The sequence below is a fragment of the Chlamydia ibidis 10-1398/6 genome, from assembly GCF_000454725.1.
Lineage (GTDB): Bacteria > Chlamydiota > Chlamydiia > Chlamydiales > Chlamydiaceae > Chlamydia > Chlamydia ibidis.
Genome location: NZ_APJW01000001.1, coordinates 1 through 461,373 on the forward strand (window position 1 = coordinate 1; position 461,373 = coordinate 461,373).

The following is a 461,373-nucleotide window of genomic DNA, read 5'->3' on the forward strand; positions in this document are numbered from 1 at the left end:
TGAAGTTATCCGCCCTATTCAAGATTCTGGACTAGATCTCATTCCAGCAGATACTTGGCTCGAACGTGTTGAAGTCTCCGGGAACCTAGCAGCAGATAGATATTCTCACGAACGGCTTAAACATATTCTGACACAAGTAGAAAATAGTTACGACTACGTAATCATTGATACGCCTCCTTCTTTATGCTGGCTTACAGAATCTGCTTTAATTGCAGCTCAACATGCTTTGATATGTGCTACTCCTGAATTTTATAGTGTAAAAGGTCTCGAACGACTCTCAGCCTTTATCCAGGGCATTTCTTCGCGTCATCCCTTAAATATTTTGGGTGTTACCCTATCATTTTGGAATTATCGCGGGAAAAATAACGCAGCATTTTCAGAATTAATTCAAAAAACCTTCCCAGGTAAATTACTAAACACAAAAATACGACGTGATATAACTATTTCTGAAGCTGCAATCCATGGAAAACCTGTTTTTTCTACTGCGCCATCAGCACGAGCTTCAGAAGACTACTTTAATTTGACTAAAGAATTGTTAATTTTATTAAGGGATATTTAGTCCTATGGGCAATTTAAAAACGCTATTAGAAAGTCGTTTCAAAAAAAATACCCAAGATAAAATGGAATCATTGGCGCGTAAGCGAATGGAAGGAGATCTGTCACCGTTTGCTCATAATTTTTCCAATTTAAGGTTATCGAAAAAAGAAGAAGAGAAGTTCCGAAATTTGCTCCAACACTATACCTGTGAGGGTGAAGTTTCAGAAGAAGACTTGCGAAGTTTGTGTAGTTTATCTGCTCAAATCAAACAAATCCACCATCAAGCTGTTCTACTTCACGGCGAGCGAATTAAAAAAGTGCGAGATCTATTAAAAAGTTACCGGGAGGGGGCTTTTTCTTCATGGCTACTCCTTACGTACGGCAATCGACAAACTCCTTATAATTTTTTGGTCTACTATGAGCTGTTTTCTGCTTTACCTGATCCCCTAAAAATAGAGGCAGAAAAAATGCCGAGACAGGCTATATATACCCTAGCATCTCGACAAGGATCTCAGGAAAAAAAAGAAGCAATTATTCGCAATTATCAAGGGGAAAGTAAGGGAGAACTTCTAAATATCATTAGGAAGGAATTTCCATTGACTTCGGAGGATCAAAGACAAACTTCTCCCGCGAGGCAAGCATTAGCATTACTTACTAAGGGTTCACAATTACTAAGAAAGTGTCCCGAGCTGTCTTCAGAAGAATTGATCTCTTTGGAAAAATTGATTAAAAAACTACAAAAAGCTAAAAGTAATTTCTTCCCCAACGCATAAGGTGTAATATTATGGCAGCGAAGTCACAAACGTTAGAAATTAATGATAACGTATTTCTTGTTCTTGAAGGAAACCTAAAACGCATTTTTGCTACTCCCATTGGTTACACCACATTTCGAGAATTTCAAAATGTCGTTTTCAACTGTTCCGATGATCAACAGGAGCATGCTACTTTCTTTTTTGAAATGTTAATCAATGGTAGGCTAACTCACGAATTACCAGCGGAGCAAAAACAAGCTTGTCAAAGTCTAATTGCGGAATTTATGATGCCGATTCGTGTCGCAAAGGATGTTCACGAGCGCGGAGAGTTTATCAATTTCATCACGTCTGATATGCTCACGCAACAAGAGCGCTGTGTCTTTCTAAATAGGTTATCACGAGTTGATGGGCAAGAGTTCCTTTTAATGACGGATGTACAGAATACGTGTCATTTAATTCGCCATTTGCTTGCTCGTCTTTTGGAAGCCCAAAAGAATCCTGTAGGCGAGAAAAATCTCCAAGAAATTCAAGAAGACGTGTTATCCTTGAAGCATCATTTTGAAGAACTAGAAAAATCTCTGTAATCATTGGATTTATGAGTAAGAAAAAGCGCGTACTTACGGGAGATCGACCAACAGGAAAGTTACATCTTGGCCATTGGGTCGGTTCTATAAAGAACCGCTTAGATTTACAGAATAATCCTAATTATGATTGTTTCTTCATCATTGCAGATCTCCACACGTTAACTACAAAAATTCGCAAGGAAGAAGTCTTAGACGTTGATAATAATGTTTATGAAGTTCTTGCGGATTGGTTGAGTGTGGGGATCAATCCTAAGCTGTCTACAATTTATCTGCAGTCCGCCGTCCCACAAATTTACGAACTTCACCTCTTATTCTCCATGCTAATCTCAGTCAATAGAGTAATGGGAATTCCTAGTTTGAAGGAAATGGCTCGTAATGCCTCTATAGAAGAAGGGGGGTTGTCGTATGGACTAATTGGTTATCCTGTACTGCAGAGTGCTGATATTCTTCTTAGCAAAGCCCAACTAGTTCCTGTTGGTAAAGATAATGAATCGCATATTGAACTAACTCGGGATATTGCCAGAAATTTTAATCGATTATATGGAGAAACTTTTCCAGAACCTGATGTCTTACAGGGTGATTTGACATCCCTAGTAGGAATCGATGGGCAAGGGAAAATGAGTAAGTCGGCTAATAACGCCATTTATTTATCTGATGATGATGATGTGATTAGGGATAAGGTTCGTAAAATGTATACAGATCCTAATCGTATACGTGCTACCACTCCAGGAAGAGTTGAAGGAAACCCATTATTCATTTATCACGATATTTTCAATCCCCATAAAGAAGAGGTTGAGGAATTTAAAACCAGATATCGTCAGGGCTGCATAAAAGATGTAGAAGTTAAGGCACGCCTTGCAGAAGAACTCATACTTTTCCTTAAGCCTTTTAAAGAAAAACGCACAGAGTTATTAGCACAACCACATCTTTTACAAGAAGCCTTACAAGAGGGAACTGAGAAGATGCGTGCAGTAGCAAAAACAACGATGGAAGAAGTGCATCATGCTGTTGGTTTAAGCCGCAAATGGCGTTCTCTCCTTAAATAATACACAAATTGTATGACCTTCCAACTACATTCTTCTTTTGATCCATGTGGCGATCAGCCTGCAGCAATCACTCGTCTTACCGAAGGGATATTTAACGGCAGTCCTGGGCAAGTTCTTCTAGGAACAACTGGGTCAGGAAAAACATTCACTATTGCTAATGTCATTGCAAATGTGAATGTGCCTACTTTAGTACTTGCACACAATAAGACCCTTGCTGCGCAACTGTATCAAGAATTTAAGGAGTTTTTTCCTTACAACGCCGTTGAATATTTTATCTCCTACTACGACTACTATCAACCAGAAGCATACATTGCACGCAGCGATACGTATATAGAAAAAAGCTTACTGATTAATGATGAAATTGACAAACTCAGATTATCTGCAACACGTTCGATTTTAGAAAGACGCGACACACTCATCGTATCTTCCGTATCATGTATTTATGGTATTGGCTCCCCAGAAAACTATACCTCTATGGCTCTAGAATTACGTGTTGGATCCATTTATCCTAGAAATATCTTAGTCTCTCAATTGGCAAAAATGCATTATCATGCATCCCCTATTCTACAAAGAAGTACATTTCGCGAACGTGGTAGTGTAATTGACATCTTCCCAGCATATGAAACAACACAAGTTATAAGATTAGAATTTGATGACGATAGATTGGCCTCTATAGAATATAGTGATCCTTTAACTATGATTCCGTTGTCCTCAGTTAATTCTACCACCCTATATCCTGGTTCTCACTATGTAACACCTGAAGCAATTCGAGAACAAGCTATCCGTTCCATACGAGCTGAACTCGAAGAAAGACTTGCTTTTTTCGAAGGGCAACCAATAGAGCAGGATCGGTTATTCCAAAGGACTACCCATGATATCGAAATGATCAGAGAAATAGGTTTTTGCAAAGGGATTGAAAACTATTCTCGTCATTTTACAGGAATCCCTCCCGGTGCACCGCCTACATGTTTATTAGATTATTTCCCTGAAGACTTCTTGTTAGTTGTTGATGAGTCTCATCAAACACTTCCTCAAATTCGTGCTATGTATCGCGGAGATAGATCAAGAAAAGAATCTCTTGTTGCTTATGGATTTCGATTACCATCTGCTTATGATAATAGACCTTTAACCTATGAGGAAACTCAAAAGTATTTCCGCAAAGTCATCTACGTATCGGCAACCCCAGGAGAAACAGAAATTATAAATAGTTCTGGACGAATTGTAGAACAAATTATACGCCCAACAGGGATTCCTGACCCATTACCAGAAATTCGTCCGGCAACAGGACAAATCGATGATCTGTTAGAAGAAATTCGTTTAAGGTTGTCAAAGGCACAAGAAAAAATTCTTGTCGTATCAATAACAAAAAGATTAGCTGAAGAAATCGCCTCTTTTCTTTCTGAGTTAGGAATATCTGTAGCTTATCTTCATTCTGGGATAGAAACTGCTGAACGCACACGCATTCTAACTGACTTACGGTTAGGAAATATCGATGTAATAATCGGTGTAAACTTATTAAGAGAAGGGCTAGATCTCCCCGAGGTATCTTTAGTTGCTATTCTAGACGCTGACAAAGAAGGCTTTTTAAGAAGCACTTCCTCCCTAATACAATTTTGTGGACGAGCTGCACGAAATATTAATGGGAAAATAATCTTTTATGCCGATCAAAAAACAAAATCTATAGAACAAACTCTTAGAGAAACAGAACGTAGACGAAAAATCCAGCTTGCTTACAATAAAAAGCATAATATTGTCCCCAAACCTATAGTAAAACCTATTTTAGCCAATCCTATACCTTCAAAATATAGGAAAAATGCTGAAGATATATCTGAGCAACTCGCAACTCAAGAAACACTAGAACAACAGATTAGCAAATATGAAGCATTGATGCATGAAGCTGCGCAACTATTTCGTTTTGATGACGCTGCCAAATACCGTGATCTTATGAATAATGCGAAAAAACAACTTTTATACCAAGCAACACAATCTTCCGCAGATAGTGAACCCGATATCCAATAGTCAACTTGAAAAGACAGCCCAACTCTATAACACACTGTCCGATTCTAGTAAGAATCGGAAATCTGTTTGCTTTTTGTCAAATTAGGGTCTAATATTTCCATTAAGTTCTCTAATAGTGGTAACTGATCCTATATAGACGAGCTTTAGCCTAATCCTCAACACGAGATGTATATGTTTGAATCTGTCATTTCTGATATCCATGCTCGAGAAATCCTAGATTCTCGAGGTTATCCTACTTTATATGTCAAACTTATTACTGATTCAGGGATATCTGGAGAAGCATGTGTGCCATCGGGCGCATCTACAGGCATTAAGGAAGCATTAGAACTCCGAGACAAAGACACCTCTCGTTATGAGGGAAAGGGAGTACTTCAAGCAGTCAAGAACGTTGAAGAAGTTCTTTTACCAGCTATTCAAGGGCATAGTGTCTTTGATCAGATATTAATAGATTCTCTTATGGTAAGTACTGATGGCACGCCTAATAAGGAAAAATTAGGAGCAAATGCGATCCTTGGTGTTTCTTTAGCTTTGGCTAAAGCAGCAGCAGCAACTTTGCGCCGTCCATTGTATCGTTACTTAGGTGGTACGTTTGCTCACGTACTTCCATGCCCTATGATGAACTTAATTAACGGTGGGATGCATGCAAATAATGGTTTACAATTTCAAGAATTCATGATTAGACCGATCGGAGCTACCTCTCTAACTGATGCTGTGCGTATGGGTGCAGATGTTTTCCATACATTGAAAAAAATACTAAATGAAAAGCACCTAACAACAGGAGTCGGCGATGAAGGCGGGTTCGCCCCGTTGTTGCAATCTAATGCAGAAGCCCTAGATCTTCTTATGTCGGCAATAGAAAAATCTGGTTATGTACCTGGAGAAGATATCTCTCTAGCACTAGATTGTGCGGCCTCTTCTTTTTATGATACATCTACCAAAACATACGATGGTAAAAACTACCAAGAACAAGTAGATATTCTTCAAGATCTCTGTAATCGTTACCCTATTGACTCTATAGAAGATGGATTAGCGGAAGAAGATTTTGAAGGTTGGAAATTATTGACAGACACTTTAGGCCATTCGGTACAGATTGTTGGAGACGATCTATACGTTACCAATCCTGAACTAATTGCTGATGGGATCAGCCGAGGACTAGCCAATGCTGTACTAATCAAACCAAATCAGATTGGCACTCTCACTGAAACATTTGAAGCGATACAGCTAGCCCAGACTCAAGGCTATGCCACTATCCTTTCACATAGATCAGGAGAAACAGAAGATACAACAATTGCAGATCTCGCTGTAGCTTTTAACACCGGTCAAATTAAAACAGGATCGCTGTCTCGTTCCGAGAGAATAGCTAAATATAACAGACTCATGGCTATAGAAGAAGAATTAGGCTCAGAAGGTCTATTTAAAGATTCTAATCCTTTCTCGGCTTGCTGAATAAAAAGCCTTCCTTCTCTATTGGAAGGCTTATTTCCTCTCATTAATTCAAAAAAGTGCACTGCTCTTTAGTATCTTACCTTAGATATAACTCCTGGATATAAAAGTATCCTTGTAAGACTAGTAAGAAATCATATAAACGTAGTTTTCAAAGCGTATTTAAAACTGCGAAATATTTAGCGATGATTTCATTCACAAAAACAATAGGCTACCGATTATGGTTGGCCTGTGTAGTTGCGATTATTCTTCCCTTAGGTTTGAACATTGTACTACTAGGGATGAAACAATACCGACATACCCTAGCTTTTGCCTCTTTAGCTTTCCAAGAAAATGCAGGATCTAAAGCGAATACTCTTTCACAAATCGCTCCTTTAAATGCTGATATCCTTTCGCTATTTACTGATGTATTAGATCTAGATGAAAGTATGATTCACTCACCGAATCTAAAGCTTAGCCAGGATATGGAAAAAATCTTTAGGTCTACTTACGAAGAAATTTCTTTGATTAATTTTTCACCTAATGGAGACAAAATCGTTGTAGCATCTAGTGTCCCTGATAAACTAGGGAAAAATTACAACCACATTATCAACATAACTGATGAAAAAACTTTCTTAGCAACGCTTAAACAATCTAGGGATAACCATCAAATATACTCTGTCATGCAGGCGAATATCTTTGATTCTGATACTCATCAGATATTAGGTATGCTCTATACAACATATAACATAGAAAACTTCTTAAAAGATCTTTTAATAAACACACAGTCTTATCTAACGATAAAAACTGCAATAGTATCCCCTAACGGAGTGATACTTAAAGCTGCCGATCCTGAACTTTACTTGCACTCCATTTATCCTAATACCAAACAAGGAAGCGTATGTGATATTTTTCTAAACGAAAAACCATGTTCTGGATTTGGCCTTATAAAATTTCTGAAGCTATCCCCTATTCATTTAGGGAAAGGCTTTTACTCTTTCAAAATAAATAACAAAGAAGTGTGGGGGTATCTAACTAGAGTTCCTACCATGGATTTCTCTGTATTATCATATAGCGAAAAGGATGCAATTTTTGCTCCCTTATGGAAACGGTCCTTACTATACTCAGCATATTTTCTTTGTATAGCTATTGGAAGTAGTCTCGCTTATTACGTTGCTAAAAGAATTTCTCAGCCTATCCGCAAACTAGCAACTGTTATGATACAAACAAGCCAAGATCACCCTCAAATATACGTTGACGACTCTTTAGGATTTGAAGTTAACAGATTAGGACAAATTTTTAACGCTATGGTACGTAATCTTAATCAACAACAAATTCTGGCCCAAAAAAATTACGAGATAAAAGAAACGGCACAAAATGCCTTGTTACTCGGGGAACAAGCTCAACAACGACTCCTTCCTAATACCCTTCCGTTTTATCCTTACGTAGAACTGGCTAAAGCTTATATTCCTGCAATAACTGTTGGGGGTGATTTTTTCGATATTTTTGTCGTCGGTGACAATGATAACGCTAAATTATTTCTTGTGGTTGCTGACGCTTCTGGGAAAGGAGTCTATGCATGTGGCTACTCTCTATTCCTAAAAAACATGTTAAGAACCTTTCTGTCAGAATCATCTTCCATAGAAAGTGCTATCAAAAAAACCTCTTCTATTTTTTATAGCAATACCGGGGATTCTGGTATGTTTGTCACTCTCTGCGTCTACTGCTATAGCTACAAAACAAACGTTATAGAATACTACTCGTGTGGACACAATCCTGCATGCTATTTGACTCCGGATGGAGAGGTATCTTTTCTTGCACATCCTGGTATGGCTCTAGGGTTCGTAGAAAATGTTCCAGAAATATCTACTAAACAATTCCACCCACAACCTGGATCTTTAATCGTATTGTATTCTGATGGTATTACAGAAGCTAACAATAAATATTCTGAGATGTTTGGTGAAGAACGCTTAAAGAATATTGTAAAAACTCTAACAAAGAAAAGTGCTGAAAATGCTATGCATTCCTTAATGCTTGCTGTCCATAATTTCGTAGGAAATCAGGAACAACATGATGATATTACACTAGTGATCCTTAAAATTTCAGAGTCATGAAACAAACTTTTACTAAACGTATTTTCCTATTTCTCTCTCTGGTAATTCCTATTCCTTTAGTCTTAAATCTTATTACCCTCACTTTATTTTCCTTTTCTGCAGCAAAGAATAACTTAATTCAAAATTTACATACGCATGCCACCAATTTTAGTTTAGAGTTTGAAAAGAAACTCTTCATTCACAAAGTCTTTATGAAACGTTTAGCACATACTCTTGCGCTCAAAGGATATGCGCATCCTAATGAGGATTTCTATGCTCAAGCATATAATGAAATTCAGACTCTTCCTACTACAGATTTCTCTCTCTGTCTGATGCCTTCAAATGGCACATCCATCAAAACACGACTTCCAAGGCATCCGTTTATCCAGTATCTAAAAGCACATCCTGAGTTTACACAGGAACTACAAAAGAAAACTGGACAAGCCCTGTTTCTTACACTACCAAACAAATCTTCAGAACAATATCTCGTTCTAGTAGAAAATATTGATCTACAAAATATAAACATAGAAAGTACACTTCTAATAGGCTTCTATAACTTGAGTGACTTGAAAAAGGAATTATTCAAATCACTAAGCCTGAATCAAGAAGATATTTGTGTCATTGATAAAGAGAGGAACGTTATTTTTTCCTCAAACCCCATCTTTGATGCCAAAGACGTCCCAAATATAGCAAAATCTACCACACTAGAAAAATCAAAAAATTATCCACAAATCTCTGATCTATCTTCACAAGAACAAGATCTCATTTCTATTTGCATAAATAATAAAAATTACCTAGGTCTTTTCTTACATAAGCTTCCCGTACCTGACACTTACACACTATCATTGATTCCCAGATCTGCTCTACTAGCTAAAGCTATCAAATTACCTTTAAACGTAGCTTTTTTCTATACTATAGCGTTTATCCTCATGGGCATAGTGCTTACAAAAGCTAATAGAAGACTCAATCAACCGGTGCAAGAATTGACTATTTGTATGGAAGCAGCATGGCGTGGTGACCACGACGTGCGCTACGAGCCCCAACCTGATGGTTATGAGATCAATGATTTAGGGAACATTTTCAACTGCACTCTTTTACAATTACTTAACTTAAAAGAAAAAGCTGCTATTGAACTAGCTTCAGGAGATAAGCTGCAGAAGGAGTTAGCAATTTTAGAATCCTTACAACAGGCGCTTCTTAATCCCCCATTCCCTTCATTTCCTGGAGTACGATTCATTTCCAAACATCTTCAAGGCAGACAGTTATCAGGACATTTTTACGGTTGGAAAACTATCAAACAAACCGAGTTAATAGGAGCTTTTGGAATAGCTGGTGATATAGGACTCCCATCTTACCTTTATGCGTTATCAGCACGCAGTTTGTTCCTAGCGTATGCCGATTCTAATTTACCTATAGAAAAAATTAGCCAATCTACATTTGATAGTTTTGAAAATACAACTGAAGGAAATGAAGCACAAATATCTATGTCATTTCTTCATTATAACATCAATGATCACCAAATTTATCTGACTCAGAAAGGTACAACCCCACCTGCAATCTTTTTAAAAAGAGAGAATAATTTATTACGGCCGCCAATACATGAACACTACAATATACACACCAATGATATTCTCATATTTGTGACAGGAAGCAGCGATTTAATTGACCAGTTCTCATTATTGCCTATAGATTCGCTTTTAAAAGATCCTTTGCAGCCCATCAATTCTACAAATTTCGTCGATTCTCTAATTGATCTAGTAACACTACAGTCGAAAACAGAAATTGATGGCACCCTGAGCTTTTTATTTTTTGATTAAGTCAAGGAAACAATAGAGTTGCTACCAGCTTCCAATCCCGGATTTCTATGCGGACATACCCAAAGAAACACTGTACAGCAGGTAATGACAAGGACAAGAGATAATAAAATTAATCCCACAACAATAAAATACTGCGATGAATCCAATGCAAACCCTATAAGAAGAGCACATATAAACACAGGCAGCATCATATACGCATAATCAACTATGCTATGGAAAATAGTCTTATGACCATACAGACACAAAAGGCAACTATAAGGGCATAACGATTGTATGTTATTCCGAACTACACTCATTACTAACACTAAATATGACCGTCTAAGGTGGCAACATAGCACGCCTGTTTTAATAAAAATTCAAGCAAAGAATAATAACAGGCGTTGCTAATTAGAGAGCTTCTTCTGTAGAAAATAAATACCCGACTCCGCGCACAGTCATAATCTTAGATTTATATGGGCCTAACTTTTTTCTCAAAGAAGCAATATGCACATCTACATTTCTAGGCACTATTGTTTGCACATTGCCTTTAACCTCTTTTAGAAGGTGTTTTCTTAAGCATAAGTGTCCTCGATGCATAAGTAAATGTTTTAATATTCCAGCTTCTGAAGGAGTGAGATGTATAGTACCCTCTGGAGAATCTATTGTGAGATTTAATACATGAAATGTCCTATCCCCAAAAACAAGTGTCTCTGGAATAGTATGTTCAAAAGTGGTTTTATAACGTAAAAATGCCCGGATCACAGCATCAAGAACTCTAGAAGTAATAGGTCTTAACAAATAAGCACTAACACCCCGATTCAATACTTGCACAATTGCTTCCTCTTCAAAAGAGTCAAACAACACAATGAGATCCGTCTGGTTAAAGAAATCTTCAGAAAAAAATTTTTCAGGAAGTAAAAGATAATCGCAGAGAATAAGGTCCGCTTCAGAAGCATCGTTAAATACTGGTGTAACAATGGTATGATACCCTGATTCTTTGACCAATTCCTTTAGCCTAGAAGATATTGACATATCTTCTGTCACAAATAATATAATTTTATCCTTGTGCATAAGCCAACAAAGTTCATTATATTATTTGTTTACCTAATACATATTCTTTTATTTTTCAAAGATCCTTTACACTTTTTGTTCCTAAAAATAATTTTGCATAAACACAAAATTATATATATATTTTAACTTCAACTCATTGAAATGAGTAAACAATGTCCTAAGCAAACCGCAAGAGATACTCATGGTTCGCTATTTTTTAGCTCCGATATTTTTCTTAACATGTTTTGCTGTGGGAGGTGGATTACATTTTCTATATTTTTCATATAAATCTGCACCCCTAAAAGCTACGAAAGCCAACATCCTTTGGATAGAAGGCAAGCAAGCAGAAACAAGCTCTGCTGTTCAACACCTTTCTTCAAACCAACAACGTTTATATTTACTTTGTCTTCGTGGCTTTTTTTTACAGCAGCAGAAAAAGTTTATTGAATCTGATAAAATTTTTGCAAAAATCTATGACCAGAGGAATAAAGCATCTTTTTTATTCCAAGAGGAATTGATAGGAGGAAAAATTTTTAATGCATTTTTCCTAGACAATGCTGATGAACTTTCCGCACTAGTTTCAACCTATCTCCAAGAATGTCCTGATTCACTATATGCCCCATTTTTCCAATTCTTACTAGCTTACAAGGAAAAAAGATTTTTAGAAGCAATGGAATACTTGGCATCTTGGGAAGGAAAAGGAAAAATTCAGGAACGTATTGATTGGCTAAATAGCAGTATAGAGTCTTTATTTTCGCAGATATTTCTAGGAACTATTAAAGCTCATTGCTTGATAGAAACTGAGAAATTTACTGAAGGAAGATGCATACTAAACGAAATAATAGAGAGAATGCTCAAAAAGGAATGGGAATGGAACACAAGAAACTATGACACAGCATTACTTTTGTTAAGTAGGAGCTACTTTTTAGAGCTAAAGCGATCCACGACCACTAGTATCTATTCAGATTACTATGAAATGCTATACTTCTATCAAAAGAAGATTCATAGTATAGATCAGCGAGCGTACGAACAATTTCTACCGCAACATGAGCTCATACCTACACTAATAGCTCATGCTTTCATCCTCCCTACAGAACAACTAGCACCGCTAATTAATCTCATCAAGAATTGGGATAAATTCTATACGCACCCTGATAACACTCTTCTAATTCAACCTTTATTACAACATTGTTTTGTATCCCCTAAGCAAGTTGGACATATTTGTCATATTCTAATGCAGGCAGGATTAGACAATATTGCAAAAAAAATCATTGATGCATTCGCTAATTTACTTTCAGAAAAGGTAAAACAAATCGCGATAAAAGACGCTCAAGTGTGCTTATCGATTCTTAAAAGATTACAACCTAATATGCTTTTTACGGAGCAACTCACAGTATCTCAAGATACTTTAATCAGTATCGTCTCTCATGATGACAAACGGCATACCCAACTTAGAAATTACCTCAAACTTTGGGAAGAAATTCAATCTTACGATATAGATCGTCAACAACTGGTACAGCAATTAATCGAGGGCGCTAAGTCATTATGGCATGAAGGTAATTATGATGATAAAGCTTTAAGTCTTTTACATGTAATTTTACAATTTACTAATTATGATATTGAAAGTGCAAATTCAGTATTTCTTTTTATTAAACAGGTTTATAAACAAGCTTTATCCATTCATGCAATAGATCGATTATTAAAACTCGAAGAATTTATTTCTGATTCAGCACTCACGCCAATATGGATTTCAGAAGAAGAAATAGCTAACTTCTTAGCAGATGCTGAGTATCTTTATGAACATGGAGAATATAAGAAATGCTACCTCTACAGCCTTTGGCTTACTAAAGTTGCTCCCTCATCTTTAACATACCGCCTCCTCGGACTCTGTTTACTAGAAAACAAACACTATCTAGAAGCATGGAAATGTTTGCATACAGCATCCTTAACTTGTTGTGCTGGTGACACTAAGATTCAGAAAGCCCTTACGCTATGCCAGAAACATTTATCTAAAGAGATGAGATATTATAAAAGGTAGTGTTAATACTATGACACCTGATAGGATAAAGTTTTAACTGAGCTAGTAGTGCTTATAACAACAGAGTCTTAAGCCTTAAGATATGCTTTTATCTCGCGATATTCCCTATATTTTAGAAGATGTTATTGAAAAGCAACTTACTATGCCTTTAGATCTTGCGTTTGCGAGAAAACATATATCCCCAAGCAATGAGAAAGCCTTTGCTTTTCTTGCAGTATCTTCTGCACTCTGGAGGTATGGCTACCCTTTTCTCCATGCAAAAGATAATAAACTCTGCCCAACTTTGCCTGGAATAACAGAAGAAGCATTATACGAATATTTTCAACACGTTCCTGAACATGTGCGTTCATCTTTATTCGTCTTAAAAAACCACAAGATATACCTAAAGTCTTTATACAACGTTCAAACACAGTTATTTGATAAGCTTGATTTACTATCTCGAGCTAACCCGCGTTACTCTTTAATATCTTTAAGCAATAATACTTCTCTCACTAAAGAGCAGCAACAAGTTATGCATCATGCTTTAAACTCTTGCTTTTCTATAATTTGTGGTGGTCCGGGTACCGGGAAAACTTTTTTAGCTGTACAGATGATACTTGCACTGCTATCCATTTACCCTAATATACACATCGGCGTTGTCTCTCCTACTGGTAAGGCAACGTCTCATATTCGTCAGATATTAAATTCTTACGATATCCCTCCCGAGACTGTGTTTACAAAAACGATTCATAAATTCTTACAAGAACATACCTATAACCGACATAGTCCCACCGATTTGCTCATAGTAGACGAGGGATCTATGGTTACTTTTAATCTCCTACATAATCTAGTAAAAACATTATCCGGAAAGTACGAGAAGAAGAAAATAACTGCGGATGCGCTTATTATTTTGGGTGACACTAATCAACTGCCGCCTATAGGTATTGGAGCCGGTAACCCACTTCAAGAGATTGTTGTGCGTTTTCCAGAAAGGACTTCGTACTTAAGCACCTCACATAGAGCGAAAACCAGTGAGCTTCAAAACTTGGCTCAAAGTATCTTACGCAAAGAAATGATACCTTTCACTCCATTACCCTCAAGGCAGTCTACAATTACTTTATTAAAAAAAACCTTTATAGACGCTCTCTCCGCATTCAAAAAAGAACTTTGCGTGCTAACACCAATGAGGCATGGTCCTTGGGGATTTCTATCCCTAAATACACTTATTTTTCAAGAAATACAGAAAACACATGCTCATCTCCCGATTCCTGTTATGGTTACAGAGCGTTATGATGCATGGAAACTTTGTAACGGAGATACGGGATGGTTATGTCCTAAAACTCAACAACTTTCCTTTCCACATCGTTCAAATATCAATGCTAAAGACTTTTCCTATTACAATTACAATTACGTTATGTCGATACATAAAAGTCAGGGTAGCGAATACGAAAATGTCATAATACTCATTCCTCCTGGCTGTGAGATATTTAATTCATCCTTACTCTATACAGCAGTTACTAGAGCAAAAAAGAATGTTTGCGTCTGGGCAGATAAAGAAACTCTCCGTCAAATAATTCAGAAATCCAGGAACTACTCTATGCTTTCCAATAAATTTGGATCGCTTTCGTAATACCATAAGTAGCTAAACCAAATTAAAATAGCAATTGACCTCTAGATATGCTAGAAAGCAAAACAAAACCTCCCCAACCTAAAGAAGAGGATCTAAATAGAAGAGGGAAACAAAAAAAAAGAAAACCCGAAAATAAATCCGGGTCTATAATCAAACTTAAGAAATAGAGCGTATATCCTGATAGCAATTAAGCACAGAAGACAGAATACCGAGTAGACTACTAGAGAGAATAACAAAGGGCATTGCTACACCCAAACACAAAGCTAGGATGCTCGGGACAACTATCCACAACATATCCACGATATTACATACCAAGGAAAATAACGACTCTCGACATGCCCTACGTAAATCCTCTTGCTCTTCAACGGAGTTGCTTGCACGAATAGCAAGGGTAGTCTCGCGTAAACTCAAAATATCCTGACTAGCGGAACAAGTAGAAGCGGACAAATCTAAAACAGTGGCAGTGCATCCCAATGCATTTGCATGTTGGGCAAGAAATGCGGTTTCTCCCTGTAGCTGACCGACAAAAGATGTTGCCTTTAAATATTTAGAAGACAACCGCATCATCTTACTAGCTATTGCAAGAGGTGAGCGAATTACGCGGTGTGATTCTAACAACCCAGTTGTCTCATTCCTTGACAACTGAGTCATGAAGTTACCCGACCCATCAGTTTCGAAGAAAAATGATCCACTCAAAAATTGAGCAGACAACACGCCTGCCTCTAATAGATTCCCTATAGAATCGGCACTATCCAATGCAGAAGAAAATTTTTCAGCAACATACGAAGATGGGTGCCCCAAAATAGACTGAGTCGAAGTCACCAGAGAACTAGTAGAACCCATGATCCCTCGTATATCTGAAAAGATATTAGAAGCACTATAAATAACATCCAGACGCTTACGCGCTAGAGAACTCCAAGAACTCCTAGGAGAACTCGTAACATGGTTGCTCAGAGCATCAGAAGCATTATCAAGCAATGAGGGTGCAGAACTCATACAATCCCTACAACATTAAGTAAGTATTTAAATTTTAGCATTTGCTCGCAAAGTAGCTCTAGACTTAACCCTTGCAGCCTTATTACTCTTGAATATTCCTCGTTTTACAGCTTTATCGGCCATACTATGAACCAACTGTAATCCAGAAACGATTCCTTCTTGATTCCCAGCCTTTAACGCGGCCTCAAATCTTTTCATCATCGTTTTCACTTTTGACTTAAAACTTTGATTAATCAAGCAACGTTTTTTCGAAGTTACAACCCGTTTTTCTGCAGAAGGTCGTTTCTGTGGTCCTGTTTTCTTAGTTGCTTTTTTTGGTGCCATGATTACTCCAAACTAAGGATATTTTAACTTAAGAGGAAATCATACAACTCGCGCTCCTAATCAAGGAGGGTCTAACTAAAAAGCTGTTGAATAATTCTCTCTGTTCTTGCGAGCTTTTACTTAAGAATTCAATCAGATGGTAAACATTTCACAAGGCCCAACTACCGGAAATCTCGAGTTGCTATTACGGTGAATTCTAAAGCGTAAAGTTAACTTCGCGCATTTTTGGACTATAAAAGTGACTAGATTGTAAAAGAAAAGAAAATAAAAGAAAAAGAAAAATGGAGAGTGACCATCGTTTTGTAAGGAGATAAAAAAAGTTTTGTGACAACATAGAAATAAATGTAATTTACCGTGTTTTACCTCTCCAAAGCTAAGACTCACACTAAAAATGAGTCTTTCATAAACTTATGACACAAGGATTAGAGCTTTTATGTCATTTGTGAAAAAAATTCTTTGCCCCATCTCGCAATATCGCAACTCATTCTTTTTTACGATTGCCTATTGTCTCCCAATAAGCTGCCTTCCTTTTTTTCCCACTTCGCAGACTAAGTACAGCTACTTGATATTCTCCATCATCTCTTCAACAGGTTGGTTGTTTGCTATTGGGCGGAGAGAAAAACAACTGAAAGCAGCTACCAACCAACTCCTACAAAAAAAAATTAATAAAATTATAGAAGGAGATGAAGGGTTAAGACAAATTCGTGACTCAATCAATGCAAAGAAACATGAAAGTGAACTACTAAAACGACAAAACCAAAAACTACTTAACCAAATGATATGTATACGCGATGCTTTTCTAAAATCTAAGCAAGATACCCAACAAATAGAGACAACAACTAATTTACTTAGAGAAGAGAATCATCGACTTCAACTACAACTAGATGCTCTATCACAAGAATGCAAAGAAAAGACAGGAGAAAATCAACAACTTAGCAGAGAATTAGCTGAAACTCTAGCTTACCAGCAGGCATTAAACGAAGAATACCAAGCAACTTTTGCTGAACAGCATAGTATGTTGGATAAACGACAAATATATATTGGTAAACTTGAGTCGAAAGTTCAAGATTTGATGTGTGAAATTCAAAACTTGCTCCAACTAGAATCCCGTATGGCAAACAATTTATCTCAGCCATCGGTATTTAGTACAAATCAGGATAATTCATCTCAACTTCTACTAGAATTAAAAAAAATAGCCTTCAAAGTAGAAAATGCTGGAGCAACAACTTCTTTAACCGCCTCACGCTACCTACATACTGACACAGGGATTCAAAATTATTCTTTAGAATGTCGCCAATTATTTGAGAATTTGCGGGAAGAAAATCTAGGGATGATTTTCATCTATTCTAAAAAATCACGTCGACATGTGTTTGCCAATTCTTTGTTTAAAACTTGGACAGGACACAGTGTTGAAGATTTTTTGAACACAAACGAGGGCGTCGTGGTTTCTGGGATTGAACAGTGGGAGACGGATCTTTATTTACATGGACGACAAGAATCTTTAGGCAAAGTAGTAGTAAATACTCGTCTTTATGGACATATCCCTTTTCATTATTGCTTGACTACTTTAAACAAAGGCCCTCTACACAATCATGTCTTAGGAGTGTTATATCCTGTTCACTCCAGCGCCCTTCGCGGACATGCAGACAGCTGAGTCAGTTTTTAAAAATCCCTAGATTTCCTATGTTTCTTTGGCTAAACTATCAACCAAGGCTAGGATTACCTTGATTAAGTTAAGGGCAAGTTAAATACTTGATAGTTGAGAAAGCTGAGTGTTTTTACGACGATTATAGCTCACATCGAGACTCATGTAGATACTTGTCAGCCTGCCAAACGACACTCAGTATGTCGAAGTACAGGGCACGAGATCGTGTACCATCTCATCCGTTTATCGGTAGAGAAGTTGAATTTGTTGTAACCCAAATCATACGCTACGCATGAATACACAAAATAGCCAGACTACGGAAACGGCTCACGATGAGGAAGCCCAGAAGAAACTAGAGGAGCTTGTTGCTCTTGCTAAAGATCAAGGTTTTATCACTTACGAGGAAATTAATGACATTCTTCCAATGTCATTCGATACACCAGAACAGATTGATCAGGTGCTAATCTTTCTCACAGGAATGGACATTCAAGTCCTAAATCAAGCAGATGTAGAAAGACAGAAAGAAAGGAAAAAAGAAGCCAAAGAACTGGAAGGGTTAGCTAAACGTACGGAAGGTACACCCGACGATCCTGTACGCATGTATCTAAAGGAAATGGGCACAGTTCCTTTGCTAACTCGTGAGGAGGAAGTTGAAATCTCTAAAAGAATAGAGAAAGCCCAAGTACAGATCGAGCGTATTATTTTACGTTTCCGTTACTCGACTAAAGAAGCTATTTCCATTGCACAATATCTTATCAACGGTAAGGAACGTTTTGATAAAATCATATCCGAAAAAGAAGTAGAGGATAAAACTCATTTTCTAAAGTTACTTCCCAAATTGATCTCACTATTAAAAGAGGAAGATACTTTCTTGGAATCTCTTCTTCTTGCATTAAAACAACCCAATTTGTCTAAAACAGAAATCACCAAGTTGAATGATGATCTAGAGAAATGTCGCATTCGTACACAGGCATACCTACGTTGTTTCCATTGTAGGCATAACGTCACCGAAGATTTTGGTGAGGTCGTTTTTAAAGCTTACGATTCGTTCTTACAATTGGAACAACAGATCAATGATTTAAAAGTTCGTGCAGAAAGAAATAAATTTGCAGCTGCTAAGTTAGATGCTGCAAAACGTAAATTATACAAACGTGAAGTTGCTGCGGGGAGAACCTTAGAGGAGTTTAAGAAAGACGTCCGCATGCTGCAGCGTTGGATGGATAAGAGCCAGGAAGCAAAAAAAGAAATGGTTGAATCCAACTTACGTCTTGTGATTTCTATCGCAAAAAAATACACTAACCGGGGTCTTTCTTTCCTGGATTTGATCCAAGAGGGGAATATGGGGTTAATGAAAGCTGTAGAAAAATTTGAATACCGTAGAGGGTATAAATTTTCTACTTACGCTACTTGGTGGATTCGACAAGCTGTCACACGTGCTATTGCGGATCAAGCACGGACTATTCGCATCCCAGTACACATGATTGAAACAATTAATAAAGTACTCCGTGGCGCGAAGAAACTCATGATGGAAACCGGGAAGGAACCTACTCCGGAGGAATTAGCTGAAGAGCTCGGTTTAACTCCTGAACGCGTAAGAGAAATTTATAAAATAGCTCAACATCCTATCTCTCTCCAAGCAGAAGTTGGGGAAGGAGGGGAAAGTTCGTTTGGTGATTTCTTAGAAGACACTGGAGTGGAGTCTCCTGCAGAAGCCACCGGCTATTCCATGTTGAAAGATAAAATGAAAGAGGTATTAAAAACGCTAACAGATCGTGAGAGGTTTGTTCTTATTCACCGTTTTGGTTTGCTCGACGGGAAACCAAAAACATTGGAGGAAGTAGGCTCCGCATTTAACGTTACTAGAGAGAGAATTCGCCAAATCGAAGCTAAGGCATTGAGAAAAATGAGGCATCCTACTCGTTCCAAACAGTTACGCGCATTCCTTGACCTATTAGAGGAAGAAAAAACTGGCTCAGGCAAAGTCAAGAGCATGAAAAATTAAATAATTAAACCCCAGGTGTTACCGCAGACTCTTATCAACTAATTTTATCAGATTTCCGTATATGGGTACGTTTGGGCTGTGCAGCCGAAGAACGGTATTTTGCACAACCTGTCTTGGTTTCCGTGACTTTATCCTTTTCGGACAAACGGCCTTCTTGCTGTGTTTCAGATAATCTTGCTGAAGCGTGTTGCTATGTAGCAATTACTACCTTGATAGAAGAAATTGCTAATAGCAAGTCTTATGCTCTCATTGAACACCTAGCATACATGTTAATGGAAGGATTGGCTGCTCAATTCTCCGATAAAGTTTCTAAAATAGAAATACAAGTAGGGAAGGAGCGCCCTCCAGTACCTAATCTTCTAAAACCCATTTCCTTCAAGATAACTAGGAATTATTAATGTCCTCCCTAAAATTTGTTTGTTTAAGTGTTGGTTCCAATTTGGGTAACCGCCTGATGTATTTTCAAAAAGCCTATAAATTACTGAAAGATATTGGATTACAAGATCTACGCAGTTCTATTGTTTTAGAAACAAAGGCACTATTACCTACTGATGCTCCTAGCGAATGGGACTTACCCTTCTTAAACTCTGTCATTATTGGGAAAACTTCTCTCTCCTGTGAAGATCTTCTATCAAAGATTAAAAATATAGAAATAACACTGGGTAGAGAAATATCTAGTACGCAATGGGCTCCACGAGTCCTAGATATTGATATTCTCTTATATGGAAATGACGAAGCTCCATTTACCCATGAAACTTGCATAACACCTCATCCAGAACTACTTCGTCGTCCTTTTTTTATATCCCTGATTGCATCCTTATGCCCACAAAAACGTTTATATCAACCAGGATCACAATATCATTTAAAGACATTTCTAGAACTCGCCCATTTATTACCCTGCACACCTGATATGATTCTTCGAAGTCTAGCTCCAAGCACTTTGTTGATGGGAATAGTTAATATCACAAACAATTCTATATCAGACGGTGGTCTATATCTTGAACCAACAGCAGCAGTGGCTCACGCCGAAAAACTCTATGTTGAAGGAGCCGCTATTGTGGATCTAGGAGCACAAGCTACAAATCCTAAAGTAAAAGCTTTGCTATCCGCAGAAGAAGAATGGCAACGCCTCGAGCCAGTCCTAAATATACTGTCTGAACGCTGGTCCGGATTTTTACAGTATCCCGATATCTCAATAGATACATTTTATCCTGAAATAATAGAAAGAGCTGCGAAAATTTATCCTATTCGTTGGATTAATGATGTTTCAGGGGGATCTAGAGAAATGGCTCAGCTAGCTAAAAATTTAGGTATTTCCTTAATTATTAATCACTCATGTTCTTTACCTCCTCGAGCTGATATAACTCTTGGTTTTACGACTACGGCAGTCGATCAATTGTTAATCTGGGGAGAAGAACAAATTTCGACTTTTACTTCCTTAGGTTTGCCTAAAGAACAGATTGTTTTTGACCCAGGCATAGGATTTGGAACCACAGCTATTCAATCGATGGAAATTTTACTTAATATGGAAAAGTTCCAAACTTTAGGCTGCCGCACGCTTGTAGGACATTCTAGAAAATCTTGTTTGTCCCTACTTGGACAATTTGATGCCACTAATCGAGACTGGGAAACTGCTACACTTTCCGCATGTCTACAGAGACAAAATGTGAATTATCTACGCGTGCATAACGTAGAGGCAAACCAACGTGCATTAACTACTGCAGCTTGGTCAGGGGTATCATTATGACAACAATCCTAGGTATAGCAGCTTGTGCCTCTAATGGAGTAATGGGGAAAGCCGGGTTGTTACCCTGGCATTATCCAGAAGATCTTGTTTTTTTTAACGAAATGATAGGAGATCACCCCATTATCATGGGGAAAAAAACTTTTATAAATTTGCCCAAAAAATATTTTACCAAGCGTAAGAGCATCGTATTTTCTAAAACAGCTCATAAAGCAACAGAGGATTTGCTCTGGGTTACTTCATTAGAAGAGTTTTCTATGCTGCAACTACCTAAAATAAGCTATCTCATAGGTGGAAGTGAAGTTTTCAACCTCTTCCTAGAACAAAATCTCTTAAAAGGGTTCTATATAACACACATTAAAAATCAGTATGAGGGAGATACGTTTTTTCCATTATCTAAGCTAAAAACTTGGGAATGTAAAACTTTACGAGAAAACAAAAACTTAAAAATCTGTTACTACAAACCTCATAGAAAACATCTATAGAACAGCATATGCAAATTTTGCCAGTGTCTACTCCTAAAATACGTCCTTATGATGATTTATCTTCTATTTTAGTGAATGCTCTACCTCGATTGGAAGAAAAATCGATAGTAGTAATTACCTCGAAGATTATCAGTCTCTGCGAAGGTGCTATTGCTGATCCACATACTATTACCAAAGATGATCTCGTTAAACGAGAAGCAGAAGCATTTATATATTGTGAACGTTACGCCATGTATCTCACAAAAAAACATGGTGTACTACTACCCTCTGCAGGCATAGATGAATCTAATGCTGAAGGATATTATGTCCTTTATCCTAGAGATATACTCAAATCTGTAAATACATTAGGTATGTGGTTGAAAGAGCACTATGGAGTACACGATTTAGGTGTTATCATTTCTGACAGCCATACTACTCCCATGCGACGTGGGGTATTAGGCTTAGGTCTGTGCTGGCATGGATTTCATCCTTTATACAGCTATGTAGGTAAGCCCGATTGCTTCGGCCGTCCTTTACAGATGACACATATTAATCTCTTGGATGCTCTAGCAACTTCTGCTGTACTTTGTATGGGAGAGGGCAATGAGCAGACTCCATTAGCAATCATTCAAAATGCTCCTAAAGTTACATTCCATAATCAAATGACATCGCAAGAGGATTATTTAGCTCTCTGTATTGGCGGGGAGGAAGATCTTTATGGCCCCATATTGCATGCTACAACCTGGGAAACATTACACTAATTCGGAGGTTTTCATGAAACCATGTTTAAATTTATTAGATCAAATCATTAAAGAAAAACATATGTTAAATCATACTTTCTATATGAAATGGTCTGCAGGAGAGCTTACCCAAACACAACTTCAAAACTATGCTAAAGATTATTATTTACATATCAAAGCATTTCCTAAATATATCTCAGCTATTCACAGTCGTTGTGATAATTTAGCAGCCCGTAAATTATTATTATCTAATCTGATGGATGAAGAAAACGGTTACCCTAATCATATAGATCTATGGAAAAATTTCGCCTATGCTTTAGGCGTTAGCGAAGAAGAATTAGAGAGCCATACACCTAGTCCTCAAGCTCAAGAGAAAGTCGCAACATTTATGCGTTGGTGTACTGGAGACTCTCTCTCTGCAGGAGTAGCAGCTTTGTATACCTACGAAAGCCAAATTCCAACAGTTGCAGAAACAAAAATTGAAGGGTTAAAGAAGTATTTTGGTTTTTCAAATCCCCAAGACTATGAATATTTCACCGTACATCAGGAATTAGATGTCAAACATTCTCAAGAAGAAAAAGAACTGATAGAAATGCTTCTGAATAATGATTGCGGAAAAATTTTACAAGCAACAAGAGACGTGACAAGCGCCCTTTGGAATTTCTTAGGATCCTTCCTCGATGAGACTCCTTCAGAAACTCCTGTCTCTAACGGACAATCCAAACGCTGTGGATGTTGTCGTCATTAAGATTTGCAAGAAATTCCCTGCTCTATAGAAGCAGGGAAAATACATTCTTCACTATACAGCAGTATGAGATACTTCTGCTGTTTTCGTTTCTTCAATAGCATTCGCTTTATTCTGGCAGGTTACTTCGTAAATACGTTTTTCTAATTCTGCAAATAACGGTTTATTACGCTTAAGTTCTTCCCGTACTGCTTCACGCCCTTGTCCCAGCTTGCGCTCTTGATAATTAAACCAAGATCCCTTCTTATCAATGATATTATGCTCAACTGCAAGATCTAAAATGCAACCCGCGGAAGAAATGCCTTCATTAAACAAAATATCAAATTCTGCTGTTCTGAATGGAGGAGCTAGCTTATTTTTTGCTACTTTAACTTTGATACGGTTACCGAGATCTATACTATCACTGCCTTTGATAGAACCAATACGACGAATATCGATACGTATTGAAGAATAGAATTTTAACGCTCTACCACCTGTCGTTGTTTCGGGATTACCAAAGCTAACGCCTATTTTTTCTCGAATTTGGTTAATAAAAATGGCACATGTCTGAGTACGTGCTAACGTAGCTGTAAGCTTGCGCAATGCTTGTGACATCATACGCGCCTGCAATCCTACATGCACATCACCAATTTCTCCTTCGAGTTCACTCTTAGGGACTAATGCAGCGACAGAATCTATTACAATGACATCTACAGCACCAGACCGTGCTAATAGCTCAGCAATGCTCAGAGCATCCTCACCACAATCGGGCTGAGAAATCATCAAATCATCAATATTTGCTCCTATCAAAGAAGCATAGCTAGGATCTAAGGCATGCTCAGCATCAATATAGGCAGCAATACCACCCATCTTCTGAGCATTCGCGACAATATGTGTAGCTAAAGTAGTTTTTCCGGAAGATTCAGGACCAAAAATTTCCACAATTCGTCCCTTCGGTACTCCACCAATTCCAAGAGCCAAATCTAAGGATAACGCGCCTGTTTTTATAGTTGAAATTTCATGGGACGCAGAATGCTTCCCAAGGCTCATAATAGATCCAGAACCAAACTGTTTTTCAATATACGCAACAGCTGCTTCTAATGCTTTTTTGCGATCGGGGACGTTCATAATGTAGGAGCTCCTTTGTTACACACCTCCCATGCTACGATCCTTACACTATAAGGATACTGAGAAAAGATAGTACCCACCTCTCCCGCAGCTTAACAAAAGATGTTATAATATTCTTGTGACAAGTATCCAATCTAGACTACTGTCCGACCTTTATGGATAACCCACTTTTTCATGCCAGTCAAGACAGAATACATAAGTACGCAGAAGAATAGCACCAAACTAAATAACCATCTGTCTAAGAAGATTCAGAGTACTCTATGATAAGCGGGAAGAGCCATCATACACGGTCATCGCGTTGTTGACAATCTACTGATCGAGATAAAAATTTTAAAAAAATATTAGCAAAGAAACAAACTACTGACAGGAAAATCATGAGACTCCCTAGTTAAATAGGGCACGTGTTGTTCGCGATAACCTATACCAATAGAAAGTGTATGAAGATGTTGTGCAAGCCAACGATCATAATATCCTCCTCCATAGCCTAAACGATATCCATCGTTATCAAAAGCTAAACCGGGGACAAGAACATGAGTGATATCAGTGGTCGGAAATATATCCAAATCAACATTGGAAAAATCTAAGGGGTTAGTAAGTTGTGATAGTACATCAATACTTCGAACAATCACAGGCACCATAGTTTTATTGGAGATATGGGGCAATATGAGAGTGCAGTGTTCCAAAATAGCAGTATTCGCTAGACGAGTGGAAATTTCTGACTTATAGGAAACAAAAGACATAACACACGCATTCTTAGGAAGGGTGTGCACAAAATCTCTTAACTTTAGGGACGCTTCTATAATCCGAAACTGCGGCAAACAATTACGAACTTTTTGCAAATGGTTGCGCAAAAATTTTTTCTCAGATTGTTTTTCTGAAGATATGATCTGCATGCTAATCAATCAAGGGTTTGCCATCTTGATAGGGGATTTTTTTAATAACTGTTCCTGAAGACGTGAAGAAAACAGCAGTGCCACAACCTTTATCTACTTTAGCATAGGGATAACGATCTCCAGGGCGAAAATATTCACCTTTAACGAGAAGCTCATTATCGTACTCCTCTGTAGCCATAATTTCTCCTTCAGGGTAGTACAATGTAAGTAAACCAGATTTTTTGTTATTTACTAATTCCTTACAACTTTCTAAGTTGCCATTAGGATACCATGTTTTTACTGTTCCCTGAAGAATACCCTGATTCCATGTCAACAACAAGCGTGGTTTATCTGACCCTGGGTAAAAGAAACACTCCTCACCATGCTTGACTCCATCTACAACAAAGTAGGTTTGAACAATATTTTCACCCAAACTGTCGAATACTATAACTTCGCCTTTTTGCTCTCCTCGAGAAAAAGTCCGAGTTTCTACAACAGCGTGTTTCCCATAAATAGATTGTACACCGTTACCGTTTATGACTTGCGATACTATCTTCTTAGCTTCACAATCTAGATAACATCCGGTTACTAAACTACCTTTGTTATATTCTTCTTTAGATAAAACAACATCTGAACCTTCAGAACAACGAATACTTACACCATGTTTCTGGCCATTTTCATAACATTGTTTTTTCAGAAGATCTCCTTCCTGAGTAAATGTTAGAAACTCTCCGTGAGCCTTCCCTTTGCGATAAGGACATTCTTTCCAAACTTGACCATTTGGATGATAATAAAATGAAACTCCTTCCAATAATCCTTTTTCATAGCTAATTGCTGCTTCCAATATCCCTTCATCATTGTGAGCAAGCGTTATCCCGTCAAATAACCAGCCAGATTCAGCAGAAGGATGTAAGTCAGCAATCCCTCCAATCACCTCGGCTTGTATTTTAATTTTCCCATTACTATGCCACTCACGATACCGACCACAAGCACGGTTATTTAAACACTCTAGATATTGATGAATTTGACCGTTAGCATAATAGGTTGTCAAACAAGCAACGCTCTCTCCCTTGGCATTCTTATACATACGCATGACTTTTTGATAAGGCTGAGGAGCAAGAAAATTAATTTTAGCATACTTCTTTAACTTCTCTTTGGAACAGATAGTCTCCGATAACCCATTCCTATCAATAATATTCACACCTGTTAATGTTAATTTCTCATACCTTCCTTCACCACATAAGGGAGTAAAAGAAATGAGAGAAAGACTGCAGATAAAGAAACTAACTTTTCTTATAAACATCGACTTATAGCCTCAGCATTTATAAACCACACCTCGTTACCTAAAGGCGTGACATGTTTGGTCATCTCCCAATGTGTAAAAAACGCTAGGGGAGCATTGGAATTATCAGGATTAAGCAAATAGAAGATCTCCTGAATATTTTTACTATCAACCTCTACAGGAGATTGTAATCTGATACATATGAGATCGTCACCTAAATCTTCTGTAAACCAGATTAAACGATTGTTACTATTATTAATCGTTTTTTGCCTGGCCCAAACTTCCTTACTATGTGTTATTAAAGAGTCTTTAGGTAAAGAAGCTAAAGTTTCTCTCTCTTTTTGTAGCAAAATAATAGCTTGACTGGCTTGCTGAAAATCTTCGTAACGGAATGACTTACGATTAAGCATCAATGCTGTATTCTTTTTGGAAATAGCAGCTGAACGATCTCTTTCTAACTTTAAGGAAAGCACATGGGAATTTAATAGCTGCAAGCGTTTTGTTTTAGCTACATGTCTGTAAATAATCCCGGCAATAGGGAAACTACACACAACACTTAAAACTAACAAAATACTCACAATATAAGATCTTTTCATAGATCCCCCTGGCCAATAAGATTAAATTGTAATTCAAAAGTACGCTGATCAGCATCGAGATGAGTTACTTCAGTATTGTTAAAATGCGGGCTTAAAGATATCTTTTTAAAAAACATAGTCATGTCTTCAGGGTCTCCACTACCTTTGAGGACAATATTTGCTTTATAAGGTGCTAGCGGATCTTCTTCAGAAGGGAAGCTGGTTAAAAGGTAGGAAAAATAAGAAAATTTGACTGATGGGGTGCTCTGAGACAGGTTCCCAAGCATTATCATAACTTCCTGACTTGTTAAAATTGTAGGCAGGTAAAGATATGGTGATTCACAACATAACGTTTGTCTTTTCACGAGATCCTCGACACCATCCAGAGACCACGGTATCTGAGAAATTTCTGGACAAGCTAGGCAAAGATTTTCCCTAACCTTAGAAGAGAGCAGGGAAAGTTTGCTAAAAGATACAAAACCTACCGCTACCGCCGACAATAAAGCAAGTCTGCCTATGGTCCAAGCAGATCGCTTAAACCAATAAGTTTGTGCTATATTTGAAATCTGATATGGGTCGTAAGGAAATATTGCAGCTTTATTAGAAGCCCCGTGATAGGCGGATATAATCGCGTCACCATAAGTTTTCCAAACATCTGCGTCAACTCCAAATGTAGGTACCGTACAAGAGATCAAAGACAACGGCAATATCTGCGCCAATTTGTTAAACAAACTTTCAGAAATTCCCACAATATGTATACCGGCTAAATCGACAGAAGTATAAGTTTCCTGAAAATAGCGAAATGTTGAAGCTATTTGCTCGTGAACATTTTCACAAACATTAGAAAACGATCTCCCGAGAATTACGGATCTGTTTTGCACAAATAAACAAGAAATTTCTTCAGATCCTTGATAAATTAAAAAATAGGCGGGCAATGTTTTTAAAGGAGTCTGCTCAACTAAGAAAAAAATATCTGCCAAGTGGCAAGAAATAATTCCGGGAAATAGCCCGAGATGATTTACTATCCCTAATTTCTCTTCTATGGAACTTTTTTGGGTAATCCATAATGTTATCGGTGTTTCCCCTTGAGTTGTTTTTTGCCCCAACCTGGAGAAAATAGAGAGGGAATCTAGCGGTAATGCAGTATGAGTTTCTAGATCCGATAAAGCAACCTGTAAAAGATTTTTTTTCTTCTTCAAGCTAGAAAAAAAACTTTTGACTAGACTGTTTTGCCCTCTTATTGAAAGGGTCCCCTTGGATGTAAAATACTTTTTTGATATCGATAACGGTCCATTATCACTACACTGTTTGCATTCGGCAACTATCCAGCCTTTGCATGTTTTCTGCAAAATTGCTATTTTGGTTGCATTGTACGCGTCATGACTTAGACCGATATGATATATGGGTAGCTTAAAATCCATAGAGCAGTGATTCTTAAAAAATAAAGGCAATCATTTTAAAGCATAAATGGGTCTTTTTCAAGAAAAACACATATTAATTGTTTATAAATAGAGAAGGAAATAATGCTATCTTATTTCTTAAGAACTGCAATTAACATTTATAGTTTTCTAATTTTAGTATATATTCTTGCATCGTGGGTTCCAGAATGCCACAGAATGAAGTGGTATCAATATGTGCATAAATGCGTAGAACCTTACCTAAGCCTGTTTAGAAGATTCATCCCTCGTATTGGTTTTATTGATTTCAGCCCAATGGTCGCACTCTTGTGCTTAGAGATTGTTCCATTTCTTGTATTAAGAACCTTACGTTTTATTATTCTTAGTATATTTCAATCTGCATGGCTACTCCAGTATATATAAAAAACATTTTACTCAGATCTCCCGTAGTTTACGCGCCTTTAGCTGGGTTTTCTGATTTCCCCTACAGGAAAATGTCGTCTTTGTATAACCCTGCCTTAATGTTTTGTGAAATGGTTAAAGTAGAGGGTCTGCTTTATTCTCCCAAACGCACATTAAAACTTTTAGATTACTCTGAAGATATGCGGCCTATTGGAGGGCAGTTATGTGGTAGTAAACCAGAAATGGTAGGAGATGCTGCCAAGATGCTACAGGACCTAGGTTTTGATTTAATAGACCTTAATTGTGGTTGCCCAACAGATAGAATTACAAAAGATGGAAGTGGCTCTGGAATGTTAAAAACACCAGATCTAATAGGGAAAATGGTCGAAAAAATTGTAGAAGCCGTCTCTTTGCCTGTCACTGTGAAAATACGCTCTGGTTGGGATACGAATAGCATTAATGTAGAAGATACTGTACGTATCATCAAAAACGCAGGCGCTAGTGCAATATTTGTCCATGGAAGAACTCGAGCTCAGGGTTATGTGGGTCCTAGCAATCGAGAATACATAGCAAGAGCTAAGATAGCGGCGGGAAAAGACTTCCCAATATTTGGTAACGGCGATATTTTTTCACCAGAGGCAGCTAAGGAAATGCTAGAGACAACCAAATGTGATGGGTTGCTCGTAGCTCGCGGAACAATGGGAGCTCCATGGGTCACGAAGCAGATTGAAGATTATCTCACCACTGGCACTTATGAAAACGTTTTATTTCCACAAAGAAAAGAGGCTTTCTTTCAACATTTACAGTTAATTCAGGAATATTATCAAAGCGAAGAAAAATTCCTTTCAGAAACTAAAAAACTTTGTGGACATTACTTGATTTCTGCAGCTAAAGTACGTTCTCTACGCTCTTCTTTAGCAAAAGCACGGTCATCTGCAGAGGTATATAAACTGTTAGAGGAATACCAAGAATCTGACGTGGAAACTCAGAATTCTTCTGCTTTAAATAAGTGTTGAGACAAAAATTTAGCTAACTGAAACATATCTATAGGTTCGTTGCCTATAATAGCTCCCAGTTTAGCATCAGGAATTAGAAGTCGCTTGTTGTCCTGCGCTTGTAGGTTATGCAATTTAATATATTCCCAAACTTTTTTAGTTGCATCTCCACGCGAGACTGGTTCATTACCAATCATAGCTGCGAGTTGCGGAGAGGGAGAAAGAAGTGGGCTGTTGTTTTTCTTAACGGTCTTATCTTTAGAAGATTTTGTTTTCTTTGTTTTTTTTACAGATTTTTCAGAAGATCTCTTTTTTGCTAAGGATTTCTTTTCATAGGGGGTTTTGGGAGTACCTTCGTACTTAGAACGAACTGCTTCTATAGTATTCCCTATTACACTACAGTCAGGATACTCAGAACAGGAATAGAAAATCTTATTATAACGGGATCGTTTCTTTAAAATTTTCCCAGAACAGCCAATAGCAGGGCAATCTACAGGCTCTTCATGCTCACTCTCTTCGCCTCTTTTATGAATAGAAATTGTTCCACGGCACTTAGGATAATTAACGCATCCCAAGAAAGTTCCGAAACGTCCATGACGTACTTTCATTTCATTGCCACAAATCGGGCAAGAGCTATCCCAAGGAGTATCTGAAGCATAATCGTCTTTGTTAAAAGCAAGCTCTTCTTCTGAGGTCTTATAGTCGCACTCAGGATAACCAGAACAACCATAAAAATAGCCGCTTCTGCTCCAAATTTTTACAAGTTGACCAGAGTGACATTTTGGGCACTGTATGTCAGTAAGAATTCTAGGTATTACTGCCTCTTTTTCCGCAGTAGTAACAGCCGGTAAAAATTGATCCCAAAATTCCTTGAGAAGAAGTTTCCATGACTTTTTATCATCGGCAATGAGTTCAAGCTCATCCTCCATAAGAGCAGTGAAACCTATATCCATAATTCTCGGAAAATTGGTTTCTAGAAATTGAGATATAACTCTGCCTAGCTCTGTCGGACGTAAACGTTGATTTTCTTTAGTAGTATAGTCCCGACTTTGTATCTTATTCATAATTGTCGCATACGTAGAAGGGCGGCCTATACCTGATTTCTCCAATTCTTTAACCAGAGAAGCCTCTGTGAATCTAGGTAAGGGTTTAGTAAAAGCTTGTTCTTGGGTAATTTCTTCCTTTTCTAGACTATCTTGAGCATGTAAAGCTGGTAAAGCGAACTCTTCCTCTTGTTCAGCATCATCATCATTCTTCTCCTCATAAACAGCCAAGAAACCTTTGAACTTCAGCATTGAACCTGTGGCACGCAAATCGATTTTCTTATCTGTAGCAATTTGTATTGCCAAAGTATCATAAACCGCTGGGGTCATCTGAGAAGCAACAAATCGTTTCCAAATCAATGAATACAGTTTATACTGATCTTCAGACAATTTATCTTGTAATTGATCCGGAGATAAACGAATATCAGTGGGACGAATGGCTTCGTGAGCATCTTGTGTCATCTTCTTAGTAGAATAAATATTCGCTTTCTCAGGAAGATATTCTTGACCAAACAATTGATGAATGTACTCTCTGGCAGATGCTAAAGCCTCGGGATCAATACGAACCGAATCAGTACGCATATAGGTAATCAAACCCGTAGCATCGTCATTGTTCAGCTCTATCCCTTCATATAAAGTCTGAGCAACAGACATAGTTTTAGATGAAGAAAAACGAAAATGGCGACTAGCTTCTTGTTGCAACGTTGAAGTAATGAAAGGAGGAGCCGGATTACGACGCTTTTCACGGGCCTCTATGCGTGACACCATATAAGAAGCATCTTCCAATAATTGTACGTAGTACTGAGCTTTATCAGCTGAATTAATCAGCAACACATCGGCTTCAGTTTTCTCAGCCGGAAGATCTTTTTCCCAACGTTTACCATCGCAAGCGTACAAATATGCCCAAAAATTCTTACCACTTTTGGGATCCTTAAGTAAAACGCGTATATTCCAATACTCAGTTGGAACAAAAGCTTCTATAGCTTTTTCTCTATCAACAACTAACTTTAAAGCTACAGATTGAACGCGCCCGGCAGATATTCCTGAACGTTGTTGCAACTTTCTACTTAGAATAGGAGAAATCTTGTATCCCACAATGCGATCTAACAAACGTCTAGCTTGCTGAGCATTGACTAAGGACATATCAATTTCTCTAGGATGCTTTAAAGCTTCAGTAACAGCACCCTTTGTAATCGCATTGAATGATATTCTTTGCGTACGTGTATTTTTGGGCAGCTGATTCGCTATATGCCATGCAATGGCTTCCCCCTCACGATCAGGATCTGGTGATAGATAAACAACATCGCAATCAGCTGCTAGTTTACAAATACGATCTATTACGTCCTTCTTATCTGGAAGTACCTGATACTGCGGTTCAAAATCATGATCAACGTCAATTCCAAACTCCTTCGCAGGAAGATCAACGACATGCCCTAAAGATGAAGCAAAAATAAAGCCCTTACCTAATAATTTTTGCAGGGTTTTAATCTTAGCAGGAGACTCTACTATAATTAGGGACTTCTTCATCTATCTATCAATGGCGTATTTGCTTAAAAGAACTCTTTTGCAACAATAACGCCGTTCCTTATTTTGTAATTTTGCTTCTTTATATAAAAATTTTCCTCATGCAGGCATAACATATTTATTGCAAGCTTTCGCTATTTAAACAGTATTTATGCGAAACATGGAGGGGAATTATTAGCTCGACGTATCCTACAGATTTATAAGAACTTTCAACCACCTTTTCCAAGATACCGAGGTAATGATAAGATTACTTAAATCCGGTGTCGTAATATCTGTAACACCTCATTCTATGAACAAATAACCCTCTCAATGCCAAGCTAATCCATGCATAACTACCGCAAAAGTAGAAGAATCAAGAGCAGAAGATAAACTTTTAAGTTTTCTTCTGTCAAGCTATAAACAAAAGTTTTATTTTTAATGATGCTGCAAACGCAAGCCAATCATATTTCCCAACCGTTATTGAGTTTAGGTATGATTCTTTTCAAGCGATTTTACTCTACAAATAGCCAAAGCCTCACCAATTTTGATTACTAGAGTATAGTTTTTTTCTTGTTGACGAGCGTTTTTTATTTTAACAATAAGTAAACGAAATACAATACCACCAGCGAACGTTGCTGCAAGGGAGCCTAATGTGACTCAATTTGATTCTACAAGTCCGCCCTCATCTACGGAAGATGATCTAATTCAGTTAAACAGAGCAGGAATCATAGCTGGGCCTGAAGAACTAAAGCTTAGCTTTTTTCTAAGAGTAGAGGAAATTCTAAATAACGCCCCTGAATATCCCGAAATTTTTCCTCAACGATTGAGAGATTTATTTGATATCTATCCTGATCATCTAACAGTTTTGTATTCGAACGAAGGCATGGATGTTTGGGAAGGTGGGTGCACTTGGATTCTAAATAACCATGTAACCGTTCAATTACGTAAACAACTCCACAAAGCTGCCCGTTGGTTAGGAATTTATTCTAAAGAAGAAATTTTAGCACATGAAGCTGTACACGCAGCACGAATGAAGTTTTACGAACCCATGTTTGAAGAGCTTCTAGCTTACCAAACCTCTTCTTCTGTAATTCGCAGATTTTTGGGCCCATTGTTTCGCTCTCCCGGTGAAAATTATAGCTTTCTTTTATTTACTATAACAGGGATTGGTCTCTCCTTATGGGAACCTATTGTGGGTATAGCCACCATTCTTTCAACTCCCATCTATTTCGGTGCACGCCTATTAATTACACAGTACTTCTTCCATCTTGCGAAAAAAAAATACGTAAGATGTTAGGCATTCCTCCTCTATGGGTTTTACTAAGACTTACGGATAAAGAAATTCGTATGTTTGCGTCGCAACCTATTCCGGTTCTTGAAAAATATGCAAGAGAAAGAAAACTGGATAGTGTACGTTGGAGACAAATCTATCTGTCTTATTTCGTATAATCTACTTTGTGCTGTAAAGCAGCTTTACAATTAAATACAAAAACGTTGCTTTCTTTTATGTGCGGGTAAGATGTTCAGCTGCTCACGATATTTCGCTACAGTTCGTCTCGCACAAGATATACCCTGAGTGGCAATTCTCCTACTAATGTCGACATCTGACAAAGGAGACTTTTCAGATGCAATCCATTCCTGAATCCATCTTAATATGAGATCTTTTGAACAACAAGAATTCTGAGAAACAGATTTAGGAAGAAAATGTTTCATGGGCAATATACCAATAGGAGTTGCAAGCGCCTTGTTCTCTATAGCACGGAATATTGTAGATTCATGAAATGCTAAATCACGGGATAAAATTTTAACAGATAAGGGACGAGGAATAAGCTCTTCACCAAGAAGATATTGTTCCTGATAGAGGATGATTTTCTCCACTATTGCAAATAAAGTTCGTTCTCTTTTTCTTAAATTCTTAATTAACCATTTTGCTGAAATGAGGTACTGGTTTAAACACTTTCTTTCTGAATGCGATAACGTTTCATAAAGGGCAAAAATCTCGTTATTCAGTTTAATCTCTGGTAAACCCTTTCCATTAATCTGAATTTGCCAAACCTGACCATCATGAGATAAATATACGTCAGGTAGAGGAGATAATAGATCTGTTTTCCCTTTTGCATACCCAGCTGCTGGAGACCAAGGAATGGAGGACAGAGCTTTTTTCAAAATACTTCGAAGGTCTTCTAAAGAGCAACGGAGTTTATGAGACAATTTAACAAACTCGCAATTAGCTAAAAGGGTATAGTGGTTAGCTATAATCTCGTAGGCACGCGGGTGCTCCGTTTTTCGTAGATTCCGCAACCAGTACGCCTGTAACGAAGGTGCTGCTACTCCTAATGGGTGAAATTCTTGGATGTTTTCCCAAATTTTCAGGACTTTTTCCAAAGATACTTCTAAATGTAAAGCTACGAATTCTGGATCCTGAAGAAAAAGTCCTTGATCAGAAAGATTACCTATAATGTACTGAGCTATAATGAGATCATGATTTTCAGAAAATGTTTGACAAGCCTGATTGAACAAATGATGAAAAAATGAATCTGGATGAGAAAAGTCACAAAAGTTGGCACGATAAGAACAAAAGGTATCTTCTTCTAAAGAGCTGATGTCAAAAAAAGGATTATGCACTATCTGCTGTGCTACATAAGAAGAAAGTTCTGTTAAAGGGAATTGGAGCATCTGCAGCCCTTGCTGCATACGCAGAGAGGGCTGATATTTTAATCCGAGTCTTTGGTTTTGTTGAACCATAAGCTAACATACTTGAATCAAGTAGTCCCTAGGAATTTCTTTAAGAAATCTGCTAGGTTTCATTGCGCGAACTGTGCCCCAAAGAAACCTTGTTTGCGCAGCTGTGAGGTAAAGAAGATCTTGAGCTCTAGTAATCCCTACGTAACATAACCTTCGTTCTTCTTCAAGATTTTCATAACTACCCTTAGAATTCGCATGCGGGAAAAGGTTTTCTTCTAGTCCAACAACAAAAGCTATACGAAACTCTAACCCTTTCCCATTGTGTATGGTCATAAGATTTACACGGTCTTCCTCTAAAGCTGTGTCGTCCGTGGAACTTTTTAAAGCAAGATCGTCTAAAAAAGTTTCCAAAGCACCTTCAATATTTTGCTGTTCCCATTCAAATGTTTTCGAAATTAACTCATCTAGATTCGCCTTTCTATCCTCGAAAGTATCGGGATCTTCTTTTAATACTTGTAGATAACCTGTGATACGTATAGTTGCTAAAACAAATTCATTAAGAGGAAGAGTGTTATAAGCGACTTCTAATTGCTTGAATACACTTAAGTAATCACGCAAACCCTCCTGTTGTTTTTTGGATAATTTTACGCATCCAGTATCTAAAGCAATTTGGCACCCCTCAAGTAAGTTACAGTTATTTTGCAACGCAAACTCTACTAAAGACGCAATGGTTGATGGTCCCACCCCCCTTTTAGGAAGGTTAACAGTACGATCAAAAGCCATAATATCTTTCCTAGCTATGAACATTCTCAAAAAAGCTAGAATGTCTTGTATTTCTTTACGCTTGTAAAAAGATAGTCCACCAAGAATCTCATAAGGAATACGTCTACGTAACAGAGCATCTTCGAAAGTTCTAGATTGGAAATTCGTTCTATAAAATATACATATATGACGTAAAGAGACCTTCCCGTGCTGATGAATACGCAGTATCTCTTTAGCAACAAATTCAGCTTCTTCTTTATCCGTGCTCCCTAAAAAAACACGAATTTTTTCACCAGGCCCTTTGACACTACGTAATTCTTTTTTCAGCCTGGATGTATTATTCTGAATCAACGCATTAGCTGCGTTTAAAATATTACCGTAACTTCGATAATTTTCCTCTAACCGTAAAACGCGAGCTTGAGGATAGTCTCTCTCAAAATTTAAAATATTATGAATATTAGCACCACGCCATGAATAAATAGACTGATCTGGATCACCAACTGCAAAAACATTCCGATGATTTTTAGCTATTGTTTGTGCAATTTTATACTGCGCATGATTCGTATCTTGGTATTCGTCTATCAACAAAGCTTTCCACAGTTGTGCATACTCCTCTCTTGCCTCAGGGACCTGATCAAATAACTTAACAGTCAAAAATAATAAATCATCAAAATCTACAGCGTTTGCTTCAGCAAGACGTGCTTGGTACTCTTTATAAATAGAAACTACGGGATCAAGATAATCTTCAGGATTGAGGTCTTCAGGAGATAACAAGCGGTTTTTCGCTTGTGAAATATGATACTGAATACTACTGCTGAGGTTTTTTTTCAGATTAAATTTTTGCAGACACTGCTTTAATAACTTTTCTGTGTCACTTTGATCATAAATAATAAAATTATTATCCCGATTTAATAAATGTATCGAACGTCTTAAAATAAACACTCCTAAACTATGAAACGTGCATACCATAGGAATATCAGCTCCGTAAACCTGAGGAGATTGGTTTACAATACGTTCTTTTAGTTCTCTTGCGGCCTTATTAGTAAAGGTAACCGCAAGAATTTCCCTAGGTGCAATGCCTTCATTAATCATATGAAGAATACGATAGGTAACAACACGTGTCTTCCCAGCACCAGCGCCCGCTAAAATTAAAACCGGTGTCATTGGAGAGGTCACAGCAGTAAATTGGGCTTCATTTAATTCAGTGGTTAACATAATTGTATCCTAAATATTTAGCTGACGTCTGGAAAATAAGATAATAAGGGGACTAAAATTAATATAATGCAGTCAGTATACTGCTCATTACAACTATAGGAGTTAGTAAGTCATGCGTCATGCTTTTACTATAGATCAGCTTCCCTTGTCTTGGCAAGAGCAGCTTCACGAAGAATGGTCTCAACCTTACATGCTCAGATTAAGAGATTTTTTAACCTCTGAGTATGCCCAACATACAATATATCCTGCTAAAGAAAACATTTTTACAGCTTTAAAAAGCACACCTTTTGAAAAAGTACGTGTTGTTATTCTAGGTCAAGATCCCTATCCTGGAGAAGGGCAAGCACATGGTTTGAGCTTCAGCGTTCCTAAGGGACAAAAACTTCCACCGTCTCTTGCTAATATCTTTCGTGAATTAAAAACAGACTTAGGAATAGACAACTCTACAGGTTGTTTACAATCTTGGGCAAATCAAGGAGTACTCCTACTTAATACTATTTTGACAGTACGATCAGGAACACCTTTATCTCACGCTAACCAGGGGTGGGAACAGTTCACTGATGCCGTTATCACTAAGCTAATTCAACAACGTTCCCATATTATATTTGTATTATGGGGAAATTCGGCTAAAAAAAAGTGCGATTTACTATTTCATTCCAATCATAAGCACGCTATTCTAGCTGCTCCCCATCCCTCACCTTTGGCTGCACACAGAGGTTTCTTCGGCTGTTCTCACTTTTCAAAAATTAACTATCTCCTTAAAAGGCTAAATAAGCCTATGATCAACTGGAAACTCCCATGAATGAAAGTATTCAAACTGTTTCTTTTAGCAAGACTCACCGTCTCACAGCAAAAGCAACAGTAAGTTTGGAGATGCCTTTAGCAACACATAGTCTACATCAAGAAGGTATGCCAGAAACACGCCGCTTAGAGGATGATTTTTTACGAGCGGAAGCTATACTTACTGAAATGCAAGAAATTCGTTGTTGCCTAGAAAGGTCTCTAGATAATCTAGTTCCTCGTAGCTAAGCTGCATTCTAACAAAGCTTGTAAATGAGGATATAATTTTTGTAGGGCTTTAGCTCTATGGGACACTTGATTTTTTACTTCTTCTGATAACTCGCCGAATGTCTGTTTATAATCATATTTTAAAAATAGACAATCATAGCCAAAGCCTGAGGAACCTCGTTCGTGGTGGCCGATGTATCCTTCACAGATCCCCCGAGCTTTAAAAATTTTTCCTTCAGGAGAAGCAAGTACTATACAACATTCAAAATACGCAGATCGGTCAACTATACTTTCTAAAGACGCCATCTGTTCTAATAGCTTTTTTCTGTTGTCTTTATCAGTAGCACGATCTCCAGCAAAATTAGCGGATAACGGGCCTGGCAAACCGTTTAATGCAGGGACCATAAGCATAGTATCATCGGCTATCACCCAGCAATTTAAGTACTTCGCAGCATGAAGGGCTTTTTTCAAAGCATTTTCTTCAGGAAGAGAACCTGTTTCCTTGGGAGGATGATATTCAGGAAAATCCGTTAAAGAAAAGATATCAAAGCCTTTCAAACGCTTCAAAAAGCTTTTCGTTTCCCTTATTTTATAGCCATGAGAGCTAGCAATGACTATTTTCATACACTTCTCCTAGGAAAATGAAGAAACAACTATTTTTGCTCCATTCAGAACAGAAAATACCCAGCCTGTCAGCTTAGATAATTTTCATAAAAATTCTCATTATCAAAATTTATTTCCAAGAAAGTATCCCCAAGCCAATTCTATTACAAGTATATTGTTATTGAAACAATTTTATCCACGTACTACCTAGATTTATACGTGCAAAATCTCTAATGTAATCCAGTAGTTTGTTAAGATACAGATGTTGCTAAAAGATATCTTTCTTTATTAGCTGTACCTAATCATAGGAACATAAATTGATGGATTTTCTCCTTTAATCAATAGGCAATATGAAGGTTACTGTTTGGATCATTATTTGTATCTGTTTCCCTTCTTTCGGATTCTCTCAGGTGTTGGTAGGGCTTGATCGTGTTTTCCAAGAAGAAACTTTTACAAACTGGATAAAAGATAAAAAAATCACACTTATCACTCACAGTGCAGCCATTAACAGTCAAGGACAAAACGCCCTTGTTGTGTTTTCGGAAGGTAAAAAAGACTGTCTTCTTAATATCTTATGTACTTTAGAACACGGGTTTTATGGCGCCACTCCTGCAGAAACTCCCGAATATAACCCTTCTATTGATAGAATACGGACAGTGTCTTTATATGGAATCTCAGAAGTCCCTCAACACGCTGTAGAAGGTAGTGATATTTTAGTTTACGATGTCCAAGATGTAGGGGTAAGATCATATACATTTGTCACCTCGTTACTACACATAGTTAAAGCATCAGAAAAATATAACATTCCTTTGATAATCTTAGATCGCCCTAATCCTATGGGGGGTAATGTTATAGATGGTCCTCTGCCAAAAACAAATTCTGGTTATATTCCTGAAATCCCTTACTGTTACGGAATGACGCCAGGAGAACTTGCGTTATTTTATCAAGCAAAATATGCCCCTCAAGCACAAGTGAAGGTCGTTCCCATGAAAGGATGGAAACGTTCAATGACTTTCGAAGAAACTGGTTTAGTTTGGATACCAACAAGCCCACAAATGCCCAATGCTCAAACTACGTTTTTCTACGCAACAACAGGCGTGATTGGGGCTCTCTCAATTGCAAGCATTGGAATAGGATATACGTTACCTTTTCGAGTAATCGGCGCCCCCTGGATGAATGGAAAATTGGTAGCAGAGGAATTAAATAAAGCTCGTCTTCCTGGCGTTACGTTCTACCCTTTCTGCTACGAACCATTTTTTGGGAAATATAAAATGGAACTATGCTCTGGAGTATTCATTGTTCTGAATAATCCTAAAGCATTTTTTCCAATGGAAACTCAATGTACAATTCTGGGCATTATAAAAACTTTGTATCCTAAAGAAACAGCAGAGGCGTTTAAAACATTAAATAATATCCCAATGAGAAGATCATCCATATGTCGCAGTCTAGGAGGCCAAGAATTTCTGCATATCTGCCAACACGAAAAATTTATTACCTGGCCATTGCGAAAATTATGCATGGATTCCAGAGATACCTTTCAAAATTTACGCCGAGCATATCTTTTGCCTGAATATTCTGATGAAATAAACAATTAGAAAATCACATGAATACGCTGTAGCGTACTATCAAAAATCACCAAATTTGACAGGAATTTTTATTGTTTCTATAAGACAGTTAGGAGAGCGTCACGCTTCTAAACTATCAGGAAATCGATAGGAACAGAGTGTCTAAACTATTTAAAAATAAGCTAGAAGGATTACAAGCTTTACAAAGAGGAATCCATAACCTATCCAAAATAATATGCCCAACTTTAGGACCACAAGGCTGCCAGGCTATTATTAAAAATGGATCATCAATTCCCTATACCACAAAAAATGGCGCTATAATTGCACAAGAGTTCTTATTGCCAGAAAAAACCGAAAATGTGGGTGCTAAACTTATTAAACAAGTAGCTCAACAAACCCGTACGCAAGTAGGTGATGGAGCAACAACTACCATTATTCTGGCAGAAGCTTTATTTTCACAAAGTTTAAAGGGAATTGAACTAGGGATAGATCCTTTGGATATTAGACAAGGCATAACCCTAGCAACAGGACAATTACTCCAAGAGCTGGAAAATAACAAATATATATTAGATTCTCCTGAAGATATTTTTCGCACAGCAAAAGTCTCCACAAATTACGATGCCGAGATAACAGAGTTAGTTACTAAACTCTTAGAAACGGCAGGTCCCTATGGCAAAATATCAGTCATGGAATCCGCGCATCATAAATATCCTTTAATTTCTACAGCACATACAGAAATAGATATAGGATATGCATCTCCTTATTTCGTAACGGATCCAGAGGACATGGAAGTTGTTTACCACAATGTCTATGTTCTATTATGCCAGCAATCACTATCTTCCCTTAACGAATCGTTTATTCATTTTTTAGAAAAGGTGGCTCAAGAAGAAAAATACCCTCTGATCATTATAGCTGAAGATTTTGATCCTCAAATTTTAGCAACACTAGCTGTAAATAAAATTAGAGGAGGACTTCCTATTTGTGCTCTTAAAACAACACAGTCCGCAAACAATATAAACTTAGAAGACATCAGTGTGCTCACCGGAGCATCTATTGTAGGGAATATTTCAGGAGATTCTTTTGATAATGTGTCCTTAGGAGTTCTTGGTTTTGCAAATAAAGTTTTAATCACTAGAAATTCTATAATATTCTCCAAAGGACATGGGGATAGAGAAAAAATTGCCAAACACATTTTGACTCTACATCAAGCAAACCAATTCTCTGTTCAACAAACAGACAATTTACTAGAACAACGTCTATCTTATTTCTTAGGAAATAAAACGAATATCTATTTGGCTAAGGAAGAAAATCAGCAGTTTAAAAATAAAAAACTCTTTCTAAAAGAAGCCATTCAGGCAACAAAAATAGCAATTTCTGGCGGAGTTGTTGTTGGAGGAGGAATTGCTCTGATGAGATCAGCTCTCTCTCTATCTATTCCCAAAGATCTATCTCCTGGAATCGCGTATGGTTATAAAGTTATTTTAGAAACTGCAAAAATTCCCTTAAAAGTAATATTAAAAAATTGCGGACAATATACAGATTATAATTGGAATATTATTGTAGAGCATTCTGATAAACATTTTGGATATAATGCAGTAAACGAACAATTTGAAACCTTGATGAATGCTAAAGTATTCGATCCCTTACTAGTCGTTCAAACTACCTTGAGAAACGCAGTATCTATTTCAAATCTGCTACTAATGACGTGACGTGCTCACTGGTTCAACTTTGTCAAAAACAAAAATATTAAAATATTTTACTCAAAAATAGCGCTTTTTTTTCAAAGTGGAGGAGAAACACTTGATCATTTGAGCTAAGTCGACTACACTCTTCTGCGGATATCTGCGCACCAGTAGCTCAGTGGATAGAGTACCTGGCTACGAACCAGGTGGTCAGAGGTTCAAGTCCTCTCTGGTGCGTCATTATTCATCCATTTCAGTGAGGATAGCAATGGAACCTCTATCAATTGGGAGACCCGCTCCAAATTTTACTGCTAAAGCGATAGTGAATGGCGAAATAAAAGAGATTTCATTAAAAGATTATCTCGGCAAGTATGTCATACTTTTCTTTTATCCTAAAGATTTCACTTACGTATGTCCTACCGAGCTCCATGCTTTTCAAGATTTGTTAGGTGATTTTGAAGACAGAGATGCTGTGGTCTTAGGCTGTTCAGTAGACGACCTAGAAACGCATCTATCTTGGCTAAACACCAAAAGAATCAATGGAGGAATTGAGGGGATAACCTATCCTTTAATTTCTGATACTACTCGTTCAATTTCTAAAGCTTATGGAGTTTTAAAACCTGAAGAGCAACTCTCACTTCGTGGAACATTCTTAATTGATAGAACTGGCATCATTCGTCATGCTGTAATTAATGATCTACCTTTAGGCCGTTCAACTACCGAAGAACTAAGAGTTCTTGAAGCTTTGATTTTCTTTGAACAAAATGGTATGGTTTGTCCCGCTAACTGGCAAAAAGGAGAAAAAGCCATGTTGCCGACAGATGAAGGACTCAAAGAGTATTTTAGTACTATCGACTAAATTTTTACCCACGGTTCTCCGTGGGTTTCTTTTTGTTTAATCAAAGTCTTAAAGTGACCGACTAAAAGTAAGTAAATCGTAGAGATCTTGCTCTTGAAATAACAAAAGACTGCCGTGCTTTTGACACAATGAACGAGAGGCTTCGATAATACTTTGATCTCCAACACCTGGGAGAGCAATGGCAATTATGTTCTTCAAACTGGTCTGGGTGTTCAGAAAATGCAGGCCATAAAAATAGCTGTCTATACCGTAGCCTTCTTCTTCTACTCTGAAGTAAAGAACATCGTATTGATACATCAGTGCCTGTATAGCTAAAGTGATGCCTAAGCTATTACTACCACTTCCGAGGTAATCATATAGATCTCCTATACTACAACATAAATATGCCGTATCGTAGCTTCCTCTTTCTGCTTCACCGAATAAAGCTATTGTGGATTTCATCTGAAATAAATAATTCGGAGTTTATTTCAGACAATACAAAAGTTGTTTTTTATTATCTATATCTAGAGAATACCAGAGATAACGAGAATTAAAATTGTTATTTCTTATGCTTTGGTAAAGAAAGCTTTTGATTAGCATAAATAACATCAGACTCTAATTTATTGAGTTTTTTCAACTCACTAACAGAAATTTGATACTTTGTAGCAATTTTTCCTAGAGTTTCTCCAGATTTTACAACGTGAATATGCTCAGGAACGTGGTCTGAGAAGTCGGGATATGCCTCGAGAGATGACCCGTCAACCAAAGCAAGTAGGGAACGCCTTAGTAAACGAATATCTTGAGAAAGTACCTTATTGTCTTTTTGAATTTCTTGAAATTTTGTTTGAATGCTAGACTGCATATCTTTAACTAAAGCTGTTAATACTGATAGCGTTTTCGCTAAAGTTTTCTGCTCAATTTCAAGTTGATGTATTTTTTTTGCAAATTCTTCAGGCTTAGCAGAAGACAGTTTTTCTAGCCTTGTTTCCTGCTCATCTAAACGTTCAGAAAGTAGTACTAACTCTGATTCGCACGACATTAACTTACGAGAAGCATCCTCCACTTCTGCAAGTACAACTTGCAAAGAAGGGGATTTTCCAACACCACAACAGATACTGGAGAAACCCCATAACAACGAAAAAACTAAAAACTGAATAACTCTAACGGGCATGTATTTTAAACTCTGTTCGCCGATTTTGTTGCCAGGCTAGTTCATTGTGTCCTAAATTAAGCGGTTGTTCTTTCCCATAGGAAATAGTAAATAAACGTTCTGCGGAAATTCCTTGTTTTATCAGATATTGCTTCACTGCATTAGCTCTTCGAGATCCCAAAGCAAGGTTATAAGCTGCAGCCCCACGTTCATCTGTATGACCGGCTATATACAATGTAGCCTTGGGAGTTTTTTGCAAATGACGTACTAAACTTGACAAAATGGCCAGATTTTCCTCACCTTTGATTGTATAACTATCGGTAGCAAAAGTAATGTTACGGAAAGCAGCATGACTGCTAGTTTTGTACAACTGCTCCTCCCTAGAATCATACACTTCCGCAGAGAAGCTCTGATTTAACTCTTCATCAGAATACAAAGGAACAAAAGCACAAGAGCCTGTTTTTTGTTTACAACTCCTACAAGCATCTTCCCAGTCACCACAATGATATGAGCATGAAGATAAAGATAATAAACTAAGTAAAAAGCAACTCAGCAAAGTTACATTTTTTTTTCTCATGAGATTCCCTTCATTGGTTGTGGGAGAAATGCTCCCCAAGAAGGGAAACGTTTTTCTCCTGATCCTATAGCAATTTTTCTTGTTTTTTGGGTAATCAGACTTAATAAATAAAGATCAGACAAACCGGCCCCACCAGAACTAAAAACAAGATGACTACTGTCTGCTGCCCAAGAAGGACTTTCTTTATCTCCTGGTGTTGTGGTCAACTGGTAATCTTTACCAGTTGAAATATCGTAACAACAAATCTGACGCACCCCCTTAATTACAGAGCAAAAAGCTATTTTTTTACCATCTGGAGACCATGCAGGGCAACTGCTATTTCTATATTTTTTTGTAAGCAAGCGCGGTGCTTGTATTTGAGGATCAACTTGCATGATATAAAGCCTAGGAACACCATCCTTGTTGGAAACGAACACTATCCTCGATCCATCAGGGCTAAAAGTAGGGTTTCCTTGTGTCCCAAAGGTTTCATCAAGGATGCGTCTGGGTTCCCCCTTAGCTCCAGAAACTAAAGAAAAAGACTGCAAAAATAAATCTGGATTACCGTAAGCATCAGAAATAAAGGCTAGCAGTTTTTTTCTAGGGGAAAAAGCTGGCATAAACTGATTCCCTTTTAGGGATAATATTTTTCTTCCTTGAGCGTTCTGCAAGGAACCCAAAAAAATCTTAGGAATGCCTGACCTATAAGAAACATAAATATAAGAATGGTCAGAACCAACGCCCAGCCATTTTGGTGTAATCGATAAAGTGTTCTCTTTTGTTAAAGGATGCAAATTCTTCCCATCATAGTCTACAGACCACAACTCTCCTTGCTTTAATTCTTGCCCACTACAATCTTTACTCAAAGAAAAAATAATCTTTCCCGAGCTAATACCTAAAACATGGGTAAAAGCAAGGTGTATTTGATCAGCAATTTGGTGAATACTCTGTCTGTTTTCTCCTAAATCCTCAGTTAAAATGACTGATGCTAATCTGCGAGGCTCTTGGTTATCCTTAGAAACAAAAAAGGTTAATTCGGGATACCGACAATAGATGGTTACAATACGTTCTCCTGACGCTACATTTGCATCAACTAAAAATGGTTCTAAACGATCTCCTAGAGCTAAATCTCTAAGAAACACTGTGCAGATGGAACGGGCATATGCCTCTTGTTTAGCATCGCCAGCAAGATGCTTGAAAACAACATGCACTGGCAACAAAGTATTTTCCGCACGTACTACTACTTCTAAATCTTTAGCATAGGAAACAACCATACTAAATAGAAGGAAAGTGCTAACAAAAATACGTAGTAACATTTCCAAGAACCTATGGTAGATTAAGAGTCATTACTGAGAAGTTTAATGTGAAAAGTGATGTTTTTTGAGATTGTGTATTTATCTGAAAATTTTTTAAAAGGAATTTTACGAATTTTTGCGAGAAGAATCTCTTGATCAATGCTATTGATATGAGATAGAAACACGCATTCTTTCAACTCTCCTTGGGGAGTGATGGTGATTTTTAAACGCACTTCTCCTAAAAACGGTAGCACCACATGTTCACGAATCAATTGGCATAGTACCTCTTCTTGAGAAGCTACTAGTGAAGAATCTATAGCAACTGATTTTTGTGATACCCAAGCTGTATTGTTCACACGTTCGGTAGTCTCATCTAAATGTTGAGATAACGCTTGTGTCAGACCGACTAACGTTTGTAATTTTTTTTGATCGATTTTATTTTTTTTTACTTCTTTGAATTGTGACGTTGATGGTTTTTCTTGAGCAATTAAAGGTTTCTTTCTGTCTTCTTTCTCTGTCTCATGCCTAGGATGTGGCGATTTTTCTCTAACAACGGGAACGACTTGTTTAGATGCAACCTGAGTCTTTAAAGCCTCTTCCATAACGATTTCTTCTTTAGGAAGAGAAATAAGACTCTCTTTAAACACGACAATTTTGGGCGTTTTTTTTACCCGTGGAGACGCACACAAACAAACGAAAAAACACACATGTGCCACAGCAGCAAAAAGTACGTGGGGAACAAAGGTTCTGATAATCTTCATATTGCGACCAAACATCTCTTTTTTAAAAAGAGAATTAGTGTTGTAAAGCCACGTGTAATTCGTGAAATCCAGCAGATTCTATAATAATTTTTACCTCCTGGTATAGCCTGAAAGGCGTATCCCCATCCTGAAGGAGAACAGGTACCCTATGAGGGTACTGTTTATGTAGAAGAGACAGCTGAGTCTGTAATTCTTTCAAAGACATTTTATGGTCATTCAACGCAATAGTTTTATCGGCGAATATCTTAATTAGAGTGGGGGCATCTTCGTCCTTCCCTAACACTTTATGATCCTTAGCCCCAGGAGCTAATGCTATAGAATCTAAACGTATCATAGGCATAGCAATCATGAAAGCCATCAAAATTACAAATACAATATCAATTAACGGAGTTAAATTAACTGTGGGATCTTCTTCAGACTCTTCAAAAAAATGACGTCTCATAAGTTAGTTTGACGATATTTAACTTCTATAGAATTGAGTAAAAGGTACGCTGTTTGTTCTATTTCCAAAATCAAAAGTGAGGAATGAGCTCTAAGATAATTAAATCCAATCAGCGAAGGAATTGCTACAAACAATCCAACAATCGTGGTTCCTAAAGCAGTTGCCAATCCCTCCATCATGGTTGCCCCTCCAGCATGGCCCATACTAATGTGAGAAAATGACACCAGTATACCCCACACAGTACCTAACAACCCTAAAAAGGGGGCTAAGCTAATTGTTGTTGCCGGGATAAAATTATTTTTTTGCATAATAGCGCGATATTTTGGCATAACCGCGCCTAAAAGAGTTTCTAGAGACTGTATGTCTTCATTAGACAAGACGGGGCCGTGATCAGGAGATCTCTGACGATTTTTATCCAAAAGCTCTAGAGATCCGCGTTTGATTGTAAAATATAAATCAGTGAAAGGACTTAGTTCGGGATGAATATCTAGAGAAAGAGGGGCATGACGATTCTTGATTAAGAAATCTTTAAGAGACCGACCAGAAGCAAGAAATTTTTTTTGAACGGCTAATTTTTGATGGAGCACAGTCCAAGTACATAAAGAGATAATCAATAAACTAAAAAATATCCCTTTACCAAATAAATCTGCTTCCCAGTAAGCGTGAATAATAGGGTTGTTCATGAATTCTAACATGGATAATTAAAGGTTCTTTACCTATTTGGAAAGTAAGGACGATCCTAGCAAATTTCTGCTATAGAGCCAAGCAGCTTTTGTTAAAGAAATTTACCAATCTATTTAAAAAAATAAAATTAAGCATCGTGTATAATTAAATACTTATTTTTGAAAAGTGTGGGATTGTTTTGAGCAAAATTAAAAACTTTTTCCAAAAATTACTAACAATAGGCTTCTGCTCAACTGCTATGCTTTTGTGCAGTTTGCAGGAAGGACATGCTCGCGAAATGGGCGCATCTTCTTCTCATGCTTCCCTAATTTCTGAAGTATCTCGTATCGCACAGGGGAATACTTTCCGAATAGCTGTGAAAATTTCTGTCGACAAAGGAAGTCACATCTACTGGAAAAATCCAGGAGAGATTGGTAGCCCTTTGAGAATCCAATGGATATTACCTGAAGGATTTTCGGTAGAAAAAGAACATTGGCCCACTCCCAAAGTTTTCGAAGAAGAAAATATAACTTTCTTTGGTTATGACGACTCTGCTTTTATCATCGCTGATCTCCGTGCTCCGGAAGCTATACATTCTAATGAAGTTACGATTGGCGCACACGTAGAGTGGTTAGCTTGTGGAGAACATTGTATCCCTGGTGATGAACATTTAGAGATTTCTCTTCCTTGCGGCAATAGCAGTATCTCATCATCCGAACGCTCTCAAGAATTTGCACAGGCCTTACATTTGACGCCGCATCCCTTAGAGGATAACCAATTAATCGCATTTACTCATGGAGAAGAAGGAGAAATCATCCTAAGCTTAGCTCATCATAATGAAAATGCTGAAAAAGCTTGGTTCATTTCTGAAACCGCAAACCAAATCGTTGCGTATGCAGAGAGCTCTACAAAAGAAGCGCAAGGCACTGCATGGAACTTAAAAATTAAAAATCTAACAAACATAAAGAAGGATGACCATCTTGAAGGCGTCCTTTTGCTTACTGACAAAGCTGGCAAGAAGGTCGAATCTTTTGCTATTCGCGGACAACTAACGAGTTCTCCTGACTTAAGTACGTCTTTATCAGGATTTATGATGACTCTAGCTATGGCATTCTTAGGTGGACTACTTCTTAACATCATGCCTTGCGTTCTTCCACTTGTCACCTTAAAAGTATATGGATTGATTAAGTCCTCTGGGGAAAATCGCACCTCAGCGCTTTCTAATGGGTTGTGGTTTACATCTGGTGTAGTAGGATGCTTTTGGATATTAGCCGGGGTAGGCTTTCTCTTAAAAACCTTAGGACATAATATTGGATGGGGTTTTCAATTACAGGAACCAGCGTTTGTTTCAGTCCTAGTAATTATTTTCTTTTTATTTGCTCTCAGTTCGTTAGGTCTATTTGAAATTGGAACTACCTTTTCCAACTTAGGCGGGAGAATACAAGCTCATAGGTGTCAGAATAAATACGTGAGTTCTTTTTTTAATGGAGTCTTGGCGACTTTAGTTACAACACCTTGTACAGGACCATTTTTAGGCTCGGTTTTAGGCTTAGTTATGTCACTGTCGTTTAGCAAGCAAATTACGGTATTTACTGCCATAGGACTGGGTATGGCTCTACCCTATCTATTATTTGCTATATTTCCAAAATTACTGGTTATACTTCCCAAACCGGGTAGCTGGATGAACACATTTAAACAAGTTATGGGTTTTATGCTTTTAGCAACTGTTACTTGGCTTTTATGGGTGTTTGGTTCAGAGACTAGCATGTCAGCATTGGTCTTACTAATCTCTGGACTGTGGTTAGCAGGCTTCGGGGGATGGGTTCTAGGCAAGTGGGGAACGCCAATATCTTCAAAAAGACTTAGACTAACTGCTTATGCAGTATTTGTTATGTGTCTAGGAGGAGCCATCATGTCTGGCATCTTTGGAGCAAATCAATTTAAAAATGATCCACAATACCTAGAAAATTATAATTCTGAGGACTGGCAACCTTTCTCCTATGAAAAGTTAGATCAACTCAGGAAAGAAGGAAAAGCAGTATTCGTAAACTTTACTGCAAAATGGTGTCTAACATGCCAAATGAACAAACCCATCTTACACTCTAAAATTGTTCGAGAGAAGTTTAAATCACGTAATATTGTTATGTTAGAAGCTGATTGGACTAGAAAAGATCCTGGAATTACAGAAGAATTAGCACGTTTGGGCCGCGCTAGCGTTCCAACCTACGTTTATTATCCTGAGAACCAATCAAAACCTGTAATCCTGCCTGAGAGAATCTCACAAGCTCTTTTAGAGGAAGTAGTTTTTTCTAAATAAACTACAGCAAAAGTACCTTCAAGAAGAAACATTTCTTGGAGGTATTTTTTGTTTTAACAACACTATATTTATAGTAGAATCCTCATCAGCTGAGAAGGCGTGCTTATCTATCACTTAGCACTTTTCAGCCTCTTTCCTAATTTTGAAATATTGTATTAACATGACGTTAGCATCTTCTTTATTTTCTCCAGAGGATTTTCCGTTTCCCGAACTTATTACAGAGGCGGATTACGCTTGGGATATCTTATCTTTGATTAAGAAAAAACTCTCTTCACATATATTTTCAGGGATTCACGGAACTGTAGAATCTGGAGTCTATTTGAAAAACCCAGAGACCATAGAAATTAGTAAAGATGCATATGTTGAATCTGGTGCGTATATCGTAGGACCTTGTATACTAGGTCCCGGAACACAGGTCCGCCATGGCGCTTATTTACGTGGTGGGGTTATAACAGGAAGCTGTTGCGTTATTGGGCATTGCACAGAAGTTAAAAATGCCTACTTCGGCCACTATGCAAAAGCCGCCCATTTTGCTTATATCGGTGATTCAGTGTTAAGCGCTGAAGTGAATCTCGGAGCTGGGGTACGTTGTGCAAACTTCCGTCTTGACGGGAAAGAAATCTTCGCTATCGCCGAAAATGAGAAAATACCAACCAACTTAAGAAAAGTTGGAGCCTTTCTGGGTAAGAAAGTTTCTGTGGGTTGTAATGTTGTGATCAACCCAGGCCACTGTATTCCAGCCTATTCGAAAATTCACCCAGGCAAGGTGATCTAGTTTCAGAGATATTTTTATGACTATAGAAGAAGTAATAACATCCTATCGCAAACAAATAGAAGAGGCGTTGCAGGATTCATTAAATGATTTTGGAGCCAAGGGAGAATCTATAAGAGAACCGGTCGAATATGCTTTAATGAGCGGAGGCAAACGCATTCGACCAATTATGGTCTGTATGGTTGCTCACGCTTTAGGATTAAACAGAGACGTTATCGACTCTGCGTTATCTATAGAGTTTATTCATACATCCACCTTAATAGCAGATGACCTGCCTTGCATGGATAACGATGATGAACGTCGTGGCCGTCCTACGGTACATAAAGCCTTTGACGAAGCATCTGCATTATTGGCATCCTATGCACTAATTCCAGCCGCGTATGCTCGTTTGCGAACGAACGCTAAAAAATTAAAACAGCGAGGGGTTCACCCAGAAGATGTAGACACCGCATATGACACCATCCTAGATATCACGGATAGAAATTTTGGGGCTCACGGCATTTTGGGAGGACAGTATGATGATATGTTCTTCCAAAACAAAGGGTCTGATCATGTTCTAGAAATTATTGGAAAGAAGACAGGTTCTTTGTTTGAAATTTCTTGTTCTGCAGGATGGCTATTCGGAGGTGGGTCGCATACATGTATTCCCCAGATTGTAGAGTTTTCAAAACATTTTGGTAGAATTTTCCAAATAAAAGACGACATTCTGGATATAGAACAAGATCGTCAAGATGTAGGATTAAACTACGCCCTACTGTTTGGCCAAGACAAAGCTATGCAGGCCTTAGAAAATTCAACTAATAGTTGTTTAGCGATACTCGATGCTCTTGAGCAGTACGGATTAAAAGACAACTCTCAGCTAAAAATGCTGATAGAATACATGAATGTAAGGAAGTTTTAGAATATCTGGGTGAGAGGATTTGAACCTCCGCCCCCTTGCACCCCATGCAAGTGCGCTACCAGGCTGCGCTACACCCAGAAAATGTCATTACAGGCAAGTAATACCTTCAAATTGAAATTCGCATTTTTTGAATTCTGCAACACCAATTTGTGCGCATCGTTCAACGATCATTTCCAAAGAATCACCAGAAGATACATCTGCCGCCTCTATATCTACGGCTATGGAAGCAGTGAATGTTGCTCCTCCTTTCTCTCCTTTAACTTTAAAGTTTACGAACATACCTTGTTTTGTTTTTGAGATGTTCTTAAACCTAACTAAGTTATTATCAATAAGATTCTTCATTAGAGTTCTTTGTTTATGGAATCAATAGTCCCAATTATAAGAGTAAATCCCAAATAACTGGAGCTACAAAAGTTACCCACTATGCTATATAAATAGAGAAATATAACGCAATGCTTAGATACGAAACGTGCTACTAAGCATGGTTTTTAGAAAGTTTAATAAAAATCTTTTTACCAAATCTTTGCAGTAGATTGGAGCGTTTAGCGAAAGTAAAAGATAAGCAAGCCCTTACAAATACCAACTATTCCTATTCTTTGAACACAACAGGAGACCTTGAGTCTTCATCAATGACATAAACCAAAAATACTGTTAAAGAGAGCCTAAAAACTTGACTTTTCCTCTCTTTATTTTATGCCAAGAATAGATAGTTTGATTTTCGATGAGTTAATCTCCAAACAAGAATTCACTCCGATAGAAAAAATTTTATGTTTTGAAGATGATCAAGAATTTCAAGCATACAAATCTACAAAACTCCAATCTCCCTTAGCTGCTAGAAATTTAAAAATCTCTAGACAACTTGCAGCTTATATTCTTACAGATAAGGGAGAGATAGATAACGTCAGAGTTGTTGAAGCTATAGAAGCTTTATCTCAAAAACTTTATCCCTTAGGCCCACACAGACATAGCGAAGCCAAGCAAAGGGAGCACATCTTAAACGCACTCAAAGTAGTAAAAGAGGATACTACAATAAGAGATAGGATAAAGAAAATGTTTCTTCCTTCTCATAAATCTGTTCAGGATTTAATTCGCCATACTCTTGCTCTTCCTGAATCAGCTACTCTTACAACAGTACATGTGAGGCAAGCAGCTATAGCTGCATTATTTTCCTATCTACGTCAAGATGTAGGATCTTGCTTTGCTTCATCTCTTGCTATCTTGATTCACGAAGAATATCCCAGCAAATTCATCGCAGACATCGATGATCTACTATCTTCAGGCAAACTAACTAGAGTAATAGGAACAAAAGAAATATCTGTTCCTATTAATTTATCGGGATGTATCGGAGAGCTTTTTAAAAGCTTAAGAATAATAGACTTATATCCAGATCCTATTAAAAAACTATCCTTATCTCCAGGGCTTCAAAAAGCCTTTATAGAGGCGCAAATAATTGACACCTTGGACAATCCTCAAGTATGCCTGCAACAACTTTTATCTCACGAATATCTGTTGCAAAAACTAAGATTTTTAGATGATACCATAACAACTAATGATATCCTAAAAAGTACTCTACTACACTATTACAATATCACAGAAAATACTGTTAAGGGGTTACTGTTACAAGAAGGCTTCCATAATAAAGAACAAGTTTTCTTTACTACACAGTATTCTAATAAGCTTTCCGATACACAACGAGCTTTTAGTTATCTTACAGCTTATGAAAACGCTAAAATGGCTTTCATAAACGATACTCAAAATCGTTTACTTAAATCTTGGGAATACACATTAGCAACATTAGCTGATGCTACAGATTCACCGACATTCGCTCATATATCTATAGCATTAGGATGGAATTCTAAAGAGCGTGATAGTTTGTTTCTTACAATCACAACATTCATAGACGAAGAAACAAGCATAGCTAAAGAACTTGTTGATAAATGCGAACAAACATACCAGGAAGCACAAAGCCAACTGCAGTATATTGAAAATCGGATGAGAAATCCTTTCAATGAACAGGACAGCAAAATCCTATCCATGGATTATATGCGTTTCCGGCAAGAACTAAACCAAGCTTTGCAAGACTGGAATTCAGCTCAGAATAAGATTAAAAAATTGCTAGCTCTTCCTGAATACTTATTAAAATTCTATCAAAAACAGCTTCCCATATATTTTAGAAGTTCTTACGACGCATTTATTCAAGAATTCTCACATATCATAGGAGATGCACCAGCAGGATTTCGCATTTTATTCACACACGGAAGAAGCCATCCGAATGCATGGACTCCCATTTACTCAATTAATGAATTTATTCATGCTTTGTCAGATTTTTTTTCATCAACGGAAACAGATCTATTGGGAAAACAAGGAGTCGTTGGTTTAGAAAAAGAAACTTCTGCTCTCATTCATCGTATTATTTCTATGCTTCACAAAGAAACATTCCAAGAAGCAGCAATTACTAGAGTATTACAAGCTTATGGTATGCCCGTTCCTAATAATGTTTTAAGTAATCTCAGTAAAATCATACACACGCCGTGGGTATATGTTTCTGGAGGAACTGTAGATTCTTTGCTTATAGATTATTTTGAAAATACAGATTCAGTAACAACTTTAAATAAACATCCAGAAAACCCACATGAATTAGCTGCATTTTTCTCAGATGCTCTTAAAGATTTACCAATAGGAATTAAAAACTACATAGAATCAGGGTCTCATAAACTAATAGCTTCGTCTCCAACACACGTATTCTCAGTCGTAGCTGGATGTCCTATGTTTAGAGATTCATGGGATAATGATTGGTATAGTTATACATGGTTAAGAGATGTTTGGGTGAAGGAACAACAAACCTTTTTAGATTCGACTATATTATCCCAACAAGGCATTTATAACTTCATTGAAAGGTTTTGTAAAAAATATCATCTCCAAAAAATTAATCATGATTTTCATGATTTTTTTTCTGACCTTTCTCTAAGTATTCCTGAGATGTATGACAAAGCAACACGATTTCTCAAAGAAATTTTTTCAAAACCTGAAGACGCTTATAGTTTATATTTAAAAAGATTTTCTCAAAATCTAGTCCACGATCTTCCTTATGTATCAGATCAACAGCTGCCTGAAATTATTGACAACGTTGCAGCATACCTAGGAATACCTTCACGTCTAACTTATGATAAATTTTCCGACATAATTGAACGGTTTATCCCTAAAATGTCTCTTTTATCTTCTGCAGATCTCCGACATGTATTCAAAGGAATGCTAATGAGTAGTTACCAAACGGTATATTTTCAAGAAGATATGTTCCTGAGGTTGGTAACAGCAATGAGGCACCATAAATTATGTTATCCAGCGCCCTTATTATTTGGGGACACAAATTGGGCGTACTATTACTTTGGATTTATTCTCCATCCAGGAACACGAGAAATCGATCTATGGAGGTTTAACTATGCAGGGTTACATGGAGAACCCCTAGACAATAGAAAAGATTTATTTTCAGTAGATAAAACATGGACTCTATACAGTAACCCAATAGATTACGGCATGCCACCACCACCAGGATATCGAAGTCATATGCCTAAAGGATTCTTTTAGGATTTTTTCTTTGTTCTAAAAATAGAAGCGAACAAACTTTTTAATGAAAACTTCGAAATATCTCTTCCAAGAGCGGAAATATTTTCCGTTAAAGGAAGTTTTTTTGGACAAACACGCACACAATTATGTGCCTGCCCGCATCCCTCAATTCCATCTTTTCCCATTAAAATTCGCAAACGTTTCTTAGAAGATTTGTCTCCAGGATAGGTATTGAAAAGGCGCACTTGAGCTAATGCTGCTGGGCCTATGAATTCATTTTTTTCGCTAATCTGAGGACAAGCTTCAGTGCAACATCCACACGTCATACACATCGACAAAGCATACATTAACTCTTGATCTTCTTGAGACACTTTAGGACCAAAAGTTTCTCCATTAGTCTCACTCTCCACCCAACCTTGCACTTTTTGCAAATTGTCAAACATCACAGACCTATCTACCATAAGGTCTCTGATAAGAGGGAATTTAGTCAAAGGAGCTAGAGTAATTTCTCGAGAACCTGTGGATTCGATATACTCTTTAATTAGAGCCGTACATGCTTGACGTGGAACACCGTTTACAAGAAGAGCACAAGAACCACATACTTCTTCCAAACACCCCTGTTCCCAAACGACAGGATTCACAGTCTCTCCAAAACAATTTACGGGGCGCTTTTCTATTTCCATCAAAGCGCTAATTACATTTTCACCTGGATGAAGTTCCAATTCAAAGCTTTCCCAATATTGATTTCCTGGGACACCACGATAAATTTTAAGTATGAAAGTTTCGGGAATATCCATAATTTTGGTACCTCTATACAGGCAAACTCACTTTCTCTGGTAAATTCTTCAGCTCTACTTTAGATGTAGTAGCTTTCGTATAGTCTCTTTTCGCTGGCGCTACATGACGAATATCCACAGACAAGTAGGAGATATCTGGTTCATCGGCATGATAATGTGCCAATGTGGTTTTTAACCAATTTTCATCATCCCTATGTGGAAATTCTATTTTGTTATGAGAACCTCTAGACTCATTTCGCAACAAAGCTCCCTTAGTAATTGCTAAAGCTAATTCCAACATAGGACGCATTTGACGAACAAAATGAAATGTCTTATTAGCAAATTTGGATGCATCATGCACTGAGACTCTTTCTAATCTCTCCCGGTATTCTTTGAGTTGATTAATGGTATGTTCTAGGTCTTTATTGTTTCTTTTTACCGTTACATTCTTTACCAATAACTTAGCCATCTCTTCATGTAAAAGAAAAATATTTTCTCCTCCAGATTGAGATAGAAGACGAGCATTTTCTTCTTTTTCTTTCTGCAGAGCCTGAGAGATTTCTTGACTTGTTGCTTTACAAGCTCCATTTGCCTCTATATACCTAGCAGCTTCTTCTCCAGCTACTAATCCAGCATACAAACATGACAACAAAGAGTTAGCTCCTAAACGATTAGCCCCGTGATACTGAAAATCAGACTCACCACAATTAAAACAACCAGGGATGTTCGTCATTTGTCTGTAACGAACATGCCTATCAGAATCATCAGCTGCTGGCCAATCCACCCAAGCACCCCCCATAGAATAGTGTACTGCTGGAAAAATCCTCATGGGTGTGGTATTAGGATCTTCTCCTGTAAATTTCTTATATATATCTAAAACAACCTCTAGTTTATGCCTTGTTGATTGAGGTAGGTGAGTAACATCAAGATACACCTCCATACGTCCATTAATTCCTAATCCAGCTTCACATACCTGCAAAATTGCACGAGCACCAACATCACGACTAACTAAATTTCCATAAGCGGGATACATATCTTCTAGGAAATACCATGGTTCCCCAGTAACCCCACAAGGACGTTCAGAACCGTCTGGGAAAATAATTTTCTTTGAAGAATCTCCTGGAACCCAGACTCGTCCTCCTTCACCACGCACAGATTCTGATATCAATCTTAGTTTATCAATCCCAGGAATTGCCGTAGGGTGAATCTGAATAAATTCAGGATTGGCATACACCATACCCTGCATAAACAGTCTTCCATTAGCTGCTCCAGTACAAAAAGTCGAATTCGTAGACATTTTAAAGATCATTCCGGGACCACCGGTAGCAAAAATCACAGCGTCTCCTTCTAAAACTTCCAGACGATTGTTAAACAAATTCATTAAAACAATCCCACAAGTTCTTCCAGAGCTGTTAGTGATCAATCTTACAAACTCATGATTCTCTCGTTTTGTTACCTTTCCTTGGCATTCTCTTCTACGTACCTGCTCATCTAAGGTATACATGAGTTGTTGTCCGGTAGATGCACCACAAAAAACAGTCCTATGGTATAAGGTCCCACCAAAACGACGAACATCTAAATCCCCGGAAGGCATTCTATTGAATGGGCATCCAAAATTATCGAGCATACGGATAATTCTCGGTGCAGCTAAACACATTTCTAACACGGGAGGTTGATCTGCTAAAAAATCTCCTCCTTTGATCGTGTCATACGCATGTACATAAGGGGAGTCTTCTTCCTCAGGCTTCAAATTCAAAGCCGCATTAATTCCACCTTGAGCACAAACAGAATGGGATCTCTTGACCTTGGTTAGAGAAACAATATCGACTATGATACCAAGATCAGCCAATTTCATCGCCGCTGATAATCCTGCTAATCCTCCGCCAACTACAATAACCTTACGCCGTGCTTCCATACTTTTATGCCATGCTATATAAATTCCAAATCACGCTAACACCCATAGCTGCTACGACAATCATAGCGCTATAACATAAATTTCTTAAGATAGTTTGAGATCGCGAAGATATCACGATTCCCCAACGAGAACAAAATGTCCAAAAACCATTAAAACCATGAAAAGCAGCAGCTACAACTAAAATTGTATACAAAACAGCCATCCAAAACGACCCTAGAGTATCTCTAACTATGTAAAGAAAAGCTGTCCCAGAACTTGGGGTAAGAAGATAATGATCGCTATCTGATAGATATTCCACTTGATCACCACTTATATCATCTTTATCGAGTTGTATAGTTTCCATATTTGGTGCTTGAAAATTCATCGTGAAAAATCCATGAGTTCCATGGACTACCTTAGAGTATCTTGCAGAATCAATATTAACGACATAATATCTTTGCCCATGCACACTTACGTGTGCTGGGTAACGAATAAATCTAAATTGAACAACATGAAATACTAAACCAAACAACAATAACCATGCTGTTCTTCTTTGCCAGGTATAAGCAAAATTCCTAGAAAATCTAAGAGATGGGATATTCCCATAAGATCCTCCAGAATTACTCTTCCCCTGGAATAGATAAACTATACCAATAATAGCATGAGTTAAAAAAGGTAAAGCAAGGAAACCAACTTCTATCACCTTAAGGTAAGGAACCCGATGAAACATGTTCACTAAGGTAACAAACCCGCGTCCCTGAGAAAAATAGGAAGATGCTAACATATTTGTGAACATATGCTCACAAAGAAACAAACTAAACGCAACTCCTGACAATGAATGAATACAGCGCAAAATGAAACGTAAATAGTATCGTGACTGGTTCTGAGCTACATCGGAGCGTATTTCTGGATCTCGCATCATAAGCCCTTCTTTCACAAATCCTTTTCTATGCAAACATAGAAGTTTGTTGGGTATTATGTGAAGTAATTTTTATGAACAAAAACAAGACTCAGCACATGTAGGGAAAATAGTTCAAAAATAACAGCTTCTAATCCTAACAATGATTCAAAAATCGGTGCAGGTTACCACAAACGATAGATAGTAGGTCGTTTCTATTATATCCTTTGATCGTGCCAATAGTGTCTATTGTACGCGTAATATACGCAGGTTCGTTTTTTTTACCACGATGGGGAGTGGGGGCTAGAAATGGAGCGTCCGTTTCTATCAGCAGATGTTCTTCGGGAATTTCTGCAACCACGTTACGAAGATCTTCAGCGTTTTTGAAAGTAACAATTCCACTAATCGAAAGATACCATCCCTTAGATATCAATTCCTTAGCTTCTTCTAAAGAACCTGTAAAACAATGGAGCATACCTGGTTGAGATCGTGAATCATTGTGATAATAAAGATCTAACATACGGAAGAAATCAGAAAAAGCGCCGCGACAATGTACGACAAGAGGAAGTTGACAATCTAGAGCTAAATTGAAATATCTTTTCAAGACATCATGTTGGCGATCTACAGCTTCTTGATTTTTAGCAAATCCATAATCTAATCCTACCTCACCAATAGCTGATAACTTGCCAGCATGAGCTAATTCATAAAAATAACGAAAATCTTCTTCTATATCTAAGTGAGCATCTTGAGGAGGAGTGCCAGCCACATGACAAAATCTAATATCAGAAAAGCGATCAGCATAAGCAAATGAACGATTCAGTTCTTCTGCAGTAGTAGTAACGTTGACAACAAGAGAAACATCAGCGTCCTGAGCTCTTTTAAGAACCTGATCGATATCCTCACAAAATGCTTCATCAGAAAGATGTACATGGGCGTCAAATATCGCCATAAATCACTCCAAGGAAAAGCTTAAAATCTAAGATAAAAAAGATGATACAACTATTTTGCTAATACGAATAAAGAGCTTACTTCTATTAAAATCCGAGAAGAAACTAAGAAGAAGATTTTTTTCTCATCTCTTGTTTTAATCGCCCTAAATCCGTCTCCGAATAATCTACAAATCTCAAAAATATTTCATAAACAGGATTAAAACGAATTACCTCTTTAGCCATATCTGTCGCTATTTTTCTGTAACTATCATGACCTTGAGGTTGAGAACGTAGCTCGCACAACCATTGCAAAGCTCTACCATTGATATGGAAAAACCATCTAATGTTATAGGCTAGAGGAACAAGATATTGCGCTTCCTCTGGAAATTCTTGAGCAATTTGATCATAAGCCTCCCTTGCTCTCTCCATAGCCTCTCTAAACTGACTCTCCATAGGAGTATCTAAAAGCTGTGCAGGCATCTGGTATCCTAAATTAGTGGATAATAGTTGCCGTTCTTGAGTTAGAGTTCTATGACGCTGCAGGTCTCTATAAGCTCCGAAATCAGAAACAATGTCAAAACCAAAACTTACATTTTCTAACCCTCGAGGAGATTTGTGACGACGGTTTTCTCGAGATGAAGCTCCAGCTTCTAAAATACGCGTTAAATCTTCCATTGGCATGGAGCGGCAGATATCAATTAGAGTGTCATAAGAATGCTGGGAATAGGGAAATAGAAACCCTGCTGCCACTTTATAAATGCCATCAGGATCACCATAAACTAACTTTACTCTAGCATCTTTAGCAATTGGAGTATCTTCACCAAACTTTTCTGCAAGGCTAGTAAGCTGCTCTCTCAGAGTTTGCCAATATCCCAACATAGCCTGGTGATGATGATGATGAGATTCAGCTCGGCTAACAAAAGAGGGAATAATTTTCATTAATTCGACTAGAGAAGATTCTCCAATCTGTTTAATTTCGGAAAGATTGTGTCCTTGAATCTTATGCAAAAGAGTTTGCCAAAATCTACCGTTACCAAAAAAACCAAGATTCGTCAAAGTTGCGGCTGGAAGTAGACCTCGCAAACAATCCAAGACCTTAGCTCTCAAAGAAATCGTATATGCAGACTGCGATACTTCAGAATCTTTAGGATATATCTTCTCAAAATAACTTCTGACTTGAGGAATCAAATCCGAATACGTATCGAATAAAAAATCACAAGTGGTCAAAAATAGGTCTTTAAAGGCCGAGGTCATCAAAATAGGATCACGGTAGTATAAATACTCACCTCGAACTTTTTGATCAAAATACACGTATCTGGAAGACTTTTCTAAAGGAGACCCTCCAATCCGAGCATCTTCCAATATCTTTGCTGCTAGCATAGAAACGTTTTCAACAGCAAGATGGGCACCACCTAACTCGCCGATAGAATCATCACCATAGCCATCGAGAACTCTACGATAAAAATCAGAAGCCTTTTGAATTCCCACCTCAAAATCAGAACCTGATGGATCTAAAAAGCTACCACCCTCGCCCTCTAGGAATTCTTTTAAAAGCAAAGAACGTAAACCTAGTGTTGATCTGGAATATTTAGAGAATAATGCACCCTTTACAACTTCGGGAAGGTTTTTCAAAGCAAAAATATTGCTATTCAAATTGGTAACAAAGTGTAACAAACTTTTCTTTTGCTCTTCTGAAAACTCTTCGTCTCTGCTCAGCATCGAAAACCTCAAAAATTAAAAGCGTGCCATACAAATAGGAAAAACTAAAGCCTTTTTAGCTAAAAATGATGTTGAAAAAAGGTGAATCTTGTGTTCAAAAATGTGTACAAATAGAGTTTATTAACAATGTGAACACAGTTTTGACAGAGTTTTAAACATAAAAACAACTTTTTTTTCTCTCCTAAAAACGAAGTTTTAAACACTTTCCACACCCCTTAAAGAAGAAGAGATAATAGATATATATATACCCATTATCTTATTCTGCTGATGTGGAAATTGTTCATAGGTTGCGAAAATGTCGTCTTTAGGTCTAGTGCGTCGTCCTAGGAGAAATCGAAAATCCCCGGAAATTAGAAACCTGGTTTCTGAAACAACTCTATTGCCGAATGATTTTATTTGTCCGTTTTTTGTTCTTGAGGGGACTGGTATTCAAGAAGAGATATCTAGCCTCCCTGGTGTATATCGATGGAGTCTGGACCGTTTGACTAAGGAGATAGAGAGACTAATCCCTTTAGGACTAGAGTCTGTAATATTATTTCCTGTGGTCTCACAAGATTACAAAGATCTCTATGGAACATATGCTTCAAACCCTAAAAATATCCTTTGTAAAGCAATCAGAGAAATCAAAACAAACTTTCCAAATCTTTGTGTTGTTAGCGATATAGCTCTAGATCCCTATACGACTCATGGTCATGATGGTGTTTTGCATCAAGGATCTATTTTAAATGATGAAAGCGTGAGGATCTTCGGGAATATAGCCACGTTACATGCAGAAATGGGGGCAGATATTGTTGCTCCTAGTGATATGATGGATGGGCGTGTAGGGCATATTCGAGAAAAACTGGACCAGGCTGGATTTTTTGAGACGCTCATACTTTCTTACAGTGTTAAATATGCATCAGCATTTTATAACCCGTTTAGAGATGCTTTATCTTCTCACGTAAAATCTGGAGACAAGCGTGGATATCAAATGAATCCCAAAAATTCTAGAGAGGCTCTTCTTGAGTGTTCATTAGATGAGCACGAGGGGGCGGACATGCTTATGATAAAACCTGCGGGAGCTTATCTTGACATTATTTATAGGGTTCGAGAAAAAACTCTACTTCCTTTAGTTGCTTATCAAGTGAGTGGTGAATATGCTGCTCTTGCTTCTGCTGGCTCTATGGGATGGTTGAATTTTGATGCAGTTTTGTATGAAACTCTAATAGGGATTAAGAGGGCGGGAGCAGATATTATCATTTCTTATGCTACTCCCAGGTTTCTTGAGTTGTGGTCGTCAAAAGCATTTCTTTTTTGATGTATCAGTTTTAAATGCATCAGATACGATTTTTTGTTCTTCAAAGAACACTTATGTATTTTGAGACGAAACAATCCCTGAATCTTTTGAGTAATTTATCAGAGATTCTCTTACAATTTTTAGCATTTCGGTTTTTGAAGGATCTATAAATGTAGGTAGTGCAAAATCTTCTCCACAGATCTCTAAAAAACCTAAAGATGTCGCTAATTCGAAGTTTTTGGTGATCAAGGCTTTAATTAACGGGACAACGGGAACGTTCATTGCCATAACTTTATCGTAAATTTCTGTATCTATTATTGGGCGTGCCTCTCCGTGGAGAGTGCTTTTAGGGTTCATATAGGTGCGCTTCTTTTTAAAGAAACCAGAGAGATAAGTTTTAGTGACGGTAGTTTGGTTGAGTCCAAGCCTTAAAAAGGAAAACAATTGACGTTGTTTAGGTTTGGATAAAACGGAAATAGTAGAATCTCTCATTCCTAAACAGGGGAAATCGTCTTGCGCACACAATCTACCTGTCAAAGGGTCCCCAGAGATAAAAACTGTTTCTTCAGAGGAAAAATCCTCTAAAGGAATTAGATTGGAAAAGGCAGCACCTTTTACTGTAGTTACATAACGTCTTAGGTTTTTAGGTAATCCAGAACCAGCTAAAGCAACAACTTGTTGATTCAATATTCTACCCTTTAAAAAGAGATGTCCTATGGCGAGAACCTCTTGGAACGTTATGGTAAATACTACATCTTTTTCGTGTCGAATTGGGGCAACGTAGTGAATATGAGTAGATGGCGATCCTGATGGGTAGGGTCCTTTAATAATATGTAGGTTACAAATAGATTCTAAATCTTTAGTCGGTAAGGTAAGTCTATCAGTAGTAATAACTTGTGGGCGTATCCCGAAAAGTTTAGCTATCGCGCGTACACCAACAACGAAAACATAGAAACCCTCTTCCTTAGACGAAAATATTCCTATTTGTTTTTCTGCTGAAGGAACGAAAGGACGATTGTCTGCTAAATTGATAAAAACATCCCTGGGCAATCTCGTAGGAAGAGCCGGGATATCGAAGGGTCTTTGTTTAAATAAGGCAAAGAGGCCTTCCTTTTTAAAAATTTTCAAGAGATCGTCTTGATTTAGCTGAGACAAATCATAAGAATATTCCGTAGAGGTAGAGCCTGGATTTTTTTTAATGAGCACATCCAAGAGAGAACGTTTTTCTCCTCGGCGTATCTTTGCAACTGTACCACTTACGGAGGAAGTGATAAAAACTCCTGGAAAATTCTTGTATTCAGCAATCGGTGATCCCGCTCCTACAACATCTCCCTCTGCAACCATTAGCTTCAAAGCTAAGGGCGCGTAAGGACGCAAATCCACAGAAACATCGCTGGGGTCTATTTTCTTATAAAACCCAGAATCTTTCGGCGCGCCTTGCAAAGATAGATCTAAGCCCCTGGTAATTGTAATTTTCATACCTGGGGATTATAGGAGTTTTTATAAGGGAATCCAGTTTTTTTTCTTATTTTTTTTGTTTGAAGTAGATTGAGCTAACTGTTTCTTGTTTGAAGAATTATTTTCAGAGCCTATATCCGCACTAAGCTGATTGATTAGAGCTTCAGTTTCTTTCTTATATTCTTCACAAGAAGTTCTTATGTTTTCTAAAGCTAACCATTCTTCTGGTGAAAAATTATCCGGATTGCTTGCAAATACTTCCATTTGTTCTCTTGTCATTCCTGTTTTTTGTAGAATATCCTGAGAACGTTTATCCAGCTCCTGAATTTTTTCCTGAGTTTTTTGAATAAGAGTTTCGTAATCTATTTCAGAATCTGATGTTAGAGCAGAATCAAAAGAAGAATCGAAATCTATTTTGTAAATAGATAAGATTTGTTTAATAGAATCTATTATCTTTTGCGCTGATTTACTATTCATAACAGCCACCTTGCATTTTAATTTATTATAAAATAAACATTATTATTTTGTAGTGTGATATTGCTCTTTTTTATTGTTCAGCGTATATTTCCCGGTAAAAACGGGAGACATCGTGGACTATTTAGAGAAGTTGCAAGTCTTAATAGATGAAGAACAGCCTTCCAGCTTTTTTAGTTTATGGGAGGAGTATTGTTTTAACGATGTGGTTAGGAGTGATGAGCTGATTCTAATTTTAGAAAAGGTAAAGCACTCATCGTTAGCACCTTTGTTTGGTAAGATTGCTGACTCAGTTCTTCCTTTATGGGAAGCTATCCCTGAAGGTAGAGAAAAGGATAAAGTTCTTCAGTTGGTTTTAGATTTGCAAACATCTAATACTAAACAATTTTATGATGTTGCTATTGATTATGTTAATCGAAGATATCGAGGTAGAGAAAACTTCAATGAAGCTTTGAGGGTTGTTGGTCTTCGTGAGGGATGCGAATTTCAATACAGTCTGAGCCGGTTCGATTTTCTGATGCATTTGCGTGAAGGCAATTTCGTTTTCCATTCTGGTGGATGGGGAGTAGGAGAAGTCATGGGGGTTTCCTTCCTCCAGCAAAAAGTATTAATTGAATTTGAAGGGGTTATGACTCCTAAGGACATTTCTTTTGAAACAGCTTTTAAGAGCTTAGTTCCTTTGGATAATGATCACTTCCTTTCTAGAAGATTTGGTGATCCCGATAGTTTTGAGGTTTACGCTAAAGAGAATCCTGTTGGTGTAATAGAGTGTCTTCTTAAAGATTTAGGTCCTAAGACTGCGAAAGAAATAAAAGATGAGCTTGTGGATTTAGTAATCCCAGAAGTTGATTGGAATCGGTGGTGGCAAGCGGCTAAGACTAAACTTAAAAAAAGTACACATATAACTTCACCTAAGACAATTAAAGATGCCTATGTCTTTCATGTTGAAGGAGATTCTTTGATTTCTCGACTAAAATCGGGAATTTCTAATGCACAAACTGTTTCTGATCAATTGGTTCAAATTTATCAGTTTATTAGAGATTTGCACAGCGAATTAAAAGATCTTGAAAATAGAAAGACTGTGGTGCAAGCATTAAAGGATCTTACGGTAAACGATGATATAGCTCTAGAAATTCAAAGAGATCTTTTATTGTCCGAATTTTTAGGTGAAAAAGGAATTAGTGTAGAAAAAGAGTATATATCTTCTCTTTCCGAAGAACAAATACTACAAATCGTAAATAACATATCCATAGTTGCTCTACAAAAGTCTTTTTTAATTTTAGTTAGAAATAATTCACCGGTTTGGGAAGAGGTTTTCACCAATATTCTATTATCAACTACATCTCCTACTTTAAGAGAGGTGGTGTTTAAGGTTTTGAAGAGCGATTCTGTAATTTGCAAAAAAATCAAAGATAAATTGTTGGAGTGTGCTCAGCATCCAATGATGTATCCTGAACTTTTTACGTGGTTTTTCCTCAAAATTGGATCTAATGAAGATGGTCTGTTTGATAGTAATGATAGGGTTATAAAGAGACTGTTCTTAGAAGGTGCTCTAGTCTTTATGCATGATGTAGCATCTACGACACATAAAGACTTAGGAAAGAAGATTTACAGTTTTTTAGTTGGACAAAGGTACTTACCGATTCGACAAATGATAGAGGGGGCACCGATATCTTATCTTCAAGAATTTATTTTGCTGTCTACTAAGTGCCCGCAGTTTTCTTCTAGCGATCTGAGTGTGCTGCAAAGTCTTGCAGAAGTCGTTCAGCCTGACATGAAGAAACATCATCTTGTTGAGGAGGAAGATGTTTTGTGGACTACTCCTGAAAGCTTTTCTAGAATGAAGGCCAAACTTGCTTCTTTGGCTGGGAAAGAAATGGTGGATAATGCAAAGGAAATAGAGGATGCTAGAGCTTTGGGAGACCTTAGAGAAAATTCAGAATATAAATTTGCATTAGAAAAACGTGCTCGGTTACAGGAAGAAATTCGTGTGTTATCTGAGGAAGTTAATCGTGCTCGCATACTAACCAAAGATGTTATTTACACAGATAAGGTGGGAGTAGGGTGTAAGGTATCCTTACAAGATGAAGACGGTGTAGTTCTTGTCTACACAATTCTAGGTCCTTGGGACGCTGATCCAGAAAATAATGTTTTGTCTTTGAAGTCTAAGTTAGCTCAAGAAATGCTTGGGAAGAGTATTGGCGATTCTTTGCATTTTCAAGGCAAGAAATATACAGTCAGTCAAATACAAGCAATTTGGGAATAGTAGTAAAGAAATGGAGCATAGCGGGGTCGAACCGCTGACCTCAACAATGCCATTGTTGCGCTCTACCAACTGAGCTAATACCCCAAAAGAAAAAGATAACCCTATCACGAGATAGGGTTTAGAATCAATCTTTGTTAGATTAAAAGGTTTTTTATAGTATGAGTTTTTTCTATCATTTACCGACATTCTCTCCTGATTCTATTTTGGGTTTGCAAAAGCTCTTTTTAGAAGATGCGCGTGCTGAAAAGGTAAATCTCGTTATTGGTGTTTTTGAGAGCCCCAACAAAAAATATGGTGGGTTTTCTAGCGTACGTAAAGCACAAAATGTTTTTCTAGAGGATGAGATAAACAAACGCTATCTTCCTGTTATAGGGTTGGGATCCTATCTTGATGAAATGAGGGACCTGTCTTTTGGTGATATAGATCCTGATAATGTATTTGGTTGTCAAGCGTTAGGGGGTACTGGAGCTTTGCATGTAGGGGCTCTTGTATTTTCCATGGCTGGCTTATCTGGAAAGGTATTTATTCCAGAACAGACTTGGGGTAATCATATAAGGATTTTTGCTCAACAGGGATTACAGGTTGAGAGATATCCATATTACGATGTTGGTTCTAGAGGTCTAGACTTTTCTAAAACTCTTTCTGCCCTACGCAATGCTCCTGAAAAGTCCTTGGTTTTGTTCCACTGTTGTTGTCACAATCCTACTGGGGTAGATTTTACTGAAAACATGTGGAATGATTTAGCTGCAGTTTGTAAAGAACGCAACCTGCTTCCTTTCTTTGACATGGCCTATCTTGGATTTGCTGAAAACTTAGAATCTGACAGACGCCCTGTTCGTATATTTATAGACGCAGGCTTGACAGTTTTTATTGCAGGATGTGCAAGTAAGAATTTCGCTTTGTATGGTGAAAGAGTGGGGTATTTTGCTGTGCATAGTACTTGTAAAGATGATTTAGAGCGTATTTCTAGTTGCGTACAGGAGAAAGTTCGTGGTGAATATTCTTCTCCAGTTAGGGATGGTGCTATGGTTGTCTCTACTATTTTGAGCAACCCCTATTTAAGACAGGAATGGATTTCTGAACTTGATATGATTCGAACATCTTTACAGACCTTGAGAACAAAGTTTGTTCAGGAAATGAGATCATCCATAGGACATAGTTTCGATTTCATTGGATCGCAAAGAGGATTTTTTGGGTATCCAGGATTCTCTACAAAACAAGTAGACTTTTTAAGGGAGGAAAAGGGTATATATACAACGTCTGGAGGAAGATTTAATTTAAATGGGATTACCAATAAAAATATGCAGTATGTAATCCAAGGTTTTTCTGAAGCTTATGAGTTATCCGAGTCTTCATAATAGGAAAATTAGATATTATGTTTATGGGTTGGTTTTCCTTGGAATAGTTTTGTGTTGGAATCTTCCAAGAGGGATTTATGAGGGCATGCAAAGGCAGTTTGTTCGGTTGCATTCCCTTGTTTTTTTGGGTAAGCCCCAAAATCATTGTGATTATACTTATGAAAGTCTTGAAAATCTTTTTCTTAAAGAGCGCGTAACCCTTTTAGAGGAACGTCTATCTTATTATCAAGATTCTCAATGTTCTCTTCCATTGTTTCCGAATATTTTGTCATCGTACTTTCGTGATTCTAAGCCGTGTCGGATTATTTATCGCGATCCCGCATACTGGGGAAGTTCTTGCTGGGTAAATGTTGGTAAACAACAAGGTGTGCAAAAAAACTCTCCCGTACTTTCTGGAAAATTTTTAGTTGGACTTGTGGATTATGTAGGGAATACGCAATCTCGAATACGGTTAATTACCGATGTCGGCATGAAACCATCCGTTGTAGCTGTTAGAGGCGGGATTCAAGCGTGGGTAGTCAAAAATTATGCTCGTGAGTTAATTAATCATATTGAGAAACTTTCTGATGTCTATATTTTGGAAAAAGATAAATACGAAAAGATTTTTCAATTAGAAGAACTGGAGTCTTTAATACCCTGTAATGAAGAAAATACCTGGCTGCTTCGTGGTACATTATCTGGAAGAGGAGGCTCTTTATGGCAACCGGAAGCTTCGATTTTATATGGAGAAGGTTTTTTTTCTTCCAATGGTAAGACAACATTACAAATTGGAGATATTCTAGTTACCACAGGTTTAGATGGAGTGTTTCCCCCAGGTTTACTTGTAGCTAAGGTCTTACAAATTTTTCCTCCTAATGAAGGGGCATGCTGTTTTAAAATTGAAGCTCAATCTCTAGCTACTGATATTACTCAGTCTCATTTGCTTATTCTTCCTCCCATGGAGTTCAATCCGAATGATCGGCCAGATGTTTTTGGACTGCTTTGGGAATAGTATAGAACAGTCATGAAGGAAGGGGACCAAAGCCCCCTATTCTCAGGTATTTTTAGTTTCCTAAGTAAAAAGATGTAAGTGATGCAAATCCAGATAGTTTACCCAGTCTTGGCGCGTTGATAAGATTGCGCCGTGAAAATGCAAGCAGGCTTTCTGATAGAATTTTTGCTTCGTCAGCGGGGAAAGTGATACCTTTCATCGGTTGCATACTTGGTTTGGAAAGAGAAATGAGTATAGAGCACGTAGTGTTTGATGCTAAAACTGCGTAAAACACGTGTTTGACAATTGTTTGAGGAACAGCTAAGCCTTGGGGTGTTTCGATACAGTATTTCTTGCCTTCCTGATGATGTATCATTGCCATTAAAGTATACATTGCTAGTAAAGAAGATGTTTGCTGAAAATCCGCAGACATTTTCCTACGATATGATGACGTTCGATGTGAGGTTGTAGATGAATAACGCAATAAACGCTCTGCATCAGCGATTAACTCTTCCAGGTAGCTTTGGGTTATTCTTATAACTATTCCGGAACTTTCTATCATGAGAATATTAGCTTCAAATGTTGGGACGGTCAATTCGATTGGTGGCGAGTTATCCCATATTTGTTTCATTAATTTTACAAGTGGGGTAGTAGTGCCTAGGTGGACGACCTGAAGCATTTCTAAATACAAATTGAGCAATTTTCCTGGGTTACTGCCCCGATCTATGCAAATCGCATCTCCTATATTGCAATCTTTGATCAGAAAAGCAAGATTGAGGTTAGAGAAACCTAAGTCACTGGTCAAAATTGCACTTTTAGAGAAAGAGTTCTTCAAAAGAGCAGCTTCTAAGGCCTCTAAAGAAGTAAATTGTAATAGTTTCTCAAGTTGAATTATTGCTGTTTTTTTTAATTTCAAATCTACCATTAAAGTCAGTTGGCATGTTGAACAAACATTATGTGGAGTAGAGCATGCCACACTTTCACAAGGAAGCAGCCGAGATGTTCTTTCTATAAGTGTTCGTTTGGCAACATTTTTTAATAGAAATCTTATTGAGCTTGCATTCCAGATAGCATCCGATGAATTACTGGAGATTAGACTGGCGACACAAGATTCTGAAGTTTGAGAAACTGGGAGTGTTTCTTCTTTGCTTCTGGATGGTGTAGGAGAAGATAATTTTGCACGTTTTACTTTTTGTTCTTCATCTGTTGTCTTTTCTTGAAGGGGACGTTTTTTTATAGGTAGTGCTGTTAATGGAAGAATAGAAGTTGAGGGTAAAGAAGACTTTTCTTGTTCAGTTTGAGATGTTGTATTTCTAAGTTGTATTCCACTACTTCCAGAAGAGGAAATATCTTCGCAACTAGAAGTGAGTAATGTCATTTCTTTTTCTGATAGCGGGGTATTCGTGATGAGAAGACTTCTTAGAGAGATCTGACAAATGACCAAGGATTTTGCTAATGTGTTGAGAGAGTAACCTTTCTTTATTAAAGCAAATAGTTGATGATTCAACGTTGCGTTTACGTTTGGGATATAGATGATATGAGAACAAAAACTTTTGAGTAGGGTTTCAGTTTTTTGAATTCTCTCTGCTATGCTTAATCTGCTTGATGTTGTGGATGTTTTGTCTATGCTTGAAGAAGTTTTAGATCGTGTGATAGGTGTGCTCATAAAATTTCCATCTTCCTGTTAACAAAGATTAGCCAAGCGAAAAGGAAATCGTAACTAAAGGATGGGGTGCTAAACGAATTTAAAAATAGACGAGAAAGCGAGAGAAGAGAGATATCAAAACGAAGTTATAAAAAGTAAAAATCAGGAAATAATTCTAGATTAGCATTGTCCTGGTGTAGATCGATATCTTTAACTTAGCATGAGTTTTCGATCACTTATAAGTATTTGGTTTTCAAAAGACAACAACTATTTATCTCATGGGGTAGAATGTTGCTAGTTATAGTTTAGCTTCGCAAATCCATTCCCTAGTTTATCGCAACCTCGTAAAAACACAAATCCAACTTCTACGTTTGTATGAATGTCAAATTGCTGTAGAAATCGTGTTGTTGCTTGAAGATAAATACGCCCCTGTTCTTCCAAGTTTCTTTTCTCAATATAATCCAAGATGTTTTTAGGATTGTAATCTGAGGGGGTGTCACCTAAAAATGAAGTTTTCCAATCTAAAATATAATACTTTCGATTGTGTTCGAAAAATAGATCTATAGCTCCTTGATATAAACCATCTTCTTTTAAAAATAGAAATGCCTCTTCAGATAAGACTTTGGAAGGATCAACATCTATTAAAGAAAAGATATCTTGAGAAAAGTTCAAAGGAGCTGAGAATGCAGTTAGTAGCATGTTTGTAATAGTTTGTTCGTATCCATTGAGATGTGTATCTTTCACAAAGGTTGTAACACAGGAGAATAGTTCTTCTTCTTTGATAAGAAAATTAGGAATTATATGTTCTAGAATTTTGTGAATAATGATACCCGTGCTTTTTCCTTGAGGTAAAACCCGAGACTGTTGTTGTGGTTGCGTAACTTCAAGATATGATTCCTCCTCTACTTGCGTATTAGAAGAAGAAAAAGAGAAGATTTTCATATCTGGAGGAGGAGAGGGAATATTGTAAAAATTCGGTTTACAGAGATTGAATTTTTTTTGTGTGTCGGGAATAGGGACATTTTCGATGTGGGAAAGAGAGAAATTATCTGGAAATAGTTCGGTTAATCTGTTGGCGAAGATATAAGTTGAATCATCTTTGGTTAGGGATTGGTGTTCGACGTAGTATGATAAAATAGATTTGTTCCGTTTCGCTGACTTGATTGGGATAAATAAAATTTTTCTTGCTCGTGTACATGCAACGTACATCTCGCGGATAGCTTCTTGACCGAGTTGGTGTGTGCTTGATTTGTCTAAACCGCATGCGAAAATAACGTCATATTCTAAGCCTTTAGAAGAATGAATTGTTGTTATTTTTAGAGTATTATCATCATCGGAATGACAAGAAAAAGACAGTGCCTCTTCATCATTTCCTGTTTCTGAGATATGCTGCAAATGTAGGAGTTGTTCGTAAGGGTTTTTGCTAACCTTGTCTAAGTAGGAACAGAAGATTTCCATTTCTTGAAAAATCAAATCTCCCTGAGGAGTCTTAAATAAAGTTGCTCCTTGATGAGACATAAACGTGTAAAACGTGGACAACAACCCATAGGATAGAAGATGGCTATGCATGGAGAAAAAGAAAGAGGAAAATTCTTCTTTTCTTTCAATTATTTCATTCGGAGAATAACCAAATAAATTGGAGATTAAGACTTTCTGTGTTTTGTTTTCCTTTTCCGGATAAATTAATGCTTCTAACCAGTCGAGTGTAAGATAAAATGTTTCTGTGCGCTCAAAAACGGATCTTTTTTTGGAGAAAGCTACGGGTACAGAAGATAAGGTCATCAAATTAAGAGCTTGCTTTGAATCACAAACCAGAATAGCCATTCTGCCCAAAGGAATGTTATAAGTTTTCTTTATATCTAAGGATGTCGCAGAAATCCAATTGGCTAAGTCTACGTCAGAAGAAAAACTTACAAAGTGAATTGGCCTATATTCATCATAAGCATGTGTATTAGAGCTTCTAGCTTCCAGAGGATGGTAATAAATGGATTCGTATTCTTTATGGTCATCTTCTATTTTCAAGAACGGATTCAATGCGCTAAATAACTTGTTAATAGAATCCATAAGCTCGGAAGTAGAGCGGTAATTATTTACTAAACACAGCTGTGCATCTTGAGAGAAGGACGATTTTGCTTTTAAATATGTTTTTAAGTCCGCATTTCTCCATTCATAAATGGATTGTTTGGGATCGCCGATTAGAAACAAAGATCCCTGGTACTCTTCAGAGGCAAAAAGTTTAGAAAATATACTCCATTGTTTCTTGTCTGTATCTTGAAATTCGTCGATTAATACCAATTGAAATTTCTTTCTTACTTTTTCTATAAGTGACTTAGCTTTTGAAGAAGATAAAAGTGTCTCCAAAATATCAATACTAGCATCCGGAGATAACCAAGGAGTAAAGTGCTCTCTTAAGTATTTTTGTATATCTTGAAGAAGAATGTTAAAAATAAGAGTCGGATCATGTGCTTGTATGATTAATGCGGATAATTTCGATTTAACTAATGCCTCTGCTATTGGGGTTGGTATTTGTTTTTTTAGACGGTGTTTCCATTTGTCAAGTGCTTGAGCTACTAAGATGAAGTCTTCATACGTATTAGAATATAGAATATCCACGATACGACGGATACTTTTAGAAGAAAGTCGGTATCTACTTTCTGTTCCAGAATTGTAAGATTCAAGATCTGCTAAACAACTTTCTTGATCTATATTTTTTAGGTCCTCACGGAATAATCGCAACTGTTCTTGGAATTCTGGGTATACATTTACAAAATTAGCTTTGTTTTGCCTGGTATAATTTTTAAATATTTCGTCAATTAGGAATTTTGAACGGGAAGAAGATACGTTATATTGGGTTGCTAGCCGTTTAAATTGTTCTTGAGAGAGTACGCGTTTCCAGAGATCTTGTTTCATGTACTCACGAATGTGGTGTAAAACCATCTGATTATGTGTCAAAGATTGACTTGTAGAGGCAAAATAAATCTCTGGAAAATATTGCTTTAATATGAAATTACAGAAACCATGGATTGTAAAAATAGACATGCGATCTAGCGAAGCTAGACTGTTGCGAAGCTTAATGTAAAGCAGCTTGACATTGGTTTCTTTTTCCAAGTAGGGAGGAAGAGTGGCAGGAGTGTTTTTAAGTTGAGAAACTGTACGTTCAATATTTTCCTGAATCCGCACTTTCATCTCATTGGTTGCAGCATTCGTGAAAGTAACAGCAAGAATGTTGTCCACGTGTTCTGCAGAATTCTCAAGAAGAGATCTTAAAATAATTTGTTCTATGGTAAAGGTTTTTCCCGTGCCAGCGGAAGCTTCTAAGAAGAATTTACCTTGGATTTTCGTTTTAGGATTAAAAATATCAAAAGATTTCACGCGTCTCCAGAGATTAAAGAGAGTAGTAGTTCACGAAGTTCATCATCCATTTGTATGAGATCATCGGGAATTATGCGATTTTGAAATTCCCAGAATGTGCTACTTGCACAATCCTTAATTTTATTTGTGATAGCCTTTTTTAGATTGCTTGTAGCGTTTGTACTTTTCAGAGCAGACCAAGATTCCGCGGATACCAAGGGTGTTGGTCTATTTTGCAATTTTAAATATGCTGTTAAAACTAATCGTAAATAGTTTTCTGGATCTCTTGGATCGGATTCTTCTTGGGTTATATCCCAATCTTTAATTTTTTTAATAACTGCTGATTTAGGAAGAATATTCGCCATTTTTAACATAGCTAATTTAATACGACTTTCCAATCTTTGTTGTAAGGTAAGATACGACATGGTTTGCTCTGCTTTCTCCGTAATTACTCCGGATTCAGGTTTCATTTCACAAATATAAATACCATCCTTGCAGACACCCTCTATAGTGCCATGTAGTTCGATAGAACTGTTTTCAACAGTTAAGGTAATAGGGGAAAGGATTTGTTGTTTAGAAGCAATATTTTCGTGGAATAAACGTGATGAGAATATCACGGTATAAGGTGCACAGGATTCATTCTGTGCAATAGAGTCTAGCCACCCTTTAATTTTTTTGTCATAAAATGAGTATAAATGTTTGGAGTAAGTGGAAAGAAAATTTTCTATTTCCATTTCTTGTGTTTTATGGAGATTTTTCTTCCATAAAGCAATGAGCTGGTACTGCGTTGGGAATATTTTTTCTTTGGATTGTAGTGGTTTAGGGTGGGAGATGCGTATTGCATAATGACTTTCTAAAAATAAAGCTAAAGGATTGAGCAAAGAGGTAATTAGACGGTCTAAAGAAATGCTTTTTATCACAGGTGATGGATTTTGAGTGGCAACGAATAAAGAGGGGAATAACTCTTTACGACTGCAAAACGCTAAAGCAAGGTTATAATAATATTTATGCGATGAGGGAAGAATTTGCGGCTTACTGAATACATCCAAGGTATAGGGTTGTGTGGGAAGACTTTTTTCAGTAAGTTGTACAGCACTTCGGAGGTATTTTAGATAATCACTTGGTAATACAGGATCTAAATTTGAAGATAGATAACTAATATGTAATTCATGTTTTGTAGAAATTAGAATTTGTAGGAAATGAAAATTTTCCTCATCTGAATTAGATGAAAATAGAAATTCTTCCTGAGATGTAGTGTTATCTGCAAGACTAGCGAGATCTTGAGAATCTGAGAGTTTATTTGCGCCAAGGATAAACGTGTACCCTTTAGGGATAAAACTTAGGTCGGCTAAAGATCCCACATAAGGACCTGGCTTAGTATACAAAGGGCTTAATCGATGAAAATGCTTAAAGTAGTCTAAGCAGAAATCCATAAAAAAGGAGTGGGAGCATAGCTTTTCAGAAAAGTTAGGCAAGAGCGTCGTTTTCAGAGATACAATCAGAGAAACTTCCTCTCCAGATAAAGTGAAAATGGATTCTAAAAATGTAACTATATAATGAAAATGCTCTTCGTATGTTAATTTAAGAAGACTCTCACCATGATCCATGAAACTTTGAATTTCGTAGAGAATAGGGATAATAACTTCCCATATTTCTAATTGGCTGATTTTACCCCCTTCTTCCAAGAAAGGATAGTCTTCGAGAATTATATCAGCCAACGTTTGTATGCGCTTTGTATACAGCGGGATGGTTTTCCAAAGTTCAGCTATTCTCTTCAAAAGATAGGGGAAAGATCGATTTTCTAAAGGTGTTTTCAGATGGGGGGATAATAACAATTGCATTAAGCAATAAAAATCACCATTACTCTGAAGTAAAGACGATAGCATAGAGAATTTGTTGATCAGAGATTCAGAGCTTCCTGACAATGTGTTAGTGAAATGGATAGGAATATGAGGTTGGAATATAGCTTTTAAAAATGGCTCATATTTTTCTAATCGTGAAGAAAGAATAAAAATGTCTTTAGGATCTACTCCTTCATGAATCAAACGAGAAACCTTACAAAATACTTCATTGACTTCTCTAGAAGGATTCAACGCTTTGTTGATAGTGATGGTCTCTTTTTTATTGACCAAATCGTCAGGACAATTCGGTTGAAGGTAAAATAGTCTGTGTTGAATCATCTCCAAAGAAGATTGTGTTCCTGGTGGTATAAAGACCTCATCGTAACAAATTTCTTGATCTACGAAGAAATTTTGAGATGCTTGTGACTTATGCGCCAGGTTAGCTAGAAGATCTTGCCGGTCTGTGAAAATGTATTCTTCCCACACAGAGAGTTGTTCTGATGATGCAGACCTTCTCCAGAACAAGTCCATGCTTCTATCTGAAATTAAATCCCCAAAGTATTCTCGAGATGGAGACAGACAATAAAAATATACTGGAAACACGTGGCTTAATTGCACAAAAAATGAGGCAAAATGTTTAGGCAAATGAGAGTATCCGAAGATATAGAAAGAGCGTTTCGAGGATAGATCAGGTAGGGAAGAAAGTATTTGAGAAAATACTTCTTCAATACTGGTAAACTGTTCCTGTAAATTAGTGAAAATTTCTCTATGAAACGGACAATCTTGAGATGCTGTTTGGGAAAATGTATAAAACTTTTTGAAAATCGCAGCTAATTTTTTTACCTCACTGTATGTGGGAGATGTGGAAAAAGTAGCTTCTACTTGTTTTGATGAAGAAAAATTTTGTTTGTCAAGGATGTCGTGTATAAATAGCGGAAGTGTGATATAATCAGGAATCCGAGGTTTTGAGTAACACACTTCGGCGAAAAGTTTTTTAATTAAGGTATCAAAAGAAGAAAAGATAGCAGATCCCATGAAAATGTTGCTGCTAGTTGCTTGAATGAGCTCCTTGCGTAGCCAGTGTTCTGTTTCTTTGTTGGCAACAAGGATCCATCGTTTGTCAAAAGGATGCTGATTTGCAGAAAACAAATCTTGTGCAAGTCTTGCCAATAGATGGGTAGGGGAATTGCTGAAAAATGCCTTACACTGTTTGGTTGCGTCCATGAATGTTGCTACAAAAAAGAAGTCATTCTACGCTCTCGTAATAACACATTTTCTTACGATTCTGAATGACAATCTCTACAAGTTTCTTTTAGTGTTTTTTCTGTTGGAAGGCAAAGGCCTAGCCGAGAATGCTAAAATCTTATCATATGTAAGTTTATTTTTTGCTCTTCCCTTTTTGTTATTAGCTCCTTTATCTGGAAGTTTATCCGATAGGTATCAGAAGAGGAATATTATTTTAATTACTCGCGTGGTTGAGATTTTTTGTACCTCGCTAGGCGCATTTTTCTTTTATACCGAATCAGTAGTAGGCGGATATGTGGTTTTAGTTCTAATGGCTAGTCATACCGCTATATTTGGTCCTGCAAAAATGGGAATTCTTCCTGAAATGCTTCCCTTAGACTATTTGTCTCGGGCCAATGGAATAATGACAGCTGCCACCTATACAGGTAGTATTTTAGGCTCTTGTTTGGCTCCTTTGCTTGTTGATTTAACAAAAAACCTGCCCATTAATTGTTACGTATTGTCTGCTATAATTTGCGTTTTTTCTTCGATTGTCAGCACTTTCGTTTCTTTTAGAATTCGTCCAAGCAATGTAAAAAATCATAGTCAAAAGATCAGCTATGTAAGTTTCAAAGACCTTTGGGAGATATTAAAGGATACTTGGCATGTGCATTATTTAAGTTTGTCAATATTTTTGGTAGCTTTCTTTCTCCTAGTCGGTGCTTACGTTCAAGTTGAAATTATTCCTTTTGTCGAATTTACCTTAGGTTATCCTAAGCATTATGGAGGTTATCTTTTCCCTCTTGTGGCTTTAGGTGTCGGTATTGGTTCTTATGTTACTGGGTGGATATCTGGAAAAGATATCAAACTAGGATACGCTCCCATAGCTGCTCTCGCAATAGGTTTGTCTTTTGTAGGCCTCTATGCAAGCGCATCTTCTTTGATTGGAGTGATTATTTTTCTTGTCATGCTGGGATTTTTTGGCGGGGCATATCAAGTTCCTCTTCATGCTTATGTACAATATGCTAGTCCGGAACACAAAAGAGGGCAAATTTTAGCTGCTAATAACTTTTTAGACTTTTTAGGAGTTTTAATAGCAGCAGCCATTATTCGTGTGATGGGTTGCGGTTTAAATCTTAGGCCAGAAATAAGTTTTTTGTGCATGGGAATAGTCGTTTTTGCCTTAGGAATTTGGGTGTTGTGGTTATGGAAAGAACATGTATATCGTCTGATTTTATCCGCTGTTCTTAGAAAACAAATATCTGATTCTTTGAAATTAGATATCTCATCAGTTCCTCTGTGTTATTTTGTAAAAACCAAATCTTACAGAGAAGTGCGCAGGGTTTTGGCTATGTTACCCAAAACTACTAGGAGCACTGTCGTTATTTTAGATCATCAGTTGCAGCCTTCATGGACAACTAGACTTGTCTCTTACTGTGTTCCTACTGTCATTTCTCAAGTAGAAGATAGTAGTGACGAGGGAGTCAAGGAAGCTTGGGCTGTATTGGAAAGTCAAAGAATTAAAAAATTATTGCAAAAACAGCCAGATCTTTGTGTGATTTGTCTAGGAAAACCCAGAAATATGGAACTATTTGCTAAGGTTTTAAGAGAACAGGGCATCCATCTTAAGTCAATACTACTTATTGAACCCGATACAGAAAGAAGAAAATATAGAATGGCACTAGGGGTAGATTAACATCCACCCTAGTGTCGTCAGATAGCTGCTACTTTAAACAGCAACAACAAGAGGGAGCCGCTTCGGATTCTTCTTGCTTAACATCCTCACATAAGTGCATTCTACGGAATGGCTTATTTCCCCTAGATGCAGAGAAAGGACGAATTCTAGGAGCCTCTGAACAAGCTGAGGAGCAACACCCCTTAGTAGAAGAGATGCAGTTGCTACAACATAAGAAAAGATTATTACAATCCGTATTTGCACAGTTGTAATACGTATCGCACGCTACTCCACAGTGCGAACACTCTGAGATAGGAGCAACATTTTTGTCTGCTTCGTCTATAGGTACTACGAGACGATCATCGAAAACAAAAAGTTTTCCCTTCCATTTGCCTGTGCCAACAGCCTGACCATAAGCAATGACTCCACCATCTAGTTGGTATACCTCTTTAAAACCTTTTTCTAAGAGTAAAGAGGAATAGAGCTCACAACGGATCCCACCAGTACAGTACATCATCACCGGCGTTGTAGCTGGGTCATATTCTTCAGCTAAACGATCAGCATAAGCTGGGAATTCTCGGAACGTTTGAATGTCGGGAAGTACGGCATTTTCAAAATGTCCGACTTTCCATTCATAATTATTTCTTACATCCAAGACCAGACAACGATTTTCTTGTAGTTTTTCATGCCATTCTTGAGGAGAAATATGTTTTCCTTGATTCGAAATGTCAACATCGCAACCAAGAGCAACTAGTTCTTTGCGATATTTTACAGTAACTCTGGGAAAAATATTTTCTTCAATATGATGAATTTTAAATTTTATATTTTCAAATCCAGGGCGTTGTTTCAACCAAGCCATGTAACGTTCAGCGTCAGGTTGGTATCCACTGAATTGTCCGTTGATGCCCTGCTCTGAGATGTAAATACGGCACGACACGTCCAGAGTTTTAAACAACTCTTTGTGTAGAGCAATCTCTTCATGAGGGTTGTCAATCTGAGTTAAATAATAATAAGCTAAAGCATAATAATTCTTTTTCATAAAAAACACCTTAGCATATTCTTGGAAATAATTCCATTGTAGAAAATTGCGATTAGAACTAAAATGCCCTTTGGTATTTTGTCAACTAAACGAGTATTCGTTTATGGCTTGACGACAGAGCCCCTAAGGTTTATTCTTAATTGGGTGAGTGGAGGGAGAGTTTGCTTTGGGTATCAAAGGCCCTTTAGAATTTGAGAAAAACCCTTCCTCATAGGCTAGGAAGTTTGTACTGATTAGCAAAAGAATCCTAATTGGTTGTACCAAAAGTAGTGTGTCGCCAACCCGTGGCTATTTACAAAGTCGGGGAGCGTAGATAACTTCTCTTAATATAAGGACTGAAATTCATGGCTCGATATTGTGGCCCTAAAAATAGAATAGCAAGGCGTTTTGGCGCGAACATCTTTGGAAGAAGTCGGAATCCTCTGCTGAAGAAGCCTCATCCTCCAGGCCAACACGGTATGCAGAGAAAGAAAAAGTCTGACTACGGCCTGCAGCTTGAAGAGAAACAAAAGTTGAAAGCTTGCTACGGCATGATTTTGGAGAAACAAATCGTTAAGGCGTTCAAAGAAGTTGTTACCAAAAAGGGCAGCGTTACTAAAATGTTCTTGGAGAGATTTGAGTGCCGTCTGGACAACATGGTGTACCGCATGGGTTTCGCTAAGACGATCTTTGCAGCTCAGCAATTAGTTTCCCATGGACACGTTTTGGTTAATGGAAAGAAAGTGGACAGAAGATCTTTCTTCCTGCGCCCTGGTATGCAAGTCTCTTTGAAAGAAAAATCTAGAAAGCTGCAGTCGGTCCAAGAGGCTTTGGAGAATAAGGATGAGAGTTCTTTGCCTTCCTACATATCCTTAGATAAAGCCGGATTTAAAGGAGAGTTGCTAACGTCTCCTGAACAAGATCAGATCGAGGCTCAGCTTCCTCTTCCAGTAAACGTTTCTGTTATTTGTGAGTTTTTATCCCACAGAACGTAGTTTTACAAGACTTGTGGAGAATCTGAGTTTTCTTAGAGTGGATAGTATAGTGCCAATGTAGCGGTTTTTGCTACACTGGCATTTTTTTTGCGTAAAATCAGATAAACACAACTATTTCGTGAGCTTACACAAGTTCTGAATTTCTTTTGTCCACAGGTCTGGGCCTCCCGGAGTTTCTAGGTACTTCGGAATTAGACGGGTATGTTCATTAGTCATGAGAAATTCAAAGCTTTCCATACCTATATATCCTTCGCCAAGAGGAGCATGACGATCTTTGTTTTTCCCTAAGGGAAAAATGGAGTCATTAAGGTGTATAGCTCGTAAATAGGAGAGACCTATAATGTCATCAAACTGTTTAAGCACTTGCTTCCAACCTTCTTTAGAGCTAATATCATATCCTGCGGCGAAAATATGGCATGTGTCTAGACAAATACCTACAGGAATTTTTTCTTTCAAACCTTGTATGAGATAATCGAGTTCTTCGAACTTGCTGCCTACCAGAGATCCTTGTCCGGCAGTAGTTTCAAATAGAACCATAAGAGGAGGAGAATCTTCGAATAAGGATTGGGTTAAAGCAAAACTGGATATAATTTTATCAAGACATTCTTCTTTGGAAGATTTTATAGCTGCGCCGGGATGGAAATTAACAAACGTTATGCCTAAAGATATACAATCTTGGATTTCTTGATGAATGCAAATACGACTTTTCTCTAGGATCTCGGGATTGGGAGCCCCCGGGTTAATCAAATAACCTGCATGACTCATAATGTGAGATAAAGAAGTTTCTTCCAGAGCCGTTTTGAAGGAAGCAACGGTAGAGTCGGTTAAGGGACGTCGTCGCCATTGTCTTTGGTTTGCTGTGAAGATTTGGACAGTAGAAGCTCCGATATTGTAACCCTCATACAAAGCATTTTGCAGGCCTCCTGCGGTTGATGTGTGAGCACCTATTAAAGGAACGGACGGAGGGTTAAGTATCTGCATTCTAATGCTCCAAAAATCAATATGTGGTATGGATAGTTTCAAGTATTAGGAGAGTGGATATTTTAAATGAATCAAAAAGACAATCAGGGGTTAGTCGCCAATTCTCTTTTTAACTTATTATCAGGGACTTTTTTTAGCCGTTTTACGGGTATGTTACGTGAAATCGTTATGGCTACTTATTTCGGTGCCGATCCCTTAGTAGCGGCTTTCTGGTTGGCATTTCGAACGATTTTCTTTTTGAGAAAGATTCTTGGTGGGCCAATTCTTGGCTTAGCTTTTATTCCACATTTCGAATTTTTACGCGCGCAAGATCCTAATCGTGCTGCCTTCTTTTTCCGGAGCTTCTCTAAATTCTTTTGTTACAATGCATGCATCTTTACTTTTGTGATAGAAATCGGCTTAGCAATTTGGATGCACTATGCGAAAGGTGGCGTGGTCGATGCCTTGCAGTTGACCATGATCCTATTGCCTTCAGGTATTTTTCTTATGATGTATACTGTAAATTCTACGTTATTACATTGTGAGAAGAAATTCTTGAGCGTAGGCCTTGCTCCATCGATAGTAAATATTTTATGGATTGCCACAGTCTTTTTAGGCCGTAATAGCGATTCTCGAGCGCGTATCATCGTTCTTTGTATCGTATTAGTCATAGGATTTATTTTCGAATGGCTAGCAACTGTCCCTGGAGTCAAAAGTTTTCTGGGGGTCGCCACAACACGACCTAAGGAACATGATAGTATCAAAGCTCTTATTGCCCCATTATCCTTAGGGCTACTATCTATGGGTGTGTATCAGATCAATCTTCTTTGCGATATGTGTCTTGCTAGGTACATTAACGATGTAGGTCCTTTATATCTCATGTATTCGATCAGAATACAGCAGCTGCCTGTTCATCTGTTTGGATTAGGTGTGTTTACAGTGCTACTCCCAGCAATTTCACGTTGTGTGCAACAAGAAGACCATAAGCAAGGTTATGATCTAATGAAGTTTGCTCTTAACTTAACGGTGTCTGTAATGGTCATTATGACATCGGGACTTTTGCTTTTGGCCCTACCTGGTGTACGTCTGTTATATGAACATGGACTTTTCCCAACAACAGCCGTACATGCTATTGTTGAGGTTTTACGTGGTTATAGTAGTAGTATTATTCCTATGGCATTAGCGCCGTTGGTATCCGTCTTATTTTATGCCCGTCGACATTATACTATTCCCTTAGTTATTGGAATGGTGTCCGCAGTTGCTAACATCTTTCTCAATATACTGTTTGGTTGTTGGATAGTAAAAAACGTATCTGGTTTGGCCTATGCCACCTCAATAGTGTCCTGGGGACAACTTTATCTTCTTTGGCTATATGCTGGAAAACATCACCCAACATATCGTGGATTGATGTGGATTACTTTTAAAAGGTCGATAAAAGTCGTAGCTACCACGGCTTTAGCATTTGCAGTGACTCTAGGTGTTAATGTTGTCACACATACTACGTACATAATCTTTTTAAATCCTTTTACTTCTCTTTCTTGGTCTTTATCGTCATTCACAGCACAAAGTGCGGCTTTTTTCTCAGAAAGCGGCATTTTCTTGGCTTTTTTGTTTGGTTTTGCAAAACTGCTTCGGGTAGAAGATCTTGTAAATTTAACCTCCTTCCAATATTGGAGAGGACATCGCGACTTTTTGCATAGCTCACAATTCATGCAAGAGTAACCGAAGTTCTTGGGAAACTCTTTATTATCTTCCTCGTGGTTCGTATCTTCTCCTAAATCATAGTTCTTTAAGAACTAAAACACGATCTTCTTGTCACATTGTAATATTCGCGTTTCTGAAGAAGGGAAATTTCTTCGAAAGCTAAAGCGTAGCAAGTTAAGAGAATGAGGTCAGAAATAGACCTCAATAGAGAAATATGGGGATCTCCTCTTTCAAAAGGACTTTTATGAACCAAAAATTCCAGTTAAAAAAACGTTTTTGCCAGTGGTTGGTATGTTTGAGCGCTATGACAAGTGTCTCTCAGGGATATGCTGATCCATCGTCAGGTAAGCATCAAGAGTTTACAAATTTAGATGAAGTGAAGGCGTATTTAGATTCACGAGGATTTGTAGAAACAAGAAAACGTAGCGGTGTATTAAAATTAGCCGGAGATGTGCGTGCGCGGTGGATTTATGCAAGAGAGGATTTTGAAACCCCTCCTGTCACAACTTTTAATCCTTTGCCTGAAAATCGTTATCGCAGTGAGTTTAATCTCTATGTAGATTATATCGCTGGAAAAACATGGATGACCTCCAAAATGAAATGGGCAGCAATTGCAGGCGGGGAATCTTCAGCAGCAGGTTTGGACATTAATCGAGCGTTTCTCGGATACAGTTTTTATAAGAACTCTGAAAATCATACTAATATTTTCGCAGAGGTAGGTCGTTCCGGATTAGGGGATCTTTTTGAGTCTGAAGTACAGTTTAACAGTAATTTTGATGGACTACATCTCTATATTAGTCGTCGTCTTTGTAAACAATACCCCTACAATGTAATTGTCCACGGCGGTCCTTTTGTCGTGAATATGGCAAAGAAACATTATGCTTGGGTTGTAGAGGGTATTATTAGCCAATTACCAAAGAATTTTGTAGTCAAATGCAGTGTTATTGACTGGAACTCTTTCCTTCCTTCTGAAGCGCCAAAACCTGCAAGAACTCAATCCGCACCCAGTGCTGCTAGCTTAAAATATAAATATTGTGTGTGGCAGTGGTTGATAGGAAAACATTCGCAATTACCCTGGTTTTATGGAAAAACCAAACCACTTTATTTGTACGGCGCTTATCTTATGAATACCTTGGCTAAGGCTAGTAGAACTACTTTAGGCGAGAAACAAAACCGTGGTTGGTTTGTTGGAGGTACTTTAGGGCGTTTAAGAAAAGCTGGAGATTGGTCTACCACTTTGCGTTATGAATATGTAGAAGCTTTGGTAATTCCAGAGATTGATGTCTCGGGTATAGGGCGAGGGAATCAATTGAAGTATTGGTTTGCTCAGGCTATAGCTGGTAATTATGATCCTAAAGAAGCTAATGGTTTTACCAACTATAAAGGGATATCCGGATTATTCATGTATGGAATCACTGACACGCTATCTTTCCGAGCATATGGAGCTTATTCCCGCCCTGCAGATTCTCGTTTAGGCAGCGATTTCACCTATAGAAAGTTCGATCTAGGCTTAATTTCTGCTTTCTAATATCTCTTTTTAATAAAATCTTTAAAAAGCTCGCATTTATTAAATAGTGTGAGCTTTTTTTTATTTTTTATAATAAGTCTAAGGTTTTATTTATTTTTTCTTTTTGCTATGGTTACTCCTACTAACCCTATAGATGACGGTGGAAATATCGCTCCCGTTGATTTATCAACATTTAGCATGGAGGCAAGCGGAGCATCGCGTAGCCAAGAAGCTGATGCTATAGCCGGATTATCTGGCAATGCTAAGTCTAATTCAGGGCATCCTTCTGTAGATACTTTAGGGGAGGTGACAAAGCTTAAATCGGCGAGAGGTGTTCTTACTGATTTGTTAGATAAGATATCTTCTTTTTTTGGAGGTAAATCGAACTCTGTTCAAGGTTCCACTTCAACTGGAGGGACTACTGGAGCTGGGGGTGCGACAACAACAAGCGCTTTTGATGAAGCAAAAAAGCAAGTCGATGCAGCCAAGACAGCTTTGCAGTCTGCAACTACAGCTAATGACTATAAAACAGCATGGCAAAGCTTATTAGACGGTATAGTTAAGATGAGTTCTTCAGCTACGACTGCAGAGCAAAAAGCTCAAGTACAACAAATAAATACCGAGCTCCAGAGTAAAAAGCCGATTACCGACAATATTAACAAGTTAATAGGTTTATTGGAGCAAAACCAACAATTAGCCGAGTCCTTGAAAACGGTTTCTTCGTCAGAGCAGCTAGTTGGAGCTATGGGACTTGCTCAGTCTAACCAAGAAGAGGCTAAAAAAATTCTTGAAGAATTGAAAAAAGCCGGAGTTACGTCAAGCACTCTTCCTGTTTTAGGTAATATAGAAACGGAGATGCCTAAATCAGTTAAGACGGTGGTAGATTTAGCAACCGCATTACAAGCTGCTTATGATGCTGGAAATCAAAGTACTGCTGCTGTAGAGCAAGCTCAGGCGAATAATAGCCCAGCTAACATAGACGCCTGTAATAAAATTATTCAAGACGCAGAGGCTGCTTTAGCGGCTGCTAAAGAACTTGCACCGAATTCTCCTATTGTTGCTGCTGCGCAAGCACAAATCGATAAAGCAAAAGCAGATATGGCAAATATTCAACCTAGTGGAGGAGGGACTACTAACGTAGCTGGATCTCCAGGTGGTGCTGCTACTGTGGGTACTTCGCAAAATACTGGGGCTACTATGGGAGAAAAGCGAGTATCCATGCTGCTTAATGATGCTGATAACCAGACCGTATCGATTATGCTAGATGGTTTGCGTAATATGTTACATTTGTTCCAAGAAGGAGATTCTCCCGCTGCTTCTCTTGAAAAAATACTCTCTGATTTAAAAGGAAGTGGGGGTACGTCCACTCCTCAGGGTGCAGAAGCTTTACAGACTATCGAACAAGAATTACAAGCTGCACAACAAGGAACTAGTGGTCAAGAAGCTTTAGCTAAGGCTTTGGGAGCTATTGCACAAGCGGCAGCTACAGCTGCTGGAGCTATACCTACTACAGCTACCAAAATAGGTGGAAATGTAAAGCAGCTTTACAATGCAGGACTAGGCTCACCAAAAAGCTCCAGCTATTCTAAAGCGTTGTCAGCGGGATATTCAGCCTACCAGAGTATCAATGATGCCTATGCTAATAGTAATGCTAGAGTGCGTGATGTTATAGATAATTCTGTTTCTCCAGCACTCTCTCAACGGGTTTCGTCTAGACCAACAGAATCTAGAAAAGATGAAAGCTTTGATCAAAGCGTAGCGAGAAGCATTGTTAACTCGAGCCAAACTTTAGGAGATGTATACAATTCTCTAAGTATTCTACAAATTGCCCTAGGCATAGCACAAAAGGATCTTTCGAATTTCAACCCTGATGCGTTTAAGAATGCACTTACTGAAGCTGTAACAAGAGCTCCGCAATTCGGTTATCCACATGTTCAACTGTCCAATGACTCTGGACGCAAATTTATGGACAAACTAGAAGAACAGTTTAGAGAAAACTCTCGTGTTCAAGCGGAAACAAAAGCACGTATCTTTGAAAAACAACCCGAATTTATACAACAAGTGCTGGTAAACATCAGCTCTCTATTCGCTGCCTATCTACAATAGGGTTAAAGAATAGTTGAGAACTATCTGCATATTTGAAGCTTACTCTATTTATATGGAGCAAGCTTTTTTCTATATTTAAGAGAATAATTTTTATAGGAATTTCATTAGCAAGCTTACAGAATCATAATTTTTTTCTGTAAACTTAAAAATCTGTGAATGCTAGATGTTAGAGGATGGGGCGACTTGCTCAGACTTTTCTAGCAAGTCGCGTCGGAGACCTAGTTGGTGTAAATTTCACCAGCAAGTTTCGAAAGAATTTGGTTTAGTACCTGCATAGACGTGGAAACTAATGTCCATTCTTGCTGTACGTTGGTCATTTGATTTTGTAAGTTAAGCTGTTGTGTTTGGCTTTGTGTTGTATAGTCTTGTTGATCTGATTGGATTTGTGTAAACAGAGGACCTAATCCACCAGAAGGACTTGCTGTCGGAAAGCCTGTGGATATAAAGCCTTCTAAAGCTGCAAGACAAGGCACCCAATCTTTGTTCATAGCTGTTACATCTGTATTATGGTCTCGTGTTGATTTATTTTCGGGATTGCTAGATGAAGTAGAGGTTCTGAGGGTTGGTTCAGGATTTTCACAAACTATCATAAAAACATTAGGATCATATTCCTGAGCTTTTGCATTTCCTGATTTTTGAGTCTTTTCTACTGTTTTTGGGCTTAACTTTAGATTAACTAACAGCGAGTCTAAAACGATCAGTTGGTTCAATGTACTGGTGATTATAAAATTATAATTCGCAGTTGCATTCAACATTTGGCTTTTTTGTGCCGCAGATACTTGCTGGGATGCAGAAATCTTTTTGAGTAGTTCAACAACCAAGAGTTGCGCGCGTTTACACCGGTTAATATCACGAGCTATATACTCACGTTCTTTAATGAGAGCTTGATATGTTTCAAAATAGTCTCCTGAGAATAGATTATCACCCTCTTTACTTTGAATAAGATAAGAAGACAGGTTGTAGTAAACAGAGGTCGTGGCAAACTCATTTGTAATCTTAAGAAGTTCATTAATAGCGTTAGCTGCTAAATTGTTGAAGTTGATTTCTTGGATGAGGGGTTCTAAGAATATTTTTTGTTTAGGCAATTGTGAATTAAGGATTAAGTAGATAAGAGATCCGCCTAAACTTTCAGAATTTAACCAAGCCTTAACAGTTTTCTCTCGATCTTTAACAAAGCTTGCTGTAGCGGGATCTAGAGATTCGTAAGTTTTTTCTAATTCGGCTATTTTCTGTTTTAATTGAGTAATATGTTGAACACATGCAGCATCAAAGTTTTTTTGGATAGTCTGTGCCTGAGTAGCAAAGTCTGGATGAACATGATGGAATCTTAACCCATACTGATTAAAATATGCGAAGTTGGGAACATAGTCATTACTTGCGTTTTTTCTGAGAAAGTTAGCGCCTAAATTTTGTGTCCCCCCAATTTGGACCATTGTCGGGCCAATATCATCAAAGAAATGCAGCTGTTGGATAGTATTAGCGCGAGTCGTTAAATTTTCTTGAATTTTAGCTAGATTTTGAACAGCATTTTGTAAGCAGTATTCAGAGTTAATTTGGTAAGTGCCTACGATGGCAACTAGTTGACTGACGGTTACCGTATTATATGTGTCATTAGTGCCAAAATTTAGTGACATCGTGAGTTTTTTGTATTGATCTACGTAAGTATCAAAAATACTTTTTTCTTCTGGCTGTAAAAGATAATACATCTCAGATAAGTTCATGAGACCAGCATACGTCTCCATAGACAAGCCCAGTTTTGCCGAAGTATATGCCTTTTCTTGATCAAATCTTGGAGCTTTCCCCATCCAGTCGTCACAACATAGCTGTGCTTGTTGGAACATGGTTATTTGATTTTCTAAGTTTTTTTTCTGATCATCAATGCTTAGGCGTACTTTATCAAGATTCTGTACAGCTGTTTGATACGCGGTAGTAATTCCTTCACGATAAACAGCAGCTTGGTGTGGTTTTAAATGGCGATCTAGGGATGCTTTATCAGGATCATCAGTTTTTTCATAAATCTTCGTGAGGTCGCCATTTTCTAAACTAGTCTTACTCAACATAGGGGTTAAGCTTGTCACTGTGATAACTACAGATTTCTCACCGCCAACAGAAGGAACTTTAGTAATAGCCTGTTCTAATCCGCTTAAAACAGCTTTTAATGTGTTTTGACCATTTACAGTAGCGACATTTGTTGATGTGACATCAGTAGAAATCGTAGGCGCTATTTTTAGCATGTCAGTAAGCATACTACCAATTTGCTCTCCAACACTTGCTCTGTAGGTATTAAGAGGGCCTTCGACATGTTTTTTGAAAAAATCATTAACAAATTGATCTTTGTATGCTTGCTGTGCTTCTGAAAGTTCTTCGGAGGTAACTCCTTGTTTCATTAGTTTATTAGCTAAATCTAATTGACCTTGTTCAATAGTATCAGCATATTGTTTAACGATTTTATCTATAATTTCCTCATAAGTTGGATCATAACAACCGCTAAATACAGTTGCTTGTTGCGTTGTATCCAAAGACTCGTGACCGACTAAGTTTTCGATGAGAGCTAGGGCTAAAATTACTGAAGGAATTTGAGCAATTTTAAGTTCTGGAACATCAGCTATAAGTGTTGCTAATCCAGATAAAACAATATTTACCAAGTTTTTGGCACATGTGGCTTGTATACTACTAATTTGTGCATTCGTATCTTGTGGTGCCTCTACGGTAGTTACAGGAGCTTCTGATTCACTGGGAGCTTTGGGAGAGACTTTAGGAGAAGGAAATACCGTATTTTTGGGGTTTAACAACTTTGTGGAATGTAGACCAGCAGCTTCTAGTACAGAACTCAACCGTTTCAGGGCATACAATCCAGAATTTAATTCTTCTATATCTATGGCAGGTTGTGCTTTATGATCGAAATTCGAAAATTTATGATCTAGTTTGATATTGAATAAACTTTCGCCGGAAATAGTGCGCGATCTGTTTTGAATGTGGAAAGAAGACATAGAAATAAACTAATAATAATTTTTTATTTTTATTTTCTTATTTTATTTTATTTTTTTCTACGTTCTCTTTTCCTTTTAATTTTTTATTATTTCTTATATCGTTGTCGGTTTTCTTTTTAAGAAAAGAGGAATATTTTTGTTTTAATTAAAAATAAATTTTTATGTTAATTTTATTAAAAAGTATTGCTTAACAACACTGACTTCGTATGGATATCATTAATAATTACTCCCTTTCAGTATCTTGCGAAAAACTCTCGATGATTATGCCTAGGGGATTATTACATAATCCTCATAGATTAGCAGATAGTACGCTTCATTATGAAACAATTAGAGCAGAACAGTTTATCTTAAGAAGTTTGCTCTATGTTTTAGATTTAAAATCAGACCAACGGTATCGTGAGCTAGTTGACCAACTTCATCGTCACGAGAATAGTCTGGCTGCACAGAGCGCAAAGCCTGTGTCAAGTTATAAGTCAGTGTTATGTTCTGCTCCTACGGAAGCAACAACAGCTCCAGTAGAGAAGCCAGAAGCCCAGCCTATTACAAAAGATCCTTATTACAATGCTACTAAGCAGCAATGGGCACACCAGTTGCTGACAGGGATACAATCTGTAGTTAATCAAATAGTTACCGGACTTACACCCAGTACAGGATCTGGTTCTGGACATACAGGACCTGACGGTGCTCTTAGCGGAAGAATAGCTGCATCTGTAGACCCTAAAAATGTTACTTTGCCAGTAGCACCAGATAGCACACCAACACCAGCTCCTACAGACTTGCAGATTTTTCAAGCTATCCAAACAGAAATAAATCGTTTAGTAAATGCTGGCACACAATTATCAAATCCAGATTTTGATGTTTTATATGGACTGCCTTCCACTATCTTTACAGCAGTCCAACGTGCTACAGCTATCCCTGGAGGGAAAAAAACAGAATATATTAATGAGCTTGCAAAACAATATGGTAACGAAGAGACGCTAGTTCAAGTATTTGCTGATGGTCGCGTAGAAGGACTGCAAGATATTCTGAATGTAGTCTTATCTAAACTATCAGAAGAAGATAGCTCAATATTTGCAGATTTGATAACAGAGTTAGATGAATTACGTACTCAGACAGAAAATTTTGATGAAGCTGGTTTAGCGCGTATTAAGCAAGCGGGCGAAACTCTTACTAACTTGATCAATGAATCTGCACTATCAAAAAATGATAAAGTGGCTTTTGTTCAGAAAATAGTTGCGTTATACGAAGATCAAGTAGCTGCTGTACAATCTTTTCGTATAGTCATGGAAGCCACGGTCTTTGTTAATCAGCATCAGGAAGCTGTTTTTGCGCAGATATCCAATTTAGTTGCCTCCTTAATGGGAACATTTGCTCCTATTGACTTAGGAGCGGTTGCTAGTGAGATTAGCAGTGCTTCCATATCTGCAGCTTTACAAGCAGCTCGTGCAATCAATTCTAGATTTACTGATTTAACAGAAGCGCAGCAAAATCTGGTTAATACAGCAATGAGGCAGTTGGAAACATTTAATGCTGATAAGTATTTAGGGGCAGTATGGGCATATTTTGTTGCTTCTACAGTTTTAGCCAATAAACCTACAGCAACTATGCAAGAGGTTGGTGCTGCGATTACAGCAGAGTCTAAAGAAATGACGGGTTCTACCTTTGCTCTAGCATCTTCTATGGAAAGTGCTATGAAAAAAATTGTTGAAACTAGTGGAAAATTTTACCCGGCACAGGTCGCACGAATAGCAGAAACAGCAGCAGAGGAAGAGCGTGCTTTAGCTTTAGAAGCTCCTGTTGATGGTGCGTCTGAAAATCGTGTTGTTAAGACAGAAGAATTTTATACCATTTACTCACAGATAAGTCAGGCCGCTAAATTAGTGCCAGCTCCTGATACTAGCGCTATCGCTGCTTACAATGCTACAACCAGAATGGGAGCTGTTGCTACAGTTGCTATTAACTATATTTTATTAAACTTTGGTGATACTGGGTTCTTACCTAATATTTCTCAAGCAGCTAAAGCGCAAGCTGAGCCTACAGCTAGAGCATATTTTCAGTTCCGATCGCAATCACAAGTAGAGTTTCAAAAATTGGGTAATGCTGTAGAACAGGCTCAGAATGAAAGTAACCAATTTTCAAGTTTTAAGGATTCTTTGTATAGCGAGCAGTTGTTTGCTCAAGCTGGAGAAACACGCGTACTGCCACTTCCATCTGCTGTAGCCTCTGTATTGATAGATCGCTACATGCCCAAAGAAGTCGATTTTTTAACCAAGATTTATCAGCAATTGTATTATAGCAATATAGGCTCATCGGTAGGCAATGCCATGATTGAGGCTATTTCCAAATATGTTAATGCCGCCACATATTTTAACTTTGGAAGTTATGTAGGTCAACAGCCTGCTGTTGGAGCGGGAGCTTTGCCCTCTGACGGTCAGGGGGATATGTTCCCAGGAAATGCAGATAGTGCGCGCGCAAAATTAAATACTGAAAGAGAGCAGGCAGCTCTATATTTACAGTATACTCAAAATGCTGAGAAGGTATTAGAAGAGCAACTTGCTAAAATAACTGCAGATTCTAAACTTACAAATGAACAGCGCACCCAAATTATCGATAACTTGAATAATTATCGTGATAATTTGAACTCAATTTCTGGTGCTTTGGTATTGTTGCAAAACTATTTAGCACCTTTAGGTGTTACAAATGGTGACGTAGCAGGAACTTTCAAAGTAACAGGAGGTTCTGCTCAATGGCAGGCTCGTTTAGAAATCCTTGAAGATGCTTTGGTTTCTGGATTATCAGGCAGTGCAATTAGCGGAGGAATGTTCCCATTGCAGGCAATGGTACAGTCTGACCAGCAATCTTATGCAGATATGGGACAGAATTATCAACTAGAATTGCAAATGCATCTAACATCTATGCAGCAGGAATGGACAGTCGTTTCCACATCTTTGCAAGTTTTAAATCAAATATACTTAAGCTTAGCTAGAAGTTTAATGGGATAAGTTTCCTCTAAATTTTGTTTCTTATAATGCTTTTGGCATGATTTTCGCTCCTTCTTTTTCTGAGAGAAAATAAGGAGGAATTTCATGCTTCCAGCATCGCAAATACAACAACAATTAGCACGTCTAGAATTTGTTAATGACCAGCTGTACGCCGAATTAGAGTATGTCAACATGTTATTGTGTGCTATAGGTTTCCCCGAAGGGTTAACAACTATTAAGGCAATAGCACATGAAGTTCTTACAGAAGACGAATTTTTAGATTAGTTACAGAGTTTAATACGAAAAAGAGTCGCCTAAGTAGTGCTGCTTAACCATAGGGTTAGTGATCATTTGTGCTGAAGATCCTTCGAAAAAGATTTTCCCATCGATGATTAAATAGCATCGATCTGCAATAGATAGGAGTTCTTTTGCGTTATGATCTGTTATTAAGATGCCAATACCTCGACCGGATAGAATTTTTATCAGGTACTTCACGTTTTGAATAACAAGAGGGTCGACGTTAGCAAAAGGTTCATCGAGTAACAACACGCTAGGGTTGAGGGCTAACACACAAGCAATTTCTAGCCGCCGTCGCTCACCCCCCGATAATGTCCCAGCTTTTTTGTTGAGACACGCAGCTAATTGTAAATCATCGATCAGGGTATCTAAAAGATGCGATTGTTGTTTTCTTGCTTTGTAAATAATCTCTAAAATGCAAATCAGATTTTCTTTTACTGTTAGATCTTTGAATACTGTCGGTTCTTGTGCTAAGTATCCTATCCCTAAACGAGCTCGGTGATCCATAGTTTTTTTGGTCACGTCAGTATTTTTAAAAATGATTTTTCCTGAATCAGGACGAATTAAGCCTACTGTTAAATAAAAAGCTGTAGTTTTTCCAGCTCCATTAGGACCAAGAAGACCAACAACTTCGCCAGGATTTACTTCAAAAGACACATCATTGGTTACCGGTTTTTTATTATATTTTTTAACTAGGTTACATACAGAAAGTATGGGCATAACAAATTATTCTCTTAATAAAGATAGTGACAAAGTTTTCATTCCCCCTTCGATACTTTGCTCGGAAGCAGTAGGGTCTGAATGGATAGGGTTAACATGAAAACGACAATCATACACGTTCAGTGAACAATCTTGATAGTTTAATAATCCGCCGTTGCCTCGAAAAGACATAAGTTTATCTAAATCTTGAGTGTAGATTTGCCCAGAAATCTTAGAGAGTACTTCCTTACACATGTAATTATTAGTCAAATGTAGCTCCATGCATGACTTGTCTATAGAACAATGAAAAAATGTTCTCTCTGGAGAGGTAATTTGTTTATAAACACCTAGCTTTTTAATTTTTAAGAAAGGGGGGGCTTTATCGAAATGTTTATCCATGCAGGATACATCACAAATACTATCCACTTTGATAATAGCGATCATTGTACAACACGCTATTATCAAGATTCCGATAGAGCAGATAAGACCATAAAATAAGAACTTTGTCATGCTGTAGCCATATCGAAAGAACGTACACAGGTATATAATTGATCCCAAATAGGTAATAATTGGGCAAACATATCTAAAGATAACATAGATGCCGCATCACTTTTAGCTTCTTTAGGGTTAGGATGGGTTTCAATAAACAAGCCATCTGCTCCGGCTGCTATGGCAGCACGAGTAAGAGTGGGGATAAACTCTGTTTGCCCGCCACTTTGTGAACCTAATGCACCGGGCAGCTGTACGGAATGGGTGCCATCAAACACAACAGGGAAGCCCGTCCGAGACATGACAGCGATGGAACGCATGTCAGAAACAAGGTTATTATAACCAAATGAACAACCTCTCTCAGTTAAGATTATTTTATTATTCCCTGTGGCAAGAATCTTATCTAAAGGTCCTTGCATATCCCAAGGAGAAAGAAACTGGCCTTTTTTGACGTTTATAATAGCGCCTGTCTCAGCAGCGGCAACAAGAAGATCTGTTTGACGACACAAAAATGCGGGGATTTGCAAAATATCACAGACTTTGCCAGCTTCTAATGCTTCTTCAGGTGAGTGTACGTCTGTTAGGATTTGCACATCGAAAGTCTCTTTAACTTTTGCAAGGATACGTAGCCCATTTTTGATTCCTGGACCGCGGTAAGAATTTATAGAAGAGCGATTTGCTTTATCATAACTGCTTTTAAATACCCAGTGGATACGACTAGAGTAAGGAGAAAGTATGTCGCGAATCCTTTTTGCAGTCTCCAGAATAATAGCCTCGCTTTCTATAACACAGGGGCCAGCAATTAGAAGCATTTTATTTTCGAACATACCCACTCCTTTCTGATAACTAGTAACCTACTATAAAGAAATCTATGGCACTATGGCAACCATATCGAGGACGCATCTTGCTATTTCTTTGTTTTTCAATAAAGGCTAAGCTAGTTTTAATTTTTCTCTATTGGAAGGGGATCAAGCAGTTTTTACGACGTTTATTTTTGGCAAGGTATAATAAAGTAGGCTGCTCTTCAAGGAACAGATATATAAGGATTTTCTAAAGAATCGACTTTTTTATTTTGGTTTTTTCCTGTTCTTTGTACAATTTGGGCGCCGTATCTAGTAGTGTTCGGTTGAGAAACCGAACATCGCTAGTTTTTCTCTAAGCGTTGAACGCTCTCAGGTTAATTTCTGGTGAATAGTGCACAAGTATGCTTTTTCAACGAGTCACTTAGAGTTGTCCTAGCTTCTCTTCTTGGACCGATAGCTCAGTGGATAGAGCATTCGCCTTCTAAGCGAATGGTCGCAGGTTCGAATCCTGCTCGGTCCGATTTTCTAACAACTTGCTTTTCGTCCTATTTGTTTAGATGTTTTTCTGATAAGTTAACCGATCTGAGCACAGCTTTTTGCCTGCGCGTAAATACGCAGGCAAAATAAACATCAGCAATTATTAATCAATAAAGTAAGTAATAGGTGTTGGCTAACGATCTTCAAGGATTTCTAGGCTTACTTTAACGTTATTTCTACTTGCCACAGAAACTAACAATGTGCGGATGGCCTTGATTGTTCGGCCCTCTTTACCTATGACTTTACCAATATCTGTTTTAGCTACCGCTAGTTCATAGATAATCGTATGAGTACCCTGAACTTCCTTAATACGAACTTCTTCGGGGTGATCTACCAAATTTTGAATAATGTAAGTTAAAAAATCTTTCATAGTAATCCTATAACTAAATTCGCGTCAGTCTGTTGAAGAACGGTTAAAAAATCGAACTCAATCTACTTTAATTTTAAAATGTTCCTTTAAATAATAAAACTTTTAAAAGGTTTTTAATAAATAATTAAACCGCGCTATTTTAGTATAAGTTTGTCGTTTTGGAATTCTTTCATTATAATAGAAGTCATATCCGAGGGCAAGGGAGTCGTTAGGGTTACACGTTGCTGATTTAAGGGATGTACAAAGTCTAAGCTATAGGCATGCAATTGTTGTTTGTCAAGACCATAGCTAGCATTAACTGCAGCAAATCCGTATACAGGATCTCCAAGAATAGGTGTGCCTATATGGCGCATATGTACGCGGAGCTGATGAGTTCGTCCTGTTTCTGGGAGCAGAAGGACAAGACTGAGTTTCCCATTGAAATCTAATACCTTACAGTGAGTGATAGCTTCTTTCCCAGTAGGACAGACAGCCATTTCCTTACGTTTTGTTTGATGCCTAGCCAACCCTGTACGGATCTCCGTCGCAGATGGCCTGCCTATACAAATAGCAATGTAGCTTTTCTTTAACTGTTTTTTTGCAAACAACTCACTATAAAGTGTCTTCGCTTGCCGTGTTTTCGCGGTAATTAATAATCCTGAGGTATCTTTATCTAATCTATGAATAATACCTGGACGCCAAGGTTCTTCTGGAAATTCTTGTTTCAAACGCTCCCCAATTTCGTGAAGCAACGCATGGACAATAGTTCCTTTACTATGACCCGGTGCAGGATGGACGACCATGTCTCTCGGTTTATCGATTACTAGGATCATGTCGTCTTCATAGACTTTATTTAAGGGAATAGGTTCGGGCAACAGTTCCGAAAGTTCTTCCTTTTCTTCTAGATAAACACTTACTCTGTCGCCACTAAATAATAATACAGAAGGCTTCTTTTGTACTTTTTCGTTTACGATGACCCGGCCGGAAGCAATGTGTTGCTGATAAAATGCACGGGAATACTCAGCATGCTGAGAGACAAGATACTTGTCCAAACGGCATGGAGAACCCTCATTGACAACGAAAGTAAGATGTTTATTTGACTGCATTATAAATGAAATAGGTGCGAACGAAGAATTTTAGATAATCATAAGTATTTGTTCTAGGTATTTTATATACCTAAGTAGTTGCAAATAGAGGTAAATAATTTTTTATTTTAAAATTCCAGTTTTTTAAATAGGTAATCTTTCTAGAAGGATGTCATTAATTGTTACAAGCTCATATTTCGTGGTAGGTAATACAAGTAAATTATCCGTCGCGGAACAATGGAAAGTGTGGATTAGTAGACTTTTAGTGTTTAAAACAATTTTTTCCCAGACCTCAAAAGCTAGGGGAAAATCCAGTAACTGTTTTCCTAGGTAGTAAGAAGCTTTTATTTTAAAAAGAGATAGATATAGAGGTTTGTTTACCAAAGATATCCAGCGGTTAGGGGAACTAGTAAAACGCTGGATATCTTGTTGAGATAAAGGAAGAACAAGAAAATATGAAATCATTTAATCTTTGTATGTCGAACGCATTTTTTTAGAGGCTTTTTGTGCTCGATCCATATCTTTATGCATGGAACCAAAGGCAGAAATAAGAATAGATTGTAAGAAATTGTCGTACATTTCCTGACCTTTTTTAGGCCCCATTTTTTCAATAAGAGCAGCATGTAGTTGCTCTAAGGTACGAACGGGACCTTCAAAAGTCATATTTGTAGGTGTATTATTATCAAGGCTTGTTCCTTTGATTGTTGACGTTGCCTGTATTTCCTTAGATTTATTGTCGATATAACCTAGTTCCATAATACTCCTCTTATCATCCTAGTTCGTATTTTATAGGGCTAGAGAGTTATTTTGCTACTAGGATAAGGCAAGTTACTATCTAAAGGATTAAGGGCCAATTTTTACTTTTTAAGAAGAGTTTTCTCTTGTTGAGTAAAGGACGTAATCGCCGTCTTCCTTTTGCCTAGATCTCCATAGTCAGCTAATAGACTCTTTAAATATTTTATCGTAAATTTTTTCATATTATTTAGATCTTTTTTCACATTAGCTTGTTTTTTTTCTAGGCCAGCTAATTCTTTAATATATGCTTGTTCATTGAAGCAAAGGATTTTTTTAATCGCTAAGGAAGCTAATTGTGACGTTGCTTCTTTAGAAGGAGGATGAGCAAGATCTTCGATAAATGGCGCTAAAGTATCAAGCACTGCTTGATGTAAATCGTCTTGATTTATCCTACTGTTTAACTTAGCTAACGATTCTCGAACAGCGTCATATAAACGGTGTTTGATAAAAATATATTCGAGAGTCTTGTGATAATGTTCAGAATAAAGTTCCTCATACAAGATTTGCAATTCTCTTTCAAGGTATCCTTGAAGAACTTGGGTATGTAGTTTAAGGATATCCGATACCGTAGTCTCTACAGGCTTATTGTTATGAATAGCTGTAGGTTTTGAGAATAATTCAACTTGACATTCAGTATGTTTATACAGCGAATCTAGGATATCTTTAGCGTAAATTCCTTTTGGAAGTTTTATTTCAATATTAGGCTGATCTGTGGAGAAATCTTGAATGGAATCAATCTTGATAGTTCCGCGTTTGGCAGCGTTCTCTATGGAACGTATAAGAGTTTCTGTAGTTGTAGATGGACAAATTTCTTTGATTACTAAGGTTTTTTGATCGACGATATCTATAGCTGCACGAATAGTAATAGAACCTAAGCCATCTTCGTATTTTCCCGGATCCATAATACCTCCTGAATGAAAATCAGGGAAAATTTGGAAAGGCCGATCATTTAGAATAGCAATTTGTGCTTCTATAACTTCTGAGAGGTTATGAGGAAAAATTTTTGTCGTCATACCTACAGCAATCCCATCAACACCATGGAGTAATAGTAAGGGAAGTTTAGCAGGGAGAATATCAGGCTCTTGCTCTCTACCATCATAGGAATCATGAAATGTTATTAAATCGGTGTTGAACAAGATCTCTTTAGCTAGAGGGCTGAGTCTAGCTTCAATATAACGAGCCGCTGCGTGTGGATCACCAGTGAGTGGGTTCCCAAAGTTTCCCTGAGTCTCAATAAGCAGCCCTTTATTTGCTAAAACGACGAGGGCTTCGACAATAGGAGCATCTCCATGAGGATGTAATGCCATAGTCCTTCCCGCAATATTGGCGACTTTGTGCATTTTTCCATCGTCCATGCGAAAAAGAGTCCATAATAAACGACGTTGCACAGGTTTTAGACCATCAAGAATATGGGGAATAGCTCTTTCTAAGATCACATAAGATGCGTAGTGCATAAAATGAGTTTTAAAAAGATCAGAAACATCATGCATAAGTTATAAATCTGTAATAAGGTTATCCATTATGAATTGCTTTCGCTCTTTCGTATTTTTCCCCATATAAAATTGTAGTAGGGAGGTAAGAGATTCTGGGGAGCTAATGTTTACGGGAGTAAGGCGTATATCAGGACCTATGAAAGTTTTAAATTCCTTGGGAGAAATTTCTCCAAGACCTTTGAACCTAGTAATTTCTACTGCAGACTCTTTTTTACTTAACTTTCGTATTGCTTGAGCTTTTTCTTTTTCAGAGTAGCAGTATAGTGTTTTATCTTTATACCGTACTTTGAATAGAGGCGTTTCTAAGATAAATAGATGCCCGTTCTCTACAAGAGGAAGAAATGTTTGTAAAAAGAAAGTAATAAGTAAATTACGAATATGCATCCCATCTACATCCGCATCTGTAGCGAGAATGATTTTGTTATAACGTAAGTCTTGCGTTCCTGTTTTTGTAATGCCAAGCGCAGTAGCTAAATAAAATAACTCGTCATTTTTATACATTTTTTCTTCTTGAATGGAAAACACATTCATAGGCTTCCCTCTCAAAGAAAATACAGCTTGAGTCAAAGGATTTCTGGAAGCAAGAATAGAAGCCGATGCTGATTCTCCTTCTGTAACAAAAATAGAAGAAGCTTCACCATATAATGAGTGATCAGTGTAATGAAATTTACAATCACGTAATTTAGGAATCTTGTAGTGTAGTTTTTTTTGCTTATCCTTGAGATCTTGCTTGATAAATTGAACATTTTTCCGTGTTTTTTCATTTAATTTGATCTTATCGAGTAGGATTTGTGCGCTTGCTTTATTTTTTTTAAGAGCTTGAACAATCGCAGCCTTAACTTCTTTGACAATTCCTGTACGTATTTGGGTATTTCCTAATTTATTCTTGGTTTGTGATTCAAATACTGGCGAAGCAATTTTGATAGCAATACATCCTACTAAACCGTCTCGGATGTCGCTAGTAATAAATGTTTTCCCAAAGAAATCATTAATACCTTTAACAATACCTTCTTTAAAAGCTGTTAAATGGGTACCGCCATCAATAGTTTCTTGGCCATTGACGAATGAAAAATATTGTTCATTATGTGATTCAATATGAGTAAATAAAAATGACAGTTCAGGACTTTCAAAGACTATAGGAGAATAGAGAGTCGGTTCAGAAACCTCTTCTTCGAAAAGATCTTGAAGCCCCTTTTCAGAAAGAAAAGTCTCATTATTGAAGACAATTTTTAATCCAGGATGAAGATAGGTATATTGGCGGATCTTCTTCTTTAAAAACTCATGATTAAAGGCAAAGTTTTCAAAAATAGAAGGATCTGGAGAGAAGGTGATTTCTGTACCATCACTATCTTTGGTAGACCCTTGTTGATTTTTTTGTAATTCACCTTTATTGAAATTTGCCTTGTGGTATTTTTTTCGTCGTACCGTACGCACGACAAATGTTGCAGATAAAGCGTTTACGGCTTTTAATCCAACCCCATTAAGTCCTACAGAAAAATGGAAAACATCCTGAGTGTACTTGGCTCCCGTATTAATTTTAGAAACACATTCGATTAACTTACCTAAAGGAATTCCTCGTCCTTGATCTCTCACTGTAATGGTATGCGCGTTTGCAGTGATGACTATATCTTTTCCGTATCCCATGATGAACTCATCAATCGAGTTATCAACGACTTCCTTAAACAAGGTGTATATTCCGTCTTCGGGCTGAGAGCCATCACCCAACCTACCGATATACATTCCTGCTCGTAAGCGGATATGTTCGAGAGAGGCTAGAGATATAATACTAGCTTCAGAGTATGTTGCCATAATGCGTTCTTTCAGTGAGTTTTGGAGAAATATTTATTTCTAAGACGATGTTTTTTCGTGGGTTTTCTTTTGGCAGAACCCCAGACCAGCCATACTGAGGATAGGAGTATTTCTCAATACTAGCTCTCGATGCGAGAAAGATAAGAATACTCTAAGTAGTTCTCCCACAACTTTTCTCGATGCTACGATATTTTTTTTTCTCTAGCAAGGCAAATAGACAATGGATAAATAAAGCAAATGATTTGCCGTTGGTTTAATTAGAATTGAAAGATAGCAGACATCCTTTCTGGAACAAGTTGCTAGACTTATTATGCCATAGTTTTTCGTATTCCATAAAATTAAAAACTAAAAAATGTCCAAAATATTTGATGTCACAACTTTTATAAGTTAAATGTAAAAACGGTTGTATTAGAAAATGCCATGTCGTAGATCTTTATGCGTTCAGCTAGGGTAGATCTATGACTGTTAAATTTAGTAAAAGCTGTGAGATAGCATTCATGATGAAAATATCTTAAAGTTTTTTTGGATTGCGAAAACAGCTTTTGTTACTCTATTTATTTAGTTTTCATCACGATGTGTTTCTCTACTTGTTCGGAGAAATTTTTGGAAATGACCTTCTAAAAAGACAAGAACATCTTACATTAGAAGTTAGTGATTATGTCTTGAGTAGATTTTCGATTTAAAATATCCCTTTGGGGTGCATGCTTGTAAATGTTTAGCCGTTTATATGTTGAGATCGGACCAATTCTCTGTTTTCAACTTGTAGAGGCTATCGCAGATATTTCCTGTTTGTCGTGATTGGGAAGTTCAATAGAAAAACAACTTGCTTATGATTCTTGGTGTTGTCGGAGTTAGTTATCGTGAGGCTGCTTTACAAGAGAGAGAAGCAGTAATTAATTTGCTCGAGGATTTTGAAAATCAACCTGATCTTGTGCAAAGATTTTTTGGAGATAATGGATCCTTTGTTCTTTTGTTAACGTGTCATAGAGCAGAGATTTATTACTTTGCCGATAGTTTTATAAACCCGCAAACCGAATTAATTTCTAGAATAGCTTCTTTAGGCACATGCCCTTATGCTTACCAAGAACTTGATTGTTTTGCTCATTTGTTTGCTGTTACTAGCGGCGTGGATAGTTTGATCTTTGGGGAAACAGAGATCCAAGGTCAGGTCAAGCGTGCCTATATGCGTAGCCAAGCTATGCGAAATTTACCTTTTTCTTTACATTTCTTATTTCAAAAAGCTCTGAAAGTTGGTAAAGATTTTCGTTCCCAAACAACTTGGTGTTATTCTTCCGTAACTATGGAAGCGGTTGTTCAGGAAATGCTTGTTGATTATAAGAAGTCTACGCACGATAAATTGTTATTTATAGGTTATTCCGACATCAATCGTAAGATAGCTGCAGGATTGAAAAGCCATGGCTATAAAAACATTACGTTTTGTTCCCGCTGTGAAATTCATACACCGTATCATACTATAAAACGCCATCAGTTATCATTTAGAGATCCATACGATGTAATCTTTTTTGGATCTGCTGAAGTTGCTGAAGATTTCGTGGATTTATCACTTCGTAGTCTTGCCAGCATACCAAATAGGTTGGTTTTTGATTTCAATGTCCCAAGAACATTCACATTTACAGAAAGTTCGAATGGCTTGATTTGTTTAGACATGGATTTCATTAGTGAGCGTGTACAAAAAAAACTCCAGTGTAGTAGGCTATCTGGGAATAAGGAAAGTCCGTTTCTTACTCTTGCCGCGAAAAAACAATGGGAAGTTTATGAGAAAAAATGCTCACACATGTACTTAGAGCAAGTTGCAGCTTCTCAACCTAAGCTTCTGATTCTTTAGCTTCTAATTCATCTCTTGACATATACAGCTATCGAAAATACTCTAGGCTTTCATCGTCGATTTCGATGAATTTTGGATGCAGGTGCGGTCTATTGTTAGTGGGTTGCGGCTGTTGGCAAGTACAATTAAAAATCAGTCTGATTTTTCTTAGGTCTTTTGTTCTTTATAGTGAAAAGGATGAACAAGAAAAGGAACACCGTATTTCTTGCCGAAGCAAGAAATCGTTTTTATTTTTAAAGTTCGTATTGGCATAACTCGATTTAAAGGATAGAAAAGCTAACTTTACGAGAGGTCGTTTAGGTTCTCAATCGAGAGCGGGCAGCCACCCTCTCACAGGAAGAACATGCATGTTGGAAAAATTGATCAAAAATTTTGCCACGTATATGGGTATAACGTCAACTCTCGAGTTTGATGCTGACGGAGCCTATGTTTTGCCGATTAGTGACCTTGTAAAGATACGCGTTCAACAAAACGCGGATAATGAAATCATATTGGGAGCTTTTTTGGGAGAACTTCCTCCTTCGACCGATACGGCAAAAGTATACTTACAAATGATGGTAGCAAACTTGTTTGGAAGAGAAACAGGAGGTAGTGCCTTGGGATTAAATTCTGAAGGCCATGTTGTTATGATGCGAAGGATTCCTTGTGATATTTCCCAAGAGGATTTTGCCCGTTGTATTGAGAGTTTTGTAAATTTCTCTGAAACCTGGCTAGAAGATTTGGGATTGGATCAATCAAAACAAAGGCAATAGACTGCAGGGGTAGAATAGAAGATGGGAGCACGTTTAGTTATTGATAAAGGCCCGTTGTCTGGTGTTGTTCTTGCCCTAGAAGAAGGAACAAGTTGGTCTATAGGGAATGACCAGAATAGTTGTGATATTCCATTAGAAGATGCAAAGATTAGTAGCGCTCAAGTAGTTATCACTAAGCAGGGTGATGAATACTTTATAACAAATTTACATGATGCAAATCCTGTATTAGTAAATGGAACAACCATCAAGGAAACAACATCATTACATCCAGGAGATGTAATAGTTTTTGGAAGCAATCAATATTCTTTCTTGCTTGATGAATTTGATCCTAAAGATACTGTTTATGACTTTGCTTTTTCTGATGAAGGTGTATCAGGTGTACCAGAGTCGTCATCACAATCACCGTCTCAAGAAAAAAAGAAAACGAGTAGTTCCAAGCGATCTAGGGAAAAGGAGTCTGCTTCAAATGAAGGGAGTAAGGCATCTCTAACCGATAAAGATAAAAAGCTTGCAGAGGCATTTTTATCTTCAGCTGATAAAGACTCCAGCGATATACCAATCGCTAAGGATATACCTGATAATGGGACAGCAAAAAAATCTACTAGCTCCTCTGTGAGTGCAGAAATCAAAGAGAATCAGCAAGCTACTATGGAAGAAAACGGAGTTCCTTCTAATCAAAATCAACAGCCATCGCCGGACTCGGTTCCTCAAGACATCGATAAACCTGATCAAGCTGCGGCTAATAAAGATTCTCAAAAACAATCTGAAAACCCTTCTAATTCTAAGCCAGAAGATGAGACGAAAGAAGGGGCATCTTCTGATGAGCAGGTAAAACAGGCCTCCGAAGAAGGGACGCAGAAGCAAGCAACTTTAGACCCTTTGGTTCCACAGGATCAGCCGAATACAGACAAATCAGATGACAAGCAGTCCGAGCAATCAACGCAAGATCAGGGACAATCTCAGCAAACAGCAGAACAAACCACTTCTACTGAATCAGGAGATTCAGAAGAGGCTTCTCAGAAAAATACTTCCGAGCAGGAAGATTCTGCTCAAGATGAAACATCTAAGGGGGATAAGACCTCAGAAACAGACCTATCTGACGAGCATACTGCTGATGCACAAGAAGAAAAGTCAGGAGTCCTTACCCCATTCAATGTTCAAGATTTGTTCCGATTTGATCAAGGCATTTTCCCAGCAGAGATTGACGAAATTGCGCAAAAGAATGTTTCAGTAGACCTTTCTCAACCATCTAGGTTTTTACTGAAGGTATTAGCTGGAGCTAATATAGGTGCAGAGTTTCACTTAGATACAGGTAGAAGCTACATAATTGGTAGTGATGCTAATGCTGTAGATATTGTCTTTAATGATCTTAGTGTTTCTCAACAACATGCAAAGATTACCGTAGGGAATGATGGTAGTGTAACCCTAGAAGATCTTGGAAGTAAAAACGGAATTATTGTCGAAGGTAGGAAGATCGAAGGGAGCACATCACTCAAATCAAACCAAGTTGTTGCTCTGGGAACAACGTTATTCTTGCTTATAGATCATTTAGCTCCTGCAGAGACAATTGTAGCCTCTTTCCCTGCTGAGGATTATGGTTTATTTGGCCGTCCTCAAAGTCCGGAGGAAATTGCCCAAAAAGCAGCTGAAGATGAAGAAGAGAAAAAACGGCGAGCCACTTTGCCTACAGGAGCGTTCATCTTCACCTTGTTTGTTGGTGGATTGGCATTGCTATTTGGTATAGGTACTGCATCATTATTCCATACCAAAGAAGTCGTTCCAATAGAAAACTTTAATTTCCAAGAAGATATTGAACGTGTCGTGAATGCATTTCCTACTGTTCGTTATACATTTAACAAGACTAACGGCCAGCTTTTTCTCATAGGGCATGTAAAAAATAGTATAGATAAAAGTGAGCTGCTCTATAAAGTGGATGCCCTTTCGTTTATCAAATCTGTCGATGATAATGTTATAGATGACGAAGCCGTATGGCAAGAAATGAATATCCTATTGTCGAAACGTCCAGAGTTTAAAGGTATTAGTATGCATTCCCCAGAACCCGGACAGTTTGTTATTACAGGATATTTGAAAACAGAAGACCAAGCAGCTTGTCTGTCTGACTATTTAAACTTACACTTCAACTATCTCTCATTATTAGAGAATAAAGTTGTTGTAGAATCTCAAATGCTTAAGGCAATAGCCGGGCAATTATTACAAAATGGCTTCGCCAATATTCACGTAGCTTTTGTAAACGGTGAGGTAATTCTCACAGGTTACGTTAATAATGATGCAGCAGAGAAATTTCGCACTGTAGTGCAGGAGTTATCATTGATTCCTGGCGTTCGATTAGTTAAAAACTTTGTCGTTTTGTTGCCTGCAGAAGAAGGAATCATAGATTTAAATTTACGCTATCCTAACCGTTATCGTGTAACAGGTTATTCGAAATATGGTGACGTTAGCATTAATGTCGTGGTCAATGGACGAATTTTAACCCGAGGGGATGTTATCGACGGCATGACTGTAACAAGCATCCAACCGCACTGTATCTTTTTAGAGAAGGAAGGGTTGAAATATAAAATAGAGTACAATAAATAGCTGATTTCGAGGCTTATTAATTCTTTTGTATTTGGGAAGAAATTCTATGTTCAATATGAAAAAAACTACAGCGAAAGAGGAGAAAAGCTCTCGTCCGCTGTTTGATTTAGAAAAAGATATGCAAGATTTGAGCCAAGCTCAAAAGATCACGGCTGATGTGCAAGATAAAGTGCACAAGTTAAATGTGTCTCTTCGTGAAGGTTCTGATAAAGAATCTTTTGAGAAGCAACAAGCATTGTTAGCAGGATATATCGCCCTACAGAAAGTTCTCGGGCGGATCAACCGCAAAATGGTGTAATGACTATATAAGGGGATAATCATGAGTAGTGGCGGAAGTTGCTCGGCTTTTAATTTTAATGACATGCTTAATGGCGTATGTAAATACGTCCAAGGCGTTCAGCAATATCTAACAGAGTTAGAAACATCAACGCAAGGTACAGTTGATCTAGGTACAATGTTCAACTTACAATTCCGTATGCAAATTTTATCACAGTACATGGAAGCTGTATCTAACATCTTAACCGCGGTAAATACAGAAATGATTACCATGGCAAGAGCTGTTAAAGGAAGTTAATAAAATAAGAGAAAAACTATGGCGGATTTGGAATTATTTAAAGCAGATTTTGCGTTGTTGTTCGAAGCTGGTATGCTAGCTGTTAAGCAAGGTGATGAAGAAAGCGCGAAAAGACTGTTTCAATCTCTACAGATCTTAAATCCTGATCATTATGGTTGTGAGCTGGGTTTAGCATTAATCGACTTGCATAAGATGGAGCTTTTATCTGCTGAAGAACGCTTGCGTGATTTAGCTCAAAGAGAAGAAGATAATTGGAGTATAAAATCTTTCCTAGCTTTAACTCATATGATGATTGTTCTGCATCAGGGTAGTTCATTCGAAGTGCGTCGTGAAAGTTTAGAAAGTAGTTTAAAGCTTGCAGAGCAGGTTGTGGAAAATTGCGAAATAGAATCTACTCGAGCTCTTGCTCAGTCAGTTCTAGAATGGCATGATACTTTGGTCGCTAAAAGCGGAGGCCCTTTGGGTTAACAGCTTGTAAGCTGAAATAAAATATACGTGGTTATTGTCTTATGATCGATCCTCTGCATCTTTTCCCAAAACTTGACGGTGATAAGGACGTAGCTTCTACGCAAAAGCCATCACCAACGCCATTAGCACGTGAATTAAACAGAGAGGTTTCACAGTTTGCTCTAGGAGATCTACAGACTCCTAAAGAAATGCAAATACAAGACGTTCGGCCTAATCCTATGGCAATGATGCAAGATAGGAACTCTCGGATAATCGATCCTGAATTAGAAGAAGCTTTAGATTCTGAAGAAATTAAAGAACAAATAAATCATTTGAAATCACGCTTGTGGGATGCTCAGACTACACTTGAAAATCAAGATCCAGGCAAGCTGGCGTCTGAGCATATTGAAGCATTTGGAGTCATCATAGATCTAATTAATGGAGATCTTGGAACGATTGCTGAATGCACACAGCAGAATGTAAAGCAGGAAAAAGAAAAAGAGGATGAAGACAAGTCGGTAACTCGTAAAGTTATAGATTGGGTTTCCTCCGGTGAGGAAATTTTGAATCGCGCTTTGCTCTATTTCTCAGATAGAAATGGAGAGCGTGAAAATCTAGCTGATTTCTTAAAAGTCCAGTATGCAGTGCAGAGAGCTACTCAACGTGCAGAACTTTTCTCTAGTATTGTGGGAACTACTGTCAGTAGCATCAAAACTATCATGACAACACAGTTAGGTTAATATGGACGAATTAGCTACAGATTTCGATGCTCTCATGTCGCAATTGAGCGATGTTCATCTCACTACAGTGGTAGGTCGTATCACAGAAGTAGTGGGGATGTTAATCAAGGCTGTTGTTCCTAATGTTCGTGTCGGAGAGGTCTGTTTAGTTAAACGCATGGGCATGGAACCTTTGGTTACGGAGGTCGTAGGTTTCACGCAGCATTTCGCATATTTATCCCCCTTGGGAGAGTTAACGGGTGTAAGCCCGTCTTCGGAAGTCATTCCTACAGGTATGCCATTATTTATTCGTGCAGGTCAAGGGTTGCTAGGCCGTGTACTCAATGGTCTTGGCGAACCTATTGATGTATCCACAAAAGGGCCATTAAGTAATGTCGGTGAAAAGTATCCTGTTTTTCGCGCTCCTCCAGACCCTCTGCGTCGTAGTAAGTTGCGTACAATCCTTTCCACAGGAGTGCGCTGTATAGATGGTATGTTAACAGTAGCTCGAGGACAAAGAATAGGAATTTTTGCTGGAGCTGGGGTCGGTAAGTCTTCCTTATTAGGAATGATTGCCAGAAATGCTGAAGAAGCTGATGTTAACGTAATCACCCTGATTGGTGAGCGAGGACGAGAGGTTCGAGAATTCATTGAAGGAGACCTAGGCGAAGAGGGGATGAAGCGGTCTGTTATCGTCGTTTCTACTTCTGATCAATCTTCCCAATTAAGGTTAAATGCAGCATATGTCGGAACAGCAATTGCTGAATATTTCCGGGATCAAGGTAAAACCGTAGTTTTGATGATGGATTCTGTTACGCGTTTTGCTAGAGCTTTGCGTGAGGTCGGTTTAGCAGCAGGAGAGCCTCCTGCTCGGGCTGGATATACCCCATCCGTATTCTCTACATTGCCTAAATTACTAGAACGCTCAGGGGCATCTGATAAAGGTACAATTACTGCATTTTATACGGTCTTAGTTGCTGGAGATGACATGAACGAACCTGTCGCTGACGAAGTTAAATCGATTCTCGATGGGCACATTGTTTTATCTAATGCATTGGCTCAAGCTTACCATTATCCTGCTATTGATGTGTTAGCATCGATTAGCCGATTGTTAACAGCAATTGTTCCTGAGGAACAACGACGAATCATAGGAAAGGCTCGAGAGGTTCTTGCAAAGTATAAGGCTAATGAAATGCTGATACGTATTGGAGAATATCGCCGTGGTTCTGATCGTGAAGTGGATTTCGCTATAGACCATATTGATAAGCTCAATAGGTTCTTGAAACAAGATATTCATGAAAAAACGAATTATGAGGAAGCTGCTCAGCAGCTGCGGGCTATTTTCCGATAATATAGAAGGGTGATAAAACGTGCCCAAATATCCATTAGAACCTGTTTTAGCAATTAAAAAGGATCGTGTTGATAGAGCAGAAAAAGTTGTTAAGGAAAAACGACGTTTATTAGAGATAGAACAGGAAAAATTGCGAGAACGGGAAGCTGATCGTGATAAAGTAAAGAATCACTATATGCAAAAGATTCAGCAGCTTCGTGAGTTACTAGATGAAGGAACTACCAGCGACCCCGTTTTGCAAATGAAATCTTATATTAAGGTGGTCGCTGTACAACTTTCTGAAGAAGAAGAGAAAGTTAGTAAGCAAAAGGAAAGCGTATTAGCAGCAGCTAAAGAATTAGAGGCAGCCGAGGCGAGTTTAGCCAAGCGAAGAAAGGAAGAAGAAAAGACGCGTTTACATAAAGAAGAGTGGATGAAAGAAGCTCTAAAAGAAGAAGCGCGGGCATTTGAAAATGAACAAGACGAAATGGGGCAGCTGCTCCATCAGTTACGTAAGCAAAAACAACGTGAATCGGGGGAGAGCTAGTCTATGGAATTAAATAAAACATCAGAGTCTTTATACAATTGTAAAGCAGGAACACATTCTCAACAATCTATAGGACCTGATCCTGTAGATAATCGGGATGTTAAAGTCTTCTCATTAGAAGGAAAACAACAATCACGTGCTGAACGTAATGATAAATTAGCAGCAAAAGGTAATCGTCAAGATGCACGTTCTTCTTCTGACGATAAACGGTTAGAAGAAGGGCCTGCGTCGGTAGTCGCTAAAGAAGAAGAAGAACAAGAGCAAGAAAATGGGTTCATGATCTGTGAAAATGCAGCTGCAGGCATGTCTTTAGTAGATATTGCTACGTCTATGGCTACAGAAGTTGCTCTTGAAACAGCACAAGTTGCAGTTGCTAGCGTAGATCTTAGCTGGGTTGCTGATATTGTGGCTTCTACAGTTGACGCTATGATGGTCACAGATATTGGTGGTCAGCAGTTGGTGGAAATTGTATTAGATTCAGAAGCAGCAGTTCCTGAAGCATTTGCAGGGGCAAATCTTACGCTTGTACAGTCTGGAGATCAGCTGACAGTCAAGTTTTCTAATTTTACAGATAATGTTCAAATGTCAGAAGCTATGCAGTTAGTTGCTAGCAATCCCGTACAGTTAACAAACTTAGTGCAATCATTAAAAGATCGTATGCTAACATTGACCGAATTAACAATTGGGACTAATGCGGTACAGCTGCCTAAGTTAGAAGAGATCCGATCTCCTATGCACGTGTTGGCCGCGTCTATTCGTCAGCAAGATCAGGAAAAAGATCAAGACGGTAGGCAACAACATTCAGATCAAGAGCAAGATCAAAAACAATTTAAAGTAGAAGAAGCTAGTTTATAAAGGATAAATTCTCATGACAGTGACAGAGAAGCCTAACGATAGTTGGCTAAAGCTTCGTAATGATTTTCTTAGCTCTTTGAATACAGAAGAAGAGCAAATTTCTTTGCCAACGTTTCCTATTGATGGGTGTAAACGTATCCTGAAGGATAAATTTCGTCTGGAAGACTGTGAGATTGTCATACGATTCCGCGGGGCTCTCTCTGTTTCTGATATTACAAAAGAACTCAGCAAAAATATTTTATTACAACCATTAGTTGCTCAACCTTTAGAGTCGGGAGAGTTCTTTTTCTTAACATCGGAAGAAGACCTTCAAAGTTTGATGGTAGCTGTGTTTGGGGATTCTAGTTTGGCATCCTACTTTTATCAGAAAGATAAACTTTTAGGATTTCATTATTATTTCACCGCTGAACTTTGCAAAATTTTCCAAGATCTTTCTTGGATTCCTTCGTTGACTATGAAGGTCTCCGAAGATGCGAAGTTTTCAGTGCGCAGCTTACAGGGTTCTTATTACACTGTCGGAGTCTCCTGTAGATTGGATGGGAAAAACATCTATTTCAATTTATTATTTCCCGAAACCACTCAGCAAAGTTGTAAAAAATTTCTAGCCAGTTTGAATCAGGATTTTGATATCCATCAAGTAGATCCTATGCTGCCTATAGCTATGTCTGTAGATGTAGGATATTGTGAGCTTACTGAAGAAGAATGGCAGCAGGTAATTCCTGGCAGTTTTATATTGTTAGATACCTGTTTGTATGACCCTGATACAGGAGAAAGTGGGGCATTGTTGACGATTAATAATCGACAATTTTTCGGAGGGAGATTTACAGATACGAAATCTGGTGAGTTTAAAATTACTAGTTATCCAAATCTTCAACATGAAGATGCTCCAGAAGAACATGAAGAGCATGAGCCTGCTATTCCTTTACCTAGCCGTGTTAAATTAGTAGCAGAAGTAGCTCGATATTCTCTGACTGTGGAAAATTTCCTAAGTCTAGGAATCGGAAGTGTATTGCATTTTGATGGCACTCATCCTGTTTTGGGTGTAGATTTGATTCTAAATGGTGCTAAAGTTGGCAGAGGCGAAATAGTGTCTTTGGGTAACGTTTTAGGCATTAGAGTCTTGGAAGCATAGAAACTACTTTTATGGATTGTCATGCCGAATCTACCCTAGCCGATCGTATCATTGGTGGCTGTCATATTCAAAGAATTTTGAGCAGCAAAACTGGGACCACGGTATATCAAGCCCGTCACATAGAAACCTCACGTCTTACAGCTATCAAGGTTCTTACTGCTCCTTTTGTTTTTGATACTCGTCGTATTCAAACTTTTTTAAAAGAAGCGGAAATTATTCGTAATCTTTCACATGATCATATTGTACAACTATACAACTATGGTAAGTGGGAGTGTGGTCTATATATTTCTATGGAGTATGTTAACGGAATATCTCTTAGAGAATATATCCTATCACAGACTATTCCATTACCTAAAGCAAGTCAGATTATCTTAGATATAGCGGAAGCTATAGCATATCTCCATAGTCAAGGAATTATCCATAGGGATATTAAACCAGAAAATATCCTAATCACTCCTGAAGGACATATTAAATTGATCGATTTTGGCTTGTCAGTGTGGAAAGATCAGGAATGCTATTCAGGTTATTTAGGCACGCCCTATTATATGAGCCCAGAACAAAGATATGGAGAAGCGGGGTCAAAATCTTCCGATATCTATTCTCTAGGTATTTTAGCATATGAGTTAGTCTTAGGCAATTTGGCGTTAGGGAAAATTCATCTGTCGCTTATCCCTGAAAAGATTAGTAGAATTCTTTCCAAAGCATTACAACCTTCTCCTAAAGAACGGTATAGTTCTATCATGGATTTCATTCATGATTTGCGTAGGTATATTCGTTCAGAGGAACTACAAAACGACTATAGATGTAAAGATAGTACTACAGAGTTTCATGAACTCTTATATCAGCAGAGATCTTGGCTATCTCCTACTAGTGTGAGGTTGCCTGACTTTCTTTCTATAAGCATCCAAGAAAAAGGATTTCCTACATATCCTTATGTGTATTACCAAAGTTTTTTAGAAGAGGATGTTTTCTCTTTTTGGTTTTGTTATGGTTGTATAGGTCATCCTACTTTAGCTCTCACTGTGATGAAAACACTTGTAAATCAGTTGTCTTCGCATAATAGTGCTGGCGATATCTTACACAAAATAAATCAAGAATTTCTACATCTACATGTGCCTACTGATGATTTCGGTCTCGCGGCAAATTGCCTAATTATTTCTAAAGAAAAACAAGAAGTTTCTTGGTTAGCTTGTGGGAAAACTAATTTATGGTTAAAAAAGCAAGGAAAGGTTCGAAAGAGTTTTGAGAGCTCTTCCCTAGGGTTAGGGAAAATTAGCTCTTTACAAATTCGGGAAACCAAGGTTGCATGGGAAATAGGTGATGAAGCAGTATTACATACCTTAAAGGCAGACAACCCTATGCTACCCTTGTACTGTCCATCATTCACAGAGTTGAAAGATAGAGGACAAACAGCTATATTCTGCCCAATAGAAAGCGTACAGTATGGGACACAGGACATTTATAACGGAAATCTTTGTCCCTCAACACTTATCAGCTTAAAAAGAATCCGGTGAACATAGTGACGTCGAACATTGGAAGCAAGATCGTACAGATCGTAAGTAAGAAAAAAAATAAGATAGGCGCGTTACTAGCTTTATTTTTCCTTGATCTGGTTTTACTTGGTGTAAACTCGCAAAAATCCTCGCCAAATCAGTTAAGATCTGCACCACACAACGTCGCAAATGAGAACAGCTCTCAAGTTGCCGCTTGTCCTAAGAATGTTGGTGCTAGAGTGGCAACAAGGCCCACTAATCGGCCTGCAGCAAAACCTGTTTCTCCTAGTAGTCAGGTTCATCATTTTAAAAAATCATCACAAAATTTTGGACCGACACCTCCGAAAGAATCACCTTTTGCTAGGACAGGGTCTCGTACGGGAGCATCTCATACCCCATACTCTTCTCAGAGAAAAACAGAGCGGCCTTTGCCTAATCGTGAGCAAATAGAGGCCCAATCAGCAGCAGATAAAGAAAAAATTGGAGGAGCGCAAATTTGGGAGCAGAAACAGGCCTATGCTCGGCGTGCTGCTAACGGTGTAAATCTCAGTGTAAGAAAACAAGCTGAGGAATCACAAAATACCCTGCAGAATGAGAAGAGCGATTCTCCTAGAGATACAAATGAAACTCCGCCTACGGATCATCAGCCTGCTTCTGGAAAGCCAGTATTCCATGATAGCAATAAAGATACAGGTGATGATGACAAGGCAATACATCTGCTAAAAAAGAATATTACCTGTGAAGATCTTAAAGATAATGGTTATACCGTTAATTTTGAGGATATTTCCATTCTTGAATTACTACAATTTGTTAGTAAAATTTCAGGAACAAACTTTGTCTTTGATAGCAATGATTTGCAGTTTAACGTAACGATTGTTTCTCATGACCCCACATCAGTAGATGATTTGTCTACGATTTTACTCCAAGTTTTGAAAATGCATGACTTGAAGGTTGTAGAGCAGGGAAATAACGTTTTGATTTATCGTAACCCACATATATCAAAATTATCTACAGTGGTTACAGATGGCTCTGCAAAAGAAAATTGCGAAGCTGTCGTTGTTACTCGGGTATTCCGTCTCTACAGTGTTAGTCCTTCAGCTGCTGTGAATATTATCCAGCCGTTATTATCTCATGATGCAATTGTTAGTGCTTCCGAAGCTACACGTCATGTTATAGTGTCGGATATCGCTGGTAATGTCGATAAAGTAGGGGAGTTATTGGGTGCATTAGATGGGCCAGGAACTTCTGTAGATATGTCGGAGTATGACGTACAGTATGCTAATCCTGCGTCTTTAGTGAGCTATTGCCAAGATGTTTTGGGTGCCATGGCTGAAGATGAAGCTTTCCAGATTTTCATGCAGCCAGGTACCAATAAGATATTTGTGATATCGTCCCCACGTTTAACAGCAAAAGCCATCCAATTACTCCGATCTTTGGACGTTCCTGAAATGGCTCATACTTTAGATGATGTTGCTGGCCCAGCAGCAGCTCTAGGATCATCAGGTCCAACCAATCCTAAAAGTTTACGTTTCTTCATGTATAAGTTGAAATACCAAAATGGTGCTGCGATTGCGCAAGCAATTCAGGATATTGGTTACAATTTGTACGTGACCACAGCGATGGACGAAGATTTTATTAACACGTTGAATAGTATTCAATGGTTAGACGTGAACAACTCTATCGTTGTTGTCGGAAATCAAAATAACGTAGATAAAGTTGTTAGCCTTCTCAATGGTCTAGATTTACCTCCTAAGCAGGTTTATATTGAGGTCTTAATCTTAGAAACAAGTCTAGAAAAATCTTGGGATTTCGGTGTACAGTGGGTAGCTCTCGGGGATGAGCAAGGTAAAGTTGCTTACGCATCCGGATTATTAAATAACACGGGACTTTCTACTCCAGCGAAAAGTGTAACCCCTCCAGTTACTCCTTCTCCAGGCCAGATTCCTCTGCCAACACCCGGACAACTCACGGGCATTGGCGATATGATGTATGCTTCATCAGCTTTTGGTCTAGGAATTATCGGCAACGTCTTGAGCCATAAGGGTAAGTCGTTCCTAACGTTAGGAGGATTATTAAGTGCTTTAGACCAAGATGGTGACACGGTTATTGTTCTTAATCCAAGAATTATGGCTCAGGATACCCAACAGGCATCGTTCTTCGTAGGACAAACCATTCCATTTCAGACAACCAATACTATTATTCAAGAGACAGGAACTGTCACTCAGAATATCGAATATGAGGATATTGGTGTTAACCTTGTCGTAGCTTCTACTGTAGCTCCTAATAATGTCGTTACTCTACAAATAGAGCAGACAATTTCAGAGTTGCATTCTGCACATGGTACGCTCACGCCAGTAACAGATAAGACATATGCAGCTACTCGTTTACAAGTTCCTGATGGATGTTTCTTAGTTATGAGTGGACATATCCGCGATAAGACAACAAAAATAGTTTCTGGTGTCCCATTGCTTTGCTCAATTCCTCTCATTAAAGGGTTATTCAGCAGAACAATAGATCAGCGGCAAAAGCGTAATATTATGATGTTTATCAAGCCTAAGGTTATTTGCAGCTTTGAAGATGGTACTACGTTAACTAATAAAGAGGGCTACAGATATAATTGGGAGGCTGATCAAGGGTCTATGCAAATTGCCCCACGTCATGCTCCTGAGTGTCAACGCGCTCCTGTCCTCCAGGAAGAAAGTGGACTTAAAATGCTAGAAATAGAACGTCAATAATGCTATATAGGGAATACAAGATGGTATTCTACGCCATGGAATAGCTTCTAACTCTGTTGTATTCAGGGGGGAAAGCCAAGGGAACGAAGTCGGCCGTATGATTTTTGTTTTCTTGGCTTTTTTATTTTCTCGTTTTATACTGATGTCCTTCTGCCTAAATAGCTCAGTTGGTAGAGCAACGCATTCGTAACGCGTAGGTCGTCGGTTCGATCCCGGCTTTGGGCAAATAGTCTTTTTCTAATCGTTCCTCTTCTCTAGATAGCAAAAATAATTTTTGATTGGATGTGCTTATAACTTGTTTTTAATAATTTCCAAAAATATAATGCGCTCGCTAACGACTTATTTTGGGCTCCAAAGGCATCTTAGTGATTCATATGAATCACCGAATTGCGTCTGGCCTACGGGTCCTGCAATAAGGTTTGTTGCAAAGCGCATTATTCTTCTTTCTAAAAGCAGAATAAGCGATGGCTTCTAGTTTAGACACCGGTAGGGGGAGCAAGGTGTCTTCCCTCCTTGGCGATCCTTTGGTGTCGCTTAGGAGGGTTAAAAGCCACGAGTAGTTAGCTCATTCGCAAGTTCTTTTAGTGCTGCGGCTCGCAGTTGCAGAATCGTTTCCTTTTCTAGGTTTTTTTCTTCAGGTTGCTTTGTAAATGCCAAGTGTCCGCGTCTAACTTGCCAGAACGGCGGGACCCATATGGTATTCTCTGAGTTTCCCTGAATCCATCCTAACTCTAATCCTAGCTGCACCCAGCTAAGAGCATCTAGAGTTTCTTTTAGTTCTAAGCAATAAGAATGTGTCAATAAGCCCAACGCGCGTAGAACATGATTCTTTAGCTCACAGGTGTGTTCATTGGCGTATTTCTTTTTTGCTGAGGTTTCAGCAACACTTAATTTGGATGATCCAATTCTTAATGAGGATAAAATTTGTTCTTCCGTCACTCCTAATGAGTACTTATTGGATAGCACGACTATATTTCCTGCGTATCCAGAGATTGACGGTAAGATACCCGACACACTAATTTCAGAATCATCATTTATAACATCAGAAATTTCCTGAGAATGAAGTAAAGCAGGAGCATGAAGAAAAGTTTTACATCTTAATCCCGTGCCTGCATTACGAGGATTTGTCGTTAGGAAACCAAAATCTGAGGAAAATGCAAAAGATAATTTTTCATGTAAGTAACTATCTAAACGAACTAATTTTTCTAAAATTTTCTCAGGATCAGAATAGAAGTCTATGGCATGTAACAATAGATGGTCATAGAAGTTAATACCTACCAGAATATCGCCAGAGCGACTAACAATAAATGCTTCGCCTTCAGGATTACCAGCAAGGTCGTAGGGAAATAAAAAATGCTCAGCAATAAATTCACGTTGCCAGAGGGGTAGGTCTTTAAGAGGTAGGACAAAAAACTCTTCAAAACCTTCGATATGATTAAAATGTGAAGCTATAGTATTCAGGAGCTCTAATTTCTTTTCCCGGCACAGACATGGTAGAAACTTCGCAACAGAAATATTTCGCGACAAAGAAAATGTTGTTATAGGCCCAGTTGTATTGTTAATACTCTTCTTATTAGCGAAGCCATGTAGTACGTCATTGGGAAGAATCATGCGTATTCTGATTTTTTAAGTTATTAATTTGATCGCGTATTAGAGCTGCTTGTTCGTAATCTTCACGAGCTAAGGTATCTTGAAGAGCTTCATTTAGTGCTATTAATTTCAACAAGGGGTTCATATTAGACAATTCTCCAGGAGAACGTCCTACATGTAATGATCCGCAACCTGGCTCTAATATAAATGAAGGGGATACCCATTTATTTTGCGTTAGTCTAGAGAGCAATTGTGTCTTAAAATGGACGTAACACAAATGGCAACCAAAAGATAATTCCTCATCAGGACGTACCTGCCAAATTGTCTTGCAATTACCGCATTCTAAAGTTAATGAATCCCCAGAAGGGCAAAGCAAAATACTATCACGACTATAGTACGGAGTCGGATAAGGACAAGATTCACATACATAACAACGTATGAGCTTGTCTTTATCTACCTCAGTATAAGAAACCTTAGCAGGCTGCTGACAGTGATAGCATAGAGGAGTTTCTGGAGTCGTCATCAAAATACACCGTGAAAGCGCAACACTCACGCAACTTAATACTCAATAACAAAAAAATGACAAGGGGGGAAAGATTTTTTTGAAAATAAAGAAGAATAAAGCTAACAAGAATCATTAAATGGGTCTTGAAGGATTTGAACCTTCGACCCCCTCATTAAAAGTGAGGTGCTCTAACCGCTGAGCTAAAGACCCGAAATCTCTTGCTAACTCTATATTTTGACCCCAAGGGGATTCGAACCCCTGTTACCGGAATGAAAATCCGATGTCCTGGGCCAGGCTAGACGATGGGGCCAAGACGAATACAATCTTACTAATTCCTCTCGTTTAGAGCAACTGTTTCCTACTCTATACCAACGAAAAAGATAAACAGTAAGAAGGAGATAGCATCCATGCGGATGCTATCAATATCTTATAAGGACGCTAACTCTGCTTCCTTCTGTTTTGTAGTCTCATCTACTTGCTTGCAAAACTTGTCAGTAAGTTCCTGGATCTTTTTTTCCATTCCCTTAGCAACATCTTCTGTAAGCCCTGAATCTTTTTTTAGTTTGTCGTTGCTCTCTCGGCGAATATTGCGAATCGCAACTTTCGCTTCCTCACACTTACGACGCAACTGTTTCACAACCTCTTGACGATACTCCGCAGTAGGTTCGGGAACCTTAATACGGACTATAGAGCCTTCCAACTCTGGCTGTAAGTTTAAATTAGCAGCGATAACGCCTTTAGAAATCGCAGATGCATTATTAGCATCATAAGGGGAAATCACTAGCTGGCGAGTGTCAGCTACAGAAATAGATGCTATATCCGACAATCTCATCGTCGTTCCATAAACATCAACAGACACAGTCTCTACTAAAGCAGGATGCGCCTTACCAGTTCTAAACGACTTAACTTCTTTCTGAAAGAAATCGAGGGCGGCTGCCATCTTTTTTTCAGCATCAGCTATTAGGGACATTAGATCATATCCTCGCAACAAATTAAAGTTCCAATACTCTCATCGAACACAGCCTGCTCCAAAGAGTGTTTGGTAAAACTAAATATCCGAATTGGAATACAGGAATCCATACATAATGAAATAGCAGAACTGTCCATGACACCAAGTTGTTGAGCTAAGAAATCCTTATAGGAAATCTTATCATACCTAACAGCATCAGGGAATTCTCTGGGATCCTTATTATAGACTCCATCAACATGCATAGTAGCTTTTAAAAGCACATCCGCCTTTAACTCACAAGCACGTAAAGCAGCTCCAGTATCCGTTGTTAAATACGGAGAACCTGCTCCCGTTGTGCAAATCAAAATCTTCCCTTGGCTCAAAGCCTCAGAAGATTTCTGCGGATTATAAAGGTCTGCCAATTGCGGGCAAGAAAGAGTCGAAGTAAGAACACAGGGAATATCATCTGCTTTTAATGCATCAGCTAATGCCATACCATTAATCAATGTCGCTAACATCCCCATCTGATCAGCAGATACTCGATTGATTTGTAGCTCTTTTTGTTCAGAAAGGCCTCTTAAAATATTACCTCCACCAAGAACAACAGCTACCTCTACATCGCAGTTACGTACAGCACGCAGCTCGGAAACTAACCGTGACAAACGTACTTCATCAATTCGAGTCCCAGACTCCTTAGAGAGGGCCTCACCAGAGATCTTAAATAAGACCCTTGATACTCGCTTAGACATAACCTTTCTCTTTATTCAGCTCCAATTTTCCACATCATGAACTTGCCTACAGAAATAGGCGTGCCGCCAGCTTTTTGAGCTTGTTCAATTAAACCTTGAATTGTCACATCAGGATTTTTAACAAATGCCTGCTCCAACAAACAATTCTCTTGGAAGAAGGTAGCCAATTTACCACTGATAATTTTGTCAATTACAGCTTGAGGCTTATTTTGCATTTGAGAAGAAATCACTTCTTTCTCTCTTGCTAATACTTCTTCAGGCACGTGATCCTTGCTCAAATATTCTGGTTGAGCAGCTACAACATGCATAGCAATGTCTTTTGCTAAACTCTCTTGATCAGAAGAACCAGAAAGAATGGTAATGGAAACAGTCTTGCCATTACCGTGTGAGTAGATCCCAACACTTTCTTCCGAAGTTTTAGGCAAATAAGTGATTCTATTAATACGGATATTTTCTCCTACAGTCTGCATAGTCACAGCGCGTAACTCATCAATAGTAAGAGATGGATCCTGAGATGAAGGAAGTTGGCTTAAAGCTTCTACGTTATCCACTTGGTGAGTTAAAACATCGTTGACAAGTCCATCAACGAAAGCACGAAATACAGCGTTGTTTGCAACGAAATCTGTTTCAACATTTACTTCTACCAAGGCTGTGCCTCTAGAGTCAGTCTTAGCGGCAATAACGCCTTCTTTTGTTTCTCGGTGCTCTTTCTTACCTGCGGAAGCTAATCCTAACTTACGCAAGTAAACAATAGCTTCTTCAAGGTTGCCATTGCATTCAGCAAGAGCTTCCTTACATTTGGTTAACCCTACACCCGTTTGTTGTCTCAAAGTTTTAAGGGTTTCCATAGAAAAGTTGCTCATTCAATCGCCTCACTGCCGTCAAATTTTTTTGCCAATAAATCTTCTTGACGATTGTCTCCATCATCATTAGCCATCTCCATCGCGGCTGCTAAAGCTTGATCTACAGGCTTAATAGGAGAAACAATCTCAATTCCAAGCTTACGCTTAGTTTGGATAATACTATCTTTGATAGCATTAATGATTAGACGAATACTCTTCAAAGAATCATCATTACATGGGATAATATGATCGATAGGTGAAGGGTCACAGTTGGTGTCAACCAAAGCTAATACAGGAATACCTAACTTATTAGCCTCTGCTACAGCGATTTTTTCATAGCTAGGGTCAACAACAACCAATAAACCAGGAAGTCTCTTCAAGTGACGAATCCCTTCAAGGTTTTTTTGTAATTTTTGATGACGTTTTGCCAATAATGCTGTCTCTTTCTTCGTTAAATAGCCTTGGCTATTAGCCAAATCTTTCTCTATTTTGTCTAAAGTTTTGATAGAATTCCTAATCGTTGTCATGTTGGTAAGCATTCCACCCAACCAACGTTCTGCAACGAAGAACTCTCCAGATTCAATAGCAGCTTCCTTAATAGCACACTTAGCTTGTTTCTTAGTCCCTACAAATAAAATAGATCTGTTTTGTTCAACAGCTCTGTTCACATGAGGAAGAGCTTTTCTTAATTGCTGTAAGGTTTTTGCTAGGTTAATAATGTAAAGACCATTTTTTTCCTCAAAGATGTAAATCTTCATTTTAGGATTCCATCTTCGTGTCTGGTGGCCAAAGTGAGCCCCAGCTTCCATAAGATCTTTAACCGTGAGATTACATAAAGATTGTTCCAAGCTTTGTACCTCTATTTCGTGAATATATTAACAATGGCATCTTGACTGCGGCGCCAAGATTTCAGTCTTGGTTGATTGATGAGAAGGTTTAGAAAGCGCCCGATCAGAATCGAACTGACACCGGTAGCTTGGAAGGCTACAGCTCTACCATTGAGCTACGGGCGCGTACTAAACTAAGAAGGAATATTAGTGTAACAATGCTTTTAACGCAAGTTCGTAATCTTTAGAGTCTAAAAATTTATGGATATAATAGAGATTATTTGAAGCAAGAGAAAAGGATGGAGAATATAGAAAAACAAAAAATCAGAACCCCAAAACAAGGGGTTCTGATAGCGAAACAAAAAGTTTAAAGAGAATCTAAGTAAGCTTAGAATCTGAGCTGAGCATTCAAGTGTGCAGCTCTTTCGTCGATTAGACGAGCTTCAGCTGTTACAGACCACTTATCTGCATCAACCACAGTCGCACCGAATACAACGCCACAAGATTTTCTGGACTTCATCTTGTTGATTTGTAGAGAGACTAACTGCATAAAATCTTCGAGTTTGTTAGAGGAATCAACAGTAGTAGCCTGCCCTAATAGAGTGGGGTTCAATGCAGTAAGATTTAAAATATATTCGCTCAATTTTGGCTGAGCAATACGAATTGTATCTGCATCATAAGAGGCTCTAGACCATTTCACACCAACATAAGGAACTAGCATGTTTAGCCTGTAAGACAAGGCCATACCGACTTGCCATTCATGGTAGTCTACAGTTGCTGATTTTGTTCCTGCTGCTGCAGAGGTTCCTGCGTCCGCGGGTAAAGGAAATGCCTGATTCTTATATCCCTTAGGTTTGTGCACCGTAAACTGTGCCACCCCACAAATAGCGTTCAATTCCTCTACTTTAGGTTTTGCTTGAGCATATTGGAATTCCGCTCCTAAAGTAGCGCAACCACACTCCCATAGAGAGCCGCGAGCTCCAACACTCCAGGCAAACGAAGTGTCAGTGTACATTTCAACAACAGCCTGGCTTAAAGTAATGTTCGGAGGTTGATCAGACAAGTCTGTGCCCTGAATTCCTAAAAGACCGACAAGGTTAAAAGCAGCACTATTCCCCTTGAAGTAACCGCTGCATGCACCTAATGTACAGAACACATCGAATCGGTCCCAGATGTTTAAGGCTAAGAAAGCAGCGTTAGTGCACCATTCGGCATCCTGCAAGTGTTTGCCATAAGCTAAGTTGTTCCTGTCAACTTGAGTTTTGTTAGCCGTCGCAACAATGCCTGATGTATTTGAAGCAGTTGTTGGAGCAGGCCCCATTTGGATGGTTTTAGCTACGTCAACTTTCAAAACACGATCGAAAACATAATCTCCGTAGAATCCCGCACGGACGCTAATAGCATCGCACCAAGTAGCACAAGGATCACAAGGATCGCCAGCGGCGCCTTCCCACATAGTGCCATCAATTAGTAAACTTGGTTCAGCTGGATTCCCTACAGGCAAGGCTTGTAAGGAGAGAGCGGAACCCATTGCGGTGGATAATAACACCGATTTTAAGAGTTTTTTCATACTCACCTCTAAAGATTATGCTTAGTATCTTTTCTTTTTGTGCTCGCTATCTTTTCTCTTCTGGCGGCACCACGTCCAAGTTAAAGCCAGACAAGATATCCTGTAGGCAATTAATGGCTTTGAGGAGTGTCTTGCAAGTGAAAACAGCCTTAAGCATGAACATACAGTTCATTATTCGAGAACATAACAAACTTTTCTTATTATAGTAAAGACGATAAGAAAAAAGACTAGTCGTAGGCATATGTCTCAATTAGAACGACTCCTTAAAACTCGCTAATAAAATAGGTCGATTTTTTTTGTATAGAGTTTTCTTTTTACGCTACTTAGAATTAATCCGAAATCACTCTTGGAGCATGGTTTAAAGATGATTTCTAAGAATATTTTTTTTCATTAACTTTTTGTAATTCGTGTTGTTAGTGGTAAAAAATAGCAATTTTTTTGGCGTAACTCTGGGAGTTTTGTTATACAGTTGGCACAGAGCTGCTGAAAATTTAAAAACCTTCTCTCACCTACTTAAAAATACTAAATGTATATCGTTTATGAAACCTCGTAACAAACGCCGTTACCAACTTAGCGTTCCAGAAAAGACCAATAGATTGCTTTCAGGCATTATTGTAACGCTAGCAGTAATCGCCTTGCGTTTGTGGCATCTTGCAGTAATCGAACATGATCAGAAGTTTGAAGAGGCTTATAAACCTCAAACACGCATCATTCCAGAAATGGTGGAGAGAGCAACAATATGCGATCGTTTTGGCAAAACATTAGCAGAGAATAAGATACAGTATGACGTGAGTGTTGTTTATAGTGCTATTCGAGATTTACCGTCGCGCGCTTGGTGTAATAAAGATGGGGAAAAACAATTAGTGCCTGTTCGCAGACGTTATATCACTCGCTTAGCTGAATTGTTATCAGAGGAACTCCATCTGGACAAAGATATGATTGAGGATAGTATTCATGCTAAAGCATCTGTGCTTGGCTCTGTTCCTTATCTTATCCAAAAGAATGTTTCCGAGAGAACATATTTAAAATTACAGATGTTGGCAAAAGATTGGCCAGGTCTTCATGTAGAGTCTAAGGTAAGAAGATTCTATCCTCAAGGAAGAACTGCAGCAGATATTCTTGGGTATGTGGGGCCAATAAGTTCTGAAGAATATAAAAGAATTACATGTGAGTTAAGTAAATTACGAGAGTGTGTACGTGCATATGAAGAAGGAGAAGATCCTAAATTACCTAAGGGTTTATCAAGTATAGATGAAGTAAGATCCTTGTTAAGCGGATTAGAAAATAATGCTTATAATCTCAACGCGTTAGTGGGTAAATTGGGAATAGAAGCATTATGGGATGGGAAATTACGTGGACAAATTGGTAAAAAAACGGTCCTTGTTGATCGTCGTGGTAATTTCATCCAAGAATTGGATGGAGCAGTTTCTGTAACTCCAGGAAGGCGATTACAGCTTACTATTTCTACTGAGTTGCAAGAATTTGCTGATGCTTTGTTGGTAGAGCATGAACGTACAGATCAAATGCGCAGCGCGCAGTCTTTAAAAAAGCAAAACTTATTGCCACCCTTATTCCCATGGATTAAGGGCGGAGCTATTGTGGCTTTCGATCCTAATAATGGCCAAGTTCTCGCTATGGCGTCTTCTCCGCGTTATCATAATAATGACTTCATTAATATGAAGATATCTCCTGATGATTCGGAATTGAAGTCTACAGTGTGTCGTTGGTTAGAAAATTCTGATCATATTGGAGATCTATATGATAGAAAAATACCTCTTCGTCGTGAGCGCAAGGATTCATTGAGTGGAAAGTATTATGAAGAAGAACTCCCTCTTACTTTTGACTATTTCTTAGATTTTTTGTTGCCAAATACTTCTGAAGTAAAAGCGACTATTAAACGTATGGGAACAGTGGGCAATGCTCTAAAAATACAAGAGTATATGGATGCTTTGTTGCAATTGTTTGACTATTCCAAGGGTTGTTGTTCTTGCTCGGCTATTTTTGATGCTATTTTCCCTAAAGAAGAAGGGCATTTAGTTACTGGAGAAATTCTATCTATTAAGCAGCAACAGTGGATAGCAGAGTGTTGTACTGAACATGTAATCAAAATCGAGGAGATTAAGAATCAGCTGATAACGTATTTTTCTGATCTTCCAGCAAATTATGATAAAATATTGCTGGTGGATTTGTTCCGCATTGTTATTGATCCTAAGAAATTTAACTCAGATCTGTTGGAAGAGGCACGAGGATTTTCTTTATCTGAATTTATAGAATATCAGGGAAGATACGTAGCCTTGCGTAGTGCTTTTTCAAAAATCGTAGAAGATATCTTTTATGAAGTTTCATTTAAGCAATGGAGAGAGAAGCATTTTCCAAAACTACTAGATGAAAAACGTAGGGAGGAGAAGGCGCGTAAACAGCGTTATCCCACACCTTACATTGATTATCTCTTAGAAGAAAAACGTTCGCAATATCGAGAATTTTGTAAGTGTTATCTTGATGTGTTTTTAGTTTACTTGCTAACAGGAGATCGTAAATGTGAGCACTTGCAGCCATATTACGATGCTTTAGCTTTGTGGCGGCAGGAGTTAGAAAATGGGGCGCATAAGGCGCTTCCTTGGTATGAGCATTATATTTTTCTCAAACAAAAGTTAACGAATGCCTCTTTAGATGTGTACCAGTTGCTTTTATCTTTTCGTGAATTTTCTGAATTACAAAGGCCTGTATTTGGCAAATATCCACTGACATTAACTAGGAATTCTCCTCAAAAAGAGCAAGATCTTGTAGCGGCTTTCTATCCTGCATACGGTTATGGTTATCTTCGACCTCATTCTTTTGGTCAGGCTGCTACGCTAGGATCTATTTTTAAGCTTGTTTCTGCATATTCTGTGCTGTCACAGAAAGCGGCTCAAGAGAATTATGTTTCAGACGATTTATCTAAACTATTAGTAATTATTGATAGGAAATCTTTTGGTTATGTTAGTTATAAACCCCATGTAGGTTTTTTCTCTGATGGATCTATCATCCCTTCTTTTTATAAAGGGGGGAGTCTTCCTGGAAATGACTATGCAGGTCGTGGCTATATTGATCTTATTTCTGCCTTAGAGATGTCAAGCAACCCATATTTTTCTTTGCTTGTTAGTGAATATCTCATGGATCCTGAAGATTTATGCCATGCAGCGTCGTTATTTGGTTTTGGCGAAAAAACAGGTATCGGTTTACCTGGGGAATATGCAGGTTCAGTTCCTTCTGACGTGGCATATAATCGTTCGGGATTATATGCCACAGCAATAGGTCAACATACTTTGGTAGTTACTCCTTTGCAAACAGCAGTTATGATGGGTGCTTTAGTAAATGGAGGTCTGCTTTATACTCCTAATTTAGTATTGGGTGAGTGGGATAGCTCTCAGTTTTATCCTTCTTCTGCCAAAGTGAAACGACAAGTATTCATGCCAGAAGTGGTTGCTGATTTATTTAAAGCTGGCATGCATAAAGTTATTTGGGGCCGCTATGGCACTACTCGAAGTATCAAAGATCAGTTCCCTGCGGAACTTTTGTCTCGTATCATTGGGAAAACTAGTACAGCGGAATCTATGATTCGCGTTGGTGTAGATCGTCAATACGGCAATATGAAAATGAAGCATGTATGGTTTGGTGCTGTAGGGTTTTCCGATCAAGAGTTAAAGTCTCCGGAGATTGTTGTTGTTGTATATTTGCGACTTGGAGAATTTGGACGAGATGCTGCTCCCATGGCTGTGAAAATGATCGAAAAATGGGAGCAAATAAAGAGAAAAGAAAAAATTCCTGATGATTGCTGAATTGGCATGATTTTCGCTCCTTGAAAAAGTGAGATCAACCAACTTTTGTCAGGAGAAACACTCATGGAAGAGGCTGCGAAACATCTAGCCAAAGAATTTCTCTGTTCAGGGATTAATTTCTTTTTGAGCGGAGAGTATGAGCAAGCAGAAACACGGCTTAAGGAGACCCTTGAGCTAGATCCTACAGCAGCTCTTGCTTATTGTTACTTAGGTATAATAGCTTTAGAATCTGGCAATGTATCAGAGGCTTTAACTTGGTGTAGCAAGGGATTAGAGTCTGAGCCAGGGGATAGCTACTTGCGTTATTGTTACGGAGTCGCTTTAGATCGCGGTAACCGTAGTGAAGAAGCTATAGAGCAGTATAGCGCTTATATTGCTTTGCATCCAGATGATGCAGAATGCTGGTTCAGCCTTGGAGGTGTATATCATCGTGTGAAGCGTTATCAAGAAGCTATAGAGTGTTTTGATAAGATTTTGGAACTCGATCCTTGGAATCCTCAAAGCTTATACAATAAAGCTGTCATCCTTACGGATATGGAGGATGAGCTAGGTGCTATTGATCTTTTAGAAACAACTGTTAGTAAAAATCCTCTATATTGGAAGGCTTGGATTAAATTAGGCTATCTTTTGTCTCGTCACAAAAAATGGGATCGAGCTACAGAAGCTTATGAGCGTGTGGTACAATTACGCCCAGATCTTGCTGATGGGCACTATAACCTAGGCTTATGCTACTTGACTCTTGATAAAACTCGTTTGGCTATGAAGGCTTTTCAAGAAGCTTTGTTTTTGAATCCAGATGATGCAGACGCGCATTTCTATGTGGGCCTAGCCTACATGGATCTGAAACAACATGAAGAAGCTCACGAGGCTTTTCATAAAGCTCTTAGTGTCAATTTAGAACACGAGCGAGCACACTATCTTCTTGGATATTTGTATCACATGCGAGGAGAGACTGAGAAAGCAGAAAAGGAGCTTACGTTCTTATCAGATAGAGAATCAATCTTTGCTGGTTTACTACAGAAAACAATGACAGCTGATGGAGCGAGTTTAATTTTTGAGCGTCGTTTAGATGCGATCTCTTAAGTATATGATGTCACTACTATGATAAAGAGTGCGCTAAAGTCTATACAAGTAAAGAATTTAAGAGACAAAAATGCAAATGTATCTTAACATTCCTTTGCGCTTAGTAACTTAAGGTTTTAGATTGTGCTAAGTGTGGTGTGATCTCTAAAAAGAGACGAACCGTATTCGTCTTCTTCTAATGGGCTTGAGAGTATGGGTAGTAGCTAATACTTTCGAGCCTTCTTTGTATTTCGAAAATATTGCGTATTGTGGTAATCTGGGCGAGCCCTGTGTAGTTTAAGACGATTGATAGATCCTACACAGAAGCTAGGCATCATGGACCAATCTATAGAAACTTTTTTGCAGAATCAGCAGGATTATCCCTACGGTTTTGTGACTCCAGTAGTGTCAGAGGGACTAGCAAGAGGACTAAGCGAAGAAACGATAGAGCAGATTTCTGCTTTACGTAATGAGCCCTCTTATATGACGGATTTCCGGTTGAAAGCATATCGCTACTGGAAAAATTTGCAAGAACCCGCTTGGGCTCGCTTGCATTATGGCCCTATCGATTATGAAGACATCATTTATTTCTCAGCTCCTAAGCAGAAGAATCCTCTAGGACGTTTAGAAGATGCTGATCCCGAAATTTTAGAAACTTTTAAAAAGCTTGGAATTCCTCTAGACGAGCAGAAACGATTGCTCAATGTGGAAAACGTAGCCGTAGATTTAGTTTTTGATTCTGTTTCTATAGGCACTACATTTAAGGAGTCTTTAGATAAGGCCGGCGTTATTTTTTGTTCATTAGGGGAGGCTATTCGTGAGCATCCCGATCTTGTTAAAAAATACTTAGGCACAGTAGTTTCCTACAGAGATAATTTCTTTTCTGCTTTGAATTCTGCTGTATTTAGTGACGGATCTTTTGTTTATATTCCTAAGGGTGTGCGATGCCCTATGGAAATATCGACATACTTTAGGATCAATGATAAAGAATCCGGACAGTTCGAAAGAACGTTAATTATTGCAGAGGATGATGCTTTTGTTAGTTATTTAGAGGGATGTACAGCCCCCTCCTTCTCTTCAAATCAATTACACGCAGCAGTTGTTGAATTGGTAGCACATAACCGTGCAACGATCCGTTATTCTACAGTACAGAATTGGTTTTCCGGAGATAAAAAGACAGGGAAAGGCGGGATCTATAACTTTGTGACTAAACGTGGGTTATGTTCGGGTCATAAATCAAAGATTTCTTGGTCGCAAGTAGAAGTCGGTGCTGCAATTACCTGGAAATATCCCAGTTGTATTCTCAAGGGAGACGAAAGTGTCGGGGAGTTTTATTCGATAGCTCTAACGACAGGGAAAATGCAAGCGGATACAGGGACAAAGATGGTGCATATTGGTAAGAATACATCGTCTACTGTTATTTCTAAGGGTATCTCTTCTGATGATTCGCATAATACGTTTAGAAGCTTAGTATCTATAGGGGATAAAGCAACGGATAGTCGGAATTATACCCAATGTGACTCTATGCTGATAGGCTGTTCCTGTGGCGCTTACACGGATCCTAAGATTACTGTTGGAAATTCTACATCATCGGTGGAACATGAAGCAACAACCTCTAAGCTTCGTGAGGACCAATTACTTTATTTGCGTAGCCGAGGATTAAGTTCGGAGGAAGCTGTGAGTCTAATAGTCCATGGTTTTTGTCGTGAAATTATAGAGCAGCTACCTCTGGAGTTTGCTAGAGAAGCGTCTAAACTTCTGTTTGTTAAGTTGGAAAATAGTGTGGGGTAGTCTCAATGTTACATATAGAAAACCTGCATGTATACTGTAACGATGTTAAGATTTTACATGATCTAAGTCTACATATTGGTCCTGGTGAGCTACATATTATTATGGGTCCTAATGGTGCGGGTAAGTCGACTTTTGCCAAGGTGTTATCTGGAGATGATAGCGTTGCCGTTGCTTCAGGTAGTTTACGTATATTTGAGGAAGATCTTCTAGATAAGGCTCCTGAAGAGCGGGCACAGCTAGGATTATTTGTAGGATTTCAGGTCCCTCCAGAAATTCCTGGTGTCAATAATAAGCTATTTTTAAAAGATGCCTATAATGCATGCCGACGTTCCAAACAAGCGGAAGAAATTGGTGAAGAAGAATTTGACTTATTCCTAACAAGCCTACAGGAAACCTATGATTTCGTGCCTTTCTCCCACTTTTTAGAACGAGATGTAAATGAAGGGTTTTCGGGGGGCGAGCGTAAGAAAAATGAAATTTGGCAAATGTTAGTTTTGGAACCTGAGATGGTTTTTCTAGATGAGCCAGATTCTGGGCTAGATGTGGATTCCTTACGATTTATATGTAAGACGATAGAAAAGTATCGTAGCCTACATCCTAAATGTAGTTTGTGTATCATTACTCATAATCCAAAATTAGGGCAACTTCTACGCCCTGATTATGTGCACATTTTATTAGAAGGTAGTATTGTCCAATCAGGCGATATCACTTTAATGCAAGAATTGGAACATAAGAGTTATCACGAAGTTTTAGAACACGCTTCTCGAGGATAGTATGCTAGCGTTTTTAGAGCACTGTTATTCTGTAACTCCAGGATCGCCTATCCATGAAGCTGCTCGAGATTGTTACTTAGAACATTCAAAAAACCAGTCCTTTCGGGATGTTTTTCGCAGCTTTTCTTGGATCCAAGGAATCGTAGAAACCCCAAATGAATATCATATAGCTTGTGGAGGATCTGAGACAGTAAAGCAACACTGGCTACATCGTGAAAATTCTTTCGGGTTTGAATGCGTTTTGATCAATGGTAAATATGAGCCTTCATTATCTCAATTACCTGATGGCGTGGTGTTTTTGCCGCTAAACCAAGCGCGTTCTATGTTTTCTACGTTTTTACATAGCTTTAGTGTGCATACACACCCATTGGCTTTTTTAAATGCTGTGTGCGCGAAGGATGAAGGAGTCGTTATTTATGTCCCTGAATATATGCAAGTAAGTGAACCACTATGTGTTCGGCATGTTTCTTTGCCTATTTCTGAGGACGAACATGTGGTTTATTCTCCAAAAATCGTTGTTATTATGGGGAGAGAGGCCAGTGCGGAAATTAATGTATATCATCATACCGAATTAGATAGAGGAAGTACTTACAGTCAAGCTATTGTTAATGGTGTTACTGAATTGTTTATCGCTGAGAAAGCTGAGCTTTCTTTGACGATGTTCCCAAAATATATCAGCGAAGAAAAGTTCAGTTGGACACATGTAGTAACTGTAGAAGAAAACGGATCTTGCTGTGTTATTCAAAATCTCTTGGAATCCGTACAGGGATATGGTTGGTTTGATAATATTTTCTCAATGGTCGGGAAGGGAGCGTATGCTGAGTCTTTAGTGGCAGCTCTGTCCACGAGGAAAACATGGGTTCGAAATCTTATGGACCATGATGCAGAAGCCACTACTTCTCGTCAGGACATCAAATCTATACTGAATTCCGGAGAATTTATATTTGAAGGGGGTATACGTATCACTTCTCAAGGAATATTTTCTTGTGCGGAGCAAAATCATCGTACTCTTCTTCTCTGTGATGAAGCTCGCGTATCTACATTTCCGCGTTTGGAAATACTAGCAGATGATGTAAAAGCTTCACACGGGGCTACCGTAGGGCCTCTAGATCCTAAACAAGTATTCTATATGCGATCTCGAGGCATGACAAAAGAAGAAGCGCAAAAAAAACTCGTACAAGGGTTTTTATCTGTGCAGCCTTCTGCAGAGGCTTTCCCTAAACTTATAGCAATGAAAGAATCCCATAAATGTCATAGTGATTTCCCCCATGCCTAGAATTAAGGAAGACTTTCCTATTTTTATTGCCAAAGAAAAAGAAGGCGTTCCATATGTTTATCTAGATTCTGCTGCGACTACTCATAAGCCACAACAGGTGATAGATGTTATCACCGATTTTTATACAAATAGTTACGCTACTGTTAATCGTGTTGTGTATGGAGCTTCGCAGGATGTTACTCACAGTTATCATGGTGTGAGAGATAAGATTGCCCGGTGGATAGGAGCAACCTATGGTGATGAAATTATTTTCACTCGAGGAACAACAGCGGCATTAAATCTGCTAGCGATATCAGCAAATGATAGTCTTATCCCTCCAGGTGGAGTAGTTTTGGTTTCTGAAGCGGAGCATCATGCTAACGTAGTTTCCTGGGAGTTAGCATGCCGACGTAAAGGTTCTTGTGTTAAGAAAATTAAAGTTCATGACTCAGGGATTATCGACCTTAACCATTTAGAAGATTTATTACACGAAGGAGCGCATTTTGTAAGCATTCCTCATATAAATAATGTCACTGGTGCTATTCAGCCTGTTCAAGATATTGCCTCACTCGTGCACAGGTATGGTGCGTACATTAGTGTTGATGGGGCACAGGGAGTAGCTCATCAGTTGGTACAAGTTGTTCTCTGGGATGTAGATTTTTATGCCTTTTCAGGGCATAAGATTTATGGCCCTACAGGTGTTGGGGTACTTTATGGTAAGAGAGAGCTCTTAAAAGAATTACCTCCTGTGGAAGGTGGAGGCGATATGCTATCCGTTTATGACAGTGTGACCCCTAAATATCTGTCTGCGCCGATGAAATTCGAAGCAGGAACTCCTCCTATTGCAGCGATTTTAGGTTTAGGAGCAGCTATTGATTATCTCGAAAGTTTATCTAGTCCCATATATCAGAATGAGGAAGCTCTTACACAATACCTGCATAAGAGACTATTAGATATCCCTGGTTTAGAGATTATAGGTCCATCACTTGGGAAACCTAGAGGTGCTCTGATAAGTTTGAAAGTTGAAGGAGCGCATGTTCTGGATCTTGGTTGTTTATTGGATCTTGAAGGGATTGCTGTGCGCACAGGCCATCAATGTGCTCAACCAGCTATGGCAAGATGGAATTTGGGTCATGTACTCCGAGCTTCTTTGGGAATCTATAACGATAAAGAGGATATAGACATCTTTGTAACAGTTCTTCAAAAAGCTATCGATCAGATACGATAGACCTATTCTAATGCTTGATGCTTCAAATGAAATTGTTTCAAGCGATCATTAAGCCAAAATTTTATATAGCTTAAGCTGTTGCGTGTAATTTGAGGAAGGATAAGATTGTCGGACTTCATGTCTAGGCGATAGATATTATGTCGTTTGTTCTTAAAATTTAATGTATTTCCCAGAACAAAAGAGTAGGGATAGTGTTTCTGCACAAGATTATCGCTTGACGTATCATGTTTCCCAAAGGGATAGAAAAATGCTATTGGGGATACTCCTATTTGGTTTTCTATATAGTGTTTAGAGAGAAATACTTCTGTAGTGAGATATGGAGGAGACTGGTGTAGGTTGCGGATAGCAAATCCTGAGGAAGCTAAGCGAATATAAGGAGAGTGGCTTAGGGTAATGAGTTCTTCTCTCGAACAGAAAGGCTGGTATTTTGTGAATACTTCATCCTGGAATGCTAGGGTTTCCATAGGCACACAACGAAATTCTAAAGGCAAATCTTGAGCTGCATCTTGAGAGACATAACGAGAAGCGACTCCTACAATAGCTGGAATTTTATGGCGTTCTAAAAATGGAAAAACATGCGTATAAAAATCTACAGAAGCAAAATCAAAAGTCAGCATTAACGCTGTACCTTGAATGGGATCTCCAGGAAATACAATCGGATATTGCTGTTTAAGAAGTAAGAAATAGCGCAGCAGATTATTCAGAAAACCAGGAGGTTTAGAAAAAAATAACCGGCGAAACGCTAAGACTATAAGCATGTATCCTAGATTAGTTGAGAGTTATCATCATCATAATACAAAGTTAAGGAGCCAGAAATAACTACAGGAGATTCATGAGGAGTGAGAGCAGAGGTTGTTTCTACAGAAGTTTCTTCATTCTCTTGCGTCTCTATAGATGTCGGCATAATATAATTCCTTAATAATTCACTTCTTCTTGCTAAAACGACGGGATAAAGTCCACTCCCCATCTCTATAAAACTGTTCAAATTCTTGAAATAGAGGGAGTTTTTTTAGCTCTTCGAGATCTGTTTGTGTATTTTGGTTAAGGATTTCCTTAATCTCAATAATACGCAAAAGCGTAAGAAAGCGTAGAGTAGGATAATCTGGAGAAGAACTAGATATCTGTAAAAGTTGAGAGCACTTTTCTAAAGCTACCTCATAGTTTTGTTGTGATTGAGCATCTGCGATCTCTTTCAGAAGTACTTGTGTAGGAGAGGGAAGTTGAAAGTTTTTGCTATTGGAATATGCTAATCCTGCATAATAGGCTCCGCGTAGAGAGTCATTATGAATATAAAAACATGACGATAGGAAACCTGCATAAGGTTGTAAGGATTTTCCTCCAACACGGAATGCACGTTCTAAAGCTGGAAGAGCAGATTTTGGAGGTACAAATCCTCGTAGCATAGCCGATTCTGCGGTTCTGGTCAGAAGGAGGATGCTTTTGTATTTCTCGTCTTTTTGTGCTTTCAAGTTATAGCAAATTTTTCCTGTAAGAAAAATAGACAGCGCTACTAAGATCGTTAGCACGGAGGAATATGAGTAGATTTTTTTCCAGATTTTAGGCAGTAAATTACGCATGATCCACGGAATATAAGGCGCTCAATCCCTTCAGTCTATCTAGTTTTTTTTTTTCGTAAACTCATTGCGGAAGGATCGCTGCGTCCTCTTGTTGTTGTAAAAAAATAGAATTCTCTTGCGCGACGTCATCTAATTAGGTTGATTTAACAAGCAGTACAATTATCATATTGCTATAAGTATTTTCTAGAAAAAAGGTAGTCTTGTGAGTTCAATTATCGATAAAGATACAATCATCGAAGTCCCCATTGAGAGTATTCGTGTCAGTCCCTTCCAACCTCGTCGGGTATTCTCTGAATTGGAATTAGAAGAATTAGTGATGTCTATAAAGTCCGTAGGATTGATCCATCCGCCAGTAGTTCGAGAGATTCGCAGTGGGAATAAGATCTTATACTATGAGCTCATAGCTGGTGAACGTCGTTGGCGTGCTTTACAATCTGCGGGGTATACTGTCATCCCAGTAGTTTTGAAGCAGGTGATGACAGACGATGTTGCAGCTGAAGCAACATTGATAGAAAATATTCAAAGAGTAGCGCTTAATCCTATGGAGATGGCCGAAGCTTTCAAAACCCTAATTACCGTATTTGGGTTAACTCAAGATAAGGTAGCACAACGTGTAGGAAAGAAACGTTCTACAGTTGCAAATTACTTAAGATTACTGTCCTTATCGGATAAAATTCGTGAAAGAATACATACAGGAGATATAACACTAGGGCATGCTAAAGTTATTCTATCTCTCGATGACCCTCAGCTTCGCGAAGTGCTGAGTGATAAGATCATAAAAGATAATTTAGCCGTCAGAGATACAGAACGTGAGGCTAAGAGAATATCGTCAGGACGTAACCTAGCAAAAGCAACTAATTCCCAAGTTCCTGAAACAGACTACCAAAACTTAGTAGACCAACTCAGTCAGCATCTGGGATGTAAGGTTAATATTAAATCACAACAAAACCAATTTGTACTCTCCTTATCCCTGGACAATGAGGACAGTTTAAAGCATGTGATAGAGCATTTACTTAAGTGATAAAATTCTTTAATTGCTTTTCAAACGATCCCGTATATTCTTGAGATTGCTTTAATGTGATTGAGAAGAACAAATTAGTATTATTAGATAGTTACCTGCGTTAACCATCTAATAATTACTAATAATTTCAATATTTGGTTTTTCTTTTTAATTAGGAATAGATCTTGGGTTTGTTAATTATTGATCTTCGTTTATCCGGAGTGTCTGATAACTCAGAGTTTAACAACATTTGAGTGTAGGGGTGTTGTGGATCAGAAAAAATTCTTTCAGCAGGTCCAGTTTCTACTAACTGACCTTTGTACATGATTAGAAGATCTGAACAAAAGGATCGTACTACTGCTAAATCATGAGAAATAAACAAGTAGGTGAGTTTTAGTTTATTCTGTACCTCAGCTAGAGTATTTAGAATCTGGGCTTGCATGGAAAGATCTAATGCAGAGACCACTTCATCACAAATCATTAAATTAGGAGTACCTAGTAAAGCTCTGGCAATAGATACTCTTTGTTGTTGCCCCCCGGATAGTTGATGTGGATAACGATAGCAGTAGTCTGAAGAGAGACCAACAAGCTCTAAGGACTGTATCACTGTTGAAAGAATTTCATCTTTGGATGCTAAGCGGTGGTATAATAAAGAGTGCCCTAGAGTGTCAAAAATCGTTTTCCTTGGATTTAGAGAGGCTTGGGGATTTTGGAATACCATTCGTACATGAGAGCGTAGGTATTTCAAGTCCTCTTTAGAATTAATTTTAATAGTTTTTTGATTGAAAACTAGATAACCGGATGTAAACGATAGAAGTCCAGATAAGGCTAAAGCTAAAGTAGTTTTTCCAGAACCGGATTCTCCAATCAAACCGACAATCTTTCCCTGAGGTATAGAAAATGAAATATTATCAATAGCTTTGGTGGCTATGTTATTTTTACGAAACCAAAGAGATCTTTTGTAGTAATGTTTACAAAGGTTACTGGCTTGTATTAAGGGAAAGGCGTTACTCATAGAGCCAACATCGTACTTTATGGTTTTTATAAATATTCTGATTATTAGGGGAATCAGATCCACATTTATGGTACGCTTTTTTACACCTAGGGTGGTAAGAACATCCAGAAGGCATTTCGGAATAATGAGGAGGCTGACCTGGAATAGCAACGAATGTACGATCGTCACGATGTAATAGGGATGGTCTAGAAGCAAGAAGATCTTGTGTATATGGATGAGAGGAATTGTGGAAAATACGATCTACGGGGGCATGTTCAACCATTCTTCCGGAGTAGAGTACCAATACATTGTCAGCAGTTTCTGCAACTACTCCCATGTTATGGGTGATGATCAGTAGACTCATGCCTGTTTTCTTTTGTAGATTTTTCAATAATTGTAAGATCTGATACTGAACAGACACATCTAGGGCTGTTGTAGGCTCATCAGCTATCAAGATTTCTGGAGCAGTGAGCAAAGCCATAGCTATAGAAATTCTTTGTAACATTCCCCCAGAAAGTTCGTGAGGATAGAGTTTTAAACAGACCTCAGGTTGGTGAAATCCAGTTTCCGTAAGAGCTTCGAGAATTTTTTCTTGAGCTTGTTTAGGGGGCAGAAATAAATGCGTGCGAATTAACTCTTGAAATTGATGTTCAATCGTGAAAACAGGGTTAAGTGAGGACATAGGATTTTGGAATATCATACCAATCTTTGTCCCGAAAATTGTTCTGTGTATAGATTTAGGTGCGTGTAGCAAGTCTATGTTATGGAAAAGCACATGTCCTTCAGTACGGAACTGAGCAGCAGGCAGTAATTGCATTAATGCCCTGACCGTCAGCGTTTTCCCAGACCCAGACTCGCCGATAATTGCTAACGTCTGACCTTTATATAATTCAAAGGATAAAGACTCTACAATAGGGTAAAACTTTCGACGCTTGTGAAGGCTTATAGATAGATCTCTAACTTCTAAAATAGGGGCAGCAACCATAAGTCATTTACAAGATCATTAAAGGTGGCTATTATTGCTAAAAAGGCTATTCTTATGCAAACCCTTGCTCGGCTGTTTGGGCAGTCTCCTTTTGCTCCACTTCAGGCACATCTCGAGGTGGTAGCTTTCTGTGTAAAGCAAATACTACCCATGTTTACCGCTTTGAAAAATGGTCAACATGAGCAGGTTCTTGCTATTGCTAAAGTTATTTCAGATAAGGAATATCAAGCAGACTGTATAAAAAATGACATGCGTAATCATCTCCCAATCGGCTTATTTATGCCTATATCACGAGCGGGGATGTTAGAAATTATTTCTATACAGGATAGCATAGCTGATACTGCAGAGGATGTGGCTATCCTGCTTACTATTAGGCGGTTATGTCTATATCCTGAATTTGAAGAGCTATTTTTCCGCTTTTTAAGCAAAAATATTGAGGCTTTTGATCTCACTATGACTGTGATTCAGGAGTTCAATAAATTGTTAGAAAGTTCTTTTGGAGGAAGAAAGGCAGATAAGGCACGTTTTCTGGTAGGACGTGTAGCTAAGACAGAACACGAATGTGATGTTTTGCAAAGAGAACTTATGCAAGTTCTTTTCTCCGATAGTTTCATAATTCCTGAGAAAGAATTTTATTTATGGTTGCAAGTAATCAAGCAGACGGCAGGTATATCAGACAGTTCCGAAAAACTTGCTCATCGAATTAACATGACGTTGGAAGAAAAGTAATAGTTCATGTTTGCCCTACTCGTTTTTGTTCTTTTGTGTAGCTTTTACACATCCTGGAATATCGGTGCGAACGATGTTGCCAATGCTGTTGGCCCAAGTGTAGGATCCGGAGTTTTAACTTTGCGTCAAGCAGTTTTGGTTGCTGCGGTCTTTGAATTTTTAGGGGCTCTATTACTTGGGAATCGCGTAGCAGGGACTATTGAGAGTAGCATTGTCTCTGTTTCTGATCCTATCATAGCTTCGACAGATTACATTTTAGGAATGACTGCAGCACTACTTGCAACTGGAGTTTGGTTGCAACTAGCCTCATTTTTCGGTTGGCCGGTATCTACTACTCATTCTATTGTTGGAGCCGTAGTAGGTTTTGGCTTAGTTTTGGGCAACGGTACAGTAATTTATTGGGAGTCTGTTGGAGTAATTGCGATTAGTTGGATTCTTTCACCTTTGGTAGGTGGGGTCATTGCCTATATGGTTTTTTCTTTTATTCGTAAAAACATTCTTTATAAAAATGATCCCGTGGCAGCTATGATCCGTGTGGCACCATTTTTGGCAGGCCTCGTCATTGTTATTCTTGGTGTAATCGTTACCTTAGGTGGCGTGGTAACCAGTTTTATTCCATTGTTATGGGCGTTAGTTATAGTAGCGGCCTGTGGATTGATGGCTTACGGTTGTATGTTCGCTTATGTACACACACAGTACTGCGTGAGCATTTCCGATATGCCAAAACCCGGAACTCTTCTTTATCGTTTGAAGGCATGTGGCGGTAATTATGGTAGGAAGTATCTTATCGTAGAACGGATATTCGCTTATCTACAGATTATTATAGCCTGTTTTATGGCTTTTGCTCATGGTTCTAATGACGTAGCTAATGCTATTGCCCCTGTTGCTGGGGTATTACGCCAGGCATATCCTTCTGTGTATTCTTCCCAGACGCTAATTGGTTTAATGGCCTTTGGAGGCGTAGGTTTAATCTTCGGGCTCGCTATTTGGGGATGGCGTGTTATCGAAACTGTCGGTTGTAAGATCACAGAACTTACACCGTCGCGTGGTTTTTCTGTAGGATTAGGTGCGGCAATTACTATTGCCGTTGCTTCTGCTATAGGACTACCAATATCAACCACACATGTAGTTGTCGGGGCGGTGCTTGGGATCGGACTTGCACGAGGAATTCAAGCAATTAACTTGAATATCATTAAAGATATCGTCATGTCCTGGTTCATTACTTTGCCGGCAGGTGCGATACTGTCGATTCTATTTTTCTTTGCTTTAAGAGCTCTTTTCCATTAAAAATAAGGAAATTGTCTTATTACGTGTTTTCTTGGCATATGGATAAATTAACAGTTCAGGAGATTTCCCCTGAGGAAAAAAAGGTTTTGCTCCGAGTTGATTTTAACGTTCCTATAAAAGACGGGAAAATCCTTGATGACGTTCGTATTCGTAGTGCAATGCCAACTATCAATTATCTTTTAAAGAAACGTGCTTCAGTTATTCTGATGAGCCACCTTGGCCGTCCTAAGGGTGAAGGATTTGAAGAGAAATATTCCTTACAGCCTGTTGTTGAAGTTCTGGAAGGTTATTTAGGTCATCATGTTCCTTTGGCCCCCGATTGTATCGGAGAAGTTGCTAGACAGGCAGTTGGGCAGTTATCCCCGGGTAGAGTGTTATTATTGGAAAATCTACGTTTTCATAAGGGAGAAGAGCATCCTGAAATGTATCCTACGTTTGCTGCTGAGTTGGCTGCCTATGGAGATTTCTATGTGAATGATGCCTTTGGTACATCGCATCGTAAACATGCCTCTGTCTACACTGTTCCCCAAGCATTCCCTGAAAGGTCCGTTGCTGGATTACTTATGGAAAAAGAGTTGGAATTTTTGGGACAACACCTTTTAGTCTCTCCAAAACGTCCCTTTACGGCCATTCTCGGTGGCGCTAAGGTTTCTTCAAAGATAGGTGTTATCGAAGCTCTGCTTAATCAAGTAGATAACCTTTTATTGGCTGGAGGGATGGGTTTCACTTTCTTAAAAGCTTTGGGAAAATCTTTAGGAAAGTCATTAGTTGAAGAATCAGGAATAGAGCTTGCACAACGAGTATTGAAAATAGCAAGGGATCGTAATGTTCGCATCCTCTTGCCCTCAGATGTCAAAGTTGCAAAAACTTGTGAACCAGGGGTGTCTTGGACTGAGATTTCTATAGACGCTGGTATTCCTTCTGATCTTGAAGGATTGGATATTGGTTCAAAAACAATCCAGGAATTCAGCAGAGTAATTGATAGTTCTCAAACAGTTTTTTGGAACGGCCCTGTAGGTGTCTACGAGGTTCCTCCTTTTGATCAGGGATCAGTTGCGATTGCTGAGTGTTTAGCTCGCCATCCATCAGCGGTCACCGTCGTGGGTGGAGGAGATGCAGCAGCAGTAGTTGCTTTAGCTGGATGTGCGGCTCGCGTTTCTCACGTATCTACGGGAGGAGGAGCCTCTTTAGAGTTTTTAGAGAAAGGATACCTCCCAGGTACAGAAGTTCTTTCTCCCGCGAATCATAACTGATTTATACGGTAATCCTTTTCTTCAATGAAAGTGCAGAAGATCTTTTGATTTTCTGCACAGTCTATCTTCGCCTGTCTCTTTTTAAAAATCTTAACATTATTTTTGTACAAGACCTACAGACGCAATCGTGTGCATGTATTGTGTAGTTATAATTTTTTGATTTTTAATATTTTATCTTATACAGGCATTTAATCATTATTTAATCTCATTAATTAGTTATTAGTTAAATTTCTCTATTTTAAAAATAAAAAGATGCCCTCTTAATTATTGCTAATTAAAATTAGTAATATAAAAATGGAGAAAAATAATGGGAATAAATCCAACAGGAAATAATAAAAACGATGCATGGATTTCTGGGGCCCATGAACAGCATCCTGATGTAGAAAATACTCAATCGAACATGGGGGATCACAGTATATCTACAAATGGAGACTCAACAGGCATTCTTTCCCGTATTGCTTCCTCGATATCCTCATTGATTGCGAAATGGTTTGGAGGAAGTAGTGCGTCTTCCTCATCTAGGAGAGACTCTGTTTCTAGTCAGAGTAGTTTGAAAGAATCTATAGAGTCGGGTCACGATACCGATAGTTTATCTGATAGATCTTCGATTTCCGGAGAATCATTTAAAACTGCCAAAACTGCTTTTTCAGACGAGTTTGTTGATTCTATGTCTACATTAGGAAGTTCCTCTGAAACTAGCAGTTTTAAATTCCCTAGCGAAGAAAAAGTAGATCACTCTAGCGATCCTGTACGTCATGCAGGTTCTAATCTCATCAAAAAGGGTTATACACCAGGGAAAAAAGTTGACATTCCTACACTGCCTCCTCAGGCAATGAATACAGGTGCAGCAGTAAAGCGGCAAGCTCCTCAACCACCACAGCAGCGTCCTGTGTCTTCAGGTAGCGTTGTTGAAAATCTTAAGTCACAATTACAAGTACACAAAGATGCTAAACAAGCTAAGTTAGATGGGTTATCCAGTAAAGTACGCGAGCGATGGACTAATTTAGAAACTACCAACACGGTGGCTTACACTTTATCTGGTTTACAGACTCTTGGCAAATCTCTAGAGACAACTCGACAAAACTTATCATCTCTCTCATTTCCGCAGATGGGAGTCAGGGATCAAGCTATTAAAAATAGTCTTAGCTTAGCGGCAAGGGGATTAACGTCACTTGGTATGAAAGAGAAAAAGCAAGACGGAGAGTCCGCTCTATTAAGTATTGTAGTAGGTTTAGCTATCACGGGACCGACACTATCTTCAGAAGAAAAAGTTACAGACTATGTCAAACAGATGATTGACGAGCAGTTGGAAGGAGGATACGAAGGTGTTGATCCTGAGGAAGAACCTTGGGTAGAGAACCTTATGGAATATGCAGCAAACATAGATCATCTACGTTCGGCATACCCTGACCAGGCTCCAAAATTTTGGGAGAGCCTAGTTTTGTATTCAGCTTCTAGTATCAGCTCTCTTTCTAGTTCAGAGAAATCGGCACACGTAGGGAGTTATAATGATGAAGAGATTCAAAGTATAACCTCACAAAATACTCAAGATCTAGCTGCTCTAAGAGCTATAGACCAGTCTGTTTATAGTCGTACTCTTACTATATTGGCTTCAGATCTTTTGTAAAGAATTGGTTGCATCATGACTTTAGGACCTATAGGTGGCGATAGAGATCCCGGATGGCGGGATCTCAATAATGAATCTGGTGATTCTAATAACGTGGATCCTAAAGATGTTGAAGGAGAGGCAGATTTAGAAGATCGCATTTCCGATCATGTTGAATCAATTCTTGAGAACATCGGGGAAGTTGAGATACCAGAACCTACTCCTTCAGAAAATATCTCAGCAGATTTAACAGAAAGAGTAGAAAGTCACGAAGAACAGGGGAAGATTGCAAAGATACTGCAAAGAATACGTAAGGTAGTATCCTCGATCTGGTCAGCAAAACATCCCAAGAGTGTTATACAAAAATCGCAATTTGATAGCTCCTATCAGAAAAGTTATATTGAAATCCTTCGAGAAACAGAGATTACAGTAAATTCTATCGAGATGTTGTCCTCCCAGGAATCTCGAGTTTGTTTCGCTGCAGTCAGAAAATTTTTTCGAAATATTTTAAGAAGAATGAGTTCCTATATAGCGCAGCGACGTTCACATAGCGCTATTAACTTGTGTGGAGTCAAGCCTGATAGTTTTGAAGGCACAATTTCTCTTGCTCTAATGTTGCGTGTTATTATGAAGTCAACCGCTGATATATCAGACGCTTACGAACACCATATTTCTGAAAATACAAAACCTTTCACTTTCCAAAGAGGGAACACAAAAACAGAAGATTTTAGTTGTCGAATGTCTGATTCTGATGATGAAGAGACGAAAAGAATATCGACTTACTCTTCTTTGTCTGAGACTGGAGGTGCAGAAGCTGCTCATGTTATAGGAATGTTATACAAGATCATAGATATGAATTTAGGCATAGATGCAACAGCTACAGCACGAGGCATAACTAGGTTAGTGTGTATTCCTTGTTTAGACAAACTTGCATGTGCAGAGCATATATATAAACTTAGGCGTGTAGATTATAAACAAGATTATTCTGAAATTGTTGAACTAGCAAAATCGATAGATGCTTTATCTTCTAGAGGCAGAGCAGATGCAAGCGTTGCTAGGAATATTCTTAATACATTGCGTCAGCAACATAGTGACTTGTTAGGAGAGTTTATAACTTTATGGGCAGGGGATCGTCATCATCTAGTCAATTTGAGCGTGGTTCAGAATATCGTTGAAGCAAACCTTCCCGTAATTATGGAGGCGCAACAAAGTGATCCCGAAATATTTGAAAAAAAATTAAACGCCTTGATTTATAACTTTTTCTTCACCTTCCAGACGATGCGCCAAGCCGATGAACGGACGCAAATGTAATTTTAAGAAAATAAATCGTCATCTTGAGCTTAGAAATACAAAAATAATGCAATAATATCTACATGTGGGAAATAAGCAGACGTAGTGAGGTGGACCTTCCTATGATGTTAGATCTGCGATTTTCTACAGACTATTATTTACGTGTTTTGGAATTAGCAATCCGGGATAATTCTAGACGACTTGTCTATAATAAAAAGCTTTCCTTGTTAGAAGCTTGGCCTATCCATAAGAAATTGTCCAAAGATCAAGACGAGAGTTTGGTAGTATTACAACGTGCGATAGAAGAGCTTTTCTCGCGGTCTTCAATATCTTATGCAGTGTCTGGAAGACTCTTATCAATAATCGATGCTTGTCTCAGGCAAGTAATGAAACAAACACATTTATTTCACAAAATATTCTTTTATCGTAGTTATTTGGTTAATCATTCAATAGTTAAAAAACTTTTATCTTTAAAAAATATTATTTTTCTTGAGAGTCAACGACCTCTTAACAAGATTTACAGCGTTGCTAGTAAAACTTTTAAGAAAAAACAAAACAACTTTTCTTGCTGGGAAGACTTTGCGCATAACGTTGATATTCACGATAAATCTATAGATTTAGGAGAAACAGTAAAAGAGCAACTAATTTCCGAAGCATCATCTCAAGTGCTTATGGATGCTCTTATGATATTTTTAGAAAATCAAGATCAATATTTCCCTCTTACACTAGAACTTTTAGATCAATTTCTGTCAGAAAAATCGCTTCCGTTACACACATTATCAGAAAGTAATTATGTTTTTCTTTCCAGAGTTAGAGACCTATATTTGCTAAATAACGAAGATTTTCAAGCTGTTGTTGGAGGAATTATTACAGAATCTTTTCAGGATATTCTTGATAACTCGTTGCTTGGAAATCAATGGATTTCTCAACATGGTCGAGAGACAATCAAGGAATGGCGGACTATAGAACAGGATCATTACCAAGATTCTTTGTTAATTCAAGGATTTTTATCCGAAGTTGTACGTCACGTTGTTATAGAACACATTCGGAAGCTTATAAAATCTACTTCAGATGCTACACCAGAACAAATCGGCCATATGTATAGTATCCGTGATCGTAATCCCAAGTTATGGGTAAAAATGATGCGTATACTCTTTATGCGTTGGTTATTAGATTTTGACGATGAGGTGCACTCTAATTTAAAGAAAAAAATTCAGCAGTACACACCAAACCCTAGTTTTTGGCAGCAACTTCAGCATATCTTTAAAAAAATCTAAAAATGCTCACAGGTAATTTATTGTGATTAAGCTTGATTTTTGATTTTTCCTAAGAAAAATACCCTAGAAAAGGGTATAATCTTCCTTCATGATACCCTTCCGTTTACATCACTTATACCAATTAATAAAAGAGCTGCACACTTCTCCTATAGGCGAATCAAATCGCGTAGCCTTATATTTTAAGCAACATCGTTCATTAGGATCTAAAGATCGACAATGGATAAGCTCTAGGATTTTTGCTATATTGCGCCATCAAAGACTCTTAGAAGCTCTAATATTGCGAGAAAATCAAAGCATATCTCCAGAAACTCTTTTTGAAAAAGTTGAATCCGGTGCCTTACATTCTATAGAGGATTACCAAGATATTCCATGGCCTGTCCGGTATTCAATATCCGATGATCTTGCAGATTGTTTGATTAAAGATTACGGAGAAGAAAAGGCTCAAGATTTAGCAAGGTGTTTCCTTTTAGAATCTATATGCTCCATTCGTGTTAATACTCTAAGAATCTCTGTAGAAGATCTTCAAAAACGTTTGCCATACCCGAGTTCTCCAGGATCTATAGCAGGTTCCCTGCGCTTCGACAAGCGCTATCCTCTCATTTGTACTCCGGAATTTTGTAGAGGTTTATTCGAAATTCAAGATGAATCTTCTCAGAAAGTGGCTTTTGATATCCCTATCACTAAAAAAGATTGCGTTTTGGACTTCTGTGCAGGTGCAGGAGGAAAGAGTTTAATTTTTGCTGAGAAGGCTCGGCATGTTGTTTTACATGATAGTCGTAAGGAAATTCTTGAAGAAGCGCGACAACGTTTTCGCCGTTCTCGGATGAAAAACTTTACATTAGCGCCTAAGTTAAGTAGAGAACGGTTTCCTATAGTAGTGGTAGATGCACCCTGCTCTGGTAGTGGGGTTTTCCGTCGCCACCCAGAGAAAAAACAGTCCTTTTCTAAGAAACAGTTAACAACTTATGTGAGAGTGCAGAAAGGAATTTTACAAGAAGCTAGTCGCTATGTAGAGCCTCGAGGACGACTTATATATATCACGTGCTCTATTCTATCTGAAGAAAACACCGATCATATTAAATACATGGAACGTTTTGGTTGGGAATTAGAAAAGATGTTAACAGTTCCTTTGGAGCCTGTGGGGGGTGATGGATTCTTTGCTGCTCATTTCCGCAAGTTATCCTAAAATCTCCATGATAGACCCTATTTTCTATAGATAATATGAGTATTTACGTTTCTTTCCTTGTTGTTTTTTTCGATATAATAGAATCAAAACGATAATGAGATAGGTTCTATAAGATAATAAGATTTTTTTTATTAGCATCCGTATTCTGTGTGCCTTCGACGGAATAATTGTTTGCTCAGCATACAAGGGTTCTGCTTTTATCTGCCGCCCTGAAAGATTGCGGAAAACCCAGTGTCCTAGAAGGTTACCCTTGTTAATCGGAAATGATGTTGCTTGAGGAACAAAATTGACGGAACATTGCACTTCCCCTTCAGATTCATAGAAGTCATAGTAAACACCCTCTGGCAAGGCAATAGAGATTTTACCTAGCTGTCCCATAGATAGAATGTAAGAATCCGTAGGGGGTATGAGGTAGCGTCGTAGCAGAGGTTCATTGAACACTGATTCACACAAGGCAATGATATCCTGATAAAGATCTCCTACAGATCCTGTATATCCCGTAGCAATCGTAATAATTTTTCGATTATTCTTACGCGCTGCAAGTAGTAAGTTTTTCCCAGCATCTTTTGTAGTGCCCGTTTTTCCTCCCAACGCCGCTGGATAATAATAAGTTGATCCAGGAAGGATTAGTTTATTAGTAGGAGATAGTATGCGTTCTGCATTCAGATTCGTTGCAGCCATTTTATAGTTGGTGGTCTGTATTATTTGGCAAAATAAAGGTTCTTTTAGAGCTTCACACATGACAAGAGTGAGATCTTTAGCAGTGGTATAGTGTGCAGGGTGATGTAAGCCGTGAGGGTTATTAAATTGTGTATTACTACAACCAATCTCTTTTAAGAACACATTCATTTCTTGCATAAACTCTTTTACAGAGCCGCAACATGCTGTTGCTAGGGCATTCGCTGCATCATTAGCAGAAACAATCAGTAAAGCATGAAACAGGTCCCAACCTGAAACTTCTTCTTTAAGTTGTAATTGTATAGTTGTGCTATCAGTTTCTAGCCAGTGAGCGGGACTACGGTACCCAGATTGTTTTTTAGCCTGAGGTGAAATAGAGGCAATAGCTTCGTGTTTTACTGTGACAAATCGATTCAAGACTTCTGGATATTTACGTAAAATAAATAAAGCAGTTGCTACTTTCGTCATGCTTGCAGGATAGATGGGAGTGTCTATATTCTTAGCATAGAGTATTTTGCCTGTCTCTGCATGTATGATAGCACCACAAGTACCTTTAATTTCTGGGAAGATAATTTCTCCATATAAAGGTGAAATAAACGCCAAAATAAAAAGATGTAACCAATAACGACTTTTAATAACTTTAATCATTGTGTCGATTTTGAAAGTTTATTACTTAGGTATTATTTATCTTCTAAATTAAAGAAAAGCTCTTGACGCCTCTTAAAATAAAGAATTACCATAAATGAGAGAGGAAATGCTATGAGTTTAGATTTTTTGGAAGAGTTTTACAAACGTTCTATTCTTAACTGTGGAACGGCATTTCCCGAGGGTTTTATGGATATAGCTGAGGTGCTATCTCAATCTGCACCCGCATCCCTAGTTAATTCTTTTAGTGATCTCCCCATTAGTGACTTCATCATTGCAGAATCTGCAGATAAACTCACTTTATTTAATTCTGATTTCGCAGTTTGGTTAGTCCCGGAGTTAGTGCAAGGAGAGGCCGTAACTCGTGGATACATAGCTTTGCATGAGCCTGAAGGTTCGTATAAGCCTGAAATGGCGTTTCAAGCAGTTGGAGAGTATAATCAGTCAGCACTAATTTTAGAGGCATTACGATTGTATCTAGAAGATATTAAAGACACGGAAAAAACTTTGCGTTCCTTTCGATTTGATAACAAATAACTAGCGAAGGGATAGATTCTAGACTTTATATGGTTAAGTATTACGGATTTTCAGAGAAACGACATTATATTTTCCTTGGCGCTCGTAAGAAAACTCATCAACAGAATTTTTTGCTAGGAATATCCCTAAACCTCCCAATTGTCGCTCCCGAAGAGATAGATTTTCCTGAAGATCAATAACAGCCGTAAATGGATTAAATGAAAAACCAGAATCTTTAATAACTACCTCTAAAATTTCTGCACTACCTAAGCAAGAAATAGAGATGTTCCCTGGAGATCCCTGATAGGCATAAGAAATAATATTTACCAACAATTCTTCGCAGGCTAATTCCATTTTCAACATCTTATCTTTTTGCAAATCATGGAATTCCGCGGATTTTTTAATAAAATTTAGCATGTTATGGAGTTCACTTAAGACGGCAGGGAAGACTGCTTCTATTTTAGAAGAGGTCATAGTATACCTGTTGGACGATAGTCTCAGCTAAGTGGGCGTATAATACACGCCAAGCGCTTTTTATAGCTTCATTATGCATTTCCAATTGCCCTAAGGAAAATTGGTGAGCATTTACTGTGCCTAAATCAGGCTCAAAATCAAAAGAGACTGATTCACGGGAGACGCATTGATCAAGAAGAATGCGTCCAGAATGATTTTCTATAAGCTGAACTTTTGCGGATACAGTTAAACGCCCCTCGTTAGAAACTATAAAATGTTTTGGGGTTGTCTCGTTAGCCTTATTTGGGGCATAAGTAAAACCAATATTCTCGTCAACAGGATTCAAGATTTCAATTTTTAAGGTATAAGCGGAACAGGCATTATTTGGACGCACAGGCAGGGAGCGTTTCCCTAACTCGTAAATCAAGGCGGAAGACAACTGCCCTAGATAATCTTGCTCAATTGGGGCAAGTGTTATGCCTTCAGTAAGTAGAGATTGACCAAGAGTAGAAAGATTTTCGGACGGCCTCAAAATAGAATATCCACTGCAAGAAGAAAGGATACTTGCAGCAGATATCAGAAAAATAAATACGGCTATTATTCGCATAGAAAGAATTTCTTTTACTAAACTAAGAAGTATGCTTCGCAATTCTATCTAATCGCTTATGGCATTTAGCCACTAAAGATGTATCTGGATAATTTCGTAAGGCAGTAGAGTAGTAGATGCTTGCGGCTTCTAACTTCTTCTTCTTCTCATAGAATCTTCCAGTTGAATATAAACCCGAAGCATAGTGTTCGCACATAGCTTGGACATTTGCAGACACTTCTGTATTCAAAGGATGATTAGGATGTTGTCTTTCCATGGCGATTTTATTCTGCTTTGCAAAATTCAGATATTGAAGATTATCAGGCTCCTTCTTAGCCTGTGCTAAGTAAATCTCAGACAAACGTAAAAAAGCTTTAGGAGACAGTTCGTGGTCAGGGAACTGTAACGTTAACTTTTTCATAGTTTTGATCGCTTCAGATAGCTCATTTTTGATAATTAGAAGATCTCCCTTTAAATATAAAGACTTTGCTCCTAAATCTTGAGTAGGAAAAGCGGTTAAAACTTCGTCATATATGCGTAAGGCATCTTGATCAGCATTTGTTAACTTAGGGAACCCTTCTAGTAAAAAAAGACGTTTGCGCTTGCCTTGAGCGAAACTCTGTGCAATAGAGTATTTCATGGAGAACAGTTCTTCAGAATATTCTGCATCCGGACGTTGCAAATAAGCAGAGAAAGCTTTATCTGCTAAATCTGGCTGGCCTTTTTTAAAATAGCAGACACCAGAGAAATATAAGGCTTTAGAGTATAAAGGATCTTGTGGGAAATGATGTGTAATCATCCCAAAGCATAACAATGCTTGTCGATAACTCTGATTTTCTAAATAACGCTGACCTTGAATGAAGTAATCGTCAGGAGAATACTGAGGGACAAATCTTTCAGGAGATAGTTTTCCAGAAAAGGGTTCAAAGGAAATAGGTTTGGCGTGGGCGCCAAAAGATAGTATTAAGAACAAAAAAACGAATTGCAGAAGGCATTTCATGATCGCGCACGAAGCTAAAATAACAAAATGTCATCATAAAAAAGAAAAACAGAATTTGTCAAATCCCTTGTCTTTGTTTTATTTACAAAACGTAATTTTTTTTATTTGATAAAACATTTTTTTATTTATTAAAATAGATAAAAAGGTTTTTTATGAAAAAGTTAGTTCTATACTTTGGAGCTTTTGTTGTATCTCTTTTTTGCGGTGTTTTTTTATGGGACCGTGTCCCAGGTGCTCAAAAAGTGATGCAAGCGACTGCTGATTACAGTATTGAAGTTCTGGAAAAAAGTTGTCGTTTAGTGCGTAAAGTTTCAGGATTTGAGAAATTACAAGTATTTGAAAGAAGAATTTCTTCAGATCAGGCTCTTGCGTTGTTCCCAGAGTATATGGATGGTAATGCGTCTGCAGAGCTGACTTTCGTGCCTCACCTACTCATGCATGTGCGGTTCTCTAGGGAAGATGGCGTAAAAAGAGGAGCAGTTAGTCAAGAAGGGATGCTGCTTTGGAATTTAGTAAATGGAGAGATGGTTCTTAATACGGGTACCTGGTCTTGTTCTAAAGGTTTTCGAGAATGTTTGATGCTGCGTGCCGATAGGCAAGACGTTTGTGTTATGCAAACATTGGCGAGTTTAGGAGGAGCAGCATCTAAGGAATCTCTTACACATGCTTTAACTATGAAAAATATTAAAGCAGATAAAGTGATTCGAGATTGTCAAAGAAAGAAACTCATTTTTACAACAGGGGGACAAATAGGAAGTCACTTCCAGCAGATGCAACCCATCAAAGGATGTACAACTACTCTCCATGCTCTTCCTGTTTGGTTGCGTAGACCTAGAAAATCATCAATATGTCAATCTCAATATTCACAAGATCGCGTACGTAATTTTGCTGGGATGATTTTTGGAAATAATTTCTTAATTATTAATAGTTCAGAAGTATTTGTCCCTGTCTATAAGATTTCCTTAACATGCCCAGACAATAGTATCCGTATTGAGTATGTAAATGCAGTGACAGGGAAGCTATTTCAAGATCTCTAATTTTTTAGCAAGTGAAGGTTAGGGGGAGTTGCGCTTCTTGCAGCTCAGTACGTAAATTTGTGACGTCTTCAGAAACAAAGTATTCCATGTCAGGAGTTATCGAAGCGATAGCGTTATTAGCCTTTGTAAATACTAGGGATAAGCTGCGTGAACCAGGATATTTCTGTAATATTTGTTTTAACAAATAGATGTGACTATGCCGTACGTGGTCAAGATCGAGAGAAAGAGTAACTTTGGAAAGCTGTTTTGTTTGCGTATTTTTTTGCATATTTACAGTCTTCCTTTGAGTTTTTGTGTCTTTGTTCATTGTTTGGGCATAAGACATTTTTTGTATCTGTGCCTTAATTTGATCGAATGCTTCATCACACTCCCGTATAATTTCTTCATTAATAAGAGCAAAGTCTTTCATCCATCGGCAAGATAAACGTAAAGAATCGCTACGTCTATCAATTAGAAGAATCGCATAAATTAAACGGTCTTCTTCTAAAATTTCTTGCTGCGCGCTATACATTTCTGGCCAAATAGGCAACTCGTATGAATCTATACCGTCACTGACGCGTAATATGGCGAATTTCTTTTGACCTTTAGAAGATAGCTTTGTGGTAATCTTATCAATTATAAATATTGTTCGGATGACAGAATTATGTGGAAGATTATCGAAGTCTCCAGCTCTCACAACAGAAAGGCGTGGAAGTACGTCTTTAACAGCATCCATGGGATGCTCAGTTAGATAGATTCCTAGTAATTCTTTTTCCTTTTTCAAGATTTCTCGTTTGGGTCGATAAATAATATCATGAGGAGGTGAAAAAGTAGTTGAAGATTCCTGGCTCATAATACCTAGAGAAAAGAAAGTCATAGTGCCAGTAGCAGCTTCTTTTTTTTCTTTAGAGATTGGATCGTAATATGCTTCTAACATTGCCTGTGCAATATCACGATTAGGCTCGAAAATATCAAAGCACCCAGCATCTATAAGACTCTCAATATGCTTCTTAGATACTTTTTTAAGATCAGAACGTTGTATGAAATCTTGGATGCTACGATAGCTCCCATTTTTTTCTCGCTCTTCTATAATATTTTCTACTAGGCCTTTGCCGATACCTTTAATCGCTCCCATAGCAAAACGAATTCCGTTACTGGTTGCAACAAAGTTTGTTCCAGACTCGTTAATGTCAGGAGGCAAGATACGAATGTCCATGCTGTGCGCTTCCTGAATTAGCTTCCCAACTTTTTCAATATCATCCGAGTCAGAGGTCAGGAGTGCCGCAAGCCACTCTTTTGGATAATTAGCTTTCAGATACGCTGTGGTATAAGTAATTAATCCATAAGCTGCAGCATGAGATTTATTGAACCCATACGAAGCAAATTTTTCCATTTTATCAAAAATGGTAGTTGCTAAGTTGGCATCGATACCATTTTGGCACGCGCGTTCACAGAACTTTTTACGTTCCTCTAGCATTTGGTTGATGTCTTTCTTTCCCATTGCGCGGCGTAAGACATCACCCTCACCGAGAGAATAACTAGCTAAAGAGCCTGCAATCTGCATCACCTGCTCTTGGTAGACCATGATGCCGTAGGTTTCTTTAAGAATAGATTCCATCAAAGGATGATCATATTCAATAATTTCTTTGCCATGTTTCCTGTTAATGAATGATGGAATCATGTCCATAGGGCCTGGGCGATACAAAGCACCTATAGCGATAATTTCTTCAAAAGAGTCTGGGCGAAGATTTTTTGCTAGTTCTTGCATCCCTTTAGATTCCATTTGGAATATCCCCATGGTTTTCCCTTGATGTAGAAGAGAAAACGTAGTTTTATCATCCAAAGGTAAAGAAGACATTTCCAATAATTTACCAGTTTTCTTATGGATTGCTGTTATAGCAATGTGAATACTGGTTAGAGTTTTTAGTCCTAAAAAATCAACTTTTAGCATTCCCACGTTCTCTACAGGTTTCATAGAGAATTGCGTAGTGATCATTGTTGAATCTTTAGATATACAAATGGGGATATGCTTAGTAAGCGGTTCTCCACAAATAATTACCCCTGCTGCATGTACACCAGTATTGCGGATAGATCCTTCTAAACGCATTGCCATATCAAGGACTTGCTTAGCTTCAGGGTCACTAAGATACAGTTCGTGTAATTCAGGATCAGATTCTAAAGCCTTGGACAAGGTAGCATTAAGTTCGGGAATATGCTTAGCTATCTGGTTGACTTTTGATAAAGGCATGTCTAACGTCCTGCCCACATCTTTGACAGCCATTTTTGCTTTCATTGTTCCGAAAGTAATAATCTGAGCGACGTTTTCTTTGCCGTGACGTTCAGTTGCGTAGTTAATTACACGCTCTCTTCCTGCCATGCAGATATCAATATCGATATCTGGATAAGACAAACGTTCAGGATTGATGAATCTCTCAAAGAATAAGTCAAAACGTATGGGTTCAATTTCTGTAATTCCTAGAAGGAAAAGCAACACAGAACCCGCCCCCGATCCTCTTCCGGGACCTACAGGAATTCCATTTGCTTTTGCCCAATGAATAATATCCCAAACGATCAGCAGATAGTCGCACATTCCTTTAGGAATGATTATTGACATTTCCATTTCTAATCGCTCTTTGACTAAAGTTAAGGGATCTTGATTTGGGAATTTTTCAGCAATATATGAAAGACGTTCAGGAGTATATTTTGTGATTAATCCTTGTTCGCAAAGTTCTCTAAGAAAGGTAGCTGAAGCTTCATACCTCTCTTCTTCTGAATAGGAATCTCGAGTTTTTAAGAATTCTGGGATATAAATGGGGTAATGTTTTTTTGAGAAATTTAATTTCAAATTACAACGTTCAGCCACGTCTAGAGTATTTGAAATTACCTCAGGATGTTCAGTAAATAAGGCTTTCATCTCTTCAGGAGATTTAAAGTAAAATTCCCTACTTCGATAAACCTTTCTTTTTGGATTAGGAATATAGGTATTTTGCTTGGCAATGCGGACTGTTTCTCCAGATTGGACATTCAATAAAATTTCATGCGCCATCCAATCATCTGGATGAATATAATGGATATCATTAGTCGCAACAGAGCGAATTCCTAAGCGATTGCTGACCTGTAGGATAGAAGAATTTATTTTATTTTGTTTGTCTATAAACTCGAAGTATTCATGTTTTAACCATTCTTCCTGAAAAGATGAGATCTTCTGATCTGACATTTTGTGTAATTGGACTTCGCTGAAAAAATCATCCCCAAAGACTTCTCGATACCAACATAAATCTTTTTCTAGAGCTTCTTCGGATTCTAGCGCTGCCTGAGCCACAGAACCAGAGAGACATGCTGATAAACACACTAAACCTTCTGAATGTTTCGATAGTAGGTCTCTATCTATCCTTGGGAAATAATAGAAGCCCTCAGTAAAAGCTAAGGACGATAGTAAGCAGAGATTGCGATACCCCTGATCATTTTTGCATAGCAAAATTAAATGCGTAGCTACACGCTGCTTTTTTTCTTTTTTTTTATCAAAACGGGAAGAGGGGGCTACGTACAGCTCGCAGCCAATAATAGGTTTGATCCCTTGATTTTCACATTCCTTGTAAAATTCTATCGCCCCGTAGAGATTTCCGTGATCTGTTAGGGCTAAGGCAGGAATTTCGTACTCTTTAGCTTTAGAAACCAAGTTTTTAATAGAGCAGGTGGCATCTAAAATAGAGTACTGCGAATGACAATGAAGAGGTATCCAAGTCAAAATAAATTCCTGCGTAAATTATTTTAGCCTTTATTTCTTAGGTTTTTTTCTGAAGCATTCCAAGTGGGTAGAAATAAAGCTAGGGTTAGTAAAGTACATGCTAACAGAATCAAGAAAAAGCCTTGCCAGCCATAATCCTGAGCAATTTTACCAAGAGGATAGCCAGAAGATGCTGCTCCGAAATATGCAAACCAACCCGCAAATCCGCTAGCAGTTCCCGCAGCCTTTTTGTGAGATAATTCAGCTGCAGCTAAACCTATCATCATTTGAGGCCCAAAAAGGAAGAAACCGATTGTAAATAATAAGGCTCCGTCTAGCCACCATAATATGTGCGTGCGGCCGTACCACATCCCTAAGATCGAGAATAACAGACCTAGAGAAAAGATAACGTTCATAGGACCACGTTTCCCTTTATTGAGCTTATCTGACAGCCACCCGGCAAGTAGCATGCCAAATAAACCACCAATCTCAAACAGAGAAACACAGAAATTTGCTTTCACCGCTGTATAATTTTTTGTCTCTATTAAGAATAGCGCACTCCAATCATTTACAGCCATACGAACAATATAGATGAAGAAAGATGCAAAAGATAGAAGCCAAATCCATTTATTCGTCAGAACATAGGTAAATAAGATATCTCTTGTCGTTAACTCTTTTTCAGCTTCTTCTTCTAGGATATCTGCTGTCGTTTCTTGATGAGGACGAGCATCTTGTTCTTTTCTATACTTTTCGATTGCAGGGAGACCCAGAGATTGTGGCGTATCTCTTAAACGATTTATTAAAATGAAACCCATCCCGATACATAAGACGCCAGGAATGAACATTGCACCGCGCCAGCCACAATAGTCAATCGCAAATCCTGTAAGAATTGGAATCAAGGCTCCACCGATATTGTGGGAGGTACTCCAAATGCTCCACCATGTACCCCGCTCTGATTTCGAGTACCAGTGAGTTAATAAGCGTGCGCAAGGAGGCCATCCCCAACCCTGAAACCAACCATTCAGCCCCCACCAAAGAGCAAAGAACAGGATAGAGGACGAACAACCGAAGAAGATGTTTGTTAGACCAGTAATAATCAATCCCAAGGCCATGAAATAGCGTGGATTGGATTGGTCTGACATAACTCCACTGACAAATTTACTAATCCCATAAGTAATGTATAGCGTACTGCCTATAATACCTAGTTGAGCCTTATCAAAGCCTAAATCAGATATTAAGGTCGGCATTGCAAAGGTGAAGCTCTTTCGCGTGAAGTAGTAGAAAACATAGCCCAGGAACATGCTGTAGAAGATCCGGACTCGCCAATACTTATACTGCTTCTTGATTAATTCTGGATCATCAATTTCTTTGATATGCTTAGGTGGCTGAAAGAATTTGGTCCAAATATTCATCATAAGATCTCGTATTTAAATATTTAATGTATCGCAACAATAATGCCTCAGATTAGCATGAGGAGGGTAAAAAAACAAGAAAGGAATGATATGTTATAATGTGCCTAATATATATATTAATTCGATAATTTTTTGTATAAACTCGGTATTACATTTGAGATTCAGTTCTAAGTAATATCATCATCATTCGGGTCGATTAGGAAGGCGTGAAAATTATAGTAATATTTTCTTTAGGGCTTCTTTGGGCTCCTCTTGTTGTGAATGAAATGGGCGATCCGTGGCTTAACGATGGAATAGAATCATTTGCTCATTCTGTTGGCATCTGTTTTTTTAATGAGAGTATTCCCTGTGAAGAAATTATTGAACCCATCATAGAGCGTTTCGATGATTGTGTCAGAAGAGTTTGATCTTTATATCTTGACGACAGAGAACGTAAAAGTTTATCTTTTCAATCCGTAATCATTGCTTTAGTAGTGGTGCCTTTCAGAAAGTCTGGCAAGCAGCTCAGTCTTTAAGTTGGGCCGGTTAATCTTCCTGTTCTAATCAAATTAAAGTTGTACAACGTGAAAGTAAGTTTACCCAAAGGGGTTTTCGATATCTTCCCCTATATAAAGGACGTTAAATCTCTGTGGCGTTCCACAGCATCCTGGCATTATGTGGAGAACATTATAAGGCAAGTCTGCGATTTGTACGGATTTTTTGAAATACGTACTCCTGTTTTTGAGAAGACAGAGCTTTTCACGCATGTTGGTGAACATAGTGATATTGTAAAAAAAGAAATGTATACGTTCCCCGATAAAAAGGGGAGGTCTTTGACCCTAAGGCCCGAAGGAACGGCGAGTGTTGTCCGTTCTTTAATAGAACATGGGGCTGAACAAAGAAGTGACAACAAATTTTATTACATTCTTCCCATGTTTCGCTACGAAAGGCAACAGTTGGGAAGATATAGGCAACATCATCAGTTTGGGGTTGAAGCTATCGGGATCCGTCATGCTTTGCGAGATGCAGAGGTTATTTCTTTGTTATGGCATTTCTATCGTGCCGTAGGTCTGCAACACATGGAGATCCAAGTGAATTTTCTAGGGGGAGCGTCTGCTAGGAAAGAGTATGATATAGTGTTAAAAAAGTACCTTGCTGATCATTTCGATCAGCTATCTCCATTGAGTCAAGAACGCTATGCAACCAATGCGCTCCGGATATTAGATTCTAAAGAAAAAGAAGACCAAGAAATTATTAACAATGCTCCATCTATTTTGGATCATGTTTCAAAAGAAGATAGGAAATATTTTGATGATGTCCTCTCTGCTTTATCTAATTTAGGAATTAAGCATACTATTAACTCAAGATTAGTGCGGGGGTTAGATTATTATACGGATCTCGTGTTTGAGGCAATAACCTCGTTTTCTGGACATTCTTATGCTTTGGGCGGTGGAGGCCGTTATGATGGTCTTGTCGCTTCTTCCGGAGGGGCGGACATCCCCGCATGCGGTTTTGGTGTAGGTTTAGAAAGAGTTATTCAAACTTTATTGGCTCAAGGGAATTTGCCTAATTTATCACCCCCTCGTTTTCGGCTGATCCCTATGGATATTACAGCAGATCATTTTTGTTTTGTTTGGGCACAGCATTTGCGGAGTCTTGCTATTCCTACTGAAATAGACTGGTCGCACAAAAAGTTAAAAATCGCTTTGAAAACTGCAGACGCTGACAATGTAACTTTTGTCTGTCCAGTTGGTGAGCGTGAAATTCTTTCGGAACAATTGACGGTAAAAAATATGGCTCTACGCCAGGAATTTTCTGGCTCTAAAGAGACAGTAGAGCAAAGGTTGCTATATGAAATACAGAACTCATCATTGTAATGAACTATCTCGGAAAAATTTAAATGAAACAGTCCGGTTGTCTGGTTGGGTCCATCGTTATCGAAATCATGGTGGGGTAGTTTTTATAGATTTACGAGATCGTTTCGGTATCACTCAAATTGTCTGCCGTGAAGAGGAAAGTCCAGAATTGCACCAATTAGTGGATACTGTCCGTTCTGAATGGGTTTTATCTGTAGAAGGTAAGGTATGTGGTCGTTTGCCAGGAATGGAAAATCCTAATCTAGTTACAGGCGACATAGAAGTAGAAATTGAGAAATTAGAAATTCTATCTCGTGCACAAAACTTGCCTTTTTCAATCTCTGATGATCACATTAATGTGAACGAAGAGCTTCGTTTAGAGTATCGTTATTTAGATATGCGTCGTGGTCAAATACTAGATCGACTAATTTGTCGACATAAAGTTATGTTGGCATGTCGTGAGTATCTAGATAAACACGGATTTATCGAAGTTGTTACTCCAGTTTTGGGGAAATCAACCCCAGAAGGCGCAAGAGACTATTTAGTGCCTTCACGTATTTACCCTGGGCAGTTTTATGCTCTTCCTCAGTCTCCTCAGATTTTCAAACAAATTCTTATGGTTGGAGGACTGGATCGTTATTTCCAAATCGCGACATGTTTCCGTGACGAAGATTTGCGAGCCGATCGTCAACCAGAGTTTGCTCAAATAGATATTGAGATGAGTTTTGGTGATCCCAATGATCTTTTCCCTATTATAGAGGATCTTGTTACTAAATTATTTGCCGTTAAGGGAATTAAAATTGATCTGCCTCTTCCTCGTATGACTTATCAAGAGGCTAAAGATTTTTATGGCACGGATAAACCTGATTTACGTTTTGGGTTAAAGTTACATGATTGTCGTGAATATGCGAAGCAGTTTACTTTCTCCATATTCTTGGATCAACTAGCTCAAGGAGGCACAATTAAAGGATTTTGTGTTCCTGGTGGTGCTGATATGTCAAGAAAACAGTTGGATATCTATACTGATTTTGTGAAACGTTATGGTGCCATGGGATTAGTTTGGATCAAAAAACAAGAAAATGGCGTATCTTCCAATGTTGCTAAGTTTGCTTCTGAGCATGTCTTTCAAGCTATGTTTGAAGAATTTGATGCCAAGGATCAGGATATTTTACTTTTAATTGCGGCTCCAGAGTCGATAGCAAATCAATCTTTAGATCATTTACGTAGGTTGATCGCGAAAGAACGTAATTTATATGACAATTCTCAGTACAAGTTCGTATGGATTACTGATTTCCCATTATTTACTAAAGAAGAAGGGAAAATTTGTTCTGAACATCATCCATTTACAGCTCCTTTAGAAGAGGATATCCCTCTGCTAGAAAGTAATCCTTTATCTGTCCGTTCTTCAAGTTATGATCTTGTGTTGAACGGTTATGAAATTGCTTCAGGTTCGCAACGTATACATAATCCAGAATTGCAGAATAAGATTTTCTCTATTTTGCAAATGTCTCCTGAAAAGATAAAAGAGAAATTTGGCTTCTTTATTGAAGCTTTAAGTTTTGGCACTCCACCGCATTTGGGTATCGCCCTAGGGTTGGATAGACTTATGATGGTATTAACTTCTGCGGAGAGTATTCGAGAAGTTATAGCATTTCCAAAAACACAACGGGCAGCTGATTTGATGATGGAAGCGCCTTCTGAAATAATGTCTTCGCAATTAAAAGAGCTAAGCATTAAGGTGGCCTCTTGAATAATTTGTTAGTGATTTGGGCCAAGGTAAGGTCAGGTTGCTCGGTATGAAGCTAAAACAATAGGAGAGAAAGACATGAAAAAACGATGGAATTTAATAGTAGCAATACTAGTTGTATCCGCATCCATCGCTTCTTGTGGAATAAGTTCGAACCCAGGTGATAAAACACAAGCTAAGTTATCAAATAGTGAAGCTAACTCTGAGCTTACCGAAAACCAAAAGTTGTCTCGTACATTCGGTCATTTGTTGGCTCGTCAGTTGCATAAGTCAGAGGATGCTGTTCTGGACATTTCTGAGGTTGCTAAAGGTCTTGAAGCAGAATTAGCATTGAAAGATGCACCTTTAACTGAGGCAGAATTTGAGGAGAAAATGGCAGAAATACAAAAGATACTTTTTGAGAAGAAATCGCAAGAAAATCTTTCACTCGCTGAAAAGTTTTTAAAGGAAAACAAAAAAAATGAAGGCGTTATAGAAGTTCAAGAGGATAAGCTTCAATATCGTATTGTTAAAGAAGGCACAGGCAAAGTATTAACAGGCCAGCCTACAGCTTTGTTGCACTACACGGGTAGTTTTATCAATGGTCAAGTATTCAGTAGTTCTGAACAAAATCAAGAACCTATTCTTTTGCCTTTGTCGCGTACTATCCCTGGTTTTGCTTTGGGTATGCAGGGGATGAAGGAAGGAGAGGTTCGTATTCTTTACATTCACCCAGATCTCGCATATGGAACTTCTGGACAATTGCCTCCTAATTCCTTGCTTATTTTCCAAATTAGCTTGATAGAAGCAACAGATGAAGTAGTGGCTGCTGTTGAAGAAACTGAATAGTTATTTATGAAGGTAGTGTTATATAATCCCGATATTCCCCAGAATACGGGGAATATCGGGAGAACATGTACTGCTCTTGGAGCAGAATTGATTTTGGTGAGGCCTCTCGGTTTCTCTTTGTTGGATAAATTTGTTAAACGTGCTGGCATGGACTATTGGGATAAGCTTGATCTTTCTGTTGTGGATTCTTTAGAAGAAGCACTAGAAGGAGTGGATCCCAGCAAGGTGTTCTGTCTTTCTACCAAGGGGAAACAGTACTATGGAGAAATGGACCTACCTTCAGATGGTGTCTATCTTTTCGGATCCGAATCCAAAGGATTGCCTGCGGATATACTTACTATTTATCAGGCCCGTTGTTATCGCTTGCCAATGAAACCAGGCATACGTTCACTCAATTTAGCAACGACGGTAGGAGTGGTGCTATACGAAGTGGTAAGACAAAACTATCAAAATTATCGGGAAGTTTTTTCTAATTTTTAAAGTCCCCGGCTTGTAAACCGAGGACATGATTTTAAGAATGTTTGTTAATTAATTTTAGCAAAGAGTCTTTATCCTTCAAACCGACTACGCGGTCTACCTCTTTTCCATCTTTAAACAAGATCAGAGTAGGAATGGAAGAAACTCCATAGGTTTCAGCCGGAGCTGGGGTATCATCGATATTGACTTTGCCAATAGAAATATTTGTTGCTTCTTCGGCCACACTATCTAGTACAGGAGATAGCATTCTGCAAGGACCACACCACTCAGCAAAAAAGTCGATAAGTACCAAGCCAGATGCAATGAACGAGTCAAAATTTTCAGCGGTTACAACTTTAACCATAATTTTCCTTTTAAAATCTATTATGTGCAGCTAAGAAGATTTGAACTTCCACAAGCCTAAGCTCACTAGAACCTGAATCTAGCGCGTCTACCGATTCCGCCATAGCTGCGTTGCTCGAGATTGTAGACATAGGCTAAAAAAAACACAATCTCAGAAAGTTTTCAAAAAAAGAGGTAAAAAAACTCCTGTGTTGATGGGGATACCTTTATGTTCAACATAATTCTCTGCTTATGTTAGTATGGTTGATTTAATGCGAACTTAAGAAGAGATCTAAGGGTATTTACCTTTGGATGAAGAATATAAAAGAATAAAAATCTCAAAAATAGTTGCATTTGTGATACGTGGTTATAGATTCGCAACTGTTTGAGTACCAATGAGTGGCAGCTACTATCTTTGATAGTTGTTTTGACCGGAATTGCTTCATTAGCTGAAAAAGGGATAAGCATGGAAATTTCTGGAAACATCAAGCAAAAACTTCTCCAGTTTTTGGGGAAACAAAAAACACCAGAATTATTGTCTGCGTATCTTTTCTATTTGGAACAAGCTTTACACTTGAAGCCTGTAGTTTTTGTGCGCGATAAAGTGATTTTTAAAACTCCAGAGGATGCGATCCGTATTCTTGAGAAAGATAAAAAAGTTTGGCGCGAAACAGAGATACAGATTTGTTCAGGCAAGCCAGAAGTTAATGAACATACGAAAAGAATTTACATATGTCCTTTTACCGGCAAGGTATTCGCCGATAACGTTTACGCTAATCCTCAGGATGCTATTTACGATTGGTTGTCTTCCTGTCCGCAAAATACTGAACGTCAGAGTGGCGTTCGCGTGAAACGGTTTTTAGTGTCTGATGATCCAAATGTTATAAAAGAATATATAATCCCTCCAAAGCAGCCTATTGTAAAAACGGTGTTCGCTTCGGCCGTTACAGGAAAGTTATTCCATAGTTTAGATACTTTAGTAGAGGATTTTGTTTCTTCGTATTTACGCCCTATGACGTTAGAAGAAGTGCAAAATCAGAATAAGTTTCAATTGGAAGGTAGCTTTTTGTCCTTGCTGCAAGACGCTCTGGTAGAAGATAAGATTGCTGAGTTTATTGAGAGTTTGGCGGATGATACAGCGTTTCATGTGTATATTAGTCAATGGATAGATACAGAAGAGTAACCCATTCTTCTCAGGAAACTGCAGATATCGGTGCTAGGTTAGGAAAACAGCTCCCCCCGGGCGCTGTTTTGTTGTTATTTGGCGATTATGGTGTTGGTAAGACTGAGTTTGTTCGTGGCGTTGCTCAGGCATTCCTAGGTGAGACATTAGCTCAAGAAGTCGCGAGCCCGTCATTTTCTTTGCTCCATGTATATGGTGAACAGCCTCGTAGGATTTGCCATTATGATCTTTATCGGATCAGTCCTGACGTTGAAGTCAGCCTTTTGTTTCAGGATGCCGAAGAAGAGGATGTATTGTGTATTGAATGGCCAATGGATATTGTTTGTCCTAGGTTTCGAGACGTTATACACATACGTATAGAAAACTTGACAGCTAATCGTAGACAAGTAGAGATTGAAAGCACCTCTCTGTCGATATCAGAAATATTTAGGGAATAAAAAACCATGACTTTACTAAAGGATGCGGTTTTCGTTTGCTTAGATTGCGAAATGACCGGACTAGATGTAAAAAAAGATCGGATTATTGAGTTTGCCGCAGTTCGTTTTACTTTTGATAGCGTTATTGATTCTATTGAGCACCTCATTAATCCAGATCGAGTTGTATCTGCAGAGTCTCAACGCATACATCGTATATCTGATGCCATGCTAAAAGATCAGCCAAAGATTGCAGAAGTATTCCCTAAGATTAAAGCTTTTTTGAAAGAGGGCGATTACATTGTAGGACACAGTGTAGGGTTTGATATTCAAGTTTTGTCGCAAGAGGCAGAAAGAATAGGAGATAGTTTCCTATCTAAGTATTTAATAGTCGATACTTTAAGGTTGGCCAAGGAATACGGTGATAGTCCGAATAATTCATTAGAATCCTTGGCGGTTCATTTTAATGTTCCTTATGATGGCAATCACCGTGCAATGAAAGATGTGCAAATCAATATCAGCATTTTTAAACATTTGTGTAAGCGTTTTCGTACTGTAGAACAATTGAAACAAATCTTGTCAAAACCCATTAAAATGAAATATATGCCCTTAGGTAAGTACAAAGGTCGTTGCTTCTCTGAAATTCCTCTTTCTTATCTACAATGGGTGGCGAAAATGGATTTTGATGCAGATTTGTTGTTCTCTATCCGTCATGAAATCAAGCAACGTCAAAAAGGTACAGGATTTGCTCAAATGAATAATCCGTTCATGGAATTATAAAATTCCAACGCTCGTCTCTAGTTAATGAATTTCTTGATTTTCTTTTTCTGTGCAGTTAGTATCCGGCCGGAGACAAATCGTGAAATTTTCTCGGAGGAAGCCAATTAATGCTCAAGAAAAAGCCAGTATCTTTTAGCTGCATTGATGGCCACATTTATAAAATTTTCCCTAACGACTTAAACGCTAATAATACTGTTTTTGGTGGTTTATTGATGAGTTTGCTTGATCGTTTAGCTCTTGTTGTGGCGGAACGACATGCAGAGTGTATCTGTGTAACTGCTTTCGTTGATGCTTTATGTTTCTATGCCCCTGCTTACATGGGAGAAAATCTCGTATGCAAGGCCGCTGTAAATAGAACTTGGAAAACTTCTTTAGAAGTAGGCGTAAAAGTGTGGGCAGAGAATATATATAAGCAAGAAAGGCGTCATATTACATCCGCATATTTTACGTTCGTTGCTGTAGATGGGAATAATTCTCCCACTTTAGTGCATCAAATTGTTCCAGAAACTGCGGAAGAAAAAAGACGTTATGAAGAAGCTGACAAACGACGGCAGGCTCGGTTGAACCTCAATAGGCGAGATAGCAGTGTTTAGAACCTTTAGTTTTCTCTTCTCTTTGGTTCTTCTTGTATTTGCTCAACCTGATATTAGTCCTCTGTTTTGCTTGTTTGGTAGCATTCTAGGTTATGGATTTCTTTGGTATAGTTTAGGGTCGTCAGGCAAACAATTATCTACAAAACTTATTTTTGCTTTATCTTTTTTGTGGTCATTCACCATTGAAGGAATCCATTTTTCTTGGATGCTCTCGGATGTTTGTGTAGGAAAAATTATTTATGTTGTTTGGTTCGCTCTTTGTACTATTCTAGCCACTTTGTTTTCGGTGTTTTCTTGCCTCATCATATTCTGTGTGCGTAAAAATCATACCCGAATTTTATGGGCTATTCCTGGTTTATGGGTGCTAGTAGAAATGTTTCGATTTTACGGCCTTTTTTCCGGAATGTCATTAGATTATCTAGGATGGCCTATTTCTGCGACTGCATATGGGAGGCAGTTTGGTGGATTTCTGGGATGGGCAGGACAAAGTTATGTGGTTATGGCAACAGGGATTAGCTGGTATTTATCATTGTTGCGTAAGAATAGTGCGAAATACTTATGGTCATTTTTTTCCTGTCTTCCTTACTTACTGGGCGGAGTATATTATGAGTATGTGAATTATCATTTTCATGATGATCCTACAATGCGTGTTGCAGTTGTTCAGACGGGAATTTCACCACAAAACGGTTCTCAGGTTTCGGCAATGCAGATTTGGAAACATGTCTTGCATCTATCTTCTCAAATTACTATGCCCGTCGATCTTATTGTATTCCCAGAGGTGTCTTTCCCCTGTGGAATTAATAAAAGAATTATCCCGGTTAATGAGGTAAATAAAATACTCCCAGATTTAACCAACAGCAGTGGGGGCGAGGGTTATCTAACTAATTTTGATTTAGTACATATGTTGGCACAAAGATTCTCTTGTTCTGTGCTTGTGGGCCTAGAACGTTGGGAGCCTACTGATCGAGGTGTTTATCTTTACAATGCCGCAGAATGTGTTTCTCCTACAGGTGTTGTAGTAGGATATGATAAGCAAATTTTGGTCCCAGGTGGGGAGTATATCCCTTGTGGGAAGCTAGGATGGGCGGTGTGTAAGAAATATTTTCCAGAATATGCTCTTGCATGTCAAAGAATCCCTGGGTCACGTTCAGGTGTCTTAGAAGTAGAAGGAATTACTAAAGTAGGAGTGTCGATATGCTACGAAGAAACTTTCGGAAGTTTGTTGCGCAGGTATAAAATTGCAGGAGCACGATTATTAGTAAACCTGACTAACGATGGGTGGTATCCTAGATCTAGGCTTCCTCAGGTCCATTTTTTTCATGGCATTTTACGTAATCAAGAATTAGGTATGCCTTGCGTAAGAGCATGTCATACGGGTACTACTGCTGTGGTTGATTCGCTAGGTAGAATTTTAAAAGCTCTTCCTTGTGAAACCAAACAACAGCAACCAATTCCTGGTATACTCCAAGTATTATTACCTCTCTACAATTATAAAACTCCCTATACATTTTGGGGAGATCTTCCTATGGTATTATTAGGAATCATTTCTTTAGTATGGATAGTAATCTATTTTGGATATCACTTGCTTGCTAAAAAAGAAAAAGGATAATATACGAATTCTCTTTGTCAGGTTTTTGCATGTTAGAACGAGCTCAAAGAACGTTAAAGCGCAAGGTACGATATTCGGGGGTGGGAATCCACTTGGGCATATCGGCAACTCTGACTTTAGAACCTGCTGAAGAAAACGCCGGAATAGTTTTTTGCCGGTCCGATATCCAAGGCAGTTACATTCCTGCTTGTTTATCTCATGTTTGTAATACGGGACGTAGTACTACTTTGTCGGCAGGTAATGCCACTATTACTACTGTTGAACATCTTCTCGCTGCTCTCAGATCTCATAATATTGATAATGTGATTGTTCGTTGTGATCAGGAAGAGATCCCAATTGGTGATGGTAGCTCAAAGATTTTTACTCAGTTGATCGATGAAGCTGGGATTCGCGAGCAGTCTGCGAGTGTCCCAGTTGTTACGTTGTCACAACCTGTATACTATCAGTCTCAAGAGAGTTTTCTAGCAGCTTTCCCTTCTGAAGAGTCAAAGATTTCTTATACTCTGCATTATCCGCAAAGTCGTACTATAGGAACTCAGTATCGCTCATTCGTAGTCACAGAGGAAGTATTTCGTAAGGAAATAGCTCCTTGTAGGACATTCGCTCTCTACAATGAGTTGTGTTTTCTTATGGATCGAGGGTTGATAGGTGGAGGATGCTTGGAGAATGCTGTGGTCTTTAAAGATGATGGGATTATTAGTAGAGGAGAGTTGCGATTCCCAGACGAGCCTGTAAGGCATAAGATTCTGGATTTAATAGGTGATTTATCTTTAGTTGGGCGCCCATTTATCGCGCATGTTGTTGCTGTCGGTTCGGGCCATTTTTCTAACGTTGCTTTGGGTAGAAAAATTTTAGAAGTATTGCAATCTTAAGAAATGAGTAATGATGAGAGAGGCATCTGTAATTAAATTACGAGAATTATTAAACTTACTGCCGCACCGGTATCCATTTCTGTTAGTAGACAAGGTGTTGTCTTATGATGTGGAAAAGCGCTCGATTGTTGCACAAAAAAATGTAACGATCAATGAGCCTTTTTTTGTAGGGCATTTCCCTGAGGCACCTATCATGCCAGGAGTACTGATATTAGAAGCTTTAGCGCAAGCTGCTGGAGTATTGCTCGGGGTTATTTTAGAAAATGATAGGAATAAAAGGTTGGCTTTGTTTTTAGGAATCCAAAAAGCAAAGTTTCGGCAAGCAGTGAAGCCTGGAGACGTTCTTACGTTGCACGCAGAGTTTTTGGTTATATCTTCGAAAGGAGGAAAAGCTTTGGCTCGTGCGTGTGTGGATTCTCAGGTTGTCGCTGAAGGAGAGCTTAGCTTTGCTCTTGTAGATAAGGAATCCATACAGTAACGGAGATATATGACGAACATTCACCCAACAGCAATTATTGAGCCTGGGGCCCAGATCGGAGAGAATGTTGTTATTGAGCCGTATGTTGTAGTCAAATCTACCGTGACTCTTTGTGATAATGTCGTCATCAAGTCTTATGCATATCTTGATGGGCACACCACGGTTGGTCGGGGTACAACAATATGGCCGTCTGCAATGATAGGGAATAAACCTCAGGATCTTAAATATCGTGGGGAAAAGACCTATGTCACGATTGGTGAAAATTGTGAAATTCGAGAGTTTGCGATTATCACATCGTCTACATTTGAGGGGACGACCGTTTCTATCGGGAATAATTGTTTAATTATGCCCTGGGCTCATGTTGCTCACAACTGTACTCTAGGAAACAATGTGGTTTTAAGTAATCATGCTCAATTAGCTGGACATGTGCAAGTCGGAGACTATGTAATTATCGGTGGCATGGTTGGAGTGCATCAATTTGTCCGAATTGGGGATCACGCTATGGTAGGGGCTTTGAGTGGCGTGCGTCGCGATGTGCCTCCTTATACCATAGGAGCTGGTAACCCTTATCAACTAGGAGGAATCAATAAGGTTGGTTTGCAAAGACGCCAGATTCCTTTTGAGACCCGTTTAGCTTTGATTAAAGTATTTAAGCGAATTTATCGTTCAGGCGATGGGTTCTTTGAGTGTCTTTCTGAAGTTCGAGATGAATACGGTCATATTCCTGAAGTGCAAAATTTTGTTCAGTTTTGTCAAAATCCTAGCAAGCGTGGGATAGAGCGTGGTGCTGATAAAGCAGCTCTACAGCAAGAAGATAGTCTAGATAAAGAAGGAGTTTTAATTGAAACTTAAAGTCGTTTACTTTGGTACGCCTCATTTTGCTGCGACAGTTTTGCAGGGGCTCCTTAATTACGACGTGAACATTATTGGCGTGGTTACTAGAGCAGATAAACCACAGAAGCGTTCTTCTCGTTTGATTCCTTCCCCAGTAAAATCTTTGGCACTATCTAGAAATATCCCATTGCTTCAGCCAGAGAAAGCTTCGGATCCGCACTTTATTAACCAATTGCAAGCTTTTGAAGCTGATGTGTTCCTAGTAGTTGCTTACGGTGCAATTTTGCGTCAGACAGTATTAGATTTACCCCGTTTCGGATGTTATAATCTACACGCTGGCTTGTTGCCCGCTTACCGTGGCGCAGCTCCTATACAAAGATGTATTATGGATGGTGCTACGGAATCAGGAAATACAGTGATTCGCATGGATTCTGGCATGGATACTGGAGATATTGCCAACGTAGCCCGTGTTTCTATTGGCCCGGATATGACTGCTGGAGATTTAGCAGCTGCCCTAGCTTCTCAAGGGGCAGAAATTCTAATAAAGACTTTAAATCAAATTGTTGATGGGAGCATTCAACATACCCCACAAGACTCTTCTAAAGCTTCTCTTGCTCCCAAGTTGAGCAAAGAGGAGGGGTTCATTCACTGGAATTATCCTGCTCAACAGGTTTATGCACACATTCGTGGAGTGACTCCAGCTCCCGGTGCCTGGATTCGTTTTTCTTATCAAGAAAAACCAGCTAAAAGGCTTGTTATCCGTAACGCTCGATTAGCGGCCTTTTCTGGGCATTACGGTGCCCCAGGAGAAATTAGCGTATCAGACGCCGGAGACGTGCTTATAGCGTGCTCTGAAGGGGCTATTGCTTTGCAAGAGGTGCAACCAGAAGGAAAGGCAGCAATGGATATTAAAGCTTTTATTAATGGTTATAATCTTTCAAAATTAAAATTAATTTTTGAAAAATAGAGCTAATTTTAATTTTGTTTCAAGTTAGTTTATTCGATTAATGTGTTTTATGGTATATTCATTACTATTATTCTATGAATAATGGTTTTTAAGCCTGAATCCTTCTAAGGAGGTGAGTATGTCTGTAGTAATGCAAATTTTGCGTACAGGAGGTTCGGTAGCTTTTGCGAAAGTTCCTGCGCAAGTAGCTCCATCTGCTTCTTCTAGTTCTTCTAATTGCTTAAAGCAATTGCTGTTTAACGGTAATAATAAGTTGGCGCGCTTTGTGGGTGGAACTAAGAATGTTGACAAAGCTTTGAAGTTAACCAAGTCTGTTTCTGAGGTTGTTCAGGCTTCTCTAGAGGTCTCAGGAGATGCAGGGATAGCGCACGCTACAGCAAAGAATATTGCTGGTGGTGTAGGAACGGCGCGTTCATTTATAGCCCTGACTAATGCATTTAATGGTGCACTTCCTGGGTGCATCCGTTCTACAAAAGAGTGTTTTTCGCATGTTAAACAATGTTTTGGTCCTTCAGAGGGAATGGAAGCTGCGTTTGCTAATTCGAAAACTCCTAAAGCTTATAATAAGATCTATTTGAATAAGAGAGATCACATTCTTGCTGCTGTTAGAGAGGGGTGTTCTGCTGTTGGATCTGCAACTTTCCTAGCTACCTTCGGCGCCGTACGTCCTGTTTTATTGGCAAATAAACTTTCTGGAAAACAGTTTTTGTGTTCCGATGCTAAAACTCAATTAAATAATTCTGTAACTTATATGATGACAGCGAATCATGCTGCCAGTGTTATTGGTTCGGCAGTAGGTATTGCTGCGGAACGCATTGCTTATGAGCGTGCCATCAGTAGTTTAGGCCATTCTTCCGAAGCTTATGGTTGGTCAGTAGAGAATCGTTTGGATGTCGAAGCAAGTTTGAAACAGTCATATATCTCTGAAGTCAAAAAAGCTGTTCTGACAATTTTAGAAAAAGGACTTGAGTTAATAGCGGATATTGTTAAGTTGGTTCCAACAGGATTATCAGCTGCGGGCCAAATGATTGTTACATCTAGTTTGGTCACTGTATCTAGCTGTGTTGGCCTTTACTGTGCTTGGTCAAAGTCGTAAGAAATATTTTTCTATATCTGGTTTTTTTGATAAATCGCTTCTAAACTTTAGAAGCGATTTTTATTTATTCGCAAATAAGAGTTTTATAAGAGCTATTTATCTTTCTGGTCTTAAAGCTTTCCCTGCTTTTTCTTATTGTAAAAATCTTCTCCCTTTGATAATCTTTCCCCTTATTTTCTTAAGGAAAAGTCTCTTTTTCTTTTTGAAGAATTCTACAAGTAAAGTACTGGAACGGTTTGCCTAGTTATTCTCACTAGGTGCGGACAAGTCATTGTGTTAATGGGTAATTATTATGCGGTCTCAGCTTAGCTTAATGGGGAAAAAAGAAGGTATGATCCATATCTTCGACAAGGATGGAAATCTTGTTGCGTGTTCAGTAATTAGCGTAGGACCTAATGTAGTTACTCAGATAAAAGATGCAACGACCGACGGTTATAGCGCTGTTCAGGTCGGGGCTGACGAAGTTTGTGCGCCTGAAAAAACTTTAGAAAAGCGTTTTTCTAAGCCTAAGCTTGGCCATTTAAAAAAGTCTGGTTCTCGCGTCTTTCGTTTTTTAAAAGAGGTTCGTCTTTCTGAGGAGGCTGCTTCTGCTGTTTCTTTGGGAGATGAGTTTGGCTTGGAAGTCTTGGAAGGTGTTTCTTCCGTAGATGTTAGTGGAGTTTCTAAGGGTAAGGGCTTTCAAGGAGTTATGAAGAAATATGGTTTTCGGGGTGGTCCTGGAAGTCATGGTTCTGGTTTTCATCGTCATGCAGGTTCTATAGGAATGCGTTCTACTCCGGGTCGCTGTTTCCCTGGAAGTAAGCGTCCTAGTCATATGGGTGCTGAGAACGTGACGGTTGCAAATTTAGAAATTGTGAAAATAGATTTAGATAAAAAAGTGTTGCTGGTGAAAGGGGCAATCCCTGGTTCCAAGGGGTCTGTTGTTGTTGTCAAACGTTCTTCCAGGGCTAAAGGGTAATACAGAAGAGGTCCTAATGGTTTTATTATCAAAGTTCGATTTTTTGGGGAATAAGACGGGAGAAGTCGAGTTGTCGGATGCTTTGTTTGCTGAAGAGGGAAATGGGCTCCAATTAGTTAAGGATTATCTTGTCGCCATTCAGGCGAACAAGAGGCAGTGGTCTGCTTGTACGAGGAATCGTTCAGAGGTGAGTCATTCTACTAAGAAACCTTTCAGGCAAAAGGGCACTGGGAATGCTCGTCAAGGATGTTTGGCTGCTCCTCAGTTTCGTGGTGGGGGCATTGTTTTTGGTCCTAAGCCTAAGTTTGATCAGCATGTGCGCATTAATCGTAAGGAAAAGCGTGCGGCTATTCGCCTCTTGTTAGCTCAGAAGATTCAGGCTAACAAACTAGTTGTTGCTGATGATAGTGTGTTTGTAAGTAGTCTGTCAGCGCCAAAGACAAAAGAAGCTTTGAGGTTTTTGAAGGCTTGTAATGTTGAGTGTCGTGGAGCTTTGTTTATAGACGACTTAGATCATGCGGGTAGCAATGAAAATTTGAGATTAAGTTTGCGTAATCTGTCGGCTGTTCGTGGTTTTACTTATGGAGTGAACGTGAACGGATACGATTTGGCTTCAGCTCGAAGTGTTGTGATTTCTGAGAAGGCTCTCAGCGAGCTCGCCGGGCGTCTTATTTCTGGGATGAAAGATTAGTTAGAAGGAAACGCAGGATATGAAAGATCCTTATGATGTAATCAAGCGGCATTATGTGACTGAGAAGGCTAAGACGCTTGAGAGTTTAAGTTTAGGTAGTGGTCAAGGAAAGAAGAAAGGAAGTTTTTGCAAGCATCCGAAGTATACTTTCGTAGTGGCCGCTAATGCAACAAAGCCTCTAATTGCGCAAGCTGTAGAGTCTATTTATGCTGATAAGAAAGTAAAAGTGAAAAGTGTAAACACGATATGTGTGAAGCCTCAGCCAGCCCGAATGATCCGTGGTAGACGGAAAGGAAAGACTGCAGGATTTAAGAAGGCAATAGTAACCTTCTATGAAGGCCATTCTATCGGGTAAAGTATCAGAGGAAGAAAAACATGTTTAAAAAGTTTAAGCCAGTAACCCCAGGGACTAGACAGTTGGTTCTTCCTTCTTTTGAGGAATTGACGACTCAAGGAGAGTTAGAGGGTAGTAAGTCTAAAAGAAGCGTTCGTCCTAATAAAAAACTTTCGTTTTTTAAAAAAAGTTCTGGTGGTCGTGATAATTTAGGCCATATTTCTTGTCGCCATAGGGGCGGCGGAGTGAAGCGTCTTTATCGAATTATTGATTTTAAAAGGAATAAAGACGGGATCGAAGCCAAAGTAGTTTCCGTTGAATACGATCCTAATCGTTCTGCTTACATTGCTTTGCTTAACTATGCTGATGGAGAAAAGCGTTATATTCTTGCTCCTAAAGGTATTAAGCGTGGAGATCGTGTTATTTCCGGAGAAGGTAGTCCGTTTAAGGTTGGTTGTTGTATGACTCTAAAGAGTATGCCTTTAGGGTTGTCTGTGCATAATATTGAAATGCGTCCGTTTTCTGGGGGAAAGTTAGTAAGATCTGCAGGTTTGGCTGCACAGATTATTGCTAAGACTCCAGGTTATGTTACTTTAAAAATGCCTTCAGGCGAATTTCGTATGTTGAACGAAGGCTGTCGTGCAACTATCGGCGAAGTTTCTAATGCAGACCATAATTTGCGCGTTGATGGTAAAGCGGGAAGACGTCGCTGGAAGGGTGTTCGTCCTACAGTCAGAGGTACTGCGATGAATCCGGTTGATCACCCACATGGTGGTGGTGAAGGTCGTCATAATGGTTACATCCCACGAACTCCATGGGGTAAGGTAACGAAAGGGTTGAAAACCCGTAATAAGCGAAAAAGTAATAAATGGATTGTTAAAGATCGAAGGAAGTAAGAACTATGAGTAGATCGTTAAGAAAAGGTCCTTTTGTTGATCACCACCTTTTGAAAAAGGTGCGTGCTATGAACTTAGAAGAGAAAAAGACCCCAATTAAAACTTGGTCTCGTCGCTCTATGATTACTCCCGAGATGATCGGCCATACTTTTGAAGTTCATAATGGAAAGAAGTTTCTGACAGTTTTTGTTTCAGAAACTATGGTCGGACATAAGTTGGGTGAGTTTTCTCCAACGAGAATATTTAAAAGTCATCCCGTGAAAAAAGGGTAAGTCTAAAGGAGACGTGTCATGTTTAAAGCGACGGCCCGCTACATCCGGCTTCAGCCTCGTAAGGCTCGACTAGCTGCTGGGCTTATGAGAAATTTGAGCGTTAAAGAAGCGCGAGAACAACTAAGTTTTTCTCAGTTGAAAGCGGGAAGATGTTTAATAAAAGTTTTAGATAGTGCTGTAGCTAACGCTGAGTCGAATTGTAATTTGAAAAGCGAAAATCTGAGTGTCATCGAAGTCAGAGTGGATGCGGGGCCTGTATATAAGCGAAGTAAGTCTAAGAGCCGGGGAGGACGTTCCCCTATTTTAAAACGCACCAGCCATTTAACTGTTATCGTTGGTGAAAAGGAGCGTTAGGAGAGAGTTATGGGTCAGAAAGGATGTCCAATTGGTTTTCGTACAGCTGTTACAAAAAAATGGCGTTCCTTGTGGTACGGGAATAAGCAAGAATTTGGAAAGTTTCTTATTGAAGATGTAAAGATTCGAGAATTTTTAAGAAAGAAGCCTTCTTGCCAAGGAGCAGCTGGTTTTGTGGTCAGACGAATGAGCGGCAAGATTGAGGTTACCATTCAAACTGCCCGCCCAGGATTAGTCATCGGAAAGAAAGGCGCGGAAGTAGATCTTCTCAAGGAAGAGCTTCGCAAGCTTACAGGAAAAGAAGTTTGGGTAGAGATTGCTGAAGTTAAGAGGCCGGAGTTAAATGCAAAATTGGTCGCTGACAATATTGCAAGACAAATTGAGCGCAGGGTTTCTTTCAGACGTGCTATGAAGAAGGCTATGCAATCTGTTATGGATGCTGGTGCTATTGGAGTCAAAATCCAAGTTTCTGGAAGGTTGGCTGGAGCGGAGATCGCTCGTTCTGAATGGTATAAAAATGGCCGGGTTCCTTTACATACGTTAAGGGCTGACATTGATTATGCTACAGCTTCTGCGGAAACTACTTACGGCATTATTGGTGTAAAAGTTTGGATTAATCTTGGAGAAAAAACTTCTACGACTGGTAGCAATGCCAATGTTACCGCCCCAGCAGCGGTGTCTTAAGAGTTGTAAACAAGGGTACGTGAATTATTATGTTAATGCCTAAACGAACAAAATTTCGTAAACAACAAAAGGGGCAATTTGCGGGTCTAAGTAAAGGCGCTACTTTTGTTGATTTTGGCGAATTTGGAATGCAAACTCTAGAGCGCGGTTGGGTAACTAGCCGTCAGATTGAAGCTTGTAGGGTTGCTATTAATAGACACTTAAAGCGTAAGGGAAAGGTATGGATTCGTATTTTCCCCGATAAAAGTGTCACAAAAAAGCCTGCTGAAACACGCATGGGTAAAGGTAAAGGGGCTCCGGATCACTGGGTAGCCGTGGTGCGTCCAGGCCGCATACTTTTTGAAGTGGCTAACGTATCAAGGGAAGATGCTCAAGATGCTTTAAGACGGGCTGCAGCAAAATTAGGAATAAGAACACGTTTTGTTAAGCGGGTAGAAAGGGTATAACAGTATGACAGCAAAGAAGAGTCTGTTAGCTACACTCAGAGAAAAGAGTGAGGCTGATTTAGATGCGTTTATTCATGAACAGAAAAAAGCTCTTTTTGCTTTGAGAGCAGAGGCTGTTTTGGAAAATAAGGCAGTAAAAACACATCTGTTTTCTATGTACAAGAAAAGTATCGCTCGAGCTCTAACAGTGAAACAAGAAAAAAAGGATAGAGTCCATGACTAGTGAATTAAGAGGTCTTAGAAAGACTAAAATCGGTGTGGTTGTCTCCTTGAAAATGGAAAAGACTGTAGTGGTTCGTGTGGAGAGAGTGTACTCGCATCCTCAATACGCTAAAGTTGTTCGTGATTCTAAAAAGTACTATGCGCATAACGAATTAGAGCTTTCTGAAGGCGATAAGGTTCGTATTCAAGAAACTCGTCCCTTGTCTAAGTTGAAGAGATGGCGTGTTGTTGAGCGAGTAAGTTAGTTTGGCAGGTTAGTTAGCAACATTGGGTAGATAGAATTATGATCCAACAAGAGAGTCAATTAAAAGTTGCCGATAATACCGGGGCTAAGAGGGTAAAGTGTTTTAAAGTTTTAGGTGGATCTCGTAGACGTTATGCTACAGTTGGCGACGTTATCGTGTGTTCTGTCAGAGATGTTGAGCCTGATAGTTCCGTAAAAAAAGGCGACGTGGTTAAGGCTGTAATCGTTCGAACTCGTCGAGATATCAAAAGAAAAGACGGTTCTACTTTAAGATTCGATACGAATAGCTGTGTAATTATCGATGATAAAGGCAATCCCAAAGGAACGCGAATTTTTGGCCCTGTAGCACGAGAAATCCGTGACAGAGGTTTTATTAAAATTAGCTCTTTGGCTCCTGAGGTGATTTAAGGATAAGAGAAGATATGAAAAGACGTAGCATTTGTGTTGGTGATACAGTACACGTAATAACTGGAAACGACAAAGGTAAGCAGGGTAAGGTTTTATCTTTTATCAAAGAAAAAGATAAGGTCGTCGTTGAAGGCGTTAATGTTCGTACTAAAAACATTAAACGTAGTCAGGAAAATCCCAAAGGAAAAAGGATTAGTATTGAAGCGCCAATACATATTTCTAATGTTCGTTTAAGTATAAATGGGGCGCCCGCAAAACTTGTGGTCAAAAATACTGAGAAAGGGCGGGAGTTATGGAACAAGGCTCCTGATGGTACTGTCGCACTATACCGTTTGGTAAAAGAGAGAAAGGGTTAATATGAGCAGGTTAAAAAAACTCTATACTGAAGAGATCCGAAAGACTCTACAAGAAAAGTTTAATTATGAAAATGTTATGCAAATCCCTGTTCTTAAGAAAATTGTCGTAAGCATGGGGCTTGCTGAAGCTGCTAAAGATAAAAACCTATTCCAGGCTCATTTAGAGGAGCTGGCCTTAATTTCTGGGCAAAAACCATTAGTAACTAAAGCAAGAAATTCTATAGCAGGGTTTAAGCTCCGTGCAGGCCAAGGGATTGGAGCGAAGGTAACTTTACGCGGTGTTCGTATGTACGATTTTATGGATCGTTTTTGTAACATCGTTTCTCCAAGGATTCGTGACTTCCGTGGATTTTCGGATAAAGGAGATGGGCGAGGATGCTACTCTTTAGGGATTGATGATCAGCAAATTTTCCCAGAAGTAGATTTAGATCGCGTGAAGAGATCTCAGGGTATGAATATTACCTGGGTAACCACTGCACGAACAGATGTCGAATGCACTACTCTGTTAGAGTTGATGGGTTTGCGTTTTAAGAAGGCTCAATAAGGGAGATAAGAAATCGGTATGGGCATGACAAGTGATTCTATAGCAGATTTGTTGACACGCATTCGTAACGCATTAATGGCGGAGCATTTGTATGTGGACGTAGAACATAGTAAGATGCGTGAGGCAATTGTAAGAATTCTTAAACAACATGGGTTCGTTGCTCACTATTTAGTAAAAGAAGAGAACCGCAAGTCTACGATGCGCGTGTTTTTGCAGTATAATGATGATCGTAAGCCTGTGATACATCAGTTAAAGAGAGTATCTAAGCCTTCTAGAAGAGTCTATGTATCGGCAGACAAGATTCCTTACGTGTTTGGTAACATGGGAATTTCTGTATTGTCTACTTCTCAGGGTGTTCTAGAGGGAGCTGCCGCTCGTGCTAAAAATGTTGGTGGTGAGTTGCTCTGTTTAGTTTGGTAACAGGATAAAAGAATTTTATAGGACGGTAAGGAATGTCTCGTAAAGCTCGAGACCCTATTGTGCTCCCTCAAGGAGTAGAGGTCTCCATTCAAAATGATGAAATCTTGGTAAAAGGTCCTAAGGGCTCTCTGAAGCAAAAGTTAGCTAAAGAAGTTGAGATAAACATTCAGGACAGAGAGATTTTTGTGTGTGCAGCAGCTCATGTTGTTGATCGGCCAAGCCGTATGCAGGGATTGTATTGGGCTTTAATTTCTAATATGGTTCATGGGGTACATACGGGATTTGAAAAACGTCTTGAAATGATTGGGGTTGGTTTTAGAGCAGCTGTTCAAGGATCTGTTTTAGATTTGTCAATAGGTGTGTCTCATCCTATGAAGCTAGCAATTCCTGAAGAGTTACAAGTATCCGTAGAGAAAAATACTTTAATCTCTGTCAAAGGAATTAATAAGCAATTAGTAGGGGAATTTGCTGCTACTATTCGTGCTAAACGCCCTCCTGAGCCCTATAAAGGAAAAGGTATTCGCTACGAGAATGAATATGTACGTCGTAAAGCTGGAAAGGCTGCTAAGACAGGTAAAAAATAGTAGTGTAGGGAAGTTAGGCTATGGAAAGTTCGTTGTTTAAAAAGTCTTTAAAGAAAACACGTAGAGCTTTAAGGGTACGTAAAGCTTTGAAGGGCTCTGCTGTTAGACCTCGTTTGTCTGTTGTAAAGACGAATAAACATATCTACGTACAGTTAATAGACGATTCTGTTGGTAAAACTTTGGCTTCTGTCTCAACTATTGCTAAGTCGAGCAAAGTTGCTGGGTTAACAAAAAAGAATCAAGATGTCGCTAGGCTTCTTGGCGCTAAAATTGCTGAGTTAGGGAAAAACCTTCAAGTAGATCGAGTTGTGTTCGATCGTGGGCCATTCAGATATCACGGAATTATTGCTATGGTTGCTGATGGTGCTAGAGAGGGTGGATTACAGTTTTAATGAAGGTTTAAAGAGATGACGTTATCAAAGAATTCTCATAAGGAAGAGCAGCTAGAAGAGAAAGTTCTTTTTGTCAATCGTTGTGCTAAGGTCGTTAAGGGTGGACGTAAGTTTAGCTTTTCGGCTCTTATTTTAGTGGGTGATGGCAAAGGGCGTTTAGGTTACGGTTTTGCTAAGGCTAATGAATTAACTGACGCTATTCGCAAAGGTGGAGAGGCTGCCAGAAAGAATTTGATGAACATCTATTCCTTAGAGAATGGTTCGATCCCTCATGAAGTGTTTGTTCATCATGATGGGGCTCAATTACTTCTGAAGCCTGCAAAGCCAGGGACTGGTATTGTCGCAGGTTCCCGTATTCGTTTAATTTTGGAAATGGCTGGAGTCAAAAATATTGTTGCAAAGAGCTTAGGTTCTAACAATCCTATGAACCAGGTTAAAGCTGCTTTTAAGGCTCTTAAAGAACTTACTAGTAGAAAAGATATTTTAAATAGAAGAGCGGTTAAAAATGATTAAGTTAGAATCATTGCAAGATCCTTCGCCACGTAAGCGAAGAAAAAAGATATTAGGTAGAGGGCCTTCTTCTGGGCATGGCAAGACTAGTTGTCGTGGACACAAAGGGGACGGAAGCCGTTCTGGGTATAAGCGTCGCTTTGGTTACGAAGGGGGAGGGGTTCCTTTATACAGAAGAATACCTACGAGGGGATTTTCTCATACTCGTTTTGACAAATGCGTTGAAGAGATTACTACTCAACGTTTAGCTCTTTTGTTTAATGATGGAGAAGAAATTACTTTAGAATCTCTGAAACAAAAGAAGGCTATAGATAAACACGCTGTTCGAGTTAAAGTCATCTTCAAGGGTAGTCTAGGGAAAACATTTATCTGGAATGATGCTAACGTGGTATTGTCTCGAGGAGTTCAGAACCTCATTAGTGGTGTAAGATAAAAGTGTTAGAGCCTAGTTATGACAACGTTACGACAGATATTTTCGATTAGTGAGTTAAGACAGAGGTTGTTTTTTACTTTTACATTGCTCGCTGTTTGCAGGATTGGTGTGTTTATTCCTGTTCCAGGGATCAATGGGGAGCGTGCTGTTGCCTACTTCAAGCAGTTATTAGGCTCTAGCCAAAATTTGTTTCAGTTAGCAGATATTTTTTCTGGCGGAGCTTTCGCTCAAATGACTGTGATAGCCTTGGGAGTGGTCCCTTATATTTCTGCTTCTATCATTGTCCAGTTATTGTTAGTGTTTATGCCATCTCTGCAAAGAGAGATGCGAGAATCTCCTGATCAAGGGAAGAGAAAGATAGGCCGACTTACTCGCTTATTTACCGTAGGTTTAGCTGTTATTCAGTCCTTGCTGTTTGCAAAGTTTGCATTGAAAATGAATGCTGTCATCCCGGGAATTGTTTTGCCTACTCTTCTGTCTTTTAAGATGTTGGGAATTCCAGTGGCTTTCTATATGATCACTGTTATTGCTATGACAACGGGTACTTTGTTGTTAATGTGGATAGGTGAACAAATTTCTGATAAGGGAATCGGTAACGGTGTTAGTTTGATTATTAGCTTGGGTATTCTCGCTTCCTTCCCTTCAGTTATAGGATCAATTTTTAATAAGCTGAGTTTACATTCTCAGGATTCTGCTCAACTGGGATTAGTTTCGTTGTTATTACTTTGCGGTATCTTCGTCATGGTTTTAGTAACAACTATTCTCATCATTGAAGGAGTAAGAAAAATTCCTGTGCAGTATGCTCGTAGGGTAATCGGTAGAAGAGAAATTCCTGGTGGTGGTTCTTATTTACCTCTCAAGGTAAATTATGCGGGAGTTATCCCTGTTATTTTTGCTTCCTCCTTGCTGATGTTTCCTGCTACGATCGGACAGTTTATGTCCTCGGACTCCTCTTGGTTTAGGCGCTTGGCAGCGATGTTGTCTCCTGGAGGATGGGTATACTCTTTATGTTACGTACTACTTATCATATTTTTTACCTATTTTTGGACGGCGACTCAATTTCATCCAGAGCAAATTGCCTCTGAAATGAAGAAGAATAGCGCATTTATTCCAGGTATTCGGCAAGGAAGACCAACGCAGACATATCTAGAATATACGATGAATCGTGTTACTCTTCTCGGCGCAGTTTTTTTGGCTGTGGTTGCTATCTTGCCATCTATTTTGGGGCGAGTTTTGCATATAGATTCTAATGTTAGTTATTTTCTAGGTGGCACCGCGATGCTAATCGTTGTTGGGGTTGTTCTAGATACTATGAAGCAAATCGATGCCTTTTTGTTGATGCGTCGTTATGATAGCTTTTTAAAAAAAGATCGTCCGAAAGGAAGACATTGAAAAATAACAATTTTTGACCTAAGATGCTTATACTACTTTAAGGGAGGCCCTGCGTATGCCACGCATCATCGGAATTGATATTCCTGCGAAGAAAAAATTAAAAATAAGTCTTACATATATTTATGGGATAGGGCCAGCTCTTTCTAAAGAGATTATTGCTAAGCTGCAGTTAAATCCTGATGCAAGAGCTGCCGAATTAACGGAAGAAGAAATTGGCCGTCTCAATTCGCTCTTGCAGTCGGAGTATGCCGTCGAAGGAGATTTGCGACGTCGTGTACAATCCGATATTAAAAGATTAATAGCTATCCATTCTTATAGAGGACAAAGGCATCGACTTTCATTGCCTGTACGAGGGCAGAGAACGAAGACAAATTCTCGTACGCGTAAAGGTAAGCGTAAAACAGTTGCGGGTAAGAAGAAATAATTTTGTTTAGGAGAACGTGTTTTGGTTAAAAATCAGGCGCAGAAAAAAGGCGTAAAAAGAAAACAATTAAAGAACATCCCTTCAGGCGTCGTTCATGTTAAGGCTACGTTCAATAACACGATCGTATCTATAACAGATCCTGCAGGTAATGTGATCTCTTGGGCTTCGGCTGGAAAAGTTGGGTATTCTGGGTCTCGCAAGTCATCTGCCTTCGCTGCGACGGTGGCTGCACAAGACGCGGCAAAGATTGCCATGAACTCCGGGTTGAAAGAAGTTGAAGTGTGTTTGAAAGGCACTGGAGCTGGTAGAGAATCTGCGGTTCGAGCTCTAATAGCTGCTGGTTTAGTAGTTTCCGTCATCCGTGACGAAACTCCTGTTCCTCATAATGGTTGTCGGCCAAGAAAAAGGCGCAGAGTTTAGTTTTAGGGAGGAGGATCGGGATGTCAGATAGTTCGCAAAATTTACTTTACGATAAGTTCGAGTTGCCTGAGACAGTTAAAATGATGCCTGTCGAGGGAGTTTCTAGTTCAATTGACAAAGTTGCTCGCTTCGTAGCAGAGCCTTTGGAAAAAGGAATGGGGCACACTCTGGGCAATGCATTAAGAAGGGCGCTTTTAATTAGTTTAGAAGCTCCTGCTATTATCTCATTTTCTATGACCGGTGTTTTGCATGAGTACATGGCAATAGACGGTGTTATAGAAGATGTTACTAATATTATTTTGAATTTAAAGGGCGCTCTGTTGAAAAAGTATCCTTTTCAAGACAGTGAAGATGGAAGGGCTACTAAGTTGTTGCGTGCGAAAATAGCTATTGATGCGTCTGATTTGGCTGCAGCTGGTGGTCAGCGAGCTGTCACTTTAGCTAATTTGTTGCAAGAGAGCGGTTTTGAAGCGGTAAATCCTGATCATGTGATATTTACTGTTACGCAGCCGATGCAAGCAGATGTTACTTTAAGGGTGGCTTTCGGAAGAGGATATACCGCTTCGGAGAGAATAGTGCTTGAGGACAAAGGAGCGCATGAGATTGTTTTAGATGCTGCATTTTCTCCTGTTGTTTTAGTAAACTACTTTGTAGAAGACACTCGCGTCGGTCAAGATACAGATTTTGATCGTTTAGTTTTGCAAGTTGAAACTGATGGTAGGGTATCGCCTAAAGAAGCTCTGGCATTTTCCACTCAGATTTTAACAAAACATTTTTCCATTTTTGAGAAAATGGATGAGAAAAAGATAGTTTTTGAAGAGTCTGTTTCTATTGAGAAAGAGAATAAAGACGATATTCTTCATAAGTTGGTTCTAGGAATCAACGAGATCGAGCTTTCTGTGAGATCTACGAATTGTTTATCCAATGCAAATATTGAGACCATTGGGGAATTGGTTATTATGGCCGAGCCTCGTTTGCTTCAGTTTAGAAATTTCGGTAAAAAATCTCTTTGTGAAATTAAAAATAAGCTGAAAGAGATGAAGCTAGAACTCGGCATGGATCTTAGTCAGTTCGGTGTTGGTTTGGACAATGTGAAAGAAAAAATGAAATGGTATGCCGAGAGAATTCGGTCAAAAAATACCAAGGGATAGAAGGGTATGCAACACGCTAGAAAAAAATTTAGAGTAGGCCGTACTTCTGCACATAATCGTTGTATGTTGGCTAATATGTTGAAGTCTTTAATTCACGAAGGACGAATTGAGACCACGTTGCCTAAAGCCAAAGAGTTGCGTCGTCATGCAGATAAAATAATTACTCTCGCTAAAAAGAATACCTTAGCAGCTAGGCGTTTAGCTGTAGGTAAACTTATGGTGCGATATAATGCGTTGACGAGTAAAGAGGCTAGACAAGCTAAGAATGGTGATTTTTCAGCTTATAATGTAGATCGTTTAGTGATAAATAAACTGTTTGATGAGTTGCGTCCTCGTTTTAGCGAAAGGAATGGTGGTTACACACGCATTTTAAAAACGCAAAATAGGGTTGGTGATAATGCTCAAAAGTGTATTATAGAATTTTTAGCCGATTAAGGCTGTTTTTTCTAAGAACACTGAGTATTAGGGATTAGCGATGAGAGTAGTAATTAACGGTTTTGGGCGAATTGGCCGTCTGGTTTTAAGACAAATTCTAAAAAGAAATTCTCCTATAGAAGTTGTTGCTATTAACGACCTAGTCTCTGGTGATGCTCTTACTTATCTATTCAAACATGATTCTACCCACGGTCGCTTTGACGTCAAAGTATCCCATGAAGATGGGTGTTTAGTGGTTGGTCAGAGAAAGATACAGTTCTTAGCTGAGCGTGATGTTCAAAAATTACCTTGGGGAGATCTTGGTGTTGATGCTGTTGTTGAGAGCACCGGGCTATTTACAAAAGAAGAAGATGCTGCCAAGCACCTTGCTTCTGGTGCTAAGAGAGTGGTGATCACTGCTCCAGCAAAGGGTAATGTTCCTACGTTCGTAATGGGAGTTAATGAACATAAATTTGACCCTAAAAATGATTTGATTATTTCGAATGCATCCTGCACCACAAATTGTCTTGCTCCTTTAGCCAAAGTGTTACTAGATCGTTTTGGTATAGAGGAAGGACTCATGACGACTGTGCATGCTGCTACGGCCACTCAAAGTGTCGTAGACGGTCCTTCTAAGAAAGATTGGCGAGGTGGTAGAGGTTCTTTACAAAATATTATACCAGCTTCTACCGGCGCTGCTAAGGCTGTTGCTTTATGTCTTCCAGAGCTAAAAGGAAAGTTGACTGGTATGGCTTTTCGAGTGCCTGTAGCTGATGTGTCTGTGGTTGACTTGACAGTGAAATTGACAGCATCTACTACGTATGAGGATATCTGTGTAGCTATCAAACATGCTTCTGAGACTAATTTACGGGGAATTCTAGGCTATACTGATGAAGAAGTTGTCTCGTCTGATTTTATAGGTTGTGAATATTCTTCTATATTTGATGCAGGTGCAGGTATCGCTTTAACAGATCGTTTCTTCAAGTTAGTTGCGTGGTATGATAATGAAATAGGCTATGCGACGCGCATAGTTGACTTATTAGAGTATGTAGCGAAAAGCTCTAAATAAAAAGGTTTAATTTGTGTATTTTACAAGAGATCCAGTTATAGAGACTGTTATTACTTCCAGGGAAGGATATAAATTATCGGTGCGCAATACGAAGCACCTTTCGCAAGATCCATTTGTTGTAGAAGCTATTGAGGTTATTTCCTTAGGGAATACTTGTTTTTTCCGTAATTGTGACCATGGCAAGCCATTCATTGTTCCTGCTGCAGATTATGAAGTTATGGAAGTTCGTGACACAAGGATCAATCTCAAAGCTGTTGGATTGGATCGAGGAGTGAAGATTGCTGGCGGTAGAGAAGGTCTAATGAGATTGACGAAAGTGGCGCCTGTCGAAGAGAAGTATGAAGTTAGTGAAGAGCTCAGGGGTAGTGAGCCTTCTACTTCCCCAGTCGTTAAGAAAGAAAAGAAGGAATCTCGTAAATCTGAGAAGTGGAAAGAAAAGAAGAAGCAGGGACGAAGAAAAAATAATAAAGAAATAGCTGAAGCTGCGGGTGCTTCTCAGGAAGTCATTGATACTGTCACAGAAGAGATTTGGGAAGAATCGCAGGCAAATAAGCTTGAAGATGATAAGAAGTTCTCTTTACTTCCACCTCCTTCAAAGCTTATTTCTGAAGTGTTTTCCCAAGGTTCACCTGGTCAATCAGTTACTTCTGCTGATTTAGATGAGTCTTTACATGTATTGGTTAATGAAAGTAGCGAGATTATCAATGCATTGCTATCAGCCGAACCTATTGTCTCTCTTCCAGAGGACGAGGAAGTAAACTTAGCTGCTGATGAAGAGCTTCCTACACCTTGTTCTCCAGAAGAAGACTGATTTAGATTTTTGGTATTCTTATACTTGAAATCCATTGATCTAGAAATTGTTGTATGATAAGCTTCTTCTTGAGTTTCTTTTGGGACGTTTTATAGTTTTCCCTTGTTTTGGCAAGGGATATCGCTCAGATGGTGGAATGGTAGACACTAGGGACTTAAAATCCCTTGGGCTTATGCCCGTGCAAGTTCGAGTCTTGTTCTGAGCACTTTTTCTTAGTCACTTTCTTCTTCCCTTTACAGAGATATTTTCTACTTATTACTTTGATAACGGCATCTGTTTTGTGATTTTTTGATGTCTGTCCAATGGTCAGAAAATCGTTAGTGACCACAAAACATCTTTATAGTAACATCCTTGTGTTGTCTCTTTTAACACGTGTTGAATTTGCGTGCTGATAAAGCTGTCAATGGTTATTTGGTGCGCGTGATGACTTGAGAATTCAGATTAGTCGGTTCCCGGGTTAGAGACGATAAGTCACGTATATGTTTATTTAATACGCTAACAATAAAGAAGACTATGTCATCTGTTAAGAAAAAACGAAGACTAAAAATTGCCAAGCATAAGCGAAAAAAAAGACGCCGAAGAGATCGTCATAAAAATAAATAGTTGATTGGTTTATGTGGACTCACCCAATTAGTTATGATGTTATTGTAGTTGGGGCAGGGCATGCAGGTTGTGAGGCGGCCTATTGTGCGGCAAAGATGGGTGCCTCGGTCCTTTTATTGACCTCTAATCTAGATACTATTGCCAAGTTAAGTTGTAATCCTGCTGTTGGAGGAATAGGTAAGGGTCATATTGTTCGAGAGATTGATGCTCTGGGCGGCATTATGGCGGAAGTTACTGACCTCTCGGGTATACAGTTTCGTATTTTGAACCAGACAAAAGGACCTGCGGTTCGAGCTCCAAGAGCTCAGGTTGATAAGCAGCTTTACCATGTTCATATGAAACGTTTACTAGAGAATGTTTCGGGACTTCATATCATGCAAGGGACGGTTGATTCTCTGCTTGATAACAGTAGCGGGGTTCTTGGTGTTTCTACGAAAGAGGGAGTGTCTTACCTTGGGAAGACTGTTATCCTGTCTTCTGGCACGTTTATGCGAGGGTTGATTCACATAGGTAGTCGCAATTTTTCTGGTGGACGTTTAGGAGACCCGGCAACCAATGGATTGTCTTCAGCATTGAAAGAAAGAGGGTTCCCGTTAAGCCGTTTAAAAACGGGTACGCCTCCTCGTCTGCTTGCCTCTTCTATAGATTTTTCTGTAACTGAAGAGCAGCCAGGGGATCTTGGTGTGGGGTTTGTACATAGAAGCGAGCCCTTCGTTCCTCCTTTGCCTCAAGTGTCTTGTCATATTACGCATACTACCGAAAAGACGAAAGATATTATATCCCATAATTTAAGCTGTTCTGCTCTCTATGGCGGTAAGATAGAAGGAGTAGGCCCTAGATATTGTCCTTCTATAGAAGATAAGATAGTTAAGTTTTCTGATAAAGAACGCCATCATGTTTTTATAGAGCCTGAGGGTATTAATACTCAGGAGGTTTATGTTAATGGCCTGTCTACTTCAATGCCGTTTCGTATCCAATACGAAATGATTCGTTCTGTTCGTGGTTTAGAAAACGCAGTAATTACACGTCCTGCATATGCAATCGAGTATGATTATGTTCACGGCAATGTGATTCATCCTACTATGGAGAGCAAATTAGTAGAGGGACTTTTTTTGTGCGGTCAGATTAATGGAACCACAGGTTACGAAGAAGCCGCTGCTCAGGGATTGGTAGCAGGAATTAATGCTGTAAATAAGGTGCTAGGACGTCCGGCATTTGTCCCTTCGCGTCAGGAGTCTTATATTGGTGTGATGTTAGATGATCTCACCACACAAGTATTGGATGAGCCTTATCGTATGTTTACAGGGCGTGCTGAGCATAGATTGTTATTGAGGCAGGATAATGCTTACATGCGCTTATCTCATTATGGTCGTGATTTAGGTTTATTGTCCAAAGACCGTTACGAGATGTTTGAAAGTCAAAAGCAACTTATTGAGCAAGAGAAGGCCCGTCTTTCCAAGGTTTTCAAGCATTATGGTAGCTCAGTTGTCTCTCTAGCTAAGGTATTGTGTCGCCCAGAAGTATCTTATGAAATTTTACATGCTACTTTTCCTGAAGATGTACAGGACCTCGGACCGATATTGAATGCATCGTTAGAGATGGAAATCAAATACGCTGGTTATATAGATCGCCAAAAAGCATTAATTCATAGCTTATCCAAAGCGGAAAACATGTTAATTCCTGAAGGCTTTGATTATAACCAAATCTCGGCTCTTAGTTTAGAGGCTAGAGAGAAGCTGACGAAATTTACACCGCGAACTATAGGATCTGCCTCTAGAATATCTGGTATTGCTAATGCGGATATTCAGGTTCTTATGATTGCCTTGAAAAAGTATGCTCATCAATGATTGTTTTTTAATAGATCTTCAGGGAACTTCAATTTTCAAACAATTGCAAATAGAAGAAGCATTATTGCGTAATTCACGAGATAATTTTTGTATTATCAATAATGGTATTCCTGACGCAATTGTTTTAGGCATATCTAGAAAAATTCAGGATGATGTTAATTTGCATAATGCGCGTTGTGATGATGTCTCTATTTTTAGACGCTATACTGGTGGAGGGACTGTTTTTATCGATGCAGACACCCTAGTGGTTACTTGGATTATGAACACAGATTTTGCAATGCATGCTCAAGATATTTTGCAATGGACCTACCCAATATACGCTAGAATCTTGCCAGAAACATTTAGAATTCAAGAAAATGATTATACGTTAGGCGAGAAAAAAATAGGTGGAAATGCTCAATACGTTCAAAAAGGCCGTTGGGTACACCATACAACTTTTTTATGGGATATAAACATCAAAAAGCTTGTCCGTTACCTTCCGTTACCTAAAAAGCAACCTGAATATAGAAAGCAAAGGTCGCATTATGATTTTCTCACTATTTTACGGCCCTGGTTCCCTAAACAAGAAGATTTTTTTAATGCATTGAGAGCTTCTGCAAGTGCCCACATATTTTGGAAAGATTGCCCACAAGCTATGATTCAACAGGCGCTTGAGAAGCCTCACCGTAAATCGACAATTGTATTATGAAAACCTTACTTGCTGGCATTCATAATTTCTGTTTTACTGAAGAAGTAGCTAATTTCAATTCTTGCATTTTCTAGACTATCGGAACCATGTACAGCATTGATACCGATAGATTCCCCAAATTGCGATCGAATCGTTCCTGGAGTCGCTTCTGCAGGATTTGTTGCTCCCATGAGTTCACGGTTGCGTGCAACGGCATTTTCTCCTTCAAGAACCATAACAACTGCAGGACCAGAAATCATAAAATCTACGAGTTCTTGGAAGAAAGGACGAGATTTGTGTACGGCGTAAAAACCTTCTGCTTCTTTAGAAGATAGGTGGACCATTTTCATAGCAGCTACACGCAATCCAGATTTTTCAAAAATCGCAATAATCTCGCCAATATGAGATTTGCTCACAGAATCAGGCTTGATGATAGATAGCGTTTGTTCCATACGTATAAAATCTCCTTAAACAAAAATGAAGTAAATGTGAGGAAATTATATCACGATTCTAAGGAAAGTCTAGCTCTTGTTAGTGGTTTGCAAGTTCTTTTTTAGAGCAAGAGGTAAAATTTCTGACAGGGAAGTATAGCCAGGAAATTCTCTGATTGCTTCCGCAAGCATTCTCTCCGCAATAGTTTTTGTATATCCTAAAGCCGATAGGGCTTTTACACCCTCATCCAAAACAGATGAAGAGAATTTAGATAATGTTGGTGATGATGTTGTGGAATCTAAAGGTAATAAGTCTGCAAGCTTTTGTTTTAAATCTACCATAAGCTTTTCGGCAGTTTTTTTCCCTATACCAGGGACAGAAGCAATTGCTTTAATATTTTCAGATCTGGCTATTACACACAGTTCCGCCAAAGGAAAGCGGTTTAAAATGGCTAAGCCAGTTTTTGGCCCTATTCCTGCAAATGAGATAAGAATACGAAAGCATTCACGTTCTCCGCGAGAAGGGAACCCATACAATGTGTGCTCTGTTTCACGAACAATAGTATGTGTATACGAGAGAATATTACTTTGTAATTGGCTAGATAATTCTGCAAGCCATCGTTCTGTGATTGAGATACTAAATCCGATACCTTGGCATTCCAAAACTATCGTGCTGGCACTTACATAAACAAGATTTCCACGAATATAGTCGTACACTATTACGCTCCAATGATAGAAGAAAAAGCCCCTACGTGGGTATGACATATTGCTAAGGAAAAAGCATCAGCAACATCTTCAAATTTAGCATCTAAAATATCAGGAATATTAAGTATTTTACTAACCATGAGTTGGACTTGTTGTTTGCTAGCATTACCTTTACCAACAACAGCTTTTTTAGCAACATTCGGCGTATACTCAAATACGGGAATATTTTTTAAAGAGGCAGCTAGTAGAATAATTCCTCTTGCCATGCCAAGTTTAATAGTACTTTGAGGATTTTTATGCACATATTGAGTTTCTAATACTACGGCATCTGGTTGAATATTTTCTATCACTTCAGAAATAGTTAAGAATAATTGCTTATAGCGGTTTGCTAGATCTTTCTTAGGAGATAAACGGATGGCTCCATAGCTATGAGCACGAATTTGATAGCGCATTTCTACCGCGATGATTCCATACCCAGTAACCTGTGTCCCTGGATCGATTCCCATGATTAATTGTGGCATTAACTTTATCTAACCTGATTGGGTCCTAATATTAATGTTCAAATAGTTGTGACCTAGGAATTTTCTTCCATAATAGAAAGATACCAAGAATGAGTTTACATCAGTATTTTTATTTGTCTAACACTCACTAAAGCATACCTAAGATATCCAATCAGACATAGTCTAATATATTTCAGATTCTGAGAATTTAGTTGTTAGTTTGTCTATCTGTTCTTCTAGGACCTTAATTTTATGCTCGTAACATAATCGGCGTCCTTCACTGATTTCCGTTTGTTGTATACTTTCAACAAGATCTCGTTTTAATTCATCAATAATATCGTTTTGATGACGTGCTTGTTGTAGTTTTTCTGCTAGACGGTTTTGTAGCCAACTATTTTCATTTTGTAGTTTTTCAATTTGTTGTTGTCTTTGTTCATCGCGAAATAAATAGTCTTTTTTTAGTTCAAGATATTTATTTTCCCAGTCAGTAAGAGCATCTTTAGAAGATGATGCCGAAGGCTTATCTAATAGAATTGTGTTACTCATCCTGCTGCATACTTCAGATAGAGTGTTACACGCGTACTGCCATTCAACGAGATCAGCATCTTTTAGTCGACAAAGCAACAAAAGCATGGATCGAGAGTAATTATCATAGCTATTAGGAAGAAGGGGAGAGGGGTTGCTTGACCACAGAGAAGACAGATGCAGCTTAATTGCCGATAAGAGCCGCCGCAAAGGAATACCTCTAAATTTAATTAGACATTCGTGTCTATAGCACAGAAAAGAGTTCTTGTCTTAGGTTCTCAAGTAAGAAAAAATAGTTTCGGGCGTTCTCTTGATCTAAATACGGATTTGTACGTCATATTGTGATGATTTAAGAAAGCAAAAGAAATGCCATTTTTATTATTGGGCGAATAGAAAAGGCTACTCAGAAAACTCGAAAGCCGCATGATTTCTAAAACGTGCGAGTTCTTTTTCAAAAACTAAAGGAACAGTACCTATGGATCCGTGGCGATTCTTAGCAACAATCAGTTCAGCTGTGCCAGGCTTATCGTTAGGATCATAATACTCGCGTCGTAATAAAAACATGACTAAATCAGAATCTTGTTCAATGCTTCCACTTTCCCTAAGATCACTCATCATCGGACGATGGTTAGCGCGATCCTCAACTTTTCTGGAAAGCTGAGATAGACAAAGGATCGGGATATTCAACTCTCGTGCCAGAGTTTTTAACATTCTAGAAATTTCCGCTATTTCTGTTTGACGACTTTCTGCTGATCGTAGAGTTCCAGAACCAGAAAGCAGCTGAAGATAATCAATAATAAGAAATTGAATGTCATAACTTTCTTTCATTCTACGTGCACGAGCCCGAAGGTCTGTTACTTTGAGTCCTGGCTGGTCATCGATTAAAAGTTTGTGCTCTTGCATTTCATTAACTACTGTCACAATACGTTGAAAATCATGACCAGAAAGATCACCAAGATGGATTTTTTTGGAATCAACCTCTGCTCGGGAACATATAATACGATGAATGAGCTGATCTACAGTCATTTCCAAGGAAAAAATTCCGATAGGAAGTCGATTTTGAAAACACATATTTTCGGCAATATTTAATGCCAAAGCGGTCTTTCCCATTGCAGGTCGTGCCGCTAAAATCATAAGGTTAGAAGGAGAAAAACCATTAATCATTTTATCTAGGTCGATAAAGTGAGTCGGAATCCCCGATATGGGTAAAGCATGTCCAGAATGAGCATGTTTTAGGAAGGCTTCCTGTTTTTCCTGTAGTTCAACAAGAAAAGGCTTATCTTCCGCAGAGGTCAAACCTCGTAACCTATCTGCTACTAACACATAGGGGCTTAATGAGGTAGTTTGACTGATTTTAAACAAAGCATTTTGGGCTTCATCCAGAGCTACAGCTACATCTTTAGGTTCTTCAGCAGCTTTTTTCTCAATTTCCTTGGCTGCTGAGATCATTTTCCTTAAGACAGACTTAGATAAAATGATTTGGATATACTCTTCAAGGTAAGCTGCTGTTCCTGCATAGTTAGCTAGTGAGATCAGATAAGTAGGCCCGCCGATTACAGATAGCTGATTCTTACGCTTAAGTTCTTCACCAGCAAGATGGATATCTATGGGACGATCGTGTTTGAAAGCATCATTCAATACACGGAAGATAACCTTATGTTCAAGGTAGTAAAAATCATCTTCATTCAGCTGGTTAGCTGCGAGATTTAGATGGTTTATGTTGGTTAACATGCAACCAAGAACAATCCTTTCTGATTCCTTAGAGTTAGGAGCAGAAGGAAGAAGAGTAGGATCTTTTTCAAGCTTGGTGGACATAAGTTTCCAACGGTAATACCATTAACTTACTACTGTCTAGCATTTCACTAGAGTTACAACGATGTACGTGCTTTCCTAAGACGTACTTAAAATAAAATCAATGAAAAGTTTCCCAGGGGCCGTATTCAAAGACAACCAAGGATTATACAGAGAGTAGGATAACAAATAAAGTAGGTATGTTAAGATTCTAGAACAAGCATAGTTTTTTTATTTCATAGTGGGATTATCCTTGTAAGAAATTAATCTTTGTCTATGCTATATGCTTGCGGGTGCGCCACCTGCATGCGTTTACGTGATTATTAAGGAAAGATGGCTGAGTGGTCGAAAGTACGTCCCTGCTAAGGACGCGTACCCCTAAAGGGTACCGAGGGTTCGAATCCCTCTCTTTCCGTTTTTTCTTAGGGTTCTCTTGAGAAAGCTGGCTAATCTTTGTTTTTGTAAATTTTTTCTCTAAAATATACATGAAAGCTTGTAAGGTGATTCTTAAAGAAGAGAATGCCATCAGAGGGGTAGGGATTAACTCTATACTTGCCTCTAGACCTAGTTTGCTTTATAATGCCTTCTTTTAACTAGTATTAAGTCTTCTAGCAAAGATTACGTTAGTCACAATGATGAGACAATTTTGCAATTTTCTTTCTCTGTCGCGAGTAGGGCTAGCTGTATTCTTTTGTTGTGAGACAGTCTACTTCCGTCTTCTGGCCATTCTTGGAGGAATGGCCAGTGATATCTTAGACGGGTATCTTGCGCGTCGATATAAAGCAACCAGCCGCCTGGGATCTATATTAGATCCCGCTACAGATAAGTTTTTTGTTTTTGTTTGCGTTGCTATGCTTTATTGGGAGGGTTCTCTTTCCCTTGCTCATCTAGTTCTTATTTTCTCTCGCGATCTCTTCTTAGTTTTATTCGCTGTATATCTTTCTAGTGTGCGTGGATGGAAGGGGTACGATTGCAGCGCGCTTGCTTGCGGCAAGATCTTTACATTTGCGCAGTTCGCTATTTTATTGGGGGCTACAGCTGGGATGAGTATTCCAGCTACCTGGTTAACACCATTAATTATTCTAGGTTTGCTCTACTTCTTAGAAAGAATAATAGATTATAAAAAGAGGTGCTTAGATTAAATATGCAAGTAGAATTTTGACTCTAGTTGATCATAGGAACATCTTGTATTTTAGGTGTCGTTTGGTTATAATATCGCCCTCTACTTTTATTAAAGTCTTTTAATTATGCCTAGTCGTTTGCGTTCTAAGCAGCATCGCCATAGCAATAAGATTGCGGGATCTCTTGGGCATAACTTTTTAATTTTCTATTTGTTACGCACTATAATATTGGGAAGGAGCTTATGCAGTCATCAGAAGTGAAACCCTTTTCAAGACTACGGGCGTATTTCTGTCCCATTTACCGATCAGAGTTTCCGAAATTTCTTCCTCTTTTTGGTTTAGCCTTCTTCGTAGGTTTCAACTACTGTCTTCTCAAGAGTATGAAAGATACGTTGGTAGTAGTAGGGTCGGGTGCAGGTGCAGAGGTAATCCCGTTCTTGAAGGTTTGGGGGACGGTCCCCGGCGCTGTTATTGTTACCATGATCTATGGATGGTTAAGTAGTCGGTATCCCAGGGATACCGTTTTTTATTCCTTCGTAGGCACATTCCTAGGTTTCTTTCTGCTTTTTGCCGTAGTCATTTATCCTATGGGAGATGCTATTCACCTGGACTATATTGGTGATAAGCTACAGGATATTTTGCCTGAGGGGCTAAGAGGATTTATCGTAATGATCCGTTACTGGAGTTATAGTTTGTACTACGTCATGTCCGAGTTATGGAGTTCTGTAGTGCTCTCTACTCTCTTTTGGGGTTTTGCTAATGAAGTAACAAATGTCAAAGAGGCTGGAAGATTTTATGCCTTAATTAACACTGGTTTAAACCTATCCTCGATATTTGCTGGTGAGACTTCTTATTGGTTGGGGCAATACTCGCTAATTCATCTTCCATTTGTGAAAGACCGTTGGCACGAGGTTATGCTTATTTTGACAACTTTAGTTGTGTTAGGCGGCCTCTGCATGATTCGGTTGTACTACAAAGTTCACTCCATAACTAAGTATTCTAGCTGTGATCTATCGGATTGCTCGGAACAAGAGGAAAGCATTGCTTCGATTAAAGCGAAAAAGAAAGGTAAGAAGACAAAAACTAAGAGTTTATTCATGTGCCTTCTTCGTTCGCGCTACCTTCTTGGTATCGCTATCATAGTTCTGTCTTACAATCTCGTTATTCATTTGTTCGAAGTCGTTTGGAAAGATCAGGTAAGTCAAGTTTATACCACACGTGTAGAATTTAATGGCTATATGAGTAGGATTACAACTTTGATAGGTGTCGTGTCAGTCCTCACAGCTATTTTTATGTCAGGACAAAGTATTCGTAGGTGGGGATGGACCTTTGGAGCTATGGCGACTCCTTTAGTATTGTTAGTTACTGGCAGTCTATTTTTCGGAGTAGTTTTCGCTGTTCGAGGAGATATTAGAATCTTTGGCGGCTTGTCTCAGACAGCACCTTTAATGATCGCTGCCTGGATAGGCGGTATGCAAAACGTTTTATCCAGAGGAGCAAAATTTAGTTTCTTTGACCAGACAAAAGAAATGGCTTTTATCCCTCTGCCTAATGATGAAAAAAATTATGGCAAGGCTGCGATTGATGGTGTGGTGTCTCGAGTCGGGAAATCTGGTGGCTCATTAATCTATCAGGGGCTTCTGATTATATTTTCTTCCGTAGCTGCAAGTTTGAATGTTATTGCCATTGTCTTATTGGTGATAATGGTTGCCTGGATTGCAGTCGTTGCTTATATAGGCAGGGAATATAGAGAAAGAGAGTCGGCAGCGATCTCAGATGATTCTGCATATCTTGCAACATCTTCGCGATCCGTTTCTAATGCTCCTGTGGATGCTGATAGTTCTTCTAAGGAAGAAGTAGTTACTTTGTAGCCAAAAGGGCTTGTACAAGCCCTTTCTTTTTAAATCTTCATTTTTGGTCTTATTTCCTTCTTGTTATATTTGTCTTTTGATTTTGTTCGACCGTTGTATGGGTGTTTATGAAAACATTTTGGAAATTTTTATCTAAAGGCTTCTTGTCTATCTGTGGGTTGTCTTTAGGGGTTATTTTAGCTTTATTCTTCATGTTAGTTGTCGTTACTTCTAGTATTGGTGAAAGTAACGGATTTATCAGTTTGCCTGATGCTGATGGGAAGATCAAAGAGCTAGGAAAAACTGCTCCTATTTTAGCCGTTATTGAGATGAAAGATGCTATATCTTCTAATAAGCAAACTGCGAAAACAATCCAGAATACTTTGAATAGTTTAGATAAGTCTCCTTTTAAGGGACGGGTAAAAGGCATTATCATTGATATGGATTGTCCTGGGGGAGAAGTTTTTGAGATTGCTAGAATATATTCTTCTTTACAGTTCTGGAAATCCATTACTCGTTGTCCTGTGTACGTCTTTGTTAATGGGTTATGTGCTTCCGGAGGCTATTATGTAGCATGTGGTGCTGATCGTATTTACTCAACTCAGGCTTCGCTAATTGGGTCTGTAGGGGTGCTTTCTGGGCCATATTTCAACGTTAAAGAAGGACTAAATCGTTATGGTGTGGAGAGCGATTTGCTTTCTTCAGGAAAGTGTAAGGCTCCTATGAATCCTTATACGCCATGGACTTCGGAAGAACGTGAGGCGCGACAAGGGATTATTGATTATCTGTATGGTCAATTCGTCGAGGTGGTTTCTAGTCACCGCCCAATGTTAACAAAGGAAAAATTAGAAAATGTATTAGGAGCGCGTTTGTATCCCCCACAAAAAGCTTTAGAAGAAGGTTATATCGATGTTATTAATGCTACGCAGCAACAAGTAATTCGAGATTTAGCTCAAGTATGCGGAATTTCTGATGACTATCGTGTTGTAACGACTGTACAAGACAATTGGCTGAAAAAATTTGTATCTTCGTCAGCGAATAGTCCTTTAATTACGGGAAAATTGAAAGTTCAATTGCCTTCTGAAATGGATCAACAGCAGTCCTTTTCTTATTTAGTTGGCTAGATGCTCATGTTTTGCGGAGAAAAGTATGCGTAAGGTTTTTGTTCTAGATGCCTCAGGATTTATTTTTAGGGCATATTTTGCTTTGCCAGAAATGAAAAACTCTTCTGGTGATCCTACACAAGCCGTGTTCGGTTTTATCCGTTCAATTAATAAACTTGTCAAAGACTTTTCTCCTAGTCACATGGTCGCAGTATTCGATGGCCCTGATAATAAAAAAAGTCGCCGTGATATTTTTGCAGAGTACAAGAGTCATCGTGAAAAAGTTAAAGGCATGATGGAACAGATCACTTTGGTTAAGGAGTATTGTGATCTTGTGGGGCTTCCTTATTTGGAAGTGGATTCTGTGGAAGCCGATGATGTAATTGCTAGCCTTTCGAAGCAAATTGTAGATCAAGGATATAACGTTTGTATATGCTCTACAGATAAAGATCTACTGCAACTGGTTAGTGAGCGTGTAACTGTTTTGAATCCTTGGAAAAAACAAGAAATAGTTACTCGCCAGAATGTGATAGACAGTTATGGAGTGCCTCCAGAATGCATAGCAGATTACCTCGCTCTAGTAGGCGATACTTCGGATAATATTCCTGGAGTATCTGGCTGTGGCCCGAAAAAAGCCGCTACTTTACTACAAAAATTTGGTTCCGTTGAAGGTATCTTAGAGAATATAGAGGGTTTATCAGGAGCTAACCGAACCATGATAGAGGAGCAACAAGCTATTCTTAAAATGAGTAAGCAACTTGCTCAGCTGAATTATTCGATTAGTATTCCTAAGTCATGTGATAGTTTTGTTTTCCCACAGTACTGTGTAGATCAAGATAAGTTAAATGCTTTTTACATGCGTCAAGGCTTTAAGACTTTCGTACGTAAAGGGGACAAAGAAACTACTTATAGTGAAATAGAAAGAATCACGGATCCTCAAGAACTGTCTCGTATTTTGAATTCTCTTAAGGGGAAGGAAGTCGCATTTTCTGTTTCTTACTTGGGTAAAAGTCTTCTTACTTTGGAAATGTTTGGAGTAGCTTTAACTTGTGGTGATGGCAACGTTTATTATGTTGATCTCGTAAGATATCGCGAGGAAATGGTCCCCATTTTACAATGTTTTTTTGCACATGAAGACACATATTTTTACGGTTATAATATTAAAAGAGACAACCATGCTCTGAGAAATTCTAATATTTATGTAAAAAATATCATTTATGATTTAGCACTTGCAGATCATTTGGTACATGGGGGAGCAAAAATTTCTTATCAAACTTTACTGGTAAATCAAGGTTTGATAGACGCTGCCAGCTTATTTGTAAAAGAATGGAGCGCTCTTAGTTTACCCGTTACAAATTTTCCTAATAATGTTGCTCAGTATTTTGGCGAATTTGTTGCGCATCTTCCTAAGACAAAGGATGTTTTATTATCTGAATTAGATCAGAAAAAAATGAGAGATATCTTTTTAAACGTGGAGATGCCTTTAGAAAAGGTATTATTCTCTATGGAAAGGGCTGGTATGCCTATAAACATCCTAGCTTTAGAGGAACTGGAGGAGATTTTATCACGAGAGTTAGTAGTTATCAGTGATGAGATTTATGCATTGGCTGGAGAAGTTTTTAATATTAAATCTCCTAAGCAATTATCTGATATTTTATATAATATTTTACAAATAAAACCAGTGGATAAATCTAGATCTACGAAAGCCGAAGTTTTAGAGATGTTAATGGGAGAACACCCGATTATTGATAAAATTTTATGTTTTCGTACGGTTGAGAAATTGTTGTCTACCTATGTTAAGGCATTGCCTAAGCAAATTGATCCTAATACACAAAGAATCCATCCAACATTTAATCAGACAGGAACCGTAACAGGACGATTAGCATGCCAGGATCCTAATCTTCAGAATATTCCTACACGTTCAGAAAGAGGACGATTACTTCGAAAGGCTTTTTGCACTGGTTCAGAAGATAAGTACTTTTTATCAGCAGATTATTCTCAAATTGAGCTAAGATTTTTAGCTCACCTTAGTGGAGATGATTCGCTAAGACTTGCTTTTGAATCTGGAGAGGATATCCACACTTTTACTGCTTCACAAGTGTTTCATGTGCCTTTAGATGAGGTAACTAGAGAACAAAGAAAGCAAGCGAAAACAGTAAATTTTGGTATTATTTATGGTCAACAAGCTTATGGATTATCCAAGATATTACACATCAGCGTTGGCGAAGCACAGGGGTTAATAGAGGCTTATTTTGAACGTTATCCTAAAGTGCTTGAGTTTATCAATCATACTATTGAGCAAGCTTCTCAAGACCTAAGAGTAACTACACTTTTAGGCAGGGAACGAATTATTGATAATTGGAAGGAACTTTCTGGATCTCGTTCTGCTTCGGGACGTCTGGCTGTGAACACTCGTATACAGGGTAGTGCAGCAGAATTGATTAAATTAGCCATGTTGCAAATCTCCTCAGCGATGAAGAAACATCGATTGAAAAGTCGGATGCTTTTACAGATACACGATGAGTTACTATTTGAAGTTCCCGAGAATGAGATGGAGCAAATGCGGACTCTAGTTCCTGAGATTATGGAGTCTGCTATGGTGTTGTCTGTGCCTTTGGTTGTGAATATCTTGGTTGGAAAAAATTGGGCAGAATGTTAAAGTCACTAAAAGTTTCTATTACAGGGGATCTTTCTTCGGGAAAGACTGAAGCTTGTCAGATATTCCGGGAGTTAGGTGCTTATGTAGTTAGTGCTGATGAAGTTTCGCATAGTTTCCTTATTCCTCATACACACATAGGTCGTCGTGTTGTTGATCTTCTAGGACCAGAAGTAGTTACTGGTGACTCTTTCGACAGAAAGGCTATAGCAGATCGTGTTTTTGGTAATCCTGCTTTATTGCAAGCTTTAGAAGCTGTTTTGCATCCAGAAGTTTGTCGCATTATTGAGGAGCAATATTGTCAGGTAACTCAAGAGGGGATATACCCTATTTTTATCGCTGAGGTGCCTTTGCTGTATGAAATACACTATGCGGATTGGTTTGATCGTGTAGTTCTGATTACAGCAGATGAGAACATTCGTAGAGACAGATTTATAAAAAAGACTAGTTTTTCTGATTTACAGTTTTATCAGAGATGTGCCCGTTTTTCCGCTCATGAAGAGAAGATAATGCGAGCAGATATTGTTATCGAGAACAACGGTACTAAAGAAGATTTACGTCATAAAGTTGAAGAATATTTTTACGCTTTAAAGGGAGCATTATGAAAGAAGAGCGTTCTTCAGAAGTCTTGCCAAAGGTGAAGGAGAATAAAAAGCAGTCGTGTCCTTTGCTTCAAGAGAAAGCTTTGGTGGGAGAATGTGCAGTAGTTGCTCAGGAAACAGATGAGTCTGCACAACCTGTAACCATTACAAAGATAGCCAAATTACAAAGGATGGGGATTGATGAGTTGAACGTTTTAGCTCGTCAATATGGTGTGAAAAATATTGGATCTCTAACGAAGTCCCAAGTTGTTTTTGAGATTGTAAAGGCGAAGTCTGAGCGTTCTGACGAGCTTTTGATTGGAGAAGGAGTTCTTGAAGTTCTTCCGGATGGCTTTGGGTTTTTACGATCTCCTACGTACAATTATCTGCCCTCCGCAGAAGATATTTATGTTTCCCCAGCGCAGATTCGTAGATTTGATCTCAAGAAGGGAGATACAATCATTGGGACTATCCGTTCTCCTAAGGAAAAAGAAAAATATTTTGCTTTATTGAAAGTAGATAAAATTAATGGTTCGACTCCTGATAAGGCAAAAGAACGGGTTTTATTTGAGAATCTCACTCCTTTATACCCTAATGAAAGAATCGTTATGGAGATGGGGAAAGAACACCTTGCTGAACGAGTCTTAGATTTAACGGCTCCTATTGGAAAGGGACAAAGAGGTTTGATCGTGGCTCCTCCACGCTCCGGTAAAACTGTTATTTTACAAAGCATAGCACATGCTATTGCTGTTAATAATCCTGATATCGTCTTAATTGTTTTGTTAATTGATGAGCGTCCAGAAGAAGTAACAGACATGATTCGTCAGGTTCGGGGAGAAGTAGTAGCTTCTACGTTCGATGAACAGCCGGAACGTCATATCCAAGTGGCAGAAATGGTAATAGAGAAGGCTCGTAGATTAGTCGAACATGGTAAGGATGTAGTTATCCTTTTAGATTCTATTACGCGTTTAGCTCGTGCATACAATACCGTACAACCACATTCTGGTAAGATTTTAACAGGAGGTGTTGATGCTAGCGCTCTACATAAGCCTAAGCGGTTTTTCGGTGCTGCGAGAAATATAGAGGGTGGAGGATCATTAACAATTTTAGCTACTGCTCTGATTGATACTGGCTCTCGTATGGACGAAGTGATTTTCGAAGAGTTTAAGGGTACAGGGAACATGGAGCTTGTCTTAGATAGGCGGTTATCTGATCGTAGGACTTATCCTGCTATCGATTTGATTAAGAGTGGTACTCGTAAAGAGGAGCTTTTATATCATCCCGGTGAATTAGAAAAGGTCTACTTGTTCCGTCAGGCTATTGCAGATCTCACAGCTATAGATGCAATGCATTTACTTTTGGGTAGATTGAAAAAAACAAATAGTAATGCTGAGTTCCTTTTATCCCTTAAGGATTAGCTAGCGTGATTATATTCCCTAGTCCTCTTGTTTCAGTAGTTTTCTGAAGTTTGGTATGTGTATTTGAGCCAGGTAAGGAAGAGGACTAGAGGTAAGAATTCTTTGTTCTATGATCACTGATCTATGAGAACGTCAGATTCCTATTAAAATATCGGGGAAAATATATAAGTTTTTTTCTTGATACTGGTAGTTCTGTGAACTCGAAATATCGCCTAGTAGAGACTCAACATGATCACGTAAGGGAGCTATATCTCTCACGATTGCTTCCATATTCTCAGAACTATAGATACCTAGAAATTTTTTTCTATTAAATGTCGCTATAGTTAATTGCGAACTCATGGGGATGTCTATTCCTCGAGACAAAGGAATTCCTATAAATATACGTATGAGCATAATCTATGGCTTATAAGTGTATTTTTTGTATTTTGTCAAAAACTTGAGGGTCAAAATTATGATCAGTCTAGAAGAAGAGGAATTACGTGATAATGTAGTATCTGGATTGTATCAACTACAAGCGATTAAGTTTGGGGAGTTTACTTTGCCAAATGGACAAATCACGCCAGTGTATGTGGATATGCGTGCTGTTATTTCTTGTCCCGAAGTTTTGCAAATTATGGCAACGCTAATTTGGCGTCTCAAGCCTATATATAATAGCAGTTTGTTATGTGGGGTGCCATACACAGCACTTACCTTAGCGACTTCTATATCTTTAAAGTACAATATTCCTATGGTGATCAAAAGTAATGCCTGCCGTATTTCTGAGAAACAAATAGAAGGAATTTTTCAACCAGGTCAAACTTGTCTTGTAATTAACGATGTAGTTGTTTCTGGCTCATCCATATTAGAAACAGCATCGGTATTACAAAATGAAGGAATTTACGTACGTGAGGCCCTAGTTTTCTTAGATAGGCAATCTGGAGGCCGGGAAGCCTTGTCTAATGCAGGTATCGAATTGAGATCTGTTTTTACATTAAATGAGCTAATTCAAACTCTGTTATCAAGAGACTATCTTCGTGGAAAAGAAGCATCGATAGCAGCCCAATTATTAGAATCAACGTAATAAGAAATGAAGATTTATTTCATTTAAAAACATAATCTTACTTTTTAAGAATTTAGTTTTAATTAGTTTGTCTAGCCTTTTTATATAATTCTAATTTAAAATCATTATTATATAAGGCAGGCAAATGATTGAGAACGAATTTCAGGGATTTCCCGTACATAGTGAACTTCCTTATTTTTATAGGGATAGAGTAGGTGTAATTGTTCTATGTGGAGGAGAGGGGAAGAGACTGTCTCCTCTAACTTCTTGGCGATGTAAGCCGACAGTATCTTTCGGGGGACGTTACAAACTTATAGACATTCCTATTTCACATGCGATTGTGTCTGGCTTTTCTAAGATTTTTGTAATTGGACAGTACCTCACCTATACATTACAGCAACACCTGTTCAAAACTTATTTCTATCACGGGGTATTACAAGATCAGATTCATTTGTTAGTTCCAGAAGGACGTAATGGAAATCAAATATGGTATAAAGGAACAGCTGATGCTATCCGTCAGAATCTTTTATATTTGCAAGACATAAATGTTGAGTATTTTCTCATACTTTCTGGGGATCAACTCTACAATATGGATTTTCGTACTATTGTAGATTATGCAGTGTCTTCCAGGGCAGATATGGTGATAGTCTCCCAGTTAATCCAGGAGAAAGATGCTAAAAGAATGGGAGTCTTGCAGATTGATGACGATGCTAATTTAATAGGCTTTTACGAAAAGCCGCAAGATCAAGATATACTGAATCGTTTTTGTTTATCAGAACTTGATTGTTTAAAGCATCATTTGGATCCCAAACATGGTAATTTTTTAGGATCCATGGGGATTTATTTATTCCGTAAAGATAGCCTATTTCGCTTACTTAGAGAAGAAACAGGGGATGATTTCGGGAAAGATCTTATCCAAGAACAAATGAAGAGGGGGAAAGTAAGAGCATTTCTATATGATGGATATTGGACAGATATCGGGACAATAGAATCGTATTATGAAGCAAATATTGCTTTAACACAAAGACCTCATCCCCAGCAGCGAGGTCTCAATTATTATGATGATAATGGCATGGTATATAGTAAGAATCACCACTTGCCAGGAGCTATTGTTTCTGACTCTATGATTTCTAGTTCCTTGTTATGCGAAGGCTCTGTAATCGAATCTAGCAAAGTAGCTAATAGCGTTGTAGGAGTTCGAGGTGTGATCGGTAAGAATTCAGTTATCGATCATTCTATAGTTATGGGTAATGATCGTTACGGAATTACTACAAACGATTCTTTTGGGATTGGGAGTGACTGTGAGATTTACAAAACTATTATCGATGAAAATTGCCAGATAGGAAATGCAGTACAACTAGTAAACAAGCACGGTCACAAAAATTATAATTCTCCCGATGGAAAGTTAGTAGTTCGAGATGGGATCGTCATTATTCCCAAAGGAACACAGATTCCAGATAATTATGTGTTCTAAATGTAAGAACATAAGATCTAGGTATGTGAATAAAAGATCTTATGTTCTTAGGTTAAAAGCGTTTATCCTTATAGAGTTGAATATATGGTTGCCAGATAAATAATTGAGTTTTCCTAAGTAAAACTATAAACTACTCGGTTCTCTGAGAACTATTTAAATGGTATCCATTACTATGCAGATTTATGGTTTAGCAGATCTTCATCTCGCTTTAGGTATCCCAGAGAAATCTATGGAGATTTTTGGTGATCCTTGGACCAACTATCATCAGAAAATATATGATCATTGGACTGCCAAAGTTAGAGATGACGACTATGTTTTACTAGCTGGTGATATTTCCTGGGCAATGGATATCGAAGATGCTAAAAAAGATTTCGATTTCCTCAGCAGTCTACCTGGAACCAAAATTATGATCCGAGGGAACCATGATTATTGGAGTTCAGCATCAACCAGGAAATTATCAACAGTTCTTGCAAAAAATATTCGTTATTTATCTCAAGGCTATACTGTTTTGGATGCAAACATAGCTGTTGTAGGAGTGAGATTATGGGAGCACCCTACAATTTGTATTGATTCTCGGGTGTTTGCGAGCTCGAAAAATATTAAACATAAGATTCATACAGAACATGATGAGAAAATCTTTTTGAGAGAACAGATGCGCTTACAAAGAGCATTGGATGCTATCACAGACGATATTCAAGAAATTATAGTGATTACGCACTATCCTCCTATTAGTAGTGATGGGTCTTCTGGCCCAATATCTGAGATGTTAGAACGAAATGGTAGAGTTCGTAAATGTTTGTTCGGGCATCTTCATAAGGTACAGAAACCTCTTCAAGGTTTTGGATGCATAAGAGGTATCGAATATAGTTTAATAGCTGCTGATTACTTAGATTTTGTTCCTAAGGTAGTAATGTGAAAATTTTAGCCGGAAAATATAAAGGGAAGTCTTTTAAAACATTCACAAATCATGCAGTGAGGCCTACTTGCGGGATCGTTAAGGAAGCAGTATTTAATATCTGTGCATCATATCTTGATAACTCTAGTTTTCTAGATCTTTTTGCCGGTATAGGGTCTATGGGGTTAGAGGCGTTAAGTCGTGGGGCTGCTTCTGTAACTTTTGTTGATAATTCTCCTCAGGCGGTAAGACTAATTCGAGCGAATTGCGATTTGTTATCAACAGATCTTCCTGTTTTTATCATCAAACAAGATGTTCGTTCTGCTGTTCAACGACTTGCAAAGAAAGGCTTTTCTTTTGATCTTATCTATGTTGACCCGCCTTATAATTTAGACAATAACTATATATCTTCAATTTTATCAGACATTGTCTCAGGTAAGCTATTAGATGATCAAGGTATGTTATTCTTAGAGAATGCATCTGTTGATCCGATTGAAGTCGCGGGATTATATCTCAAGAATAGGAGGAAATTAGGGGGCACATTTCTATCGGAATATCTTTCTTGTTGTTCTCAGGAATTAAACTAGTTTATCATTAATAAGTTATATTTCTGTGAAACTATATCTAAAACTTTTTTAATTTTGGATATAACGAATAATGATTTTCGTAATTATGAACATTGGAACACGCCACTAGATAAAAATTTCTTTTCTAGAATATGATGCGAAAAATAGGGCTGGAAAATCCGAGGCGTAAGTTGTTGTGAAAATCAGATCTTTCTGTAAGCTAAGTTTTTTGCCTTTTCTTTGTTTATTATTTCTACTCGTGTCTAGCTGTTCTAGGGAGGGTAGGGAAGAAACTGTCGGAAGAGATACTACATGGTTCCCTAAACAATTTGGTATCTATACAGCCAGTATTAATGGGTTCCTTAACGATCTCGTTTCAGAGATCAATTATAAGGAAAGTCTAAACATCACCATCGTTAACCAAGATTGGGTTCACTTATTCGAAAATTTAGATGATCGAAAGACGTCAGGAGCTTTTACATCAATTTTCCCAACTGCGGAGATGTTAGATCACTATCAGTTTTCCGAACCTATTCTAATGACAGGACCGGTGCTGGTAGTATGTGAAGATGCCCCCTACAAGTCTTTAGAAGATCTTCGTGGTAAGCTTATTGGTGTCTATAAATTTGATTCTTCAGTTTTGGTTGCTCAGGATGTCCCAGAAGCAGTTGTTGTTCCCTACCAACATGTTCCTGTTGCCCTAGAGGCTTTAACGTCACATTGTTATGATGCTTTATTAGCTCCTGTTATTGAGGTGTCAGCGTTGATTGATACAGCCTACAGAGGAAGACTCAAAATTATTTCCCCTCCTCTAAACCAAGAAGGTTTGCGATTGGTTGTCTTAAGAGACAACAAAAATGATTTGATAGAAGGTTTTAATTCTGGCTTATTAAAAATTAAGCGTTCCGGAAAATACCAAGCGATTAAGCAGCAATATCGTCTCCCTTAGGTTTTAATTAAGTTGTGGTAAGAAGTTATTGGCGAGCCAGTTATAATTCTAATAAGATAGTCTATCCATAGGGGAGAACTATAAATTGCTGGCAGTCGCAGTGCACGATAGCCTCGTTTATCGAGTATAGGCAGATACTCTTCTTCTATCTCATATAAGGTTTCTATATGATCAGAGATGAACCCAAATGGGATTATAATAATGTTACGCTTCTTGGTGTGTAGTGTTTTACAGATATGTTTAGTTGAAGGTTGCAGCCATTTCCCTGGACCAAATTTGGATTGGTAGCAGAGATATGATTCCATATCACCTAAGTTATTTATCAGAGATTTGAAGGATTTTTCGCATTGCATATCATAGGGATCTCCGTTGCGAATATAGCGTAATGGCAGACCGTGTGCTGAAAATAATAAACAGCAGTCTTTGTTACTGATTTCATGGGTTAGTAGAAATTGCTGAATATGCTTTACCATTACCGATATGTAACTAGGGTGATTCCCAAATTGTGCTATCCAAGAAATATTGTGTTTTTTTGCGTGAGTATGAAAAAATTTTACGATGCTCCCTGTAACAGCATAGGTAAAATGGGGAAACATAGGAACGCCTATAATTTGTCTATTCTCCTCAAGTCGAGAAAGAGATTGTAGGGTTGTTTCGTGTGTGTCTGGAAGATAACGGTGGAAGGGTATTACAGGGCAGAGCAATCGATCTTCTAGCTGTTTAGCGAGACACTCGGTATCTTGATATATCGGAGATTTACCACCGATGTGCAAGTATTGCAGAGTAACTTTAGGCGATCTTCGTCTTGCAATAAAAGAAAATAATTTTTTGTGTAAGCTGGGAGGGAGGAAATTGCCTGTTACACATGAATCTGTAAGCAGGGAAACTAGAAAGTTTTCTACATCTTTTTGATGACGCGGACCACCAAAGTTTGCTAATAAATAGGCTGGACGCATGGCTGTGGCAAGGTAACAGTTTTTATGTAGGAGAGAATGGTTCTAGTTTGAATTAACAAGACGGGCTTGATATTCAGACTGCCGAATTAAAACAATTAATAGCATAATTTCCTAGAAAATTATCATAGGTTTATGAAGTAGATGCAACTACACAATGTTCAGTTGAATTTGGAAGCTTTATGCAAAAGGGTTCACCAGCGATTGCGTAAGTACCTCACTGGACAAGTACTATTCACATCTGTTTGCATAGCACTGATGTGTGCCGAATTAGGGATATTCCTGTATTTTTTCCTATTTTCTGAGAAAACTTTGGTTCCCGCGTTTTGTTTATCCTGCTTCTTTTTAACTTTTTTTCTTTTTCTTGTGGTGCGCCTGTATTTCTTATCTAAGAAGCAAGAGTTTTTCGAAAACTTGGTGTCATGGTATTTGGAGGGTGTACGTTCCTTATTGGAAGCGAAACAAAATATCATACAGGAACAAACTCGTATTGCTTCGGAGGCTACGAAGTTATCCATAGAATTACAAAATGAAGAATACAAGTTATTATTTAGCATAGTACCTTTGCTTCCTCATCATGATTTTCTGAGAAAGTTTAGCTGTTTTTGTTTCTGGAAAGATTATTTTTTATTTCGCGAGTGCTTATTACAAAAAGCAGTTCATGCGCATCTCAAAGTAGTCCAAACGTCACCTACAGATATGAGTGCCCATGTATCTTTGGCTGATGCCTATGTCGCTTTATCAGGGTTATATGCTGATCCCAGAAAATATCCTGAATTTGATTCTAATTATTGGGTTCCTCCAGGGCGTTATGATGAAGAAGTGCAAGAAAAATTTTTTTCTACTTCAAGATTGGCAATAGAAGAGTTCAAGATTCTAAATGAATATGTCCCAGGAAACACTTGGGTGCATGCTCAGTTAGCCTACAGTTACCATGATCTACAAATGCCACTTGAAGAAATTCAGGAATACGAAATGATTCTTAAACTCAAACCTGGAGATGTAGAGACTATGACAAAACTAGGGATACTCTATTTTCAGCAAGGAATGAATGCTAAAGGCTTACGTATATATGGAGAGTTAAAGAAAAGAGATTATAAGAAATCTAGAAAATTAATCAAATTTTATGGATTAAAATACAATAGTTAGTGTTTGCTTTATGTCAGTGTTCTTTTAATTTCTACCTTATTTTTATGGACAGACCCTACATTAACCGCCAAGTTTCCCTCCAGGTTGGCTTATGCAATAGGCTTTGTATATCATGGAAAGCAAGATTTTCTGTGCGCGCTCGTTACGAAATCGCGAGCATGATTGCTATCCTGGGTTTTGTGGTCTCTCTATGCGGTTCAGGAGCTGTATATGCCAGTTTTACTAATTGCATCATCTCAAGTTCTTTTATTGCGATTTGCAGCTCTCTAGGGATAGCCCCAGTTCCGGTTGCAATTTTATCTTTGGCTGTAGGCCTGGTAATCCTATTTTCTGGTATTTACTTATTACCCAGACAAAAGGATGAGATCTTACTGTGATATCAGGAGATTGTTATTAAGCAAGGTGATTTGCTGACAAACAGGGGGTGTCCCCCTGTTTCTATAGAAGAGAGAAAATTTATTAACTTTCTGAAGACTCAGAACTGCCATTGCTCTCTTCTGTTCCATTTTCTTCTGTTGTTGATGTTGTTGTTACTTCCTCTGTTTTTTCAGAAGGCTCACAAGCAATAGCGCTTTGTCCTGCAGCAGCAGCGAGAAGAAGAGCAAAGATTAATTTTTTCATATATTTCTCCTTTGTTAGTACTCCGAAAACCACTCAAAAACCTTTCTAACGATAAACGCAGAAAATATGTCGTGAATGTCCGAAGTATAAAGATTTACAACAAATGTATGAAAAAACATGGATAATAGGCAATTAAAAAACCAAACTATTTTATCCAGGTTCTTTCTATTTTGCTTATTTTTAAGGGAAAGAAATATTATACTTGCGGCTCTTTTTTTTAAGAAAAATAACCCCCAATTTAATGTGTAGGAAGGATTTGGGTAAGTCTGATCGCACTAATTCTTTGCGATCAGTGGTCTTAGGGTATTGTCCAGATAAAATTCGTGTGTGGTAGTAATGCGTGCAAAAGTATTTTGGGAAACTTCTTACTTTTCATATGCAGCATCCAAGTATTTAGATTTTTGGTGAAGTAGTTACAGTAGGGTAGTAGAGACCCTAAAAAAGTAATGGGTGTTGTTCACGCTAACATTTATAGGGTTCATCACAGTTACTATGAAGTTAAGGTAAAGTGTTTTTTTCTGAGAGAAGTAGGGAATTTTTTCAAATTCTGATTGCTCAATATTTTTTTAGATGTTTTTCTTTAACATTGCTGTTTGGGCAGCTTTGTGCTGTGGGTCTTCTGTTGCTTAATTCTATGAAGAATTTTTTTATTAGAGACATAGGGAAGCGCGATTTTCTATAATATAGGCATCGTAGTTGGTGTGTTGTAGGCGATCTTTCTAAAGTAAATAGCGAAAGTGTTGTAGGCCTAAACAAGTAGTAATGCCATTTTGCAATGCACATTTTCTTTCTTCTCATGGGCGGTGCTATAAGCTAGGAGTTAGATTTGCTCTTATAGAGTGGCGTATAGCAAAAAAGAAAATAACTGAGGATATAGGGGCTTGAAAAGTGAGTAACTTATAAAGAACAAGCTTGGATTTAGTGATTTCTTGTTACTCGTTTTTTAGGGATCAGTTTTGTATGAGTAAAAAGTACATAGTTGACAGAATTTTAAAGGTGGTTGTTGTTGCCTCTCTAATTTTGTTGTATTGGTCTTCTGACCTGCTAGAAAGGGATATCAAATCATTGAAAGAAAGTATAAGAGATGTTCAGGAGGATATTCAGGAAGTGCTTCGTGTTGTGAAGCGCAATAATTCTTTGCATTTATCCAGTATCTCCCAACTACCTTCTTCTAGGCCTGATGTTGGAAGTAATCAAGATCACGACTACCCTAACTTGTTGTCGACCGATCCGTACATAAAAAACACTTTGCCTAGGTTATTAGGAGAGGGATTTGTCCCAAAAGGGATCTTACGTACAGCACACGTAGGGAAGCCAGATAATTTAAGCCCATTTAACGGCTATGCTCATATTCGTAGGCTTTATGATCTCTGTGTCCCAGGATTAGCAGAACCTCATACCGGTAAGTATGAAGATTTTTCTCCGGGATTGGCTTTAAGAATTGAGGAGAGAACTGTAAATGACGGTTCTGGAGATAAAGAATTCCATGTTTATCTACGTCCCGACGTGTATTGGGTGGGAATAGATCCCACGCTCTTCCCAAAACATGTAGAGTTATCCGAAGAGTTTTTATGCCCACATCTTGTAACTGCACATGACTTCAAGTTCTTCTATGATGCAGTTATGAATCCTTATATAGCAGAGATGCGTGCTGTTGCTTTGCGGTCATGTTTCGAAGATATAGTTTCTTTTACTGTCGAAAATGATCTGAAGTTTGTAGTGCGATGGAGAGCTCATACTGTTGTTAATTCATCTGGTCAGGAAGAAAAAAAAGTTCTGTATGCAGCTTTTATGAATACTTTAGATCTTCAACCTCTTCCTCGTTTTGTGTACCAATACTTTCCTAATGGTGAGAAGATCATTAAGGATGATAGCGATCCCGATGTTTATCGTACGGATTCTGTTTGGGCCCAAAATTTTTCCAGCCATTGGGCGATGAATTATCTAGTTAGCTGTGGCCCGTTCTATTTTGCTGGCATGGATAATGAAAAGATTATTTTTGTGCGTAATCCTGACTATTACGATCCGCACGCAGCTTTGGTGGAAAGACACTGTATCTACATTAAAGATAGTGTAGATTCTTTGTTCCAAGATTTTAAAGCTGGAAAGATTGATATTGCGCAATTGCCAGCTAGTCATGTGGATAACTTAGCTGGGTTTATGAAAAGTTCCGCTTATAAAAAAATGGCCTCTAGGGGAGAAGCGATTTGTGAATTAATAGCCCCAGATCGTTCCTACGCATATATTGGTTGGAATTGTCATTCTGTATTTTTTGAGAACCGAGATGTCCGACGCGCTATGAATATGATCATTGATCGAGAAAGAATCATCGAACAGTGTTTGAATGGGCGTGCTTGCACAATCAGTGGGCCATTTTCTCCACATTCTCCTTCGTATAACCGGGAGATAGAGGGTTGGCACTATTCTCCAGAGGAAGCTGCGCAAATTTTAGATGAAGCAGGGTGGATAGATCGTGACGGTGATGGAATTAGAGAGAAAATTATTGATGGTACAGTAATTCCTTTTCGATTTCGCTTGTGTTATTATGTTAAGAGTATAGTTTCTCGCACAATTTGTGAGTATATTGCTACTGTGTGTCGAGAAGTCGGAGTTGAGTGCAATCTATTAGGGTTAGACACAGCGGATTTGTCACAAGCATTTGAGGAAAAGAGTTTCGATGCCATGCTGACGGGATGGTGCTTAGGATCTCCTCCTGAAGATCCTAGGGCTCTCTGGCATTCTGACGGAGCTAAGGAAAAGGGGTCAGCCAACTTAGTCGGTTTCCATAATGATCATGCTGACCGTATCATTGAAGAGTTAAGCTATGAATATGATACCAAAAAACGCCTAGAGCTTTACCACCGTTTTCATGAACTAATACATGAAGAGGCTCCTTACGCATTTTTATTTTCACGCAATTACTCTCTAGTCTACAGAGATTACATTAAAAATATTTTTGTCCCTAGGGAAAGGACTGACTTAATTCCCGGTGCTCAAGATGAGACAGTCAATTATGCTAGAATATGGCTAGACAAGAAGGAGGCTGAGTGCTCGGATATATCTTGAAGAGACTGACATTGATACCCCTTACTCTATTTGTCATTGTTTCTGTTAATTTTCTGATTTTAAACGCAGCTCCCGGTGATATAGTTGAAGATCACGGCTTAGATGGGCATGGTGAGGCAGGAAAAAGTGATAAGCTGCGTACATATAAAGGCCCGGATCGTTATTTGCAGTTTCGAGAGCATTATGGTTTGACCTTGCCAGTATTTTTTAATACCCGTCCGCACATATCACATAAAAAAGTACAACTTGGGATTCAAAATCTTTTAGACGCGTCAAAAAATAAAAACCAAGGTGGTCCTGCTTTTTCGACGCTTAAGATATATTGGGGAGACCGCGCTAAGTTTATCATGCCAATATTGTTGTTTGAGGCTAGTGATGTTTCTAAATCTGTTCCCTATCGGCATATCGCTGCTGATTTATTTATTCGTGGTGGTATTCGTCAAGGTATTGTAGGTTGTGACCTAAAGCCAGAACAAAGTTTATATAATAAGGAAGTAGCTTCTTCTAATGCTTTATTAGTTAAACAATTATCAGAAGTAGATATCGATAGGAAGGTGTCTGTTTTGAAAGAGTGGTTTAACCAACAAGGTGGAATTGACTACTTTTCTTACTCTACTAAAAATTTATTGAGAGTGTTTTTTTCTGAGACGAGGTTTGTCCGCTATTTATCTCGAATTGTGCATTTAGATTTTGGCACTCTTCGTAATGATCCCCATAAAACAGTGATTTCTGAAGTAGCTAAACGTGTACGTTCCTCTCTGGTCCTTTCTATTTTACCAATGATTGTAGTCTTCGTATTGTGCCAAGTTTTTGGTATGATTATGGCGTTAAATCGAAATAATTGGTTAGATCACTCTTTAAATTTTGTTTTTCTAATTTTCTTTTCTATTCCCGTATTTGTTGCTGTTCCTTGGATTATTGATAACTTTGTTATAAATAAAACAATCCCATTTACGTCCATGCCTATGCCTCATAGTGGGCTATCGTCTTCTCCTGAGGTTTTTAGTCAGCTTAGCTCTGGTGGTAAGTTGTTAGATGTATTAACGCACTGCTTTTTTCCTTTTTGTGCAGTGAGTTACGGTGCTTTTGCTGCCCAATCACGGTTGAGTCGTTCGATTTTTTTAGAAATTTTAAACGAAGATTATATTTATGCTGCGCGTGCTAGAGGAATTTCACGATACGATATTCTTGTGAAACATGTTGGTAAGAATGCTTCGGCAGCATTGATAACATCATTAGCATCATCTTTAGGGACATTGTTAGGTGGCGCTTTAGTTGTTGAAACTTTATTTGATATCGATGGTTTCGGGAAGTTTTTCTATAATGCTATTCTCAATAGAGATCATAATGTAGTTCTCTTTTCTGTATTGATGGGGTCTATGATATCCCTTATCGGTTATCTCATCGGTGATATCTGTTATGTGCTTTTAGACCCCAGAGTTCGTTTAGAAAACAGGGAGGTGTAAGTGGATACTCCTGTTTCTTTTTATAAACGTTTTTGTCTGTCTTATCACAGGAATATTTTAGCATCTTTTGCTTGGAAATTTTTTGTTTTGCTCGCTCTCGTAGGAGTGTATGCTCCTTTATTTGCGAGCAGTAAACCTATCTTGGTTCGATGGCAAGGAGAATTCTTTTCCCCTTTACTTAGATATCTATGGTTCCCTGGTTTCTATACAAAACCTATCGATTTATTTTTTAATGTACTTATGGTGACGCTGCCACTTTTTTGGTTGGCAGTGAAGTTTTTGTCTGGGTGGGGGCGTAGAGTAATTGTAATTACTTTGACTGCCGCGCAAATTTTTGGCTTTCTTTTTGTGTATTATGGGAAAGTTCAAGACCCCAAAATAGATGAAAAACTTAAAAAGTTGCGTATACAATGCCTGTTACAAAGTAAACCCTCTTTACGTACAGAGAGTGTAATACTTCTCCCAACCAATACCAGAACTTGGGAAATGGAACGTAGCTATATGAGTCGATATGAGCAGTTAGGGATTTTGATAAAGTCTCAATATCGTAAGGAACAGCACCAAAAGTTGGAAAAATATAGAGTGGCATTTGAAAGTCGTTACGGTGCTCAGATGCCTACATTGAATTATCTCGATCTCAGGAACGAAGCAGTATGTTTGCAGAGACTAGAACAACGTAGGCATAAGTTACAGTCATCATATGATATAGCCTTATCTGTTTGGAATACTGTTATTGATGACTACAGGCCTTATTTGATGGCTCTTACTCGTATGCAGCACGATATGTATCTAGCGAATTATCATAATCATCATATTGCAGATTTACAATCCTCTTATACATCGTTAGAAACTTCTGCTCGTCCATTCCTTCAACGTGTTCTGCAAGTAAGAGCAACCTTGGAGGAATATAGAAAATTACAGAGTGCTATACATTTTATTCGTGATAAGCGTGCCTGGATAGAACGAGAATCTTTGAATCTTAAAATTCTGATAAGTCCCTTATTAAGTCGATTTCATTGGGAAGATGATGCTGGAGGGTCTCGTTCCATGAATAAGCATATTCGTTGGTGGCAGCTTACCCGTATCAATCGCAAGGATTTGATGTCCTCTTTAATTTTCGGTATTCGGATTGCTTTAATCGTAGGCGGATTAGGAGTTATTATAGCTTTTAGTCTTGGCGTGTTGATTGGTCTAATTTCTGGATATTTCGGAGGGGCCATTGACATGGTTCTCTCCAGATTTACCGAGATTTGGGAAACAATGCCAACTTTATTCATTCTTATGCTAGTAGTTGGAATTACACAGCAAAAATCCCTTATTCTAAATACTGTATTACTAGGATGTTTTGGATGGACAGGATTTAGTCGTTATATTCGTATAGAAACGCTTAAACAAAGGAATCAGCCCTACGTCTTGGCAGCAAGTAATCTAGGCTATAGTCACTATTACATTATGGTACATCAAATTCTGCCTAATGCAATAGTCCCTGTGATTGCTTTACTACCCTTTTCTGTTATGTCGATGATTAGTTGTGAGGCTGGATTAACTTTCGTAGGGCTTGGGGAAGAAAGCTCTGTATCTTGGGGAAGTCTAATGCGCGAGGGGGTAACAGCTTTCCCTTCCGAGAGTGCAGTTTTATGGCCAGCCGCTATCATGTTGACGACTTTGTTAGTCGCGATAGCTCTCATTGGAGACGGGGTTCGTGATGCTCTTGACCCTAAACTATGATGATACATTATCAAAACTATTTTAGATGGATGCCTTCAAATTGTAATAAGATATTACGAGTCTGCTCTCCCAATGAGGAATCGTTATAGTTTTCACGAATAACGCGATGACATGGATAAAGTAATACGAAAGGATTGTAGGAGCAGAATTTCTCAACAGTTTGAAAGTCGGTATTGATAATCCTTGCAACTTCATACGAGGTCATAGTATGCCCAAAAGGGATATTTGCTATGCAATCCAAAATCTCTTGTTGTGTATGAGAAAGCTGCGATTTCTTGATATAAGATGTGGGCGATGGACTCATTTTCTCTGTGTATTTTGCACACCAAACGACTATATCTTCCATAGCTTTGTGTGATCCTGGTCCTAAAAACAGACAAGAAAACACAGGAGCTATAGAGAGCCGAGTTTTGACAACAGTGTTATTTTCAAAATGCACTATCAACTGCAAAGGAGGGCGCTTTGCTACTGATAAACCTTGAGAACACGCTTGATATAACGAATGTTTTGAATTCTCAGAAACCAAAAAAAATCTTTTCGTTCCATCTATTCGGGCTATCCTGCTGTATTTAGTCTTTCAAACTTAGCTTTTGAGACTAAACGCCCTCTGTGGTACCACTCGCATTTATAAACACCTGCCGCATAAATTTTTCGCATACCATGGAGGTGATTGTTCTTCCATGTAACTTCTTCAGCGATGCTATTTTCTTCATTATAACGTAGTTCTAAACCGTGTTTTGCACCCTTTACGAAAGGAATTTCTGCAACTTTACAACCGTTTTTAAAAATAATAGTGGTCCCATCTTGTTGGCTATGTCGCCATTCCTCAATAGTGTTAGGAATGCCTCCAGGGAGGTATGTAAAGCGTAAGCCATGAATCTGATCGTCAACATAGTGTGTGATGGATTGAGGGTCGCGATTAGGATAAAACGTGGTCACCTTCGTCAATACACCATCATTAAAGGTCTCTTCTGATAGGAGAACGTTGTTCGGAGAAAATGTAGAACGTATTCCTTCTCCATTCCGAATACTTGACGTATATTTCCCATTGAATGAAGAGTAAGTCCCTTCCAGAATACGACCTTGATATGTAGTTTCTACAAAATAAGGTTCAGTGATTGTATCGTTGTCGTTATTATCAGGCCATTTAGTGAAAACATGAGAGCCATCTTCTCGAAAAATTTCTTCTTGAGATGGAAGTCCATTAGGGAAGAATGTTTTAGAGGCTAATAGCCTGCCATGTTGATAAGTTTTAGTAACAGACAGGACAGTAGAGTGAGGAAAAGTTAGAGTAATCTCTCCATGTAATAAACCTTGTGAGTATACTTCATGTAGCGTAGAGCCGTCTTTCAATACCTTGGTTATTGTCCCATCACACCCTCGTTTATTCCAATCCTGACCAGAAACGATAATCCCGTAACTGTTGCGGAAGGTTTCTTTCATGACGGAAGGATCTTGTCGGGATGCCGCCCCATAAGCAAAGCAGGAATACGTAAATACGCAAGCACAAAAAATCAACTGTTTCATGAGTCGGTAGCCCCCATTATTACGTTCAGCTATTCATGTAATAAACTAACCAAACGCTTATATTCTTCTTCTATTTCTTGATTAGAAAGTGTCTTATTTGCATCTCGAAAAGTAAGTCGTAAAGACACGTTTTTACTTTGTTCATTTGAGTTCTTATCTTGATATATACTGATCACGGAAACACTTTCAAGCCATTTAGAACGGAAACTTAAAAGTTTTTTCTTTAACAAGCCCGCTGGTGCCGATTCATCAATGGCGATAGTTACGTCGCGAGAAGAAGAGGGGTATATGGGATAAGGTTGATATAAGAATTCTAACTTCTTTTGCGTCGGCAGTAAATTATCAACATTGATTTCAGCAAAGAATACTGAAGATTTTACATGCACTTTTTTACATAATTCAGGATGCAGAGTTCCTAAAATACCTAGAAATTTTTTATTCAGATATATTTCTGCTTGTTGGTAGGGATGAAAATTAGGGTTACTACTCGGCTCGAAAGTATAGGACTCCGGAGAAATCCGTAGAAACGCACATAAGCGTTCAAACCACCCCTTGATAGAATAAAAGGATAATGGGCGATTGTGTGAAATCCATGAAGTGTTCTCTGCTTGGCCAGAAAGAATTATTCCTAATTTGTGGTTTTCTTGATATTTGGAACCCTGCTTACCATAAGACGTACCTAATTCAAAAGCATGTACGTAGGGGGCCTGTCTATGTAAGTTAGTTGCTAAGCTGTTTAGTAAGCCGGGTAGTAGTGAATTGCGTAAAACTGTCGTTTGACTAGAACCCTGTAAACTAAGAAAAGAAGTATCACCAGTGAGAGCAGCAGTTTCAGGATCAAGAAGGTCACAAGTGAAAAATTCTTGTAACCCTGCCTGAGATAAGAAATTCACTATTTTTCTTTTCAATAGATAAATAGGAGTATAAGTAGGCTGTTTCTCGATATCCTTAATTTGCCAGGGTTCAGTACGGCAAATCTCCTCAACTAGATCAATTTCTTCTTTAATATCGTTTCTGTAAGAAGGTATTGATACGTTAAGTATATCCTGAGAAGAGTTAGTATTGGCTTTAAAACCTAAAGAATTTAACTTATCTTCAAGAGTTTTTGAAGAAATTTCCCTACCTAACACACGCCTTATAGTTTTAGGGCGTAGGTGAATTTCATTTAGAGGCGCCGTTGTTGTCCCTAATACGTGGACAGGAGAAACTAATGCCTTAGGGAAGAGTTTTTGCACGTAGTGTATAGCGGCATATAGTGAAGTTAGGACATGATTTCGATCGATTCCTCGAGAGAAGCGATACGCGGATTCAGAATGTATAGGAATCTGGGTTTGCGAAGCACGGATAACGTTAGGAACAAAATAAGCAGCCTCTAATATAACTTCCTTTGTTGTTTCTCGGACAGAGGAAGCTAATCCACCCATTACTCCAGCAAGACCAAGTATCGTATTTTTATCTTCTACAACGACAGTATCTTCAGGTAGATCGACTTGTTGACTGTTGAGCAAGACAAGTGGTGTGTTGGTTCGAGTCTTAGTAACTTTCAAGGAGTCAAAATCGACGTAGTCAGCATCATAAGCGTGAAGAGGTTGACCCAGGGTAAGCATAATGTAATTTGTTATGTCAACAATAGAATTGATGGGCTTTTGCTGTAGCTGTAGCAATGTTGTTTGCAGTTCTCTGGGGGAGTCACAAATGCTTATTCCAGAAATTTTCACAGAGCATAAAAGTGGGCAGGCTTCAAAATTATGGTCCGTAGATCTCTTCGTGATAATCGGGAGAGGAGAAAACGAAAATTCTTCAGGGATAACAAGGTCTACGTCAGATAATAAAGCAATTTCTCTAGCAAGTCCTAGGACTGAGGCACAATGTCCAAGATTTGGAGTTAACGAAAATTCAATATAGCTATCAGAGAGAATCGTGCAAGCATCTTCTCCTAAAGGAGTGGTATCAGGAAACTCAAACAACTCTCGTGTATTTGTTTGTAAATGAGGGAAACCTATCTCGTCAGCACCACAACACATCCCTTGTGATTCTACGCCGCGTAATTTTGATTTTTTAATACTATAAGATTCCCCTTTAGCATCAGTGAGCTTAGCTCCTACGAGGGCTAAAGGAACAATGATGCCTGGACGACAGTTTGGGGCTCCGCAAACTACCTGAAATTCCTCTTTCCCAGTGAATAAAGTAGCTACTACTAGCTTATCGGCATTAGGATGTGGGATAGTGCTTACAACTTTTGCTGTTACTACTGAAGAAGGCAGATCCACGGAGGTCTCTACTTCTGCCTCAAGTCCTATACGGTCGCATGCTCCCAACACTGTTTTTACAGGAAGAGGAGAAGAAAAAAATGATTGCAATAAGGACAGAGAAACCCGCATGGATACTAGATATAAGACTATTTTTGTGACAGATTTTACGAGGAGGAATGTATAGTGGCAAGTATTTTAATACTTGAGAGTGAATCTATAATTCTAGGTAATTTTTAATGAATTCTAAAAAGAAGTTAAGATGGTTATGGCAAGCACTAGCTTTGAGTATAGGAGTCAATGTCATTTTCCTTCTGCTATTTTATTCAGCGATCTTCAGAAAAGATATTTACAAGTTAAAATTATTTTCAGGCCCCTTGATTGCTAAGAGTCATCGAGTTGCTAAAATTCCAGAAGATTTTTTAACCACCCTCTCACAAACCTCTTTTCATGAGCTATATTGTTTATTAGATAACAATGATTTATTCCATGGTCGTCCAATAAAATTATGGGCTCTTAGTGCCCTCATTCATAATTATTATGTTGATATTACTCCTGTATTATCTCACCCTCTAACGTTTACCGAGCTAAAGAGCAAAGAAGGATCTTGGTTATTGCCCAATCTAGGTGAAAAGGAATATTTTACGGTGCGTAAATATTTATCAGTTGAACGTTATCCGTTGACTTCAGAGGGGCTGTTTGTAACTATTGCTCGTGACTTAGCCTTAGGTAAAGTCGATGAAGATTGTCTGTACACGTTTTGTCACACACCAGAATTTTTATACTTACGTACTGTGCTTGCTGGAGCAGAAACACGATTGGCGTCTGTAGCAGCTTTGGCTCATATGGTGATAGAGGGAGGTAGCGAGTTATTTTTTTCTTTGTGTGATGCTAATAATCGTGCTACTGCAATTTCTGATCAGCAAAGGCGGGGTATTCTAATTGCTTATATGGAAAGAGGTATGGTACTTGCTTCCCTACTATTGCTGGCCAATGATCAGGAGTGGGTGCTGCACGAGTTTCCTGATGTTACTCTGTTGAACTTTATACAGATGTTACCCAAGGATGTTCTTCATAGCCAGGAGTTCATTTCTCGTGTTCTTGCTTCGCCTAGGGCTTATTTATTACAGTCGGATTGATTGTTTTTATTGAGACAGTCTTTTGGACAGTCTAAGGCCTCTTCTATAGTTGTCCCTGGGACAAGGTCCACTCCGCCTGGGTGCCAAGGAGCACATTTGCAAATCCGAAATATTGTCAGTTTCATCCCTTTACAGAAACCATGTTGTTTAAAAGCTTGCAAGGCGTATTGTGAACAAGAAGGAAAGAACCGACAGGGAGATCCTAAGATCGGGGAAATCGTCCATTGGTACACGATAATAACCATTTGACATAGCGATGATGGTAGTTGCTTGAAGATTTGTTTAAATGACATTAAAAACATCTTTGAGTAGAGCAACAGCGACTTCCAACATAATCAAGCAGATAATTGTCCATTCTAGAGCCGAGGAATGTTGGTGGTTTAATTGGTCGTTAAGAATTTCTAGAACATCTCCGAGAATAGTCAGACGATGGTTGAGAACGTTAATCCTTGCATTAATGTCCAAACAACTCAGCACATCAACATAGATAGGTTGGGTTTCTGGATGCTCCCAGAAAAAATCTGGTTCATCTAGTATATCGGAATGTAGATTAACTGAAGCTTTATCTAAGAAAAGTTTACCAATCTTCTTGGCAATAGCTTTCCTAGGCATAGAAATTTTTCCTTTAGTTGCCAGATCTTGAGGAAGACGTTTAGAATCTTCAATGGTTTTATAAATAGTGGCTTCGAAAATGGTGAGCTTTACAGATTGTGCTAATCCGAATGATATGGCAAGTTTTGTGTTGAGATGCTTGTCTGCTAGAATTAACCGATCTCTTCGGATCTGAAGTTTTTCACCGTAATCAAAATTATAACAGTCTATTTCTGGCTGAGGCAAGATATCAGGAGATGCCGTTACTATAGATTGTAACATTTTTACTTCTTCAGCTTCTTCCCAGCCCCAAAAAACTGTCACCCCAAACGGAAAGAAAATAGCGATCCTATCGTCCTCTTCTGGATGCTTAGGCGATACTAGTACATATTCCCTAGATAGAACAGTAGGAAAATGAGACTTTAGAAGGTGGAATAACACGTGAAGGTTATAACACGAAGCTGTGCAGTAAGCTGTACAACGCATGGCTTTTAGTAAAAAATTGTTATGCGAATATATTTTACCTAATTTTTCCTCCTAGGGAAACATTTTTTTTCTTGAGAGAAAGGTGTTTGCCTAGTTAAGCTATTCCTTTTGCGGAAGTGGCGGAATTGGTATACGCGCTATCTTGAGGTGGTAGTGGAGCTTTCCTTAGGGGTTCGAGTCCCCTCTTTCGCATTTCTGGTTGTTTTTTAATCTCTCCCTCCGCTTTTTTGGACCAAATCTTGTATCACGACTACTTCTCCATGTTCCCAGGATTAACGATAGTAGTCTGTTTGAATTGTATGATTTCTGTTTGCAATTAATCCTCTGTTCCATAGGATCAGATCGGTAATACTTTGTTTCTGTCACGTCTTTGTAAATCAACAGGTTGTCGAAGTTTATTTCTGTTAATTGAGACGAATAGGGTTTTATTAAAAATAAGGAATTACCAAATGAATATCAGGTTTATTTTAATTGCTTTAGTTTCCTTAATAATTACACCACTTTCTGCGTACTCTCGAGATAAATGCATTAAAGAACCAAGCGCTATCTCTTCTGACGAAGAATATTTTAAATATTTAGAAGAGGGTGAGGCGTCGCGAATTTATGTGTCTCAAGAAAAAAGTGGACAGATGAAGACTAGGGAATTTGTGTCCCTTGATTTAGTCTCCAAATACATGGTCCCTATTTTAGCTTATCAAATAAAAAAATCCGGGAAACATTACGACGCTATCGTAGCTATCCCTAGAGGGGGGTTATGCCTTGCTCAGATGTTGTCGTATCCTTTGCATATTCATAATATTCTTTTTGCTTCTGCTCAAAGTTATTTTGAAGGAGATATTCAAGGGGAAGTACAGATAGGACAGCTACCAAATCTAGAAAATTATAATCGAGTACTTTTAGTGGATGATTTGTTAGATTCTGGAAATACGATTAAAGTTTTGCTTCAGACTTTGGGAGCTTTATATCCGAAAGTAGCAATTGACACATGTGTGGGGCATATAAAGTTATCCAGAGATCCGATGCCTACCTACTATTGTTTTGAGGGTAAAGATTGGATTATTTATGAGTGGTATGGATCACATGTTGAATAACCTAACTGGGACGCATCTTAGTTGGTAATTGATGCCTACAAGGGATAACTAGCGTCTCTTTTACAGGGAGTTTTACGGCGTTATTTTTACTGTTTTTACATAATAATTATCTCTTTTAAGCAATTATATTTTCTGTATACGTAAGGTGTATAGTAGGTATTTTATATGATCATCTTATAATTCACTGTAAAGGGAGCTTACTAGTTTATCCGATAAACTCTTGGTGTTTTGACCAATTAAATGGGAGTATATTTTGCGTTTTTTCCTTGTTTCCTTGTTGTTTTTTCTAGGTGTAAATTGCGAGAACTATGCTTATGGTGATCATTACGTTTTTCGGGATGATGAAAGTTTCCATGTTGATAAATTTGATTTTTCTGGAAAATTTCCTGAGTTAGAAGTTATGGAAATTCGTGCTGAACGAAAAAAACGAGTTCATTTTGATGCCTCAGGAGAGTTCCCCGAATTGGAAACGATTACTTATAAGGGCTCTTTTGGTTATCTAAAAGCTAAAGTAACGGGAAATTATCCAAAACTATCTTCTATGACAATCGATTGCACTTCCTGCAAGATGGATATCGATTGTCGCGGTATTTGGTCTAGAAGTGCTCATATTTTTATCCATAACATCTCTGAACCAATAAACATTATATTGCCCAAAGATGTTGGTGTAGTCGTCCATACCAAGGTATCGACGGGGGGTAAAGTAGCTGTTCAAGGTGATCTTATTAAGAAAGGAAGGGGTATCTGGGCTAAAACTTACCTTAACTCTTTAGCTAACACTAGTGCTATTGTTCTAACGTTTGAAGTTAATAGTGATGCAGGGGGGATTATTACTTTATGCTGAATCTTTAAGCGTTTACGTGTTGTGTTGTTTGGAATAACGCAATAATTTTTTCTGAAAGTTTTATAGGAAAATTAGAGAGTTCGACGAGATCTTGAAATTTTTTTGCTTGTGCAATAGCACAGATAATTTTTTCTTCTTCCCTTTCTAACTGAATGCCTGATTCGGGTGCATCTTTAGGACAGAATTTCATCCCTTGATATCGGATTAAATTGGGAGTGGCAATAACTTGTTTGCATGTGGAACACTTCGAAGATAAGTCTAGAATACCTTCATATTGTAGAAGTTTGATCAAAAATATTGAGGCAAACATCTGCGGGTTTTTACTTTGGGGAAGCCGGATTAGAAAATTCAACACGAGAGTAAAAAGTATTTTCGAAGGTTTCTCATGCCATTGAGACATTAAAATCCCTCTTACCATGTTTCCCGCAGCAGATAAAAGTTCATATGATGCTTTAATTTCCGAAAAGGGATTTTTAACCTCTGCTCGTACTAGAATCCGTATTTTATTAGCACGTTCTTGTAGTTGAAATTCTCCTAGAGATATTGGCTGTAGGCAATCACGAAACTCACAACTTAGTGTTTGGCCATGTTTAACAAAAAATGATACCAATCCTACTGGAGATAGAATCGTAGCTATTAGATGATCTTTCCCTGACGGACAGATTTTTAATACAATTCCTGGAAGATTGGAGAGCATGGTTTAGGTATTTAGTCTTTTGATTTTTAGGTAGTAGGAGATTAGTTGAGAGTATGACGGTAAGCCGGGATAAAAATCTAGAGTTTGCGTTTCTGGATTGATAAACCCTGTTTTTTGTTTATTGTAACTAACCACCGAAAGACATGGAGCTCCAATAACGTAATTATAACTTAAAACTTGGTTAATGGTTTTCTGATTAATTACTTCAGCTTTACATTCGATTAACCACAAGGGTTTTGGATGTCCAAAATCGTGTTGCTTATTCATGTCATCTATGTATGTGGTAGGAGTAATTACTAGAACGTCGGGGCGTCGTTTAGGAAGGTACGTGTCTTTACAATTGAGAAGAGGAAGCAAGGTGCGAAGGCCCTTTTCTACAATGATGAGATTTTTTGGATATCCGAGTTCGTCAGTCAGAAAAGTTAATAAACCTTGTCGTACACATTCTTCAGGGGTAACATGAAGATTTTTGTAGCGTATTGGGTCAAAAATTTTAAGTTTAGAATCATTCACAATATTATTAATTTTCTAAATCAATAGAGATTATTACATACTTAAAGATAATTTATTATCCCGAGGAAATCAATAAATAGGAAAGGACTTCCTAAACAATCCTTGATGAAAATGTAGATTGTTTAGGAAGTAATAAGATTCTATCTCTTTGAAACTGTAGAAATAATACAGTTATTATAGAAGATTTTCATAGAAAGCGGGGGGCTTTTGGTCGAACGGGAAGGCTTCTTCCGCTTCTTTCGGTAAACTTACCCCTCGTTTTTTCTTATCTATTCGTGTTTTTTGGCGTTTGTTGATCATATTTCGAATTTTCTTAAATGATGAAATTACTGCCGTGTAAGGGTTTTCGTGTATCGTTTTAGCTTGAAATGTATCTTTGCCTATAACCACCACAACATGAGTTTCTATACTATGCTTGTTTTTTTGAGGTGTAAAAACTACGTGTATCGCGTCTGACACAGGTAGCTGATTACTCTTATTAAAAATTAGTTTTTTTAGGGGTTGAGAAATTTGAAAAGATTTGCCAGTAATTTCAACAGGACCTTGGCAAAACTTGTTTCGTTTTGTTTGTTTATGCGGACGACAAGAACGTTGCATAAAATCTCCTTGAATCTGTTCTAATAGTATAGAGGAGATCGGAGGAGTGGGAAAAATATACGAAGAAAAAGAACCTTCTCCTATATATGACATTATAAGGAAAGTCCTTAATACTAAAAAGCTTTGACGCACCGAAGAGGGCTCGAACCTCTAACCACCTGGTCCGAAGCCAGGTACTCTATCCAATTGAGCTATCGGTGCTTATAGAAGCAAAAAGCCTTGTCTTGAATCAAGAAAAGGGGTCAGCTTAACAAAAGTTGTCCCGAAACTCAAGAAAAACTCCTATTTCTTTAGTGTGTAGATTTCTTGATCATAGGGAAAGCATACTTTCAGTAAGGTATGTCGGTGCTTCTAAAATCACAGCTCTTTCTAAGATATTCGATAATTCTCGAATATTCCCGGGCCAGGAGTAGTCAATCAGAGCATCCTGTGCATCTTTTGATAAAACTTTCTTTGTTTTGTTGTTCAAGCGACAAAATTTATCAAGAAAGTATTGGGCTAAAGGTAAAATGTCATCTTTTCGTTCTCTCAAGGGGGGCAGGTGCAGAGGGATAACATTAAGACGGTAATATAGGTCTTGCCGAAAACTTTTTTCCTCTATCGCTTCTTTGAGATCTCTATTCGATGTTGCAAGAATACGGACATCTACAGATATTGTCGTTGTGCCTCCCAAATGTTCGAATTCTCGTTCTTGTATAGCTCTTAATAGCTTGGCTTGTAGATTGATAGGAACTTCTGTTATCTCATCTAATAAAAGAGTGCCTTTATGGGCTAATTCAAAACGTCCGGATTTTTTTGTGGTGGCTCCGGTGAATGCCCCCTTTTCATGACCAAAGAATTCTGATTCGAGTAAGGTATCTGGAATAGCTGCGCAATTAACTTTTATGTAAGGGTAGCCTGATCTAGGTGAATTTCTGTGGATAAAGAACGAAAGGACCTCTTTCCCGCATCCCGATTCGCCATGTATAAAGATGTTGGCAGAGCTATTAGCAGCTTTCTTGGCTTTCTCTAATATTTGTTTCATAGCTACACTTTCTGCAATTAGTGGGTGGGCATCCGAAGAAATCTGTGATTTTAACAGTAAATTTTCGTTAACAAGAGATCTAATTTCCTTGGCTTTAGAGATAAAGGCAAATAAAGCCTCTGCTGAAAACGGTTTTGTTAAGTAGTTAAAAGCTCCATGGTGCATAGCTTTTACTGCATTTTCAATTGTTCCGTATGCCGTAATTACAAGCACGGGGGGATGGTTGGGATGATTTTTTGCTGCAGCAATAATATCGAACGCAGAACCATCAGGCATATTCATATCAGAAATAATTAAATCAAAATTTTCTTTACGTATCTTCTGTATGCCTTGATGTACATTATCCGCTGTTATTGGGGTATAGCTCCGAGATATGAGTAGATCGGAAAGAAAATCTCGAAGAAGGGGTTCATCGTCGACTATGAGAATTTTTTCTATCACCATGTGTTTGTTAAGGAATGTTGATTAAATATTTTTTTTATTTCTACTATTTAAAAGAAATCAATGTAAAGAAATAATCAATAATTCTGTTTTTCTTTTATTTAAAAAATAAAAAACCTTTTTGTGTTGATCTATAGTTCTTTTTGATTGTAAAATTCTTATGCTTAATTTTTTTAGGGCTATTTATGGCTACAGATCACACAAACCAGAATTTGGTATCGTCTAATACACATGCGCATCCCTTGTTACGCAATGACGGAATGCCTATTTTTTCTCCTTTGACAGCTGAAGACAGGGGCTATGTGTTATCAGAGCATAAGAATCATATCTTGACAGCCACTAAGATTGGGATGTTTTGCCTTTCTTTAGGATCTGTGTGTGGTGGAGCTTTGGTTCTCGCTCTTCTTCCTCACATATCTTGTGGAATAGGCATAGCATTTATAGCCCTGGGTTTAGTCCTCCTAGTGCTAAGTCTTCTAGCATTTCTATCTAGCCCTACTGTCCGTCCCCATCCGATTAAAATCCCTATGTTGCGGCAGATGCAAGACGAGTTTTACAGAGTTGCTGATGTCGTTGATGCTAGGAATTTGTTAACGCATGGTTTTGAAGACAGTGAAGATCCCAGAGCAGCTTTAGAGAAAAGAGTCGAACTTCTACTGCGATTGGATAAAGATTTAAGGTCTAAAGAAGATGGATTATACGCGCTTTTAGCTAACCAAAAAGACACGGATTTAGTTTCAGTATCTGAGTTGACTAGTTTTCGGGATATGCAACTACAGATATCTGAACAGCTAGACCTTCTGTATAGATGTTATGGTAAATATGTGACCGGTGATTACTCTTCTGAAAATCCTAGTGAAGAGGAGAAATTAATTTCTCTATCTAGAGAGAAAGAAATGAATCAACGTCTTCTTCAAGACGTACTTTTAGAAAAAAATAAGTGTTATGATGTTGTTGAATCTCTAAAGATCGCTTTATGTAATATTGAAGATAGAATCCTGGGTGTAACAGACGAAGATATCTCCTCAGCACCTATAGATGAGTTTCATGATATCTTGTCTGTAAGAAATGACCGTTTATCTAAGTTAGGAGAGGCGTTCAAAGAATTAGCTAGACTATGTATTATTGAGGATCAGTTACGTACCCGACGCTCGGAAATTGAAAGCGAGATACAAATATGTGTAGATCCTTTGTTATCCATGCCTATTCTTTTGCGTGATTTTAAGAGCAAGTATTTAGAATCTTCTACTCAAGCCCGTTGTTTACGGGATATGTTGCGCAGCGCAGAGATGAAAGTTAAAGAGAAGGAATGTGAGATCGAGGACTTGTTATCAAAAGTACAGAGACAACAAGAATCGACTCAAGCAATTTTGTCTAGACAAATGGCTTCAGATCCGGTGGACAGCTGTCTTAATGATCTTATAGAGAAGAGTGAGACTATAAAAGATCTTAATGAACAATTGGAGATATTCAGAGGCCTACTCGCAGAGTCTAGAAAGGTGAACGAAGATCTGAATAAGTTAAGGGCTGATCATGCTAGAAATGTGGAAGAGTTAGCTGGCATGACCGTACAGGAGCAGGTACTTCATAGTAAAATTTCTGCTCTGGAAGACCAATTGGACGTGCGTATTAAGGCAGAAAAAGAACTTCGACAGACCTTAGGTGAGTTACAAAGTTTAGTATTAGAGTATTCGTCGCAAGATCAGACTTCTCAAGAAGTTCTTCTACTACAGAAAGAGCTTCGAACTCTTTATGATCGTTTGCGGGAATCTGATGAGGAACGACAGGATTATCTGGAAGAGCTATGCTCTTATAGATTAAATGTGCAGGACCTTAAATCTAAGATGCACGTAATGCGAGAAGATCTTCGAATCAAAGAAGAAGAGGTGGCTGCTCATAGAGAAGAAATTTTGCAACTTCAGAATCAGTTAGATAGATATGAAGAATTAGAGCAAAAATCTGCGGAGTCCGGAGATACTTCTGCTAAGTTGGATAGCGACTTCCAACTGGTGCAACGTGAGATTAAACGACTTGAAGGAATAAACGCTCAGCTTTCATCGCGTACTCAAGAGCTTATTCAAGAAAATACTCAGGTTGTTGATATCCTCAGGAGAAGCGAGGGTGAGAAGAATAAACTTATAGAAGATATTCGTTCTCTGCGTCGTAGCTATGCCGATGAGATAGCTAAATTACAGAAAGAAAAATCTGATATGGAAGAACTCTTAGAACAACGTCATCTTAAACATCTAGAGTCTCAGGTATTGTTAAGTTCACGATCTATGCAATTAGAAAAATTATTGGCGGAGTCTAAGCAAGCTTTAGGAGAATCACAAGAAGGTGCTCTGTATATGCTTGCACAGCAAAATATTCTACTGTCTCAACATATTAAACAAAAAAGAAAGCTAGACATACAGAGTATGAGTTTCAGAGAAAAATTATCTTTCACTTCTCCGAGATTCTTTGGAGATTTAGGCGGCGAGTTATCATGTGCTTGGTCACGTCCTGGTATTTCTCTTGAACACGAATTGCCAGAATCTTCTTCTATAGAAGAGAAAAAAGCTGTTGTTATGACACGTTGTGAACGAGAATGGTTATTTGCCCTACTTGGTGCATTTACAAATCAAGAACTAGAAACGGTCGTGCGGGAGGCAAATGCATTAGCAAGATCAACACCTGAGGGCACTGTTGAAGCGCATGTTCTCTTTGACACTTTATCATCCAAATTTACACATCTTATTGATGCTCAAAACTTGCTTGAAGATTGGTTGACCAATTGTTATTCCTATATCACAAATCTAGATATTTTCAGATGTAGAGAACGTTGGACTGGCTTTTTGTTTACTTCCCTGTTATCGATGCATAAAGGTGATGGAGGTAGGTTGGCTGGACTTTCTTTAGTGGAAAATCGGTATTTAGATTGCATTTCTTGCTTTAACGGAAATCTGCCTTTGGTGCTTTCCAGTATAGGTCGTTCTGAAGAGGGCACCTCTCCAGCATGTGCGAATCCTTTAGGAGATTTGAATTTTGAGTCCTGTGGTAACATTAGTTGGTCAGTTTTGATTAGTACTGTTTCCGAGCTTCTTGCTTTCCGAGAAAAAAGTGGAACCCAGTTTATTCTTAACGCGGATCATATTCGTAATTGTATTCTCCACACCGTGCCAAGATATTTAGAAATGCTTAAGAAAGAACGTACCTCAGAAGCAAAATGGATTTTCCCACAAGATATCTAGTTCGTAGGCAATTTTAGTGTGAAAACAACGTTCTGGTTAATATTCTCGACGTGAATGTCGCCTCCATGGAGGCGCATAATCTTTTGTGCTTCAGCTAGACCTAATCCATTACCCCGGGTTTTCGTAGTGAAGAAAGGGGTAAATAATTTATTCATGACCTCTGTAGGTAATTCTCCTGGATTGCTAACAGATATGTCTCCACCTGGGTGTAGAGTCAAAACTATAGGAAGGTGTGTAGCTTCGGAAGCATTTTTCACCAAATTCCAAACTACGCTTTTCATACGATCTGTATCTATAGACCGTTCTATAGAAGCGGATGTTCTTCGTTCAAATTGGCAAAGAGGAAAGGTAATAGAAAGTAATGGAATTAATGAAGAGAAGAATGCTTGTAGATCTATAGTTTTTAAGTGTAATGGTTGAGATTTTGTAAACTCTAGCATAGAAGAAACTAGAGAGTTCAGAGATCGTGTGCCATCTATGATAGAGGATAGCATTCTCTGGTGCCTAGGTGATGGAAGTTCTTCTTTTAAAAGAGAAGCAAAACCTGCAATCCCAGTTAGTGGGTTTCGGATTTCGTGAGCTAACGTTGCTGTCATTTTCCCTAATTCTGATATGCTACGATATTTTTCTATGGCGTGTTCTAATTGTCTGTACTCAGATCGATCGCGAATAAGAATGAATAAGTAATTATTCATATCATTTTTTCTTACAAAGATTTCTACATCCCGGTCATTATCATTTTTTGATAATGTCAGCCTTAACGTTTTAGGTTTAGGTGTAGTGGTTAGATATTCTTTTAATGAGAATCCAAAGAAATTATCCGGGAAAAATTGATCAAAAGGTTTGTGAAGGATTTCCAAATTTCCAGGAATGCCGAGAATATCTTTAGCTTGGGAATTACAAATAAGAATAGTCCCCTGTTCTGATAGGAGAATAATTCCATCAGGGATAGATGTTAAGATGGTGTTAGCTTCTTTATAGGATTGAGTAACACGAGCTTTAATTTCTAACAGTTCGTGCGTTGCAGAACAGGAGTTACATATATTGTTTCTGTTCATAGATCCCTAATTCTTTTTTTCTTAACATATAGTTTTTTTTATCAGCAGAAAGAATCTGTAAAATAACTTTGCGAATGTCCTCCAATTCATTTTGAATATCTTGTGGCAATATTGGGGTGAAGGAATGCCAAAATTCTTTGATTTGGTGGTCTATTTTTTCTATACAAGATAACAGGGTTTTTTTCTGCTGCAATACATCCGCTAATTGATCAGAAGACAGAGAGAACTCTGTTTCTGTAAGATCAAGAATGGCTAGGAAGAAGCCTTTCTTCTTTTTCAAAAGGAGCATTAGGGATCGTTCTTTCATGGAGGCGAACTAAAAAATCTAGATAGAAGTCTGCCCTAAAGAAAGCGTGGAAAAGATTTATTAGCAACCTGAAAAATGAAGAGAAGATTAATGCCGGCGATTGGACTCGAACCAACACCTTACTGCTAAGAGTAGATTTTGAGTCTACCGCGTCTACCATTCCGCCACGCCGGCATAAAATCTATGGGGACAATTTACGTGTTCTATTCTAATAATCGCAAGGAAAATCTCTGGTGTTGGGGGATTAATTATCTAGATTACAGGTATGTTATTTTCAAGATCATACAAGATTTCGATAGTCAGATAGCTATAGCCATCCATTTTTTGAATCTTTAGAGAAAACTCTCCATTTTCTAACATTACCTCAGATTTTTGAAATTCCTTAATAAAGGGAAGCACCTGTTTTTGAGTATAAAGAGCAGGTAAAATACGTTTGATATGGTCTAAACTAATGCTATCTGGTAGGGAAAGCAATGCAGCGGCTCCAATAAGATGTTTCTTTGATAGATGGTTGCCTTGGGCTGAAGAAAATGCAAGATGATTAGGGCAGCAGTATCCCTCGACAATTGAACAAGGGAAATGGGTATTTAATAGGCGAATAATCGTAACCAACCTAGGGAATACGAAGAACTCTTGAAATAAACTGTGCTGTAGACCATCACAATCATACAAAATACAATCGTCAGTTTCTAATTTTTCCTGATGTCCTCGACAGTGTAGGGAGTATTTAGTAATGATATGATGTTTGGGGCATTGCCAGTCATATCTAGGATTAGGAACTTCTTCACTAATGGGATAAAGGGTAACAGGTATTCCTAATTGTGATGTAATTCTTTCTGGAATCACCAAATAAGGATGGGATGTATCTTTAGAACATCCTAGACAGAATACTATAGAACACACCAGTATATACCCTAAGTTTGACATAGGGATGTTGGTAAAATATCTCGATAGTTTAGAGAAAACTGCGTGCGAATTATTCTCTATGCTCAAAGGTATACCCCTATTTTTTTAATAGTCTATACTACTAAATAGAACCAGTAATAGTAATCTTTTGTTATTCTGTCGAATGCGTTTAGTATATAACTATCACTAGATTTCTTACTCTAGTCTATATAATTGGGTGTTTTTCATTTAAGGTTAGTTAGTGGTTATGCAAATCGATCAGTTTGACGTTTTTCTTTTTGATTTAGATGGTTTGGTATTAAATACGGAACCTATATTCTACCGTGCTTTTCTAGAAGCTTGGGAATCCTATTCTGTCCCGCTATCTATGGACTTTTGCACATATTATCATCTTTCTATGCTGGGACGGGAAAAATTTCAGGAATGTGTAATAGAGGACTTCCCTGCATCTAAAGGATTTTTCCCAAAATGTTTTGAAGATAGGGAAAGATTATATCGAAATTTGGTTAATGAAGTAGTCCCAGAATTGATGCCCGGAATAGAAACTTTTTTAAAGTGTTTAATTTCGAAAAATAAGATCTGTGGTGTAGTTACTAATTCTTCTAAAGAAGTGACGACTCGTTTCTTATCTAAAATTCCTACTTTGGAGTTATTTCATTTTTGGGTAACACGAGAGGATTATCCTCGTTCTAAACCTTATCCTGACAGCTACCAGTATGCGTATCGTACTTTTGTGCGGCAGGAACAAAAAGTTGTTGGTTTTGAAGATAGTATTAAAGGATTACGAGCTCTCTCTAAAATTCCAGCAACTATGGTTGCGATTAATCCAATGATGTCGTTGACAACTCATAGCCATCCTGATTTCGAGGGCAAGAATTTTCACTATTTCCCTTCATTTTGTGAATTATGCCCACAACACGAAGAACAAAACCAATTGTAAGGGTATGGGTAACATACGTGATGTAAGAGAAGACCGTAGCCAGGTGCCGCGGGAGGGCCTTTTCTACGATTTTTGCTAGTAAGAATTTTTGCTATATATTCAGGAGGATACTTACCTTTACTGACATCCAATAGAGATCCAACAATATTTCTTACCATTTTATATAGAAAACCATTTCCTCGGCAGATCACTGTAACTGTTTCTTCTGTGTCTATGATATCGAGGTGAAATAAAGTGCGGATAGTAGAAGAGTAGTCACGTCCATGGTTAGCAAAAGAAGCAAAGTCGTGAGTGCCTATTAGGTATTGTGCTCCAGCACGCATGAGATCTATGTTTAATCTATGTCTAGGGTTATAAACAAACGTTTGTTGCCAGGGCAAAGGTTTAAAAGATTTTGAGAGAACATAGCGGTATTCTTTTGCAATGGCTTGAAATCGCGAATGAAAGTTATTGTCAGTGATAGCAACATCGCGGACAACAATATCTTTAGGAAGAATGGAATTTAGTGTTTTTTTAATTACTCCTCGTTCCTGAAATAATGAGTGTTTAGGAAGCGACATATGTGCTACTTGCCCATAAGCGTGTACACCAGCATCTGTTCTTCCAGAAGCGACTACAGAAGGAACATATTTAAGAACTTTAGATAGAGAGTTTTCAATGGTTTCTTGAATAGTTGGAGCGTTGGGTTGACGTTGCCAGCCAGAATATTTTGTCCCTTGGTACGCTAACAGTAATACTATCTTTCCCATGTAAGAGCATTTGCAATAGTTAAATCTTGAGGATAAGTAATTTTAATTTGCGGATGCTTATTATACACGAGTGTAGTGGGAATGCCAAGAATCTCTGCTGCATGGGTGTCATCAGTTAAAATTTCTCCTATATCTTTTGCTAAACATAGACCTTCCAATAGGATTTCTGTTCGCAAGCATTGTGGAGTGTGGACAATGGCTAAATTATCACGAGCTATAGTTTTTACCGGAGAACATTGCTTTACCGTATATGTAAGGGGAGAGGCTAAGGTTGCGGATCCTGATATAATAGCAGCGGACATTATATCATTAACCTCGTCTAAGTAAACAAAAGGTCGAGCTCCGTCATGTACCAATACCCAAGGCTGGGATACTTCCAGCACGCCAGAAAGGACGGAATCCTGTCTTGAGTCTCCAGGGATAGCAAATTTTACAGAATAATTTTGAAATACTGTCTGATATTGAGCATCACAAACAACAACAACTTCTTTGATCTTTGGAATCTGTAAGAAAATTTTTAAAGAGTTAAGGATTAGGGGATCACCTTGAAAAGGAAGATATTGTTTAGGTTGGTCGCTACCAAAACGATTTCCTTTCCCACCACTAAGTAAAATAAGAGAATAGCTAGGTTCCATATTCACAGCGAACACAACAGATTTCTGGGGGAGAACAAAATCGTAACCTCTTTAGCCCACCTAATCCGCGGTTTACGTATAATTGCTTTAGCCCATCAACAAAGTGAAAATGCCCTCTCGTTAAATTAGGATTTTCTAGACCAGACAGTCTATTCATGATTTTATTAGCGAATTTTGGCCATGGTAGTGAGACCTGGGGCCCGTGAGTATGTCCGGAAAACACTAAATCTCCTGAGTGATTATCAAGCAAAGTTATTGTGTCCGGGTTATGTGACAAGATAATGCCAGGCAGGGTAGGATTATAATTGGAGAATGCCTGTTCAGGATTACATTGTCTGGCAAAAATATCACCAAGCCCTACAATGTTTGCAACATCTGGGATGGTGTAATTTTCATTATGTAAAAGGGTAATAGGAGTTTTCTTCAATAATGCTATGAGCTCTGGGTGTGGCATTTGTGGCTGCAAAGTTTTAGCAAACTTATAGCGATTAGACGAGAAAAGAGCTTGTATTATCGATACAAAAATTCTTTTCAATGGTTGGCTAGATTCTAGGGGGATTACATCGATTTCACCGTGATGATTGCGTGAAACGTATGATTGATAATCATGATTTCCTAAAACAGCAAAGGTCCCTAAGCGAGCTTTTAATGTGTGCAAAAACGCTTCCAACCGATCAGGATCTTCTACCTGAGCTCGACAAAGGAAATCTCCAGAAAATAAAAGAATATCTGGCGATAAGCTAGCAATTTCTTTGGAGACCTTGCGTAAAAACTTCTGAGGTACCGATTTATGAAAGTGAAGATCAGAAATCTGCACTATACACAAACCATGAAGGTGCGCATACTTTCTGGGAACTTTCCATTTCACACTAGAAACACGTAGCGAATTTGGCTCTATCATGCCTGCCCATAAAACGACAAGCAAAGAAAGCAAAACTATAAACGATAGAGCAACTGGTACCATACATCTAACTCCTCGCCCTGGTGGACGAGGATCCTAAAGAGCCAATCCGTAGTACTACTTTGTAATATGTTTGGAGATAAGTTTTGTCATTTGGAACATATCGACGGGCTTGGAAGAACCGAAAACTTTTGCTAATTTTTCATCGGGCAGAATATTTCTTTTATTCTTAGGGTCTTGGCAATTATTAGCTTTAATATAGTCCCATGTTTTTTTGACTACCTCAGTACGGGGCATAGGGCCCTTCCCAACTATTGCTGCTAGATCCTCGGAAAGATTGACAGGCTGCATGAATGCAGAGTTCTTATTTTTTTCACTCATCGGTTACTCCTAGTAAAGGTGGTACGAAGAGACCCTAGCTCTTCATCGCAACTTTTTTATCTTTCTGGTAGGTTTCTCGTCAAAACAAAAAAAAGAAACGGTTTCTGACTGGCTCGTTGTTAGGGTTTTGAGTGTACACTATTGCTAAAAGCGTAGCATGATGTCAGGTCTACCAGCCCCTATATCTTAGACCAGGTAAGTGCATATTTATATGATTCCATTTCTATAACAGACGTTCATATCTAGCAATTGATTTGACATAAACGTTTATTCATCATTTTATTTTGCAACCAAATCCAATAAAGAAGTACTGACATTGTTTCGAAGTTTCGAAATTCTCGAAGTTCCCTTCCGTATCTAACTAATAGAGGATCCTACTTAATTTTATCCTAGGGGGGATATCTCTTAGTGAGGATAATGCGGTCTCGTTGACTTTTTACCATTTTCTTCTCTAGAATTTTAGTTCGAAGAGTTCTTATGAGAAAGCTATGCATGAAAATTTAGAAAAGCGTTTAGAAGTTTTATTGTCTGGGTTGGCTTTAGCCGGGAGGTCTCTTTGACCCCGAAGGTAAAGAGAAAGAACTAGATATTTTGGAGGAAAAGACCCTGGAAGAGGGTTTTTGGAATAATGTGGGTGAAGCAGGTAAAATCACTGAGAGAATTGCTTCCTTAAAGAAACAACTTTCTGCTTATCAAGATTTTAAAGCTAGAGTGGATAATTTAGTTTTTTTCTTGAGCGATAGTGAGGCGTGTGATGACAGTGAATTACGTCGTGAGTTAGACAAGGAATTTGTTGCTTGTGAGGAAAGGCTAGCTCAATGGGAGACAGAACGGCTGTTATCTGGAGAGGTGGATAAAAATAATTGCTTTCTTTTTATGAATGCTGGAGCAGGAGGCACGGAATCCTGCGATTGGGTAGACATGCTATTTCGCATGTACTCTCGTTGGGCGTCGTCACATCAATGGAAAGTGGAAGTTGTAGATCGTGTAGATGGTGATGTAGCAGGAATTAAGCATATCACGCTAAAGATATCTGGTGAGTATGCATATGGTTATGCGAAAGCAGAACGTGGGGTACACAGATTAGTACGTATCTCTCCGTTTGATAGTAATGCTAAACGACACACGAGTTTTGCTTCTGTTGATGTATCTCCTGAAATTGATGACCAAGTAGAGATAGATATTAAGCCAAATGATTTGCGCATAGATACATTTCGTTCATCAGGTGCGGGTGGTCAGCATGTAAATGTTACAGAGTCCGCTGTAAGGATCACACACTTACCTACAGGCATTGTCGTTTCTTGCCAAAGTGAGCGTAGTCAAATTCAGAATCGGGAAAGCTGTATGAAAATGCTTCGTGCAAGAATTTATGAGAAAATTATGCAAGAAAAATTAGAGAAGCAAATGACTGAACGTAAAGATAAAAAAGAGATTGCTTGGGGCTCTCAGATCCGTAATTATGTTTTTCAGCCATATTCTTTAGTGAAAGATGTGCGGACGGGATATGAAACAGGGAATGTACAGGCAATGATGGATGGTGAGTTGTTGGATGATTTTATCAAGGCATTTTTATCCCAATATGGTGACGCTCTATGAAAAAAGTGTCGGGTACACATATAGCTGGATTAGAAGTACGTTACACATTGGCTAGTGATGCAGACTATGTACGTTTTTGGTTAAACGATCCCAAAATTCTTCGAGGTTTCCCTCTTAAAACAGAAGCGGAGATCGCAGAAAGCGTAAATTTTTGGATAGGTTTTCATCGTGTGAAGAGTAGTTTAACTGCGGTTTATGAAGGAGAAGTGGCTGGAGTAGCCACTCTTATTTTAAATCCTTATATTAAAGTTGCTCATCATGCTTTAATTTCTATTATCGTAGGTGAGCAGTATCGCAATAAGGGTATAGGCACCGTTCTGTTGAATAACCTGTGCCATTTGGCGAAAGAACGTTTTAAATTAGAAACTCTTTATCTTGAAGTTTACGAGGAGAATCCCGCGATACATCTTTATAAACGATTTGGATTTATTGAAGTTGGGAGACAGGCACACTTTTATAAAGATGAAATCGGTTATTTAGCAAAAATTACAATGGAAAAAGATCTTTGATTTTCTAGATTTATCATCTTTAAATGCAGTGTTTCCAAATTTTTCTTGGATTAGCTAGAAATTTTTTTAAGGCTACGAATCTTTGCAAATCATTATATATGTTATCTCTGAAATCACATTATCAGTATAAACAGTCGTCTTCTGTTCCTGTCGATTATACTGCTGGTAATGTATATAATCTGCAAAAGATATACGAAGATCTCAATGATAAGTTATTTCAGGGCTCTTTGAAGTTAAAGATCGGTTGGTTTGGTCGTCAAAAATCCAGAACTGGTAATAGTTTGGTCTTAGGTTGTTTTCACGAAGAAGAACAATTGGTACGTATCCACCGTTCTTTAGATAGACGTGATGTCCCATTATTTTTTGTAGAGTATGTAATTTATCATGAAATTATACACAGTTTAGTCCCTAGGGAATATTCGTCTTCTGGTAGGACGATGTTTCACGGGAAAAAATTTAAAGAATATGAGCGGCGTTTCCCAATGTATGAGCATGCTATTGCTTGGGAAAAAGAAAACGCTTTTCTGTTATTGCGAGGATATAAATTAGTAGGTAAGGAAGATGGCAGGACATAGTAAGTGGGCCAATACGAAGTATCGTAAGGAACGTGCTGACCACAAAAAGGGTAAGATTTTTTCAAGAACCATTAAAGAACTAATCTCTGCTGTGAAGATGGGTGGGCCTGATCCTAAATCTAATGCGCGTCTACGCATGATTATTCAAAAAGCAAAGGATCAAAATATCCCTAATGAGAATATTGAAAGGAATCTCAAAAAGGCTTCTTCAGCAGATCAAAAGAATTTTGAGACAGTTACTTACGAGCTTTACGGTTATGGTGGTGTGGGTATCATTGTTGAAGCAATGACCGATAATAAGAATCGTACAGCCTCTGATATGCGTATTGCTGTTAACAAGCGTGGGGGAGCTCTTGTCGAGCCAGGAAGTGTTCTTTATAATTTCATCCGTAAAGGAGCTTGTTATGTTTCTAAAGATTCGATAGACGAATCAGCACTTCTTTCTCACGTAGTTGAAGTAGGAGCTGACGACCTCGATACTGATGATGAGGATCACTTCATTATTCTATGCGAACCTACAGATCTTGCTGCGGTTAAAGAGAAATTATTATCCCGAGGGATTACCTGTTCTGAAGAAAAACTGATCTATGTGCCATTGAGATTAGTAGATTGCTCCGAAGAAGACGGACAGTCTAACTTATCGTTGATCGAATGGTTAGAACAAATTGATGATGTTGATGATGTATTTCACAATATGGCATAACCAGTGAGATGGTATCTCACCGGTTATCCATAATGTGTGGTTAACTTATCTTAAATGAGGCGGAAGCGATGACGTCCTTGGAGGAGGTGGAGGGGGAGTTTTCCGATTTCCTTGAGCTCTGTCTAGTACATTAGATAGATTCTTGGTTACCTGTTTAGCTGCATCGAATAGCTTTTGGCCTTCAGTCTTTCCTCCTCCACTGTCTGCGGCTGAGATCGCTTCATCTAAATTTCTTGTTCCTTGCTCAAACATTTTAATTTTTGTAGCTACGGCGCTTAGTGCTGATGTTACTTGCTGCGCAGCTTCATAGATATTAGATCTCTGTTCTATTGTTGCTGTTTGTCTTGTTCCTTTTACAGGTGAACTAGTCGCCATTTGTGTGACGGGAGCTGCCGTACGTACCTCTTGTGCTGCTGTTGCTGGTGTCGCAGCGGAGAGCAAATCAGACATACTATTTGCTACATCCCTAGCTGCCTCATGTAAAGATGTTTTGGTGTCTAAGGTAGCCGTTTCTTTATTTCTTTGAGGAACATCCGTAATGGAGGATTGTTGGGTTTGTACTCTGCTAGTTACTACTGTGGCTTGCATAGGCATGGTTGCAATAATACCACCGGATCCAGTTCTCTCTTGGAATTGCTGAATCAGTTTTCCTACATTAGTTTTGTTCGGCTGAATTAGGTTGCCTTGCTTATCAAAAGCCGTATCTAGGTGTTTCCTAAGTTGAGGTAGTAATTCTTCTAGCCTCTCTCCTCCTTCTCCTTGCTGGCCTACGATGATTCGAGATGTTCCTGCTGTCGTCGTTGTACGCTCTCTTCCAATAGCATTATTTTGAGAGCCTGTTGTTTCATTTCCATCGTCATCTAGAATAACATAGCGTGCATGGAACAGTGTTTCTGGTTTGGTCGGATCGGGAGTTTTACCAGATTCAACGTCCTTAATCACTTTACCTAGTGTTTGGTTAACAGGTATTGGTTCTCCTCCATTGCTTTCCGGATAAACTACGTTAAGGTGTGCCCTTACGTGTCCCAGGATATGAGTAAGTTCAGCTTCTTGCTCTGTACCTTGTGATTGTCGGTTTTGTGAAGTTTCTCTAGTTCCTCGATTGCCTTCTGTTTTCTCTGAACTATCAATTTTCTGATGCTTCCCAGTCACCACGGTAGGTGTGGGCTCTTTACCAGATTCGACGTCTTTGATTACTTTACCTAAATTTTGATTAACCTCTACAGGTTCTCCTCCATTATTTTCTGGATATACGACATTCAGATGTGTACGAACCTTATTTAAGATGTTAATCAGCTCATTACCGTCATTACCATTTTCATTGGTTGTCTTCGAGTCTGCTCCGTTATCTCCTCCTTCATTCTTGTTTAAAAGAACAGTAGGAACATAGGTGCCATTTTCCGATGTTCTGACTACAGTACCTAAATCTTGGTTTCCTTCATGATGGTTCCCATCCTTATCGTACACGGTATCTAGGTGTTGACGAACATTGACCAGAATATTCTGCAATGACATGTTTGACATTCCAGAAACGTTGAATCCTCCCATAGTGGGAAGAGGACCTGGTGGCGGTGGTGGTATGGACATATCATCTTCACCGGGACCTTCATCAACTATTTCTTGCGTAGGTTCTTCAATTGTAGATGATGTATCTACGGCATCTGTTTCATCAAAGCCTGTCTCTTGGACATCTCCTCCGACTTCGTTATTTTCGTTGCCTGTTTCAGTTTTTCCAAGAGTTGTTGTTGTTGTTGTTTTTCCTCCTTCAACATGAACTTCTGTTTTAATTCCTCCCAAGTTAACGTTGATAGTTGGGATTGGATAGTGGCCAAACGGAGGCATTGTAGGTTGTTGTTGGACAGTTTCTCTAGCAAACGAGGTTCCTTCTTCTGGTTTAGAAAAGTTATTCCAATTGATTCCTTTTAGAGGGCCAACGTCTCCCCAGATAGCTCCTGAGTCTACTTTTGTTCCTCTACGCCATACAGAAGGAGTATAGTTGTTACTGGATTCTTTTGAGTTCCAAGGACCATAGAGCACGGTTGTTTTAAACTTCATACTCATAAGTAAGTGGCTATAATTTCCGGTTTCTCCAGTCTGTCCCGCAATCCTAGGCTGTATGTTATTTTCCCAGTCAGATTGCATAGTTTCGTATCCCACGCAAAACTTAGCAATGCACATTTCTAGATCTTTAACATCAGTAATAGGTTCTTTAGTTCTTCCATTAGTCACTGCTATAGATTCTGCTGTACTCCAGTCGCCATTCCTTACAAAGATGAAACTCCCTCTAGCCTCATCCATAAAGACGATATGACCAGCTTTCGTTTGTAATTTTGCTTGCACAGAAGGATTTTTTAAGAACTCAATGATTGAAGCTTTGCTGGTAGGATCATAAGTTGGAAGTTTCATGTCAGGGAGACCACCTGGGCCATCTGGTCGTTCTACTCCGTCAGGAGCTTCTGTGCCGCGTAATCCGCTTAATGAGCCTAAGTTAGCAGATGCTTGACTACTTGATGCTTGTTCTGTATCTGTAGTGTGTGTGCTTCTAGTAGATGAATCAGTGGATGAGGATGAGGTTGTACTAGAACTACTTGATGTACTATCTGTTCTTGTCCTCCCTAGAATAACATGCGCTCCCACGGCATTGGCAGACGTTGCCGTTCTACCAACATTTCCTCCTTGTGGAGCCTGCTGAGTTACTACGGTTTCTGGTGAGAATGCAACTGCTTGAGCATCGCTTTCAGCTTGAGATATCACAGTTTCGGCAGCAGAATTTACAGATGTCGACGTAGATACAGTAGTTCCTGTTGAGGTAGTGCTTACGGTATGGTCGCCAAATGTGACTTGGGTAGTTGTTTGCGGAGTACTAGTGTCTGGAGTTGTAATACTAGTTATCTGCTGACCATTAATAGGAGTAGGGGTATTCATAGTTTAAGAGAGATCAAAAACTTTATTTATTTAATTAGATTTTAAAATAATTTTTTTATAAATCTCTCCGATTTTATTTATAAATATATTTAGGTTTTTCGTTAATTATTGTTACTAAGCTGTTAGTAGAAACTATTTGTATCGAAAAAATAGAAAGTTTGCGTGGAAATTAACGTTCGAGAAAGTTAACGTTTCTTTAAGAATGTGAGAAATTAAGAGGTCTTAAGCATGTCTGCAGTGGAAGTTTTCGGTGGTTGTGTATTGGAGGGGGCAGTACGTATCTCTGGTGCTAAGAACTCTATAACTAAACTGCTTGTTGCTTCTTTACTTTCTGATCGTAAATGTATCTTACGTAATGTTCCTGATATTGGTGATGTACGGTTGACTGTAGATCTATGTAAGTCTTTAGGGTCGATTGTGCATTGGGATAAAGATGCAGAGGTTATAGAGATTCATACTCCTAAGATATCCATATCAGAAGTACCTGCGCAATTTTCACATGTCAATAGAATTCCTATACTACTACTCGGTGCACTACTATCTCGTTGTCCTGATGGTGTGTGTGTCCCTTTTGTTGGAGGGGATGCTATTGGTGCGAGGGCCTTGAACTTTCATTTAGAAGGTTTAAAACAGTTAGGAGCACACGTTACCTACAGTAGTAAGGGTTATAGGGCATCTGCTCCTTATGGCTTAGTAGGAGCTTATATCACTCTGCCTTATCCCTCAGTAGGAGCAACTGAGAACCTTATATTAGCTGCAGTGGGAGCAGAAGGTAGAACAATTATAAAAAATGCCGCACTAGAAGTTGAGATTTTGGATCTTATCCTTTTTTTACAAAAATCTGGTGCTGCAATAACTACGGATAATGATAGGACTATAGAAATTTTTGGTTGTACAGATTTTTATGACGTTGATCATAGTGTGATTCCTGATAAAATAGAGGCCGCTTCTTTTGCTATGGCAGGAGTACTCACGGGAGGTAGAGTATTCGTTGAGAATGCCGAGCAGGAATTAATGATTCCTTTTTTAAAGATCTTACGATCTATAGGTGGTGGATTTAGGGTTATTAACAATGGTATAGAATTTTTCCGAGAATCTCCTTTAAAAGGTGGAGTAGTATTGGAAACAGATGTTCATCCAGGATTCCTGACTGACTGGCAACAACCATTTTCTGTGCTATTATCTCAAGCGGAAGGTTCCTCTGTTATTCACGAAACTGTTCATGAGAACCGTCTGGGGTATCTACGTGGGTTGCAGAAGATGGGAGCAAAATGTGAACTATTTTATCAGTGTCTTAGCTCAAAGTCATGTAGATACACTACAGGAAATTTTCCTCATAGTGCAATCATCCATGGCGCGACTCCTTTGAAATCTACACATCTGGTTATTCCGGATTTGAGGGCAGGTTTTGCGTATGTGATGGCAGCATTGGTTGCCGAGGGTGGCCCAACACTCATTGAAAATACGCAGCTTTTAGATAGAGGTTACTATAACTGGGTAGGGAAATTAGAAAACTTAGGGGCTAAGATTCACATCCTCTCTTCTGAAGTCGTGGTTTCTTAAAATTTAGGCAATACTATGATATTGCCTAAACTACAAACGATTTAACAATTTCAGACCTAGTAATTGCATGCCCTCTGCTAGTACTTTTTCTGTTAGTGCGCATAAGTAGAGGCGTGCTAATTTACGCGGAGAGTTTTCAATATGGCAATCACGAAAGAAAGCATTGAATTTATTAGTCAGGGTATAGAGATAGTCGGTTAGGAAATGAGGACAAAGTTCTTTGATCGTGGTGTCTAATGCTTCAGGAAAGCGTAAAAGCGTTAAAGCTAAAGATTCTTCTGCCGGATCCTCTATAGACGGTGTTCCTTTGAGCTGTAAATCAGAGAGGTGCAATCGTCGCTTGATTCCTTGTATGCGTACATAGGCGTATAGAAGGAACATCGCTGTATTCCCTTCGAATTTCAGCATTTTTTCGAACGAAAAAACATAATCGCTCACTCGATGAGAAGATAGGTCTGCATATTTTACAGCATTGATACCGATGATAGGTGCACGTTCTGAGATTTCTTCTTCAGTAATATCAGGGCGATGTTTTTTTAGTGCATTTTTAGCTTGTTCTACGGCACTATCTAAAAGCTCTTTCAGTTTAATATTTTCCCCAGATCTTGTTTTAAATTTTTTTCCTTGTGCATCTAAAACTAAGCCAAAACCTACATGAGAGAATATTCCAGAATGAGGCAAATAACCAGCTGCTAGCGCTGTTGCTTCCACCATTCGGAAGTGTAAGGATTGCCCCATATCTGTCACAATGATAATCCTATCGGCATGGTCGTGATTAACACGATACCGCATAGCAGCGAGATCTGTGGTAGCATAGTTGTAACCACCATCACTTTTTTGCACGATGAGAGGAACTGTGAAAGAATCATGAAAGACACATTTAGCATCGTCAGAAATGGTAATAAGGTCTTTAGATTCTAGATCTTTGATTACATCAGCAAGAAATGGGTTATAAAAAGACTCCCCACGTTTTTCTAAAGAAATATCCAGAATTTGATAAATTTTTTGGAAAGCACGTTCTGATACTGAACAGATATGTTGCCATATTTTCAAGGATTCTGGATCTCCAGATTGTAGGGAGACTACGCGATCTTGGGATCGCTTTTTAAATACCGGATCGTCCGAAAAACGTGCATGTGCTTTTTTGTAGAGTTCAGTCAAATCCTCAAGATTTTCGATGTTTTTTTCATCTTCATCTTCAAGATAGGTAATCAACATGCCAAAAGCAGTTCCCCAATCACCAATATGGTTTAGACGTAACACATGATGTCCAATATATGAGAAAATACGTGCTAAACAATCTCCAATGATTGTAGAGCGTAGGTGGCCTACATGCATCTCTTTAGCAATATTAGGAGATGAAAAATCTATGATAATTTTCTGAGGATTAGCAACTCGAAAGCCTCGATATAGTTGTTCTGAAAAATTTTCCAAAGTTTCAGTTAAAAATCTCTTAGAAAAAGTTAGATTAATAAATCCGGGACCAGCAATTTCTACTGAAGAAAACATATCTGCTGGCAGATAAGAAACTATAGATTCGGCAACTGTTCTTGGTGCCATCTTCAGAATTTTGGCTAATTTCATTGCGTCATTACATTGGTAATGTCCGAACAGCTCTTTAGTTGATTGCGTAATATCTGGAGAGACCTCTTCTAGTTGAGGAAAGGCAGAACGAATAGCTGTGGAAAATATAGAACATAGTAAAGAACGTAATGTAAACAATTAAGGAACCTCTCCTATACAACCATTTTCATACCAAGACTTAAGCTCAGCTATTTTTGTCATAATTCTATCTGTAGCAATTTGGTAAATCTCCTTACTACTTAAAGTCGTATTTTCCAATAAATCATCTAATTTTACTGGACTCCCGAATATACAAGTTATTGGTTTGCAAAATTTAGGGAATTTCTGATGACGATTAAAAGCTTGATAGGTCCCTGCTACGTACACAGGTAAAACAGGAACTTTTGTTTTAATTGCTAGCATGCCTACGCCTATTTGACCAGGATGTAGGTGACCATCGGGGCTTCGTGATCCCTCGGGATAGATAATAAGTTTTTGTCCTTTTTGGAATAGAGAATATGCTGCTTTGAAAGCAGCGGAGTTTCCGGAACTTCTATTTACAGGGTAGCATGCCCATTGTCGTAATAGCCAATTACTGAAAACATTGCTAAATAGGGTAGAGCGAGCTAGATGATAAAGGCGACCTGGGAAAGATAGAACTACTGCTACGGGATCTAAGAAAGAAGCGTGGTTAGCAGCTACAATGGCAGGACCATGACAGAAGCTTTTCTTGTTTCTATATACTCGGAATCGATAGAGAAGACGAAAGAGTATATTTGTAAGAAACTTGGTAATCGCGAAAATCATAATTACTTTAAAGTGACAAAAGACAAAATTTTCTCCAGAACTTGGCTTATTGTCAAATCTGAAGAATCAATAACTATTGCCCCTTCAGGAATGATTAAGGGATCATGGGTTCTCGAACTGTCAGCTTGGTCTCTAAGAAGCAATTCTTGTGTCAATTCTTCTTTTGATAACGTATTTTCAGGTAAGTCTCTTAATCTGCGTTGAGCACGAATTTCTGGCTTTGCTGTTAAGAATATTTTTAAGTCCGCGTCAGGAAAAACTTTCGAACCCATATCCCTGCCTTCGAACACACAATTACCTAGTGTACTATATTTTTTTTGTTGCTCGTGCATAAAAGCACGTACTTCAGGCAATTGAGAAAGTTGAGATGCTAAGTTAGCAACTTCTTGAGTAGCCAGCTCTTTGTTTAAAACGTGTTCTCCTAAATATGACTGAAGAGGTTCCCCTGGGACAAAAGAAAAATAGAAGGGAGGGTTTTCTAGGAATTCTTGGATTGGTAAGGATCCCCAATGAGGATCGAGCCGAGCATAAGCTAATGTTCGATACATGGCTCCCGTGTTGCAATAGTTGAAGTTCAGAGAGCCTGCAAGCATCTTTGCGACTGTACTTTTCCCTGTCCCTGAAGGGCCGTCTATAGTAATAATCATCCTAAGAATTTATCTTGTTGTGTAATGAGAAGAATAAGGTAAACAATAGGCGTTGTAAGTAGCAACGAATCCAACGTATCGAGCATGCCTCCAATAGCCTTAAGTTGGTTACTATTTTTAATATGTGCATCACGTTTAAATATGGATTCAATGATATCGCCAAAGAAGCCTCCGATTCCTAGAATGACGCCAAGGATAACTAGGACGGGAGGCATGAGAATATAGCCTGAGAAGCGCTCTGGAATGTGCAAAAAGAAAACTATACTAATCAAGGTTGCCCCTAAGCATCCTGAGATAAAGCCAATGATTGTTTTCTGTGGGCTGATTTGTGGGGTGATTTTTTTTACACCAAATGCCTTACCAAAAAAGTAACCAAAAATATCGGCTCCTTTAGTGGTGGCAATAAGAAAACATGCCCACCATACCCCTAAAAAAGGCTCTTTAGTATGCACGAATCCATAAAGAATACGAAGAAATAGATGTATGGGAATTGCAACATATAGGATGGAGAATAGGGTAATGCCTGAAGCCTGCAAAGGTCCGCATTTAAATTTTCTAGACCTGAAAATATTAAGCACTAACCAGCAAGCAAGAAATGTCCAGGGTAAAACTTTAGCGTAAGTTGGTAAAAAATGTCCCCAGCGAATCGCTAGAAATCCCATAAATATAAAGACGAATGCACCGAAAGAGCTATACAAACGAAAACTGTAGTTCAGTTTTGCTTTCGCCATAGTTGTATATTCATAAGTCCCAACAGCACCACATAATGCACAAATAAAACCTAGGGCAAAGGAAGTAACAGGTGAAAGGGAACTATAGAGTAGAACTACTAAAAACGTTAATACTAGAGAGTGAACAACAACGCGTTGAAAAAGATCTCCATAAAAAGGAGTTTTAAACTTGTTTAAGTTCATGTGACTATCTACCTCCTCGTCGTGATCGTTGTTGGTAAGCTGTAATTGCATCCCGCAAATGGCGTCCAGTAAAGTCTGGCCAAAGGACATCTGTAACATAAAGTTCTGTGTATGCTATTTGCCACAACAAAAAATTACTTACACGCATTTCGCCACCTGTGCGAATGAGTAAATCGGGATCGCCCACTTCTGAAGTGTCTAGATAGGAATTTACTAAACTTTCTGAAACATCCTCAAGGGATATGGTTCGATTTAATAAGTCAAGATGCAATTTCTTAAACGCACGTATGAGTTCATCCTTCCCCCCGTAGTTAATTGCGAGAACTAAGTCCATACGAGAAAATGTATTGGTCACATTAATAACTTTATTCAATTTGTCCTGAATGTAGCTAGGCAACTTTGACAAATTCCCAATACAACGAAGTCGGATTTGGTTTTCGATCAAATAAGGTAGTTGGATATCTAATTGCGTACTAAATAAAGAGAAAAGTTCACTCACTTCATCCTGAGAACGTAAGAAATTTTCTGTGGAGAAAGCAAACAATGTTAAGACTTCTACTCCGTAGGTAAGAGCAGATTGAACAATCCTCGGGAGAACTTTTGCTCCATAGTAATGTCCAGAGGAGTATTCTAAATGAGCCGGTTTCTGTTGTTGTTTGTACCAGCGACGATTACCATCCATGATAATAGCAATATGCCTGGGTGATGGATTCCGTGAAACAGGTTGAGATGCTTCTTCGGGGACTAGAGATATGTCTGTATTATCAGATATGGTAGCGTACGTCACAGCCTATTTCTCGGACACAACTTTCTGGCATCAGGTTAGCAAGAAAAGTTTTTAGATTCTCTGAAAACTTAGGCTCCTCACTAAGGAACTTCTGGAGAGACATACTAGAAGAATTATCATATCTTGACAAGACGACATTCATAAATCTCGGTATAGAGTGAGTCCCAGTTATATTGTCGATAAATTATTTTTATTGTCTGTTTTGCTAATTCTATTAGAGGGTTTTATCTATATTAATAATATTTTTAAAATCTTGAAAAGAGATTTTATTTGTTTGTTTTGTTATATTGTTTTGTTTATTTTTGACTATAATATCACAGAATATTTGCTCTGATCTAATTTATATCCATAGTTATAGGGTGTTTTAAATGGATTTTTCTCGGCTGTGTTTTGGTTATGTCCCCAAACTTACATTTTCTAGTGTTAGAGATAGAGGTAGGGATAAAATACACTACATTCCGAATTCACAACATGTGGCTAAGAAGCTGATCTCAGGTTTGATTGCCTTGCTTGGTGTAAGTGCATTAGTCTGTAGCGTTCTGGCTGCTAGTATGTGTCATACGTTTATGCCAGCGATTGCTCTTCTAGTATTGGCAACTGTTTTGCTTGTTCTATCCTATCACCAATATTTAAAAGCATGGACTCGTTTAGAGATTCGTAATAGAACAACAGAAAAAATTGGTGCTCAACAGGTTTCTGAGTTGTCATATTTCTCATTTTTAAGATCATGGCGGATGATTGCCTTAGGTAAATATCGCTTGGGGAAAAATGTGCATGTTTATGAGGGCAATCGTGAGGAACTACGTGCTGTGTTAAAATCACGCGTTGCTGTAAAAAACGGTGTGGCGCTTGTTCAAGAAATTGATTGCGAGTGTCCAAGCAAGCTGTCTACTGATTATCAAGAGGTTTTTTGTCTGCCAGATGAGGTGTCTTGTCACGCGCAACATACCTTGCAAGAAGGCGGTGTAGACCAGATTACGGCAGTCTCTTGGGTGAATAAGGGCATAGATGTGAACCCCGAGGAACTTGTCTACATACCTATTTCAAGGATACGATCTAATACATGCTCCACTCCCAACAGTTTAGTTTCTTTGTATAAAGGACTATATTTTCAAGCGTTTTCTTTAGCTGTGAAGAAGATGACTACTTCATCTACAGTTCATTCCGAAGGAGCATGCCTGTTAGTTTCTCCAATTGGAATTTGGAGGGATATGTCTGCTGAAGATAAGCATAGTGCAAAGGTTGTTTCTAAATTAGCATTCCTTCAAGCTGTTGAAGAGTTTGCGCAACACACGTTAGCTTCTGAAGCAAAGGTAACTATTCTCTTTATGGATCCCTATAGTGTTGCGCCGTTACGTTCTATTGACATTAATCTTCTTTTCCCCAGCTTAGAAAGATTAAGATTTGAAGACTTGTCCCCCGAGTCTCTTGTTGAGCAAGGACAGGGTTGTTCAGAATATTTTTGTAAGAAGAAAGAATCACCTAGGAAGTGGTTAAGATATTCACGTTGCTTGTCTTAGTCTCCACTACAATCTTTTGTAATTTTTAGTGTTATCTTGGTTAGGATAGGATAGAGAAGTGTTTGGCAATGTGAAAAGCATTGCTAGCAATTAATTTGTCTAGGTTTGACGATATTATTTTCAGTTGCTATTTTGGTTCACTAGTGTCCCTTTTTAAAATCTTTCGTTAATTTAACAGATCGAGCTGCGCAATGAAGCACAATTTTAAACGTAATTTGGGTATTATCGTTTTCGTTTTTACTTTAGCCCTGTATTACGTTATCCCGACATGTCTGTACTATGGCCGGCCCCTAAGCAAGAAAATTGATCAGAAAGAAGCTGATCGCATTGTGCGTAATTTTATAAATCGTGTTGTTGATGTACGCGGTGAGACTGTGCCTAGAGTTTCTGCAATACTCTCTGCATTAAAGTTACGTGGACAAGTTATGTACAATTCTAATGTCCCAGGAGTAGTTGATGTTCATTTTAGGAATGAGGGTGATGCTCAGGTTTTCATAGAAAACCTTCTTTATGCTGAGTCTGGTATTCCTATGAAATCTTCGAGACTCTATGTTTTGGGACATCAGAAAGGAAAGACAAACGTTGTTCAGGTAACCGGAGCATTGATGACTTCGGTCACAGATCGAGATTTCTCTTTCTTATCGTATAGTGATCAAACATCCTCTGTTGTTACAAATACGTTAAAAGAAATTGCAGGAAGCCTTGTTTTAGGGAAGGAATCAGTATGCACATGCAATTTCCCTTCGCGCTGGGAGAATGCCCCTATAGAACATTATTTACGTGTCGCCAAAAGTTTTACTCTTGGTTATAAGGTATTTTCAAGCTCGGGTGTGCCGAATCTATTGCGCTATTTCTTTTCTTCTGAAAAGGATTTTTCAGCATTTTGTTCAGGACTTGATAATTTAGTAAAGAAGGGAGAGGGTCATTCTGAGGAACGTAAGTGTCTCGAGAACTTACAACAGCTCTTGAAACACACCTCCACAAAATGGCAAAAAGTAGTCATACCTCCAGTTGTTAATAATACCATTGACTGTTCCTGTATTTCACCTTTCTTCTCCGCTATTGAGTTTTCTCCAAAAGAAAGAAAGGCGTTTGTTAAGATTAATTCGAGAATTTCTTCCAGACGTTCTCTACTAACTTCTGAGGAGCTTTTAGATCTAGATAATTGGATAGCACAAGAAAAACAGCGCTTAGCTCGTAATTTTCACGCGACTCTTGAAAATTGTACGGAAGGGTTCAGTTTTTCTCTAGGAAATCAGGGATGTAGTGGCCGTATTATCTTACATGGAGATCGTATAATCCAGGAAATTATTGAGCATTTGACAACTTTAGCTCTGCATCGTCCTGAAGCCATTTCTTGTGATTTATTGAAAGAAAATTTCCCAATACATTGTCGAAAACCGAAAGAAAATGATTCCTTTGGTTGTTTTATTTTTTCTCCCAAAAAGAGCTGTCAGCATTTTTCCCGTGGTTCTATTTATGTGGTATGTAAGGGGTTGCGCTCCATCATTGCTAAATATGAGCACGCTAATCGCGAAGATAGCGTTGTATTTGAGCAAGATCTCCAAAATTTATATAACTGCTTCTCTCATACTGATGCTGTTGCATGGAGTTTAGGAGAAGACCAGGTTTTAGAAATACGTTCTCCTTTGCAGAGAATATTTGATGCTTTGGGGGAAGATTTTGTGGTTTCTAAAATTGATGCTTCTGCTTATTTGGAGGTCAATGATGTTCGTGATCGTTTAGAAACTTTAAATCGTATTGAAAAACAACGACAAAATGAACTTGTTCGTTGGCACGAACAGTATCGTCAGGCAACGTGTTCTATGGATCCCCAAGTACGTTTACGTGCGGCTGTGCCTGGTAAAAATGCATTAGTTGAAAATTTGAAGCTTAATCTTAGAAAATACGCTCGTGGTGATAATGTTTTAAGATTAGGTATTGATTTTGTCGGGGGTAAACAGATTCGTCTGGCTTTCAAGGATCATCAAGGCAGGCAGCTGACTGACAAAGATGATATTCTTCAAGTTTCGGATGAGCTGTATTCTCGTCTGAATAAGCTAGGTGTTGCTGAGGTTGAAATCCGTAGAGAGGGAGAAAATATTCAACTTAGTGTCCCTGGCTCGGCAAATGTATCTTCTCAAGATATTCTGGGAGTTTCTCAGATGACCTTCCATGTCGTTAATGAGAAATTTTCTTTATATGGCGCTTTGCGCTATGAAGTTCAAAGGTTCTTAGATTATGTTTGGTTTTCAGCACAACGTGATGGTGCAGTCACTCCTGAAAAAGTTAATGTATTAGCTGCCCAAATTTTTAATAATGATTTAAACACCCTTCCAGAGAGCGTTAGATCTGCTATTTTGAAGTTAAAGGAAGAAGGACTTGCCTTCTCTAAAGATCTAAGAGAATCACAATCATCCCTCTTAAATACCCATTATTCTATGTTAGCTATTGAAAGAGATGTCGGAGAGAAAATAAATCCATTGATGATCGTGTTCCGTAATTATGCTTTGACTGGGTCCTCGCTTAAGGATATTCGAGCAGATTTTATAAATTCTGAAGGCTATGTTCTCAATTTTTCTGTGAAACATACAAGCAATCATGAGGGCATTCCTTCTGAGAACTTCCATGCTTGGACATCAAAATACTGTCAGAGTGGTATAAGCGGGACAGAAAATAGTCAATATTCTCTAGGCCGTGGCTGGAGAATGGCGGTTATTTTGAACGGTTATGTGATAAGCGATCCTGTACTTAATGCTCCTTTAAAAGATCATGCTAGTGTTTCTGGGAGGTTCACACATAGCGAAGTGACTAAGCTTGCAGCTGACCTGAAATCAGGGGCTATGTCCTTTGTCCCTGAAATTCTTAGTGAAGAAGTAATTTCTCCAGAACTTGGGAAACAGCAGAGAGACCAAGGAGTCCTATCCGTTTTTCTTGGATTGCTTGTTCTGATGGTGTTAATGAGTGTTTACTACAAGTTTGGTGGGGTCATTGCTTCAGGTGCTGTTATTTTAAACCTTCTATTAATCTGGGCTTCATTACAGTACTTAGATGCTCCTCTCACCCTTTCTGGACTTGCAGGTATCATTCTTGCTATGGGTATGGCTGTAGATGCTAACGTATTGGTATTCGAAAGGATAAGAGAAGAGTACCTACTTTCACAAAGTCTTACACAGTCAGTACATGCGGGTTATAAAAAAGCGTTTGGCGCGATTTTTGATTCTAATTTGACTACGGTTCTTGCTTCATTGTTATTACTATTATTAGACACAGGGCCGATTAAAGGATTCGCTCTTACGCTTATCCTAGGTATCTTTTCTTCGATGTTCACAGCTTTGTTCATGACGAAATTTTTCTTTGTAGTGTGGATGAACAGAACACGTGAAACCCAGCTTCGTATGATGAATAAGTTTATAGGTGTTAAACATGATTTTCTTAGGGAATGTAGACGTGTCTGGGCTATATCAGGGTCTATTATAGCTTTAGGTTGTGTAGCTTTAGGCTTTGGTGCTTGGGAATCCGTCTTAGGTATGGATTTTAAAGGAGGGTATGCCTTAACTCTTCATGTTCCTGAAGAAAAACAGATCAATGCTAGTCAGTTCCGTACACAGATCGGTGAGAAATTAAAAAAGCATGGGTTATCTACTAGAGATTTTCGTATTAAGGCATACGATGCATCCGAAAAAGTAAAGATCTACTTTAGTCAAAATGCACTACACCGTGTGAAGTCTTCGTGCGATAAAGAAACAACAGAGTTAGAAGAGAGTGGTCTATCTCCTGTCGCAGATTTGTTATCCACCTCTGGGATTTCTTTATCTTCTAAGGACTTAAAAGATACTCAGGATCTATGGCTACAAGTTAGCGGGCAATTTTCTCAAAAAATGCGTCGTCAAGCTGCCTTGGCTCTTTTAGGAGCTTTAGTTATTATCCTCTTATACGTTAGCTTGCGTTTTGAGTGGCGTTATGCATTCAGTGCTATATGTGCTTTAATTCATGATTTAGTTGCCACTTGTGCTGTCTTAGTTGCGATGCATTTTTTCTTACACAAGATTCAGCTTGATTTGCAAGCAGTCGGAGCTCTTATGACGGTCCTAGGATATTCCTTAAACAATACCCTGATTATTTTTGATCGTATTAGAGAAGATAGGCGGGCTAAAATATTTACCCCTATGGCTATACTAATTAACGATTCCTTGCAAAAGACTCTAGGTCGCACTGTAATGACCACGGCAACGACGTTATCCGTATTGCTAATACTGTTATTTGTGGGTGGAGGATCAATCTTTAACTTTGCTTTCATCATGACAATCGGTATCCTCTTGGGGACACTATCATCGTTATATATTGCTCCCCCACTTCTTTTATTTATGATGCGTAGAGAGGAAGGGAATTAATTGTTTTTCCCTGGGGTTGTATAGAAGGACGTACACAATGCTCTTTGGAACGTTGAGGAATACTAAAGAGCTTACGGCGCGAGATTTATGATATATAAAGACACTTCTTCTGTACCCGAAGTTGATTGGGTATATCCCAAGCAGGATCCTAAACTGCTGGCTACGATTATAAAAGATTTGCATCTGCATCCCATTGCTGCGCAAGTCTTTGTTTCTCGAGGTTTTGGGAACGTCGATCAAATACGAAACTTTCTATATGTGCATTTGTCGAATTTACATGACCCTAATTTATTTCTTGATATGCCTAAGGCTGTCGCGAGAGTGTTACAGGCCAAAGATAATCATGAAACCATTATGATTTATGGAGATAGTGATGTTGATGGCATGACTGGTGTGACTCTTCTTGTCGAATTCTTTCGTCTCATAGATGTTAAGGTTAGTTATTGTTTTCTAGGCGCTCTTTTAAAGCAGCATGGAGAAACTGATTCTTTAGTGGAGAAGATGAAAGAATGCGGAGTAACCTTACTGATTACAGTAGATTGTGGGATATCTGCAGGGAAGGAGGTAAATGATATTAAGAAACATGGCATCGACGTGATTATTACAGATCATCATGTGCCTACCCGGAAAATTCCTAATTGTGTAGCAATACTCAATCCTAAGTTGCGCGGAGATACTTATCCAAATTCTGATATTACTGGTGTAGGAGTTGCCTTCAAATTAGCACGAGGAGTTCTTGATGCACTTATTTTACGTGGGTCAGTTGCCAAGAATGCTATAGATTTACGTAAGTTGTTAGATCTTGTCGCTCTAGGTACCGTAACAGATGTAGGAACCTTGTTAGGTGAAAATCGAATTATGGTGCGCCACGGTATTAAAGAAATAGGAAAAGGTACACGTTTAGGATTACGAAAACTATGCACATTTTCTGGCGTGGATAGGATGGATGTTACCTCTAAAGATATCGTGCTTAAAATTTCTCCCAAGTTAAATAGTTTAGGGCGTTTGTCCGATCCTGCAAAAGGAGTGGAGTTGCTGCTCACAAGAGATCCTAAAGTTGCAGATTCTATAGTTACAGATTTAGATAGTGTTAATCGAGAGAGACAAAAGATAGAGGCGAATGTATTTCGCGATGTACAAAATATCTTAAAAGATAGAAAGGATATCGTAAATCAGGCTGCTATTGTTCTTTCGTCATCAGATTGGCATGCACGTGTCATCCCAATTATTTCTGCTCGTATTGCTAAAGCATATAATCGTCCTGTAGTAATTATTGCAAAAGAAGGAGGGATTGGTAAAGGGTCATTACGCACTATTAGTTCATTCCCACTTCTTGGAATTTTACAGAAATGTTCTTCTCTATTTTTATCTTACGGAGGGCATGATTTTGCCGCTGGCATGGTTATCAAAGAAGATAAAATAGAGGAATTTAGAAAAAAATTTATACATCTTGTGAACTCGTCATTAAGAAAAGTAGATGCTCAGCTCACCCTACCTCTAGATGCACGTGCTGATTTTGACGAAATTGATCACGATCTTTTATCCTCAATGGATCTATTTGAACCTTTTGGTAAAGGTAATCCAGTTCCTGTTTTTTATACCGTTGTACGTCAAGTTCGGTATCCTAAATTATTAGCTGGGAACCATGTAAAATTGTACTTGAGTCACGGAGAAAGAAATCTTGAGGGGATAGCATTTGGTATGGGAGATCGGGTTGCCACTTTAAAAGCACATTGGCATCACCCATTAGAGGTTGCTTACACTCCACGGTTATCACCAAGCGTCAGTGGAGGGGTTATTCATTTGTTTGTCAGGGATTTCCATATTTTGCCTTTAGAGGAAGAGGAATCTCGTAAATCATTTTAAAATAATAATAGTTAAAATAGTTTAAAAGTTTCTTGATACTTTTCTCTTGTCTTTTTCCCAGAACTCATTTTAAATTGTGTGCCCGATTTTTTCATTTGTCTTCGATTAAGAAAGGACTAAACAATGTCTTCTTTATTTTCTCTAGAAAGTAGCTATGGTAGTTCTTTCAACATTGATTTTCTAATCTTAGTAATTATTCAAAAGAGTATGTTTTGAAAATTTCTTTTTACTTTTAACTATTAGAGATCATTTTAAATGATGTTATAAACAATTTCAAAATCTCATTTAAGTGTAAAGTTGGTAAATCTAATCAGAGTTTTTGAACTATAGTTTGAAGGTGTAGTTTTTCTACTTGCCTAAACACTATACTGTGCGATCTAGACGTTTTGGTTTAATTTCATTTTGATAATCGCGATCTTTGTGTGAGATAAAACTATTATTTTTGTTTTTTAAACAAGATTAAACTAAAATTTCATAGCGTTGTTTTGAAAAATAAAATTATTATGTTCCCTATTCAATCGCATTCATCTTATCAAGCTTCTTTCGAGGATATGAGCCCTAATCCAAAAGTGTTCATGTTTTCTTCCAAAGCAGCTTCTATGAACTATTGTTTCCAAACCCGATATCCTCGTTTTAGTGGATTGATTAAAGCGATTTCTGGAATCTTTAAAGCCATTTTGCGGATTGTTTTGTGCATTCCGTTAGGTTTAATTTGGTTATTGGAGAGAATATGCCAGAATTTGATAGTCCCTTCTGCTGGAGGCATTATTGTGGGAGGGATTTGTCAGCCATATCCTAGATTGTTGCAGGCTTTTGCGAATCAGACACGACAATGGAAACAGTCGTGCTATGTAAGTTCTGTAGATCGTGTTCCTATACAAATCGATAATTTATTAATTGATGCTATACAGATTAGTTTCCCCGAGGCTAAGCCTGATCGTTGGATGTTGGTTTCTCTAGGTAATGGTGAATCTTTTGAAACACGTATTCTGGTTAATGAAGAGGGTGGGCCTTTTCATCAGGAGGACGAGGATTGGATTCTTGCTGTAGCACGTAAAGCAAAGGCAAATGTTTTAATGTTTAACTATCCTGGAGTGATGTGTAGCAAGGGATATGTATCTAAAGAGACTTTGGTACAAGCTTATCTTGCTGCTGCCTCATATCTCACTGATTGTAATAATGGTCCTAAAGCAAAAGAAATAATTGCCTACGGGTATTCTTTAGGGAGTTTGGTCCAATCCGAAGCGTTGCAGCGATTATTTAATTATAAAGATCGACAAGAAAATTGGTTTGTAATTAAGGATCGTGGCCCTCGCTCTACAATGGCGGTAGGATATCAATGGTTAGGTAAATTAGGATATTGGATTACCAGAATTACAAACTGGGGCATTGATTCGGAGGGTAATAGCAGAGCATTACCTGTGCCAGAGCTTTCAGTACAGGGAAGTGATAAAGACGGAAAACTTATTGGAGATGGTTTATTCAATCGGGAGACCTGTTTCGCTGCAGGCTTCCTTGATAATCAAGACAGTTCGTTTGTATCACCCAAATCTTTCGTGTGCGTTCCTCATCTCTTACATCAAGAAGGCTTAACGTCAGAAGCGATAGATAAAATATCTTCTGAGATTAGCACTCATTTTGAGGGACAACAAGAAAAGGAAGAACAGTAGGAGGTAGTCTTCGCCTTTTTAAATTGAGGGTAACGAGTTTTATTTTTGGGTTATCGAGGGTAGTAGTTGTTAAACCTTGCAGCAGAAGTAACAGAATTTAACAAGGATTGAAGTATTCGAATTTTTAAACCTCTCAGAATGTATTTTGGGGATATTTTGTATTTCTTGTTGATGGTGAGCACTATATATGAAATTGCGCTTACAAATGTTAAGAAATGTTAATAAAACAGTAGAGTAGTTTTGTTTTATTAAAATTTTAATAGAAAGAACAACTTTGTTTTAACAAAAAAGCTTGCTTAATAAAGCTTTTCTTAGGAAAATACTTCTTTAAAAATTCTAAAAAGCAAGGAAGAACTAATTGTTAGGATTATTTTAATTCTAAAATATGTTGAGGGGGAGGTTTGTTAACGTATGGAATGCGTACAGCAAGAAAGTTGTTTTGATTTGGAAGAAAAAGATCCTGTTACGTCTGCTGAAGAAGGCTCTACTTGGGTTTCAATTACTCAGGCAGCTAAGCTGCATAATGTGACAAGACAAGCAATCTACGTAGCAATTAAACAGAAAAAGTTAAAGGCTTCTAAGACAACCCGTTGGGAAATTAATCTCAAGGATCTAGAGGAGTACAAGAAGAATCGTTACTCTAGGAGTAAGTCTTTGTATGAAGGTGAATTGCTTTTTGATAATGAAAAGGGCTGTTATTCTGTGAACCAAGTGGCACAGATGTTAGGCATTCCTGTGCAAAAGGTTTACTATGCGACACGGACAGGAACTATGCGTGGAGATCGTAAAGGTGCTGCCTGGGTTATTCACTGCTCGGAGATTGAAAGATATCGTAATGAATATCTAAGTAAACAAGTAGCCAGAAAAGCGAGAGAAGGCTCCAATGACATTGTAGACTCCTCTACCTCGTCCACAGGTCCGAATTTTCTCGATCAATCTGCTCTTGAAATTGAATAGGCCCCTTGAGAGCTGCCAATAGGTTTCAACACCGTTGTGCGTTGTTTCTCGATCTTGCAAGCCTCTGTTTTTGTTCCAGAAATCTCCCCGGTTCAAAATACAGGGGCTTAATATTTATAACTCGGAGTAATTTCTAACTTTTGTAGGGAACTTTGACTCAGAGTATAGATATTTTTCTATTCTTTTAATTGAATAACATGGCATGGCTCTAATGAACCTAGTCTTAAGAAGTCGTAGGATTTAGCTTGAAGAAATAGCTATGTTCGAGGTATCAAGTCTCTTTCATCTGGGAAATAAAATACACATGACTTGGGAAAACGTACGTGTTAGAGTAGCACCTTCTCCTACAGGAGATCCTCATGTAGGCACCGCTTATATGGCCTTGTTTAATGAGATTTTTGCTCGTCGATTTAATGGTAAAATGATCCTAAGAATTGAAGACACGGATCGAACGCGCAGCCGCTCTGATTACGAACAGAATATTTTCTCTGCTCTTCGCTGGTGTGGTATACAGTGGGATGAGGGACCGGACATTGGTGGTCCTTATGGTCCCTATAGACAATCAGAAAGGACAGAGATTTACAAGGAGTATGCTGAAAAATTATTAGCTACGGATTATGCATACAAGTGTTTTGCTACTCCTCAAGAACTAGCAGAGATGCGGGCTGTTGCTAGTACTCTTGGTTATCGCGGGGGATATGATCGTCGTTACCGCTACCTATCCCCAGAAGAAGTTAAAGAACGTGAGAATGCTGGACAGCCCTACACTATTCGTTTAAAAGTTCCTCTGACTGGTGAGTGTGTTTTTGAGGATTATAGCAAAGGAAGGGTCGTATTTCCTTGGGCTGATGTTGATGATCAAGTATTGATAAAATCTGATGGTTTCCCAACTTATCATTTTGCAAATGTCGTCGATGACCATCTCATGGGCATAACCCATGTTATCCGTGGCGAAGAGTGGATAAGTTCTACACCAAAGCATATTCTATTGTACGAAGCTTTTGGTTGGAGTCCTCCCATATTTCTGCATATGCCGTTGTTATTGAATCCCGACGGGACGAAATTATCCAAAAGAAAAAATCCTACTTCAATTTTTTACTATCGAGATGCTGGGTATATTAAAGAAGCATTTATCAATTTCCTTACCCTCATGGGATATAGTATGGAAGGAGATGAAGAAATCTATTCTTTGGAAAAGATAGTCGATAATTTTGACCCTAAGCGTATTGGCAAATCTGGAGCTGTATTTGACATTCGTAAGTTAGACTGGATGAATAAGCATTATCTTAACCATGAGGGCTCTCCGGGTGATCTGCTAAAGGAATTAAAACAATGGTTGATCAATGATGATTTCTTTTTGAGAATTCTTCCTTTATGCCAGTCTAGAATCACAACTCTTGCTGAATTTATATCCCTTAGCAGTTTCTTCTTTTCAGTTCTTCCAGAATACGTTAAAGAAGAGCTCTTGCCCAACTCTTTAACAGAAGATAGAGCCGCTCTTATGCTCTATAGTTATGTAAAGTACATGGAAAAAGCCGATATTTGGGAAAAAGATTATTTTTACCAGGGATCTAAGTGGTTGGCAAATGCTTTCCAAGTAAATCATAAGAAAGCCGTCATCCCTCTGCTTTATGTGGCAATTACGGGTAAGAAACAGGGGCTTCCATTATTTGATTCTATGGAAATTTTAGGAAAGCCTCGTACCAGGGCCCGGCTTGTTCATGCGCAAAGCATTCTCGGAGGGGTCTCTAAGAAAAATCAGGCTGTGATTGATACAGCCTTACAGAATGTTGATTTTGAATCTCAGGTATTGCCATTTTAAAACTAATTACTTTTAGTACAGTAAATTTGAAGTATAGGAAGCTTGAAATATTGACTTAGCTAGGGAGAATTTCCAGGTGTTCGCCTGTTTATTTAAGTGAGGCTTTTGCGCAAGAGCGTAGTTTCTTTGAGGAGGATAGTAGGAGCAGCTGGACATTAGCAAAGATACTAGGCATAAGATCTGCAGATAGCAAAACATTTTCATTCCGATCCTCTTCTTTATTCTTTCTTTAGAGGAAATTTTTATTATATGTAATTCAATTGTTTGATTTGAATTTTATTATAAATAAAAATTTCCATTCAAATCCGAATCTACTGTTTTTGAACTGCTTCAATACCAAAAATCTTGTAAATCATTAAAACTAAACCATATTACTTAATTTTTATTTTTAAGATTGAAATTAAGGATTTATTGAGAATTTTTCCCTGGAAATCAACGAGTTAGATTTTTTGATAAGATCTCAATTTTAGTGGTGTGATAGTTTAGGAAATTAAGAATTAAAAAAATATTTGATAAAATTTTTATTTTCCATTGTAATATGTTCATGGGAATGTGGTTTATTAATTATTAAAAGTATTTTGGATTTTTAATAAACAATAAGCCATGGAAGTTTTCTAATTAGAAAGGAGTTACATATTTATGAAGAAAGCTATCTTACTAGCTGCTGCTTGCGGTATTTTTGGTTTAAGTAGTTGTTGCCGTATTGTTGATTGCTGTTTTGAAGATCCATGCGCACCTGCATCATGCAGTCCTTGTGAAATGTTCAATAAAAAAGAAAAAGGCTGCGGTCCTTGCGGTTCTTATAGCAAATCTTGCAAAAGCGAGAACTCTAACAATATTCAACACAGTTCTCAGTCTGGAGATGCCTACAATCAGTAAGCAATAACGAAGAGTCATTGACTCATTTAATTAAAAAAGATAGCTAGAAAGGAGCATGATTTCTTGCTAGCTGTCTTTGTGATATTCATCCCAGATATGTTTAGGGTAAAAGTTTTTAAAATTTCTACCCAATGGCAGAAGAAAAAATAACACATGCGATTAGGAGAACCCTATGTCCAAACTCATTAAACGAGTAGTTACGGTCCTTGCGCTAACTAGTATGGCCAGTTCATTTGCCAGCGGGGAGATAGAGACCGCTGCTATGGCAGACTCTCTAGCGACGAGGTTCGTAGCTGATGCTAACGTTTTAAACGTAGCACACAGAAAACCCAAATTAGGACGCAACAAGAATACTAATTTGGAAAAGAAAAATAAAGAATCTTGTTGTAATAAGGAATTTTTCCCTTGTGATGAGGGTAAGTGTGATTCCGTAAAACCACAAAATGAGTCCTGCTACGGTAGAATGTATGCAGTCAAAGTAAGTGATGACTGTAATGTCGAGATAAGTCAGGCAGTTCCTGAATATGCTACTGTAGGATCCCCTTATCCAATTGAAATTCTAGCAACTGGTAAAAAAGATTGTGTGGATGTAACAATTACACAACAGTTGCCTTGTGAAGTTGAGTTTGTGAGTAGTGATCCAGAAACTAAACCTACTACAGATGGCAAGCTTATTTGGAAGATTGACCGTCTATGTCAGGGAGAACGATACAAAATTACTGTTTGGGTAAAGCCTCTTAAGGAAGGTTGTTGTTTTACTGCAGCTACCGTTTGTGCTTGTCCAGAACTTCGCTCTTATACCAAATGTGGACAACCGGCTATTTGTATTAAACAACAAGGGCCTGAATGCGCATGTTTACGTTGTCCAGTTCGCTACAAGATCGAGGTATCTAATACAGGATCTGCAGTTGCCCGAGGGGTTGTAGTAGATAACCCTGTACCAGATGGTTTTTCTCATGCTTCCGGGAAACGTGTTCTCACTTTTAATTTGGGAGATATGCAGCCGGGAGAAACAAAAGTTTGTACTGTAGAATTCTGTGCAGGGAAAAGAGGAAGAGTAACCAATACAGCTACAGTGAGTTATTGTGGTGGGCACAAATGCTCTGCTGACGTAACTACTGTAGTCAACGAACCTTGTGTACAGGTAAATATTTCTGGCGCAGATACGTCCTATGTGTGTAAACCTGTAGAATATACTATTTCTGTTTCTAATCCAGGTGATCTTACTCTTTATGATGTTGTTGTCGAAGACATTCTTTCTTCGGGAACTTCAGTTGTTCAAGCCCCTGGAGGAGAGGTATGCTGCAATAAAGTAGCTTGGTGCATTAAAGAATTGTCTCCTGGAGAAAGTCTTCAGTTTAAAGTAGTGGCAAGAGCGCAAAGCCCAGGTAAGTTTACTAATCAAGTCAGCGTAAGAACCAATTCAGATTGTGGAACCTGTACATCTTGTGCAGAAGTCACAACCTATTGGAAAGGACTTGCAGCAACTCATATGTGCGTGATCGATACTAACGATCCTATCTGTGTTGGAGAAAATACGGTGTACCGTATTTGTGTAACGAATAGGGGATCTGCAGAGGATACTAATGTGTCTCTAATCCTCAAATTCTCTAAAGAATTGCAACCTATTTCTTCTTCGGGACCTACCAAGGGAACAATTACGGGTAATACCGTTGTATTTGATGCACTCCCTAAATTAGGTTCTAAGGAGTCAGTAGAATTTTCTGTAACGTTGAAGGGAGTAGCTCCTGGAGACGGTAGAGGAGAAGCTATTCTTTCTTCTGATGCTTTAACTGTACCTGTATCAGATACGGAGAATACTCACGTTTACTAATTGTTGTATTGTGAATTTAGAATAATGTGAGAAGGGCAGACCTGAAAAGGGCTGCCCTTTTTATTTTTACTCACAAAATAAGCGTTCGATAAATTGTATGCGAAGTTAATGCCAGAGTTAGATTTGTGATTTTTGTGTCATTTATTTAGTGCTTGCTCTTAGCTGGGAATAGTAAAATTAAAATTTTAATTTAATATTTGGGTCGATAAAGTCTCCTTCCTGTTAATCAAAAAAAAGGAGGATTTGGCCATGGTTACTCAGACAAATGGAATTAAAATTCAAATTCCTGAAACTATTCAAGAAGCTATAGGTATCAACGTATCTACAGCTTTGGAGAATGACCAAGTACAGCTAGGTTTAGTCAATGCGGGATTATCTTGGGTTAAATCTCATATTATCGTCCCCATGCGTTCTTCACCGATCGTTAAATCACGAGGATTCCAGATTTCTATGATAGTGTTAGGTATCCTGTTGGTTGTATCAGGATTGGCACTAACTTTTGTTCTACAGGCCGAGTTAGGCAAAAATGCCTTTCTATTCTTAATACCTGCAGTTATAGGACTTGTTAAGTTATTGGTTACATCTTTATGCATGGAAGATGCATGTACCCCAGAACAGTGGGGTTTATTCAAGAATCTTCTCAGTGTAACAGAGGACCTAATAGATGACGGAGAACTTAATCATTCTAACAAAATATTCGTCTCTTCCGTCACGGATGGAAAGGTAGAACAAAGTTGAGTAATTCCTTACTATTGGAGGTGTTAGCCTCCAATAGCACAATAAGATACCTTTTTAGATTTTAGTAAGATCATATCTTTCACTATATTCACAGATTCTTCCATTTGAAGATCGTTACTGCCATGAGGACGAATTTCTTCACTAGGATCTTTAAGGTGAGTCAGGAATAATTGATAATTCTTATTTTTTTGTACCCGGGATCTGCTATTTTCAGCAAGTACAGGGAGCATGCTTCTCCATTCTGTTTCTTGTGCTTGTAAATTGGGAAGATAGTATTTTTGAAACCATGGTCTCATGTGAGAGTCTATGTCTTCCAGGTTGTCTTTTATAACATTATCACAGTGATCAGACGGTAAAGGGTGTTCCAAATAACGTTCGCCTAACTCTTCTTCCGCATATTTTGTAGGCACCAAAATATCTGATTTTACCCCTTGTAATTGTGTAGACTTACCCGAAGGAGAATAGTACCTACCAACTGTTACTTTAAAATAATCTTTGTTATCAGGATCTCCAGTAATTGTTTGGTGTTGAATCGTACCCTTTCCATAAGTCTGCTCATCTCCAGTGACAATAGCTACCCCATAATCTTGTAAAGTTTGAGCAACAATTTCAGCAGCAGAAGCTGAACTTTTAGATACTAAAATCACAAGAGGGCCATCATAAAATTTTTTCGGAGCTATTGTTCGGTAACGTTTAATGCTGCCGTCACCATATCGAGAAACGACTACAACTCCATTAGTCATAAATAAACCCGATACTTTAATTGCTTGTGATAAGAAACCTCCGGTATTTTCACGAATATCTAAAACTAAACCCAAGAGGTTTTTATCTTGAAGACTCTGTAAAGCTTTACGCAGATCTTGCTCACTAGATATTTGATTTTCACCTTCGTAAAAAGAATATAGAGTGATTTTACCTATAATACCATCTCCATAACTTTCATAAGTTACATCTACACGACGATCCTCTAATAGAATTTTTTCTCTGGATAGGTTGACGATGTAATCTTGATTTGCTCGATGTATGGATAATTCCACTACAGACCCCTGATCTCCTCTTAAACAATCCAATACTCCTCTAAAGGACAGGTTCTCAATGCTGTTCCCGTTAACTTTGTAGATAATATCACCTACTTGTAACTCTCGGGTTTTAAATGCGGGACCTCCAGGAATGATCTCTTTCACTATTACGCCATCAATATCTTCTTTTAAAACAACGCCAATGCCGCACATGCCTTTTTCTAATTGGATTTTCATGGCAAGTGCTTCATCTTGACTAAAGTAGGCTGTATGAGCATCTAACCCATGTGCCATGGATTTGATTACTCGGACATAGAAATGGTGAGCTTCTTCATTCGGAGACATATTTTTTTTATGATCATTGATACCTAAGTAAGGATCTTCATGGTTTTCAAGTTGTCTTATACACAAATTTACTAGAGCGGACTCTTTCCCTAAGTATCGATCTTCAGAAGCATCTGATAAATACACCGATATATATGAAAGTAATAGGGAGTAATGACGCTCCTGAAGTTCTGTTATTGAAGTAGCCCAGGTAGAAGTTTTTTTGATAAGTGGCCGAGATTTAGCGTCATCGATTAACTTTTCTGGTTCTTTAATCCACTCAGATCTCCAAGACCTTGCTCGATGAATACTATCTTTGATCTGCTTATTTAGATTCTGATGAGCTGAAAAATTGTTGATTTTGTAGTTCTTTAGCAAACGTTTCTTTACTTCGCCAGATGTTACGTATAGAGATACCTCTTGTTCTGTAAGATATGCTTGATGGGAGTCGAATGATCTTGAATAACTGACCAGAGATCTATGGAGAATGTCCACGGAGATTTCCTTAGCATCTACATGATACTCAATTAGTTTATCCACAGTTTTGCGTACATCCTCTTCTTTAAGAAGCTCTGAAGCAAAATTAGTGTAGGGAAGGAAACAAAGGATAAGCGCAAAAAGACGGAATGCCATTGTCATCACAAATATCTCTGTTGATCACTGATATTTGTAAGATCGACACAAGTTGCCCAAGCTTGAGCTCAGATTTTATAGAAAAGAGAAAAACTATTTGTGATCAGCAAGTTCTATCAAGAAAAAAATCTAATCAAGTAGTTAAGAACTCCCACTGATCAAATAATACTTCAAATCGTATAGGATATTGATCAACAGTACGCCGCTTGCGATGAAGACTAGGAACGAACCTATAACAAAGTACGCCCCCGAAAAAGGTAAAACAGTCTGAGGAAGCAGGCTTAATGAAGACAAAATTAGCGCAAGCACAAAAAACACTACAGCCATTGCAATCATAGCAACACTACGAGACGAAGCTTGTATTTGTTGTTGTCCTCTCGCGTAATCGTTTGGTTGTAAAGAAAGTTGTATACTCATGAGCGTCATTTAAAAAATTAACAAACATTATAACAAAATCAAAAATCTAGAAAAACATTTAAAAATAGAAAGATTATTTTTTATTGATTTATATATCTTAGTAAGAATTTTCTTGTTCCAATTTCTATGGTTGAATGCTGTAAAGTAAGCTTTCTTTTCTAGATCCGTTTGCATGGATTCAATCTTTTTCAAGTAAATATTTTTTTTATCATAGTTGGCTAGGCTACCTGAGTAGAGACTTTGGGTTGGGTTGTAGATGTTTTGCTCTGGCCTCAATATCGTTCTTTGCTTCTTTGGTTATTGTGTCTTCTCATTATGTATCGGGCATCGGAAGGAGAAAGGATGGTTTGGATAAAAGAATAGGGATAATCCGAGAGGTAGTATATAGGTCTGTACTCAAAAATAAGCCCTTGCAAACAAAGAGAACCTTACTCTATATTTTTCTCCTTATAGTAGTGAGGTTGAATCGAGAAGGATACATGCCAACCATTAATCAATTAATACGAAAAAAGCGTCAATCTAGTACGCCTAGAAAAAAGTCCCCAGCTTTGCAAAGATGCCCTCAAAGGCGTGGGGTGTGTCTGCAAGTGAAGACAAAAACTCCTAAAAAGCCTAACTCAGCTTTGCGTAAAGTTGCTTGGGTTCGTTTATCTAATGGTCAGGAAGTTATCGCTTACATCGGTGGAGAAGGGCATAACTTACAAGAACATAGTATCGTATTAGTTCAGGGAGGAAGGGTAAAAGATCTCCCTGGGGTGCGTTATCATATTGTTCGTGGAGCACTCGATTGTGCTGCTGTGAAGAATAGAAAGCAGAGCCGTTCTAGATACGGCGCAAAGCGTCCTAAATAGGGCATCTTCTTTTGTCTGGGAATTAGAATTTAGAGGTTAACTTATATGTCAAGACGGCATGCCGCTGAGAAGAAACAAATTCCAGGAGACCCTGTCTATGGAAGCGTGGTCTTAGAGAGATTTATCAATAAAGTTATGATGCATGGCAAGAAGAGTGTCGCTAGGAGAATTGTTTACTCCGCTTTAGAGCGTTTTGCGAAAAAGCTTGGCGCCGAAAATGTTTTAGAGGCTTTTGAAGAAGCTCTAGAAAATGCTAAGCCTTTGCTTGAAGTGCGTTCTCGTCGTGTTGGTGGTGCTACTTATCAGGTTCCTGTGGAAGTTGCGGCAGAGAGAAGAAATTGCTTGGCTATGCAGTGGATAGTGAAAAACGCCCGATCTAAGCCTGGCAAGTCCATGGAAGAGGGGTTGGCGGCGGAGCTCGTGGATTGTTTCAATAAACAAGGCGCTACGATCAAAAAAAGGGAAGACACTCATCGTATGGCTGAAGCGAACAAGGCGTTTGCGCATTATAAGTGGTAATAATATTTATTTTTTAGGATTTGGAAGAGGCATAAAAAGTTCATGAGTAGCCAAGAATTCGATTTAAGTGCAATCAGAAACATCGGTATTATGGCGCATATCGATGCAGGTAAAACGACTACTACGGAAAGAATTCTTTACTATGCTGGAAGGACGCACAAGATAGGTGAAGTTCATGAAGGCGGGGCAACCATGGACTGGATGGAGCAAGAGCAGGAGAGGGGGATTACTATTACCTCTGCTGCTACTACCGTTTTTTGGTTGGGAGCTAAAATTAATATTATCGACACTCCTGGTCACGTTGATTTCACCATTGAGGTGGAAAGGTCTCTCCGTGTTTTGGATGGCGCCGTTGCGGTTTTTGATGCTGTTTCTGGAGTGGAGCCTCAATCCGAAACTGTCTGGAGACAGGCAAATAAGTATGGCGTTCCTAGAATTGCTTTTGTTAACAAAATGGATCGTATGGGTGCGGATTACTTCGCAGCTGTTGAGTCCATGAGAGAGAAGTTGGGTGCTAATGCTATCGCAGTTCATTGTCCTATTGGAGCGGAAAGTCAGTTCGTTGGCATGGTTGATCTCATCTCTCAGAAAGCTCTTTACTTCTTAGATGAAACTTTAGGAGCTAAGTGGGAAGAGAGAGAGATTCCCGAGGAGCTAAAAGAACGTTGCGCTGAGTTGCGCGCGGCTCTCCTTGAAGAGTTAGCAACGGTTGATGAAAGCAATGAAGCTTTCATGATGAAAGTTTTAGAAGATCCTGACTCTATTACAGAGGATGAGATCCATGCTGTGATGCGAAAGGGAGTGATTGAGAACAAGATTAATCCTGTTTTGTGTGGTACCGCATTTAAGAACAAGGGTGTTCAGCAGCTTCTGAATGTTATTGTGAAGTGGTTGCCTTCTCCTCTTGATCGAGGCGAAGTTAAAGGGGTAAGTTTAAAAACTGATAGTGAGATATCTCTTGCTCCAAGGAAGGATGGTCCCCTAGCTGCTTTGGTGTTCAAGATTATGACCGATCCTTATGTTGGTCGAATTACGTTTATCCGTATCTATTCCGGTACGTTGAAAAAAGGCGCTGCTATTCTTAATTCTACAAAAGATAAGAAGGAGCGCATCTCTCGTTTGTTGGAAATGCATGCTAATGAAAGAACTGATCGTGATGAGTTCACTGTTGGTGATATTGGTGCGTGTGTTGGTCTTAAGTACTCTGTAACGGGTGATACTCTATGCGATGACAGCCAAGAGATTGTCTTAGAGCGTATTGAAGTTCCTGAGCCAGTAATTGATATGGCTATTGAGCCTAAGTCAAAAGGTGATAGGGAAAAGTTGGCGCAGGCTTTGAGCGCTCTATCTGAAGAAGATCCTACTTTCCGTGTTTCTACTAATGAAGAAACTGGACAGACAATTATCTCAGGAATGGGGGAGTTGCATTTAGATATTCTTCGTGATCGTATGATTCGAGAATTTAAAGTGGAAGCTAATGTGGGTAAACCACAAGTTTCCTATAAGGAGACGATTACTAAACCTAGTAACAGTGAAACTAAGTACGTTAAACAGTCCGGTGGTCGTGGGCAGTATGCTCATGTTTGTTTGGAGATTGAGCCTAATGAGCCTGGCAAGGGTAACGAGGTTGTCAGTAAGATTGTTGGGGGAGTTATTCCTAAGGAGTACATCCCTGCAGTTATCAAAGGTGTGGAAGAAGGTCTGAGCACTGGAGTTTTGGCTGGATATGGATTAGTCGATGTTAAAGTTAATATTGTTTTCGGTTCTTACCATGAGGTCGATTCTAGTGAGATGGCCTTTAAGATTTGCGGTTCTATGGCTGTGAAAGAGGCTTGTAGAAAGGCTTTGCCAGTGATTTTAGAACCAATTATGAAGATCGCTGTAACTACTCCAGAAGATCATTTAGGAGATGTTATAGGTGACTTGAACCGTCGTAGAGGAAAGATTCTCGGACAAGAATCTTCTCGAGGGATGGCGCAAGTTAATGCAGAAGTTCCTCTAAGCGAAATGTTTGGGTATACAACATCATTGCGGTCTTTGACTTCAGGAAGAGCTACGTCAACAATGGAGCCAGCCTTCTTTGCTAAGGTTCCTGCAAAAATTCAAGAAGAGATAGTTAAGAAGTAAGGGATATATGAAGCAGCAAAAACAAAAAATTCGCATCCGTCTGAAAGGATTCGATCAAGGACAATTAGATCGGTCAACCGCAGATATTGTTGAGACTGCTAAAAGAACAGGTGCTCGTGTTGTAGGACCTATTCCTTTGCCTACGAAGAGGGAAATTTACACAGTGCTTCGTTCGCCTCACGTAGATAAAAAGTCTAGAGAACAGTTTGAAATTCGTACTCACAAGCGTCTTGTGGACATTCTCGATCCTACAGGTAAGACGATTGATGCTCTGAAAATGTTGGCACTTCCTGCTGGGGTCGATATTAAGATTAAGGCTGCCTAGTTTTGTTTGAATTCGGGTATGTACTTATTAGAGAAGTTTAAAGCTCGATCTGTGCGTTTGTTTTCGCGCGAGCTCATTTCTTGCAATTTTTCTGATTCTGCCCAGACTGATCCGGTTTATCAAGTTGTGTTTGATGCTGGAGAGTCTGGTCTGTCTTATAAGGTTGGAGATGCCTTGGGTATATTTTCTCAAAATTCTCCAAATGTCGTTCATAATGTATTAGATGCTCTGGGTTATGCTAGTCAGGAACAGGTGGAGAGCCGCCACAGTGCTTGTCCCTTGACTGCTGAACAGTTGTTTACTTCTTATCTTGATGTTGATAAGTTTCCTGCAAAACTTAAATCTTATTTTCCTAAAACGGATGATACTTACTCCTTTTATGATGCTATAAGAGAATTTAAGCCTCGTATTCCTTTAAAGGATTTAGTACAAATAGCTTCTCCTTTGTTGCCTCGTTTTTATTCTATTGCCTCCTCTCCCTCTGTTATGAAAGATAAAATTGAGCTATTGGTTAGGCTTGTGTCTTATTCTGGTAAGTTTGATACTCGCTACGGAGTTTGTTCTTATTTTTTATGTAATGAGTTAGCAAAAGGATCTTGTTGTCCAGTATTCGTCCAACCAACAAAGTACTTTACTCTTGGTGAGAAGACCGTTGGGAAGCCTATTGTTATGATAGGTTCTGGAACAGGCGTTGCACCATACAAAGGGTTTCTACAGCAGCGTCTACATGATAATGATACAGGAAGGAATGTACTTTTCTTTGGAGAACGTTTCGAAAAAGCGAATTTTTATTACAGAAGCTTCTGGGAAAAATTAGAAGAGCAAAATAAGCTCCAATTGTTTTCAGCATTCTCTCGTGATGGAAACAAGAAAACTTACGTGCAAGATATCGTTAGAGAGCAGGAACAGCTTATCTCAGAGCTATATGACGGGGGGGCCTATTTCTTTATTTGTGGAAGTAAAGACCTTGGCGTAGGAGTTAAAAAAACTCTTGAAGATATTCTAGGAAAGGATGCGCTCTCCACTATGAAAGAAGAGCGTCGTTACCTTGTCGATGTTTATTGATTACAATACTCCATTACTGTCAGAATACAAAAGCACTGCGCTCCATCTCCACAGCCAAAATCACTTAGACCTTCTCCTGAGGTGGCTGTAACTCCTACAGAATCAGGGGAGATATCCAAAGCTGAAGCAATACTGTAGCGCATATCAGACAACCTAGGTAAAAATTTCGGGCGACTACCTTCGATTGTTATCGCAACATGCGAAATTTTTTGATTGGGTTTAAGGGATTTTTTTGCTTCTTCTAAGTATATGCTACTATCCGTAATACCTCGGGTATGAAAGAGTTCGTCTGCAATATTCCCTAAGATAATTCTATGAGTTATTGATGAAATTGCATTACAAATAGCGTGAAAAACAACATCTCCGTCAGAATTCGCTTGGAATCCTGGACAATTATCAAAAATAACGCCACCCACGATACAAGGTTTAGCAGAACTTTCGGGAAGAAAACGATGGCTATCTTGGCCGATTCCTACACGGTAAATCCATTGAGGATTAGGCAGGGAAGAATTATTCCCTTTCTCCTTATTCATTTTGATACCTGAATATATGATTATTTTAAGGATTTCATTCTTAGAACAAACAAAGATATTTCCTAACAGTCAGTACACGTTCCGAAGAACAAAATTAAAAACATACTATAAGATTAATGTAATTCTGCCTATACGATCTTTTGTCTTCATAACTGGTCAGCAAGTTAAAATTTTTATATTTAGTTGGGTGTTTATGGATGTCTCCTAGGATAATAATTAAGTCGGTAGTATGACAGGAAGATGAAGGATTTTGTGAATCTATTAGGTAAGAAGTTCAATACTTTAGAAATCTGATTGATTTAAAGCGAATATTTCTCTATGATCTCCTATCAAAACGGCTAGATAGCTCAGCTGGTAGAGCAGAGGACTGAAGATCCTTGTGTCGTCGGTTCGATCCCGGCTCTGGCCATACGTTTTTAGTATTCAACGTGTTTAGTTTTTTTTGTAAAGCTAAAATCAGGGACTTTATATTTTTTATAATCTGCTAGTTTGCTAAAGTATTCGTGGACGTGCGATTTTTAGTGACAGTCCCGAGCACAAAAAGAGAATTATAAGGAAAGAATTAATGGAGCCTTACGCGATAATTCAGACCGGAAGTAAGCAGTATCAAGTTCGAAAAGGCGATGTTATTGATGTCGAACTTTTGGATGGTGTTTCCGAAGGACAAGAAGTTACTTTCAAAGAAGTTTTGTTTGCTTTTGACGGATCTAAAGCATTTGTGGGTGCGCCAGTAGTAAGCACAGCTTGCGTAAAAGGTGAGTTGCTTGCTCAGGTCCGAGGTGAGAAGGTTTTTGCCTACAAATATAAGCGAAGAAAAAATTACCATCGTAAAGTCGGACACCGTCAGAACTATCTTAGAGTGAGAATTTCTGATTTGGTAATGTAGTAAGCTTGTGGAAAACTAAAGGGTTTTGAAGATATGGCACATAAGAAAGGTCAGGGAGCGAGCCGCAACGGTCGCGATTCGGAGTCAAAGCGTCTTGGAATCAAAGTGGGTGCAGGTCAAAGAGTTTCCACAGGTAGCATTCTAGTTAGACAGAGAGGAACCAAATGGCATCCTGCAGCTAATGTTGGTAGAGGGCGTGATGATACTCTATTTGCTTTAGTGGATGGGATTGTTGTAATGAAAAAAACGGATCGTACTTACGTTTCCGTGCAGCCTGAATAAAGTTTTCCTCCCGAATATGTATTTAACGAAAGAGCTCTGTTTTTTGCCTCAGGCATGAAATAGAGCTTTTTTTTTAGTAAGATGAGTACGTCATGTTTTTAGATCAAATTACTTTAGAGTTACGTGCAGGTAAGGGTGGCAATGGTGTTGTTGCTTGGAGAAAAGAGAAATATCTCCCTAAAGGTGGGCCTTATGGCGGTAACGGTGGTATCGGTGGTTCTATAGTTATAGAAGCTGTCAGACACATTTATTCATTCGAATCTTATAGAAATATTCGTTTCCTAAAAGCTGCCGACGGTCAATCTGGAGCTAGTAATAATCGTACTGGAAGAAATGGAAAAGATTTGGTTTTGCAAGTCCCAGAAGGCACCTTATTACGTGACGCAGAGACTCAAGAGATTCTCTATGATTTTACTCAACATGGAGATCGTTTAGTTATTTGTCGTGGTGGTAAGGGTGGCAAAGGTAATACCTTTTTCAAGACGTCTACTAACCGTGCCCCCACCAAGGCTACTCCAGGAAAACCAGGTGAAATTCGTCAGGTAGAGTTAGAATTAAAGTTAATAGCTGATATTGGACTAGTAGGATTCCCGAATGCAGGTAAATCTACTTTGTTTAATTCATTAGCTCGCACAGAAGTAAAAGTAGGCGCCTACCCATTCACCACCTTACAACCCGCACTTGGTTTAGTTCCTTGTGAAGGTAAGTTATACCAAAAACCATGGATTATTGCAGATATTCCTGGAATTATTGAAGGGGCTCATCAAAACCGCGGTTTAGGGTTAGATTTCTTAAGGCATATTGAGCGAACTCGTTTACTACTATTTGTCATAGATATATCTGGAAGAGAGCGTAATACCCCCGAGAAAGATCTTCAAATTCTTATGGATGAGCTTCTTTATTACAAAGAAGATATCGCTAAAAAAGATATGATTATCGCTCTAAACAAAATTGACGATCTTCTTCCGGATGAAAGGGAAGAACGTCTTAGCCATTTTCGTAAGAAATTCCCCGGCTATAATTTTGTTTTGCTTTCCGGACTTACAGGTGAAGGAACGGAGATTTTACAACATCTTTTGACAGAAAGGCTCACACAGTAAATACCCCCCATTAAAATGGCAATTGTTGGACCTACAGGAAAGTCTAGAACATAAGATAGAGCAATTCCTAACCAAGAACATACGATGTTCAACAAAGTAGAGATCATCATGATTCTCGTAATTTTATAGGAAAATCTGCAAGCAATGGATACTGGTAGCACGAGCATACTCAACATGAGTATAATCCCCATAACATGAGCAAGTATGACAATTGTCATAGCTATGAGGATAAGTAGTATAAAATACCACGTATTTATCGAGTGTTTGCTCAATGTCATGTATTTTTCATCAAAGCAAAGCGCCAGAAATCTTGTGTGACAAATGGTAACCGTTCCTAGAATAATAGCGTCTAGTATCCCTAAACCATAAATGTCGTGTTTCGTTACCCAAAGTATATTACCAAATAAAAAGCTGACAAGAGCTGAGTTAAAGTCTGGTAATTGGGATATGAAAATAATTCCAATAGCCATTCCTAGTGACCATAGAATGGCAATCAATGCATCTTCACGTTCCTGGTATTTTAAGTGAATTTGCCCTACGAAGAAAGCTAAGATAATCGCACCTATAATCGCACCATACATTGGAGAAAAGTGCCAGTTAAAGCGATACTGTAACCATAGAGTAATTCCTATACTTCCTAGAATAGAATGTGAAATACTGCCACTAATAGACACAATACGTTTTACTACAGTGTACGTACCAATTACACCTCCAGCAATAGATGCTCCTAAAGCAGCTAATAAGGCAGGGAAAAGTAGAGATGGAAAAAGAACATGAAATATCGAGGTCATAAACGAACCCTTTTTTCATCTGAGGGACAGCAAAATCTCTCGGGAATATCCATCGTATCGGAAAGAGTGGTTAGTGTTTTGTTCATGTAAAGTACTTTACTAAAATGGTTAATAGCATGATGTAGGTCATGAGTAATCATAATAATAGTACAGTTTCTATTGAGTGCTGTCAGAATCTTTAAAATATGTTGTTGGTTTTCTGGGTCAATATTTGCTGTCGGTTCATCAAGAATAAGAAGCTGAGGATCGGAAGCCAGAGCTCTAGCAAGGAGTACACGTTGGATTTGACCTCCGGATAAATGAGAAAAGCATGAATGCCTATGATGCCAGAGGTCTACAGTCTTGAGAGCTTCTTCAACAGCTAAATAATCAGCCTCTTTATATTTTCCATGCCAAGATAAAGTGGATAATCTTCCGAGGAGAGCAACTTCTTGAACAGAAATTGGAAAAGAAAAATCGAAAGAAAAATGCTGAGGAACCCAGCCAATTCCTGGGGAAAGGTTTCCTTGTGATAAAGTTTGGATCGTTCCTAGTGTGGGTTTTAATAGACCTAGCATAAGTTGGGTGAGAGTGGTTTTCCCACCTCCATTTGGGCCAATGATTCCTATGAACTCACCTTGATAAATTTTTAAAGATATATCATTAACGATCCAACCACCTCGTTTTGCATAACGAAAAGAAAGGTGATCTATAAGCATCTGTACAGTCATAAACCCGCAAATGTTGTGGCTATTGTTTTAAGGTTATCAATAACGTGTTCTTCATAGGGATCTATGGTTACGGTCTGTAACCCGAATCTCTCCGCGAGTAAATTAGTGCTGCGTTTCCCTGAATGGCGTAATAATATGATAGAAGAGATGTGATGATTTCGGATTGTCTGCGCCATATTCACAATATCCTTGGGAGAAGGGTCTAAATGGTGCGATCTCTCTACAGTGTGCTGTGAAAAATCATAGTCTCTACAGAAATATGCAAACGCTCCGTGGGAAACTAGGATGTTTCTTTGTCGTGCATTAGAGGTGATTTGAGAAATTTCTTTATCCAAACTATCAAGAGTTGATAGGAGTTTTTCTCCGTTACGTTGGTAGAGATGTGTGTGTTGTGGAAATTGTGTAACCAAGGCATTTACGATTGCCTTTACTTGAATTTGTAGATTCTTTGGACTAAGCCAGGTGTGAGTATCGTAAGATGTAAATCTATGCGAACATCCCTTGCCAGATAAAGAGATCATAGTAATGTTTTTCGTAAGGTCTACTTGCTTACAAGATAAAACTTTTTTACAGATGGCCTCAAAGGGTTCTCCCATACGGAACCAAAGGTCTGCTTTTAAAAATTTCTCCAATTGGCTCGGAGAAGGTTCGTAGGTGTGAGGATCAAAGTTTTTAGAAACAATTACGGATACCTCACAGGTATCACCAGAAATCTGTTCAACCAAGAACTTATAAGGAGCAATACTTACTAAGACACGACCAGATTTTGCAGAGGGTTCCCCGTATGCTAAGGCCGAGAAGAAAAAAAAAGAACAAAAAAGAAAAATACTACGCATAACATGCTTAAGTTTTCGAAACGAAGCTATTATTCTATTGAGTAGGAATTTTATTCAACTTCTCGGATTGTTCAGCAGTATTATTCTTCTGATACCAATAGTTTTTATTTGATATCTGGACACAGTATAAAAGATGAAGCATATGCTAAATGAATATTTTAGATCAGTATTGATCATAGGGTAGTTGATAAAAATGGATATTTTAAGATATCTTCGAAGCAAGTTTTTCATAACAAATTCCTTATTCACCTGATGGAGAGATGTCCGAGTGGCTTAAGGAGCACGCTTGGAAAGCGTGTGTGCGTTAACGCGTACCGTGGGTTCGAATCCCACTCTCTCCGTATTCTTTTCACTTTTTGTTTCTTTAACTTCTTCTTTTTGTTCGGGTCTTTTATCCTTGACAAGAAGGAGGATTTTCTTGATTTATAATTTCTATTTTACAAACGTGATAAGCACGTAAAAATGTGTCGTTTAGCTAAGAAAGATTCTTAGAACCCAATTCTGATTATTATCTTTGAAGGGAGTTAGAGGCACTTCAGTTCTGTGTCCTTCAGGATGTTTGTTTTTATCTGCCTTTCTGAACCTTACCTCATAATTTACGGAGGACGTTTGTGCACGAGGACTTTTTTAAGCTTATTCTTATTATAGATAAAAAAGATACTTCGCAAAAAGCGTATATCGACTTCATTACCTCTTGTATTCGTTCAGGAATTACTTGTATTCATCTTAAAGAGGAGAATTTACCTTATCCAAATCTTATAGAGTTTGGAAAATCGTTAAGGGATATATCTACAACATGGAATATTCCTTTAATTACTGATACCGTTTCCTTAGCTATGGAGCTTAATGCTTCTGGTGTATGTTTGAAACAATCTGAATTTGATATTATTGAAGCTCGAGAGACACTAGGAGAAGATAAAATCATAGGATGGCACATCGATACTCTCGATCAGGTATTAAATGCCAACACATTGCCTATAGATTTTTTATGCCTTGGTGGTGTGGGAGCTACTGATGATTCGGATTTTGGTAGTTACTCTGCTTTGGAGCAGGTAGCATCTCTTTGTGAGCATCCTATTGTTGCTATTAGTGGAGTCAATAAGGAGAACATTACTCAAGTGTTAGAATCTGGGATTTCTGGAATTTCTATATTGGGTGATTTTGACTATCAGAATAATCCTGAAACATTTATTGCAAAATTTAGAAACATTTTAGATAAGGGCTACTTTGATTTGCAGGTATAAAACCTTGCCTGGGATAATTCAGGAATTTCTCCTGAATTATCCTAGAATATCATACGAGCTCCACAGTTTGCCATTTGTGTTAATCCTGACATTGCTGCATCCACTGTATATGTTCCAAATATTGTCCAGTAAGGTCCTAAATAGATTTGGCTACTGTATTCCATACGTGCCATGTTTCTATTAGGAAGAGGGCATGAAATTTTCCCTGATTCTCCTGATGATAGGACAACATATTTTGATACAGGCTTATTCCTATACACAATAGGGACATAAGCTGCCGATAGCTTGTTATACATTAGAATATTGAAATGCATGAACGCATTTTCAAGTATAAATCCTGTAGGTAGAGCAAAATTTCTATAGTCGCAATTTCCGAAACTTCTAGGATCGTAATCCTCTTCCGTAAATGCTTTTTGCCTAATTGTTGAATACTCGGTCTCAGAATAGAAGGAGAAACGCGTGGTTGAAGTTTGTGAAGGTTCTCGGAGATCTAAAACGAGTCTAACATCGAATAACCAAGCGAGATCTTCCCAATTTCCTATATTTCGTTCATTAATAGAAGGATAGTATGTCGTGGTATCGTGTTTAATATAACCATAGGTGGCTAATGCTTGTAGCTGAATTGGTCTAGGTGCTTTTGTTTTTCTGTAAGGAAGGTAGAACGCTTTTCCAGTATATAGAGTGCCTTGGAAAGAGTGCCCTGACCCTTTGTGTTTGTAGTTGTGGACAGTTTGCTCAGACTTAGAGTGTCCAAATACCTGACTGAATGAGGCTCCTAAAATAAATTCGGGAAGAGGTTTGGCGTCAATGGCAAGAGAATAACCTCTGGCATCGTAGGAGAATTTCTTGGTTTTTTCATCTTCTTGGTTTCTTACGAAAGATCCTAAGCCACAACACCATAAGTTGTTATAAGCAGCATCATCGAAACGAGCACTGTTGAGTAGGTTGTTTATAATTCCTTGTTTTACCAAAACTAAAGAGTTTTGCGAGCCAAGTATAGAATTAGTATAGAAATAGTTATCTCTAGGTATATAAACCCAACGGCGGTATTGATCAAATTTCCATTTTGCGATCAGTTTATTGTTTGATGTGCTTGATTGTATAGTCCATGTGCCCATATAGCCTTTTTGAGGGTAAAGATCGCCCTCCAAGGTTACATTAGCTGTGACAGTTCCTCCTCCTGGAACCAAATTCAGTATAGTAATATCTTGATCTTTACCTAGTTGAGGATTTTGGTAGAAAGTACCATCAGGGTCAACCAGAGTGATCTTTCCAGACAGATTAATTACCCTTCCCTCGGCATTCTCAGGTAACGACAAAGGTTGTGCTACTAATGCATCAACAGAACGTGCTTTTTCTCTTGCTACATATGTGGATCCACTAGCGAGTTTTAGTGTTGGGATAGACGCTGATCCGCTCTCAGTTTTAGCTACCATGTCACAGCAGTTGATAGTCAGGTTATTGAGTACAATCCCACCGGCCGTATTTGATTGGGTAGACAATACAGATCCCGGCTCCATAATTACAAGCGATCCAGGTTTTTGTTCAAAAGATAGAACATTCAATTCTGTATTTGCTCCAAGATGCAGCGTTCCGTTATGCAGAATAGCTTTTTGGGGAATAAGTGACTTATGACTATGCAGTTCACTAGAAAATAGAATCGTTCCTGTATAGGTAGTTTGTGATCCATTACCACTATTTTTATTAATGTCTAATGGCGTAGCTTGAGAAATATTTCCATTACTTTTACATGAGGTAACATTGACAGGGTCATAAAATCCAATAGTATGTCCTGCAGCAGCATTTAAAGTTAGTGCCACACCACCAGCAATACTGCAGAATTTAGGATCTGAGTTTCTATTAGTCGCAGTTCCAGTACACTGGTTATTTTGGAAAATGATATCCCCACCAGATGCTGTTAATTTCAGAGTGGCATCGGTGTTTTGAGGAGTAGAACAACTACCATAGATTGCTGCGCCTAGATTGGGTGTTGAGGCTTTTTTATTCGCAGGAGTATTAGCTGATGTTACCGTATTATTAGCAAAGATGACAGCAGATGTAGCATCTATTGTTGCAGAGTTTGTAAAGAAGATAGCGCTACCGTCATTAGCAGAGTTATTATTGGTAAAATTAGCTCCTCCAGTAATTGTTAGAGTTCTTGCATAGAGAGTTCCTCGATCATTTGCTGTATTCCCTGAGAAGAAATATCCTCCATTCCCCGATAAAGTAATAGAACCATTAGATGTACCATTTATACATCCAATTGCCGATCCTAGATCTGCACGATTACCTGTAAATGTCACAGATGAATTTTGAATAGATACAGATGAGGTTGCTCCTATGGCTCCACCAAATGTAGGTTTATTCGGTGTAGTTAACAGTGCTTGAGGATCTGTAGAAACAGTCTGTGAAGCCGGTGTACATGAAGCAGAGTTATTACTGAATGTAATCCCTTGAGGACATTCAGAGATAGATACAGTTTGAGAATAAAGAGCTCCTCCTGCAACTTGTCCATTCGTAGTTGCCTTTGCAGTTACAGCAGAGTTTCCTGAGAAACTAAATGGGGCAGCATTATTCTGTATAGTTAGAGAGGTTTTTGCATATGCTGCACCGCCATAAATATCTGGATCAGTATTGCCATTAGTAGCTGCGGTAGTGGCTGTATCCGATGCTTTATTTCCACTAAATGTACAAGGGGCTCCGACATTCTGCATGGTTAATGTAGTTTCAGAATAGAAGGCTCCTCCTGAAATTTGAGGGGGATTTGCAGCTTGTTTTACAACAGCTTTTGCTCCATTTTCTGCCTGTACATCGGATAAAAATTTTGAAGCTTGTTGTTTTTGAGCTCCCTGTTGGGCTCCTTGTAAGTTCACAATATTGGCTGGGACTGTATTTGAAGCGGTTTCTGCTTTATTATTTGTGAAATTCGAGGCAGAGGTGAGATTTTGGAGAGTTAATGCTTTTGTATATATAGCTCCCCCAGAAACCTTAGCGGAGTTTCCTGAGATCGTCAGTTCATCGATGTTCTCGATAGTTAGGGAATTAGTAAAGTAAAATCCCCCACCAGATTTGGCAGTGTTATTTGAAATAGTTAACGCATCGATGCGGGATAATTTCCCATCTTTCCCGTATACTCCTCCACCATTTTCTCCTGCTGTATTTCCAGTGATGCCAGTAGTCATAGTATAGTCAATGGAAAAGTCGTAAGTTGTTGCAGAGCCATCTTGTTGCTGTAATCTATCTACTTGCAGGTCTGCTTCTGCGATTACTGAAGATATAGTATAAGGAGAGAGCTGTTTAGCTCCTGGCAATGTTCCTTTACTTGTGGATAGAGTTTGTAAACCTTGTTCATTAGGAGCTACAGTACATAGACCACCACCATTTTTCTGCGCATTATTTGACCCTATGGTGATTAAATTTAGATTTGAGAAGGCAGCCTCAGTGGTATAAATACCCGCGCCATTTTCTGTTGCTGTATTATTGGAAATAATAGCGCTGCCTGATACAGGTTGAATTCCATCCGTAGGGGGAGTAGTAGTATACGTTAGAGAAAACGATTTAGGAATATATGCTCCACCTCCAGATTTTTCTGAAGAGTTTCCTAGCAAGCAAAATGCCTCTAGATTTTTCATGGTCAATATTTTATCGGCAGCCATGCACAGGCCCCCGCCATTTTCTTTGGCAGAGTTTCCTTGAAATAGAGTATTTCCTGTTAGATTCGATAGAGTAATGTTATCACCGCAGTATAAACCTCCTCCAGATTTTTCAGAGGAATTCTGTATAAACTGGATTCTATGAGAATTTGAACACGTTGTTGTTCCTGTTACGTATGCCCCTCCTCCTTCATCCTTAGCCTGGTTATTGGTGATTTCTAATGCTGAGGTGATGTTGGAAACATTTAGGGCTTTCTTAGTATATAAGGCCCCACCTTGTGCTATGAGTCCAACTAGGGGGCTAGAAGCTTCTTCTGCCTCAGCTACAACTTGTTTAGATGGTGATGTGGCTGGTTGTTGAGGAAATGGGTTGGTAATTTTTAAATCATAGTTTCCTGCTTTATTTACAGAGAAACGAACATCTCCAAGATTATTAAAATTAATGTCTCCCTCAGAATAAATAGCTCCGCCACCAACTTTTGCTGAGTTAGAGCTGAACTGTGTTAACATTTGGGAGTTTTGAATGTTCGTGTCACCCTTTGTATAAATAGCTCCTCCCATGGAGTTACACGAGTTACTCTGGAAATTTAAATTGGTGACATTATCTAAGGTAACGGCTTTCTTGGAATATAAAGCTCCTCCAGATCCTGTAGCTGAGTTTAGGATGAAGGTAGTGCTATTTTCTCCATTGCTTATAGAGATGTTGTCTCCGCAGAAAATAGCTCCTCCAGATCCTTTCAAAATAACGGGTTGAGGAGCCGCAGCAGGAGGTACAGCAGCAGAGAGGGGTAGGGATATAACTTTTGGTGTAATTCCACTAGCATGAGGAGGTTGTTGCTGTGCCTGGCCTGATTGTGAAGTAGAGGATGACGAGGCAGCAGCAGCAGGTTTTTGAGCTGCCTCGAGTTTTTCTTTAATTTCGTCAATAATACTTGGGAAAACAGCGCTGTTTCCTCTGAACGTCATATCTTTATAAGCAGATATTAGTATAGCTCCTTCTGCATAAGCGGCTCCGCCATTTCCAGCTGTTTTCTCTGTATATTCGGGAAGTTTTACTGTCTGACCATTACTACCAGGAGCACTACCAGCTGCGGCTGCTGTTCCAATACCTTGTGGTAAGGATGTTAAGGTAACTTTATGTAAACTCGATGGCTGTTGTATTCCAGAACCTGCAGCACCCGCAGCACCCGCAGGTCCGGTTGGCCCTGGAGGTGTAGAGGGTAATAGAGGGATTAATGGTACTGGAACTTTAGCGGAGTTATTTGAGAAGTTAATCGAGTTAACGATATTCGTAATCGTGATAGTGGATTCTGTAGCTAGGGCTCCTCCAGACTGTTGAGAAAGGTTATCTGTGAATGTCACATCATTTAGACCATCAAAGAATATTGGCCCATTAGAGTAGATAGCTCCTCCCATACCAGTCATACTGATCTTTTCACAAGTCAGGGATCCTGGGTTTCCTGGGTTAGTAATGAAAGATACGGGGCCCCTCTTATCATTGTAAAATGCCCCACCACCTTTTGGTTCAGGTTTTGCAGGAGCAGGGGGAGCTGATGGTGCAGAAGGTGCTGCAGCGCTAGATGCATGTAAATTATTTTGAGTTATCGAAGACTCTAAGGAAGAAGGTAATTTATATGCATGTAGGTCTGAGAATTTCTCACTATTTGAAACAACTTCATTTTGTGTTTCGTACCTTACGAAGACTTCATGCAATGATTTGGGACTGAATAATGTAGTTGTATGAGGTAGGTCCTGGGATAAGTGTCCAGTTCCTGCTACTCCTGGTACACCAGGAACACCCGGTACTCCAGGGACACTTGGTGCAGAAGTACCATTATTGCTGTCATCTGTAGTTGGTACTGTTTGTGTAGGTGCGGGAATATTTGTGAATGTAGAAAACGTAACATCTCCAGTTACATTGTACGTAGTCCCGCCCGCATCTTGAGTGACTTGGGTAAAGTTATTAGATTTAGAATCTGTAGAACTCGATCCTGACCCTCTATGGTTAGAATTTAATTCTTGAGAAATGGGGTCACTAAATACTGTTATTGAGGGAAGAACAGCAGCAAAAACAGCTGTAGCTGAGAGCCACTTCATAAAACAAAAACCTACTGCATACATTCACTGACTAGATAAGCGTTAGATAAATCAGAAGAGCAAATTAGGCAAGGGATAATGAATGAAAAGGGAAAGAGAAGAAAAAGAAAGACAAGATATTAAAGATAGGCTGTAGGAAGAAGAGAGAAGAGGGCTTATCTCTAATATCTTGATGGACGTTTCAATAAACTTTATATTATTTCATAGTCAAGAAAAATTAGAACCTTAGTGATAGACCAGTAAAAGCATCTCCAGATAAATTATTTCCTTCTCTTTGCGTTGAAGATATCCCAAGAAATACAGAAGCAAAACGATAACGGAGTGTCGAACGAAGTTTTAAGCTAACAGCTTCTTGTCCCATAGGAACGCTAGATACCTTCCAAGCATGTTGGTTAAGAATTAAGGAAGCTGATGTTATGGGATTTTCTCTTTGAAAATCTTTGATATATGCCATGCTAAGTTGTGTAAATAATGAATAGTGGTCACCAAAGCAACGTAACTCTAGTGCAATACCTGCAGGTAGAGCAAGATTAGATAAATTGGAAGAACCAAAATACCTAGGGTCATAACCTGTTTCAATGAAGGGATTTTGAATTAGTACAGTATACTCAACATTGATGAAGGGTGTAATTTTAAGACAACGTAATGCTCGTGGGTATGCGTAAGCAAAGCCTAAAGTTCCTCGCCAGCCTTGGTTTTTCCAAGAGCCTCGAGTAGAGATTTTCTGTGAGGTAATAGACTTAATTGTGTGAGTTTCTTCAACATAACTCACAGAAGATCGGAAAGATAGTGATTGCCAGTTTTTAGTTGCTGCCAAAGTTCCTAGAAGAGTATGGGAGTGGCTCTTACCGGTATGTTTCTCTTGAGCATTAGAACCATAGAGTTGTGTGAAAGCTGCACAAACGACAGTATTAGAAGAAAAAGGTAAGCGTACTCCTAGATTATTGCCTGCATGAGTTGTTGAAAAAGCATCGCTATGGGCACTATTTTGTTGCATGCAACTAGAAATAGCAGTAGAAAAAATCGACGCATGATTGATAGGAACTAAGGTATTGTCATTCAAATAAGTATCCAAAATCGCATCATTTGCAGATTGTAATCCAGAGAATGTGCCCCATAAAGAGGAAGGGATCAAACGTCCAGATCTTTTAGGGTTTAAGATAAACTCACCAGTAGGGGTCCATGATGCTTTGAGAACTTTACGAGTGTTAGAACTATCTTCTGACCAGTTAAAGTGCCATCGGCCCTGATATCCATAGTTGTTTTGTTGAATGGCAATGTCCTGCGGAATAAATTCTGTGGTAATCACCCCTTTGTCCGAACGGAAACAGATCTCCATATTATAGGGACGAGCAGCTAAATCGTGACTATTATAAAATACTCCTTGAGGATCATGAATTTTGGGAGAACCAGATAAGCGGATAGCAGATTCGCCTTTGCTATGAATTTCAGAAGAAAAGAAGTGGTATACAGGATCCAGACCAAAGCTTAAGTTATTAATAACAAGATCTTTCCCAGAGCTGTTGTAAGAAGTAAGCATGCATCCAGGCGAGATGGCAAAGGTTCCTCCGTATTGATGAAATTCTTGCACAGCTAGTACCGAGCGTCCTTCTAGAGACAATACCCCGTTATGTAGGTAAAGGGGTTGGTTAAATATTGAGGTGTGGTTTTCAGAACACATTCTTTCTTTTTCAGATAAGCGGATACCTGAAAAGATTATCGATCCTGAATGAGAAGAACATTCTGAAGAATTAATATGGACAGGCGACGAAGACCCAGAAAGTGCAACGACAGGGTCATAAAAAATAATGGACTGATTTTCATTGGCAATAAAATGAATTTCCTTAGGAGACTCTTCAATAAATATGGCATTATACCGTGAACGGTCAAAGTAAGGATCTATGGAATTGATAGTCGTGTAATTGTTCTCAAAAATAATATCCCCGTTTTGAGCTTGTAGATAGAGTCTAGGTTGAGAACCATAAAGTAGAATCGCTCCTCCATGAGGCCCATTTGCCCAATTCATTGAAAATTTCACAGGTTGTGTAGCAAGAATACGGCATGATGTTGTAGCAATAGCTCCACCACCTTCAGCAGAATTTCCGAAGAAGTGCACAAGATCATCGTTGTGTTTTATAGTTACTGATTGTGCATAAATAGCCCCGCCGAAGTTACGAGCTTTATTACGGAAGAAGTTTACTTTAGACGTTTGTCTATGAATATCGCAGGATAAGGCGTATAACGCTCCGCCAGAATGAGAGGCATGATTATCTTGGAATAGGACACTACCTCGGTTGTTAGCAAACTCAATGGATCCTTGTTTGTTATAAATACACCCGCCTAAAGAGGCTTGGTTATTCTCAAAAACGATATCCTGGTTTTGATCAAAGAGAATAGTTGCTCCAGGTGAATCACAGGCAATAGCTCCTCCATGACCAGAGTCTTGGCAAAAATCTTGAGATTTAGCGGAATTATTAACGAACGTTATAGGACCACGTTGCTCTGCAAACATGATGCGTGCGGGCTGTGTACTATTTAGATAAACTGCTCCTCCGCATCCATGACTGATATTATTCTGACATGTGATTTGGTAATTTCTAACAAACGCTATGTCATGATGAGAAGCAACAACCCCACCATAACTGCTATTATCTTCAGCAAGAATATTACGTAAATTTTCAAAATTTAGTAAGTAGCGGGAAAATATACCAGCTCCGGCTGCACCATGATTCAAGTGTTTAAAAGTTAGTCGAGCCAGGGGAGTAGTCCCTATCAACGATAGCCCACCTTCAAGGTTTCTAAAAGCCCCTCCGTTTTCATGTATGTGAAGGCCTGAGAAATCACATAGTGTCAAGTCACTACGGATGATATAGCGTGTACCTTGAGGAGCAGTTGTTAACATTGTAAACAACTCAGCTTGTTCTCCAGTAAATGTTCCTGATAAAGGTAATATTACTTCTGCACCAGATGCCTGAGAGACTGTTATTAAAGACGAGAATAAAAAGAAATTCCATACGAGCATCTGTTTCATATTTTCAAGTCCTAGTCAGTTAATATAAATAGAGACAATGTCTTAGAGCTTATGCGAACGTTCTAGATACACATAGTCACTGGTTGCTGTAATAAACCAGAGAACTATTTACTGTTCTGAGAAATTTATGTATCCACACTTGCCCAAGATTTCTAACGTACAAGTGTGCTTTCTTACATATAAGCAGCACATTACGGAAAAACTTGCTGAGCCTACTGAGTTAAAAATATATCCGCAACCAAAAAATCGAGATATCCAGTAGATCAGGGATTAGGATATCCCATATTCATGAAATATAGATATTGTCTACTGATTTTATGATATATAGAGGAACTTCTGGATAGATCGTGTGTACTATCCAGAAGTAAAGAGTAGAGAGGTAAAGAGTCTAGTCTTTGCTTTCGTCAATAATGGCTTTGGTAAAGTCTTGGATTTCTTTAGTGAGATTTTTGGCTAAAGTCTTAGTTTGTTGAGCGAAAGCCTTGGTATGCTGCTTCGAATTCTTGATCAGCGTTTTCCCTTTCTTGGTCCCAGAGGTTCTCACTCTTAATAACTTTTTTCTTAGCTGTACCCCACTTTTAGGAGTGAATAAACATGTGAGTAATGTAGCTATAAATCCTCCAAAAAGAACACCACGTAGCCAACGCCAACGTTTGCATTTGCCTTTCTTATTTTTATTATCCTTAAAAAACATGACCCCCCTCTCTCTTAAGATTAATCTCGGTTGCGAAATACTGTCCAAATGAGACAAGCAAAAATTGCTAGCTTACCTGTTTTACAAATGATTTTGCTAAACCAGGGGCTTTTCATATTCTCGTCTAAAATCTCTTCAATTTCTTTAGGTAAACAATTACCCTTGCTTTTTCTCAACCAACCACAAAAAAGTTTCTTACCTAACATTAGTGGAGCTAAAATCTTGGCCTCAAAATTTAGAATCGTGGTTAAACGACCTACGCTCTTCATAATTTTGTTCAATTTTACCAATAAGCTGATCGTTAGGATAAATACCGTTATCATACAGGCAGATAGAAGGACGCAACAGACAATCAATGACCCAGTAAGGTAGGTATTCATAAAAAACTTAAAGTTAAAAATTTTTATATGTTTTTACTTATTATTCTCTGGGTATTTTTAAAAAAAATAAAGACAATACTTGATAGAATGATTTTAATTTTTAATTAAGATTTCTTTATTTCTAGAAAATAAAAAGAAAGCAAAAGCAGAGAAAAACTTGCTTTTGCTAAGACTTGATTCAGAAATCGACTATTCCAGAGTCAATGATTCTTGGAGCTTTTCTGTTTTTGGGAAAGAGATCTCCTTCCTTAACAAGAAGACTCCTAATAAGTTAAAACAGAGCAGCAGTGCTCCTGATAAAGACATGATGAGTAGCGCGGTATTCTGAGATAAGAAGCAAAATAGGGGAAGGATACAGATGCCATAAACTGTGTAAATACGAGCTCCCAATTTTCCTCCTAAGAATTTTGCACATTTTTTACCTACAAGGAAGTAAGAAATAATCGTGGTGTACCCTGTAACAAAGAAAAATGTCGGTAGGAAAATCTTTACATAGGGGAAGTACGAGGATAGGGCATGTTCAACAGCTTGGGAAGCATTCTCTAGGCCTAAAGACCATGATCCTGAGGCTAAGACCATTAGTAAGCTTAGAGTGCATATCAAATTATCGATGATAATGCCGACAATACTGAGCTGAGCTTGCGTGCTAGGATCTTTAGCTGAGCTTTCGCTCTGGATAATAGAATCAAACCCTATCCCAATATCACCAGAATATGCTGCTCTGGAAATCCCTTGATGGATCGTTGTTGCTACGGTGCACCCAGCGAAGCCTCCAACTGCACTTTGACCTGAGAAGGCACATGAAAATACAGAGGAGAATAGTGCAGGAAGATGATGAAATTCCTTAGCTAAAATATATATAGAAAGACCGCAGTATAGCAGGAGAAAGAATGGGAGAACAACTGAACAGATTTTTCCAATTCTCTGCAATCCTCCTTGAACGGCATAAACTACAAGGAATAATAAGCCAAAGATGGTGAAAAGTTTCGGTACATTCCAACAATGAGACAAGCTTTCTGCAATTACAGAAAATTGGTAGATTTCAACCCCATAAATGCAGAGGAGAACTGCGACTATGAGGGATACTAACGGGGTTTTGTAAGCTTTACCAAGGAAGTACATAGGTCCGCCCTGATACACACCATCGGAGTCCAATTTACGGAACTTGATTCCTAAGTATACTTCAGAATATTTAACGATAGAGCCTAGTATTCCAGCCACCCAAACCCAAAATAATGCTCCAGGACCACCAATGCATGCAGCAGTTACAATTCCCACCACATTACCTATACCAATGTTCCCTCCCGCAGAAGCAAAAAATACTTTCAAGGGGTGGACACCTTTATCATCAGGGTGTTTCTTCGTAATATCTTGAGAACAGCGGTGAAACAGCTTCAAGAATTGAGGTAGCTTGGTAAATTGAGAGAAGCGCGACTTCCAAGAGAAATTGATCCCTAGAAGAAGAATCATAACAAAAGCTACATATGACCAGAAAAAGTCATCGAAAACTGATAATAAAGATAAAAATCCATTCATTGTAAAAACATTTTTTTAATTAATTCTAGAACGAAGGAATAGAAGTACTAGAGATAACAATTATCCCCGTTTTAGGGTTTGTTTTGTAGGAAAATAAAGTTTGGAAATAAGAAGGATCGTGCCTACAGAGATAAAAATATCGGCAAAATTAAAAGTTGGGAATGCCCAGTTCTTATACTGTAAAGCGATGAAATCAATAACATGACCATGAAATATAATATCCCCCACATTTCCGATGGCACCCGAGACAAGAAGAGTCAGGGAGAAACTTGCTACAGAATTCAAAGCATTTTTTTTAAAAAATAAGAATGTTAGTAATCCGACGATAACGATAATTCTTAAAGAGAAAAGGATATATTTATATTTTGAAAATAGTCCAAAAGCTGCTCCTTCATTAAAGGTTGGTATCAACGAGAAGGACAACTCACCAATACTATACCGATATAGAATAGGAGTGGATAAGTTGCCCTTGGATTCAAGAAGAACAGCAAACTTGGTAATCCAATCGATCAGAACAAAGAAGACAACACAAAAAGGTATAAGACTGGTACGATTGGACATGGAATCTAGTTCCCTGAAAGAAGGCCTTTTTCAAACTGTTCTTGAGCTTTGACTGTCATAGTAGCATAGGGAATAGCCTTCAAGCGAGCTAGCGGAATTTCTTCCCCGCTTACATCACATATGCCATAAGAGCATTCTTCGATCTTTTGTAGAGCACGATTAATTTGCTTCAATACTTCGTATTCTTTCGTAGTGACTTCTAGACTAATTGTACGATCAAACGTGTCCGTCCCTTGATCTGCTTGATGTTGAGAATACCCGGTAGCTTCATTGGGTTTTTTTACTTCTTGGGTATTCCCTTCTAGGGTGTGGGATAATTTAGCCTTCATGTCTAGAAGTTTGGATTTGAAGTTAGCTATATCGTCCTCAGATAACGGCATGGTTGTTTCTCCTTAACCTTAAAACTGTCACTATTTTTCCATATCCGGAGTGGCAGATAGCAAAACTTCCATTAATTCGCCAACATCTTTAAATCTTCGATAGACGCAAGCAAACCTAATGTAAGCAATCATATCAGCCTTTTTTAGATATTTCATTACTAGTTCGCCAATTTCTTTGGTAGAGATTTCCCTATTTTGTTTGCCTAACAGTTCCGACTTCACGTTAGAAGCGATAGCATGTACCTGATCTTGACCAATCCGTGTATGACTGGATGCCGCATTCAAACCGTTGATCAGTTTCGATTCTTGAAAGTTTTCATAACGACCATCACGTTTCAAAACTTGTAAAGTTAGCTCTACAGTCTCAAAAGTAGTAAACCTTTGGCCGCAACCCAAACACTCACGACGCCGCTTGATCGCATTAGCTTCAGGCGCATTTCTTGAGTCATTAACTTTCAATTCCCCATGATTACAAAAAGGACACTGCATGGGAGCTACCTCCTAAATTTTAAGGTAGTCCAGGAAAATAACATTTTGAAACCAGGATAATTCTAAGCGACTATAGTTGCAAATTTTTTTTCAAGAGAAAAAGAACATTGCATATCTACCCCAAAAACAAACCGCAACTCAAAGCATACCTAGTCAGGTAAATCTAAACTGTTTCGATTTGTGCATAAGACAACAAACATACATTGGTTAGTAGCTTACAACTCTTGTTAGTAAGACATTTAAGTTTGCTATATCACAGCCTAACTTTCTTTCAGGATTTTTCTTCTATCCAAAGAAAATCGGGGATTATAACTAAAATTGGAGATTATGTTGAGCAGAAAATATATATAATTTCTTTTTCATCTTTTTCCTTGTTCTTATCCAAGAAGAGATTGCTATGAAGCAATCCATACTTCTAGGTGTCCTTTTATACTGCGATACCTATAGTCTTCTTTAATTAAGTTCGCATCTTAATTTTAAGAATGCACTTACTCTAATATGTAATTTAAGGTTTTTGATTATGTTTACAGGAATTGTCCAAGAGTTGGGCTTAATCACCAGTCTGGAAGTTACTCCTGCTGGACGTGCTATATCGGTGAGGGTATCGGCAGACTGTTGGAGAGGTCTGGAGTTGGGGGCTAGTGTTGCTATTGATGGTGTCTGTTTGACAGTTGTTAAAGTATATGAGGAAAAATTATTTTTTGACGTTATACCTGAAACCTTATCTTGTACAACGATCAGTAATTATACAATAGGTGATCACGTTAATGTTGAACGTTCTCTAAAGTTTGGTAATGAAATCGGTGGGCACATTCTATCTGGTCACGTATGTGGCGTTGGAGAGATTGTACGTATTGAGCAAAACCGTTATTATTTCCAGGTTCCTGAGAAGTTGTCGTATTACCTTTTTGAGAAAGGGTTTATTGCTGTTGATGGCATTAGCCTAACGATAGTTAGTGTGTCTGGGAAAGAATTTTCTGTGGGGCTCATTCCTGAAACTCTTCATAGAACAACTCTCGGTTGTAAGCGTGTAGGGGATTTAGTGAATATCGAGCCGGATATGGCAACAAAGTCTCAAGTAGACACTTTAAGACGTTTGTATAGTCAATAAAGAAAAAAACTAGCATGGATTATAAATTATTAGATTGTGGTGAAGGTAAAAAATTAGAATCTTTTGGCAGGATTAAGTTGGTAAGGCCTTGTTATAGTGCAATTTGGCCAAAACGTTCTCCTAATTTATGGAAAGATATATCAGCTGAGTACCGTCGTTTAGGTGAAGATGGCGAATGGAATCGTTTTTCTAAGGTTCCTGAAGAATGGAGAATTTCCTTAGAGGGTGTAGATTGTACTTTGAAGTTGACTCCATTTGGACATGTTGGAATTTTTCCAGAACATACAGGATTTTGGCCCGCCCTGCGGGAAGCAATAAAGCATAATTCTGATTCCAGGGTTCTTAATCTTTTCGCTTACACAGGAGCTTCATCAATTTTTTCTGCCAAGTGTGGTGCACGTGTTTGTCATGTTGATGCTTCTAAGGCCGCGGTACGTTGGGCACATAAAAATGTTGAAAATAACGCTCTTCCAGATAAACGCATTTTCTGGGTAATTGAGGATGTTTTTTCTTTTCTTAAAAAAGAAATTCGTCGGGGCAAGACCTATGATATTATTCTGCTAGATCCTCCTACGTATGGCAGAGGCCCTGAAGGAGAAGTATTCAAGATAGATAGGGATTTCTTCTCGTTACTTTCTTTATGTTCACAATTGCTTTCAAAATCAAGATCGTATTTTTTGGTAACTTCTCATACTCCTGGTTATACTCCTGAGTTTTTACGTGCTTTAGTGCAAAGAGCTGTTCCACAGCTCAATAGAGAATTATGGAGTTGTGGAGAAAGTTTCTGTGGAAAAGGGGATGAAATATTGCCTTCTGGAGTGTTTGCACAATGGAGTTTATAGGAAAGCATAATCTTAAGTTGAAAGAGGCTCTAGCTATTAAGCGTTCAAAAGGACGTAAAAGTGCATTGTTTCTGTTGGAAGGATTCAGGGAAATTCATAAAGCCCTGAATTATGGTTATGAATGTGTTCGAATATTCTGTAGCCCTAATGTATCGGAGAAGGAAAGAGGTCTGTACGACTTAATACAGAATAGTAATATAGAGCGTCTATGGTGTTCTGATAGTATTCTATCTCAGCTTTCCTATAAGGAAAATCACGATAATTTCATCGCAGTTATGAAAAAAAAATGGTGGGATAAAGATACTTTTCTCCGAAAAAAGAGAAACGAACTACCCTTTTATTTAATTATTGAACAGGTTGAAAAACCTGGCAATGTCGGTGCTTTGTTGCGTATTGCTGATGGGGCTGGTGTAGATGGGGTTATCCTGTGTGATCCCGTCATAGATCTATACAATCCAAATTTGCTTCGTTCCTCTTTAGGTACTGCATTTACGTTGCCAATATGGCAGGCAAGTCTTGAAGAAGTTTTTATAACGATTGCACAAGAAAAGTGGGAAGTTTTTGTTACTTCTCCTGGAGCAGACGCTATGTATTTTGATAAAAATTATCAAAAACCTATTGCCTTAGTTTTTGGTTCCGAAAAAGATGGGTTAACTTCATCTTGGCTTGATGGAAGATTTGCAAAAATTGCTTTGCCTATGAAAGGAGAAGCTGATTCTTTGAACCTATCAACAGCTGTATCTGCCATTGTTTATGAAGTAGTTCGTCAGCGTTGTCTTAGCTGACCTTATGTATGAAAGAATGTATTTAACTATTTTGTTGTCTGTTTATTTTTTGTAAAAAACATTTATTAAATAAAAAAATTATATACATATGTTGTATATAATTTTTTGAAATCGTTTCATCAAACTTGATTTTTAATGTTTTTTATGACATTCTCTAGGCTTTCAAAGCGGCGAAGATTGTGATTTATTGAAAGTCAGCCTTCTGCAAGTAAGATTATTTAGTGAGTGCTAACGAAGTTTAATGAAGTCGCAATTTCCCTCGCCTTTGTTTATTTTGTATCGTCGTTTGACCGTAGCTATCAGTTTTGGACGGTTTTTGCGTTTTGGATTGTTAGGTAAGCTTCTGTCTTGCGCGTTTGCTTTTTTAGTGGTTTTGCGGCGTACATTCAATTTGCGAGCTCCTTATAGATCGTCGTCTACCGTAGTTAGCATAGGAAATATTGTCCTGGGTGGTTCTGGAAAGACTCCCACCGTGCTTTGGCTGGTAGAAGCGTTGCGATCTAAGGGGTATTCTTGTGCTGTGCTTACTCGAGGGTACAAGAGTATTTGTAGCCGTAAAGGTAAGCTGACGATAGTAGATCCAAGTACGCATAATGCAGGCTATGTCGGAGATGAGCCCTTGCTTATGGCTGGTAGGTTGCCCCCAGAGACGGTTTGGGTGCATAAGGATCGTAGATTATCTGCACGTAATGCAGCAAGTAAGTTTGATATACTTGTTTTGGATGACGGTTTGCAATATGACAAGCTCCATAAAGATGTGGAAATTGTTGTAGTAAATGGCCAGGATCCCTTGGGACAAGGGAAATTTTTTCCTATAGGTAGGTTAAGAGATTTTCCTTCAAAGTTGAAAAATGTTGGTTTTGCCATAGTAAATGGCCAGTGTTCTCAAGGTGATCGTAAAATATTAGAACGATGGTGTGATGCACCAAAAATTTACGTCGAACCTCGTATTTCCGAGATTGTTTGGGAAAATACTCAAGAAAAAGTTCCTGTAGAAAGGTTAAAAGGTTTGGCGGTCGGCGTATTTTGTGGTTTGGGATTCCCTAAGGGATTTCTCACGATGTTGCAAGACGCTGGGGTAAAAATACTAGGAACATATTTGCTCCCTGATCATGTGAGCATAACACGAAAAGAACTACGTTACTTCTCTCATAAGATCGCTATGCGTCTTGGAGATGGTATATTGTGCACGGAAAAAGACAGTGTCAAAATTAGGGACTTTCTCGGTGAATCAGGGGTGCTTCCAGTAGGCAGAGTTGTTATGCGCTTCTCTATTACAGAGGGAAGGAGCGTAGCCGATGATCTGTTGGATAGTATTGTTCAAATACACAAAAGTAAGGGGTAACTAATGAAACTATGGATGAAAATCTTGATAGGCCTGTTTATTGGGGTTGCCGTAGGTTTAGTTTTAGGCGAACGAGCTGCCATAGTCAAGCCCATTGGGGACATTTTTTTGAACCTCCTAGGAATGGTTGTTCATCCTCTAGTATTCTGCTCTATAGTTTTAGGTATTGCTTCAATTAGCGATATGAAAAAGCTAGGGCGTATTGGCATTAAGAGCTTGTCACTATACTTGGGAACAACTTGCCTCGCGATTATCATTGGTTTGTGTTTCGCACAATTTTTTAGTCCCGGGAAGGGATGCGATCTCTCACAAGCAGCACAAATCAATTTTGATGCCTCTGCTTTACAAGGTAAAGGTGGATTAAATCTCTTCTCTATGATGCTACAAATTTTCCCTTCCAACGTTGCTAAGGCGTTCGTAGAAGGAAATATTTTGCAGATCATTGTTTTTGCGATTTTTTTAGGTGTGTCTTTACGACTTGCAGGAGATCATGGCAAACCTGTTGCTAAGTTTATTGAAAGCCTTTCAGAAGTCCTTCTTCGTATGGTGGGTATTGTCATGTCATTTGCTCCTTATGGTATTGGAGCAAGTATTGCTTGGATTTCTGGTAGTCACGGAGTCAGTATCCTTTGGCAGCTAGGAAAATTTGTATTTGCATTTTATCTAGCTTGTTTCTTCCATGCATTTTTTGTGTTTGGTGGCATGGTCCGCTTTGGTTGTAAGATGCCTTTTACTCGATTTCTTACTGGCATGCTAGATGCCATTTCCTGTGCTGCATCTACAGCAAGTAGCTCGGCAACATTGCCCATGACGATGCGTTGTGTATCTAACAATCTTGGTGTCTCTTCAGAAGTATCAGGATTCGTATTGCCTTTAGGCGCTACCGTCAATATGAATGGTACAGCAATTTTCCAAGCGATGGCTGCAGTATTCATTGCTCAAGCGTATAATTGTCCTCTTCCATTAACCAGTTTACTATTGATTGTTGTTACTGCTACGCTATCAGCCGTTGGTAGTGCTGGAGTCCCTGGTGGGGGCATGTTGACTTTAGGCTGTGTTTTAGGCTCAGTGGGGCTCCCTATTCAGGGAATTGGAGTTATTGCAGGAATCGATAGAATTAGGGATATTATTGGCACACCTATGAATATCCTTGGGGATGCTGTGGTGGCATTATACGTCGCATCTAGTGAAGGAGAAGTAACATCTTCTCAAATTATAAAAAAAGAGCGCCCCGAAACAATATAAGAGGGATTGGACATGTTTGAATTTCGGTTTCCCAAGATTGGTGAATCTGGTGCTGGTGGTTCTGTTGTTCGCTGGCTAAAGCAGGTGGGTGATAGCGTTCAAAAAGATGAGCCCTTAATTGAAGTGTCCACAGATAAAATTGCCACTGAGTTAGCTTCTCCACAATCGGGAAGATTAGTGAAGTGTCTAGTTGACGAAGGAGATGAGGTTGCTCCAGACGATGTTCTCGCCATCTTAGATATTGCAAAGCCCAATAGTGAAGAAGAAAAACCTCTCCTCTCTAGTTGTGGTGGCGAAGCCGCTTCATGTTTCCAAGAGAATAAGAAGACATCTGGTTGGTTTTCTCCTGCTGTTTTAAGTTTAGCAAATCGTGAAGGAATAGGTATCCAGGAGCTTCAGAGTATTCAGGGTAGCGGGAATGATGGTCGCGTTACACGTAAAGATTTGGAAACATATATTTCCAGCGCGCGTGCATCTACTACTTCAGAGGAATTATCGGTTAACGCCAACGAAAATCGTATTCCTATGTCTCCACTGCGTAGGGCCTTAGCTTCTTCATTATCCAAATCTTCAGATGAAGTTCCTCATGCATCTTTGGTTGTTGACGTAGATGTTACGGATCTCATGAATCTGATAGCAGAAGAACGTGAGAGATTTTTTGCTACACATGGTGTTAAACTGACAATTACAAGTTTTATCATTCAGTGTTTAGCTCGAGCTTTGGAGCAATTTCCATTGCTGAATGGTTCTTTAGACGGAGATACCATTGTAGTCAAAAAATCTATCAATGTAGGTGTTGCTGTTAACCTCAACAAGGAAGGAGTTGTTGTCCCTGTAATCCGCAATTGTCAAGATCGAGGATTAGTAAGTATAGCAAAAAGTTTAGCAGATTTATCCGCTCGTGCTCGTGCCAATAAACTGGATCATTCAGAAGTACGCGATGGTAGTGTTACTGTGACCAATTTTGGTATGACCGGGGCACTAATTGGCATGCCAATTATCCGTTACCCAGAAGTCGCAATTATCGGTATCGGTACTATTCAAAAGCGTATTGTTGTTCGTGATGACGACTCTTTAGCAATTAGGAAAATGGTTTATGTCACATTGACCTTCGATCATAGAGTTTTGGACGGTATTTACGGTAGTGAGTTTTTAACCTCTTTGAAAAATCGATTAGAGTCTGTTACCATGGGGTAACCTGGCTATTGATTTCCTAGGGGCTCTGGAAATGCTTTCTCCAACAGTAATGAATAATATATGTGATGAGATCTTGAGTAAACAAAGAGCAATTTTGGAAGAGTTCTTCCAAAATTTTCATACTAATGACACTTGGTTACTAGCAGAAAGGATTCTTAGCCATTCCGGCTGGCTGTTTTTTTCTGGAGTTGGGAAGAGTGGGTGTGTTGCTAGAAAGATTGTTTCTACTCTCCAGTCATTTGGGGAGCGTGTTCAGTTTCTCTTATCAGGAGATCTTCTTCATGGAGATCTGGGGGTTGTAAATTCTGGAGATATTGTCTGCTTATTTTCTAAGAGTGGAGAAACAAAAGAACTCCTTGAAGCTGTTCCATATCTGAAAGAAAGGAACGTCTTCCTGGTTGGGATCACTTCTTCAGCATATTCCAGTTTGGCGGTTCTTTCTGATCATGTGATCATTCTTCCAGATTTAGACGAGTTAGATCCTTACAATTTAGTGCCGACTACTTCAACGATTTGCCAGATGTTATTCGGTGATCTGTTATCTATTGCTCTCTTACGTTGCCGTGAGATTTCTTTAGAAACCTATGGAAAAAATCATCCTAGTGGACAAATCGGTCTGAAAGCAAATAAGAAAGTGAAAGATTATATGTTTGCTAGAGAGGATCTTCCTTTATGTTCTCCTGAAGATACTGTTGATGATTCGCTGAATATTTTCTCTACTTACAATTGTGGATGTGTTTGTATTGTCAATGAGAGTACAGAACTGCTAGGTATTTTTACTGATGGTGATTTGCGCAGATCTTTAGCTTCTCTAGGAGGAGATGTTCTTAAACGGAAATTAAAAACTGTTATGACTTCCAATCCTAAAGCCATAGATGCAGACGCTAGTGTACTTGCAGCTTTAGAAATCATGGAAACAGGAAGCCCGGTTACTATTCTTCCCGTTCTAGATTGTCAAAAGCGCATCGTAGGATTGCTACATATGCACACACTAGCAAAGGCAGGGCTGGTGTAAAAGATCGGAAGAGAGAGTAAGCCGGATTCTGTCTACAAAATGACAAAGCCATTTTGAGGGCAACCATTCATCTAGGATACACATTACTGTGTATCTCAAGCGATCACGAAAAAGCCTGTGAATTTCTTTCACTCTCGCAGAGACGATAACTTTTTCTTCTTGCTTCAGATAGGGTTTACATGTCTACTAAGTCACCTTAGTAGCTCCTATTCTTAAAATAGGAATTTTCAGCCTGTCTATAAAAATTTTTATAGCGGAATGTTTTCTGTTGCACTTTCCGTAGCCTCACGGCCCCTGGAGTTTCTCCAGTATCTTCTCTTATGAAGTCCAGACTTTCCTCTCATATCTATCCCCAACAAAAGACAGGACGAGGATAAAAACAAGCGGTTGCCTTTCTCTTCCGATTAACTTGTTAGCTATACCGCAGTACGACGTCGACGGCGTTTTACCGTAGAACTATCGGAAGCGAGAGCCTGCGGCTCTTGCCAATATAAAATTCTCGAGCAATGTTCACAGAAAATCAGACGATCTTTCTTTCTAACTAAATTCTCATGCTGAGGTGTCAACACGATATGACAACCACTGCATACCCGATTCTCAATAGGAACTACAACACGATCCTTCTTATTATTTAATAAGCGCTCATAGATACTGAACAATTCTGGGTCAGTCTGATCTCTTAAGTCATCACGTTGTTTAAGTAGGGCTTGGCCTTCCTCATTGATTTTACGGATGCTTTCGAAGATCTCTTTCTCAATAGCAGAACTGCTGTTCTCCGTAGACGCAAGACTCTCTTTTAAAGAAACAATGAGATCTTCACCACCAGCTTGCTTATCCATAAGGTCGCTAAGTTGATGTTCTAGCGCACGCCGCTCCTTATTGGCTGCTGTCATTTCTTGTGTGAGAGCATTAAACTCATCCATTTTTTTAACGGCAGCTTGTTGATTTTCCAATTTATTAATTTGATCGGAAATTTCCTGAATCCGATTTTCCCCTTCCTTAATCTGATTCTTCAAGCTCTCCATTTCTTGTTCTTTTTCCTGGACTTTACGACGAATATCAGCTTTAAGGGATTGGACCTTAGCGAGCTCTTTTTGATGCTCCTTTTTAACTCGCATTAAGCGAATCATCTTAATATCGAGCTCTTGAATGGCTAAAATGCTCTCGAGGGCGTCATGCATGAAAACTAATCCTTACTTGTGTGGCTTGTGACTCCTAAATACGGATGCCAAATCATGGAACTTTAGGAGCGAGTACATCTGAAGAAGAAAGCCAGTTTACTGCTTTTCTTGCAAGAAGTAAAGAACGTTTTTTTCAACAAAAGAAATTCCTAAGGTATAGGAATTTAAGTAAATTATAGTATTGCAATTTGAATTAACACTTTGCAGTAATAAAGAAAATATTTTGTAGATGTTAGTGATAGAGTGCGATGTAATTTTAGTGGGGAAGGAGTGTTTTTCAATTTTTTAATTTCCTAGTCATAAAATTCTTTTAGGCATGGGGACAAAGAGAGTAGGTCCCCAAAATAAAATCCCTCTACTTTTTTTAGACTGCAGCAAACGGATCTTGTAAAACAACAAGCAGCCTGGTCTCTCTGGAGTGTGAGCGTGCTACAGAATTAGTGGCCTCCACAAGAGCCATTTTACAAAGGTTTTGACAGTTTAAGGACCAGTCATATACCTCTTGAGCTTTGGGGTTCTTGTCTCTTGAAGAAACTTCATAAACCGAACTAAATAGGGGTACCGCAACCGTTGTACATCCGCGAGCAAGAGCTTCTTCCAAGCAATTTACATATGTAACATAGGCTCTACGGTAATAGTCTGTTTGCACTTTGTGATCTTGTCCCGGAAATTCTTTTACTGCTGGTCCTCGAGCATGCCCTAGGTAATGAGGATAGCGTTTATAGTCTCCTGCTCCTCTAGAAGAGGGGTCTTCCAGATGAATTTCTGCCGATCGTGTTTCTGTTGGTAGGAAAGGTTGGTGTGCCGCGCTACTGCTATCTCGCCTATTACATGAATACCATGCTTTTACTTGTTTATCTATTTTAGCCAAGTCTTGGTATAAGCATTTTGATAGGTTTAAGTTCATACTAATTTGGGAGTTCTCCTCAGATGCGGGGACTAAGTTGAACATCATTGCATTAGCAAATGGTGTTTCTTGGCCACGCCTTTCTTTCTGCATTGCAAATAGTTCTAAAGAAAACGGTACTTCAGGATTATCCCAAATGCCTAAAGTGATTTTTGGGTTATATTTATTTTGGAAGAATACCACGTCAGAACGTTTCGAAGAGAAGTTGGCATCAGCTGTGGTAGCAGGAATTGATCGGAAGTATGCCGTCAAAGAATTCGACCAATCTCCAGAGGGTGCTTCTGTTAGATATTTATGAACAGTAAAAGCCATAATACTGAGCAATACGGAGACAAGAATGAGTCCTAGGAAAACAGGCGAACCTAATGCTACCGTTAATCCAATAGCAGCAGCAAGGCAGCCTATAGCCTGGATACTGAGCAAAGCAACAGAGGCAATCCTGATAAGCTTGGCTTGATTTTGTAACGCTATCTCCTTTTGTGAAAATAGCATTGTGTGATTTGACGGCGTCGCCGTAACAATATTATTAGTCGTCACTTCTTTACCATGGTTGTTTTTATTTAACCTTGTTTGTTTTAGGTTAATTAATTATTAAGGGTAATAAGTTATTATAATCGTTTTTTTGATTTTCTAATTAATTGAAATTATTTTATGAGGTTTTTTGAGGGAAATATGTCTAGGGCTATGTAAAGTTTTCTTAACTGATTTGTGAGAAGACAGCGCACCACAAAGTAAATCGGGACCAGAACTAGAATGGCAAGAATGGACAGAGGATGAAGGTATACGGCCGCTAGAATAGCACCTGTGATCAAACATAGGATACCAAAAACTTGCGCTGTAAATGCGTATAGGGCTTTTGTTAAAGCACGCTTTGCGGGAGTGCCTCTAGCAAACATGGTTAGAGGTTCAGTGAAGCTCGTATTTCCACTACGCCTAATCACATAATAAGGCATAAAATTTGTCTAAATTATTAATAATTTCGGGGCATTCTATATGGGAATAGTTTTTGTGTCACGATTTAGTTGAATTAGTTAATTAGAAAATAATAACGGAGGGTGATTGTATATTTTTTTAAATTCATTAAATGTAATAGGGCCAAGGCACCAGTGGTGTTTATTTGGTAAGTTAGGGAAAATTCGTGCATAAGCCCGAACTCCAGAAGGGCTGGTAAGTATTATATTTTTATATTTACCGAATACTCTTACTGATAGAGCTACAGGCCTGACATTATAGTGAGCATATGCAAAATGTTTTCTGTGTTCTTCCTGAAGGAATTTTTTAATAATTGGTCGAGATAATGCTGAATGGGGATAGAGGAAATAACAATCCCGGGAACATGATTTGAGAATGGGTACAATTCCTTCACTAGTCTCTTCTTTCGCAGTTATTATCTTCGCTTTAGGAACAAGATTTTTTAACCTTTGTTCTGTTGCTTGTCCTATGCAAATATAATACTTTTCTCTCAAAGACCTCAAAGAATGTGCTCTTTTCATCTTTGAAATAAACAGAGATGTTGATGAGGGACTGGTAATAATCACATGAGTTGATTTTTCTAAATATTTTGATGCTTTACGTAATTGCGGGCAATTCAGTGAGTAGGGAGACACACGTAAGATAGGCAGAAAATCTGCCTGATATTTTTTTGCAGTTTGTTTGTTTAACCCTAAATATAATGTCATGGTTATTACCTTGCTTGTAATATCTTAGCATAGAAAACTATTTTAGTTAGTATGCTTAGAGTCACTGGAAAACGTAAAGCGTTTGCGTTAATAATTTCTTTCATATAGAAAATTTCTAAGCGCTGAGCATAATGAGAATTTGTCTTCGGAGGATTACCGTGTTCAGGTAGTTTCAACCTGCTTTTTGATTTCTTACTCTAAAGATTCGCAGGTTATTACGATGGTATATGTTAAGCGTTTTTGGGGTTATTGTTGACCTGTAGGGGCGTTTTAATTTTTTAAAATAGAGAGGTAGACGGTGGCATCATTGTTACATAAGTTTTTAGAAAATGCCTCGGGCAAACAAGGACAAAATTTAGCATCGACTGCTTATCTAGCTGCATTAGATCATTTGCTGCATACCTTCCCGTCTATAGGTAAAAGTATCGTAGATGAGTTAAAGAGTCAGAGATCTCGTCTGAAAATGATTGCCTCAGAGAACTTCTCCTCTTTGTCAGTACAGCTTGCCATGGGCAATTTGTTGACAGATAAGTATTGTGAGGGCAGTCCTTTTAAACGTTTTTATTCCTGCTGTGAGAACGTAGACGCTATTGAATGGGAATGTGCCGAAGCGGCTAAAGAACTTTTTGGTGCTGACAGTGCTTTTGTTCAGCCTCACTCTGGTGCAGATGCCAATCTTTTGGCCATTATGTCAATTATAACTCATAAAATACAAAGTCCAATTGTCAAGCGTTTAGGGTATAAAACGGTTAATGATCTTACTGATGAAGAATACAGTGAGTTGAAAAAGGAGATGTCTTCTCATGTATGTTTAGGTCCTTCTTTGAATTCTGGAGGCCATCTAACACATGGTACAGTACGCTTAAACATCATGTCTAAATTAATGCATTGTCTCTCTTACCATGTTAATGCGAAAACCGAGTGTTTTGATTACGATGACATTTCTCGTCTGTGTAAAGAACATAAACCTACAGTGCTGATAGCGGGCTATTCCTCATATTCTCGTAGGCTCAATTTTGCTACTTTACGACAAATTGCTGATGATTGTGGAGCAGTTTTGTGGGTGGATATGGCCCATTTTGCCGGTCTCGTAGCTGGCGGTGTCTTTACGGGAGAGGAAAACCCTATTCCCTATGCACAGATGGTGACAACGACGACACATAAAACTTTACGTGGTCCTCGAGGTGGGCTGGTTTTAGCGTCTAAGGAGTATGATTCTATGATTAATAGAGCTTGTCCTTTGATGATGGGCGGTCCGTTACCTCATGTTGTTGCTGCGAAGGCAATAGCTTTGAAAGAAGCTTTAACCGTAGATTTCAAAAAATATGCTCACCAAGTTGTGGATAACGCCCGTACTTTAGCTGATCAGTTCCAAAAGCAGGGGTTGCGTCTGCTTACTGGAGGCACAGATAATCATATGATGATTATTGATCTTACATCTCTTGGGATTTCCGGTCGTATAGCTGAAGATGTCCTCAGTTCTATAGGGATTGCTGTGAATCGTAATACAATACCTTCTGATGCTGTTGGTAAATGGGATACATCCGGTATACGTTTAGGTACACCAGCCCTTACGACATTGGGTATGGGCAAAGATGAAATGGAAGAAGTTGCTAATATTGTAGTGAAAGTATTGCGAAATATTACTTTGAGACGTAATGCTGGTGATAGTTCGAATAAAAGTGAAGGAGAGCTTCCTGTAGATATTGCTCAGGAGGCAAAAGAGAGAGTTCAAGATTTATTATCACGGTTCCCTCTGTATCCCGAAATCGATCTAGAAGCGCTAATTTAGTTTGGAGATATATAGTCTATGCCTGATGGAGAAATGATTCACAAGTTGCAAGACATTATAGATAGAAAGATTTTAGAGACGCGTCGAGTATTTTTCTCTGAGCCTGTAACGGAGAAAAGTGCTGCTGATGCGATCAAAAAGCTTTGGTATTTGGAACTTACTAGCCCAGGTCAGCCTATAGTCTTTGTAATTAATAGTCCGGGTGGTTCCGTAGACGCAGGTTTCGCTGTTTGGGATCAAATTAAAATGTTGACATCTCCAGTGACAACCGTAGTGACTGGATTAGCTGCTTCTATGGGATCCGTATTAAGTTTATGCGCAGCACCTGGACGTCGTTTTGCAACTCCCCATGCGCGGATCATGATTCATCAACCTTCTATAGGAGGAACAATCACTGGTCAGGCTACAGATCTGGATATTCATGCTCGTGAAATTTTAAAAACAAAAGCTCGTATTGTAAACGTTTATGTTGAAGCTACTGGGCAACCTCGCGAAATTATTGAAAAGGCCATTGATAGAGATATGTGGATGACTGCAGACGAAGCTAAGGATTTTGGCTTATTAGATGGAATCCTCTTCTCTTTCAACGATTTGTAGTTATTTTGTATATTCTGGGGCAGGTAATCGTTTTATTTTGAGCGAATCTTGCCCTACTATAGGTGAGATTATTGCGTTATGTCGCAAAACACACACCGATGGGTTTTTGTTCATTCAGCCTTCTTCGATTGCGGATATTAGACTAATTATTTTCAATGATGATGGTTCTCGTCCTGCTATGTGTGGCAACGGATTACGTTGCGCTATCGCGCATGTTGCTCAAGTTTCGTCAAACGATCCAATCCTTGTAGAAACGGATTCAGGTTTGTACTCAGGAAGATTTTATTCTTGGGATAGGGTGATAGTGGATATGACTCTTCCTGATTTTGGTTTGTGCAAATGTATTTTGAGTGAGAAAATTCCAGGTTTTTCGGATAGCGTTGTAAAAGTTAACACTGGTGTCCCGCATATTGTAGTATTTGTTGATGATATCTCTAAAATTAATGTCGATGTTTATGGAAAACAATTCCGTTATCATCCTGATTTTAGTCCAGATGGTACTAATGTGAACTTCGTTGAAATAAAATCTAAACGAGAGCTTTACATACGCACGTATGAGAGAGGACTAGAGAGGGAGTCAGCAGCCTGTGGTACTGGTGCTACAGCAGCAGCTATTGCTATGGCTCAACAATGTAACTGGAATAATGTTGATATAACTGCAATTACTATAGAAAATGTACGAATAAAAATTTCTATGCATAATGGAGGGGTATATTTGGAAGCCCCCGTGCAATTAGAGAGGACGTTTTTCTTCATACCATAGAGAAATATTCACACAAGGATAGATATCTTGCTCTCTAACTACAATTCTTTTATAATTCTGGCCTATGACAACATATCCTGTACCACAAAATCCTCTTTTGTTACGTGTCCTCCGTCTTATGGATGCTTTTTCCAAATCCGATGATGAGAGGGATTTTTATTTAGACCGTGTTGAGGGATTTATTCTCTATATCGATCTTGATAAGGATCAGGAAGATCTTGATAAAATATATCAGGAGTTAGAAGAAAATGCGGATCGCTATTGTTTAATTCCTAAGTTGACATTTTATGAAGTCAAAAAAATCATGGAAACGTTCATTAATGAAAAGATCTATGATATTGATACTAAGGAAAAGTTTTTAGAGATTCTGCAATCTAAGAATGCTCGTGAGCAGTTTTTGGAGTTTATTTATGATCATGAGTCTGAGCTGGAGAAGTGGCAACAATTCTATGTTGAACGATCTCGGATTCGTATCATAGAGTGGTTGCGTAATAACAAGTTCCATTTTGTTTTTGAAGAGGATCTGGATTTTACTAAGCATGTTTTAGAACAACTGAAGATACATCTTTTTGATGCGAAGGTGTCCAAGGAGATCTCGCAAGCGCGTCAATTGTTGCTGAACAAAGCGAAAGTCTATTATTCCAATGAGGCGCTAAATCCTCGTCCTAAGAGAGGGCGTCCTCCTAAGCAATCAGCTAAGGTAGAGGCAGAAGCTACCATTTCGAGTGATATTTATACTAAGGTTCCTCAAGCAGCACGACGTTTCCTCTTTCTTCCTGAAATTACCTCCGCCTCTTCGATAACTTTCTCCGAGAAGTTTGACACCGAGGCTGAGTTCTTAGCGCATCTTCGTGGTTCTGGCCGTGTTGAAGATCAGTTAAATCTTACGAATCTTTCTGAGAGATTTGCTTCTCTTAAAGAATTATCTGCTAAGCTGGGATACGATTCTCTTTCCAGCGGAGATTTCTTTGGTGATGACGATGATGACGATGATGAGGAAGAAAAGAAAGTTGTTACAAAAGCAAAATCTCCTACTAAACGTCGTAAAAAATCTTCTTAAGGAAATTTTTTCAGAATCCAAATTGTAGCGGCACCCCAGAACAATTTCTGTTTCCTTTCTGTTAGGAACCCGGAATGTTGGAAAATGCTTTCCAGTTCTTGATCTTTGGGAAGGCAGCGTATGCTGTTGCTAAGATAAGCATACGCTTCGTGGTTTTTCGTTATAACTTTTCCTATCCAAGGGACAAAGGCTTTGAGGTACATCTTGTGCGCCAAATAGATAGGATGTCGCTGAGAAGGAGATGTGAGTTCTAAAATTCCTAATCTTCCTGTCGTGGTTAGCACCCTATGGATTTCTCTGAGAGCATTCTCAGGATTGGGAAGATTTCTTAAACCATATGCCATAGAAGCTAAGTCATAAGAGTTATCTTCAAAAGGCATACATGCAATATCACTTTCTATGAAATTCATGGTTGCACAGGGATAACGTTGCTTCGCTAAATTAAGCATATTTTTTGAAAAATCCACGAGTGTGGCCGAAACTCCCGGATATTTCTTAATGTAAGTCGCAACTACTTTGCCAGTTCCAGCGCAAAGATCTATAAGATGGTTTGCGCGTCCTAACATTTGAACAAATCTACTATTCCAGATGTTATGCATGCCTAAAGACAAGATAGTATTCATTTTATCGTAACTATCTGCTAAAGAATCAAACATTTCTTGAATATTAGGTTTATTGGTGTAAATCGGCATAGTATTGTTGGAATTTTCGGAATCCTGCGTAATCATCATCTTCAAGTCGGTAACGGCATAGCTTATAATATTTTCTTAAGAGATCTTCTGGAAGATGGGATCTATCTTGTGCATAACGAATTACATATTCTGAAGATCGCTCAAAAGACGATAGCGCAGTATCTAGCGTATCTCGTATAATATCGTGACTATTTGACGAGTTTGTTAAAACCATTGCAAATACAAAGGGCAATTGTGTCAGATCATACCATGCTTTTGCTAAATCATAAGTTACAAATCCAGGGATTTCTGGATTATGGAGGGCAGAGTCTCCGATTAAGAGACAGCCGTCGTATTCTTGACCAGATGGAGAAAGGATATCCTCAGGTGTAAGTTCAATAATTTCCGGTTGTGGTGTTTTCCATAGATAATGACAAAGGATATTTAGGAGAATAACGGAAGATCTACTTTCTCGAGTAACGGCAATGCGCAGTGAGGGAGAAGAGAAAAAACAAGAAGATGCGTGCAAGTTTACGCTTAATATTTCTTTATGTGCTGCTATTCCGAATCCTCGTATACTGTTTAAGCTATGCGACATAATCCCAACAGATGAAGTTAAGGCAAAGGCAAACTCCTTTTGTACTAAACGTGACAATAGATCTGCTGGAGGAGCTGTAATGAGATGAATATCATCTATTTTAGAAAGCTCTAAAGAAAAAGGTAAGGCGTTGATATAGCTCACGCAACCGAAAGCTAAACGTTTTTTGAGTTTGTTAGACATGGGATCCGTCCTTTTTGTCTAATAAGGTTTTCCATGCCTTCGATATCCATTTTTATGGATTGCCCTGAGGATGCCATCTGGAAGACTTTCTCACCTATATGTGTTGAAGAAAAATCATTAGCCCCACATGAAAGTAGTTTTAGGGCTTCGTCAATACCTAAATAATTCCAAAGAGCTTTAATATTTTTGAAATTATCTAAAAATAAGCGCGCTACAGCAATTATAGATGCTGGAGGAATAGAGTGACGACCATCGAATTTAGATAGTCTTTTTCCCAAAACATTATTCTCTGTAGCAAATTTCAGCAATATGAAATTTTTAAATCCATAAGTTTCATCCTGAATAGTTCGGAGCTTCTCCATGTGTGTCACGAGATCTTCAGGACGTTCCCGATGATAGCATAGCATGGTGCTATTACTCGGAATGCCTAGTTGGTGTGCTGTTTTATGAATGGACAAAAATTCATCCGAAGACAAGCGACCAGGGGAGAGTAGTTGCCGAACCTCATCAACCAAAATATCTGCACCCCCTCCAGGGATAGAATCCAAACCGGCATCTTTTAGAATCCTTAAGATATCCACGACAGGCATGTTATGTAGTTGTGCAAGATAAGCATACTCAATAGCTGTGAGAGCTTTAATATGGATATGAGGGAAGTATGACTTAATCTTAGTAAATAATTCTACATAGTAATCCAAGTTACATGAAGGAAAACATCCTGCTACAATATGTGTTTCTGTAATAGGTGATTCTATCTCACGGATCATACTTATAAGTTGGTCGGGAGAGTACAACCAGCCCTTAGGGTCCCCAGGTTTTGCATAGAATGAACAAAACGTACAGTGGAAATCACAGAAATTAGTGGGGTAGAGATATAGAGTTGAGGAAAAATATACAGTGTTCCCTACACGTTGCTCACGTATATAGTCAGCGAAAGACCACAAGGCCTGTTGATCCTTTTCATCCTCAAGAAGGAGAAGTCGAAGGGCATCATCATTACTCAAGCGATGTCCTGAAGAAAAATTAAAAAATACTTCTTTAAGCCAAGGAGTTTTACAATTTAGATTGTGGGGAAGGGTTATCGTCATGATTATCAGATTGGTAGGGTTTCGAATTAGCTGTATCGCAGTGTTTTTTATGACAACAGTCTGTTTTTCCACATCCTCGAGATAGGGGACGCCCCAACAGGTACGTCCCGAGAAAAACTATAGACGCGACAGTAATAATTAAAACAACCGAGCAAACAAGAAGAAACAAAAACGTCATTTCTTGCTACATCCTTTTTAGAAAGTACTAGTGAAGATCTACCCAAATAGGAGAACTCCACGCCATAGATTGGTCTACTTGTGTTACTCTCAAATAATAGAATACAAAAGGAGACTTACCATTAGGATCTTCGAGTGTGATCTCTGCCAAAGGAGCCATATCATCAAACTCATAATCCAAGTTATTACTGTCGGGATAGAATGTATGTAATACTTTCCCATTGCGAATGATCTCTACAGTTTTCAGCTGAGTGGTTCCAGCTACATAGCCAGAAATATGCCTGTTAACTACAAGACCTGGTTTCGTTGTTGTTGATAATTCAGAACCCATAGGAGCTGATGTGATGTTGAAACTTACAATAATCCGCGGGCCTGTTGTGGCATAGCAGTGGCGGTGATACAAAGCATCTACTAGCGAGTCTCTAGTATACTTGTTACAGATAATTCCCGTGAGACCTGGTGTGTATTGTTGCTGATTTCCGTCAAAAAAGTTTTTATAGATTCCTCGATCGTCGAGGCCACCAGCTACAAAGCCAAAACGCAAATTGCGCTTTAATCCTTCTAGAACTGTACCTTCTAAGACTTCAGAATCGCTGTCCCCTTGAATTGGGAAAGGATTTCCTTGATCTGCAGTTCTCTCAGAGCAACCCCAAGCATTATAAATTTCCACAACGCGTTCAAACTCTGGCTGGAAGTTATCGAAATTATAACCATGGTATTTCGAAGCAGTGAAGCATGGAATCGAAATTAACTCATGAGGAGCCGCAGTTTTATACAATTTGGACAAGGAAGTATGTTTGCATTCTTTGTGTTTTCCAGACGATTTAGTGTCTTTGACATGAAGCACATGTCTTATACCCTCTATACCAGGCTCTCCACTGTATTGAAAACCTAGCAGAGTAATGAACCGATCTTCTTCGTTAAAATCAGAGATGGCCTGATTAACAAGCTTAGAAATCTCTGGGGTAATAGTTTCCTCATTCTCAAAAGAAGAAGACGCGTAAAAGTTGAAAGCACAGTCATCGCGGAAGTGTCTTAAACAGGCCTCGATACTTTCTTCAGAATCTACACGTTCAGATTCTCCATGCAATAGTCCCCACATTAAATTATGAGAAGTATCAGGGAAACATTTGATAGGAGCTGAGGTAAAAATTTCTTGAGTGGCGAGATTTTTTAACTGGATACGATAGATCCCAGGCTCATTGAAGTATAAATTCGGAAGAATAACAAAGCCCGTTTCAGGAATAAATAACTGCCAGTTAAGGTTTTCACGCAAATGTTCGTAAGAAAGTTCAATTCTGGTATCTTCTGGTGAAAAGTTTGTGAGGTTGTTGAATTCGTCTTCAAAGCGGATAGTAATATCAAATCGCTTATTTTTCACTACATAGGAGGGAGTGAAAATCTGGATGTTTTTCAATACATTCCCACGGATGTCTATTGTGAAAACATCAGGCTCATCATACACACCTTCTCCAGTAGGATCTACATAGAGATAGAACGGTTTGCGACGTTGAGTGAATAACTGGGCTCCATTGCCAGATTCATCCACTTGTGGGTGCTCTGGAGAAGGGCCGAGGATAATGGTAATAGTTTCTCCAGCTTCTATGCTATAGGGGAGGACGAATTCATACTGCGGAGTGGGATTTTTAGGTACCGGAATAGATTTAGCAGATACAACATCGCCACGATGAGTTTCCAAATAGATAGTATTTGAAGGTTGAGACAGATCTGTAGACGGTGCTTCCCAATCTATAGGCCTACCCTGACCACCAAGATCAAATTTTAGTTTTGTTCCTTCTGGGAGATCATTGGCCAACGAGTAGAGGAATTTCCACGTAGATATTTGCCCAGCTCTCGCCACCGAGGGATTAACATAACAAACAGATCTGCGCATACTGATATGAAGGGTTGGAATAAACAGAGTCCGTCATCATACATGACAAGTATGTTTTTCTCAATCTTCGTCTTTGCTTAGAGCTTCCAATGCTTCAGAGATATTATTGAACATTTTAAAATAGGAAAGGAAGCCCGTGACATAGAGGGTTTGTTCTATAGTCTTGGGTACAGAAGTCAGTACTATTTTCCCAAAATTTTTACCCACTTGATGATAGCTTTGCAGTAATACACGAATACCAGCGCTAGACATATAATCTAGATGGGCACAGTCTAAAATTACATTGCGCATACCATTCTCCAGAGATTGTGATATGCTGGCTTGTACCTCTGGAGAAAATATACCATCCAATTTTCCATGGAGGTGTAGGATTACGGTTTCACCGTTTTCTTCTTTTTGGATGTTATTCATTGTAGTTGCTGCTCCAAAATCTGTAGTCGTTTCAAGATTAAACTTTCCTAGGCAGACTCTATGAAATGTTCAATTAGTATCTGTCTGGATCTATTGCTACGCTTTACTACCGAATATTCATGGGCTGCACAGTAAATTGTGCGAAATCCTGATGATAGCTACAGACTACGATTAGCATACAAGAGCTTTCTATATAAAGAAATTATTAACAAAATCCGTGCTAAGGATTTATGATGTGATTTTTCTTGGAGTAATTTTTAATTTTCCTACGCTACGTTCTGAACATGTAATAATTTCAATATCAAAGTTCTCATGGTGAATTTTCATTCCCTTTTTGGGTACAGCACCAACTTTATGGAACACGTGCCCACCTAAAGTGTCGTAACTATTTTCATGTTGAATGGTGATGTTGAAGTACTCTTCAGCGTCAGATATATTCATTCTGCCATCCACTATCCAAGAGTTGCCTACTTTTTTGTACGGAATATCTTCATCTACATCGTATTCATCTGAAATTTCACCGAAAATTTCTTCGATAATGTCTTCCATAGTTACAATACCTTCGGTAAATCCATATTCGTTCACGATAATTGCGAGATGACGATGTTTTTGACGGAACTCTTGTAGCAATGAGGAGGCTTTTTTGATTTCTGGAGCGTATAAAGGGGGTTTTGCTACTGAAGATATAGGCAAAACCGAATCACAAGAACTGTTAAGTTTGAGCAGATCCTTAACCAGAATAACTCCAGTAATATTATCAATATCTTTTTTGTATACAGGGATGCGACTATACCCTTCTTCCATAATTGCAGGGAATGCTTCCTTTATAGGAGTATCTTCTTGTAAAGCAAAGATATCTACTTTAGGGATCATAACTTCACGTACGATAAGTTTATCAAAGGTACAAATAGCTTCGGATAGGGGAGTATCTATAGATATCGCTACTTGCTGTAGTTCTGGTTTTTTAGAAACAAATCCCAGAGGTGATAGCATGGACTGTATGAACCTAGACAGGTAAGCGAAGATATTGACTGGTCCATTTGCGTGCTTTTCTCCTATAGAATAAGGAAGCAACCCATAGGCAATGGGTGCAAGCATTACGTAAACTAACCAAAACACATAAGTAAAGGAGCCGAAAAATTTATAATACTCTTGGTAAATCTTTCCTCCTAATATACCGTAAAGAGTCAGTAGGAACCCGGAAAGCAACAGGGCTGTATTAGATGGTGGACGAGGAGAAGAGTCATCTTGCGTTTTTTGTGTTAGAGTAGTCCCCCATGCTAATGCAAGGCTAAAGATAGCTAACAAAATATAGATCATTTTACCCTGTAATCAGAGCTCGTTTTTTCTCTAACATACACAACGCTTGATTTTCTTTAATTCTCATTTTCTTTCTATCTTCAGAAGTTTGGTCATCATAACCAATAAGATGAAGAAGAGAGTGAACTACATATCTAGAAATTTCTCTGTATAACAGGTCTGTATCTTCGCTACGTGGTCCAAGAAAACGTATAGCAGCTTTAGGGCTAATAAAAGCCTCTCCTAAGACATGAGGCGTTGCACAAATCCCGGGAGCATCTATGGGTAAGGTAATAGTGTCAGTAAGAGAGGGATCTGAGAAAATTTCATCATGAAGCCGAGCTAACGCATCATCTTCCAGGAAATAAACAGAAATTTGATTGGTTGCAATTTTCCAATAACATAAGCAACAACGAACAAGCCTATCTACAGACGCAATATCAATAGATAAACACATCTGTTCGTTGTATATATCAACTTGTAATGAATTATTGCTCAAAGGAAAAATTTTATAGAAAAATTACTTCACTATAGGAGTCTTAGGCAAGCCAGTAGCCCTTTTGGCTGTGGCGTCATCCCAACGACCTAATTTACGTAGAACTTCAATACGCTCAAAACGTTTAAGAACGTTTCTCTTCGTATCTCCCTTTATAGATTTTCCATAACTACGATGACGAGACATAATTTATACTCTAGTGACTTAACCAATTTTAGGAATAAAAACGCTTTCGCTGCTTACAGCATTCTTATGAGCCTTATATGCAATCCTTGGAGCTGGAGCTGGGTGCTTAATAGCATACACAGGCTTACGCTTCTTAGGGTTCATTGCTCGGCGACGAGCTTGCTTACTCATGCGTGTCATAAAACAACTCGATATTGAATTTTTTAATTCCCACAATGCGTGAGAGAGAAATCAAAGGCTTGTACTTAGGCGCTAAGAATAATCGAAGATACGTTTTTTTTCAACAGAATGCCCGTTTAAGAGGAGCTATTTTGTTTGAGTGCCTCGGCAATTGGTGAGCATTCTCCAGTTGCGGAGGGTGAAGTTAGCACCCCACAAGAAATAATATATTTAAAAGCGTCTTCGATTTTCATATCCAGAAATGTAATATCGGATTTTTTAAATAAAGTGAGAAAACCCGAAGTTGGATTTGGAGTTGTAGGAATAAACACCGTAATCATGGGATCTGTAGGATCATCTGAGCAAATATGGGGTGCGTCTCCAGCGACAAGGCCAATGCAATGTACTTGAGCATTGGGGAAAGGCACCATCACTACTTGTTTAAATGAACCAGATTGCGCACCGAAAATTGTAGTCATGACTTGTTGTGCTGCTTTGTATACTGTCTTGATAATAGGTATACGATGCAAAATACGGTCATAAATGGATAACAAAGATTTAAAAATCATTAATCTTGCTAGAAATCCAAGCAACACTGTAGCAAAAAAAAGACCAAATAGAAGAATGATTTGCAGAACAAAGGTAAGAAAAGCCCTATGTTTTGCATAGAAGCTTATGGGTTCTAGAAAGCCAGATACTAGTCCAACAAATGGTTGTGTAAGGAAGTTAATAATCATGCCTACGATAGCGACAGTAATTGCTAGAGGGAGTAGGATGATGAGGCCTGTGATAAAATGTTTACGCATATTTCCTTAACACCTATCGTAACGGTCGAATGAGTAGTTGGGAATTTGTTGCCTAACTAGGGTAACTTCTCCAAACTTTGAATATACCTGGTTCGGGGCAATTCATTCAACTTTACACCGACTTAGTTATGTTCTCATCAACTTCTGAGGTATCGGCAACTACTTTCTTTTTTCGTGTTTTCGGTGTTTCCGTTTTGGTTTTTCTACGTGTTTTCTTTTTTGGTGTTTTTCCTAGTTGCTGAGGTATTAGAGACCAAGAAATCACCTGAGTTAACAAATTGACAGAAGCGAGCTTTACTTGAATAGTCGCTCCAGGCCGGAGTTCAGGAGGCAATTCCGTAGTTGATGATTTCTTTTTAAGAACATATTCTTTGGGTAGCTGTGCTGTAGAAATGAATCCTTCTTGGCAAAATTGAGGAACGGTAAAAGAAATTCCTTCTATAGAAGAGGTAATGACAAACGCCTTGTAAGCGGTGTCGGGTTGTTCATCCAAGAATTTTTTTAAGAATCGAGTTTTTTTCATGTTTTCTAATGAGAACTCGGCTTTTGCTGAAACACGTTCTTGTGTTGAGCAAGTCTTCACGATTTGTTCCAGGTGACTACTATCTATAGACATGGGGTGAAAAAGTAATCGATGAACAACAAGATCAATATAGCGACGTATTGGGCTAGTAAAATGTGTATAATAGTCTAGTTGTAATCCATAGTGCCCCTTATTTTCAGTTGAGTAAGAGGCAGTTTTCATGCTTCTTACAAATTGGGAATGTAGGATGGTTTCTAGTGGATGTCCTGCAGATACTTCCTGTAGTAAATATTGATAGTTGGGCTCTTGTGTTGGGGTCATTACAATTTCAAATCCCATAGCTTGGGCGGTTTCATTAAAGGAAAGAAGGTTTTCGCTATTTGGGGGTTCATGAATACGAAATGGTAGAGTGATGTCTTGATGTGCAATATGGTAGGCGATAACCTCGTTAGCTTTTAACATGAACTCTTCAATGAGTTTGTGAGCAAGCGTTTGGCGAGTTTCAATGAGGTCTGTAGGTTCTTGTAGATTGTCGAGAGACATTGTAAACGATGGGAGAACAAGACGAATACAGCCACGCTCTTCCCTAAGTTCAGAGAACCTTCTACTTAGGTTTGCCATAGCATGTAGAGTGTTTGATATAGGGTGTGGATGGTTGTTTTCAATAATATCATCGACTTCATCGTAGGTCATTCGATACTTACTCCGGATAACGCTACGGAAAACTTGGTAGTCTGAAAGATGGCCTGATTTTGTAAAGGTCATGAACACAGAAACAGCCAATCGATCAACATTGGGTTTTAGACTACACAAATTGTCAGACAATGCTGATGGAAGCATAGGAATGACTTTACCAGGAAAGTACGTTGAGTTACAACGCTTTGCGGCTTCCTTATCCAAGGCAGAGTTTGGGGTGACGTAGTGTGACACATCAGCTATATGGACACCTAGAATGTAATTATCATTGTTGTCATACGTTAAAGATACTGCATCATCAAAATCTTTGGCTGTTGCCGAGTCTATAGTAAAACAGAGCAAATCGCGTAGATCTCTACGGGACCTTAAAGCGTGGGAAATATGTTTTTGCGAAAATATACTAGCTTCCTTGAGAGCATCTTCAGGAAATTCCTCAATGAGATTATATTCTGCTTTGACAACTGGGAAGTCTGACTTTGCATTGGAAATGTTACCTATAAACTCAATCATTTCTAATGGGGGAGTCTCTTTAGATTCGGGCTTTTCTTGCCATTCGGGAGTCTCAAGCAGTAACCGATCTCCTATTTTGTATGAACGTTTGGGGATTAATTTTGCTTTGATAGGAACCTCTGGTCCCAATGTTGTTACACAAACAAGAGCAGTTGTACTATTAATTAAAGAAACAATAGTTCCGACAAGACTAGATTTTCCTCGAGATACGACTTGGCGTATAGTCCCTTTTCGTTTGTCTTCCCTACTTCGACCTGGGAATAACGATACTAAAACATGGTCACCATCTAGAGCTCCTTTCAGATCGCTAGCGGGAATGAAAATATCAAAAGGATATTTTTCCGGATGGTCAGGGGAAACAAAACCAAAGCCTTTTTTAGCATGAACAAATAAAGTCCCAGAAATTAAACTTGGTTTATTTGGTTTTTTTAGAATTTTAGTTTTTTTTTCTTTGGTTTTTTCAACAGATTCACTCCGTAAGGTGATTTTTAATCGTTTTCTGGTTTTATGAGACGTTTTTAATGCAAAAATACTTTTATGAATAGTGTTTCAAGGAAAAAATTCCCCATCTCTAAAAGAGATGGGGAAAAAGAGAAGAGACCATAGAAACTAGTCTTGAGGTTTATCGAGGATTTCTACATCAGCATCTTGGATGTTTTCACTGTCGCCAGTTCCATTTCCTGCTGGAGGTTTGGTACTAAAACTATGTTTTTTCAAATCCTCAGTGTTGATGTTTGGACCACCTTGAGCATTAGCTGCGGAAGCCGCGGCGGCTGATGCTGATTGTGATTGCATAGCTTCACCGATTTTCTGCATATGGCGGCTAAGCTCTTCGGTAGCAGCTTTAATTTGCTCGATAGGAGCATCTTCTGTTACTGCGGTGCGAACTTTCTCAATGCGCTCCTGAATTTCTTTAACTAGAGTTTCAGGAATCTGATCTTTGTAATCATTAATAGCTTTTTCAGCTCTAAAGATCATACTGTCTGCTTCATTTTTGGTGTCAGAAGCTTCTCGACGCTTTTTATCAGCTTCCTTATTGATCTCCGCATCCTTGATCATACGTTGAATTTCTTCTTCTTGTAGACCAGAGCTTGCTTCAATACGGATTTTCTGTTCACGGCCACTTGCTGCATCTTTCGCTGATACGTGAAGGATACCATTTGCATCAATATCGAAGGTGACCTCAATTTGAGGATGTCCTCTAGGTGCAGGTGGGATGTCTGTAAGATCAAATCTACCAATTTCTTTGTTGTCTTTTGCCATAGGACGCTCCCCTTGCAAAACAACAATTGTTACAGCAGGTTGGTTATCTGTAGCTGTAGAAAACACTTGTTTTTTCTGTGTAGGGATAGTGGTGTTTCTTTCTACCAATGGAGTCATTACTCCGCCAAGAGTTTCAATTCCAAGGGATAAAGGAATAACGTCTAAGAGTAGAACATCTTTAACTTCACCGCCGAGAACTCCGCCTTGAATAGCCGCGCCAATAGCAACAACCTCATCTGGATTGACACCTTTATTAGGTTCTTTACCAAAAATAGCTCTTACTGCTTCTTGTACTGCTGGCATTCTAGACATGCCTCCCACAAGAAGGACATCATCGATATCGCTAGCGGAAAGTTTTGCATCACTCAGTGCCTTAAGGCAAGGGGACTTAGTTCGTTCAATAAGCTGAGAAGCAAGTTCTTCGAACTTTGCACGTGTTAATGTTAAAGCTAAGTGTTTTGGCCCGCTGGCATCCATAGTAATGAATGGCTGATTGATTTCTGTAGATGACACTCCAGAAAGCTCAATTTTTGCTTTCTCTGCAGCATCCTTGAGTCTTTGTAATGCCATGTTATCTTTACTGAGATCAATACCTTCTTGTTTTTGGAATTCATCAATCATCCACTTGATGATAACTTCATCGAAATCATCTCCGCCAAGATGTGTATCACCATTTGTGGAAAGTACTTCGAAAACTCCGTCTCCGATTTCCAAAATGGAAATATCGAAAGTTCCTCCTCCTAAGTCGAACACGGCGATTTTTTTATCCCCAGCTTTGTCAATACCGTATGCTAACGCTGCAGCGGTTGGCTCAGGAATAATACGTTTGACTTCTAGACCCGCAATACGACCGGCATCTTTTGTTGAAGCTCTCTGAGCATCGTTGAAGTACGCAGGAACTGTAATAACAGCTTCAGTTACTGGTTCTCCGAGGTAAGCTTCAGCAGTTTCCTTCATTTTCATAAGGATTTGTGCGCCGATTTGTTCTGGGGTATATTGTTGCCCATTGACTTCGAAAACAGCATCACCTTTAGAGTTAGGAGCAACTTTATAGGGAACAGTTTTAATTTCAGATTCTACTTCAGCATACTTTCTTCCAATGAAACGTTTAGTAGAGGCAAGTGTTTTTTCAGGATTAGTAACAGCTTGGCGTTTCGCTGGAATACCTACTAAAGTTTCTGAACCTTTGAAAGCAACAATAGAGGGGGTAGTACGTGTTCCTTCAGAAGATGTAATAACTTTGGCTTGCCCACCCTCCATAACAGAGACGCAGGAGTTGGTAGTTCCTAAGTCAATACCTATGATTTTACTAGATTTTCTTTGTTCACTCATAACTAATACCTAATTCTCTAAGGATTGAATTTATTTTTCTTCTTTATTTTGTGCTGGAGACTTTGCAACTTTGACTTTTGCTACGCGAATTGGTCGTTCTCCTATTTTATAGCCCTTCGCAAATTCCTCAGTAATTGTGCCTTCTGGAACATTAGAGGTTTCTTCTGTTTCTACAGCCTCATGGAGAAAAGGATTAAATTTCTGGCCAATAGCAGAGTATTCTACAATTCCTTTATCTTCAAAGATCTGCTTAAATTGCTGGAGGATCATATTGAATCCTACAGCCCAATTTTTGACATCTTCCGACATTTGTGATGCAAATCCCAGAGCTTTCTCCATGCTTTCGATAGGAGTAAGGAAGTCAATAAGCGCATTCTCAACAGCATACTGCATGAGTTCCTGACGTTCTTTTTGCATGCGTTTGCGCGCATTTTCTGATTCTGCAAGCACCATCAAGTACTTATCATTTTTCTCTTTAATTTCAGCTTTAAGAGTTGCGATTTCTTGTTGTAATTCTTCTACTTCGTCAGCAGGCGCTTGGCTCTCTGCTTCATCGTTAGGTTTTGTGTCTGTCATGACATCTCCTTAGAGGGTAAAAGTTTTATAGAAGAGTATCTTGCAAGGAGCGCAGGCTCTTTGGATGAATGACGTTCGGAAGGGCAAGGTCTTCTAAATGATAATTTAAATTTATAAAAACTTTGAGTTAGACTTGCTTTAACCTTATCTGCAAAAAGGGTTAGTATTGCGAATATCTCTTTGTAAGGGAGGTTTACAGGGCCCAATACTCCAAAAGCTCCCAAAGGTGTGTTATTCATATAGTAGGGCATCGTAATTACGGTGCACTGAGGGTTTCGAGTTCCAAAGATATCAGACAATTCATTTCCAATAAAGGCTGTGGGTTTATCTCTATGCATTCCTATGTCCAGTAATTTGCACATATGACGACGATTTTCAAAGAAAGATAGTCCCAAGGCTAACATGTCAGGATCTTTAAAAGACTCGTATTTAAGTAGTTTAGAAAGTCCAGTTTGATAGAGGTCTTCTTCGCTGAAATTACAGTAGCGTGTGAGATATCGTACTACTACTTCGTTATACAAAGTCATGCCAATCTCTTCTTCTTTCTGAGACAACGAGTCTTTGGGTATTTGTTTGCTAATGTAGTTTTGTAAAAAACTTTCTATGCGTTTTAAAGAGGTAGAGGCTAAAGTTTCTGGAATCCACAGTATGTCAGTAAATATTTGACCAAATTCAGTTGATAGAATGACAACAATACGCTGATCATCAACCGAGGAAAGTTGGATATTAGTTACAGTATCACTGTCAAATCTCGGAGATGAGAAACATGTGGGTAGTTGCAGTACTTCTCCTAGAAGTTCTGAAGCTTTTTGGAGATCTTTCACAATATTTCGACTTTCCTTGGGCAAAGTATCCAAAATTTGTAATACCGAATCAGAAACGGGTTCATGAGAGGGAATATTGTAATCAACATAATAGCGAAATGCTAAGTCTGTAGGGATTCTACCTCCAGAAACATGATTTTTCTTTAAAAAACCCTGTGTTTCTAATTCGGAAAAATAATTTCTAATGGTTGCGGTGCTGAGATGTGAATCACAATGTTCCTTGAGAGTCTTAGAGCCAACAGGTTGCCCGGTTTTTAAATACAACTCAGTAGTCGTCAAAAGAACATGCAGAATTTTAGAATCCCGTTTGGAAATCCAAGACCTGGACATCACATCCACCGTAAGATCAATTATTCGTGGCCATTATAAGCAAAGATCTATGTCAGGTCAAGAAATTTAGCACTCCAAATGTTCGAATGCTAAGTTTTTCCCAAAAACGTATCTTGTATGCTAACTATTAGGAAGATGTTGTGCACACCAAGAGAGGAACTCACCAGGAATCACAGAGAATTTTTCTCCTAATCGCGATTCAATTTCTAGCATGCCAGAAGAATGAAACACTTTGCCAAAAATTAGTTTATAGGGAATGCCGAGAAGATCGCTATCCTTTATTTTGAAACCAAGTCTTTCATTTCTGTCATCAAGTAGAGGTTCGTAACCATGACTCTGCAAATCTCGGTACAATATTTCTGCGGCTTCCAAGGAAGCAGTATCTCCTCCATTACATAGTAAGGTAATGTGGAAAGGTGCAATAGATCCTGGCCAAACAATGCCTTTGTGGTCTGCTAGCTGTTCTACGCAAGCAGCTAAGGTTCTACCGATGCCAATACCATAAGTTCCCATCCAGCAAATCTGTTTCTTCCCCTCCTCATCCTGGAAGGAAACATCGAAAGTTTCGGTATATTTCGTTCCTAAGTTAAAAATATGGGCAACTTCCACACCTTGATAAACTTCATAGGGGACATTATCATTAAATGGGCAACCGTCGCCAGCTTCAGCAAGAAGAAAATCGTAATACTCAGGACGCGAAACATCTCTATCCCAGTTTACGTTAATGAAATGAATATCTTTAGTATTGCCCGCACAGACAAAGTTAGTCATAGAGCGAGTAGTTTCATCAGCAACAAATTCAATGGGGCAGTTTAACGGGCCTACAAAGCCTTTTTCAGTGCCTAGGTATTTTTGAATTTCTTCATCAGAAGCTAACAAGCAATCATCAGCGTTCAGTTTGGAGACAACTTTAGCTAAATTAATTTGACGATCGCCACGGATTCCTATCGCTAGAAATTTCTCTTCTTTCCCGTAAAACAACTTTACTATTAGAGTTTTCATGATTTTCTGTTGATCTATGGAAAAGAAGTTTTTTAGATTTTCAATAGATTTGATATCGGGAGTAGGTATTTCTTCTATAGGAAGAAGCTCTTTATCATAAGCATAAGGGGTGGGGCAAGCTACTGCAGCCTCAATATTAGCTCCATATGACCCGCTAACACAAATAGTATCTTCGCCTAAGGAGCAGAGAACGTGGAACTCTTCAGATTTTCCTTTACCTATCTTGCCACCATCGGCTTCTACGATTACATACTTTAAATTTAGCCTATTAAAGATCCTTTTGTATGCTTCTCGCAATTTCTTATATTGTTCATTCATCTGTTCTGGAGAATCTGAAAAGGTATAGCTATCCTCCATTAGGAATTCCCTGGCACGCATAAGACCAAAACGTGGTCGAATCTCATCTCGGAATTTTGTAGCTATTTGATAAAGATGGATAGGAAGCTGTTTCCTTGCAGATAGCCATTGGGAAACGAATGACGATACAACCTCTTCATGTGTTGGGGCTAAACAGAAGTCTTTATCTTCCCGATCTGTAAGAGTATAGAGAAGGCCTTCTGAGCTAAAGGCTTCCCACCTTCCTGTTTCTTGCCATAATTCCATGGGGTGAAGAATAGGGAGAGATACTTCTTGCCCTCCAATGGCATTCAGCTCTTCCCGGACGATTTTGGCCATTTTTAAAGATACGCGCCAAAGTAGTGGAGTATAGGTGTATATTCCTTTGGATGTTTTAAATAAGTATCCTGCCTTTTCTAAAAGTTCATAAGAAAGAACTGAGGCGTCCTTATTCACATTTTTTGAAGTTTTATAGAATAACTGGGAGGCTTTCATATTGTGTTTTTGTCGTCCAGGTTAGTGAGATCCTAGGAGGGTTAAGATTCTTTAAAGTGAAAGGATAATAGCATAGGTCGGTTTCTAAATCAATTACCATAGATTCTCTCTAAAAATATTGTGATTTGTTTTGTGAATTAAATAATTAAGAAGAGAAATGTATAATTATATAGTAAATAAATACAATTTTTTATTTTTGGTAATTTATGTCTTCAGTACATAGAAATTCTCAAGTTCCTCCGTCAGGAGGAGATGATGTTGGACGTTCAGATAAGAAGGAGAAGGAAAATCAGAAGCAGTCTGATTGCTCAGGTGCTACTGAGGATGGACTATCTGTAGAAGTTCTATCTTCAGGTGCTGTATCCTCTGTTCAGCCAGAGGTACATGATGCTATATTGGTCGAAGAAGCTGTGGGGCAATGGCTAGATCATGGTTCACCCTCGGCACTGACACCGAATTCTGGCGCGGAAAATGTTGTGCAGGTAGCTTTAGCAGATTTCGGTAAGGAAGATATTGATTCTGTAGAGAAATCTTTAGAGGGTGTTTCTGATTTATTTGAAGGTGTTAGCGAAGTTCGTTTATTAATCGAAGATTACATGAGGAGCGCTCAAAATGTTTTGCAAACCCTTATGATGAATCCGGGGAATGTTTCTGGTAAAAAGTTAAGAGTTTCTTCTGAAGAAGAACGACAATCTATAAGTGCCTTAGCAAGTATGCAGAGACAAATAGAAGGAAATTGCACATCTTTGAAAGAGCATGCTGATCTTTTATTATCCTCACTAACTGATTTGCATAAGCGCATGATTGGGATGTCGTTGGAGGATTTTAGGGAGAAATTTGGCGAAGATGCCTCTCGTGTTGAAAGATTGCTATTTCAAATTGGTATTCAATATACTGACAGTGGTTGGACAATTTTGTCACGCGGACGTGTGCCAGATTTATCCATAGCGCTATCTAAGTTAAAAGATATTATGCAACAATCCGATGTCACTCAGCTAATAGAGGTATCTGAGGGACAACAAGAGGAACCTGTTGCTGCTTCTGCGAAAGAGGAGATTCAAACTACATTAACCTGTGGGGAACGTTTATTACGTGTTTGGAATACGTTAACCGAGCTATTTCATCGTATTTATGGGTCTATCTTGTTCTTCTTGCTATGGGTGGGAAGAAAAATAGGAATTATCTCGTCCAAGGATGACAAGAAGCCCAAAGAAAACTTGGAGAATCCCTTCGCATCTCCAAGGAATAGTTCATCAAGCAACGAAGAAAATAGGTCTTCTTTACGATCTGTAATTTCTGGACGTAGTGATCTTTCTGACGAAGATCAAATTCGTCGGCCTTCAGATGCTACTATCGAAACGCAGGATGCTCACGGGAAACAAGATATCGAAGAAAAAAACAGTTGATGTCGGAGATGTCTGATTTTAGTTGTTAATTATATCTCACGCTTAGCGTGAGATATAATTTCTATCTTTTCCCTTAGTAATCGTTAGTTTTGTCTTTGTCTGTTGTTTTTTTTTCTTTTCTCTAGTATTTTGACGTTTTCGGAACCGCACATGTCCTAGGTGCTTTTTATGAGTACAACGAAAAAATATTCGCTGTTCGCGTTGTGTTTCAGCCTCGTGCTGATGATTACTGGGGGGTGTTCTTTTTGCCCACAAAAAGCTTCTTCACTATCTTCGGAACAGTATCTGCCGATTGTTAATCACTTGTTCTCTATATGTGATTTGCCTCAAGTGGAAAATCGTGAAGAATTAGTTGAAGTGTCGTCTTCATTGTTTCTCACGCGGGAACAGCGTATGTCTCGTAATTTTGAGCCTATTTCTTTGAAAGATGGTCATGAGTTTTATAATGACCTTTCTCTTCTTAGGATGACACAAGTAGTGCCTGCGTACGCAGCAACTTATGAGAGTGCCGTTATTCTCGGTGGGATGCTTCCTGCAATTCGTCATCGCCTCGACTTCTTAATTCGCGAGTGGCAGCGTGGCGTGCGTTTTAAGAAAATTGTATTTTTATCTGGCAAGAGAGAGCGTTACAGTGAGGTAGAGACCAGAGAGCATTTTTTTGATTCTCGTTTCAATGTGTTTCCTGTAGATCCCTCTTGGAGAGAAGAGGACCATGAAGTCCCTTCCTCGGAAGATGGTATTGCACGATTTGTTTGGGAACAAATGCAGGTTCCTAGTGAGTGGAGAGATCCTCAGTCCGGTGTTCAAGCTGTTTTCTTAGAAGCTAATCCTTCTGAAGGAAATACTTTTGGATCCAGAAATGATACTCTTAATCTATTCAAATCTTATCATGGCGATTCTTCAGGAAGAGTATTGTTTGTGAGTAGTCAACCGTTTATACATTTGGATCGTTGTCGTATTACTAATTTCTTTGATAAGCAAACATGCGATGTTTCTGGCCCTGGATTTTCTCAAGTAGTCCTTTTACAAGATTGGGCACCTAGAATGTGTTTGCATGGTCTAGCTGCTTGGGTCCATGAAACTAATGGGCATCTCAATATATCCCAGGAATAAATTTGTCTGACGAATTTTGGATTTTAGAAGTAAAAGTTACCCCCAAAGCTAAGGAAAATAAGGTCTTAGGATTTGAAGGAGATGTGTTGAAAGTACGTGTTACGGACCCCCCTGATAAGGGGAAGGCGAACGATGCTGTTGTGTCTGTACTAGCGAAAGCGCTGTCCTTACCTAAGCGCGACGTTACCCTAGTTTCTGGAGAAACCTCTAGGAGAAAAAAAATTCTCCTTCCAAAATCTATACAAACAGAACTTTTCAAACGTTATGGGAAAGACCTTTAGGCAACGGAGGTCTTTTCATTTTTTGATTTTTCCGCCTTCGCTATAGGCTTTTTTTCTTTATTTTCTTTGAAGACTATAGAACGAAATTGTTTGCGTTCGGTTTTATTAATTTTTAATCCCAAACGTCGGATAACGTCCTCGTTAAATGTGGTTGTTTGTGGAATTGGGTCAGCGATAATTTTTCTGAGCCCCTCGATGTCATCATGATGGTAGAGAAGATGGTAAACCATCTGTGCTACCTGAATTCCGGATTTTTTAAAATCTACGCCACAAGCAACACACGCACCTTCAGATACCAAGGAAAGATCATCCGTGATGATGGGGATATTTTCTTTTAAAATGTCCTCAATAAATGATGTTCCGTATTTGTGTGGTAAAGAAGAGAAGGGAATGAAAATAGCAGAAGGTCTTTTGCTAATAGCTTGTTTTATACGTGTTTTAAAATTCGCAGGAGTCACAGAAATTTCTGTTACTTGGATTCCTGAAGCATTGAGCTTTTTAGCAATTTCATTTTGTAGTGTTGAAGGATAGGGTTCTGCGGGTTTTAAATAGACCAAAGATTCCGGATTTACTGCCACGGTTTGTATAGCAAAACAGCATTGGTTAATGTCCAGACTGTCATTGACGCCGTGGATATTTGTTTGATCTTTAGGGAAGGAGAGCATGTCGCTATCAGGAACAGCTGCATAAATTATAGGTTTTCGTTTTTCAATTTGACTCATTACTCTAGTTGCTGTGGATCCTAAAGTAATGATAGATATCACATTAGGGTCTCTATGCAGAGCGCGGGCTATTTTCTTTGCTTTGACAAGGTTGTCATCGGCATTGACAAGCGTGATTTCGGGAGCGTGGTCGAAAGTCTTGAGTACTTCAATACAGCTAGCACAGCAATCTTCTAAAAGTGTGTGTGTAAAGGAAAAGAAAATTGCTACTTTAGGAGAGACTACTTTTGGACGTGTTGAAGAAAAGAAGACAGTAATTAGCGAACAAAGCAACGATAAAAATAGAATATAACGAGTGAGAGTGCGGAAGAAAATCATGTATAAGCCATTATGTCATAAATAGATGACGATTGTAATCGTTCACAGGCTAAGGCAATATCCTCAGCTCTACCGAGGGCCGAAAACCTAGCGAATCCTTTCCCACAAGACCCGAATCCTGACCCTGGGGTAACGGCAATATTATATTGGTATAAGAAAAAGTCAAAGATTTCTTCTTCGGGAATTATATCTGGAACTTTCACCCAAAGATAGGGAGCATGTTCTCCACCATATACTTTCATTTGCCCTGACTGTAGTGCTTCTTTTAACTTGTGAGTGTTGCGACGATAATAATTAATAGATTCTACATTTGGGAATAAGGATATACCAGCGATTGCTGCTTCTTGAGCTGGTAAGGAAGCACCATTAAATGTCGTGGACAGAAATCTTTTCCAATCTGACAGAATAGAAGACCCGTCATTGTAGGAAAGCTCCTTAGGAACTATGGTCCACCCTATCCGAATACCGGAAAATCCTAAAGGTTTTGAGAAAGAATTAATTTCAATTGCGCAAGATCTAGCGCCGGGTATTTCAAAAATACTTTTAGGAAGATCAGGGGATGAAATAAATGCGCTGTAAGCTGCATCAAAAAGAATAATTACTCCGTTTGTGTTTGCATAATTCACAAGATTTTGTAATTGCTCTTTTGTAAACGTTATGCCCGTAGGATTGTTAGGAGAGCATAAACAGAGAATATCCAAAGGTACTTTAGGAAACACGGGGAAAAAGTCTGTGGATTCCTCACAGTTAAGATGAACAATTTTTTTAGCTCCAGTAAGACAGGCAATATCTAGATAAGCAGGATATGAAGGATTTTGTACTCCTAAAGTTTTCCCGGGGCCAAAGAATGTCAGTAAACGAAAAATATCAACTTTTGCTCCATCTGATATGAAAATTTCTTCGGGATCTACCTGATTCGAGTAAAGCTTTGAAGCTAGATTTTCTCTCAGTTTTGGAAGACCAAGTTCTGGACCATATCCATGATAAGTTTTTGGATTTCCTAGTTGTTCTACGGAAGAGGTGAACGCTGAAATTACACTAGGATGTAGCGGTTGTGTCGTATTTCCAATAGACAAGTCGATAATAGTAGCCTGAGGGTAATCCTTACGAAATTTTTCTATCTTTTGTTTAAGATCTGAAAATAAATAGTTCTTCTTCAGTACTGAGAAGTGCGCATTTCGTTGCATGGATCGATACATTGTCAAAATTATTTAGCCCAAGATCTTAAAAAACTCGTTACTTTTTTGGTACAGCTTTTGCCTGTGAATCCTATTTATTCTTATTAATCCCAAAATAATACGAGATATTACTCTATAAAGATAGTTTGTTTAATAACCATAATTACATCGATTTTATAAAAAAACTATAAGATTTATAATTAATTAAAAATAAAAGAATTATTTTTGGTTAGATTATGAGTTCTATTAATCCTTACAGTTCTTCACACAGCCCCTCTCCTTTAAACCCTGAAAATAATCAACAACCCGATGGGGTCAAGAAAACATCAGGTTCTGAGAATGGTGGCATCCGTGCTAGTGGTAAAGCAGGAGAGAAACAGGCGGCTGCTAAAGTAGGAGACGCTGCACGTAGAGCTATGAGCAATAAATCTGTTTCTACGCCTCCTGCGCCTCCTGCTCCTAAGTTACCGTCTGCATTTCAACAAGTTAAGGGTGGGGGCGACAATAAAGGTCTGCATGATAATCTCATAAAGGAGCTACAATCGAAGTTTGCTGGCAAGGATACGGACTACGGAAGCAAAGAGACACAAGGTCAATCTAGTGCCTCTGCAACTCGAGGTTCTGTTTCTACGCCTCCTGCGCCTCCTGCTCCTAAGTTACCATCTGCATCTCAACAAGTTAAGGGCGGGGGCGACAATAAAGGTCTGCATGATAATCTCATGAAGGAGCTACAAGCGAAGTTTGCTGGCAAGGATACAGACTACGGCAGTAAAGAGACACAAGGTCAATCTAGTGCCTCTGCAACTCGAGGTTCTGTTTCTACGCCTCCTGCGCCTCCTGCTCCTAAGTTACCATCTGCATCTCAAAAAGTTAAGGGTGGGGGCGACAATAAAGGTCTGCATGACAATCTCATGAAGGAGCTACAAGCGAAGTTTGCTGGCAAGGATACAGACTACGGCAGTAAAGAAACACAAGGTCAAGCAGAGTCTACTAAGACCCCTAAACAAACATCGCAGAGGAATTCTAGGACAGAATCCGGAAATAATAAAACCGGAGGTTTGCAAAGTAGTTTGATAAATGAATTAAAAAATAAAATTAAAAGGAATAGAGGGTAGTAACTCTTTTTTATGATTAGTTTCTTTGTTTATCTAGTCTATACATAATCAGTACGCAGATTTTTGTTGCTGAATATGAAATAGCGTATATCAAAGAGGTAAAAAGATCCCATTCAGTCGAGGGACTGAATGGGAGGGGGAAAGTTTTCATTATTTAGAAGAGTTTACACACTTCAGGTACATATTAGGAGTAGTTTGGGGTTGCAGGGACCTTCCCTGCGGCAACTATTATTAATTTGTGTTTTGTTTTCTTATAATTTTTTTTATTTTAAAAACATTATTTTTTTAAAAAGATTAAATCTATTTGATTGTTTTTATATTGCTTTCGTTTTCTGTTAGATTTTTTGTCTAGTTAGGGAAGAGTTGCTAAATAAATGGTCTCTTTTCTATAGATTATGAATACCATGGGAAAACGATTATTCTGTAGCTGTTGTTTTTGCGGCTTTTTATTTATTAGCGGTATTCTTTGTTCTTCGGAAGTAGCTACTCGGCAGACACATTCTTGTCCGGATTGTGAGAGCTTGTCTAAATCTGTTGGTCGTGCGGATCAGTTGCCTGAGAACGTTTGTGCGTCGGATGACAGTTGTTATTTCACTGGATACGTGCAAGCACTCATCGATATGCATTTTTTAGATAGCTCTGCTCAGGTAGTTGTTGAAAATAGCACAGCTTATTTATTTTCTTTGCCAGTCGATTATGCTCTTTCCGAGGCAATTATTAGTTTTGTTCGAGATTTACCATTTATTAGTTCTGTAGAAGTCTGTGATCGTCCTTATCACGATTATTGCCAGGTTGTCGCGGATGCTCATTCCCGGTTACCTAGGGAGAAAGGAATAGGCACAGAAATAGTTTGTGGTAAAGAGGGAGTTTGGCTTCCTCAAAACACCATTCTTTTTTCCCCCCTAATCGCCGATCCTCGCCAAGTTACAAATAGTGCTGGTATTCGATTTAATGATAAGGTTGTGGGTAATCGTGTAGGATCGGCAATTTTCGGAGGAGACTTTATCTTATTGCGTTTATTCGATGTTACCCGATTTCATGGAGATCTAGATATAGGAATTCAAGGTGGAGTATTCTCTGTTTTTGACTTAGACCATCCTGAAGCTTGCATGGTTAATTCTGATTTCTTCGTCGCGGGTTTGCTTGGTTTTGCCGTTAATCAATGGAGTTTTCGTTTCCGATTATGGCATTTATCTTCTCACTTGGGAGATGAATTTATTTTAACCCATCCTAAATTTCCTAGGTTTAATTTAAGTGATGAGGGTGTCGATCTCTTTGCTTCGTTGCGCTATAATGACCAGATTCGTGTTTATGGAGGGTTAGGCTATATCATCAGCAGAGATTTGAGTTTTCCAGAGAAGCCTGTATACGTAGAAGCTGGGGCGGAGCTTAGGCCTTTTGGATTGCGTGAAGGGAATTTACATGCTCAGCCGATTTTTGCCATGCATTTTCGTTTTTGGGAGGAACAAAACTTTGGTATAGACCAAACATATATCTTGGGTATGGAGTGGTCCAAGTTTCAAGATTTTGGAAGGAAAATTCGCGCTTTTGTTGAATACCATCAAGGCTTTTCTAAAGAAGGACAGTTCGTCAGAGAACCTTGTAATTACTACGGGTTCCGTCTCACTTATGGTTTCTAAACTATCTTGTTCATCTACTTTTTAATAAAGCAGATGAACTGCTTTATTATCATACAGCGTAAAAACCATCAGGAGCAGGAGGATGATCTGGACCTATAGGTAATTCTTTTTTCATGAATTTTCGGAAAACTTCAACTCCAGACTCTCCAGAGGAAATACAGTAAATACAATTACTAATCCACTTAGAATGTGATAGAGTTCTTGATTTGCAGTTACTTTGGTAAATAGGCGTGATCTTTTCTTTCCAATAGTCTGGGGAACCCATTAAGAAAATGGGTACCACAGGTTTCTTCCCTGTTTGGATACTAACCATTTCTAAGAAAAGTTCAAAGTCTGTTCCTGTACCTCCAACTGTGAAGATTGCTAGATCAACATGGAAATGCTCCTGTCTCTCAATGATAGAAGTTATGCGGTACGTCATTTTTGCTTGTACGTAGTGGTTAGTTTTTTGAGGACTACCAGGAAGTACTTCGCATTCTAAGAGATTACCACAAGAAAGAATGCCTAGTTCATTTGCTGCGCGGTTCCCTACTGCCATCGCTCCAGGGCCGCCTCCAGTCATCATCGCTAATGGTGTGCCAAAGGGAAATCCTGGAATAGTTAAAGTCTTTGTAAGAGATAAAATTCCTTTTAAGAAAGCCTGGAGTTTATCACTAGAATCTTCAATCATCAGATGAGATCCATGAAAACCTATAAAGTAGGCTGAACGGAATTCTTCTACATGCTTTAAAGGAACAAACATTCCTGAATCTTTCCCTTGCCGCTTAACATACTGTAGGACACGTTGGGTTGTTTTATCGACCCAGAATATTAGAATGCCATCTAAGTAAAGATCTAATAGTAGAGCGCGGTCTCTAGGTGAAAAGAATTGACCGTGTGCATATGAAGGAATTTGGAAATAGATTCGTTTGAGGTAATCACTCACATGGTAGGAAAGCAACATACTTTTCAAGGTTGATGAAGGAAAGTACCTAGAAAATAGTACGCCTTGGCTTGTGATATGTCCGGTTTCCATCGCCTTAAGGAATGGGAAGCAGGGCTGTGCCTCTCGGTAAGCGGAGATATTACTAGGGTAAGTGTCTTCTTGCTGGTATGTTAACTCAGAATTCCCTGTCAACCAAGAGTCAGGAGATAATAAAGAAATTTCACTGCCTTTAGAGATAAAGGTTGCTGCTTTTTCTTTCTCCCCAGGGGCTGTGTCAAATATTTGGAAAACACGTTCTTCAGATTCCAGGGAAGTTTGCAATAAGTCACGATCGCAGAAGAAAGAATGTTCTTTGTAAGGTTCTATTGTGAAAAATTCTAAGGGAATTCTCTCGACTGGCTCTTCTGAAGTACCATAAAGCTCATAAATATCTCCAGATTCTTGCGTTGTTGGCTCTAAAATATTTGCCGTTGTGTGATGTATTCCCTTAGGTAGTAAAGAGTCTACAACACGGGCAAAGGCTGTCCGTATATGTAGAGGCTCGGTTTTAATTAACAAGATATTTCCTGGAGAAGTAAGTTTTTCTCGTTCTTGTTTATGCTGATATAGGGACAGAAATTTTCTTATGCTAAGATCTTGATGGCTAAGGGATTTACTGATTAGAGGGAGAAACCCATGAATTTTTTCGTCATAGTGAATAGTACCCGGTAATGTAGGCACAGAAACAACAAGGCGATCATCAACAACATCTAGGGAAATCAAATGTTCTAGCTGTTTCCCAAAACATAAAAGGGGCAAGCCATCATTTGTGGTGTATTTGAACATTTTTTCTAGATACTGGGGAGACCGTATTAGACGACGATCATCCGCAGCAAATAGTTTAGCAACATAGTTCCCTGGCTGTAGCAGATTAAGCATTTCTTTTGCTATAGGATCATGACTGACGAATTTTACGAGTAGTCGTGCTCGGTAGTGTTCTTTACTTAAATCGCATGCCAACATTTTTGCATCAATACCCAATTGGGCAAGTGAGCTTTTTAAATTGAGATGGAGACAATGTAGCGGTAAATGAAAGCCTAAAAAGTATTCGGGGATATTGGAAATTTCAACTTCGCCTTCATAAGTATCTGCGGAAATGGGGCGTAGGTGCGAGCACAAATATCCATCTGGGGAAACGGCATCATGATCATTATGAAATAAATTAGACATAGGATCTAAAAGTCTCAGCAAATGCTTTATAGTTTATTCTTTTTTAAATTATTTGAAGAACCATTGAACCATAACAGTATGTTCCACATTGGAGCGTATCGAAGAGGAAACAATCCCTCCATATTTTCCTGGTTAAACCGGATTCCTTAAATTGAGGAATTCTATAAAGGGTTCTCCTCTTCTTCAGACTGTAGTCCGTAGGCTTGTAAGCCTACAAAGTACCGGGATCGCCCTAAGGATGTAAGTCTGATGCTATGCACTAGTCAAGTGCGAGTAGATAAGAGTTAACAGAATTACTGTTCTTGCTCAAGAGTTTTTCCTTAAGGGTACCAAAATCATTAAGGAAATCTGGGCTATTAAACATGATTTTTTTAGAAAAAGTAAAGAGGCTCTTTTTGGATATTTGTATTGTGGTTATCTATAGGAAAGAGTTTTTAGAAAATTGCAAAGGATGGTCTCTTTGCGATTGAGAATTATTTTTCTCTGGATACAATGAGAGGTTTTTAAGAAGGATGGGAAATATGCGAACTGCAAGAAGCGTTGGTACTCACGACGGTTCTTTCCATGCGGATGAGGTCACCGCATGTGCGTTACTTATTATCTTTGATCTCATTGATGAAGAAAAAATTATCCGTACTAGGGATCCAGAGAAACTAGCGACTTGTGAATATGTTTGTGATGTTGGTGGTATTTATTCTCCTAGGGATAAAAGATTCGATCATCACCAAGTTTCTTATTCTGGCCCTTGGAGTAGTGCAGGTATGATACTTGATTACTTAAAGGGGCAAGGGCTTGTTGAATCTGAGGAATATCATTTCTTAAATAATGCTCTAGTTCATGGAGTAGATGAGCAAGACAATGGCCGATTTTTTTCTAAAGAGGGCTTTTGTTCTTTTTCTGATATAATTAAGATATATAATCCCTTAGAAGAAGAATATTCCTCTGATGCGGATTTTGCCTTTGCTTTAAAATTTACTATTGATCTCTTGCAAAGGTTACGCGCGAAGTTTCGCTATGATCGTATCTGTCGTGATATTGTGAGATTAGCGATGGATAAGGATGATTTTTGTTTGTATTTTGACCGTCCTTTAGCTTGGCAGGAGAATTTTTTCTTTTTAGGGGGAGAGAAGCATCCTGCAGCTTTTGTCTGCTTCCCAACTGGAGATCAGTGGATTTTACGTGGAATTCCACCAAATCTTGATCGGCGTATGGAAGTCCGTGTTCCTTTCCCAGAGGAGTGGGCAGGGTTACTTGGTAAGCAGCTTGTTGAAGTATCTGGGATCCCTGGAGCAATATTTTGCCACAAGGGCCGCTTTTTATCTGTATGGGATAGCCAAGAAAGTTGCCAGAGAGCTCTTCGTTTAGTTTTAGAAAATCGAGGACTTGTATGACTGTTTTTGAGAGGATTATTGAAGGATCTTTAGATTGTGATAAAGTTTTTGAAAACGAGAATTTTATCGTGATTAAAGATCGTTTCCCTCAGGCTCCTGTTCATTTACTAATCATTCCCAAAAAACATATTGAAAGGCTGCAAGATTTACGAGAAGGTGATTTTGACTTACTTGCTGAAGCAGGGAAAATTATTCAGGAGCTAGCAGCTACTTTTGGTATCGCTGATGGTTATCGTGTCGTTATAAATAATGGTGTTGATGGAGGACAAAGCGTATTCCATTTACATATTCATCTTTTAGGTGGAAAGGCTTTAGGGCCTATAGCATAGCTATTGCTGTCTTTTCGAGTAGTTTGTGCTATAGCTCTAGTGCATTGCACCAATATCTTTTGATTCACGATATTTCTAACGCTGTTAAAGAAGCTGATAGAGTATTGAATAGCGCCGAGTATAGTTGCGATGAAGCTCGTTTGGCGTTGCGTGCTCTAATCCAATCTAAGGAGTATGCTTTATGGAAGGAATCTTATACTAAAGCTTCAAAGCGTTATCCCCAATTACGCTATAATCGTGATATACTTGAGGATTTCGCACTTCAAGTGTTAGCAGACAGTATATCGCACCCTTCAATAACTGTTCGTGCTGTTAATGTTCTTGCGATGGGATTGGCAGGAGATTTTCGTGTGTCTCCGTTATTAGTGAAAATGTTGTCTGATGACAGTGCTTTGGTGAGGACCCTGGCTCTACAAGTAGTATTACGTTATGGATCAGAAGATCTAAAAGAAGAAGTAGTTCGTATTGCTTGTCAAGATGACTTTATTCACGTTCGTGTTGTGGCTTATCAGATAGCTGCTTTGTTAGGTATAGAAAAACTTTTACCCTATCTTAAGGAGCGTGCTCATAACTCTCTGGTGGACGGAGCTGAGAGAAGAGAGGCATGGAAGGCATCTTGCATGCTGGATCGAGAGTTAATGGATCAGAGCAATATTTATAATGACATTGATCAGGCATTAATTACATGCCAGATGCTTCACCATGAGGTGAATAAACGTAATGAACATATATTTTTGAAATTATTATCCATAGAATCTCCAGAGGTTCAAGAGGCAGCCTTGCTCACTGCTCTTGCTTGTGGTAGGGATATCAGTTGTAAATCTTCTGATATTGCTATGAAGGTCCGTAGCTTGTCTCAGACTTCTCCTTTTCCAAAAGTCCGTTTGCAAGCTGCTGCTTTACTATATTTACAAGGGGACTCCTTAGGAGAGAAAATTTTAGAAGATGGTCTACGTTCGCCTATTACGTCTGTCATGGAAGCAGCTTCAGCAGCTGTTTGTTCTCTTGGAATACAAGGGGTTCACATTGCGGAGAAATATGTGTCATCTGTGGTATCTAAGAAAGCTTCTGCGAACTTGGCTATTTTGTTACTTGTTAGTCGTAGAAGCATTGAAATGGCGGGGGATATAATTGCAAAATTTATTTTAAATCCTGAAATGTGTTGGGCAATTGAACATTTTCTTTGGGAAGAACAGTGGGATCCAAAGTATGAAGTTTTGCCTTTGTACTCTTCCATGGTTAAGAGAGAAATCTCTCGTAAATTGATACGTCTTTTAGCTATTGCTAAATATAGCAAGGTGAAGCAAGTTACTGCTGATTTTCTCTCAGGTCAACAGTCGCGTGCATGGAGTTTTTTTTCCGGAGTATTTTGGGAAGAAGGTGAGGAGGAAGACGTAGTAGTGTCAATTTCTGATCAAGAAAGTTTTGCTGTGAATTTAGAGACTGCTTTGGCAAATTTATGTAAGAAACGGGATCAAGATTCTTTAGAAAAAGCTATTGCACTATATCCGAATAGCCAATGGCACGATAAGTTAGCTATTTTAGAAGCCGTTGCATTTTCCGAAAACATTGAGTCTATTGACTTTTTGTTAAACTGTTGCCAGTATGAGACTCCTTCGTTGCGTAGTGCGGCGGCCGGAGCAATATTTGCAATTTTCAAATAATTATTATTTAATTGTTGCTTTTCTAATATTTCTCGATGTTTTTATTTTTCATATTATATTATAGTTTTCTGTCTGGTTGATTTGATTCCTTTTGTTTTAAAGGTATCTTTCTTCTAGAAAATTATAAACGAGTCTTCTAGGTTTTTAGAGGTCTATTGCAGGATTAATTAGATGAGTAAGTCTATGTGTCGTTCATTGACACCTGTATTTTCTATAGTTTCCCACGGCTTCCATTACTTTGGATGCCATCTCCATTGTATCTAGTCTTTATTTCGTAGTTTTTCCGTGTTATTTTTTCTGTCCTATCTGTTTGCGGATGGGATCTTTAGTGTCTATTTAGGAGGCGCTGAGATGAATATCTCATTATTTTTATTTTTTTTATTTGGAATACAGATAATTTGTTTGTATTTCGGTCGTAGCTCTACCTCGTCTATCAAAGATTATGAAGAGTATTTTCTAGCTGGGAGAAGTTTAAAGACCTTTGCTTTAACAATGACATTTATTGCGACCCAAATCGGAGGAGGCGTTCTTTTAGGAGCTGCTGAAGAGGCATACCACTACGGTTATAGAGTCTTACTTTATCCTATAGGAGTTGCTCTGGGTTTAATATTTTTGGGAATTGGTCCGGGAAGAAAATTGGCCTCAGGGAAATATGCAACTGTTGTTGCTATTTTCGAAGAGGTTTACGGTTCTAGGATACTTAGAAGGATAGCCTTTCTTTTATCTGTCTCATCTTTGCTATTTATTCTCGTAGCGCAAGTTGTTGCTTTAGGAAAATTGTTGGGCATATTTCCTTATGGAAAATATTTGGTAATTACTCTTTGGATAATGTTAGCTTGTTATACCTCCTCTGGAGGATTTGTTGCTGTTGTGAAAACAGATAGTGTTCAGGCTATATTTCTACTTTTGTCGGTTATTTTTTGCGGGGTTTTTGTTTGGTGTTTTTCACCAAAAATTGCTTGTCAGAGTTTCTATGCTTTTCATTCTTTATCGGCAAATAAACTATCTGGATGGATACTCATGCCCATGCTTTTTATGCTGGTAGAGCAAGATATGGTGCAGCGTTGTGTTGCAGCGTCTTCAAAGAAATGCTTAACGAAAGCGTGCATTTTTGCAGGGATTTGTATTTTATTGTTCAATTTGGTCCCCTTAGGTCTTGGTATAGTAGGAGCGAAATTAGGATCTAATCAAGGTTGTGTACTCATTGATACTGTGCGATGTGTATGCGGGCCAGCGTTAGCTTCTTTAATGGCAGCAGCTATTGGAGTTGCTATTTTGTCTACAGCAGATTCTTTATTGAGTGCAGTGGCTCAATTAGTTAGTGAGGAAATCCCTAAGATTTCTGGAGATCACTATCCTCGTCTTATTTTAGTGATCGCAGTTTTTGCTCCAATATTTGCTTTGTTATTTACGAATATCGTGGATCTTTTGATTTTGAGTTATGGATTGTCTGTATGTTGTTTGTCTGTGCCTGTCATTGTCGTTTTGATGAGTAATTATCGTCCTAGAACCATATCGGCGTGGGCAGCAATTTTGTTCGGAGGAGGAGCCTATCTGTCAGGAATAGTGTTTTCTATAGGAATCCTGAATAGCAGTATAGCTTGGCTAATATCTCTATTAGCATTTTTGTTTGTAGAAATTAGTACGGTTATGTTTGCCAAATTACGCAATAGTCAGCGTATTCTACCCTAGTGACATAATTAGATGAGGTCCGTTTCCCCATATACGCAAAACGGACCTTGTCAGAATTTATTTAGTATTGGCGTAAGGAAGTTTTTTTAAATTGGAAAGCACGTCTACAAGGGAAGCAAGAAAAGCTTGAACTAGTGGGTCATCAGAGTTACTAGGAATTTCTCTAATAAGTTTCTTACAATAGTATATGAGCCAGTGTAAAGCACATAATAAACATTGTAGAAGGTACAATTTGTACGTTTTTTTAACCATAGACCTCCATGAAGTAAGCATATACTTATCTTCACTATTATTTGATAATCAAATAGTTAAAACTGATAATAGTCTGCAATAGAAATTTAATAAAACTGTTCATGCTTCAATGAATCAGACTTCTAATTTTTCTGATTTGTTAAGAGATCGAGCAAAAATCAGAATATCCGAAAGTTCTTCTAAGTTGATATGCTGTTCTCTATCGCATAAAGCATGTTGCGGATTGTTATGGACTTCAATGATAATGCCATCTGCTCCTAGAGCCAGAGCAGCCTTAGCTAATGGGGGGACTAGGGAACTAGTGCCTGCAGCGTGTGAAGGGTCAACAATGATGGGTAGGCACGAAATTTGTTTCAGTAAAGCGACAGAATTAAGATCTAAAGTATAGCGTGTAGATCTCTCGAATGTACGGATCCCTCGCTCACAAAGAATAACACCAGGACAAGAGTTTGATTTTAAAATATACTCTGCTGCCGATAGCCATTCTTCTAAAGTTGCTGCAGGATTACGCTTTAAAATAATAGGACGGTGGGAGAGTCCCACTTCCTGTAACAATGTGAAATTTTGCATATTTCTGGCGCCAATTCTAAGGATATCGACATGTTCTGCTGTAATTTCGACATCTCGTACGTCCAAAACTTCTGTTTCTGTAAGTAGGCCGTGAACTTTCTTAGCTTCACTATGCCAAGACACGCACTCTCTTTGCCAACCTTGAAATGCATAAGGACTTGTTCTAGGCTTACGTATAGAACCTCGCAGTATGCTAGCACCAGCTTTTTTAACAGCCATTCCCATAGCTACAGTATGTTCGTAACTTTCCAAGGTACAGGGACCTGCTATCAGTAGAGGATAATCCCACAGCGGTGATGTGTTTTTAAGTTGATTAGCAGATCGTAATGTATGCAGAAGGGGAATAGTAGTCTTGAAAATAATAAACCTCTCTTATTTTGGAAGCATCTCAGAGAATAGAACAACACTTTTATTATCTCTGGAAAGATAGATTAGAAGAGAGGGTTAGAAAATCTCCATAGAAAAAAACAAAGGGATCGTGTTTAGAAGATCCATCTAACTTTAACCGATGTTTAAGGATGGGGATTATTTTTAGGAAGTAGAGCCCCGTAGTGATTATTTCCTCGTAGTACAAAAATCTCTGCTTGGTTTTCAGGACAGTAGTCTCCTCCGATAAAGCCATGCATTTGGGCAGAACGACTTAGTTGGTCTAATGTTTGTCTTAGAGAACTATCGGCTAAGTATTGGCACATAGCTAGGGGCTGCAGAACATTGCTAAGAGCAGGTATTTGTTCGTCCTCTGCTTGTTCATTTACAGCATTGAACATTCTCATAAGTTGGCGCAGGTCCACATGTTCCATTTGGTGCATGAATGTTGTTCTCAAAGCAAGATGTGGAGATGTTTTTTTAAACATTGAAAAGAAGAAGCGGTTCCTGAGGTTGTTCATCATTGTAATTTTGGTAATATTACTTAAGAGAACATCAGAGATTTCTTGAAAGCGGTGAGTGATAGCTCTATTCGTCAATTCTTCAGCACGAGATAAGAACTGTGCTAATGCAGAGGATAAATCTAGGGGTAGAGATGTCAAACTATCCGAATTATTTACTAGAAAACTATATAATAACACATAAGGCGGAATAAGCTTTCCAAGCGTTCTCTCATCATGTCTGGGTACAGAGTCATCGTGAATGGGGCATTCTAAGCGACTCAGGAAGAGCCTCCAATTTTCAGGCATTGCGGCGCGTGTGCGTTCTAATAGTTCTGAAGAATCTTCTGTCTCTATGCTTGCTAAGAGATTCAATAAAAGTTTAGCTGAATCTTTATACCAAGTCAGCTGGCTCAAATTTTGTATTAAGGAGCTCACAAAACTCTGGGTTTCTTCTACAATAAATTGTGAAGAGCCAGTAAGAATATCTCTAGAAAGCAGAGTAGATAGAGTAGAGAAGGCTAATTTTTCAGTAAGCTTGCGATATTTCCTAGATCTTAAAGTTAGGTCTAGGTGTGTTTGGAATATATTATTGAATTTGTTAGCTAATCTTGAGGTGCTACGGTCTTTAAGTAGGCTAGGATACTGTAGGATTACAAAGAACACGCAAATAGAGTCGTTCCATATCTTGTCCTCTTCCGTAGTTTCACCTATACGTAATGATTTCATGAAAGGAAGGGAATAGGTCTTCATATAAGCAGCAGACCAAGAGCTATTGTTAGAGATAGCTTCCTCAAATTGTCTTAGCCAAGTGGATAAATTTTGGTAATTTACAGTTCTAGGAGAGGTGCTAGCAATCTTAGCTAGCTCAGAAAATACATAATTTAACTGAGGAATATCAGAACCTTGGGAAATACCGTCACATAATAACAGAATGGATTCTAAAGTTTCCAAGTGCTGTTTTTGTTTCCATGCTGTTGATAGTAAAGATTTTAGACGCGCGCCTTGATTGTCGTTGAGCTCTAAAGTTTCTTTTAAGCTTTCCTTACTGCTTATAGTGTCTGAGAGAAGTTTTAACCCCGAATTAAAGAAATCTTCACATTCAGGGGAACGCGCAGCAGAGGGAGTAGACATTAAAAATAAGAATAGTTCACATTGCTCAGGTATAGGGGTGGTAAGAAGTGATCGCAGATTTGTAGAAAATCTGTAAAATGCAGAAAGAAGAATAGGAGACATACTGCTTAAGACAGAGGATGATCTATGCTGGACCATATTTTCTTCTGTTATAACTTGTTGAGTATAGCTCAATAGGGCGTGTAAAATTTCTTGCTCTGTCTCTTTGCGTTCTTTGGCGGATCCGCTCAGCTTTTCAACTTCCTCGCTGTTCTTGAGAAGAGTTGGAAGTAGTTCTAGTAAAAGCATAGCCTGTTTTTTAGACGAAGTTAGAGGACATTCTCTTGGGGAAAGGAGACCAGAAAGCATCGGAGAGGAAGGCTGATTTGCTATTAAAGAGCTGATAATTTTTGCTGCAATCTCGGGGCTATCTGACATCTGAGATGTAATAAGAGCATGGATGTTTTCAGCACTTCCTAATTGAGATAGGCGATTGGCATCTGTTTGAAAAAATGATAGTTCTTTAAGGAAAGTTACTAGGGAAAAATTATCCATGAGGGATAGAATTTTTCGATCATAAAGTTCTTTAAAAGAAGGATATTTAGCACAATCTTTAAGTATGGTTGCTGTCGTCTCTGCAAGTAATTTGTTTTCCTGATTAGAATTTGAAAACTCTAGGGCTAATACTTTCTCTGCTTCTTTGTCGAAAGATAAAGGATCTTTAGAGTTAAACAGAGCTGACAACCATCCGATGACAAATGAGCGGAAAAAGCAGTTCCCATCACCAGGAACATTGACGTAACAGTATTTAGCGTCCAGATATGTTAATTGGTCTAATTGCAGTTTGGCAACTTCAGAATCTTCAGAGTTTTCTGAGATTTTTTTCTCCAATAAGGTAATCTTATTGCTAAACACTGAAGACACTCGTGTAGGATATGAAGCAACAAATGACGGGTTTAGTGTTTCTAAGCTTCGTATCACACGTTGTGCAGACAAGGGGAGTAATCCGTTTTCCTCCTGTACTAGCATGGCTTCCAAGGATCCTCGTTTTCTGTCTCTAGGTAGGGAGTGTGCGGAAGATGCAATCTCTTCTACGCTAGGTAGGTTATCGCTTAAAGGATGGCGGACTACTTCTTGTGGTTGTAAATGCTGTATAACAGGTTCACTTTTCTTTGGTTCTTTCGGACGTACTACAGGTTCTTCAGATTGAGTGATTTCTGTTTCTATTGTTTCCTTGATTTCCTCTTTTTGGTTATGAGAGGGCGGGTAAATTGTTTCTCCAATTATAGGGACGTCGTATATTTGGGGTTCGCTTCTTTTTTCAGGAACAGGAAGAATAGGAAGAGTTGTTTTTGTCAGATGGTGTTGGCATCTATGAATTATTAGAAGAATCCCCAGAGTTACAATGTGTAAAAGTACGTAGGCCACAACCCTAAGAATTCTGACGCATAACGGATCGTTAGGATTTGTTTGTAGGTGATAAAAATTATTGTCTCCAGGAGGAGGGCAGGATGGGGATAAGGGTAGTGCCATAAAAATAAAAAAACTTATTTTGTTTTTTTTGATTAAACTAAATCATCTATCAAGATTTGATGATGTATTTGTTGTTTTCTCTTATAAGTTTATCATGATTATTCATTTGTAGTATATGTTTATGAAATTAAAATATTATTGTTTGCTAATTGTTTGTTTGTCATCTTCTTTGTTTTTAGTAAGTTGTGGACAAAACCTTAAACGAGAAGAGGTGTTTATTGTTGGGACTAATGCTGCCTATCCTCCTTTTGAATACATAGATAAGGAGGGAAAGATTGTTGGCTTTGATATCGATGTAGCAGAAGCTGTAAGCTCTAAATTGAATAAGCGTTTGGAAATCAGAGATTTTTCTTTTGACGCCCTGCTTTTAAACCTTAAAAGGAACCGTGTGGATGCTGTTATTTCTGGTATGTCAATCACGCCTTCTCGTAAAAAGGAGATTGTTATGATTCCATATTATGGCGAAGGTGTGTACTCTCTCACAGCCATAAGTCGTAATAACATTACCGAACAGTGTGTTGTTCCTTTGTCACAATATTCTTCGGTTGCTGTGCAGACAGGCACTTATCAGGAAGATTACTTACGTTCTTTGCCTAATGTTGCTATACGTTCTTTTGATAGTGCTCTTGAAGTGATTATGGAAGTATTAGGAAAAAAATCTCCTTTGGCTGTATTCGAACCTTCTGTGGCTCGTGTAGTTTTGAAGGATTTTCCCGAATTACATTGCACACAGATTTGTCTTCCAGAATCTTGGTGGGTTTTAGGCTACGGCATTGGTATATCCAAGGATAATGAGAGTTTAGTTCAAGAAGTCTCTCAAGCTATTTCTGAATTAAAAACAGAAGGCGTTTTACACAAATTAGAGGAGAAGTGGGGATTGAGCAAGTAGTGAATGATCCTAAGTAATTACCTTTAGGAGAGTTTGAGCAGCTCTATCTTTACTTTCTTCTGTGTTTATTTTTATTTGTTTAAGGTATGATTCCACATTTGTGGGTATACATTTACTTGGAATTGAGTCGTGTTTGGAGCTTTTCCCTGCTATCCCGGATTTCAGGATAGAATTCAGTATATAGGAACACATTTTTATTGTTCTATGTGTGATAGTGTGGTGAGTCCACATGAAGTGGCCATTACGCTTGTAAATGATCTTGGTAAGCGAGAGGGGATCTTACATGTATTGCGCTGTAAAGAACACCCTGTGCAAGGATGTGAAGATTTTGGAGCTATTACGACTTTATGGGCTTTGCATCCTAAAAATGATGAGGCTACTCGTATTCACGAGAGTATGGGTGCTCTGGCATCCCGCGTACATAATTTGGATGTTTGTGCTTTGCTATCCTTTGTCAGTTCGATAATTTTTCTCTTTGCTGGGATAATATTCAGTATCATAGTCGCCGCTCCTGCTGCTACAGCATTCTGTCAATGGCTTCTTCCTCTGGTCATATTTGGTGTTAGTTTAGCTTTATGTGTTTTGGGGTCTGCATTTGCTCATTTTTCTAAGTGTCGTGTACGTGAATGGTTGAGTTTATCTAAGAATTATTTAAGGCATTGTGATTTGGTTCAAATACAAGAAGATACGGAAAAATTTACCATGTTGACTATGTTTCCTCCCACGTGTCGTCGTCATGATCCTTTATCATCAGCTTTACCGATCCCGAATTCCCTTAGCGCTTTCGATCAGCTGTAATCTTAAATATTTGTGCACAATAGGAACCACTTGCTTTGGTTATTAGAGTATGTCAGAATTTCGAGGATAGTTTTTAACTGGGGTAATTTATTATGCAGGATACTGTAGGAAAACTGAAGTTTTTAGGAACAGGAGATCCTGAAGGTATCCCTGTTGCTTTCTGTTCGTGTTCTGTTTGTCTTTCTGATAGGAATAGCAGGTTACGTGCTTCTGTGTTAATTTCTTGGCAAGGTAATAATTATGTCGTTGATGCCGGCCCTGATTTTCGTGAGCAGATGTTGAGGTATCGTATAAACAACATTGCTGGAGTATTCCTTACCCACCCTCATTACGATCATATTGGAGGGCTTGATGATCTTAGAGCCTGGTATGTTGTGCACCAACAACCAGTTTCTATAGTTTTATCTGCGTCTACGTACACTTATTTGAGTAGGTATCGTGAGCACCTTGTACGTGCTCCTGGGAAGGACGATGCCTTGCCTTCTGCTTTGAACTTCACTATCTTAAATGAGGATTATGGCAGTTCAGAGTTCTATGGGTTACCCTATAGTTATGTTTCCTATTACCAAAAATCATGTCATGTGACGGGTTATCGTTTCGGTAATCTTGCGTATATTACTGATTTAAGCCGATATGATAGGGAGATTTTTTCTCATCTTTCTGGAGTTGATACCTTGATTATGTCAGCATCTCCTTCGGAAATCCCTAAAGCTTTTCTTGGAAGAACGCGTTCTCATCTTACCATACGGGATGCGGAGAATTTTGCTGATTATTTGGGCGTAAATAAGTTGATTTTTACGCATATTAGTCATCATTTGCAAAAAGAGTTGGATAGTGCTACGGGAAAACTTTGTGCTTATGATGGTATGGAATTATCTTGGATGAGCGTATGAAGAAAAAGAAAGCTTCTGAAGAAAAAAACCGAGAGAGTTCTTTAGGATGGCGCTTCTCACTTCCGCGTGAGGAGCAAGACCCATCTCAAGCTCTTGCAGTCTCTTGTTATCCTAGCAAAGAAGATCAGGAAAATATGCAAGAGCATATGGATGAGCTCATATCTTTAGCAAAATCTTGCGATATTGCTGTCATTGAGACACGCTCTTGGGTTTTGCGTATGCCATCATCTTCTTCATATTTGAATGAAGGAAAACTCATAGAAATTGAAGAAATTTTACAAAAGTTTCCAACGATTGGTACTTTGATTATTGATGAAGAAATTTCTGCATCACAGCAAAGAAATTTAGAGAAGCGTCTTGGTCTTGTTGTGTTAGATCGCACAGAAATTATCTTAGAAATTTTTGCTAGCCGTGCATTTACTGCAGAAGCAGGCCTACAGGTTGAATTAGCGCGTGCACGCTATCTTCTTCCGCGTTTAAAAAGGATGTGGGGGCATCTATCTCGCCAAAAATCAGGGGGAGGAAGTGGAGGATTTGTCAAAGGCGAGGGAGAGAAGCAAATTGAATTGGATCGTAGGATGGTCCGTGACAGGATTCATAAGTTAACTGCGGATCTTAAGTCTGTTGAAAAACAAAGAAAAGAACGACGTAAAGCTAAGGAACGTAGAGGTATCCTGACCTTTGCTCTCATCGGTTATACCAACTCAGGGAAGAGTACTCTGTTGAATCTCTTGACTTCTACAGAAACCTATGCTGAGGATAAGCTTTTTGCTACTTTGGATCCTAAGACACGTAGATGCATCCTTCCTAGTGGGCAACGTGTGTTAGTGACAGATACAGTAGGATTTATACGTAAGCTGCCTCACACACTTGTTGCAGCGTTTAAAAGCACTTTGGAAGCAGCTGTTTATGAGGATGTTTTGTTGCACGTTGTGGATGCTTCTCATCCTCTAGCTTGGGAACATGTGGAAACAACAAGAAACTTATTGCAAGATCTTGGTGTGGAAGATCCTAAGATCATTACTGTACTGAATAAAATTGATGCCTTACCAGATGGGAAAATCCCTGTTAAACTTCGTTTGCTGTGTCCATATCCCGTGCTTGTTTCAGCGAAAACCGGTGAAGGTATCTCTAATTTGCTCAGGGCAATGACAGACGTTATTCAAAAAGGATGTCCGGAGGTCTGCCTAGCTTTTCCCTATAGAGAGTATGGCTTGTTTGCCGAGCTTTGCAACTCAGGTCTTGTTATTTCACATCAATGTCAAGATGATATTTTACTTGTTAATGCTTATCTACCAAAAGAGTTGTATAAGAGGTATAAACCTTTTATTTCATCTTATCTTTCTTCGTCAGATGTTTTTGAAGAAGAGAAACCTATTTGGGAATAGTCTGTATTTTTAACGTTTTCCTATCAAAACAACATCTTTAATTGGTGCTGAAAGATCCGATGGCTTAAAATGCTCGAGTGAGTGTGCGGTGAGCATTTAAGATTTAAGAGATTATGATCATTACAGAAGAGAAGAAAACATTTAAACTTGTTTGTTTGGGATGTAGGGTCAATCAGTATGAAATCCAGGGATATCGTGATCAGCTTACATTCTTAGGTTATCAAGAAGTAACGGATCCTGATACTCCCAGTGATCTATGTATTGTTAACACCTGCGCTGTTACCGGATCTGCGGAAAGTTCAGGGCGTAGTGCAATTCGTCAGTTATGTAGGAAAAATCCCGATGCTTTTCTCGTTGTTACAGGTTGTTTAGGAGAATCAGACAAAGAATTTTTTTCTACACTAGATCGGAAATGTCTTTTGGTCCCCAATAAGGAGAAACACCAATTAATTGAGAAAATTTTTCCTGATCTCCAAAATCTTCCGGAATTTCGTATCAGAAGTTTTGAAGGCAAGTCTCGGGCCTTTATCAAAGTCCAAGATGGTTGTAATTCCTTTTGTTCCTATTGTATTATTCCCTATCTGCGGGGTAGGTCACGGTCTCGTTCCACAAAAGAGATTTTAAACGAGATTTCCGGCATTATTGCACAGGGATATAGAGAGGTCGTAATTGCTGGGATCAATGTCGGGGACTATAATGATGGAGAGCATTCTTTAGCACAGCTGATCAAAAAAATCGATGTATTAGAAGGGATTGATAGGATTCGTATTTCTTCTATAGATCCTGAAGATGTTCAGGACGATCTCAGAGATGTGTTGTTATTTGGTAAACATACATGCCACTCTTCTCATCTCGTTTTACAGTCGGGATCGAATGCAATTTTAAAACGTATGAATCGCAAATATACCAGACAGGATTTTTTAGATTGCGTGGATTCTTTACGTGCTCACGATCCCAATTACTCATTTACTACAGATGTTATTATTGGATTCCCAGGTGAAACTGACCAAGATTTTGAAGATACACTCAAGATCATTCAAGATGTTGGTTTTATAAAAGTACATATTTTCCCCTATAGTCCTCGAGCTCGTACGAAAGCAGCAACCTTCTCAGGGCATATTCCTCATAATATCATCAATGAGAGAAAAAAATATCTTGCTGAAGTCGCCAGGTCCGTTGCTATTCGGGAGATGGAAAAACGTTTGGGGACACGAACATCTGTTCTTGTTGAGCAAGTTGTCGATGGAGTAGCTGTAGGCCATTCTCCTTATTTTGAAAAAATACATTTCCAATCGCTAGGAAACGTACAAGTTAATGACATTATCAATGTGAAGATCACGTCATTTTTAAAAGATGATTTGTGGGGAGAACAGGAACAGTGATTACCTTATCGCAAAGATTTCAACCTTACGTGTTATCTCCAGGGGCTTTGATCCCCATACCGGGATCCCTACTGTATGCCCAGATTTTTCCGACTCTTTATCGCGTATTTTCTTCATCAAGAGAATTATTGTACGAAGAAGGTTTTTCTGCCCAAGGTCCTTTAAAACGTTTCGCTGTTTTTCAAGATTTACATCGTGGCGGGCTAATTGTTACTTCTGAAAAATATACATATTATATTCTTCCTACTGGAGAAAAAGTAGTTACTAGAAAAGGATACTTGCCGGTATCCACTACGGGGCCGTTTTTATCGCTAGGTGTGCATAAGCACATGGATTTGCAGAAGATTCGTCATCGTAGGGATCTTAAAGAGATTCTTCCTCTATGGTTTCGAATGGCCCATCTAATGGCTACTCACGCACGTGAAGAGCATTTAGATAGCGTGGGTACGGGAGAGTTGTTAGTCGTAGCTCATGAAAAAATCAAAGAGAAAAAAAAACAGAGCTATGTGACGATCTGCTCGCTTTCTATTTGTCAGCGTTTTCATATACTTTCCTACCACGTTGGTATGACTCAGAATACCAGGGAATTATAGATGGCTTGCCAGAAGATTCTTCTATAGCCTTTCCCTTACTTCAGTATAGTCTTCCGGTAATTCACGACATCTTTGTTAACCAAGGGGAGGAGTGTGTGGAAATTCTTCCGTCTTTACCTCCAGAGTTTCCGTGTGGACGTTTTGTTAACTTCAATCTACCTGGTATTGGCAAGCTTTCTATCGAATGGACTAAGAAAATGATTCGTAGAATGTCTTTGTATGCTGAGACAACCCGAACTATACGATTTTCTTTTGCTTCGTCTTTGCTGCAGAGTCGTTTACGTGTTTGGGAACATAAATCTTTATGCGATTCACGCATAATCCCTTTAGGAGAAACTATAGAGATAAAAGTGGGAACTACGTATTTATGGGATTGTTTCTATAAATAGCTTTGTTCCTTGTAGATGGTAGAAAGATTTTTAGATGCTAAGGACTTAGAGTTATTAGTTGCTGGTAAACTTGCAGATCCTCACCGTGTCCTGGGTATTATCTCTGAGGATCATCAAGATCATATTGTTTTGTTTCGTCCTGGTGCAGATGTCATTGCACTAGAGGTGCTAGGGGATACGCTATACGCTAAGAAACACCATTCGGGTATATTTTCTTGTTCTGTTTCTAAAAAGATTCTTCCACATGAATACCGCATTTATCATCAAAATGGTTTACTGACTCACGATCCCTATGCTTTTCCTGTAGTGTGGGGAGAATACGATAGCCATTTATTCCATCAAGGCACCCATTATCAAATTTATAATCGGATGGGAGCAATTCCTTGCACAGTGGGTGGAATTGCTGGGGTTTTATTTTCTGTATGGGCTCCGAATGCTATTCGAGTATCAGTAGTTGGCGATTTTAACTTTTGGAACGGTCTTGTTAATCCCCTAAGAAAAGTTTCTGTATGTGGAGTGTGGGAATTGTTTGTTCCTGGAATTGCTCCTGGAGAAAAGTATAAGTGGGAAATTTTAACAAAAGAAGGAGCGGTTATAGTTAAAACTGATCCTTATGGAAAGAGTTTTGAATTTCCTTCACAAGGCGCGGCTATAGTAGTTGATCCTGATAGATTTTCTTGGACGGATACTGATTGGTTACAGAAGCGTCAAAAAATGCTTAAATCTCCTTTGTCTATCTATGAAGTGCACATAGGATCGTGGATATGGGAAAATAATCGCCCATTAAATTACCGTGATTTAGCTACAAAATTAGCTGAGTATTGTCATAAAATGCACTACACGCATGTCGAGTTGTTGCCTATCACTGAGCATCCTCTTAACGAATCGTGGGGATACCAGACTACAGGATATTATGCTCCTACATGTCGGTATGGATCTGTCGAGGATTTTCAATTTTTAGTGAATTATCTTCATAATCATGATATTGGAGTAATCCTGGATTGGGTCCCAGGACATTTTCCTACAGATCATTTTGCTTTGGCAGCATTTGACGGGTCGCCTATTTATGAGAATGCCAATGATTTGCATCCACATTGGTATACGCATATATTCAATTATCGTTGTAATGAAGTTGCTAACTTTTTAATAGGCAGTGCCTTATTTTGGATCGATAAAATGCACATAGACGGTTTGCGTTTTGATGCTGTAGCTTCTATGCTATATCTAGACTATGGGCGTAGCGATGGTATGTGGACTCCAAATATTTATGGTGGGAACGAGAATCTCGATGCTATCGAATTTATTCGCCATTGTAATTCAGTGATTCATAGGGAGTTCCCAGGAGTCTTGACATTTGCTGAAGAATCTACTGCGTTTCCTAAAGTGACCTATTCTGTATCTGAAGGGGGACTAGGATTTGATTATAAATGGAATTTGGGATGGATGCATGATATTTTAAGATATCTGCGCAGAGATCCCATATTTCGTTGTCATCATCAGCAAGATCTCACCTTTAGCCTTTGGTATGCTTTTAACGAAAGATCGGTCCTTCCTCTTTCTCATGACGAAGTCGTTCACGGTAAAGGATGCTTGCTAGATAAGATGCACGGAAGCATGTCAGAAAAGTTTGCCTATTTACGTCTGCTTTTTAGTTATCAGCTGTGTCAACCGGGGAAAAAACTTCTTTTTATGGGAGGAGAAATTGCACAGCCTCGGGAATGGTCGACAGAACGTCCGTTAGAATGGGCAGTCTTAAATGACGCTAATCATAAAAACTTACAAACATGTGTATCTGAGATTAACCAGTGTTATCAAAGATTTCCACAACTTTGGAATGACGACCCAGAATCTTTCCTATGGGTAGATTTCTCAGATTCTGATAACAGCGTTATTGCTTACTATAGGTTAGATAAAAATAATCCTGAGTCTGCCTTACTTTGTATCCATCATTTCAGTTCAATGTATTTTCCTTCCTACTCTCTTCGTTGTCAAAATGTTGTCGACTGCTCGTTGATCTTTAATAGTGACGCCAAAGAATTTGGAGGCTCGGGACAAGGATTTCGTAAGCCACATATTAACAATGAGTTGGGCGTTCTGGATATTGAATTACCACCGATCTCTACTTTAATCTATTCCGTGAAATTAGATTTCTCCTTAAGCATATGATATTGATACTAACCAACTTATGTGTGTTGTACACAACATATTGCGCATAGATATTATTAATTTTAATTAGTTTGTTTTTATTTTATTTTTTAAATTACAAAATCTTTTTTAATAAAAAACGAATAGTATTTTTGTTATTATTATATAAGTAGAGAATTTTGTTTTTTAATCTTAGTATATGTCTATTCCTATAGTCGGTAACAATAGTATTTCTTCTCCTACTGTGATGAATATTCCTGTGACATCATCAGTCAGTAGTTCTTCAGGCGTCTCGAATATTCAGATTATTTCTTATCCCCGCCCAGAAGAGCTTGCAAATGAGAAGAGAATGTTTTCACATTCTGTAGGTTTATTAGCTGGGATTATTGTATTTTCTGTAGCTATTGCTGTTGTAGTGGTAGCCTTGACTGTTATTGCTCCGGGCATTCCTCAGGCAATTGTTCTCTCGATAGCGTTATCTGGAGTTTCCCTAGGGGGATTCTCAGTAATGAAAAATATCGTGAATAAAGTACGCGATATGATTGCTCCTCAAATGGCTAACCGTGCAAGGTTGAGTAGTGCGATTGCTGTAGGTACGGGATTTATGACGTTTGGTCTTGCCATGAAGACAGGAGCTGGATTTATAGATTCTGGATACTCTGGAATAGTTGGTAATTTAGGTTCTAGTGCCTACAGTAAAGGAGCTTTATCAACATTTGCCAGTCTTACGCAATACATCTATGTTAAATTCGCGCAATCTCCGAAGGCTGCTTCTGGAGTACGTCTTACTAGAGAAGAAACTCTAATAGAAGCGAAAAAATTAAATAAGATTAGCATGGCGCTTGTTGGTGTTGGGATAGGTTTTACTGTTCTAGGGGTAGCTTTGGGTGCTGCAGGAGCATTAGCGGCTACAGGTGTAGCCTCAGCTGCTCTTATTGCTTTTTGTCCTCCTTTAGTCTCTATTGGAGTAACCATGGCTTTACAAACTCTCTTGAATAGTAGTATCAGCAAATGGCGAGCATTTTTGTCTGATGCTGCTGGGCAGGAATTATTTGTAAATACAGGTTTATCAAATGTTCGTAATAATGAACTTGCACGATCTTCTTCAGAAATATCGGGATCTTCATTCTCAGGTTTTGAACAAATGGGAAGGAAGGAAATAAAACTGAGTGAAGAGGGGGGGTCGGAGGTTCGTGGAAGTACAAGCTCTTCAGCTTATAAAGCAAGTAGTGAGTACAACAGTAGTGATAGTGAGGACTCTATTAGTGTGGTTAGTGGTCCTCTTTCTGATAAAGGAAATTTCTCGTCCATATCACTATCTTCTTCGTCTTCAGGGTCCGAGAAGAATGCGAGTACAACCTCAGAAGAAAATATTGCTCAGACCTCTTCACAAAGAACTGTTTCTAATAGTTCTTCGAATATTTCCAGTACTTTGAGTATCCCGATATCTTCATCAGACAATGAAGATAATTCCACATCTACCGATATGGTAAGTTCTGGAGAATCTGCGAGATCTTCAGATTATCGTGCAGATGCCGAAACTATGTCTGTTGATACATCGAGTGTTTCTAAAAGCTCGAGTATGCGTTCTAACTTGTCATCTCTTCATGTTAATAATGATGACTCTGGAGCTTATGAATTATCTTCATCTGAGTTAACATTGGGAGACGATGACGTGTTCGTAGATTCTTCCGAGAGTTCTACTACACGTTCACCATCTTATGTTGATGTAAGCTCTATTAATACAAATCTGACAACAGAAGAAATTAACTCAAGGATCTCTTTCACAAGAAAGCAGAAAATCATTTTAGCAGTTTCCACCTTATTGCTAATTGCCGGAGTAACAGCAGTATTGGTATCTGGGTTTGTTGGCCTATCTGCTTTGCAAATTCTCTTACTGTCTACAATTGGCTCATCCGTGGCTTCTACAGTGTTTTCTATGGTGTCTTCTGGATTTATCGACGCTGCTATGCAGTTAAGAGCTAGACTACGTATTAGCAGGTTACGCTGGGCTGAAGCTAAAAGAAAAGCACAATTTTTTAATGATGTGAAAAGCATTGCTGGCAAAGAAGTTGCGCAAGAAGTTTTGGAAGAGGCCTGGTTAGAGTCTTCCAAGATGCATATAAATGAGGTAGAAATTGCGATCCGGGAAGAGGTGCTATATCTTGAAAAAGGAAGAGAAGTTAACGGTGTCGTAGCTGCAGGAATTTTTGTAGCTGCAGGTTTGGGAATTATGTTGCTTTCTCTTATTCCTGCTTTAGCACCTATAGCAGGTGGGATTATAGGTCTAGGAGGTATTGCTCTTTCAGTTGGTGGTGGGATGTATTTACAAAAACTCATCGACTGGTTGTATGACCGGCTTGTTGAACTGCGCAATAAATTACGAGCTAGACGGGCTCTGCTTTCTGAAGTCAGTAGTCGTTCGGGCATCAATATGGGCGATATTATTGTAGACAGCAATAGTATTGCGAACTCTTCCATGGAAGCTGCGGGAATTGATCAAGGACCATTCATTGGTACTGACATTGCAGAGGCATTTAATTAGCAATAATTTTCCTTTTGGCAAATCTAAATTACAGCGTTGTTTATTATACGCGACTATTTATTAGTTATTTCATAAATTTAATAATCTATCCAATAGATATTATTTCCTATTAATTCTCTATTATTTGCTAATATTATAAATATAAATAATTTGTTTTTTTAAAAAGATTTATTAGGGCTGATAGGAGTGGATTATGACATCAGGAGTCGGTGGTATAGGTGGATCTGGAGGTCCTCAAAAGCTTCCCCCTTACGGAGATGGAAGCAATAATGATAAAAAAGATAATGATGGTGTTTCTTCTGTAGGTGGTCATAGATTTTCTTTACCTGATCATGGCAATGATACAGAAACAGGTCCGTCTATTAGAGAAAGAACTGACAGGTTATTAGGTGAAAATTTTCAGGTACGTACTCCTGAAGAGGTTGAAGCAAACAGGTTAAATTCTTCTAGCCAGAGTAGTGGTCGCAATTTGCTTAGTAGAATGTGGAGTTCTGTAAAACAGTTATTTTCTAGATCACAGACACAAGGTCCTGAAATTTCTTCACCTAAGCCTCCAGCATGGCAAGCAGGAGGGCGTCGTCTTCCAGAATCTTCTGCTATGCGTGCATATTTCTTAGGTAGAGGCATGGAAAGTTGCGAAGTTGGGGAACACGATGAGGAAGAGGTTCAAGCCCTTCTTAACCGACAAGAAAGTGTGACTACGCATTCTTCAGAGGAAAGTAGTTCTGTTAAAGGTGCTCATGGCTTATCTCATGGCATTTCTAGCAGAGCTAAAGCAGCTAGAAACGCTTTTTTAAGTAAGGTTCGCGCGGACTGGTCTAAATTAAAAGGAAAAAAACAAAGCTCTAGCGAAGGGGTTTCCGCAACTGAAGAATCTTTAAAGTACATGATAGGCTACTATACTACATTAATCGAAATGGCGGATAATCCTGAAGATCGTTCTAGTTACGAGGCATCTAGGAAGAGTTGTCAAGATAAACTAGAGAAGTTACAAAGCGTATCCGTAGGCAAGAGTCTTTCTAGATTATTCGGAAAAATTCGTGGTCAAGGAAGTACGACACCAACTAAAGCAGATGGATCTTTAGATGTCGAGAATTTAGGCTCTATAGAATTAACCACAATAATCACTGATAGTCAAGAGGCTGAAGATCTTATATCCAGAGTGGGGTCAGAGACGGAAAGTATTCTTGGACAAGCAGAAAGAATGAAAGTAGAAATTTTAGAAGGAGAAGAGCCTACTTCAAGAGCTGCTGAATTAGGTCAGCGTTTACAATCTGCTTTGGGTGCTTTGAAGCAGGGAATTGTTTCTTCGCTTCGCTTAATTTCAGATGTATTACGTTCCGGAGCTCGTGCTGTAGTCCATAGTTGCCAATGTGTAGGGGAAGCAGTTCGTAGACTCGGTCATCAGGATCAAGACGGAAACTATACTTTCTCTGTTTCCTATTCCCGAGTTAGAACAGATTCTACTTCCAGTACTTCATCAGAAGAAACGTCTTTCACTTTAGATAATCAGGGATCACAGGTTTCTTCAGATGCTTTGGTTGAGGCTACTTCGTCGTTCTTTGAAAAACATGGTATCTCAGGTTCTAGCGACGGTGAGGGAGGAAAAACATTTAAATTACCTCGTGCTTTTGTAAATAGCTGGTCAAGTGGTGAACCAATATTTATGTTCCAGAATACAGAAGTTCCTGAGTTGACAACATCTGAGAGTGGTGTAGAGGGTTCACAGGGAACCGAATCTAGAGCTTCTGGAAAAGCTACAACGGAGAAGCGCGTACGATTTAACGATAATGTAGAAGTAAGGCACATTCCTAGTAATGATGATGATCAGCCTTACGAAGATATGTCTCATCCTGTTGAAGAAGAACATATCTACGATTTACCTAGATCTCAGTCTAATTTGTACGATGTTCCTAGGACTCCTTGGTCTGGGACAAAAGGGGAAAGTCCTTATGTAGACATGAGTGGGGGAACGGTAGAAAACCCCTACGAAGATATGAGTGGACTAGTAGAAGAGAGTCCCTATGTAGATATGAGTGGAAGAGCAACAGAGAATCCCTACCTTATTCCTGATGCTTTAGGTGACAATGGTTATATGACTATTTATTCTGTGCCAAGAAGTTTACAACAACAGATTACAGAAGAAGAAAATATTTATGATTTACCTAGATCAGAGTCTAATTTATACGATGTTCCTAGGGTTCCACCAGATTGGACAGAAAATACAGGCGGATATATGGTAGCTAGGTTCAGTTCTAGTAATGAACAAGTAGAGTTCTCAACTGTTCCAGGATATGGTTTAGCTTTAAGAGCTTTAAACTTATCCGACAGAGTGGATAGTACTGCGAGATCTGTAGAGGCAATTCCTTTACCTGAGCGCTCTAACAGTGCAATTCAAAACACATTGCAAGCGGGATTTGCCTCTTGTCAACGGTTAGTGGATAGGATTCGGAGTATCTTTACTTCAAAATAATATCGTGAATTCTAGAAATATTACTCTTATAGATCGTTAGGGGTCTATAAGAGTAATTTTTTAAAAATGCAGCATAGCACCAGATTTTAAGTAGTTAGTTAGGGTTGTCGATGATAGACTTCCTTGATAATTCACAGATATACTCAAGTGTTTAAGAATTTGGGTTTGATTTCCTAGCTTTATTGCTAAAGTATTTCGTGATATTGGGGTACCCTCATCTATCCATGATCCTTTACTAACAATCAGTGTTGTTGCTATTTTAGGCTGTTTTAAATAACCAACAGGTTGATAGGCAAGTTCACATTCCCAGGTTGTCGGTAATCTACCATTACTACAGCAAATTTGAGCAAAGATACCCATAGGTATAGAAATGTGGTACAAAGGGCTATCAGTTGCAAATTGTCTTACGTAATCTCCAGATTCTAAGAACGAAGAAACAACTCCTCGTAGTGCTAGTACTTCTACAAAAGGTATGACAGTGAGATCACGAACCTTTTGTAAAGGTAAAGAAAAGTTAACAGATCCAGCACAACTATGACTATAAAATTTACCTTCAGATTGTTTATTGTTTTCAGTGTATAGGGTTTTCATATTATGAGAACCATAGCTCATAGCACTATTAATGGTAGTAATGAGTCTACCATGTAGCCATGGCATCCGGAGCTGAACACCACCCACATAGTTTTTAGAATTGACTTTGTTGTCGGTCTCTTTATTTTTTAAGTTGGAGAATATTTGAGCAAAGTTGAAAGCACAGCGATGACCGATTTCCGATTGTATAGAGGAACTGGCGGAGTATCCTGCGGCGTTTGCATGAAACCCTGGTAGAGAGTCCCTACTTTGCTGTCTTGTGAGGATGCCTAAAGCTTGACCCCTGACATCTCCAAAAGAAGAATTTTCACATTCCGAAATAGAAGGAAGAGAACGCATACTAGCCACAGTAGTATAGAAATCTTTCCATAAGGTATTAGCAACTAGTGTAGTTCTGTATTTCGGATCGGGAATATAACCAACATATGCCCAATCAGCATAGAGTACTCTGTAGTGGTTATTTGCCGTTTCGTATGTAGATCCTTGTGTTGTTGTATACTCATGCCAATAAGGTGACCATACACCCTGATGGCCGTAATGTTTGGTATGGTTAACTGCACCAACATCAAATTCACTGATATTGATACTATAATTAGGTATAGTTTTAGTTTGCAGACTTTCAGTATGAGTTTCTTCACTATGACTATTTATTCGTGCAGCATTTTTGTCCGTGTCTATAAGGTAAAGAAGAGGAATATGGGTTCTGCTATGCGACAGATCTAAGGAGTCATACGGAGATTCATTTTCTTCATTTAAGAAGGTCAATGGTCCTGAAATAGTAATTGTTGGATTAGTATCGGGGATGAAGGAGCCTCTATTATTCAAGGGTGTAACAAAGATTTTTGCTGGTTTTGCACTGGATTTTAGGAATGTAGGTAAGTTTAATGCGAGACCATTAATTGTGATGCTGCAACCTTGACTAGTTATTCTTGGAGTAACAAGGAGTGTAGGACTGTCTTCTACTTCTATAGATTCCGATAGGTTTTGTTGATTTTGGAATGTTTGGATTGTTGATATGCTGCTTGCGCTGCCTAAACGTACGAAACTACCTGAGGTTTGATTGAATTTATAGAAAGCCGCTCCTGCTCTGTCTTCAATAGCTAATACTCCACGTTGAAGATTCGTCGTATTTCTTAGTTTAGACGTCAAGTTGTCGGCATCCGTGATACTTTCAGAGGTGTACGCTGCCGAAAATAGGACTATACCTTGATGTTCGGGATTTGGGTTAATAGCGAGGGGAATACTCGTAGTATGTTCATGTTGGATAGGATCGTAGAATCTTACGCAATAGTTCTTCCTTGCGCCAAGTTGTAAAGTAGTGTTTGGTGTACAATGAATAGCGTTGCGGCAAGTGTAATTAGTAAATACGCTATTATTCTCAAAAACAATATCTCCGTATTCGGCAAAAAGCTTCGCTGTACCACTGTTTTGAAGAATGATACCCGCTCCCCAATTAGCATGGTTATTTGTAAAATATACTGGCCCACTACTCTGAATAGTTAAGTTAACGACGGATAGAGCCCCACCTTGTTTAGAGGCAAAATTATCTTGGAAATACACAGCTCCAGGATTGTCTATAATATTTAAAGCAGAAGAGCAGCGAATAGCTCCACCAGATGCTTCGTTATTGGAAATTTTATAAAAACTAGATTTATTATTTCTAAAGTAAATATTGGATGTATTTTTTTTAATATTGATGGTACTGCATTGGCATGCTCCACCGTCTATCGCTTGGTTTGAAATAAAGTAGATAGGGCCACAATTTTGCAATATATCAAAAGTGTCAGTGCAGATTGCTCCACCATTAGATTCACTTGCTAATAATCTCGTTGTGAAATTATTCACAAAAGCAATTGGAGCGGAATTATTTGTGATTGTACAATTAGTTTTTGCTAGGATAGCTCCGCCGTTTTGTGATGTGGAGTTTTGTCCAAAATATATTGATCCTCGATTATTGTTAATTTGACAGTTATCGCAATAAATTACTCCGCCACCTACTGCCTGAATACTTTGATCTTGCCAGGAAACCGTAGTTCTTAAGGATTTGTTATCGATGAAGTATTGGTTCGCAGGGTTATTTTGTATGCATACATTTGTAGTTGCACTGATTAGTCCTCCAGCTACCGGAGAAGAATTAGAAACGAAGCACACATAGCCGGTATTGTCCTCTAGCGTCACACTATCGCCAGTAATAGTGCTTTTTAGGGAATAATCAAGAGCACAATAAAGGTTTTGATACCGATTAATAAGCAAATTTCCACTACTTAATGCAGTAAGACCATGCAGATTGTTCTTAGGAAGGAGTTTCTCTGTTTCTAAATATTTTGGCAGCTGAGGGAACAATTTGTCTATCATATCCCTAGGAATCGACGGAGGGAGAGTAGAAGAAGTTTTTCCATACACTATTGGAGAAAGCAGAAATGACGATACATAGATAATAGGATAAAGAAATAAACGGAGTGTTTTCATGGATCTACTTTATTTTCTAGAATCTTATAGTGCTTCCTACATTTAGGTATTGACTCAATGTCGTTTTGGACCAATTCCCATGGTAGTTAATAAACATGTCCATATGGCTAAACAGAGATGTCGTATTGCTTAGTTCTACAGAGATGGTATGTCGGTTTATTTCGGTTCCATTTGTGATCCAAGAACCATTGCTAACGTTTCTTATTCCTTCCACTTTGGGTTTATGTAAGTATACGTTAGGCATATAAGCTAGTTGGCACTTCCATGAAGAGGGGAGGTGAGTATGTCTAGTCACTTGTCCATATAGACCTATCGGGAGATTCATATAAATTAGAGGAGATAGTGTGGAGAATTTTCTTGTAAGGTCACCAATCTCTTCGATTTTTGACTGTGTAGCGCCTATTGCATAGAGCTTTATAAATGGATGTAAAGTAATATTTGGCTTAAAGATTCCTGGAGACAAAAAGAACGCTATCTCAGAACCCAGAGTAGAACTATGGAAATTACCGGAAGACTTCTGGTCATTGCTGTAAGAATTCTTCAATAGGTTATTTCCGTAAGCGTATGCTAGGGACATAGTGGTCAGTAGACGCTCATGAAGCCAGGGCATGCGAATATGTGTTCCACAGAAATAAGAAGAGTAATGTAATCTGTGGTTGGATTCTTTTTCTTTAGCCCGCGAGGATAGTTGTGCAAACGCTAGAGCAAAACCATGACCAGTGGTAGATGCAGAACCGGCTTTTGCAAAATATCCGGCAGAGTGCATCCGGAAACCTTTACGGCCATTAACATTTTTTTGGTTTGCTAATAAGGTAGCTCCTCCACCTGTGATATTTGCTATTGCTCCGGTTGTTTCTGAATAGGGCAGTGTTTTTAACCCTAAGAGCATAGTATAACTGTTTTGCCACAAGGAGTTGGCTACAAATTCTCCTCGATATAAGGGGTTAACAACATATGTTTTTGGCATCCAATCAACATAGAGAAACTTGTGGCGTTTATTAGCCGTATTTATAGTAGTCCCCCCAGAGGTCATATATTCATGCCAATAGGGTGACCAGATGCCTTGGTAGCCATAATGATTCCCATTATTTATGGTGTTAATGTCCAGATTTGTGGTAGTGATTTTCGATGTGCTGTTATCGCATAGGTATAACAAGGGAATAGATTTTAGCGGTTTAGATAGATCTATACTATCATAAGGATCTGTATTTTCGTCGTTTAGGAATTGTAAAGACCCGGAAATAGTAATTGTAGGATTAGTATCTTCAGAAGCTGTATTATCACTCACTGAAGGATATACCCAAATTTTTGCTGGTTTAGCATCGGGTTTTAGAAGAGAAGGAAGATGTAATCCTAAATTAGTAATATTTATATTGGCTGGTGTATTTTCGCTGACTTCTATTGCTTTATTTGTTGTGCGAATGACGCCAGAATTTCCTAAACGGACGCAGGTATTGGCTTGCTGTGAGAAGTTGTATAATCCCAGTATAGCTTTATCTTCAACAGCTAAAACTCCATGAGATAATATCGCTGGATTGCATATTTCTGTAAAAAAATTAGCAAGCTCAGCATGCTCAGGGACGGTGTAGGAAGAGAATACAATAGTTCCTGTTTGGAAGGTCTCTGGGTTTAACTCCACTTGACGTCCTGACTGTGTTTGATGCCCGTTTTCTATAGGATCATAAAATACAATTTTCCTTCCTTCTCGAGCCCCTATTTTAATGTACATGTTAGTGGCGCTATGTATAGAGTTCCTATAGGAGCTAGTTCCTGCATAGGCATAATTGTTATTAAAGATGATATCCCCATAATCTGCATAAAGCGTGATCGACGATGTGTATGGGGATGCTAGTTTTCTGGCAAAAAGAGCCCCTCCGTATAGACCTCCATTGTTTAAGAAAAACATGGGGCCGTTTTCTTTAATAACGATATCTCGTGCACAAATTGCCCCGCCATTACGTTTACAGTTATTGTTTTTAAAAATTATTCCTGCATGATTGTTTGTTATATTTGCTGTAGCAGCAAGAATAGCTCCTCCGCCGAAATCACCCTTCTGATTTGCGAATTGAGCGTATTCATACAAAAAACCTGAGTTGTTCTCGAAGACAATTAGTCCGGTATTGGATGTAATATTTAATGTCCAGCAGGAAATCGCTCCTCCCATTCCTGCATCATTTTCTGCAAATTTAACTAGGTGTTTATTGTTAGAAATTGTACATGAGCTTGCTGCTATTGCTCCTCCATAGTTTATTTCTGCTAGATCTGGAGGAGTGGAATTTCCTGGATTATTGACTCTAGGAGAAGGAGTGAGACTACCTATATCGTCAGGAGAAGAAGACAGATTCTTAGGATTTTCTAACACGTGGAGGGAGTTTGATACAGTTTCTGTTTTTAGTACACCGTTTGATGTTCTTGTATCAATGGATTCTGGATCTAGTTTTACAAATCCAGATCTGGTGGCATAACTTATTCTAGTAAGAAGTTTGTTATTTTGTAGGATAATTGGGCCAGAATTTCCTGTAATTTCTACATTTCTTAGAGCGAAGATAGCTCCACCGGTGCGTAAACCGAAATTGGAGAGGAAAGCACAGATTCCTTTGTTGTTGGATATTATTAAGTCTCTGCAACAAATGGCTCCGCCTTTTGCTCCATTAAAACTTGAGAACCATTCTGGAGTATTGATATAGTTATTAAAAAAGCAGCAAAGGTGATCATTATTGCTGATGGTACACCGCCCGCCCGAGTTACTATAGGCGTGAATTGCCCCACCGCTTTCTCTACAGCTATTGCTATTAAATATTATAGGGCCAGATATCTTATCAATAGTAACGTTGTCACAGAGAATAGCCCCGCCGTTGTTGTACTTATAGTAATTTTTGGCTATAAAATATTTTTTTCCACAGATATCTACATTCCCGTTAGATTGATCCAGCAATCCGTTAATATCTGTATAGCTTCTGCCTTGTAGATAGGCTTTCTCAAGATAATCTATATATAACCATGTGGAGATTGTGGGTATGTTATCGAAGTCCAGTAATTCTGAGGAGCGCGAGGACTCTTTGGATAAAGAGCAAGAGCAATATCCTAGAATACTGGCAATAGTGCAAACTGTAAAAGAACGGAAATAGGGAAACATAGAGACAAAACATCAAGTCCGTATGATATCCCCTATATGCTAATGGAATGTAGATTGTCTAGAATTTTATCAGAATAGTTTGCTTCTTAAAGATAGCATGGAACTGAAGGATCCATACGTTATAGATAAGAAAGAAGTTCTTAGTTTTTTTAAGAACGTAGCATTGTCAAAAACGCAAGCTCGTATTGAGTCTTAAAGAATTATACAACGTTGTTAGAGATAGATCAATGTTGTAATCTAAAGAAATAAAGCAATAGGGAAAAGGACGGATCTGTAAGTGGTTAAGAACAGAAAAATAATGTTTACTTGGGGAAGTTGCTGATGCTAAGTAATACGGATTTTCACAGTATGCCACAAAGCAATCCGACTTGGGATTTTGACGTAATACAGTCGGAGTGTAACACATTTCCATAGTAGCAAAGACTGGCAGAGACTGTCCATAAGAGGCTACTAATGTTGCTCCGATGGGTGTAGTCATTTCTATGAGAGGCTGATGTTCATTAGTACTTGCTGTGGAGATATTTTCAGAAACAAGAATTTCAAAGCGTGCAAAAGGAAGAAAATAAACACCGGTGAGTCTAGAGGGTAGAAGATACCAAGACATAGATGCTCCTAGAGTGAGAGTATCCATAATGTGTTTACTTTCACTTAGAAATCCTGAGACATGTTGACCCACAAGTCCCGTAGCTTGTTCTGTGATAAAGAATCCCTTATCTAAAGAGACAAGATCCATGTAAAAAGTGCATGAGTTATATGTAGAACAACAGTAACGCTCTGTATCTTTATCTTTAGGAAGAATACTTAGACTTATATGTCTACCGGCAGCAATTCCTATTTTTATACGATCGGCATTTGTATACGAAATAGAGGCCATGCTTTCTTTTTCTCCACACATATACCGTGTATTTTTTTGTGAAGGATCTAACTGCATGGAAGAAAAAGCTCCTACATATAAGTCTGTACTAAAATTATTAGGAGCACAAGATAGACTCTCTTTACTTAAGTGGCACTTTCTCATAGCAAATTGAGCAAGATGTGCCGATTGCCAGAATGTCTCTGTACAAAAGTTTCCTTCTTCCTTCGAGTCCACTTGCATAAGTTTTAAGAGTTCTAAGATTTCTGGTACTGAGGGAAAAACTTCGTATTGCGTGTCAGCAAAAGATTGTGCAGATACTATCTTTAAAGTTGTTAGCGCTAAAGCAAAGTATTTTTTCATCTGAGACCACATGCAACATTCTCTAGTTTTTCTACTTTAATATTGTTCAGTACTTAGGAGGATATTTAAGCCTATATATGTAGGAATCGTAATAACTACCTCCCCTTAAAGGATCTAACTGCCTAGATCTAGCCTAAGGGATAGAAGGATGCTTCCTGCCTAATTTGTTCTATGTTTTCGATATAAAGAAACAAGTAGAGCCTATTTGCTATAGGTGAAAACACAGGAGAATACACTATGCTATTAGTGGAGAAAATCTCTATGTGAAAGATTTTATATTAGTTGTGGGGAAAAAGAAATAGCGAGAGGAAAGACATCCTTCTCGCTATTAAAATGAACTGCAATAGATACTGTACTATAAGTTAGAAGAGATATTTTAACTCTGCTTGTGCACAATGTGCTTGGGATTTGCCAGAAATATCACAACGATAACTTACTTTCGATGCGACAGATTCTGACCAAAGCATTTCGTTTTTAATACTTAATTTTAATAATGCTGCATCAGCTATGTAAGAGCTAATTTTAGCATCTTTTGTATAAGCATTAGCCCGAACAACCGGAGCAATACTGGCTTCTGCTTCCCACAAAGAAGGAACACAAATTTCTAGTATACTGTAAGAAATTTGGAACCCAGAAGGATAGGCTACAGAGGTATTGGGTGTATAGTTAGCGACGTCAGTAGTTACTTTTTCGCTGGTTGTTTGTGCTCTAGCAGAAATAAATGGAGCGATATTCAAGTTTTCACAAATTTGTATAGGGAAGTAGAAAGCTAATCCCGTATTTAAAGTATGGCTGTTTTTAGAAGGGGTAACTTTTTTCTTCGCAGGTACAACTAACTTTGCATCTTGGTCCCCGTTAGTATTTTCATCAGAGAGAATATTTCTGGGTTCAATGGGAAGAGAAGAAACTGCGGGAAGATCAATCTTATTCAAAGAGTAGGCTGTATCAGCAGCAACGATAAATCTACCATGGAATAGAGAAACGTTTCCATTGATTCCGACTATATAGTGCTTAGAGAAAATAGAAGATACATCATCTTTATGCTTAGCAACTTGTTCTGCAGCAGTTATTCCTAAGCTGTACCAATCACAGGAAGTATAATCTAGATTGAAAATTGCCCCGCTGCTTAATGTTGCATATTGGGTATTTAATTCAGAATCCTTAGATTGCTTATAAAACGCAGAGCCTGCTGCTGTTCCTGAGAAGCCACAGAGGTGGATCGACAAGCTTTGAGCAGAAGGAAATGTGGGATACAAAGTAGTCTGGACAATGTCGCCCGATTGGGCTAAAGCATAAGCATATAGGTCACTAGTGGCTACGGCTTGCTCTTCTTTTCGGATGATTTCTTCTGCACTTATTTGTACTGCAGCTTCTTCAGCCTGAGCAGTATGAAAATTTGTGAATAAAAAAGAAGAAAGTGCTATAAAGTATTTAGTTAATTTGGATCCCATAATACCTGTTGTTCTGGTTATTTAGTTCGTAAAAAGTGTCTCCAAATTTTCTGGGAAAAATTGAGCATACTGTCTGGAATAAGCCACGGCAATGGCGTTATTCCAGACGCGTGCATTGGAAGCACTCAGGGGAGAGGTTTCTGCACGATTTTCTTGCTAAATTAATATGCTCTCACCATACGAAGGGAACTTCGCACGGATTTGTTTTTCCGCGTCTAATCTAAAAGAACCAAGACCTTACTTGCTTTTGCCGAAGAAAAAGACTCTATCTTTTAGATTTCGTTGGATGTTTTGCAAACAATCTACATATAGAGGAAGATTTTTGGAATACTTTCGTTGCGTTCTTTTTCTCACGAAGATTAGAGATTTTCTTCTGAAATCCTTCCAGAACGTATTCTCATCTATTTCTTGAGAGGAGAATTTTTTTTCCTGAACGAGAAATTTTTTCTGATTTTAAAACAGACACTTTGCATATTTTCTTATCATTCAATGATGAAAGACACGTCTAGTCTTGCGACAAAATCTTCAAAAGAACGCACGAAAGTTAGTTGGAAGTAAAATTTTTAACAAGCAAAAAGGAAACTCTTCTCTTGAGCTTCCCATAGTTTATTTTAGAAAACAAGCTTCGTATTTAGCTGGACGTTTTGATATCTCAATAGGTTAGAAAACTCTCCTTGGTATTCCGCAGCTATTTGCAAATGTTTTGATAATGAAGTAAGTGTTTTCACGCTTACAGAAACTGCGTGTCTTGTAAGATGTGCTCCTTTCACAGACCAACTACCTTGGTTAGACAACATAATTCCCTGAGCCTCTATTGATTTTTTCAAAACAACAGGATGATAAGCAATACGAGCTTCGGTAATCGCAGGATTCTTTAGGAAATGCCATGTATTTTGTCCCTCTATTCCTACAGGTATTGCCACATGGTATAAGCGTTTATTCACTTTAAACTTGCGGCGATGATCTCCTGTTTCTTCAAATATAGGTTGCGAAGACCTTAGCCCGACAATTTGAACGAAAGGAGACATATGTGTAAAGGAATGGAAGAAATACACAGGTAATTGTCCTGTAAAGTAGAAGGACATGGATGCTCCCCAGGAAGTTCCGTGGAAGCGTCCTTCCGAAGATCCTAGCAAGGTAGGATATAACGACGTCATATGATGAGTAAAGTACCCATAAGACAGAGCACCTTTGGTGTGCATAGATTGATGCACACGGGGTAGACGTAAGTGTAGGCCGACAAGATACCCATGGGACATAACTTTATTCTGCGAACAATTTTCGTAAGTATGTCCAAATGTCTGAGAGAAGTTTAATGTAAGATCATTGAATTGCTCCAAAGACTCACCAATAACATAGCGTAATGTTTTGCTATGGTATCCCTTAGGATCTTTAGATTTCCCGTGGTGGATGAACAAGCCAGAGACTTGTCCATCAATCTTCCTTCCGGAAGATTTCCCTCCTCCTTTCCCAAACATAGAATCCATACTGGATAAAAAGGCTTTTGTTTCAAAAGCTGTTTGAGAGAGGATATTAGGTACTATGTATCCAGTATTTTCTGGGTTAACAACATAATGGGTAGGTGTCCAAGAAGCCTTGAGTATTTTTGTATTTCCTCCAGCTCTTGCTCCATCCGCTCCACTAGTAGATTCAGCAATCTCTGTTGTCCAGGTTCCTTGATAGCCATAGTGTTGTTGGCTATTTAAACTATTAGCACTTAATCCAGAAGTGTCTATGTTGGTGAGAGTAACAGAGACAGATTGCAGAGAAGTGCCTCCTTGCATGTAGACAGGAGACAGTTTTTGGTTTTCTGAATCACTATGTTTGGTATGTGGTAGAGCACCTCCAACTCCTGGTGCTAATCCTCCAACACCAGGAGAACTAGCAGTGGGTTCCGTAAGATTCAGTAGGGTCATGTCAGTAAAGCTTTTGGCTAATAAAGGACTCTCCTCATAGGGAGAATTTCCGTCACTATTAAGGAGCTGCAAGCTTGTAATTGTGATAGCTTTTGCTGTTCCAGTTTTTTCTGCAAGAGCCGCCGCCGCTGCTTCCGCTGGTGCTTGTGTTACCTCAATAGTCGGAACTCCAAGTGATTGTGTCAGACTATCAATATCAATCCCTAAACAGGTAAGGGCTATCTGCGGATTGGTTTCTGCGTTTAGCTCTGAGGGGGAAGTAGCAGCGGGTATTGTTGTAGTGATTTTTCCTCCATTACCTAAGAGAACTGTTCCTCCAGACTGTGTGAATTTTGTAGCTGAGAAAATAGCTCCGTCTCGGATACATAAAATTCCTCTACATAATTCCGCAGGTCCCGAACATGTAGTTGTCATATCGCTAGGGGAAGGAGAAGATTTTTTTACTAAATACTGTGTCCAGTCAAGATTAGCTGCAGACAGTAAAACGGTACCTTGATGTTCAGGATTTGGATTAATTGTTAATGTTTGAGTTGTTGATCCATGAGTAAAGGGGTCATAAAAACTTACTTTATACCCTTTTCTTGCGCCAACTTGTACCGAAGTACCATTAGTGGTTAAAAATGCAGATCTTTCTGGTGTTACTACAGGAGATTTCTTTTCTTTCCCTGTACCATTGGACACAATGACGTTCCCATCGAACACGATATTACCATAGTCAGCAAATAGGGTGATGGTTGACGTTGCAGGGCTAGTACCATTTAATTTAACTGTTTTTGCAGTTGGTGTGCCTACACTAATGGCTCCAGACTGAGCACTTTGGTTATTTAAGAAGCTTACCGGACCGTTATTTTGAACAGTTAGATTTGTTGTAGCATGTACAGCTCCGCCGCTACCCGAAGATTGGTTGCTTTGGAAGATTACGGGACCTTTATTACCCTCGATAGTTAGAGCATTACAAGAAATAGCTCCTCCCGAGTGCATAGGAGTAGGTTCGGTGGCAAGCACAGCTACAGATTCTGTAGATGCTGCTGTGTTATTTGTAAAAGTTACTATTCCGATATTATTTATAATATTGCAAGATCCAGAAGAGTAAAGAGCACCTCCACAGTCTGCAGAGAAGTTCCCCTGGAATTTTACAGATCTGCGGTTGCCTTCTATAACAGAAGAGCCTGAGGATATCGCCCCTCCCTTATTCGTAGAGAAGTTTGAGGAGAAGCAAACGTTCTTATTATTGCAAATTCCTAAAGTTCCTGTAGATTGTACAGCGCCACCATCGGATTGTAAGGTTGCTGCGGACTCCTTACTTCCAGTATGTAAGGCAGCAGTTAGTGCCGAGTGTGCTTTAGAGGAGTTCCCAGAAAACATTACAGAAGAATTGTCTGAGAACATAATATTTCCTACTGCAGATACTGGAGAGGTTGTCGTTTGAGAACCTGATATAGATAAACTACGAAATCCGCATATATTGAGTTGGTTAGTTCCGGAGGATGGTGTGCTAATTAAACTCATAGCTCCATCGGTGGGATTAATCGTTAAGGAAAACCCTCTACCTAAAAAATTAATTTCCGAAGATGAAGATTTGAATAATGTGGAGCCTGCGGAGATATTTGGGGATAGCAATGTGGTATTGTCAGATAAGAAGAAAATCGATGTATCTGTAGAAGACCAAAGAGCTTCGTCTGTTTTCGAAATGTTTACTCCTGGAAACGCTCCGAAACAAAAAGAACTTCCCAAACCGTAACCTAGGCATAGGTAAACAAGGGGTTTAGAATACGCGGAAGAAAATAAGTTGCGCATGATAGTGATTCCCATCCCAATTGTTTAAAGAGGATACAAGACAACCCTTGGTTTGTTATATTAAGTATCGCAATATGTTAATAAAATCTTGAGGAGATTCTTTAACATTTAGAATCTCCCTTGTAACCCTGTTGACAAACGATGGCTGGTATAGCCTTTCCTAGCATCTAGAACATAATCTATGAATGCTGTCACATGTTTTTGTAATTCTATGCTGTCATTTAGTTCTAGGTAAATACCATGACGACTTATTGAGGTCCCGTGAGTTGCAAAGCTCTCTTGGTTAGCAACAATTGTCATATCATTATGGGGATCCACACGATAAATATCAGGCTTGTAAGCTAGTTTCAATGTTACTGTTGATGGAGCTTTAGCAAACGGTGAATACCATTGTGAGTAGAACCCAATAGGAAGAGCAAGATTGTGTCCATAACCTCGGGAAAACTTTCTTGCAAGAGCCCCGGTTTCTATAAATGCTTGCTGCCAACCTCCCACCATTTCTGCTGCTAGGAATCCAGTAAGTTCAAACTTCTTGGCGATATATCTCGTGGCAGTGCACCAGTGAATATACGGATGTTCAACAGAAAGTAAACCGTAGTAAATATTCTCATGCCAATGTGCTGAGGACTTCGATAGTTTCGATTTCATCGAAGGGTACTGCGTTTTCATGTGATTTCTCACATATGTATATGCAGTTTTCCACGTAACATTGGTCTCGGATTTTTTCGTAACAATAGGGAGTTGACCAAAAAATGATGATAAAATCATCTGTTTGGTATCTTTAGCATTATAGGGGACGTTTTTGATTTGGCCATAGAGCTGTCCAAAAGCAACACCTAAACAAGCATCATCTGGATACCTTACACTCAATGATGCTTGATATCCGCCATATCTTCCTTTAAAGCCTTCGTGACTATCCTTTTGGTTTTGGAATATATGTGCTCCTATAGATTTGCCAGATAGGAACACTCCATTGTAATCTGATATCAAAGAATCATTTAATGCTTCGGAGAATGCCTGGGATGCTAAGAATGACGCCCAAAGACTATTGACTACGATTTCTCCTTTGCGAGAAGGGTCTAAAATATATTCAGCTCCTAAAGGAGTTGATGGAGTCCATAAGGCGTAAATTGTTTTATTAGCTACCCCTTGAGGTACGCCTCCACTAGGCGTAGGAGCTAGTAGGGGGGTAGTTTTATGTCTAGACCAAGTCCCTTGGTAACCATAATGGGCAGCTTCATTGATATTTCCTTCGGTAAAACTACTTAGTTGACTAGAACCACTGCCGCCTAATGTTACCACAGGAATACATAGGTTATGCATCAGCATGGGATTATCATAGAGATAGGAAGCGTCGTCGTAAACAATATTTAGGTTGTTTACTGTCGTAGCAGTGCTTGTTCCTGAATTAATATTTGCTGTGGTCCAATTAGGGTTCAGAAAGGAAGTAACATCACAGCCTAAGTTAGTGATGGTGAAAGGTTGTGTTGTTACATCACTTACTCCAGGAATCTGCCCAACTTGAGCACCAGATCCTACAGTTAAGATTCCTCCGTTACTTTGGGTTATACCAAGTACGTTTAAAATGGCGTCATTAGTAACTACAAGCTGGCCACCATTAATATTTACATTTCCATAGAGTGAAGATGTAAAATTTTGAGTTTCTATTTTTTCTGATAAAGTGAGTAATTTCCCTGAAAATACTACTGAGCCTCCCTGTCCACCATCATTGACCTTAATAACAGCAGGATTTGTTCTTGGTTGGACAGCTAGCGGCGCGGCTGCAGAGGCAATAGCGGTTGACTCTGGTTGGGGATGAGAAGGTAGAGCGTATGCCCTTTGTGCAGGTTTTACGTGAGTAAGAGGATCATAGAAAATAATACGTGCTCCAGAGTCAGCTCCTAAGGCAATGGTAGCAGTGCTATCAGCATATACAGCATTGCGTAAGCCGGGAGCACAATCCAAGTTATTACTGGAAAAGATAATATCCCCATGTTTTGCATTAATTGTTAAAGCACAGGTGGGAGATCCTCCATTTGCTCCTACAGAAGGGTCTACATAGATAGCTCCACCTTGTTTAGCTCTGTTGCTCATAAAGAGCATATCTCCCGAAGAAGAAAGGGTTAGGGATTTTGCACAGATAGCCCCGCCATTGCCTTTGGCATTATTATTATCGAAGATCATGGGAGCTTGTGTAGTGATGTTACAAGTGGTAGCATAAATTGCTCCCGCATCTTTTTCAGATAAATTACAATGGAACAGGCAAGCCCCTGTATTGTCCCTAAACGTTACAGATTTTGTAGGGGAGCAAATAGCTCCTCCACATCCTCCAGCTACTACTACTGTTGGGTTTGGAGAGGTTGCTCCTAACCCATTCGCAGCAGCATTGCCTGAGAACTTCATGTAGCCAGAGTTATTGGCAAAGGTAATATCTCCATTGTAAATAGCTCCTCCAGAACAAGCTCCGAAGTTTCTAAGAAATGAGATGGGCGCAGAGTTATTTTGAATGTTTACTTTGCCGTCTGTTGTAGACAGGATAGCAGATCCAAAATTTGCAGAGTTATTGCAGAAGGTAATCTCTTTTTTGATTTTCTCGATTCTCAGTGATGGAGGTACAGGTTCTTCAGCTTCAGCTAATAGAGCTGATTTTTCAAGAACAGTTTCAGATACTTTCGGAGGAGGAGCGTAAGGACTGATTTGGATTGTAGATCCGCTAGAAGCATTGATTGTTGTAGTGCCACCAACGCGACCCTCTCCTCCAGATTGTGTTACCACCACTGGAGAATATGGGGTTTTGTTCCCAGAGCAAATAAGAGATTTGCATGACATAATGCAAATATTAGGAGCGTAAATCAATCCGTGAGAGCCTAAGGATACATTCTCATTGAGAACAAGTTTATTTAAATTAGTAATCTTTAAGTTGCTGGTTGCTGAAATTAACGTGGCATAGCTAGAAGCGGGAGCTTGACAATGGTCGAAAACTAACGAGCGATTCTTTCCTAAGATTGAAAAACCTGCGTCACTGCCGATAAAAGAAGCAGGGAATTTTGTGCCATAAATATCTTCGATAAAACAGTTTGTCTTTAGTTTGATAGTTTCTCCGTCGACAACATAGGGGGGAGTGATATTATTGTTGATAGATTGCTGGGCATAGGCCCATACGGAGCTGCACAAGCAAGCCAAAAAGCAAAAAGAAGAAGATCTCAAAGAAAGAGGCATGCCTCAACCCTATAGTTTATAGTATTTAGAATCGAAATTTAGTTCCTATATTCACACTGTAATTGCGAGAGGACTTACGTACTTCGCAACTTCCATGGCTGAAGATTTCAATGTTACTGTTTACAGTTGTATGAGAAGATCCCTGTATCAAAACAGCATTTCTCTCTAAATTCGTGGCTTTGGTTTTCCATGACACGCCATTTGCCAATAGTAGAGTTGTACACGCAGGGTTTCTCCTATATAAGTCAGGTATATAGGATACTGATAGTGTGTAGAAATCTGGATTTGCGTGGGAGCGTCTATCGATTTTTAACCCTACTGGGGTGGCCACGTTAATTAACCGGCTTCCTTCGAAAGAACGTGCTTCTGCAAGTCTTTCCCTAAATGACCCATGTTCTGCGTAAGCTACTTGTACATGGGCGAAAGGAATAATCTGGTTGAGGTTTAAAATTTCAGATCGTACTTCTATGGGAAGACTTCCGCCAATCTCTCCTAGCCAACAGTTGTTATCCCAATTACCATCAGTTTCTGGAACTGAGGTATACCGGGTTTTCATTTTTTCTTTATTATGACTATAATTCACTCGAGCTGCGAATGATTTAAAGAACATTCGGGACTTACCAATAGGTCGTCTTGTAGAAGCATATATTGAGCCGATACAAGCATCAGATCTTGTCGTAGAAACGACGTAGTCCTTAGAACTAGCAAATATTTGTGCATAAGCTATGCCAAATATAGAACCTGACATAGTCTGAGAGTTTAATCCAATAGCACAGCCTCCGCTGATTCTTCGATATCCTTGATGCTCTGTATCTCTGTCATGATGGAAGATATTTGTGACACCAGATACCCACAAGCCTTTGCCATAATTAAAGCCATCGCAACTTGAAGTTGCGAGATCATTAATTGCTCTAAGATCAATAAATGATCCCCATAAGCTATTAGGGACCAAAGATGCGATGCGCTCTGGACTAGGTTTAAACCCTATTTTTGTCCAAGTAGCTTTTAATACCTTAGAATTGGTGCTACCTGCTTTAGCTCGCGATCGATTCCCGGCTTGTTCGCTTGCCCCGTCTACCCATTGGAGTTCCCACGTGCCTTGGTAGCCATAGGTTGGCGAGGTATCACCAAGAGGTTGGAATGGGACATTCTGTTCGGCAGTAAGTTTAATTCGTGTATCATTGCCAGATTGTGTTGCTACGTCTGAAACGACACCATTAGGTGTAGAAGAGGTCCCCGCATCACTTGCCATTGCCATAGATGCTGAAGGTCCTCCTGCGGGTGCTGGCGCCGGGGAAGTAATAGTTGGGCCCCCAGTTTTAGCTGTAGAAACTTCACAAAGTTGCAGTGTTACAGTATCTTTATTAAATAGATCGTGGTTTTCGTAAGCTTTTCCAGATAAATCGTCAATGTAGATAGGCCCAGATATCGTGGCAGTGCCGTTAGACCCAGTAACGCTAATTTTTGCTGCAGGACTACTGGATGTCATAAAAGAGTCCAAATTAATGTGCAGACCATTAACTGTAATGGAGCCATCGTTGTTGAGTGTCGCGGCTTTTGCAGCTGGTGCTGGAGCAACTTTAGGAGCTTCTAAAGCAGAAGAGGCCATAGTATAAGCATAGGCAGATGCTTCTGCTGATAGGCTGTGCATTGTAGTTGCTGCCCCAGCATCTTTATTCGTTGTTGTTGTCAATGTGGTTCCAGATCCCATTAACAACGTAGATCCGCTTTGTTGATTGAAGGAGAGAACACTCAAGGTTACTCCTTTTTCTAATACCAAAGAACCCCCAGCTAAAGTAACAGGCTGATGAATCTCAGATTTTATACCGCCTAAGGGCACACCAACAGCAGGTGCTGGTGTGACGTCTGTGAATACAACGGATCCTATGTAATTGGTAAATGGAGAATTGTCTCCTCGGACAGGATTAATAGTTAAAGTATTAGCATCTGCCTGTCCTGCTTGTAAAGCTTGTGCAGCAGTTTGTGAAGGAGGAACGCTAGTGATGGGATCAGCAAAAATTAACTTATAACTACCAGAGGCTGATAAACTCTTAATTTTAGCGTCCTTATCTAAAGAAATCGCATTACGTGCAGCTTCTCCATTAGCAACTTTGGTATTTCCATCGAATATCATGTCACCATAGTCTGCTGATAAAGTTAAGCTACCACCGCCCTTAATAAAAATCGCGCCGCCATTGGAAGCATTATTATTAGTAAATAGTGTCGGCCCTGATGAGGTGATACTAACATTTTCGCCATAGATAGCCCCACCTTGTTTAGAGGCAACGTTATTAGCAAAAAATATAGTATTTTGGTGGGTAATGGTTAGGCCAGAAGGAGTCAGTTCATTTGCTTGTAGGGTATGTGAGGCGGGTCCGTTGGTTGCTTTTACACAGTAAATAGCTCCACCATTTCCGGCTTCTTCTGGTGGAGACAGTTCAGGAGATGCCGCATTATTCTGGAAGATCAGAGATTTATTATTATCAAAGTTTATGTTTCCAATAGCATAGATAGCTCCACCAGCTTTTGCTGTATTAGCATCAAACTGTACTTCAGCATTATTGGATATGGAAGAATTGGTATTTGTTTGCATAGAAGCACCCGCAGTTGCCGCGGCTGCAGCTGCTGCCATAGATATAGATTTTTTCATGGCTTTGGCTGGAATGGCTGCATGGGTTGCAACTACTGCTGCAGCTGATTCTGTGGTGTTTTCCTTAGGGCCTAGATAAATTGCGCCGCCTTTGTCTGTAACAGAATTTAGCCTGAAGAGTATAGAACCGGAGTTATTAGTAATATTCAAACCTTCTGTCGCTGCGATTGCTCCACCGCAAGAAGACATATTACCCTGGAACGTCAGAGACTTCTTGATGTTGGAAATATTGACAGTTGTACCGTGGATACCACCCCCATTTCCTAAAGCTTTATTGTTTAAGAAGGTTAAAGTATTAATGTTGGAGAGAGTAAGCGGTGCACTGGAAGCTATAGTTCCTGAGGGCTTTATCAAAGTCATAGTTATTGGTACAGATAGCCCTGGTTGATTGTACTGCAACGCTTCGCAGTTTTCAAAAATTAGGGTGTTGAATCCAGAGAGTACAGTTGTAGAAGAACTATTTACTGCGTTATTGATAGCTGAGCCATCCCCAGTAGAGAGGATCCTTAAGAATTTTAAGTTATGTCCTCCACCTACGATGGAGAGAGGGCCTGCAGTATTTTTTAAACATCCTAAGGGAGTTCCCGATGTAGCATTGTTGAAATTCACAATGCTTAAATCCCCTTGAAGCAAAAGAGTGGCACCATCCGCGTAGGATGTAATTGTGTAGGGGAAAATGAGTTCATTTACATGCCCATCGTATACTCCATGAGGTAAGGGTATCTCCACAGAAAATGCCTGAGAAGCAAAGGGTACTGTTAGCGTTGTAGAAAATAAAAGTTTACGAAGGGACGCTTTCATTTGCTCGAGAGAATGACAAAGGATTTTCCCAGCAATATAAAAAAAATATTAAAAAATCAATAAGATAGACAATATGAAAGTATAGCCTGTTCACTATCAGCGGGTTAAAAATCCATTTAATATCCTGATATAGGTAAGAAGAGAAAATGCTCTATAGCGTAGCAGGTTTTGTTGGTATATATAGCACGCTATAGAAAGATTTTTTAAAAGAGCACTTGCATCCCACCATTTGCGGAGTAACACGTTACGAATCTACGAAGTTCGGCAGATCCTTTAGCAAATAAAGCCACTGTATCGCGATAAGTATAGTGTGCTGATACTTGGCAATGGAGACCTTGACGAGGGAGTTCCATACTATATATTTTCCAGAAGTAAAATGGGGAATATTCACATAGTACGTTAGAAACAGGATTTTTACGATAGGCATCAAAAATATAGGATACAGATCCTACGTAAAACAAAGATAGGCGTTTGGAGTGGCCCTCAATACGCATGCCTAGGGGAAGAGCGAGGTTCATGAGTTGGCTACTGGATAACCTATGTGGCCGAACACCTTCTTCTGTGAATTTTCTTTGATAGCCGTATATCCCTTGAATATTAAAGAAAGGGAGGACATTGTGAAATATATCGTGTTCTTCCTGAATATCAAAGGAAAGAGAAACACCTCCTTCCATATTTACACAATGGGTGTTCCAATATGCTTCGGTGATTTTAGTAGAAGGACGGGAAACAGATAGAACGTTTCTAGTGTTACTATAAGTTGCTTGTGCCGTGAGGATTAAGGGCACATTTTTAGAAACTACTCTACCCACATTTGGAGAGAAAAACAGATTGCCAAGAGACCATTTTACGAATGGATAAAACGCACATGTATGTTGGAGGTATAGAGATCCCGCTAGTGTGTGCGTCCAATTTTTAGCAGCTGTAGTATCTTGTGTATGTCCTGACATGTGGATAATGCCAAGATTTGTTACTGTTTGTCCTGGCAGGCGATTACTTATTCCAAAAGCATAACCATGAGAAGTATAAAGAAAGTCTGTTTTAGATGGACGAGCCTCTTTATGAAGGATATGCGAAAGCTCGGCCCCCCAAATTCCCTGATTATGTATAGAGCCATCAGATACTGTATCCATAAGTTCATGAATTTTTCTTACGTCAGTAAAGGAACTCCATAAGCTGTTAGAAACTAAGCTATTTCCTTGCGCATCTATGAAATAAGGGCGAAATTCTCTAGGTTTCCATGATAAGAATGCATTTTTTACAGCATTTATCTTTATTCTAGGAGTTTGCATGTAGGATTCACGATCTTCCCAATCAAGAGTCCATGTGCCTTGATATCCGTAAGGATCCTGCCTAATGATGATGTCATCATCCTCAACTTGTATTTTTGAAAGTTCTTGAGATTCCAGTGTAAGTAACGGAATTTTCAAGTCTTTTTCTAGTAGTTTCGTATCGTAAAAATTTTCATCTTCGATATTTATGAAAATTGGTCCGTATAAGCGCAGGTAGTTGTCTCTAAATATTGTACTGATACTCGGAGGATCTGTAGATATTAGTTGTTGCGTCGTTAAAGGCAGGTGTAAGTTAGAAATTAAAATATGTCCGTCAGCACGTAATTTAGCTTGTTGTTCTAAAATAATTTTAGATTCGGGTAATTGGCTAAATCTTTTCGTGGTTACGATTGTATCTCCTTTTATGTGTAAAGTTCCTCCAGCTAAGGAGACATTCTGTAGAATCCTAGAAAGATAAAAAGCTTGCGAAGGTGAGCATCCATCTTGTCGACATCCTGAAGAAAATAGCACAGTACCTTGATAGATTTTTTCCTGGCTATCTTTATTGATATAGAGTTCTTTATTTGACGACCCATCATGAAAAATAGGGTCGTAAAATTCAATAGAATGTCCTTTGTTGGCTATGAGATATTCGATAGATGCTTCACTTCCTAAATGAATAGAGCTAGGGACAACGCGATTGTTGCGTATCACTTTATTTCCTTCAAAAATGATGCTACCTTCCTTGGCATGTAAAGATAGAGTTCCCTTAGGGAGGATATAAATAGCTCCTCCTTTAGGAAGGTCTCTGTCGTTTTGGGGGGCAACAGTATTATGAATAAAATGAACAGGCCCTGAGGCTTCAATTGCCAAATTGTCAGTATAAATTGCTCCCCCAGCTGTGTTAGATTCATTATTTTGGAAAATAGTAGAACCATTATTCTGTAAGAAGACAGAGGGAATATTATCATTGATTCCGGGCCGCACACAATGGATAGCTCCTCCTTCTTGCAGAGAAGAGCAGCCGTCAAAAGCAATTTTCTTATTATTTCGGAAAACTAATCGAGAATTAGAAAAAATAGCTCCTTTCCCCAGAGGAGCCTCGGGAGTGTTAGTAATAAGAAGTTCATGAAATCCTAAAAAACTGCATACGGAGTTACTTTCTGTATTTTTTACAAAGGATCCCTGATTAGTTAGTGTGTTATCAGAAAGTATCATGCTATGGCCATTCCCTAAGAAAGATAAATAGCCTTGAGTATGTTCAAAAAGACTACGATTTGCAGGATTTGTTTTAGTGACGTTTTTGATTTCTACATCTGAAGATAGAGAGTAGAATACGTGGTCATTACTGCTCGTTCCTTGGGACTCTTTGATCTCTAGGGTACCACCCGAGCTTCCGTCAAAGTTATTGGTAGAAGACAGAGTATTTCTCACATCCCCGTGTGCTGGGTATAGGGGAAGAAGCACAAGAGAGCAAAAAATCCCTAAGGAAAAGTTTTGCTTCATAGGATTTTATTTTTTTCAAAATTCAGAAAAATTGGTGCTTGGAAAAGAAGAAAAAGAAAAGCACTCCAACCGATAAAAGATTTTTAAAAAAAAATCAAGAGCGATAGGAAATATAGACATTTGTAATTGGGAAATTACAAATGTCTAATGAGTGTTGAAATTATAAATCATAAACAGAAAGTATCTCTAATAAAAAGATATGCTTTCTATATTTTAGAAGTATAAAGATCCTCCAGCATTCGCGTGATAGTTTCTAGAAGAACTACGGACATCCAACCCCCCTTCTAAGAAAACACTGCAATGGGAGTTGATAGTGTATTTCCCAGATCCTTCGCATAAGAATGCTTGTCTTGCCAAAGTAGTGGATGGGGTCACCCAAGGAAGAGGGATAAGACTACTTGCCTTTTTGACAATCTGTGAGGTTGTACAGCTAGGGTTATGTCGGTACACATCTCCAACATACGTCATAATTAAATCATAAGTGAGAGTTTTTTTAGGCGTATATCCGTAGAACTTCATACCCAGGGGAACAGAGAGATTTGCCAAATAGCTGTTCGAAAATCTACGTGCTCTCGCTCCTTGTTCCTCAAATTCTGTCTGATTTGCATAGACACCTTGTAATTTCACAAAAGGTTCAGCAAATTTTAAGAATCCTTTTGTTGCTGTAAATGCTAGAGGTAACGAACAGTATAGCTCCGAAGCATAGCACCGTGTATTCCAAAGTCCTTTATTTAGAGTTTTGTCCTGATGCCTGACGGTCATAGTATTTTTATCGAAGATAAAGTTAAACTGGCCATAGAACATCACAGGAAAGTCTTTAGATAAGGTTTTTAAGAACCTTGGCCTAAACACAGAAGTTCCTGATAGAAAACGTGCAATAGGTAATAGGGGAGTGATGTCTTCAAAGTATACCGTCCCTGCGTAAGTATCCGTATGTACTTTGGCATTGTTTTTGTCTTTATCCCTTCCGAACATCTGACAAAATCCAGCGACCACCTTGCAGTCAGTAAACAAATCTTTTTGCAGACCTACAGCATATCCAGAACTGATATGTCGGAATTGGCGCCTGTTGTTGTTGTGGCTTTTATGTAGGAAATTGGAAATGGCAGATCCCCAGAAACCTGAAGTATCTGTGTGCGCTGCCACAGTTTGTGTTAATCTTTGCAAACTATGGGCATTAGTCGCTGTACCCCATAGAGTGTTGGGGACTAGTGAAGTAACTTCAACTCCCTCATCTGTAAAAGGAATATATCCCATAGGAGACCATGAGAATATAGCAATTTTACTTGGATTCTCTGTTTCCTTAGCAGGCATATCTACCCAATTAAGGGACCACTCTCCCTGATAACCACGATGTTCGTTCAAAGATGAAGTAAAGCTATTTGCTACGTTGGCTGTACTTCCTGTAGGAGTAGACACAACTATCATCTCCTGTTTGACAGGAGTAGATAAAGCAGGATCCTTATAAAGAGTCTCTTCTGTAGTGAGTGTTAACGTTGAAATAGTAACATTTTCCCCAGATTTAGATAAGGGAGTTGTGGTTTTAATAGTGGCAACAGCCTTAGGATCAATTTTTGTCATATCAACACAAAGTGATCCTATAGATACTGCTCCAGAACATTGAAGTTCTGTATCTTGTCCCATACGTACTTTAGAATCCGCAGTACTTTGAGACAAAGAAGCAACGTTAAGTGCCCCGCCGTCCTCTAAATGCAAAGTTCCTGTTGTTAGGGTAATGGGTTGATTGATAGTCGAACGACTGCGTACACCAGTACCTGGCATGTACTTTCCGGAGAATACTATAGTGCCATTATAGGTAATAGGAGCTGCTGCAGTTTCTTCTCCTTGTTTAGAAGTAAGTTCCTGTGGGTCAGGATTATTGATTGTAAGAGAAGAACCTGGATTAGATGCTTGCGAAGTAATTGGATCATAGAAGTACACGGTCCGACCTTCTCCAGCACGTAGTTTAGTGATGTTCGCAGTATTTTCTAGGTTAATAGAATTATTCGTTGAAGACTCTCCTGATCCTACAGTATTACCGTAGAAAATAATGTCCCCACCATCTGCTGATAATGCAAGATTCCCTCCTGCACCCACGTTGATTGCTCCACCGTTAGTACCAGCAGAGTTTTTATAGAAGTAGGTAGCATCATGAGTTGCTTGGATATCGATATTCTTACCAGAGATAGCTCCGCCTTTTCCTGTAGCTGAGTTTTCCAAGAATACCGTAGTACCATTATCTTTTAGAGTGATAGTAGAGTTGTCAGCTGGGAATGTAGGTGATGCAGCACCTTCTAATAAAGTAACTAGTTCGTTATTACTTCTGACATTTACCGTGGTATGAGGTGATGTAGCTAAAGAATATGCTAAAGCATGAATCCTTCCGGTTGCACCTTCAACTGCTGGTGTATGACTTGATGAAGAAGAGTCTACAGTTGGTTGAGAATTAACTTCATTATGATCTTCAGAAGCTGCAGGTACTCCAGGCTGATGAGTAGGGGCTGTGGTTTCTATAGGTGTATTTACAACAGGATGTTCAACTGGTTTGGGTTGTACTTCTGAGATTTTCTCAGGTTCTTTATGTTCAGTTTCTTCAGGACCTTTTTGTTTCTCTATTTCCACTGCCTCTGGAGCTACTGAGTAACAAATAGCACCCCCGTCACCAGTATTGTGGTTATTGTAAAAGCCAACAGCGGAATTGCCATAAATCGTCAAGTTGCCGGAGCAGTTAACTGCTCCTTGTCCCTGTGTGCCACATGGACAGTTGGCAAAACATAAATTATTACAAGCTGTTAATACAGTGTTTTTAGTGTTTGCGGAGTTATGGATTGCAGCACCAGTACCTAGTAAACCGATGTTATAGAATATAAGATCGTGTCTTGTCCCCGCGGTTTTTGAAGAAACTCCTTCTGAAGATGAAGGAACGAGCGCTTTATTTCCGCAAAAACCTAAAAAGCCTGCTGTATTGCTAAAACAACTGCAATTTTGACTTTGCTCTTTCCCAGATGCTTTTAGTTCAGAGATTGCTTCGGCCGTATCGGTATCTCTTTTAACTTTATTTGTGGCTTCCTCTGTATCTTTAGGAAAAACTAAAGGAAGGGTGACAATTTCACCTGAAGAGGATTTTAGAGCCGCAACTTCTGGCTTTTCTGAGGCTGGCTCAGTAGAACCTGAAGGCATAAGGCTAGGAGCTGAAGTGCCTATAGATATTCCTGGAGGCAAGCTCGGCATCGCAGTATCAACGTTTCTAATGCGAACATTGTCACTCAGAACATACAAAGTCCCTACAGAGTTAGAGGAGTTTGCCGAGTAAAAAGGACGCTCTGATGTCCCCCCATCATAGCTGCCATCTGCTCCCATATTTGCTTCGTTGGGCGTTGGAGGAGGCGGCGGCGGAGGCGGCGGAGGCGGCGGAGCTGGTGGTGGCTCTACGGGTCCTGGGCCAGATCCTCCGCCACCGGCTCCACCTCCATCAGGATCTGTAGGAGGTGGGGGAGCTAGTCCTGGTTGTTCACTACTTGAACCAGGGCCTGCTGGCGTGGTTGGTGCTGGTGGTTTAGGGGAAGGAGCTGGTGATGGAGAGACTGGTATGCCAGGAAGGGGACGTGGTGGTCTACCACCACCACAATCATCATCTACTCCTCTTAAGACAGTCGCTGCATCATATATAGATCCATCTGGCATAATAATGGGAGGGATGGGGATGCCTTCCGGTAGCGTCGATAAAAAGCTCGTGTAGTGGGACGCTAATTCGTTATGAGATAAGTTATTATCCGCGAATACGGAACAGGGCAAAGGCAAAAAGATCGAAGAGATTAAGACCCCATGCAGAGAGAATTTCATAAGTAGGACTTGGGTATGAGACAGTCTTTTCTCTCGCAATAGAAAAAAAAAGAAAAAAATCAAGAAAGAAGAAAAACCCTGCCCTAGAGAAGGGCAGGGAAGAAAAGATTAGAAGTGAATTTTTGCACCACAGTCAGAGTTATAGCTATATGAGGAATTTCTGCGTTCAAAGTTGCCTTGAGCGAAGACTTCAAGAACGTCACTAAGGAAATAACGTCCAGAACCTTGTACGGCTACAGCCTGTTTATTAAGAGACTGCGAGCATGTTTTCCATGGTGTTAAGCCACCAATAACAAATGTTGTTAAATTTTGTGGGTTTAGACGAGCAACATCTGCAGAGTACAGAACGGAAATATCATAAGATAAAATATTTTTGGGGCACTTACCTGTGAACTTTATCCCAATAGGTAGAGACAGATTAGCTAAACAGGCATTCGAGAATGAACAACTACGTAAGCCTGTTTCTGTGAATTTTTTCTCTTCAGCATAGACTCCTCGTAATTTGATAAATGGTGAGATCATTTGGAAAACTTTAGCTGATTTACGTAATCGATAGATAAAGGTATTACTGATTTCTCCGGATAATGCGTAGTTGGACCATGCTCCTTCCGTAAGAGTATTGTCATTATGGTAGATAATAAGGTCATTTTTACTGTGGCTATAAGTAATTTGACCAGAGACAATTACTGGAATTTGAGAAGCAACATTGGTATCTGAAGGACATGAATGGGAATTTCCACAAAGGAATCGCCACATAGGCATAGTGCCCAGATGATGACCATAAACAGAACCTGATAGAGATCTCTGCTTCAAATGGCTATTAACATAGTCTTTATCTCTAGCAAACAGTTGGCATAAAGCAGCACTAAAGACATTATCAGAAAGAGTTTGTTTATTGATGCCAATTGTGTAACCAGAACTGTTATGGCGATAACCACGCTCTAGTTGATTTGGATCTATATGCAGAAAGTTTTTCATTCCTACAACCCAAAATCCATCATGAGTAACCGTATTGGTAGCTACAGACTCTACAGCACGACTTACGGAATTCAAATCAACAACATTGCCCCACAGGCTATTAGGGACCAATGAAGTCGTGATTTCTTGAGATCCTCCAAAAGGAATATATCCTACAGGTCTCCAATGAACAGTTGCTATTTTTTTCCCAAGAATCGTAGTTCCTCCGGATGTGGATCCAGGAGTTGCTGCCCAGTCGATAGTCCACTCTCCTTGATAGCCTTTGTGTTGTTGATGTTCTTTATGAAGAGTCCCAGGAACATTAGAAACAACCAGTTTAGAGACATCCTTTGCTGATAATGTCAACAATTCTTGGTTAATAGGGTGGGCTAGTGCCGGGGTATTATAGAAATCTTCGTTCCCAGTAATGCTAATAGCACCCGATAAGGTAATAGTACCGTTGTTTCCTGTTGTGGTGATTTTTGACGGTATTGGGGAAACAAAGTCATGAACAGTAAGTTGTAAATTATTAAGAGTCACATTTTCAGAAGTTTTAATACTAGATGTCTGATCCAAAACAACTTTAGACCCAGCAGTCTGTGTTAATGACTTTGCCTGTAATTCCGCGCCCTCTTCTAAAGACAATGCTCCCGAGCTAAGCGTTATAGGTTGAGTGACTTTGGAGACATGCTTTCCATATCTGTTAGGACCGTCTATATATCTTCCGGAAAATACAATCTTCCCATTGTAGGCATTTGCTCCTTCAACCTTGTTCATAGTTAGAGCTTCATTAGATGTGCCTTCTACGGTAATAGGGTCGTAGAAAATGAGAGAACGCCCTTCCTTTGCACGCATTTGAATGATTTTCCCATTAGCACCAATGTTAATCGCATTGTTTACACGCCTGTTATTTTGCGTAATGGTATTCCCTTTGAAAATGATGTTACCACTCTCAGCAGTAAGATCTAATTCACCACCCCCTGTAATAGAAATAGCCCCGCCTTTTTGGCCCCCGTGGTTATTCTCAAATAATGTAATTCCTCCAGCCTTTAAAACTAGCTTATCAGCATGGATAGCTCCACCTGAAGTTGCCGCTGAATTATTGGAAAAAACTAGCGAGTTATTTTGTTGGATAGTCAGTATAGCTGCTGTAGCCCCTGTTTTTTTACATGTGATAGCCCCACCGTGAGTAGTGCAGTGATTACTATCAAACACAACTTTAGTGTTCTGTTGGATATTTGTTGATCCAACACTGTTAATAGCACCTACTCCTGTATTTGCTGAAGGACAGGATAGAAAAGATAAGCTAGAAAATCCCGAGAGAGTCAAAGCTTTCCCATCAGCAGTCGTACTTATAGCAGCACCTGCTGCTGTAGATGTAATGTTTTGGAATAGCAAAGCAAAGTTACCTCCAGTAAATGTCAAAGCACCAGCTGTATCTTTAAAGCAACTAGTATTAGCAGGGAGTGTAGATTTGATATTAATAATCGACACATCTCCTGTTAGGGTATAAGTTGTCCCTCCAGCTGTGGTTGTTGTTTTGGAAGAAAATTGGCCAGCTCCTGACGAGCCGTCCATACCATCGGAAGATGCTAAGTTTGTAGCGTGAGCAAATACATGCGCAGCTAAAAATGTTGTGAAAGATGAAAAGAATAGAAACCCATGAAGAGAACTTCTCATAAATACATTCCCCGTTGTTTTGTAGGAAAAAATATTTATGCTTCTGGGTAGGAAAGAGGTTATGAAAAGACGCCCTACGCAAGATAGCACAATTTATACTAAAAATTTTTTGGTGTTAAATATCTAAAAATTAATCTTAGTCCCTAGGTCTACATTGTAGTTATAGAAAGACCTACGGAGTTCTATAGTTGCTGTTGAAAAAATGTCTGCGAATTGTGTGAGAGCTAAATTTCCAAATCCACGGAATATAGCAGCATGTTTATGAAGGTTTGTTGCTATCGTCGTCCAAGGTAGTATGCCGCCAGAAAGAAGGTGGGTAACATTGTTAGGATTATCGCGGAAGATATCCCCTGAATACATAGCTGATAATTCATAGGAGAGACTCTGCATAGCACTGCCATGGATTTTTAGCCCTATAGGCAGAGCAAGACTGCGTAATCTACTCCCACTAAATGATCTTCTTTTTATACCTTCCTCTTGGAACTGTACTTGATAAGCAGAAATCCAATGCAACTTAATAAAAGGAGAAGCGTAATGGAAAAAAGTGTGAGTGTTGTCTAAAGAAAAGGTAAGAGAAGTGCCAATTTCTGCAGAATATCCATAGGTGTTCCAGGAACTTGTGGTAGTTGTCGTATCCATATAGCTCACATGCATACGATTTCTATTATGACTATAAGTCGCTAAAGCATGAAAAGTAATGGGGAAACTTCTAGGAATCAAACAGAGCACTCTAGGTCTATAAGTTGAAGTTCCTGAGAGAAATCTTACAATGGGAAGAAGAGGACGCGTGTGTTGGAAATATAGGGAGCCTGAGAAAAATTTATTGTTAACCTTACCATGCGCGTGATCTTCTGTACTGCCAAATAATTGCGATATCCCTACACGAAATATATCGTCATCAAGAGTTTGTAATTGCCCGCCTATAAAGTAACCCAAACTTTTATGCAGAAATCCTTTAGCGCGATCATTGCCAGCTTGTTCCTGAAGTCCTGTAATTGCCGATGCCCATAGTCCTGATTCTGATAAAGGTAAGGCTTCAAGATCTATAGCACGTTGTGATGTTCGTGTATCTAAATACAGAGACCATAGGCTATTAGGAACTAAGGAAGTCATGAATTCCTCTGTTCCCCCTTGAAAAGGTACATAGCCTGAAGGACGCCAAAGCAATTGCATTTTTTTCATAGCATTATGGTTGGCATCTTGAGGTTGTTGGTCCCAAGATATTTCCCAATTTCCCTGATAACCACGGTGAGAGATCATAGTCATATGTGGAGATGTAGGAACCTCAGAAACCATAATGTTTTCTAAGCTCGGCACGGTAATATGTGCCAAGTCAAACTCTGTTTCTTGAGCAAGAATCTGTTGGTTATAAAACATCTCATCATCCAGATGAACAACGATAGGCCCACCTATATGCACGGTCGCAGTAGGGTTAGTGCCTGAGATTTTCACAGGAGGTATTTTCATATTCTCCATACTCATATGGAGATTACAGATGTCTGCTCCTGATTCCACAGTCAAAGCAGAACCTCTATCCAAAAACAATAGAGAACGAGGTTTCTGTTCTAAGGAACGTGCTTGCACAATTGCTCCAGGATGAAGACGTAAGGATCCGGATTCTAAAGAGACAGGTTGAGGAAATCGCGAAGTCCTTGATATCTCAGAAGTATTATCTAAAGGAAGAAATTGGATGGCACCATGAAAAGTGGTCCCACCATTGGGAGCGTTGATTTTTAGTGGGGTATTTACAGAACCTTCTGAAGTAATAGGGTCATTGAATATAATAGAAGATCCTGCACGTGCATTAAGAAACAAGCATTTTGCATTATTGCTTAAGTGAATGCTATTTTGGACTATATCACCGTTAGTAACCGTGTGGTTGCCAACGAAGACCATATCTCCAGTATTTGCTGTGAGGCTTAAACTTCCAGAGGGGGCAATACAGATAGCCCCGCCTTTGCTCTGTGCGCGATTTCCACGGAAAGTCATACCGTGATTTGTAGTCAATACAACACTATTTCCGTAGATAGCCCCACCGCTTCCTAATGCAGAGTTTTCACGAAACTCTGCACTATTATTCGCAGTCAATAAAAGATTATCTGCACAAAAGGCTCCTCCATTTTTTTTAGAGCCATTTTTCGCAACTATCAGAAACTCAATTTGATTAAATGATACCCTGGGAGTTGAAGCTCCAGCTTTTGTGGATTTTACACAAGAAATAACTCCACCATCTTCTAATGATGTATTCTCTTCGAATATTGCAACAGAAACGTCCGTAAATAGTAAAGAGCTGTTAGAAACAATTGCTCCCTTGCCGCTATAATTAGCAGGGGAAGAACGAATAATCAAATCGTCTACTTTACTGATGGTTATGCTTTTTCCATCGACTGCTGAGTGAATGCACACACCCTCAGCTGTAGAATTCAATCTGCTAATTCTAAAATCGTGGTTAGCACAATCAAAAACCCAATTCCCAGAAGAATGAGTGAAGACGCTTTTGTTGGCTGTGACTAAATTCGCAGTATCTTCAAAGACAAAATCTTTAATTAGAGTAAAAGAGGTTTGCTCGGGGTTATCCGTTTTCTGTATTCTAAAAGTTTCACTAGATGATGAGCCGTTAAATCCATGGTCGACATTTTTAGGCTGTGCGTCGTCGGCAAAGAGTTGATTTCCAAAGGATAAGGCAAAAGAGGAAATTAGCAAAACTCCATAAATAGAGTTTTTCATACGTATTTCCTACATATTTTGCAGCTCTATATGGAATAGGATAAAGGAGAAAATAAAGCAAGACTTAACGTGTCTTTCCCTGATCCATAAGATAAATATTTCCTATTCGAATAGGTGCTGTTAAAATCGCAGCATGGACCCTAAGTTACCACTGCAAGTGCGTGAAGATCCTCGAAGTTCATAAGTGAAATTCCCAAATATAGAAAAATGAGGAGTATACGCACGATGATTGCCACAACGGACTAGGAGCCCTTGACGAGCAAGATTTGTTCCACATGATCGCCAATTTGCCCCCAATGGGGTGCTTAACAAATACACATCACTATGAGGATTATGTCTCACTAAATCTGGAGAATAGGCTACTGATACGTGGAAATCATTTTTTCCTTTTAGTCTACTTATATGGACACCTATGGGTAATGAGAGATTTACTAAGTCACTACTTGCAAATTTTCTACCATATGCAATGCTGTCTTCATTAAAATCTTCCTGATGGGCATAGATGGCTTGGATATTTAAGAACGTTCTTACTCGTAAGGTTCTAGTTGGAACTTTTATAGATCCTCCAAATTCTAATCCAAAACAATCATTAACCCATTCTCCTCTAAGGACAGGGTATGAGGTGCCTTTAGGAGCGTATTTCTCAGTCATTTTTGTTTTCATATCATTCGAAGTATGACAGTAAGTGAATTGCCCATGCAATCTTAAGGGAAGAGAAACTGTATTATACTGATAATATACTGCTCCCAAATAACTATGCGCATTGCTGCGTGAAGCTATCTCGTTTTTATCCCTTGTAAATAACTCACAAAATGCACCACCAAAAATATTTTCAGATCGTGTTTCTCCAGAAAGTCCTACTACATATCCTCCGCTAGCATGATGAAATTTCTGTTTCTTAGGAGTACGTTGTTTATAAATTAGGTTTGCTAACCCAGCTCCCCAAAGACCTTTACGATATCTGGAGGTGCTTAAGTTTGCATGCATGAGATTTTGTACAGATTGCACATCTGAGAAACATCCCCATAGAGTATTAGGAACGATATCCCCTTGGCGCTCTGGATTAACTTTATATCCCGTTTGCTTCCAAACGAGGGTTGCACCTTGCGTGCCACCTGCGGTTTTGGTTATAGGTGCCCAGTTAACAATCCATTCTCCTTGATAACCATATTGCCCCTCCACCAGTTGTTTTGTTGTATTTTCTGGTTCCGATAACAAATCTATATTGTGTTCTCTAGTTTCTCCAGAAGTGTCCGGTGTAGGCAAAGTAATCACACCGTCTGTGGGGGCGGTAACATCAATAAGATTGGGGTAAGAAATAGTTTTACTGAAGATAGGGGATTCGTAAAAAGAAGAATCAGAAGAGGTGAGAGTTATGCTTTTGATTGTAACGTTCTTAACGCCATTGCCAGCTTGTGTGGCCGAGTTTTTGATTTTAACAGGAGTACCCCCCCCCCCCCCAATAAGGAGGAAATATCAACATAGAGATCTGTAAGAACTACTCCACCTACAGTCGCTGTAGGACTTGTAGATTTTTTGGATCCTGTGACTTCTAATGTAGTCCCTAGATCCATAATGACTTTAGACCCTGCTTCTTGTTTAAAGCCCGCAGTATTTACGATAGCACCATCTTTGATTACCAAAGAACCTGATTTTAGAGTCAGTGGTTGATAAAAATTAGATGTGAAATTTTTAGGTTCCAATTTCTCATTATCTGTAAGCTTTTCTCCAGAAAAAACAATAGCTCCTGTACAAAGCTGATTCAGGCTATTGTTGATAATTAATTCAGTTTCACCCGTACTACCTACAGAAGTACTTGTAATAGGATCATAAAAATAAATCCCATAGCCTTCACACGCATTGAGCGTGCCTATTTCTGATGAGCCTGCCAAATCTATGGAATTTCTCAAGGTTGTTGTAGTGGCAGGTGCAGGCGTATCTGTAACAGTTATAGTTTTATTCCCTTCAAAGACAATATCGCCTCCTTCTGCAGATAAGTGGCACTTTCCAGAAGAGGTTACACTAATAGCACCTCCCACGCTAGTTTTCCCTAGAGAATAATTGTTACTAAACAAAGTAGGGCCGCCAGAAATGATATGAAGAGTTTTAGCACAGATAGCTCCTCCAGATGAAGTAGCTTTTGTCCCACTACAACTATTGTTGGAAAAAATTAGCTCGCTATTGTTCTGAAATGTTAAAGTGTCGGAATTGTGACTAGAATAAATAGCGCCACCGCTTAAATCAGTAGGTTCATATGAATCTCCTGGTGATGCAAAAACAGAACGTTTTGTGGTATTATTAAGGAAGGCTACTTTGCCATTGTTGGCGATCACAGATTCTCCATGCGAATAAAGTGCACCACCACGTTTTGTGCACGTATTGTCTTTGAAAATAACCTCAGAGTTATTTTGGATATTTAAGATAGGGGAGCCGTCTTTTGGGGACCTTTCTAAAGGTAGATCTTCCGCAAGTTCCATTTCCAAAGGAGGTTGTGCAGGAGGGGAGATAAGAGCACAAAAAATAGCTCCTCCAGAAGAAAAACTACTAGAGGTTTTTTTATAAGAAAGATTTCCAGAAAATACTAAGGATTCAGAGCAGTTTTGTATGGACAATCCAGAGCAGTTAATAGCTCCCCCATTATCTGAAGAATTATTACCTTGGAACCATAACTTTTTAGTTTGGTCAAAAGCTGCATTTCCTCCGATACAGATAGCTCCATTGCCAGATGAATCAGCACACTGATAACAAGCAAAATTAGAAAATCCTGAAACAGTCAAATCTCCAGTATTACTTGCGCGAGTTCCTACGGAAATAGCTCCAGCAGTACCGTTAATAGTTAAATCTGAGAAATACAAGTTGTTACTATTTCCAAGTAATGTAAGGGTTGAGCTAGAGCAAAAACAACTGCTAGCTGGTGAATCAGATGGGGGAGATGCAGTTGTAATGTTGCAGAAACAAATATTATCTACACAATTGTAAGAAGAACCTGTGTAGCCTTGAAAGGGGCCTTCTTCAAAATTCCCATTGTAACCTTCAAATAGGTCTATAGGTGATGTAGATCCTTGAGAAAAACCTGAGAAAGAAGATAGAGCTATTCCAGAAGCTGCTAGAATCCAAAGAGAAATATTTTTCATGATTCAGAAGTAATGGATATCAGAATATTCTCAAACAATCAAAAAATTAATTAAATGTCAATAACATCAGATAAGAAACTATGTCTACAATATTGTTGGGGGAAATAGTAGGAATTCTTAGTTACTCTACCATAACGGAAATGATAGAGTAACTAAGAAGAATAGATAATTTAGAATTGGAGCTTTGACCCTACTTGAACGTTATAAGTTTTAGAAGATCCTCTGAGTTCAAAACGGAACTGACTGAACATTTCCATCTTTCTAGAACATGCATAGTGATTCCCACCAGATATAATGAACGCCTGTCTTGCCAGATTTGTAGCAGGCACTTCCCATACAGCTACTTTTGGATTGTTTAGTAAAACAGCTGTACTATGGGGATTATTTCTAATGATGTCTGGGGAGTAAGCAATAGTTACGTTATACACCGCTGGATCATCATCTGATAGCCTTGAGAATTTTATTCCTACAGGCAGGGCAACATTGGCAAGATGGCTGCTTCTGAAAGATCTTCCATCTGCTTTGTTATTTTCTTTGAAGTCTCCCTGATGACCATAGAATATTTGCAAATTAATAAATGGTTCAACACTGTCAAACAACCACTCATCACATAGGTTGAAAATCGTCCTTCCCCCGAGCTCCATTCCTACACTATCATTGCCCCAATTACCTTGAGTTGGTGAGTATGTCACACCTATAGGAGCATATTTGCTAGTCAACTTGGTCTTCATATCATTTGAAGTATGACAGTAGGTTACTTGTCCGTGAAGATATAATGGTGTTGCAATACAGAAAATCGAACGTGAGAATTTTTCCCAAAAGTTGTATGAAGTCGCATACTGATAGTACAGAGAACCACTGTAAATTGTGGCATGTGCATTAGAAACTAGATAATCCTTATCTTTAGCAAATAATTGACAAAAAGCTAAACTTAGAACATCTCCGTAAGAATTTTCACCTAAGACTCCTAGGGCATACCCCCCGCTCATATGGCGGAAATTTCTACGAGATTCAGAAACCGCACTTCTGTGTAGGAAATTTCCCAATCCGGATGCCCAGAAGCCTCTTTTATATTGGGAACCATCAATGGCAGTATGGATAGCATTCTGTATCCCTCTAATATCGGCAAAGGATCCCCATAGTGTATTAGGGACTAAAGAACCTTGGCGTTCTGGGCTAGCAATGTAGCCGGACGGTTCCCATGCTATTTGTACTTTTTTTGTCCCATTAGTGACTCGTAATTCTTCAGTAGCCGGTGCTAGGGTTACAGTCCATTTTCCTTGGTAACCATAATGGCCTGAGGCATTTTGTGAGGATACTTGGTTGTCAGCAAGTATGAATCCTGATACCCCACCAGTACCGCTTTGTATTGTGACAACATCAGGAAAGGTCTGATTGGATCCAAAAAGTAGAGATTCATAAGAATTTCCTGTAGTGTCTACGAGATGTACCTGGTTAACAGTAGCAGTGGCACTTGTACCTTGGGCTTTAATAACAGCAGGTGTACGGGTTGTTTTTGAACTGCCTGTAGAATAAAGTAAGGATCCGACATTAATATCTAAATCAGTAACAGTAATGTTAGCGTTGGCACTAGCACTTCCCGTTCCCGTTACTGCTGCTGCGCCAGGGGAGCTCATCATAATTTTATTTGTTTCGGCAATGAGATTAGATGCAGCTACTACACTGGGAGCCGTGGGAGTTTGCAAAGTGGTTCCTAAGTCCATAACTAATCTGGAACCAGATTCCTGAGTAAATGACGTTACCTCTACAACTACACCTTTTTCCAAAACCAAAGATCCTGCTTTTAAAGCCACAGGCTGATTGATAGTGGATTTTAAATTAGTATTTTCTGGTGCTATTTCCTGTATTGCTAATGTTTGGACTTGAGAATCAGAAGATTGGCCATCTCCAGAAAAGATAATCGCTCCTGTATAGACAGCACCATTAGAAGTATCATTAATATTTAATGTATTTCCGTTCGATCCATCCTGTACTAGAGCCAATAAATTTGAGGTAGAAGTTGCTGAGTTAGATGTGCTTGTAATAGGGTCATAAAAATAGATCCCATAGCCCTCTTTAGCATTAAGCTTAGAGATTTTTGCTCCAGCTCCTAAATCGATAGAGTTTTTGGTAGTGGTAGGTGTTCCTTGAGATTTTGTTTTCTGACTTCCAGTTTGGATTGTCGTATTTCCTTTGAAAATAATATCCCCACTGTCTGCTGTTAAACTACAATCTCCGCCATCAGCTATTGAGATTGCCCCACCTTTAGGGGAGGCCGTTGCTGTTGCTGAGTTATTGATAAATGTCGTTTTACCTCCAGAGACAATCACAAGATTTTTTGTACAGATAGCCCCACCTTTATTCTGGGATGTATTACCAGAAAAGGTTATCTCCCCATTGTTTTCTAGAGATACTGTTCCTGAGGTAGTGCAAGAGTAAATAGCTCCTCCACATCCTGTGGATATTTCTGGTGCTTGTTTAGCTAAAGGAGCCGACTTTTGTGAAGTGAGTGCTTTTATGTGTACGGATTCCAGAACAGATGGTATGGGGTGTGCAGAATTCTCTTTTTCTACATGTTCTGCTTTTTCTATTTTCTCTATGGGGTCTTTACTAAGATTCTCGTCAGAATGACTTACAGAGAGTTCATTAGTTTCAGTGGCTTTTTTGGGTTTTGGAGTCGCTAGCGCAGTATTAATAGAGTTATTGATAAAGCTAACGCTATCGTTATTTGCAATAGTGGTTATCCCATGAGAATATAGCGCACCACCTTGTTCTCCAGCAGAATTTCCAGAGAAGATGACATTGCTATTTCCAGTGATCGTTAGGATGTGGGCATCATTCTCTGTATTATTCTGGTTGTTTGATGCTTGAACTTGACCAGAGATCTTAGGCAGAGAAGCTTCTTTGCTTTTATTTAGATCATTAGAAATTACAGCTGCTGGAGCATCTTGACAAAAGATCGCTCCCCCGGACTTTGCTGAAGAGTTGTTTGAGAAATTCACACTTATTGAACTTCCTTCTAGTGTGAAGACCCTAGAATTTATAGCTCCTCCTCCATCAGAAGAAGCATTATAGTTAAATTGGATATTTGTATTATCTTTAAAAGTAATTCCACCCGCGGCTTTTATAGCTCCTCCGCGAGTAGAACCTATTGCAGATAGGTCCACTTTTTCTGGAGGACAGTAAGAACATGAGAAGCTAGAACAACCTGATACCTTTAAATTACCAGATGTTAAAGTTGGTTCTTGTAGGGTTTGCTTGGAGGCAAGCAAAACACTGATAGCCCCAGATGGGGGGAAACTAGGTTGTGTTGCCTCTGGTTCTGCTTCAACCATATGGGATTCTACAGAGGAATCAGTGAGCACATTAATAGCCCCTGGTACTGGTGTTGCAGCCGGCGGCTGTTGATCAGGAATCTTTGTCAGAATACTATCGAAAAGTAAGCTATACCCATTTCCTATGAACGTGAGGTCGCCAGTAGTAGAAAAACAACTAGTCGTTAATCCAGACCCTAGATCTTGCATGCCCGCATTTTTAATGCTGACGTTCCCAGTGAGATTATAGGTAGCAGATTGAGAAGTAGACTTTGGTGTGAACTCTTGTGTAGTGGTGCTCCCATCATAACTATCTTTGGAAGATAAGTTCATAGTTTCATTGGCAAATGTACAAAATGATGAAAGAGTAATTCCGGAAGATATTAATAACCAGAGAGAAAGGTGTTTCATAGTCAAAGTCTGGACATATTATTATGTAACTACAAACGATCAAAAAAATAATTTAAAGTCAAGGGAAAGAGAGGGAAAGTCATTAAGACTAAATGTCCCCGTCTCTTCATAGAGACGGGATAGGATGTTAAAAGCAAATTTTGGATCCTAAATTAACGTTATAGGTATGAGAAGAACCTCGAATTTCAAAATTGAATTCCCCAAGTAGGAGAATGTTCGGGCTATACATATACCGATTTCCTGTACGCAAGATGAACGCTTGTCGAGCAAGATTAGTTCCCTTACTGACCCATTTCGCTACATTGGGATCATTAAGTAAGTGTGCATGAGATTCTGGATTACTTCTAATCACATCCGGAGAATAAATTAAGGTTAGATTGTAAGAAGCATTTTCTTTTTTAGAGTGTTTTTCAAATCTTATGCCCAAGGGAAGAGATAAGTTTGTTAAACTACTACTATCGAAATATCTTCCATAGGTACTATCGTTTTCTTGGAAATCTCCCTGATGTGCATAAATCAGTTGCAGTTTTAAGAAAGGTGCATAGTTATCAAAGATTCTTGAGCATGGGGTGCTAATAATAGTAGAACCTTCGCACTCTACAGCAAGAGTGTTATTTCCCCAATCTCCTTTAAGTTTAGGATAAGTAACCCCTGCAGGAGCATAGGTAGTTGTCATCTCCGTTTTTACTCTATTGGAAGCATAAGTATAAGAAAGCAGTGTATTAAGAGTTACCGGTGATGTAATCCCTAAACAACTCCATCCTTTCCAATAGTTGGTATGTTGATAACATAGAGATGTTCCGTAAGCCGTAGCAGAATTTTTAGAAACTAAGAAATCTTTGTTAGAACTAAAGATCTGAAAGAAACTAACGCTGAGAGTATTGTCTTTGTTCGTTTTCCCAAGTATTCCTAAACTATAACCTCCGCTGTTATGTCGGAATTTTTGACGATCTCCAGAAGAACTTTTGTGTAGGAAATTTCCCAATCCGGATGCCCAGAAGCCTAGACAACGCTGATTATTATGAAGGTTATTCTCTATTAGATTATGAACAGCACGAATGTCAGAAAAGTTTCCCCAAAGAGTGTTAGGGATTAAAGAACCCTTGCGTTCTGGGTTCACCTTGTACCCTGATTCCTCCCAAGATAATGAAACAGTTTTATTTCCGTTTCCAGATTTTGCATTAGCATCAGACCAAGTGACTGTCCATGTTCCCTGATAGCCATAGTGTGGTAGAGGAACCTGCTTGGTAGAATCTACTGTGTTTCCTGATATTACAGATAGTATATGACTTGCAGGTGTCCCTGAAATGTTAATAACATTATTAAAGGTTTTGTTTTTTCCAAAATTAGGCGATTCATAGCTGTTGCCACTACTGTCTACTAGGCTGATAGCAGTCACTGTAGCTGTTTCACTGGTTCCTTGTGCTTTGATAGTAACCGGATGCGACTCATTAATCATAGAACCTACGTTAATCCCTAACGAGGAGATTGTGATGCCTGTAGCAGAAGCAGGTGTGACGTCGTGTGTTGTGGCAGAAGGCACTGATGCGGATAATGTGACATCCTTAGAACTAGATGTTTTTAGTATACTCGATCCCGTTGTTGTTTTAGGAGTTTGGAGAGTAGTTCCTAAATCCATAACAAGTAGAGAACCCGCATCCTGAGAAAACGAATTTACCTCTAAAATAGCTCTGCTTCTTAATGCTAGAGATCCTGCTTTTAAAGCTACAGGCTGACTAATCTTAGATTTCACGTTAAGATTTTCAGTGAGTGCTTCTTCCTGAGAAACCGTGTTTTCTGGAGATACATGTTCTCCTGAAAATACAATGGCTCCAGTGTAAACAGAGGCATTAGTACTATCAGGATTATTAATATTTAATGATTGGGAATTTTCTTTGGACTTTCCAGCAGCTTTAGGCGGCTCACTTGTAATAGGATCATAGAAGAAAATACCATAACCAGACTTAGCACGTAAGTCTTTGAGTGTGCATCCAGAAGATAGATCTATAGAGTTTCTTGTCGTTGTGGGAGGTGACTGTACTTTCTTTTCAGCTTGTTGCTGTTGTGCAGAGGTAGTTATGATAGTATTCCCGTCAAAGATAATGTTGCCACGATCCGCTGTAATGCTACACGTTCCTGAATCTCCCATAATGGCAATAGCTCCCCCTTTAGGTGAAGAGCTCTCTACTGAATTATTAAGAAATAACACGGGACCACCCGATGACAGGGTGAGCTTATTTGCACAAATGGCTCCTCCCTGTGTTTTAGACGAGTTTTCTGTAAACATTAGGTAGCCGTTATTTTCTAATGTTACCATGGAATCACTGGCTCCCGAACAAATCGCGCCACCACCGCATAAAGTTGTTACTTGTGAGACTTCTTGATTTGAGATGGATGCTAAGAGAGGAACAGCAAAATGCTGAGATGATAACGGTATGTTTAAGATGGCTTTAGGTAGGACAGCGTCAATGGATGACTCTGATTCTGCTTTTGGGAAAGTTTCTTTGTCTGCGGGTGTTTTCTCTAATTTCAGATGCTCATCGGAAGAGAGTGAAGCAGGGTTTGAAACTGTAGTAGTTTGTGTAGAGATGTTTTTGGAAAAAACCACACGGCGGTTACCAGAAATAGTAATGTTTTTGTTTGAGTACAAAGCTCCACCAGATTTTGCTGAGGAATTTGATGAAAATGTAGTGGATAGCAAACTACTTTCGATAGTGATTCCAGAACTAGAAATTGCCCCGCCATTCTCTGGAGATCGATTGTTATCAAAAGTTAAGTACGCATTATTAATAAATGTGGAAGATCCCGTGGTTTTGATTGCTCCAAGAGTAGAAGAGGTTGTTTGATTTAAGGGAGGGCAAAACATACAAGAAAAGTTAGAGAATCCTTGGACAGATAGATTTCCTATGTTTTTTGGAGACGTTTCTTGAATATGTATATCTGTAGTTCCCACGCTACTACCCTTAACTTCGATAGCAGCAGGAATGAGTTGAGGGGATGGTGGAGGTGGAGGAGGATTTCCATTCTGAATTGATTTCGTTTGTATATTGTAAAAGTTTAAACTATGCCCGTTTCCTATGAAGTTAAGATCCCCATTAGATACAAAAAAACAGCTAGATGTTAATCCTGTTTCTATCGTTTTAAGGTCAGCGTTCGTAGGTTTTAAACCTGCATTAGCAATCATCACATTGCCAATAACATAGTAATTAGTAGTCGATGTTTTAGTATTGGGTGAGAATTCTTGATTCGTTATGTTGCCGTCATAGCTACTCTTAGAAGAAAGAAGTATATTTTCTGCAGTTGTTTCTCCTCCGTTTGCAAAGGAAAAAGAAGAAGTTAATGCTAGTCCAGAAGAAAGTAGTAACCAAAGAGGAGGACGCTTCATAGTAAACGGTGCTAGTAATTTAAGATGTCTTAAACGGATCAAAAAAATAATTAAAAGTCAAGAAATACAGAAGGATACTGATCCTGAAAACCTGAAGGCTATTCATTAGGGTAGGCCCCATCCCTGTTAGGGGATGGGGGAGGTGAGTGGGTTAGAACTGGATTTTAGAACCCAGGTCTATGTTGTAAGTACGAGCTGATCCGCGGAGTTCGAAGCCGAATTGGCTAAAGATCTCACATCTTGGGGTTATGGAGAAATGATTCCCGGCTTGAGCGATGAAAGCATTTCGAGCCAAGTTAGTAGCTCGTGTGGTCCAGATTGCTGATGAGGGTTCCATGACTAAAGACGTGGTACAGTCAGGATTTCCTCGTGCGATGTCTGGTGAGTAGGCTAAGACCACGTTGAAGGAAGCGTCATGATTTTTTGCGAATCTCTCGAACTTCATTCCGATAGGGAGGGCGAGGTTAGTGAGGCTACTACTATCGAAGATTCTTCCTTGTTCTGTGTTTTCTTTAAAGTCTCCTTGGTGGGCATAGATGAGTTGGAGTTTAGCGAATGGGGTGTAGGTGTCGAATAACCAGGGGTTATTGAGGTCTACAGGCACAGCACCACCGAACTCTAAACCAAAGCAATCATTCCCCCAATCGCCTTTGATGAGGGAGGGGAGGACCATTTTTTCTGGAAGGAAAGCTTTTGTCATTTTGGTTTTGAGATCGTTAGAGGTGTGGGAGTAAGTGAGCTGAGCATTGAATACTAGAGGAGCTTCAGTTCCCACTATAGAGTGGATGAGTTTGTTCCATCCGTTCCACCAAGAGGTGTGTTGGTAATATAGGGAGCCTGCATAGGTGGTAGCCGAGTTTTTGCTTATGAAGTAGTCCTTGTCTTTGCCGAAGAGCTGGCAGAAAGAGGCATTGAGGATATCTTCATTTAGGGTTTCTCCCATGACTCCCACGATGTAGCCGACACTATGGTGGCGGAATTTTCGTCTTGTTTCTGTTGGGGAAGGAGCTCCTTTAGGGCTTTGGACGTCATAGCCACTTCTATGCAAGAAGTTAGCAACAGCGGATGCCCATAGGCCTCGGTGACATTCGGCGCCATCTACACTGACTTCCATAAGATTTTGGATAACACGGAGGTCAGAGAAGTTTCCCCATAGGGTGTTAGGAACTAAAGCACACACACGCTCGGGATTAGCAATGTAGCCCGTATGAGTCCAAATAAATTTTGCTGAATTAGTTTGAGCTGCAGAACCCCATTGAATGGCCCAACTTCCTTGGTAACCATAGTGAGGAAGTTGATCAGTATTATTGGTAGTAGGTGCTGAAACACTTCCACCACTTCCTGTAATAGCTGCAGTGATTCCTGTGATGTCTAGATTTTTTCCAAAAACGGGATACTCATAGCCATTGCCATCGGCATCAATCAGGCTAAGAGAGTCAATAGCGATAGCTTTTTGAGTTGAGTTAAGGGTTTTAATATTAGCTGAAGTAGAGGTACCCCCCCCCCCCCAACGAGGCCACGTTAACCGCGAGGTTTTTAAGCGTTATGCCTTCACCAGAGGATGAAGTTTGTAGGGTAGTATTGGTATCCATGATAAGAGTGGAAGTATTATCACTTTGAGTAACTTGTTTTGCCTCTACAGTGACTCCATCCTTAAGAACTAAAGTGCCTTTCTTTAAAGTAACTGCTTGTCCTAAAGAAGATTTTAGGTTTTCAGCGACTTTAGCTTCTTCTGCTGAAAGTTTTTCTCCTGAGAATACAATAGATCCAGTGTATCCGGTGTCGTTAATATTAACAGCTCCAGATGGAGAAGTAGCATCACATGTTACAGGATCATAAAAATAAATCCCATAGCCTTCCTTAGCTTTAAAAGCATGTGTTGCTGAGTCATTGTTTCCTAAATAAAGAGAGTTTCTTTGTACAGCCCCACTGCTAGATTTTACAGTATTTCCATCGAAGATGATATGCCCTCCTTCTGCAGATAGAGTACATTGGCTTCCTGAAGTGGTAGAGCCTTTATCTATGCAAATGGCTCCACCTTTTCCCGAATTGGTAGAGACGGAATTACCAGAAAATACAGTATGTCCAGCAGAGGTAATGCTAACCACATTCGCACAAATAGCTCCACCTTTTGAGCTTGCAGTATTGTTTAAAAATGAAACTGTGCCATTCCCGGACATAGAAAGAGTTCTTGCTGTTGTTGAAGTATCACAACAACAAATAGCCCCGCTGTTTAGCGCATTTGTGCATAAGAAACTAGAAAATCCCGAAATGGTTACGTTTCCACTCGTCGCCTCAATAGCACACGGTTTGGTGCCAGAAGTAATGCTTTGGAAGCAAATGTCGTAACCATTTCCGGTAAGAGTGAGCGCTGCTGTTGGGGCAAAACAACTTTTATTTGTCGTATTTATATTGGAGAAGCAAATGTCTCCTATACACGTATAGTTACTGCCAGTAAGTTGAGAAAAAGCACCCCCGTTACATACATCAGAGGGGCCTATATTTTGCGCTTGTGCACAACATATGTGACTCGTGGTCATTAATGCTGAAGACATTAATAACCAGAGATTTAGACGTTTCATATATATAGCTCTTGGTAAATTGAGATGCCCCTAACGGATCAAAAAAATAATTAAAAGTCAAGAGGAGGGTTATAAGATCCCTGCCCAGAGAAGGGCAGGGAGTAGGTGTGTTAGAAAAGAATTTTGGATCCCACATTCATATGGACGTTTCTAGATGAGCTTCTAAGTTCAAAACCAAATTGACTGAATATTTCACAACGAGAAGATACTGTCATATGATTACCAGATTGAATCACGAATGCTTGTCTAGCAAGATTAGATGCATGAGTTTGCCAGGAAACATCACTGATAACCAATGACGTTAAGCATCTAGGATTCACACGGTAAATATCAGCAACATACATCAGGGTTAGGTCATAGGAAGCTTTTTCCGTTTCATTGGATCTTTCAAATTTTATACCTAAAGGTAGCGAGAGATTTAATAGATCACTTCCTGAAAATTCCCGACCTTCGTCAGTAGGCTCTTTGAAGTCTCCTTGATGAGCATAGACTAATTGCATTTTCATAAATGGAGAATAGCTATCACATAGGGAAGTTTTATTGCAAGTTACAGGTATAGAAGATCCTAATTGAATTCCTAGACTATCATTACCCCAAGATCCTTTAACAGTAGGATAATCAGTGTACATAGTCTTCATGTTGTTATTGGAATGACAGTATGTCAATTGAGCATCCAAGATTACTGGAATACCACGACAATTCTCTTCTAGACATGCAGGGTTTTTTCCTGAGATCAGATTAGCTAAACTGCACGATTCTCCAATATGCTGAAACAAGATAGAGCCTGCATAAACATTGGCACTATTTTTTGCTACATTATAGTCCTTATCTTTGGTGAATAATTGGCATAGGGAAACGCTAACAATATCCTCGGAAGATGTTTCTGTAGTTGCCCCTAAAGCATAACCGGAGCTAATATGCCGGAATTTTCTTCGTGACCCTGCATTATCCCTATGGAAGAAATTAGACACGTTAGCGGCCCATAGAGATCTACGACCATGAAGGTAACTATCCGTACTCTTTTCCATGAGTTGCTGAATAGAAGTAATATCCATAAAGCATCCCCAAAGACTATTTGGTACTAATGATGCCCGACGTTCTGGATTAGGATTATAACCGGTTTTTTCCCAAGTAAAGGTAGCTGTGGCAGTTTTGGGATCAGCAGTATTATCTTTTTCCCAACTAACAATCCATTTCCCTTGATACCCATAATGTTGTTCCGGAGAAATGGCTACCTTATCAGTTACATTGTCGGTAGTGACAGCATTTTTCCCTAATAGCTTTAATCCTGGAAGAGCAAGAGCTTTGTCTAGTTTGTGGTTTTCATAATAACTACCTTTAGGATCCTCCAAAGTGACCGTCCCTGAAAGTGTCACGCTTTTCCCCGCGGCGGATGCTTCGATAACTGCTAACTTAACACCGTCCAAGGAATTAGGATTAATAGCAAGATCGGTTATCACGGCGTTTTCCGTATCAGCTTTAATTTTTGTTCCTGCATCCATGAATAATTTAGAACCCGCTGATTGTGTGAAAGATTTTGCTTCTATGTTAACGCCTTTACTTAAGATCAACGTGCCAGCAGCTAGCTCTAAAGGTTGTTTAAAAGCAAATTTCAGGTTCTCTGCAACTGCAGACTCTGTTTCTGTAAGTTTCTCACCAGAAAAAAGTACTGTACCTTTATAGGCTTTCCCTTGCTCAGCTTTGTTAATAACTAGAGCATCACCAGCTGCCCCCTCTGCAGTAATAGGATCATAAAATCGGACAGCTCTTCCTTCTGTAGCACGCAGCTGCACAAACTTTGCATTATTCCCAAGATGAATAGCGTTTCTCTTTACTGTTGCTGCATTTGCAGTTTCTATTGTATTCCCTTGAAAAATAATATCCCCGTGTTCTGCAGTTAAGCTGCATTCTCCAGATGTATGTATGGCAATAGCTCCACCTTTTGGAGTCGCATGTACAGATTTATTTCCAGTAAATAGGGTAGGACCTCCAGAAGAAATTACTAACTTATCTGAATAAATAGCTCCACCTTGAGATGCAGATCTATTTTCTTTAAAAATCAGTGTTTTGTTATTAGATAAAGTAAGGGTTGGAGTCGTTCCGGTTTTGCTACAGTGAATAGCACCTCCGCAACCATCACCTGTGCCAGTAACAGTATTGTTCTCAAAAATAACTCTGTTATTGCCAGAAATGGATGTTGCTGCTTCTGCAAATATTGCCCCTCCCGAATTGGCTGCAGTATTATCAGAAAATTTCATGATTCCTAAGTTGTCAGAGATAGTTAGATCGTCTGTAGCGGCAATAGCACCACCCTTAGTTGCAGATTTATTAGTGGTGAAGCTGATTTCTTCTTTAGAGCCAGTTAGCAAGCAAGCTTTAGAAGAAATAGCTCCACCTGCTGCAGAAGAACTATTCTCACTAAAAATCAAAGACAAATTATCCCGGAAATTTAACGGACCTTTAGATACCAAACTTCCCTTACCATTAGCAACGGTAGAAGGAGGGCATTTTCTAAAGATAAGGCTGGAAAATCCAGAAAGAGTTAGAGATTTATCCGCGGTAGAAACATTGATAGCTCCGGGGTTCGCTCCCGTATTTACGTTCTCTATTAGCAGGCTATGACCATTCCCAAGAAAAGTCAAATCAGCAGCGGTCTGCACAAAGCAACTTGATGCTAACGCAGCAGTTTGTCCGGCATCCATGATAGTAATGTCACTGTCCAATCGGTACATAGTCCCGGTTGCAGTACTCGTGGATTTCGGAGTAATTGCATTATTTGCATCAAGCATAGCTGCCTGATCTAAAGGAGTTTCTGCTCCAAACGCAGAACAGTATGACGACAACGGTATCGCCAAGGTTGATGATAGTAATATCTTATATAGATAAGGCCTCATGTTTTACACTTTGGTGAAATGAAAAAAACAGTTTCGTTAAATACTGAAAGGTGCAAAAGAAAGCAAGTCTAATACAGAAAAGACTTGACAAGTTTTATTCATTTCTGGTAAGGGGGCGATTCTTTATAAGAATGTAAGATCTAGAATTTGTACTTACCTCCGACGTCTACATTGTAGTTCCTAGAGGAGCTGCGTAACTCACAAGATCCATTAGCAAATAGCTCTAAATGTGTAAAAGCTCTCTGGTAGCAAGAAAGCTCTGCTAGAAAAGCTTGTCTTGCAAGATTAGTCCCTGGAGAAGACCACGAAGTTTCTTTCGCAGGTAGTGCTACATGAGATTGTGGTAACACCCTATACACATCAGGATGGTAAGCAAGAGTAAGAGCATAGGTTTTGTTATCAGGATCCTCATTGCTTTTAATTTTAATTCCTAGTGGTAGGGTAAGATTGACAAGATGGGAGCTACGGAAGTGTCTGCATTTTTCTCCAGCTCCCGTTTCATTGAAGCTTTCTTGGTTTACATAAACAGCATGCACTTTGGCAAAAGTAGATACCCTATTGAAAATGATATTCATTGGATTTAGAGCTAAACTAAATCCGATTTCCCCAGATAGACAGTGGTTATCCCAAACTCCTCGAGCTGAAGAGATAGCCGGGTAGTCCGTAACCATTTTATTGTGTATTGTCCCATAACTCAAATGTGTATTTACAATAGCAGGTAATTCAAAACCATAGATTCTAATAGTTTTACTATGCTTGGTATAGATAGAACCGGCATAAAGATGAGACTTGGTATTGGACAAGAAATAGTTCTTAGTTTTCCCAAACATCTGACAGAAAGCAATATTGAAAACATTATCCGTAGAAGTTTGAGAGTTGGCCCCTATAGAATATCCAGCACTGATATGTCGGAAACCTAAGCGATGAAGCATTGCATCTCTATGGAAGAAATTAGAGATACCCGAAACCCATAGACCTTGTTGATTGTTATTAGTTTCTCCTGTTAGTTCCATAAGACGTTCAATGGAATTAACATCTACTGTAGCACACCATAAACTATTAGGAACTAGTAGAGCGCTAAGTTCAGGTCCTGGTTTATAACCAGCAGCTTTCCAAACCATTTCGAAAGAGGATTGTCCGTTCTTTTCCACACGTTGCAAAGACCACGTACCCTGGTACCCATAATTCGCGGATGTTGCGCCCAACAGGTAAGGATTAAATTCTGATAGATCAACGGTCCCTGTTTCGCTACTTCCTTCAGTTGTAATTTTTAAAATATCCGTAGAAAATCCTTTGCTAAATATTGAGCTGTCGTAAGCATCATTATTACCGTTAAATAGTTGTAAATCTCCTGTTAGCTTCACAGTTCCAGAAGAACCGCCAGTGATCGTAATAGATTCATTTTCTCCTCTGCCTAGAGAGTTTAAATTGATCCCTAGATTAGTAATTGTAATATTACCATCCGTGGTAGCATTGTCTTCAGTGTGGACTGCAACTTCAGGATGTAAAGATGATAAAGTTTCTGAAACTACGGATATAATTTTATCCCTAATAGAGGAGCCTACTCTGAGTTGTTCTTTGCGATGAGTAGAAGATAATCTATGGGAAATTTGCGCGTTTACCTTAGTTTCTTCATTGGAATTTTGTTTGGCAGAAGATGATTCCTGTTCTGCTTGTTCTTCAGATTCAACAGATTGCTTTTGTATTGGAGTATTGTGTGTTTTTAGAGTTGTTCCTACATCCATTACAAGTAAGGAATTAGGATTCTGAATGAATGAATCAACTTCAAGAATTGCTCCTGATTTTAACCAAAGGGTACCGTTATTTAAAGAAACAGGTTGGTAAATTACGGAAGTAACGTTTTCTGCCCGACTATTGTCGACGTTTTCTCCAGAGAAGAGTACTGTTCCATCATATACGACAGATGAAGAGGAGTCAGGATGATGTGTGTCAGTTGTGTCATCAAGAGCGTTAATTTGTAGAATCGCTTTTTGTACTGCTTTAATTTTAGTTTTTTCTTTACTAGGTGTGGATACTTCAACAATAGGATCAAAAAATTGTAAGGACTGACCTGTAGCAGCACGGAGATTCGTGATGGTAGCCCCGTTCCCTAGGGTTATAGCATTGGCAGTTACTGTATTTGTTGAACTATCATTGTTAAGTACTTCAGTTTTTGTGGTGCTTGTTGTTATTGTGTTGCCCCGGAAAGTAATAGGACCATCGAGGGCTGTAAGGTTAAGTTTTCCACCGTCAGTAATGAATATAGCGCCACCCTTTGATGAACTATTGCATCCAAAGATAGTTTGACCACCAGAGGTTAGTGATAAGTTTTTTGTATGTATAGCGCCACCGCTAGTTGTAGCAGAGTTATTCACGAGGTAAAGTGTCTTATTCCCAGAGAAAGACACAGCAATTTCATTAGTTTCATCTAGTGTCTGCACATTTTGCTCTGGAGAAGCTGCCAGACAGTATATCGCCCCACCTAGACCTGTAGACGCTTGATTCCCATTACCTTCTTTTACAGATTTTTTGTCACTAACTGTTGCTGCAGAATTATTTGTAAAAATAACTTGAGCATTGTCAGTGATATTTAAGGACTTCTCTAAAGATAAAGCCCCTCCTTGATTAGTGGCTGAGTTCCCAGAGAAAATAACTGTGCCTGTATTTCCAGAGATAGTTCCATTTCCTTTAACTAAGATAGCACCGCCTGCACCTTTAGAGTGGTTGCCACTGAAATTAACATCAGTGTTGCTAGAAATTGTAAAGCTAGCACTAGGCTGCTCTGATTGTTTCATAACGCCATTTGTCGTGGTACCTATGAAAATGGCACTGTCTGCACTAGATTGTGTTTGGTTTGTCGCCTTGTCAAAAGAGAGCAGAGAAAACCCAGAAAAAGTCAAACTTGTCGCTGTATTGTTTATTGCGGAGCCTTGAGGCGTAATGGAGATATTCTGAAATAATAAAGAGTGCCCATTACCTACGAATGACAAAGGACCTGCAGTATTTGAGAAACAACTTTTGTTTGTCTCTCCATTACCTGTGCTAGTTGTGGTTGAAGTAGTAGTAGTGCTTATAGGTGTACTAGATATCGATATACCTAATGGTTTGGTAAAACTGTGTATATTTGATGCAGGAGTTTGTTGTGATGTAGAGGCAGGTGAGGTCTGTGTTGCTGTGATATTTTGAAACCCTACATCGTTAGCAAGAGTATATGTCGTTCCACTTTGTGCTGTTGTATTTCTTCTGAGAAAAGGCTGGGTATTTTGGCCAGCTTGAGGGTAGCTATCAGTTGTAGTTAAGTTTATATTGACCGGACTGTTTTGAGTAATAACCTGATTCTCAGGGTCTTCGGTGAGCATAGAAACAGAATATGCTCTGGGAGTAACTAGAGAAGTATGCGAGTGACCATCGTTATGACCAGGTTGTACATTACTTAATGTGGGAGATTGTGTAGACGAAACATTTATAAAAGATACATCACCTGTCAGTGAGTATGAAGTCCCATTTGGAGACGACGTGTTTTTATAGCTAAAAGCAGTGGTTGGCGTTGTTGCTCCCTGGTAGCTATCATTGGTACCTAGCGACTGAGATGTGGATGGAGTTTGTAGATCTATAGTTTCTAAGGTATTTGCTTCAAAAGTAATAGGCAAAGTAATCGCCGAAGAAAGTAATAACCAAGGAACAGAGGGTTTCATAGTGTGCGTTCTTTTGGTAAGGTAGAAGAGTATTTCTTGCAAATAGAGGAAAAATGAAAATAAATCAAGCTTTGAAGGCAATGAGATAATATTGAAACTATTTGAAGTAGGAAAACAAAAACCACGCTAATAATAACGTGGTTTTTGGCTTGCTCGCTTGATGTCTAAAATTAAAAAAAGAACATTGGGGGGCCAATGTTTTTAGAGAAAAGCAAAGACTACTGATTATCTGTCGAAGAATGGTTATTCTTTGAACAGCAGCTGCTATTTGTTTTTTTAGAACAACAAGAAAAGTACGATAATAAGGAAATTAAACCGGCGATTCCTGTTACAATGTAGCCCATGCGCATGATTAAACCATTCTCTCCAAGTAATTGAGCAAGAATGTTTACTTTATGATTAGTAAGTCCTAAAATTCCCACGTTCAATGCGCAAAGAACAAGAGTAAGAGAGGATAGTCCCCGAACGAGTTTGCCTAGCATTGCTTTTCTCCTAAGTGATGTATACTTAATTCCATCTTTTAATCTTTTTTGTAATTTAATAAAGTTTTTTTTTGTTTTTAAGCGCTTGAGGCAGCATTGACTTTTTGCACGCAACAAGTTAAGTTAGGCGAGAAGTTTCTTTTTTCAGGAACTTAAAATCACGTTTATCGTCGTCGCACCAGTATTTTTGGGATTTAGAAATGACACAGTCCTATGTAAGTAGAGAAGAGATTTTACTTTTAGCTAAGAGTTCAGCTTTAGAGTTAAGCGAAGAGCTAATCGAAGAATATGAAGCTTCTTTAAATGAAGTTATTGGCATTATGGAAGAAGCGATTTCCATGGATGTAACCGATGTTATGGCAAGTCTTGAGACTTTGCATGTCGTTACTCCCGAAGACTTACGGGAAGACGATGTTTCCTTTGAATTCTCTCGTGAAGAATTTTTAGCAAATGTTCCTGAATCTTTGGGTGGATTAGTTAAAGTACCTACGGTAATTAAATAGAGATATATATGTATAGAAAGAGTGCCTTAGAGTTAAGAACATCCGTAGCGAATGGAACGACTTCCGCTACGGCAATAGCGGAGTATTTTTATAATAGAATCGCAACTCAAGATGGTCAGGTTGGAGCTTTTCTATCTCTTTGCCGTGAAAGGGCACTGGAAAAAGCAGCCGCAGTTGATCAGAAGCGTTCTCGGGGAGAGCCTTTGGGAAAACTGGCAGGAGTCCCTATAGGAGTTAAAGACAATATCCATGTTGCAGGTCTTCCTACTACTTGTGCATCAAAAATGCTAGAAAACTATGTAGCCCCATTCAATGCTACAGTGATAGAGCGTATAGAAGCCGAGGATGGTATTATCTTAGGCAAACTTAATATGGATGAGTTTGCTATGGGATCAACAACCCAGTATTCCGCTTTTAAATCAACAAAGAATCCTTGGGATTTTTCTTGTGTTCCAGGAGGGTCTTCAGGAGGGTCAGCAGCAGCGGTGTCGGCAAGATTTTGTCCTCTGGCGCTTGGATCGGATACTGGGGGATCTATACGCCAACCTGCAGCTTTTTGCGGCGTAGTGGGATTTAAACCGTCTTATGGTGCGGTGTCCCGATATGGCCTAGTAGCGTTTGGATCTTCCTTAGATCAGATAGGACCTTTAGCAACAGTAGTGGAAGATGTAGCTCTCGCTATGGATGTTTTTGCAGGAAAAGATTCTAGAGACGCCACTTCTCAAAGATTTGATTTGCGAGATTTTCAAAGTAGCCTGTCTTTAGAAGTCCCTCAGCTTATAGGAGTTCCTAGAAGATTTCTAGAAGGATTACGAGACGACATTAAAGAAAATTTCTTTGACTCTTTAGAAGTCTTGGAAAAGCAGGGCAGCCATATCGTTGATATTGACCTCGATATCTTACGCCATGCTGTTTCAGTTTATTATATTATCGCTTCTGCTGAAGCAGCAACTAATTTGGCAAGATTTGATGGTATTCGGTATGGATTTCGAGCTCCTGAAGCAAAGAATATGCAAGACGTCTACAACATGTCCCGTGCAGAAGGTTTTGGAAAAGAGGTAATTCGCAGAATTCTATTAGGGAATTATGTCCTTTCGGCTGAAAGACAGAATGTATTTTACAAAAAGGGATCAGCTATTCGTACAAAGATTATTCAGACTTTTCAACAAGCTTTCGAGAAGTGTGATGTCATCGCCATGCCTGTATGTTCTTGCCCTGCTTTTCCTATTGGAGAAATATTAGATCCCATATCCTTATACCTCCAAGATATCTATACTGTTGCTGTAAACCTTGCATATCTTCCTGCAATTGCCGTGCCGTCAGGATTATCTAGAGAGGGGCTTCCCTTGGGATTCCAGATTATAGGACAGCGGGGTGATGACCGACGTGTATGTCAGGTAGGGTATAGTTTTCAAGAGCACGCAAAAATTAAAAACATGTCACCCAAAGGATGTGTAGAACTATTTTGTGAAGGAGAAAAGTCATGAGTGATGTCTATGCTGATTGGGAGTCGGTCATAGGATTAGAAGTTCACGTAGAGTTAAATACCGCGTCCAAGTTATTTAGTTCAGCACGCAATCGATTTGGAGATGAACCCAATACGAATATTTCTCCAGTATGCACAGGATTGCCGGGATCCCTGCCAGTTTTGAATAAGGAAGCAGTACGGAAGGCTGTTCTATTTGGTTGTGCTGTGCAAGGAGATGTTGCCTTGTTCAGTCGTTTTGACAGAAAATCATACTTCTATCCCGATAGTCCTAGGAATTTTCAAATTACGCAGTTTGACCATCCTATTATTCGCGGTGGCTTTGTTCAAGCCATTGTTCAAGGTGAAGAACGTTGTTTTGAGCTTGCGCAAACACATCTTGAAGATGATGCAGGCATGCTAAAACATTTTGGCGAGTTTGCTGGAGTAGATTACAATCGTGCAGGTGTTCCATTAATTGAAATCGTTTCAAAACCCTGCATGTTTTGTGCCGAGGATGCCGTGGCCTATGCTACGTCATTGGTCTCCCTGTTAGATTATATTGGTATTTCTGACTGTAACATGGAAGAAGGATCAATTCGCTTTGATGTGAATATATCTGTACGACCTAGGGGTTCTCAAGAGCTGCGAAATAAAGTAGAAATCAAAAATATGAATTCCTTTGCTTTCATGTCACAAGCTTTAGAAGCAGAGAAACGCCGTCAAGTAGATGAATACTTGTCTAACCCAACGAAAGATCCTAAAGAGGTAATTCCTGGAGCTACATACCGTTGGGATCCTGAGAAGAAAAAAACCGTGCTTATGCGCCTTAAAGAACGTGCTGAAGATTATAAATATTTCATTGAACCAGATTTGCCAGTTCTTCAATTAACAGAAGATTATATTCATGAAATTCGCTCCACTCTTCCAGAGCTGCCCTATAATAAGTATCACAGATATTTAACAGATTTCTCACTAGCTGAGGATGTTGCCAATATTTTAATAAGCGATAAGCAAATTGCCAATTTTTTCGAACTTGCAGCGGCGAATTGTAAAAATTACCGGACTTTGTCCAATTGGATAACTGTAGAGTTTGCCGGTCGGTGTAAAAATTTTGGAATTCATCTTGCAGCTTCTGGTGTCCTTCCTCAAGATATCGCGCAATTAGTTAATTTGATTGATACAAATGTTATCACTGGAAAAATAGCTAAAGACATTGCTGATATGATGATGGAATCTCCAGGGAAAAATCCTGAGAACATTCTGAAAGAAAATCCTTCCCTACTGCCAATGACTGATGAAACTGCATTGAAAACGATTATCACAGAAGTTATTAGTCAGAATCCTGAGTCAGTGGCAGATTATAAGAATGGCAAAACAAAAGCATTGGGTTTCTTGGTTGGACAGATCATGAAACGTACTCAAGGAAAAGCGCCACCCAAAAGAGTGAATGAATTGCTGCTGAATGAATTAGAGCAGTCTTAAAGATAACGAAGATAGGCCCTACGAAAGTGATTACTTAGGGGGCTTATCTTTATTAGCTTATTCTTCGTTTCCCTGATTTTCCTCCAGGTCTTCTTGGTCTTCATTTTCTTCTCTACTTCCATTTTGAGAGGATTCTTCATTATTGTCTTTATAATCGTGTTGCGGGCGATTTTCCGAAATTTTCGCTACCGATTCTATAAGTTTACTATCCCGGTAAATCATGCTAGAGGGTAGAGGAGATGAAACTACACACGCAGGGAATATAGGTAATGAGGAAGTCTCTTTGGAAGAGGTTTTTATTGTAGTTTGTACATCTGTAGAAAAGGTTATGTCAGGTTTCAGGAGGCTATGGATTTGAGAGAAGTCACAGGTTTCTGTAAAATCCTCGTATTCCCACGATGTAGGAAGAAGAGCTTTTTCAGAAGCTGTGCGTTTTGAATCTAAGTCTCTGGTTATAAGATTTGCTTGAATATGATCACGAATATACTGCCTTGTAGCTTTGCGACGTTTTCTATTTTCTAAAATAACACTTTTTGCTCGAAGGAAAGGATCTTTCTCAGTAATTTTCTCAGATATTGTTGTCTTGCTTACCTCAGGAATACTATGTTCCTCTGCGTCGCGTTCATATAGAGTAATGGCTGCATTCTGAGATTTGATTAATGATCTCGTATGGAAGTATTGAAACGTGACTTTATTTAAGCTTACCAAAGATAACCCTACTGTCATTGTTCCCATAATGAACAATGGACTAGCAAGAATAAGAGCGGATGCTCCGCATGTAAAGTATGCCCCAGCAAACAACGCAGAAGCTAAGCCCAAAAGCACAAGCGGTACGAAAATAGCTGTAAGCATTTCAGCAATTTCTTTCTTTTTTTCCGTAGAAGCAACATCCGACACTAGTAATGTTAGCCCTAGCGATACAAGAACTAATCCAGGAATAATGCCGAATACTAATAGTCCTTGCCCTTGGGAAGCAATGAGTACTCCGACTATGGACAGGATACCTAATACTATAATAGTTATATCTAGTGTATAGCGTACGCGCGGGTTTGTATCAGCTAGTTGCGTGATTCTATTCCATAACCCCTTAGGAGCGGAAAGGCTTTTTCTAACCGAAAGAGGCTCTTGGCAAGAGGCAATAGGATCGTGGATATAACCACCATTATAAATTAAAGAGGTCATAGAACGTCCTGCTGTTATAGATTTTAATTATGCAAGCAGGCCATCTATTATAATATTTCTTAGAATTTCTTAGATTAAATAAGATGGTTTTATACAAGATTCTAAAGATTAACAAAGTATAATTTCTTTTGTGTAAAGAAATTATACTTTATTTAAAGATCTTATTGATCCTCTAAGAGGACTCGTTTCCGGTGTTAGAAACATGCCCTGCGGTTGCTACTGTTTTCTCCTCCTCTGCAGGAGCATCAACAAACGCAGCTTCATCTTCGGAAGATGCCGCAGGGGTTGTATTCGTACCCAGGTTAGAGACCTTTGGAGTTTCACTTTCTTGATTTTTGGGAGATACAATATGATTTTCCATACGAGAATTACCCTCATCAAAAGGGATAGTGGGTTGTACGCGTACAGGGAACATCTCGTTGTGTAAGTTTATTAGCGTAGAACTTGCACCAATAGCCCCGAATACACCAATCATTAAGAATGCAGCTTCAGGAGCTAAAGCAATCATAGCAAAAACAAGACCCACAATTGCAGCAACAGATAATAAACTGATCAACCATGCAAATACATAGGGCAGGGTATCGGAAGCTTGCTTAGTACAAATCGCTTTGCGTATACCAGCTATAGGAAGCAAAAATAAGGAAGCAAAAGTTGCTACTGGAAGAGTGACCATTTTAAATGTCCCTAAGACCACGGAGGCCAGAATTTCTATGGTCATAGCAATACGTGGGTAGGACTGTGCTAAACTTTTGCATTGCCTAGCGGCACCACGTTCTGGAAAAATACAATCCAGGTAAATATTCGAACCTTTTTGTACAACTTCTAAGCATTCCATTCCCAATCTCAATTGTTTTAAGAGCAAAAAATAAAAATTTTAAGTTCGGCAACTTTTAATTACAATTAAAAAGGGAGAAAAATAATTATAATTTTAAATTAAAAACTAATCACAGCAGAACCGCCAAAGAACGGAGACGATTTAAAAGGATATGCAGTCATATTATTATTGTGACTATCGGCCAAAGAAATATCAGAACCTACTGACCAACCATAGAAAAGTTTAATAAAACTCCCAGGCCACGGAGTTAGCTTAATGTTTCCTTCGATTTCTCTCCCTTGGTATTCAAAAATTCCTCGAGAAGAAGGGAGCTTATTAGTAGGAAGTTTTTTTCTGAAACGTGTCAAACGATATGCAGCGCCAAAATTACAGACCGATGTACACTGATACTCAATAGAAAAATTAACAGGATAGATGCAATTTAACGTAAGTTTTTCATTAGGTTTGTAAGTTGCTCCCAATAAAGGCCAAGCCTTTTCTTGATGTAAACCAGTTTCATTAATTACCCCAAAAACCACAGATAATTGCTCAGTAGCCTGATATTTCCCAGAAACGACTGCTTGGTATAAGCCATAGCCAATATTAAAATGGCTAGGATCAAAAAGGCCGGAAAATAGTACAGACCATTGCCAATTCTTTAAAGAAAGAGTGTAAGCACCAAACGAAGTGGAAATATAGTTATAATGGGATTGGTCTTGAAATGTTAGATAGCCAATAGCATTAACATCACTCTTAGATAAGGAGTCGTTAGCCTGCCATCTCACCCGAGTTCCTAAATAACCTACGGAAAACAAGAATCCTGATTGCTGAGTAATAGGCAAAGTCGCGAGAAAAGAGGAATCGTATTGCTGATATCCAATGGTTTGATTTTTTAAATCTTTAAAATCTGCATCTTTGACTTCAAGATATTGCGCTTGTACGGAAAAAGGATAGGGACACGCCTTTTTGAATACTTCTTGGTCGACGCCACAAGCGTCGTGAATAATGTAAATCGGTGTAGAAACCAGGTGTCCAGCAAATGTTAATACATGGAATAGTACCTTGAACATATCCTAATTATCTCCTAGACAAGGGAATTGCTCTCTTTTCCCCTTGGATTAAGAAAGAGGCTCCGTACTAGGCTAATAAGCCAAGACGAGAACCACCCGAGAGCGTATCCTCACGGATTTACTAACTTTTAGTTGAACACAGAAGTATACTTAATATTATAGATTAGGACAATAAACAACAGAATAGATCGTGGTCAGATATGGAGGTGAGAGCTTTTATTTCTGCTTACATTGTCTTATAATGGGGAATTTTCGTTGCAAATTTCTTCGAATGTTTTGAAATGTGTTTTGCACAAATGGGTAAGAACTTCCTTGCCATGATTCTTCAGAATCGCTTTTCCAGAGGATTTTACAATAGCGCCTGCTCCTTTAGGCAGTCGTACAGAATAGCGTTTTTCTAGCTTCGTCATTGTAGTAATAAAGGCTTCTCGAGCAAGAATAGAAGCTGCTGCTACAACGATATCCTGTTCTGCACGTGTTCTTTGAATAAGAGAGATATCCTTATTCTTTTTTCTTAATGCATTAAGTAATAAAGATTCTGAAGAAGCGAATTGATCAGAAATAGCGAACACATCTCCAGCAGGACGAGGAGCAATGCTATCAATAATAACAGAGTGCGCCCATGCTAATAACAAATTCAGATTTTGGAATTTTCTATAGAGATCGTTATATTTCTCGGGATATAGAATCATAACATCATACGTACAGAAATCTCGAATGGTTTTCCCTAAAGAAAGTATCTGAGAATCATTTAACTTTTTCGAATCTTGAATATTAGTTTTATATAATTCTTCTAAGGTTTGTTTATCTCTAGCAAACACACCGGCAATGCATAGGGGCCCGAAAAAATCACCCTTACCCGATTCATCTACTCCTAATCTAGGACGTAAATCTTTTTTCCCTTCTCTGTGTGTGAAAGTTAGCAAAATTTCAGGCTCAAGAAAAAACTCTATAAACTCCTGTGCTCCCTTACCCTGAACTACTAATTTACCCGAGGTATACAATATACAGCTTACATCAGGAGATCGTGCTTGAAAAACTGTGTATTGCGGTTGCGTAAGTGAAAACCCTTTTTCAACCAGACGATCTTTTAGCAAGTTATGTAAAGAGTGAGATAATGAAATAACAAAGGGGGCTGGCATACGTAATTTCTCAAGGGCAGTGGAGTTTCCGTAAGTATAATCAGTCGATATAACATAATGAAATACTGATCGCAGCTCCAGTATATAAGGGAAAATCCGTTTAAGAGAACATAATTATTCTTTAAATGACTCAGTTGCTAACTGAACTTACAGTATGTTTTAAAAATATAGCCGGATTTCGAAATACAAATTAAACAGCAATGATGTATATTCCCGGATGTGAATTAGGGGAAAAATAATGAGTGTTCAAACTGTTTAAAATATAAACACTTCTATGAAGACCCCATTGGTAAGGAATTGTTATGACAGAACATGTGCATAAAGAACTTCTACATTTAGGAGAAATATTCCGTAGTAAACGGGAAGAACAGTCTCTCTCGCTGAAAGATATAGAAGCTGCGACCTCAATACGTTGTTCATGTTTAGAAGCGATTGAAAAGGGATATTTAGGAAAACTAATTTCTCCAATCTATGCACAAGGATTTATCAAAAAATATGCTGCGTATTTAGGGTTAGATGGAGACCAAATCCTTCGAGATCATCCTTATGTCATGAAAATTTTCAAAGAATTCTCAGAGCATAACATGGAAATGCTCCTTGATTTAGAATCTATGGGGGGAAGAAACTCACCAGAAAGAGCAATACATAGTTGGTCTAATCTTTGGTGGGCTGCTGTGATTGTCGCTGGTGGTGCCGCTCTTTGGTGGGTTGGGTCGTTACTTTCTATTTTTTAGCCTAAAATTTTAGCGGAGCATGCAGACGTTTTAACAGCCAGCTGCAGTAACTGTTGTTGTTCTTGTGGAGAAGGAAAATATCTACAAGGTGTCCCCTTAGGACTATCTACTTCTGTTGTCGATGAGGCGGCTCCTGGTTGAATATTAGCAGCATGACTATCAATCTTCCCCTTGTGGTGTGCACGGCGATCTCTGATTTTTTTAGCATGGGTGATGATACTCTCCAAATGTTTAAGTTCGTTCATAGTTGCTGGAAGTTCTTCGGTCGTACTGACGGGAGCAAATCCTAAGCTAACAAGACTCAAAGTAATTAACATAAGTAGGGCATTGTATCTTATGCTAAGTCCATAGCCGGGACATTGAAACGTCAACTCATTTTTCTCTGTCATAAAAATAACTATGTGTTGCAAGAGACCTACTACTGAGTTTGCAGTATAGCCAAGAGGAAGAGGAGTTTCTGGGTTGTTTATGTTTACGACTTTTAAATTGGCTAATTGCTGTGTGAGTTTTTTCCAATTTAAGCGACGCGAAATGTGAGCGTCAACTGGGATATCCTCGTCACTATTGTCTTCATTTTCTGATAACGAATGAGAAATAATCCAACATGTTGGCGGGGTGTCTGGAGTATGTTTCTGGAATTCCGTATATCCTCCCTTAGCTAATGTAATATTAGGATCTTGGTCTTTGGGTAGATGGTCAGGATTATTGACAAATTGAAATAAGGAGTGTTGAATATCAGATTGTAGTAACGAAGATAGGGTATCTTGAGCTGATTGGCAGCTTTGTACGAAATTTTCTTTGGCTTCCTCACTCAACGCTTCACCCTGAAGAAGACCGCTATGAACGTGATTTTCAGTATTTTTTAGTGCCAACCCCACTACCAAAGGACCAAAAAAGTCAATCTGCTCTTGTAAAAAACTGGTTAGACTTTTGGTGTGTTCTTCTTCTGGTGTAGGATTGAGTAAGTAGGTGCAGAGGCAATTGAAACACCAATCTAACCATCCAGGGCACCTTCTTCGGCATCCAGGGCCACAAGTATCTCGGCAATATCTTCCTGTACGCTGCACTCTATTAGAGTCTAAGACTTGTTGTAGGGCTTCTCCATATGTTTGTATTGTAGAAAGTAAAGTAGTCTCTGAGAGAGCAAAAGAGGCAGAGACTCTTCTTGGTTGTGCTTGTACCGGTTGATTAGAGTTGCCTTCTTGATCTCCATTACCTCCAGAAACGCACCGAAACTTAATTGTGGGAATACACATAATAGCTTCCTTGTCTTGTTCTGTATTTTCTTAGATATTTTCAGGAAAGAGAAAAGGGAGGGTTATATAGTGCGAAGATATCGTGGAGTTTTATTATCCAAAACATAACTAATACTCTGTTAAGGATATATCCTGAAATTTCCCAGGATATTTTACAAATGCAGGATAATTTTGTCGATTTCTAGTGTATTACAGTAGGTTGATAGAGAACAAAATGGAAGTATTGATTCAAAAAAAGGGGAGCGAAGATAGGGCCCTATCTTCGCTTATTGAGAGCAACTAGCTTAAGAATAGACTAGAAGTCATAGAAGACATTTTTTGTGCTGTCTTTAGGATTTCTTCTTGATACTTAGGACTAGTAGGATCCCAACTTGGTATTGCTTGTATTGCAGACCGACTGTCAACTTCAGAGCTTGTTGTATGAGTGTGCATCCTTGCATTAAGAGTTATGTTTGTCGAAGATTTACCTGCTCCCGATAATAAACCAGAAGGCGCTATAGATACAGATGAGGTCCAGGGAGAGTGGCCTTGATTTGCTTTTCTTGAGTCAGTCAGGAGTACATCTTTTGTTTTGAGAGCTCGGCTGGTATTTTTTAGTTGTTCTAAACATACAGGGGTATCTCCTTCGCTACTGACGGGGCAATAACCAAGAGAGAGTAGAGACAATAATACTAGGGAACGAAATTTTCCTTCCTCAATACTCAGATGAAAACCTCCACTGTTAAATGTATCTGTGGAAGCATCTACGTATTTAGCTAGAGTATGTTCTATTACTTGAATTGCAGCTTTTGCCTGAAATCCTAAGAAGTTGATACTACCGCTGTTGATATCATCAGCTTCCAAATCCAAAACTTGAATTTGACTTAGTCTGGCTTGTAGCCTATCCAACTTTAATGTGTATCCGGATCTTTGATCCGGTGCTGGATCATCATCATGATTAGGATAGAGAATTAAGCATGTAGGAGATGATCCTAACTGTGTTCCAGCAATGATATCTTCTAAGGAAGATTTAATTTTTTCCATTTCTAAAGAACCTTTAGAAGGAAGAAGCCGTTCTTGATTAGCAATTTTGAATAACTCTTGTTGTGATCCTCCTACTAAACACTGCCTAAGATTATCTCGACAAGCTTGACATAGATTAATAAATTTGGTTTTATCGTCTGCGGATGGTTCGATCTTCTCAGAAGCCATTAGGGAGATGTTCCATCCCGATTGTTGTAGGGCCATGCCTACGGAAATCGGTCCATATGAGTTTTTCATTTCGTTGAGAAAGCTCTCTATGATGCTTCCTGTATCAGGTTCTTCTTCTTCTTCTTTCTTTAAACATGCGCAAAAGCAGTCTAGACACCAAGTGAAAGGACAAAAGCAATAGGTATTGCACCAAGGTTGGCATGTATCATAGCAATGTCGGCTTGTTCTTTGGACTCTTGCAGAATTCAAAGCTGCAGTGAATAATTCACCAGCTCCACGAATTGTCTCTAATAAAGTAGGGTCACCTATTTTCAAGCTGAATTCTTGTGACTTGGCAGGCTGTTTTGTTTCGGTGCCGTTTAGTGATACATTCTCTTCTTCAGAGCCTTCTTGAGTTGAACGCCATTGCATTTGAATTGCTGGTAGGCAAGTAGGAAAACACATAGTTTTTCTCCATAATTATGTTCTAAGTTTTATTTAAAAAAAGACAATCATAGATATTTTTTCTGATTGTCTTACCCAAATGACTTTTCTTAGAAATATTGGAGATGCAGGCACTAAAAAATAGGATTCAATGAACAAAAAGGAAAGAAATCCAACAGAAGATATAGGCTCATACCTTGGTTAAAAACCATCTGGGCGCAAGAATGCTAAAAAGGCAGAGATTAGAAGTCTATAATTTTTTTTTGACTTCAGCACAATTTTTTTGTTTTTCTCTATATGGTCTATGCAAGTTTTTAGAGAACTATTTCATTCTTTGGTTTTGTTGGATGATAAAAAACCCCTTCAGAGGGTATTGTCGAGTTTTTTGTGTATTAGTATTTTTCTTGTTGATTTTTTTTAAAAAAAAACTTATCAACTCTGCCCATGTTGTAGTTTGCTTAAGAAAAACTAAAAGACTCCTCCTTGCTATATATTTGAAAATAAACTACTTCTCAAACGATAGGTTATATGGTTCTGCAATACTAACCTAGGAAGGAGGTGGATAGCTGAGCTTGATCTTTGGCAGGTGCATTGCGGTAGCATCGTGATGTAGCCACTAGGGCGCTTCGCTGTCAAAAGCGGTATAAGTTTATAGCCATTGTAGTGTAAGAAATTGTCTACCTTTTTCTCCAATGGTACTCCTAAAATAAGAAGGGATATTTGCCCCTTTTTATTGAAGAATTTACAAGAGTTTCTCGAAACAAGCCTTATAGTGTCCTCTCTCTCCCCCTGAGAGGATGCTAAAGGCCCTTTTTTTTCAATAACGATTTAGATTCGGAAGAGCTAGAAGCAAAATAAAGCTGCAAGTACGTTGGAGGTATACGCGGGTAGCTACTAATTTTCCTGGAAAGTAAGCAAACGGAAGAGGAGGGATTCGAACCCCCGGTTCCCGCAAGAGAACTTCTGATTTCGAATCAGATGCATTCGACCACTCTGCCACTCTTCCTGAGCAAAACCAGTTTAGGGATTGTTGGTTAGGAAATCAAGAGACAAAGTCATTTTTGTTGTCTATACGACCAATAGCCTTCATATATAAACAGTGTTTGTATTCGATTCCTATGGATAGGCGTAAAACATTTGCTATCTGAAAGATATGCGCATAAAGCAATCGTGAGATTGTTGAATTTTAAAGATTTCAGTTTTTGTGTTTGTGTTTTATAGAAAGTTGAGATTTATATTTTTAAAATTAAATTCCTTATAAAACAATCTAATTAAAATGCATGTCAAAAGTCTACTTTTTTATTTAAAATAGAGTATGAACTTTTAGTTTTTTAATTTTATCATGTCTCAGCCGATATATACGAATAAGCTTATTAGCGAGAAATCCCCCTATCTTCTTTTGTATGCACACAATCCTGTGAATTGGTATCCGTGGGGTGAAGAAGCTTTTAATTTGGCTGCATCTGAAGATAAACCTATATTTCTTTCTATTGGTTGTACGCATTCTCGATGGTGTCAAATCATGCTCCAGGAGAGCTATGCGAATCCAGAAATTGCAGCTATGCTGAATGAGTTTTTTGTAAATATTAAGGTCGATAAAGAAGAACTACCTCAGGTAGCCAGTCTCTATTTTGATCTTGCTCAAATGCTATCAGTCTCTGGAGATCGTCATGATGTGCCTTCCTGGCCTCTAAATGTATTTCTTACTCCAGATTTGCTTCCATTTTTCTCTATTAGCTATTTGAGTGCTGAAGGGAAATTAGGGTCCCCTTCGTTCGCACAGATGATAGAAAAACTGCACTGTATGTGGGAAGACCACGAAGAAAGAGAAATCTTTGTTCAACAAGCTCATAAGGTTTTAGAAATCACTTCATTTATAGAAGGATGCTCTCGTAAAGAACTGTTAGCAGAAACAGCGTTAAAACAGACAACAGAGGCTCTTTTTCATGATGTAGATGCTCACTATGGGGGGTTAAAGTCTTTTCCAAAAAAAACACAGGGCTTCTTAAGTCAGTTCTTTTTACGTTATAGCTATGAGTATCAGGATAATAGAAGTTTATTTTTTGTAGATCGAACTCTAGATTTGATGTCAAAAGGAGGGATTTATGACCATTTGGGAGGTGGATTTTATTGCTACACGATAGATGATAAGTGGTTGATTCCTTGTTTTGAAAAACGCCTTATAGATAACGCTGTTTTAACATTAGATTATTTGGAAGCTTGGGCATGTTTAGGAAAGAAAGCTTACAACTCTGTTGCTAGACAAACCTTAGCCTACTTACTAACAGAATTGTATGATGCAGAAGTAGGTGCATTCTACACTTCAGAACACGCAGAACATTGGGGAGCGGTCGAAGGTAAGAATTACTATACATGGTCGGGAGAAGAAATTAGACAGGTTCTGGGAGAGAATGCTCAACTATTCTGTGATTACTATGGCATATCTAGAGAAGGTTTCTGTAATGGACGTAATATCCTGCATGTTCCTAATCACTTAGATATAGAAGAATTAATAGATAAGTATAATTGCTCAGTAGAAGAATTTGAGGAGATGATAGATCGCCTTAAAGCGAAATTAAAAAACTATCGTGATAGTAGAACTCAACCGTTTAAAGACGATCAGTCCATAGCATTCCACAATGGATTTATGATCTATGTATTAGCATGCTCTGGGAAAATATTGGGAGATCCCAGCTATGTTAATATAGCAAAAAAATGCGGCTTATTTATTAGAGAACATATGTTCCAAAATGGCAAATTATTGAGGAGATGGCGGGAAGGAGAAGCTAAATATTTGGGAAGTCTTGAGGATTATGCAAGTGTTATTCTTGGTTCCTTAGCTCTATACCAAACTGGCTGTGGGGCAGAGTGGTTGCAATTTAGTGAAGACCTAATGAAAGAAGTATTAGTATCTTTCCGTTGTGAGAATGGGGGGTTTTACACTGCTGATGGCAAAGATCCTAATCTTCTTATGAAGCAGGCTAATTTCTCCGATGGTGAGACAATATCAGGAAACGCTTTGATTTGCCAAGCACTGCTCGATCTGCATGTATTAACTGAAAAAAAACATTATCTGACTCATGCTGAAGATATTCTCCAAATAGCACAAGCTCGTTGGCATACTCATAAGTTTTCTTCTGTTGGTAGTTTATTGGCAGCGCAAAATTACTTTTCTCGTAATCATAAGAAGGTTTTGATTTCTCTAGGAAACTCTGAAGATCGTGAGCGTATACTTGCTTGTTTTAAGGGAAAGTTTTTACCTTATATTTCTCTTGTCTGGATGCAGCAAGGAGAACATGATTGCTTGTTATCTCTGATCCCAGAATATCATCATCATCTTATTCCTAATAATACTGGGGATACGGTTATTTATCTTTTAGAGGCAGGAATGGGTAGAAAGTATACAAGTATACAAGAGTTTTCTGAATATCTTAATAAAGAATCTACTTGATAGCTTTTCGTAAAAACATTCAGCTAACTTGGTGTCATACTGTCCTCGTTATATCTCAAAGTGGCCAAAATTTTGCCAATTTCTTATAGTTAATCCCTAGATATATTAAGGAATTTAGGGTGGCACGTCATGAGACGACAAGCACTAGGTATTTTTTCTTTGGTTGGCTGTGTTTGCTTGCCAGGAACTGGCATCGCTCACGATAGTTTGCCTCTTGGGGCGGCACAAAATTACTTAGGACAAACTCTAGAAGATCCTGCTGGCATCGCTATACATGATCGAGTTCTTTTCAAAATTACAGAGACTGAAGTTGTTACAACTCTAGATGTGATCCATAAGTTAAACTTACTCTTTTATTCCTCTTACCCTCATTTATTGGATTCTCTACCTGCCAGATCTCAATATTATGCCGCTATGTGGCCAGTCGTTCTAGAGTCTGTTATTGACGAATTTCTCATGGTCGCTGATGCTAAAGCTAAGAAAATCTATGTCGATCCTACCACTGTTAACCAAGAAATTGAATCCATGTTCGGTAGAGATCTTTCTGTTTTTCAAACTCATTTTGATATGAGCTCTGAGGATATCTTTAACGTTATTCATCGTACTCTTGTAGCGCAAAGAGTTATGGGGATGATGGTTCGTTCTAAAGTCATGCTTAAAGTAACTCCAGGAAAAATTCGTGAGCATTATCAGAAATTAGTGGAAGAAGCCGCTAATACTTTCCAGTGGAAGTATTGTGTGATAACTATCAAGGCTGCTAATTCATCATTGTGTAGCCAGATAGCAGATAAAGTATATGCTAGGCTAAATGAGACGAAATCATGGAATAAGGATCGTCTGTCAGCTTTAGTTTTGTCCAAAGGTGGACAAATGTCATGTTCCGAGGAATTTGTTCGTGGAGATAAAGATCTCTCGGAGATACATAGGAAAGAGCTGCAAGAAATTGAGGCAAATTCTTCAATGTGTGGTCTGCCAAAAGAGCATAAATCAGGGTACAAATTGTACGTTCTTTTGGAGAAGTCTCAAAATACGTTACAACCCTTAGATGAGTTGGAAAATCAAATCAAACAACATCTATTTATGTCTTATATTGAAGAGATTGAGGGTAAGTATAAGCAAAAATTGCGTTCTCGTTATGGCTTTGATTCCTCAATGATTGCTAAATTGCTTTCTGAAGAAGCTCCTCCTTTATTTTCTTTGCTTTAGGATAGGTTTCTTGATGCTGCGTAGTTCCCCAGAACAACTTTTGCGTTTTCTTTCTGAGGTGCATGGTCGTCCTAAAAAATCTTTGTCTCAGAATTTTTTAATTGACGGGAACATACTAAGAAAAATTATTCAAGTATCGGGAGTTAAAGAAGGGGATTGGGTTCTAGAGATAGGCCCTGGATTTGGTGCTTTGACTCAACAACTAGTCAACGAAGGAGCTAACGTTATCGCTCTAGAGAAGGACTCTATGTTTGCGGATACTCTCCGAGAACTCCCTATACATTTAGAAATTACTGATGCTTGTAAGTATTGTCTAGCATCTCTGAAAGATAAGGGGTGGTCTGGACAGGGCCGGGTAGTCGCTAATCTCCCTTACCATATTACCACACCTTTATTAACAAAATTATTTCTTGAGGCACCTAAACAGTGGAAAACTATTACTGTCATGATGCAAGACGAGGTTGCTCGTAGGCTTACCTCTCAACCAGGGAATAAGGATTATGGGTCTTTAACGGTATTTCTAAACTTTTTCGCCAATATCCAGTACGCATTTAAAGTCAGCCCGAGCTGTTTTTATCCCAAACCTCAGGTATGCTCTGCTGTCGTACATATGCAGGTCAAAGACAGATTCCCCTTGGATGATAGTCTTTTAAGTTCTTTTTTTTCTTTGACCCGCGCTGCATTTAACCAGCGTAGAAAGTTTTTGGCAAATACTCTAAAGAACCTATACGACAAAGAGATTGTTATTTCTGCTTTAACCAATCTAGGTTTCTCCGAGAAAGTGCGTCCCGAAATGCTGTCTTTGGAAGATTATCTTAGATTATTTCATAGCCTGAATGTTTAAGCAAACAGTTCGCTATAAGGTTTCCTAGATCGAAGGTTGAAATGTGTAACGATCTTTTGCATGATATGGTCAACGTCCAAGCCAGCTTTTCGTAGTACTGTATCCGTATCTCCATGAGATAGGAAAGTATCAGGAACTCCAAAGTGAAGAACGTCTACTTTGAAGCTATAATTTGCTAAAAACTCATTAATTTCTGAACATAGTCCGCCGCGAATAGAATGTTCTTCAATAACAATGATTTTGGAATGATTCATAAGAAGAACACTAAACAAATTTTTGTCCAAAGGCTTTATGAATACGGGGTCAACTACAGTAGCAGAAATTCCGTAGGAAAGAAGACGCAGTTTTACAGTTAATGCAGTAGAACACATATGTCCTAAAGCTACGATTAAAATGTCCTCGCCTTGACTTAAGATGTCTCCAACTCCTGGTTCTCGTATTACCAAAGTATTCTGTGCAATAGGATCTTGTAGAAGAGCAGCAACATTAGGGTAACGAATCGCCGCTGGAGACTTCCAGTGGAAAGACGATATCAATAACTGTTCCAAAACAATAGCACTACGTGGTTGACACAAAATCATATTAGGCATGGCGCGAAGGAAACTTAAGTCATAAATACCATGATGGCTCATGCCGTCTCCATATGCTAGCCCAGCTCTATCCACAGCAAAAATTACGGGAAGATTTTGTAAGCAAACATCGTGGAATACATTATCTAAAGCACGATGTAAAAATGTGGAGTATATCGAGCAGAGTGCTAAGGATTCAGTTTTTGCGATGCCAGCAGAAAATGTAACAGCATGTCCTTCGGCAATACCTACGTCAATAAAACGTTCTGGAAATTTTTGTTTAAAGTTTTCAAGGCATGAGCCTAAAGACATAGCTGGAGTAACTACATGCAAATTCGGATGAATAGTACCTAGGTTGCAAACAACTTCACCAAATATTTTAGGATAGGTGGGAGGAGATTTTTTAATCGGAAGAAGCTTATCTTCTTTATCACAAGAGAAATTTGCAGAGACCCCGTGATACTTGGAAGGATTCTCCTGAGCGATCTCTAAACCTTTGCCTTTTGTAGTGCAAATGTGAACGAGAACAGGGAAAGGTAAATCACGAACACGCTCTAAAAGGGGAATTAGCTTTTTGATATTGTGTCCATCAACAGGACCAATGTACGCCAAACCAAACTGCTCAAATAGCGGAACTGGACAAAACAATGAACGGAGACTTAAAGCTAATTTATGTCCTCTGCGTGCCATACCCGTGCCCACATGAGGAATACGTGAGACCCAACGTTCAATATTTTTCGTAAATCTATTTGTCTCAGGATGATGTAGCCAACGAGATATTAACTGGGACATCACTCCAACGTTCTCAGAAATCGACATGTTATTGTCATTCAAGATAACGATAAATTTGGAAAGATCAGAACGCAAATTGTTTAAGGCTTCTAGGGTTAGGCCACAAGAAAAAGCAGCGTCGCCAAGAATGGGAATGATGTGATCTTCAGACGAGTTTGGTCTGCCTTGGGCCATTCCCAAAGCTAATGACAAAGCATTGCCAGCATGACCAGCATGAAATAAATCATGATCCGTTTCTTGAGGAGAAGTAAAACCACTTAACCCATCGTCATGGCGAATTTTTTCAAAAGCTAAAGTATTCCTGCCAGTGAGTAATTTATGTGGGTATGCTTGGTGCCCTACGTCAAAGATAAATTTATCATTTGGAGATGAGAAAACGTAATGCAAAGCAATTGTTAACTCTATAACTCCAAGATTTGAGGCAAGGTGGCCTCCAGTTTTCCCTAACACTGATATGATCTTATCTCGCATTTCCCCAGCAAGAAGAGGAAGATCTACAAGAGATAATTGCTTTAGATCTTGTGGAGAGCCAATTTGATCTAATAGGGGAAAAGAAGAACTCATAATTTACTATTCATTACAAATGGTTGTGTGACCGGATCTCCTAAAGAGTCTTTCACAATAGTGCCGTCAGATGTTAAAGACAAAAGATGACATTGTTGATCTACACGCTTAGTGAGACCCATTCCCTTGTATATTAAGACGAACATTCTTTCGTAAGTATCCAAAATTACATCCAAAGAGTCAGAGTTATGTAATACCTCTTGAAGAGAAGATAGTTCCTTGGTAATGGCATCAAGGTCGTCGTTACACATAAGAAATGCTCGAATTTATGCTACAATGAAAGTTCTTCTTCGGAAGGGAAAAAATCCTCGTGGCGTCTTTCCGAGAGCTCTCGAACTCTTTGCTCCACTTGACGAATGCGTGTATCGCAAATTCGCATTAACGAGTCGGCCTCTTCATAAAGAGCGAGAGAAGCGTCCAAAGACGTTGTCGGCTGGTTCATGAGATCCACAATCTCTTCCAATCTTTGCATGGCCTTTTCAAAGGGTATTTCTTCCATAGTCTAGGACTCTTTAGCTTTCAAAATTATGAACGTCTATTACAGAAAGAGTCGCCTCCCCATCCTGTAGCCGTACTTTTACACAACCACCCTTGTGTAAGCTTCTTGCAGAGATGATAGCGAGTTTGTTATTAATGTCAAAGAGCATAGCATATCCTCGATTTAAAATATTTTTAGGATTCAATGAGAATAAGTGCTCGCATATTTGTACATATCGTAGCTGTTGTTTGTCTAGTAGATGATTTGTGCCAACCAATAGCTTGTTGTAAACATGCGCTATGTCATCTTTGTGTTTGTTAGTAATATTTTGAATGCTAAGGGATAGGCGTTTGTTTAGTAAGCGCAAATCAAATTTATATTTTCCATGTCTCTTTTGTAGAGCGTCAGTTTGGTTAATCAGCTGGTTGTACTTTTGTTTTAAAGAAGAGTTATAAAAATGTATTCTTTGAATAATAGAATTGAGCAATTGTTGTTCACAGGATTGTAAACGTTGATGTAAGTGTTGTGTATTGTAGACCAAGAGATTTTTTCTAATGTGAGTTCGCGCATTTTTAGCGATGCGTAACCGATTGACAAATGCTTGGGAAATCATTTTCCATAAGTCGTGTAGTCGTGCAAGAATACGACTGTAGATATCATGTTGAAGCAAACGTTGGTAATAGCTAAACCGTTGTTTATAACCTTGTAACTTTGTAAGAATTTCTTTATTTATCGATGATTGAAGATAATCAAGGGATTGCTGAGACGTACGATAAAAGTCTGCGCGATCTAGGTAGCGTTTCCAGTACTGGATCTGTTGGATTCTAGCTGAAAGAAATTGTTGTGAGTGAGAAAGGATATTTTTTAGAAAACTTTCTAAAGTCTGCAGTTGTTGCTGACTGCTTGTACAAACAATTTCTGCAGCAGCTGAGGGAGTGGGGGCACGTACATCCGCAGCAAAATCACACAATGTTGTATCAGTCTCATGACCAACGGCAGAAATTATGGGGATAGTACTGGCATCTATTGCTTTGACGATGCATTCTTCGTTAAAGGCCCAAAGATCTTCAATACTCCCACCACCACGTGCAATAATCAGAACATCGGCCAGCTGCTCTTCATTCATCATCGAAATAGCACGAGATATTTCCTGAGCTGCTGTAGTTCCCTGTACAGTAACTGGATAGATAATAACCTTGTATTGACGACAACGACGAGAAAGTATGCGTAGAATATCTTGGATTACAGCACCAGTCGGACTAGTAATTACTCCAATTGTACGAGGCGAGGTTGGAAGGACCTTTTTTTTCTCTGGGTCAAAATAGCCAGCCGCTGCCAATCGCTTTTTTGTTTCCTCTAATTTTTGTAATAAATCGCCCTCTCCGGAGTAAACAATAGCATGAGCAACGATTTGGTACTGTCCACGAGGAGCATATACGGTAAGTTTACCGTGAATGATCACAGAGTCTCCATCTTTAGGACGACGATCAAAATATTTGCTTCTAAAATGGAAAAAAGCACCGTTAAGAAACGATTTGCTATCTTTAATTCCAAAATACAAATGCCCACTAGGTTGTAAAGAAACGTTGCTTAACTCGCCTTTGACAACAATATGGCAAAACTCGGATTCTAGAAGATTTTTGATGGATTCAGTAAGTGCGGCAACTGCTTGAGGAGGAGAAGAAATAGTCATAGTTTGTATATGAGTTCAAGAAATACTGCTACTTGATAGCAAGAATTCTCAACATGTCTAAATTTTTTTATTTAGAAAACTCTACGCAAATTATTATAATATCTAAATAGAGTGGTTTTTCGATCAAGCTTGTGCGATACGAGCTTGATAAGTCAAGATAAAATAGGGTGGTTATGGATCGACAGCGCTATGTTTTTGGAAACTGGAAAATGAACAAAACAGTAAGGGAAGCTGTAGATTATTTTTCGGTTTTCTCTTCTCTAATTCGAGAAGCCAGTCCCATAGTTACAGTCGGTATTTGTCCAGCATTTACATCTTTGAGTTCGTGTCGATCTTTGATTGATGAGAATGACCTTCCTATTTGGTTGGGAGCTCAGAATGTTCATCAAGCATCTTCAGGGGCGTTCACGGGTGAGATATCTGCAGGGATGTTGCAGGAGTTCAATGTTAATTTTGTATTGGCAGGGCACTCAGAGTGTCGGCATATTTTCCATGAACAAGACAGTGATATTGCTGAAAAAGTCGTAGCTATTTCTCGTTCTGGTATGGTGCCCGTACTATGTATTGGTGAAACGTTAGAAGTTAGAGAACGACAAGCAACTCAAGATTATCTTGCAAATCAGTTGGTTTTAGGATTATCTCAGCTTCCCAAAACAGAACCAGTCATTATAGCATATGAACCTGTTTGGGCGATTGGTACTGGAAGAGTTGCTTCTACCAGCGATGTTCAGGAAGTCCATGCTTTTTGTCGAGATGTTCTATCGAATATTTTTTCACATGAAAAATCTAAGAAAATTTCTATTTTATATGGCGGTTCAGTAAAGCCAGAGAATGCTGAAGGATTCGCTCACTGTCCTGATGTTGATGGTTTGCTTGTAGGAGGTGCATCCTTAGATCCTAAAGTGTTTGTTGATACTATTGTACAATTCGATTTTCCCAATTAGCTTGTGACTGGGTTAATTTTGCTTTATAACTTGACTCAAGAAAACTCAAATGTTTATCCTCTAACCTTTGAAGATTTTTATTTTTATGAAAACTTGCTTTACTTGATGTAGAGCGGTTTTATGGTTCAAGGCTCGGTAGTTATTTGCGGGCGTGTGTTCTTGGGTTAGAGACATAGGCTTTCTATCAAGATTTTTGAGTTTAGGAGAACGTAATGACAATTTTGTTTTTTGGATTTTTAACCCTTTTTACTTTCCTCTGTGTTGTTCTTTGTGGACTCATCTTGATTCAAGAGAGCAAGAGCATGGGATTAGGTTCTTCCTTTGGAGTGGATTCTGGGGATTCTGTTTTTGGTGTATCAACTCCAGATATTCTCAAAAAGATAACCGCATGGCTTGCTGTTGCTTTTTGTATTAGTTGTCTACTTCTTTCCTTTGCAACCACTTACTTAGGGGAAAGGTCTTTAGAGACAGAAACGGCGGTGCATTCAGAGGATCATACATTTTCAGCTCCTGATCCAATGGAGGGGAAGGTAGCGGAATAGAGTTGTTCTTATTCTAAGCGTACTCGTTATAGAGAAGCAGCTCTTTTATCTACGCTTTTTTAAAGCGCCTTCGTAGTCTGTTTCCATTTATTCTTAATTTAGATCTCCCTTATTTTTCGGAAACCATGCAGTTTATAACTTTTGTTTGGGGTTAAAATGAAAAAGAAAATATGTGTATTCTTCTTGTTTAGTGTGTTATTCTCTCTGGAAAGTTGGGGTCATGAAGAAGCAAAACAAACAGAGTTCGAGCATATTCACGAGATTGACCCTTATGGGCCGACAGTCTGCCCTTTTGGTCTGTTAGAATGTCCTGATTGTGGTTAAGTAGTCTAAGCAGGGAATGATGATTAGAGATTTAGCGTATTATGGTAATGCAGTTTTACGAAAGGAAGCAGACTCTATTACGGAGATTACTGATGATATTCGTAATCTAGTTCAGGATATGTATGAAACAATGGTAGCTCATAAAGGAGTGGGGTTGGCTGCTCCACAAGTAGGGAAAAGTCTACGATTGTTTGTGATGTGTGTTTCTGGGGAAACAGAAGATGGGGAGCTGATTTTCTGTGATTTTCCTAGAGTATATATTAATCCTGTCATTTCTCATTGTTCTGAGGATTTGGTAATTGGAAGGGAAGGATGTTTATCGATACCTGGTCTACGTGGTGATGTTTTTCGTCCGAATAAGATCACAGTCACAGCTATGAATTTAGATGGGCAAACATTTGTAGAGGAATGGGAAGGGTTCCCTGCTCGTATCATCATGCACGAGACGGATCACCTTAATGGTATTCTTTACATTGACAAAATGGAAGAACCTAGAGATCTCAAGAAATTTCGTGCTGCTTTAGAAAAAATTAAGCGTCGTTATAACTCTTCAGTCACATAGTTAGGAACTGATAAGCAATTCTAGCTGGATATCCCCTAGAACTGTGAAGCGCAGGAATTATCGGTAGTGTGCGTGTTTTGCTTTGTCTAATTTGAGATAAAAGAAGAACCGGTTGTCTGCTTCTCGTTTTTCATATACAGAATACAGTTGCCAGTGTTCGAATACTTTTGTTCCTAGGATCATTTGGTATTCTAAATAATTTGGAGTATTTGTTCGATGCCATCCATAACGGAGGGTTAAATAATAGTTCCAACATGGATGGGGTCGAATGAATAGCTTCCCCAGGATTAGATTCCGCCTATCTGAGAGCGGGGATGCAAACAATTCTTCTGGAGGTCTACTAACATCAAGCACATAATTATCTTTGTCACATTTGATTAAGCTATATTTGCTTCTGTGTAGAAACTCTAAAGTTAATGCCATAGATTCGCTCCCGACCCATTGCCAAAGTAAGTTCATATGGTCCCAGCAGTGTTTTTTCCAAATCCATTCAGCATCCAAGGAAAAAGTATTCTTACGGTTCAAAGGGAAAAGTATCTTGCATGCTGTCTTGGGAAACGTGGAGCGTGCATAGCTATTGTTAAAAATTTGTGTTGTCCATAACTTTAGGGATACTCTTGGTGCATTAGGAGTTACTTTACTCTCAATATAAGATTTTATTCCTATTTGTCCTAAATTTAGTGAGTGACTGGCATCATTTATAGAAAATATAAATAGGTCATTATTGGAAATTAGTGGGCGACTCTTAGTAGTAAATGTAACGAATGGTTCAACAATATGCTTATGCAAAAGATAGGATTTTTGTGCTGCAAAGCTATAGTCAAGTTTTAGCTCACCAAAGGCTTGGAAGTTTTTATTAGATGTATTAGGCACATGGCTATAATATGCGGCAGATCCCGAGATGCTTGGGGTAAAAGTTCCAATAATCAATGGGAAAGATGTAAATAATCTAGTTGATGTTGACGTACGGACTGAGGAAAAATTTTTTCCAAAAATGTTGTTGCTAAAAACAAAATCTAGGTACCCACATTCAAAGAGATTCTCAATAAATATGCCAGAATTCTTAATGTTGACAGGGAGTTGTTTGAGAGATAGATAGGGTAATTCTTGGTTTACATTTTGAAAAGGATTGACTTTTACCGATGATGCTAATTGTCCATGAAATAGAGGATCATTCCAAGATAATGCCAGTCGAGTGGGTCCGGTATTCTTTAGAGAGAAGTTATTAGGAAAAATATCAGCGACAGTTTCCCAGCTATCACTAATATGGTACTCTCCGCCAAGGCTGACCTTCTTTGAGGTATTAGTTATTGAAAAGTCTCCATGAAATCGGTAGCGATCTCGAGCTTCCGCCATATCAATAGCTAGTCGGTGAGCGTAATAGCTTTTCAAGTTGAAGAAATTATCGGGACGGTTTCTAGGAGCAAAGCGCATGTTATACCCGATACCAATACCATGCTTGAAAAAGCTATCTAAGAAAAAAGTCGATGATAGTTGCCTATTAGAAATAGGAGAATAGCTAATCCCCAAATAAGATCCTAAAAATCCTCCCGTACCCCCACGAAAATTGATAGGTGGCTTAGGGATTTCCATGGGCATAATGGAAAATTGAGGCAAAACAAGAAGAGGAATGCCTCCGATACTAAATCGCGTTTTCCCAATGGAGAGCAAACCATCTGAAGAATATTCTAAATAATCTCCAGAAAGACATATATGCTTCTTGGGTCCTTCGGAAGTCGAAATATATCCCTTTTGGACAACAATAGTTTCGGGAGTTAGGGTCATCATAGATCCCCCTAAAAACCAAGGATATAATGCAAATCGTCCGTTTGTTAGAAGACAAGAGTCAGTGTCTTCATAATATTCTAAGTAATCGCAAGTCAGTGTTTTCCCGCGATAATTAGCCATAACATTGCCATGAGCAATAAACTTTACTCCACGATCTGGAGTATTTTCAACATATGCCTTATTGGCTTGTACACGTAGATTTTTATTAAGGCTTAAAACCCCGTCCTCAATATTTAAGGTCCCAGAAATGCCTTTGAAGTGATTGAGGTAGGATGACTTTTTTTTAGCAGCTTCTTTGTGGGTGAGGGCATTTACTGAAGCACTGTAGGCTAGTAGAGAGGAGAAAAGCAAAAATGGGAGATAGCGTTTCATGAATCTTTCTCCCACTATTCTATTATTTTCATAAGTAATCCAGCTAGGATATGTAGATTCTTCGCTTTGGTTTGTGTCATGAGCTGGATGAGTAAGCGAATGTCCTCTTGTGTTTTAGAAACTACCAAAGATTCTAAAATATCTAACATTAATTGAGCACGAGTTTCAGGAGCAATCTGGTAACGTAAATAAGGTGAGTTCGGACGAGGATGTTTCTCTTCCATATCTACAAATAATAAAGTTTCGTGGATAAGATTTTGAGCATGACGATGGAGAGCTTGTTTTTTCTCTGGATTTTTTGTCAGATTATATAGGGCTAAATCTGCATAAGCACGGATTATAGGTTCTCCAGGAAGAGAAGAGGCTTCAGATAAAATGTCTATAGCTTCTTGATAAAAAGTGTGTGATAAATAAGCAATCGCCTTAGAAGCTAAAGCTGTTTTTTCACTTTTTACTATTTTCTTCACTATGGGTAGGGAGACCTCTTTTCGTAGTTGCAAAAGATAAGTTAGAACGTGCTCCTCAGTATTTTGAATAACGGACAATGCTTTAGCTCTATCTACGGGAGAATCTGGAAGAATTACTCCAATACGCTTCCAAGATTGTGTTGCTCTTCCTTTTGAGAACGTAGGAACGATAGTTTGTGTATAATTGGGTTTAGTTAGCCAATTAACAAAGTAATTTATCAGACAAGGATGATCACATTGCAAGTGAAGCAAAGCTAGACCAGCATTTAATTTTACTTCATCTTCCTGGGTATTTAGAAAAACTGGCAAAATTAATGGGATAGCTAATTCTTTAGACAAGAATCGAGAGGTATATATCGCTCGAGGACGAGATTCAGCAATCTGTTGTTCAAATATAGAAATAGCTTCTTCTTCTTTCCCAAGATGGATTAATGCCTGAGCTGCAGCAAGAGAGATGTCTGCATCAGTACTTTGAAGAAGCTTTTTTATTTTAGGATAACTATGACCATCTTGTAGCTTACCTAGAGCATAAATTGCACCCTCCTTATCCAGAGGAGAAGCGCTTGTCAAAAGGTTCCTCAGGGTTGGTAAAAAACGTTTTTGACCGTACTCTCCGATAAGTAAGGAAGTGTAATTCCTAATTGTGCTACGAGGTGATGATAGTAGCTGACGAACGTAGGTATCAGATTCGGTCGTTTCTAATTTTAAAAAAATAGCTGCGCAAAGACTTTGAATTTCTTCAGGTAATTTGCCAATAAATGAGTGTAAATGGTCAATAACTTTAATGTTTTTTAGATTAGCTAGTCTATAAGCAGCTTCTAATCGGATAATCGGATAAGGAGACGAGAGAGCTTTAAATAATAGTTCATCGGAAGTATGACTGACATGTGCAGATGCCGCAGAAAGAACCAATAATTGTTGAGATGGGTCTGTTGTATCCATGGCTTGTGACAAAATATCTAAAGCCTCAGAAGATCCTACTAATCCAGCGCCAGTAATAGAACTTCTTCTAATATAAGGGTCCGAAGAGCATAAGCCCTGACGTAAACATTCTTCAGCAATTTTTCGTAATATTGCAAAATCGTGCTCACCATACAGATCAAAAGCTTCAAGATAAGCAACAAGGGACTGCTGCAAAGAATTGCGATTAGTGTACAGTATCTTATGGCTGGTAGAGTCAGGAAACTTACCAAAAGCTGGAGTAGAAAGAGCTAACAGTAACCCCAAAAATAGAGCTAGAGAAGATAGTCCCATAAGTTAACGTTAAACTCCAGAAGCAAGTTTTTTAGTGTTTTGATGGGCAAGCCCTGAACGTTATAAGAACAACCCTGTATCTCCTGAATAATGACACTTCCACCATCTTGAATGCTATAACCACCACATTTATCCAAAGTAGAAAAAGCATCTACATATCTGCCCAGATATTCATCAGGGATGGGAATGAATGAAACTTTTGTAAGTTCGGAACGAGTAGACAGTTTGTCTCCTCGTAATAAAGTGATTGAGGTAACGACTGAATGTGTGGTTCCTTGAAGTGCCTTGAGCATGGAAACCGCTCGTTCTCGAGATCCCGGTTTATTGAAAATCTCTCCTTTATAAGCAACAACAGTATCAGCAGTTAAGATTAATTCGGAAGAGTTACTTCGTCTTTCGGCTATACTCTTGGCTTTCCCGACAGATAACTCTTGAGAATAAGCAAAAGGATCCCCGGAATAAACAACCGACGTTTCATCAAAATCCGGAGAAACACAAACAAAAGGAAGTCGGAAGTATTGCAAAATAGACCTCCTTCTTGGTGAAGAAGAACCGAGGATTAATAATGGTTTCATGAATAGGCTCGTAAAATAAGACCCTTCAATAATGGAAAAGAATACTTAACTTTACAACTTATTCATTGCTGTATAGTCAGACATTGTCCCATCAAAGAAGATAATTTTCCCTTTGTCGAAGATAAGCAATTTAGTCGCACACTCATCGATCAGTGTTCTATCATGAGATACAAAAATTGAAGTCCCCTTGTAATCATTTATTGCCCAGGCTAATGCTGAAACAGATTCTAAGTCTAGATGGTTGTTGGCTTCATCTAAAATTAAAACATTGTGATTTTCGAGCATCATACCAGCCATTAATAGACGTGCAGTTTCCCCTCCAGATAAAGCCTTAATTTGTTTAAAGGCGTCGTCTCCACCAAAAAGCATTTTCCCTAAAACACTACGGATTTCTTGATCTGTAATGCCTGTTTTACGATTACGCAACCACTCAAACAAAGTTTCTTCACCACATTCCTTTAAAACGTCTGAGTGATTTTGAGGAAAGTAAGAGAAAGCAACTTGATGGCCTAATTTAATAGAACCCTGCGTAGGCAATTCAACGCCGGCAAGTAATTTCATTAAAGTAGTTTTTCCAAGTCCGTTATTTCCAATAACTCCAATCTTATCTCCCTGATAAATTTCTAAAGAAAACGGAGAAAAAAGATTATTCCCCGAATAACTCTTAGTAATACCCTCTATAGAGAATACTACTTTCCCAGATGTTTTATCGGATAAAGGGAAACGTATATAAGGACGTTGGATATTTGATTTTTTTAGCTCTTGAGGTTGGAGCTTTTTAATTTCTCTTAAACGAGATTGAACTTGACTTGCTCGAGAACCAGCACCGAATTTAGAAACAAACTCTCGCAACTGAGCAATTTTCTTTTCCTTAGATTTAATATCAGCTTTCTCTTGTTCTCGAGAAGCTGTTTTCATCTCAACCATGTCATCATAGTTGCCTGGATAAATAATGATTGTATCGTAGTCGATATCAGCAATATGCGTAGTAATAGTATTCAAAAAATGGCGATCGTGGCTCACTACTATTACAGTGCCATCGTAATCTTTTAAAAAATGAGCTAACCAGTTAATGGAATGAATATCTAAATGGTTGGTAGGCTCGTCCAGTAATAGAGCTTCAGGATGTCCAAACAATGCTTGGCACAAAAGGACTCGAAACTGCAGATCAATAGGAATTTCTGCCATCTTCTTGTTGAAGAATTCCTCAGGTATACCAATACCAGATAGAAGTTCCTCGGCTTCGGATTCAGCACGATATCCATTTTCTTCTCCGATAACTTCTTCAATCTCACCGAGCTGTATACCAATAGCATCAGTAAACTCTTCCAAATAGAGTGCGTCACGACGCTGGAAAGCATCCCATAAACGAGAATTTCCCATAATTACACAATCTAAAACAGAAACTTCGCCAAAACTATCGATATTTTGACGGAGGATGCCAACTTTTTTAGGAAGAGAAATAGACCCACGAGATGGCTCAACAACTCCTGTAATGATCTTTAATAACGTGGATTTGCCAGCACCATTAGGACCAGTTAATCCGTAACGGTTACCTGGATTAAATACTACGGAAACATCGTCAAAAAGCACACGAGTTCCCAAAGTCTTGCCAATTTTGTCTAGTACGATACTCATGCGAACCAGCATAACAAAGAGGATCTTAGAGTACAAGAGGTTTAGGGGAGTCTAACTATGTGGATGTGATTCATTGTGGGTTTGCTTTTTACGACGCACAGATACATGAGTATAAATAGTAGTTGTTTCAAGCGAGCTATGACCTAAAAGTGCTTGGATAGTTTTTAAATCCATGCCATTTTCTAACCAGTGTGTAGCAATTGTGTGACGGATTGTGTGTGGGGTGATAGTTCCTGATAACCCAGACATTTTAAGATATTCTTGGAATTTTCTATCGATTGAACGTGTAGTTAATCGTTTACCAAAACGGTTAAGGAAAACAGCTTGCGATTCTTGAGCAATGATCGTGCGCTCGGGATGGTCAAGGTATCGTCTTAGCCAAGTGGCAGCATGAGGGGTCATTGGAACTATACGTTCTTTTTTTCCTTTACCTCGAATACGTAGTAAGTTAGTTCCAAAATCAACATCAAAAAGATTTATAGAAACAATCTCACTAATTCTTAAACCCGAACTATAAAATAATTCTAATAAGCAACGATCTCTGAGACCTGTATACTTAGTAAGATCAGGAGTAGCCATAAGAATTTCAATTTGTTCATAAGTGATAGGAGAGGGTAATTCTTTGGGGAGACGAGGGCCTTGAATTGTTTCAGTAGGATCTTCCAGTATTAGGCGATTTTTAACACAATAACGTGCGAAGCTGCGGATCGCTGATAGACGTCTTCGAATAGTTCGTTTAGATTTTTGTTCTTCGATCAATGTTAAGAGATATAAACGGATATTCTCCTTGGTGAATTGCGAAAAAGACAGAGTAGCTATGTTTAGAGGTCGATTTCTAAAATCGATAGTTTCTGAAAGGGGAAGATGCCCTTCTTTTTCTAGAAATTCTTTCAGACTATTTAGATCGATGCAATAGTTTCTTAGAGTGTGGTGAGAAGCAGCCTTTATATTTTGTAAATAATCCAAGAATGAATAAAAAGCAGTTATCATAGATAACCTCTAATTCAGTTGCTTCATGAATATTATTTATTTTTTGTGGGATTTTTTGGAAATGGATAACTACGAAATTCTTCAGCAGCCATAACATTAGGGAATATGTCAGATGCTTCTACTTCAAAATCTCTTGTATTTAAATAACGAGCAGAAAAATGTGTTAGGATAAGTTGTTGAGCCTTTGCTTCTTTAGCTTGTGCAGCTGCCTGTTTGGCAGTCATGTGATAATGACTAGAGGCCAGGTGTTTGTGTTCTTCAAGGTATGTACTTTCGCAAAGCATAATTCGTGCATTTCTCGATAGCTCTACTACAGCTGGGCATGGAAGAGTGTCAGCGATGACCGCTATGCTATCACCTTTTCGTACGTAACTGACATCCGTAAGATGAACTATTTTACCTTGAATACTTAGGAATTTATTTTGTATTAGATCTTGCATAATTGGGCCTTGAAGGCCATGAGCTTTAATTTTTTCAGGGATAAATTTAATCGTATCAGGTTCAGTAATCCTCCAGCCTAAAGTATCTACTTGATGATTTAGCCATTTTGCTTCAATACGAAAATTACCGAAATCTTCAACGATACCTTCATGGACGACTGGATGTTCGATTACTCGAATAGTTTCATGATAAATTGTACCATAACGTAATCGATCAAAATATTTTTTTCCTGATGCCGGGTAGTAACAATGTATGGGGTGAGTCACTTTATCGAGGTTGAGACGCATTAGCATAGAGCCCAAGCCCAAACAGTGATCTCCATGAAAATGACTGATGAAGATTCGCGAAACTACTGTTGGGGTCATATTAGCAAAAATAAACTGTCGCTGAGTGCCCTCACCGGGATCGAATAGCAAACCTTCGTTATTCCAACGAAACAGGTAGGCTCCTTGATTACGAGTTCGCGTGGGCTGTTGGCTAGAGCAACCCAAAATTACTAAGTCTCTACAACTCATAAGATAAAGAAGTTTATATTTGAAAAGAAGTAGAAGGATAAATCAAGAGAATAAAATTCTCTACTAGAAGTTGTGAATTTATCTCATACTTTTTCTAAACACAATTCTATCAAGATTGTCTCCAACAATAAGCATTTTGTATTTTGCTATGAGATTCATCTTCAGAAGCACTCGAGGATTCTGAAGTTGTTGTATAGGTGGACGTGTCTGTGAGTGATACTTCCTGGGATGTAGATGATTGTTTTTTACGTATCATTTTTTTTCTGGCTTTCGCTATGCCTGCTTCTCTATTGCTATTTGCTTTTTGTAAGCTTAAATTGTGTGTAGATGGCCTATGATTCTTCTCAGTTTGTCGTGTTTTGCGAATATTAGGACGATTATTAATATTTTGGTTTTCAGAATTAATTTCTGAATTTTTTTTATTCTGATTATTTTCTATTTGACATTTCCTGATGTAGGATAAAAGCAAAGAAGCGGAACAAAGGATAGTAGCTATTGTAGGGACGCACCCAATGCCGATATAAAGACCTAAAGGGGAGAAAAATCCTGCTATAAATCCAGACAACATTGTTACGAATAGCACAGTGAGTATAACTAAGGCACATTTGCTAATAATTTTAGCTGTTAATGAGTCTTCTGGAGAGGTATTATTAGAGAGTTTATTTTCTGTGGTGTTTCGAGTTGAGTCCAGGATTTGAGGAGGGATCATATTAGTTGTTGTGGCGGACATAAATATCTGTTTCTCATATGCTTGTGCAAAAAATTATGCCGCAGTTTAAAACTTAGACGATCTCTTGTAAACGTACAGACTTTTTTTATTACAGAAATATGAGCCACTGTTGTGTAATAAAAGTGGCTCATAAAGCTACAACGAGCTTTATTTCATTTTGGAAACGCTATTTTGAAAACATCGTCATAATGTTCAACAAAATGTACTTTTAGGTCTTTTTTCAAGTAAGCGGGCAGTTCCTCATAATCTCTTCTATTGTCTTCGGGGAAAATAAGAGTGTGCAAATGAGAGCGCCGTGCGGCTATAAGTTTCTCTCGAATTCCACCAACGCCTAAGACACGACCAGTCAGTGTAATTTCCCCAGTCATTCCTAAATTGTCTAAAACAGGAGTTTCCAGTAACAAGGAAAGCAAAGAAGTAACCATAGTGATACCTGCCGAAGGCCCGTCTTTAGGAGTGGCTCCTTCAGGAATGTGAATATGGACTTGAGACTTCGCGAAGAAAGTATAGCCAGGAGCATATTTATCCAGCGCACTATGCAAATACGTCCAAGCAATTTGTGAAGACTCCTTCATTACTTCACCCGCTTGGCCTGTTAGATGCATATCGGTTTTTCCTGAGGGCACTTGAACACTTTCTATATAAAGAGTGGCGCCACCTAAAGAGGTCCAGGCTAAACCTGTGGCGACACCTATTGGGGTTGCATCATAGAATCGATCACTTGAAAATATAGGTTTGCCAAGATAGTCTTGTAAATTTTTCGAATCAATTTTAAAGCCAACCTTCCTGGGATGAGGTTTTTCTTGGTTTTGAACTATTTTCAAAGCCGCTTTTCTGAGAACCTTTTTGATATTGCTGTTTAATGATCGAACCCCGGCCTCGCGAGCATAGTTATTGATCATTTGTTTAAGAGCATCTGGCTGAAATGTTACGTCTTTGGCAGTTAGGCCCATCTCTTTGCGGGCTCTAGGTACGAGATACTTAGTGGCAATTTGTAGCTTTTCCTCTAATATGTACCCAGATAGACGCAAGATTTCCATGCGGTCCAGCAGGGGATCTGGAATAGTATCCAGAACATTCGCAGTCAGGATGAAAAGAACGTCGGAAAGGTCTACTCTTACATCCAAATAGTGGTCTAAGAAATCCTTATTTTGCTCTGGGTCCAAAACTTCTAATAATGCCGAGGCTGGGTCGCCATGATAACTGCTACCAATTTTATCAACTTCGTCAATCATGATAACAGGATTCATGGTTTGACTTTGTTTTAATGCTTGGACTAACTTTCCAGGCATAGCCCCAATATATGTGCGCCTATGGCCTTTGATCTCAGCTTCATCTCGCATACCTCCGACGGAAAAGCGGAAGAATTTACGATGAAGTACTTTAGCTATACTACGACCGATGCTGGTTTTTCCTACTCCAGGAGGGCCAACTAAGCAAATGATACTACCTTTAAGGCCGTTCGATAATTTTCCTACACTAATTAGTTCCAAAATTCTTTGCTTGATTTCTTCTAAGCCGTAGTGATCCTTATTAAGGATGGTTTCCGCTTTTTTTAAGTCATGATATTCACGGCTATGAACTCCCCAAGGTGTAATTGTCAACCAGTCCAAATAGTTTCGGCACACTGCATATTCTGCTGAGGAAGTTTCTAGAGTTTGTAGTTTCTCTATTTCGTCCTGAATTACCTCCATAGCATATTCTGGGACGTCACGTTTCCGTAAGCGCTCGGTAAATTTTTCAATGTCAATCGCTCGATCTTCTTTCTCTAAACCTAGCTCTTTTTTTATTGTTTTTAGCTGTTCTTTAAGAAAGAATTCTTTCTGACTTTTTGTAATGGTAGCTTCAATTTTTTGATTTATACTACTCTGTAAACGGCTAAGATCTAATTCTTTTTTAAGTAGGATAAGAGCTTTATCTATCCTATCATGCATATTCGTAGTTTCCAAGACTTCCTGAAGCTCTTCTCTGGTAGCAGTTGTGAGAGCTACAGAAAAATCAGCGAGCTTCCCTGGCTCAGTAAAATCAGAATGACCAAGAAAAATTTGTAATTCTTCTTTAAATAGTGGGTTGAGCTTAAGTAGATCTTTAATAACGGAAACAATACTAATTGAATACGCTTTAAGTTCTTCGGTAAGTTCTTTATTTTCTTTATGATATGAAACGCGAGCCTTTAGATATTTGTCCTTAATAGGCTCTTCAATGCGTATGCGTTCTTCAATGCTTAATAGTACTTGAGCGCTGCCACCTTCTATGGGCATAATACGCAAAATACGCGCTGCGACCCCTACTCGGTAGAGTTGATTGAATCCTACCTTTAATATGTCTGCGTCTTCTTTCTTTGTTAAAACTAAACCAATATATTTCTGCGAAGATTTGGCTAGAAGTTTGAGTACTTCATAGTATGGACCAGATTCTATGAGAATCGGGGCAGCCATTCCCGGGAAAAAGGGGCGTTTGTTTAGAGGAAGGATAAACAAATCCGGGGGTAGAGAGTGACTATCTGATTTTTCTTCAACTTCCTCGGATTCATCTAAGAGTTTCTCCACTTCTTGAGAATTAGGATCCAAGAGTTCCGCATCTGTGTTTACTGTAGAGTCCACAATTGTCCTTAGTTCTGAGAGTCCCAAGACACCCTTATACGCTGTCCAATTCTTCTGGGGAAAGCCTTTTAGGGTCCTACCTATTTCGACATATTACAAAATAATCGAAATTAGCGCACCCCCACAACTTCTGAGAAGGATGGGCTAAAGAACAAGAATTAAGAAAGAGGAGGGTTTAAATCAAATCGTTTTTCTAAATTTTAAAGAAAATCAAAACTCAAAAATATTTTCTTATACTAATAAAGAGGTTTAATGTCAGATTCTTTCAATCTGCGATGGAGTTGTTTTTATCCGTTTTATTGTCTTTAATTTATTAGATTTTAGTTATTTTTTGATTAAAAGTTTCTATGGTGCTATAGTCTTAGTGTTTAGCTTTTGTTTGGGATATGCATTTTTATAACTGTCTTATTATCGATACTTCTGGATATCAGCCTTTTCTAGCGCATGTAGATGCTCAGAAAGTGCTGAACAGCTGGTCTCTTCCTTTAGGACCTGATCAGGGGTTAGTTCTTGATTTTATAGTAAAAAATTTATCCTTGTCATTTCAGGGTATTGGTGTGGCGGTGGGTCCCGGTAATTTTTCATCTACTCGAGTTGGACTGGCTTTTGCCCAAGGATTATCTCTCGCTGCTAAAGTTCCTCTCGTTGGCTATAGTTCTCTAGAAGGTTATTTGAGCAAGGGTGAAAAAACTAAGGGTTTGATGTTGCCTTTGGGGAAGAAGGGAGGAGTATTAACTTTAAGTTGTGATCTTTCGGATAATGGACTTGTTTGCGGTGAAGATGGAGTTGGTCCTGGTATGTTGTTGTCTTATGAAGAAGCTTCAGCAATATGTCTTGAGCGTAATTGTTCCCACGTCGTATCGCCAAATCCCGATTTGTTTAGGGACGCGTTTTCAAAAGAAATATACATAGAGAAAATGAGTCCTTCTTTAGAGTGTATTCGTAGTCATGTGATTTCTCAATTAATGCTGTTAAGCTGTCATCCTCAGCTAACTCCTGATTACCGTAGTTGTTCCTCTTTTTTTAATTTTTAACCTGATATTAATTTCTAGTTGTGGTCTATAGGATTTTTTTGACGCCTCCTGTTTGTTTGAGTAATTTTGTTTTTAGCTTTTGTCTAACATTTTCTTTGATTTTTTGGATGTGTTCTAAGACAACTATACTCTTGAACCCTAATAGTTGTGATGCTACAATCGGAGATTCTCTAGTACGATGGAGTCTAAGTTCAGTAGAATTGTTTTGAAAAATCTAGTTATTATTATTGCGAAATAAGGTAATGCATGCCCAGTGTTAAAGTAAGAGTTGGGGAGCCTGTAGATCGAGCTCTTAGAGTCTTAAAAAAGAAAGTTGATAAAGAAGGTATTTTGAAAACTGCTAAAGCTCGTAGATTTTATGATAAGCCTTCCGTGAAGAAGCGTGCTAAATCTAAAGCTGCAGCTAAGTATCGCGGTCGTTAATAAAGGATCTTCTTAATTGGTGGTGTTTCGTTTATGGATTACTATGCTGTTTTGGGGGTTTCTAAGAGTGCTTCTCCCGAAGAGATAAAGAAAGCTTATCGCAAGTTGGCGGTTAAGTATCACCCTGATAAGAATCCTGGCGATGCGGATGCGGAGCGCCGCTTTAAAGAGGTTTCGGAAGCTTACGAAGTGTTGAGCGATGCCCAGAAGCGTCAGAACTATGATCGTTACGGTAAAGATGGACCTTTTGCAGGGGCTGGTGGCTTTGGTGGGGCTGCTGGCATGGGCAATATGGAAGATGCTTTGCGTACTTTTATGGGGGCGTTTGGCGGCGATTTTGGTGGAGAGTTTGGTGGAGGCGGTAGTTTCTTTGAGGGGCTTTTTGGAGGGCTTGGCGAAGCGTTTGGCGTTCGTGGTGGCGATCCTTCTGGAGCTCGTCAGGGGGCTAGTAAAAAGGTCCATATTACTCTCACTTTCGAGGAGGCAGCTCGTGGTGTAGAGAAGGAATTGATTGTTTCTGGGTATAAATCTTGTGAAGCTTGTTCTGGAAGTGGAGCAGCTAATAGCCAGGGAATCAAGTGTTGTGATCGCTGTAAAGGGTCTGGGCAGGTTGTTCAGAGTCGGGGTTTTTTCTCTATGGCTTCTACGTGCCCTGAGTGCGGTGGAGAGGGTCGTGTTATTACAGACCCTTGTTTAACATGTCGTGGTCAGGGAAGAATTAAGGATAAACGTAACGTTCATGTTCACATACCTGCGGGAGTTGACTCTGGTATGCGTCTGAAAATGGAGGGTTACGGTGATGCTGGGCAAAACGGTGCCCCAGCGGGTGATCTCTACGTATTTATTGATGTAGAGCAACATCCTTTCTTTGAACGTCGTGGTGATGATTTGGTTTTGGACTTGCCTATTGGGTTCGTAGATGCAGCCTTAGGAATGAAGAAGGAGATCCCGACTCTATTAAAAGGAGGGTCTTGCCGTATTGTTGTCCCCGAAGGCATACAGAGCGGTACTATCCTTAAGGTAAAGAACCAAGGATTTCCTAATGTTCATGGGAAGGGTCGCGGGGACCTTCTTGTCCGAGTTTCTGTTGAAACCCCGCAACATCTTTCTGAAGAACAGAAAGAAGTATTGCGTACATTTGCCTCTATGGAGAAAGCAGAGAACTTTCCTAAGAAACGGGGTTTCTTAGATAAAATTAAAAGCTTCTTTTCTGATTTTGCTGTTTAGCTAAAAGATAGCTGGCTTTAGCTAGAGGATTAGGCATGGTTGCGGTAAAGCATAAGTTACACACTTCTCTTGAAGAAATCCTAAAATTGGTTTGGGTTCTTCGATTTGCGGAAAGCAAGATGCTTCTTTTTTCTAGACAAAGTGGTTCAGGCGGAAGTTTTCAGCTTTCCTGCGCTGGACACGAGCTAGCTGGTGTAGTGGCGGGTAAGCATTTTGTTGCTGGAAAAGATTGGTCATTTCCTTACTATCGTGATCAGGGATTTCCGATAGGATTAGGGTGCGATCTTTCTGAAGTATTAGCATCGTTCTTGGCCCGTGTTTCCCCTAATCATTCTTCGGGGAGAATGATGCCATACCATTATTCTCACAAGAAATTTCGTGTCTGTTGTCAGTCTAGCGTAGTGGGCACGCAGTTTTTGCAAGCTGCTGGCCGTGCCTGGGGCGTGAAGCATTCTGGGGTAGATGAAGTCGTTTACGTCTCGGGCGGGGATGGTGCAACATCTCAGGGAGAGTTTCACGAAATGTTGAACTACGCTTCTCTACATCAACTGCCTCTCGTGACAGTTATACAAAATAATCGTTGGGCAATCTCAGTCCCCTTCGAAGAGCAATGCGGTGCAAGCTTAGAGAAGCTAGGAAAAAGTTATCACAATCTTTCTGTATATACTGTTGACGGTGGTGATATTTCTGCTTTAGATGCGACTTTCGCTAATGCAGTACAAGAGGCTAGATACGATTCGGTGCCGGCTTTGGTTTTGGTGGATGTTGTGCGCTTAGAACCTCACAGTAATTCAGATAATCATGATAAGTACAGAAGTTCTGAAGACCTGGCGTCTTGCATGAGTAATGATCCTTTATTGCGTTTGGAAAAACAAATGCATGAGGAATACGGTATATCACAGGATGATATTCGTGCGATTAGGGAAATTGCTAAAGCAGAGGTCTTAAAGGCTTGCGAAATTGCAGAAAGCATGCCTTTTCCAAGTAAGGGTTCAACAAGTCATGATATATTCGCTCCCACCACTGTTGCACTTATTGATTACGAATCTTCCTTAGAAGCTCAGATGCATTTGCGTAATCATGAACCACAGGTAATGCGCGATGCAATAGCAGAAGCATTACGTGAAGAGATGCAACATGATTCTGGAGTTATCGTTTTTGGAGAGGATGTTGCAGGGGATAAGGGCGGAGTTTTTGGTGTTACTAGAAATCTTACAAACGAATTTGGCTCACACCGTTGTTTCAATACCCCTTTAGCAGAGGCAACAATCATTGGCACAGCTATTGGGATGGCTCTTGATGGATTTCATAAACCTGTCGCAGAAATTCAGTTTGCCGACTATATTTGGCCCGGAATTAACCAATTGTTTTCTGAAGCATCTAGTATATACTACCGGTCTGCTGGAGAATGGGAGGTGCCTTTAGTTATCCGTGCTCCTTGCGGTGGATATATTCAAGGCGGTCCATATCATTCTCAAAGTATTGAAGCGTTTTTAGCCCATTGTCCGGGATTAAAGGTTGCATACCCATCTAATGCTGCAGATGCTAAGGCCTTGTTGAAAGCTGCTATTAGAGATCCTAATCCTGTTGTATTTCTCGAACATAAAGCGCTGTATCAGCGTCGTATTTTTAGTGCTTGCCCTGTCTATTCTTCAGATTACCTTCTTCCTTTTGGTAAAGCTGCTATTGTTAATCCCGGAACTGATCTTACGATTGTCTCCTGGGGAATGACTTTAGCAATGAGTGTGGATGTGGCTAAAGAGTTGGAAGATCTTGGCATTTCTGTTGAGGTTATTGATCTACGGACTATTGTTCCTTGTGACTTTGCTACTATCCAGGAATCTGTAGAGAGGACTGGGAAGTTGCTTATCGTCCATGAGGCACCAGAATTTTGTGGTTTCGGAAGTGAATTAGTCGCAACTATTGCCGAGCAGGCTTATACCTATCTCGACGCTCCAGTCAAACGTATTTGCGGGCTATATGCTCCTGTACCTTATTCTAAAATTCTTGAAAATGAAGTGCTGCCTCAAAAAGAGCAAATTCTTCAAGCAGCGAAAAGCCTAGCAGAATTTTAATGCTCCTTTAGCGACAACATCTTCTCTAAAGTTTCTTTCAGAGGGATTGTGGTTAGGTCATTAACACTAATGTGTTTTATTGAGCTGGACGGATCGTCTATTTCTAAACGAATAGATTCTAATAGAGCCAGAGTACATCCATAACTCCAGGTTTCGTATTCTTCTTGACTTTTCGCTATATCTCGGATTCCCAACAGTTCTAATTGTATGCTAGAGATTTGATGTTTTTTGCAGATAGCAAAGCACTTGCGATACATCATAATAAGATTTAAGAGAGCAGTTTCAAAAGAAAAATCTTTGAAGGTTACAGCTCTTGACATCGTTTTACGTTTTTGTTCAGGGATAAGAGTCTCTATTGTAGGAGGATTTACAAGTATCAAAACATTGTTACCTATTGAACCACTTTGATTATATGCGCAATGTCCTGAGGATATAGATCCTGGGAAGAAATTACTACAGGATGACGCGATTATGTCCCAAGAAGATTTAGAAATTCTTCCCACTAAAGCAAGGGATCTTCCTATTGATTTGCTTTGGTCTCGATCAGAATTTGTTGTCAAAACTATTGCATGATTGTGATTAAGATATGGATCAGTGAGAGGATGTCCCTTGAACAAACATAAAGTGAGTCTACGTTTATGGTCTTCTAGAGTAATACATGATTCAGATATACGCTTTTTCTTAAGTTTTGTTTTTATCGTAAATAATGAGGAAAGTTTACTTGCTGATTCATATGCTGAGATATTTTTGGGCAAAATTATCTCACGAGTTTTAATTTTTCTAGAAATGCAAAGAATGGCAGCCAATACTAATGAATTAGTTATTAATACAAGACAAGGAAAAAACCAGGAAACTAGTAAGCACGAACTTATCAAACTTATGATGAATAAAATCGAAAGAAAATAAATAGATATTTTAAGAGAACATAATTCAGGCAAACTCAACTTATTTACAGAATAGCTATTCGTAACACAGTCTAATAAGGAAGTAATAGCATACATGGTGTCTTATCGAATTCATCCTAGTTTTGTGAGACAGTTTTATGCCACAAGCATGTGTCCCTTCTTAATTTCATAGACTTAGTTTATGATATTATCTATTTTTTCTAATTCTTTAGATTTTCTGAGATAGATCCCAAGTATAAAAATTAAAAAGAAGGATAAAGTCGAAATTATTGTTTGAGGAGGTGACATTCGTAGTGTTACTAGAAGATTTTTAGAATGTAGTATAGGCAGAGAAAGTAAGTTTTGGATTAGGAATTCCGTCATGGAAGAAAAAAAAGGAAAAATAAGAGATAGTAAAGTACAGGCTATTATAACAGGAATGGTTAAAGGAAAGAATAAATTATAAATAATACCGTCTAAAGGAATAGTTCCGAAATAGTGAAGCATAGGTATCCATAGGAATATGTTAGCTGATAATGATAGCGAAAGACTACCAAACATGTATTTCATTAATGGGAGTAACCTATAGGGCAGAAAAACTGTCCATGGAGTATAGAAAAAGTAGAAGATGGGTTGAAAAAATAATAGAATTCCTAAAGTTGCTAGGAATGAAAGAGAAAAGCTGGGCGACAGAGGAGAAAACATAAGGGAACATACAATGCAACTTATGCCTAACCTGTTTAATCCCGAACAATATCCCGGAAAATAGCCTGAAAGACACATAAATATAAAGGATAACCAGGCCCGCCACACCGACGGTGTTGATGGGAAAATTATGGTTATGAGAGACAAAATAGTGAGCGCTATAATGTTCTGACATCTTCTTGGCAGGGCTTGAGAACACAAAAAAATATACGATGAAAACAAAGTAAAATGCCAGCCAGATATGGCAAACAAGTGAGCTAATCCCTTATTCCGAAAAGTTTCTCTCAAAGATTTAGGAAGTGGGGTGCCTAAAATAAGACTAGCAGCGAAACTTCCGCAATCTTTGTTGATAAATCTGTTAAGAATTTGTTCATGACATTGTGTGCGTAGCTTTTGTTTAATCCTTGTTAAACTAGAGGTAGGTGCTGGGTAGATATTTCCTTCAACTTTGAAAATGAGTTGGTTTAGTTTCCTTGTTGTTTTGCCGTGTAGAATATAACTCTGGTTTATTTCTAACGGCGTATCCGAGATAACTACACAAGATAGGTTACGGTATTTATTTCTAGAACCTATAGAATACAGAGATGAGGCCTCTGCATAATATCTTCCCCTCATTGATGTTTTGATTATGAAAATTCCTGAAGCTTGTCCAGAATGTAGTGAAGGAGAGGCTAGATAGGCATAGCTGACAATCATAGCAAACCAAAAGATTATCCAACGGTGTATATCTTTTTTTGGAACAAATAGATGCAAAAATAAAATAGCAATAGCCGAACACAAAGGATAAGATAAAGAAAACATTCCTGTTAGCCAGTACAAAGCAATTATGCATACGGGATGCTGTTTTTGGAAATAACAGCAATTATGATTGAGTTGGAGCCACAAGGAAGATAGGGTATATCTTAGGGAGGAAAATGAAAAAATCTGATAATCCTTCATCTTTGAACTATTTTTCTTCCCCTTTGGATGTAAAATCTGTCGAGGAGTTGCGTAAAGAATTTTCTTGGGAAGAGATTTCCATACAAATTCCTCGTCTGCCACGAGGATGGTATGAGCTCGTAGGACTAGAAAAAAAAGATCGTATAGATCTATGCCGGGAATACTGGCTTTCTATTTTAGGGCTTAAGGATGATTTAGCGCTTGGTATTTGTCGCTTTTTTGCTCTTTTAGAATCTATCGACGTATATGTGTATCGCACCTCAAAAGGTCCTTACAGTGTTAAAATGCTTTATACATTCGTAGATGGACGTTGTAGTTTCCAGGGTTCTCCTCCTTTATCTGAAACCACTAATCTTTGTCTCCCTATTCTTGGAGATGATCACTATCATCGATTTTTTACTATTCATAATGGTTTCGGTAAGTGGGAAGATGGAGGTATTTTTTCTTATCGGGCTTTAGCAAAGGTTCAGCATAAACTTCGTAATTACTTGATCCATATGAATAAAATTTCTCCTGAAGAGGATTGTTCCTCATTAGGAGTTTTCCCGTTTTATGGTTATGAAGAGCCTTGTGCTTATCAATGTTTTCTTGTTGACCCAGAAGTGCGCAGAGACTTTCCTTCACTCAACCTTTTGATTAGCGAAACAAGTTTATTTAAAAGAGATTTAGAAAATATAGAGATATTGTGCTCAGACTCCCGTTATTATCCATCATTCATTACTTGGTTCGAAAATTATCTGAATGAATAAAGCAATTATCTATGTATCTATCTATTTTGTTTAGGGTTTAATGTAAAAATCTTGGTTTCAGTGTCTTGTGTTTTGTCGATTTTGTCAGTTTTTGGTTTTGATCATAGATATAAGATCTAGGATTGATAATTGTTTTCTCTAAAGATTAAGTTCAGAGTATAATCTTGTTCTCTAGATGTTTGCTCGAATATTCAAGAGATAAGGTGGAGGGAGTCTATTGGAAGAGGATGCAAAGTGTACGTCTTGTTTAGAGGACATAGAGCCCGTTGATTGTTATGAAAGTAGTGATGAAGTGAAAGTTACACACGCATTTATTGTTCAGAATGCTTCTGGTATTCATGTACGTCCTGCAAGTACTTTGGTTAAACTTTTCGAGGGCCAAGAATGTGAGGTTATTTTTACTTACGAAGGTAAGTCAGTAAATGCTAGAAGTGTGATGAGTATCCTCATGTTAGGAGTTCCTCAAGGAGGTGAAATTTTTGTTCATCTTAAGGGGAAAGATGCTTTGCATGTATTACAAAAATTACAAGATATTTTCGCACAGGGTTTTGGAGAACTGTAATGGTTGCTGTTGATCACGATAAACATAATGAAGAAGTGCGAATTTCTGCTGTTGCTCTTGTCCCAGGATTAGGTGTTGGTAGAGCATTTTTTTTAGGCACCTCTCCTTTGCAAATCCATGAACTTACTCTTCCTCAAGAAGAAGTCGAACATGAGATTCATCGTTATTATAAAGCTTTAAATCGTTCGAAATCTGATATTGTTGCTTTAGAAAAAAAAGCTAAAGCAACTCAAGGACAACAAGAGATCACTGCTATTCTTCAATCCCACTTGGAGATTATTAAGGACCCAATTCTGACAGAAGAAGTTGTTAATACGATTAGAAAAGATCGTAAAAATGCTGAGTATGTCTTTTCTTCAGTTATGGGGAAAATAGAGGAATCTCTTTCCTCAGTACAGCACAATTCTCTCGCTGTTGATCGTATCCAGGATATTCATGATATCTCTAATCGAGTAATCGGTCATTTATGTTGCCAGCATAAACGTTCTTTAGGCGAATCAGATCAGAATATCATAGTATTTTCTAATGAGCTTACTCCGTCGGAAGCTGCTGGTGCTAACCCTTCATATATCCGTGGCTTTGTTTCTCTAGTGGGTGCCGCTACATCACATACAGCGATCGTTGCTAGAGCTAAGGATATTCCTTATCTTGCGAATATTTCCCAAGATTATTGGACTTTGATGAAAGAGTATAATGGCCATTTAGTATTAATTGATGGGAATCAGGGTGAGATCATATTCAATCCCTTACCCAAGACTTTAGAAAGTCGTTGTAAAAAAAAGACAGCACCAAAGAAAGTAAAACCTAAAGCAAGCTTTCAGCATACTATTGTTGTATCTTCCCAAGCTACAAGTATTTCTGAACTAGACATGCTTGAGCAATTTTTCCCAGAAACTTCCGTAGGCTTATTTAGGTCAGAGTTCCTCGCCATTGCCGACCAGAAGATTCCCAATATAGTTGAACAGACGGAGGTATATAAACGGCTTGCTTCGTTTTCCGGAGGTATTTCTGTATTACGTTTATTTGATTTTGGAGAAGACAAGGTTTGCCCCTGTCACGAACCTATTTTAGGCAGATCTGTTCATAGTCTACTGAATAGTTCTTATCTTTTAGATCATCAACTTCAAGCTGTATTGGCAGCTTCCCTTTGTGGTCCTATAAAATTATTAATTCCCGGTGTTGCAGATGTGGGAGAGATTGTAGCTGTTAAGCAAAGATTAGAAAAACTTAGATCAGTTTCTCCTCAGGAATCTATCATCGAAAATATTATCTGGGGAAGTATGATTGAGATGCCTTCTGCAGTATGGATGATAGATGAGATTTTAAAGCAATGCGCTTTTGTTTCCATAGGTACCAATGACTTGATGCAGTATTCTTTAGGGATCTCTAGGGAGTCTGTTATCCCAGAGTATTTGAATCTTCCTTTGCATCCTTCTGTCGTACGCATGGTTCGTCATGTGGTAGAATCTGCCAAGAGAAAACAAGTGCCCGTGTCCATATGCGGAGAAGCTGCAGGATCTTTGGAATTAGTTCCATTATTTTTAGGGTTGGGAGTCACAGAACTCTCGGTAGCTATGCCAAGAATCTCGGACTTGCGAGACAGAATAGCTAGTCTCGATATGAATTATTGTCTAGACTTTACAGAAAAAATATTAAAAGCAAGGACCTGTGCAGAAATACAGGCCCTGTGGGTTTAGAAAGGCATTCCTACTCGCATTGCAGCCATTTCAGAATCCATAGCTTGCTTAGCGTCTTTAAAGGCAGCCTTAAATAAATCTGCAACGACTTCAGGGTCTTCAGGGTCCAAACACGTGGGAGAAACTTTAACAGAAATAATATCACATTTTCCATTAATAGTCACCGAGACTAAGCCATTACCAGCTCGTCCTTCATAACGTTTTTGTTCTAATGAAGCCTCCATTTCTAGAAATTGTTGTTCCATTATTTTTGCTTCTTTTTTCTTTCTAGCATATCCGCTGCCCATGAAATTTACTCCTTAGTTAATACACCTGCAAATTCCACAGCGGTAAATTGTAACAAAGTATCTATAGTAGCTGACTCTTTTGAAGAAATTGTTATTTTCTGGGAAGCAGTATCTGGTGTAGGTCTAGGTCCAGCAAAAGAGGTCAAGAAACTCTGTTGTTCATGATTTACTTGAGAAGAAGGATCAGGATTAGCTCTTGGCTGTGGAGAAACCTTATCCTCATTTAGTGTGTGGTTATGCAGTTGAGAAATTAATGTGTTTATAGACGGACGATGGCATATCCGAATAAGATGAATAATCACGGTTTCTAGGAAAGTCTTTTCAAAAATAGTCTGCTGTAGATGCTTTGCAGATTCTCCTAGAAAATCAATAATCTCTAATAAGTACTCATCTGAATAAGAACTAGATATTGCTAATAGAGAGGGGTTATCTTTTTTCAAGAGTAAGTCTCTATAGAAGATCGTTAAATCCTGTAGGAAGGTGATAGGTGCTACTCCAGAGTCAATGATGGTGGTAATAGGAAGCAAAGCTTTGGCATAGTCTTTCTCACTAATTGCTTTAGCTAACTTACAGAGAGTGTCGTGCGATGCTAAACCCAGAGCTTCTGATACTTTTTCTGGTGATAAAGTATCTGGGAAAAGACTCACTACATAATCATATAGAGACTCTGCATCCCGTAAACTCCCCTGAGCGGAATAAGCAATAGGAACTAGAGCTTCCCGAGATACTAATATTTCAGAATTTGAAGCGATAGACAGTAATTTATTGACGATTAGATCATCCGGGATTCTTTTTAGGTGCAATTTTTGACAGCGACTTAGAATGGTGGCTGGGACTTTGTGCATCTCTGTAGTGGCTAAAAAGAATTTGATATGAGCAGGGGGTTCTTCTAACGTTTTTAGTAGAGAATTGAAGGCCTCTTTGGTAAGCATGTGTACTTCATCAATAATGTAGATTTTGTATTCTGATTTCACTGGAGAGAAGAACACAGTCTCGTTAATTTGTCTAATATCTTCAATTCCTCTATGTGATGCACCATCGATTTCGAGAACATCTAAAGCCGTTCCTTGAGAAATTTCTTTGCATGATGCACAGGAATTACATGGCTCGAATGATGGGCTCAGATTAGAACAATTAAGTGCTTTGGCAAAGAGACGAGCCAAAGTAGTTTTTCCTGTGCCACGAATTCCTGAAAATATGTAAGCATGAGCAGAACGCTTAAGATGTAAAGCATTTTTCAAGACTGTAACTACAGAATCTTGTCCAACTATTTCTTGAAATGTCTGAGGGCGATACTTTCTAGAAGAAACTTGATAAGTAGATGATGCCATAGAAAGTTCTCCTAAAACTAAATTTACGTTATTCTGAAATGGGCTATAAGTCTTTATGCTGGCATATTTTCAAGGCTAAAGGCAAGGAGTTCTTAATATGGGGATCAGCCTCCCTGTCTCACAGCCACAGTGAGAAATAGTCTACAGGAAGTATCAAATCTTTGGCTATTTATTAAAAATGTATTAAAAGTAGCAGGGGATTATTCTTAAATACAAGTGAAGGGAAATCAACAACTGGTGTGTAGAGACATAAAACAGGCTCTATAAATTTCTAAAAGACACGTATGTTGCAACGTTCGGATGAAAATGTTTTAAAATATCCTCAAAATCAAGGAAATTACTTAGGTATATTATTCATAATTGTGATGCCAATGCTAGTTTTTAGCGTATTTATTGGTTTGAGATGAATTTGGGACCTATTAGTTTTTTGTATTGGATGAGAAAATAATCTAACTATGGCGTTAGAAGAAGATCAATTTTTTGTATTTAGTTGGTTAAGCCGATGAAAGATTTCGGACGGGTATATAGTAATTGCTCAAAATATAGCATATCATCTCATCTTCGTTATTTGATTTACTTTGGTATTTCTGGGAGTTTTGGGTTAGCACTGTTTGCATTTGTATATTTAAAAGTACTCTATATTCCCATGTACTCAGAAGGGCAAATTGCGCACATGTCTGTTGTGTCTCCTATAGATTTTCAGGTTAGTTGGAATACACATACTTTCTATAGTAAGGTCTCTTCAGCACCTGAAGCTTTTGGTAAGGTATACAAGATAACCACGGAATTAGATGATAATGAGAAGTCAGCCGATATTTTTTGTAATTGGTTTGCTGTTACTAAAGAATTTTTAAATACTGCTGGGTTCGTAGATGTTTCTACTTATCGTTGCTTGACTGATTTACGTTTGCATACTGATGCAATAAATGACGGCAAGTTTTTAGAAGTGCAGATTTCTAAAGATCAGCAGCAAATAATTCGTCAATGCATCCTTCACCTTGAAGATTTTCTTTCCAAGAATCATTGCCCCAATGCTTGTAAAGAACGGATCATTTCTCACCTTAGGGGATCTAAATTACGAGTCAATGTTGATAAAAGTTTATCAGGATATATTCAAGGAGACTTATTAGGATCTCGGAGATCTGAAAATTTTCCTAGAGGTACTATAGTAATACAAAAATATCAGAAAATCACTGCAAAAGATGTCAAAATTTTAAGGCAATTGCGTTCTGATCTTTTTTCTTCAACTCAATTATTTATACTGAGATCTGAAATAGTCGCTTTTTTCCTCATGGCACTTGCCTTGTTCTGGGGATATCGTTCCCTAAAACTATTTTGTCCAGAGCTCCTTGCTTCTTCCAAATACTTCATGCTGTATATTGCCATCCTTACTTTGTCTTTAGTTGGTGTCAAGACTATTGAGGTGTTGTGCGCTTTGGGGCCTCATAGTTGGGTAACCTATCTCTCTTATCCTTTAGTTTTGCCGTTCACTTCTATTCTTCTAGGCCATTTAGTTGGTATTCCCCTAGCTGGAGTGTCTTGTACGTTTCTTGGTATTCTCTACACTCTAGAATCTGATATTTGGAATAATAGTTGGTTCTTAGCAATAAACTTACTCAGCTCGTGGATGGTGTTGTTTACCGTAAATCGTGTTATGCGCCTTGCTTCTGTATTTTGGTTTTGTATGAAGCTATGGTGGATCTCACTAGGTATTCTTTCTGTATTTCGTGTATTTGGTGGCATCGGTTCTTGGCATGCTTTTCAGATAGATTGTGTTAGTAGTTTCATCTATAGCTTTGCTACTGCTGTTGGTGTTGTGGCACTTATACCAGTTTTTGAATCATTCTTTGGAGCTTGTACTCACAATCACTTGTTAGCCTATCTCGATTCGGATTACCCTCTTTTAAAAAGATTATTTGAGCAAGCCCCAGGTACTTATCAACACTCTGTTTTAGTTGGAATTTTGGCAGAGGCAGCGGCAGCAGCTATTCACGCTGATGGGTTATTCTGTCGTGTTGCTGCTCAGTATCACGACATTGGGAAACTTGTGAATCCTGAGTTTTTTATTGAGAATCATCAAATGTTGAAACAAGAGAAAGTCCAATACTCTCCTCTGGAACAAGCGAAAAAAATTATCAGACACATTCCTGAAGGTGTAGAATTAGCCAAGAAAGCAGGTCTCCCCGATTCTTTTATAAATATTATTGAAGAGCATCACGGAACGTCTACTATTCTTTCTGCTTACCATTCCCATCTCCAGGAGAACCCTGTCACCGGACCTTTAGACGAGCCTTTATTCCGTTATTCGGGAAGAAAACCTTGTTCTAAGGAATCTACTATAATTATGATAGCAGATTCATTCGAGGCTGCTGCCCGTTCTTTAGAGGGGACTAGCGTTGCCGCTTTGCGTGAGCTCATAGACAAGATCGTTCTGGGTAAAATGCGAGATGGTCAATTTGCAGAATCCCCAGTAACCCTAGATGAATTAACTACTATTTGCGATGTTATGGTGAAGACACTTTATAGTGCTCTACATTCACGTATAAAGTACCCAGAGCTTACTTACACACACGGTTCAAGACTGAGTATTGCAGGGGAAGTCACGCGTTAGCATATACAATGTCGAATAGCACTCGCTAATGATAGTATAGTTTGAATAAGACCGTAGATGAGTAATGCCGGAAGAAGAGCGGCTAATACGGGGATCATAAATCCCAGTCCGCCAATGATAGCAATCACTATCGGTAATTGGATATAAAAAGCAAGAGATGTACAGGCTTTATTAGTACAGCGTGTGATATCCAAGTTATATGTCTCCCGCATTAATTGTTTGGATGCGTGAGCTTGTTTGCAGAGAATAGCTGCATATACTAACCCCAGTATTGGAATACAGAACATCGGTAGGTGATGCAGCTTTTCTAGATAATCCTCTGCTGTGAGAGGGTATTTGATTGTTTGGGTATTGATGTACGTATTAGAAATTTTGACAAAGTTCCCGCTTGTATCTTTGTGGTAGTGATCAGGTAGATGTAACTGCGTCATACATTGCTATATTTATTTCCATAAAGATGCGCTCCGAATTATATCACTTTTTTATGTTTTATTTTTAATTAAAAAACTTTGTTTTATATACGAATATTATTCGGGTTTGCTTTTAGTAGAAACTTTTTATTGTAATTAAGTAATCTAATTTGACCTCATTTTATATTAAGAAATATTTTGATTAATCGGAGCTAAGAACGCTGCCCATGCATCTAAGTGATGAGCAGCTGTAACGGCAAGACGACCTTGTAGTGGGTGATACGGTGGGGGAAGCTCTTGGGTGCAGGAGGGATGAAAATGAAGTCGCAAAAGAGCTGCTTTTGCTATAACAACCGCATCATATTGATTATTACTTAATAACTCTAATCGTTCTTCAATGGTGCCTCGAATATCTAAAATTTTTGCTTGAGGAAATAGTTTTTTTAATATTTCGGCACGTCGTGATGACGAGCTACCAATTCGGGGGAATTTCGGGAGGGGATTCCAAAGATAAAATTCTTGGTATACTAAAAGGTCGATAGGGTCTAGACCCCTTGTTAACGCAAGAATCGGTAACTGTGTTTTCTCAGGAAGATCCTTCGCAGAATGCACGGCAAGATGGCAGTTTTTTGTCAAAACCAGTTTATCTACTTCTTCTGTAAAAAAGTTAGTATTCTCTACTAGACGAATAGGAGTGGTTTTATCCTTATCTCCTCGTGTGTCTATCATAGATAACTCAATTCTTAGTTTTGGGTACCATGCACGAAGAAGTGTCGCGACTTCATAAACTTGTGCTTTTGCTAAAGGAGAATTCCTAGTTGCAATGCGTATAGGACGTTTACCTTGACAAAACTGTGAAAGAAAGGGGTCAGTGTAACAGGCGGATAGCATCTTTTATTGTTTCTACTCCTTTGATATCTAGGCGTTCTTTTATATCTACGGAAAGCCCAGGGATTTGTCCTTTTGGAATTATAGCACCTTGGAATCCCATCAAAAATGTTTCTTTCAGCCGACGTTCCAAGTAAGTGACGTGACGAATTTCTCCGCCAAGGCCAATTTCTCCACAGAAAGTATAATTTTCTAAGGGAAAACGATTATACAAAGAAGAAACAACAGATAGTGCCACACCTAGATCTACTGCAGGTTCAGTAATTTTTAATCCACCTGCTATAGAAACAAAGACGTCAGAAGTACACAATTTTACTTGTGCGCGTTTCTCTAAAACAGCTAAGAGTAGAGAAAAACGATTGGGATCAAAACCTGACGTTTTCCTGATAGGGTTTGAAAATGGTGAAGATGAAACTAGAGCTTGAATTTCTACTAAAAATGTTTCAGACCCTTCAATCATAGGAACAATTACGGAGCCTGTAGTAGATGTAGTTTTTTCATGTAGGAAAAAGCCAGAAGGATTAGCTACTTCTTTCAAACCATCAGAATGCATCGACAGAATAAGCAACTCATTTGTAGGACCAAAACGGTTTTTTACAGAACGAATCATTCTATAGTTGGTATGCGAATTCCCCTCAAAATACAAAACCGTATCTACTAAATGTTCGAGCACTCTGGGACCCGCAATTTCTCCAGATTTTGTGACGTGGCCGATAACAAATGTAGTAATTTGTGACTGTTTGGCAATACGCATTAATTCTGCGCAGACTTCGCGAACTTGTGCAACGGAGCCTGGTGCTGAGCTCAAATCTGGAGTAAAGAGAATTTGTATGGAATCAATAATCAGAACATCAGGAGATAGAAGGGTTATTTGCTGCTTGATATTCTCAAGATTTGTCTCTGGAAAAAGATAAATGGAGTCGCTAGATATATTTAATCGTTTTGCTCTTAAAGATGTCTGTGTTACTGATTCCTCTCCGCAAATATAGAGAACTTTGTACCCATGTTGGGAAAATTTATTCGAGGTTTGCAAAATAAGTGTCGATTTCCCAACTCCAGGCTCACCACCAAGTAATGTTAAACTTCCACGGACAGCACCACCACCTAATATACGGTCCCAACCAGGAGAACCTATGGATAAGCGTTCTTCATCTGTGAGTTTCACAGAGCTGAGTGAAATAGCTCCTACTGAACAAGGTAGATTTTGAGAGCTCGAAATTGAGGGAATGCGTTCTTCAACCAAGGTATTCCACGCTAAACAACCTGGACATTGGCCAAGCCATTTGACTGTATTTGTACCGCAGGTATTACATATCCAATGTGTTTTTGCTTTCGTTGTCATGTTCACTAAGAGCTTGTTCTGCTGCTAATTTTTCTGCTTCTTTTTTAGATAGAGCAAATCCTTCTCCCCATACTTCATTTTGGACAAGAACCCGAACATGATACCCTGGTTGCCCCTGTTCTAAAGTCCGTGGTTCACACTTATATTCAGGAAGTATACGTAAATGTTTCTGTGTGAACTGTTGTAAGCGATTTTTCGGATTTCCTAGCATGAGGGGAAGTATGTTTTTTTTCGAAGGTAGTAAGGGGACTGTCAATTGCCTAGCTGGTGATAACCCCCCGTCAAGATAGATAGCCCCCAAGATTGCTTCAAATAAATTTGCGTAGGCGGAAGTTTTCCCTCGTTCGCTTTGAATTTTCTCTCCTTTTCCAGTTAATAGGTACTTCCCTAACCCTAAGGTATCAGTGTACTGGCAGCAAGAATTTGCATTGATCAATGCCGAACGTGCTGTGGATAATGTACCTTCGTCCATAGAGGGAAACAGGAGGAATAAGTGTTCTGTTACGATTAAACATAACACGGCGTCTCCTAAGAATTCCAGACGTTCGCTATCTTCAGTAAGCGTTACGGACTCATTTCTAAAAGAGGGGTGTGTAAGAGCCGTAATTAACAATTTAGGTTGAGTAAACGTAAAATTTAATTTAGTCTCAACTTCTTTAATGTTGATTAGATTATTCATAAAATTATGAAAAATTTCCTTATCAAAAACAACAGAATAGTTGCCGGAGTTTTTTATAGGCGGAAAAGGTCTTAAAGTCTATAGTACTTTTGAGTATTTCTTCTTAAGTGGATAAATATGAGGTTCGTTCTTCATCTAGAACACCAACGTCATTTCCAGAATCAAGGTAGTATATTGTTTGAGGATTTGGTTTCCAAACAGGATTGCCGTAGTTTAGAATCACAGATGAAGGATTTTCTGAAAAGAGTATCTAAAAATCCTACAGATGTGCGTTGGCGAGAGAATATCTTCCGCTCTTTGCCTTCTGTGGTTTCTGTTGTGAAAAAACAGAGATTATTGAATTACGCTGCTGATTTAGTTCATCGTCCTAGATTATCTTTGGTTAGGGATTTCTGGATTTTTTCTGGTGAGCTTGTCCCGACTTGGGAAGAAGATTGTCAGTTATTCCTGTGTTTGTCTGGAGGAAATTGCGGCCAAGGTGTTTTCTTTAGAGACGAGTATCCTGCAAGCCTACTTTCTTTGAATGAGGGAGAAACAGGGCTGCTTCTTGGATTTTCTTCAACCGGTCTTCCTATTTACTAAGATATTATTTTTGATTAGTTTGTTCTATTAAGTGGCCATTGCTTTGTCTGCCTAGTCTTTCCGGTCTTCAAAATGGTTTTTAATTTCTAAATTTAATTAAGGTGCAGTGAAGAGAAGGGAAAATAATTTCTTTCTCTTAAGCTTTTTGTTATGGGCTGTATATGTGGTCACTTTATATTTTTCAGGAGCTCGTATGGACCAAATGAAGAAGAAAATAAAATCTTTGTATAGTTCTACTACTGCGACAAATATTATCGAATGGTTATCAAGAGACTGTACTAGAGATGATCACAGTACTATTTTAGAGCTACTCGAGAATGACCCAAAGCGCCTTGAAGACCTATTTAGTAAGACTTTGGTTTTTGGTACTGGTGGATTGCGTAGTATAATGGGAATCGGTACCAATAGAATGAATAGTTTTACTGTTAAACGGGTGACGCAAGGGTTAGCCGAAGTTTTGCATAAACATAACCCCCATCCTGGTGACAATATTCGTGTTATTATTGGTTATGATACGAGAAACAACTCTTATGCGTTTGCTCAAGATGTTGCTAAGGTGCTCGCTGGTAATCATATTGAAGCTTTTCTATTTAGTAGAGCTGAGCCTTTGGCATTAGTCTCATTTGCTGTTAGATCTCATAGTGCTTTGGCTGGAATTATGATCACAGCATCGCATAATCCTCCGGAGTACAATGGTTATAAAGTATATATGAGATCAGGAGGGCAAGTACTTCCTCCTTTAGATAGAGAGATTGTAGAGCAATCAGTTTCTGTTAATGAAATCTTGTCTGTAGATTCTTTGAAAAATAAATACATCCATTTTCTTGGAGAAGAATGTGAACAATCGTATCGCGATGTTGTGTGTGCTTTACAATTATGTCCAGAAGATAATCGGTTGTCTGGGAGAGGAATAAAAGTAAGTTATTCTCCACTGCATGGTACAGGCGTTAGTTTAATTCCCCATGTTTTAAAAGACTGGGGATTTTCTCAAGTTTATCTAGTTGAGCAGCAATCTATACCTGATGGAAATTTTCCTACTGTTGTTCTCCCCAATCCTGAAGATCCTCAAGCTTTAACCCTAGGAATAAAGCAAATGATGGAGAAAAGACATGATCTCTTTATTGCTACTGATCCGGACGCTGATCGCATAGGAGTTGTCTCTAGAGAAGAAAATGGGTTTTATATTTTTAATGGCAACCAAATAGCTTGTTTACTCGCAGATCATATACTTAGCTGCCGATCTAAAAAACATCCCCTAGACAAACAACATAAAGTAGTTAAAAGTCTAGTAACTACTGAAATGTTAACAAAAATAACCGAACATTATGGTGCGGACATTGTTAATGTTGGTACAGGATTTAAATACATTGGAGAGAAGATAGAGTCTTGGAGAAACACTCAATATCATTATATTTTTGGAGCTGAAGAATCTCATGGATATCTCTATGGTACTCATGTAGAAGACAAAGATGGGATAAGTTCTTCAGCACTTGTTGCGGAAGCTGCATTACAGTGCAAATTGAGGGGAGATACATTGAGAGGTGCTCTTCTTGATCTTTATGAAAGGCATGGATATTTCATAAACAAAACAGAATCTTTGTCGTTAAATCTATCGACATCAAGCCTGTCAATTCAAGATTGGATAACTTCTCTAGAAAACCAAGATAATCGTAAATTATATTGTCAGGGGAGGATATTGCAAAGGTTTGAGAATTACCGTATAGGGAGGGGATTTAATCTTGAAACACACGAATCCTATGACCTAACTTTGCCCAAACTCTCCATGCTTTGTTATCGCTTCTCAGAAGGTGGCAGAATAATAGTGCGTCCTTCGGGTACAGAGCCTAAGGTTAAACTTTATTTCGAAATAGTAAAGCATTATCCAACGCGCGTGCAAGATAGGAGTGAGCAAGTCATGAGAGAAAGAGAGAGCTATGAGATTTTAGGCGAATTTATTTCCAGTTTTAAAGATTACATCCAGGGAGTGTAAGGTTACAAAAATACCCTTGTATTTATATCTTGGGGACATCTACACTCGGCCTATGCTTGTTTCCCGAGAGTAGGCTTGTCCTATGGGTTTTTTGCACGTTTTTAAGGACTTGCTAGTGAAGACAAGTCAAGATATTTAAGTCTCTTAAATATAAGCCTTCAGTAGGTTGGTAGGAGCTTTTTGCTTGTTTATGAACTGAACGGTGATGGCATTAGTCTTTTCAACTTTATGAAAATAGTTCGTTTGAGGAATCCTATATGAATTTTGCCCCCTATACTCTGCCTGAATTGCCATATGCTTATGATGCTTTGGAACCTATAATTAGTGCAGATATCATGCGGTTACATCACCAAAAGCATCATCAGACTTATATAAATAATTTGAATGATGCGTTAAAAAAACTTGATGCTGTTTCAGCACAACAGAGCCTTACGGGTTTGATATCTCTAGAACCGGTGATTAGATTTAATGGTGGTGGGCATATTAATCATTCTTTGTTTTGGGAAATGCTTGCTCCGGTAGACCAAGGAGGGGGTAAACCTCCAAAACACGAGCTTTTGAAACTTATTGAGAAGTACTGGGGTACGTTCGACAATTTCCTAAAGGAATATATTGCTTTTGCCGCCCCACTTCCCGGGTCCGGTTGGGCATGGTTAGCTTATTGCCCTAAGTTAAAAACTT

At 38.7% G+C, this 461,373-nt stretch carries 383 protein-coding genes, 17 tRNA genes, 1 other RNA gene and 3 pseudogenes (1 of these 404 only partly in view); 216 read left to right on the forward strand and 188 right to left on the reverse strand.

Annotated features, from left to right (window positions below):
* The 8 genes from H359_RS00005 to H359_RS00040 all read left to right on the forward strand — a co-directional run.
* The coding region (locus H359_RS00005) for a ParA family protein (RefSeq protein ID WP_021119532.1) at positions 1–559 on the forward strand (559 nt) is incomplete at its 5' end.
* Positions 560–563: 4 nt separating this feature from the next.
* Positions 564–1,310, forward strand: a complete 747-nt coding sequence (locus H359_RS00010) for a pGP6-D family virulence protein (RefSeq protein ID WP_020370659.1) — start codon at positions 564–566, stop codon at positions 1,308–1,310.
* An 11-nt stretch (positions 1,311–1,321) separates the two neighbouring features.
* Positions 1,322–1,873 (forward strand): CT584 family type III secretion system tip protein, encoded by a 552-nt coding sequence (locus tag H359_RS00015; RefSeq protein ID WP_020370660.1) that lies wholly within the window; start codon positions 1,322–1,324, stop codon positions 1,871–1,873.
* A gap of 11 nt (positions 1,874–1,884) precedes the next feature.
* Positions 1,885–2,919: a tryptophan--tRNA ligase gene (gene trpS, locus H359_RS00020; protein WP_020370661.1), complete on the forward strand. Its 1,035-nt coding sequence runs from the start codon at positions 1,885–1,887 to the stop codon at positions 2,917–2,919.
* A 12-nt stretch (positions 2,920–2,931) separates the two neighbouring features.
* The gene (uvrB, locus tag H359_RS00025; protein WP_020370662.1) at positions 2,932–4,938 is read left to right on the forward strand and encodes an excinuclease ABC subunit UvrB; all 2,007 of its coding nucleotides are present in this window, start codon (positions 2,932–2,934) and stop codon (positions 4,936–4,938) included.
* A 171-nt stretch (positions 4,939–5,109) separates the two neighbouring features.
* Complete coding sequence (gene eno / locus H359_RS00030) at positions 5,110–6,384, forward strand: phosphopyruvate hydratase (RefSeq protein WP_020370663.1); 1,275 nt, start codon at positions 5,110–5,112, stop codon at positions 6,382–6,384.
* Positions 6,385–6,566: 182 nt separating this feature from the next.
* A complete protein-coding gene (locus H359_RS00035; protein ID WP_021119514.1) occupies positions 6,567–8,474 on the forward strand; it encodes a SpoIIE family protein phosphatase in 1,908 nt (635 codons plus the stop codon).
* The gene (locus H359_RS00040; RefSeq protein ID WP_020370665.1) at positions 8,471–10,270 is read left to right on the forward strand and encodes a PP2C family serine/threonine-protein phosphatase; all 1,800 of its coding nucleotides are present in this window, start codon (positions 8,471–8,473) and stop codon (positions 10,268–10,270) included. Before H359_RS00035 ends, H359_RS00040 begins: the two co-directional genes overlap by 4 nt.
* On the opposite strand, the gene H359_RS00045 is transcribed toward H359_RS00040, so the two are convergent.
* Both H359_RS00045 and H359_RS00050 read right to left on the reverse strand, forming a co-directional pair.
* The gene (locus H359_RS00045) at positions 10,267–10,566 is read right to left on the reverse strand and encodes a hypothetical protein (protein WP_155848238.1); all 300 of its coding nucleotides are present in this window, start codon (positions 10,564–10,566) and stop codon (positions 10,267–10,269) included. The two genes, H359_RS00040 and H359_RS00045, sit on opposite strands and share 4 nt — an antisense overlap.
* A 91-nt stretch (positions 10,567–10,657) precedes the next feature.
* Positions 10,658–11,320, reverse strand: a complete 663-nt coding sequence (locus H359_RS00050) for a response regulator transcription factor (RefSeq protein ID WP_020370667.1) — start codon at positions 11,318–11,320, stop codon at positions 10,658–10,660.
* A 181-nt stretch (positions 11,321–11,501) separates the two neighbouring features.
* Between H359_RS00050 and H359_RS00055 the strand changes: the two genes are divergently transcribed.
* Together H359_RS00055 and recD are read left to right on the forward strand one after the other, a co-directional pair.
* A complete protein-coding gene (locus tag H359_RS00055; RefSeq protein WP_020370668.1) occupies positions 11,502–13,337 on the forward strand; it encodes a DUF1347 family protein in 1,836 nt (611 codons plus the stop codon).
* A gap of 82 nt (positions 13,338–13,419) precedes the next feature.
* Positions 13,420–14,946 (forward strand): exodeoxyribonuclease V subunit alpha, encoded by a 1,527-nt coding sequence (gene recD / locus H359_RS00060; protein ID WP_020370669.1) that lies wholly within the window; start codon positions 13,420–13,422, stop codon positions 14,944–14,946.
* A gap of 156 nt (positions 14,947–15,102) precedes the next feature.
* Here the strand turns inward: recD and H359_RS00065 are convergent, their stop codons facing one another.
* Positions 15,103–15,942: a hypothetical protein gene (locus H359_RS00065; protein ID WP_020370670.1), complete on the reverse strand. Its 840-nt coding sequence runs from the start codon at positions 15,940–15,942 to the stop codon at positions 15,103–15,105.
* A 27-nt stretch (positions 15,943–15,969) separates the two neighbouring features.
* The gene (gene rpsT / locus H359_RS00070; protein ID WP_020370671.1) at positions 15,970–16,266 is read right to left on the reverse strand and encodes a 30S ribosomal protein S20; all 297 of its coding nucleotides are present in this window, start codon (positions 16,264–16,266) and stop codon (positions 15,970–15,972) included.
* Between the two features lie 433 nt (positions 16,267–16,699).
* Here rpsT and H359_RS00075 point away from each other — a divergent pair, with 433 nt between their 5' ends.
* From H359_RS00075 to H359_RS00105, 7 genes are all read left to right on the forward strand, one after another.
* Positions 16,700–17,920, forward strand: a complete 1,221-nt coding sequence (locus tag H359_RS00075; protein WP_020370672.1) for a hypothetical protein — start codon at positions 16,700–16,702, stop codon at positions 17,918–17,920.
* A gap of 283 nt (positions 17,921–18,203) precedes the next feature.
* Complete coding sequence (locus H359_RS00080) at positions 18,204–19,913, forward strand: RNA polymerase sigma factor (RefSeq protein WP_020370673.1); 1,710 nt, start codon at positions 18,204–18,206, stop codon at positions 19,911–19,913.
* A gap of 41 nt (positions 19,914–19,954) precedes the next feature.
* Positions 19,955–20,311: a dihydroneopterin aldolase gene (folB, locus tag H359_RS00085; RefSeq protein WP_035392240.1), complete on the forward strand. Its 357-nt coding sequence runs from the start codon at positions 19,955–19,957 to the stop codon at positions 20,309–20,311.
* Positions 20,311–21,660 carry a dihydropteroate synthase gene (folP, locus tag H359_RS00090; RefSeq protein ID WP_020370675.1) on the forward strand — a complete coding sequence of 450 codons (1,350 nt, stop codon included), beginning with the start codon at positions 20,311–20,313 and terminating at the stop codon, positions 21,658–21,660. The genes folB and folP overlap by 1 nt, the downstream gene beginning before the upstream one ends.
* The gene (locus H359_RS00095; protein WP_020370676.1) at positions 21,657–22,142 is read left to right on the forward strand and encodes a dihydrofolate reductase; all 486 of its coding nucleotides are present in this window, start codon (positions 21,657–21,659) and stop codon (positions 22,140–22,142) included. Before folP ends, H359_RS00095 begins: the two co-directional genes overlap by 4 nt.
* A gap of 8 nt (positions 22,143–22,150) precedes the next feature.
* The gene (locus H359_RS00100) at positions 22,151–22,882 is read left to right on the forward strand and encodes a putative folate metabolism gamma-glutamate ligase (RefSeq protein WP_020370677.1); all 732 of its coding nucleotides are present in this window, start codon (positions 22,151–22,153) and stop codon (positions 22,880–22,882) included.
* Positions 22,883–22,895: 13 nt separating this feature from the next.
* Positions 22,896–23,609, forward strand: a complete 714-nt coding sequence (locus H359_RS00105; protein ID WP_020370678.1) for a CADD family putative folate metabolism protein — start codon at positions 22,896–22,898, stop codon at positions 23,607–23,609.
* Positions 23,610–23,660: 51 nt separating this feature from the next.
* Here the strand turns inward: H359_RS00105 and recA are convergent, their stop codons facing one another.
* The 5 genes from recA to H359_RS00130 form a co-directional block, all read right to left on the reverse strand.
* On the reverse strand, positions 23,661–24,713 hold the full coding sequence (gene recA / locus H359_RS00110) for a recombinase RecA (protein WP_020370679.1): 1,053 nt from the start codon (positions 24,711–24,713) through the stop codon (positions 23,661–23,663).
* 341 nt (positions 24,714–25,054) lie between these two features.
* On the reverse strand, positions 25,055–25,606 hold the full coding sequence (locus tag H359_RS00115; protein WP_020370680.1) for a 5-formyltetrahydrofolate cyclo-ligase: 552 nt from the start codon (positions 25,604–25,606) through the stop codon (positions 25,055–25,057).
* Between the two features lies 1 nt (position 25,607).
* The gene (locus H359_RS00120) at positions 25,608–26,888 is read right to left on the reverse strand and encodes a toxin-antitoxin system YwqK family antitoxin (protein ID WP_020370681.1); all 1,281 of its coding nucleotides are present in this window, start codon (positions 26,886–26,888) and stop codon (positions 25,608–25,610) included.
* Positions 26,879–27,463 (reverse strand): hypothetical protein, encoded by a 585-nt coding sequence (locus H359_RS00125; RefSeq protein WP_020370682.1) that lies wholly within the window; start codon positions 27,461–27,463, stop codon positions 26,879–26,881. Before H359_RS00125 ends, H359_RS00120 begins: the two co-directional genes overlap by 10 nt.
* Positions 27,460–28,863: a hypothetical protein gene (locus H359_RS00130; protein WP_020370683.1), complete on the reverse strand. Its 1,404-nt coding sequence runs from the start codon at positions 28,861–28,863 to the stop codon at positions 27,460–27,462. The genes H359_RS00125 and H359_RS00130 overlap by 4 nt, the downstream gene beginning before the upstream one ends.
* Positions 28,864–28,965: 102 nt before the next feature.
* On the opposite strand from H359_RS00130, the gene H359_RS05035 reads away from it, so the two are divergent.
* Entirely contained in the window at positions 28,966–29,262 is a 297-nt protein-coding gene (locus H359_RS05035; RefSeq protein WP_081031114.1) for a YggT family protein, read from the forward strand.
* Positions 29,241–30,257 carry a tRNA dihydrouridine synthase DusB gene (dusB, locus tag H359_RS00135; RefSeq protein WP_020370684.1) on the forward strand — a complete coding sequence of 339 codons (1,017 nt, stop codon included), beginning with the start codon at positions 29,241–29,243 and terminating at the stop codon, positions 30,255–30,257. Before H359_RS05035 ends, dusB begins: the two co-directional genes overlap by 22 nt.
* Here the strand turns inward: dusB and topA are convergent.
* Positions 30,227–32,806, reverse strand: coding sequence for a type I DNA topoisomerase (gene topA, locus H359_RS00140; protein ID WP_020370685.1), 2,580 nt, complete (start codon positions 32,804–32,806; stop codon positions 30,227–30,229). The genes dusB and topA overlap by 31 nt on opposite strands.
* Positions 32,807–33,434: 628 nt before the next feature.
* On the opposite strand from topA, the pseudogene H359_RS00145 reads away from it, so the two are divergent.
* A pseudogene (locus H359_RS00145) lies at positions 33,435–34,231 on the forward strand (hypothetical protein).
* A gap of 30 nt (positions 34,232–34,261) precedes the next feature.
* On the opposite strand, the gene rpoN reads toward H359_RS00145, so the two are convergent.
* Together rpoN and H359_RS00155 are read right to left on the reverse strand one after the other, a co-directional pair.
* Positions 34,262–35,527 carry an RNA polymerase factor sigma-54 gene (gene rpoN, locus H359_RS00150; RefSeq protein WP_020370688.1) on the reverse strand — a complete coding sequence of 422 codons (1,266 nt, stop codon included), beginning with the start codon at positions 35,525–35,527 and terminating at the stop codon, positions 34,262–34,264.
* A 3-nt stretch (positions 35,528–35,530) separates the two neighbouring features.
* The gene (locus H359_RS00155; protein ID WP_020370689.1) at positions 35,531–37,444 is read right to left on the reverse strand and encodes an ATP-dependent helicase; all 1,914 of its coding nucleotides are present in this window, start codon (positions 37,442–37,444) and stop codon (positions 35,531–35,533) included.
* Positions 37,445–37,556: 112 nt separating this feature from the next.
* Between H359_RS00155 and ung the strand changes: the two genes are divergently transcribed.
* Together ung and H359_RS00165 are read left to right on the forward strand one after the other, a co-directional pair.
* Positions 37,557–38,246, forward strand: coding sequence for a uracil-DNA glycosylase (gene ung / locus H359_RS00160; protein WP_020370690.1), 690 nt, complete (start codon positions 37,557–37,559; stop codon positions 38,244–38,246).
* The gene (locus tag H359_RS00165; protein ID WP_020370691.1) at positions 38,243–38,473 is read left to right on the forward strand and encodes a hypothetical protein; all 231 of its coding nucleotides are present in this window, start codon (positions 38,243–38,245) and stop codon (positions 38,471–38,473) included. The genes ung and H359_RS00165 overlap by 4 nt, the downstream gene beginning before the upstream one ends.
* Here the strand turns inward: H359_RS00165 and rdgB are convergent.
* On the reverse strand, positions 38,456–39,076 hold the full coding sequence (rdgB, locus tag H359_RS00170; protein WP_020370692.1) for an RdgB/HAM1 family non-canonical purine NTP pyrophosphatase: 621 nt from the start codon (positions 39,074–39,076) through the stop codon (positions 38,456–38,458). The genes H359_RS00165 and rdgB overlap by 18 nt on opposite strands.
* A 329-nt stretch (positions 39,077–39,405) precedes the next feature.
* Here rdgB and H359_RS00175 point away from each other — a divergent pair, with 329 nt between their 5' ends.
* From H359_RS00175 to H359_RS00190, 4 genes are all read left to right on the forward strand, one after another.
* Positions 39,406–40,650, forward strand: coding sequence for a DUF1343 domain-containing protein (locus tag H359_RS00175; protein WP_020370693.1), 1,245 nt, complete (start codon positions 39,406–39,408; stop codon positions 40,648–40,650).
* 128 nt (positions 40,651–40,778) lie between these two features.
* Positions 40,779–42,329, forward strand: a complete 1,551-nt coding sequence (gene groEL / locus H359_RS00180) for a chaperonin GroEL (RefSeq protein WP_020370694.1) — start codon at positions 40,779–40,781, stop codon at positions 42,327–42,329.
* Between the two features lie 137 nt (positions 42,330–42,466).
* Positions 42,467–42,539: transfer RNA gene (locus H359_RS00185), tRNA-Arg, on the forward strand.
* 31 nt (positions 42,540–42,570) lie between these two features.
* Positions 42,571–43,161: a peroxiredoxin gene (locus H359_RS00190; RefSeq protein ID WP_020370695.1), complete on the forward strand. Its 591-nt coding sequence runs from the start codon at positions 42,571–42,573 to the stop codon at positions 43,159–43,161.
* A gap of 48 nt (positions 43,162–43,209) precedes the next feature.
* Here H359_RS00190 and H359_RS00195 read toward each other — a convergent pair whose 3' ends face one another.
* From H359_RS00195 to H359_RS00225, 7 genes are all read right to left on the reverse strand, one after another.
* Complete coding sequence (locus tag H359_RS00195; RefSeq protein WP_020370696.1) at positions 43,210–43,602, reverse strand: hypothetical protein; 393 nt, start codon at positions 43,600–43,602, stop codon at positions 43,210–43,212.
* A gap of 97 nt (positions 43,603–43,699) precedes the next feature.
* The gene (locus tag H359_RS00200) at positions 43,700–44,311 is read right to left on the reverse strand and encodes a LysM peptidoglycan-binding domain-containing protein (RefSeq protein WP_020370698.1); all 612 of its coding nucleotides are present in this window, start codon (positions 44,309–44,311) and stop codon (positions 43,700–43,702) included.
* The gene (locus tag H359_RS00205; RefSeq protein ID WP_020370699.1) at positions 44,301–44,867 is read right to left on the reverse strand and encodes an OmpA family protein; all 567 of its coding nucleotides are present in this window, start codon (positions 44,865–44,867) and stop codon (positions 44,301–44,303) included. The genes H359_RS00200 and H359_RS00205 overlap by 11 nt, the downstream gene beginning before the upstream one ends.
* Positions 44,864–46,162, reverse strand: coding sequence for a Tol-Pal system protein TolB (gene tolB, locus H359_RS00210; protein WP_020370700.1), 1,299 nt, complete (start codon positions 46,160–46,162; stop codon positions 44,864–44,866). Before tolB ends, H359_RS00205 begins: the two co-directional genes overlap by 4 nt.
* Before the next feature lie 20 nt (positions 46,163–46,182).
* Positions 46,183–46,902, reverse strand: a complete 720-nt coding sequence (locus H359_RS00215) for an inclusion-associated protein (RefSeq protein WP_020370701.1) — start codon at positions 46,900–46,902, stop codon at positions 46,183–46,185.
* 34 nt (positions 46,903–46,936) lie between these two features.
* The gene (locus tag H359_RS00220) at positions 46,937–47,344 is read right to left on the reverse strand and encodes an ExbD/TolR family protein (protein WP_020370702.1); all 408 of its coding nucleotides are present in this window, start codon (positions 47,342–47,344) and stop codon (positions 46,937–46,939) included.
* Positions 47,341–48,039 (reverse strand): MotA/TolQ/ExbB proton channel family protein, encoded by a 699-nt coding sequence (locus tag H359_RS00225; protein WP_020370703.1) that lies wholly within the window; start codon positions 48,037–48,039, stop codon positions 47,341–47,343. The genes H359_RS00220 and H359_RS00225 overlap by 4 nt, the downstream gene beginning before the upstream one ends.
* 167 nt (positions 48,040–48,206) lie before the next feature.
* On the opposite strand from H359_RS00225, the gene H359_RS00230 reads away from it, so the two are divergent.
* From H359_RS00230 to H359_RS00240, 3 genes are all read left to right on the forward strand, one after another.
* Complete coding sequence (locus H359_RS00230; protein ID WP_020370704.1) at positions 48,207–50,324, forward strand: protein-disulfide reductase DsbD family protein; 2,118 nt, start codon at positions 48,207–48,209, stop codon at positions 50,322–50,324.
* A 160-nt stretch (positions 50,325–50,484) separates the two neighbouring features.
* Positions 50,485–51,099 (forward strand): LbetaH domain-containing protein, encoded by a 615-nt coding sequence (locus H359_RS00235; RefSeq protein ID WP_020370705.1) that lies wholly within the window; start codon positions 50,485–50,487, stop codon positions 51,097–51,099.
* A 16-nt stretch (positions 51,100–51,115) separates the two neighbouring features.
* Positions 51,116–51,997 carry a polyprenyl synthetase family protein gene (locus H359_RS00240; RefSeq protein ID WP_020370706.1) on the forward strand — a complete coding sequence of 294 codons (882 nt, stop codon included), beginning with the start codon at positions 51,116–51,118 and terminating at the stop codon, positions 51,995–51,997.
* Between the two features lie 4 nt (positions 51,998–52,001).
* On the opposite strand, the gene H359_RS00245 is transcribed toward H359_RS00240, so the two are convergent.
* Both H359_RS00245 and H359_RS00250 read right to left on the reverse strand, forming a co-directional pair.
* Positions 52,002–52,075: transfer RNA gene (locus H359_RS00245), tRNA-Pro, on the reverse strand.
* Between the two features lie 9 nt (positions 52,076–52,084).
* Entirely contained in the window at positions 52,085–52,339 is a 255-nt protein-coding gene (locus tag H359_RS00250) for a hypothetical protein (RefSeq protein ID WP_020370707.1), read from the reverse strand.
* Between the two features lie 351 nt (positions 52,340–52,690).
* Here H359_RS00250 and H359_RS00255 point away from each other — a divergent pair, with 351 nt between their 5' ends.
* Positions 52,691–55,582: a hypothetical protein gene (locus tag H359_RS00255; protein WP_021119513.1), complete on the forward strand. Its 2,892-nt coding sequence runs from the start codon at positions 52,691–52,693 to the stop codon at positions 55,580–55,582.
* Here the strand turns inward: H359_RS00255 and sdhB are convergent.
* From sdhB to H359_RS00280, 5 genes are all read right to left on the reverse strand, one after another.
* Complete coding sequence (gene sdhB, locus H359_RS00260; protein ID WP_035392245.1) at positions 55,579–56,358, reverse strand: succinate dehydrogenase iron-sulfur subunit; 780 nt, start codon at positions 56,356–56,358, stop codon at positions 55,579–55,581. The genes H359_RS00255 and sdhB overlap by 4 nt on opposite strands.
* A 13-nt stretch (positions 56,359–56,371) precedes the next feature.
* Positions 56,372–58,252: a succinate dehydrogenase flavoprotein subunit gene (gene sdhA / locus H359_RS00265; protein WP_020370710.1), complete on the reverse strand. Its 1,881-nt coding sequence runs from the start codon at positions 58,250–58,252 to the stop codon at positions 56,372–56,374.
* 4 nt (positions 58,253–58,256) lie between these two features.
* Positions 58,257–59,150 (reverse strand): succinate dehydrogenase cytochrome b558 subunit, encoded by an 894-nt coding sequence (locus tag H359_RS00270; RefSeq protein ID WP_020370711.1) that lies wholly within the window; start codon positions 59,148–59,150, stop codon positions 58,257–58,259.
* A gap of 136 nt (positions 59,151–59,286) precedes the next feature.
* On the reverse strand, positions 59,287–60,078 hold the full coding sequence (locus H359_RS00275) for a TatD family hydrolase (protein WP_020370712.1): 792 nt from the start codon (positions 60,076–60,078) through the stop codon (positions 59,287–59,289).
* Between the two features lie 103 nt (positions 60,079–60,181).
* A complete protein-coding gene (locus H359_RS00280) occupies positions 60,182–61,777 on the reverse strand; it encodes an FAD-dependent thymidylate synthase (protein WP_020370713.1) in 1,596 nt (531 codons plus the stop codon).
* Between the two features lie 295 nt (positions 61,778–62,072).
* Here H359_RS00280 and hemB point away from each other — a divergent pair, with 295 nt between their 5' ends.
* Positions 62,073–63,074, forward strand: a complete 1,002-nt coding sequence (gene hemB, locus H359_RS00285; RefSeq protein ID WP_020370714.1) for a porphobilinogen synthase — start codon at positions 62,073–62,075, stop codon at positions 63,072–63,074.
* 51 nt (positions 63,075–63,125) lie between these two features.
* On the opposite strand, the gene H359_RS00290 is transcribed toward hemB, so the two are convergent.
* Positions 63,126–64,532 (reverse strand): Na(+)-translocating NADH-quinone reductase subunit A, encoded by a 1,407-nt coding sequence (locus H359_RS00290; protein ID WP_020370715.1) that lies wholly within the window; start codon positions 64,530–64,532, stop codon positions 63,126–63,128.
* Positions 64,533–64,553: 21 nt separating this feature from the next.
* On the reverse strand, positions 64,554–64,988 hold the full coding sequence (locus H359_RS00295; protein ID WP_020370716.1) for a hypothetical protein: 435 nt from the start codon (positions 64,986–64,988) through the stop codon (positions 64,554–64,556).
* Between the two features lie 112 nt (positions 64,989–65,100).
* On the opposite strand from H359_RS00295, the gene H359_RS00300 reads away from it, so the two are divergent.
* On the forward strand, positions 65,101–67,251 hold the full coding sequence (locus H359_RS00300; RefSeq protein ID WP_020370717.1) for a GreA/GreB family elongation factor: 2,151 nt from the start codon (positions 65,101–65,103) through the stop codon (positions 67,249–67,251).
* A gap of 11 nt (positions 67,252–67,262) precedes the next feature.
* On the opposite strand, the gene H359_RS00305 is transcribed toward H359_RS00300, so the two are convergent.
* Positions 67,263–67,335, reverse strand: a tRNA-Ala gene (locus H359_RS00305).
* A 74-nt stretch (positions 67,336–67,409) separates the two neighbouring features.
* Here H359_RS00305 and H359_RS00310 point away from each other — a divergent pair.
* Positions 67,410–68,609, forward strand: coding sequence for an aromatic amino acid transaminase (locus tag H359_RS00310; protein WP_020370718.1), 1,200 nt, complete (start codon positions 67,410–67,412; stop codon positions 68,607–68,609).
* Positions 68,587–69,600 (forward strand): rod shape-determining protein MreC, encoded by a 1,014-nt coding sequence (locus H359_RS00315; RefSeq protein ID WP_021119507.1) that lies wholly within the window; start codon positions 68,587–68,589, stop codon positions 69,598–69,600. The genes H359_RS00310 and H359_RS00315 overlap by 23 nt, the downstream gene beginning before the upstream one ends.
* A gap of 52 nt (positions 69,601–69,652) precedes the next feature.
* Here the strand turns inward: H359_RS00315 and H359_RS00320 are convergent, their stop codons facing one another.
* The 3 genes from H359_RS00320 to H359_RS00330 form a co-directional block, all read right to left on the reverse strand.
* The gene (locus H359_RS00320; protein WP_020370720.1) at positions 69,653–71,245 is read right to left on the reverse strand and encodes a hypothetical protein; all 1,593 of its coding nucleotides are present in this window, start codon (positions 71,243–71,245) and stop codon (positions 69,653–69,655) included.
* 273 nt (positions 71,246–71,518) lie between these two features.
* Entirely contained in the window at positions 71,519–74,596 is a 3,078-nt protein-coding gene (locus H359_RS00325; protein WP_020370721.1) for a UvrD-helicase domain-containing protein, read from the reverse strand.
* Positions 74,593–77,640, reverse strand: a complete 3,048-nt coding sequence (locus H359_RS00330; RefSeq protein WP_020370722.1) for an exodeoxyribonuclease V subunit gamma — start codon at positions 77,638–77,640, stop codon at positions 74,593–74,595. Before H359_RS00330 ends, H359_RS00325 begins: the two co-directional genes overlap by 4 nt.
* Here H359_RS00330 and H359_RS00335 point away from each other — a divergent pair.
* Entirely contained in the window at positions 77,639–79,336 is a 1,698-nt protein-coding gene (locus H359_RS00335) for an MFS transporter (RefSeq protein ID WP_020370723.1), read from the forward strand. The genes H359_RS00330 and H359_RS00335 overlap by 2 nt on opposite strands.
* Positions 79,337–79,364: 28 nt before the next feature.
* On the opposite strand, the gene trhO is transcribed toward H359_RS00335, so the two are convergent.
* Entirely contained in the window at positions 79,365–80,354 is a 990-nt protein-coding gene (trhO, locus tag H359_RS00340; protein WP_020370724.1) for an oxygen-dependent tRNA uridine(34) hydroxylase TrhO, read from the reverse strand.
* 344 nt (positions 80,355–80,698) lie between these two features.
* Between trhO and rpsD the strand changes: the two genes are divergently transcribed.
* Entirely contained in the window at positions 80,699–81,328 is a 630-nt protein-coding gene (rpsD, locus tag H359_RS00345) for a 30S ribosomal protein S4 (protein WP_020370726.1), read from the forward strand.
* Between the two features lie 111 nt (positions 81,329–81,439).
* On the opposite strand, the gene H359_RS00350 is transcribed toward rpsD, so the two are convergent.
* Positions 81,440–82,309, reverse strand: coding sequence for a deoxyribonuclease IV (locus H359_RS00350; protein WP_020370727.1), 870 nt, complete (start codon positions 82,307–82,309; stop codon positions 81,440–81,442).
* A 66-nt stretch (positions 82,310–82,375) separates the two neighbouring features.
* Between H359_RS00350 and H359_RS00355 the strand changes: the two genes are divergently transcribed.
* The 3 genes from H359_RS00355 to H359_RS00365 all read left to right on the forward strand — a co-directional run bounded on the left by H359_RS00355 (position 82,376) and on the right by H359_RS00365 (position 87,605).
* The gene (locus H359_RS00355) at positions 82,376–84,010 is read left to right on the forward strand and encodes a lipid II flippase MurJ (RefSeq protein WP_020370728.1); all 1,635 of its coding nucleotides are present in this window, start codon (positions 82,376–82,378) and stop codon (positions 84,008–84,010) included.
* A 226-nt stretch (positions 84,011–84,236) separates the two neighbouring features.
* Entirely contained in the window at positions 84,237–85,520 is a 1,284-nt protein-coding gene (locus H359_RS00360) for a hypothetical protein (RefSeq protein ID WP_020370730.1), read from the forward strand.
* A gap of 108 nt (positions 85,521–85,628) precedes the next feature.
* The gene (locus H359_RS00365) at positions 85,629–87,605 is read left to right on the forward strand and encodes a hypothetical protein (RefSeq protein ID WP_020370731.1); all 1,977 of its coding nucleotides are present in this window, start codon (positions 85,629–85,631) and stop codon (positions 87,603–87,605) included.
* A 218-nt stretch (positions 87,606–87,823) separates the two neighbouring features.
* Here the strand turns inward: H359_RS00365 and H359_RS00370 are convergent, their stop codons facing one another.
* Positions 87,824–90,595: a CT620/CT621 family type III secretion system effector gene (locus H359_RS00370; RefSeq protein WP_020370732.1), complete on the reverse strand. Its 2,772-nt coding sequence runs from the start codon at positions 90,593–90,595 to the stop codon at positions 87,824–87,826.
* A 206-nt stretch (positions 90,596–90,801) separates the two neighbouring features.
* Between H359_RS00370 and H359_RS05175 the strand changes: the two genes are divergently transcribed.
* Entirely contained in the window at positions 90,802–93,597 is a 2,796-nt protein-coding gene (locus H359_RS05175) for a CT620/CT621 family type III secretion system effector (protein WP_020370733.1), read from the forward strand.
* A gap of 84 nt (positions 93,598–93,681) precedes the next feature.
* The gene (locus H359_RS00380; RefSeq protein WP_020370735.1) at positions 93,682–93,861 is read left to right on the forward strand and encodes a hypothetical protein; all 180 of its coding nucleotides are present in this window, start codon (positions 93,682–93,684) and stop codon (positions 93,859–93,861) included.
* Between the two features lie 9 nt (positions 93,862–93,870).
* Here H359_RS00380 and lptB read toward each other — a convergent pair whose 3' ends face one another.
* From lptB to kdsA, 3 genes are read right to left on the reverse strand one after another with little or no spacing between them, the layout of a single operon-like run.
* The gene (gene lptB / locus H359_RS00385) at positions 93,871–94,593 is read right to left on the reverse strand and encodes an LPS export ABC transporter ATP-binding protein (protein WP_020370736.1); all 723 of its coding nucleotides are present in this window, start codon (positions 94,591–94,593) and stop codon (positions 93,871–93,873) included.
* A 6-nt stretch (positions 94,594–94,599) separates the two neighbouring features.
* On the reverse strand, positions 94,600–95,082 hold the full coding sequence (locus tag H359_RS00390) for a DUF1137 domain-containing protein (protein ID WP_020370737.1): 483 nt from the start codon (positions 95,080–95,082) through the stop codon (positions 94,600–94,602).
* On the reverse strand, positions 95,079–95,888 hold the full coding sequence (gene kdsA / locus H359_RS00395; RefSeq protein ID WP_020370738.1) for a 3-deoxy-8-phosphooctulonate synthase: 810 nt from the start codon (positions 95,886–95,888) through the stop codon (positions 95,079–95,081). Before kdsA ends, H359_RS00390 begins: the two co-directional genes overlap by 4 nt.
* Before the next feature lie 423 nt (positions 95,889–96,311).
* Here kdsA and H359_RS00400 point away from each other — a divergent pair.
* Positions 96,312–96,384: transfer RNA gene (locus H359_RS00400), tRNA-Arg, on the forward strand.
* Positions 96,385–96,534: 150 nt separating this feature from the next.
* Here H359_RS00400 and H359_RS00405 read toward each other — a convergent pair.
* The 6 genes from H359_RS00405 to H359_RS00430 form a co-directional block, all read right to left on the reverse strand.
* On the reverse strand, positions 96,535–96,771 hold the full coding sequence (locus H359_RS00405) for a KH domain-containing protein (RefSeq protein WP_020370739.1): 237 nt from the start codon (positions 96,769–96,771) through the stop codon (positions 96,535–96,537).
* Positions 96,772–96,905: 134 nt separating this feature from the next.
* On the reverse strand, positions 96,906–97,856 hold the full coding sequence (locus H359_RS00410; protein ID WP_021119531.1) for an RluA family pseudouridine synthase: 951 nt from the start codon (positions 97,854–97,856) through the stop codon (positions 96,906–96,908).
* Between the two features lie 123 nt (positions 97,857–97,979).
* A complete protein-coding gene (locus H359_RS00415; protein ID WP_020370741.1) occupies positions 97,980–98,300 on the reverse strand; it encodes a hypothetical protein in 321 nt (106 codons plus the stop codon).
* Positions 98,301–98,591, reverse strand: coding sequence for a CT656 family putative T3SS effector (locus tag H359_RS00420; protein ID WP_020370742.1), 291 nt, complete (start codon positions 98,589–98,591; stop codon positions 98,301–98,303).
* 101 nt (positions 98,592–98,692) lie between these two features.
* Positions 98,693–100,120, reverse strand: coding sequence for a DNA gyrase subunit A (locus H359_RS00425; protein WP_020370743.1), 1,428 nt, complete (start codon positions 100,118–100,120; stop codon positions 98,693–98,695).
* Positions 100,121–100,123: 3 nt separating this feature from the next.
* Positions 100,124–101,932, reverse strand: coding sequence for a DNA topoisomerase IV subunit B (locus H359_RS00430; protein ID WP_020370744.1), 1,809 nt, complete (start codon positions 101,930–101,932; stop codon positions 100,124–100,126).
* An 829-nt stretch (positions 101,933–102,761) separates the two neighbouring features.
* Here H359_RS00430 and H359_RS00435 point away from each other — a divergent pair.
* From H359_RS00435 to H359_RS00500, 14 genes and pseudogenes are all read left to right on the forward strand, one after another.
* Positions 102,762–103,778: a glutamyl-tRNA reductase gene (locus H359_RS00435; RefSeq protein ID WP_020370745.1), complete on the forward strand. Its 1,017-nt coding sequence runs from the start codon at positions 102,762–102,764 to the stop codon at positions 103,776–103,778.
* Between the two features lie 347 nt (positions 103,779–104,125).
* The gene (locus H359_RS00440) at positions 104,126–104,530 is read left to right on the forward strand and encodes a CesT family type III secretion system chaperone (RefSeq protein ID WP_020370747.1); all 405 of its coding nucleotides are present in this window, start codon (positions 104,126–104,128) and stop codon (positions 104,528–104,530) included.
* A gap of 21 nt (positions 104,531–104,551) precedes the next feature.
* A complete protein-coding gene (gene sctD / locus H359_RS00445; RefSeq protein ID WP_020370748.1) occupies positions 104,552–107,125 on the forward strand; it encodes a type III secretion system inner membrane ring subunit SctD in 2,574 nt (857 codons plus the stop codon).
* Positions 107,126–107,171: 46 nt separating this feature from the next.
* The gene (locus H359_RS00450; protein ID WP_020370749.1) at positions 107,172–107,423 is read left to right on the forward strand and encodes a DUF5398 family protein; all 252 of its coding nucleotides are present in this window, start codon (positions 107,172–107,174) and stop codon (positions 107,421–107,423) included.
* Between the two features lie 21 nt (positions 107,424–107,444).
* Entirely contained in the window at positions 107,445–107,699 is a 255-nt protein-coding gene (locus H359_RS00455) for a DUF5407 family protein (protein WP_020370750.1), read from the forward strand.
* A gap of 18 nt (positions 107,700–107,717) precedes the next feature.
* The gene (locus tag H359_RS00460) at positions 107,718–108,167 is read left to right on the forward strand and encodes a CdsG family type III secretion system protein (RefSeq protein ID WP_020370751.1); all 450 of its coding nucleotides are present in this window, start codon (positions 107,718–107,720) and stop codon (positions 108,165–108,167) included.
* A 41-nt stretch (positions 108,168–108,208) separates the two neighbouring features.
* Positions 108,209–108,886 (forward strand): CT668 family type III secretion system protein, encoded by a 678-nt coding sequence (locus H359_RS00465; RefSeq protein ID WP_020370752.1) that lies wholly within the window; start codon positions 108,209–108,211, stop codon positions 108,884–108,886.
* A gap of 1 nt (position 108,887) precedes the next feature.
* Positions 108,888–110,216, forward strand: coding sequence for a type III secretion system ATPase SctN (sctN, locus tag H359_RS00470; RefSeq protein WP_020370753.1), 1,329 nt, complete (start codon positions 108,888–108,890; stop codon positions 110,214–110,216).
* A gap of 19 nt (positions 110,217–110,235) precedes the next feature.
* Entirely contained in the window at positions 110,236–110,742 is a 507-nt protein-coding gene (locus H359_RS00475) for a hypothetical protein (protein ID WP_020370754.1), read from the forward strand.
* A gap of 3 nt (positions 110,743–110,745) precedes the next feature.
* Positions 110,746–111,597: a DUF5421 family protein gene (locus tag H359_RS00480; protein ID WP_020370755.1), complete on the forward strand. Its 852-nt coding sequence runs from the start codon at positions 110,746–110,748 to the stop codon at positions 111,595–111,597.
* 13 nt (positions 111,598–111,610) lie between these two features.
* Entirely contained in the window at positions 111,611–112,729 is a 1,119-nt protein-coding gene (gene sctQ / locus H359_RS00485) for a type III secretion system cytoplasmic ring protein SctQ (RefSeq protein WP_020370756.1), read from the forward strand.
* A gap of 11 nt (positions 112,730–112,740) precedes the next feature.
* Positions 112,741–114,243, forward strand: a complete 1,503-nt coding sequence (locus H359_RS00490; protein WP_020370757.1) for a serine/threonine protein kinase — start codon at positions 112,741–112,743, stop codon at positions 114,241–114,243.
* A gap of 476 nt (positions 114,244–114,719) precedes the next feature.
* A pseudogene (locus H359_RS00495) lies at positions 114,720–116,957 on the forward strand (secretin N-terminal domain-containing protein); the annotation flags it as partial.
* A 152-nt stretch (positions 116,958–117,109) separates the two neighbouring features.
* Positions 117,110–117,182: transfer RNA gene (locus H359_RS00500), tRNA-Thr, on the forward strand.
* Between the two features lie 318 nt (positions 117,183–117,500).
* Here H359_RS00500 and H359_RS00505 read toward each other — a convergent pair.
* The 10 genes from H359_RS00505 to H359_RS00550 form a co-directional block, all read right to left on the reverse strand.
* Positions 117,501–118,568: a protein arginine kinase gene (locus H359_RS00505; protein WP_020370759.1), complete on the reverse strand. Its 1,068-nt coding sequence runs from the start codon at positions 118,566–118,568 to the stop codon at positions 117,501–117,503.
* Entirely contained in the window at positions 118,552–119,070 is a 519-nt protein-coding gene (locus H359_RS00510) for a UvrB/UvrC motif-containing protein (RefSeq protein ID WP_020370760.1), read from the reverse strand. The genes H359_RS00505 and H359_RS00510 overlap by 17 nt, the downstream gene beginning before the upstream one ends.
* A gap of 119 nt (positions 119,071–119,189) precedes the next feature.
* Positions 119,190–119,262, reverse strand: a tRNA-Lys gene (locus H359_RS00515).
* 25 nt (positions 119,263–119,287) lie between these two features.
* Positions 119,288–119,362, reverse strand: a tRNA-Glu gene (locus tag H359_RS00520).
* A 117-nt stretch (positions 119,363–119,479) separates the two neighbouring features.
* Positions 119,480–120,022, reverse strand: a complete 543-nt coding sequence (gene frr, locus H359_RS00525) for a ribosome recycling factor (protein WP_020370761.1) — start codon at positions 120,020–120,022, stop codon at positions 119,480–119,482.
* On the reverse strand, positions 120,022–120,750 hold the full coding sequence (pyrH, locus tag H359_RS00530; protein WP_020370762.1) for a UMP kinase: 729 nt from the start codon (positions 120,748–120,750) through the stop codon (positions 120,022–120,024). Before pyrH ends, frr begins: the two co-directional genes overlap by 1 nt.
* Positions 120,751–120,761: 11 nt before the next feature.
* Positions 120,762–121,613, reverse strand: a complete 852-nt coding sequence (gene tsf / locus H359_RS00535) for a translation elongation factor Ts (protein WP_020370763.1) — start codon at positions 121,611–121,613, stop codon at positions 120,762–120,764.
* Entirely contained in the window at positions 121,610–122,401 is a 792-nt protein-coding gene (rpsB, locus tag H359_RS00540; RefSeq protein WP_035392250.1) for a 30S ribosomal protein S2, read from the reverse strand. Before rpsB ends, tsf begins: the two co-directional genes overlap by 4 nt.
* 133 nt (positions 122,402–122,534) lie before the next feature.
* Positions 122,535–122,605, reverse strand: a tRNA-Gly gene (locus H359_RS00545).
* A gap of 202 nt (positions 122,606–122,807) precedes the next feature.
* Positions 122,808–123,989 carry a porin gene (locus H359_RS00550; RefSeq protein ID WP_020370765.1) on the reverse strand — a complete coding sequence of 394 codons (1,182 nt, stop codon included), beginning with the start codon at positions 123,987–123,989 and terminating at the stop codon, positions 122,808–122,810.
* 539 nt (positions 123,990–124,528) lie between these two features.
* On the opposite strand from H359_RS00550, the gene H359_RS00555 reads away from it, so the two are divergent.
* The 6 genes from H359_RS00555 (at position 124,529) to H359_RS00580 (ending at position 133,916) form a co-directional block, all read left to right on the forward strand.
* Positions 124,529–127,807: a penicillin-binding transpeptidase domain-containing protein gene (locus H359_RS00555; RefSeq protein WP_020370767.1), complete on the forward strand. Its 3,279-nt coding sequence runs from the start codon at positions 124,529–124,531 to the stop codon at positions 127,805–127,807.
* 63 nt (positions 127,808–127,870) lie between these two features.
* Positions 127,871–128,890 (forward strand): tetratricopeptide repeat protein, encoded by a 1,020-nt coding sequence (locus H359_RS00560; protein ID WP_020370768.1) that lies wholly within the window; start codon positions 127,871–127,873, stop codon positions 128,888–128,890.
* Between the two features lie 315 nt (positions 128,891–129,205).
* Entirely contained in the window at positions 129,206–130,660 is a 1,455-nt protein-coding gene (gene sufB / locus H359_RS00565) for a Fe-S cluster assembly protein SufB (RefSeq protein WP_020370769.1), read from the forward strand.
* A gap of 5 nt (positions 130,661–130,665) precedes the next feature.
* The gene (gene sufC, locus H359_RS00570) at positions 130,666–131,433 is read left to right on the forward strand and encodes a Fe-S cluster assembly ATPase SufC (protein ID WP_020370770.1); all 768 of its coding nucleotides are present in this window, start codon (positions 130,666–130,668) and stop codon (positions 131,431–131,433) included.
* A 1-nt stretch (position 131,434) separates the two neighbouring features.
* Entirely contained in the window at positions 131,435–132,709 is a 1,275-nt protein-coding gene (locus tag H359_RS00575; RefSeq protein WP_020370771.1) for a SufD family Fe-S cluster assembly protein, read from the forward strand.
* On the forward strand, positions 132,702–133,916 hold the full coding sequence (locus H359_RS00580) for a SufS family cysteine desulfurase (protein ID WP_020370772.1): 1,215 nt from the start codon (positions 132,702–132,704) through the stop codon (positions 133,914–133,916). The genes H359_RS00575 and H359_RS00580 overlap by 8 nt, the downstream gene beginning before the upstream one ends.
* A 2-nt stretch (positions 133,917–133,918) precedes the next feature.
* Here H359_RS00580 and H359_RS00585 read toward each other — a convergent pair whose 3' ends face one another.
* Genes H359_RS00585 through H359_RS00590 form a run of 3 tightly spaced genes read right to left on the reverse strand, consistent with a single transcriptional unit; the run spans position 133,919 to position 135,493 of the window.
* Complete coding sequence (locus H359_RS00585; protein ID WP_020370773.1) at positions 133,919–134,674, reverse strand: polysaccharide deacetylase family protein; 756 nt, start codon at positions 134,672–134,674, stop codon at positions 133,919–133,921.
* A gap of 5 nt (positions 134,675–134,679) precedes the next feature.
* The gene (locus H359_RS05130) at positions 134,680–134,820 is read right to left on the reverse strand and encodes a hypothetical protein (protein WP_020370774.1); all 141 of its coding nucleotides are present in this window, start codon (positions 134,818–134,820) and stop codon (positions 134,680–134,682) included.
* A gap of 19 nt (positions 134,821–134,839) precedes the next feature.
* Positions 134,840–135,493, reverse strand: a complete 654-nt coding sequence (locus tag H359_RS00590; protein ID WP_021119542.1) for a hypothetical protein — start codon at positions 135,491–135,493, stop codon at positions 134,840–134,842.
* A 202-nt stretch (positions 135,494–135,695) separates the two neighbouring features.
* Between H359_RS00590 and H359_RS00595 the strand changes: the two genes are divergently transcribed.
* The gene (locus H359_RS00595; RefSeq protein WP_020370776.1) at positions 135,696–136,514 is read left to right on the forward strand and encodes a ParB/RepB/Spo0J family partition protein; all 819 of its coding nucleotides are present in this window, start codon (positions 135,696–135,698) and stop codon (positions 136,512–136,514) included.
* A gap of 151 nt (positions 136,515–136,665) precedes the next feature.
* Here H359_RS00595 and H359_RS00600 read toward each other — a convergent pair whose 3' ends face one another.
* Together H359_RS00600 and H359_RS00605 are read right to left on the reverse strand one after the other, a co-directional pair.
* Positions 136,666–137,508, reverse strand: coding sequence for an ATP-binding cassette domain-containing protein (locus H359_RS00600; protein WP_020370777.1), 843 nt, complete (start codon positions 137,506–137,508; stop codon positions 136,666–136,668).
* Positions 137,501–138,472, reverse strand: a complete 972-nt coding sequence (locus H359_RS00605; RefSeq protein WP_020370778.1) for an ABC transporter ATP-binding protein — start codon at positions 138,470–138,472, stop codon at positions 137,501–137,503. The genes H359_RS00600 and H359_RS00605 overlap by 8 nt, the downstream gene beginning before the upstream one ends.
* Before the next feature lie 54 nt (positions 138,473–138,526).
* Here H359_RS00605 and H359_RS00610 point away from each other — a divergent pair, with 54 nt between their 5' ends.
* The 7 genes from H359_RS00610 (at position 138,527) to H359_RS00640 (ending at position 147,100) form a co-directional block, all read left to right on the forward strand.
* Entirely contained in the window at positions 138,527–139,201 is a 675-nt protein-coding gene (locus tag H359_RS00610) for a TIGR00153 family protein (RefSeq protein WP_020370779.1), read from the forward strand.
* Positions 139,202–139,207: 6 nt separating this feature from the next.
* Positions 139,208–140,488: an inorganic phosphate transporter gene (locus H359_RS00615; RefSeq protein WP_020370780.1), complete on the forward strand. Its 1,281-nt coding sequence runs from the start codon at positions 139,208–139,210 to the stop codon at positions 140,486–140,488.
* A 38-nt stretch (positions 140,489–140,526) separates the two neighbouring features.
* The gene (locus H359_RS00620; RefSeq protein ID WP_020370781.1) at positions 140,527–141,741 is read left to right on the forward strand and encodes a phosphoglycerate kinase; all 1,215 of its coding nucleotides are present in this window, start codon (positions 140,527–140,529) and stop codon (positions 141,739–141,741) included.
* A 307-nt stretch (positions 141,742–142,048) separates the two neighbouring features.
* On the forward strand, positions 142,049–143,368 hold the full coding sequence (gene semD / locus H359_RS00625; RefSeq protein ID WP_020370783.1) for a SemD/SinC family type III secretion system effector: 1,320 nt from the start codon (positions 142,049–142,051) through the stop codon (positions 143,366–143,368).
* A 15-nt stretch (positions 143,369–143,383) separates the two neighbouring features.
* Positions 143,384–144,658, forward strand: coding sequence for a TmeB family type III secretion system effector (locus H359_RS00630; RefSeq protein ID WP_020370784.1), 1,275 nt, complete (start codon positions 143,384–143,386; stop codon positions 144,656–144,658).
* A 101-nt stretch (positions 144,659–144,759) separates the two neighbouring features.
* A complete protein-coding gene (locus H359_RS00635) occupies positions 144,760–145,914 on the forward strand; it encodes a hypothetical protein (RefSeq protein ID WP_020370785.1) in 1,155 nt (384 codons plus the stop codon).
* A gap of 88 nt (positions 145,915–146,002) precedes the next feature.
* Positions 146,003–147,100, forward strand: a complete 1,098-nt coding sequence (locus H359_RS00640) for an RsmB/NOP family class I SAM-dependent RNA methyltransferase (RefSeq protein WP_020370786.1) — start codon at positions 146,003–146,005, stop codon at positions 147,098–147,100.
* 24 nt (positions 147,101–147,124) lie between these two features.
* On the opposite strand, the gene H359_RS00645 is transcribed toward H359_RS00640, so the two are convergent.
* Positions 147,125–148,426 (reverse strand): D-alanyl-D-alanine carboxypeptidase family protein, encoded by a 1,302-nt coding sequence (locus tag H359_RS00645; protein WP_020370787.1) that lies wholly within the window; start codon positions 148,424–148,426, stop codon positions 147,125–147,127.
* Between the two features lie 111 nt (positions 148,427–148,537).
* Here H359_RS00645 and H359_RS00650 point away from each other — a divergent pair, with 111 nt between their 5' ends.
* Complete coding sequence (locus H359_RS00650; RefSeq protein WP_020370788.1) at positions 148,538–148,960, forward strand: hypothetical protein; 423 nt, start codon at positions 148,538–148,540, stop codon at positions 148,958–148,960.
* A 33-nt stretch (positions 148,961–148,993) separates the two neighbouring features.
* Here H359_RS00650 and H359_RS00655 read toward each other — a convergent pair whose 3' ends face one another.
* From H359_RS00655 to H359_RS00665, 3 genes are read right to left on the reverse strand one after another with little or no spacing between them, the layout of a single operon-like run.
* Positions 148,994–149,413, reverse strand: a complete 420-nt coding sequence (locus H359_RS00655; protein ID WP_020370789.1) for an ATP-binding protein — start codon at positions 149,411–149,413, stop codon at positions 148,994–148,996.
* On the reverse strand, positions 149,400–149,999 hold the full coding sequence (locus tag H359_RS00660) for an LPS assembly lipoprotein LptE (RefSeq protein WP_020370790.1): 600 nt from the start codon (positions 149,997–149,999) through the stop codon (positions 149,400–149,402). Before H359_RS00660 ends, H359_RS00655 begins: the two co-directional genes overlap by 14 nt.
* 22 nt (positions 150,000–150,021) lie before the next feature.
* Complete coding sequence (locus tag H359_RS00665) at positions 150,022–150,978, reverse strand: tetratricopeptide repeat protein (protein WP_020370791.1); 957 nt, start codon at positions 150,976–150,978, stop codon at positions 150,022–150,024.
* A 152-nt stretch (positions 150,979–151,130) separates the two neighbouring features.
* Between H359_RS00665 and H359_RS00670 the strand changes: the two genes are divergently transcribed.
* Positions 151,131–152,015 (forward strand): hypothetical protein, encoded by an 885-nt coding sequence (locus H359_RS00670; protein ID WP_020370792.1) that lies wholly within the window; start codon positions 151,131–151,133, stop codon positions 152,013–152,015.
* A gap of 4 nt (positions 152,016–152,019) precedes the next feature.
* Here the strand turns inward: H359_RS00670 and dnaE are convergent, their stop codons facing one another.
* Both dnaE and pgtP read right to left on the reverse strand, forming a co-directional pair.
* Positions 152,020–155,742 carry a DNA polymerase III subunit alpha gene (dnaE, locus tag H359_RS00675; protein ID WP_020370793.1) on the reverse strand — a complete coding sequence of 1,241 codons (3,723 nt, stop codon included), beginning with the start codon at positions 155,740–155,742 and terminating at the stop codon, positions 152,020–152,022.
* A gap of 23 nt (positions 155,743–155,765) precedes the next feature.
* On the reverse strand, positions 155,766–157,133 hold the full coding sequence (gene pgtP, locus H359_RS00680; RefSeq protein WP_020370794.1) for an MFS transporter: 1,368 nt from the start codon (positions 157,131–157,133) through the stop codon (positions 155,766–155,768).
* Positions 157,134–157,339: 206 nt separating this feature from the next.
* On the opposite strand from pgtP, the gene H359_RS00685 reads away from it, so the two are divergent.
* The 5 genes from H359_RS00685 (at position 157,340) to H359_RS00705 (ending at position 162,023) form a co-directional block, all read left to right on the forward strand.
* Positions 157,340–157,540, forward strand: coding sequence for a hypothetical protein (locus H359_RS00685; RefSeq protein ID WP_020370795.1), 201 nt, complete (start codon positions 157,340–157,342; stop codon positions 157,538–157,540).
* 156 nt (positions 157,541–157,696) lie between these two features.
* A complete protein-coding gene (gene hisS, locus H359_RS00690) occupies positions 157,697–158,989 on the forward strand; it encodes a histidine--tRNA ligase (RefSeq protein WP_035392256.1) in 1,293 nt (430 codons plus the stop codon).
* The gene (gene aspS, locus H359_RS00695) at positions 158,964–160,718 is read left to right on the forward strand and encodes an aspartate--tRNA ligase (protein ID WP_020370797.1); all 1,755 of its coding nucleotides are present in this window, start codon (positions 158,964–158,966) and stop codon (positions 160,716–160,718) included. The genes hisS and aspS overlap by 26 nt, the downstream gene beginning before the upstream one ends.
* Positions 160,719–160,793: 75 nt before the next feature.
* The gene (locus tag H359_RS00700; protein WP_020370798.1) at positions 160,794–161,543 is read left to right on the forward strand and encodes an FKBP-type peptidyl-prolyl cis-trans isomerase; all 750 of its coding nucleotides are present in this window, start codon (positions 160,794–160,796) and stop codon (positions 161,541–161,543) included.
* A 6-nt stretch (positions 161,544–161,549) separates the two neighbouring features.
* Positions 161,550–162,023 carry a tRNA (cytidine(34)-2'-O)-methyltransferase gene (locus tag H359_RS00705; protein ID WP_020370799.1) on the forward strand — a complete coding sequence of 158 codons (474 nt, stop codon included), beginning with the start codon at positions 161,550–161,552 and terminating at the stop codon, positions 162,021–162,023.
* Between the two features lie 31 nt (positions 162,024–162,054).
* Here H359_RS00705 and trxA read toward each other — a convergent pair whose 3' ends face one another.
* Together trxA and H359_RS00715 are read right to left on the reverse strand one after the other, a co-directional pair.
* On the reverse strand, positions 162,055–162,363 hold the full coding sequence (gene trxA / locus H359_RS00710; protein ID WP_020370800.1) for a thioredoxin: 309 nt from the start codon (positions 162,361–162,363) through the stop codon (positions 162,055–162,057).
* A gap of 25 nt (positions 162,364–162,388) precedes the next feature.
* Positions 162,389–162,472, reverse strand: a tRNA-Leu gene (locus tag H359_RS00715).
* Between the two features lie 335 nt (positions 162,473–162,807).
* Between H359_RS00715 and H359_RS00720 the strand changes: the two genes are divergently transcribed.
* The 39 genes from H359_RS00720 to H359_RS00905 all read left to right on the forward strand — a co-directional run bounded on the left by H359_RS00720 (position 162,808) and on the right by H359_RS00905 (position 188,733).
* Complete coding sequence (locus H359_RS00720; protein WP_020370801.1) at positions 162,808–163,524, forward strand: DUF2709 domain-containing protein; 717 nt, start codon at positions 162,808–162,810, stop codon at positions 163,522–163,524.
* Positions 163,503–163,961 carry a tRNA (adenosine(37)-N6)-threonylcarbamoyltransferase complex ATPase subunit type 1 TsaE gene (tsaE, locus tag H359_RS00725; RefSeq protein ID WP_020370802.1) on the forward strand — a complete coding sequence of 153 codons (459 nt, stop codon included), beginning with the start codon at positions 163,503–163,505 and terminating at the stop codon, positions 163,959–163,961. The genes H359_RS00720 and tsaE overlap by 22 nt, the downstream gene beginning before the upstream one ends.
* Positions 163,962–163,967: 6 nt before the next feature.
* Entirely contained in the window at positions 163,968–164,717 is a 750-nt protein-coding gene (locus H359_RS00730) for a putative quorum-sensing-regulated virulence factor (protein ID WP_020370803.1), read from the forward strand.
* A gap of 107 nt (positions 164,718–164,824) precedes the next feature.
* Positions 164,825–165,310 carry an acyl-CoA thioesterase gene (locus H359_RS00735; protein WP_020370804.1) on the forward strand — a complete coding sequence of 162 codons (486 nt, stop codon included), beginning with the start codon at positions 164,825–164,827 and terminating at the stop codon, positions 165,308–165,310.
* The gene (lnt, locus tag H359_RS00740; RefSeq protein WP_020370805.1) at positions 165,303–166,919 is read left to right on the forward strand and encodes an apolipoprotein N-acyltransferase; all 1,617 of its coding nucleotides are present in this window, start codon (positions 165,303–165,305) and stop codon (positions 166,917–166,919) included. Before H359_RS00735 ends, lnt begins: the two co-directional genes overlap by 8 nt.
* A gap of 29 nt (positions 166,920–166,948) precedes the next feature.
* Positions 166,949–167,791 (forward strand): UDP-3-O-acyl-N-acetylglucosamine deacetylase, encoded by an 843-nt coding sequence (gene lpxC, locus H359_RS00745; RefSeq protein ID WP_020370806.1) that lies wholly within the window; start codon positions 166,949–166,951, stop codon positions 167,789–167,791.
* Between the two features lie 13 nt (positions 167,792–167,804).
* Complete coding sequence (gene fabZ, locus H359_RS00750) at positions 167,805–168,269, forward strand: 3-hydroxyacyl-ACP dehydratase FabZ (RefSeq protein ID WP_021119534.1); 465 nt, start codon at positions 167,805–167,807, stop codon at positions 168,267–168,269.
* A gap of 9 nt (positions 168,270–168,278) precedes the next feature.
* Positions 168,279–169,121 (forward strand): acyl-ACP--UDP-N-acetylglucosamine O-acyltransferase, encoded by an 843-nt coding sequence (lpxA, locus tag H359_RS00755; protein WP_020370808.1) that lies wholly within the window; start codon positions 168,279–168,281, stop codon positions 169,119–169,121.
* A complete protein-coding gene (fmt, locus tag H359_RS00760) occupies positions 169,111–170,070 on the forward strand; it encodes a methionyl-tRNA formyltransferase (RefSeq protein WP_020370809.1) in 960 nt (319 codons plus the stop codon). The genes lpxA and fmt overlap by 11 nt, the downstream gene beginning before the upstream one ends.
* 118 nt (positions 170,071–170,188) lie before the next feature.
* Positions 170,189–171,166 carry a CT529 family inclusion membrane protein gene (locus H359_RS00765; RefSeq protein ID WP_020370810.1) on the forward strand — a complete coding sequence of 326 codons (978 nt, stop codon included), beginning with the start codon at positions 170,189–170,191 and terminating at the stop codon, positions 171,164–171,166.
* Between the two features lie 292 nt (positions 171,167–171,458).
* Positions 171,459–172,124: a 50S ribosomal protein L3 gene (gene rplC, locus H359_RS00770; RefSeq protein WP_020370812.1), complete on the forward strand. Its 666-nt coding sequence runs from the start codon at positions 171,459–171,461 to the stop codon at positions 172,122–172,124.
* A gap of 16 nt (positions 172,125–172,140) precedes the next feature.
* Entirely contained in the window at positions 172,141–172,815 is a 675-nt protein-coding gene (gene rplD / locus H359_RS00775) for a 50S ribosomal protein L4 (protein ID WP_020370813.1), read from the forward strand.
* Between the two features lie 19 nt (positions 172,816–172,834).
* Complete coding sequence (locus H359_RS00780) at positions 172,835–173,170, forward strand: 50S ribosomal protein L23 (RefSeq protein WP_020370814.1); 336 nt, start codon at positions 172,835–172,837, stop codon at positions 173,168–173,170.
* Positions 173,171–173,190: 20 nt separating this feature from the next.
* Positions 173,191–174,045, forward strand: a complete 855-nt coding sequence (gene rplB / locus H359_RS00785; RefSeq protein WP_020370815.1) for a 50S ribosomal protein L2 — start codon at positions 173,191–173,193, stop codon at positions 174,043–174,045.
* A gap of 5 nt (positions 174,046–174,050) precedes the next feature.
* Complete coding sequence (rpsS, locus tag H359_RS00790; RefSeq protein WP_020370816.1) at positions 174,051–174,317, forward strand: 30S ribosomal protein S19; 267 nt, start codon at positions 174,051–174,053, stop codon at positions 174,315–174,317.
* An 18-nt stretch (positions 174,318–174,335) separates the two neighbouring features.
* Positions 174,336–174,671, forward strand: coding sequence for a 50S ribosomal protein L22 (rplV, locus tag H359_RS00795; RefSeq protein WP_020370817.1), 336 nt, complete (start codon positions 174,336–174,338; stop codon positions 174,669–174,671).
* Positions 174,672–174,680: 9 nt separating this feature from the next.
* A complete protein-coding gene (gene rpsC / locus H359_RS00800) occupies positions 174,681–175,355 on the forward strand; it encodes a 30S ribosomal protein S3 (protein WP_020370818.1) in 675 nt (224 codons plus the stop codon).
* A 29-nt stretch (positions 175,356–175,384) separates the two neighbouring features.
* Positions 175,385–175,801 carry a 50S ribosomal protein L16 gene (gene rplP, locus H359_RS00805; RefSeq protein ID WP_014944718.1) on the forward strand — a complete coding sequence of 139 codons (417 nt, stop codon included), beginning with the start codon at positions 175,385–175,387 and terminating at the stop codon, positions 175,799–175,801.
* A gap of 4 nt (positions 175,802–175,805) precedes the next feature.
* On the forward strand, positions 175,806–176,024 hold the full coding sequence (rpmC, locus tag H359_RS00810; protein ID WP_020370819.1) for a 50S ribosomal protein L29: 219 nt from the start codon (positions 175,806–175,808) through the stop codon (positions 176,022–176,024).
* Positions 176,017–176,268, forward strand: a complete 252-nt coding sequence (gene rpsQ, locus H359_RS00815; protein WP_020370820.1) for a 30S ribosomal protein S17 — start codon at positions 176,017–176,019, stop codon at positions 176,266–176,268. The genes rpmC and rpsQ overlap by 8 nt, the downstream gene beginning before the upstream one ends.
* Positions 176,269–176,306: 38 nt before the next feature.
* Complete coding sequence (gene rplN / locus H359_RS00820; RefSeq protein WP_020370821.1) at positions 176,307–176,675, forward strand: 50S ribosomal protein L14; 369 nt, start codon at positions 176,307–176,309, stop codon at positions 176,673–176,675.
* Positions 176,676–176,689: 14 nt separating this feature from the next.
* Positions 176,690–177,031, forward strand: a complete 342-nt coding sequence (gene rplX / locus H359_RS00825) for a 50S ribosomal protein L24 (RefSeq protein ID WP_020370822.1) — start codon at positions 176,690–176,692, stop codon at positions 177,029–177,031.
* 1 nt (position 177,032) lies between these two features.
* Positions 177,033–177,575, forward strand: a complete 543-nt coding sequence (gene rplE, locus H359_RS00830) for a 50S ribosomal protein L5 (protein WP_020370823.1) — start codon at positions 177,033–177,035, stop codon at positions 177,573–177,575.
* Positions 177,576–177,593: 18 nt separating this feature from the next.
* On the forward strand, positions 177,594–177,995 hold the full coding sequence (gene rpsH / locus H359_RS00835; RefSeq protein ID WP_020370824.1) for a 30S ribosomal protein S8: 402 nt from the start codon (positions 177,594–177,596) through the stop codon (positions 177,993–177,995).
* A 32-nt stretch (positions 177,996–178,027) separates the two neighbouring features.
* Positions 178,028–178,579, forward strand: coding sequence for a 50S ribosomal protein L6 (gene rplF / locus H359_RS00840; protein WP_020370825.1), 552 nt, complete (start codon positions 178,028–178,030; stop codon positions 178,577–178,579).
* 20 nt (positions 178,580–178,599) lie between these two features.
* A complete protein-coding gene (rplR, locus tag H359_RS00845; protein WP_020370826.1) occupies positions 178,600–178,971 on the forward strand; it encodes a 50S ribosomal protein L18 in 372 nt (123 codons plus the stop codon).
* A 15-nt stretch (positions 178,972–178,986) separates the two neighbouring features.
* On the forward strand, positions 178,987–179,484 hold the full coding sequence (gene rpsE, locus H359_RS00850) for a 30S ribosomal protein S5 (protein WP_020370827.1): 498 nt from the start codon (positions 178,987–178,989) through the stop codon (positions 179,482–179,484).
* Complete coding sequence (gene rplO / locus H359_RS00855; protein WP_020370828.1) at positions 179,477–179,914, forward strand: 50S ribosomal protein L15; 438 nt, start codon at positions 179,477–179,479, stop codon at positions 179,912–179,914. The genes rpsE and rplO overlap by 8 nt, the downstream gene beginning before the upstream one ends.
* 18 nt (positions 179,915–179,932) lie before the next feature.
* Positions 179,933–181,306 (forward strand): preprotein translocase subunit SecY, encoded by a 1,374-nt coding sequence (secY, locus tag H359_RS00860; protein ID WP_021119546.1) that lies wholly within the window; start codon positions 179,933–179,935, stop codon positions 181,304–181,306.
* Between the two features lie 55 nt (positions 181,307–181,361).
* On the forward strand, positions 181,362–181,730 hold the full coding sequence (rpsM, locus tag H359_RS00865) for a 30S ribosomal protein S13 (protein WP_020370830.1): 369 nt from the start codon (positions 181,362–181,364) through the stop codon (positions 181,728–181,730).
* Between the two features lie 21 nt (positions 181,731–181,751).
* Positions 181,752–182,150 (forward strand): 30S ribosomal protein S11, encoded by a 399-nt coding sequence (gene rpsK / locus H359_RS00870; protein WP_020370831.1) that lies wholly within the window; start codon positions 181,752–181,754, stop codon positions 182,148–182,150.
* Positions 182,151–182,170: 20 nt separating this feature from the next.
* On the forward strand, positions 182,171–183,301 hold the full coding sequence (locus H359_RS00875; RefSeq protein ID WP_020370832.1) for a DNA-directed RNA polymerase subunit alpha: 1,131 nt from the start codon (positions 182,171–182,173) through the stop codon (positions 183,299–183,301).
* A gap of 6 nt (positions 183,302–183,307) precedes the next feature.
* Positions 183,308–183,736: a 50S ribosomal protein L17 gene (rplQ, locus tag H359_RS00880; RefSeq protein WP_020370833.1), complete on the forward strand. Its 429-nt coding sequence runs from the start codon at positions 183,308–183,310 to the stop codon at positions 183,734–183,736.
* A 40-nt stretch (positions 183,737–183,776) separates the two neighbouring features.
* Positions 183,777–184,784, forward strand: a complete 1,008-nt coding sequence (gap, locus tag H359_RS00885) for a type I glyceraldehyde-3-phosphate dehydrogenase (RefSeq protein WP_020370834.1) — start codon at positions 183,777–183,779, stop codon at positions 184,782–184,784.
* 13 nt (positions 184,785–184,797) lie between these two features.
* Complete coding sequence (gene grgA, locus H359_RS00890) at positions 184,798–185,595, forward strand: GrgA family transcription factor (protein WP_020370835.1); 798 nt, start codon at positions 184,798–184,800, stop codon at positions 185,593–185,595.
* Between the two features lie 122 nt (positions 185,596–185,717).
* A tRNA-Leu gene (locus H359_RS00895) sits at positions 185,718–185,800 on the forward strand.
* 308 nt (positions 185,801–186,108) lie between these two features.
* Positions 186,109–186,198: an AURKAIP1/COX24 domain-containing protein gene (locus H359_RS05240; RefSeq protein WP_072054076.1), complete on the forward strand. Its 90-nt coding sequence runs from the start codon at positions 186,109–186,111 to the stop codon at positions 186,196–186,198.
* Between the two features lie 11 nt (positions 186,199–186,209).
* Positions 186,210–188,045, forward strand: coding sequence for a tRNA uridine-5-carboxymethylaminomethyl(34) synthesis enzyme MnmG (gene mnmG / locus H359_RS00900; protein WP_020370836.1), 1,836 nt, complete (start codon positions 186,210–186,212; stop codon positions 188,043–188,045).
* Positions 188,032–188,733, forward strand: coding sequence for a lipoate--protein ligase family protein (locus H359_RS00905; protein ID WP_020370837.1), 702 nt, complete (start codon positions 188,032–188,034; stop codon positions 188,731–188,733). Before mnmG ends, H359_RS00905 begins: the two co-directional genes overlap by 14 nt.
* A 5-nt stretch (positions 188,734–188,738) precedes the next feature.
* Here the strand turns inward: H359_RS00905 and ndk are convergent, their stop codons facing one another.
* From ndk to dnaB, 5 genes are all read right to left on the reverse strand, one after another.
* Positions 188,739–189,164, reverse strand: coding sequence for a nucleoside-diphosphate kinase (ndk, locus tag H359_RS00910; protein ID WP_020370838.1), 426 nt, complete (start codon positions 189,162–189,164; stop codon positions 188,739–188,741).
* Between the two features lie 69 nt (positions 189,165–189,233).
* Positions 189,234–189,860 carry a Holliday junction branch migration protein RuvA gene (gene ruvA / locus H359_RS00915; protein ID WP_020370839.1) on the reverse strand — a complete coding sequence of 209 codons (627 nt, stop codon included), beginning with the start codon at positions 189,858–189,860 and terminating at the stop codon, positions 189,234–189,236.
* A gap of 2 nt (positions 189,861–189,862) precedes the next feature.
* Complete coding sequence (ruvC, locus tag H359_RS00920) at positions 189,863–190,369, reverse strand: crossover junction endodeoxyribonuclease RuvC (protein WP_020370840.1); 507 nt, start codon at positions 190,367–190,369, stop codon at positions 189,863–189,865.
* 162 nt (positions 190,370–190,531) lie between these two features.
* Positions 190,532–191,083, reverse strand: coding sequence for a hypothetical protein (locus tag H359_RS00925; RefSeq protein WP_020370841.1), 552 nt, complete (start codon positions 191,081–191,083; stop codon positions 190,532–190,534).
* Between the two features lie 189 nt (positions 191,084–191,272).
* A complete protein-coding gene (gene dnaB / locus H359_RS00930) occupies positions 191,273–192,688 on the reverse strand; it encodes a replicative DNA helicase (RefSeq protein ID WP_020370842.1) in 1,416 nt (471 codons plus the stop codon).
* A gap of 303 nt (positions 192,689–192,991) precedes the next feature.
* Between dnaB and H359_RS00935 the strand changes: the two genes are divergently transcribed.
* The 7 genes from H359_RS00935 to rho all read left to right on the forward strand — a co-directional run bounded on the left by H359_RS00935 (position 192,992) and on the right by rho (position 201,393).
* Positions 192,992–193,079 (forward strand) — tRNA-Ser (locus H359_RS00935).
* Between the two features lie 220 nt (positions 193,080–193,299).
* Positions 193,300–193,806 carry a CDP-alcohol phosphatidyltransferase family protein gene (locus H359_RS00940; protein WP_020370843.1) on the forward strand — a complete coding sequence of 169 codons (507 nt, stop codon included), beginning with the start codon at positions 193,300–193,302 and terminating at the stop codon, positions 193,804–193,806.
* 221 nt (positions 193,807–194,027) lie between these two features.
* Positions 194,028–195,656, forward strand: coding sequence for an NTP/H+ exchange transporter Npt2 (npt2, locus tag H359_RS00945; RefSeq protein WP_020370844.1), 1,629 nt, complete (start codon positions 194,028–194,030; stop codon positions 195,654–195,656).
* A 107-nt stretch (positions 195,657–195,763) separates the two neighbouring features.
* Complete coding sequence (locus tag H359_RS00950) at positions 195,764–196,759, forward strand: S49 family peptidase (RefSeq protein ID WP_020370845.1); 996 nt, start codon at positions 195,764–195,766, stop codon at positions 196,757–196,759.
* Positions 196,760–196,784: 25 nt separating this feature from the next.
* Positions 196,785–199,397 carry a DNA polymerase I gene (gene polA / locus H359_RS00955; protein ID WP_020370846.1) on the forward strand — a complete coding sequence of 871 codons (2,613 nt, stop codon included), beginning with the start codon at positions 196,785–196,787 and terminating at the stop codon, positions 199,395–199,397.
* Positions 199,391–199,999, forward strand: a complete 609-nt coding sequence (gene coaE / locus H359_RS00960; RefSeq protein WP_020370847.1) for a dephospho-CoA kinase — start codon at positions 199,391–199,393, stop codon at positions 199,997–199,999. Before polA ends, coaE begins: the two co-directional genes overlap by 7 nt.
* Positions 199,996–201,393 (forward strand): transcription termination factor Rho, encoded by a 1,398-nt coding sequence (gene rho / locus H359_RS00965; protein ID WP_020370848.1) that lies wholly within the window; start codon positions 199,996–199,998, stop codon positions 201,391–201,393. Before coaE ends, rho begins: the two co-directional genes overlap by 4 nt.
* 132 nt (positions 201,394–201,525) lie before the next feature.
* Here rho and H359_RS00970 read toward each other — a convergent pair whose 3' ends face one another.
* Positions 201,526–201,786 (reverse strand): hypothetical protein, encoded by a 261-nt coding sequence (locus tag H359_RS00970; RefSeq protein WP_035392260.1) that lies wholly within the window; start codon positions 201,784–201,786, stop codon positions 201,526–201,528.
* Positions 201,787–201,844: 58 nt separating this feature from the next.
* Between H359_RS00970 and H359_RS00975 the strand changes: the two genes are divergently transcribed.
* From H359_RS00975 to H359_RS00995, 5 genes are all read left to right on the forward strand, one after another.
* Positions 201,845–202,453: an orotate phosphoribosyltransferase gene (locus H359_RS00975; protein WP_020370850.1), complete on the forward strand. Its 609-nt coding sequence runs from the start codon at positions 201,845–201,847 to the stop codon at positions 202,451–202,453.
* Positions 202,454–202,577: 124 nt separating this feature from the next.
* Positions 202,578–203,906: a glucose-1-phosphate adenylyltransferase gene (gene glgC / locus H359_RS00980; RefSeq protein ID WP_020370851.1), complete on the forward strand. Its 1,329-nt coding sequence runs from the start codon at positions 202,578–202,580 to the stop codon at positions 203,904–203,906.
* A 172-nt stretch (positions 203,907–204,078) separates the two neighbouring features.
* Positions 204,079–204,822, forward strand: coding sequence for a metallophosphoesterase (locus tag H359_RS00985; protein WP_020370852.1), 744 nt, complete (start codon positions 204,079–204,081; stop codon positions 204,820–204,822).
* On the forward strand, positions 204,819–205,388 hold the full coding sequence (rsmD, locus tag H359_RS00990) for a 16S rRNA (guanine(966)-N(2))-methyltransferase RsmD (protein ID WP_020370853.1): 570 nt from the start codon (positions 204,819–204,821) through the stop codon (positions 205,386–205,388). Before H359_RS00985 ends, rsmD begins: the two co-directional genes overlap by 4 nt.
* Positions 205,389–205,563: 175 nt before the next feature.
* Positions 205,564–206,316 carry a transporter substrate-binding domain-containing protein gene (locus H359_RS00995; protein ID WP_020370854.1) on the forward strand — a complete coding sequence of 251 codons (753 nt, stop codon included), beginning with the start codon at positions 205,564–205,566 and terminating at the stop codon, positions 206,314–206,316.
* Here the strand turns inward: H359_RS00995 and hemH are convergent.
* Complete coding sequence (hemH, locus tag H359_RS01000; protein WP_020370855.1) at positions 206,313–207,272, reverse strand: ferrochelatase; 960 nt, start codon at positions 207,270–207,272, stop codon at positions 206,313–206,315. The two genes, H359_RS00995 and hemH, sit on opposite strands and share 4 nt — an antisense overlap.
* A 141-nt stretch (positions 207,273–207,413) precedes the next feature.
* On the opposite strand from hemH, the gene H359_RS01005 reads away from it, so the two are divergent.
* Complete coding sequence (locus H359_RS01005; RefSeq protein ID WP_020370856.1) at positions 207,414–208,418, forward strand: tetratricopeptide repeat protein; 1,005 nt, start codon at positions 207,414–207,416, stop codon at positions 208,416–208,418.
* Positions 208,419–208,462: 44 nt separating this feature from the next.
* Positions 208,463–208,795: a hypothetical protein gene (locus tag H359_RS01010; protein WP_035392415.1), complete on the forward strand. Its 333-nt coding sequence runs from the start codon at positions 208,463–208,465 to the stop codon at positions 208,793–208,795.
* 82 nt (positions 208,796–208,877) lie between these two features.
* Here the strand turns inward: H359_RS01010 and H359_RS05135 are convergent, their stop codons facing one another.
* Positions 208,878–209,039: a hypothetical protein gene (locus H359_RS05135; protein ID WP_020370858.1), complete on the reverse strand. Its 162-nt coding sequence runs from the start codon at positions 209,037–209,039 to the stop codon at positions 208,878–208,880.
* Positions 209,040–210,191: 1,152 nt separating this feature from the next.
* On the opposite strand from H359_RS05135, the gene H359_RS01015 reads away from it, so the two are divergent.
* From H359_RS01015 to H359_RS01025, 3 genes are read left to right on the forward strand one after another with little or no spacing between them, the layout of a single operon-like run.
* Entirely contained in the window at positions 210,192–212,105 is a 1,914-nt protein-coding gene (locus tag H359_RS01015; RefSeq protein ID WP_407918988.1) for an ABC transporter substrate-binding protein, read from the forward strand.
* Complete coding sequence (locus H359_RS01020) at positions 212,087–213,571, forward strand: ABC transporter permease (protein WP_020370863.1); 1,485 nt, start codon at positions 212,087–212,089, stop codon at positions 213,569–213,571. Before H359_RS01015 ends, H359_RS01020 begins: the two co-directional genes overlap by 19 nt.
* Positions 213,572–215,299, forward strand: a complete 1,728-nt coding sequence (locus H359_RS01025) for an ABC transporter permease (protein ID WP_021119529.1) — start codon at positions 213,572–213,574, stop codon at positions 215,297–215,299.
* A gap of 16 nt (positions 215,300–215,315) precedes the next feature.
* On the opposite strand, the gene H359_RS01030 is transcribed toward H359_RS01025, so the two are convergent.
* Genes H359_RS01030 through pheT form a run of 3 tightly spaced genes read right to left on the reverse strand, consistent with a single transcriptional unit; the run spans position 215,316 to position 219,207 of the window.
* Entirely contained in the window at positions 215,316–215,825 is a 510-nt protein-coding gene (locus H359_RS01030) for an MGMT family protein (protein WP_021119527.1), read from the reverse strand.
* Between the two features lie 29 nt (positions 215,826–215,854).
* Positions 215,855–216,826, reverse strand: a complete 972-nt coding sequence (locus H359_RS01035; protein WP_020370867.1) for a toxin-antitoxin system YwqK family antitoxin — start codon at positions 216,824–216,826, stop codon at positions 215,855–215,857.
* A gap of 29 nt (positions 216,827–216,855) precedes the next feature.
* Positions 216,856–219,207, reverse strand: a complete 2,352-nt coding sequence (gene pheT / locus H359_RS01040; RefSeq protein WP_020370868.1) for a phenylalanine--tRNA ligase subunit beta — start codon at positions 219,205–219,207, stop codon at positions 216,856–216,858.
* Positions 219,208–219,314: 107 nt separating this feature from the next.
* On the opposite strand from pheT, the gene H359_RS01045 reads away from it, so the two are divergent.
* Positions 219,315–220,214, forward strand: a complete 900-nt coding sequence (locus H359_RS01045) for a hypothetical protein (protein ID WP_020370869.1) — start codon at positions 219,315–219,317, stop codon at positions 220,212–220,214.
* Here H359_RS01045 and yidD read toward each other — a convergent pair.
* Together yidD and H359_RS01055 are read right to left on the reverse strand one after the other, a co-directional pair.
* Positions 220,193–220,507 (reverse strand): membrane protein insertion efficiency factor YidD, encoded by a 315-nt coding sequence (yidD, locus tag H359_RS05050; protein WP_020370870.1) that lies wholly within the window; start codon positions 220,505–220,507, stop codon positions 220,193–220,195. The two genes, H359_RS01045 and yidD, sit on opposite strands and share 22 nt — an antisense overlap.
* Positions 220,497–221,291, reverse strand: a complete 795-nt coding sequence (locus H359_RS01055) for an RMD1 family protein (protein WP_020370871.1) — start codon at positions 221,289–221,291, stop codon at positions 220,497–220,499. The genes yidD and H359_RS01055 overlap by 11 nt, the downstream gene beginning before the upstream one ends.
* A 110-nt stretch (positions 221,292–221,401) precedes the next feature.
* Here H359_RS01055 and H359_RS01060 point away from each other — a divergent pair.
* From H359_RS01060 to H359_RS01070, 3 genes are all read left to right on the forward strand, one after another.
* A tRNA-Leu gene (locus H359_RS01060) sits at positions 221,402–221,483 on the forward strand.
* A gap of 257 nt (positions 221,484–221,740) precedes the next feature.
* Complete coding sequence (locus H359_RS01065) at positions 221,741–222,382, forward strand: phosphoribosyltransferase (RefSeq protein ID WP_020370872.1); 642 nt, start codon at positions 221,741–221,743, stop codon at positions 222,380–222,382.
* 253 nt (positions 222,383–222,635) lie between these two features.
* Positions 222,636–223,226 carry a hypothetical protein gene (locus H359_RS01070; protein WP_020370873.1) on the forward strand — a complete coding sequence of 197 codons (591 nt, stop codon included), beginning with the start codon at positions 222,636–222,638 and terminating at the stop codon, positions 223,224–223,226.
* Positions 223,227–223,230: 4 nt separating this feature from the next.
* Here the strand turns inward: H359_RS01070 and recO are convergent, their stop codons facing one another.
* From recO to H359_RS01095, 5 genes are all read right to left on the reverse strand, one after another.
* Positions 223,231–223,923: a DNA repair protein RecO gene (gene recO, locus H359_RS01075; protein ID WP_020370874.1), complete on the reverse strand. Its 693-nt coding sequence runs from the start codon at positions 223,921–223,923 to the stop codon at positions 223,231–223,233.
* Positions 223,924–223,926: 3 nt separating this feature from the next.
* Entirely contained in the window at positions 223,927–224,436 is a 510-nt protein-coding gene (locus H359_RS01080; protein WP_020370875.1) for a type I restriction enzyme HsdR N-terminal domain-containing protein, read from the reverse strand.
* Between the two features lie 174 nt (positions 224,437–224,610).
* Positions 224,611–225,033, reverse strand: coding sequence for an HPF/RaiA family ribosome-associated protein (locus tag H359_RS01085; RefSeq protein ID WP_035392417.1), 423 nt, complete (start codon positions 225,031–225,033; stop codon positions 224,611–224,613).
* Positions 225,034–225,160: 127 nt separating this feature from the next.
* Positions 225,161–225,234, reverse strand: a tRNA-Arg gene (locus tag H359_RS01090).
* Positions 225,235–225,343: 109 nt separating this feature from the next.
* A complete protein-coding gene (locus H359_RS01095; RefSeq protein ID WP_020370877.1) occupies positions 225,344–226,501 on the reverse strand; it encodes a sigma-54-dependent transcriptional regulator in 1,158 nt (385 codons plus the stop codon).
* A 182-nt stretch (positions 226,502–226,683) separates the two neighbouring features.
* Here H359_RS01095 and H359_RS01100 point away from each other — a divergent pair, with 182 nt between their 5' ends.
* A complete protein-coding gene (locus tag H359_RS01100; RefSeq protein ID WP_020370878.1) occupies positions 226,684–229,728 on the forward strand; it encodes a hypothetical protein in 3,045 nt (1,014 codons plus the stop codon).
* Here H359_RS01100 and H359_RS01105 read toward each other — a convergent pair.
* From H359_RS01105 to H359_RS01120, 4 genes are all read right to left on the reverse strand, one after another.
* Entirely contained in the window at positions 229,725–230,786 is a 1,062-nt protein-coding gene (locus H359_RS01105; RefSeq protein WP_020370879.1) for a two-component system sensor histidine kinase NtrB, read from the reverse strand. The genes H359_RS01100 and H359_RS01105 overlap by 4 nt on opposite strands.
* A complete protein-coding gene (locus H359_RS01110) occupies positions 230,764–231,093 on the reverse strand; it encodes a hypothetical protein (RefSeq protein WP_035392270.1) in 330 nt (109 codons plus the stop codon). Before H359_RS01110 ends, H359_RS01105 begins: the two co-directional genes overlap by 23 nt.
* A 91-nt stretch (positions 231,094–231,184) precedes the next feature.
* A tRNA-Leu gene (locus H359_RS01115) sits at positions 231,185–231,267 on the reverse strand.
* Positions 231,268–231,345: 78 nt separating this feature from the next.
* A complete protein-coding gene (locus tag H359_RS01120) occupies positions 231,346–232,086 on the reverse strand; it encodes a hypothetical protein (protein ID WP_155848239.1) in 741 nt (246 codons plus the stop codon).
* Between the two features lie 160 nt (positions 232,087–232,246).
* On the opposite strand from H359_RS01120, the gene H359_RS01125 reads away from it, so the two are divergent.
* The gene (locus H359_RS01125; protein ID WP_020370882.1) at positions 232,247–232,939 is read left to right on the forward strand and encodes an HAD family hydrolase; all 693 of its coding nucleotides are present in this window, start codon (positions 232,247–232,249) and stop codon (positions 232,937–232,939) included.
* Here the strand turns inward: H359_RS01125 and truA are convergent.
* From truA to H359_RS01145, 4 genes are read right to left on the reverse strand one after another with little or no spacing between them, the layout of a single operon-like run.
* Positions 232,882–233,688 (reverse strand): tRNA pseudouridine(38-40) synthase TruA, encoded by an 807-nt coding sequence (gene truA, locus H359_RS01130; protein ID WP_035392275.1) that lies wholly within the window; start codon positions 233,686–233,688, stop codon positions 232,882–232,884. The two genes, H359_RS01125 and truA, sit on opposite strands and share 58 nt — an antisense overlap.
* Complete coding sequence (ispD, locus tag H359_RS01135) at positions 233,676–234,323, reverse strand: 2-C-methyl-D-erythritol 4-phosphate cytidylyltransferase (RefSeq protein WP_020370883.1); 648 nt, start codon at positions 234,321–234,323, stop codon at positions 233,676–233,678. The genes truA and ispD overlap by 13 nt, the downstream gene beginning before the upstream one ends.
* The gene (gene lpxG, locus H359_RS01140; RefSeq protein WP_020370884.1) at positions 234,313–235,287 is read right to left on the reverse strand and encodes a UDP-2,3-diacylglucosamine diphosphatase LpxG; all 975 of its coding nucleotides are present in this window, start codon (positions 235,285–235,287) and stop codon (positions 234,313–234,315) included. The genes ispD and lpxG overlap by 11 nt, the downstream gene beginning before the upstream one ends.
* Before the next feature lie 54 nt (positions 235,288–235,341).
* Positions 235,342–235,605: an SWIB/MDM2 domain-containing protein gene (locus H359_RS01145; RefSeq protein ID WP_020370885.1), complete on the reverse strand. Its 264-nt coding sequence runs from the start codon at positions 235,603–235,605 to the stop codon at positions 235,342–235,344.
* Positions 235,606–236,093: 488 nt separating this feature from the next.
* On the opposite strand from H359_RS01145, the gene prfB reads away from it, so the two are divergent.
* The 4 genes from prfB (at position 236,094) to H359_RS01165 (ending at position 238,988) form a co-directional block, all read left to right on the forward strand.
* A protein-coding gene (prfB, locus tag H359_RS01150; protein ID WP_122974541.1) for a peptide chain release factor 2 occupies positions 236,094–237,201 on the forward strand; the annotation gives its coding sequence in 2 pieces (ribosomal slippage) (positions 236,094–236,162 and positions 236,164–237,201; 1,107 coding nt in all).
* Positions 237,198–237,710, forward strand: a complete 513-nt coding sequence (locus H359_RS01155; RefSeq protein WP_020370887.1) for a GNAT family N-acetyltransferase — start codon at positions 237,198–237,200, stop codon at positions 237,708–237,710. Before prfB ends, H359_RS01155 begins: the two co-directional genes overlap by 4 nt.
* A gap of 98 nt (positions 237,711–237,808) precedes the next feature.
* The gene (locus H359_RS01160) at positions 237,809–238,285 is read left to right on the forward strand and encodes a SprT-like domain-containing protein (RefSeq protein WP_051149437.1); all 477 of its coding nucleotides are present in this window, start codon (positions 237,809–237,811) and stop codon (positions 238,283–238,285) included.
* On the forward strand, positions 238,272–238,988 hold the full coding sequence (locus H359_RS01165; RefSeq protein ID WP_020370889.1) for a YebC/PmpR family DNA-binding transcriptional regulator: 717 nt from the start codon (positions 238,272–238,274) through the stop codon (positions 238,986–238,988). Before H359_RS01160 ends, H359_RS01165 begins: the two co-directional genes overlap by 14 nt.
* A gap of 45 nt (positions 238,989–239,033) precedes the next feature.
* Here H359_RS01165 and tarP read toward each other — a convergent pair whose 3' ends face one another.
* Positions 239,034–241,913 carry a type III secretion system actin-recruiting effector Tarp gene (gene tarP / locus H359_RS01170; protein ID WP_020370890.1) on the reverse strand — a complete coding sequence of 960 codons (2,880 nt, stop codon included), beginning with the start codon at positions 241,911–241,913 and terminating at the stop codon, positions 239,034–239,036.
* Between the two features lie 228 nt (positions 241,914–242,141).
* On the opposite strand from tarP, the gene murA reads away from it, so the two are divergent.
* Positions 242,142–243,476 carry a UDP-N-acetylglucosamine 1-carboxyvinyltransferase gene (gene murA / locus H359_RS01175; protein ID WP_020370891.1) on the forward strand — a complete coding sequence of 445 codons (1,335 nt, stop codon included), beginning with the start codon at positions 242,142–242,144 and terminating at the stop codon, positions 243,474–243,476.
* A gap of 30 nt (positions 243,477–243,506) precedes the next feature.
* Here the strand turns inward: murA and argS are convergent, their stop codons facing one another.
* The 5 genes from argS to H359_RS01200 are packed head-to-tail and all read right to left on the reverse strand — an operon-like array spanning position 243,507 to position 248,161.
* Complete coding sequence (gene argS, locus H359_RS01180) at positions 243,507–245,198, reverse strand: arginine--tRNA ligase (protein ID WP_020370892.1); 1,692 nt, start codon at positions 245,196–245,198, stop codon at positions 243,507–243,509.
* On the reverse strand, positions 245,199–245,846 hold the full coding sequence (locus H359_RS01185) for a lysophospholipid acyltransferase family protein (protein ID WP_020370893.1): 648 nt from the start codon (positions 245,844–245,846) through the stop codon (positions 245,199–245,201). It abuts the gene before it with no gap.
* A 2-nt stretch (positions 245,847–245,848) separates the two neighbouring features.
* A complete protein-coding gene (gene cmk / locus H359_RS01190) occupies positions 245,849–246,493 on the reverse strand; it encodes a (d)CMP kinase (RefSeq protein ID WP_020370894.1) in 645 nt (214 codons plus the stop codon).
* On the reverse strand, positions 246,490–247,407 hold the full coding sequence (locus tag H359_RS01195; RefSeq protein WP_020370895.1) for a phosphatidate cytidylyltransferase: 918 nt from the start codon (positions 247,405–247,407) through the stop codon (positions 246,490–246,492). The genes cmk and H359_RS01195 overlap by 4 nt, the downstream gene beginning before the upstream one ends.
* Positions 247,408–247,411: 4 nt before the next feature.
* Positions 247,412–248,161, reverse strand: a complete 750-nt coding sequence (locus H359_RS01200) for an isoprenyl transferase (RefSeq protein WP_035392424.1) — start codon at positions 248,159–248,161, stop codon at positions 247,412–247,414.
* Between the two features lie 401 nt (positions 248,162–248,562).
* Here H359_RS01200 and H359_RS01205 point away from each other — a divergent pair, with 401 nt between their 5' ends.
* From H359_RS01205 to H359_RS01245, 9 genes are all read left to right on the forward strand, one after another.
* A complete protein-coding gene (locus H359_RS01205; protein ID WP_020370899.1) occupies positions 248,563–249,714 on the forward strand; it encodes a hypothetical protein in 1,152 nt (383 codons plus the stop codon).
* A gap of 191 nt (positions 249,715–249,905) precedes the next feature.
* On the forward strand, positions 249,906–254,108 hold the full coding sequence (locus tag H359_RS01210) for a protein translocase subunit SecDF (RefSeq protein ID WP_020370900.1): 4,203 nt from the start codon (positions 249,906–249,908) through the stop codon (positions 254,106–254,108).
* Positions 254,109–254,195: 87 nt separating this feature from the next.
* Positions 254,196–255,974: a single-stranded-DNA-specific exonuclease RecJ gene (gene recJ / locus H359_RS01215; RefSeq protein ID WP_020370901.1), complete on the forward strand. Its 1,779-nt coding sequence runs from the start codon at positions 254,196–254,198 to the stop codon at positions 255,972–255,974.
* A 551-nt stretch (positions 255,975–256,525) separates the two neighbouring features.
* Entirely contained in the window at positions 256,526–257,644 is a 1,119-nt protein-coding gene (locus H359_RS01220) for a CPn0927/CPn0928 family alpha/beta hydrolase fold protein (RefSeq protein WP_206335997.1), read from the forward strand.
* A 411-nt stretch (positions 257,645–258,055) separates the two neighbouring features.
* Entirely contained in the window at positions 258,056–258,601 is a 546-nt protein-coding gene (locus tag H359_RS01225; protein ID WP_020370903.1) for a helix-turn-helix domain-containing protein, read from the forward strand.
* A 304-nt stretch (positions 258,602–258,905) separates the two neighbouring features.
* Complete coding sequence (gene gltX, locus H359_RS01230; protein WP_020370904.1) at positions 258,906–260,423, forward strand: glutamate--tRNA ligase; 1,518 nt, start codon at positions 258,906–258,908, stop codon at positions 260,421–260,423.
* Positions 260,424–261,062: 639 nt separating this feature from the next.
* Positions 261,063–261,302 carry a small cysteine-rich outer membrane protein gene (locus H359_RS01235; protein ID WP_020370905.1) on the forward strand — a complete coding sequence of 80 codons (240 nt, stop codon included), beginning with the start codon at positions 261,063–261,065 and terminating at the stop codon, positions 261,300–261,302.
* A gap of 172 nt (positions 261,303–261,474) precedes the next feature.
* Positions 261,475–263,136: an outer membrane complex protein OmcB gene (omcB, locus tag H359_RS01240; protein WP_020370907.1), complete on the forward strand. Its 1,662-nt coding sequence runs from the start codon at positions 261,475–261,477 to the stop codon at positions 263,134–263,136.
* Between the two features lie 249 nt (positions 263,137–263,385).
* On the forward strand, positions 263,386–263,874 hold the full coding sequence (locus H359_RS01245; protein WP_020370908.1) for a cysteine-rich outer membrane protein: 489 nt from the start codon (positions 263,386–263,388) through the stop codon (positions 263,872–263,874).
* A gap of 23 nt (positions 263,875–263,897) precedes the next feature.
* Here H359_RS01245 and tsp read toward each other — a convergent pair whose 3' ends face one another.
* Positions 263,898–265,856, reverse strand: coding sequence for a tail-specific protease Tsp (gene tsp / locus H359_RS01250; protein WP_020370909.1), 1,959 nt, complete (start codon positions 265,854–265,856; stop codon positions 263,898–263,900).
* A gap of 135 nt (positions 265,857–265,991) precedes the next feature.
* The gene (locus H359_RS01255) at positions 265,992–266,276 is read right to left on the reverse strand and encodes a hypothetical protein (protein WP_407918987.1); all 285 of its coding nucleotides are present in this window, start codon (positions 266,274–266,276) and stop codon (positions 265,992–265,994) included.
* 470 nt (positions 266,277–266,746) lie between these two features.
* Between H359_RS01255 and rpsL the strand changes: the two genes are divergently transcribed.
* Genes rpsL through H359_RS01280 form a run of 5 tightly spaced genes read left to right on the forward strand, consistent with a single transcriptional unit; the run spans position 266,747 to position 271,154 of the window.
* Complete coding sequence (gene rpsL, locus H359_RS01260; protein ID WP_020370911.1) at positions 266,747–267,118, forward strand: 30S ribosomal protein S12; 372 nt, start codon at positions 266,747–266,749, stop codon at positions 267,116–267,118.
* A gap of 45 nt (positions 267,119–267,163) precedes the next feature.
* Positions 267,164–267,637, forward strand: coding sequence for a 30S ribosomal protein S7 (gene rpsG, locus H359_RS01265; RefSeq protein ID WP_020370912.1), 474 nt, complete (start codon positions 267,164–267,166; stop codon positions 267,635–267,637).
* A 42-nt stretch (positions 267,638–267,679) separates the two neighbouring features.
* Positions 267,680–269,764: an elongation factor G gene (fusA, locus tag H359_RS01270; protein ID WP_035392288.1), complete on the forward strand. Its 2,085-nt coding sequence runs from the start codon at positions 267,680–267,682 to the stop codon at positions 269,762–269,764.
* A gap of 7 nt (positions 269,765–269,771) precedes the next feature.
* Positions 269,772–270,089, forward strand: coding sequence for a 30S ribosomal protein S10 (rpsJ, locus tag H359_RS01275; protein ID WP_020370915.1), 318 nt, complete (start codon positions 269,772–269,774; stop codon positions 270,087–270,089).
* Positions 270,090–270,107: 18 nt separating this feature from the next.
* On the forward strand, positions 270,108–271,154 hold the full coding sequence (locus tag H359_RS01280) for a ferredoxin reductase domain-containing protein (protein ID WP_020370916.1): 1,047 nt from the start codon (positions 270,108–270,110) through the stop codon (positions 271,152–271,154).
* Here the strand turns inward: H359_RS01280 and ispF are convergent.
* Positions 271,148–271,687 carry a 2-C-methyl-D-erythritol 2,4-cyclodiphosphate synthase gene (gene ispF, locus H359_RS01285; protein WP_020370917.1) on the reverse strand — a complete coding sequence of 180 codons (540 nt, stop codon included), beginning with the start codon at positions 271,685–271,687 and terminating at the stop codon, positions 271,148–271,150. The two genes, H359_RS01280 and ispF, sit on opposite strands and share 7 nt — an antisense overlap.
* A gap of 336 nt (positions 271,688–272,023) precedes the next feature.
* Between ispF and H359_RS01290 the strand changes: the two genes are divergently transcribed.
* From H359_RS01290 to obgE, 4 genes are all read left to right on the forward strand, one after another.
* Positions 272,024–272,096 (forward strand) — tRNA-Phe (locus H359_RS01290).
* Between the two features lie 156 nt (positions 272,097–272,252).
* Positions 272,253–272,573: a 50S ribosomal protein L21 gene (gene rplU / locus H359_RS01295; protein ID WP_020370918.1), complete on the forward strand. Its 321-nt coding sequence runs from the start codon at positions 272,253–272,255 to the stop codon at positions 272,571–272,573.
* A gap of 33 nt (positions 272,574–272,606) precedes the next feature.
* On the forward strand, positions 272,607–272,855 hold the full coding sequence (gene rpmA, locus H359_RS01300; protein ID WP_021119539.1) for a 50S ribosomal protein L27: 249 nt from the start codon (positions 272,607–272,609) through the stop codon (positions 272,853–272,855).
* 92 nt (positions 272,856–272,947) lie between these two features.
* Positions 272,948–273,955, forward strand: a complete 1,008-nt coding sequence (obgE, locus tag H359_RS01305; protein WP_020370920.1) for a GTPase ObgE — start codon at positions 272,948–272,950, stop codon at positions 273,953–273,955.
* Here the strand turns inward: obgE and H359_RS05060 are convergent.
* The 3 genes from H359_RS05060 to H359_RS01315 are packed head-to-tail and all read right to left on the reverse strand — an operon-like array spanning position 273,871 to position 276,292.
* Positions 273,871–274,746: a metal ABC transporter permease gene (locus H359_RS05060; protein ID WP_081031120.1), complete on the reverse strand. Its 876-nt coding sequence runs from the start codon at positions 274,744–274,746 to the stop codon at positions 273,871–273,873. The two genes, obgE and H359_RS05060, sit on opposite strands and share 85 nt — an antisense overlap.
* Complete coding sequence (locus tag H359_RS01310; RefSeq protein WP_020370921.1) at positions 274,743–275,456, reverse strand: metal ABC transporter ATP-binding protein; 714 nt, start codon at positions 275,454–275,456, stop codon at positions 274,743–274,745. Before H359_RS01310 ends, H359_RS05060 begins: the two co-directional genes overlap by 4 nt.
* Positions 275,453–276,292 (reverse strand): metal ABC transporter solute-binding protein, Zn/Mn family, encoded by an 840-nt coding sequence (locus H359_RS01315; protein ID WP_020370922.1) that lies wholly within the window; start codon positions 276,290–276,292, stop codon positions 275,453–275,455. Before H359_RS01315 ends, H359_RS01310 begins: the two co-directional genes overlap by 4 nt.
* Before the next feature lie 254 nt (positions 276,293–276,546).
* Between H359_RS01315 and H359_RS01320 the strand changes: the two genes are divergently transcribed.
* Positions 276,547–276,633: transfer RNA gene (locus tag H359_RS01320), tRNA-Ser, on the forward strand.
* Between the two features lie 270 nt (positions 276,634–276,903).
* Positions 276,904–277,536 carry a thiamine phosphate synthase gene (locus tag H359_RS01325; RefSeq protein WP_020370923.1) on the forward strand — a complete coding sequence of 211 codons (633 nt, stop codon included), beginning with the start codon at positions 276,904–276,906 and terminating at the stop codon, positions 277,534–277,536.
* A gap of 41 nt (positions 277,537–277,577) precedes the next feature.
* On the opposite strand, the gene H359_RS01330 is transcribed toward H359_RS01325, so the two are convergent.
* The 8 genes from H359_RS01330 to nrdR all read right to left on the reverse strand — a co-directional run bounded on the left by H359_RS01330 (position 277,578) and on the right by nrdR (position 290,357).
* Positions 277,578–283,286 (reverse strand): polymorphic outer membrane protein middle domain-containing protein, encoded by a 5,709-nt coding sequence (locus tag H359_RS01330; RefSeq protein ID WP_020370924.1) that lies wholly within the window; start codon positions 283,284–283,286, stop codon positions 277,578–277,580.
* Between the two features lie 217 nt (positions 283,287–283,503).
* Positions 283,504–286,317 carry a polymorphic outer membrane protein middle domain-containing protein gene (locus H359_RS01335; RefSeq protein ID WP_020370925.1) on the reverse strand — a complete coding sequence of 938 codons (2,814 nt, stop codon included), beginning with the start codon at positions 286,315–286,317 and terminating at the stop codon, positions 283,504–283,506.
* Between the two features lie 388 nt (positions 286,318–286,705).
* Positions 286,706–287,011 carry a YtxH domain-containing protein gene (locus H359_RS01340; protein WP_020370927.1) on the reverse strand — a complete coding sequence of 102 codons (306 nt, stop codon included), beginning with the start codon at positions 287,009–287,011 and terminating at the stop codon, positions 286,706–286,708.
* Positions 287,012–287,031: 20 nt separating this feature from the next.
* A complete protein-coding gene (locus H359_RS01345; RefSeq protein WP_035392291.1) occupies positions 287,032–287,391 on the reverse strand; it encodes a hypothetical protein in 360 nt (119 codons plus the stop codon).
* Positions 287,392–287,580: 189 nt separating this feature from the next.
* Positions 287,581–288,927, reverse strand: a complete 1,347-nt coding sequence (locus H359_RS01350; RefSeq protein WP_020370929.1) for an amino acid carrier protein — start codon at positions 288,925–288,927, stop codon at positions 287,581–287,583.
* A 60-nt stretch (positions 288,928–288,987) separates the two neighbouring features.
* Positions 288,988–289,488, reverse strand: coding sequence for a signal peptidase II (lspA, locus tag H359_RS01355; RefSeq protein WP_020370930.1), 501 nt, complete (start codon positions 289,486–289,488; stop codon positions 288,988–288,990).
* Positions 289,489–289,493: 5 nt separating this feature from the next.
* Complete coding sequence (locus H359_RS01360; RefSeq protein WP_020370931.1) at positions 289,494–289,868, reverse strand: TraR/DksA family transcriptional regulator; 375 nt, start codon at positions 289,866–289,868, stop codon at positions 289,494–289,496.
* A 30-nt stretch (positions 289,869–289,898) separates the two neighbouring features.
* Positions 289,899–290,357, reverse strand: a complete 459-nt coding sequence (gene nrdR, locus H359_RS01365; RefSeq protein WP_020370932.1) for a transcriptional regulator NrdR — start codon at positions 290,355–290,357, stop codon at positions 289,899–289,901.
* A 520-nt stretch (positions 290,358–290,877) separates the two neighbouring features.
* On the opposite strand from nrdR, the gene H359_RS01370 reads away from it, so the two are divergent.
* The 7 genes from H359_RS01370 (at position 290,878) to H359_RS01400 (ending at position 297,897) form a co-directional block, all read left to right on the forward strand.
* Positions 290,878–291,468 carry a riboflavin synthase gene (locus H359_RS01370; RefSeq protein ID WP_020370934.1) on the forward strand — a complete coding sequence of 197 codons (591 nt, stop codon included), beginning with the start codon at positions 290,878–290,880 and terminating at the stop codon, positions 291,466–291,468.
* 14 nt (positions 291,469–291,482) lie between these two features.
* On the forward strand, positions 291,483–292,310 hold the full coding sequence (locus H359_RS01375; protein ID WP_020370935.1) for a class I SAM-dependent methyltransferase: 828 nt from the start codon (positions 291,483–291,485) through the stop codon (positions 292,308–292,310).
* Positions 292,298–293,095 (forward strand): RNA methyltransferase, encoded by a 798-nt coding sequence (locus tag H359_RS01380; RefSeq protein WP_020370936.1) that lies wholly within the window; start codon positions 292,298–292,300, stop codon positions 293,093–293,095. The genes H359_RS01375 and H359_RS01380 overlap by 13 nt, the downstream gene beginning before the upstream one ends.
* Before the next feature lie 241 nt (positions 293,096–293,336).
* Entirely contained in the window at positions 293,337–294,440 is a 1,104-nt protein-coding gene (gene lpxK / locus H359_RS01385) for a tetraacyldisaccharide 4'-kinase (protein ID WP_020370937.1), read from the forward strand.
* Between the two features lie 3 nt (positions 294,441–294,443).
* Entirely contained in the window at positions 294,444–295,685 is a 1,242-nt protein-coding gene (locus tag H359_RS01390) for a dicarboxylate/amino acid:cation symporter (protein ID WP_020370938.1), read from the forward strand.
* Positions 295,686–295,697: 12 nt separating this feature from the next.
* Complete coding sequence (locus tag H359_RS01395; protein ID WP_020370939.1) at positions 295,698–296,882, forward strand: dihydrolipoamide acetyltransferase family protein; 1,185 nt, start codon at positions 295,698–295,700, stop codon at positions 296,880–296,882.
* A gap of 31 nt (positions 296,883–296,913) precedes the next feature.
* Complete coding sequence (locus H359_RS01400) at positions 296,914–297,897, forward strand: KpsF/GutQ family sugar-phosphate isomerase (protein ID WP_020370940.1); 984 nt, start codon at positions 296,914–296,916, stop codon at positions 297,895–297,897.
* Position 297,898: 1 nt separating this feature from the next.
* On the opposite strand, the gene rnpB is transcribed toward H359_RS01400, so the two are convergent.
* The 5 genes from rnpB to H359_RS01420 all read right to left on the reverse strand — a co-directional run bounded on the left by rnpB (position 297,899) and on the right by H359_RS01420 (position 301,664).
* Positions 297,899–298,300: RNase P RNA component class A (rnpB, locus tag H359_RS04980), an RNA gene on the reverse strand.
* A 13-nt stretch (positions 298,301–298,313) separates the two neighbouring features.
* Positions 298,314–299,078, reverse strand: coding sequence for a zinc ribbon domain regulatory protein CdsZ (gene cdsZ, locus H359_RS01405; protein ID WP_020370941.1), 765 nt, complete (start codon positions 299,076–299,078; stop codon positions 298,314–298,316).
* Between the two features lie 364 nt (positions 299,079–299,442).
* A complete protein-coding gene (locus tag H359_RS01410; protein ID WP_155848241.1) occupies positions 299,443–300,522 on the reverse strand; it encodes a macro domain-containing protein in 1,080 nt (359 codons plus the stop codon).
* 107 nt (positions 300,523–300,629) lie between these two features.
* Complete coding sequence (locus tag H359_RS01415; RefSeq protein WP_021119536.1) at positions 300,630–300,938, reverse strand: hypothetical protein; 309 nt, start codon at positions 300,936–300,938, stop codon at positions 300,630–300,632.
* Positions 300,939–301,016: 78 nt separating this feature from the next.
* Complete coding sequence (locus tag H359_RS01420) at positions 301,017–301,664, reverse strand: uroporphyrinogen-III synthase (protein ID WP_020370945.1); 648 nt, start codon at positions 301,662–301,664, stop codon at positions 301,017–301,019.
* A 298-nt stretch (positions 301,665–301,962) separates the two neighbouring features.
* Here H359_RS01420 and H359_RS01425 point away from each other — a divergent pair, with 298 nt between their 5' ends.
* The 4 genes from H359_RS01425 (at position 301,963) to H359_RS01440 (ending at position 305,876) form a co-directional block, all read left to right on the forward strand.
* The gene (locus tag H359_RS01425) at positions 301,963–303,456 is read left to right on the forward strand and encodes a glycine hydroxymethyltransferase (RefSeq protein WP_020370947.1); all 1,494 of its coding nucleotides are present in this window, start codon (positions 301,963–301,965) and stop codon (positions 303,454–303,456) included.
* 18 nt (positions 303,457–303,474) lie between these two features.
* The gene (locus tag H359_RS01430) at positions 303,475–304,053 is read left to right on the forward strand and encodes an ATP-dependent Clp protease proteolytic subunit (RefSeq protein WP_020370948.1); all 579 of its coding nucleotides are present in this window, start codon (positions 303,475–303,477) and stop codon (positions 304,051–304,053) included.
* Positions 304,022–304,816, forward strand: coding sequence for a bifunctional diaminopimelate epimerase/glutamate racemase (gene dapF, locus H359_RS01435; RefSeq protein WP_020370949.1), 795 nt, complete (start codon positions 304,022–304,024; stop codon positions 304,814–304,816). The genes H359_RS01430 and dapF overlap by 32 nt, the downstream gene beginning before the upstream one ends.
* Positions 304,817–304,880: 64 nt before the next feature.
* A complete protein-coding gene (locus H359_RS01440) occupies positions 304,881–305,876 on the forward strand; it encodes a UPF0158 family protein (protein ID WP_020370950.1) in 996 nt (331 codons plus the stop codon).
* On the opposite strand, the gene ubiE is transcribed toward H359_RS01440, so the two are convergent.
* From ubiE to H359_RS01505, 16 genes are all read right to left on the reverse strand, one after another.
* Positions 305,873–306,568, reverse strand: a complete 696-nt coding sequence (gene ubiE / locus H359_RS01445; RefSeq protein WP_020370951.1) for a bifunctional demethylmenaquinone methyltransferase/2-methoxy-6-polyprenyl-1,4-benzoquinol methylase UbiE — start codon at positions 306,566–306,568, stop codon at positions 305,873–305,875. The genes H359_RS01440 and ubiE overlap by 4 nt on opposite strands.
* Complete coding sequence (locus H359_RS01450) at positions 306,549–307,328, reverse strand: menaquinone biosynthesis protein (protein WP_020370952.1); 780 nt, start codon at positions 307,326–307,328, stop codon at positions 306,549–306,551. Before H359_RS01450 ends, ubiE begins: the two co-directional genes overlap by 20 nt.
* A complete protein-coding gene (locus H359_RS01455) occupies positions 307,301–308,416 on the reverse strand; it encodes a CofH family radical SAM protein (RefSeq protein WP_020370953.1) in 1,116 nt (371 codons plus the stop codon). The genes H359_RS01450 and H359_RS01455 overlap by 28 nt, the downstream gene beginning before the upstream one ends.
* Positions 308,382–308,594 (reverse strand): hypothetical protein, encoded by a 213-nt coding sequence (locus tag H359_RS05065; protein WP_020370954.1) that lies wholly within the window; start codon positions 308,592–308,594, stop codon positions 308,382–308,384. The genes H359_RS01455 and H359_RS05065 overlap by 35 nt, the downstream gene beginning before the upstream one ends.
* Before the next feature lie 27 nt (positions 308,595–308,621).
* Positions 308,622–310,487 carry a DUF3604 domain-containing protein gene (locus tag H359_RS01460; protein ID WP_035392294.1) on the reverse strand — a complete coding sequence of 622 codons (1,866 nt, stop codon included), beginning with the start codon at positions 310,485–310,487 and terminating at the stop codon, positions 308,622–308,624.
* 60 nt (positions 310,488–310,547) lie between these two features.
* Entirely contained in the window at positions 310,548–310,898 is a 351-nt protein-coding gene (locus H359_RS01465) for an anti-sigma factor antagonist (RefSeq protein ID WP_020370956.1), read from the reverse strand.
* A 228-nt stretch (positions 310,899–311,126) separates the two neighbouring features.
* Positions 311,127–312,218 (reverse strand): hemolysin family protein, encoded by a 1,092-nt coding sequence (locus H359_RS01470; protein WP_020370957.1) that lies wholly within the window; start codon positions 312,216–312,218, stop codon positions 311,127–311,129.
* Position 312,219: 1 nt separating this feature from the next.
* The gene (ybeY, locus tag H359_RS01475) at positions 312,220–312,696 is read right to left on the reverse strand and encodes an rRNA maturation RNase YbeY (protein ID WP_035392297.1); all 477 of its coding nucleotides are present in this window, start codon (positions 312,694–312,696) and stop codon (positions 312,220–312,222) included.
* A gap of 21 nt (positions 312,697–312,717) precedes the next feature.
* Positions 312,718–312,879, reverse strand: a complete 162-nt coding sequence (locus H359_RS05070; protein WP_020370959.1) for a small basic protein — start codon at positions 312,877–312,879, stop codon at positions 312,718–312,720.
* Positions 312,880–312,897: 18 nt separating this feature from the next.
* Complete coding sequence (locus H359_RS05140; protein ID WP_020370960.1) at positions 312,898–313,059, reverse strand: hypothetical protein; 162 nt, start codon at positions 313,057–313,059, stop codon at positions 312,898–312,900.
* 116 nt (positions 313,060–313,175) lie between these two features.
* Positions 313,176–313,844 (reverse strand): DUF502 domain-containing protein, encoded by a 669-nt coding sequence (locus H359_RS01480; RefSeq protein WP_020370961.1) that lies wholly within the window; start codon positions 313,842–313,844, stop codon positions 313,176–313,178.
* A gap of 112 nt (positions 313,845–313,956) precedes the next feature.
* The gene (locus tag H359_RS01485) at positions 313,957–316,008 is read right to left on the reverse strand and encodes a ribonuclease R family protein (RefSeq protein WP_051149430.1); all 2,052 of its coding nucleotides are present in this window, start codon (positions 316,006–316,008) and stop codon (positions 313,957–313,959) included.
* Between the two features lie 174 nt (positions 316,009–316,182).
* On the reverse strand, positions 316,183–318,168 hold the full coding sequence (dnaK, locus tag H359_RS01490; RefSeq protein ID WP_020370964.1) for a molecular chaperone DnaK: 1,986 nt from the start codon (positions 318,166–318,168) through the stop codon (positions 316,183–316,185).
* Positions 318,169–318,198: 30 nt separating this feature from the next.
* Positions 318,199–318,744, reverse strand: coding sequence for a nucleotide exchange factor GrpE (locus H359_RS01495; RefSeq protein WP_020370965.1), 546 nt, complete (start codon positions 318,742–318,744; stop codon positions 318,199–318,201).
* Positions 318,741–319,898 carry a heat-inducible transcriptional repressor HrcA gene (gene hrcA / locus H359_RS01500; RefSeq protein WP_020370966.1) on the reverse strand — a complete coding sequence of 386 codons (1,158 nt, stop codon included), beginning with the start codon at positions 319,896–319,898 and terminating at the stop codon, positions 318,741–318,743. Before hrcA ends, H359_RS01495 begins: the two co-directional genes overlap by 4 nt.
* 120 nt (positions 319,899–320,018) lie before the next feature.
* Positions 320,019–321,731, reverse strand: coding sequence for a proline--tRNA ligase (locus tag H359_RS01505; protein ID WP_020370967.1), 1,713 nt, complete (start codon positions 321,729–321,731; stop codon positions 320,019–320,021).
* A 206-nt stretch (positions 321,732–321,937) separates the two neighbouring features.
* Here H359_RS01505 and H359_RS01510 point away from each other — a divergent pair, with 206 nt between their 5' ends.
* The 3 genes from H359_RS01510 to H359_RS01520 all read left to right on the forward strand — a co-directional run bounded on the left by H359_RS01510 (position 321,938) and on the right by H359_RS01520 (position 324,531).
* Positions 321,938–323,137 carry a CT392 family protein gene (locus tag H359_RS01510; protein WP_020370969.1) on the forward strand — a complete coding sequence of 400 codons (1,200 nt, stop codon included), beginning with the start codon at positions 321,938–321,940 and terminating at the stop codon, positions 323,135–323,137.
* A 168-nt stretch (positions 323,138–323,305) separates the two neighbouring features.
* Positions 323,306–324,250, forward strand: a complete 945-nt coding sequence (locus H359_RS01515) for a hypothetical protein (protein ID WP_035392300.1) — start codon at positions 323,306–323,308, stop codon at positions 324,248–324,250.
* Positions 324,251–324,252: 2 nt separating this feature from the next.
* Complete coding sequence (locus H359_RS01520; protein WP_020370971.1) at positions 324,253–324,531, forward strand: DUF167 family protein; 279 nt, start codon at positions 324,253–324,255, stop codon at positions 324,529–324,531.
* Here H359_RS01520 and H359_RS01525 read toward each other — a convergent pair.
* Positions 324,528–325,571, reverse strand: a complete 1,044-nt coding sequence (locus H359_RS01525; RefSeq protein WP_020370972.1) for an ABC transporter substrate-binding protein — start codon at positions 325,569–325,571, stop codon at positions 324,528–324,530. The two genes, H359_RS01520 and H359_RS01525, sit on opposite strands and share 4 nt — an antisense overlap.
* Positions 325,568–326,758 carry an LL-diaminopimelate aminotransferase gene (locus H359_RS01530; RefSeq protein WP_020370973.1) on the reverse strand — a complete coding sequence of 397 codons (1,191 nt, stop codon included), beginning with the start codon at positions 326,756–326,758 and terminating at the stop codon, positions 325,568–325,570. The genes H359_RS01525 and H359_RS01530 overlap by 4 nt, the downstream gene beginning before the upstream one ends.
* Before the next feature lie 227 nt (positions 326,759–326,985).
* Here H359_RS01530 and H359_RS01535 point away from each other — a divergent pair, with 227 nt between their 5' ends.
* Positions 326,986–327,864: a hypothetical protein gene (locus H359_RS01535; protein ID WP_021119516.1), complete on the forward strand. Its 879-nt coding sequence runs from the start codon at positions 326,986–326,988 to the stop codon at positions 327,862–327,864.
* A 404-nt stretch (positions 327,865–328,268) separates the two neighbouring features.
* Positions 328,269–329,504 (forward strand): DUF1207 domain-containing protein, encoded by a 1,236-nt coding sequence (locus H359_RS01545; RefSeq protein WP_020370975.1) that lies wholly within the window; start codon positions 328,269–328,271, stop codon positions 329,502–329,504.
* Positions 329,505–329,553: 49 nt separating this feature from the next.
* Here H359_RS01545 and H359_RS01550 read toward each other — a convergent pair whose 3' ends face one another.
* Positions 329,554–331,638 (reverse strand): LOG family protein, encoded by a 2,085-nt coding sequence (locus H359_RS01550; RefSeq protein WP_020370976.1) that lies wholly within the window; start codon positions 331,636–331,638, stop codon positions 329,554–329,556.
* Between the two features lie 521 nt (positions 331,639–332,159).
* Between H359_RS01550 and H359_RS01555 the strand changes: the two genes are divergently transcribed.
* From H359_RS01555 to H359_RS01570, 4 genes are all read left to right on the forward strand, one after another.
* Complete coding sequence (locus H359_RS01555; protein WP_020370978.1) at positions 332,160–333,029, forward strand: MYG1 family protein; 870 nt, start codon at positions 332,160–332,162, stop codon at positions 333,027–333,029.
* On the forward strand, positions 333,026–333,358 hold the full coding sequence (locus H359_RS01560) for a histidine triad nucleotide-binding protein (protein ID WP_020370979.1): 333 nt from the start codon (positions 333,026–333,028) through the stop codon (positions 333,356–333,358). Before H359_RS01555 ends, H359_RS01560 begins: the two co-directional genes overlap by 4 nt.
* 44 nt (positions 333,359–333,402) lie before the next feature.
* Entirely contained in the window at positions 333,403–335,022 is a 1,620-nt protein-coding gene (locus H359_RS01565) for a HEAT repeat domain-containing protein (protein ID WP_035392434.1), read from the forward strand.
* Between the two features lie 351 nt (positions 335,023–335,373).
* Complete coding sequence (locus H359_RS01570) at positions 335,374–336,714, forward strand: sodium:solute symporter family protein (protein ID WP_020370981.1); 1,341 nt, start codon at positions 335,374–335,376, stop codon at positions 336,712–336,714.
* Between the two features lie 366 nt (positions 336,715–337,080).
* On the opposite strand, the gene aroF is transcribed toward H359_RS01570, so the two are convergent.
* Both aroF and H359_RS01585 read right to left on the reverse strand, forming a co-directional pair.
* Positions 337,081–337,896, reverse strand: a complete 816-nt coding sequence (gene aroF / locus H359_RS01580) for a 3-deoxy-7-phosphoheptulonate synthase (protein ID WP_407918989.1) — start codon at positions 337,894–337,896, stop codon at positions 337,081–337,083.
* A 152-nt stretch (positions 337,897–338,048) separates the two neighbouring features.
* Positions 338,049–341,048: an OTU domain-containing protein gene (locus tag H359_RS01585; RefSeq protein WP_035392307.1), complete on the reverse strand. Its 3,000-nt coding sequence runs from the start codon at positions 341,046–341,048 to the stop codon at positions 338,049–338,051.
* A 121-nt stretch (positions 341,049–341,169) separates the two neighbouring features.
* Between H359_RS01585 and H359_RS01590 the strand changes: the two genes are divergently transcribed.
* From H359_RS01590 to H359_RS01640, 10 genes are all read left to right on the forward strand, one after another.
* Entirely contained in the window at positions 341,170–341,937 is a 768-nt protein-coding gene (locus tag H359_RS01590) for a transporter substrate-binding domain-containing protein (protein ID WP_020370986.1), read from the forward strand.
* Positions 341,938–342,141: 204 nt separating this feature from the next.
* Complete coding sequence (locus H359_RS01595) at positions 342,142–342,735, forward strand: hypothetical protein (RefSeq protein ID WP_238318204.1); 594 nt, start codon at positions 342,142–342,144, stop codon at positions 342,733–342,735.
* Positions 342,736–342,827: 92 nt separating this feature from the next.
* Positions 342,828–343,628: an MBL fold metallo-hydrolase gene (locus H359_RS01600; protein WP_020370988.1), complete on the forward strand. Its 801-nt coding sequence runs from the start codon at positions 342,828–342,830 to the stop codon at positions 343,626–343,628.
* Complete coding sequence (gene hflX / locus H359_RS01605; protein ID WP_020370989.1) at positions 343,625–345,016, forward strand: GTPase HflX; 1,392 nt, start codon at positions 343,625–343,627, stop codon at positions 345,014–345,016. The genes H359_RS01600 and hflX overlap by 4 nt, the downstream gene beginning before the upstream one ends.
* Before the next feature lie 113 nt (positions 345,017–345,129).
* A complete protein-coding gene (mtaB, locus tag H359_RS01610; RefSeq protein WP_020370990.1) occupies positions 345,130–346,398 on the forward strand; it encodes a tRNA (N(6)-L-threonylcarbamoyladenosine(37)-C(2))-methylthiotransferase MtaB in 1,269 nt (422 codons plus the stop codon).
* The gene (locus tag H359_RS05245) at positions 346,395–346,991 is read left to right on the forward strand and encodes a hypothetical protein (protein ID WP_040433998.1); all 597 of its coding nucleotides are present in this window, start codon (positions 346,395–346,397) and stop codon (positions 346,989–346,991) included. Before mtaB ends, H359_RS05245 begins: the two co-directional genes overlap by 4 nt.
* The gene (locus H359_RS05250) at positions 346,928–347,380 is read left to right on the forward strand and encodes a hypothetical protein (RefSeq protein WP_238318205.1); all 453 of its coding nucleotides are present in this window, start codon (positions 346,928–346,930) and stop codon (positions 347,378–347,380) included. The genes H359_RS05245 and H359_RS05250 overlap by 64 nt, the downstream gene beginning before the upstream one ends.
* Positions 347,381–347,395: 15 nt before the next feature.
* On the forward strand, positions 347,396–349,546 hold the full coding sequence (gene glgB, locus H359_RS01625) for a 1,4-alpha-glucan branching protein GlgB (protein WP_020370992.1): 2,151 nt from the start codon (positions 347,396–347,398) through the stop codon (positions 349,544–349,546).
* A 178-nt stretch (positions 349,547–349,724) separates the two neighbouring features.
* Positions 349,725–352,070, forward strand: a complete 2,346-nt coding sequence (locus H359_RS04945; RefSeq protein ID WP_020370993.1) for a hypothetical protein — start codon at positions 349,725–349,727, stop codon at positions 352,068–352,070.
* Positions 352,071–352,263: 193 nt separating this feature from the next.
* Positions 352,264–354,543 carry a hypothetical protein gene (locus H359_RS01640; protein WP_020370994.1) on the forward strand — a complete coding sequence of 760 codons (2,280 nt, stop codon included), beginning with the start codon at positions 352,264–352,266 and terminating at the stop codon, positions 354,541–354,543.
* A gap of 60 nt (positions 354,544–354,603) precedes the next feature.
* Here the strand turns inward: H359_RS01640 and H359_RS01645 are convergent, their stop codons facing one another.
* The 21 genes and pseudogenes from H359_RS01645 to H359_RS01740 form a co-directional block, all read right to left on the reverse strand.
* Positions 354,604–357,603 carry a polymorphic outer membrane protein middle domain-containing protein gene (locus H359_RS01645; RefSeq protein WP_020370995.1) on the reverse strand — a complete coding sequence of 1,000 codons (3,000 nt, stop codon included), beginning with the start codon at positions 357,601–357,603 and terminating at the stop codon, positions 354,604–354,606.
* 16 nt (positions 357,604–357,619) lie between these two features.
* Positions 357,620–360,739: a Pmp family polymorphic membrane protein autotransporter adhesin gene (locus H359_RS01650; RefSeq protein WP_020370996.1), complete on the reverse strand. Its 3,120-nt coding sequence runs from the start codon at positions 360,737–360,739 to the stop codon at positions 357,620–357,622.
* 166 nt (positions 360,740–360,905) lie between these two features.
* Positions 360,906–361,955: a hypothetical protein gene (locus tag H359_RS01655; protein WP_155848242.1), complete on the reverse strand. Its 1,050-nt coding sequence runs from the start codon at positions 361,953–361,955 to the stop codon at positions 360,906–360,908.
* A gap of 362 nt (positions 361,956–362,317) precedes the next feature.
* Entirely contained in the window at positions 362,318–363,406 is a 1,089-nt protein-coding gene (locus H359_RS01660) for an autotransporter beta-domain protein (protein ID WP_020370999.1), read from the reverse strand.
* 611 nt (positions 363,407–364,017) lie between these two features.
* Entirely contained in the window at positions 364,018–367,119 is a 3,102-nt protein-coding gene (locus H359_RS01670) for a polymorphic outer membrane protein middle domain-containing protein (protein WP_040434001.1), read from the reverse strand.
* A 108-nt stretch (positions 367,120–367,227) separates the two neighbouring features.
* Positions 367,228–370,338: a polymorphic outer membrane protein middle domain-containing protein gene (locus tag H359_RS01675; protein WP_020371002.1), complete on the reverse strand. Its 3,111-nt coding sequence runs from the start codon at positions 370,336–370,338 to the stop codon at positions 367,228–367,230.
* Between the two features lie 25 nt (positions 370,339–370,363).
* Positions 370,364–373,789: an autotransporter outer membrane beta-barrel domain-containing protein gene (locus H359_RS01680; protein WP_020371003.1), complete on the reverse strand. Its 3,426-nt coding sequence runs from the start codon at positions 373,787–373,789 to the stop codon at positions 370,364–370,366.
* Between the two features lie 203 nt (positions 373,790–373,992).
* The gene (locus tag H359_RS01685; protein ID WP_020371005.1) at positions 373,993–376,566 is read right to left on the reverse strand and encodes a polymorphic outer membrane protein middle domain-containing protein; all 2,574 of its coding nucleotides are present in this window, start codon (positions 376,564–376,566) and stop codon (positions 373,993–373,995) included.
* Positions 376,567–376,779: 213 nt separating this feature from the next.
* Positions 376,780–380,409 carry a polymorphic outer membrane protein middle domain-containing protein gene (locus tag H359_RS01690; protein ID WP_020371006.1) on the reverse strand — a complete coding sequence of 1,210 codons (3,630 nt, stop codon included), beginning with the start codon at positions 380,407–380,409 and terminating at the stop codon, positions 376,780–376,782.
* A gap of 108 nt (positions 380,410–380,517) precedes the next feature.
* The gene (locus H359_RS01695; RefSeq protein WP_020371007.1) at positions 380,518–383,046 is read right to left on the reverse strand and encodes a polymorphic outer membrane protein middle domain-containing protein; all 2,529 of its coding nucleotides are present in this window, start codon (positions 383,044–383,046) and stop codon (positions 380,518–380,520) included.
* 123 nt (positions 383,047–383,169) lie between these two features.
* Positions 383,170–385,773 (reverse strand): autotransporter domain-containing protein, encoded by a 2,604-nt coding sequence (locus H359_RS01700; protein ID WP_020371008.1) that lies wholly within the window; start codon positions 385,771–385,773, stop codon positions 383,170–383,172.
* A gap of 120 nt (positions 385,774–385,893) precedes the next feature.
* Positions 385,894–387,039 (reverse strand): autotransporter outer membrane beta-barrel domain-containing protein, encoded by a 1,146-nt coding sequence (locus tag H359_RS04955; RefSeq protein WP_155848243.1) that lies wholly within the window; start codon positions 387,037–387,039, stop codon positions 385,894–385,896.
* Positions 387,040–387,146: 107 nt separating this feature from the next.
* Positions 387,147–388,907, reverse strand: coding sequence for a polymorphic outer membrane protein middle domain-containing protein (locus H359_RS04960; protein WP_021119521.1), 1,761 nt, complete (start codon positions 388,905–388,907; stop codon positions 387,147–387,149).
* A gap of 170 nt (positions 388,908–389,077) precedes the next feature.
* A complete protein-coding gene (locus H359_RS04965) occupies positions 389,078–392,632 on the reverse strand; it encodes a polymorphic outer membrane protein middle domain-containing protein (protein ID WP_020371012.1) in 3,555 nt (1,184 codons plus the stop codon).
* A gap of 127 nt (positions 392,633–392,759) precedes the next feature.
* Positions 392,760–396,017 carry an autotransporter domain-containing protein gene (locus H359_RS01715; protein WP_020371013.1) on the reverse strand — a complete coding sequence of 1,086 codons (3,258 nt, stop codon included), beginning with the start codon at positions 396,015–396,017 and terminating at the stop codon, positions 392,760–392,762.
* A 151-nt stretch (positions 396,018–396,168) separates the two neighbouring features.
* Positions 396,169–397,197, reverse strand: a complete 1,029-nt coding sequence (locus tag H359_RS05215) for an autotransporter outer membrane beta-barrel domain-containing protein (RefSeq protein ID WP_021119504.1) — start codon at positions 397,195–397,197, stop codon at positions 396,169–396,171.
* A gap of 108 nt (positions 397,198–397,305) precedes the next feature.
* A pseudogene (locus H359_RS05220) lies at positions 397,306–397,494 on the reverse strand (hypothetical protein); the annotation flags it as partial.
* Position 397,495: 1 nt separating this feature from the next.
* The gene (locus H359_RS05225; protein ID WP_021119528.1) at positions 397,496–398,599 is read right to left on the reverse strand and encodes a hypothetical protein; all 1,104 of its coding nucleotides are present in this window, start codon (positions 398,597–398,599) and stop codon (positions 397,496–397,498) included.
* Positions 398,600–398,709: 110 nt separating this feature from the next.
* On the reverse strand, positions 398,710–401,493 hold the full coding sequence (locus H359_RS01730) for a polymorphic outer membrane protein middle domain-containing protein (RefSeq protein WP_035392167.1): 2,784 nt from the start codon (positions 401,491–401,493) through the stop codon (positions 398,710–398,712).
* 140 nt (positions 401,494–401,633) lie between these two features.
* Positions 401,634–405,188 (reverse strand): polymorphic outer membrane protein middle domain-containing protein, encoded by a 3,555-nt coding sequence (locus tag H359_RS01735; RefSeq protein WP_020370375.1) that lies wholly within the window; start codon positions 405,186–405,188, stop codon positions 401,634–401,636.
* A gap of 218 nt (positions 405,189–405,406) precedes the next feature.
* Entirely contained in the window at positions 405,407–405,670 is a 264-nt protein-coding gene (locus H359_RS01740) for a DUF378 domain-containing protein (RefSeq protein WP_020370374.1), read from the reverse strand.
* Between the two features lie 200 nt (positions 405,671–405,870).
* Here H359_RS01740 and gatC point away from each other — a divergent pair, with 200 nt between their 5' ends.
* From gatC to gatB, 3 genes are read left to right on the forward strand one after another with little or no spacing between them, the layout of a single operon-like run.
* The gene (gene gatC, locus H359_RS01745) at positions 405,871–406,173 is read left to right on the forward strand and encodes an Asp-tRNA(Asn)/Glu-tRNA(Gln) amidotransferase subunit GatC (protein WP_020370373.1); all 303 of its coding nucleotides are present in this window, start codon (positions 405,871–405,873) and stop codon (positions 406,171–406,173) included.
* 8 nt (positions 406,174–406,181) lie between these two features.
* Positions 406,182–407,660 (forward strand): Asp-tRNA(Asn)/Glu-tRNA(Gln) amidotransferase subunit GatA, encoded by a 1,479-nt coding sequence (gatA, locus tag H359_RS01750; RefSeq protein ID WP_020370372.1) that lies wholly within the window; start codon positions 406,182–406,184, stop codon positions 407,658–407,660.
* Positions 407,657–409,123, forward strand: a complete 1,467-nt coding sequence (gene gatB / locus H359_RS01755) for an Asp-tRNA(Asn)/Glu-tRNA(Gln) amidotransferase subunit GatB (protein WP_020370371.1) — start codon at positions 407,657–407,659, stop codon at positions 409,121–409,123. Before gatA ends, gatB begins: the two co-directional genes overlap by 4 nt.
* A 57-nt stretch (positions 409,124–409,180) precedes the next feature.
* On the opposite strand, the gene H359_RS04970 is transcribed toward gatB, so the two are convergent.
* From H359_RS04970 to rnhC, 4 genes are all read right to left on the reverse strand, one after another.
* Positions 409,181–410,305 (reverse strand): Yip1 family protein, encoded by a 1,125-nt coding sequence (locus H359_RS04970; RefSeq protein ID WP_020370370.1) that lies wholly within the window; start codon positions 410,303–410,305, stop codon positions 409,181–409,183.
* A gap of 172 nt (positions 410,306–410,477) precedes the next feature.
* Positions 410,478–411,140, reverse strand: coding sequence for a DUF5422 family protein (locus H359_RS01765; RefSeq protein WP_020370369.1), 663 nt, complete (start codon positions 411,138–411,140; stop codon positions 410,478–410,480).
* A gap of 98 nt (positions 411,141–411,238) precedes the next feature.
* Positions 411,239–412,189: a hypothetical protein gene (locus H359_RS01770; protein WP_020370368.1), complete on the reverse strand. Its 951-nt coding sequence runs from the start codon at positions 412,187–412,189 to the stop codon at positions 411,239–411,241.
* A gap of 236 nt (positions 412,190–412,425) precedes the next feature.
* Positions 412,426–413,331, reverse strand: a complete 906-nt coding sequence (rnhC, locus tag H359_RS01775) for a ribonuclease HIII (protein ID WP_020370367.1) — start codon at positions 413,329–413,331, stop codon at positions 412,426–412,428.
* Between the two features lie 302 nt (positions 413,332–413,633).
* Between rnhC and H359_RS01780 the strand changes: the two genes are divergently transcribed.
* On the forward strand, positions 413,634–414,065 hold the full coding sequence (locus tag H359_RS01780; RefSeq protein WP_020370366.1) for a helix-turn-helix domain-containing protein: 432 nt from the start codon (positions 413,634–413,636) through the stop codon (positions 414,063–414,065).
* On the opposite strand, the gene H359_RS01785 is transcribed toward H359_RS01780, so the two are convergent.
* From H359_RS01785 to H359_RS01800, 3 genes are all read right to left on the reverse strand, one after another.
* A complete protein-coding gene (locus tag H359_RS01785) occupies positions 414,062–415,321 on the reverse strand; it encodes a hypothetical protein (RefSeq protein WP_020370365.1) in 1,260 nt (419 codons plus the stop codon). The genes H359_RS01780 and H359_RS01785 overlap by 4 nt on opposite strands.
* A 279-nt stretch (positions 415,322–415,600) precedes the next feature.
* Positions 415,601–416,956, reverse strand: a complete 1,356-nt coding sequence (locus H359_RS01790; protein WP_020370364.1) for a hypothetical protein — start codon at positions 416,954–416,956, stop codon at positions 415,601–415,603.
* A gap of 898 nt (positions 416,957–417,854) precedes the next feature.
* Positions 417,855–417,941 (reverse strand) — tRNA-Ser (locus tag H359_RS01800).
* 336 nt (positions 417,942–418,277) lie between these two features.
* On the opposite strand from H359_RS01800, the gene H359_RS01805 reads away from it, so the two are divergent.
* The 3 genes from H359_RS01805 (at position 418,278) to rsmA (ending at position 422,436) form a co-directional block, all read left to right on the forward strand.
* On the forward strand, positions 418,278–420,386 hold the full coding sequence (locus tag H359_RS01805; RefSeq protein ID WP_020370362.1) for a thioredoxin domain-containing protein: 2,109 nt from the start codon (positions 418,278–418,280) through the stop codon (positions 420,384–420,386).
* A gap of 207 nt (positions 420,387–420,593) precedes the next feature.
* On the forward strand, positions 420,594–421,592 hold the full coding sequence (locus H359_RS01810; protein WP_407918990.1) for a hypothetical protein: 999 nt from the start codon (positions 420,594–420,596) through the stop codon (positions 421,590–421,592).
* A 13-nt stretch (positions 421,593–421,605) separates the two neighbouring features.
* Positions 421,606–422,436 (forward strand): 16S rRNA (adenine(1518)-N(6)/adenine(1519)-N(6))-dimethyltransferase RsmA, encoded by an 831-nt coding sequence (rsmA, locus tag H359_RS01815; protein WP_020370360.1) that lies wholly within the window; start codon positions 421,606–421,608, stop codon positions 422,434–422,436.
* On the opposite strand, the gene H359_RS01820 is transcribed toward rsmA, so the two are convergent.
* From H359_RS01820 to xseA, 4 genes are read right to left on the reverse strand one after another with little or no spacing between them, the layout of a single operon-like run.
* Positions 422,433–424,364, reverse strand: coding sequence for a 1-deoxy-D-xylulose-5-phosphate synthase (locus tag H359_RS01820; protein WP_407918991.1), 1,932 nt, complete (start codon positions 424,362–424,364; stop codon positions 422,433–422,435). The genes rsmA and H359_RS01820 overlap by 4 nt on opposite strands.
* The gene (locus H359_RS01825) at positions 424,358–424,612 is read right to left on the reverse strand and encodes a hypothetical protein (protein ID WP_020370358.1); all 255 of its coding nucleotides are present in this window, start codon (positions 424,610–424,612) and stop codon (positions 424,358–424,360) included. Before H359_RS01825 ends, H359_RS01820 begins: the two co-directional genes overlap by 7 nt.
* Before the next feature lie 20 nt (positions 424,613–424,632).
* The gene (locus H359_RS01830; RefSeq protein WP_020370357.1) at positions 424,633–424,860 is read right to left on the reverse strand and encodes an exodeoxyribonuclease VII small subunit; all 228 of its coding nucleotides are present in this window, start codon (positions 424,858–424,860) and stop codon (positions 424,633–424,635) included.
* A gap of 13 nt (positions 424,861–424,873) precedes the next feature.
* Positions 424,874–426,532, reverse strand: a complete 1,659-nt coding sequence (gene xseA / locus H359_RS01835) for an exodeoxyribonuclease VII large subunit (protein ID WP_020370356.1) — start codon at positions 426,530–426,532, stop codon at positions 424,874–424,876.
* Positions 426,533–426,705: 173 nt separating this feature from the next.
* Between xseA and tpiA the strand changes: the two genes are divergently transcribed.
* From tpiA to def, 4 genes are all read left to right on the forward strand, one after another.
* Positions 426,706–427,476 (forward strand): triose-phosphate isomerase, encoded by a 771-nt coding sequence (gene tpiA / locus H359_RS01840; protein ID WP_020370355.1) that lies wholly within the window; start codon positions 426,706–426,708, stop codon positions 427,474–427,476.
* Between the two features lie 212 nt (positions 427,477–427,688).
* Entirely contained in the window at positions 427,689–428,018 is a 330-nt protein-coding gene (gene secG / locus H359_RS01845) for a preprotein translocase subunit SecG (RefSeq protein WP_020370354.1), read from the forward strand.
* A 156-nt stretch (positions 428,019–428,174) separates the two neighbouring features.
* Positions 428,175–428,342: a hypothetical protein gene (locus tag H359_RS05145; protein WP_020370353.1), complete on the forward strand. Its 168-nt coding sequence runs from the start codon at positions 428,175–428,177 to the stop codon at positions 428,340–428,342.
* A 19-nt stretch (positions 428,343–428,361) separates the two neighbouring features.
* Positions 428,362–428,904: a peptide deformylase gene (def, locus tag H359_RS01850; protein ID WP_020370352.1), complete on the forward strand. Its 543-nt coding sequence runs from the start codon at positions 428,362–428,364 to the stop codon at positions 428,902–428,904.
* A gap of 57 nt (positions 428,905–428,961) precedes the next feature.
* Here the strand turns inward: def and H359_RS01855 are convergent, their stop codons facing one another.
* The 8 genes from H359_RS01855 to lon form a co-directional block, all read right to left on the reverse strand.
* Complete coding sequence (locus tag H359_RS01855; RefSeq protein WP_020370351.1) at positions 428,962–431,064, reverse strand: CT351 family outer membrane beta-barrel protein; 2,103 nt, start codon at positions 431,062–431,064, stop codon at positions 428,962–428,964.
* 14 nt (positions 431,065–431,078) lie between these two features.
* A complete protein-coding gene (locus H359_RS01860; RefSeq protein WP_020370350.1) occupies positions 431,079–432,785 on the reverse strand; it encodes a HEAT repeat domain-containing protein in 1,707 nt (568 codons plus the stop codon).
* Positions 432,767–433,360: a Maf family nucleotide pyrophosphatase gene (locus tag H359_RS01865; RefSeq protein ID WP_035392163.1), complete on the reverse strand. Its 594-nt coding sequence runs from the start codon at positions 433,358–433,360 to the stop codon at positions 432,767–432,769. The genes H359_RS01860 and H359_RS01865 overlap by 19 nt, the downstream gene beginning before the upstream one ends.
* A 51-nt stretch (positions 433,361–433,411) precedes the next feature.
* A complete protein-coding gene (locus H359_RS01870) occupies positions 433,412–434,998 on the reverse strand; it encodes an ABC-F family ATP-binding cassette domain-containing protein (protein WP_020370348.1) in 1,587 nt (528 codons plus the stop codon).
* Between the two features lie 51 nt (positions 434,999–435,049).
* Entirely contained in the window at positions 435,050–435,988 is a 939-nt protein-coding gene (locus tag H359_RS01875; RefSeq protein ID WP_020370347.1) for a tyrosine recombinase XerC, read from the reverse strand.
* Positions 435,989–436,020: 32 nt separating this feature from the next.
* Positions 436,021–436,944, reverse strand: a complete 924-nt coding sequence (locus H359_RS01880) for a ribonuclease Z (protein ID WP_035392161.1) — start codon at positions 436,942–436,944, stop codon at positions 436,021–436,023.
* Positions 436,945–437,053: 109 nt separating this feature from the next.
* Complete coding sequence (locus H359_RS01885; RefSeq protein WP_020370345.1) at positions 437,054–437,674, reverse strand: hypothetical protein; 621 nt, start codon at positions 437,672–437,674, stop codon at positions 437,054–437,056.
* A 152-nt stretch (positions 437,675–437,826) separates the two neighbouring features.
* Positions 437,827–440,277 carry an endopeptidase La gene (lon, locus tag H359_RS01890; RefSeq protein WP_020370344.1) on the reverse strand — a complete coding sequence of 817 codons (2,451 nt, stop codon included), beginning with the start codon at positions 440,275–440,277 and terminating at the stop codon, positions 437,827–437,829.
* A gap of 386 nt (positions 440,278–440,663) precedes the next feature.
* Here lon and H359_RS01895 point away from each other — a divergent pair, with 386 nt between their 5' ends.
* The 4 genes from H359_RS01895 to H359_RS01910 all read left to right on the forward strand — a co-directional run bounded on the left by H359_RS01895 (position 440,664) and on the right by H359_RS01910 (position 445,036).
* Positions 440,664–441,311 carry a tRNA threonylcarbamoyladenosine biosynthesis protein TsaB gene (locus H359_RS01895; protein WP_021119524.1) on the forward strand — a complete coding sequence of 216 codons (648 nt, stop codon included), beginning with the start codon at positions 440,664–440,666 and terminating at the stop codon, positions 441,309–441,311.
* Between the two features lie 246 nt (positions 441,312–441,557).
* Positions 441,558–441,734: a 30S ribosomal protein S21 gene (rpsU, locus tag H359_RS01900; RefSeq protein WP_020370342.1), complete on the forward strand. Its 177-nt coding sequence runs from the start codon at positions 441,558–441,560 to the stop codon at positions 441,732–441,734.
* A 33-nt stretch (positions 441,735–441,767) separates the two neighbouring features.
* Positions 441,768–442,961 carry a molecular chaperone DnaJ gene (gene dnaJ / locus H359_RS01905; protein WP_020370341.1) on the forward strand — a complete coding sequence of 398 codons (1,194 nt, stop codon included), beginning with the start codon at positions 441,768–441,770 and terminating at the stop codon, positions 442,959–442,961.
* 35 nt (positions 442,962–442,996) lie between these two features.
* A complete protein-coding gene (locus H359_RS01910) occupies positions 442,997–445,036 on the forward strand; it encodes an alpha-ketoacid dehydrogenase subunit alpha/beta (RefSeq protein ID WP_020370340.1) in 2,040 nt (679 codons plus the stop codon).
* On the opposite strand, the gene H359_RS01915 is transcribed toward H359_RS01910, so the two are convergent.
* Both H359_RS01915 and H359_RS01920 read right to left on the reverse strand, forming a co-directional pair.
* On the reverse strand, positions 445,033–446,037 hold the full coding sequence (locus tag H359_RS01915; protein ID WP_020370339.1) for a hypothetical protein: 1,005 nt from the start codon (positions 446,035–446,037) through the stop codon (positions 445,033–445,035). The two genes, H359_RS01910 and H359_RS01915, sit on opposite strands and share 4 nt — an antisense overlap.
* Before the next feature lie 78 nt (positions 446,038–446,115).
* On the reverse strand, positions 446,116–447,564 hold the full coding sequence (locus H359_RS01920; RefSeq protein WP_020370338.1) for a ComEC/Rec2 family competence protein: 1,449 nt from the start codon (positions 447,562–447,564) through the stop codon (positions 446,116–446,118).
* Here H359_RS01920 and H359_RS01925 point away from each other — a divergent pair.
* The 3 genes from H359_RS01925 (at position 447,540) to ptsP (ending at position 450,572) form a co-directional block, all read left to right on the forward strand.
* On the forward strand, positions 447,540–448,313 hold the full coding sequence (locus tag H359_RS01925) for a hypothetical protein (RefSeq protein WP_020370337.1): 774 nt from the start codon (positions 447,540–447,542) through the stop codon (positions 448,311–448,313). The two genes, H359_RS01920 and H359_RS01925, sit on opposite strands and share 25 nt — an antisense overlap.
* A 292-nt stretch (positions 448,314–448,605) precedes the next feature.
* Positions 448,606–448,875, forward strand: a complete 270-nt coding sequence (locus tag H359_RS01930; protein WP_407918992.1) for an HPr family phosphocarrier protein — start codon at positions 448,606–448,608, stop codon at positions 448,873–448,875.
* A complete protein-coding gene (ptsP, locus tag H359_RS01935; RefSeq protein ID WP_020370335.1) occupies positions 448,875–450,572 on the forward strand; it encodes a phosphoenolpyruvate--protein phosphotransferase in 1,698 nt (565 codons plus the stop codon). The genes H359_RS01930 and ptsP overlap by 1 nt, the downstream gene beginning before the upstream one ends.
* On the opposite strand, the gene H359_RS01940 is transcribed toward ptsP, so the two are convergent.
* Positions 450,569–450,859, reverse strand: coding sequence for a YbaB/EbfC family nucleoid-associated protein (locus H359_RS01940; RefSeq protein WP_020370334.1), 291 nt, complete (start codon positions 450,857–450,859; stop codon positions 450,569–450,571). The genes ptsP and H359_RS01940 overlap by 4 nt on opposite strands.
* Positions 450,860–450,864: 5 nt before the next feature.
* A complete protein-coding gene (dnaX, locus tag H359_RS01945) occupies positions 450,865–452,190 on the reverse strand; it encodes a DNA polymerase III subunit gamma/tau (RefSeq protein ID WP_020370333.1) in 1,326 nt (441 codons plus the stop codon).
* A 502-nt stretch (positions 452,191–452,692) separates the two neighbouring features.
* Between dnaX and H359_RS01950 the strand changes: the two genes are divergently transcribed.
* Positions 452,693–454,801: an HDIG domain-containing metalloprotein gene (locus tag H359_RS01950; protein ID WP_020370331.1), complete on the forward strand. Its 2,109-nt coding sequence runs from the start codon at positions 452,693–452,695 to the stop codon at positions 454,799–454,801.
* Here the strand turns inward: H359_RS01950 and H359_RS01955 are convergent.
* The 4 genes from H359_RS01955 to rnc form a co-directional block, all read right to left on the reverse strand.
* A complete protein-coding gene (locus tag H359_RS01955) occupies positions 454,798–455,232 on the reverse strand; it encodes a hypothetical protein (protein WP_020370330.1) in 435 nt (144 codons plus the stop codon). The genes H359_RS01950 and H359_RS01955 overlap by 4 nt on opposite strands.
* Before the next feature lie 165 nt (positions 455,233–455,397).
* Positions 455,398–456,102: a hydroxymethylbilane synthase gene (locus H359_RS01960; RefSeq protein ID WP_020370329.1), complete on the reverse strand. Its 705-nt coding sequence runs from the start codon at positions 456,100–456,102 to the stop codon at positions 455,398–455,400.
* Positions 456,080–457,441 (reverse strand): DNA repair protein RadA, encoded by a 1,362-nt coding sequence (radA, locus tag H359_RS01965; RefSeq protein ID WP_035392156.1) that lies wholly within the window; start codon positions 457,439–457,441, stop codon positions 456,080–456,082. The genes H359_RS01960 and radA overlap by 23 nt, the downstream gene beginning before the upstream one ends.
* The gene (rnc, locus tag H359_RS01970; RefSeq protein WP_020370327.1) at positions 457,407–458,120 is read right to left on the reverse strand and encodes a ribonuclease III; all 714 of its coding nucleotides are present in this window, start codon (positions 458,118–458,120) and stop codon (positions 457,407–457,409) included. Before rnc ends, radA begins: the two co-directional genes overlap by 35 nt.
* Before the next feature lie 117 nt (positions 458,121–458,237).
* On the opposite strand from rnc, the gene H359_RS01975 reads away from it, so the two are divergent.
* From H359_RS01975 to H359_RS01985, 3 genes are all read left to right on the forward strand, one after another.
* Entirely contained in the window at positions 458,238–458,702 is a 465-nt protein-coding gene (locus tag H359_RS01975) for a DUF5070 domain-containing protein (protein ID WP_021119508.1), read from the forward strand.
* Between the two features lie 193 nt (positions 458,703–458,895).
* Entirely contained in the window at positions 458,896–460,692 is a 1,797-nt protein-coding gene (locus H359_RS01980; RefSeq protein WP_020370324.1) for a phospho-sugar mutase, read from the forward strand.
* 257 nt (positions 460,693–460,949) lie between these two features.
* Positions 460,950–461,373 carry the 5' portion of a superoxide dismutase gene (locus tag H359_RS01985; RefSeq protein WP_020370323.1) on the forward strand. 197 nt of this gene lie beyond the right edge of the window, so the window shows 424 of its 621 coding nt (coding positions 1–424); the start codon lies at positions 460,950–460,952; its stop codon lies beyond the right edge, outside the window.

Excerpts from the sequence above, each read along its gene's own strand:
- H359_RS00010 (WP_020370659.1), top strand. The coding sequence starts at position 564 with ATGGGCAATTTAAAAACGCTATTAGAAAGTCGTTTCAAAAAAAATACC.
- H359_RS00015 (WP_020370660.1), top strand. The coding sequence starts at position 1,322 with ATGGCAGCGAAGTCACAAACGTTAGAAATTAATGATAACGTATTTCTT.
- trpS (WP_020370661.1), top strand. The coding sequence starts at position 1,885 with ATGAGTAAGAAAAAGCGCGTACTTACGGGAGATCGACCAACAGGAAAG.
- uvrB (WP_020370662.1), top strand. The coding sequence starts at position 2,932 with ATGACCTTCCAACTACATTCTTCTTTTGATCCATGTGGCGATCAGCCT.
- eno (WP_020370663.1), top strand. The coding sequence starts at position 5,110 with ATGTTTGAATCTGTCATTTCTGATATCCATGCTCGAGAAATCCTAGAT.
- H359_RS00035 (WP_021119514.1), top strand. The coding sequence starts at position 6,567 with ATGATTTCATTCACAAAAACAATAGGCTACCGATTATGGTTGGCCTGT.
- H359_RS00040 (WP_020370665.1), top strand. The coding sequence starts at position 8,471 with ATGAAACAAACTTTTACTAAACGTATTTTCCTATTTCTCTCTCTGGTA.
- H359_RS00045 (WP_155848238.1), bottom strand. The coding sequence starts at position 10,566 with ATGAGTGTAGTTCGGAATAACATACAATCGTTATGCCCTTATAGTTGC.
- H359_RS00050 (WP_020370667.1), bottom strand. The coding sequence starts at position 11,320 with ATGCACAAGGATAAAATTATATTATTTGTGACAGAAGATATGTCAATA.
- H359_RS00055 (WP_020370668.1), top strand. The coding sequence starts at position 11,502 with ATGGTTCGCTATTTTTTAGCTCCGATATTTTTCTTAACATGTTTTGCT.
- recD (WP_020370669.1), top strand. The coding sequence starts at position 13,420 with ATGCTTTTATCTCGCGATATTCCCTATATTTTAGAAGATGTTATTGAA.
- H359_RS00065 (WP_020370670.1), bottom strand. The coding sequence starts at position 15,942 with ATGAGTTCTGCACCCTCATTGCTTGATAATGCTTCTGATGCTCTGAGC.
- rpsT (WP_020370671.1), bottom strand. The coding sequence starts at position 16,266 with ATGGCACCAAAAAAAGCAACTAAGAAAACAGGACCACAGAAACGACCT.
- H359_RS00075 (WP_020370672.1), top strand. The coding sequence starts at position 16,700 with ATGTCATTTGTGAAAAAAATTCTTTGCCCCATCTCGCAATATCGCAAC.
- H359_RS00080 (WP_020370673.1), top strand. The coding sequence starts at position 18,204 with ATGAATACACAAAATAGCCAGACTACGGAAACGGCTCACGATGAGGAA.
- folP (WP_020370675.1), top strand. The coding sequence starts at position 20,311 with ATGTCCTCCCTAAAATTTGTTTGTTTAAGTGTTGGTTCCAATTTGGGT.
- H359_RS00095 (WP_020370676.1), top strand. The coding sequence starts at position 21,657 with ATGACAACAATCCTAGGTATAGCAGCTTGTGCCTCTAATGGAGTAATG.
- H359_RS00100 (WP_020370677.1), top strand. The coding sequence starts at position 22,151 with ATGCAAATTTTGCCAGTGTCTACTCCTAAAATACGTCCTTATGATGAT.
- H359_RS00105 (WP_020370678.1), top strand. The coding sequence starts at position 22,896 with ATGAAACCATGTTTAAATTTATTAGATCAAATCATTAAAGAAAAACAT.
- recA (WP_020370679.1), bottom strand. The coding sequence starts at position 24,713 with ATGAACGTCCCCGATCGCAAAAAAGCATTAGAAGCAGCTGTTGCGTAT.
- H359_RS00115 (WP_020370680.1), bottom strand. The coding sequence starts at position 25,606 with ATGCAGATCATATCTTCAGAAAAACAATCTGAGAAAAAATTTTTGCGC.
- H359_RS00120 (WP_020370681.1), bottom strand. The coding sequence starts at position 26,888 with ATGTTTATAAGAAAAGTTAGTTTCTTTATCTGCAGTCTTTCTCTCATT.
- H359_RS00125 (WP_020370682.1), bottom strand. The coding sequence starts at position 27,463 with ATGAAAAGATCTTATATTGTGAGTATTTTGTTAGTTTTAAGTGTTGTG.
- H359_RS00130 (WP_020370683.1), bottom strand. The coding sequence starts at position 28,863 with ATGGATTTTAAGCTACCCATATATCATATCGGTCTAAGTCATGACGCG.
- H359_RS05035 (WP_081031114.1), top strand. The coding sequence starts at position 28,966 with ATGCTATCTTATTTCTTAAGAACTGCAATTAACATTTATAGTTTTCTA.
- dusB (WP_020370684.1), top strand. The coding sequence starts at position 29,241 with ATGGCTACTCCAGTATATATAAAAAACATTTTACTCAGATCTCCCGTA.
- topA (WP_020370685.1), bottom strand. The coding sequence starts at position 32,806 with ATGAAGAAGTCCCTAATTATAGTAGAGTCTCCTGCTAAGATTAAAACC.
- rpoN (WP_020370688.1), bottom strand. The coding sequence starts at position 35,527 with ATGGTTCAACAAAACCAAAGACTCGGATTAAAATATCAGCCCTCTCTG.
- H359_RS00155 (WP_020370689.1), bottom strand. The coding sequence starts at position 37,444 with ATGTTAACCACTGAATTAAATGAAGCCCAATTTACTGCTGTGACCTCT.
- ung (WP_020370690.1), top strand. The coding sequence starts at position 37,557 with ATGCGTCATGCTTTTACTATAGATCAGCTTCCCTTGTCTTGGCAAGAG.
- H359_RS00165 (WP_020370691.1), top strand. The coding sequence starts at position 38,243 with ATGAATGAAAGTATTCAAACTGTTTCTTTTAGCAAGACTCACCGTCTC.
- rdgB (WP_020370692.1), bottom strand. The coding sequence starts at position 39,076 with ATGAAAATAGTCATTGCTAGCTCTCATGGCTATAAAATAAGGGAAACG.
- H359_RS00175 (WP_020370693.1), top strand. The coding sequence starts at position 39,406 with ATGAAGGTTACTGTTTGGATCATTATTTGTATCTGTTTCCCTTCTTTC.
- H359_RS00190 (WP_020370695.1), top strand. The coding sequence starts at position 42,571 with ATGGAACCTCTATCAATTGGGAGACCCGCTCCAAATTTTACTGCTAAA.
- H359_RS00195 (WP_020370696.1), bottom strand. The coding sequence starts at position 43,602 with ATGAAATCCACAATAGCTTTATTCGGTGAAGCAGAAAGAGGAAGCTAC.
- H359_RS00200 (WP_020370698.1), bottom strand. The coding sequence starts at position 44,311 with ATGCCCGTTAGAGTTATTCAGTTTTTAGTTTTTTCGTTGTTATGGGGT.
- H359_RS00205 (WP_020370699.1), bottom strand. The coding sequence starts at position 44,867 with ATGAGAAAAAAAAATGTAACTTTGCTGAGTTGCTTTTTACTTAGTTTA.
- tolB (WP_020370700.1), bottom strand. The coding sequence starts at position 46,162 with ATGTTACTACGTATTTTTGTTAGCACTTTCCTTCTATTTAGTATGGTT.
- H359_RS00215 (WP_020370701.1), bottom strand. The coding sequence starts at position 46,902 with ATGAAGATTATCAGAACCTTTGTTCCCCACGTACTTTTTGCTGCTGTG.
- H359_RS00220 (WP_020370702.1), bottom strand. The coding sequence starts at position 47,344 with ATGAGACGTCATTTTTTTGAAGAGTCTGAAGAAGATCCCACAGTTAAT.
- H359_RS00225 (WP_020370703.1), bottom strand. The coding sequence starts at position 48,039 with ATGTTAGAATTCATGAACAACCCTATTATTCACGCTTACTGGGAAGCA.
- H359_RS00235 (WP_020370705.1), top strand. The coding sequence starts at position 50,485 with ATGACGTTAGCATCTTCTTTATTTTCTCCAGAGGATTTTCCGTTTCCC.
- H359_RS00240 (WP_020370706.1), top strand. The coding sequence starts at position 51,116 with ATGACTATAGAAGAAGTAATAACATCCTATCGCAAACAAATAGAAGAG.
- H359_RS00250 (WP_020370707.1), bottom strand. The coding sequence starts at position 52,339 with ATGAAGAATCTTATTGATAATAACTTAGTTAGGTTTAAGAACATCTCA.
- H359_RS00255 (WP_021119513.1), top strand. The coding sequence starts at position 52,691 with ATGCCAAGAATAGATAGTTTGATTTTCGATGAGTTAATCTCCAAACAA.
- sdhB (WP_035392245.1), bottom strand. The coding sequence starts at position 56,358 with ATGGATATTCCCGAAACTTTCATACTTAAAATTTATCGTGGTGTCCCA.
- sdhA (WP_020370710.1), bottom strand. The coding sequence starts at position 58,252 with ATGGAAGCACGGCGTAAGGTTATTGTAGTTGGCGGAGGATTAGCAGGA.
- H359_RS00270 (WP_020370711.1), bottom strand. The coding sequence starts at position 59,150 with ATGCGAGATCCAGAAATACGCTCCGATGTAGCTCAGAACCAGTCACGA.
- H359_RS00275 (WP_020370712.1), bottom strand. The coding sequence starts at position 60,078 with ATGGCGATATTTGACGCCCATGTACATCTTTCTGATGAAGCATTTTGT.
- H359_RS00280 (WP_020370713.1), bottom strand. The coding sequence starts at position 61,777 with ATGCTGAGCAGAGACGAAGAGTTTTCAGAAGAGCAAAAGAAAAGTTTG.
- hemB (WP_020370714.1), top strand. The coding sequence starts at position 62,073 with ATGTCGTCTTTAGGTCTAGTGCGTCGTCCTAGGAGAAATCGAAAATCC.
- H359_RS00290 (WP_020370715.1), bottom strand. The coding sequence starts at position 64,532 with ATGAAAATTACAATTACCAGGGGCTTAGATCTATCTTTGCAAGGCGCG.
- H359_RS00295 (WP_020370716.1), bottom strand. The coding sequence starts at position 64,988 with ATGAATAGTAAATCAGCGCAAAAGATAATAGATTCTATTAAACAAATC.
- H359_RS00310 (WP_020370718.1), top strand. The coding sequence starts at position 67,410 with ATGAGTTTTTTCTATCATTTACCGACATTCTCTCCTGATTCTATTTTG.
- H359_RS00315 (WP_021119507.1), top strand. The coding sequence starts at position 68,587 with ATGAGTTATCCGAGTCTTCATAATAGGAAAATTAGATATTATGTTTAT.
- H359_RS00320 (WP_020370720.1), bottom strand. The coding sequence starts at position 71,245 with ATGAGCACACCTATCACACGATCTAAAACTTCTTCAAGCATAGACAAA.
- H359_RS00335 (WP_020370723.1), top strand. The coding sequence starts at position 77,639 with ATGAATGTTGCTACAAAAAAGAAGTCATTCTACGCTCTCGTAATAACA.
- H359_RS00330 (WP_020370722.1), bottom strand. The coding sequence starts at position 77,640 with ATGGACGCAACCAAACAGTGTAAGGCATTTTTCAGCAATTCCCCTACC.
- trhO (WP_020370724.1), bottom strand. The coding sequence starts at position 80,354 with ATGAAAAAGAATTATTATGCTTTAGCTTATTATTATTTAACTCAGATT.
- rpsD (WP_020370726.1), top strand. The coding sequence starts at position 80,699 with ATGGCTCGATATTGTGGCCCTAAAAATAGAATAGCAAGGCGTTTTGGC.
- H359_RS00350 (WP_020370727.1), bottom strand. The coding sequence starts at position 82,309 with ATGCAGATACTTAACCCTCCGTCCGTTCCTTTAATAGGTGCTCACACA.
- H359_RS00355 (WP_020370728.1), top strand. The coding sequence starts at position 82,376 with ATGAATCAAAAAGACAATCAGGGGTTAGTCGCCAATTCTCTTTTTAAC.
- H359_RS00360 (WP_020370730.1), top strand. The coding sequence starts at position 84,237 with ATGAACCAAAAATTCCAGTTAAAAAAACGTTTTTGCCAGTGGTTGGTA.
- H359_RS00365 (WP_020370731.1), top strand. The coding sequence starts at position 85,629 with ATGGTTACTCCTACTAACCCTATAGATGACGGTGGAAATATCGCTCCC.
- H359_RS00370 (WP_020370732.1), bottom strand. The coding sequence starts at position 90,595 with ATGTCTTCTTTCCACATTCAAAACAGATCGCGCACTATTTCCGGCGAA.
- H359_RS05175 (WP_020370733.1), top strand. The coding sequence starts at position 90,802 with ATGGATATCATTAATAATTACTCCCTTTCAGTATCTTGCGAAAAACTC.
- H359_RS00380 (WP_020370735.1), top strand. The coding sequence starts at position 93,682 with ATGCTTCCAGCATCGCAAATACAACAACAATTAGCACGTCTAGAATTT.
- lptB (WP_020370736.1), bottom strand. The coding sequence starts at position 94,593 with ATGCCCATACTTTCTGTATGTAACCTAGTTAAAAAATATAATAAAAAA.
- H359_RS00390 (WP_020370737.1), bottom strand. The coding sequence starts at position 95,082 with ATGACAAAGTTCTTATTTTATGGTCTTATCTGCTCTATCGGAATCTTG.
- kdsA (WP_020370738.1), bottom strand. The coding sequence starts at position 95,888 with ATGTTCGAAAATAAAATGCTTCTAATTGCTGGCCCCTGTGTTATAGAA.
- H359_RS00405 (WP_020370739.1), bottom strand. The coding sequence starts at position 96,771 with ATGAAAGATTTTTTAACTTACATTATTCAAAATTTGGTAGATCACCCC.
- H359_RS00410 (WP_021119531.1), bottom strand. The coding sequence starts at position 97,856 with ATGCAGTCAAATAAACATCTTACTTTCGTTGTCAATGAGGGTTCTCCA.
- H359_RS00415 (WP_020370741.1), bottom strand. The coding sequence starts at position 98,300 with ATGATTTCATATTTTCTTGTTCTTCCTTTATCTCAACAAGATATCCAG.
- H359_RS00420 (WP_020370742.1), bottom strand. The coding sequence starts at position 98,591 with ATGGAACTAGGTTATATCGACAATAAATCTAAGGAAATACAGGCAACG.
- H359_RS00425 (WP_020370743.1), bottom strand. The coding sequence starts at position 100,120 with ATGCATGATGTTTCTGATCTTTTTAAAACTCATTTTATGCACTACGCA.
- H359_RS00430 (WP_020370744.1), bottom strand. The coding sequence starts at position 101,932 with ATGGCAACATACTCTGAAGCTAGTATTATATCTCTAGCCTCTCTCGAA.
- H359_RS00435 (WP_020370745.1), top strand. The coding sequence starts at position 102,762 with ATGATTCTTGGTGTTGTCGGAGTTAGTTATCGTGAGGCTGCTTTACAA.
- H359_RS00440 (WP_020370747.1), top strand. The coding sequence starts at position 104,126 with ATGTTGGAAAAATTGATCAAAAATTTTGCCACGTATATGGGTATAACG.
- sctD (WP_020370748.1), top strand. The coding sequence starts at position 104,552 with ATGGGAGCACGTTTAGTTATTGATAAAGGCCCGTTGTCTGGTGTTGTT.
- H359_RS00450 (WP_020370749.1), top strand. The coding sequence starts at position 107,172 with ATGTTCAATATGAAAAAAACTACAGCGAAAGAGGAGAAAAGCTCTCGT.
- H359_RS00455 (WP_020370750.1), top strand. The coding sequence starts at position 107,445 with ATGAGTAGTGGCGGAAGTTGCTCGGCTTTTAATTTTAATGACATGCTT.
- H359_RS00460 (WP_020370751.1), top strand. The coding sequence starts at position 107,718 with ATGGCGGATTTGGAATTATTTAAAGCAGATTTTGCGTTGTTGTTCGAA.
- H359_RS00465 (WP_020370752.1), top strand. The coding sequence starts at position 108,209 with ATGATCGATCCTCTGCATCTTTTCCCAAAACTTGACGGTGATAAGGAC.
- sctN (WP_020370753.1), top strand. The coding sequence starts at position 108,888 with ATGGACGAATTAGCTACAGATTTCGATGCTCTCATGTCGCAATTGAGC.
- H359_RS00480 (WP_020370755.1), top strand. The coding sequence starts at position 110,746 with ATGGAATTAAATAAAACATCAGAGTCTTTATACAATTGTAAAGCAGGA.
- sctQ (WP_020370756.1), top strand. The coding sequence starts at position 111,611 with ATGACAGTGACAGAGAAGCCTAACGATAGTTGGCTAAAGCTTCGTAAT.
- H359_RS00490 (WP_020370757.1), top strand. The coding sequence starts at position 112,741 with ATGGATTGTCATGCCGAATCTACCCTAGCCGATCGTATCATTGGTGGC.
- H359_RS00505 (WP_020370759.1), bottom strand. The coding sequence starts at position 118,568 with ATGATTCTTCCCAATGACGTACTACATGGCTTCGCTAATAAGAAGAGT.
- H359_RS00510 (WP_020370760.1), bottom strand. The coding sequence starts at position 119,070 with ATGACGACTCCAGAAACTCCTCTATGCTATCACTGTCAGCAGCCTGCT.
- frr (WP_020370761.1), bottom strand. The coding sequence starts at position 120,022 with ATGTCCCTAATAGCTGATGCTGAAAAAAAGATGGCAGCCGCCCTCGAT.
- pyrH (WP_020370762.1), bottom strand. The coding sequence starts at position 120,750 with ATGTCTAAGCGAGTATCAAGGGTCTTATTTAAGATCTCTGGTGAGGCC.
- tsf (WP_020370763.1), bottom strand. The coding sequence starts at position 121,613 with ATGAGCAACTTTTCTATGGAAACCCTTAAAACTTTGAGACAACAAACG.
- rpsB (WP_035392250.1), bottom strand. The coding sequence starts at position 122,401 with ATGGAAGCTGGGGCTCACTTTGGCCACCAGACACGAAGATGGAATCCT.
- H359_RS00550 (WP_020370765.1), bottom strand. The coding sequence starts at position 123,989 with ATGAAAAAACTCTTAAAATCGGTGTTATTATCCACCGCAATGGGTTCC.
- H359_RS00555 (WP_020370767.1), top strand. The coding sequence starts at position 124,529 with ATGAAACCTCGTAACAAACGCCGTTACCAACTTAGCGTTCCAGAAAAG.
- H359_RS00560 (WP_020370768.1), top strand. The coding sequence starts at position 127,871 with ATGGAAGAGGCTGCGAAACATCTAGCCAAAGAATTTCTCTGTTCAGGG.
- sufB (WP_020370769.1), top strand. The coding sequence starts at position 129,206 with ATGGACCAATCTATAGAAACTTTTTTGCAGAATCAGCAGGATTATCCC.
- sufC (WP_020370770.1), top strand. The coding sequence starts at position 130,666 with ATGTTACATATAGAAAACCTGCATGTATACTGTAACGATGTTAAGATT.
- H359_RS00575 (WP_020370771.1), top strand. The coding sequence starts at position 131,435 with ATGCTAGCGTTTTTAGAGCACTGTTATTCTGTAACTCCAGGATCGCCT.
- H359_RS00580 (WP_020370772.1), top strand. The coding sequence starts at position 132,702 with ATGCCTAGAATTAAGGAAGACTTTCCTATTTTTATTGCCAAAGAAAAA.
- H359_RS00585 (WP_020370773.1), bottom strand. The coding sequence starts at position 134,674 with ATGCTTATAGTCTTAGCGTTTCGCCGGTTATTTTTTTCTAAACCTCCT.
- H359_RS05130 (WP_020370774.1), bottom strand. The coding sequence starts at position 134,820 with ATGCCGACATCTATAGAGACGCAAGAGAATGAAGAAACTTCTGTAGAA.
- H359_RS00590 (WP_021119542.1), bottom strand. The coding sequence starts at position 135,493 with ATGCGTAATTTACTGCCTAAAATCTGGAAAAAAATCTACTCATATTCC.
- H359_RS00600 (WP_020370777.1), bottom strand. The coding sequence starts at position 137,508 with ATGAGTAACGCCTTTCCCTTAATACAAGCCAGTAACCTTTGTAAACAT.
- H359_RS00605 (WP_020370778.1), bottom strand. The coding sequence starts at position 138,472 with ATGGTTGCTGCCCCTATTTTAGAAGTTAGAGATCTATCTATAAGCCTT.
- H359_RS00610 (WP_020370779.1), top strand. The coding sequence starts at position 138,527 with ATGCAAACCCTTGCTCGGCTGTTTGGGCAGTCTCCTTTTGCTCCACTT.
- H359_RS00615 (WP_020370780.1), top strand. The coding sequence starts at position 139,208 with ATGTTTGCCCTACTCGTTTTTGTTCTTTTGTGTAGCTTTTACACATCC.
- H359_RS00620 (WP_020370781.1), top strand. The coding sequence starts at position 140,527 with ATGGATAAATTAACAGTTCAGGAGATTTCCCCTGAGGAAAAAAAGGTT.
- semD (WP_020370783.1), top strand. The coding sequence starts at position 142,049 with ATGGGAATAAATCCAACAGGAAATAATAAAAACGATGCATGGATTTCT.
- H359_RS00630 (WP_020370784.1), top strand. The coding sequence starts at position 143,384 with ATGACTTTAGGACCTATAGGTGGCGATAGAGATCCCGGATGGCGGGAT.
- H359_RS00635 (WP_020370785.1), top strand. The coding sequence starts at position 144,760 with ATGATGTTAGATCTGCGATTTTCTACAGACTATTATTTACGTGTTTTG.
- H359_RS00640 (WP_020370786.1), top strand. The coding sequence starts at position 146,003 with ATGATACCCTTCCGTTTACATCACTTATACCAATTAATAAAAGAGCTG.
- H359_RS00645 (WP_020370787.1), bottom strand. The coding sequence starts at position 148,426 with ATGATTAAAGTTATTAAAAGTCGTTATTGGTTACATCTTTTTATTTTG.
- H359_RS00650 (WP_020370788.1), top strand. The coding sequence starts at position 148,538 with ATGAGTTTAGATTTTTTGGAAGAGTTTTACAAACGTTCTATTCTTAAC.
- H359_RS00655 (WP_020370789.1), bottom strand. The coding sequence starts at position 149,413 with ATGACCTCTTCTAAAATAGAAGCAGTCTTCCCTGCCGTCTTAAGTGAA.
- H359_RS00660 (WP_020370790.1), bottom strand. The coding sequence starts at position 149,999 with ATGCGAATAATAGCCGTATTTATTTTTCTGATATCTGCTGCAAGTATC.
- H359_RS00665 (WP_020370791.1), bottom strand. The coding sequence starts at position 150,978 with ATGAAATGCCTTCTGCAATTCGTTTTTTTGTTCTTAATACTATCTTTT.
- H359_RS00670 (WP_020370792.1), top strand. The coding sequence starts at position 151,131 with ATGAAAAAGTTAGTTCTATACTTTGGAGCTTTTGTTGTATCTCTTTTT.
- pgtP (WP_020370794.1), bottom strand. The coding sequence starts at position 157,133 with ATGAATATTTGGACCAAATTCTTTCAGCCACCTAAGCATATCAAAGAA.
- aspS (WP_020370797.1), top strand. The coding sequence starts at position 158,964 with ATGAAATACAGAACTCATCATTGTAATGAACTATCTCGGAAAAATTTA.
- H359_RS00700 (WP_020370798.1), top strand. The coding sequence starts at position 160,794 with ATGAAAAAACGATGGAATTTAATAGTAGCAATACTAGTTGTATCCGCA.
- H359_RS00705 (WP_020370799.1), top strand. The coding sequence starts at position 161,550 with ATGAAGGTAGTGTTATATAATCCCGATATTCCCCAGAATACGGGGAAT.
- trxA (WP_020370800.1), bottom strand. The coding sequence starts at position 162,363 with ATGGTTAAAGTTGTAACCGCTGAAAATTTTGACTCGTTCATTGCATCT.
- H359_RS00720 (WP_020370801.1), top strand. The coding sequence starts at position 162,808 with ATGGAAATTTCTGGAAACATCAAGCAAAAACTTCTCCAGTTTTTGGGG.
- tsaE (WP_020370802.1), top strand. The coding sequence starts at position 163,503 with ATGGATAGATACAGAAGAGTAACCCATTCTTCTCAGGAAACTGCAGAT.
- H359_RS00730 (WP_020370803.1), top strand. The coding sequence starts at position 163,968 with ATGACTTTACTAAAGGATGCGGTTTTCGTTTGCTTAGATTGCGAAATG.
- H359_RS00735 (WP_020370804.1), top strand. The coding sequence starts at position 164,825 with ATGCTCAAGAAAAAGCCAGTATCTTTTAGCTGCATTGATGGCCACATT.
- lpxC (WP_020370806.1), top strand. The coding sequence starts at position 166,949 with ATGTTAGAACGAGCTCAAAGAACGTTAAAGCGCAAGGTACGATATTCG.
- fabZ (WP_021119534.1), top strand. The coding sequence starts at position 167,805 with ATGAGAGAGGCATCTGTAATTAAATTACGAGAATTATTAAACTTACTG.
- lpxA (WP_020370808.1), top strand. The coding sequence starts at position 168,279 with ATGACGAACATTCACCCAACAGCAATTATTGAGCCTGGGGCCCAGATC.
- H359_RS00765 (WP_020370810.1), top strand. The coding sequence starts at position 170,189 with ATGTCTGTAGTAATGCAAATTTTGCGTACAGGAGGTTCGGTAGCTTTT.
- rplC (WP_020370812.1), top strand. The coding sequence starts at position 171,459 with ATGCGGTCTCAGCTTAGCTTAATGGGGAAAAAAGAAGGTATGATCCAT.
- rplD (WP_020370813.1), top strand. The coding sequence starts at position 172,141 with ATGGTTTTATTATCAAAGTTCGATTTTTTGGGGAATAAGACGGGAGAA.
- H359_RS00780 (WP_020370814.1), top strand. The coding sequence starts at position 172,835 with ATGAAAGATCCTTATGATGTAATCAAGCGGCATTATGTGACTGAGAAG.
- rplB (WP_020370815.1), top strand. The coding sequence starts at position 173,191 with ATGTTTAAAAAGTTTAAGCCAGTAACCCCAGGGACTAGACAGTTGGTT.
- rpsS (WP_020370816.1), top strand. The coding sequence starts at position 174,051 with ATGAGTAGATCGTTAAGAAAAGGTCCTTTTGTTGATCACCACCTTTTG.
- rplV (WP_020370817.1), top strand. The coding sequence starts at position 174,336 with ATGTTTAAAGCGACGGCCCGCTACATCCGGCTTCAGCCTCGTAAGGCT.
- rpsC (WP_020370818.1), top strand. The coding sequence starts at position 174,681 with ATGGGTCAGAAAGGATGTCCAATTGGTTTTCGTACAGCTGTTACAAAA.
- rplP (WP_014944718.1), top strand. The coding sequence starts at position 175,385 with ATGTTAATGCCTAAACGAACAAAATTTCGTAAACAACAAAAGGGGCAA.
- rpmC (WP_020370819.1), top strand. The coding sequence starts at position 175,806 with ATGACAGCAAAGAAGAGTCTGTTAGCTACACTCAGAGAAAAGAGTGAG.
- rpsQ (WP_020370820.1), top strand. The coding sequence starts at position 176,017 with ATGACTAGTGAATTAAGAGGTCTTAGAAAGACTAAAATCGGTGTGGTT.
- rplN (WP_020370821.1), top strand. The coding sequence starts at position 176,307 with ATGATCCAACAAGAGAGTCAATTAAAAGTTGCCGATAATACCGGGGCT.
- rplX (WP_020370822.1), top strand. The coding sequence starts at position 176,690 with ATGAAAAGACGTAGCATTTGTGTTGGTGATACAGTACACGTAATAACT.
- rplE (WP_020370823.1), top strand. The coding sequence starts at position 177,033 with ATGAGCAGGTTAAAAAAACTCTATACTGAAGAGATCCGAAAGACTCTA.
- rpsH (WP_020370824.1), top strand. The coding sequence starts at position 177,594 with ATGGGCATGACAAGTGATTCTATAGCAGATTTGTTGACACGCATTCGT.
- rplF (WP_020370825.1), top strand. The coding sequence starts at position 178,028 with ATGTCTCGTAAAGCTCGAGACCCTATTGTGCTCCCTCAAGGAGTAGAG.
- rplR (WP_020370826.1), top strand. The coding sequence starts at position 178,600 with ATGGAAAGTTCGTTGTTTAAAAAGTCTTTAAAGAAAACACGTAGAGCT.
- rpsE (WP_020370827.1), top strand. The coding sequence starts at position 178,987 with ATGACGTTATCAAAGAATTCTCATAAGGAAGAGCAGCTAGAAGAGAAA.
- rplO (WP_020370828.1), top strand. The coding sequence starts at position 179,477 with ATGATTAAGTTAGAATCATTGCAAGATCCTTCGCCACGTAAGCGAAGA.
- secY (WP_021119546.1), top strand. The coding sequence starts at position 179,933 with ATGACAACGTTACGACAGATATTTTCGATTAGTGAGTTAAGACAGAGG.
- rpsM (WP_020370830.1), top strand. The coding sequence starts at position 181,362 with ATGCCACGCATCATCGGAATTGATATTCCTGCGAAGAAAAAATTAAAA.
- H359_RS00875 (WP_020370832.1), top strand. The coding sequence starts at position 182,171 with ATGTCAGATAGTTCGCAAAATTTACTTTACGATAAGTTCGAGTTGCCT.
- rplQ (WP_020370833.1), top strand. The coding sequence starts at position 183,308 with ATGCAACACGCTAGAAAAAAATTTAGAGTAGGCCGTACTTCTGCACAT.
- gap (WP_020370834.1), top strand. The coding sequence starts at position 183,777 with ATGAGAGTAGTAATTAACGGTTTTGGGCGAATTGGCCGTCTGGTTTTA.
- H359_RS05240 (WP_072054076.1), top strand. The coding sequence starts at position 186,109 with ATGTCATCTGTTAAGAAAAAACGAAGACTAAAAATTGCCAAGCATAAG.
- mnmG (WP_020370836.1), top strand. The coding sequence starts at position 186,210 with ATGTGGACTCACCCAATTAGTTATGATGTTATTGTAGTTGGGGCAGGG.
- H359_RS00905 (WP_020370837.1), top strand. The coding sequence starts at position 188,032 with ATGCTCATCAATGATTGTTTTTTAATAGATCTTCAGGGAACTTCAATT.
- ndk (WP_020370838.1), bottom strand. The coding sequence starts at position 189,164 with ATGGAACAAACGCTATCTATCATCAAGCCTGATTCTGTGAGCAAATCT.
- ruvC (WP_020370840.1), bottom strand. The coding sequence starts at position 190,369 with ATGCCACAATTAATCATGGGAATCGATCCAGGGACACAGGTTACTGGG.
- dnaB (WP_020370842.1), bottom strand. The coding sequence starts at position 192,688 with ATGTCCACCAAGCTTGAAAAAGATCCTACTCTTCTTCCTTCTGCTCCT.
- H359_RS00940 (WP_020370843.1), top strand. The coding sequence starts at position 193,300 with ATGAGACAATTTTGCAATTTTCTTTCTCTGTCGCGAGTAGGGCTAGCT.
- npt2 (WP_020370844.1), top strand. The coding sequence starts at position 194,028 with ATGCAGTCATCAGAAGTGAAACCCTTTTCAAGACTACGGGCGTATTTC.
- H359_RS00950 (WP_020370845.1), top strand. The coding sequence starts at position 195,764 with ATGAAAACATTTTGGAAATTTTTATCTAAAGGCTTCTTGTCTATCTGT.
- polA (WP_020370846.1), top strand. The coding sequence starts at position 196,785 with ATGCGTAAGGTTTTTGTTCTAGATGCCTCAGGATTTATTTTTAGGGCA.
- coaE (WP_020370847.1), top strand. The coding sequence starts at position 199,391 with ATGTTAAAGTCACTAAAAGTTTCTATTACAGGGGATCTTTCTTCGGGA.
- rho (WP_020370848.1), top strand. The coding sequence starts at position 199,996 with ATGAAAGAAGAGCGTTCTTCAGAAGTCTTGCCAAAGGTGAAGGAGAAT.
- H359_RS00970 (WP_035392260.1), bottom strand. The coding sequence starts at position 201,786 with ATGCTCATACGTATATTTATAGGAATTCCTTTGTCTCGAGGAATAGAC.
- H359_RS00975 (WP_020370850.1), top strand. The coding sequence starts at position 201,845 with ATGATCAGTCTAGAAGAAGAGGAATTACGTGATAATGTAGTATCTGGA.
- glgC (WP_020370851.1), top strand. The coding sequence starts at position 202,578 with ATGATTGAGAACGAATTTCAGGGATTTCCCGTACATAGTGAACTTCCT.
- H359_RS00985 (WP_020370852.1), top strand. The coding sequence starts at position 204,079 with ATGCAGATTTATGGTTTAGCAGATCTTCATCTCGCTTTAGGTATCCCA.
- hemH (WP_020370855.1), bottom strand. The coding sequence starts at position 207,272 with ATGCGTCCAGCCTATTTATTAGCAAACTTTGGTGGTCCGCGTCATCAA.
- H359_RS01005 (WP_020370856.1), top strand. The coding sequence starts at position 207,414 with ATGCAACTACACAATGTTCAGTTGAATTTGGAAGCTTTATGCAAAAGG.
- H359_RS01010 (WP_035392415.1), top strand. The coding sequence starts at position 208,463 with ATGGACAGACCCTACATTAACCGCCAAGTTTCCCTCCAGGTTGGCTTA.
- H359_RS05135 (WP_020370858.1), bottom strand. The coding sequence starts at position 209,039 with ATGAAAAAATTAATCTTTGCTCTTCTTCTCGCTGCTGCTGCAGGACAA.
- H359_RS01035 (WP_020370867.1), bottom strand. The coding sequence starts at position 216,826 with ATGAAACAGTTGATTTTTTGTGCTTGCGTATTTACGTATTCCTGCTTT.
- pheT (WP_020370868.1), bottom strand. The coding sequence starts at position 219,207 with ATGCGGGTTTCTCTGTCCTTATTGCAATCATTTTTTTCTTCTCCTCTT.
- H359_RS01045 (WP_020370869.1), top strand. The coding sequence starts at position 219,315 with ATGAATTCTAAAAAGAAGTTAAGATGGTTATGGCAAGCACTAGCTTTG.
- yidD (WP_020370870.1), bottom strand. The coding sequence starts at position 220,507 with ATGTCATTTAAACAAATCTTCAAGCAACTACCATCATCGCTATGTCAA.
- H359_RS01055 (WP_020370871.1), bottom strand. The coding sequence starts at position 221,291 with ATGCGTTGTACAGCTTACTGCACAGCTTCGTGTTATAACCTTCACGTG.
- H359_RS01065 (WP_020370872.1), top strand. The coding sequence starts at position 221,741 with ATGAATATCAGGTTTATTTTAATTGCTTTAGTTTCCTTAATAATTACA.
- recO (WP_020370874.1), bottom strand. The coding sequence starts at position 223,923 with ATGCTCTCCAATCTTCCAGGAATTGTATTAAAAATCTGTCCGTCAGGG.
- H359_RS01085 (WP_035392417.1), bottom strand. The coding sequence starts at position 225,033 with ATGCAACGTTCTTGTCGTCCGCATAAACAAACAAAACGAAACAAGTTT.
- H359_RS01095 (WP_020370877.1), bottom strand. The coding sequence starts at position 226,501 with ATGGTGATAGAAAAAATTCTCATAGTCGACGATGAACCCCTTCTTCGA.
- H359_RS01100 (WP_020370878.1), top strand. The coding sequence starts at position 226,684 with ATGGCTACAGATCACACAAACCAGAATTTGGTATCGTCTAATACACAT.
- H359_RS01105 (WP_020370879.1), bottom strand. The coding sequence starts at position 230,786 with ATGAACAGAAACAATATATGTAACTCCTGTTCTGCAACGCACGAACTG.
- H359_RS01110 (WP_035392270.1), bottom strand. The coding sequence starts at position 231,093 with ATGAAAGAACGATCCCTAATGCTCCTTTTGAAAAAGAAGAAAGGCTTC.
- H359_RS01125 (WP_020370882.1), top strand. The coding sequence starts at position 232,247 with ATGCAAATCGATCAGTTTGACGTTTTTCTTTTTGATTTAGATGGTTTG.
- truA (WP_035392275.1), bottom strand. The coding sequence starts at position 233,688 with ATGGGAAAGATAGTATTACTGTTAGCGTACCAAGGGACAAAATATTCT.
- ispD (WP_020370883.1), bottom strand. The coding sequence starts at position 234,323 with ATGGAACCTAGCTATTCTCTTATTTTACTTAGTGGTGGGAAAGGAAAT.
- lpxG (WP_020370884.1), bottom strand. The coding sequence starts at position 235,287 with ATGGTACCAGTTGCTCTATCGTTTATAGTTTTGCTTTCTTTGCTTGTC.
- H359_RS01145 (WP_020370885.1), bottom strand. The coding sequence starts at position 235,605 with ATGAGTGAAAAAAATAAGAACTCTGCATTCATGCAGCCTGTCAATCTT.
- H359_RS01155 (WP_020370887.1), top strand. The coding sequence starts at position 237,198 with ATGAAAAAAGTGTCGGGTACACATATAGCTGGATTAGAAGTACGTTAC.
- H359_RS01160 (WP_051149437.1), top strand. The coding sequence starts at position 237,809 with ATGTTATCTCTGAAATCACATTATCAGTATAAACAGTCGTCTTCTGTT.
- H359_RS01165 (WP_020370889.1), top strand. The coding sequence starts at position 238,272 with ATGGCAGGACATAGTAAGTGGGCCAATACGAAGTATCGTAAGGAACGT.
- tarP (WP_020370890.1), bottom strand. The coding sequence starts at position 241,913 with ATGAATACCCCTACTCCTATTAATGGTCAGCAGATAACTAGTATTACA.
- murA (WP_020370891.1), top strand. The coding sequence starts at position 242,142 with ATGTCTGCAGTGGAAGTTTTCGGTGGTTGTGTATTGGAGGGGGCAGTA.
- H359_RS01185 (WP_020370893.1), bottom strand. The coding sequence starts at position 245,846 with ATGATTTTCGCGATTACCAAGTTTCTTACAAATATACTCTTTCGTCTT.
- cmk (WP_020370894.1), bottom strand. The coding sequence starts at position 246,493 with ATGATTATTACTATAGACGGCCCTTCAGGGACAGGGAAAAGTACAGTC.
- H359_RS01195 (WP_020370895.1), bottom strand. The coding sequence starts at position 247,407 with ATGAACTTAAACAAGTTTAAAACTCCTTTTTATGGAGATCTTTTTCAA.
- H359_RS01205 (WP_020370899.1), top strand. The coding sequence starts at position 248,563 with ATGGATTTTTCTCGGCTGTGTTTTGGTTATGTCCCCAAACTTACATTT.
- H359_RS01210 (WP_020370900.1), top strand. The coding sequence starts at position 249,906 with ATGAAGCACAATTTTAAACGTAATTTGGGTATTATCGTTTTCGTTTTT.
- recJ (WP_020370901.1), top strand. The coding sequence starts at position 254,196 with ATGATATATAAAGACACTTCTTCTGTACCCGAAGTTGATTGGGTATAT.
- H359_RS01220 (WP_206335997.1), top strand. The coding sequence starts at position 256,526 with ATGAGCCCTAATCCAAAAGTGTTCATGTTTTCTTCCAAAGCAGCTTCT.
- H359_RS01225 (WP_020370903.1), top strand. The coding sequence starts at position 258,056 with ATGGAATGCGTACAGCAAGAAAGTTGTTTTGATTTGGAAGAAAAAGAT.
- gltX (WP_020370904.1), top strand. The coding sequence starts at position 258,906 with ATGACTTGGGAAAACGTACGTGTTAGAGTAGCACCTTCTCCTACAGGA.
- H359_RS01235 (WP_020370905.1), top strand. The coding sequence starts at position 261,063 with ATGAAGAAAGCTATCTTACTAGCTGCTGCTTGCGGTATTTTTGGTTTA.
- omcB (WP_020370907.1), top strand. The coding sequence starts at position 261,475 with ATGTCCAAACTCATTAAACGAGTAGTTACGGTCCTTGCGCTAACTAGT.
- H359_RS01245 (WP_020370908.1), top strand. The coding sequence starts at position 263,386 with ATGGTTACTCAGACAAATGGAATTAAAATTCAAATTCCTGAAACTATT.
- tsp (WP_020370909.1), bottom strand. The coding sequence starts at position 265,856 with ATGACAATGGCATTCCGTCTTTTTGCGCTTATCCTTTGTTTCCTTCCC.
- H359_RS01255 (WP_407918987.1), bottom strand. The coding sequence starts at position 266,276 with ATGACGCTCATGAGTATACAACTTTCTTTACAACCAAACGATTACGCG.
- rpsL (WP_020370911.1), top strand. The coding sequence starts at position 266,747 with ATGCCAACCATTAATCAATTAATACGAAAAAAGCGTCAATCTAGTACG.
- rpsG (WP_020370912.1), top strand. The coding sequence starts at position 267,164 with ATGTCAAGACGGCATGCCGCTGAGAAGAAACAAATTCCAGGAGACCCT.
- fusA (WP_035392288.1), top strand. The coding sequence starts at position 267,680 with ATGAGTAGCCAAGAATTCGATTTAAGTGCAATCAGAAACATCGGTATT.
- rpsJ (WP_020370915.1), top strand. The coding sequence starts at position 269,772 with ATGAAGCAGCAAAAACAAAAAATTCGCATCCGTCTGAAAGGATTCGAT.
- H359_RS01280 (WP_020370916.1), top strand. The coding sequence starts at position 270,108 with ATGTACTTATTAGAGAAGTTTAAAGCTCGATCTGTGCGTTTGTTTTCG.
- ispF (WP_020370917.1), bottom strand. The coding sequence starts at position 271,687 with ATGAATAAGGAGAAAGGGAATAATTCTTCCCTGCCTAATCCTCAATGG.
- rplU (WP_020370918.1), top strand. The coding sequence starts at position 272,253 with ATGGAGCCTTACGCGATAATTCAGACCGGAAGTAAGCAGTATCAAGTT.
- rpmA (WP_021119539.1), top strand. The coding sequence starts at position 272,607 with ATGGCACATAAGAAAGGTCAGGGAGCGAGCCGCAACGGTCGCGATTCG.
- obgE (WP_020370920.1), top strand. The coding sequence starts at position 272,948 with ATGTTTTTAGATCAAATTACTTTAGAGTTACGTGCAGGTAAGGGTGGC.
- H359_RS05060 (WP_081031120.1), bottom strand. The coding sequence starts at position 274,746 with ATGACCTCGATATTTCATGTTCTTTTTCCATCTCTACTTTTCCCTGCC.
- H359_RS01310 (WP_020370921.1), bottom strand. The coding sequence starts at position 275,456 with ATGACTGTACAGATGCTTATAGATCACCTTTCTTTTCGTTATGCAAAA.
- H359_RS01315 (WP_020370922.1), bottom strand. The coding sequence starts at position 276,292 with ATGCGTAGTATTTTTCTTTTTTGTTCTTTTTTTTTCTTCTCGGCCTTA.
- H359_RS01330 (WP_020370924.1), bottom strand. The coding sequence starts at position 283,286 with ATGAAGTGGCTCTCAGCTACAGCTGTTTTTGCTGCTGTTCTTCCCTCA.
- H359_RS01335 (WP_020370925.1), bottom strand. The coding sequence starts at position 286,317 with ATGAAACAGATGCTCGTATGGAATTTCTTTTTATTCTCGTCTTTAATA.
- H359_RS01340 (WP_020370927.1), bottom strand. The coding sequence starts at position 287,011 with ATGTTTTTTAAGGATAATAAAAATAAGAAAGGCAAATGCAAACGTTGG.
- H359_RS01345 (WP_035392291.1), bottom strand. The coding sequence starts at position 287,391 with ATGAATACCTACCTTACTGGGTCATTGATTGTCTGTTGCGTCCTTCTA.
- H359_RS01350 (WP_020370929.1), bottom strand. The coding sequence starts at position 288,927 with ATGAATGGATTTTTATCTTTATTATCAGTTTTCGATGACTTTTTCTGG.
- lspA (WP_020370930.1), bottom strand. The coding sequence starts at position 289,488 with ATGTCCAATCGTACCAGTCTTATACCTTTTTGTGTTGTCTTCTTTGTT.
- H359_RS01360 (WP_020370931.1), bottom strand. The coding sequence starts at position 289,868 with ATGCCGTTATCTGAGGACGATATAGCTAACTTCAAATCCAAACTTCTA.
- nrdR (WP_020370932.1), bottom strand. The coding sequence starts at position 290,357 with ATGCAGTGTCCTTTTTGTAATCATGGGGAATTGAAAGTTAATGACTCA.
- H359_RS01370 (WP_020370934.1), top strand. The coding sequence starts at position 290,878 with ATGTTTACAGGAATTGTCCAAGAGTTGGGCTTAATCACCAGTCTGGAA.
- H359_RS01375 (WP_020370935.1), top strand. The coding sequence starts at position 291,483 with ATGGATTATAAATTATTAGATTGTGGTGAAGGTAAAAAATTAGAATCT.
- H359_RS01380 (WP_020370936.1), top strand. The coding sequence starts at position 292,298 with ATGGAGTTTATAGGAAAGCATAATCTTAAGTTGAAAGAGGCTCTAGCT.
- lpxK (WP_020370937.1), top strand. The coding sequence starts at position 293,337 with ATGAAGTCGCAATTTCCCTCGCCTTTGTTTATTTTGTATCGTCGTTTG.
- H359_RS01390 (WP_020370938.1), top strand. The coding sequence starts at position 294,444 with ATGAAACTATGGATGAAAATCTTGATAGGCCTGTTTATTGGGGTTGCC.
- H359_RS01395 (WP_020370939.1), top strand. The coding sequence starts at position 295,698 with ATGTTTGAATTTCGGTTTCCCAAGATTGGTGAATCTGGTGCTGGTGGT.
- H359_RS01400 (WP_020370940.1), top strand. The coding sequence starts at position 296,914 with ATGCTTTCTCCAACAGTAATGAATAATATATGTGATGAGATCTTGAGT.
- cdsZ (WP_020370941.1), bottom strand. The coding sequence starts at position 299,078 with ATGCATGACGCCCTCGAGAGCATTTTAGCCATTCAAGAGCTCGATATT.
- H359_RS01415 (WP_021119536.1), bottom strand. The coding sequence starts at position 300,938 with ATGCCTTATTATGTGATTAGGCGTAGTGGAAATACGAGCTTCACTGAA.
- H359_RS01420 (WP_020370945.1), bottom strand. The coding sequence starts at position 301,664 with ATGACATTATATTTAGGGTTAAACAAACAAACTGCAAAAAAATATCAG.
- H359_RS01430 (WP_020370948.1), top strand. The coding sequence starts at position 303,475 with ATGCCTGATGGAGAAATGATTCACAAGTTGCAAGACATTATAGATAGA.
- dapF (WP_020370949.1), top strand. The coding sequence starts at position 304,022 with ATGGAATCCTCTTCTCTTTCAACGATTTGTAGTTATTTTGTATATTCT.
- H359_RS01440 (WP_020370950.1), top strand. The coding sequence starts at position 304,881 with ATGACAACATATCCTGTACCACAAAATCCTCTTTTGTTACGTGTCCTC.
- ubiE (WP_020370951.1), bottom strand. The coding sequence starts at position 306,568 with ATGCCGATTTACACCAATAAACCTAATATTCAAGAAATGTTTGATTCT.
- H359_RS01450 (WP_020370952.1), bottom strand. The coding sequence starts at position 307,328 with ATGTCTAACAAACTCAAAAAACGTTTAGCTTTCGGTTGCGTGAGCTAT.
- H359_RS01455 (WP_020370953.1), bottom strand. The coding sequence starts at position 308,416 with ATGACGATAACCCTTCCCCACAATCTAAATTGTAAAACTCCTTGGCTT.
- H359_RS05065 (WP_020370954.1), bottom strand. The coding sequence starts at position 308,594 with ATGACGTTTTTGTTTCTTCTTGTTTGCTCGGTTGTTTTAATTATTACT.
- H359_RS01460 (WP_035392294.1), bottom strand. The coding sequence starts at position 310,487 with ATGCGCAGATCTGTTTGTTATGTTAATCCCTCGGTGGCGAGAGCTGGG.
- H359_RS01465 (WP_020370956.1), bottom strand. The coding sequence starts at position 310,898 with ATGAATAACATCCAAAAAGAAGAAAACGGTGAAACCGTAATCCTACAC.
- H359_RS01470 (WP_020370957.1), bottom strand. The coding sequence starts at position 312,218 with ATGATCTATATTTTGTTAGCTATCTTTAGCCTTGCATTAGCATGGGGG.
- H359_RS05070 (WP_020370959.1), bottom strand. The coding sequence starts at position 312,879 with ATGTCTCGTCATCGTAGTTATGGAAAATCTATAAAGGGAGATACGAAG.
- H359_RS05140 (WP_020370960.1), bottom strand. The coding sequence starts at position 313,059 with ATGACACGCATGAGTAAGCAAGCTCGTCGCCGAGCAATGAACCCTAAG.
- H359_RS01480 (WP_020370961.1), bottom strand. The coding sequence starts at position 313,844 with ATGCGTAAACATTTTATCACAGGCCTCATCATCCTACTCCCTCTAGCA.
- dnaK (WP_020370964.1), bottom strand. The coding sequence starts at position 318,168 with ATGAGTGAACAAAGAAAATCTAGTAAAATCATAGGTATTGACTTAGGA.
- H359_RS01495 (WP_020370965.1), bottom strand. The coding sequence starts at position 318,744 with ATGACAGACACAAAACCTAACGATGAAGCAGAGAGCCAAGCGCCTGCT.
- hrcA (WP_020370966.1), bottom strand. The coding sequence starts at position 319,898 with ATGTCCAGGTCTTGGATTTCCAAACGGGATTCTAAAATTCTGCATGTT.
- H359_RS01505 (WP_020370967.1), bottom strand. The coding sequence starts at position 321,731 with ATGAAAGCCTCCCAGTTATTCTATAAAACTTCAAAAAATGTGAATAAG.
- H359_RS01510 (WP_020370969.1), top strand. The coding sequence starts at position 321,938 with ATGTCTTCAGTACATAGAAATTCTCAAGTTCCTCCGTCAGGAGGAGAT.
- H359_RS01515 (WP_035392300.1), top strand. The coding sequence starts at position 323,306 with ATGAGTACAACGAAAAAATATTCGCTGTTCGCGTTGTGTTTCAGCCTC.
- H359_RS01525 (WP_020370972.1), bottom strand. The coding sequence starts at position 325,571 with ATGATTTTCTTCCGCACTCTCACTCGTTATATTCTATTTTTATCGTTG.
- H359_RS01530 (WP_020370973.1), bottom strand. The coding sequence starts at position 326,758 with ATGCAACGAAATGCGCACTTCTCAGTACTGAAGAAGAACTATTTATTT.
- H359_RS01535 (WP_021119516.1), top strand. The coding sequence starts at position 326,986 with ATGAGTTCTATTAATCCTTACAGTTCTTCACACAGCCCCTCTCCTTTA.
- H359_RS01545 (WP_020370975.1), top strand. The coding sequence starts at position 328,269 with ATGGGAAAACGATTATTCTGTAGCTGTTGTTTTTGCGGCTTTTTATTT.
- H359_RS01550 (WP_020370976.1), bottom strand. The coding sequence starts at position 331,638 with ATGTCTAATTTATTTCATAATGATCATGATGCCGTTTCCCCAGATGGA.
- H359_RS01555 (WP_020370978.1), top strand. The coding sequence starts at position 332,160 with ATGCGAACTGCAAGAAGCGTTGGTACTCACGACGGTTCTTTCCATGCG.
- H359_RS01560 (WP_020370979.1), top strand. The coding sequence starts at position 333,026 with ATGACTGTTTTTGAGAGGATTATTGAAGGATCTTTAGATTGTGATAAA.
- H359_RS01570 (WP_020370981.1), top strand. The coding sequence starts at position 335,374 with ATGAATATCTCATTATTTTTATTTTTTTTATTTGGAATACAGATAATT.
- H359_RS01585 (WP_035392307.1), bottom strand. The coding sequence starts at position 341,048 with ATGGCACTACCCTTATCCCCATCCTGCCCTCCTCCTGGAGACAATAAT.
- H359_RS01590 (WP_020370986.1), top strand. The coding sequence starts at position 341,170 with ATGAAATTAAAATATTATTGTTTGCTAATTGTTTGTTTGTCATCTTCT.
- H359_RS01595 (WP_238318204.1), top strand. The coding sequence starts at position 342,142 with ATGTGTGATAGTGTGGTGAGTCCACATGAAGTGGCCATTACGCTTGTA.
- H359_RS01600 (WP_020370988.1), top strand. The coding sequence starts at position 342,828 with ATGCAGGATACTGTAGGAAAACTGAAGTTTTTAGGAACAGGAGATCCT.
- hflX (WP_020370989.1), top strand. The coding sequence starts at position 343,625 with ATGAAGAAAAAGAAAGCTTCTGAAGAAAAAAACCGAGAGAGTTCTTTA.
- mtaB (WP_020370990.1), top strand. The coding sequence starts at position 345,130 with ATGATCATTACAGAAGAGAAGAAAACATTTAAACTTGTTTGTTTGGGA.
- glgB (WP_020370992.1), top strand. The coding sequence starts at position 347,396 with ATGGTAGAAAGATTTTTAGATGCTAAGGACTTAGAGTTATTAGTTGCT.
- H359_RS04945 (WP_020370993.1), top strand. The coding sequence starts at position 349,725 with ATGTCTATTCCTATAGTCGGTAACAATAGTATTTCTTCTCCTACTGTG.
- H359_RS01640 (WP_020370994.1), top strand. The coding sequence starts at position 352,264 with ATGACATCAGGAGTCGGTGGTATAGGTGGATCTGGAGGTCCTCAAAAG.
- H359_RS01645 (WP_020370995.1), bottom strand. The coding sequence starts at position 357,603 with ATGAAAACACTCCGTTTATTTCTTTATCCTATTATCTATGTATCGTCA.
- H359_RS01650 (WP_020370996.1), bottom strand. The coding sequence starts at position 360,739 with ATGTTTCCCTATTTCCGTTCTTTTACAGTTTGCACTATTGCCAGTATT.
- H359_RS01655 (WP_155848242.1), bottom strand. The coding sequence starts at position 361,955 with ATGAAAAAATACTTTGCTTTAGCGCTAACAACTTTAAAGATAGTATCT.
- H359_RS01660 (WP_020370999.1), bottom strand. The coding sequence starts at position 363,406 with ATGGGATCCAAATTAACTAAATACTTTATAGCACTTTCTTCTTTTTTA.
- H359_RS01670 (WP_040434001.1), bottom strand. The coding sequence starts at position 367,119 with ATGCGCAACTTATTTTCTTCCGCGTATTCTAAACCCCTTGTTTACCTA.
- H359_RS01675 (WP_020371002.1), bottom strand. The coding sequence starts at position 370,338 with ATGCCTCTTTCTTTGAGATCTTCTTCTTTTTGCTTTTTGGCTTGCTTG.
- H359_RS01680 (WP_020371003.1), bottom strand. The coding sequence starts at position 373,789 with ATGAAAGCGTCCCTTCGTAAACTTTTATTTTCTACAACGCTAACAGTA.
- H359_RS01685 (WP_020371005.1), bottom strand. The coding sequence starts at position 376,566 with ATGAAGCAAAACTTTTCCTTAGGGATTTTTTGCTCTCTTGTGCTTCTT.
- H359_RS01690 (WP_020371006.1), bottom strand. The coding sequence starts at position 380,409 with ATGAAATTCTCTCTGCATGGGGTCTTAATCTCTTCGATCTTTTTGCCT.
- H359_RS01695 (WP_020371007.1), bottom strand. The coding sequence starts at position 383,046 with ATGAGAAGTTCTCTTCATGGGTTTCTATTCTTTTCATCTTTCACAACA.
- H359_RS01700 (WP_020371008.1), bottom strand. The coding sequence starts at position 385,773 with ATGAAAAACTCTATTTATGGAGTTTTGCTAATTTCCTCTTTTGCCTTA.
- H359_RS04960 (WP_021119521.1), bottom strand. The coding sequence starts at position 388,907 with ATGAAAAATATTTCTCTTTGGATTCTAGCAGCTTCTGGAATAGCTCTA.
- H359_RS04965 (WP_020371012.1), bottom strand. The coding sequence starts at position 392,632 with ATGAAACACCTTTCTCTCTGGTTATTAATATCTTCCGGAATTACTCTT.
- H359_RS01715 (WP_020371013.1), bottom strand. The coding sequence starts at position 396,017 with ATGAAGCGTCCTCCTCTTTGGTTACTACTTTCTTCTGGACTAGCATTA.
- H359_RS05225 (WP_021119528.1), bottom strand. The coding sequence starts at position 398,599 with ATGAAACGTCTAAATCTCTGGTTATTAATGTCTTCAGCATTAATGACC.
- H359_RS01730 (WP_035392167.1), bottom strand. The coding sequence starts at position 401,493 with ATGAGGCCTTATCTATATAAGATATTACTATCATCAACCTTGGCGATA.
- H359_RS01735 (WP_020370375.1), bottom strand. The coding sequence starts at position 405,188 with ATGAAACCCTCTGTTCCTTGGTTATTACTTTCTTCGGCGATTACTTTG.
- H359_RS01740 (WP_020370374.1), bottom strand. The coding sequence starts at position 405,670 with ATGCTAGGCAAACTCGTTCGGGGACTATCCTCTCTTACTCTTGTTCTT.
- gatC (WP_020370373.1), top strand. The coding sequence starts at position 405,871 with ATGACACAGTCCTATGTAAGTAGAGAAGAGATTTTACTTTTAGCTAAG.
- gatA (WP_020370372.1), top strand. The coding sequence starts at position 406,182 with ATGTATAGAAAGAGTGCCTTAGAGTTAAGAACATCCGTAGCGAATGGA.
- gatB (WP_020370371.1), top strand. The coding sequence starts at position 407,657 with ATGAGTGATGTCTATGCTGATTGGGAGTCGGTCATAGGATTAGAAGTT.
- H359_RS04970 (WP_020370370.1), bottom strand. The coding sequence starts at position 410,305 with ATGACCTCTTTAATTTATAATGGTGGTTATATCCACGATCCTATTGCC.
- H359_RS01765 (WP_020370369.1), bottom strand. The coding sequence starts at position 411,140 with ATGGAATGCTTAGAAGTTGTACAAAAAGGTTCGAATATTTACCTGGAT.
- H359_RS01770 (WP_020370368.1), bottom strand. The coding sequence starts at position 412,189 with ATGTTCAAGGTACTATTCCATGTATTAACATTTGCTGGACACCTGGTT.
- rnhC (WP_020370367.1), bottom strand. The coding sequence starts at position 413,331 with ATGCCAGCCCCCTTTGTTATTTCATTATCTCACTCTTTACATAACTTG.
- H359_RS01780 (WP_020370366.1), top strand. The coding sequence starts at position 413,634 with ATGACAGAACATGTGCATAAAGAACTTCTACATTTAGGAGAAATATTC.
- H359_RS01785 (WP_020370365.1), bottom strand. The coding sequence starts at position 415,321 with ATGTGTATTCCCACAATTAAGTTTCGGTGCGTTTCTGGAGGTAATGGA.
- H359_RS01790 (WP_020370364.1), bottom strand. The coding sequence starts at position 416,956 with ATGTGTTTTCCTACTTGCCTACCAGCAATTCAAATGCAATGGCGTTCA.
- H359_RS01805 (WP_020370362.1), top strand. The coding sequence starts at position 418,278 with ATGTCTCAGCCGATATATACGAATAAGCTTATTAGCGAGAAATCCCCC.
- rsmA (WP_020370360.1), top strand. The coding sequence starts at position 421,606 with ATGCTGCGTAGTTCCCCAGAACAACTTTTGCGTTTTCTTTCTGAGGTG.
- H359_RS01825 (WP_020370358.1), bottom strand. The coding sequence starts at position 424,612 with ATGTGTAACGACGACCTTGATGCCATTACCAAGGAACTATCTTCTCTT.
- H359_RS01830 (WP_020370357.1), bottom strand. The coding sequence starts at position 424,860 with ATGGAAGAAATACCCTTTGAAAAGGCCATGCAAAGATTGGAAGAGATT.
- xseA (WP_020370356.1), bottom strand. The coding sequence starts at position 426,532 with ATGACTATTTCTTCTCCTCCTCAAGCAGTTGCCGCACTTACTGAATCC.
- tpiA (WP_020370355.1), top strand. The coding sequence starts at position 426,706 with ATGGATCGACAGCGCTATGTTTTTGGAAACTGGAAAATGAACAAAACA.
- secG (WP_020370354.1), top strand. The coding sequence starts at position 427,689 with ATGACAATTTTGTTTTTTGGATTTTTAACCCTTTTTACTTTCCTCTGT.
- H359_RS05145 (WP_020370353.1), top strand. The coding sequence starts at position 428,175 with ATGAAAAAGAAAATATGTGTATTCTTCTTGTTTAGTGTGTTATTCTCT.
- def (WP_020370352.1), top strand. The coding sequence starts at position 428,362 with ATGATTAGAGATTTAGCGTATTATGGTAATGCAGTTTTACGAAAGGAA.
- H359_RS01855 (WP_020370351.1), bottom strand. The coding sequence starts at position 431,064 with ATGAAACGCTATCTCCCATTTTTGCTTTTCTCCTCTCTACTAGCCTAC.
- H359_RS01860 (WP_020370350.1), bottom strand. The coding sequence starts at position 432,785 with ATGGGACTATCTTCTCTAGCTCTATTTTTGGGGTTACTGTTAGCTCTT.
- H359_RS01865 (WP_035392163.1), bottom strand. The coding sequence starts at position 433,360 with ATGAAACCATTATTAATCCTCGGTTCTTCTTCACCAAGAAGGAGGTCT.
- H359_RS01870 (WP_020370348.1), bottom strand. The coding sequence starts at position 434,998 with ATGAGTATCGTACTAGACAAAATTGGCAAGACTTTGGGAACTCGTGTG.
- H359_RS01875 (WP_020370347.1), bottom strand. The coding sequence starts at position 435,988 with ATGATAACTGCTTTTTATTCATTCTTGGATTATTTACAAAATATAAAG.
- H359_RS01880 (WP_035392161.1), bottom strand. The coding sequence starts at position 436,944 with ATGAGTTGTAGAGACTTAGTAATTTTGGGTTGCTCTAGCCAACAGCCC.
- H359_RS01885 (WP_020370345.1), bottom strand. The coding sequence starts at position 437,674 with ATGTCCGCCACAACAACTAATATGATCCCTCCTCAAATCCTGGACTCA.
- H359_RS01895 (WP_021119524.1), top strand. The coding sequence starts at position 440,664 with ATGCATTTTTATAACTGTCTTATTATCGATACTTCTGGATATCAGCCT.
- rpsU (WP_020370342.1), top strand. The coding sequence starts at position 441,558 with ATGCCCAGTGTTAAAGTAAGAGTTGGGGAGCCTGTAGATCGAGCTCTT.
- dnaJ (WP_020370341.1), top strand. The coding sequence starts at position 441,768 with ATGGATTACTATGCTGTTTTGGGGGTTTCTAAGAGTGCTTCTCCCGAA.
- H359_RS01910 (WP_020370340.1), top strand. The coding sequence starts at position 442,997 with ATGGTTGCGGTAAAGCATAAGTTACACACTTCTCTTGAAGAAATCCTA.
- H359_RS01915 (WP_020370339.1), bottom strand. The coding sequence starts at position 446,037 with ATGTATGCTATTACTTCCTTATTAGACTGTGTTACGAATAGCTATTCT.
- H359_RS01925 (WP_020370337.1), top strand. The coding sequence starts at position 447,540 with ATGAAAAAATCTGATAATCCTTCATCTTTGAACTATTTTTCTTCCCCT.
- H359_RS01920 (WP_020370338.1), bottom strand. The coding sequence starts at position 447,564 with ATGAAGGATTATCAGATTTTTTCATTTTCCTCCCTAAGATATACCCTA.
- ptsP (WP_020370335.1), top strand. The coding sequence starts at position 448,875 with ATGGTTGCTGTTGATCACGATAAACATAATGAAGAAGTGCGAATTTCT.
- H359_RS01940 (WP_020370334.1), bottom strand. The coding sequence starts at position 450,859 with ATGGGCAGCGGATATGCTAGAAAGAAAAAAGAAGCAAAAATAATGGAA.
- dnaX (WP_020370333.1), bottom strand. The coding sequence starts at position 452,190 with ATGGCATCATCTACTTATCAAGTTTCTTCTAGAAAGTATCGCCCTCAG.
- H359_RS01950 (WP_020370331.1), top strand. The coding sequence starts at position 452,693 with ATGAAAGATTTCGGACGGGTATATAGTAATTGCTCAAAATATAGCATA.
- H359_RS01955 (WP_020370330.1), bottom strand. The coding sequence starts at position 455,232 with ATGACGCAGTTACATCTACCTGATCACTACCACAAAGATACAAGCGGG.
- H359_RS01960 (WP_020370329.1), bottom strand. The coding sequence starts at position 456,102 with ATGCTATCCGCCTGTTACACTGACCCCTTTCTTTCACAGTTTTGTCAA.
- radA (WP_035392156.1), bottom strand. The coding sequence starts at position 457,441 with ATGACAACGAAAGCAAAAACACATTGGATATGTAATACCTGCGGTACA.
- rnc (WP_020370327.1), bottom strand. The coding sequence starts at position 458,120 with ATGAATAATCTAATCAACATTAAAGAAGTTGAGACTAAATTAAATTTT.
- H359_RS01975 (WP_021119508.1), top strand. The coding sequence starts at position 458,238 with ATGAGGTTCGTTCTTCATCTAGAACACCAACGTCATTTCCAGAATCAA.
- H359_RS01980 (WP_020370324.1), top strand. The coding sequence starts at position 458,896 with ATGGACCAAATGAAGAAGAAAATAAAATCTTTGTATAGTTCTACTACT.